At 66.0% G+C, this 451,754-nt stretch carries 413 protein-coding genes, 4 tRNA genes, 5 pseudogenes and 1 riboswitch (2 of these 423 cut by a window edge); of the genes and pseudogenes, 184 read left to right on the top strand and 238 right to left on the bottom strand.

Going from position 1 to position 451,754, the window contains the following annotated elements:
- Together ACEN9H_RS02610 and ybiB are read right to left on the bottom strand one after the other, a co-directional pair.
- Positions 1-552: the 5' end (the start) of an NAD(P)/FAD-dependent oxidoreductase gene (locus ACEN9H_RS02610; RefSeq protein WP_413673669.1), read on the bottom strand. The gene continues 660 nt to the left of window position 1, outside the view; only the first 552 of its 1,212 coding nucleotides appear in the window; its start codon is at positions 550-552; the stop codon falls past the left edge of the window.
- A 54-nt stretch (positions 553-606) separates the two neighbouring features.
- Entirely contained in the window at positions 607-1,581 is a 975-nt protein-coding gene (gene ybiB / locus ACEN9H_RS02605) for a DNA-binding protein YbiB (RefSeq protein WP_413673668.1), read from the bottom strand.
- Positions 1,582-1,679: 98 nt separating this feature from the next.
- On the opposite strand from ybiB, the gene ACEN9H_RS02600 reads away from it, so the two are divergent.
- Both ACEN9H_RS02600 and tsaD read left to right on the top strand, forming a co-directional pair.
- Entirely contained in the window at positions 1,680-2,741 is a 1,062-nt protein-coding gene (locus ACEN9H_RS02600; RefSeq protein ID WP_160409378.1) for a 3-deoxy-7-phosphoheptulonate synthase, read from the top strand.
- A 91-nt stretch (positions 2,742-2,832) separates the two neighbouring features.
- Positions 2,833-3,870: a tRNA (adenosine(37)-N6)-threonylcarbamoyltransferase complex transferase subunit TsaD gene (tsaD, locus tag ACEN9H_RS02595; RefSeq protein ID WP_413673667.1), complete on the top strand. Its 1,038-nt coding sequence runs from the start codon at positions 2,833-2,835 to the stop codon at positions 3,868-3,870.
- A 6-nt stretch (positions 3,871-3,876) separates the two neighbouring features.
- Here tsaD and ACEN9H_RS02590 read toward each other — a convergent pair whose 3' ends face one another.
- From ACEN9H_RS02590 to ACEN9H_RS02580, 3 genes are read right to left on the bottom strand one after another with little or no spacing between them, the layout of a single operon-like run.
- Complete coding sequence (locus ACEN9H_RS02590; protein ID WP_413673666.1) at positions 3,877-4,683, bottom strand: ABC transporter ATP-binding protein; 807 nt, start codon at positions 4,681-4,683, stop codon at positions 3,877-3,879.
- A complete protein-coding gene (gene ntrB, locus ACEN9H_RS02585; RefSeq protein ID WP_413673665.1) occupies positions 4,680-5,543 on the bottom strand; it encodes a nitrate ABC transporter permease in 864 nt (287 codons plus the stop codon). Before ntrB ends, ACEN9H_RS02590 begins: the two co-directional genes overlap by 4 nt.
- 12 nt (positions 5,544-5,555) lie before the next feature.
- Positions 5,556-6,788, bottom strand: coding sequence for a CmpA/NrtA family ABC transporter substrate-binding protein (locus tag ACEN9H_RS02580; RefSeq protein WP_413673664.1), 1,233 nt, complete (start codon positions 6,786-6,788; stop codon positions 5,556-5,558).
- A gap of 321 nt (positions 6,789-7,109) precedes the next feature.
- On the opposite strand from ACEN9H_RS02580, the gene ACEN9H_RS02575 reads away from it, so the two are divergent.
- The 3 genes from ACEN9H_RS02575 (at position 7,110) to ACEN9H_RS02565 (ending at position 10,861) form a co-directional block, all read left to right on the top strand.
- Positions 7,110-9,209 (top strand): bifunctional 2',3'-cyclic-nucleotide 2'-phosphodiesterase/3'-nucleotidase, encoded by a 2,100-nt coding sequence (locus ACEN9H_RS02575; protein ID WP_413675546.1) that lies wholly within the window; start codon positions 7,110-7,112, stop codon positions 9,207-9,209.
- Positions 9,210-9,215: 6 nt separating this feature from the next.
- On the top strand, positions 9,216-9,917 hold the full coding sequence (locus ACEN9H_RS02570) for a tetratricopeptide repeat protein (protein WP_413673663.1): 702 nt from the start codon (positions 9,216-9,218) through the stop codon (positions 9,915-9,917).
- 98 nt (positions 9,918-10,015) lie between these two features.
- Complete coding sequence (locus tag ACEN9H_RS02565) at positions 10,016-10,861, top strand: endonuclease/exonuclease/phosphatase family protein (protein WP_413673662.1); 846 nt, start codon at positions 10,016-10,018, stop codon at positions 10,859-10,861.
- Positions 10,862-10,868: 7 nt separating this feature from the next.
- Here ACEN9H_RS02565 and ACEN9H_RS02560 read toward each other — a convergent pair whose 3' ends face one another.
- From ACEN9H_RS02560 to ybaK, 3 genes are all read right to left on the bottom strand, one after another.
- Complete coding sequence (locus tag ACEN9H_RS02560) at positions 10,869-11,537, bottom strand: DsbA family oxidoreductase (protein ID WP_413673661.1); 669 nt, start codon at positions 11,535-11,537, stop codon at positions 10,869-10,871.
- A gap of 390 nt (positions 11,538-11,927) precedes the next feature.
- Positions 11,928-12,569, bottom strand: a complete 642-nt coding sequence (gene plsY / locus ACEN9H_RS02555; RefSeq protein ID WP_413673660.1) for a glycerol-3-phosphate 1-O-acyltransferase PlsY — start codon at positions 12,567-12,569, stop codon at positions 11,928-11,930.
- 75 nt (positions 12,570-12,644) lie between these two features.
- Positions 12,645-13,136 carry a Cys-tRNA(Pro) deacylase gene (gene ybaK / locus ACEN9H_RS02550; protein WP_371767016.1) on the bottom strand — a complete coding sequence of 164 codons (492 nt, stop codon included), beginning with the start codon at positions 13,134-13,136 and terminating at the stop codon, positions 12,645-12,647.
- A gap of 38 nt (positions 13,137-13,174) precedes the next feature.
- On the opposite strand from ybaK, the gene ACEN9H_RS02545 reads away from it, so the two are divergent.
- The 3 genes from ACEN9H_RS02545 to ACEN9H_RS02535 all read left to right on the top strand — a co-directional run bounded on the left by ACEN9H_RS02545 (position 13,175) and on the right by ACEN9H_RS02535 (position 18,751).
- Positions 13,175-14,146, top strand: a complete 972-nt coding sequence (locus tag ACEN9H_RS02545) for an endonuclease/exonuclease/phosphatase family protein (RefSeq protein WP_413673659.1) — start codon at positions 13,175-13,177, stop codon at positions 14,144-14,146.
- Positions 14,147-14,455: 309 nt separating this feature from the next.
- A complete protein-coding gene (locus tag ACEN9H_RS02540) occupies positions 14,456-15,643 on the top strand; it encodes an efflux RND transporter periplasmic adaptor subunit (protein WP_413673658.1) in 1,188 nt (395 codons plus the stop codon).
- Between the two features lie 3 nt (positions 15,644-15,646).
- The gene (locus ACEN9H_RS02535) at positions 15,647-18,751 is read left to right on the top strand and encodes an efflux RND transporter permease subunit (protein ID WP_413673657.1); all 3,105 of its coding nucleotides are present in this window, start codon (positions 15,647-15,649) and stop codon (positions 18,749-18,751) included.
- A 105-nt stretch (positions 18,752-18,856) separates the two neighbouring features.
- Here ACEN9H_RS02535 and ACEN9H_RS02530 read toward each other — a convergent pair whose 3' ends face one another.
- The 4 genes from ACEN9H_RS02530 to ACEN9H_RS02515 all read right to left on the bottom strand — a co-directional run bounded on the left by ACEN9H_RS02530 (position 18,857) and on the right by ACEN9H_RS02515 (position 21,944).
- Complete coding sequence (locus tag ACEN9H_RS02530) at positions 18,857-19,030, bottom strand: hypothetical protein (RefSeq protein ID WP_200948776.1); 174 nt, start codon at positions 19,028-19,030, stop codon at positions 18,857-18,859.
- A gap of 73 nt (positions 19,031-19,103) precedes the next feature.
- Positions 19,104-20,009 carry a site-specific tyrosine recombinase XerD gene (xerD, locus tag ACEN9H_RS02525; RefSeq protein ID WP_056130141.1) on the bottom strand — a complete coding sequence of 302 codons (906 nt, stop codon included), beginning with the start codon at positions 20,007-20,009 and terminating at the stop codon, positions 19,104-19,106.
- Positions 19,982-20,512: a methylated-DNA--[protein]-cysteine S-methyltransferase gene (locus ACEN9H_RS02520; protein WP_056130139.1), complete on the bottom strand. Its 531-nt coding sequence runs from the start codon at positions 20,510-20,512 to the stop codon at positions 19,982-19,984. Before ACEN9H_RS02520 ends, xerD begins: the two co-directional genes overlap by 28 nt.
- 412 nt (positions 20,513-20,924) lie before the next feature.
- On the bottom strand, positions 20,925-21,944 hold the full coding sequence (locus ACEN9H_RS02515) for a TRAP transporter substrate-binding protein (protein WP_056130136.1): 1,020 nt from the start codon (positions 21,942-21,944) through the stop codon (positions 20,925-20,927).
- A gap of 247 nt (positions 21,945-22,191) precedes the next feature.
- Here ACEN9H_RS02515 and ACEN9H_RS02510 point away from each other — a divergent pair, with 247 nt between their 5' ends.
- The 3 genes from ACEN9H_RS02510 to ACEN9H_RS02500 all read left to right on the top strand — a co-directional run bounded on the left by ACEN9H_RS02510 (position 22,192) and on the right by ACEN9H_RS02500 (position 25,303).
- On the top strand, positions 22,192-24,186 hold the full coding sequence (locus ACEN9H_RS02510) for a two-component system sensor histidine kinase NtrB (RefSeq protein WP_056130133.1): 1,995 nt from the start codon (positions 22,192-22,194) through the stop codon (positions 24,184-24,186).
- Positions 24,187-24,215: 29 nt separating this feature from the next.
- Positions 24,216-24,809, top strand: coding sequence for a response regulator transcription factor (locus ACEN9H_RS02505; RefSeq protein ID WP_413673656.1), 594 nt, complete (start codon positions 24,216-24,218; stop codon positions 24,807-24,809).
- A 164-nt stretch (positions 24,810-24,973) separates the two neighbouring features.
- On the top strand, positions 24,974-25,303 hold the full coding sequence (locus ACEN9H_RS02500; RefSeq protein WP_229411999.1) for a DUF3052 family protein: 330 nt from the start codon (positions 24,974-24,976) through the stop codon (positions 25,301-25,303).
- Here the strand turns inward: ACEN9H_RS02500 and queG are convergent.
- The gene (gene queG / locus ACEN9H_RS02495) at positions 25,300-26,391 is read right to left on the bottom strand and encodes a tRNA epoxyqueuosine(34) reductase QueG (RefSeq protein ID WP_413673655.1); all 1,092 of its coding nucleotides are present in this window, start codon (positions 26,389-26,391) and stop codon (positions 25,300-25,302) included. The two genes, ACEN9H_RS02500 and queG, sit on opposite strands and share 4 nt — an antisense overlap.
- Positions 26,392-26,422: 31 nt before the next feature.
- Here queG and tsaE point away from each other — a divergent pair, with 31 nt between their 5' ends.
- The 4 genes from tsaE (at position 26,423) to ACEN9H_RS02475 (ending at position 29,516) form a co-directional block, all read left to right on the top strand.
- Positions 26,423-26,923, top strand: a complete 501-nt coding sequence (tsaE, locus tag ACEN9H_RS02490; protein ID WP_371768984.1) for a tRNA (adenosine(37)-N6)-threonylcarbamoyltransferase complex ATPase subunit type 1 TsaE — start codon at positions 26,423-26,425, stop codon at positions 26,921-26,923.
- Positions 26,887-28,302, top strand: coding sequence for an N-acetylmuramoyl-L-alanine amidase (locus ACEN9H_RS02485; RefSeq protein ID WP_056130117.1), 1,416 nt, complete (start codon positions 26,887-26,889; stop codon positions 28,300-28,302). The genes tsaE and ACEN9H_RS02485 overlap by 37 nt, the downstream gene beginning before the upstream one ends.
- Positions 28,303-28,340: 38 nt before the next feature.
- Positions 28,341-29,174 (top strand): D-hexose-6-phosphate mutarotase, encoded by an 834-nt coding sequence (locus tag ACEN9H_RS02480; RefSeq protein ID WP_413673654.1) that lies wholly within the window; start codon positions 28,341-28,343, stop codon positions 29,172-29,174.
- 105 nt (positions 29,175-29,279) lie between these two features.
- The gene (locus ACEN9H_RS02475) at positions 29,280-29,516 is read left to right on the top strand and encodes a hypothetical protein (RefSeq protein ID WP_082577117.1); all 237 of its coding nucleotides are present in this window, start codon (positions 29,280-29,282) and stop codon (positions 29,514-29,516) included.
- A gap of 12 nt (positions 29,517-29,528) precedes the next feature.
- Here the strand turns inward: ACEN9H_RS02475 and ACEN9H_RS02470 are convergent, their stop codons facing one another.
- Positions 29,529-30,608 (bottom strand): carbonic anhydrase, encoded by a 1,080-nt coding sequence (locus tag ACEN9H_RS02470; protein WP_413673653.1) that lies wholly within the window; start codon positions 30,606-30,608, stop codon positions 29,529-29,531.
- A gap of 147 nt (positions 30,609-30,755) precedes the next feature.
- Positions 30,756-31,400 (bottom strand): VTT domain-containing protein, encoded by a 645-nt coding sequence (locus ACEN9H_RS02465; RefSeq protein ID WP_056130107.1) that lies wholly within the window; start codon positions 31,398-31,400, stop codon positions 30,756-30,758.
- A gap of 182 nt (positions 31,401-31,582) precedes the next feature.
- Between ACEN9H_RS02465 and ACEN9H_RS02460 the strand changes: the two genes are divergently transcribed.
- From ACEN9H_RS02460 to ACEN9H_RS02440, 5 genes are all read left to right on the top strand, one after another.
- Positions 31,583-32,503, top strand: coding sequence for a peptidylprolyl isomerase (locus ACEN9H_RS02460; RefSeq protein ID WP_413673652.1), 921 nt, complete (start codon positions 31,583-31,585; stop codon positions 32,501-32,503).
- Between the two features lie 329 nt (positions 32,504-32,832).
- Positions 32,833-34,797, top strand: coding sequence for a DNA mismatch repair endonuclease MutL (mutL, locus tag ACEN9H_RS02455; protein WP_413673651.1), 1,965 nt, complete (start codon positions 32,833-32,835; stop codon positions 34,795-34,797).
- Between the two features lie 8 nt (positions 34,798-34,805).
- Positions 34,806-35,759, top strand: a complete 954-nt coding sequence (gene miaA, locus ACEN9H_RS02450) for a tRNA (adenosine(37)-N6)-dimethylallyltransferase MiaA (RefSeq protein ID WP_413673650.1) — start codon at positions 34,806-34,808, stop codon at positions 35,757-35,759.
- Between the two features lie 86 nt (positions 35,760-35,845).
- Positions 35,846-35,922 (top strand) — tRNA-Met (locus ACEN9H_RS02445).
- Between the two features lie 59 nt (positions 35,923-35,981).
- Positions 35,982-36,058, top strand: a tRNA-Met gene (locus tag ACEN9H_RS02440).
- Positions 36,059-36,109: 51 nt separating this feature from the next.
- Here the strand turns inward: ACEN9H_RS02440 and ACEN9H_RS02435 are convergent.
- A complete protein-coding gene (locus ACEN9H_RS02435; RefSeq protein WP_413673649.1) occupies positions 36,110-37,009 on the bottom strand; it encodes a LysR substrate-binding domain-containing protein in 900 nt (299 codons plus the stop codon).
- A gap of 92 nt (positions 37,010-37,101) precedes the next feature.
- Between ACEN9H_RS02435 and ACEN9H_RS02430 the strand changes: the two genes are divergently transcribed.
- The gene (locus ACEN9H_RS02430; protein ID WP_413673648.1) at positions 37,102-38,268 is read left to right on the top strand and encodes a mandelate racemase/muconate lactonizing enzyme family protein; all 1,167 of its coding nucleotides are present in this window, start codon (positions 37,102-37,104) and stop codon (positions 38,266-38,268) included.
- On the opposite strand, the gene ACEN9H_RS02425 is transcribed toward ACEN9H_RS02430, so the two are convergent.
- Genes ACEN9H_RS02425 through ACEN9H_RS02405 form a run of 5 tightly spaced genes read right to left on the bottom strand, consistent with a single transcriptional unit; the run spans position 38,265 to position 43,389 of the window.
- A complete protein-coding gene (locus tag ACEN9H_RS02425) occupies positions 38,265-38,591 on the bottom strand; it encodes a putative signal transducing protein (protein ID WP_056130092.1) in 327 nt (108 codons plus the stop codon). The two genes, ACEN9H_RS02430 and ACEN9H_RS02425, sit on opposite strands and share 4 nt — an antisense overlap.
- 12 nt (positions 38,592-38,603) lie before the next feature.
- Positions 38,604-39,884 carry a DUF445 domain-containing protein gene (locus tag ACEN9H_RS02420; protein WP_413673647.1) on the bottom strand — a complete coding sequence of 427 codons (1,281 nt, stop codon included), beginning with the start codon at positions 39,882-39,884 and terminating at the stop codon, positions 38,604-38,606.
- A gap of 19 nt (positions 39,885-39,903) precedes the next feature.
- Positions 39,904-41,076: a CaiB/BaiF CoA transferase family protein gene (locus tag ACEN9H_RS02415; RefSeq protein ID WP_413673646.1), complete on the bottom strand. Its 1,173-nt coding sequence runs from the start codon at positions 41,074-41,076 to the stop codon at positions 39,904-39,906.
- Positions 41,076-42,197 carry an acyl-CoA dehydrogenase family protein gene (locus ACEN9H_RS02410; protein WP_413673645.1) on the bottom strand — a complete coding sequence of 374 codons (1,122 nt, stop codon included), beginning with the start codon at positions 42,195-42,197 and terminating at the stop codon, positions 41,076-41,078. Before ACEN9H_RS02410 ends, ACEN9H_RS02415 begins: the two co-directional genes overlap by 1 nt.
- Before the next feature lie 10 nt (positions 42,198-42,207).
- Complete coding sequence (locus ACEN9H_RS02405; RefSeq protein WP_413673644.1) at positions 42,208-43,389, bottom strand: lipid-transfer protein; 1,182 nt, start codon at positions 43,387-43,389, stop codon at positions 42,208-42,210.
- A 94-nt stretch (positions 43,390-43,483) separates the two neighbouring features.
- Between ACEN9H_RS02405 and ACEN9H_RS02400 the strand changes: the two genes are divergently transcribed.
- The 3 genes and pseudogenes from ACEN9H_RS02400 to ACEN9H_RS02390 all read left to right on the top strand — a co-directional run.
- Positions 43,484-44,119, top strand: coding sequence for a TetR/AcrR family transcriptional regulator (locus tag ACEN9H_RS02400; RefSeq protein ID WP_056130884.1), 636 nt, complete (start codon positions 43,484-43,486; stop codon positions 44,117-44,119).
- A gap of 58 nt (positions 44,120-44,177) precedes the next feature.
- Positions 44,178-45,869: a YbaL family putative K(+) efflux transporter gene (ybaL, locus tag ACEN9H_RS02395; protein ID WP_056130078.1), complete on the top strand. Its 1,692-nt coding sequence runs from the start codon at positions 44,178-44,180 to the stop codon at positions 45,867-45,869.
- A gap of 49 nt (positions 45,870-45,918) precedes the next feature.
- Positions 45,919-46,026: pseudogene (locus ACEN9H_RS02390) on the top strand (glutamine cyclotransferase); the annotation flags it as partial.
- A 75-nt stretch (positions 46,027-46,101) separates the two neighbouring features.
- Here the strand turns inward: ACEN9H_RS02390 and ACEN9H_RS02385 are convergent.
- Entirely contained in the window at positions 46,102-48,066 is a 1,965-nt protein-coding gene (locus ACEN9H_RS02385; RefSeq protein WP_413673643.1) for an AAA family ATPase, read from the bottom strand.
- A gap of 510 nt (positions 48,067-48,576) precedes the next feature.
- Here ACEN9H_RS02385 and ACEN9H_RS02380 point away from each other — a divergent pair.
- The gene (locus tag ACEN9H_RS02380; protein ID WP_202114406.1) at positions 48,577-48,849 is read left to right on the top strand and encodes a hypothetical protein; all 273 of its coding nucleotides are present in this window, start codon (positions 48,577-48,579) and stop codon (positions 48,847-48,849) included.
- A 79-nt stretch (positions 48,850-48,928) separates the two neighbouring features.
- Here the strand turns inward: ACEN9H_RS02380 and ACEN9H_RS02375 are convergent, their stop codons facing one another.
- The gene (locus tag ACEN9H_RS02375; RefSeq protein ID WP_413673642.1) at positions 48,929-49,480 is read right to left on the bottom strand and encodes a DUF1697 domain-containing protein; all 552 of its coding nucleotides are present in this window, start codon (positions 49,478-49,480) and stop codon (positions 48,929-48,931) included.
- Between the two features lie 137 nt (positions 49,481-49,617).
- Here ACEN9H_RS02375 and ACEN9H_RS02370 point away from each other — a divergent pair, with 137 nt between their 5' ends.
- Together ACEN9H_RS02370 and ACEN9H_RS02365 are read left to right on the top strand one after the other, a co-directional pair.
- Entirely contained in the window at positions 49,618-49,950 is a 333-nt protein-coding gene (locus ACEN9H_RS02370; protein ID WP_413673641.1) for a hypothetical protein, read from the top strand.
- Positions 49,947-50,789, top strand: coding sequence for an HDOD domain-containing protein (locus ACEN9H_RS02365; protein ID WP_056130063.1), 843 nt, complete (start codon positions 49,947-49,949; stop codon positions 50,787-50,789). Before ACEN9H_RS02370 ends, ACEN9H_RS02365 begins: the two co-directional genes overlap by 4 nt.
- 209 nt (positions 50,790-50,998) lie before the next feature.
- Here ACEN9H_RS02365 and ACEN9H_RS02360 read toward each other — a convergent pair.
- Positions 50,999-51,319 (bottom strand): annotated as a pseudogene (locus tag ACEN9H_RS02360) (hypothetical protein); the annotation flags it as partial.
- A 587-nt stretch (positions 51,320-51,906) separates the two neighbouring features.
- Here ACEN9H_RS02360 and ACEN9H_RS02355 point away from each other — a divergent pair.
- Genes ACEN9H_RS02355 through ACEN9H_RS02335 form a run of 5 tightly spaced genes read left to right on the top strand, consistent with a single transcriptional unit; the run spans position 51,907 to position 55,449 of the window.
- On the top strand, positions 51,907-52,095 hold the full coding sequence (locus ACEN9H_RS02355) for a hypothetical protein (RefSeq protein WP_413673640.1): 189 nt from the start codon (positions 51,907-51,909) through the stop codon (positions 52,093-52,095).
- A gap of 40 nt (positions 52,096-52,135) precedes the next feature.
- Positions 52,136-53,497, top strand: coding sequence for a tRNA (N6-isopentenyl adenosine(37)-C2)-methylthiotransferase MiaB (gene miaB / locus ACEN9H_RS02350; protein ID WP_056130059.1), 1,362 nt, complete (start codon positions 52,136-52,138; stop codon positions 53,495-53,497).
- Positions 53,494-54,588, top strand: a complete 1,095-nt coding sequence (locus ACEN9H_RS02345; RefSeq protein WP_371767050.1) for a PhoH family protein — start codon at positions 53,494-53,496, stop codon at positions 54,586-54,588. The genes miaB and ACEN9H_RS02345 overlap by 4 nt, the downstream gene beginning before the upstream one ends.
- On the top strand, positions 54,569-55,039 hold the full coding sequence (gene ybeY / locus ACEN9H_RS02340; RefSeq protein WP_056130053.1) for an rRNA maturation RNase YbeY: 471 nt from the start codon (positions 54,569-54,571) through the stop codon (positions 55,037-55,039). The genes ACEN9H_RS02345 and ybeY overlap by 20 nt, the downstream gene beginning before the upstream one ends.
- 8 nt (positions 55,040-55,047) lie before the next feature.
- On the top strand, positions 55,048-55,449 hold the full coding sequence (locus ACEN9H_RS02335) for a hypothetical protein (RefSeq protein ID WP_413673639.1): 402 nt from the start codon (positions 55,048-55,050) through the stop codon (positions 55,447-55,449).
- A gap of 12 nt (positions 55,450-55,461) precedes the next feature.
- Here ACEN9H_RS02335 and ACEN9H_RS02330 read toward each other — a convergent pair whose 3' ends face one another.
- Positions 55,462-57,693, bottom strand: coding sequence for a molybdopterin cofactor-binding domain-containing protein (locus ACEN9H_RS02330; RefSeq protein WP_413673638.1), 2,232 nt, complete (start codon positions 57,691-57,693; stop codon positions 55,462-55,464).
- Positions 57,694-57,707: 14 nt separating this feature from the next.
- Positions 57,708-58,163 (bottom strand): (2Fe-2S)-binding protein, encoded by a 456-nt coding sequence (locus ACEN9H_RS02325; RefSeq protein ID WP_036235621.1) that lies wholly within the window; start codon positions 58,161-58,163, stop codon positions 57,708-57,710.
- A gap of 153 nt (positions 58,164-58,316) precedes the next feature.
- On the opposite strand from ACEN9H_RS02325, the gene ACEN9H_RS02320 reads away from it, so the two are divergent.
- The 7 genes from ACEN9H_RS02320 to ACEN9H_RS02290 all read left to right on the top strand — a co-directional run bounded on the left by ACEN9H_RS02320 (position 58,317) and on the right by ACEN9H_RS02290 (position 66,220).
- Positions 58,317-59,195, top strand: coding sequence for an HlyC/CorC family transporter (locus ACEN9H_RS02320; RefSeq protein WP_056130046.1), 879 nt, complete (start codon positions 58,317-58,319; stop codon positions 59,193-59,195).
- A gap of 13 nt (positions 59,196-59,208) precedes the next feature.
- Positions 59,209-60,786, top strand: a complete 1,578-nt coding sequence (lnt, locus tag ACEN9H_RS02315) for an apolipoprotein N-acyltransferase (protein WP_413673637.1) — start codon at positions 59,209-59,211, stop codon at positions 60,784-60,786.
- A 101-nt stretch (positions 60,787-60,887) separates the two neighbouring features.
- Positions 60,888-61,787: a glycine--tRNA ligase subunit alpha gene (gene glyQ / locus ACEN9H_RS02310; RefSeq protein WP_259450081.1), complete on the top strand. Its 900-nt coding sequence runs from the start codon at positions 60,888-60,890 to the stop codon at positions 61,785-61,787.
- A gap of 26 nt (positions 61,788-61,813) precedes the next feature.
- Entirely contained in the window at positions 61,814-63,910 is a 2,097-nt protein-coding gene (gene glyS / locus ACEN9H_RS02305) for a glycine--tRNA ligase subunit beta (RefSeq protein WP_413673636.1), read from the top strand.
- Between the two features lie 5 nt (positions 63,911-63,915).
- The gene (gene gmhB / locus ACEN9H_RS02300) at positions 63,916-64,473 is read left to right on the top strand and encodes a D-glycero-beta-D-manno-heptose 1,7-bisphosphate 7-phosphatase (protein ID WP_056130040.1); all 558 of its coding nucleotides are present in this window, start codon (positions 63,916-63,918) and stop codon (positions 64,471-64,473) included.
- Positions 64,470-65,252, top strand: coding sequence for a lysophospholipid acyltransferase family protein (locus ACEN9H_RS02295; RefSeq protein ID WP_413673635.1), 783 nt, complete (start codon positions 64,470-64,472; stop codon positions 65,250-65,252). The genes gmhB and ACEN9H_RS02295 overlap by 4 nt, the downstream gene beginning before the upstream one ends.
- Before the next feature lie 44 nt (positions 65,253-65,296).
- Positions 65,297-66,220: a M48 family metallopeptidase gene (locus tag ACEN9H_RS02290; RefSeq protein ID WP_413673634.1), complete on the top strand. Its 924-nt coding sequence runs from the start codon at positions 65,297-65,299 to the stop codon at positions 66,218-66,220.
- A gap of 15 nt (positions 66,221-66,235) precedes the next feature.
- Here ACEN9H_RS02290 and ACEN9H_RS02285 read toward each other — a convergent pair whose 3' ends face one another.
- The 6 genes from ACEN9H_RS02285 to ACEN9H_RS02260 all read right to left on the bottom strand — a co-directional run bounded on the left by ACEN9H_RS02285 (position 66,236) and on the right by ACEN9H_RS02260 (position 72,158).
- The gene (locus tag ACEN9H_RS02285; RefSeq protein WP_229411992.1) at positions 66,236-66,790 is read right to left on the bottom strand and encodes a YcxB family protein; all 555 of its coding nucleotides are present in this window, start codon (positions 66,788-66,790) and stop codon (positions 66,236-66,238) included.
- A gap of 46 nt (positions 66,791-66,836) precedes the next feature.
- Positions 66,837-68,099: a lipid IV(A) 3-deoxy-D-manno-octulosonic acid transferase gene (gene waaA / locus ACEN9H_RS02280; protein ID WP_413673633.1), complete on the bottom strand. Its 1,263-nt coding sequence runs from the start codon at positions 68,097-68,099 to the stop codon at positions 66,837-66,839.
- Entirely contained in the window at positions 68,099-69,070 is a 972-nt protein-coding gene (gene waaC, locus ACEN9H_RS02275) for a lipopolysaccharide heptosyltransferase I (RefSeq protein ID WP_413673632.1), read from the bottom strand. The genes waaA and waaC overlap by 1 nt, the downstream gene beginning before the upstream one ends.
- Complete coding sequence (locus ACEN9H_RS02270) at positions 69,070-70,452, bottom strand: phosphomannomutase/phosphoglucomutase (protein ID WP_413673631.1); 1,383 nt, start codon at positions 70,450-70,452, stop codon at positions 69,070-69,072. Before ACEN9H_RS02270 ends, waaC begins: the two co-directional genes overlap by 1 nt.
- A gap of 198 nt (positions 70,453-70,650) precedes the next feature.
- Positions 70,651-70,977, bottom strand: a complete 327-nt coding sequence (locus ACEN9H_RS02265; protein ID WP_056130024.1) for an H-NS family nucleoid-associated regulatory protein — start codon at positions 70,975-70,977, stop codon at positions 70,651-70,653.
- Positions 70,978-71,063: 86 nt separating this feature from the next.
- Positions 71,064-72,158, bottom strand: a complete 1,095-nt coding sequence (locus ACEN9H_RS02260) for a glycosyltransferase family 4 protein (RefSeq protein ID WP_056130019.1) — start codon at positions 72,156-72,158, stop codon at positions 71,064-71,066.
- A 232-nt stretch (positions 72,159-72,390) separates the two neighbouring features.
- Between ACEN9H_RS02260 and ACEN9H_RS02255 the strand changes: the two genes are divergently transcribed.
- A complete protein-coding gene (locus tag ACEN9H_RS02255; RefSeq protein ID WP_413673630.1) occupies positions 72,391-73,236 on the top strand; it encodes a symmetrical bis(5'-nucleosyl)-tetraphosphatase in 846 nt (281 codons plus the stop codon).
- 87 nt (positions 73,237-73,323) lie between these two features.
- Here ACEN9H_RS02255 and ACEN9H_RS02250 read toward each other — a convergent pair whose 3' ends face one another.
- From ACEN9H_RS02250 to ACEN9H_RS02225, 6 genes are read right to left on the bottom strand one after another with little or no spacing between them, the layout of a single operon-like run.
- Positions 73,324-74,094 (bottom strand): lysophospholipid acyltransferase family protein, encoded by a 771-nt coding sequence (locus tag ACEN9H_RS02250; RefSeq protein WP_413673629.1) that lies wholly within the window; start codon positions 74,092-74,094, stop codon positions 73,324-73,326.
- Positions 74,095-75,381, bottom strand: a complete 1,287-nt coding sequence (locus ACEN9H_RS02245) for a dihydroorotase (RefSeq protein WP_413673628.1) — start codon at positions 75,379-75,381, stop codon at positions 74,095-74,097.
- A 10-nt stretch (positions 75,382-75,391) separates the two neighbouring features.
- Entirely contained in the window at positions 75,392-76,357 is a 966-nt protein-coding gene (locus tag ACEN9H_RS02240; protein ID WP_413673627.1) for an aspartate carbamoyltransferase catalytic subunit, read from the bottom strand.
- Positions 76,350-76,877, bottom strand: a complete 528-nt coding sequence (pyrR, locus tag ACEN9H_RS02235; protein WP_056130006.1) for a bifunctional pyr operon transcriptional regulator/uracil phosphoribosyltransferase PyrR — start codon at positions 76,875-76,877, stop codon at positions 76,350-76,352. Before pyrR ends, ACEN9H_RS02240 begins: the two co-directional genes overlap by 8 nt.
- Positions 76,861-77,256 carry a Holliday junction resolvase RuvX gene (ruvX, locus tag ACEN9H_RS02230; protein WP_371767065.1) on the bottom strand — a complete coding sequence of 132 codons (396 nt, stop codon included), beginning with the start codon at positions 77,254-77,256 and terminating at the stop codon, positions 76,861-76,863. Before ruvX ends, pyrR begins: the two co-directional genes overlap by 17 nt.
- 33 nt (positions 77,257-77,289) lie before the next feature.
- Positions 77,290-77,904, bottom strand: a complete 615-nt coding sequence (locus ACEN9H_RS02225; protein ID WP_229412081.1) for a YqgE/AlgH family protein — start codon at positions 77,902-77,904, stop codon at positions 77,290-77,292.
- Between the two features lie 221 nt (positions 77,905-78,125).
- On the opposite strand from ACEN9H_RS02225, the gene ACEN9H_RS02220 reads away from it, so the two are divergent.
- Positions 78,126-79,574: a cryptochrome/photolyase family protein gene (locus ACEN9H_RS02220; RefSeq protein WP_413673626.1), complete on the top strand. Its 1,449-nt coding sequence runs from the start codon at positions 78,126-78,128 to the stop codon at positions 79,572-79,574.
- Positions 79,575-79,604: 30 nt separating this feature from the next.
- On the opposite strand, the gene ACEN9H_RS02215 is transcribed toward ACEN9H_RS02220, so the two are convergent.
- The 6 genes from ACEN9H_RS02215 to ACEN9H_RS02190 all read right to left on the bottom strand — a co-directional run bounded on the left by ACEN9H_RS02215 (position 79,605) and on the right by ACEN9H_RS02190 (position 89,056).
- The gene (locus ACEN9H_RS02215) at positions 79,605-85,025 is read right to left on the bottom strand and encodes an Hpt domain-containing protein (protein ID WP_413673625.1); all 5,421 of its coding nucleotides are present in this window, start codon (positions 85,023-85,025) and stop codon (positions 79,605-79,607) included.
- 19 nt (positions 85,026-85,044) lie between these two features.
- On the bottom strand, positions 85,045-87,384 hold the full coding sequence (locus ACEN9H_RS02210; RefSeq protein WP_413673624.1) for a methyl-accepting chemotaxis protein: 2,340 nt from the start codon (positions 87,382-87,384) through the stop codon (positions 85,045-85,047).
- A gap of 35 nt (positions 87,385-87,419) precedes the next feature.
- Positions 87,420-87,935: a chemotaxis protein CheW gene (locus tag ACEN9H_RS02205; protein ID WP_413673623.1), complete on the bottom strand. Its 516-nt coding sequence runs from the start codon at positions 87,933-87,935 to the stop codon at positions 87,420-87,422.
- Position 87,936: 1 nt separating this feature from the next.
- Positions 87,937-88,305 carry a response regulator gene (locus ACEN9H_RS02200; RefSeq protein ID WP_036235745.1) on the bottom strand — a complete coding sequence of 123 codons (369 nt, stop codon included), beginning with the start codon at positions 88,303-88,305 and terminating at the stop codon, positions 87,937-87,939.
- A gap of 22 nt (positions 88,306-88,327) precedes the next feature.
- Entirely contained in the window at positions 88,328-88,729 is a 402-nt protein-coding gene (locus tag ACEN9H_RS02195) for a response regulator (RefSeq protein WP_056129984.1), read from the bottom strand.
- A gap of 174 nt (positions 88,730-88,903) precedes the next feature.
- Positions 88,904-89,056: a rubredoxin gene (locus ACEN9H_RS02190; protein WP_029755924.1), complete on the bottom strand. Its 153-nt coding sequence runs from the start codon at positions 89,054-89,056 to the stop codon at positions 88,904-88,906.
- Between the two features lie 94 nt (positions 89,057-89,150).
- Here ACEN9H_RS02190 and thiD point away from each other — a divergent pair, with 94 nt between their 5' ends.
- The 5 genes from thiD (at position 89,151) to ACEN9H_RS02165 (ending at position 93,770) form a co-directional block, all read left to right on the top strand.
- Positions 89,151-89,972, top strand: a complete 822-nt coding sequence (gene thiD / locus ACEN9H_RS02185; protein WP_056129983.1) for a bifunctional hydroxymethylpyrimidine kinase/phosphomethylpyrimidine kinase — start codon at positions 89,151-89,153, stop codon at positions 89,970-89,972.
- A gap of 39 nt (positions 89,973-90,011) precedes the next feature.
- Positions 90,012-91,313 carry a glutamate-1-semialdehyde 2,1-aminomutase gene (gene hemL / locus ACEN9H_RS02180; RefSeq protein WP_413673622.1) on the top strand — a complete coding sequence of 434 codons (1,302 nt, stop codon included), beginning with the start codon at positions 90,012-90,014 and terminating at the stop codon, positions 91,311-91,313.
- A gap of 16 nt (positions 91,314-91,329) precedes the next feature.
- The gene (locus tag ACEN9H_RS02175; RefSeq protein ID WP_056129979.1) at positions 91,330-92,607 is read left to right on the top strand and encodes an NRAMP family divalent metal transporter; all 1,278 of its coding nucleotides are present in this window, start codon (positions 91,330-91,332) and stop codon (positions 92,605-92,607) included.
- A gap of 94 nt (positions 92,608-92,701) precedes the next feature.
- Positions 92,702-93,115 (top strand): hypothetical protein, encoded by a 414-nt coding sequence (locus ACEN9H_RS02170; RefSeq protein WP_056129976.1) that lies wholly within the window; start codon positions 92,702-92,704, stop codon positions 93,113-93,115.
- Between the two features lie 55 nt (positions 93,116-93,170).
- Positions 93,171-93,770 carry a heme-degrading domain-containing protein gene (locus ACEN9H_RS02165; protein ID WP_082577114.1) on the top strand — a complete coding sequence of 200 codons (600 nt, stop codon included), beginning with the start codon at positions 93,171-93,173 and terminating at the stop codon, positions 93,768-93,770.
- Positions 93,771-93,773: 3 nt separating this feature from the next.
- On the opposite strand, the pseudogene ACEN9H_RS02160 reads toward ACEN9H_RS02165, so the two are convergent.
- The 10 genes and pseudogenes from ACEN9H_RS02160 to mpl form a co-directional block, all read right to left on the bottom strand.
- Positions 93,774-95,006: pseudogene (locus tag ACEN9H_RS02160) on the bottom strand (PepSY-associated TM helix domain-containing protein).
- Between the two features lie 2 nt (positions 95,007-95,008).
- Positions 95,009-97,222 (bottom strand): TonB-dependent siderophore receptor, encoded by a 2,214-nt coding sequence (locus tag ACEN9H_RS02155; protein ID WP_413338089.1) that lies wholly within the window; start codon positions 97,220-97,222, stop codon positions 95,009-95,011.
- A gap of 137 nt (positions 97,223-97,359) precedes the next feature.
- Complete coding sequence (corA, locus tag ACEN9H_RS02150; protein WP_413338091.1) at positions 97,360-98,325, bottom strand: magnesium/cobalt transporter CorA; 966 nt, start codon at positions 98,323-98,325, stop codon at positions 97,360-97,362.
- A 431-nt stretch (positions 98,326-98,756) separates the two neighbouring features.
- Positions 98,757-99,497 (bottom strand): monofunctional biosynthetic peptidoglycan transglycosylase, encoded by a 741-nt coding sequence (gene mtgA / locus ACEN9H_RS02145; protein ID WP_413673621.1) that lies wholly within the window; start codon positions 99,495-99,497, stop codon positions 98,757-98,759.
- A complete protein-coding gene (aroE, locus tag ACEN9H_RS02140; RefSeq protein WP_413673620.1) occupies positions 99,494-100,315 on the bottom strand; it encodes a shikimate dehydrogenase in 822 nt (273 codons plus the stop codon). The genes mtgA and aroE overlap by 4 nt, the downstream gene beginning before the upstream one ends.
- 11 nt (positions 100,316-100,326) lie before the next feature.
- Positions 100,327-101,178, bottom strand: coding sequence for a TonB family protein (locus ACEN9H_RS02135; RefSeq protein WP_371767421.1), 852 nt, complete (start codon positions 101,176-101,178; stop codon positions 100,327-100,329).
- A gap of 172 nt (positions 101,179-101,350) precedes the next feature.
- Positions 101,351-103,399: a ribonuclease catalytic domain-containing protein gene (locus ACEN9H_RS02130; protein WP_413673619.1), complete on the bottom strand. Its 2,049-nt coding sequence runs from the start codon at positions 103,397-103,399 to the stop codon at positions 101,351-101,353.
- The gene (locus ACEN9H_RS02125; RefSeq protein ID WP_413673618.1) at positions 103,396-103,989 is read right to left on the bottom strand and encodes a chorismate--pyruvate lyase family protein; all 594 of its coding nucleotides are present in this window, start codon (positions 103,987-103,989) and stop codon (positions 103,396-103,398) included. The genes ACEN9H_RS02130 and ACEN9H_RS02125 overlap by 4 nt, the downstream gene beginning before the upstream one ends.
- Complete coding sequence (locus tag ACEN9H_RS02120) at positions 103,986-104,606, bottom strand: YqiA/YcfP family alpha/beta fold hydrolase (RefSeq protein WP_413673617.1); 621 nt, start codon at positions 104,604-104,606, stop codon at positions 103,986-103,988. The genes ACEN9H_RS02125 and ACEN9H_RS02120 overlap by 4 nt, the downstream gene beginning before the upstream one ends.
- Positions 104,603-105,973, bottom strand: a complete 1,371-nt coding sequence (gene mpl, locus ACEN9H_RS02115) for a UDP-N-acetylmuramate:L-alanyl-gamma-D-glutamyl-meso-diaminopimelate ligase (RefSeq protein ID WP_413673616.1) — start codon at positions 105,971-105,973, stop codon at positions 104,603-104,605. The genes ACEN9H_RS02120 and mpl overlap by 4 nt, the downstream gene beginning before the upstream one ends.
- 86 nt (positions 105,974-106,059) lie before the next feature.
- Here mpl and ACEN9H_RS02110 point away from each other — a divergent pair, with 86 nt between their 5' ends.
- The 8 genes from ACEN9H_RS02110 to ACEN9H_RS02075 all read left to right on the top strand — a co-directional run bounded on the left by ACEN9H_RS02110 (position 106,060) and on the right by ACEN9H_RS02075 (position 113,199).
- The gene (locus tag ACEN9H_RS02110; RefSeq protein WP_413673615.1) at positions 106,060-106,689 is read left to right on the top strand and encodes a hypothetical protein; all 630 of its coding nucleotides are present in this window, start codon (positions 106,060-106,062) and stop codon (positions 106,687-106,689) included.
- Positions 106,682-107,236, top strand: a complete 555-nt coding sequence (locus tag ACEN9H_RS02105; RefSeq protein ID WP_413673614.1) for a redoxin family protein — start codon at positions 106,682-106,684, stop codon at positions 107,234-107,236. The genes ACEN9H_RS02110 and ACEN9H_RS02105 overlap by 8 nt, the downstream gene beginning before the upstream one ends.
- Positions 107,237-107,342: 106 nt before the next feature.
- Positions 107,343-107,780 carry a type II 3-dehydroquinate dehydratase gene (gene aroQ / locus ACEN9H_RS02100; RefSeq protein ID WP_413673613.1) on the top strand — a complete coding sequence of 146 codons (438 nt, stop codon included), beginning with the start codon at positions 107,343-107,345 and terminating at the stop codon, positions 107,778-107,780.
- Positions 107,781-107,866: 86 nt separating this feature from the next.
- Positions 107,867-108,331, top strand: a complete 465-nt coding sequence (gene accB / locus ACEN9H_RS02095) for an acetyl-CoA carboxylase biotin carboxyl carrier protein (protein WP_056129930.1) — start codon at positions 107,867-107,869, stop codon at positions 108,329-108,331.
- A 73-nt stretch (positions 108,332-108,404) separates the two neighbouring features.
- Positions 108,405-109,796, top strand: a complete 1,392-nt coding sequence (gene accC, locus ACEN9H_RS02090) for an acetyl-CoA carboxylase biotin carboxylase subunit (RefSeq protein ID WP_056129921.1) — start codon at positions 108,405-108,407, stop codon at positions 109,794-109,796.
- Complete coding sequence (gene prmA / locus ACEN9H_RS02085) at positions 109,796-110,749, top strand: 50S ribosomal protein L11 methyltransferase (protein WP_413675545.1); 954 nt, start codon at positions 109,796-109,798, stop codon at positions 110,747-110,749. Before accC ends, prmA begins: the two co-directional genes overlap by 1 nt.
- Before the next feature lie 3 nt (positions 110,750-110,752).
- Positions 110,753-112,252 carry a DUF3426 domain-containing protein gene (locus tag ACEN9H_RS02080; RefSeq protein WP_413673612.1) on the top strand — a complete coding sequence of 500 codons (1,500 nt, stop codon included), beginning with the start codon at positions 110,753-110,755 and terminating at the stop codon, positions 112,250-112,252.
- 8 nt (positions 112,253-112,260) lie between these two features.
- Entirely contained in the window at positions 112,261-113,199 is a 939-nt protein-coding gene (locus ACEN9H_RS02075) for a carbohydrate kinase family protein (RefSeq protein WP_056129912.1), read from the top strand.
- Positions 113,200-113,269: 70 nt separating this feature from the next.
- On the opposite strand, the gene ACEN9H_RS02070 is transcribed toward ACEN9H_RS02075, so the two are convergent.
- The 5 genes from ACEN9H_RS02070 to ACEN9H_RS02050 all read right to left on the bottom strand — a co-directional run bounded on the left by ACEN9H_RS02070 (position 113,270) and on the right by ACEN9H_RS02050 (position 119,188).
- Positions 113,270-113,797 carry a YggT family protein gene (locus ACEN9H_RS02070; RefSeq protein WP_229411988.1) on the bottom strand — a complete coding sequence of 176 codons (528 nt, stop codon included), beginning with the start codon at positions 113,795-113,797 and terminating at the stop codon, positions 113,270-113,272.
- Positions 113,798-113,872: 75 nt separating this feature from the next.
- Positions 113,873-115,222 carry a transcriptional regulator gene (locus tag ACEN9H_RS02065; RefSeq protein WP_413673611.1) on the bottom strand — a complete coding sequence of 450 codons (1,350 nt, stop codon included), beginning with the start codon at positions 115,220-115,222 and terminating at the stop codon, positions 113,873-113,875.
- Positions 115,223-115,929: 707 nt separating this feature from the next.
- On the bottom strand, positions 115,930-117,585 hold the full coding sequence (locus ACEN9H_RS02060; protein WP_413673610.1) for a glycosyltransferase family 4 protein: 1,656 nt from the start codon (positions 117,583-117,585) through the stop codon (positions 115,930-115,932).
- Positions 117,582-118,850: a glycosyltransferase family 4 protein gene (locus tag ACEN9H_RS02055; protein ID WP_413673609.1), complete on the bottom strand. Its 1,269-nt coding sequence runs from the start codon at positions 118,848-118,850 to the stop codon at positions 117,582-117,584. Before ACEN9H_RS02055 ends, ACEN9H_RS02060 begins: the two co-directional genes overlap by 4 nt.
- A gap of 197 nt (positions 118,851-119,047) precedes the next feature.
- Entirely contained in the window at positions 119,048-119,188 is a 141-nt protein-coding gene (locus ACEN9H_RS02050; RefSeq protein ID WP_413673608.1) for a hypothetical protein, read from the bottom strand.
- An 86-nt stretch (positions 119,189-119,274) separates the two neighbouring features.
- Here ACEN9H_RS02050 and ACEN9H_RS02045 point away from each other — a divergent pair, with 86 nt between their 5' ends.
- The gene (locus tag ACEN9H_RS02045; RefSeq protein ID WP_413673607.1) at positions 119,275-119,988 is read left to right on the top strand and encodes a DUF6445 family protein; all 714 of its coding nucleotides are present in this window, start codon (positions 119,275-119,277) and stop codon (positions 119,986-119,988) included.
- A gap of 6 nt (positions 119,989-119,994) precedes the next feature.
- Here the strand turns inward: ACEN9H_RS02045 and ACEN9H_RS02040 are convergent, their stop codons facing one another.
- Positions 119,995-120,903, bottom strand: coding sequence for a LysR family transcriptional regulator (locus ACEN9H_RS02040; protein WP_413673606.1), 909 nt, complete (start codon positions 120,901-120,903; stop codon positions 119,995-119,997).
- 123 nt (positions 120,904-121,026) lie between these two features.
- Between ACEN9H_RS02040 and ACEN9H_RS02035 the strand changes: the two genes are divergently transcribed.
- On the top strand, positions 121,027-121,944 hold the full coding sequence (locus tag ACEN9H_RS02035) for an alpha/beta fold hydrolase (RefSeq protein WP_413673605.1): 918 nt from the start codon (positions 121,027-121,029) through the stop codon (positions 121,942-121,944).
- 72 nt (positions 121,945-122,016) lie between these two features.
- Positions 122,017-122,550 carry a hypothetical protein gene (locus ACEN9H_RS02030; RefSeq protein ID WP_413673604.1) on the top strand — a complete coding sequence of 178 codons (534 nt, stop codon included), beginning with the start codon at positions 122,017-122,019 and terminating at the stop codon, positions 122,548-122,550.
- Between the two features lie 81 nt (positions 122,551-122,631).
- On the opposite strand, the gene ACEN9H_RS02025 is transcribed toward ACEN9H_RS02030, so the two are convergent.
- From ACEN9H_RS02025 to ACEN9H_RS01985, 9 genes are all read right to left on the bottom strand, one after another.
- On the bottom strand, positions 122,632-123,744 hold the full coding sequence (locus tag ACEN9H_RS02025) for a ribonucleotide-diphosphate reductase subunit beta (protein ID WP_413673603.1): 1,113 nt from the start codon (positions 123,742-123,744) through the stop codon (positions 122,632-122,634).
- Between the two features lie 93 nt (positions 123,745-123,837).
- Complete coding sequence (locus ACEN9H_RS02020; protein ID WP_413673602.1) at positions 123,838-126,750, bottom strand: ribonucleoside-diphosphate reductase subunit alpha; 2,913 nt, start codon at positions 126,748-126,750, stop codon at positions 123,838-123,840.
- Between the two features lie 450 nt (positions 126,751-127,200).
- Positions 127,201-128,634: a sigma-54-dependent transcriptional regulator gene (locus ACEN9H_RS02015; RefSeq protein WP_413673601.1), complete on the bottom strand. Its 1,434-nt coding sequence runs from the start codon at positions 128,632-128,634 to the stop codon at positions 127,201-127,203.
- A gap of 17 nt (positions 128,635-128,651) precedes the next feature.
- On the bottom strand, positions 128,652-130,343 hold the full coding sequence (locus tag ACEN9H_RS02010) for a two-component system sensor histidine kinase NtrB (protein ID WP_413673600.1): 1,692 nt from the start codon (positions 130,341-130,343) through the stop codon (positions 128,652-128,654).
- 8 nt (positions 130,344-130,351) lie between these two features.
- Positions 130,352-130,639 carry a PP0621 family protein gene (locus ACEN9H_RS02005; protein ID WP_371767105.1) on the bottom strand — a complete coding sequence of 96 codons (288 nt, stop codon included), beginning with the start codon at positions 130,637-130,639 and terminating at the stop codon, positions 130,352-130,354.
- Positions 130,636-131,439 carry an inner membrane protein YpjD gene (locus ACEN9H_RS02000; protein ID WP_413673599.1) on the bottom strand — a complete coding sequence of 268 codons (804 nt, stop codon included), beginning with the start codon at positions 131,437-131,439 and terminating at the stop codon, positions 130,636-130,638. The genes ACEN9H_RS02005 and ACEN9H_RS02000 overlap by 4 nt, the downstream gene beginning before the upstream one ends.
- Positions 131,440-131,605: 166 nt before the next feature.
- Positions 131,606-132,400 (bottom strand): ABC transporter ATP-binding protein, encoded by a 795-nt coding sequence (locus ACEN9H_RS01995; protein ID WP_413673598.1) that lies wholly within the window; start codon positions 132,398-132,400, stop codon positions 131,606-131,608.
- Positions 132,401-132,402: 2 nt separating this feature from the next.
- Positions 132,403-133,236 (bottom strand): ABC transporter permease, encoded by an 834-nt coding sequence (locus ACEN9H_RS01990; RefSeq protein ID WP_056124244.1) that lies wholly within the window; start codon positions 133,234-133,236, stop codon positions 132,403-132,405.
- 23 nt (positions 133,237-133,259) lie between these two features.
- Entirely contained in the window at positions 133,260-134,234 is a 975-nt protein-coding gene (locus tag ACEN9H_RS01985) for an ABC transporter substrate-binding protein (RefSeq protein WP_413673597.1), read from the bottom strand.
- Positions 134,235-134,485: 251 nt separating this feature from the next.
- On the opposite strand from ACEN9H_RS01985, the gene ffh reads away from it, so the two are divergent.
- From ffh to ACEN9H_RS01970, 3 genes are all read left to right on the top strand, one after another.
- A complete protein-coding gene (gene ffh, locus ACEN9H_RS01980) occupies positions 134,486-135,853 on the top strand; it encodes a signal recognition particle protein (RefSeq protein WP_413673596.1) in 1,368 nt (455 codons plus the stop codon).
- 234 nt (positions 135,854-136,087) lie between these two features.
- The gene (locus ACEN9H_RS01975; protein ID WP_160409423.1) at positions 136,088-136,492 is read left to right on the top strand and encodes an SWIB/MDM2 domain-containing protein; all 405 of its coding nucleotides are present in this window, start codon (positions 136,088-136,090) and stop codon (positions 136,490-136,492) included.
- A gap of 82 nt (positions 136,493-136,574) precedes the next feature.
- Positions 136,575-137,468, top strand: coding sequence for a LysR substrate-binding domain-containing protein (locus ACEN9H_RS01970; RefSeq protein ID WP_413673595.1), 894 nt, complete (start codon positions 136,575-136,577; stop codon positions 137,466-137,468).
- A gap of 11 nt (positions 137,469-137,479) precedes the next feature.
- On the opposite strand, the gene ACEN9H_RS01965 is transcribed toward ACEN9H_RS01970, so the two are convergent.
- Positions 137,480-138,130 (bottom strand): lytic transglycosylase domain-containing protein, encoded by a 651-nt coding sequence (locus tag ACEN9H_RS01965; protein WP_056124260.1) that lies wholly within the window; start codon positions 138,128-138,130, stop codon positions 137,480-137,482.
- Complete coding sequence (locus tag ACEN9H_RS01960) at positions 138,130-139,863, bottom strand: proline--tRNA ligase (RefSeq protein ID WP_413673594.1); 1,734 nt, start codon at positions 139,861-139,863, stop codon at positions 138,130-138,132. The genes ACEN9H_RS01965 and ACEN9H_RS01960 overlap by 1 nt, the downstream gene beginning before the upstream one ends.
- Positions 139,864-140,068: 205 nt before the next feature.
- On the opposite strand from ACEN9H_RS01960, the gene ACEN9H_RS01955 reads away from it, so the two are divergent.
- The 4 genes from ACEN9H_RS01955 (at position 140,069) to ACEN9H_RS01940 (ending at position 144,490) form a co-directional block, all read left to right on the top strand.
- Positions 140,069-140,758, top strand: a complete 690-nt coding sequence (locus ACEN9H_RS01955) for an RNA pyrophosphohydrolase (RefSeq protein ID WP_413673593.1) — start codon at positions 140,069-140,071, stop codon at positions 140,756-140,758.
- A gap of 114 nt (positions 140,759-140,872) precedes the next feature.
- Entirely contained in the window at positions 140,873-142,369 is a 1,497-nt protein-coding gene (locus tag ACEN9H_RS01950) for a retroviral-like aspartic protease family protein (protein ID WP_413673592.1), read from the top strand.
- A 98-nt stretch (positions 142,370-142,467) separates the two neighbouring features.
- A complete protein-coding gene (locus ACEN9H_RS01945) occupies positions 142,468-143,994 on the top strand; it encodes an aspartyl protease family protein (RefSeq protein ID WP_413673591.1) in 1,527 nt (508 codons plus the stop codon).
- 70 nt (positions 143,995-144,064) lie between these two features.
- Positions 144,065-144,490, top strand: a complete 426-nt coding sequence (locus ACEN9H_RS01940; RefSeq protein ID WP_413673590.1) for a DUF1841 family protein — start codon at positions 144,065-144,067, stop codon at positions 144,488-144,490.
- A gap of 60 nt (positions 144,491-144,550) precedes the next feature.
- Here ACEN9H_RS01940 and ACEN9H_RS01935 read toward each other — a convergent pair whose 3' ends face one another.
- The 3 genes from ACEN9H_RS01935 to ACEN9H_RS01925 all read right to left on the bottom strand — a co-directional run bounded on the left by ACEN9H_RS01935 (position 144,551) and on the right by ACEN9H_RS01925 (position 146,857).
- Positions 144,551-146,056, bottom strand: coding sequence for a SulP family inorganic anion transporter (locus tag ACEN9H_RS01935; RefSeq protein ID WP_413673589.1), 1,506 nt, complete (start codon positions 146,054-146,056; stop codon positions 144,551-144,553).
- Positions 146,057-146,151: 95 nt separating this feature from the next.
- Entirely contained in the window at positions 146,152-146,508 is a 357-nt protein-coding gene (locus ACEN9H_RS01930) for a c-type cytochrome (protein ID WP_371767113.1), read from the bottom strand.
- 10 nt (positions 146,509-146,518) lie between these two features.
- Positions 146,519-146,857, bottom strand: coding sequence for a c-type cytochrome (locus tag ACEN9H_RS01925; RefSeq protein ID WP_413673588.1), 339 nt, complete (start codon positions 146,855-146,857; stop codon positions 146,519-146,521).
- Between the two features lie 229 nt (positions 146,858-147,086).
- Between ACEN9H_RS01925 and ACEN9H_RS01920 the strand changes: the two genes are divergently transcribed.
- From ACEN9H_RS01920 to ACEN9H_RS01910, 3 genes are read left to right on the top strand one after another with little or no spacing between them, the layout of a single operon-like run.
- The gene (locus ACEN9H_RS01920) at positions 147,087-147,941 is read left to right on the top strand and encodes an AAA family ATPase (protein WP_413673587.1); all 855 of its coding nucleotides are present in this window, start codon (positions 147,087-147,089) and stop codon (positions 147,939-147,941) included.
- Positions 147,938-148,525, top strand: a complete 588-nt coding sequence (locus tag ACEN9H_RS01915) for a GNAT family N-acetyltransferase (RefSeq protein ID WP_413673586.1) — start codon at positions 147,938-147,940, stop codon at positions 148,523-148,525. The genes ACEN9H_RS01920 and ACEN9H_RS01915 overlap by 4 nt, the downstream gene beginning before the upstream one ends.
- An 11-nt stretch (positions 148,526-148,536) precedes the next feature.
- Positions 148,537-149,706, top strand: coding sequence for a vWA domain-containing protein (locus ACEN9H_RS01910; RefSeq protein WP_413673585.1), 1,170 nt, complete (start codon positions 148,537-148,539; stop codon positions 149,704-149,706).
- Here ACEN9H_RS01910 and ACEN9H_RS01905 read toward each other — a convergent pair whose 3' ends face one another.
- The gene (locus ACEN9H_RS01905; protein ID WP_413673584.1) at positions 149,707-150,297 is read right to left on the bottom strand and encodes a type II CAAX prenyl endopeptidase Rce1 family protein; all 591 of its coding nucleotides are present in this window, start codon (positions 150,295-150,297) and stop codon (positions 149,707-149,709) included. It lies immediately after the preceding gene.
- Positions 150,298-150,396: 99 nt separating this feature from the next.
- Here ACEN9H_RS01905 and ACEN9H_RS01900 point away from each other — a divergent pair, with 99 nt between their 5' ends.
- From ACEN9H_RS01900 to ACEN9H_RS01890, 3 genes are all read left to right on the top strand, one after another.
- On the top strand, positions 150,397-151,593 hold the full coding sequence (locus ACEN9H_RS01900) for a cation:proton antiporter (protein ID WP_413673583.1): 1,197 nt from the start codon (positions 150,397-150,399) through the stop codon (positions 151,591-151,593).
- Positions 151,583-152,701 (top strand): YbdK family carboxylate-amine ligase, encoded by a 1,119-nt coding sequence (locus tag ACEN9H_RS01895; RefSeq protein WP_413673582.1) that lies wholly within the window; start codon positions 151,583-151,585, stop codon positions 152,699-152,701. Before ACEN9H_RS01900 ends, ACEN9H_RS01895 begins: the two co-directional genes overlap by 11 nt.
- Before the next feature lie 89 nt (positions 152,702-152,790).
- Positions 152,791-153,237, top strand: coding sequence for an SRPBCC family protein (locus ACEN9H_RS01890; RefSeq protein WP_056124299.1), 447 nt, complete (start codon positions 152,791-152,793; stop codon positions 153,235-153,237).
- Here the strand turns inward: ACEN9H_RS01890 and ACEN9H_RS01885 are convergent.
- Together ACEN9H_RS01885 and ACEN9H_RS01880 are read right to left on the bottom strand one after the other, a co-directional pair.
- Complete coding sequence (locus tag ACEN9H_RS01885; protein WP_413673581.1) at positions 153,227-153,565, bottom strand: antibiotic biosynthesis monooxygenase family protein; 339 nt, start codon at positions 153,563-153,565, stop codon at positions 153,227-153,229. The genes ACEN9H_RS01890 and ACEN9H_RS01885 overlap by 11 nt on opposite strands.
- Entirely contained in the window at positions 153,562-153,867 is a 306-nt protein-coding gene (locus ACEN9H_RS01880; protein ID WP_413673580.1) for an NIPSNAP family protein, read from the bottom strand. Before ACEN9H_RS01880 ends, ACEN9H_RS01885 begins: the two co-directional genes overlap by 4 nt.
- A gap of 75 nt (positions 153,868-153,942) precedes the next feature.
- Here ACEN9H_RS01880 and ACEN9H_RS01875 point away from each other — a divergent pair, with 75 nt between their 5' ends.
- On the top strand, positions 153,943-154,617 hold the full coding sequence (locus tag ACEN9H_RS01875) for an ArsR/SmtB family transcription factor (protein ID WP_056124305.1): 675 nt from the start codon (positions 153,943-153,945) through the stop codon (positions 154,615-154,617).
- Between the two features lies 1 nt (position 154,618).
- Here the strand turns inward: ACEN9H_RS01875 and ACEN9H_RS01870 are convergent, their stop codons facing one another.
- Together ACEN9H_RS01870 and ACEN9H_RS01865 are read right to left on the bottom strand one after the other, a co-directional pair.
- The gene (locus ACEN9H_RS01870; RefSeq protein WP_056124306.1) at positions 154,619-154,966 is read right to left on the bottom strand and encodes a hypothetical protein; all 348 of its coding nucleotides are present in this window, start codon (positions 154,964-154,966) and stop codon (positions 154,619-154,621) included.
- Positions 154,967-155,045: 79 nt separating this feature from the next.
- Positions 155,046-155,663, bottom strand: coding sequence for a LysE family translocator (locus ACEN9H_RS01865; protein WP_413673579.1), 618 nt, complete (start codon positions 155,661-155,663; stop codon positions 155,046-155,048).
- An 82-nt stretch (positions 155,664-155,745) separates the two neighbouring features.
- On the opposite strand from ACEN9H_RS01865, the gene ACEN9H_RS01860 reads away from it, so the two are divergent.
- On the top strand, positions 155,746-156,198 hold the full coding sequence (locus ACEN9H_RS01860) for an Lrp/AsnC family transcriptional regulator (RefSeq protein WP_413673578.1): 453 nt from the start codon (positions 155,746-155,748) through the stop codon (positions 156,196-156,198).
- An 11-nt stretch (positions 156,199-156,209) separates the two neighbouring features.
- Here the strand turns inward: ACEN9H_RS01860 and ACEN9H_RS01855 are convergent, their stop codons facing one another.
- Positions 156,210-157,178: a gamma-glutamyl-gamma-aminobutyrate hydrolase family protein gene (locus ACEN9H_RS01855; RefSeq protein ID WP_413673577.1), complete on the bottom strand. Its 969-nt coding sequence runs from the start codon at positions 157,176-157,178 to the stop codon at positions 156,210-156,212.
- A 295-nt stretch (positions 157,179-157,473) separates the two neighbouring features.
- Here ACEN9H_RS01855 and ACEN9H_RS01850 point away from each other — a divergent pair, with 295 nt between their 5' ends.
- Positions 157,474-159,474: a DNA topoisomerase IV subunit B gene (locus tag ACEN9H_RS01850; protein ID WP_056124316.1), complete on the top strand. Its 2,001-nt coding sequence runs from the start codon at positions 157,474-157,476 to the stop codon at positions 159,472-159,474.
- 124 nt (positions 159,475-159,598) lie between these two features.
- Positions 159,599-161,932: a DNA topoisomerase IV subunit A gene (gene parC / locus ACEN9H_RS01845; RefSeq protein ID WP_413673576.1), complete on the top strand. Its 2,334-nt coding sequence runs from the start codon at positions 159,599-159,601 to the stop codon at positions 161,930-161,932.
- Positions 161,933-161,985: 53 nt separating this feature from the next.
- On the opposite strand, the gene ACEN9H_RS01840 is transcribed toward parC, so the two are convergent.
- The 6 genes from ACEN9H_RS01840 to ACEN9H_RS01815 form a co-directional block, all read right to left on the bottom strand.
- Positions 161,986-162,522, bottom strand: coding sequence for a hypothetical protein (locus ACEN9H_RS01840; protein ID WP_371768920.1), 537 nt, complete (start codon positions 162,520-162,522; stop codon positions 161,986-161,988).
- A 153-nt stretch (positions 162,523-162,675) separates the two neighbouring features.
- Positions 162,676-163,188, bottom strand: coding sequence for a hypothetical protein (locus ACEN9H_RS01835; protein WP_160409432.1), 513 nt, complete (start codon positions 163,186-163,188; stop codon positions 162,676-162,678).
- A gap of 87 nt (positions 163,189-163,275) precedes the next feature.
- The gene (locus ACEN9H_RS01830; protein ID WP_413673575.1) at positions 163,276-164,688 is read right to left on the bottom strand and encodes a M64 family metallopeptidase; all 1,413 of its coding nucleotides are present in this window, start codon (positions 164,686-164,688) and stop codon (positions 163,276-163,278) included.
- Between the two features lie 14 nt (positions 164,689-164,702).
- A complete protein-coding gene (locus ACEN9H_RS01825) occupies positions 164,703-165,344 on the bottom strand; it encodes a hypothetical protein (protein ID WP_413673574.1) in 642 nt (213 codons plus the stop codon).
- Positions 165,345-165,403: 59 nt separating this feature from the next.
- Positions 165,404-165,889, bottom strand: a complete 486-nt coding sequence (locus tag ACEN9H_RS01820) for an N-acetyltransferase family protein (protein WP_413673573.1) — start codon at positions 165,887-165,889, stop codon at positions 165,404-165,406.
- Positions 165,879-166,283, bottom strand: coding sequence for a rhodanese-like domain-containing protein (locus tag ACEN9H_RS01815; RefSeq protein WP_413673572.1), 405 nt, complete (start codon positions 166,281-166,283; stop codon positions 165,879-165,881). Before ACEN9H_RS01815 ends, ACEN9H_RS01820 begins: the two co-directional genes overlap by 11 nt.
- A gap of 89 nt (positions 166,284-166,372) precedes the next feature.
- On the opposite strand from ACEN9H_RS01815, the gene ftrA reads away from it, so the two are divergent.
- Positions 166,373-167,356, top strand: coding sequence for a transcriptional regulator FtrA (gene ftrA, locus ACEN9H_RS01810; protein WP_413673571.1), 984 nt, complete (start codon positions 166,373-166,375; stop codon positions 167,354-167,356).
- On the opposite strand, the gene ACEN9H_RS01805 is transcribed toward ftrA, so the two are convergent.
- The 3 genes from ACEN9H_RS01805 to ACEN9H_RS01795 all read right to left on the bottom strand — a co-directional run bounded on the left by ACEN9H_RS01805 (position 167,325) and on the right by ACEN9H_RS01795 (position 169,747).
- Positions 167,325-168,530: a cyanophycinase gene (locus ACEN9H_RS01805; RefSeq protein ID WP_413673570.1), complete on the bottom strand. Its 1,206-nt coding sequence runs from the start codon at positions 168,528-168,530 to the stop codon at positions 167,325-167,327. The two genes, ftrA and ACEN9H_RS01805, sit on opposite strands and share 32 nt — an antisense overlap.
- Before the next feature lie 82 nt (positions 168,531-168,612).
- Complete coding sequence (locus ACEN9H_RS01800) at positions 168,613-169,056, bottom strand: GNAT family N-acetyltransferase (protein WP_056124352.1); 444 nt, start codon at positions 169,054-169,056, stop codon at positions 168,613-168,615.
- A 94-nt stretch (positions 169,057-169,150) separates the two neighbouring features.
- Entirely contained in the window at positions 169,151-169,747 is a 597-nt protein-coding gene (locus ACEN9H_RS01795) for a hypothetical protein (protein WP_413673569.1), read from the bottom strand.
- A 153-nt stretch (positions 169,748-169,900) separates the two neighbouring features.
- Between ACEN9H_RS01795 and argH the strand changes: the two genes are divergently transcribed.
- From argH to ACEN9H_RS01780, 3 genes are read left to right on the top strand one after another with little or no spacing between them, the layout of a single operon-like run.
- The gene (gene argH / locus ACEN9H_RS01790; RefSeq protein ID WP_056124355.1) at positions 169,901-171,298 is read left to right on the top strand and encodes an argininosuccinate lyase; all 1,398 of its coding nucleotides are present in this window, start codon (positions 169,901-169,903) and stop codon (positions 171,296-171,298) included.
- Positions 171,299-171,335: 37 nt separating this feature from the next.
- The gene (locus tag ACEN9H_RS01785) at positions 171,336-171,575 is read left to right on the top strand and encodes a hypothetical protein (RefSeq protein WP_371767140.1); all 240 of its coding nucleotides are present in this window, start codon (positions 171,336-171,338) and stop codon (positions 171,573-171,575) included.
- A 16-nt stretch (positions 171,576-171,591) separates the two neighbouring features.
- Positions 171,592-172,263, top strand: a complete 672-nt coding sequence (locus ACEN9H_RS01780; RefSeq protein WP_160409438.1) for an HAD-IA family hydrolase — start codon at positions 171,592-171,594, stop codon at positions 172,261-172,263.
- Between the two features lie 16 nt (positions 172,264-172,279).
- Here ACEN9H_RS01780 and ACEN9H_RS01775 read toward each other — a convergent pair whose 3' ends face one another.
- From ACEN9H_RS01775 to paaA, 13 genes are all read right to left on the bottom strand, one after another.
- Positions 172,280-172,873, bottom strand: coding sequence for a cupin domain-containing protein (locus ACEN9H_RS01775; protein WP_413673568.1), 594 nt, complete (start codon positions 172,871-172,873; stop codon positions 172,280-172,282).
- Between the two features lie 42 nt (positions 172,874-172,915).
- Positions 172,916-174,967, bottom strand: coding sequence for a phenylacetic acid degradation bifunctional protein PaaZ (paaZ, locus tag ACEN9H_RS01770; RefSeq protein ID WP_413673567.1), 2,052 nt, complete (start codon positions 174,965-174,967; stop codon positions 172,916-172,918).
- Positions 174,968-174,977: 10 nt separating this feature from the next.
- Positions 174,978-175,571, bottom strand: a complete 594-nt coding sequence (paaY, locus tag ACEN9H_RS01765) for a phenylacetic acid degradation protein PaaY (protein WP_056124366.1) — start codon at positions 175,569-175,571, stop codon at positions 174,978-174,980.
- Positions 175,572-175,586: 15 nt separating this feature from the next.
- Positions 175,587-176,792, bottom strand: a complete 1,206-nt coding sequence (pcaF, locus tag ACEN9H_RS01760) for a 3-oxoadipyl-CoA thiolase (protein WP_413673566.1) — start codon at positions 176,790-176,792, stop codon at positions 175,587-175,589.
- 10 nt (positions 176,793-176,802) lie between these two features.
- Complete coding sequence (gene paaK, locus ACEN9H_RS01755) at positions 176,803-178,113, bottom strand: phenylacetate--CoA ligase PaaK (protein WP_413673565.1); 1,311 nt, start codon at positions 178,111-178,113, stop codon at positions 176,803-176,805.
- A gap of 15 nt (positions 178,114-178,128) precedes the next feature.
- Positions 178,129-178,560 carry a hydroxyphenylacetyl-CoA thioesterase PaaI gene (gene paaI, locus ACEN9H_RS01750; RefSeq protein WP_413673564.1) on the bottom strand — a complete coding sequence of 144 codons (432 nt, stop codon included), beginning with the start codon at positions 178,558-178,560 and terminating at the stop codon, positions 178,129-178,131.
- Positions 178,550-180,040 (bottom strand): 3-hydroxyacyl-CoA dehydrogenase PaaH, encoded by a 1,491-nt coding sequence (paaH, locus tag ACEN9H_RS01745; protein WP_413673563.1) that lies wholly within the window; start codon positions 180,038-180,040, stop codon positions 178,550-178,552. The genes paaI and paaH overlap by 11 nt, the downstream gene beginning before the upstream one ends.
- A 2-nt stretch (positions 180,041-180,042) precedes the next feature.
- Entirely contained in the window at positions 180,043-180,834 is a 792-nt protein-coding gene (gene paaG / locus ACEN9H_RS01740; protein ID WP_413673562.1) for a 2-(1,2-epoxy-1,2-dihydrophenyl)acetyl-CoA isomerase PaaG, read from the bottom strand.
- 157 nt (positions 180,835-180,991) lie between these two features.
- A complete protein-coding gene (gene paaE / locus ACEN9H_RS01735) occupies positions 180,992-182,071 on the bottom strand; it encodes a 1,2-phenylacetyl-CoA epoxidase subunit PaaE (protein WP_413673561.1) in 1,080 nt (359 codons plus the stop codon).
- A 7-nt stretch (positions 182,072-182,078) separates the two neighbouring features.
- Positions 182,079-182,606 carry a 1,2-phenylacetyl-CoA epoxidase subunit PaaD gene (paaD, locus tag ACEN9H_RS01730; protein ID WP_413673560.1) on the bottom strand — a complete coding sequence of 176 codons (528 nt, stop codon included), beginning with the start codon at positions 182,604-182,606 and terminating at the stop codon, positions 182,079-182,081.
- Entirely contained in the window at positions 182,606-183,361 is a 756-nt protein-coding gene (gene paaC / locus ACEN9H_RS01725) for a 1,2-phenylacetyl-CoA epoxidase subunit PaaC (RefSeq protein ID WP_413673559.1), read from the bottom strand. Before paaC ends, paaD begins: the two co-directional genes overlap by 1 nt.
- Before the next feature lie 7 nt (positions 183,362-183,368).
- Positions 183,369-183,653 carry a 1,2-phenylacetyl-CoA epoxidase subunit PaaB gene (gene paaB / locus ACEN9H_RS01720; protein WP_036238302.1) on the bottom strand — a complete coding sequence of 95 codons (285 nt, stop codon included), beginning with the start codon at positions 183,651-183,653 and terminating at the stop codon, positions 183,369-183,371.
- 107 nt (positions 183,654-183,760) lie between these two features.
- The gene (paaA, locus tag ACEN9H_RS01715) at positions 183,761-184,750 is read right to left on the bottom strand and encodes a 1,2-phenylacetyl-CoA epoxidase subunit PaaA (protein ID WP_056124397.1); all 990 of its coding nucleotides are present in this window, start codon (positions 184,748-184,750) and stop codon (positions 183,761-183,763) included.
- 103 nt (positions 184,751-184,853) lie between these two features.
- Here paaA and paaX point away from each other — a divergent pair, with 103 nt between their 5' ends.
- Positions 184,854-185,780: a phenylacetic acid degradation operon negative regulatory protein PaaX gene (gene paaX, locus ACEN9H_RS01710; RefSeq protein WP_413673558.1), complete on the top strand. Its 927-nt coding sequence runs from the start codon at positions 184,854-184,856 to the stop codon at positions 185,778-185,780.
- Positions 185,781-185,879: 99 nt separating this feature from the next.
- Here the strand turns inward: paaX and ACEN9H_RS01705 are convergent, their stop codons facing one another.
- On the bottom strand, positions 185,880-186,134 hold the full coding sequence (locus tag ACEN9H_RS01705; RefSeq protein WP_371767153.1) for a DUF2442 domain-containing protein: 255 nt from the start codon (positions 186,132-186,134) through the stop codon (positions 185,880-185,882).
- Positions 186,135-186,240: 106 nt separating this feature from the next.
- Here ACEN9H_RS01705 and ACEN9H_RS01700 point away from each other — a divergent pair, with 106 nt between their 5' ends.
- Positions 186,241-187,377, top strand: coding sequence for a M14-type cytosolic carboxypeptidase (locus tag ACEN9H_RS01700; RefSeq protein WP_413673557.1), 1,137 nt, complete (start codon positions 186,241-186,243; stop codon positions 187,375-187,377).
- A 29-nt stretch (positions 187,378-187,406) separates the two neighbouring features.
- Here the strand turns inward: ACEN9H_RS01700 and ACEN9H_RS01695 are convergent, their stop codons facing one another.
- The 3 genes from ACEN9H_RS01695 to pmbA form a co-directional block, all read right to left on the bottom strand.
- Positions 187,407-188,060, bottom strand: coding sequence for an oxygen-insensitive NAD(P)H-dependent nitroreductase NfsB (locus tag ACEN9H_RS01695; RefSeq protein WP_056124406.1), 654 nt, complete (start codon positions 188,058-188,060; stop codon positions 187,407-187,409).
- 60 nt (positions 188,061-188,120) lie between these two features.
- Entirely contained in the window at positions 188,121-189,125 is a 1,005-nt protein-coding gene (locus ACEN9H_RS01690) for a DUF4214 domain-containing protein (RefSeq protein ID WP_371768900.1), read from the bottom strand.
- Positions 189,126-189,216: 91 nt separating this feature from the next.
- On the bottom strand, positions 189,217-190,569 hold the full coding sequence (gene pmbA / locus ACEN9H_RS01685) for a metalloprotease PmbA (protein WP_413673556.1): 1,353 nt from the start codon (positions 190,567-190,569) through the stop codon (positions 189,217-189,219).
- A gap of 93 nt (positions 190,570-190,662) precedes the next feature.
- On the opposite strand from pmbA, the gene yjgA reads away from it, so the two are divergent.
- The 4 genes from yjgA to ACEN9H_RS01665 are packed head-to-tail and all read left to right on the top strand — an operon-like array spanning position 190,663 to position 192,738.
- Positions 190,663-191,268 (top strand): ribosome biogenesis factor YjgA, encoded by a 606-nt coding sequence (gene yjgA, locus ACEN9H_RS01680; protein ID WP_056124414.1) that lies wholly within the window; start codon positions 190,663-190,665, stop codon positions 191,266-191,268.
- Positions 191,252-191,872: a molybdopterin adenylyltransferase gene (mog, locus tag ACEN9H_RS01675; RefSeq protein ID WP_413673555.1), complete on the top strand. Its 621-nt coding sequence runs from the start codon at positions 191,252-191,254 to the stop codon at positions 191,870-191,872. Before yjgA ends, mog begins: the two co-directional genes overlap by 17 nt.
- Complete coding sequence (locus ACEN9H_RS01670; RefSeq protein WP_413673554.1) at positions 191,869-192,537, top strand: alpha/beta hydrolase; 669 nt, start codon at positions 191,869-191,871, stop codon at positions 192,535-192,537. Before mog ends, ACEN9H_RS01670 begins: the two co-directional genes overlap by 4 nt.
- Before the next feature lie 3 nt (positions 192,538-192,540).
- Complete coding sequence (locus ACEN9H_RS01665) at positions 192,541-192,738, top strand: hypothetical protein (protein WP_056124423.1); 198 nt, start codon at positions 192,541-192,543, stop codon at positions 192,736-192,738.
- A 16-nt stretch (positions 192,739-192,754) separates the two neighbouring features.
- Here the strand turns inward: ACEN9H_RS01665 and ACEN9H_RS01660 are convergent, their stop codons facing one another.
- From ACEN9H_RS01660 to ACEN9H_RS01640, 5 genes are all read right to left on the bottom strand, one after another.
- Positions 192,755-193,780: a S41 family peptidase gene (locus ACEN9H_RS01660; RefSeq protein ID WP_413673553.1), complete on the bottom strand. Its 1,026-nt coding sequence runs from the start codon at positions 193,778-193,780 to the stop codon at positions 192,755-192,757.
- Positions 193,781-193,805: 25 nt separating this feature from the next.
- Positions 193,806-194,543: a LytR/AlgR family response regulator transcription factor gene (locus tag ACEN9H_RS01655; protein ID WP_371768896.1), complete on the bottom strand. Its 738-nt coding sequence runs from the start codon at positions 194,541-194,543 to the stop codon at positions 193,806-193,808.
- Positions 194,540-195,571, bottom strand: a complete 1,032-nt coding sequence (locus ACEN9H_RS01650) for a sensor histidine kinase (RefSeq protein ID WP_156403694.1) — start codon at positions 195,569-195,571, stop codon at positions 194,540-194,542. Before ACEN9H_RS01650 ends, ACEN9H_RS01655 begins: the two co-directional genes overlap by 4 nt.
- A gap of 8 nt (positions 195,572-195,579) precedes the next feature.
- Positions 195,580-196,143 (bottom strand): transcriptional regulator, encoded by a 564-nt coding sequence (locus ACEN9H_RS01645; RefSeq protein WP_413673552.1) that lies wholly within the window; start codon positions 196,141-196,143, stop codon positions 195,580-195,582.
- A gap of 117 nt (positions 196,144-196,260) precedes the next feature.
- On the bottom strand, positions 196,261-196,815 hold the full coding sequence (locus ACEN9H_RS01640) for a carboxymuconolactone decarboxylase family protein (RefSeq protein ID WP_413673551.1): 555 nt from the start codon (positions 196,813-196,815) through the stop codon (positions 196,261-196,263).
- A 91-nt stretch (positions 196,816-196,906) separates the two neighbouring features.
- On the opposite strand from ACEN9H_RS01640, the gene ACEN9H_RS01635 reads away from it, so the two are divergent.
- A complete protein-coding gene (locus tag ACEN9H_RS01635) occupies positions 196,907-198,241 on the top strand; it encodes an aspartate aminotransferase family protein (protein WP_413673550.1) in 1,335 nt (444 codons plus the stop codon).
- 93 nt (positions 198,242-198,334) lie between these two features.
- On the opposite strand, the gene ACEN9H_RS01630 is transcribed toward ACEN9H_RS01635, so the two are convergent.
- Genes ACEN9H_RS01630 through ACEN9H_RS01620 form a run of 3 tightly spaced genes read right to left on the bottom strand, consistent with a single transcriptional unit; the run spans position 198,335 to position 201,885 of the window.
- Positions 198,335-199,186 (bottom strand): fumarylacetoacetate hydrolase family protein, encoded by an 852-nt coding sequence (locus ACEN9H_RS01630; RefSeq protein WP_413673549.1) that lies wholly within the window; start codon positions 199,184-199,186, stop codon positions 198,335-198,337.
- Positions 199,155-200,462, bottom strand: coding sequence for an MFS transporter (locus ACEN9H_RS01625; RefSeq protein ID WP_413673548.1), 1,308 nt, complete (start codon positions 200,460-200,462; stop codon positions 199,155-199,157). The genes ACEN9H_RS01630 and ACEN9H_RS01625 overlap by 32 nt, the downstream gene beginning before the upstream one ends.
- Positions 200,463-200,478: 16 nt before the next feature.
- Positions 200,479-201,885, bottom strand: a complete 1,407-nt coding sequence (locus ACEN9H_RS01620) for a KamA family radical SAM protein (protein ID WP_371768892.1) — start codon at positions 201,883-201,885, stop codon at positions 200,479-200,481.
- Positions 201,886-202,181: 296 nt separating this feature from the next.
- On the opposite strand from ACEN9H_RS01620, the gene ACEN9H_RS01615 reads away from it, so the two are divergent.
- Together ACEN9H_RS01615 and ACEN9H_RS01610 are read left to right on the top strand one after the other, a co-directional pair.
- Positions 202,182-202,640 (top strand): cache domain-containing protein, encoded by a 459-nt coding sequence (locus ACEN9H_RS01615; RefSeq protein ID WP_371767166.1) that lies wholly within the window; start codon positions 202,182-202,184, stop codon positions 202,638-202,640.
- Between the two features lie 81 nt (positions 202,641-202,721).
- Positions 202,722-204,422, top strand: coding sequence for a methyl-accepting chemotaxis protein (locus ACEN9H_RS01610; RefSeq protein ID WP_413673547.1), 1,701 nt, complete (start codon positions 202,722-202,724; stop codon positions 204,420-204,422).
- Between the two features lie 4 nt (positions 204,423-204,426).
- Here ACEN9H_RS01610 and ACEN9H_RS01605 read toward each other — a convergent pair whose 3' ends face one another.
- Positions 204,427-204,996: a DNA-3-methyladenine glycosylase gene (locus tag ACEN9H_RS01605; protein WP_413673546.1), complete on the bottom strand. Its 570-nt coding sequence runs from the start codon at positions 204,994-204,996 to the stop codon at positions 204,427-204,429.
- A 150-nt stretch (positions 204,997-205,146) separates the two neighbouring features.
- On the opposite strand from ACEN9H_RS01605, the gene ACEN9H_RS01600 reads away from it, so the two are divergent.
- On the top strand, positions 205,147-206,019 hold the full coding sequence (locus ACEN9H_RS01600) for an HDOD domain-containing protein (RefSeq protein ID WP_371768890.1): 873 nt from the start codon (positions 205,147-205,149) through the stop codon (positions 206,017-206,019).
- Positions 206,020-206,101: 82 nt separating this feature from the next.
- Positions 206,102-207,280 (top strand): tetratricopeptide repeat protein, encoded by a 1,179-nt coding sequence (locus ACEN9H_RS01595; RefSeq protein ID WP_160409449.1) that lies wholly within the window; start codon positions 206,102-206,104, stop codon positions 207,278-207,280.
- A gap of 49 nt (positions 207,281-207,329) precedes the next feature.
- Here the strand turns inward: ACEN9H_RS01595 and infA are convergent, their stop codons facing one another.
- Positions 207,330-207,593, bottom strand: coding sequence for a translation initiation factor IF-1 (infA, locus tag ACEN9H_RS01590; protein ID WP_056124464.1), 264 nt, complete (start codon positions 207,591-207,593; stop codon positions 207,330-207,332).
- Positions 207,594-207,984: 391 nt separating this feature from the next.
- Between infA and ACEN9H_RS01585 the strand changes: the two genes are divergently transcribed.
- Together ACEN9H_RS01585 and ACEN9H_RS01580 are read left to right on the top strand one after the other, a co-directional pair.
- Positions 207,985-210,945, top strand: coding sequence for an EAL domain-containing protein (locus tag ACEN9H_RS01585; protein WP_413675544.1), 2,961 nt, complete (start codon positions 207,985-207,987; stop codon positions 210,943-210,945).
- Between the two features lie 42 nt (positions 210,946-210,987).
- Positions 210,988-211,473 carry an RICIN domain-containing protein gene (locus ACEN9H_RS01580; protein ID WP_413673545.1) on the top strand — a complete coding sequence of 162 codons (486 nt, stop codon included), beginning with the start codon at positions 210,988-210,990 and terminating at the stop codon, positions 211,471-211,473.
- Between the two features lie 5 nt (positions 211,474-211,478).
- Here ACEN9H_RS01580 and ACEN9H_RS01575 read toward each other — a convergent pair whose 3' ends face one another.
- The 6 genes from ACEN9H_RS01575 to ACEN9H_RS01550 form a co-directional block, all read right to left on the bottom strand.
- Complete coding sequence (locus tag ACEN9H_RS01575) at positions 211,479-211,970, bottom strand: DNA-deoxyinosine glycosylase (RefSeq protein ID WP_413673544.1); 492 nt, start codon at positions 211,968-211,970, stop codon at positions 211,479-211,481.
- A 100-nt stretch (positions 211,971-212,070) separates the two neighbouring features.
- Positions 212,071-213,576 (bottom strand): efflux transporter outer membrane subunit, encoded by a 1,506-nt coding sequence (locus tag ACEN9H_RS01570; RefSeq protein ID WP_371768885.1) that lies wholly within the window; start codon positions 213,574-213,576, stop codon positions 212,071-212,073.
- A gap of 1 nt (position 213,577) precedes the next feature.
- A complete protein-coding gene (locus ACEN9H_RS01565) occupies positions 213,578-216,802 on the bottom strand; it encodes an efflux RND transporter permease subunit (RefSeq protein ID WP_413673543.1) in 3,225 nt (1,074 codons plus the stop codon).
- 27 nt (positions 216,803-216,829) lie between these two features.
- Positions 216,830-218,041, bottom strand: a complete 1,212-nt coding sequence (locus tag ACEN9H_RS01560; RefSeq protein WP_160409452.1) for an efflux RND transporter periplasmic adaptor subunit — start codon at positions 218,039-218,041, stop codon at positions 216,830-216,832.
- A gap of 138 nt (positions 218,042-218,179) precedes the next feature.
- Positions 218,180-219,040 (bottom strand): alpha/beta hydrolase, encoded by an 861-nt coding sequence (locus ACEN9H_RS01555; RefSeq protein WP_056124482.1) that lies wholly within the window; start codon positions 219,038-219,040, stop codon positions 218,180-218,182.
- Entirely contained in the window at positions 219,037-219,252 is a 216-nt protein-coding gene (locus ACEN9H_RS01550; protein WP_160409453.1) for a hypothetical protein, read from the bottom strand. Before ACEN9H_RS01550 ends, ACEN9H_RS01555 begins: the two co-directional genes overlap by 4 nt.
- Before the next feature lie 157 nt (positions 219,253-219,409).
- Between ACEN9H_RS01550 and ACEN9H_RS01545 the strand changes: the two genes are divergently transcribed.
- The 6 genes from ACEN9H_RS01545 to ACEN9H_RS01520 all read left to right on the top strand — a co-directional run bounded on the left by ACEN9H_RS01545 (position 219,410) and on the right by ACEN9H_RS01520 (position 223,196).
- A complete protein-coding gene (locus ACEN9H_RS01545; protein ID WP_413673542.1) occupies positions 219,410-220,360 on the top strand; it encodes a LysR substrate-binding domain-containing protein in 951 nt (316 codons plus the stop codon).
- Between the two features lie 43 nt (positions 220,361-220,403).
- Complete coding sequence (locus tag ACEN9H_RS01540; RefSeq protein ID WP_056124490.1) at positions 220,404-220,835, top strand: DUF962 domain-containing protein; 432 nt, start codon at positions 220,404-220,406, stop codon at positions 220,833-220,835.
- Between the two features lie 16 nt (positions 220,836-220,851).
- Positions 220,852-221,307 (top strand): glycine zipper 2TM domain-containing protein, encoded by a 456-nt coding sequence (locus ACEN9H_RS01535; RefSeq protein WP_036236083.1) that lies wholly within the window; start codon positions 220,852-220,854, stop codon positions 221,305-221,307.
- A 48-nt stretch (positions 221,308-221,355) separates the two neighbouring features.
- On the top strand, positions 221,356-222,297 hold the full coding sequence (locus ACEN9H_RS01530; RefSeq protein WP_413673541.1) for a DMT family transporter: 942 nt from the start codon (positions 221,356-221,358) through the stop codon (positions 222,295-222,297).
- Entirely contained in the window at positions 222,294-222,785 is a 492-nt protein-coding gene (locus tag ACEN9H_RS01525) for a GNAT family N-acetyltransferase (protein WP_056124498.1), read from the top strand. The genes ACEN9H_RS01530 and ACEN9H_RS01525 overlap by 4 nt, the downstream gene beginning before the upstream one ends.
- Before the next feature lie 243 nt (positions 222,786-223,028).
- On the top strand, positions 223,029-223,196 hold the full coding sequence (locus tag ACEN9H_RS01520) for a hypothetical protein (RefSeq protein WP_371767179.1): 168 nt from the start codon (positions 223,029-223,031) through the stop codon (positions 223,194-223,196).
- Here ACEN9H_RS01520 and ACEN9H_RS01515 read toward each other — a convergent pair.
- From ACEN9H_RS01515 to ACEN9H_RS01480, 8 genes are all read right to left on the bottom strand, one after another.
- Positions 223,184-224,641 (bottom strand): glycine betaine ABC transporter substrate-binding protein, encoded by a 1,458-nt coding sequence (locus tag ACEN9H_RS01515; protein ID WP_413675543.1) that lies wholly within the window; start codon positions 224,639-224,641, stop codon positions 223,184-223,186. The two genes, ACEN9H_RS01520 and ACEN9H_RS01515, sit on opposite strands and share 13 nt — an antisense overlap.
- Before the next feature lie 45 nt (positions 224,642-224,686).
- Positions 224,687-225,898, bottom strand: a complete 1,212-nt coding sequence (gene hutI, locus ACEN9H_RS01510) for an imidazolonepropionase (RefSeq protein WP_413673540.1) — start codon at positions 225,896-225,898, stop codon at positions 224,687-224,689.
- Entirely contained in the window at positions 225,891-226,508 is a 618-nt protein-coding gene (locus tag ACEN9H_RS01505) for a HutD family protein (RefSeq protein ID WP_056124506.1), read from the bottom strand. Before ACEN9H_RS01505 ends, hutI begins: the two co-directional genes overlap by 8 nt.
- Before the next feature lie 25 nt (positions 226,509-226,533).
- Entirely contained in the window at positions 226,534-227,895 is a 1,362-nt protein-coding gene (locus ACEN9H_RS01500) for a formimidoylglutamate deiminase (RefSeq protein WP_413673539.1), read from the bottom strand.
- Entirely contained in the window at positions 227,892-228,692 is an 801-nt protein-coding gene (hutG, locus tag ACEN9H_RS01495) for an N-formylglutamate deformylase (RefSeq protein ID WP_413673538.1), read from the bottom strand. The genes ACEN9H_RS01500 and hutG overlap by 4 nt, the downstream gene beginning before the upstream one ends.
- Before the next feature lie 13 nt (positions 228,693-228,705).
- Positions 228,706-230,247 (bottom strand): histidine ammonia-lyase, encoded by a 1,542-nt coding sequence (gene hutH / locus ACEN9H_RS01490; RefSeq protein WP_413673537.1) that lies wholly within the window; start codon positions 230,245-230,247, stop codon positions 228,706-228,708.
- 25 nt (positions 230,248-230,272) lie between these two features.
- Positions 230,273-231,979 (bottom strand): urocanate hydratase, encoded by a 1,707-nt coding sequence (gene hutU, locus ACEN9H_RS01485; RefSeq protein WP_413673536.1) that lies wholly within the window; start codon positions 231,977-231,979, stop codon positions 230,273-230,275.
- 63 nt (positions 231,980-232,042) lie between these two features.
- The gene (locus ACEN9H_RS01480; protein ID WP_413673535.1) at positions 232,043-233,716 is read right to left on the bottom strand and encodes an amidohydrolase; all 1,674 of its coding nucleotides are present in this window, start codon (positions 233,714-233,716) and stop codon (positions 232,043-232,045) included.
- Between the two features lie 171 nt (positions 233,717-233,887).
- Here ACEN9H_RS01480 and ACEN9H_RS01475 point away from each other — a divergent pair, with 171 nt between their 5' ends.
- The gene (locus ACEN9H_RS01475) at positions 233,888-234,526 is read left to right on the top strand and encodes a glutathione S-transferase family protein (protein ID WP_413673534.1); all 639 of its coding nucleotides are present in this window, start codon (positions 233,888-233,890) and stop codon (positions 234,524-234,526) included.
- A gap of 9 nt (positions 234,527-234,535) precedes the next feature.
- Here the strand turns inward: ACEN9H_RS01475 and ACEN9H_RS01470 are convergent, their stop codons facing one another.
- The gene (locus ACEN9H_RS01470; RefSeq protein ID WP_413673533.1) at positions 234,536-235,036 is read right to left on the bottom strand and encodes a hypothetical protein; all 501 of its coding nucleotides are present in this window, start codon (positions 235,034-235,036) and stop codon (positions 234,536-234,538) included.
- Between the two features lie 262 nt (positions 235,037-235,298).
- On the opposite strand from ACEN9H_RS01470, the gene ACEN9H_RS01465 reads away from it, so the two are divergent.
- On the top strand, positions 235,299-236,000 hold the full coding sequence (locus ACEN9H_RS01465; RefSeq protein ID WP_413673532.1) for a transposase: 702 nt from the start codon (positions 235,299-235,301) through the stop codon (positions 235,998-236,000).
- Positions 236,001-236,051: 51 nt separating this feature from the next.
- On the opposite strand, the gene ACEN9H_RS01460 is transcribed toward ACEN9H_RS01465, so the two are convergent.
- Positions 236,052-236,738, bottom strand: a complete 687-nt coding sequence (locus ACEN9H_RS01460) for a 2OG-Fe(II) oxygenase (protein ID WP_413673531.1) — start codon at positions 236,736-236,738, stop codon at positions 236,052-236,054.
- Complete coding sequence (gene ada / locus ACEN9H_RS01455) at positions 236,735-237,817, bottom strand: bifunctional DNA-binding transcriptional regulator/O6-methylguanine-DNA methyltransferase Ada (RefSeq protein ID WP_413673530.1); 1,083 nt, start codon at positions 237,815-237,817, stop codon at positions 236,735-236,737. The genes ACEN9H_RS01460 and ada overlap by 4 nt, the downstream gene beginning before the upstream one ends.
- Positions 237,818-237,947: 130 nt before the next feature.
- Here ada and hutC point away from each other — a divergent pair, with 130 nt between their 5' ends.
- The 6 genes and pseudogenes from hutC to ACEN9H_RS01425 form a co-directional block, all read left to right on the top strand.
- Positions 237,948-238,667, top strand: coding sequence for a histidine utilization repressor (hutC, locus tag ACEN9H_RS01450; RefSeq protein ID WP_413343044.1), 720 nt, complete (start codon positions 237,948-237,950; stop codon positions 238,665-238,667).
- A gap of 280 nt (positions 238,668-238,947) precedes the next feature.
- Positions 238,948-239,274, top strand: coding sequence for a thioredoxin TrxA (trxA, locus tag ACEN9H_RS01445; protein WP_036236119.1), 327 nt, complete (start codon positions 238,948-238,950; stop codon positions 239,272-239,274).
- A 138-nt stretch (positions 239,275-239,412) separates the two neighbouring features.
- The gene (rho, locus tag ACEN9H_RS01440) at positions 239,413-240,675 is read left to right on the top strand and encodes a transcription termination factor Rho (RefSeq protein ID WP_413343042.1); all 1,263 of its coding nucleotides are present in this window, start codon (positions 239,413-239,415) and stop codon (positions 240,673-240,675) included.
- Between the two features lie 124 nt (positions 240,676-240,799).
- A complete protein-coding gene (locus ACEN9H_RS01435) occupies positions 240,800-241,096 on the top strand; it encodes a hypothetical protein (RefSeq protein WP_413673529.1) in 297 nt (98 codons plus the stop codon).
- Positions 241,097-241,260: 164 nt separating this feature from the next.
- The gene (locus tag ACEN9H_RS01430) at positions 241,261-241,530 is read left to right on the top strand and encodes a type B 50S ribosomal protein L31 (RefSeq protein WP_056124537.1); all 270 of its coding nucleotides are present in this window, start codon (positions 241,261-241,263) and stop codon (positions 241,528-241,530) included.
- Positions 241,531-241,710: 180 nt separating this feature from the next.
- Positions 241,711-243,462: pseudogene (locus ACEN9H_RS01425) on the top strand (ArnT family glycosyltransferase); the annotation flags it as partial.
- 85 nt (positions 243,463-243,547) lie between these two features.
- On the opposite strand, the pseudogene ACEN9H_RS01420 reads toward ACEN9H_RS01425, so the two are convergent.
- Positions 243,548-244,033: pseudogene (locus ACEN9H_RS01420) on the bottom strand (FxDxF family PEP-CTERM protein); the annotation flags it as partial.
- 333 nt (positions 244,034-244,366) lie between these two features.
- Between ACEN9H_RS01420 and ACEN9H_RS01415 the strand changes: the two are divergent.
- Positions 244,367-244,840 (top strand): hypothetical protein, encoded by a 474-nt coding sequence (locus ACEN9H_RS01415; protein WP_413338572.1) that lies wholly within the window; start codon positions 244,367-244,369, stop codon positions 244,838-244,840.
- Between the two features lie 6 nt (positions 244,841-244,846).
- Here ACEN9H_RS01415 and ACEN9H_RS01410 read toward each other — a convergent pair whose 3' ends face one another.
- Entirely contained in the window at positions 244,847-246,805 is a 1,959-nt protein-coding gene (locus ACEN9H_RS01410) for an APC family permease (protein ID WP_413673528.1), read from the bottom strand.
- A gap of 140 nt (positions 246,806-246,945) precedes the next feature.
- On the opposite strand from ACEN9H_RS01410, the gene ACEN9H_RS01405 reads away from it, so the two are divergent.
- Positions 246,946-247,030, top strand: a tRNA-Leu gene (locus ACEN9H_RS01405).
- A gap of 133 nt (positions 247,031-247,163) precedes the next feature.
- Here the strand turns inward: ACEN9H_RS01405 and ACEN9H_RS01400 are convergent.
- Positions 247,164-248,465: a hypothetical protein gene (locus tag ACEN9H_RS01400; RefSeq protein WP_413673527.1), complete on the bottom strand. Its 1,302-nt coding sequence runs from the start codon at positions 248,463-248,465 to the stop codon at positions 247,164-247,166.
- Between the two features lie 67 nt (positions 248,466-248,532).
- Positions 248,533-249,567 carry a hypothetical protein gene (locus ACEN9H_RS01395; protein WP_413673526.1) on the bottom strand — a complete coding sequence of 345 codons (1,035 nt, stop codon included), beginning with the start codon at positions 249,565-249,567 and terminating at the stop codon, positions 248,533-248,535.
- A 95-nt stretch (positions 249,568-249,662) separates the two neighbouring features.
- Here ACEN9H_RS01395 and ACEN9H_RS01390 point away from each other — a divergent pair, with 95 nt between their 5' ends.
- Positions 249,663-250,772: a helix-turn-helix transcriptional regulator gene (locus tag ACEN9H_RS01390; RefSeq protein ID WP_413673525.1), complete on the top strand. Its 1,110-nt coding sequence runs from the start codon at positions 249,663-249,665 to the stop codon at positions 250,770-250,772.
- 63 nt (positions 250,773-250,835) lie between these two features.
- Here the strand turns inward: ACEN9H_RS01390 and ACEN9H_RS01385 are convergent, their stop codons facing one another.
- Positions 250,836-251,576, bottom strand: a complete 741-nt coding sequence (locus ACEN9H_RS01385) for a substrate-binding periplasmic protein (protein WP_413673524.1) — start codon at positions 251,574-251,576, stop codon at positions 250,836-250,838.
- 222 nt (positions 251,577-251,798) lie between these two features.
- Between ACEN9H_RS01385 and ACEN9H_RS01380 the strand changes: the two genes are divergently transcribed.
- Together ACEN9H_RS01380 and ACEN9H_RS01375 are read left to right on the top strand one after the other, a co-directional pair.
- Positions 251,799-255,158 (top strand): MHYT domain-containing protein, encoded by a 3,360-nt coding sequence (locus tag ACEN9H_RS01380; protein ID WP_413673523.1) that lies wholly within the window; start codon positions 251,799-251,801, stop codon positions 255,156-255,158.
- Entirely contained in the window at positions 255,155-256,183 is a 1,029-nt protein-coding gene (locus ACEN9H_RS01375) for a two-component system response regulator (protein ID WP_056124578.1), read from the top strand. Before ACEN9H_RS01380 ends, ACEN9H_RS01375 begins: the two co-directional genes overlap by 4 nt.
- Here the strand turns inward: ACEN9H_RS01375 and ACEN9H_RS01370 are convergent, their stop codons facing one another.
- The 6 genes from ACEN9H_RS01370 to ACEN9H_RS01345 all read right to left on the bottom strand — a co-directional run bounded on the left by ACEN9H_RS01370 (position 256,184) and on the right by ACEN9H_RS01345 (position 263,966).
- Positions 256,184-257,335, bottom strand: a complete 1,152-nt coding sequence (locus tag ACEN9H_RS01370) for a glycosyltransferase family 4 protein (RefSeq protein ID WP_056124582.1) — start codon at positions 257,333-257,335, stop codon at positions 256,184-256,186.
- 25 nt (positions 257,336-257,360) lie between these two features.
- Complete coding sequence (locus ACEN9H_RS01365; RefSeq protein WP_413673522.1) at positions 257,361-258,626, bottom strand: glycosyltransferase family 4 protein; 1,266 nt, start codon at positions 258,624-258,626, stop codon at positions 257,361-257,363.
- On the bottom strand, positions 258,623-259,564 hold the full coding sequence (locus ACEN9H_RS01360; protein ID WP_160409465.1) for a GDP-mannose 4,6-dehydratase: 942 nt from the start codon (positions 259,562-259,564) through the stop codon (positions 258,623-258,625). Before ACEN9H_RS01360 ends, ACEN9H_RS01365 begins: the two co-directional genes overlap by 4 nt.
- A 1-nt stretch (position 259,565) precedes the next feature.
- Positions 259,566-260,609 (bottom strand): GDP-mannose 4,6-dehydratase, encoded by a 1,044-nt coding sequence (gmd, locus tag ACEN9H_RS01355; RefSeq protein WP_056124584.1) that lies wholly within the window; start codon positions 260,607-260,609, stop codon positions 259,566-259,568.
- A 363-nt stretch (positions 260,610-260,972) separates the two neighbouring features.
- The gene (locus ACEN9H_RS01350; RefSeq protein ID WP_413673521.1) at positions 260,973-263,285 is read right to left on the bottom strand and encodes an NADP-dependent malic enzyme; all 2,313 of its coding nucleotides are present in this window, start codon (positions 263,283-263,285) and stop codon (positions 260,973-260,975) included.
- Positions 263,286-263,429: 144 nt separating this feature from the next.
- On the bottom strand, positions 263,430-263,966 hold the full coding sequence (locus ACEN9H_RS01345) for a carboxymuconolactone decarboxylase family protein (RefSeq protein ID WP_413673520.1): 537 nt from the start codon (positions 263,964-263,966) through the stop codon (positions 263,430-263,432).
- A 112-nt stretch (positions 263,967-264,078) separates the two neighbouring features.
- Here ACEN9H_RS01345 and ACEN9H_RS01340 point away from each other — a divergent pair, with 112 nt between their 5' ends.
- Together ACEN9H_RS01340 and thiL are read left to right on the top strand one after the other, a co-directional pair.
- Positions 264,079-265,014 (top strand): AraC family transcriptional regulator, encoded by a 936-nt coding sequence (locus ACEN9H_RS01340; RefSeq protein WP_413673519.1) that lies wholly within the window; start codon positions 264,079-264,081, stop codon positions 265,012-265,014.
- Between the two features lie 9 nt (positions 265,015-265,023).
- Positions 265,024-265,998 (top strand): thiamine-phosphate kinase, encoded by a 975-nt coding sequence (thiL, locus tag ACEN9H_RS01335; protein ID WP_413673518.1) that lies wholly within the window; start codon positions 265,024-265,026, stop codon positions 265,996-265,998.
- A gap of 1 nt (position 265,999) precedes the next feature.
- On the opposite strand, the gene ACEN9H_RS01330 is transcribed toward thiL, so the two are convergent.
- The 3 genes from ACEN9H_RS01330 to ACEN9H_RS01320 are packed head-to-tail and all read right to left on the bottom strand — an operon-like array spanning position 266,000 to position 271,132.
- Complete coding sequence (locus ACEN9H_RS01330) at positions 266,000-268,582, bottom strand: EAL domain-containing protein (RefSeq protein ID WP_056124598.1); 2,583 nt, start codon at positions 268,580-268,582, stop codon at positions 266,000-266,002.
- Positions 268,579-270,585: an ATP-binding protein gene (locus ACEN9H_RS01325; RefSeq protein ID WP_413673517.1), complete on the bottom strand. Its 2,007-nt coding sequence runs from the start codon at positions 270,583-270,585 to the stop codon at positions 268,579-268,581. The genes ACEN9H_RS01330 and ACEN9H_RS01325 overlap by 4 nt, the downstream gene beginning before the upstream one ends.
- 4 nt (positions 270,586-270,589) lie before the next feature.
- On the bottom strand, positions 270,590-271,132 hold the full coding sequence (locus tag ACEN9H_RS01320) for a YfiR family protein (protein WP_413673516.1): 543 nt from the start codon (positions 271,130-271,132) through the stop codon (positions 270,590-270,592).
- A 369-nt stretch (positions 271,133-271,501) separates the two neighbouring features.
- On the opposite strand from ACEN9H_RS01320, the gene ACEN9H_RS01315 reads away from it, so the two are divergent.
- From ACEN9H_RS01315 to ACEN9H_RS01295, 5 genes are all read left to right on the top strand, one after another.
- A complete protein-coding gene (locus ACEN9H_RS01315) occupies positions 271,502-271,984 on the top strand; it encodes a CinA family protein (RefSeq protein WP_036236278.1) in 483 nt (160 codons plus the stop codon).
- Between the two features lie 2 nt (positions 271,985-271,986).
- Positions 271,987-272,877 (top strand): metallophosphoesterase family protein, encoded by an 891-nt coding sequence (locus tag ACEN9H_RS01310; RefSeq protein ID WP_413673515.1) that lies wholly within the window; start codon positions 271,987-271,989, stop codon positions 272,875-272,877.
- A gap of 15 nt (positions 272,878-272,892) precedes the next feature.
- Positions 272,893-275,688: a M16 family metallopeptidase gene (locus ACEN9H_RS01305; protein ID WP_413673514.1), complete on the top strand. Its 2,796-nt coding sequence runs from the start codon at positions 272,893-272,895 to the stop codon at positions 275,686-275,688.
- Positions 275,689-275,777: 89 nt separating this feature from the next.
- On the top strand, positions 275,778-276,107 hold the full coding sequence (locus tag ACEN9H_RS01300; protein ID WP_413673513.1) for an ArsR/SmtB family transcription factor: 330 nt from the start codon (positions 275,778-275,780) through the stop codon (positions 276,105-276,107).
- Entirely contained in the window at positions 276,104-277,105 is a 1,002-nt protein-coding gene (locus ACEN9H_RS01295) for a cation diffusion facilitator family transporter (protein WP_413673512.1), read from the top strand. Before ACEN9H_RS01300 ends, ACEN9H_RS01295 begins: the two co-directional genes overlap by 4 nt.
- A 48-nt stretch (positions 277,106-277,153) precedes the next feature.
- Here ACEN9H_RS01295 and cysK read toward each other — a convergent pair whose 3' ends face one another.
- From cysK to tcdA, 3 genes are all read right to left on the bottom strand, one after another.
- On the bottom strand, positions 277,154-278,086 hold the full coding sequence (gene cysK, locus ACEN9H_RS01290) for a cysteine synthase A (protein WP_371767227.1): 933 nt from the start codon (positions 278,084-278,086) through the stop codon (positions 277,154-277,156).
- Positions 278,087-278,238: 152 nt separating this feature from the next.
- Positions 278,239-278,781, bottom strand: a complete 543-nt coding sequence (locus tag ACEN9H_RS01285; protein ID WP_056124617.1) for an FKBP-type peptidyl-prolyl cis-trans isomerase — start codon at positions 278,779-278,781, stop codon at positions 278,239-278,241.
- 35 nt (positions 278,782-278,816) lie between these two features.
- Entirely contained in the window at positions 278,817-279,695 is an 879-nt protein-coding gene (gene tcdA, locus ACEN9H_RS01280) for a tRNA cyclic N6-threonylcarbamoyladenosine(37) synthase TcdA (RefSeq protein ID WP_413673511.1), read from the bottom strand.
- 100 nt (positions 279,696-279,795) lie between these two features.
- On the opposite strand from tcdA, the gene pdxH reads away from it, so the two are divergent.
- Together pdxH and ACEN9H_RS01270 are read left to right on the top strand one after the other, a co-directional pair.
- Positions 279,796-280,992 (top strand): pyridoxamine 5'-phosphate oxidase, encoded by a 1,197-nt coding sequence (gene pdxH, locus ACEN9H_RS01275; protein WP_413673510.1) that lies wholly within the window; start codon positions 279,796-279,798, stop codon positions 280,990-280,992.
- Positions 280,993-281,030: 38 nt separating this feature from the next.
- Positions 281,031-282,245, top strand: a complete 1,215-nt coding sequence (locus tag ACEN9H_RS01270) for a class I SAM-dependent methyltransferase (RefSeq protein WP_413673509.1) — start codon at positions 281,031-281,033, stop codon at positions 282,243-282,245.
- Between the two features lie 25 nt (positions 282,246-282,270).
- Here ACEN9H_RS01270 and msrA read toward each other — a convergent pair whose 3' ends face one another.
- A complete protein-coding gene (gene msrA, locus ACEN9H_RS01265) occupies positions 282,271-282,810 on the bottom strand; it encodes a peptide-methionine (S)-S-oxide reductase MsrA (protein ID WP_413673508.1) in 540 nt (179 codons plus the stop codon).
- Between the two features lie 106 nt (positions 282,811-282,916).
- Here msrA and ACEN9H_RS01260 point away from each other — a divergent pair, with 106 nt between their 5' ends.
- Complete coding sequence (locus tag ACEN9H_RS01260; RefSeq protein ID WP_056124627.1) at positions 282,917-283,417, top strand: flavin reductase family protein; 501 nt, start codon at positions 282,917-282,919, stop codon at positions 283,415-283,417.
- A 132-nt stretch (positions 283,418-283,549) separates the two neighbouring features.
- Positions 283,550-284,743: an acyl-CoA dehydrogenase gene (locus tag ACEN9H_RS01255; RefSeq protein WP_413673507.1), complete on the top strand. Its 1,194-nt coding sequence runs from the start codon at positions 283,550-283,552 to the stop codon at positions 284,741-284,743.
- Between the two features lie 63 nt (positions 284,744-284,806).
- Here the strand turns inward: ACEN9H_RS01255 and ACEN9H_RS01250 are convergent, their stop codons facing one another.
- From ACEN9H_RS01250 to ACEN9H_RS01195, 12 genes are all read right to left on the bottom strand, one after another.
- Positions 284,807-285,484, bottom strand: a complete 678-nt coding sequence (locus ACEN9H_RS01250; RefSeq protein ID WP_413673506.1) for an OmpW/AlkL family protein — start codon at positions 285,482-285,484, stop codon at positions 284,807-284,809.
- A gap of 56 nt (positions 285,485-285,540) precedes the next feature.
- Positions 285,541-286,911: an SGNH/GDSL hydrolase family protein gene (locus ACEN9H_RS01245; RefSeq protein ID WP_413673505.1), complete on the bottom strand. Its 1,371-nt coding sequence runs from the start codon at positions 286,909-286,911 to the stop codon at positions 285,541-285,543.
- A gap of 196 nt (positions 286,912-287,107) precedes the next feature.
- On the bottom strand, positions 287,108-288,619 hold the full coding sequence (locus tag ACEN9H_RS01240; protein ID WP_413673504.1) for an alpha/beta hydrolase family protein: 1,512 nt from the start codon (positions 288,617-288,619) through the stop codon (positions 287,108-287,110).
- A 109-nt stretch (positions 288,620-288,728) separates the two neighbouring features.
- Positions 288,729-289,754 (bottom strand): L-threonylcarbamoyladenylate synthase, encoded by a 1,026-nt coding sequence (locus ACEN9H_RS01235; RefSeq protein ID WP_413673503.1) that lies wholly within the window; start codon positions 289,752-289,754, stop codon positions 288,729-288,731.
- Entirely contained in the window at positions 289,751-290,941 is a 1,191-nt protein-coding gene (locus ACEN9H_RS01230; protein ID WP_413673502.1) for a 5-(carboxyamino)imidazole ribonucleotide synthase, read from the bottom strand. Before ACEN9H_RS01230 ends, ACEN9H_RS01235 begins: the two co-directional genes overlap by 4 nt.
- Complete coding sequence (gene purE / locus ACEN9H_RS01225) at positions 290,941-291,447, bottom strand: 5-(carboxyamino)imidazole ribonucleotide mutase (protein ID WP_036236192.1); 507 nt, start codon at positions 291,445-291,447, stop codon at positions 290,941-290,943. The genes ACEN9H_RS01230 and purE overlap by 1 nt, the downstream gene beginning before the upstream one ends.
- A gap of 1 nt (position 291,448) precedes the next feature.
- Positions 291,449-292,345 (bottom strand): phosphoribosylaminoimidazolesuccinocarboxamide synthase, encoded by an 897-nt coding sequence (locus tag ACEN9H_RS01220; protein WP_413673501.1) that lies wholly within the window; start codon positions 292,343-292,345, stop codon positions 291,449-291,451.
- 243 nt (positions 292,346-292,588) lie between these two features.
- The gene (gene fba, locus ACEN9H_RS01215; RefSeq protein WP_056124652.1) at positions 292,589-293,653 is read right to left on the bottom strand and encodes a class II fructose-bisphosphate aldolase; all 1,065 of its coding nucleotides are present in this window, start codon (positions 293,651-293,653) and stop codon (positions 292,589-292,591) included.
- Positions 293,654-293,814: 161 nt separating this feature from the next.
- Positions 293,815-295,263: a pyruvate kinase gene (gene pyk, locus ACEN9H_RS01210; RefSeq protein ID WP_160409475.1), complete on the bottom strand. Its 1,449-nt coding sequence runs from the start codon at positions 295,261-295,263 to the stop codon at positions 293,815-293,817.
- A gap of 58 nt (positions 295,264-295,321) precedes the next feature.
- Positions 295,322-296,527, bottom strand: a complete 1,206-nt coding sequence (locus ACEN9H_RS01205; RefSeq protein ID WP_413381757.1) for a phosphoglycerate kinase — start codon at positions 296,525-296,527, stop codon at positions 295,322-295,324.
- Positions 296,528-296,567: 40 nt separating this feature from the next.
- Positions 296,568-296,912, bottom strand: coding sequence for an AzlD domain-containing protein (locus tag ACEN9H_RS01200; RefSeq protein WP_056124661.1), 345 nt, complete (start codon positions 296,910-296,912; stop codon positions 296,568-296,570).
- Positions 296,905-297,648: an AzlC family ABC transporter permease gene (locus ACEN9H_RS01195; RefSeq protein ID WP_413673500.1), complete on the bottom strand. Its 744-nt coding sequence runs from the start codon at positions 297,646-297,648 to the stop codon at positions 296,905-296,907. Before ACEN9H_RS01195 ends, ACEN9H_RS01200 begins: the two co-directional genes overlap by 8 nt.
- Before the next feature lie 224 nt (positions 297,649-297,872).
- Here ACEN9H_RS01195 and ACEN9H_RS01190 point away from each other — a divergent pair, with 224 nt between their 5' ends.
- From ACEN9H_RS01190 to ACEN9H_RS01180, 3 genes are read left to right on the top strand one after another with little or no spacing between them, the layout of a single operon-like run.
- Positions 297,873-298,067, top strand: coding sequence for a zinc-finger domain-containing protein (locus ACEN9H_RS01190; protein ID WP_036236204.1), 195 nt, complete (start codon positions 297,873-297,875; stop codon positions 298,065-298,067).
- A 24-nt stretch (positions 298,068-298,091) separates the two neighbouring features.
- The gene (locus ACEN9H_RS01185) at positions 298,092-299,093 is read left to right on the top strand and encodes a YheT family hydrolase (RefSeq protein WP_413673499.1); all 1,002 of its coding nucleotides are present in this window, start codon (positions 298,092-298,094) and stop codon (positions 299,091-299,093) included.
- 3 nt (positions 299,094-299,096) lie between these two features.
- Positions 299,097-299,699: a DUF2946 family protein gene (locus tag ACEN9H_RS01180; protein ID WP_413673498.1), complete on the top strand. Its 603-nt coding sequence runs from the start codon at positions 299,097-299,099 to the stop codon at positions 299,697-299,699.
- Positions 299,700-299,803: 104 nt separating this feature from the next.
- On the opposite strand, the gene ACEN9H_RS01175 is transcribed toward ACEN9H_RS01180, so the two are convergent.
- Positions 299,804-301,399 (bottom strand): M48 family metalloprotease, encoded by a 1,596-nt coding sequence (locus ACEN9H_RS01175; RefSeq protein ID WP_413673497.1) that lies wholly within the window; start codon positions 301,397-301,399, stop codon positions 299,804-299,806.
- A gap of 96 nt (positions 301,400-301,495) precedes the next feature.
- Here ACEN9H_RS01175 and moaC point away from each other — a divergent pair, with 96 nt between their 5' ends.
- The 4 genes from moaC (at position 301,496) to ACEN9H_RS01155 (ending at position 303,652) form a co-directional block, all read left to right on the top strand.
- Positions 301,496-301,981 carry a cyclic pyranopterin monophosphate synthase MoaC gene (gene moaC, locus ACEN9H_RS01170; protein WP_056124673.1) on the top strand — a complete coding sequence of 162 codons (486 nt, stop codon included), beginning with the start codon at positions 301,496-301,498 and terminating at the stop codon, positions 301,979-301,981.
- 237 nt (positions 301,982-302,218) lie between these two features.
- Positions 302,219-302,710: an Hcp family type VI secretion system effector gene (locus ACEN9H_RS01165; RefSeq protein WP_413673496.1), complete on the top strand. Its 492-nt coding sequence runs from the start codon at positions 302,219-302,221 to the stop codon at positions 302,708-302,710.
- An 11-nt stretch (positions 302,711-302,721) separates the two neighbouring features.
- Positions 302,722-303,246, top strand: a complete 525-nt coding sequence (locus tag ACEN9H_RS01160) for a penicillin-insensitive murein endopeptidase (RefSeq protein ID WP_413673495.1) — start codon at positions 302,722-302,724, stop codon at positions 303,244-303,246.
- Between the two features lies 1 nt (position 303,247).
- Positions 303,248-303,652 carry a hypothetical protein gene (locus ACEN9H_RS01155; protein WP_413673494.1) on the top strand — a complete coding sequence of 135 codons (405 nt, stop codon included), beginning with the start codon at positions 303,248-303,250 and terminating at the stop codon, positions 303,650-303,652.
- Here ACEN9H_RS01155 and ACEN9H_RS01150 read toward each other — a convergent pair.
- A complete protein-coding gene (locus tag ACEN9H_RS01150; protein ID WP_413673493.1) occupies positions 303,649-304,041 on the bottom strand; it encodes a VOC family protein in 393 nt (130 codons plus the stop codon). The genes ACEN9H_RS01155 and ACEN9H_RS01150 overlap by 4 nt on opposite strands.
- Positions 304,042-304,233: 192 nt before the next feature.
- On the opposite strand from ACEN9H_RS01150, the gene pqqA reads away from it, so the two are divergent.
- The 8 genes from pqqA (at position 304,234) to ACEN9H_RS01110 (ending at position 312,244) form a co-directional block, all read left to right on the top strand.
- Complete coding sequence (pqqA, locus tag ACEN9H_RS01145; protein WP_081984033.1) at positions 304,234-304,308, top strand: pyrroloquinoline quinone precursor peptide PqqA; 75 nt, start codon at positions 304,234-304,236, stop codon at positions 304,306-304,308.
- 47 nt (positions 304,309-304,355) lie between these two features.
- Entirely contained in the window at positions 304,356-305,264 is a 909-nt protein-coding gene (gene pqqB / locus ACEN9H_RS01140; protein WP_056124687.1) for a pyrroloquinoline quinone biosynthesis protein PqqB, read from the top strand.
- Positions 305,261-305,950 (top strand): pyrroloquinoline-quinone synthase PqqC, encoded by a 690-nt coding sequence (pqqC, locus tag ACEN9H_RS01135; RefSeq protein WP_371767250.1) that lies wholly within the window; start codon positions 305,261-305,263, stop codon positions 305,948-305,950. The genes pqqB and pqqC overlap by 4 nt, the downstream gene beginning before the upstream one ends.
- Before the next feature lie 10 nt (positions 305,951-305,960).
- Positions 305,961-306,224: a pyrroloquinoline quinone biosynthesis peptide chaperone PqqD gene (gene pqqD / locus ACEN9H_RS01130; protein WP_056124691.1), complete on the top strand. Its 264-nt coding sequence runs from the start codon at positions 305,961-305,963 to the stop codon at positions 306,222-306,224.
- Between the two features lie 7 nt (positions 306,225-306,231).
- Positions 306,232-307,359, top strand: coding sequence for a pyrroloquinoline quinone biosynthesis protein PqqE (pqqE, locus tag ACEN9H_RS01125; RefSeq protein ID WP_413673492.1), 1,128 nt, complete (start codon positions 306,232-306,234; stop codon positions 307,357-307,359).
- 162 nt (positions 307,360-307,521) lie between these two features.
- The gene (locus ACEN9H_RS01120; protein ID WP_413673491.1) at positions 307,522-309,252 is read left to right on the top strand and encodes a methyl-accepting chemotaxis protein; all 1,731 of its coding nucleotides are present in this window, start codon (positions 307,522-307,524) and stop codon (positions 309,250-309,252) included.
- Positions 309,253-309,367: 115 nt separating this feature from the next.
- Positions 309,368-311,413 carry a prolyl oligopeptidase family serine peptidase gene (locus ACEN9H_RS01115; RefSeq protein WP_413675542.1) on the top strand — a complete coding sequence of 682 codons (2,046 nt, stop codon included), beginning with the start codon at positions 309,368-309,370 and terminating at the stop codon, positions 311,411-311,413.
- Positions 311,414-311,527: 114 nt separating this feature from the next.
- The gene (locus ACEN9H_RS01110) at positions 311,528-312,244 is read left to right on the top strand and encodes a flagellar brake protein (protein WP_413673490.1); all 717 of its coding nucleotides are present in this window, start codon (positions 311,528-311,530) and stop codon (positions 312,242-312,244) included.
- Here the strand turns inward: ACEN9H_RS01110 and ACEN9H_RS01105 are convergent, their stop codons facing one another.
- The 7 genes from ACEN9H_RS01105 to recA all read right to left on the bottom strand — a co-directional run bounded on the left by ACEN9H_RS01105 (position 312,245) and on the right by recA (position 319,038).
- A complete protein-coding gene (locus ACEN9H_RS01105) occupies positions 312,245-313,684 on the bottom strand; it encodes an O-antigen ligase family protein (protein WP_413673489.1) in 1,440 nt (479 codons plus the stop codon). It lies immediately after the preceding gene.
- A gap of 88 nt (positions 313,685-313,772) precedes the next feature.
- Positions 313,773-314,210 carry a pilin gene (locus tag ACEN9H_RS01100; protein ID WP_413673488.1) on the bottom strand — a complete coding sequence of 146 codons (438 nt, stop codon included), beginning with the start codon at positions 314,208-314,210 and terminating at the stop codon, positions 313,773-313,775.
- 303 nt (positions 314,211-314,513) lie between these two features.
- A complete protein-coding gene (sucD, locus tag ACEN9H_RS01095) occupies positions 314,514-315,395 on the bottom strand; it encodes a succinate--CoA ligase subunit alpha (RefSeq protein WP_056124704.1) in 882 nt (293 codons plus the stop codon).
- A 17-nt stretch (positions 315,396-315,412) separates the two neighbouring features.
- Positions 315,413-316,582: an ADP-forming succinate--CoA ligase subunit beta gene (sucC, locus tag ACEN9H_RS01090; protein ID WP_056124707.1), complete on the bottom strand. Its 1,170-nt coding sequence runs from the start codon at positions 316,580-316,582 to the stop codon at positions 315,413-315,415.
- Positions 316,583-316,669: 87 nt separating this feature from the next.
- Positions 316,670-317,227: a DUF2889 domain-containing protein gene (locus ACEN9H_RS01085; protein WP_413673487.1), complete on the bottom strand. Its 558-nt coding sequence runs from the start codon at positions 317,225-317,227 to the stop codon at positions 316,670-316,672.
- A gap of 264 nt (positions 317,228-317,491) precedes the next feature.
- Entirely contained in the window at positions 317,492-317,950 is a 459-nt protein-coding gene (gene recX / locus ACEN9H_RS01080; RefSeq protein WP_056124713.1) for a recombination regulator RecX, read from the bottom strand.
- A gap of 8 nt (positions 317,951-317,958) precedes the next feature.
- Positions 317,959-319,038 (bottom strand): recombinase RecA, encoded by a 1,080-nt coding sequence (gene recA / locus ACEN9H_RS01075; RefSeq protein ID WP_413673486.1) that lies wholly within the window; start codon positions 319,036-319,038, stop codon positions 317,959-317,961.
- A 189-nt stretch (positions 319,039-319,227) separates the two neighbouring features.
- Between recA and ACEN9H_RS01070 the strand changes: the two genes are divergently transcribed.
- The 5 genes from ACEN9H_RS01070 to ACEN9H_RS01050 are packed head-to-tail and all read left to right on the top strand — an operon-like array spanning position 319,228 to position 325,891.
- Positions 319,228-319,938: a response regulator gene (locus ACEN9H_RS01070; RefSeq protein ID WP_413673485.1), complete on the top strand. Its 711-nt coding sequence runs from the start codon at positions 319,228-319,230 to the stop codon at positions 319,936-319,938.
- Positions 319,935-321,500 carry a sensor histidine kinase N-terminal domain-containing protein gene (locus tag ACEN9H_RS01065; protein ID WP_413673484.1) on the top strand — a complete coding sequence of 522 codons (1,566 nt, stop codon included), beginning with the start codon at positions 319,935-319,937 and terminating at the stop codon, positions 321,498-321,500. The genes ACEN9H_RS01070 and ACEN9H_RS01065 overlap by 4 nt, the downstream gene beginning before the upstream one ends.
- The gene (locus ACEN9H_RS01060; RefSeq protein WP_082577094.1) at positions 321,472-321,783 is read left to right on the top strand and encodes a DUF4212 domain-containing protein; all 312 of its coding nucleotides are present in this window, start codon (positions 321,472-321,474) and stop codon (positions 321,781-321,783) included. The genes ACEN9H_RS01065 and ACEN9H_RS01060 overlap by 29 nt, the downstream gene beginning before the upstream one ends.
- Positions 321,780-323,843 carry a sodium:solute symporter family protein gene (locus ACEN9H_RS01055; RefSeq protein WP_413673483.1) on the top strand — a complete coding sequence of 688 codons (2,064 nt, stop codon included), beginning with the start codon at positions 321,780-321,782 and terminating at the stop codon, positions 323,841-323,843. Before ACEN9H_RS01060 ends, ACEN9H_RS01055 begins: the two co-directional genes overlap by 4 nt.
- 38 nt (positions 323,844-323,881) lie before the next feature.
- Positions 323,882-325,891 (top strand): alpha/beta hydrolase family protein, encoded by a 2,010-nt coding sequence (locus ACEN9H_RS01050; RefSeq protein WP_413673482.1) that lies wholly within the window; start codon positions 323,882-323,884, stop codon positions 325,889-325,891.
- Positions 325,892-325,976: 85 nt separating this feature from the next.
- Here ACEN9H_RS01050 and ACEN9H_RS01045 read toward each other — a convergent pair whose 3' ends face one another.
- The 4 genes from ACEN9H_RS01045 to purM all read right to left on the bottom strand — a co-directional run bounded on the left by ACEN9H_RS01045 (position 325,977) and on the right by purM (position 337,080).
- Positions 325,977-334,433, bottom strand: a complete 8,457-nt coding sequence (locus ACEN9H_RS01045; RefSeq protein WP_413673481.1) for an Ig-like domain-containing protein — start codon at positions 334,431-334,433, stop codon at positions 325,977-325,979.
- Positions 334,430-335,278 carry a sulfotransferase gene (locus ACEN9H_RS01040; protein WP_413673480.1) on the bottom strand — a complete coding sequence of 283 codons (849 nt, stop codon included), beginning with the start codon at positions 335,276-335,278 and terminating at the stop codon, positions 334,430-334,432. Before ACEN9H_RS01040 ends, ACEN9H_RS01045 begins: the two co-directional genes overlap by 4 nt.
- Positions 335,279-335,442: 164 nt before the next feature.
- Entirely contained in the window at positions 335,443-336,033 is a 591-nt protein-coding gene (gene cysC / locus ACEN9H_RS01035; protein ID WP_413673479.1) for an adenylyl-sulfate kinase, read from the bottom strand.
- A gap of 3 nt (positions 336,034-336,036) precedes the next feature.
- Positions 336,037-337,080 (bottom strand): phosphoribosylformylglycinamidine cyclo-ligase, encoded by a 1,044-nt coding sequence (purM, locus tag ACEN9H_RS01030; RefSeq protein WP_413673478.1) that lies wholly within the window; start codon positions 337,078-337,080, stop codon positions 336,037-336,039.
- A gap of 148 nt (positions 337,081-337,228) precedes the next feature.
- Between purM and ACEN9H_RS01025 the strand changes: the two genes are divergently transcribed.
- The 5 genes from ACEN9H_RS01025 to folK are packed head-to-tail and all read left to right on the top strand — an operon-like array spanning position 337,229 to position 341,550.
- A complete protein-coding gene (locus ACEN9H_RS01025) occupies positions 337,229-338,311 on the top strand; it encodes an AI-2E family transporter (protein ID WP_160410634.1) in 1,083 nt (360 codons plus the stop codon).
- Positions 338,312-338,344: 33 nt separating this feature from the next.
- Complete coding sequence (gene hda, locus ACEN9H_RS01020) at positions 338,345-339,037, top strand: DnaA regulatory inactivator Hda (RefSeq protein WP_413673477.1); 693 nt, start codon at positions 338,345-338,347, stop codon at positions 339,035-339,037.
- Positions 339,034-339,708 carry an HAD family hydrolase gene (locus ACEN9H_RS01015; RefSeq protein ID WP_413673476.1) on the top strand — a complete coding sequence of 225 codons (675 nt, stop codon included), beginning with the start codon at positions 339,034-339,036 and terminating at the stop codon, positions 339,706-339,708. The genes hda and ACEN9H_RS01015 overlap by 4 nt, the downstream gene beginning before the upstream one ends.
- A complete protein-coding gene (pcnB, locus tag ACEN9H_RS01010) occupies positions 339,701-341,077 on the top strand; it encodes a polynucleotide adenylyltransferase PcnB (protein ID WP_056124143.1) in 1,377 nt (458 codons plus the stop codon). The genes ACEN9H_RS01015 and pcnB overlap by 8 nt, the downstream gene beginning before the upstream one ends.
- Positions 341,074-341,550, top strand: coding sequence for a 2-amino-4-hydroxy-6-hydroxymethyldihydropteridine diphosphokinase (gene folK / locus ACEN9H_RS01005; RefSeq protein ID WP_413673475.1), 477 nt, complete (start codon positions 341,074-341,076; stop codon positions 341,548-341,550). The genes pcnB and folK overlap by 4 nt, the downstream gene beginning before the upstream one ends.
- A 1-nt stretch (position 341,551) precedes the next feature.
- Here folK and ACEN9H_RS01000 read toward each other — a convergent pair whose 3' ends face one another.
- Together ACEN9H_RS01000 and ACEN9H_RS00995 are read right to left on the bottom strand one after the other, a co-directional pair.
- Positions 341,552-343,711, bottom strand: coding sequence for a TonB-dependent receptor plug domain-containing protein (locus tag ACEN9H_RS01000; protein ID WP_413673474.1), 2,160 nt, complete (start codon positions 343,709-343,711; stop codon positions 341,552-341,554).
- A gap of 147 nt (positions 343,712-343,858) precedes the next feature.
- Entirely contained in the window at positions 343,859-345,076 is a 1,218-nt protein-coding gene (locus ACEN9H_RS00995) for an anion transporter (RefSeq protein WP_413673473.1), read from the bottom strand.
- Between the two features lie 134 nt (positions 345,077-345,210).
- On the opposite strand from ACEN9H_RS00995, the gene panB reads away from it, so the two are divergent.
- Together panB and thpR are read left to right on the top strand one after the other, a co-directional pair.
- Complete coding sequence (panB, locus tag ACEN9H_RS00990; RefSeq protein ID WP_413673472.1) at positions 345,211-346,047, top strand: 3-methyl-2-oxobutanoate hydroxymethyltransferase; 837 nt, start codon at positions 345,211-345,213, stop codon at positions 346,045-346,047.
- A 9-nt stretch (positions 346,048-346,056) separates the two neighbouring features.
- Positions 346,057-346,566 carry an RNA 2',3'-cyclic phosphodiesterase gene (gene thpR, locus ACEN9H_RS00985; RefSeq protein ID WP_413673471.1) on the top strand — a complete coding sequence of 170 codons (510 nt, stop codon included), beginning with the start codon at positions 346,057-346,059 and terminating at the stop codon, positions 346,564-346,566.
- On the opposite strand, the gene ACEN9H_RS00980 is transcribed toward thpR, so the two are convergent.
- Positions 346,563-347,735 (bottom strand): MFS transporter, encoded by a 1,173-nt coding sequence (locus ACEN9H_RS00980; RefSeq protein WP_056124126.1) that lies wholly within the window; start codon positions 347,733-347,735, stop codon positions 346,563-346,565. The genes thpR and ACEN9H_RS00980 overlap by 4 nt on opposite strands.
- On the bottom strand, positions 347,732-348,511 hold the full coding sequence (locus ACEN9H_RS00975) for a DeoR/GlpR family DNA-binding transcription regulator (RefSeq protein ID WP_056124123.1): 780 nt from the start codon (positions 348,509-348,511) through the stop codon (positions 347,732-347,734). Before ACEN9H_RS00975 ends, ACEN9H_RS00980 begins: the two co-directional genes overlap by 4 nt.
- Before the next feature lie 148 nt (positions 348,512-348,659).
- Here ACEN9H_RS00975 and ACEN9H_RS00970 point away from each other — a divergent pair, with 148 nt between their 5' ends.
- Complete coding sequence (locus ACEN9H_RS00970) at positions 348,660-350,228, top strand: response regulator (protein ID WP_056124120.1); 1,569 nt, start codon at positions 348,660-348,662, stop codon at positions 350,226-350,228.
- On the opposite strand, the gene ACEN9H_RS00965 is transcribed toward ACEN9H_RS00970, so the two are convergent.
- Positions 350,229-351,551, bottom strand: a complete 1,323-nt coding sequence (locus ACEN9H_RS00965; protein WP_413673470.1) for a glutamine synthetase family protein — start codon at positions 351,549-351,551, stop codon at positions 350,229-350,231. It lies immediately after the preceding gene.
- A gap of 233 nt (positions 351,552-351,784) precedes the next feature.
- On the opposite strand from ACEN9H_RS00965, the gene ACEN9H_RS00960 reads away from it, so the two are divergent.
- Together ACEN9H_RS00960 and ACEN9H_RS00955 are read left to right on the top strand one after the other, a co-directional pair.
- A complete protein-coding gene (locus tag ACEN9H_RS00960) occupies positions 351,785-352,825 on the top strand; it encodes a sensor histidine kinase (RefSeq protein ID WP_056124208.1) in 1,041 nt (346 codons plus the stop codon).
- Entirely contained in the window at positions 352,822-353,574 is a 753-nt protein-coding gene (locus tag ACEN9H_RS00955) for a LytR/AlgR family response regulator transcription factor (protein WP_056124117.1), read from the top strand. The genes ACEN9H_RS00960 and ACEN9H_RS00955 overlap by 4 nt, the downstream gene beginning before the upstream one ends.
- 120 nt (positions 353,575-353,694) lie before the next feature.
- Here ACEN9H_RS00955 and ACEN9H_RS00950 read toward each other — a convergent pair whose 3' ends face one another.
- Positions 353,695-355,179, bottom strand: a complete 1,485-nt coding sequence (locus ACEN9H_RS00950) for an aldehyde dehydrogenase (protein WP_413673469.1) — start codon at positions 355,177-355,179, stop codon at positions 353,695-353,697.
- Between the two features lie 136 nt (positions 355,180-355,315).
- Here ACEN9H_RS00950 and ACEN9H_RS00945 point away from each other — a divergent pair, with 136 nt between their 5' ends.
- Positions 355,316-356,773, top strand: a complete 1,458-nt coding sequence (locus ACEN9H_RS00945; protein ID WP_413673468.1) for a sodium:solute symporter family protein — start codon at positions 355,316-355,318, stop codon at positions 356,771-356,773.
- A 276-nt stretch (positions 356,774-357,049) separates the two neighbouring features.
- On the opposite strand, the gene ACEN9H_RS00940 is transcribed toward ACEN9H_RS00945, so the two are convergent.
- The 3 genes from ACEN9H_RS00940 to ACEN9H_RS00930 all read right to left on the bottom strand — a co-directional run bounded on the left by ACEN9H_RS00940 (position 357,050) and on the right by ACEN9H_RS00930 (position 360,774).
- On the bottom strand, positions 357,050-358,489 hold the full coding sequence (locus ACEN9H_RS00940) for an aspartate aminotransferase family protein (protein ID WP_413673467.1): 1,440 nt from the start codon (positions 358,487-358,489) through the stop codon (positions 357,050-357,052).
- Positions 358,490-358,519: 30 nt separating this feature from the next.
- A complete protein-coding gene (locus ACEN9H_RS00935; protein ID WP_056124109.1) occupies positions 358,520-359,890 on the bottom strand; it encodes a glutamine synthetase family protein in 1,371 nt (456 codons plus the stop codon).
- Between the two features lie 125 nt (positions 359,891-360,015).
- Entirely contained in the window at positions 360,016-360,774 is a 759-nt protein-coding gene (locus ACEN9H_RS00930; protein WP_056124106.1) for a gamma-glutamyl-gamma-aminobutyrate hydrolase family protein, read from the bottom strand.
- A gap of 257 nt (positions 360,775-361,031) precedes the next feature.
- Here ACEN9H_RS00930 and ACEN9H_RS00925 point away from each other — a divergent pair, with 257 nt between their 5' ends.
- Together ACEN9H_RS00925 and ACEN9H_RS00920 are read left to right on the top strand one after the other, a co-directional pair.
- Complete coding sequence (locus ACEN9H_RS00925) at positions 361,032-362,486, top strand: NAD-dependent succinate-semialdehyde dehydrogenase (protein WP_413673466.1); 1,455 nt, start codon at positions 361,032-361,034, stop codon at positions 362,484-362,486.
- A 313-nt stretch (positions 362,487-362,799) separates the two neighbouring features.
- On the top strand, positions 362,800-364,419 hold the full coding sequence (locus ACEN9H_RS00920; RefSeq protein WP_413673465.1) for a methyl-accepting chemotaxis protein: 1,620 nt from the start codon (positions 362,800-362,802) through the stop codon (positions 364,417-364,419).
- A 10-nt stretch (positions 364,420-364,429) separates the two neighbouring features.
- Here ACEN9H_RS00920 and ACEN9H_RS00915 read toward each other — a convergent pair whose 3' ends face one another.
- The 9 genes from ACEN9H_RS00915 to ACEN9H_RS00875 form a co-directional block, all read right to left on the bottom strand.
- Positions 364,430-364,795, bottom strand: a complete 366-nt coding sequence (locus ACEN9H_RS00915) for a nucleotide pyrophosphohydrolase (protein ID WP_413673464.1) — start codon at positions 364,793-364,795, stop codon at positions 364,430-364,432.
- Positions 364,792-365,454 carry a carbonate dehydratase gene (gene can, locus ACEN9H_RS00910; protein ID WP_413673463.1) on the bottom strand — a complete coding sequence of 221 codons (663 nt, stop codon included), beginning with the start codon at positions 365,452-365,454 and terminating at the stop codon, positions 364,792-364,794. The genes ACEN9H_RS00915 and can overlap by 4 nt, the downstream gene beginning before the upstream one ends.
- Before the next feature lie 210 nt (positions 365,455-365,664).
- Positions 365,665-366,789, bottom strand: coding sequence for a molecular chaperone DnaJ (dnaJ, locus tag ACEN9H_RS00905; protein WP_413673462.1), 1,125 nt, complete (start codon positions 366,787-366,789; stop codon positions 365,665-365,667).
- Positions 366,790-367,048: 259 nt separating this feature from the next.
- Entirely contained in the window at positions 367,049-368,989 is a 1,941-nt protein-coding gene (gene dnaK / locus ACEN9H_RS00900; protein ID WP_056124089.1) for a molecular chaperone DnaK, read from the bottom strand.
- Positions 368,990-369,081: 92 nt separating this feature from the next.
- A complete protein-coding gene (gene grpE, locus ACEN9H_RS00895) occupies positions 369,082-369,633 on the bottom strand; it encodes a nucleotide exchange factor GrpE (protein ID WP_036239235.1) in 552 nt (183 codons plus the stop codon).
- Positions 369,634-369,993: 360 nt separating this feature from the next.
- A complete protein-coding gene (hemH, locus tag ACEN9H_RS00890) occupies positions 369,994-371,097 on the bottom strand; it encodes a ferrochelatase (protein WP_413673461.1) in 1,104 nt (367 codons plus the stop codon).
- Positions 371,098-371,105: 8 nt separating this feature from the next.
- Positions 371,106-372,770: a DNA repair protein RecN gene (gene recN / locus ACEN9H_RS00885; protein WP_056124083.1), complete on the bottom strand. Its 1,665-nt coding sequence runs from the start codon at positions 372,768-372,770 to the stop codon at positions 371,106-371,108.
- A gap of 31 nt (positions 372,771-372,801) precedes the next feature.
- Complete coding sequence (locus ACEN9H_RS00880; protein WP_056124081.1) at positions 372,802-373,704, bottom strand: NAD kinase; 903 nt, start codon at positions 373,702-373,704, stop codon at positions 372,802-372,804.
- A gap of 144 nt (positions 373,705-373,848) precedes the next feature.
- Positions 373,849-374,652 (bottom strand): DUF3667 domain-containing protein, encoded by an 804-nt coding sequence (locus tag ACEN9H_RS00875; protein WP_413673460.1) that lies wholly within the window; start codon positions 374,650-374,652, stop codon positions 373,849-373,851.
- Positions 374,653-374,880: 228 nt separating this feature from the next.
- Here ACEN9H_RS00875 and ACEN9H_RS00870 point away from each other — a divergent pair, with 228 nt between their 5' ends.
- The 5 genes from ACEN9H_RS00870 (at position 374,881) to ribB (ending at position 378,411) form a co-directional block, all read left to right on the top strand.
- Positions 374,881-375,192 (top strand): hypothetical protein, encoded by a 312-nt coding sequence (locus ACEN9H_RS00870; protein ID WP_413673459.1) that lies wholly within the window; start codon positions 374,881-374,883, stop codon positions 375,190-375,192.
- Entirely contained in the window at positions 375,189-376,511 is a 1,323-nt protein-coding gene (locus ACEN9H_RS00865) for a PQQ-dependent sugar dehydrogenase (RefSeq protein ID WP_371771296.1), read from the top strand. Before ACEN9H_RS00870 ends, ACEN9H_RS00865 begins: the two co-directional genes overlap by 4 nt.
- A complete protein-coding gene (locus ACEN9H_RS00860) occupies positions 376,508-376,936 on the top strand; it encodes an OsmC family protein (RefSeq protein WP_176936478.1) in 429 nt (142 codons plus the stop codon). The genes ACEN9H_RS00865 and ACEN9H_RS00860 overlap by 4 nt, the downstream gene beginning before the upstream one ends.
- Before the next feature lie 93 nt (positions 376,937-377,029).
- On the top strand, positions 377,030-377,443 hold the full coding sequence (gloA, locus tag ACEN9H_RS00855; RefSeq protein WP_056124069.1) for a lactoylglutathione lyase: 414 nt from the start codon (positions 377,030-377,032) through the stop codon (positions 377,441-377,443).
- A 53-nt stretch (positions 377,444-377,496) separates the two neighbouring features.
- A riboswitch (FMN riboswitch) is annotated at positions 377,497-377,640 on the top strand.
- Positions 377,641-377,754: 114 nt separating this feature from the next.
- Complete coding sequence (ribB, locus tag ACEN9H_RS00850) at positions 377,755-378,411, top strand: 3,4-dihydroxy-2-butanone-4-phosphate synthase (RefSeq protein ID WP_413673458.1); 657 nt, start codon at positions 377,755-377,757, stop codon at positions 378,409-378,411.
- A gap of 6 nt (positions 378,412-378,417) precedes the next feature.
- Here the strand turns inward: ribB and ACEN9H_RS00845 are convergent, their stop codons facing one another.
- The 5 genes from ACEN9H_RS00845 to ACEN9H_RS00825 all read right to left on the bottom strand — a co-directional run bounded on the left by ACEN9H_RS00845 (position 378,418) and on the right by ACEN9H_RS00825 (position 382,974).
- Positions 378,418-379,608: a hypothetical protein gene (locus ACEN9H_RS00845; protein WP_413673457.1), complete on the bottom strand. Its 1,191-nt coding sequence runs from the start codon at positions 379,606-379,608 to the stop codon at positions 378,418-378,420.
- Positions 379,609-379,809: 201 nt separating this feature from the next.
- Positions 379,810-381,129, bottom strand: coding sequence for a TolC family outer membrane protein (locus tag ACEN9H_RS00840; RefSeq protein ID WP_413673456.1), 1,320 nt, complete (start codon positions 381,127-381,129; stop codon positions 379,810-379,812).
- Between the two features lie 41 nt (positions 381,130-381,170).
- The gene (locus ACEN9H_RS00835) at positions 381,171-381,494 is read right to left on the bottom strand and encodes a rhodanese-like domain-containing protein (RefSeq protein ID WP_056124058.1); all 324 of its coding nucleotides are present in this window, start codon (positions 381,492-381,494) and stop codon (positions 381,171-381,173) included.
- Between the two features lie 14 nt (positions 381,495-381,508).
- Positions 381,509-382,162 (bottom strand): protein-L-isoaspartate O-methyltransferase family protein, encoded by a 654-nt coding sequence (locus ACEN9H_RS00830; protein ID WP_056124056.1) that lies wholly within the window; start codon positions 382,160-382,162, stop codon positions 381,509-381,511.
- Positions 382,163-382,326: 164 nt separating this feature from the next.
- Positions 382,327-382,974, bottom strand: coding sequence for a TetR/AcrR family transcriptional regulator (locus ACEN9H_RS00825; RefSeq protein WP_413673455.1), 648 nt, complete (start codon positions 382,972-382,974; stop codon positions 382,327-382,329).
- A gap of 117 nt (positions 382,975-383,091) precedes the next feature.
- On the opposite strand from ACEN9H_RS00825, the gene ACEN9H_RS00820 reads away from it, so the two are divergent.
- The 3 genes from ACEN9H_RS00820 to recQ all read left to right on the top strand — a co-directional run bounded on the left by ACEN9H_RS00820 (position 383,092) and on the right by recQ (position 386,150).
- Complete coding sequence (locus ACEN9H_RS00820) at positions 383,092-383,364, top strand: YkgJ family cysteine cluster protein (RefSeq protein WP_082577469.1); 273 nt, start codon at positions 383,092-383,094, stop codon at positions 383,362-383,364.
- A 109-nt stretch (positions 383,365-383,473) separates the two neighbouring features.
- Entirely contained in the window at positions 383,474-384,307 is an 834-nt protein-coding gene (locus tag ACEN9H_RS00815) for an undecaprenyl-diphosphate phosphatase (protein WP_056124050.1), read from the top strand.
- 22 nt (positions 384,308-384,329) lie between these two features.
- A complete protein-coding gene (recQ, locus tag ACEN9H_RS00810) occupies positions 384,330-386,150 on the top strand; it encodes a DNA helicase RecQ (protein ID WP_413673454.1) in 1,821 nt (606 codons plus the stop codon).
- 5 nt (positions 386,151-386,155) lie between these two features.
- Here the strand turns inward: recQ and trmB are convergent, their stop codons facing one another.
- Positions 386,156-386,836, bottom strand: coding sequence for a tRNA (guanosine(46)-N7)-methyltransferase TrmB (gene trmB, locus ACEN9H_RS00805; RefSeq protein WP_413675541.1), 681 nt, complete (start codon positions 386,834-386,836; stop codon positions 386,156-386,158).
- Positions 386,837-387,018: 182 nt separating this feature from the next.
- Between trmB and ACEN9H_RS00800 the strand changes: the two genes are divergently transcribed.
- The 3 genes from ACEN9H_RS00800 to ACEN9H_RS00790 are packed head-to-tail and all read left to right on the top strand — an operon-like array spanning position 387,019 to position 389,704.
- Positions 387,019-387,252: a MerR family DNA-binding transcriptional regulator gene (locus ACEN9H_RS00800; protein ID WP_413675540.1), complete on the top strand. Its 234-nt coding sequence runs from the start codon at positions 387,019-387,021 to the stop codon at positions 387,250-387,252.
- Positions 387,224-388,576 carry an RNA-guided endonuclease InsQ/TnpB family protein gene (locus tag ACEN9H_RS00795; RefSeq protein WP_413673453.1) on the top strand — a complete coding sequence of 451 codons (1,353 nt, stop codon included), beginning with the start codon at positions 387,224-387,226 and terminating at the stop codon, positions 388,574-388,576. Before ACEN9H_RS00800 ends, ACEN9H_RS00795 begins: the two co-directional genes overlap by 29 nt.
- A gap of 9 nt (positions 388,577-388,585) precedes the next feature.
- Positions 388,586-389,704 (top strand): succinylglutamate desuccinylase/aspartoacylase family protein, encoded by a 1,119-nt coding sequence (locus ACEN9H_RS00790; RefSeq protein ID WP_413673452.1) that lies wholly within the window; start codon positions 388,586-388,588, stop codon positions 389,702-389,704.
- Between the two features lie 118 nt (positions 389,705-389,822).
- Here the strand turns inward: ACEN9H_RS00790 and ACEN9H_RS00785 are convergent, their stop codons facing one another.
- From ACEN9H_RS00785 to ACEN9H_RS00770, 4 genes are all read right to left on the bottom strand, one after another.
- The gene (locus ACEN9H_RS00785) at positions 389,823-392,507 is read right to left on the bottom strand and encodes an EAL domain-containing protein (RefSeq protein WP_413673451.1); all 2,685 of its coding nucleotides are present in this window, start codon (positions 392,505-392,507) and stop codon (positions 389,823-389,825) included.
- A gap of 101 nt (positions 392,508-392,608) precedes the next feature.
- The gene (locus ACEN9H_RS00780) at positions 392,609-393,151 is read right to left on the bottom strand and encodes a response regulator (RefSeq protein WP_413673450.1); all 543 of its coding nucleotides are present in this window, start codon (positions 393,149-393,151) and stop codon (positions 392,609-392,611) included.
- 135 nt (positions 393,152-393,286) lie between these two features.
- Positions 393,287-395,326 (bottom strand): ATP-binding protein, encoded by a 2,040-nt coding sequence (locus ACEN9H_RS00775; protein ID WP_413673449.1) that lies wholly within the window; start codon positions 395,324-395,326, stop codon positions 393,287-393,289.
- Between the two features lie 97 nt (positions 395,327-395,423).
- A tRNA-Gly gene (locus tag ACEN9H_RS00770) sits at positions 395,424-395,497 on the bottom strand.
- A 225-nt stretch (positions 395,498-395,722) separates the two neighbouring features.
- Here ACEN9H_RS00770 and epsC point away from each other — a divergent pair.
- Entirely contained in the window at positions 395,723-396,655 is a 933-nt protein-coding gene (gene epsC, locus ACEN9H_RS00765; protein WP_413673448.1) for a serine O-acetyltransferase EpsC, read from the top strand.
- On the opposite strand, the gene ACEN9H_RS00760 is transcribed toward epsC, so the two are convergent.
- From ACEN9H_RS00760 to ACEN9H_RS00745, 4 genes are all read right to left on the bottom strand, one after another.
- Positions 396,656-397,660: a TraB/GumN family protein gene (locus ACEN9H_RS00760; RefSeq protein ID WP_056124031.1), complete on the bottom strand. Its 1,005-nt coding sequence runs from the start codon at positions 397,658-397,660 to the stop codon at positions 396,656-396,658.
- A 10-nt stretch (positions 397,661-397,670) separates the two neighbouring features.
- Entirely contained in the window at positions 397,671-398,690 is a 1,020-nt protein-coding gene (locus ACEN9H_RS00755; protein ID WP_413673447.1) for a TraB/GumN family protein, read from the bottom strand.
- A 115-nt stretch (positions 398,691-398,805) separates the two neighbouring features.
- On the bottom strand, positions 398,806-400,356 hold the full coding sequence (locus ACEN9H_RS00750; protein WP_413673446.1) for a UdgX family uracil-DNA binding protein: 1,551 nt from the start codon (positions 400,354-400,356) through the stop codon (positions 398,806-398,808).
- A complete protein-coding gene (locus ACEN9H_RS00745; RefSeq protein WP_413673445.1) occupies positions 400,332-401,561 on the bottom strand; it encodes a putative DNA modification/repair radical SAM protein in 1,230 nt (409 codons plus the stop codon). The genes ACEN9H_RS00750 and ACEN9H_RS00745 overlap by 25 nt, the downstream gene beginning before the upstream one ends.
- A 168-nt stretch (positions 401,562-401,729) precedes the next feature.
- Between ACEN9H_RS00745 and ACEN9H_RS00740 the strand changes: the two genes are divergently transcribed.
- From ACEN9H_RS00740 to ACEN9H_RS00730, 3 genes are all read left to right on the top strand, one after another.
- A complete protein-coding gene (locus ACEN9H_RS00740) occupies positions 401,730-402,566 on the top strand; it encodes an alpha/beta fold hydrolase (RefSeq protein WP_413673444.1) in 837 nt (278 codons plus the stop codon).
- 90 nt (positions 402,567-402,656) lie between these two features.
- Positions 402,657-403,265, top strand: a complete 609-nt coding sequence (locus tag ACEN9H_RS00735; RefSeq protein WP_413673443.1) for a glutathione S-transferase family protein — start codon at positions 402,657-402,659, stop codon at positions 403,263-403,265.
- A 10-nt stretch (positions 403,266-403,275) separates the two neighbouring features.
- Positions 403,276-404,262: a bestrophin family protein gene (locus ACEN9H_RS00730; RefSeq protein ID WP_413673442.1), complete on the top strand. Its 987-nt coding sequence runs from the start codon at positions 403,276-403,278 to the stop codon at positions 404,260-404,262.
- 3 nt (positions 404,263-404,265) lie between these two features.
- Here ACEN9H_RS00730 and ACEN9H_RS00725 read toward each other — a convergent pair whose 3' ends face one another.
- The 13 genes from ACEN9H_RS00725 to ACEN9H_RS00665 form a co-directional block, all read right to left on the bottom strand.
- Complete coding sequence (locus ACEN9H_RS00725; RefSeq protein ID WP_413673441.1) at positions 404,266-405,834, bottom strand: hypothetical protein; 1,569 nt, start codon at positions 405,832-405,834, stop codon at positions 404,266-404,268.
- A gap of 6 nt (positions 405,835-405,840) precedes the next feature.
- A complete protein-coding gene (locus ACEN9H_RS00720) occupies positions 405,841-408,060 on the bottom strand; it encodes a putative bifunctional diguanylate cyclase/phosphodiesterase (protein WP_160410649.1) in 2,220 nt (739 codons plus the stop codon).
- A gap of 7 nt (positions 408,061-408,067) precedes the next feature.
- On the bottom strand, positions 408,068-410,179 hold the full coding sequence (locus tag ACEN9H_RS00715; protein ID WP_413675539.1) for an HDOD domain-containing protein: 2,112 nt from the start codon (positions 410,177-410,179) through the stop codon (positions 408,068-408,070).
- A 347-nt stretch (positions 410,180-410,526) separates the two neighbouring features.
- Entirely contained in the window at positions 410,527-411,801 is a 1,275-nt protein-coding gene (locus ACEN9H_RS00710; RefSeq protein WP_413673440.1) for a multidrug effflux MFS transporter, read from the bottom strand.
- Positions 411,802-413,013: a THUMP domain-containing class I SAM-dependent RNA methyltransferase gene (locus ACEN9H_RS00705; RefSeq protein ID WP_413673439.1), complete on the bottom strand. Its 1,212-nt coding sequence runs from the start codon at positions 413,011-413,013 to the stop codon at positions 411,802-411,804.
- A gap of 78 nt (positions 413,014-413,091) precedes the next feature.
- Positions 413,092-413,505, bottom strand: coding sequence for a CopD family protein (locus tag ACEN9H_RS00700; protein WP_413673438.1), 414 nt, complete (start codon positions 413,503-413,505; stop codon positions 413,092-413,094).
- Positions 413,506-413,742: 237 nt separating this feature from the next.
- Positions 413,743-415,008: a glutamate-5-semialdehyde dehydrogenase gene (locus tag ACEN9H_RS00695; protein ID WP_413673437.1), complete on the bottom strand. Its 1,266-nt coding sequence runs from the start codon at positions 415,006-415,008 to the stop codon at positions 413,743-413,745.
- A gap of 22 nt (positions 415,009-415,030) precedes the next feature.
- Positions 415,031-416,047, bottom strand: coding sequence for a DNA polymerase III subunit delta (gene holA / locus ACEN9H_RS00690; RefSeq protein ID WP_056123998.1), 1,017 nt, complete (start codon positions 416,045-416,047; stop codon positions 415,031-415,033).
- A 15-nt stretch (positions 416,048-416,062) separates the two neighbouring features.
- Positions 416,063-416,584 (bottom strand): LPS assembly lipoprotein LptE, encoded by a 522-nt coding sequence (gene lptE, locus ACEN9H_RS00685; RefSeq protein WP_056123993.1) that lies wholly within the window; start codon positions 416,582-416,584, stop codon positions 416,063-416,065.
- Positions 416,585-416,587: 3 nt separating this feature from the next.
- On the bottom strand, positions 416,588-419,233 hold the full coding sequence (gene leuS / locus ACEN9H_RS00680; RefSeq protein WP_413673436.1) for a leucine--tRNA ligase: 2,646 nt from the start codon (positions 419,231-419,233) through the stop codon (positions 416,588-416,590).
- 60 nt (positions 419,234-419,293) lie between these two features.
- Entirely contained in the window at positions 419,294-419,620 is a 327-nt protein-coding gene (locus ACEN9H_RS00675) for a barstar family protein (protein WP_056123988.1), read from the bottom strand.
- Positions 419,621-419,788: 168 nt separating this feature from the next.
- Positions 419,789-420,598, bottom strand: coding sequence for a 4-hydroxy-tetrahydrodipicolinate reductase (gene dapB / locus ACEN9H_RS00670; protein ID WP_413673435.1), 810 nt, complete (start codon positions 420,596-420,598; stop codon positions 419,789-419,791).
- Positions 420,598-421,215, bottom strand: a complete 618-nt coding sequence (locus tag ACEN9H_RS00665) for an outer membrane protein assembly factor BamE (RefSeq protein WP_082577466.1) — start codon at positions 421,213-421,215, stop codon at positions 420,598-420,600. The genes dapB and ACEN9H_RS00665 overlap by 1 nt, the downstream gene beginning before the upstream one ends.
- A gap of 81 nt (positions 421,216-421,296) precedes the next feature.
- Here ACEN9H_RS00665 and fur point away from each other — a divergent pair, with 81 nt between their 5' ends.
- Positions 421,297-421,725, top strand: a complete 429-nt coding sequence (fur, locus tag ACEN9H_RS00660) for a ferric iron uptake transcriptional regulator (RefSeq protein ID WP_036234473.1) — start codon at positions 421,297-421,299, stop codon at positions 421,723-421,725.
- Positions 421,726-421,741: 16 nt separating this feature from the next.
- Here the strand turns inward: fur and hrcA are convergent, their stop codons facing one another.
- Positions 421,742-422,755: a heat-inducible transcriptional repressor HrcA gene (hrcA, locus tag ACEN9H_RS00655; RefSeq protein ID WP_056123982.1), complete on the bottom strand. Its 1,014-nt coding sequence runs from the start codon at positions 422,753-422,755 to the stop codon at positions 421,742-421,744.
- Between the two features lie 60 nt (positions 422,756-422,815).
- Positions 422,816-423,538, bottom strand: coding sequence for an HAD family hydrolase (locus tag ACEN9H_RS00650; RefSeq protein WP_413673434.1), 723 nt, complete (start codon positions 423,536-423,538; stop codon positions 422,816-422,818).
- A gap of 232 nt (positions 423,539-423,770) precedes the next feature.
- Between ACEN9H_RS00650 and ACEN9H_RS00645 the strand changes: the two genes are divergently transcribed.
- Positions 423,771-424,370, top strand: a complete 600-nt coding sequence (locus tag ACEN9H_RS00645; RefSeq protein WP_413673433.1) for a hypothetical protein — start codon at positions 423,771-423,773, stop codon at positions 424,368-424,370.
- 23 nt (positions 424,371-424,393) lie between these two features.
- Positions 424,394-425,101: a hypothetical protein gene (locus tag ACEN9H_RS00640; RefSeq protein ID WP_413673432.1), complete on the top strand. Its 708-nt coding sequence runs from the start codon at positions 424,394-424,396 to the stop codon at positions 425,099-425,101.
- 344 nt (positions 425,102-425,445) lie between these two features.
- On the opposite strand, the gene ACEN9H_RS00635 is transcribed toward ACEN9H_RS00640, so the two are convergent.
- Entirely contained in the window at positions 425,446-425,616 is a 171-nt protein-coding gene (locus ACEN9H_RS00635; protein WP_413381527.1) for a hypothetical protein, read from the bottom strand.
- Positions 425,617-425,636: 20 nt separating this feature from the next.
- Complete coding sequence (locus ACEN9H_RS00630; protein WP_371767323.1) at positions 425,637-425,831, bottom strand: hypothetical protein; 195 nt, start codon at positions 425,829-425,831, stop codon at positions 425,637-425,639.
- A gap of 226 nt (positions 425,832-426,057) precedes the next feature.
- On the opposite strand from ACEN9H_RS00630, the gene ACEN9H_RS00625 reads away from it, so the two are divergent.
- Positions 426,058-426,834, top strand: coding sequence for a hypothetical protein (locus ACEN9H_RS00625; RefSeq protein WP_413673431.1), 777 nt, complete (start codon positions 426,058-426,060; stop codon positions 426,832-426,834).
- Between the two features lie 4 nt (positions 426,835-426,838).
- Here ACEN9H_RS00625 and ACEN9H_RS00620 read toward each other — a convergent pair whose 3' ends face one another.
- Entirely contained in the window at positions 426,839-427,402 is a 564-nt protein-coding gene (locus tag ACEN9H_RS00620; protein WP_413673430.1) for a hypothetical protein, read from the bottom strand.
- A gap of 95 nt (positions 427,403-427,497) precedes the next feature.
- Positions 427,498-428,772: a S8 family serine peptidase gene (locus ACEN9H_RS00615; RefSeq protein ID WP_413673429.1), complete on the bottom strand. Its 1,275-nt coding sequence runs from the start codon at positions 428,770-428,772 to the stop codon at positions 427,498-427,500.
- Between the two features lie 90 nt (positions 428,773-428,862).
- Between ACEN9H_RS00615 and ACEN9H_RS00610 the strand changes: the two genes are divergently transcribed.
- The gene (locus ACEN9H_RS00610) at positions 428,863-429,351 is read left to right on the top strand and encodes an RNA polymerase sigma factor (RefSeq protein WP_056123962.1); all 489 of its coding nucleotides are present in this window, start codon (positions 428,863-428,865) and stop codon (positions 429,349-429,351) included.
- A complete protein-coding gene (locus tag ACEN9H_RS00605) occupies positions 429,348-430,046 on the top strand; it encodes an anti-sigma factor family protein (RefSeq protein WP_413673428.1) in 699 nt (232 codons plus the stop codon). Before ACEN9H_RS00610 ends, ACEN9H_RS00605 begins: the two co-directional genes overlap by 4 nt.
- Here the strand turns inward: ACEN9H_RS00605 and rsmA are convergent, their stop codons facing one another.
- The 4 genes from rsmA to ACEN9H_RS00585 are packed head-to-tail and all read right to left on the bottom strand — an operon-like array spanning position 430,047 to position 435,631.
- The gene (gene rsmA / locus ACEN9H_RS00600; protein ID WP_371771322.1) at positions 430,047-430,826 is read right to left on the bottom strand and encodes a 16S rRNA (adenine(1518)-N(6)/adenine(1519)-N(6))-dimethyltransferase RsmA; all 780 of its coding nucleotides are present in this window, start codon (positions 430,824-430,826) and stop codon (positions 430,047-430,049) included.
- Positions 430,827-430,830: 4 nt separating this feature from the next.
- The gene (gene pdxA, locus ACEN9H_RS00595) at positions 430,831-431,871 is read right to left on the bottom strand and encodes a 4-hydroxythreonine-4-phosphate dehydrogenase PdxA (protein ID WP_413673427.1); all 1,041 of its coding nucleotides are present in this window, start codon (positions 431,869-431,871) and stop codon (positions 430,831-430,833) included.
- A gap of 30 nt (positions 431,872-431,901) precedes the next feature.
- A complete protein-coding gene (locus ACEN9H_RS00590; protein ID WP_413673426.1) occupies positions 431,902-433,323 on the bottom strand; it encodes a peptidylprolyl isomerase in 1,422 nt (473 codons plus the stop codon).
- A gap of 46 nt (positions 433,324-433,369) precedes the next feature.
- Positions 433,370-435,631 (bottom strand): LPS-assembly protein LptD, encoded by a 2,262-nt coding sequence (locus ACEN9H_RS00585; RefSeq protein WP_413673425.1) that lies wholly within the window; start codon positions 435,629-435,631, stop codon positions 433,370-433,372.
- Between the two features lie 312 nt (positions 435,632-435,943).
- On the opposite strand from ACEN9H_RS00585, the gene ACEN9H_RS00580 reads away from it, so the two are divergent.
- Genes ACEN9H_RS00580 through ACEN9H_RS00565 form a run of 4 tightly spaced genes read left to right on the top strand, consistent with a single transcriptional unit; the run spans position 435,944 to position 440,249 of the window.
- On the top strand, positions 435,944-437,002 hold the full coding sequence (locus tag ACEN9H_RS00580; protein WP_413673424.1) for an aminoglycoside phosphotransferase family protein: 1,059 nt from the start codon (positions 435,944-435,946) through the stop codon (positions 437,000-437,002).
- Positions 437,003-437,012: 10 nt separating this feature from the next.
- Positions 437,013-437,738: an N-acetylmuramate alpha-1-phosphate uridylyltransferase MurU gene (gene murU / locus ACEN9H_RS00575; protein WP_413673423.1), complete on the top strand. Its 726-nt coding sequence runs from the start codon at positions 437,013-437,015 to the stop codon at positions 437,736-437,738.
- The gene (gene pepP, locus ACEN9H_RS00570; protein WP_413673422.1) at positions 437,735-439,084 is read left to right on the top strand and encodes a Xaa-Pro aminopeptidase; all 1,350 of its coding nucleotides are present in this window, start codon (positions 437,735-437,737) and stop codon (positions 439,082-439,084) included. The genes murU and pepP overlap by 4 nt, the downstream gene beginning before the upstream one ends.
- The gene (locus ACEN9H_RS00565) at positions 439,077-440,249 is read left to right on the top strand and encodes an FAD-dependent monooxygenase (RefSeq protein WP_413673421.1); all 1,173 of its coding nucleotides are present in this window, start codon (positions 439,077-439,079) and stop codon (positions 440,247-440,249) included. Before pepP ends, ACEN9H_RS00565 begins: the two co-directional genes overlap by 8 nt.
- On the opposite strand, the gene ACEN9H_RS00560 is transcribed toward ACEN9H_RS00565, so the two are convergent.
- From ACEN9H_RS00560 to ACEN9H_RS00550, 3 genes are read right to left on the bottom strand one after another with little or no spacing between them, the layout of a single operon-like run.
- Positions 440,250-441,707 carry an NAD(P)(+) transhydrogenase (Re/Si-specific) subunit beta gene (locus ACEN9H_RS00560; RefSeq protein ID WP_413673420.1) on the bottom strand — a complete coding sequence of 486 codons (1,458 nt, stop codon included), beginning with the start codon at positions 441,705-441,707 and terminating at the stop codon, positions 440,250-440,252. It lies immediately after the preceding gene.
- Positions 441,704-442,057 (bottom strand): NAD(P) transhydrogenase subunit alpha, encoded by a 354-nt coding sequence (locus ACEN9H_RS00555; RefSeq protein ID WP_413673419.1) that lies wholly within the window; start codon positions 442,055-442,057, stop codon positions 441,704-441,706. The genes ACEN9H_RS00560 and ACEN9H_RS00555 overlap by 4 nt, the downstream gene beginning before the upstream one ends.
- 16 nt (positions 442,058-442,073) lie before the next feature.
- Complete coding sequence (locus ACEN9H_RS00550; protein WP_413673418.1) at positions 442,074-443,186, bottom strand: Re/Si-specific NAD(P)(+) transhydrogenase subunit alpha; 1,113 nt, start codon at positions 443,184-443,186, stop codon at positions 442,074-442,076.
- A gap of 247 nt (positions 443,187-443,433) precedes the next feature.
- Here ACEN9H_RS00550 and ACEN9H_RS00545 point away from each other — a divergent pair, with 247 nt between their 5' ends.
- From ACEN9H_RS00545 to ACEN9H_RS00535, 3 genes are all read left to right on the top strand, one after another.
- The gene (locus ACEN9H_RS00545) at positions 443,434-443,937 is read left to right on the top strand and encodes an NUDIX hydrolase (RefSeq protein WP_413673417.1); all 504 of its coding nucleotides are present in this window, start codon (positions 443,434-443,436) and stop codon (positions 443,935-443,937) included.
- A 1-nt stretch (position 443,938) separates the two neighbouring features.
- Complete coding sequence (gene mnmA, locus ACEN9H_RS00540; protein WP_413673416.1) at positions 443,939-445,054, top strand: tRNA 2-thiouridine(34) synthase MnmA; 1,116 nt, start codon at positions 443,939-443,941, stop codon at positions 445,052-445,054.
- A 123-nt stretch (positions 445,055-445,177) separates the two neighbouring features.
- On the top strand, positions 445,178-445,657 hold the full coding sequence (locus ACEN9H_RS00535) for a chemotaxis protein CheW (RefSeq protein ID WP_056123914.1): 480 nt from the start codon (positions 445,178-445,180) through the stop codon (positions 445,655-445,657).
- 87 nt (positions 445,658-445,744) lie between these two features.
- On the opposite strand, the gene ACEN9H_RS00530 is transcribed toward ACEN9H_RS00535, so the two are convergent.
- On the bottom strand, positions 445,745-447,523 hold the full coding sequence (locus ACEN9H_RS00530) for a putative bifunctional diguanylate cyclase/phosphodiesterase (protein ID WP_413673415.1): 1,779 nt from the start codon (positions 447,521-447,523) through the stop codon (positions 445,745-445,747).
- Positions 447,524-447,704: 181 nt separating this feature from the next.
- Between ACEN9H_RS00530 and ACEN9H_RS00525 the strand changes: the two genes are divergently transcribed.
- Positions 447,705-448,442, top strand: a complete 738-nt coding sequence (locus ACEN9H_RS00525; protein ID WP_413673414.1) for a GAF domain-containing protein — start codon at positions 447,705-447,707, stop codon at positions 448,440-448,442.
- Between the two features lie 3 nt (positions 448,443-448,445).
- Here the strand turns inward: ACEN9H_RS00525 and ACEN9H_RS00520 are convergent, their stop codons facing one another.
- From ACEN9H_RS00520 to ACEN9H_RS00510, 3 genes are read right to left on the bottom strand one after another with little or no spacing between them, the layout of a single operon-like run.
- Positions 448,446-448,829 (bottom strand): response regulator, encoded by a 384-nt coding sequence (locus ACEN9H_RS00520; RefSeq protein WP_056123907.1) that lies wholly within the window; start codon positions 448,827-448,829, stop codon positions 448,446-448,448.
- Positions 448,830-448,842: 13 nt separating this feature from the next.
- Entirely contained in the window at positions 448,843-449,619 is a 777-nt protein-coding gene (locus ACEN9H_RS00515) for a 5'-3' exonuclease (RefSeq protein WP_056123905.1), read from the bottom strand.
- 7 nt (positions 449,620-449,626) lie between these two features.
- Positions 449,627-450,295, bottom strand: coding sequence for a glutathione S-transferase (locus tag ACEN9H_RS00510; RefSeq protein ID WP_413673413.1), 669 nt, complete (start codon positions 450,293-450,295; stop codon positions 449,627-449,629).
- A 258-nt stretch (positions 450,296-450,553) separates the two neighbouring features.
- Between ACEN9H_RS00510 and ACEN9H_RS00505 the strand changes: the two genes are divergently transcribed.
- Positions 450,554-451,754: the 5' portion of a methyl-accepting chemotaxis protein gene (locus ACEN9H_RS00505; protein WP_413673412.1), read on the top strand. It continues 716 nt past the right edge of the window; only the first 1,201 of its 1,917 coding nucleotides appear in the window; its start codon is at positions 450,554-450,556; its stop codon lies off the right edge, out of view.

The following is a 451,754-nucleotide window of genomic DNA, read 5'->3' as shown; positions in this document are numbered from 1 at the left end:
GTTCAAATCGAAGTGCTTCGCGATGCGGTAGCCGAGGTCGGTGGCGCCGATCTTCGGGATCGACAGGCCGCCCGTTGCGACAACGACATTGCTCGCGAGGATGGGCTCGCCATCCGTGTCGATGCGGAACCCTTCCGTACTCTTCGTGACGCCGGCCACCTTGCACGGCATGCGCCATTGCACGCCGCCCGCGTCGCATTCGGCCTTCAGCATGGCGATGATCTGTTCGGACGAGTCGTCGCAGAACAGTTGGCCGCGGTGTTTTTCGTGGTACGCGATGCGATGTTTTTTGACGAGCGCGAGGAAATCCTGCGGCGTGTAGCGCGACAGCGCGCTGCGGCAGAAGTGCGGATTCTCGGACAGGAAATTCTGCGGGCCGGCGTTGATGTTGGTGAAGTTGCAGCGCCCGCCGCCGGAGATGCGGATTTTTTCCGCCAGCTTGCCGGCGTGGTCGACCAGCAGGACGCGCTTGCCGCGCTGGGCCGCGGTGGCGGCGCACATCATGCCGGCGGCGCCGGCGCCGATGATCGCCACGTCGTAGTGTTTTGCCATGCCTTACTCGTTTGTCGCGCGCAAAAGGCGTGATTGTACGGGAAGGCGAACGGTTCAGACAGCCGAACGTAACGCTCGAGACAACTGCACGCACTGCGCCACCTGCGCCGCGATCGGCGGCGGCACAGGCTGTTCACCGCGCAGCGCACGCGCGATCCAGTCGGCGGTCGCCGCGGCGTCGCGGCCTTCCGGTGCGGGCGCCAGCTCGTCGGTCGGGGCATCGCGTTCGACCAGCAGCGTTTTCTGGCCGGCGTGGAACCAGTTGATTTCCTGGGCGCGGTTGGCGTTCGCCACCGTCTCCCCTTCCGTGCCGCGCATGAGGAAGGCGTCGCCGCGCGCGTGCGGGGCGGCCGTTGCGAAATACTCGGTCAGCATCGCCAGGTATTCCGGGTGCGTGTACGACACGAGACGCAACGCCGGGCCTTCGAACGGCTGCAGGATCTTGACGATCGTGTGCGTGGAATTGCGCACGCCGAGGATGCGGCGCAGCGCCAACTGGTGCGCCAGTTCCGGTGCCAATAACTCGATCGGCATGAAGCACGGGCGGCCGGCGGCGAAGGCGTCCAGCATGTCGGCCGTGGAGCCGCTCGGGCCAATGCCCATCTCGGCGAAGATCTCGGCCGTCGTCACGCGGCCCGGATCTTCCTGCACGCCGTGCACGAGCACCGGCACGCCCTCGCGCGCCAGCAGCAGGGCCAGCAGCGGCGTGAGGTTGGCCAGCTTGCGCGCGCCGTTGTAGCTGGGGATCAGCACGGGCGCGAAATCGCCGGGCGGCGCGGGCAGCGGCGCGAACGAGCTTTCCGCCGCGTCCATGAAGCCGGCGATTTCTTCGACGGATTCGCCCTTGATGCGCATCGCGAGCAGGATGCCGCCCAGTTCCAGGTCGGACACCCGCCCGTCGAGCATGGCGGCGTAGAGCAGTTTCGCATCCTCGCGCGACATGCTGCGCGCGCCTTTTACGCCGCGGCCGATCTCCTTGATGAAGCGGGCGGCCGGGAAGGGATTTGGGGAGGTGTTGGTCGTGTCCATGATGACAGGATACCATGCAACATTTTTGGGCAGGAGGATGCACGGTGTAAGATTTCAGGCTAGACTCAACGATCCCCTCTGGAATAAACACGATTGCCATGCTGATCACGCCCGATATCGAAAACACCAACGTCACCTCGTTCGCGACCATGCCGACGCCCAGCGAGCTGCATAAAAAGCTGCCGCTGACGGACAAGGCCTTCACCACCGTGATGAAGGGCCGCGAGACCCTGCGCAACATCCTCGACCGCAAGGACAAGCGCCTGTTCGTCGTCGTCGGCCCCTGCTCGATCCACGACCCGGTCGCGGGTCTCGACTATGCGCGCCGCCTGAAGGCGCTGCAGGCCGAGGTGGAAGACACGATGGTGCTCGTGATGCGCGTGTATTTCGAAAAGCCGCGCACCACGACCGGCTGGAAGGGCTATATCAACGATCCCTTCATGGACGACTCGTTCCGCGTGGACGTCGGCATGGAGCGCGCGCGCCAGTTCCTGCTCGACGTGTGCGAACTGGGCCTGCCGACGGCCACCGAGGCGCTCGACCCGATCTCGCCGCAATACCTGGGCGACCTGATCGCCTGGACCGCGATCGGCGCACGTACCACCGAATCGCAGACGCACCGCGAGATGTCGTCCGGCCTCTCCACGCCGGTCGGCTTCAAGAACGGCACCGACGGCGACGTCAGCATCGCCATCAACGCCGTGCTGTCCTCGTCCAGCCCGCACTCCTTCCTGGGCATCAACGGCCAGGGCGGCGTGTCGATCGTGCGCACGCGCGGCAACGCCTACGGCCACGTCGTGCTGCGCGGCGGCGGCGGCCGTCCGAACTACGACTCGGTCTCCGTCGCGATCGCCGCACAGGCCCTGACGAAAGCCGGCCTGCCCGCGAACCTCGTCGTCGACTGCTCGCACGCCAACAGCTACAAGAAGCCGGAACTGCAGCCGCTCGTCATGTCGGACGTGATCCAGCAGATCAGGCACGGCAACCAGTCGCTCGTCGGCGTGATGATCGAATCGAACATCGTCGGCGGCAGCCAGCCGATTCCGAGCGACCTGTCGCAGCTGAAGTACGGCTGCTCCGTCACCGACGGCTGCATCGCCTGGGACGACACCGAGGCCATGCTGCGCAACGCGCACCAGGAATTGCTGCAGCGGCCGTGATGCCCTGGCGGGCCAATGCAGGTACAATGGCAGATTGCGCGCCGCCCCGGCGCGCCGATCTTGTCTACCTCACACTGTTCCCTGCTTGCCCATGATTGTCCTCGGCGTCGAATCCTCCTGCGATGAAACCGGCCTGGCTCTGTACGACACGGAGCGCGGCCTGCTGTCCCACGCACTGCACTCGCAGGTCGCGATGCACGAGGAGTACGGCGGCGTGGTGCCGGAACTGGCGTCGCGCGACCACATCCGGCGCGCGCTGCCGTTGCTGGAACAAGTGCTCGTGCAGGCCGACCTGCCGATGGAGCGCATCGACGCCATCGCCTACACGCAGGGCCCCGGCCTCGCCGGTGCGCTGCTGGTCGGATCGTCCGTCGCCTGCAGCCTGGCGCTGGCGCTGGATAAGCCCGTGCTGGGCGTGCACCACCTGGAGGGTCACCTGCTGTCGCCGCTGCTCGCGACCGAGCGGCCGGAATTCCCGTTCGTCGCCCTCCTCGTCTCCGGCGGCCACACGCAGCTGATGCGCGTGGATGGCGTCGGCCGCTACACCCTACTGGGCGAGACGCTGGACGACGCGGCCGGCGAAGCCTTCGACAAATCGGCCAAGCTGCTGGGCCTCGGCTATCCGGGTGGCCCGGCCATTTCGCGCCTGGCGGAATTCGGCGATCCGGAAGCGTATAAACTGCCGCGCCCGATGCTGCACTCGAAAGACTTCAACTTCAGCTTCTCGGGCCTGAAAACGGCCGTGCTGACCGTCGTGAAGAACAATGCAGCGGACATCGCCAACGTCTGCGAGCAGGACAAGGCCAACATCGCGCGCGGCTTCGTCGATGCCATCGTCGACGTGCTGACGGCGAAATGCGTGCTGGCGCTGAAGCACACCGGATTGAAACGCCTCGTGATCGCGGGCGGCGTCGGCGCGAACCGCCAGCTGCGCGCGTCGCTCAACGAGGCCGCCGCGAAGAAGCGCTTCAAGGTCTACTACCCCGAACTCGAATTCTGCACGGACAACGGCGCGATGATCGCGTTCGCGGGCGCGCTGCGCCTGGAACGCAATCCGGACGCGGCCCAGCGCGACTACGCATTCAACGTGCGCCCGCGCTGGCCGCTGGACGAGATCGAGCCGGCGTAAAGCCTCTCAGGCGGCTTCCTTCGCCGGCCTCGCCTGCCGGTGATACAGGAACTCCAGCACTCGCGTCCGATACTCGTTGTAGAGCGCATCGTGCGCCAGCGCGACGCGTTCGCGCGGCCGCGCGAGGCGCACGTCCACGATCTCGCCGATGGTCGCGGCCGGGCCGTTGGTCATCATCACGATGCGGTCGGACAGCAGCACCGCCTCGTCCACGTCGTGCGTGACCATCACGACCGTGGACTGCGTCTGGGCGACGATGCGCAGCAACTCGTCCTGCAGATGGGCGCGGGTCAGCGCGTCGAGGGCGCCGAACGGCTCGTCCATCAACAACACTTTCGGTTCCATCGACAGCGCGCGGGCGATGCCGACCCGCTGCTTCATGCCGCCCGAGATTTCGCTGGGCCGCTTCTGCGCCGCATGCGTCAGGCCCACCAGCGCCAGCGCATCGGCCGTGCGGGCGCGCAGCTTGTCCTTCCCTTCGCGCGCGCCGAACACGCGCTCGACGGCCAGGTAGACGTTTTCGAAGCAGGTCAGCCATGGCAGCAGCGAATGGTTCTGGAACACCACCGCACGCTCCGGCGCCGGTCCGGCGATCTCGCGGCCGGCGCAGATCAGGACGCCCTCGGTGGCACGCGTCAGGCCCGCCAGCAGGTTCAGCAACGTGGACTTGCCGCAGCCGGAGTGGCCGATCAGCGTGATGAACTCGCCCCGCGCCACCTTCAGGTTGACGTCGGTGAGCGCATGGAAGCGGCCCTTGCGGGTGTCGAACAGCATCTCGACCTGTTGGACTTCGATGAATTTCTGTTCGCTCATGATCCACTCTCTTCGTAGGTGACGGCGCGGGCCAGTGCGACCAGCGCCTGCTCGAGTACCAGCCCGACCACGCCGATGACGACGATGGCGATGAGGATGTGCGGCACGTTCAGGTTGTTCCACTCGTCCCACACCCAGAAGCCGATGCCCACGCCGCCGGTCAGCATCTCGGCCGCGACGATGACGAGCCACGCCGTGCCGATCGCCAGGCGCACGCCGGTCAGCATGTACGGCAGCACCGCGGGCAGCAGGATCTTCGTGAAGACCTTCCACTCCGACAGGTTCAGCACCCTCGCCACGTTCATGTAGTCCTGCGGCACGCGCTGCACACCGACGGCCGTGTTGATGATCATCGGCCAGATCGAGCAGATGAAGATGGCCCAGATGGCGGCGGGATTCGCGGCCTTGAACACGAGCAGGCCGATGGGCAGCCAGGCCAGCGGCGACACGGGGCGCAGCAGGCTGACGATGGGATTGCACATCCCGGCCAGGAAGCGCGAGCGGCCGATCAGGAAGCCGAGCGGGATGCCCGCCGCCGCGGCGAGGCCGAAGCCCAGCGCCACCCGCTCGAGCGACGCGAGGATGTTCCAGCCGATGCCCTGGTCGTTCGGCCCGTTGCTGTAGAACGGGTCGGCGAACAGCTGGACGGCCGCCTCCCACGTGACGAGGGGCGACGGGAAGTTGCTGTTGTTCGCGGAGACGAGCTGCCACACCAGCACCAGCATGGCGAGACCCAGCACGGGCGGCAGCACCGCCAGCAACAGCGCGCGGCCGTTCGGGACGCGCAGCAGCAGGCCGCGCGGCAGGCGCACGGACGGTTTGACGCGCGGTTTCGATGTCGAATTCACGACGGTATCCATGATGTCCTCCGATCACACCTTGATCTTGAAAGCGGCGGCATACGCGGCCGGGTTCTTCCCGTCCCACACGACGCCGTCGATGAGCTTCGCGGACCGCATCGGCGACTTCGGCACGTCGGCCTTCGCCATGGCGGCCGCCTCGCGGTACAGCGCGACCTGGTTGACGCTCGATGCGACCGCCAGGTAGTCCGGATCGGACTTGAGCAGGCCCCAGCGGCGGTGCTGGGTCATGAACCACATGCCGTCCGACAGGTACGGGAAGTTGACCGTGCCGTCGTTGTAGAACTTCATGGTGTTCGGGTCGTCCCACGTCTTGCCCAGGCCGTTCTGGTAGCGGCCCAGGATGCGCTGGTTGATCACGTCCACCGAGGTGTTGACGTACGATTTGTCGGCGATCGTCTCGGCCATCTTGACCTTGTTGGACATGCTCGCATCGATCCAGCGGCTGGCTTCCAGCACGGCGGCCACCAGGGCGCGCGCCGTGTTCGGGTATTTCTTGACCCATTCGAGCGACGTGCCAAGGGTCTTTTCCGGATGGTCTTTCCAGATGTCCTGGGTGGTTGCGGCCGTGATGCCGACGCCGTCGACGATGGCGCGATGGTTCCACGGTTCGCCCACGCAGAAGCCGTCCATGTTCCCGACGCGCATGTTCGCCACCATCTGCGGCGGCGGCACCGTGATCACCTTGGCGTCCTTCATCGGGTTGATGCCGTAGCTGGCCAGCCAGTAGTACAGCCACATCGCGTGGGTGCCGGTCGGAAAGGTCTGGGCGAAGCTGTACTCGCGCTTGTCCTTGCTCATCACCTTCGCCAGCGACGGGCCGTCGACCGCACGGGCCTCGGCCAGCTTCTTCGACAGGCTGATGGCCTGGCCATTCTGGTTCAGGCTCATCAGCACCGCCATGTCCTTCTTCGGACCGCCGATCCCCATCTGCACGCCGTAGACCAGGCCGTACAGCACGTGGGCAGCGTCCAGTTCGCCGTTGACCAGCTTGTCGCGCACGCTGGCCCACGACGATTCCTTGCTGGGCACGATCTTGATGCCGTACTTCTTGTCGAAGCCCAGCACGGACGCCATCACCACGGAGGCGCAATCGGTCAGGGGAATGAAGCCGACCTTCACTTCGGTCTTCTCGGGCTTATCGGAGCCGGCGGCGAAGACCCCGCCGGAAACGAGTCCGGTGAGCGAGGCCGTGGCACCGGCGGCCAGCAGGCGGCGGCGGGTCAGATTGGTTGTATCGGTCATGTTGGTCCTTGTAGAAGGCAATCGAAAGAAGAGACAACGCTGCGGCGGCGGAGTGGCCAGCTCCGGCGCCCTCATAGTCAATACAGCAATTGCCATGCCAACAGTCGAAACGGTGCGTCGGCACCGCGGTTTTTGCGCCGCACCACGAAAAACGGGCGCACACACCGATTGCGTGCAGCGCCACGCGCGGGTATGCCAGCCTGCGGCGCATGCGCGTCCGGAACCGTGCGGCGTGCGCCGGCGTGGCGCATCGGCGCCTGTCACATCGTTGTCATCCCATCAAGATAGAGTTGCGCCCCGTTCCCACTACCACGGACCACGATCTTGAAACGCAACCACGCATTGCTCGCGGCCCTTGCTGCCGCCGGCCTCACAGGCTGCGGCGAGCCATCGACGCCCGCCAACGTCATCCCCGAAGGCACGACCGTCACCCTCGCTCTGCTCGAGACCACCGACATCCACTCGAACGTCCTGGGCTACAACTATTACTCGCTCGCCGACGACGCGACCCTGGGCCTCGACCGCACGTCCACGCTGATCCGGCAGGCGCGCGCGGAAAGCCCGAACAACCTGCTGTTCGACGACGGCGACGTCATCCAGGGCACCCTGCTGGCCGACCTGCAGGCCGTCACGGCGCCCGTGAAATGCGGAGAGACGCTGGCCGTGCACAAGGCGATGAACGCGCTGAAGTACGACGCGGGCGGCCTGGGCAACCACGAATTCAACTACGGCCTGCCGTTCCTCAGCCAGGTCACGAACACCGACTTCGGCATCCCGGGCGTGAGCAAGCCAGCCGGCACCTGCGGCGGTCCGAACTTCCCGCTCGTGCTGTCGAACGTGACCGCGGTCGCCACGAACAAGACGATCTACGAGCCGTACCGCATCCTCGCGCGCAACTTCACGGCGACGAAGCCGAACGGCGAGACGATGCCGGTCACCGTCAACGTGGGCGTGATGAGCTTCGTGCCGCCGCAGATCCTCGACTGGGACCAGAAGAACCTGGCCGGCAAGGTGGCCGTCGGCGGGTCCGTGGAAGCGGCGAAGCAGTACGTGCCGGAGATGCGCGGCAAGGGCGCGGACCTCGTCGTCGCGCTGTCGCACGGCGGCCTCGATACGAGCGCGTACAGCCCGAAGATGGAAAACCAGAGCTATCACCTGAGCACGACCGGCATCGACGCCCTGCTGATCGGCCACTCGCACCTCATCTTCCCGAAGGGGAAAGAGACGGGCGCCGCGGCGCTGGATCCGTCGTTCGCGGCGATCCCCGCATCGGCCAAGGTCGATGCGGTGAACGGCTTCGTCAACGGCGTGCCGACCGTGATGGCGCAGAGCTGGGGCCGGCGCCTGGGCATCGTCAAGCTGACGCTCGCGTACCAGGGCGGCAAGTGGGTGGTGCAGCCGGCGCAGACGACGGTCGAATCGCGCGGCTACAAGTACAAGGACGGCACGACCAGCGTGGCGGCCGACCCGGCCATCGCGGCCGCGGTGCAGACGGAACACCAGGCCACGATCGCGTATGCGAAGCAGCCGCTGGGCGTGTCGACGGACTTCGAAATGTCCTCGTACTTCGCGCTCGTCGGCGACGTGTCGGCCATCCAGCTCGTGAACCAGGCGCAGATCGACTATGTGAAGAACGCCATTGCGACCAGCACCGACGCGACGCTGTCGAGCTATAAAAACATCCCCGTGATCTCGTGCAGCGCGCCGTTCAAGGCGGGCCGCAACGGACCGTCCGACTTCACGGACGTGGCGCCGGGCGCGACGCCGGCGGCGCCGGTCGGCCTGCAAGTGCGCAACCCGGGCGACCTTTACCTGTACAGCAACAACAACCTGCAGGCCGTGAAGATCAAGGGGGCGGACCTGAAGAACTGGCTGGAGACGGCCGCGAAGCAGTTCGCGCGCATCGATCCGGCAGCGACCGCCGAGCAGGACCTCGTCCCGTCGTACGGCACGATCTACAACTACGATGTGTTCTATGCCGAGAACAACGCGCTGCAGTACCAGATCGACGTGACGAAGCCGGCCGGCAGCCGCATCGTCGACCTGACGTACCTCGGCAGGCCGGTGGCGGACACGGACGACTTCATCGTCGCCACCAACGACTACCGCGCGGGCGGCGGCGGCAACTTCCCCGGCATCGACGGCAGCAAGACGATCATCAAGTCGCCGGATGCGAACCAGGCCGTCGTCGGCAATTACCTGCAGAAGATCGGCGCGGCCACCGGCAAGGTCACCCTGGCCGCGAACGGCGGTGCGCGCAGCTGGCGCTTCGTCAAGACGGCGACCGCCGGCCCCGTGATCCTGCGTTCGGCGCCGGGTCACCTGGCGCTGGCGCAGGCCGCGGGTCTCGCCGGCGTCACGGCCGAGGGCGGGCTGGACGCGAGCGGCTTCGCGAAGTATGCGATCGACCTGTCGAAGTAAGCCGGCATGAACCTGCGACTTGCGTGCGCGCTGCTGTTCGTTTTGCTCGCCGGCTGTGGGCGCGCCCCGCTGCCGGCCGAGATCGAGGCCGTGTCGATGGCCGCGTCCCAGCGCGGCGATGACGCCGCCGAGCAGCGCCTGCGGGCCTGGGCCGCCGATGGCATGCCGGTGGCCGAGCGCGAGCTCGCGCTGCTGTACCGGAAGCGCCATCGCGACGACCAGGCGCGCGCCCTGTTCCTGCGCGCGGCGCGCCAGGGCGATGCGGAAGCCGCCCATCAACTCGGGGAACTGGAACGCGACCGCCCAGGTACGAACGCCCAGGCTGCGCAGTGGTACCGCCAGGCCGCGCAGCAAGGGCACCCGAAAGCCGCGCTGAGGCTCGCGCTACTGTTGAAGAACGGCGACGGCATCCCGGCGGACAAAACGGCCGCCGCGCACTGGCTCGGCGTGGCCGCGCAGGAGGGCGATGCGCATGCGATGTTCCTGTTGTCGAACGCGTACGCGAACGGCGACGGCGTGCCGGCCGATCCACGCCGCGCGCGCGAGCTGCTGGAACGCGCGGCCGACCGCGAGTACCCGGCCGCGATCCAGGAACTGGCGCTCGTCAAGCAGACGGGCGACGACCTCACGCCGAAGGATGCCGCGGAGGCGGACCAGCTGCTGAAAGAAGGCGCGGAACACCGGCGCAGCAACGCGCACCGTTTCTGATTCGGGTGAACTTGTAACCTTGACATCGATCCTACCGTGTGACCGTCATTCTCCAAAGAATGGCAAACTCTGGCAGTTGAGTTTTACGGAGGTATCGAATGCGCGTGGTTAGCTGGAATATTCACTGGGGCTGTGGGAGGGACGGGCGCATCCGGATCCACGCAATCATCGATGTGCTGCGCAAGCTGAATCCCGACGTGATCTGCCTGCAGGAAGTGGCCGCCAACCATCCCGAACTGGAGGGCAGCGCCAGCGCGAGCCAGTTCAAGCAACTGGCCGGCGCGTTCGGCGGGTACCACATGATCGAGCAGGCGCCGAGCGAAATCTACCGGAACAACCTGCCCCGCCAGTTCGGCAATCTCCTGCTGTCCAAATTCCGCATCACCCAGGCGCAGCGCCACATGCTGCCCTGGCCCGTCGATCCGGAACACCCGGCCGGCATGCCGCGCGGGATGATCGAAACCGTGCTGGAGGCGCCCGGCGGCAAGCTGCGCGTGCTGACGACCCACCTCGAATACTATTCGCCCATGCAGCGCCGCGCGCAGATCGCCCGCATCCGCGAACTGCACGAGGAAGCGTGCGCCCGCGCCGCCGTCTACCAGCCGGACCCCGCGCTCGAGCCGCCGTTCCAGCTCGGCTTCCGGCCCGGCACGGCGATCTACTGCGGCGATTTCAATTTTGGTCCGGATTCGGAAGACTACCGCGCCCTGCTGGCACCCGCGTCGAGCGGTGCGCTGGGCCTCGTCGACGCATGGCGCGTGCACCACGGCGACATCCCGCGCGCCCCGACGGCGGGCTTGCACGGCTTCAAATGGCCGGAAAAGCCCGGCTGCTACGATTATTTCTTCGTCACGGAAGACCTGGCGGGGCGCGTGTCCGACATGAGCGTGCAGTCCGAGACGTCGGCCTCGGACCACCAGCCCATCGTGCTCGATCTGAACTGAGAACCGCTCAGGCGGCCGGTTCCTCGTCCTGCTCGAGCTCCTCGTCCTGCTGCGCGATCTGGCGCAGCGCCTGCTCGAACACCTCGGGCGGCTGGCCGCCGGAGATCAGGTGGCGCTGGTTGATCACGATCGCCGGCACCGAGCGGATCCCGGCACGCTGCCAGTAGTACTCGAGCTGGCGCACCTCGTCCGCATACGCGTTCGACGCCAGCACCTGGCCTGCGGCCTCCACGTCGAGGCCGACCTCGCCCGCCGCGCGCAGCAGCACGTCGTGCGCGCCCGGGTTCTCGCCCAGCGTGAAATACGCCTCGAACAGCTTTTCCTTCAGCGCCTGCTGACGGCCCTGGCCTTCCGCCCAGTGCAGCAGGCGGTGCGCGTCGAAGGTGTTGTAGATGCGGCCGCGTTTGCTCATGTCGAACGTGAAGCCGACGGCCTCGCCGCGCTGGCGGATCATCTCGCGCGACTGTTCCTGCTGGGCGGGCGTGGAGCCGTACTTCTCGGTGATGTGTTCGAAGATGTCCTGGCCTTCCGGCCCCATCCCCGGGTTCAGCTCGAAGGGCTGGAAATGCATGTCGACCGTAATGTCGCCGCCCACCCGCTCCAGTGCCTGTTCGAGCGATTTCAGCCCGATCGCGCACCACGGGCACGACACATCCGACACGAAATCGATTCTCATCTGCTTGCTCACGTTTCACCGCCTTTCATATTGTATTCACTGACGCTACATCGTTGTTGCAGCGGATGGCATATGGTGACACATCGAACGAAAGGGAGCAGCGCGCCAAACAAATTCGGTAATTCGGTAATTCGGGGTCAGAGCACATTTCCCGCCAAATTCGGGGTCAGAGCACTTTTTGGAAACATGTCGCTGCGACAGCATCCTCACGAGCGACGGCCGCGTGCGCGTTGCGAATGCCGTGGTAGCAGGGGCGCAGCCAAGTCGTCGCACGGGGGAACCGTACCCAGGAGCTATTGTCACGAAATGTGCTCTGACCCCGAATTTTGGAAAAAATGGGGTCTGACCCCGAATCGGGGCAATAAAAAGGGGCCTGCGTGGCTCCAGTGCTTATTTTTTCTTGACGGCCGGTCTGGTGGTCGCGGCGCCCTTGGACTTGCTGCCGATCTTCGATTCCTTGCCGGCCATGAGATTGCCGATATTGCTGCTGTGGCGGTAGAGAAGCAGCAGGCTCATCGCGATGACAGCGAACAGTTTTTCATCCGCGCCGAACAGCAGGCCGTAGTAGAACGGCGCGAAGATCGCGGCCACCAGCGCGGCCAGCGACGAGTAGCGGAACGCGTACGCGACGACGAGCCACGTGACCAGCGTCGCCAGGCCGAGCCAGACGTTCAGGCCCAGCAGCACGCCCAGCGCGGTCGCCACGCCCTTGCCGCCGACGAAGCGGAAGAACACGGGCCACAGATGGCCCAGGAAGACCGCGATGGCGACCAGCGCCACGCCGCCGTCCTCGACGCCGAAGCGCTCGCCGAACTGGACCGCGAGCCACACGGCCAGCCAGCCCTTGGCGCAGTCGCCGACGAGCGTCGCGATGGCGGCCTTCTTGCTGCCCGAACGCAGGACGTTGGTGGCGCCCGGGTTCTTCGAGCCATAGGTGCGCGGGTCGGCCAGGCCGAACAGGCGGCTCGCGACGACGGCGAAGGAAATCGAGCCGATCAAATAGGCTGCGATGGTGAACAGAATTGTGTACATGAGTCTCTTTTCTTCATCCACGGCCAGGAATCTGGCGCGCGTGAAATATACACCATCGGCCGAGCCCAGCGATAGTCAGTCGGCCAGCGCGCAGTGCACGGGCCGGGCTTTCAGCACGTCCACCAGCACGGCCGGCGCGATCCCGACCAGGAAACCGCGCCGTCCGCCATTGATATAGATCTTGTCCAGCTGCAGGATGCTTTCCTCGACATAGACCGGCATCGCCTTGCGCACGCCGAACGGCGACGTGCCGCCGACCAGGTAGCCGGAATGGCGCTGGGCGACGTCCGGCTTGCACGGCTCGACGGATTTGCAGGGGATGGCGCGGGCCAGGTTCTTCGTCGAGACCTTGCAGTCGCCATGCATCAGCACGATCAGCGGCTTGGCCGCCTCGTCCTGCATCACGAGGGTTTTCACGACGGCGTGCTCTTCCACGCCCAGCTCGCGCGACGACACGGCCGTACCGCCGTGTTCCTCGTATTCATAGGGATGCTCCGTGAAGGCGACCCCATGCTTGCGCAGGAACTGTGTCGCCGGGGTTTCGGAGATATGCTCTTTCTTGGCCATGCGTGTTACGCTAAATGCAAACGGAGGAGTTGCTTATTATGCAGCAAGAGATTCGCTTTGCCACCTTCAACGTGTGTAACCTCGCCACGCCGGGCGCCAGGCTGTACGACAACCTGGAGCCGAGTACCCCCGAGGAATACGAAGCGAAGATCGCCTGGACCGCGCACCAGATCGACATGCTCGGCGCCGACGTGATCGGCTTCCAGGAAGTGTTCTCCCAGGCCGCGCTGGCCGAGGCGCTGTCGCGCACGCGGCGCTTCCGCGACGCCGTCCACGTCGGCTTCGATCCCGATCCGGACGCCGAGAAGCTCACACCCAGCGTCGCCCTCGCCTCCCGCCTGCCCCTCGCGGACGCCCCGCGCCAGCTCCCCTATTTCCCGCCCGGGATCGCGATGCCGCCCGGCAACCGAGATCCCGAACGTTTTACCCGCGCCCCGCTGCACGCGGCGATCCAGCTGACGCCGGATCTCGTCGCCGACGTGGTGGTCGTGCATTTGAAATCGCGCCGTCCCGACTACCGCGCGGGCGACACGGGCGACGACCCGCAGCTGTACGCGCTGGCGTCGCTGCGCTCGCTGATCCGGCGCGGCACGGAAGCGGCCGCGCTGCGCGTGCTGCTGACCGACATCGGCCGCACGCACCACCGTCCGCGCGTCGTGCTGGGCGACTTCAACGACGTGGCCGACGCGGTCACGACCGGCATCGTGCTGGGCCTCGGCGCGCCCAGCGGCGACCGTTTATATGATGCCTGCCAGCTGCAGGGCCGCCGGGACCATCTGCGGCACGTCGGTTTTTCCAACGTACATGATGGGTACCATTCCACGATCGACCACATCCTCGTGTCGGCGGAATTCAATGCGGCGTTGCCCGGGGCGCTGGGCGAGGTCATCGACGTCGTGTACCTGAATGATCACCTCGATCTCGGGTTGCCGGAGGCGTCCGACCACGGGCAGGTGTTGGCGCGGCTGCGGCTGTTCGAGCGACCCGGCACGCCGGACGGGGACGGTTGACGCCCACCCGTCGTCCCCGCGCAGGCGGGGACCCAATTTTTCATGCGTCGCGATAACGCTAGCAAACTTGGATCCCCGCCTGCGCGGGGATGACGTTGTTTAAGTATCGGGCGCCGCCACCGTCTCCACGCCCGCCCCGGATTTTTCGCAGTTCAGCGTCCCTTTTGCACCGCTCGTCGCATTCCGATAGCGGTTCGTCATCGACAAACCTACCATGCCGTCATGCGCTGGGAGCTCCATCCTGCCTGGCAGGACGGAGCACGTGCGCTCTCCATTCCGCTCGCGCTTGTCACCACATAAAGAACAACCATGAAGATCGAGTCCCTGCCTTTGTCCGCCGACCAGCCCGCCAAGAAGACGGCGCCGCGCCGCCGCGCCAGGGTCATAGCGCTGTCGCTGCTCGCCGTCGCGCTGGCGGGCGCCGGCGCGTATGCGCTGACCCACCGCGCCGCGGCCCCCGCGCCGACGGCCGCGCCGGCACCGGCGCCGGCGCCCGCGCACGAGCTGTCGGTGCGCGACATCGCCCGCATCGAGGCGCGTCCGCTGGCCGTCACGTTGCCCGTCACGGGCACCTTGACACCGCTGTCGCAGGCCACCGTCAAGTCGAAGGTGTCGGGCATCGTGCTGTCGACCGCCGTGCAGGAAGGCATGGACGTCACGGCCGGCCAGGTGATCGCGCGGCTCGATCCCGCCGAGGCGCGCGCCCGCGTGGCGCAGCAGCAGGCGATGCTGGCCGACGCGCAGGCACGCCTGACGATGGCGAAGAAAAACATGAGCAACAGCGCATCGCTGCTGAAGCAGAATTTCATTGCGCAAAACGCATACGACACGTCCGCGAACGCCGTCGACCTGGCGCAGGCCGCCGTCGATTCCGCGCGCGCGCAGCTGGACCTCGCGCGCATCGCGCTGGCCGATACGACGATCCACGCGCCGCTCTCGGGCGTCGTGAGCAAGCGCCACGCGCAGGCCGGCGAAAAGCTGGCGCCGGACAGCCCCGTGTTCTCGATCGTCGACCTGAAGCACCTGACGCTCGACGCCCAGGTGCCCGCGTCCGACATCCCCCGCATCCAGGTCGGCCAGGACGTGCAGTTCAAGGTCAACGGCTTCGACGGCCGCAACTTCACGGGCAAGGTCGCGCGCATCAATCCAGCCACCGAGACGGGCTCGCGCGCCATGATCGTGTACGTGGACGTGGCGAATCCCGACGGCGTGCTGCGCGCCGGCATGTTCGCCAAGGGGACCATCGTCACCGACAAGTCGAACGCGCATCCGCTGCTGCCGATCGGCGCCGTCCGCCAGGACAACGGCCGCGACGTCGTCTACCGTATCGCCGACGGCAAGGTCGTCGCGCAGCCCGTGAAGCTGGGCCTGCGCAACCAGGACGAAGGCGTCGTCGAAGCGCTGGAAGGCGTCGACGCCGGCATGACGGTGCTGGCCGTGCCGCTGGACGGCATCAAGCCGGGCAGCAAGGTCAAACTGCCGGACGCGAAAGGCTGAGCCATGTGGATCACCCGTACCAGTATCAAATACCCCGTCTTCGCCACGATGGTGATGGTGGGCCTGATGGTGCTCGGCCTGTTCGCGTACCGCGGTCTCGGCGTCGAGAGCATGCCGAACGTCGAGATCCCGGCCGTCTTCATCGAGACCGCGTATCCCGGCGCCTCGCCCGAGCAGGTCGAGAATGACGTGACGCGCCCGCTCGAGGAAGCGGCGAACACCGTCGGCGGCATCAAGACGATCCGCAGCACGTCGTGGGAAGGCCGCTCGGGCGTCGGCATCGAATTCCAGCTGACGGTCGACATGGACCGCGCCGTGCAGGACCTGCGCGACCGCATCAGCACCGTCCGCGGCGGCTTCCCGCGCGAGGTGAAGGAACCCATCGTGTACCGCGAGGAAGGCGAGAACACGCAGCCCGTGGTCCTGCTGGCGCTGACGTCGAAGGAGCGCAGCCTGCGCGACCTGACGATGCTGACGGACCAGGTGATCGTCAAGCGCCTGCAGGCCGTGGCCGGCGTGGGCCAGATCCGCGTCAACGGCAAGCAGGACCGCCAGGTGCTGATCGACATCCGCCCCGACCAGCTGAAGAGCCTCAACGTCGGCATCGACGAGGTGATGAACGCGATCACGACGACCAACGCCAACCTGCCGGCCGGCCGCATCAGCCGCGGCGCGCGCGAGAATCTCGTGCGCATCGAGGGCAAGATGAAGGAGGCGGCCGACTTCCGGCGCATCGTCGTCGCCAACCGCACGGGCGGCCCGATCTACCTGAGCCAGGTGGCCGACATTTCCGACGGCGCCGCCGAGGAACAATCGATCTCGCGCGTGAACGGCGAGCGTTCCATCACGCTGGAGATCGCGAAGATCCAGGACGCCAACACGGTGCAGGTGGGCACCGGCGTCAAGGCCGCCATCGAGGCGATGAAGACGACGCTGCCGAAGGATGTGCAGTTCCGCATCCTGGACGACAAGGCGAAGAACGTGCAGGGCCAGCTCGACAACGTCAAGGACACCATCCTCGAAGGTGCGCTGCTGACCATGGTGATCGTGTTCTTCTTCCTGCACTCGTGGCGCAGCACCATCATCACGGGCCTGACCCTGCCGATCTCGGTGCTGGCCAGCTTCATCGCGATGAAGTACTTCGGCTTCACGCTGAACTTCCTCACCTTGATGGCGCTGTCGCTGTGCATCGGCCTGCTGATCGACGACGCCATCGTCGTGCGCGAAAACATCGTGCGCCACCTCGGCATGGGCAAGAACCACGTGCGCGCCGCGGAAGACGGCACCAACGAGATCGGCGTCGCGGTGATGGCGACGACCTTCGCCATCGTCGCCGTGTTCGTGCCGATCGCGTTCATGAAGGGCATCATCGGCCGGTTCTTCCTGCAGTTCGGGATCACCGTCGCCGTGGCCGTGCTGGTGTCGCTGTTCGTCAGCTTCACGCTCGACCCGATGCTGTCGTCCGTGTGGCCCGACCCCGTGAAGGGCCGCTTCAAGTACATGCCGTGGCTGGGCCGCCTGATGGCGCGCATCGAGCACGGCATCGAATGGCTGCACGACGTCTACGCGAAGGTGCTGGCGCTGGCGCTGGACTGGCGTAAATCCACGCTGCTGCTCGCGGTCGTCCTGTTCGCGGCCAGCCTGATGCTGGTGCCGAAGATCGGCGGCGAATTCGTGCCGCAGGTCGACGACGGCTACATCCACATGCGCCTGAAGACGCCGATCGGCTCCAGCCTGGACTACTCGGATGCGAAACTGCGCCAGGCCGAGGCGGCGCTGGCCGAGTTCAAGGAAATCGAAAGCGTCTCGACCATCGTCGGTTCGTGGGAAGGCCGCAATTACTCGGAAGTGCACCTGAAGCTGACGGACGTGCACAAGACGCACCGCCGCTCGCAGCAGGAGATGGAAAAAGTCATCCGCGAACGCCTGGAGAAAATCGCCGGCATCTCGCTGACGGTGGGCCAGCGCCCGATCTACATCGCGATCCTCGGCAATGACGAGGCGAAGCTGGACGCCGTGGCCCACACGCTGATGGACAAGATGCGCAAGATCCGCGGCATCGCCGACATCGAGTACAGCCAGGAAGGCGCGAACCCGGCCACCATCGTCAAGATCAACCACGAGCTGGCGTCCGACCTCGGGCTCACCGTGCAGCAGATCGGCACGGCGCTGCGTCCGTTCGTCGCCGGCGACCAGACCAACCGCTGGCTCGCGCCGGATGGCCAGAACTACGAAGTCAACGTGCAGCTGCCGAAGTCGGGCCGCGAAAAGGTCGCCGACCTGGCCGACCTGTCGGTGGCATCGAGCAAGCGTGACGCGATGGGCAACCCGGTCATGGTCCCGCTACGCCAGGTCGTGCAATTCATCCCGTCGACGAGCCCGCAGATGCTCAAGCGCCAGGCCCTGCAGCGCCGCGTGGCGGTCTTCGCCGGCCTCGAAGGCCGTCCGCTGGGCGACGTGATGGGCGACGTGAACAAGGAAATGAAAGCCATGCAGCTGCCGGACGGCGTGCGCTTCGACGTCGGCGGCGACGCCCAGCAGATGGACGAGACGATGGCCGGCTTCGGCGTCGCCCTGGGCATCGCCGTGATCTTCATCTACCTCGTGCTGGCCTCGCAGTTCGGCAGCTTCCTGCAGCCGATCGCGATCATGGTGTCGCTGCCGCTGTCGCTGATCGGCGTGCTGATCGCGCTGCTCATCACGAAGACGACGCTGAACATCTTTTCCATCATCGGTGTCGTGATGCTGATGGGTCTCGTGACGAAGAACGCGATCCTGCTGGTGGACTTCGCCAACCACGGCCAGCGCGAAGGCCGGTCACAGTTCGACGCGTTGATGGAAGCGGGCCAGGTGCGCCTGCGTCCGATCCTGATGACGACGCTCGCGATGATCTTCGGCATGCTGCCGATGGCGATCGGCACGGGCGAAGGCGGAGAGACGCAGGCGCCGATGGGACGTGCGGTGATCGGGGGCGTGATCACGTCGACGCTGCTCACCCTGGTCGTCGTGCCCGTGGCGTACACCTATCTCGACAGCCTGGGCAAGCGGGTGGCGGCGTGGTTCAGGAAGGGGCACGAAGAAGATACGGCTACGGAACAAACCGCATGACGTCGTCCTCGCGAAAGCGGGGACCCATACAGAGCTTCAGGAATCGCACGAGACGCTTTAAGCAAGCTCGGCATGGGTTCCCGCGTGCGCGGGAACGACGTGTGCTCAAGCGGGATCATGCTCCTGCCGCGCCTCTTCCCCGGCATCTTCATCCTGCGCCGGCGCATCGTCCCCCTTGTGCTGCTTGGCTTCCTGCTTCTTGCGCGCCTTTTCGTCCGCCTTGCGTTTCTTCTCCAACTCCCGCTGGCGTTTTTCGTACTGGAAATTCGTCTTGGCCATGCTCACCTCTTGCTATCGTTGGAAAGGTCGTACTAGTCCATTATGGACCAGTCATCCTACCCCGTCTTGAGAATTAACCACGCGGGTGGTGCCGGGCGTGGAGATGCTTCAGGCGCTCGCGCGCGACGTGGGTGTAGATCTGGGTCGTGGAAATATCGGAATGCCCCAACAGCAACTGCACCACGCGGAGATCGGCGCCGTGGTTCAGCAAATGCGTGGCGAACGCGTGACGCAGCGTGTGGGGCGACAACGGCGCCGTGATGCCCGCCTTCGCCGCATGCTTCTTGATGACGACCCAGAACATCTGGCGCGTCATCGGCCCGCCGCGGCCAGTCACGAACAGCGCGTCGTCGACCTGGCCGTCGAGGATGACGCCGCGCGCCTCTTTCATGTAACGGTCCAGCCAGTGCCGCGCCTGTTCGCCGAACGGCACGAGGCGCGTCTTGCTGCCTTTACCAGTAATGCGCAGTACGCCATCGTTCAGGCTCAGTTCGACCAGCTTCAGCGCGACGAGTTCCGACACGCGCAGGCCGCTGGCATACATCAGTTCGAGCATCGTGCGCTCGCGCAGGCCCAGCGGCGTCGAGACGTCCGGCGCCGCGAGCAGCGCATCGACCTGGGCCTCGGTGAGCGTATGGACGAAACGCTGCGGCTGCTTCGCGGACGCCATGTTCAAACACGGATCGGCGGCGATGCGGCGGTCGCGCAGCGCGAGCTGGTAAAAACGCTTCAGCACGGACAGCCGGCGGTTGGCCGAACTGGGCTTCGTGTCCTCGTGGCGTTCGGCGAAATAGGCGGCGACGTCCTGCGGTTCGACGGCGTACAGGTCGCTCCGCTCGGGCCGCTTGACGTCGAGCCAGCGCGCGAACAGGCGCAGGTCGCGCCGGTAGGCATCGAGGGAGTTCTTTGCGAGACCGTGCTCGAGCCAGAGCGTGTCGCAGAACGCGTCGATCAGGGGAAGATTGACTGCTGCTGCCATGGCATCTCGAGCGCCAGCGCGCCTTCGTGGCGCAGCAGCCAGCGCTTGATTCCGAGCTGGAATCCATGTTCGTCGTCGCTGCTGGAAAAACCGCCCAGGCCGCCGGACGCCGTCACGCGGTGGCACGGGATCACGAGCGGGAACCAGTTGGCGCCGCAGGCCTGGCCGACGGCGCGCGGGGCCGATTCCAGCTGCTTGGCGATCTGGCCGTACGTACGGACGCTGCCGCGCGGGATCGCGCAAATGGTGTCCCACACGCGCCGCTGGAATTCGCTGCCGGCTTCCTTCAGCGGCAGGTCGAAGCGGAAATCGGGATCCTCGAAGTAGCGCGCCACCTGGACGGCGGCCTGCTCGGCGACGGCATCCTGCGCCGATTTTTCGTGGTAATGCGGCGGCAGGTAGACCAGTTCGCGCAACCGCCCATCTTCGGTACGGATGCCCATCGCTCCAAACGGCGCCGCGATGATGGCGCTGAAAATCTCGCTGCCTTGTTGTGTGCTCATCGACGCAGTGTAAGACCCGGAAGACGTGTTCGCAAGCCTGCACGGCCGTGGGCAAAAAAAAACGCACCCGTAGGTGCGTTTCTAATATGGTCACGTTTTCGGCTGCCTGGTCATTGCCGGCTGCATCATATAAAACGTGTGTCTCCTCCTAACTGTTTTACGGTAAAGTTTGTGTTTACCGCTTTCTTTTCCCTCTCCCAAATCGTATTCGGTCGCTTTATCGCACCAGGTTGGTGCCAAAAGGTGCCCCATCATAACGCAACCGCATAAGAAAAGCGTAGTTTTTTATATACATTCACGAAATATATTTCGGTCATAAGCCCCCATGACATGTCATAAAAATGCTAGTGCCAGTGTTTCATTGATTACAGGCAACTAACACTTATTTACCCGCACCGAATGAGGGCGATTGTCACCGGGCCTGGGCTGTCGTGACGGGCGCCGTCGCCTGCGAGGTTGTCCTGTTGATCGCGTCGATCAGATCCTTGCCGATCCGCCCTTCCACCTGCTTCTGCACGGGCAGCAGGGCGCGGCGCCAGTCGGCCTGTTCCTGCGGCGTCAAGGTATAGATCTTCGTCTTGCCGGTCTTGCGGATCGCTTCGAGGGCCGCGTCGTTGTCGCGTTGGGCGATGGTCTTTTCGAATGCCGTCGCTTCGCGCATCGCCTGCTCCAGCTCCGTCCGGATGTCGCGCGGCAGGCCGTCCCAGAATTTCTTGTTGACGATGACGGCGTAGCCCAGGTAGCCGTGGTTCGACACCGTCACGTACTTTTGCACCTCATGCATCTTCTGCGTGTACATATTCGACGGCGGGTTCTCGGTGCCGTCCACGATATGGGCCTGCAGGGCGGGATAGACTTCGGAAAACGCCAGCACCTGGGGCACCGCGCCGAGCGCGCGCATCTGCACGTCGAGCACCTTGGAGCCCTGGATGCGCATCCGCAGGCCGCGGAAATCCGCCGGGCTGTGCAGCGGGCGGTTGGCCGACATCACTTTAAAACCGTTGTCCCAGTAAGCCAGGCCCGTGATGCCCTTGGCTTCCAGTTTTTGCAGCAGGCTCTTGCCGATCGGCCCTTCCGTCACGGCATACAGCGCCGCCTTGGTCGGGAAAATGTACGGCAGGTCGAACGCTTCGAATTCCTTCACGCCGAGCGGCGCGAACTTGGCGAGCGACGGCGCCAGCATCTGCACGGCGCCCAGCTGCAGGGCTTCCAGCTCTTCCTTGTCCTTGTAGAGCTGGCTGTTGGGATAGACTTCGACCTTCACCCGGCCGTGCGTCCGCTGTTCCGCCAGCACGCGGAAGCGTTCGGCCGCCAGGCCCTTGGGCGCGTCCGGCGACACGACGTGGCTGAACTTGATGATGATCGGGGCCTGGGCGTGGGCGCCGGCGCCAGTCACGACAGCAAGCGCGGCCAGCAAGGCTTTGATGCGCATAAATTTTATGTTCCCGCGGTGTATATTCGGATACCGACCGCCAGTGTGCCGCTTCGCGGGTCGTACCGCTATCGTGGAAAACCACGACAGGAAACGTCGAAAAACCTGCTGCGCGTTGCACTGTTGTTCTGCGATGCTCACTGTACTGCTCGTACAGTTGTGCTTCTCGAACAACATTGCCGCCGCTCGCGACGGTTTTTCGAGGTTTCCGACAGACAGTCGTCGGCAAAAGCTGAAACGTTATCACATGAAAAGTCCATTCACCCTGCCCCGCCCCGTCAAGCAAGGCCCGTGGCGCTGGCTCGTGCCCGTCCTGCTCGTGCTGCTGTTCCTGCTCGTCCTGCTGTGGCTGCCCTGGCAGGCGCGCCAGATGGAAAGCAACGAGCGGCAAGAACAATTGATCGCCGATACCTTGTGGGTCGAGCAGACCTTGCGCTTCGAGCTCGCGCGCAGCGAGGAAGCGCTGGCCGCGCTGGGCAACGACCTCGTCATCGAGACGCCGGCGCCGGCCGCCCTGCAGGCCCGTTTCGCGCAGATGTTCAAGAACGGCCACGAACTCCAGCGCATCATCTGGTACGACGCGCAGGGCCAGGTCAAGGCGAGCCGCGGCATGGAACTGCCGCCCGAAGGGCTCACGCAATCGTCGCGCGATGCCGCCGCCATGTCGCGCAGCACGCGCCTGGGACGCTACAGCGAACCATACGGTGCCACCGGCCTCGTGCACGGCCTGATCGACTTCCACCTGCCGCTGGTCCACGCCGGCAAGTACATGGGCAGCCTCGTCGCCACGTACAACCTGCAGACCTTGCTGGACGAGAACGTGCCGTGGTGGTTCGCCCAGGACAATGCCTTGTCTCTGCTCGACCGCGACGACCATGTCGTGGCGCAGCGCGCGGCGGGCGGACCGGGCCGCGGCGTCTACACGCACAAGCGCGCGCTCGACCTGCCCGGCTCGCAGATCGTGCTCGCCACCGACAGCGTCAAGGCCGCGCCGAAGCTGCTGCCGAACCTGCTGGTCGGCTCCGTGATCGTGCTGGCGCTGGGCCTCGTCATTTCGCTCGTCGCGCTGTGGCGCCACATCGCGCGCACGATCGCGGCGGAAAACGCGCTGCGCCAGCAGATGGCCTTCCGTACCGCGATGGAAGACTCGCTGCTCACGGGCCTGCGCGCACGCGACCTGGAGGGCCGTGTCACCTACGTCAACCCGGCGTTCTGCCGCATGGTCGGTTATCCCATGGAAGATCTGCTGGGCAAGAAGCCGCCGATGCCGTACTGGGCGCCCGAAGCGATGGCGGAATACGAAGGCCGCTTCCGCAAGGTGCTGTCGGGCCAGGCCACGCCGCAGTTCGAGACCGTGTTCCAGCGCTCGGACGGCATGCGCGTGCCCGTGCTCGTGTTCGAGGCGCCCCTCGTCGACGCGCACGGGCGCCACACGGGCTGGATGAGTTCCATCCTCGACATCACGGACCGCAAGCGTGCGGAAGAACTGAATCGCCAGCAGCAGGAAAAGCTGGAGACGAGCGCGCGCCTGGCGACGATGGGCGAGATCTCGTCGATGCTCGCGCACGAACTGAACCAGCCGTTGGCCGCCATCTCCAGCTACACGGCGGGCGCGCTGAACGTGCTCGCGCGCGAGACCCAGGCGGCGCCGCTCGACACCGGCATGCTGAAACGCGCGCTGGAACAGGCCAACACGCAGGCGCGCCGCGCCGGCCAGATCATCCGCAGCGTGCACGAATTCGTGAAGAAGCGCGAACCGCACCGCGAGACGGTCGGCATTCCCAACGTCGTCGACGGCATCCGCGCCCTCGTCGAACTGCAGGCCCGCCAGAGCTATGTCGCGCTGCAGGTGGACGTGCCGGACGACCTGCCGCCCGTACTCGCGGACCGCGTGCTGATCGAGCAGGTGCTTCTCAACCTCACGCGCAACGCCATCGAAGCGATGCAGGCCATCGACCCCGAGAGGCGAGTCTTGAGGATTACCGCGCACACGGGCGAACAGGGGCAAGTCGCCGTGTCCGTGATCGACAACGGCCATGGCATTTCGCCGGAAGTGGCGGAGCGCCTGTTCTCGCCGTTCTTTTCGACGAAGGCCGAAGGCATGGGCATGGGCCTGTCGATCTGCCGCACCGCGATCGAATTCCACGGCGGCACGCTCACCCACGCGGCCAATCCGGGCGGGGGCACCGTGTTTACCTTCACGTTGCAGCAGGCGCAGGAAGCACCCGTCACCGAACGGTGAATTACAATACGTTAAAAAAGGAGACCTGCATGCTGCACATCGTCGACGACGAAGACGTGATCCGCGACGCGCTCGATTGGCTGGCGCAATCGCGCGGGCTGCCGGCTCGCGGCTATGCGGGCGGCCAGGCCTTTCTCGACGCGCTCGGCGACCGCTTTGCGGCCGACGCTTCGCACGGCGACTGCGTGCTGCTGGACGTGCGCATGCCTGGCATGAACGGCATCGCCGTGTTCGACCAGCTGGTGGCGCGCGGCCTGCTGGCGCGCCTGCCGGTGATCTTCCTGACCGGCCACGGCGACGTGCCGATGGCCGTCGATTCCCTCAAGCGCGGCGCCTTCGACTTCTTCGAAAAACCGTTCAACGACAACCAGTTGATGGACCGCGTCGAGGAAGCCCTCGCCGCCTCGCGCAAGGCCGCGTCGCGCGATGCCATCCATGCCCGGCTGGCCACCCTGTCGGCACGTGAGCGGGAAGTCCTCGACCTCATCCTCGCCGGCAACATGAACAAGGTCGTCGCCGACAAGCTCGGCATCAGCATGCGTACGGTCGAGGTGCACCGGGCGCATATCTTCGACAAGATGCAGGTCAAGACGGCCGTCGAGCTGGCCGGCTTGCTGAAGTAATACCTGCGCACGGCAGGCCGCACGTCCTGTGCCGCGCGGGGTTCGCTTGTAAAATCAGCCTGATCATGGAGTGGTCGAACTCACCACGTCGAAACATTCTTTAGGGAACGCAGATGAGCGAGAAGACGATAGCCGACAAAATGTTCTTGAGGAGCGCGAAATCGATGCTGATCCTGAACGGGAACGTCCACCCCGGCATGGTGTCGCAGATGCCGCCCAACCTGATCCAGTCCGACCAGGAGAAAGTAGACGTCGTGCTGCTGTTCGCGATGAACCGCAAGGAACTCGAACAATATTTCCCGATCGCCAAGGAGCGCCTGGGCGACAAGGGGTCGTTGTGGGTCGCTTATCTGAAACAGACCGCCTCCAAGGCCACCGACATCAACCGCGATTCGATCAATGCGTATGCCAAGGAAAACGGCATCACGGGCGTCGCCATGATTTCCATCGACGGCGACTGGTCCGCGCTGCGCATGAAGCGGATCGAACTCTAGACAGCCTCACCGTGGCGTGCGAGAGCCCACGCGACGTGTTCGCGCACGAGCGCTGACGGGTGGTCTGCGCGCGCGCGCAGCGCGGCGACGACTTCATCTGACGTGGTTGCATTGCCGAGTCCCACCGCCAGGTTGCGCAGCCAGCGCTCGTGCCCGATACGGCGGATCGGGCTGCCTTCGAGGCGGCGGTTGAAGTCAATCTCGCTCCAGCCGAACAGCTCGATGAGTCCCGCCGTGCCCAGGCCGTTGCGCTCGTCGAAATCCGGCACGGTCGCCCGCTGCGCGAACTTGTTCCACGGACAGGCCAGTTGGCAGTCGTCGCAGCCGTAGATGCGGTTGCCGATCAGCGGACGGAATTCTTCCGGGATCGCGCCCTTCAGTTCGATGGTCAGATAGGAAATGCAACGGCGCGCATCCAGCCGGCCCGGGCCGAGGATCGCGCCCGTCGGACACACGGCTATGCAGGCGCTGCATTGGCCGCAGTGGGCGCCGGTCGGCTCGTCGACGGGCAGCGGCAAATCGACGAGGATCTCGCCGATGAAGAACGTGGAGCCCGCCTCGCGGCTCAGCAAGAGCGTGTGCTTGCCGCGCCAGCCGAGGCCGGCCTTCTGCGCCAGCGGCAGCTCCATCACGGGTGCGGAATCCGTGAACACGCGGTAGCCGTACTCGCCGACGGCCGCCTTGACCTTCTCGGCCAGGGCCTGCAGCCGGTTGCGCAACACCTTGTGATAATCGCGGCCGCGCGCATAGATCGAGACGACGGCCGCGTGCGGGTCGTCCTGGCGCAGGCGCTCGCGCGTACGCCAGTCGGGCGGCGTCTCCATCGGCAGGTAATCCATGCGCGCGCTGATCACGCGCACCGTGCCCGGCACCAGCTCGGCCGGCCGGGCGCGCTTCATGCCGTGGCTTGCCATATAATCCATCTCGCCATGGTGGCCGGCGTCCAGCCAGGCCTGCAGGCCCGCTTCGTGGCCGGCCAGGTCGATGTCGGCGATGCGCACGTCGGCAAAGCCCAGTTCCGCGCCCCATGCCTTGATGGCCTGGGCGAGTGCGGAGAAATCGGGCTGGACGGGAAGCTGGGCGGACATTGGCGGACCTACAAACCTCATATTTTATTCGATGCAGCAGCAACCGAAACAACAACTGAGCGCTTATCTTCCCGACGAATCCGCCACGCAGGCCCTGGGCGCCGCCCTCGCGCGCGCGCTGGGCCCGGGCCTCGTGATCTACCTGCACGGCGACCTCGGCGCCGGCAAGACGGCGCTCACGCGCGCCCTGCTGCACGCGGCCGGCCACAAGGGCGCCGTCAAGAGCCCGACCTATACGCTGTCGGAGCCGTACCGCATCGAGCTGGACGGCCAACAGGTCAACCTGATCCACTACGACCTGTACCGCATGTCCAGCCCCGAGGAATTCCTCGACGCGGGGTTCCGCGAAGATTTCGATGGTAACAACATTTGCATCGTCGAATGGCCGGAAAAGGGAGAACCGGTGTTGCCGCCACCCGACGTTAAAGTGTTGCTTAAGGTCAGCGGTCGCGGGCGTGAGGTAGAATTGCAAGCGTTGTCCGACTTGGGCCTGCTATGCCTCGAACGCCTGCACTACCCCCCGACGCCCTGATTCCAGGTTCCCCGAAACGACGCACTATCCTCAAGGCCGGCGGTACGCTGCTGCTGTCCGTCGTCGCTCCGCTGACGGCATCCGCCGCCCAGATCATGGCCGTGCGCGTGTGGCCGGCCGACGAGTACACCCGCGTCACCCTGGAAAACGACGGCGAGCTCAAGACGACGCACTTCATGGTGCCGGACCCGCCGCGCCTCGTCGTCGACATCGACGGCCTCGCGCTGAACGACACGCTGAAAAGCCTCGTCGCCAAGATCGAGTCGAACGACCCGTACATCAAGCAGGTGCGCGTGGGCCAGAACCGGCCCAACGTCGTGCGCCTCGTGTTCGACCTGAAGGAAGAGGTCAAGCCGCAGGTGTTCAACCTGGCGCCCATCGCCGGCTATCACCACCGCCTGATCTTCGACCTGTATCCCGTCAAGCCCGTCGACCCGCTCGCGAGCATGATCGCCAAGGAAAACTGGACGACGGACGCGGCCCCCGCGACGCCGACCCCGGCCGTGCAGCCGGGCGAGCCGACGGTCGGCCAGGCCGGTCCGGACGCCATCGCCAAGCTGGAAGCGGATGCCGCCCGCGCCGGCTCCACGCCCGCGCAACCGCAGCCGACGACGCCGCAACCGGCCCAGCCGCATGCGCCCGCCAAGGCCGCGCCGGGACAGAAGGTCGCGCGCATGGTCACCATCGCGCTCGACCCCGGCCACGGCGGCGAGGATCCCGGCGCGACGGGCACCACGGGCGTGCACGAGAAGGACATCGTGCTCGCGGTGGCGAAGCGCCTGAAAGCGAAACTGGAAGACTTGCCGAACACGCGCGTGATGCTGACGCGCGACGCCGACTTCTTCGTCCCCCTCGGCCAGCGCGTGGAAAAAGCGCGCAAGGTGCAGGCCGACCTGTTCGTGTCGATCCACGCCGACGCCTTCGTCGAACCGACGGCGCGCGGCTCCTCCGTGTTCGTGCTGTCGGAAAAAGGCGCCAGCTCGAGCGCGGCGCGCTGGCTGGCGGCCGACCAGAACAAGGCCGACCTGATCGGCGGCGTGAATCTCGCCAGCCACGACAGGCAGCTGGCGAGCGTGCTGATGGACCTGTCGCAGACGGCGCAGATCAACGACAGCATGAAGCTCGGCAAGGCCGTGCTGACGGAAATCGGCGGCATCAACCGCCTGCACCGCGGCGTCGTCGAACAGGCCGGTTTTGCCGTGCTGAAGGCGCCGGACATCCCCTCGATCCTCGTCGAGACCGCATTCATCTCCAACCCGGAAGAGGAAGCGCGGCTGAAGGATGATGCCTACCAGAACCAACTGGCCGACGCGATCACGAAAGGCATCAAGCGCTACTTCGCGTACAATCCGCCGCTGGCGAAGAGCCGCATGACTTAATGGGACGCCTGCGGGCGTCCCCCCTGAGGAGGATTCTCGTGAGCGCAACGACCATCAACTTCGGGCAATTGCCCGCCCTGCAACTTCGCGCGCCGGACGGTGCCGAGGCGACCATCACGTTGTACGGCGCCCACCTCGTGTCGTGGAAAGCCGTCACCACGACCGGCGGGCCGGCCCAGGAACGCCTGTTCATGAGTAGCCTGTCCGCGCTGGACGGCCAGAAGGCGATCCGCGGCGGCGTGCCCGTCATCTTTCCCCAGTTCGCCGAGCGCGGCACCGGCATGCGCCACGGCTTTGCGCGCGTCGCGACCTGGCGCGTCCTCGACCAGGGCGAAGCGGATGGTGCCGCGTTCGCGGTGCTGGCGCTGAATCAGGGCGATCTGCCCCAGCAGCTCGCAGCCGCCTGGCCTTACGCTTTCGAACTGCTGCTGCGCGTGGCGGTGCGCGGTGCGCAACTGGACATGTCGCTCGACGTGCGCAACACCGGCACGCAGACCTTCCCGTTCGCCGCCGCGCTGCATACGTACCACCTCGTCGAGGACGTGGAAGCCGTGCGCATCGACGGCGTGCAGGCGGAGACGCTCGCCATCACCGACAAGCTCGACCAGGTGTTCGAGCGCATCCAGGGCGTGATCGCGTTCGACACGGGCGCGGACAAGGTGACGCTGGAACAGACGGGTTTCAACGACGCCGTCGTGTGGAACCCGGGCGCGGCCGACGCGGCGGCGCTGTCCGACATGGAAGACGAGGAATACCGCCGCTTCGTCTGCATCGAACCTGCCCTGCTGGGGGATGCGGCCGCCCGACCGCAGCAACTGGAGCCGGGCGGGATCTGGCGCGGGACGTACCGGGCCGTCGTCCAGGCAGGATGAACAGCAACGCCGGCTTTTGCCGGCGTTTCATTTTGTAGCAAAAAATGCGCGGTGCGCCTCGTCATGCGGCCTAAACTACAAGCTACACGCATGGGAGGACACGCAATGAGCACATTGGTGAAACGGCTGGCACTCGTGCTGGCGGCGGGGTCCGCCCTGTCCGGCTGCGCCGTCTATGCGCCGCCTTATGCGGCCTACGACGCGCCTTATTCTCCGTACGGCTACGGCTATGGTCCCACGTATGTCGGACCGCCCGTCTCGCTCGACTTCAGCTATCACGAGTACGATCGTGGCGGCCGTGGCTGGCATGGGCACCGTGGCGGTGGCCGCCGCTGGCGCTGAGCACGCCGACGCTCAGTTCGATTCCTTGATCAAGCGGCCCGCGGTCGACTGGACCGGCCGCGCGTTCAACGGATACAGGCGCGAGAACAGGGCCATCTGCGCCGGTGACGCCTGCATCGGCTGCTTGAACACCATCCATAGCACGCCTTCCGTGCACGGCGGTTCCGTCAGCGAGCCCATGTAGGTGAAATACTCGCGCCGTTCCGGCAGCGCGTCGGTCGGGTCGATCACGATCGAGGGCGAGACGGTGTCGAATTTTTCCAGCGGCAGGTTGTCCCAGATCGTCTGCATCAGACGGTGCGGCTGGCCGCGCTCCAGCAGCACGGCGATGATCGCGATCTTGCCTTCAGCGCTCTTGTGCACGAGGTGGATGACCATCTCCGTGCCCTTGCCGTTGATCTTTTCTTCCGACGGACGGTGGAAGTGAAATTCCTGCAATTCGTACACGGTGTTGCCGACCGTGATGAAATTGCCGCCACCCACCGCCACCTGGATCGTGTGGCCGTTGTTGACCTCGCTGAACGACGACGGGTGGTAGTCGAAGCTGATCTGTTCGAGATTGACCTTGATGCCGTCGCGCAAGTCGATCGGCGACTGGCGGTTGCCGGTGCCGCACTTGGCCCAGTCGACATTGATCTTCGACCAGTTCGCCGGGCCCAGCTCGCCCTCGTACGACCACACGGTGCCGTGCTTCGGCGCAGCGGCGATGGCGGCCGCCGCGGCGGCGGCCTGCTCCTCCTGCCTGCGCTTCGCATCGGCGAGTTTTTTCGCGCGCGCGGCGGCCGTCGCGCGGGCTTGCTGGCGCTCGCGCAGCGCGGCGAGGCGCTGGGCGATCTTGGCCGACAGCTCGACCTCGGCATCTTCCTCGCTGGCCGAGCTGGCGCTCGCGGCCGGTTCGGCTTTCGGTTCGGCTTTCGGTTCGGCTTTCTTTTCGGCGGGCTCGGCCTTTTTCGTCGCGGCCGGCACCATGGCCGACGCCGGCCGGGACACGGAAGCCGCCAGCCTGGCTGCCGCCGCGGCGGCGGGATCGTTCGCGGCGCTTGCGCTCAGGGCGACGCAGCTGCAAGCGAACAGGGCGATCAGGGTACGCATGGGAATCCAGTAGTATTGCTCTCCCCTGCCTTATCGGCGTGACCGACAGTAAACTTGAGCCTGGGGAACAATTCCGTGCATCAATAGCCGTCGCAAATAAAAAACGCGCCGTCGTGCGGCGCGTTTCATGTGATCACTTGTCAGGCTTCAGCGGCTCATCATGCGCCGTCCAACCTTGTACAGCCCGCCTAGCGCCAGGGGCACGACGGCCGCGCCGACGCCCACCAGCACGATGATCGTCAGGTGATCGCGGATCACCGGGATATTGCCGAAGAAGTAACCGCCAGTCACCAGGCTGACCACCCAGGCCACGGCGCCCGTGACGTTGTACATCTGGAAGCGGGCATGGGTCATGTCCGAGATGCCCGCAACGAACGGCGCGAACGTGCGCACGACGGGCACGAAGCGGGCCAGGATGATCGTCTTGCCGCCGTGGCGTTCGAAGAATTCGTGGGTGCGATGCAGGGCGTCCTTGTTCAGCCAGCGGTAATCGTGCGTGAACACGCGATGCCCGATCGCCCCGCCGATGTAATAGTTGAGGGTATTGCCCGTCACCGCCGCCACGATCAACAGGAGCGTCAGCAAGGCATAACTCATCTCGCCGGTGGCGCAGAAGGCGCCGGCGATGAACAGAAGGGTGTCACCGGGGAAGAAGAACAGAACGACGAGGCCGGTTTCGCAGAACACGATGGCGAACAGCACGGCATACACATACACCCCGTATTGCGCCAGCAATGTGCCGAGGGTCTTATCGACATGAAGAATCATGTCGAAGAATTGCATCAGATCCATAATTTTCCTAAATGGTAGCGCCGAATCATACCATCAGTCCGACCCCGAAAATGGCTGCCGGCTCATCTTCACGGCGAATTTTCTTCATCGGCAAAAATGTTTTAATTTTAATATTTTCCAGATTACAATCGTCATCACACATCCAATGATCCGGCCCGCCACAAGCGGCCAAGGAGACGACATTGAAGAAGGCATATTTCCCCTTCCGGCACACGATTCTCGCCGCCACCTGCGCCCTCTTCGCGGCGACCGCCGGCGCCAGGGAACTCCCGCCGAAGCCCAGCGTCGCCGACATCGTCAAGGCATCGAAACCGTCGGACTGGCGGCCTCTCGACCCGGACAACACGCTGTACATGGAACTCCCGTTCGGCCGCGTCGTCATCGAACTGGCGCCGACGTTCGCGCCGAACCACGTGAAGAACATCAAGACCCTCGTGCGCGAGCATTATTTCGACGGGCTGGCCATCGTGCGCGTGCAGGACAACTGGGTCGTGCAATGGGGCGATCCGAACGAAGACAACGACAAGGTGCGCCCGATCAAAGGTGCACAGAAGACGCTGAAGGCCGAGTTCACCGTCCCCCTCAGGAACGATACGCATTTCACGCGCATGAAGGACGTCGACGGCTACGCGCCCCAGGTCGGCCATTCGAACGGTTTCCCCGTCGGCCGCGATCCGAAGACGGGCGAGACCTGGCTGGCGCACTGCTACGGCATGGTCGGCGTGGGTCGCGACAACGATGCCGACAGCGGCGGCGGCACGGCGCTGTACGCCGTCATCGGCCCGGCGCGCCACCTCGACCGCAACATCACGGTGGTCGGCCGCGTGATCTCCGGCATGCCGCAACTGTCCGCCCTGCCGCGCGGCCCCGCGCCGATGGGGTTCTACGACAAGCCGGAGATGAACGTGCCGATCGCATCGGTTAAGGTGGCGGCCGACGTCCCGCCGGACCAGCGCAGCCGTTTCGAAGTGATGCGCACCGAGAGCGCCGTCTACCAGAGCGTCCTGGACGCCCAGCGCAACCGTGGCGGCCCGTGGACCAAGGTCGCGGCCGGCCATCTCGACCTGTGCGCAGCGCCAATCCCCGTACGCGAGCAAAAATAGCCCTAATAAACTTACCCCAATTCGGGGTCAGAGCACATTTTCCGAAAAATTCGGGGTCAGAGCACATTCTTTTTTGGCGCGCTGTGCGGGCCGATGCGCCCCGGTCTCGCATGCGCCCACTGCAGCGCCAAAGCCGATTCGTGCTTGGGAACTATTGTCCAAAAAAGTGCTCTGACCCCGAATGCGGGCGGAAATGTGCTCTGACCCCGAAGACACTCTGACCCCGAAGACATTTTGTCAATCAATGTCCTCATAATGGGGGCTGATCCCGGTTTGGCAAAAATCAAACAGGAGGCGCTTCGGGGCTTGCCGCGAGCTATAATTTACGGATGAACGCCCCGGCCCCCACCCACCGCCCCATCCAGCAGCTTCCCGACCAGCTCATCTCGCAGATCGCCGCCGGCGAGGTCGTCGAGCGGCCGTCGGCGGTGGTGAAGGAGTTGCTGGAAAACGCGCTCGACGCCGGCGCCACGCAGGTCACGGTCCGGCTCGAGGAAGGCGGCGTCAAACGCATCGCCATTACCGATAACGGCCGCGGCATCCCGCCCGAGGAATTGCCGCTCGCGCTGGCCCGTCACGCGACGTCGAAGATCGCGTCGCTGACCGACCTCGAGAACGTGAACACGCTCGGCTTCCGCGGCGAGGCGCTCGCGTCGATCGCCTCCGTCGCCGCCGTCAAGATCACGTCGCGCACCCAGGGCGCCGCGCACGCGTGGGAGATCGTCGGCTCGCACCAGGGCACGGTGTCGCCGTCGTCCGGTCCGTTCGGCACGACGATCGACGTGCAAGACCTGTATTTCAATACGCCCGCGCGCCGTAAATTCCTGAAATCCGAGCAGACCGAATACGGCCACTGCGCCGAAGTCGTGCGCCGCATCGCGCTGGCGCGGCCGGACGTGTCGTTCAGCCTGACCCACAATGGCCGCACGATCGACCACTGGAACACGAGCGAGTCGGCCAAGCGCAGCGCGCAGATCCTCGGCGGCGACTTCGCCGAAGCCCGCCTGCAGCTCGACGAGAGTGCCGGTCCGCTGCGCCTGCACGGCTACGTCGGCCTGCCGACGGCATCGAAGGCGCGCGCCGACAGCCAGTATTTTTATGTCAACGGCCGCTTCGTGCGCGACAAGCTGCTCGTCCACGCCGTGAAAGCCGCGTACGAGGACGTGCTGCACGGCGACCGCTTTCCGTCGTACGTGCTGGCGCTCGAACTCGACCCGGCGATGGTCGACGTGAACGTGCACCCGTCGAAGATCGAAGTGCGCTTCCGCGACAGCCGCGCCGTCCACCAGTTCGTGTTCCACGCCGTGCAGCGCGCGTTGGCCCGCACGTCGGCGACGGCGCACGGCGATACGCCCGCACCCGTGAGCGCCGCCGAGATCACGCCGTCGTCCACGTCGCTGGGCGACACGCCGTCGTGGCGCCGGCCGCACGAGCAGACGTCGTTCGGATCGCAACTGGCATCGCCCGCCTGGACCTCGGGCTCGGGCGGCGGTGGTGGTGGTGGCTCGCGCGCCTCATCGACGTTCTCGCCGTCCCCGTTCGCGCCCGGCAGCCGCTGGGATGCGCCGACGGGCGCCGGCGTCCCGCAACGCACCTCGGACTATGGCGCGCTGTTCACCGGCACGCCGAAACCCGCGCAACCGCCGGGCGTGCAGGAAGCCCCGCTGCCGGAAACGACCAGGCCCGCGTCCGACGACGACTTCCCGCTCGGCTTCGCGCTGGCCCAGTTGCACGGCATCTACGTGCTGGCGCAGAACCGCAAAGGGTTGGTCCTCGTCGACATGCACGCAGCGCACGAACGCATCCTGTACGAACAGCTGAAGAACGCGCTCGATGCCCAGGCCGGCGGCGAGCAGATGCAGGTGCAGCAGATGCTGATCCCCGTGACGTTCTTCGCCGACGCCATCGAAGTGGGCACCGCGCAGGAAGAACACGAGACGCTGAAGGCGCTGGGCTTCGACATCGCGGCCGTGTCGCCGACGACGCTCGCCGTGCGCGCCGTGCCGACGCTCCTCAAGAACGCCGATGCGCAGACGCTCGCGCGCGACGTGCTGCGCGACGTGCGCGAATTCGGCGGCTCGCGCGTGCTGATCGAGCGCCGCAACGAACTGCTCGGCACCCTCGCCTGCCACACGGCCGTGCGCGCGAACCGCATCCTCACGCAGCCCGAGATGAACGCCCTGCTGCGCCAGATGGAAGCGACGGAACGCGCCGACCAGTGCAACCACGGCCGCCCGACCTGGGTCCAACTCGAAATCGCCGCGCTCGACAAGCTGTTCCTGCGCGGCCAGTAAAGCCTCACATGACATCGCAACACAAACCGCTGGCGGTAGCCATCATGGGCCCGACCGCGTCCGGCAAGACGGCAGCGGCGCTCACCATCGCCAAGGAAATCCCGGTCGAGATCATCTCGGTCGACTCCGCCCTCGTCTACCGCGGCATGGACATCGGCACGGCAAAACCGTCGGCCGAGGAACTCGCGAGCGCGCCGCATCACCTCATCGACATCATCGATCCGCTCGACGCCTACTCCGTCGCGCAGTTCCGCGAAGATGCGATCCGGCTCGTGGCCGAGATCCAGGCGCGCGGCCGGCTGCCGCTGCTCGTCGGCGGCACGATGATGTACTTCAAGGGCCTGAACGACGGCCTGGACGACCTGCCCACCGCCGATGCCGACGTGCGCGCGCGCCTCGACGCGGAAGCGGCGCGCATCGGCTGGCCCGGCATGCACGCGAAGCTGCGCGACGTCGATCCGGTCACCGCGGACCGTCTCGCGCCGAATGACGCCCAGCGCATCAACCGCGCGCTGGAGATCCATGAATTGTCGGGCAAGCCGATGTCCGCCCTGCTCGCGCGCCGGGAGAAACAGGAACTGCCGTTCGACCTCGTACCGTTCGCACTGGAGCCATCGGACCGCGCCGTGCTGCACGAGCGCATCGCGCTGCGCTTCGACCAGATGCTGGGCAAGCGCGACGACACCGGCATCGTGGCCGAGGTCGCGGGCCTGCGCGCGCGCGGCGATTTACACCCGAACCTGCCGTCGATGCGCTGCGTGGGCTACCGTCAGGCGTGGGAATACCTCGACGGCACGATCGACCGCGCCCGGTTGCGCGAGACGGGCATCATCGCCACGCGCCAGCTGGCCAAGCGCCAGCTGACCTGGTTGCGGTCGATGCCGGAGCGGATCGTGATCGATTGCCTGGGGCCGGATCCGGCGCCGCAGATGCTTGCTCATCTGGCCACGTTGCGGGCGTGAGACGATTCGTGCGGGGCTGGACAGGGTGATCCTGAGGGGGTAGCCTTGACACGTCGGGGTGCGGACGGCATAATGCACCCCGTTCTGGTGATATAGCTCAGTTGGTTAGAGCATAGCATTCATAATGCTAGGGTCGGTGGTTCAAGTCCACCTATCACCACCAAGAATTCAAGCGAAATGGCTTGGCTCATGCTGAGCCATTTTGTTTTAGTAAAGTTGTACGGTGATATAGCTCAGTTGGTTAGAGCATAGCATTCATAATGCTAGGGTCGGTGGTTCAAGTCCACCTATCACCACCAGATTCGGAAAGCCGCCGGTTCGCAAGAGCCGGCGGCTTTTTCCATTCCGGCCTACCCGGTCTCGCCCAGGTGTTCGACCAGGAAATCGATGAACGCCCGCGTGCGCGCCGCCTGGTTCCTGCGGTTGAGGTAGTAGACGAACAAATCGGCCGACGGCAGCGTGTACTGCGGCAGCACGACGCGCAGCCGGCCGCTCTTCACATACTTGGCGAGATCCCACTCCGAGCGGATCAGGATGCCGTGCCCGTCCAGCGCCCAGCCCAGCACGATGTCGCCGTCGTTGCTCGACAACGCCCCGTGCACCTTCACCACCTCGCCGTCCTCGCCCTCGTTGAAACGCCAGATGCCGTACGCGTCGTCGTTCTGGCGGTGCAGGATGCAGCGGTGGCGCGCCAGGTCCGCCAGCGTCTGCGGCTCGCCGTGCTGCTGCAGGTAGCGCGGCGACGCGCACAGGAAGCGCCGGTTCGACAGCACGCGGCGCGCGGCCAGCCGTTTGTCCGGCAGCGCGCCGAAACGGATGGCGAGGTCGTAGCCGCTTTCCACCAGGTCGACGGGGCGGTCCGTCACGTCCAGCTGCACCTCGACCTGCGGATGACGCTTGCAGAACGCGGAGACGATGGGCGCGATCGTCGTGCGGCCGAAGCCGAGGCTCGCATTCACCCGCAGCAGGCCGCGCGGGGCGGTGCGGTTGCTCGCGACCGCGTCTTCCATCTCGCGGATCGCCGCCAGGATGCGCGTCGCGTGCGCAAGGTAGGTCTCGCCTTCGCTCGTCAGCGACAGCCGCCGCGTCGTGCGGTTGACGAGCCGGACGCCCAGCCTTGCCTCCATTTGCGCGAGGCGTTTCGTCGCGGCCGGCGGTGTGAGGTCGAGCGCGCGGGCGGCGGCCGCAAGTGAGCCGTGCCGCGCGATCAGCACGAAGAATTCGAGTTCGGATGCACTGTCGGTATTCACTGAAATTCAATAATCAATTCACACACGGCGAATTATAGGAGCGCCCCGGAGATTTACCCTGCACGCTTGAACAACACGCCAGCGAGGCCACCATGAGAATCGTCGACATCCGCGAACAGACACTCCCCATCAGCTCCCCCATCCGCAACGCCTACATCGACTTCAGCAAGATGACCCTGAGCCTGGTGGCCGTCATCACGGACGTCGTCCGCGACGGCAAGCCCGTCGTCGGCTACGGCTTCAATTCGAACGGCCGCTACGGCCAGGGCAAGTTGATGCGCGAGCGCTTCATCCCGCGCATCCTCGAGGCCGATCCGGCATCCCTGCTGGACGACGCGGGCGACAACCTCGATCCGCACCGGATCTGGGATGCGATGTTCACCAACGAAAAGCCGGGCGGCCACGGCGAGCGCTCCGTTGCCATCGGCACCATCGACATGGCCGTGTGGGATGCCGTCGCGAAGATCGCGGACAAACCGCTGTTCCAGCTGCTGGCCGACCGCTACGGCGACGGCCGCCCGCACCGCAACGTGTTCGTGTACGCGGCCGGCGGCTACTACTACCCCGGCAAAGATCTCGACAAGCTGAAGGACGAGATGCGCAGCTACATCGAGCGCGGCTACAACGTCGTCAAGATGAAGATCGGCGGCGCGCCGCTCGACGACGACCTGCGCCGCATCGACGCCGCGCTGTCCGTGCTGAAGGATGGGCAGAAACTGGCCGTGGACGCCAACGGCCGCTTCGACCTCGACACCGCGATCGCCTACGCCAAGGCCCTGTCGCGCTACGACCTGTTCTGGTACGAGGAAGCGGGCGACCCGCTCGACTTCGAACTGCAGGCCACCCTGCGCAACTACTACGACAAGCCGATGGCGACGGGCGAGAACCTGTTCTCGATGCAGGACGCGCGCAACCTGGTCCGCTACGGCGGCATGCGGCCGGACCGCGACTGGCTGCAGTTCGATTGCGCCCTCTCCTACGGCTTGGTGGAGTACCTGCGCACGCTCGACATGCTGCGCCAGCACGGCTGGTCGCGCACGCGCTGCATCCCGCACGGCGGTCACCAGATGTCGCTGAACATCGCGGCCGGCCTGGGCCTGGGCGGCAACGAATCGTATCCCGACCTGTTCCAGCCGTTCGGCGGCTTCCCGGACGGCGTACGCGTGGAGGACGGCTTCATCACGATGCCGGACCTGCCGGGCATCGGCTTCGAGGGCAAGGCGGACCTGATTCGGGTGATGCGCGAACTGTCCGCTTAAGCGCCGCTCACGTCCGCATCCTCGCCGAGTTCGAATTCCCCGCGCGCGAACGCCTCCAGCACGGCCTGTGCCTGCTGCAGATGATCTTCCGGGACGAGGATGCGCACGCCGCCCAGCGCGGGTGCCAGCAGCATGTCGGTCTGCACGAGGTGGGCGTCGGCCAGCACGGCCGGGATGCCGGAGGCGACGAGGCAACCCTGCACGAGGTTCGCTTCCAGCGGGATCAGGTAGCGCGCCACCTCCACCAGGTCGCGGCCCGGCAGGCGTGCCAGTTCGGGGACGCCGGTCAGCAGTCCGTCCAACGGTTCGTTCGATGCATGCATGACGAGCTCCTTTCAGGCCAGCGCGGACAGCAGGTACAGCACGACGCCGATCAACCCGCCCACGATAGTGCCGTTGATGCGGATGTATTGCAAGTCCTTGCCGATGTTGATTTCGACCTGGTGCGACATCTCGCCACTATCCCAGTGTTTCACCGTGTCGGCGATGTGGCGCGTCAGGAAGCCCGCGAATTCGGGCGCCGCGCCGCGCGCCGCCAGTTCCAGGTTCTCGTTCAGCGCCGTGCGCAATACCGGATCCTCGGCGAGCGTCCTGCCGATCCAGGCGCCGGTCGCGACGATCCGGCGCCGCAGCACCGAATCCTCCTTGTGCAGGTCGGCCTTGATCCAGCCTTTCAGGTCGCCCCACAGCGAACCGATGTAGCCGTTCACGCTGGCGTCGCCGATCAGGTGGCGCTTGATGTCCTCGCCCTTTTCGATGAACGCCGGGTCGGTCTTCAGCCGTTCGATGAAATCGTGCGTGAAGACGTCGAAGCGGCGCCGCAACGGGTGGTCGGGATCCTCGCTCACGCGCTTGAGGATACCGGCCGCGAGCCGCACGGAGATGTCCGCGCCCTTGCGGCCGATGAGTTCCGACGGCAGCATCTTTTCCACGAACGCGTACTCGTCGCGCAGCCAGTCGACGATGCCCTGCGCGATGAAGTCCTGGGTCTCCGGGTTCGCCAGCAGGTTCGCCAGCTGGGCTATGCCTTCGTCGAGGATCTGCTGGTGGCGGCCGTCGCGCGTGAGGCTTTCCAGGATCGTGCCCGCCGTCTGCGACAGGTCGACGCTCTTGACCACACCGTGCACCCCACGCCGGATGAAATCCTGCACGGCCGCGTCCTCGATGACGTCGAGCGCGAAACCGGCCACGCGCACGAGCGTGTCGCCCAGGCGTTCCGTGTTCTCCGGCTTCGTCAGCCAGTCCGCGACCTTCTGCGCCGGGTCGTGGCGCTGGATCAGGCGCACGATCGAATCCGTGTCGAGGAATTTATCGCGCACGAATGCGGCCAGATTATCCGCGATGCGCTCCTTGTTGGCGGGGATGATCTCCGTGTGGCGCGACACGAACGGGATCGGGATCCGCTTGAACAGCGCGACGACGGCGAACCAGTCGGCCAGCGCGCCGACCATCGCGGCTTCCGCGAACGCCTTCAGCAGCCCGATCCACCAGTTGCCGGGCCAGCGGGTGGACAGCAGCAGTGCGACGACGAACAGCACGGCGGCGCCGATGAAAAAGCCCAGCGCCAGGCGCTTGGACTGGCGCAATTCAAGTTCCTTGGAAGGCAAAGTGTCCATGCCGCCATCGTAGCCCAGCCTAGACGATATTGTCGCGCCGCAGCGTGGCGATGGCGTCGTCCGTCCAGCCCCAGTCGGCCAGGATGGCGGCCGCGTCCTGCCCCGGCGCGGCCACGCTCCCGGCCTGGCCCGGCGTGCGCGAAAAGCGCGGCGCGGGCGCAGGCTGGAGGACGCCGTCGACGTCGACGAAGGTCTTGCGCGCCGCGTTGTGAGGGTGGCGCGGGGCCTCGTCCATGTCGAGCACGGGCGCGAAGCACACGTCGGTCCCCTCCAGCAGCGCGCTCCACGCGTCGCGCGTGCGCGTGGCGAACAGCGCCGCGAACTTTTCCTTCAGAACCGGCCAGTCTTCACGATCCCATTGGCGCGCGAACGCCGGATCCGACGCGCCCGCCAACGCCAGCAGGTGCGCGTAAAACTGCGGCTCGATGGCGCCGACGGCAATGAACTTCCCGTCCGCACAGGCATACGTGGCATAGAACGGCGCGCCGCCGTCGAGGAAATTGGCGCCGCGCGCGGCCGACCAGGCGCCGTGCGCGCGCAGGCCATACGTCATCGCGCCCAGCAGCGCGGCGCCGTCCGTCATCGCCGCATCGACGACCTGCCCGCGGCCCGATATCCGCGCTTCCAGCATGGCGCAGACGACGCCGAACGCCAGCATCATGCCGCCGCCGCCGAAGTCGCCGACGAGGTTCAATGGCGGAGACGGCGGCCGGTCGGCGTCGCCCATCGCATGCAGCATGCCGGACAGCGCCACATAGTTCAGGTCGTGCCCGGCCGCCGGCGCCAACGGGCCGGTCTGGCCCCAGCCGGTGACGCGGCCGTACACGAGCCGGGGATTGCGCTCCATGCACAGGTCCGGACCGAGCCCCAGTCTCTCCATCACGCCGGGCCGGAAGCCCTCGACGAGCGCATCGGCCTTCGTCACGAGGTCGAGCAGCAGCTGGCGTGCGCGCGGATGCTTCAGGTCCAGCGCCAGCGAACGGCGGCCGCGCGCCATCACGTCGTATTTCGTGCCCAGCGTCGGATACGGGTTCGGCGCCGAAGAGGCGGGTTTCAAATCGGGCTTGCGGTCGATGCGGATCACGTCCGCCCCCATGTCGGCCAGCATCATGGCGGCGAACGGGCACGGGCCGATGCCGACCAGTTCGATCACGCGCAGCCCTGCGAGAGGTCCATGAGGTCCGTTGTTCATCACAGCGAGCGGGCGATGATTTCTTTCATGATCTCGTTCGCCCCGCCATAGATGCGCTGCACGCGCGCGTCCAGGTACATCTGCGTGATGGGGTAGTCGAGCATGTAGCCGTAGCCGCCGAACAGCTGCAGGCAACGGTCGACGATCTTGCACTGCAGGTCCGTGATCCAGTACTTGGCCATCGATGCGCGCACCGTGTCCATGCGGCCGGCGACGAGGTCGTCGACACAGCGGTCGATGAACACACGCGCCACCGTCGCCTCGGTCTTGCACTCGGCGAGCACGAAGCGCGTGTTCTGCATGTCGATGAGGGCCTGGCCGAACGCGCGGCGCTCGCGCGCGTGCGTGATCGTCAGGTCCAGCGCGCGCTCGATGCACGCGACGCCCGCCACGCCGACGATCGTGCGCTCGTACGGCAGCTCCGTCATCAGCTGGGCGAAGCCGCGGCCTTCCTCGCCACCGAGCACGTTCTGCAGCGCGACGATGGCGTCATCGAAGAACAGCTCGCACGTGTCCTGCCCCTTCTGCCCCATCTTCTCGAGGATGCGGCCGACGCGGAAGCCCGGATTGTTCGCCGTCTCCAGCAGCATCAGCGAGATACCCTTCGCGCCCGCGGCCGGATCGGTCCTGGCGACGACAAGGACCAGGTCGGCGAGATAGCCGTTCGAGATGAAGGTCTTGGACCCGTTCAGGCGGTAGCCCAGGTCGGTGCGCACGGCCGTCGTACGGATGCCCTTCAGGTCGGACCCGGCACCCGGTTCGGACATCGCGATCGCGGCGATGAGGTCCCCGTTCGCGAGGCGCGGCAGGTATTTGTATTTCTGTTCTTCAGTCCCGTGGTTCAGCAGGTAGTGCGCGACGATCGCGTGCACGTGCAGGCCGAACGCGGTGTCGCCGGCCAGCGCCAGTTCCTCGAACACGACGGCCTGGTGGGCGAACGAGCCGCCCGAGCCGCCGAAGTCGTCGGGCACGTCCGCGAGCAGCAGACCGAGTTCGCCCGCCTTTCTCCACAGCGCGCGGTCGACATGCTGCTGCTCGCGCCAGCGCTGCTGGTGCGGCACGACTTCGGCCGCCACGAAGCGGCGCACGGCGGCGCGGAAGGTGTCCAGTTCCGTCGTCATCGCCGGCTCCTCACGCTTGATACAGGGTGACGACGCACGCGCCGCCCAGGCCCAGGTTGTGCTGCAGCGCCGTGCGCGCGCCCTCGACCTGGCGCGCGCCCGCCGTGCCGCGCAACTGGTGCGTCAGCTCGAAGCACTGGGCGAGGCCCGTCGCGCCGAGCGGATGCCCCTTCGACAGCAGGCCGCCGGACGGATTCGTGACGACCTTGCCGCCATACGTGTTGTCGCCGTCGCGGATGAATTTATCGGCGCCGCCTTCCGGGCACAGGCCCAGCGCCTCGTACGTGATCAACTCGTTGTGGGCGAAGCAGTCGTGCAGCTCGACGACGTCCAGGTCGTCCGGTGCGATGCCCGCCTGCGTGTAGACCTTCTGCGCCGCCTCCCGGCTCATGTCGTAGCCGACGAGGCGCATCATGTCGTTCGAATCGAAGGTGCCGGGGCGGTCCGTCGTCATCGCCTGCGCGGCGATGTGGACGTCGGCGCGCAGGCCGCGCTTCTTCGCGAACTCCCCGGATACCAGCACGGCCGCCGCGGCGCCGCACGTGGGCGGGCAGGCCATCAGGCGCGTCATCACGCCGGGCCAGATCGCGGGCGCGTCGAGCACGTCCTGCGCGCTGACTTCCTTGCGGAACAGCGCCAGCGGATTGTTCACCGCATGGCGGCTGGCCTTGGCGCGGATGCGCGCGAAGGCTTCCAGCGGCGTGCCGTATTTCTCCATGTGCGCGAGGCCGGCGCCGCCGAAGTAGCGCAGCGCGACCGGGATCTCGGGTTTGCCGACGAGGCGGTCGGTGACGGCGTCGAAATCGTCGAACGGCGCGGGACGGTCGGTGAAGACGGACGCCAGCGCGCCGGGGCTCATCTGCTCGAAGCCCAGCACGAGCACGCAATCGGCCGCCCCGCCCTGCACGGCCTGGCGCGCGAGGTACAGCGCCGTGGAACCGGTCGAGCAGTTGTTGTTGACGTTGACGATCGGGATACCGGTCATGCCCACGCCGTACAAGGCTTTCTGGCCGCAGGTGGAATCGCCGTAGACGTAGCCGGCATAGGCCTGCTCGACGTCCTCCCAGCCGATGCCCGCATCCTCCAGCGCGGCGCGCGCGGCCAGGGCCCCCATCTCGTGATACGGGGCGCTCGCCCCCGGTTTGGCGAACGGGATCATCCCCACGCCGGTCACATGGACTTTGCGGCTCATCGTCGTCTCCTTTTTATTAGGTCAGCCGACCTATCCGGCCGATTATAGGTCAGTCGACCTGCTTTTCAAAGCATGCCGTGCGATAATGCCGGGCATGAAGGCAACGATCGACCAGACCCTGCGCAACAAACCCTCCCTCACGACCGAAAAAGGGTGGGAGCGGGTGCACGCGATCCTGCAGGCCGCGCGCCGGCTGCTCGCGGAGGACGGCTATGCCGGGCTGTCGATGCGCAAGGTGGCGGCCGAGGCGGGCATGACCCTGTCGAACGTCCAGCATTATTACAACAGCAAGGACGTCTTGCTGGAGGCGGCCCTGCTGTCCACGATGGACGAATTCCAGGCCAAGATGGACCGCATCTCGGCCGAGATGCGCGACCGGCCGCGCCTGGACCAGTTCCTCTCCACGACGGACATGTTCCTGGAAGAGATCACGGACCCGGTCACGCACGCGCTGTTCTTCGAGATCTGGGCGCTGGCCTCGCGCAACGCGTTCGCGTCGAGCCTGATGGACCGCATGCTGGCGCGCGAGCGCAAGACCGTCTACAACCTGATCCGCGGGCTGAATCCCGCGATCTCCGACGACGAGTACATGCAGCGCGCGATCCTGATGGTGGCGCAGATCGAAGGGTTGATGCTGTTCCGGCTCGATCGCGAGTCGCGGCGCGAGCAATTCATGGCCGTGCGGGCGGCGGTGCGCAAGGCGTTATTGAATCTCGCCACGGTGCCGTAAGCGTCCTTCATTCGTCGTGTCGCGTATACTGGCCCGGTTCAACATATAAGGAGCCGGGATGCAGCACGACATCAGCCTGATCACCACCATCGCCGCAGCCCTCGGTCTCGGCCTGCTGTTCGGCATGCTGGCCGTGCGCCTGCGCCTGCCGGCCCTGGTCGGGTATCTCGCCGCGGGCGTCATCATCGGCCCCGCCACGCCCGGCTTCGTCGCCGACGTGCATCTCGCGTCGCAGCTGGCCGAGATCGGCGTAATGCTGCTGATGTTCGGCGTCGGGCTGCATTTTTCGCTGGACGACCTGCTCGAAGTGAAAGGCATCGCCCTGCCCGGCGCCGTGCTGCAGATCTCGGTGGCGACCCTGCTCGGCATCGGCCTCACGCACCTGTGGGGCTGGGACCTCGGGGCCGGCCTCGTGTTCGGCCTCGCGCTGTCGGTCGCGAGCACCGTGGTACTGCTGCGCGCGCTGGAAGACCGCGGCGAGCTCGATTCCTTCAACGGCCGCATCGCGGTCGGCTGGCTCGTCGTGGAAGACCTCGTGACGGTGCTCGTGCTCGTGCTGCTGCCCGCGCTCGCGGGGCCGCTGGGCGGCAAGGGCGAAGGCGGGTCGCTGTGGCTCTCGCTCGGCAAGACGCTGCTGCAGGTCGGCGCCTTCATCGCGTTCATGCTGCTCGTGGGCCGCAAGCTGTTCCCGTGGTTCCTGTGGCGCGTGGCCAAGACCGGCTCGCGCGAGCTGTTCACCCTGGCCGTGATCGCGGCGGCCGTCGGCATCGCCTATGGGTCGTCGCACCTGTTCGGCGTGTCGTTCGCGCTGGGCGCCTTCTTCGCCGGCATGGTGCTGCGCGAATCGGAGCTGAGCCACCGCGCGGCGGAAGAAACGCTGCCGCTGCGCGACGCGTTCTCCGTGCTGTTCTTCGTCTCCGTCGGCATGCTGTTCGACCCGCGCGTGCTCGTGGAGAGTCCGCTGGAAGTGCTGGGCGTCGTCGCCATCATCCTGGTCGGCAAATCGCTGGCCGCGTTCTTCCTCGTGCTGGCGCTGCGCTATCCGCTCAACACGGCGATCACGGTGTCGGCCAGCCTCGCGCAGATCGGCGAGTTCTCGTTCATCCTCGCTGCCTTGGGCATCTCGCTCGGCCTGCTGCCGGAGATGGGCCAGAACCTGATCCTCGCAGGCGCCATCATCTCGATCGCCCTGAACCCGCTGATGTTCAAGCTGGTCGGCCCGCTGCAGAACTGGGTGCTGGCGAAATCCGACCACGCGCGCAAGATGGCGCGCTCGCCCGATCCGCTGGCCGAGCTGCCGATGACGGTCACGCACGAGCACCTGACGGGCCAGGTCGTGCTGGTCGGCTACGGCCGCGTGGGCAAGCGCATCGCGCAAGAGCTGGACCGCGAAGGCATCCACTACGTCGTGGCGGAACAGAACCGCGACATCGTCGACCAGCTGCGCAAGCGCGACCAGCCGGCCGTGGCGGGCAACGCCGCGGAACCGGCGGTGCTGATCCAGGCCCACATCGCGCGCGCATCCATGCTCGTGATCGCGACGCCGGACACCTTCCACGTGCGCGCGATGGTCGAAACGGCCAAGGCGCTGAACCCCGGCATCCGCTGCGTGGTCCGCACGCACAACGAGGAAGAGGCGCGCCTGCTGCGCGAAGAGACGGGCGGCACGGTGCTCGTCGGCGAACACGAACTGGCGCGCAGCATGACGCGCCATGTGCTGGACGGGCTAGCGCTCGCGCAGGCGCACTGATTCCGCGGCCACGATGGCGATGGCGCAGGCCATCGTCGCCGTCTCCATGATGCCGGCCGACGTGATGGTATCCGGTCTCGAGTCCGACGGTGTCGACCGCTTTTATTGCGGCGGTGGGGCCAGCGGCAAGATCCGCATCGTGCAGCGGCCCGATTAAAAAAAACGGCGGACATCGCTGTCCGCCGCATTAACTTGAGTGACCTCAAGACCATCAAACAACCACCAAACTTGTTCAGGCCACGGCTGCCTCTTCGGCGCACAGCTTCAGGCTGGCATGGCGCGGCGCATTCAGGCCGGCCAGCAGCGCGTCCTGGTGCTCTTCCAGCAGGGCGAACACGGCATCCTTCGACAGCACGTACTGGTCCAGCAGCGTGTCCTTGATCGACACGATCACCTCTTCGTAGTCGCGGATCGAATTCAGCGTGTAGTTGTACAGCTCGTCCGATTTCTCCTCGACCTGGCGCAGCGTGTGCTCGCCGGACGCGTCGTTCTGCAGCTGGCTGTAGTCGATCTTGGCGCGCGAATACATCGACAGGCGGCCGACCATCAGGTTCAGCATCTTCGTGATCTTTTCGATGTCGTTCTGGCTGCCCACCGAGATACCGCGTGCACCGTAGAACAATTCTTCCGCCGCGACGCCGCCGTACAGGCCGATCACGTCGCGCTCGAGCTCTTCCAGCGTGCGCAGCGACATGTCTTCACCGGACTGCAGCACGTAACCCAGCGCACCGATCTTGGACACCGCTTCCGTGCTGATCTTCAGCAGATGCGACTTTTCCTTGACCTCGCTCAGGCTCATGCCGGCGCGCAGGAACGGGTCGATCTGCATGAAGAAGTGGCCCAGTTCGTGCACGGCGATGCGCTCGCGCTGCTTGAGCTTCTCGGCCGTCGTGGCGCGGTCGGTCAGGCCGATCGTGGCACGCTCGTAGGCACGGAACAGCAAATCGGTATTGATGATCGCCTTTTCCTGGATCGAAATCATCGACGCGCGCTCGACCACGGTCTCCAGCAGCGCCGGGCTCAGGTTCTGGGTGATTTCCGCGACCTGGTCCAGGTCGAGGTCGTTCCAGTCCACGAGACCTTCTTTCTTGCGTGCAAGGAAGCTGCGCAGGAGTTCCTTGCGCTCGCCCTTGTTCGGCAGGCGGAAATTGATCTTCACGGAGAAACGGCGCAGCATCGCTTCGTCCATGTCCGTCGATGCATCGTCGAAGTTCGAGGCGACGACCCAGATCACGCCCTGGCCCTTGTCGCTCTTGACGCCGTCCAGCAGGCCCAGCAGGGTGTTCGCGGTGTCGTCTTCCCATTTCTTTTCACTGCGGCCGCGCGGCATGAACAGGCTTTGCGCTTCATCCAGGAAGATGATGCAGCGGCCCTTGCCCGACGCCTTGCGGTACAGGGCGTTCAGCGCCTTCGAACCGCCGCCGACGTAGCCGGATTCCAGCGCCGAACCGGACGCCTGGATCAGCGGGATGTCGAGGCGCTTGGCCAGGTAGCCCACCAGCTTGGTCTTGCCGGTACCGGCCGGGCCCGTCAGCATGACATTGAACGGCTTGTCGATATTGTGTTCTTTGTACAACTCGCGGTTGCGGATCATGTCTTCCAGGTGCAGCACTTCCTGCTTGATGTCTTCCATGCCGATCAGGTCGTCCATGCTGCCCTTCAGCTTGTCCGGGGTGATCAGCTGGCTGCTCATGCCCGTGCCCGGGATGCCGAATTTCATGGCGTACACGATCACCAGCAGCACGGTCAGGTCGAGCGCGTGGCGCTTCAGGAAGTCGACGATGTCGGCACCGACGCCTTCGCCTTCGTCCTGCAGGACGGCCTTGTGGGACGCCAGGTATTCATCCTTGGCGATGGAGTACGGGATCGCGTTCTTCAGCAGCACTTCGCGCTCCAGCGACAGGTGCGACGTGCTCGGCACCTTCACCACGTGCAGCTGCGGCGCATCCTTGTACTTGTAGATATAGCGCGGCGAATCCGACAGCGGCTTCGCGACGAGCAGGTAGTCGAGACGATCTTTCTGGGCAGCCAGCTGGGTGATCTCGGAAATATTCTGCGAGTAGACGACCGGCGACGGATCTTGCGGGATATCGGCCTTGTAGATTGCCCAGCCCGTCAGCACGCCGAGCAGTATGGCGGTCAGAATCCGGACATAAACATTCTTAAAGGCAATTTGAAGTCGAGCAAAATTGGGCATATCGGTACTCTTACAAGGTCGAAGGTGCGTGATACGGCATGTGTTATTACGTGCCTTCCGAAGTGCCGAGTGGACGCGAAAGGCGGCGGTGTGGGGACCGCGAGGTATTCAAACGTGTGCGTTTGATATTGTTTTGATGCCCGAAGGCAATGAGGATATGGAGACTATACTCGCAAAGAAAAGCGACGTGTATACCGTGCGGTGAAAAAATTTTGAATCGCAACACGGGTAATCAAATTGACATCGGTTTTTATTGTCCATCTCATATGTTCAATAAATAAATCGTAATAAGTTGTCTTGTATTTAGCGTTTTATCAATGGCCAATCGATTAATTGATTGCATTTGTTTTATTTAAAAATGATTAACTTTGCCATCTGTTTATCGTGCTTTAACGGCACGTAACGGACGCAATGCATGGCGCATTTTTGCTATGCTGGGATCATCCGCATGACGCCGCCAACGGTCTTGCGGGTTACGTACCCCACAGTCAGACAATGCATGGATAAGGAATGACCGTGAAACGATACGCACTTGCCGCAACGCTCAGTCTTTTGATGGGTGGCGCCGTCCAGGCTGCCGCCATTGACCTTGACAACAGTCACGCCGTGCTGCGCATGCGGGGCATGACCGATCTGTCGACGGTAAATCACAACGAAGTGGTGGCACCGCCCTCCCCTTCGATGTCCGAACTTCCGGAACCGGAAGTGTTCGCCATGATGCTGGTCGGCCTGATCCTGATCGGTTACCGGGCCAGCCGTGACAGCAGCGAGAAATTCAAATAAGGAAAAGAAAGACTTTTCCGCATGACGCGGAAATGTTGATCGACGGCGCCGCAAGGCGCCGTTTTTCCTGGCCTGCAGCTCAGGCCGGCAATTCCTGGCACAGCGTATGAAGCTTGCTCAGCGTCGCCCAATTGCGCGTCGTCGTCGCATCGCCCAGCTTCTTGCCCAGTGCAGCCACGACCGGACTGTCGAGAATGCCTTCCGGGCACCAGACATAGGCCGCCCGCTCGCCCAGCGCCATCGCGCCCGGCCGCCAGTCCTGGCCGCACAGCGTTTCGACGGCCTCGCGCGAATGGGGTCCGGCGAGAATGAGCGTCAGCAGGCGGGAATGGTCCGTTGCCTGGTCGAGCAAGGGATTGGAAGCAATGATCGCATCGAGGTCATCGCAGCTGAGCACGACGGTGCGGGACGCGACACCGAGCTTGAGCACGAGCGCCTCCTCGATCTCGGCCGCGACCGTGTCATGCGGCTTGGCCGGACCGGTGAACACGACGTTGCCGCTGTTGAGGAGACTGCGCACGTGCTCGTAGCCGAGATCCGCGATCAGCTTGCGCAGGTCGGCCATGGCGATACGTTTCGCCCGCCCGACATTGACGCCTCTTAATAAAACAATGTAGCGTTTTCTAGTCATCCAGGCATGGTACGGCGCCCGAATTAGATAAGCATTAAGACACCGGCTTACAACACCCGGGCCCGCGGGCGCTCACACCCTCCTTACCGGATGGTAATATTCAATCCATTGTAAAAATTAAATTAAATGAGGGAAGCATGAGCGGTCCTTTCCACCTGACGCCGCTGGGCGAGACCCGACCGGGCATGGTGTTGTCCGACGTCGTGCGCGACGGGAAAGGCAATGTGTTACTGGCACAGGGTATCGTGCTGACCGAATCCATGCTGGCATCGCTGGCACGGCATGGTATCGACATGCTGCCGATCCTCCAGGCGGCACCCGAACCGCTGCCCATCGATCCGGAAGCGATCCAGGCACGGCTCGATCACATCTTCCGCAAGCACGACCGCGACGACCTCGGCGACTGGGCCACGGGCATCCTGCGCCGCTACGTGGAAGACTACCGCCTGCAGCGCGAGGTGAACCCATGAACCGTTTGACGCCCGAACAACTGGCTGCCGGCGTGCAAGACCTGCCGTCGCTGCCCGCCGTCGTCATGGAATTGCTCAGCAGCATAGAGCAGGAAGACATCGACATCTCGGTGCTGGCAAAAAAGGTGTCGTACGACCAGGCCCTGACGGCAAAAACGCTGCGCCTCGCCAATTCCTCGACCTACGGCCTGCAAGTGAAGGTCACGACGATCCAGCAAGCCATCACCTTCCTCGGCTTCCAGACGACGCGCAACCTGATCACGGCGGCTGCCATCACAGGTTGCTTCCCGAGCGGACGCTGCGAGGGCTTCCACGACAAGGCGTTCTGGCGCCATTCGATCGCCACGGCCGCGTGCGCACGTGCGCTGGCGCGCCGGATGCGTTTCAACCAGGACATCGCCTTCACGGCCGGCTTGCTGCATGACATCGGCCGGCTCGTGCTGGTGACCGGTCATCCGGACGCCTATGCCCAGGTCGTGGCCTGGCACGCACAGCACGGCGGCGACTGGCAGGACGCCGAACAGGCCGTCCTCGGCATCGACCACGTCGACGCGGGGGTCGCCCTGGCCGACCACTGGAATTTTTCGAGCACCATGCGCCAGGCGATCGCCTACCACCACGCGCCCGACATCCACGGCGCGGGGTTCCTGGCAACGATCGTGCACGTGGCCAACGCCATCGTGCACGCGCTCGACCTGGCCGGCGAAGACAACGAACTGGTGCCGCGCGTATCCAGCGTGGCCTGGGATGCGATGGGATTGAACGAAGAAGCCTATCTGCACCTGTTCCGCGAAACGGAACTGCAGTTTGGCGAAATGTCGACCATCCTGATGGCTTGAAAAGGGCCGATCAAGCCCAGGATGATCGATAGTGACAGCAGCGAAGTGGTGCTTCGCTGCCGGGTCTGTCCGAAGGCATGACAGGACCGGCTGTCATGCCTGCGGCATCAGTGCGCATAGTTGCCCGGCGACTTGGTCGAAGACGATGCGTCGTTCGATTGCGACGGTTGGCCTTGCTGAGCTTGCGACTGAGCTTGTTGCTGTTGCGCAGCCTGCTGAGCAGCTTGCTGTGCAGCTTTTTCCTCGGGCTTCGGGCGGCCCTGGGCATCCGACAGGCGATATTTGGTGCGGCGATCGCCCATCAGGTCACGCAGGTCGCGGATGCTCATGCCGGTCACTTCGTGCATGCGGATCAGCAGCGAGGCGCCGACCGGCAGGCGGTGGTGGCGGATCTTGCTGATCACCGGCGGAGCGACTTCCAGCATGCGCGACAGCGCAGCGTCGTTCTTCAGCTGCATCTTGCCCAGCAGAATGTCCAGCAAATGGTTCGGGTTGTAGCTTTCCTGTGATGACAAAGCGTGATGTGCCATGATGACCTCGTAAATGGTTAAAATAGTTCTCTTACGAACCGTGTTTAATGACTAAGTTTCATCAACATAAGTTCCCGGATTGCGAGACCGACTGACCAGGCATCCACCTGACATATCGACCGGCGCATCTCCGGACCGCGTGCGCTCCCTTGGCGGGAAGCGAAAAAACGAATGCAGCGTTGGAACCCTGTCCGGGCGCCGCGACCGAACTGCCGTCGCCGCTGCGGTTTTTGCACTCCCCGCTTCCCACATGCACTTGTCTTTCGGACAAATTATCAAACTCATATGTCGGGCTCACACTCGACCTGAGCACGAAATTCATTGGCCGATATCAAGCTAACTTGTGGAAAGCTTGTCACATAGTCATTTCAGCACATGGTGACAAATTGTGGCGCACGCAAGTGTTTTTTTAGACTAATTTTGCAATTGCCGAGCTACACGAACTTCTTGATTTACAAGGAGAAACTAATTCGAGTCGAATCGGCAACTTTAAAGATAACAGCTAGAAAGAAAAATTCAAGATTTAACAATGTAACCGACTGTAGAAATATTTCCCTCGGAAAATCCTGAATTCCGCGCAGCACGGAATGTCGGCGCGCACGGCCACACGCACCCGCTTTTCCGGCGTGTTTCCGATTTACGGTAAACTGGACTACCACTTGTCAAAGCATCAGGAAACGTCGAAAAACCTGCTGCGCGTTGCGCTGGCGCACTGCGATGCTCGCTGTACTCTCGTACAGCTGCGCTTCTCCTGGCACCAGCGCGGCCGCTCGTGACGGCTTTTCGAGGTCCCCCAACAGCACTTAGAAGCATTCCATGCAGAAAAAAGTATTCATCAAGACCTTCGGTTGCCAAATGAACGAGTACGACTCGGACAAGATGGCGGACGTGCTGGGCGCGTCCGATGGGCTCGTACGCACCGACACGCCGGATGATGCCGACGTGATCCTGTTCAACACCTGCTCCGTGCGTGAAAAAGCGCAGGAAAAAGTGTTTTCCGACCTCGGCCGCCTGAAGGAACTCAAGCGCGCCAAGCCCGACCTGATCATCGGCGTGGGCGGCTGCGTGGCGTCGCAGGAAGGCGCAGCCATCGTCAAGCGCGCGCCGCACGTGGACATGGTGTTCGGCCCGCAGACCTTGCACCGCCTGCCGCAGATGATCCAGCTGCGCCGCCACACGGGCGCGGCCCAGGTCGACATCAGCTTCCCGGAAATCGAAAAGTTCGACCACCTGCCGCCGGCCAAGGTCGAAGGTCCGGTGGCCTATGTGTCGATCATGGAAGGCTGCAGTAAATATTGCAGCTACTGCGTGGTGCCGTACACCCGCGGCGAGGAAGTCTCGCGCCGCTTCGAGGATGTGCTGACGGAAGTCGCCGGCCTGGCCGCGCAGGGCGTCAAGGAAATCATGCTGTTGGGGCAGAACGTGAACGCGTACCGCGGCGCGATGGAGTCGGGAGAAATCGCGGACTTCGCCCTGCTGCTGGAATACGTGGCCGAGATCCCCGGCATCGAGCGCCTGCGCTTCGTCACGAGCCACCCGAAGGAATTCACCCAGCGCCTGATCGACGCGTACGCGAAGATCCCGCAGCTGGTGAACCACCTGTACCTGCCCGTGCAGCACGGCTCCGACCGCATCCTGCAGGCGATGAAGCGCGGCTACACGGGCCTGGAATACAAATCGATCATCCGCCGCATCAAGGCGGTGCGCCCGGACATCTCGATCTCGTCCGACTTCATCGTCGGCTTCCCGGGCGAGACGGATGCCGATTTCGAAGCGATGATGAAGCTCGTGGAGGACGTCGGCTTCGACAACAGCTTCTCCTTCATCTTCAGCAAGCGCCCCGGCACGCCGGCCGCCAACCTGGCGGACGACACCCCGCACGAAGTCAAGCTCGCGCGCCTGCAACGCCTGCAGGCGCAGATCGACGCCAACACCCGCAAGACCAGCGCCAGCATGGTCGGCACCGTGCAGCGCATCCTCGTCGAAGGTCCGTCCAAGAAGGGCGGGGGCGAACTCCAGGGGCGCACCGAGAACAACCGCGTCGTCAACTTCTTCCCGGGCGACGACAGTGCTGCGCTCATCGGCCAGCTGGTCGACGTGCGCATCACCGAGAGCCTGGATTACACCCTGCGCGGCGACCTGGTCGCCCGCATTGATACGATTGCCAAAGCCAGTTGAAAACGCCTACCCAGCCTTCGTACTTCTTCCCCGAGCCGCTCGATAACACGCGGCTCGCCCACCTCTGCGGCCCGCTCGACGAAAACCTGCGCCAGATCTCGGCCGCCCTCGATGTGACCATTTTCCGGCGCGGCGAGAAATTCATCGTCAGCGGGACCAATGCCGAGCGCGCCGTCGAGCTGCTCGAACGCTTCTACGCGGTGGCCGACAAGGTCGTGCCGATCGAGGAAGTGCAGCTGGCGCTGGTCGAACAGCGCGCGGGCCTGAAACCCAAGAACGCGGATGCCGAAGCGCCGCCGCCGAAGGAACCTGGCGCTGCCGTCACGGAGGAAGCGGACGAGGTCGACGACGAGGAACTGGTGAGCCCGATGCTCAAGACGCGGCGCCACGACCTGCGCGGCCGCACGCCGCACCAGATCCAGTACCTGAAGGCCGTGCTCGAACACGACATCAGCTTCGGCATCGGCCCGGCCGGCACCGGCAAGACCTATCTCGCCGTCGCCTGCGCCGTCGACGCCCTCGAACGCGACGCCGTCAAGCGCATCATCCTGACCCGTCCGGCCGTGGAAGCGGGCGAGCGCCTGGGCTTCCTCCCGGGCGACTTCGCGCAGAAGGTCGACCCGTATCTGCGCCCGCTGTACGACGCGCTGTACGACCTGCTCGGCTTCGACCGCACGCAGAAGCTGTTCGAGAAGCAGGTGATCGAGATCGCCCCGCTCGCGTTCATGCGCGGCCGCACCCTGAATCACGCGTTCGTGATCCTGGATGAGGCCCAGAACACGACGGCCGAGCAGATGAAGATGTTCCTGACCCGGATCGGCTTCGGCAGCAAGGCCGTCGTCACGGGCGACGTCACCCAGGTCGACCTGCACAAGACGCAGCGGAGCGGCCTCGTCGACGCCATGCACGTGCTGAAGGACGTGCGCGGCATCGCGTTTACCCAGTTCTCCAGCGCCGACGTCGTGCGCCACCCGATGGTGGCCCGCATCGTCGACGCCTACGAAAAGGCCGCGTCGGTGCAGGAACTCGGCGCACTCCCTGGCACTTTGACCAAACCAGCCGCTACCCGCCATGCAAGAAAAAAAGCATAACCTCGAACTGGACGTCCAGTACCCCGACACCCGCCTCGAAGCGGACCTCACGCCCGAACTGGTGGAGCGCTGGGTGCGCGGCGCCCTCCTCGGCCCGGCCGAGCTGGCGATCCGCTTCGTCGACGCCGAGGAAGGCCAGACCCTGAACCGCGAATACCGCGGCAAGGACTACGCCACCAACGTGCTCACCTTCGCGTACAACGAGGGCGCGGAAATCGCCGACGACGAACCGACGCAGGCCGACATCGTCCTGTGCACGGACGTGCTGCAGCGCGAAGCGGACGAGCAAAAGAAGACGGTCGAGGAGCACGCGGCGCACCTCGTCGTGCACGGGGTTTTGCACGCGCAGGGCTTCGACCACGAGACGGATGAGGAAGCCGAGGAGATGGAGCAGCTCGAGCGCGACATCATGGAAGCGCTGGGGTATCCGGATCCGTACGCGGAGAACTAATAGGGCCGTTGGCCGAGAAACCGTCGTTCCCGCGCAGGCGGGAACCCAATCTGCACGATCTGCCGGCAAACTTGGATCCCCGCCTGCGCGGGGACGACGTTGTTTTAGGTCACTTGGATCCCCGCCTGCGCGCACTAGTGTCCGGAATATTGTTTTCAAAAACCGTCAGAAATAGCATCGTCATTCCCGCGCAAGCGGGAATCCATACTGAGTATGCTAACTACGTTCTTCATTTCCACCTCGTTGGCTACAAAGAGTCCACTTCGAGCAGTCAGCATGGGTTCCCGCTTTCGCGGGAAGTCGTTTCCGGCAATGCCGGGAACGACGGTTTTTCCTATGGCGGGCCTATTTTCGACGGTAAAAATTATTCCGGACAGCAGTGCGCCTGCGCGGGGACGACGTTGTTTTAGGTCGCGGAACGTTCAGGCCTTCTTGAGCTGTTCCGCAATCGGCAACTTTCTCACCCGCTTCCCGGTCGCCGCGAACACCGCATTCGCCAGCGCCGGCGCGATCCCCGCGGTCCCCGGCTCGCCGATCCCGCCCGGGTCGTCGTGGCTGTTGACGATATAGACTTCCACTGCCGGCGATTCCGGCATGCGCATCACGCGGTAGTCGGAGAAGTTCGACTGCTGCACCCGCCCCTTCTCGACCGTCACCTCGTCCCACAGCGCCGCGCTGGCGCCGAACACGATGCCGCCCTCCATCTGCGCGACGATGGTGTCTGGGTTGACGTTCTGGCCGCAGTCCACCGCGCACACGACGCGGTGCACGCGCACGTCGCCGTCCGGTCCGACCGACACCTCCGCCACCTGCGCCATGTAGCTGCCGAACGCGAACTGCGTCGATATGCCCCGTCCCAGCTTGCGCCCCGCGACCGGTTTCAAAGGCTTGCCCCAGCCGGCCTTCTCGGCCGCCAGGTTCAGCACGGCCAGCGTGCGCGGCGATTTTTGCAGCAGCGCGCGGCGGAACGCGACGGGGTCCGTCTTGCTCGCATACGCCAGCTCGTCGATGAAACTCTCGACGACGAACACGTTGTGCGTGGGGCCGACGCCACGCCAGAACGCGGTCGCGAGGCCCGGCGGTTCGTGCCTCACGTATTCGACGCGGATCGCCGGAATCGAATACTGGATGTCGGCCGCCGCTTCCACCGCATCCGGGTCGACGCCGTTCTTGACCATCGGCGGCGCGAAGCGCGCCATGATCGACGACCCCGTCACGCGGTGGAACCACGCCACGGGCATGCCCTTGTCGTCGATGCGCGCCGACATGCGGTCGACGTAATAGGGGCGGTACATGTCGTGCTGGATGTCTTCCTCGCGCGTCCAGACGATCTTCAGAGGCCCCTTGGCCAGCTTGGCGAATTCCACGGCCTGGATCACGTTGTCGACTTCGAGCCGGCGCCCGAAGCCGCCGCCGATGTAGTGGTTGTGCACGCGGACCTTCTCGAGCGGCAGCCCGGTGAGCTTCGCGGCCGCGCCCTGCGCCAGCGCCGGCACCTGCGTGCCGACCCAGATGTCGCAGCCGTCCGGCTTCAGGTCGACCGTGCAGTTCATCGGTTCCATCGTCGCGTGCGCGAGGAACGGGACTTCGTAGATGACGTCGATACGGCGGCCCGGGCCGGCATCCAGCGCCTTCAGCGCATCGCCCTTGTCGGTGGCGATGGCGCCCGTGTTCTGCGATACCTTCATCATGTCCGCGACGATGCCGGCCGTGCTGACGTTGGCGTTCGGACCATCGTCGAAGCGCGGTGCGGCGGCAAGCAGGCCCTGTTTCGCGGCCCAGAAGTGGTCGGCCACGACGGCCACCGCCCCTTCGATGCGCAGCACCTGGCGCACGCCTTTCACGGCCATGGCCTTCTGCTCGTCGACGGCGGCGACCTTGCCGCCCAGGACGGGCGACGCCGCCACCGCGGCGATCCCCATGTTGGGCAGGCGCGCATCGATGCCGAACTGCGCGGAACCGTTCACCTTGGCGGGCGAATCGAGGCGCTTGATCGCCTTGCCGACCAGCGTGAACTGGGCCGGGTCCTTCAGCTTGACCTCGGCCGGGAAGCTCAGCTTCGACGCGGCCTCCGCGACTTCGCCGAAGTGCACCTGCCGGTTCGACGCGTCGTGGCGGATCGTCCCGCCCACCACCTTCAGGTCGCCCGGCTCCACGTTCCAGTTCTTCGCGGCGGCCTGCACGAGCACCGTGCGGACCTTGGCGCCCGCCTCGCGCAACGGTTTGTAGGTGGCGCGGATGGACGTCGAGCCGCCCGTCACCTGGCCGCCCAGCAGCGCATCGGCGTACAGCGAGTTGTTCGCGGGCGCCTGCTCCAACTTCACTTTCGACAGGTCGGCGCCCAGTTCCTCGGCCAGCAGCTGCGGCAGCGACGTGAACGTGCCCTGCCCCATCTCGACCTTGTGGATGATGAGCGTGACGATGCCTTCGCGGTCGATGCGGATGAACGCGTCGTGCGCGAGGCCCGGCTGCTCGTTCGTCATCGCGGTCGACGCCTGGCCGACGGCCTTTTCGGACGGCGGTTCCTTGCGGTCGTTGGCCGGCGCGTCGCCCTGTTTCGTACAGCCGAACAGCGAGAAGCCGAACAGCAGGCTGCCACCACCGGCGGCACCCGCTTTCAACAACTGGCGGCGTTTGTTCGAGAGCTGGTCCATGCGGTCATCCCCTTTCATGCCTGACCCGATGCGATCTTGATCGCCTTGCGGATGCGGTTGTACGTGCCGCAGCGGCAGATGTTGCCGGCCATGGCGTTGTCGATGTCGGCGTCGCCCGGCTTCGGCGTCGCGTGCAGCAGCGCGGTGGCGGACATGATCTGGCCCGACTGGCAATACCCGCACTGGACGACGTCGATCTTGCGCCACGCGTCCTGCACCTTGGCCCCGACCGGGTCGTTGCCGATCGCCTCGATGGTCGTGATCTTCTTGCCGGCCGCGGCCGACACGGGCGTCACGCACGAGCGGATGGCCTGGCCGTCCAGGTGCACGGTGCAGGCGCCGCACAGGGCGACGCCGCAGCCGAACTTCGTGCCGGTGAGCCCCATCACGTCGCGCAAGGCCCACAGCAGGGGCATGTCGTCGGGGACGTCGAGGTTGGTGGTGGTGCCGTTGACGTTCAAGGCGGGCATGGGGATTCCTTTCCTTAGCGATTGAGCAACTATAGGACGAAGACTAGCAGCAATGGCGCACGCCTGCTTGAACCCGGATGCCTGCATAAAAATCAGGCATTCCGGCTTTTGGTGTATCCTATGGCCCATCGTAATAACGGCTTCACGCCAACTATGCCCGAGCACCCTGCTGACGTCCGTTCGGACGTTAAAACCCACCGGTCGCTGTTCGAACGGTTGACCGCACTGATTTCCCCCGAGCCCGAAAACCGCGCCGAACTGCTGGAAGTTCTGCACGACGCCCACGAACGCAACCTCATCGACGCCGACGCGCTCTCCATGATCGAGGGCGTGTTCCAGGTGTCCGACCTGTCGGTGCGCGACATCATGATCCCGCGCTCCCAGATGGACGTGATCGACATCACCAAGCCGATCGAGGAATGGCTGCCCATCGTGCTGGAAACGGCGCACTCGCGCTTCCCCGCCATCGAGGGCGAGCGCGACAAGGTGGTCGGCATCCTGCTCGCCAAGGACCTGCTGCGCTACTACGCGGAAGAATCGTTCGACGTGCGCGACATGCTGCGCCCAGCGATCTTCATCCCGGAATCGAAACGCCTGAACGTGCTGCTGCGCGACTTCCGCGCGAACCACAACCACATGGCCATCGTCGTCGACGAGTACAGCGGCGTGGCCGGCCTGATCACCATCGAGGACGTGCTGGAACAGATCGTCGGCGACATCGAGGACGAGTACGACTTCGACGAGGAAGAAGACAACATCCTCTCCATCAGGGAAGGCCAGCACGGCTCGCGCTGGCGCGTGAAGGCGCTGACGGAGATCGAGCAGTTCAACGAAGAGATCGGCGTCGACCTGCCCGAGGACGACGTCGACACCATCGGCGGCCTCGTCGCCAGCCACCTGGGCCGCATGCCGCACAAGGGCGAGGTGTTCGACCTCGAGAACCTGCGCTTCGAAGTGCTGCGCGCCGACGCGCGCCAGATCCACGTGCTGCTGGTGGAAAAACTCCCGGCCGTCGACGACGAACACGATTGACGCGGGTCCTGCATTGATCGCATCCAGCCTGAACCTGCGGCGGCGCCGCAAGCCCGCGGTGGCGCCCGATCCCGCGCTGCGCGGCACGCGGCCGAGCATGACGGGCCTCGCCGTCGCGGCGCTGGCCGGCGCCCTGAGCCTGTTCTCGTTCGAACCGTTCGGCTGGTGGCCCGTCCAGTTCCTGTCCCTCGCTTACCTGTTCTACCAGGTCGGCATGGGCAGCTCGACCCGCCGCGCCGTCTTCCTCGGCTGGGCATTCGGCTTCGGCTGGTCCGTGGCCGGCATGCACTGGTTATATATCGCGCTGAACCGCTTCGGCGGCCTGCCGGCCGTGCTGTCCGCCATCGCCATCGCGCTGCTGGGTCTTTACATGGGCCTGTTCGGTGCGTTCGCGGCGGGCGTGTCGTCGTGGCTGCGCAAGCGCTGGTCGCTGCCCGTCCCCGCCTTCCTGCTGCTCGTGTTCCCCGCCTGCTGGGGCGTCTCGGAATGGATGCGCGGCTGGGTCTTTACCGGTTTTCCCTGGGCGGCGTCCGGCTATGCGCACGTGACGGCGCCCCTCGCCGGCTTCGCGCCGATCCTCGGCGTGTACGGCATCGGCGTGCTGGTCGCCGTGTGCTCGGCGTGCCTCGTGATGCTTACCCAGCGCCGCCGGCTGCCCGCCATGGGCCTGTTCGCCGCGCTGCTGCTGGCCGGCTGGGGCCTGAAGCACGTCGCGTGGACCGCACCTGCCGGCAAGCCGCTCAGCGTGCGCCTCGTGCAGGGCAACATCCGCCAGGACGAGAAATTCAGCGCCGAGCACCTGGGCATGATCCTCGCGCGCTACCGCGACATGATGACGGCCGCGCCAGCCGACCTGATCGCGGCGCCGGAGACCGCCATCCCCGTGTTCCCGAACCAGCTCCCGCCCGGGTACCTGCAGACCTTCCGCGATTACGCGGCAAGAACGGGTAGCGCGTTCCTGTTCGGGATCCCGCTGGCCGACAGCATGACGGTGTACGCGAACAGCGTGGCGGGCATCGGCCCGCAGGGACAATCCTACCGCTACGACAAGAACCACCTGGTGCCGTTCGGCGAATTCATCCCGACGGGCTTTCGCTGGTTTACGGACCTGATGCAGATCCCGCTGGGCGATTTCACGCGCGGCCCGGACGTGCAGGCGCCGTTCGCCGTGCAGGACCAGCTGGTGCTGCCGAACGTCTGCTACGAAGACGTGTTCGGCGAAGAGATCGCGAAGAACCTGCGGTCGCAGGCGCAGCCGGCCACCGTACTGCTGAACGTGTCGAACCTGGCATGGTACGGCGAGTCGACCGCCATCCCGCAGCACCTGCAGATCTCGCGCATGCGGAGTCTCGAGACGGGCCGTCCGATGCTGCGCGCAACGAACAACGGCGCCACCGCCGTCATCGACGGCCGCGGCAACGTCGCCGCGCTGCTGCCGTTCTATACCCAGGGCACCCTGGCGGCGACCGTGCAGGGCATGGCCGGCAGCACGCCGTACATCCGCTTCGGCAACCTGCTGTTCCTCGCGCTGGGCGCTTTGCTGCTGGCCGGCGCCTGGCTCGCCGGACGACAGCGGCAGGCGACCGGCTAAAATAGCGAGCGATTCACTTCAAGCCATTCCGTAAAACCCGCTAGAATTGGTGTTTTAGCAAACTCACCGTGTTCGCGCCCCGTGCGCGCGAAGCCAACAAGATGCTCACATTCCAACAAATCATTCTGACCTTGCAAACCTACTGGGACAAGCAGGGTTGCGCCCTGCTCCAGCCGTACGACATGGAAGTCGGCGCGGGCACCTTCCACACTGGCACCTTCCTGCGCGCGATCGGACCGGAACCGTGGCGCGCCGCCTACGTGCAGCCGTCGCGCCGCCCGAAGGATGGCCGCTACGGCGAGAACCCGAACCGCCTGCAGCACTATTACCAGTACCAGGTCGTGCTGAAGCCGGCGCCGGAAAACATCCTCGACCTGTACCTGGGTTCCCTGGAAGCGCTGGGCCTGGACCTGAAAAAGAACGACGTGCGCTTCGTCGAGGACGACTGGGAAAGCCCGACCCTGGGCGCCTGGGGCCTCGGCTGGGAAGTCTGGCTGAACGGCATGGAAGTCACCCAGTTCACGTACTTCCAGCAGGTCGGCGGCCTCGATTGCAAGCCGGTACTGGGCGAGATCACCTACGGCATCGAGCGCCTGGCGATGTACCTGCAGGGCGTCGAGAACGTGTATGACCTCGTGTGGACCGAGTGGGAAGAGAATGGCGAGAAGAAATCGCTGTCGTACGGCGACGTCTTCCACCAGAACGAAGTCGAACAGTCGACCTACAACTTCGAGCACTCGAACACGGACCTGCTGTTCCAGGCTTTCAATAATCACGAGAGCGAGGCCAAGCGCCTGATCGAACTGGCGCTCACCTTGCCCGCGTACGAGCAGATCATGAAGGCGTCGCACAGCTTCAACCTGCTGGATGCGCGCGGCGCGATCTCCGTCACCGAGCGCGCCGCCTACATCGGCCGCGTGCGCACCCTGTCGCGCCTCGTCGCCCAGGCCTATTACGATTCGCGCGAGAAGCTGGGCTTCCCGATGCTCCCGAAAGCCTGAGTCCCAGAACAGAATAGAACGACACCATGAATCAGACATTACTCGTCGAACTGCAGACCGAAGAGCTGCCACCGAAGGCGCTGGTGAAACTGGGCGCCGCTTTCGCGGGCGGCATCGCGAACGGCCTGAAGGCCCGTGATTTCCTGGCCGCCGACAGCGTCGTCACCACCTACGCCACGCCGCGCCGCCTGGCCGTCTCCATCACCAACGTGCGCGCCACGTCGGCCGACAAGACGATCCGCGAGAAGATCCTGCCGGTGACCGTCGCCCTCGACAAGGACGGCAACCCGACCGCGCCGCTGGCCAAGAAACTGGCCGCCCTCGGCTTCCCCGACCTGAAGATCAGCGACCTCGAACGCGCCCAGGACGGCAAGGCCGAAAGCTTCTTCTACACCTACACCGCGCCGGGCGTCGGCCTGGCCGAAGGCCTGCAGCCGGTGCTGGAAGAGACGGTCGCGAAGCTGCCGATCCCGAAGGTGATGAGCTACCAGCGTCCGGACGGCGCCACCGTGCAGTTCGTGCGCCCCGTGCACACGCTGCTGGCGCTGCACGGCGAGACCATCGTGCCGCTGTCCCTGCTGGGCCTCAAGGCCGGCCGCAGCACGCTCGGCCACCGCTTCCTGTCGAACGGCCACGCCTTCGATATCGGCCATGCGGACGCCTACAACGAACTGCTCAAGGTCTTCGGCAAGGTCGTCGCCAATGCCGAGGAACGCAAGGAATCGATCCGCACCCAGTTGCTGGCCAAGGCCGGCGGCGACCAGGTGCTGATGCCGGAATCGCTGCTGGATGAAGTGGCGGCGCTGGTCGAATGGCCGGTCGTCTACGAATGCCAGTTCGAAGACGTGTTCTTGTCCGTACCGCAGGAATGCCTGATCCTGACGATGCAGACGAACCAGAAGTACTTCGCGCTGACGGATACGAACGGCAAGCTGCGCTCGCGCTTCCTGATCGTCTCGAACCTCGCGACCGACGACCCGTCCGCCATCATCGGCGGCAACGAGCGCGTCGTGCGCCCGCGCCTGTCGGATGCGAAATTCTTCTTCGAGCAGGACAAGAAGAAGTCGCTGGAATCGCGCCTGCCGCTGCTGGCGAACGTCGTCTACCACAACAAGCTCGGCACGCAGGCCGAACGCACGCAGCGCGTCACGCGCCTCGCCGGTGCCATCGCCCGCCGCCTCGGCTACGACGTGCTGCTGGCCGAACGCGGCGCGCAGCTGGCGAAGGCCGACCTGCTGACCGACATGGTCGGCGAGTTCCCGGAACTGCAAGGCATCATGGGCACGTACTACGCCCGCAACGACGGCGAGCACGAGGAAGTGGCGCTGGCCGCGTCCGAGCACTACCAACCGCGCTTCTCGGGCGACGCGCTGCCGACGACGAACACGGGCCTGGCTGTCGCGCTGGCCGACAAACTGGAAACCCTCGTCGGCATCTGGTCGATCGGCCTGCAGCCGACCGGCGAGAAGGACCCGTTCGCGCTGCGCCGCCACGCGCTGGGCGTGATGCGCATGCTGGTCGAGAAGCGCCTGCCGCTCGCGCTGTCCGACCTGTTGAAGGATGCCGCCGGCGTGTTCGACTACATGCCGACCTTTAAAGATCCGACGGCCGACGTCACCGCGTTCATGCTGGACCGCCTGCGCGGCCTGCTGCGCGACCGCGGCTTCGCGCCGAACGAGGTGGAAGCCGTGCTGGCGCAGAACCCGGACCGCGTGGACGACGTCGTGCAGCGCCTGGAGGCCGTGCAGGCCTTCGCCGCGCTGCCCGAGAGCGCGTCGCTGGCCGCCGCCAACAAGCGCATCTCGAACATCCTCAAGAAGAACGAGGAAGCGCTCGCACAAGCCGGTAACGTCGATGCAGCCCTGCTGCAGGATGCCGCCGAGAAGGCACTGTACGCCAGCGTGCAACGCGTGCAGCCGGAGGTCGATGCGGCGTTCGAGCGCGGCGACTTCACCGGCACGCTGAAGACGCTCGCGCAGCTGCGTGACGACGTCGACGCGTTCTTCAACGACGTGATGGTGATGGCCGACGACGTCGCGCTGCGGAACAACCGCCTGGCCCTGCTGTCCATCCTGCACCGCATGATGAACCGCGTGGCCGACATCTCGAAACTGGCCGCATAAGTGCAATGAAGCTGATCATCCTCGACCGGGACGGGGTCATCAACCATGACTCCCCCGAGTTCATCAAGTCGCCCGCCGAGTGGATGCCGATCCCGGGGTCGCTCGAAGCGATCGCGCGCCTGAACCAGGCCGGCTACCGCGTCGTCATCGCGTCGAACCAGTCGGGCATCGCGCGCGAACTGTTCGACATCGCGACCCTGAACGCGATCCACCAGAAGATGCATGCGAGCGCCCAGCTGGTGGGCGCGGACATCGACGCCATCTTCTTCTGCCCGCACGCGGCCATCGACAACTGCGACTGCCGCAAGCCGAAGAACGGGATGTTCGAGGAGATCAGCAAGCGCTTCAAACTCAGCCTGAAGGGCGTGCCGACCGTCGGCGATTCGCTGCGCGACCTGCAGGCCGGCTTCATCAGCGGCTGCGTGCCCTACCTGGTCCTGACCGGCAAGGGCGAGAAGACGCTGGAGACGGGCGGCCTGCCGCCCGGCACGCAGGTCTTCCCCGACCTCGCCGCCATGGTCGACGCCTTCCTCAAGACCACGTCCGCGCCTGCCAACGCATGATCGTTACCACCGCCACCCCAGACCTGGAGACCACGCCTTTGCGTACCGCCGCCCTGTTCCTGCGTTCCCTGTTGTTCGCGATCGTCATGCTCGTCGCCACCGTTGTCTGGGCCTGCGTCTGCTTCCTCGCGGCGCCGTTCCCGTACAACACGCGCTTCTGGGTCACCTCGCGCTGGAACGTCTTCATCATCTGGTGCGCGCGCGTCATCTGCGGCATCCGCTACCAGGTGAAAGGCTACGAAAACCTGCCGGCGCAACCCGTTATCCTGCTGTCGAAGCACCAGTCGGCATGGGAGACCATCTTCATGCTGCCCAACATGAAGCGGCCGCTCGTCTACGTCTTCAAGAAGGAGATCCTCTACATCCCCTTCTTCGGCTGGGGCATGGCGCTGCTGCGCATGATCCCGATCGACCGCAGCAAGGGCAAGCGCGCCTTTGCCCATGTCGTCAAGATCGGCAAGGCGCGCCTCGCGGACGGCCAGTCGATCATCATGTTCCCCGAGGGGACGCGCATCCCCGTGGGCCAGAAAGGACAGTACAAGAGCGGCGGTACGCGCCTCGCGATAGAAACTCGTGCGATGGTCGTGCCGATCGCGCATAATTCAGGTGAGTGCTGGCCCAAGAACTCGTTCATCAAGCGGCCGGGCCTCATCACCGTCTCGATCGGCAAGCCGATATCGCCGGAAAACCACACTGCCGACAGTCTGATGCAAGAGGTCGAAAATTGGATAGAATCGGAAATGCGCGTCATTTCGCCCCACGCCTATTCAGGTACTTGAACGAATTGGGCGCGCAGAACCAAGCATCATCGAAGCCGCCCACCATGACCTCCCCCAAGATCGACGCGAACCAGCTGGAGCTGTTTGCCCAGGAACTCGTCGCGGCGCTCGAGCCCTCGCCCACACCTGCGCCCACGCCGGCGGCAAGACCCGTGGCGCCGGCCCCGCTGTTCAAGGCACCGCCGGTGCCGACCCGCGTCCTGCCCATCCCACCCGTCGGTCCGAACGACCCGCCGCTGCGCAAGATCCAGCTCGGATCGCATACCGTGCATTACGTGCTGCGCCGCTCCGCGCGCCGCTCGCACGGCTTCATGGTGTGCGACGACGGCCTGTTCGTGACGTCGCCGAACCGCGCGCCGCTGGACGACATCGAGCGCGCCATCCGCGCCAAGCAGCGCTGGATCCTCACCAAGCTGTTCGAGCGGGGCGAACGCCGTGCGCAGCGCGCCGAACGTCCGCCCCTGGAATGGGTCGACGGCGCGCAACTGCCCTACCTCGGCGCCGACATCACGTTGCGGCTGGAGCCGGCCGCGCGCAGCCGCTGCGTCTACGATGCCGATACGCGCACCCTGCACCTCGGCGTGACGCCGGGCCTGGCGACGTGGCAGGTCCGCGAGCGCGTGAAGCTGTGGTTCCAGGACGAGGCGAAGCGGATCTTCGGCGAACGCCTGGACCTGTACGCGCCGCGCGTGGGCGTGACGTACAACGCGTTCGCGATCTCGTCGGCCGGCACACGCTGGGGCTCGTGCACGGTGGCCGGGAACATCCGGTTGAACTGGAAGCTGGTGCACTATCCGCTCGCGCTGCTGGACTACGTGGTCGTGCACGAACTGGCGCACCTGCGCGAGATGAACCACAGCCCGGCCTTCTGGGCCGTCGTGGGCGAGGTGTTTCCGGATTACGATGGCGCCAAGGCGGCGCTCAAGAAGCGGTCGGTGGAGATGCCGGTGCTGTTCCCGGACGAATGACCACCAACCTGGTTGTTACGAGGCGCGGAACTGCAGTTCGCCCGCCGCACGCGCCTCGACGATCCCGCGCATCGCGCTGACTTCGTCCTTGTTCAGGCACCGGAACGGAATGGGCAGGGTGCCCCGCTTCAAGACCATCATGAAGCCGCTCGAATACGTGCGGATGCGCTCCACGTCGCTCCAGTCGATCAGGCTCACGCCCGTGTCGCTGGTGCGCACGATGCCGTGCTGGTCGATCTGGAATTCGTAGGTGCGCTTCCCGCGCTGCAGCAGCACGAAGTGCGTGGCCGCCGACAGCGTGCTTTTCAGGCGCAGGTAGACGCCCATCGGCCAGCGGATATGGCGCCGGCGGATCAGGTAACCGCCATGCTCCCACATGAAACGCACGTACTCGGCGAACGAGTAGCGCACCCAGAAATGAAGACTGTAACGTTCTGCCGGCGGATGCACGACCGGAATCGTGGCCGCCGGCATCGCGTCGGCACCGAGATCCGCGGCGTCAGGCTGGTCCAGCAACGCGGCCCCGCCATCCGAGTGGCCGGCCGCTCGCGAGCGATTTGACCACAACATGTGCATCCCCTTTCGTTTTCTAATCTAAAGAGAATGGTAACAAAAGCTAAGCGATAATTTGTTGCAAGAGTTCAACAGTGCGCACTGTCGCGCCGCGATGGCGGGCCGCGAAGGCCTGTGCGTGGGCGCCCATGGCGGCGCGGCGGCCGTCGTCATCCAGCAGGCCGGCGGCTGCGCGCAACAGCGCCGGCGCATCGGGCACGCGCAGCGCGGCGCCCGCGGCGACGGCTTCCTCGGTCGCCTGCAGGAAGTTGAAGGTGTGTTCGCCCACCAGCACCGGACGTCCCAGCGCGCACGCTTCGATCAGGTTCTGGCCGCCCAGCGGGAGCAGGCTGCCGCCGATGAAGGCGCAGTCGCATGCGGCGTAATAGGCGAACATCTCGCCCATCGAATCGCCCAGCAGCACGTCGGTGTCCACGTGTTCCGGCAGTTTTGATCGATGTGCGAGGCTCAAGCCGCGTTCCTCGACCATGCGCGCCACCTCATCGAAGCGCTGCGGATGACGGGGCACCAGCACGAGCAGCATGTTCGCCGGACGTCGGTCCAGGGCCTTGTAGGCGTCGAGGATCAGCGCCTCTTCGCCCTCGCGCGTGGACGCGCACAGCAGCACGGGGCGGTCCGCGAAGCGCGCGCGCAGCATGGCGCCCGTGTCCAGCGCGGCCTGCGGCGGCACGACGTCGAACTTGATGCTGCCCGTGACGGCGACCTTCGCGGCGCCCAGCGAGGCGATGCGCCCGGCGTCCGCATCCGTCTGCGCGGCCACCAGCGTGATCGCGCGCGCGGCATCCGTCATCAGCGCGCCGATCTTGCGGCCGCGGCGCAGCGATTTTTCGGACAGGCGTGCGTTCACGAGCGCCACCGGCACGCCGTGTCGCGCGCAGCCATGGATCAGGTTCGGCCACACTTCCGTCTCCATCAGGATGCAGACTGCGGGTTCGAAATGGCGCAGGAAACGGCCGACCATGAAGCCGGTGTCGTACGGCAGGAACGACTGGATCACACGGTCGCCGTGCTTGCCGAACAGCGCCTTGCCCGTGGCGCGGCCCGTCGGGGTCATGTGGGTGAGCAGGATGCGCGCATCGGGGCGCGCGGCCAGCAGGGCTTCGATCAGCGGTTCCGCCGCGCGCGTCTCGCCGACGGAGACGGCGTGCACCATGATGGTCGGACGCTTGTCGAGCCGGCGTCCGTAGAACCCCAGGCGCTCGCCCAGATGCGTGCGGTAGCCGGGCTCACGGCGCCCACGCCACCACAGGCGGCCCAGCACGAGCGGCAGCGCCAGCCACCACATCAGCGAATACAGCACGCGCATCAGCGGCTCTCCAGCAGGCGCCGTGCGGCCGCCACGACCTCGTCGACCGAGGGCGGCGCGCCCGTGTCGCCGAGATTCACGATGCGCGGCGACCAGTTGCCTTCGGTCTTCCAGCGCGGCGAATCGGCATAGATCTCGACCGTCGGCCGCACGAAGGCGGCGGCGATGTGCGTGAGGCCCGTGTCGACGCCCACCGCGAGCGTCGCGTGGCGCGCCAGTTCCACCGCATCCATCATCGACAGTTTCGGCAGCACGCGCGCGTTCGGCAGCCCGGCCGCCAGGCGCTCGGCCTCCTCCTTCTCGCGCGGCGAACCCCACGGCAGCAGGATCGTCATGGGCGCGAGCGCCTGGCCGAGCGCGATCCAGTGCGCCGTCGGCCATTTTTTCGCGTCGCGTGCGGTCCCGTGGAAGAACACGGCGTAATCATCCGGCGGCATCCACGCGGGACGTGCGCTGTTTTCGGGTGCCGGCAGGCCGAAATCGGGCGGCGTGTCGACGGCATAGCCGAGTGCCGCGGCCACGACGTGGCGTCCGCGCGCCACCGCATGCGTACGCGGCTCGACGGGGATGCTGCGGCTGTGGAAGATGCGCGAGACGCCTTCGTAGCCCGAATCCTCGGTGCCGTTGGCCAGGCCGATCTTCTGGCCGCCGCGGGCGCAGGCCATCACGATGCCCGTCTTGATCAGGCCCTGCGTGTCGAACACGTAGTCGTACTGCTCGGCGCGCAGGTCGCGGAAAAAGCCGCGCAGCTCCGCGCGCACGGCCGCCTGGCCGAGCCCCTTGCGCCAGCGCCGCAGCGCGAACGGGATCACCTTGCGCACGTGCGGGTTGAGCTTCACGAGGCTGACGTAGCCCTCTTCCACCACCCAGTCGACCTGGGCATCCGGAAAGTGGCGCCGGATGTCGGCCACGATCGGGAGATTGTGCAGGACGTCGCCCAGCGACGACACCCGCACCAGCAGGATCTTCATCAGAACGGCAGCTTGGCGTCAGGCTTGGCGGCCAGGATCACGCGCGCAAATTCCTTCTGGATGCGGTCCAGCGCTGCCGGATTCTCGCCCTCGAAACGCAGCACGACGACGGGCGTCGTGTTCGAGCCGCGCGCCAGGCCGAAGCCGTCCGGGTATTCCACGCGCAGGCCGTCGATGTCGACAATGCGATCCGCGCCCGGGAATTCCGCGTCGGCACGCAGCTTGTCGATCAGCGCGAAGTTCTCGCCTTCCTGCAGGTGCAGGTGCAGCTCGGGCGTGCTGGACGCGATCGGCAGGGCATTCAGCAGTGCCGACGGGTCGGTTTCGCGCGTGAGGATCTCGAGCAGGCGCGCGCCCGTGTACAGGCCGTCGTCGAAGCCGTACCAGCGGTCCTTCCAGAAGATATGGCCGCTCATCTCGCCGCCCAGCGGTGCGCCCGTTTCCTTCAGCTTGGCCTTGACGAGCGAGTGGCCCGTCTTCCACATCAGCGGACGGCCGCCGTGCTGCTCGATCCACGGACCCAGGTGGCGCGTGCACTTCACGTCGTACAGGATTTCGGCGCCCGGATTGCGCGACAGGACGTCCTTCGAGAACAGCATCATCTGGCGGTCCGGGAAGATGATCTGGCCATCCTTCGTGACGACGCCCAGGCGGTCGCCGTCGCCGTCGAACGCGAGGCCGATTTCGGCGTCCGTCGTCTTCAGGCACTCGATCAGGTCCTGCAGGTTTTCCGGGTGCGCCGGATCCGGGTGGTGGTTCGGGAAGTGGCCGTCCACGTCGCAGAACAGTTCGATCACGTCGCAGCCCATCGCGCGGAACAGATCGCCCGCGACCATGCCGGCCACGCCGTTGCCGCAGTCGACCGCGATCTTGATCGGACGCGCGATCCTGACGTCGCCGACGATGCGTTCGACGTAGGCGGCCTTGATGTCGTGCGTCGAGTAACCACCTGGCTGGGCGGCCGGCTGGAAGTCGTCGCGTTCGATGGCCTGGTACAGGCCCTGGATCGCATCGCCATAGATCGCCTCACCGGCCAGCACCATCTTGAAGCCGTTGTAGTCCGGCGGGTTGTGGCTGCCGGTGACCATGATGCCCGAACGCGCGCCCAGCACGTTGGTGGCGAAATAGACCATCGGCGTGGCGACCATACCCAGGTCGACGACATCCACGCCCGCGGCCTGCAGGCCTTCGGCGAGCGCCCTGGCGAGCTCCGGGCCGGACAGGCGGCCATCGCGGCCGATGATCACGGTGCGTTCTCCCTTGGCCAGCGCGGCGGCGCCGAACGCCTGGCCGATGCGGCGTGCGATCCCCGCATCGAGCGTGCTGCCGATGACGCCGCGGATGTCATAAGCCTTGAAGATCGTTTTCGAGAGAGAAACCATGGATTATCTACCTTGCTGGACGAGGCACCGGAATGCACGCGCACGGGCATTACCAACGCCGGTTGGGTCGGGATTGGGAAAAAGGGATATTGTAACGGCAAGCAGGGCCGCCGGGGCCGGATTACCGGTGTATTGGATGCGCAAACAAGCGCGATGAGGCGCACAGAACGTGCGCACTCGGAACGATATGAAACGGAATCAGACGCGCAGTTTGTCCATCGATTTACCGCCTTCGACCCATTCCTTGACCCATTTCGGCTGGCGGCCGCGACCGGTCCACTGTTGCGAAGCATTGTCCGGATTGCGATAACGGACGGCGACGGAACCGGCATTCGCACCCGCCGATTTGCCGCCACGGCCGCTGGCGCTGATCAGGTCTTTCAAAGGTACGCCGACGCTCTGTGCGATGGCCATGATCTGTTCACGCGCCTTTTGCACTTCCTGCACCTCGCGTTTCTTCATTTCCTGCTTGATCTGCTCTTGCAGGTTGCGCAAATCGCCCAAGGACAAATTAGACAGATCCATCTTGATTCCTTATATGTAGAGTCTAGGTGTAAGGGATTTTATCGAATAATCACCAATGCTCGCAATATACTACAACTGAAATTTCTTTAGTGTTTTTTGTGCCAAATCAGCCAGCGCGGCGACTTGAATCTCACGATACGCGCGTACAACCATACGTAGCTGATAATGAACAACAGACAGAAGAATATCAAAATTCCCGTATTCCGCCAGAACACGGTTGCGGGGATAACGGCGGTGAGGGAAAACAGCCACAAGTATGGCGAAGTACGCGCATTCCTTTTCATCAGTGCACGGGCTTCTTTGCGACCGACGGTCCATTGCACGATACGCCGGAAAATCAGGCTGTGCAGGTGGATTCCATCTGGCATGGTAGGGGATTTCCCACGTACAAACATTCGGCGGTAAACGGAAAATATGGTTTCGAATGCCGGATAAATCAGCAGCAAGACGGCATACCACGTCGATACCTGGGGATTGCGCATCACGAGCAGCAAGGCCAGTTCGCCCAGCATGAATCCGATGAAATAAGCGCCGCCGTCGCCGAGGAAGATGAGGCCGACGGGATAATTCCAGATGAGGAAACCGGCCGTTGCGCCCGCGACCGTCAGCGCGGACACCAGCACGAACATGTCGCCCACCTGCCAGCCCACGTAAGCGAGCGACAACAGCATGAAGATCGTGACGACGCTGGCCAGGCCATTGAACCCGTCGATGATATTCACCGCGTTCGCAATGCCCGCAACGGCCAGTACGGTCAGCGGCAATATCAGCCACAGCGAATCGAGGTGCCAGCTCACGAAAGGCATATCGAGCCGCGCGATTTTCGCGTCCAGCACGAGATAGCCGAGGAACGCGGCGACCATCGTCAATATCAGGCGGCGCGAGGGACGCACCTTCCCCGTATAGTCTTCGACGATACCGCCGGCGAATGCGATCCCCCCACATCCCAGCAGCGAGACCAGCCAATAACCGAGGCCGGGCACCCGCCATACGGAAATACCGGCGGTCAGGGCCACCGCGAGGAAGATCGGCAATCCGCCAATCCGCGCCACCGCATGCAGATGGACCTTCTGTACGCCGTCGAAATTATTGTCGAGTGCGGGTCCGTGCAATTTCGAATGCTTGACGACGAGGAGCGTCAGTAGCGCGGACACGACAAAACTTACGATGAAGGAAAACATTTTATTATTTTTTAAATGCAACCGTGCGGGATTGTACCGGATTAGTCGTCGGCAAACCGGACCTCGGCAGTGTACGCGCGCAGACTGTCGTCCGATTGAGGAATTACGAAATACCGGAACTTTGACTGAGGGGCAAGACAATTTACAATCGGCAATTCCCTCGGCTGGGGCCGCCGTACGAAACCCGGAAGAATCGATTAGTATCGATCCTGCAAAATCGAATGTGAGCGAAATGAAAACCTATGTAATCGGCGACCTGCAAGGGTGCGCCCATGAAGCCGGCCTGCTGCTGGAACGAATCGACGCGACGGCGGGACCAGGTACGCGCATCCTGTTCGTCGGCGACCTGATCAACCGCGGCCCCGATTCGCTGGGCGCGCTGCGCCGCATGAAGGCGCTGGCGGAAGCGAGCGATGGCCGCGTCGACGCCCTGCTCGGCAACCATGACCTGCACCTGCTGGCCGTGGCCGTCGGCGCCCAGAAAATGAGCCGGTCCGATACGCTGGACGAGATCCTCGCCGCGCCCGATCGCGATGCACTGATCGACTGGCTGCGCCGCCGCCCGCTCGCGATGTTCGTCGATGCCCACCTGCTGGTACATGCCGGCGTGGCGCCGCAGTGGACGGCCGCGCAGACGATGGCGCTGGCGGCCGAAGTGGAGGCTGTGCTGCGCGGCGACCACTGGATCGACTTCCTCGGCCAGATGTACGGCAACGAGCCGGACCGCTGGGACGACGGCCTCACGGGCATCGCCCGCCTGCGCTGCATCGTCAACGCGCTCACGCGCATGCGCCTGTGCTGGCCGGACGGCCGCATGGATTTCCATCACAAGGAAAGCGACAAGGGGCCGGAAGGCACGGACCTGCAACCCTGGTTCGACCTGCCCAACCGCCGCACGCTCGATGTCACCGTCGTGTTCGGACACTGGTCGGCGCTCGGGCTCGTGCTGCGGCCGAATCTCGTGGGGCTGGACAGCGGTTGCGTGTGGGGCGGCAAGCTGACGGCTGTGTGCCTGGATGACCGGTCGCTGTTGCAGGTGGATTGTCCCGAGTATCGGGAGCACAGCGGGAAGAAGTGAACCGTCGTTCCCGCGCAGGCGGGAACCCATACCGAGTTACCGAATTACGTTACGTTGCGGAGCAGTGGCGTTACCGACGTTGGAAGCTCAGTATGGATCCCCGCCTGCGCGGGGATGACGGGGTTGGGTTTGCCCCAGCGCCCCCGCGATCGCATCATGCGCCGCCTGCGCCAGCTCGCGCCGGTGCGCGCCCGCCGCCGGGATCGGCGCCAGGCAGGCCAGCCGCGCGACCACCGGTTCACCGCCGAGGATGCGCACGATGCTGTCGACGAACGTCGTCTCGCCCGTGTAATCGACGGCCGGATGCCAGCCGCCGTCCGCGTCGACATAGGCCAGCGCGACCGGCTGCACGGGCACCGCGGCGTCGATGGCGGCTTCGAACAGATTGGCGTGGAACGGCAGCACCGTGCCCTGGCTGGCCGTCGTCCCCTCGGGGAAGAACGCCACGCGGCGGTGCTGGCCGAGGGCCTCCACGAGGCCCTTGAAGATGTGGCGCAGGTCGCGCCGGCTGCCACGCGCGATGAACACCGTGCCCGCCTGCGCGACGAGCCAGCCGACCACGGGCCAGGCGCGGATCTCGGCCTTGGCCACGAAGCGGCACGGATGCACGGCATTGATGACGAAAATGTCGAGCCACGAGATGTGGTTCGCGACGATGAGCGCGTGCGCCAGCGAGTCCTCGCCCGGCACGCGCTCGAGGCGCACGCGGCAGATGCCCAGCAGGCGTACCGACCAGCGCTGGATCAGGCGCTCGCGCAGGGCGTCGCCCGCCCACGGGAACACGAGGGCGCAGGTGACCAGGCCCTGGACCAGGTGGAGGACGAGGCGCGCGAGGCGCCACGCGAGCTTGATCTTCAATCAGCGTTCGAACGCGACGTGGCCGGCGACGATCGTCGCCTTCACCTGGCCCGCCAGTTCGTAGCCGAGGAACGGCGTGTGCTTGCCCTGGCTCGCGAGGGCGGCCGCGTTGACGGTCCAGCGCGTGTCCGGGTCGAACAGCACGACGTCCGCGCTTGCGCCCTGTGCCAGCGTGCCGGCGGACAGGCCCGCCGTGCGCGCCGGATCGCTCGTGATCCTGGCCAGCGCGGTCGACAATGCCTTCCCATCGTTGCCTTGCTCGGCCGCCCATTTCAGCATCAAGGACAGCAGCAGTTCCAGGCCGGTGGCGCCGGGCGAGGCCTCGGCGAACGGCAGCAGCTTCTCGTCGTCGTCGACCGGGGTGTGGTCCGAGCAGACGGCGTCCACGGTGCCGTCCTGGACGGCCGCGCGGATCGCGTCGCGGTCGCGCTGGCTGCGCAGCGGCGGCGTGAGGCGCGCGTTCGAATCGAAGAAGCCGATGTCGGCATCCGTCATGTGCAGGTGGTGCACGCCGACGTCGCACGTGACCGGCAAGCCTTCCTTCTTGGCGGCGCGGATCAGGTCCAGCGCGGCGGCCGACGAGATGCGGCACAGGTGCACGCGCGCACCGGAGGCGCGCATCAGTTCGAAGATCGTGTGCAGCGCGATGGTCTCGGACATCACGGGCACGCCAGAGAGGCCCAGGCGCGACGCCAGCGGGCCGCTGTGGGCGATGCCGCCGCGGCCGATGTACGGGTCCTGCGGGCGCAGCCACACGGTGTAGCCGAACGTCTTCGCGTACTGCATGGCGCGCAGCAGCACCGTGGTGTCCTCGATCGGTTCCTCGGCCTGCGCGAAGCCGATGCAGCCGGCTTCCGTCAGCTCGGCCATCTCGGTCAGCGCCTTGCCCTTCAGGCCGACGGTCAGCGCGCCCAGCGGATGCACGTTGGCCTGGTTCAGCAGGCGCGCGCGGTGCTTGAGCATTTCAACGAGGCCCGGCTCGTCCAGCACGGGGTCGGTGTCGGGCGGGCACACGAGCGTCGTCACACCGCCCTGCACCGCGGCCTGCATTTCCGATTCCAGCGTCGCCTTGTATTCGTAGCCCGGCTCGCGCAGGCGGGCGGAAAGGTCGACGAGGCCCGGCGCGACGACGAGGCCCGCGGCGTCGATCGTGCGCGCGGCCGTGAAGCCGGCGGGTGCGTTGCCGATGCCGGCGATCTTGCCGTCGGCGATGTAGAGGTCCTGGACGGCGTCGATGCCGGCCGCCGGGTCGATCAGGCGCCCGTTCTTGATGTGCAAGTTATTCATACGTGCGAATTTAAGTGTGACTACCGGCTAAGATACTCATGACGGCCATGCGGACCGCGATACCGAAGGTGACCTGGGGCAGGATCACGGCCTGGGCGCCGTCCGCCACGGCCGAATCGATCTCCACGCCGCGGTTCATCGGGCCCGGGTGCATCACGATGGCGTCCGGCTTCGCGAGCGCCAGGCGCTCCGGCGTCAGGCCGTAGCTCTTGAAATATTCGCCGGCCGACGGCAGCAGCGCGCCCGACATGCGCTCGTTCTGCAGGCGCAGCATGATGATCACGTCGACGTCCTTCAGGCCCTCGTCGATGTTCGTGAACACGCGCACGCCCATCTGTTCCAGGCCGCCCGGCAGCAGCGTGTGCGGGCCGATGGCGCGCACTTCCGGCACGCCCAGCGTCGTCAGCGCGTGGATGTCCGAACGGGCCACGCGGCTGTGCAGGATGTCGCCGACGATGGCCACGCGCAGGTTCGTGAAATCCTTCTTGTAGTGGCGGATCGTGTACATGTCGAGCAGGCCCTGCGTCGGGTGCGCGTGGCGGCCGTCGCCCGCGTTCACCACGTGCACGTGGTTCTGCTGCGTGTCGTTCAGGTGCTTGGCGATCAGGTACGGCGCGCCCGACTGCGCGTGGCGCACGACGAACATGTCGGCGTGCATGGCCGACAGGTTGTCGATCGTGTCCAGCAGCGATTCGCCCTTGCTCGTCGACGAGGCGGCGATGTTCAGGTTGATGACGTCGGCCGACAGGCGCTTCGACGCGATCTCGAACGTCGTGCGCGTGCGCGTCGAGTTTTCGAAGAACAGGTTGAAGACGCTTTTCCCGCGCATCAGCGGCACCTTCTTGACCTCGCGGTCGGAGATGCTCACGAAGCTCGAGGCGGTGTCGAGGATGTGGTTGATGATGGCCTTGGGCAGTCCCTCGATGGTAAGGAGGTGCTGCAGTTCGCCGTTCTTGTTCAGTTGCGGGTTATGCATTGTCGTCTTCGATCGTGAGCGAGAGTCGACCGTTCGGGTCACGCGCGAGCGCGAGCGAGCGGCCAGGGGCAAGCTGTGCGTGCGCGCCGACGAAATCGGCGGCGACCGGCAGTTCGCGGCCGCCGCGGTCCGCCAGCGCGGCCAGCATGATACGCTGCGGACGGCCGTAGTCGAACAGCACGTTGATCGCCGCGCGCACCGTGCGGCCGGTGTACAGCACGTCGTCGACGAGCACGATGGTCGCGCCGTCGACGTTGAATTCGATCCGGGTCGGCTTCACGTCCGGATGCAGGCCCTTGCGGGCAAAGTCGTCGCGGTAGAACGAGACGTCGATGAAGCCCAGGCGGGATTGCAGGCCCAGGTCGGCCGCGAGACGTTCCGCGAGCCAGGCGCCGCCCGAGTGGATGCCGACGATGGCGGCATCCGCCACGCCCGTGAGACCCGCGCGCACCTGCGCGAGCAGGTCGCGGTACAGGGCCTCGGCATCCAGGCCATCCGCGTCGTTAATATGAGTTGGCATGATCGTCAAAGTATTGTTGCAAAATGATGGCGGCGGCCTTGGCGTCGATGATCTCGCCGCGCTTGGCGGGAATGACGGCCGACGAGTAGCGCTCGTCGACGAGTTCGACGGGCAGGTTGAAGCGGCCGTTCAGTTGATTCGCGAAGCGGCGCGCGCGCAGGGTCATGTCGTGCTCCGCGCCGTCCGGATGGCGCGGCTCGCCCACGACGAGGCGCGCGGGGCGCCATTGTTCGATCAGGTCGGCGATGACCTTGAAGCGGGTCGCATTGTCGACCGCCTTGATGACGGACAGCGGTTGCGCCTGTCCCGTCAGCGTATTTCCCATGGCGATGCCGATGCGCTTGATGCCGAAGTCGAAGCCTAGAACGATGTCGACCATTACCTGCATCGACTCCAGGCTGTGCCGCAACAATCAAGCATGACCGGCCTCGGAAGCCAGCATCAGCGGGTCGATGCCCAGCAGCTTGATGGCCGCGTTGTAGCGCTCCTCGATCGGCAGGTCGAACAGCACGCGCGCGTCGGCGCTCACCGTGAGCCAGCCGTTGCGGGCGATCTCTTCTTCCAGCTGGCCCGGACTCCACCCTGCATAACCGATCGAGACGAGCATGCGGTGCGGGCCGGTGCCGTTGGCGACGGCTTCCAGCACGTCGATCGACGTCGTGAACGCGACGTCGTCGGTGACGCTCAGCGACGAGGAATAGCGGCCGCCGGGCGAATGCAGCACGAAGCCGCGGTCGTCCTGGACCGGGCCGCCGAACATGATCGGCTCGTCCTCGACGCTGGCGCGCAGCCCTTCCGCCACTTTCAGGTCGATGCGGTCGAACAGCACGTCCATGGTCATGTCGGTGGGCTTGTTGATGACGACGCCGAGCACGCCCTTCTCGTTGTGCTCGCAGATATACACGACAGTGCCGCCGAAGATCGGGTCATTCATGGACGGCATGGCAATCAGGAAATGATTAGCCAGGTTCAGCTGGGACGTGGATGCACTCAACGTGCCGAGGAGAGGCGTGTCTTCCTGGGGCATCCCGGGCATGGTTAGAGGCTTGCCGACCTTACTTTTTTTCATGCTCATACTCTCTGTTGGCTCACTCTCTGGGGTTACCGCGGCATTGCTATGCTGAAAAGCTGGACTTTTCGCTAGTTTACACCGAATTGCCCGACCGGCCACGGAAGCCGGTCGGCGGGGCAAACCTGAGAGATGGTAGACAGTAAAATTCTGGACTGCATTGACTCAACACACAGAAGATGACTCTGAGAAACTCGCTGGTCTGGTTCCGGCGCGATTTGCGCGTGGACGACCATGCCGCGCTGCATCACGCCCTGCTCTCCTCACGCCGGGTGGTTGGCGTGTTCGTGTTCGATACGGACATCCTGGCCGGTCTGCCGTCCGACGACCGGCGCGTTCAATTTCTGCTCGACAGCGTGCGCGAGCTGGATGCGCGCCTGCATGCAATGGGAGGTTACCTCATCGTGCGGCACGGGCGCGCCGCGCAGGTGATCCCGGCGCTGGCGGCCGAACTGGATGCGGAATCCGTGTTCACCAACCGGGATTACGAACCGCAGGCCATCGCCCGCGACCGCGCCGTGCAGGACGCCCTGCGCGCGGCCGGCCGCAGCCTGCAGACGTTCAAGGACCAGGTCATCTTCGAACAGGACGAAGTATTGACGCTGGCCGGCGGCCCCTATTCGGTCTTTACGCCGTACAAGAACGCGTGGCTGAAACGCCTCGCGCGCGAACCGGAGGCGCTGCGGCCGTACGAGACGGCCCCGCACGCGGGCGCGCTCGCGCCGGCGCCCGCGGATCACGCCCTGCCCGCGCTGGCCGATCTCGGTTTCGTCCCGAACGCGGCACCCATCGCGCATCCCGGCATGACGGGCGCGGAGACGCTGCTGGCGCAATTCGGGCAGCGTCTCGCGCGCTACGACCACGACCGGGACTTCCCGGCGCTGGACGCCACGTCGCGCCTGTCGATCCACCTGCGTTTCGGTACGCTGTCCGTGCGCCGCCTCGTCGCCATGCTGCAGGAACGCATCGCCGACGGCAGCGGCGGTGCCGGTGCGCCCGTGTGGCTGTCGGAACTGATCTGGCGCGAGTTCTACATGATGATCCTGGCGCGCCATCCGCGCGTCGTCACGCAATCGTTCAAGCCCGCCTTCGACGCCGTCGCGTGGGACGACGGTGCGAAGGCGGACGCGCTGTTCGACGCGTGGTGCGCGGGCCGCACGGGCTATCCGCTCGTCGACGCCGCGATGCTGCAACTGGAACGCACGGGTTTCATGCACAACCGCCTGCGCATGGTGACGGCCAGCTTCCTGACCAAGGACCTCGGCATCGATTGGCGCCGCGGCGAACGGTGGTTCGCGCTGAAGCTGAACGATTACGAACTGGCGTCGAACAACGGCGGCTGGCAATGGGCGGCGTCGACGGGGTGCGATGCGCAGCCGTGGTTCCGCATCTTCAATCCCGTCACGCAGTCGAAGCGGTTCGATCCGGACGGGGCGTTCATCCGGCAGTACCTGCCGCAGCTGGCCGGCTTGAGCGGGGCGGCCATTCATGCGCCGTGGCTGGCGAAGCCGGAGGTTTTACAGAAGGCCGGCGTCGTGCTCGGGAAGGATTATCCGGTGCCGGTGGTGGACCACGAAGCAGCGAGAGAGAAAACACTCGCGCGCTTCAAGGCGATACGCGACCTGTAAACGTCATCCCCGCCTCCGCAGGGGCGACGTTCATGTATTACGAGTTTCGAGCAATCCCGTGATCGCCGCCAGCAACGCATCTTCCTGGTACGGCTTGCCGAAATACGCATCGACCCCGAGCCCCAGTGCCACGTTGCGGTGCTTGTCCGCCGTGCGCGACGTGATCATGATGATCGGCAGCGCCGCCGTGGCAGCGTCTCCGCGCACGTGGCGCGTGAGGTCGAAGCCGTCCATGCGCGGCATCTCGATATCGACCAGCATCAGGTCCGGACGCGTCTCCTGCATCTGCTCGAGCGCATCGACGCCGTCCTTGGCCAGCAGCACGCGATAGCCTTCGCGCTCCAGCAGGCGCTGGGTGACCTTGCGCACGGTGAGCGAATCGTCCACGACCATGATGGTCGCGATGCGCGCGGCCGGCGCCGGTGCCGGCATCTCCACGGCACGGCCGGGGCGCGCGCCCTGTCCCGCCAGCTGCACCGGGTCGAGGATCAGCACGATCTCGCCCGAACCGAGCACCGTGGCGCCGGCGATGCCCGGCATGCGCGCCAGCTGCGGCCCGATGTTCTTGATGACGACCTCGCGGTTGCCCTGCACCTCGTCCACCCGTACGGCGACGCGCGTGTTGCCGCTCCTGAGGACCAGCACCGGCGACGAGCGCTGGCCACCGGCGCCGCCAGGTTCGTGCAGCAGCGCGGGCAAGTAATGCAGCGGGACGCTCTCGCCTTGGACGTTGATCGCCCCTGCGGCGAAGGCCGCATCGAGGTCCGCCTCGCGCACCTGCAGCACCTGCTCGACCAGCACGGCCGGCAGCGCATGCGTGCGCGGGCCGCTGGCGACCAGCACGACCTGCGTGACGGCCAGCGTGAGCGGCAGGTGGATGACGAAGGCGGCGCCGCGGCCCGGCACCGTCTCGACGTCGACGCGGCCGCCCAGCGCGCGCGCTTCCGAGCGCACGACGTCCATGCCGACGCCGCGGCCGGCCAGTTCCGTCAGCGTGTCCGCCGTCGAGAAGCCCGGCTCGAACACCAGCTCGGCCGCGTCCTGCTCGGACACGTCCTCGCCGTCGGCCAGCAGTCCGAACGATGCCGCCTTGGCGCGGATGCGGCCCAGGTCGAGGCCTGCGCCGTCGTCGGCGAAGCGGATCTCGACTTCGTTGCCCTGCTGGCTCACCTGCACGAGCAGTTCGCCCGTCTCCGGCTTGCCGGCGGCCAGGCGCTGCTCGCGCGGCTCGATGCCGTGCACGATGGCGTTGCGCAGCAGGTGTTCGAACGGCGCTGCCATGCGTTCCAGCACGCTGCGGTCGATCTCGACGCCGCCGCCGCGGATGTCCAGGTTGACGCGCTTGTCCATTTCCTTGGCGGTCTGGCGGGCGACGCGGAACAGGCGCTCGGACAGGCTCGCGAACGGCACCATCCGCACCCGCATCAGGTCGCGCTGCAGCTCGCGCGTCAGGCGCGACTGCGCGGCCAGGTCGTCGGCCGCCGTTTCCACCGTGCGCGCGAGGCCGTCGTGGAACGAACCGACGTCGTTCACGCTCTCGGCCATCATGCGCGTGAGTTCCTGCAGGCGCGTGAAGCGATCGAATTCGAGCGGGTCGAATTCGCGCTCGCCCGCGATCGACAGGCGCGACGCGATCTGCGATTCCGCCTGCATCTCCACTTCGCGCAGCTGGCGCCGCAGGTTGGCGAGGTTGTCGGAGAATTCGGCCAGCATGCCCTTCAGCGTGCCGACCTGGGTCTCCAGCTTCGAGCGCGTGATCGACACTTCGCCGGCCTGGTTGACGAGGCGGTCGAGGATGTCGGCGCGCACGCGCACGAGCGGCGCGCGCGCGGCCGGCTCGTCCGCGGGCGCTGCCGGCAGCGCCGCGGGCTCCGGTGCCGCAGCGGGTTGGAGCACCGGCGCCGCCGGCTGCTGCAACTGCTCGAACAGCAGTTGCGCCTGGTCGTAGTTGGCCAGCAGTTCGTCGAACGCGGCCGGGTTCGTCGTCCCGGCGTGCAGCATGTTCTCGATCTGCGTTTCCAGCGCGTGCGTGTGCTGGCCGAGGCGCATCGCGCCGGCCATGCGCGCGCTGCCCTTCACCGTGTGCAGGGCGCGCAGCAGGCCTTGCGCGACGGCCACGTCGGCCGGGTTCTGCTGCCACTGGCGCAAGCCGTTGCCGATCTGCGGCAGCAGGTCCGCCGCTTCTTCCATGAAGACGGGCAGCAGGTCCGCGTCGAGGTCGTCGACGAATACCGGCTCCGCGGCCAGCACCGCGTCCGCTTCCGGCTCGGCGACGGGTTCCGGCTGCGCCTCGGATTCGGATTCGGGTTCGGGCTCGGGCTCGGGATCGGGCACCGGGATGTCGAACAGCGCATCGATGTCGATGACCTCGTCCGCTTCGACCGGCGCGGGCACGGGTTCGGCCTGCTCCAGCGTCGGCGCGGCGAACGGATCGTCGAAGTACGCATCGAACAGATCGTCGACGGCGCTCACGGCCGGATCGTCCTGGCGCGGTGCCGGCGCGCGCGGCGCCAGTTCCGTGCTGGCGGGCAGCGACGGCGTGCCGGTGGCGAGCGGCGGATCGGCCAGGATGCTCGCATACGTGGCGGCGAACAGCGCGTCCAGGCGCTGCGCCAGTTCCGGCTCGGCGTCGGCGATGACGGCGTCGGCGCGCTGGCGGCCCAGCGCATCGCGCAGCGCTTCCAGGCGCGCCAGCAGTTCCGGCTGGGCGGGCGCCAGTTCGCCCAGCGCGAACACCTGCAGCATGATGCGCACGCGCTCGACCGTCTCGTCCAGCAGGTCGAACTGGGCGCCGTCCAGCGGCGGGACGGCGACCTGCAGCGCTTCTTCCAGCGCCACGGCCAGTTCGCGCAGCGCGTTGAAGCCGACGGTGGCCGACGTGCCGCCCAGCGTGTGCGCCGCCTTCAGGGCCTGCGCGGACGCGGCGCGCAGCGGTTCCGCGCGCCAGCCGGCGAAGTCGTCGGCCAGCGTGCGCACCAGTTCCTCGGTCTCGCCGAGGTAGATGTTGTACAGCGGGAGCGGAATCTCCAGGTCGCCCACGTGCCGCACGTTCGCTTCCGACACGGGGAATGCGAGCACGTTGTCCGGCAGCTCGTCCGTGGACAGGGCCGGGAGCGGCGCGGGCGCCTCGTCGGGCGCGACCTCGAAGCCGGCGGCGGGTTCGACCGGTTCCGGTGACGGCTCGGATGCGGCGGGCACGGCATCGAGCGCGCCGACCGTTTCCGGTGCCAGCTCGGCCGGTGCATCGACCGCCGGTACCTCCGGCGTCGACACGAGCGGCGCCGGCGCTTCCGCCAGCGCGAACGGCCCACCGTCCTGCACGCGCCGGGCTGCCTGCACGAGCGCCGCGCCATCGCGCTGCGATCCGCCGGCCGCGAGTTCATCGACCCACGCGCCCAGCTCCGCATGCGCCTGCGCGAGCAGTGCCAGCAGGTCGGGCGTGGCGGCGCGCGCCTCGGCCAGCCACAGGTTCATGACCTTTTCGATGGCCGCCGCCGCCGCGGCGAACTGTTCGAGGTTCACCATGCGGCTGCTGCCCTTGAGCGTGTGGAAGCCGCGGCGCAGGCGCGTGAGCGTGTCCTGGTCGGCCGGATTCGCTTCGGCGGCCGGCAATGCGGTGCCGACGACGTCCAGCACTTCGCGGGCCTCGCCGATGAAGATCTCCAGCAGTTCGGCGTCGACGGCGTCCGGCACCTCCACCGGCACGGCTTGCGGTTCCATCGGCGCCGGTGCTTCGAGCGGCAGCTCGTGGAACAGGCCCGCCGCCGCATCGAAGCGGTAGCGCCGGCGCGCGCCGTCGACGTTCTGCGCCAGCGCGTCGGTGAAGAAGCCGAGCGCGCCGATGTTGCGGGCCAGGTTGTCCAGCACGGCGCCGCGCGCCGCGGCATCCGGCGGCGTCTCGACCAGCGTGCGCACTTGGGCGCGCACGTGGTCGACGGCCTGCGTGGCCTGCTCCTGGTCGAGGATGGCCAGCGCGCCCTGCAGTTGGTGCAGCAGCGGATCGACCTGTTCCAGGGCCGCGATGCGTGCCGCGTCTTCGTAGTAGTCGTCGATGAGTTTCTCGACCTGGCGCAGGCCCGTGCGGATCTCGCCCGCCAGCACCGCGACGGTCTGGCCCTGCTGCAGCTCGCGCGCCATCTCGCCGTGCCACACCGGCGCGTCCGGCGGGGTCGCGCCGTGCGCCAGCGCGAGCAGGCGCTGGCCGACGGCTTCCGCATGCTGGCCGAAGTCTTCGGGCAACTGGCGCACCTGGTCGAGACCATGCTCGACGAACAGCATGGCCTCGGCCATCTCGAGGCTGAACTGGTCGCTGCGGCCGCCCGCCATCGATTCGCTGGCGGCCTGCCCCAGTTCGCGCAGCAGGTGCGCGAGCTGCGGTGCGCCCAGCTTCTCGCTGGCGCCCGCCAGCTTCGCCAGCGCGTCGTTGAAGCCGCCATCGAGCACGTCGCCGCCTTCCGTGGCGACGCGGTCCCACCCTTGCTTGGTCTCGATCAGCGCTTCCTTGGCATCCTTCAGCACCTCCGGATCGACCTTGCCGTAGCGGCGTTCCAGGTAATCGGCCGGCACCTGGCCGCCGACGTGGTACGCGTCGCGCAGCTGGCGCGCATCAAGGGTAGGTTCGGGCGCGGCCGAGATGAAGAACAGCGCGTCGCGCAGCAGCGCTTCCGGCAGCTCCGTATGGCCTTGCGCCTGGCGGCGCAGCTGCAGGTTGACCTGGCCGAACAGCTGCTTCACGTACAGGTCGGGCGCCACCTGGCCGGTCGCGACGAGGTCGGCGACGGCCTGCAGCGCCAGCCAGAACGCGTGGGCCTCCGCCTGCGGCTGGCCGTGGACGACGCTCGCCAATGCATCGCGCATGGCGGCCGCCTGGCCGCGCTGGGCGTCGACGTCCTGGCTGCGCAGGAACAGCAGCAGCGCCTTCTCGAATGCGGCGCGGGTCACGGCGTAGTCCGGCGTCGGGCCGGCGCCGCCGCCCGGCAGCAAGGCCGGCGCAAGGTCCAGCACGAGCATCTGGCCCGGGTGGACGCGTTCCACGCCCAGCAGTTCCTGCAGCGCGCGGTAATACGGGAACAGGCGCACGGGTTGCGGCGCCGCGCCTTCCAGCAGCTCTTCCAGGTATTCGACGAGCGCCCGGTACGCCTCGCCCACGGCACCGGCCCGCTCGGGGTCGAGCGCCAGGGTACCGTCCTTGAAGCGGTCGATGACCTGTTCGGCCGCCTCGCTCAGGCGTTCGACGCCGGCGACGTCGACCATCTGCAGGGCCCCGTGGGCCTGGTGCAGGTGCGACTTGGCATGCAGCAGCAGCGTGGGCTGCGCTTCCGGCGTGCGGCCGGCCGCATCCTGCAGCGCCTTGGCGGAACGCCCGAGGGCGTCGCGGATTTCACCGATGACCCAGGACAGGGGGCCGGTGTCGAAAGGCGGTGCGGAAGACGCGTGCGAAAACTGGGTCATGTGGGCAAAAGTGAGATGCTCAGGCGGCGACGCGGAAGCGCGACACCGAATTCTTCAGTTCCTGCGCGAGCTCCGCCAGCTGCCGGATCGACTGCGCGGTCTGCTGCGTGCCGCCCTGTGCCTGTTCGGTGATCGCGAGGATGTGCTGCATATTATGCGCCACGCCGTTCGCGGACGTCGCCTGCAAGCCCGCGGCGACCGCCATCCCCTGGATCAGCTCTGCCAGGCGGTTCGACACGCGCGAGATGTCGGCCAGTGCCGCGCCGGCCGCGTCGGTCGTGCGTGCGCCCTCGACGACGCCCTGCGTCGACTTTTCCATCGCCGCCACGGCGTCGTGCGTATCGGTCTGGATGGTGCGCACCAGCGCGCCGATCTGCTTGGCCGCTTCGGCCGACCGTTCCGCCAGCCGCTGCACCTCTTCCGCCACGACCGAGAAGCCGCGCCCCGCCTCGCCGGCCGACGCGGCCTGGATGGCGGCGTTCAGCGCCAGCACGTTGGTCTGTTCCGTGATGTCGGAAATGAGCTCGGTGATCTCGCCGATCTCCTGCGACGATTCGCCCAGGCGCTTGATGCGCTTGGAGGTCTCCTGGATCTGCTCGCGGATCTCGCCCATGCCGCGGATGGCGTTCTGCACCGCCGTCGCGCCCTGCTCCGCCGCGGCCACCGACTGGCGCGCCACCTCGGCCGACTCCTTCGCGGAGCTGGACACGTCCGTGATCTCGCCGGCCATGCGCAGCATCGTGGCCGACGTATCCTGGATCTCGCGCGCCTGCTGGCCCGCCGCGACGAGCAGCCGGCTCGACACCTGCTGCGCATCGTTCGACGCCTGCGTCACCTTTTCCGCCGTATCGATCACGCGCACGACGAGGCCGCGCAGTTCTTCCACGGTGTAGTTGACGGAGTCGGCGATGGCGCCCGTGATGTCTTCCGAGACGGTGGCATAGACCGTCAGGTCGCCGTCCGCCACTTCCTGCAATTCGTTCATCAGGCGCAGGATCGCGGCCTGGTTCTGGTCGTTGGTGGCCTTGGCTTCCTCTTCCTTGGCCTGGGCCAGCAGGCGCATCGCCTCCGCTTCCTGGCGGCGGGCGTCGGCGCCGCGGGTGCGGTTGCGCGAATCCTGCAGCATCACGCGCGAGATGCTGCCCGCCGTGACGAGGGTGAAAATCGATGCCGCCACGAGCACCCACAGCCACATGCCCGTGCTGCCCTCGCCGGCGCGGTACGACGCCTGCAAGCCGGTCAGCTGGCGGCGCAGCGTCTCGTTGTCGCGGAAGATCGTCTGCTCGGCGGCCTTGGCGGCCGTCATGTCGGACAGTTTGTCGAGGAAGGTGGAGATCAGCTTCTGGCAGATGTCGAATTTCGACTGCACTTCTTCCAGCTTGGCGCGCAGCGCCGGGTCGCGCAGCGCGGCCAGGCCCAGCGCGGCGCTGCCGTTCAGCAGGCCGTCGACGGTGGCGCGGAACGTGGTCGTGTCGCGGCCCATCTGGAACGCGGTCTCGGGACGGATGCCGCCCGACGTGAGGAATTCGCTGGCACTGCGCGACAGGCGCTGCGTCAGCATCATCATGCGGCCCAGCGCCGCCAGTTCGCGCGCGCCGCCGCCGCGCGCCGTGCGTTCGGTGAGGATGTCTTCCGTCAGCGCCAGCATGTCCGGCGCCAGCACGTCGAGCTGCTTCAGGTTCTTGTCGAAGGCGACCAGCTCGGGCTTCATCTTGAGGATGCTGGCGGCGGCCGCGTCGGACACGTTCCACTTCTTGCGCACGGCGGCCAGCTGCGCGGCCAGGTCGCCCGACGACGCGGGAATCGCGTTGCCGTTGAAGTCGCCGCCGCGGGCCAGCAGGTCGAGGTCGTGCGACAGGGCGATGCGGCTGTCCTGCAGCTGCGTGAACGCGTCCGGCACGCCTTGCATCGCATTCGGCGCGGCCTTGCCCACGCGCTGCGAGTGCATCAGCGCTTCGCTGGCGATCTGGGTCTGGCCGCTGGCGATCGCGCCGCTGCCGGCATTGCGCCACAGCGACAGCAGCGTGAGCAGGATGCCGATGCCGAAGGCGACGAGCAGGATGCGCAGCTGGCGCGGCAGGGACAGATGGCCGATGAGCGGCAGGCGCAGGTCGTCGTCGCCGCCCGTTCCACTGGCAGCTTCCTCCGCGTGACGGCGCTTGCGCCGGGCGAGCTGGCCGAGGCGCAGCGCGGCGTCATCGGCGGAACCCGTCGGCGCCTTGCCGCTGACCGGGCCGGCGGGCACCGTGCCGGGGCCGAACTGCGTGTCGGGCGACGCCAGCACCGTGCCGGACGCCTGCGCGTCGCCGCCCCCGTCCTTGGGGAAGAAATTCATCGACAGTTTGGATACGAATCCCATGCCAGCTCCAGTACAGAACCTGTTTTTTTAAATGATTAGCGTGCCACTTGCAGGAAGCGGTCCTCGCGCGCGAGGGCGGCGAGCGACAGCGGCGTCCATTCCTGGCCGTCGGCGTCGCGCAGGCGGCCGTCGGCAGGCAGCATGTCGGCCGCGTGGCGCAGGCCGACGACCTTCGCCACCAGCAGCGCGCACGGAAAACCGAGGGCGGGGCCGAACGTCACGAGCCGCGTGCCGGCCGTCGGCGCCGCCTCCGCATCGAGATAGCGCGCCAGGTCGACGACGCCCAGCAGGTTGCCGCGCACGTTCGCGAGGCCGAGATACCACGGCTGCGTGAGCGGCACGGCGGCCAGCGGCGGCAGCGGCACGATCTCGCCCGCTTCGACGAGGTCGAGCAGGTAGCGCACGCCGCCGATCTCCACGCCCAACTGGTGCGCACGCGCGCCGCTGCTCGTGCGCGCGGCCTGCATGCGCTCGAGCAGCTGTTCCTGGTACTGGCGCAGGCGCGCGCGCCTGGCCGCGCCCTTCTGTCCGGCGGCGTCGCTGACGTCCATCTCAGGCGCCGAGCGTGGCGATCGTGGCCAGCAGCTTCGCCGGATCGACGGGCTTGACGAAATAATCCTTCGCGCCCTGGCGCATGCCCCAGATGCGGTCGGTTTCCTGGTTCTTGCTGCTGCAGATGATGACGGGGACGGACGCCAGCTCCGGATCGCGCGCGATCGAGCGCGTCACCTGGAAGCCGTTCGCGCCGGGCATCACCACGTCCATCAGGATCAGTTCCGGTCGCTCGGCGCGGATCTTGGCGAGCGCCTCCTCGCCATTGTCGGCGGTGGTGACGGTGAAGCCGTTGCGCACGAGGATGTCGGTCAGGTAGTAACGTTCGGTCGGGGAATCGTCGACGATCAGGATTTTTTGTATGGCCACGGTGGGCTCCGCAACGTTGGAATCAGGCAGCCGCGTCGGTCCGGCCCTGCGCATGGTCGCGCACGGCCGCCAGCAGGCTGTCCTTGGAAAAAGGTTTGGTCAGGTAGGCGCTTGAGCCCACCATCGCGCCGCGCGCACGGTCGAACAGGCCGTCCTTGGAGGACAGCATGATGACCGGCGTGGCATGGAATTTCGCGCTCTTCTTGATCAGCGCGCAGGTCTGGTAGCCGTCCAGGCGCGGCATCAGGATGTCGCAGAACACCAGGGACGGATGATGGTCGTTGATCTTGGCCAGCGCGTCAAAGCCGTCTTCGGCCAGCACCACGCGGTAGCCGGCCTGCGTCAGGAAGATTTCGGCGGACCGACGGATCGTGCTGCTGTCGTCGATCACCATGATCGTCAGGCCTGTCGGTTGCGTCGTCATATTCGTTTCACTTCAGCATGAACCCGCAAGATAGCATAGGGGCTGCGGCTTGTGCATGAAGTGTTGCGATACGTCAACTTGCCGTATGACGACTCATTGACTGGATGACACGAAACATTGGCGGGACGTTATTTCCCGTTGATGAACCGACAAATATCGATAGCACCGAGCCGCTCAGATCGCGGTCATTTCGAAGTCGTCCTTGCGCGCGCCGCATTCCGGGCACGTCCAGTTCATGGGCACGTCGGCCCAGCGGGTGCCCGGCGCAATGCCGTCGTCCGGTGCGCCGGCGGCTTCGTCGTAGACCCAGCCGCAGATCAGGCACATCCACGTCTGGTACACCTGTGTTTCAGTACTCACTTCGATTTCCTCTTTTCGGTTCAGATAAAATGGGGGGGAAAGGTATAGTATTCTACCCGCTGTGCAAAACCAAACGTCTCCACTCATCCTCACGTTCGGGCCCGCCGACCCGGTCGGGGCGCTGGGCATCCAGTCCGACGTGACCGTCTTCGCCATGCATGGCTGCCACGCCCTCTCGGTCGTGACGGGCCTGCTCGTGGCGGATTCCGCGCGCGTGGACGACATCCAGCCGACCGACCACTCGCTCGTCGTGGAACAGGCGCGCATGCTGCTCGAGGACATGCCGGTGGCCGCCATCAAGGTCGGCACCCTGGCCAGCCTGGAGCAGATCGCGGCGGTGGCGGAGATCGTGTCCGACTATGCCGACGTGCCGCTCGTGCTCGACCCGTTCACGTCGTCGCTGCCCGATTGCGGCCCGCGCGACGATGACATGCTGACCCTCATCCATCAACTGCTCGTGCCGCAGGCCAGCGTGTTCATGCTGTCGCAGCCGGAACTGGCGCGCCTGGCCGACTGCTGGCGCGACCCGGGCAGCATCGCCACCGTCGCCGAGGACGCGGCGGAGCTGACGGGCCTCGGCTGCGGCCACGTGCTCGTGACGGGCGTCGGCGGCGGCGACGGCAGCCGCTGCAACGAGTTGTACGAGCCGGACGGCCTGGCCACCGCCCTGCCCTGGGCCCAGCTCCTGCCCGGCCCGTTCGTCGGCGCAGGCAACACGCTGTCGGCCGCTTTGGTGGCGCGGATGGCGCGCGGTGCCGATGCGGCGGACGCCCTGCCCGGCGCCCAGGACTACCTCACCGGCACCCTCGCCAACGCCTGCCGCTTCGGCATGGGCCGCCTGATTCCGAACAAGATCTTCCGCGCTCCCGGCGCGGCCTGCTAACCCCGCCGGCGCCTGCGCCCGGGATTCATCCAGACAACCATGACCGCTACGTCCGACACCACTTCGAAAAACGACATCCTGTTCGCCCGCGCCCAGCAGACCACGCCGGGCGGCGTGAACTCGCCCGTGCGCGCCTTCCGCTCCGTCGGCGGCACGCCGCGCTTCATCACGCGGGCCGAGGGGCCGTATTTCTGGGACGCGGACGGCAAGCGCTACATCGACTACATCGGCTCCTGGGGCCCGGCCATCGTCGGCCACACCCATCCGGACGTCGTGAAGGCCGTGCAGGACGCGGCCGCGCGCGGCCTGTCGTTCGGCGCGCCGACCGAGGGCGAGATCGAGATCGCCGAGGAAATCTGCCGCCTCGTCCCGTCGATCGAACAGGTGCGCCTCGTCTCGTCCGGCACGGAAGCGACGATGAGCGCGCTGCGCCTCGCCCGCGGCGCCACGGGCCGCGACAAGATCGTCAAGTTCGAAGGCTGCTACCACGGCCACGCCGATTCCCTGCTGGTCAAAGCCGGTTCGGGCCTGCTCACGTTCGGCAACCCGACGTCGGCCGGCGTGCCGGAAGACTTCGTCAAGCACACCATCGTCCTCGACTACAACAACATCCCGCAGCTGGAAGACGCGTTCCAGTCGATGGGCGACACCATCGCCTGCGTGATCGTGGAAGCCGTGGCCGGCAACATGAACCTGATCCGCGCGACGCCGGAATTCCTGCAGCGCATGCGCGAACTGTGCACGGAATACGGCACCGTGCTGATCTTCGACGAAGTGATGTCGGGCTTCCGCGTCGGTGTCAAAGGTGCGCAGGGGTTGTACGGCATCACGCCGGACCTGACCGCGCTCGGCAAAGTGATCGGCGGCGGCATGCCGGTCGCCGCGTTCGGCGGCCGCGCTGACCTGATGCAGAAGATGGCGCCGATCGGCCCCGTCTACCAGGCGGGCACGCTGTCCGGCAACCCGGTCGCCGTCGCCGCCGGCATGACGACCCTGAAGCTGATCCAGCAGCCGGGCTTCTACGAGCACCTGACGGCGCAGACGAAGAAGCTGGTCGACGGCCTGACGGCCGCCGCGCAGGAAGCCGGCATCGCGTTCTGCGCGGACAGCGTCGGCGGCATGTTCGGCCTGTATTTCGCCGACACGATCCCGTCCAGCTACGGCCAGATGATGGCCGGCGACAAGGAGCGCTTCAACCGCTTCTTCCACGGCATGCTGGACGAAGGCGTGTACTTCGCGCCCGCGATGTTCGAAGCAGGCTTCGTCTCGGCCACGCACGACGATGCCGTGATCGCCGAGACGGTCGCAGCGGCCCGCCGCGTGTTTGCGCGCCTGGCGTGACCGCGCCCGGCCCGACATGCCGCTGAAGCTGTTCCGCCGCCTCACCGACAACGCCACGCTGAAATCGCTCGGCCCCGGCCTGATCACGGGCGCGGCCGACGACGACCCGTCCGGCATCGCGACGTATTCGCAGGCCGGCGCGCAATTCGGCTTCAACACGCTGTGGACGCTCGTGCTGACCTACCCGTTCATGGTCGGCATCCAGCTCGTGTCGGCGCGCATCGGGCGCGTGACGGGGCGCGGGCTCGCGGCCAACATCCGCCGCGCATATCCGCCCTGGCTGCTGTACGCCATCGTCGCACTGCTGCTCGTCGCGAACGTCATCAACATCGCGGCCGACATCGCCGCGATGGGCGAGGCGCTGCGCCTCGTGACGGGCACCGGCTCCAGCCACCTGTATGCGCTCGGCTTCGGCCTGCTGTGCCTCGCGCTGCAGGTCTTTTTGCCGTATGCCGCCTACGTGCGCTACCTGAAATGGCTGACCCTGGGCCTGCTGGCCTACGTCGCGACGGCGTTCGCCGTGCACATGCCGTGGACGGAAGTCTTCGCGCGCACTGTCTGGCCCCATTTCACCTTCACGAAGGATGCCGTCGCCCTCATCGTCGCCGTATTCGGCACGACGATCAGCCCCTACCTGTTCTTCTGGCAGGCGTCGCAGGAAGTCGAGGAGATCCGCAACGACCACCACACGCGCGCGCTGCGCACGCGCCCGCGCGACGCCGCCGCGCAACTCAGGCGCATCAAGTCGGACACCTTGATCGGCATGGGCTTTTCCAACCTCGTCGCCTTCTTCATCATGCTGACGACGGCGGTGACCTTGGGCGCACACGGCATCACGGACATCCAGTCGTCCGCGCAGGCGGCCGAGGCGCTGCGGCCGGTGGCGGGCGAGTTCGCGTTCCTCGCGTTCGCGCTGGGCATCATCGGCACGGGCATGCTGGCCGTGCCCGTGCTGGCCGGATCGGCCGCGTATGCCGTCACCGAGAGCTTCCGCTGGCGCAACGGCATGGACCTGAAGGTCGTCGAGGCGCGCGAGTTCTACGGCATCATCGCGCTGGCCACGCTGGGCGGCGTCGCGCTCGACTTCGCCCCGGTCGACCCGATCGCGGCGCTGGTGCTGTCCGCGCAGATCAACGGCGTCATCGCCGTGCCGATCATGGCCGTCATGATGCTGCTCGCGCATAACCGCAAGATCATGGGCGGCTACACCTTGTCGACGCGCCATACCGTGATCGGCTGGATCGGCGTGGCGGTGATGCTGGTGGCCGTCGTGGCCATGTTTGCAACGATGTGACGGGTTGATCGTCTCCCCCACGCGTGGGGCTGCACCGGTGCGACGACCGTATGTACGATGCGCTCCACATCGACCATCCATCAGGAGCCGCACCATGCAAACCACGACCGTCAATCCGCTGCCGCAACCGCAGTTTTCGCACGCCGGCATCATCTGGATCAAGCTCGCCGTCCTCTACCTCATCTTCGGGATCTCGCTGGGCATCGCCATGGGCGCCAGCCAGAACTTCACCCTGCGCCCCGTGCACGCCCACGTCAACCTGCTGGGCTGGACGACGATGGCCCTCGCCGGCCTGATCTACAGCGTGTTCCCGAAGGCGGGCGAAAGCCGTCTCGCACGCCTGCACTTCTGGCTGCTGAACCTCGCATTGCCCGTGATGATGGTCGCGCTCTCCATGCTGCTGCTGGGCCACATGGCTTTCGCGCCGGCCCTGGTGATCGCGGAAATCATCGCATCGGTGGCCATCCTCGCGTTCGCCGCGAATCTGTTCCTGAATCTCAAGCAATAACGGACCGCTCTCCGGTTATACTTTCCGGATAACAAAACCGGAGAGAGGCAACGACATGGCTGTGCGTATCATCCGCCGCATTATTCCCTGTTCCTGCGCCGTACTGATCGCGGCAAGCGCGCTGTTCGCCGGCACCGCCGGCGCGGCAACGACCAACCCAGGAACCAGCATGGACAAGAAAACCGTAGCGCTCGACACCATCCGCCGCCAGGAGCAGGCGCTGCAGTTCACGTCCTTCGACAACGACGCGGCGCTCGCGATCGGCAACAGGATCGTCGAGCAGGCGAAAGCGGACAAGGTCGCCGTCACGATCGACATCACGATCAACCGCAATCCGCTGTTCTTTTATGCGATGGCGGGCACGAGCCCGAACAACGTCGACTGGATCCGCCGCAAGAGCAACCTCGTGAACCGCACCGGCCACGCGTCGTTCTTCGTGCACACGGAAGCCGTCAACGCGGGCCGCGACTTCGACAACCTGCCCACGTTCGACTCGAAGGACTACGCGGCGCACGGCGGCTCGTTCCCCATCGTCGTGAAGGGGACGGGCCAGGTCGGCACGATCACCGTGTCGGGGCTCGCGGGCGTGGACGACCATGCGATGGTCGTGCGCGCGCTGAAGTGGTATCTGAAAGCGGACGACGTCGCGCTGTAAGCATCAGGTCTCGACCGGCACCGCCTTCACGCGCCGCGCGTTCACGGCGCGCGACGCCCGCTTGCGCCACCAGATGATCACGCCGGTCACGCTCAGCATGGCGACGACGAGTCCCATGCACGAGATCAGGATCCGTCCCGGCAGCCCGAGGATGCGGCCGGAGTGCAGCGGGAACTGGGCCTGCACGAAGATGTCGGCCGCAGTCCCCTTCCACGGCTGGCGATCGCCCAGCAGGCGGCCATCCAGGCCGTCGTAATACAGCAGCGCGGGGCCGACGCCGCCCGTGCCGTGGTCGTCGCCCGGCGCGAACAGGCTCACCATGTAGATGCCGTACTCCTGCGCATAATAGAGGCTGCCGACGGGCGCATCCCAGCCGCGCCGGCGCGCTTCCGTGCCGGCGCGCGCGACGACGTCGCCGAACGCGACGCGCGGCTCGACCGGGTGTTGCAGGTCGGCCGGCACGCGGGTGTCGAACGGCGATGGCGTGACCTGCGTGAACGTCTGCATCACGGGATAGAACACTTCGCGGTACAGGTTCAGCGAAAAGGCCGTGAAGGCGAGGACGAACAGCACGACCCACGTCCACAGGCTGAACGCGCGGTGCAGGTCGAAATTCAGTTTCGCGCCGCCGCCGCGCCAGCGCACCATCCACGCCGGGCGCCAGCGCTGCCACCACGACTTGCCGGGGTTGGCGGTTTGGCGCCGCACCGGCAAGGTCAGATAAAAGCCGACGAAGCAGTCGAGCGTCCACACCACCGCGATGGCGCCCATCAGCCAGATGCCCCAGCGGTCCGGCAGATGCAGCGAATAATGCAGGCGGTACAGGAAGGACACAAACGTCTCGCGGCTGATCGGCCACACGGCGCCCCACTCGCGCCGGCCCAGTTCGACGCCGCTGACCGGATCGACGAAGACCTGGTTGAAGCCGGGCGACCTCAAGGCGCCCGTGGCGGGATCGATGCGCGGCGCCACGCCCAGCGCCAGCGATTTCCCGGCTTGCGCATGCAGCGGCACTTACGACACGCGCACGTCCGGATGGCGCGCCTCGACCTGGCGTGCCAGCGCCAGCGGATCCCGCGGCGTGCCGGGCGTATGCGCTTCCATCAGGTGCGGGTTGAGCAGGTCGTCCAGCTCGTGGTCCCACGAGATCACGGCGCCCGTGATCCCGCTGACGAACAGGAAGGCCGCCGTGAGCAGGCCGCACCAGCGGTGGATGAGGGTCCAGGTCGCGCGCATGGTCAGAACGCGTACTTCAGCGTCAGGGTCGTGCTGCGCGGGGCCGCGTACGTGATCGCGCCGTACGCGGAGAACATGCCGAAATGCTTGCGGTCGAACGCATTGTTGACGTTCAGCTGGGCCGACAGCTGCCGCGTGATGTCGTAGCGGGCCATCAGGTTGACGACGCTGAACGGCGACTGCTCGATCAGGCCATTCGTGCCGGCGGGGGCGCCCGGGTCGACCGTGTACGTGCGGCCTTCCCAGTTCACGCCGCCGCCGACACTCAACGCGCTCCACGCATCCGGCAGGCGATACGTCGTGAAGACGCGGAACAGGCGGCGCGGATAGACGCTGTTGACGTCCGCGCCGGCCGCATCCTTCGCGCGGTACTGCGTGTAGCCGGCCGTCACGTTCCAGCCTTTCGCCAGTTCGCCGGACGCATCGAACTCGATGCCCTCGCTCGTCGCGCCGGCGGCCGCGCGGTAATACGTCTCCGGCGCCAGCGGGCCGCTGCCGTCGCGGTCGACGAGGCCCGCTTCCTGGCCCAGGTTGTTCTGCTTCGCGCGGAACACGGCGAACGCCCCGTTCAGGCGGCCGTCGAGGAATTCGGCTTTCACGCCCGCCTCGCAGCTCGTGCCGACGATCGGGTCGAGCATGTTGCCGTCGATGTCCTTCAGGTTCTGCGGCTGGAAGATGTCCGTGTAGCTCGCGTACACGGAATACGTCCCGTCGATGTCGTAGACGACGCCCGCGTACGGCGTCACTTCGCGCTCGTGCCTGATGTCGTACGCGGCCGTGTACAGGCCGCGGCCCGACTTTTCATAGTCGGTCACGCGGGCGCCCACGATCAGGGTGAGCGGATCGGCGAGCGAGAAGCGCGCCACGCCGTACAGCGCGGCCTGCTTCGTCGCGCTGCTTTCGTAGAACGTCGGCGCGCTCCACGCGGGCTGCCGGTACGCGGTCCCCGTCCACGCGTTGAAGTCGCCGACGCCCGGCACGCCGGCGCCCGTGCCGAAATCGGCCGCGCGGCTGTTGGAGACGAAGGTCTGCTTCTGGTGCAGCACGCCGAACGCCACTTCGTGCGTGCGGCCGGCGAGTTCGAACGGACCGCTCGCGTGCAGGCCGGCGTTGTCCTGCTTCGTGCGGGTCGCGTACGAGCCGGCGAAGGCGGCGAGGCCCTCGCCCGTCGCGCGGTCCGGCACGCCCGACAGGTACAGCAGGTAGGAATCGGACCGGCGGTCGCCCCGGCTGGCGGTGGCCCTGACCTTCCAGCCGTTGGCGAAACCGTGTTCCAGGTTGACGAAGGCGCTGTCGTACGAGGTCGGCCAACGGGTCCAGTCCGCGGCCGACGTCTTCGAGACGTCCCAGTCCGTCTTCGACCCGTCCGAATGCCAGTACGGCAGGCCGCCCCACATCGGGCCGTTCGCCTGCGTTTCCTGGCGGCTGATCCCGACCTGCAGCAGGGTCGAGCGGCCCAGGTCCGCGTCGATCGTCGCGTACGCGGTCTTGTTCCGGTTCGACAGCAGCGACACCCAGCTGTCGCCATCCGTGTACTCGCCGACGAAGCGGGCACGTACGCTGCCGTCCCGCGTCAGCGGCGTCGTCACGTCGCCCAGCAGGCGGCGCTGGTTCCAGCGGCCGATGCCCGCTTCCACCGTGCCGGCCAGGGTCTTGCCGGTCGCATGCTTGCGCACGAGGTTGATGGCGGCGGACGGGTTGCCGGCGCCCGTCATCAGCCCCGTCGCGCCGCGCACGACGTCGACGCGGTCGTACAGCGCCAGGCTGCCCAGCACCTCGCCCGCGCTCCACGACTGTTCCCACGTCGTCGGCACGCCGTCGATCTGCAGGTTGTCGATGTCGAACCCGCGCGCGGTGAAGCCGGCGCGGCTCGTCTCGTACTGGTTCACGGACACGCCCGTCACGTTGTTGACGACGTCCGTCACGGTGAGCAGGCCCTGGTCCTCGATGCGCTGCTGCGTCACCACCGTGACGGATTGCGGCGTCTCGCGCAGCGACAGGGTCAGCGGCACGGCCGTCCGGTCCTTGCCCGTCGTGTACGAGCCGGTCCCCTCGGTCGTTTCGCCGAGCCGCGTGGCGCTGATCTGCACCTGCTGGACCGGTGCGTCGACCGGATCATCGGCGGCGGCCTCGGCCAGCAGCGGCAAGGCAAGCGCGACGGCGGCCGCGAGGCGGTTGGGTGGAATACGCCGGGCGGCGCGCGCATGCATGGCCATCGAATCACTCCGTTCTGGATCTAATATTGAACGCGAATGATAATGATTCTCATTTAATGAGTCAACGACAATGAGACGAACGCATATCTGCGCTGCCGGCTGGGCCGGCGCACGGGATCACGGGAACATGTCGGGGATTACTTCAACCAGCCGCGGTGGCGGAAGTACAGGAACGGCGCGATCGCGCTGACGACCATCAGGCCCAGCGACCAGCCGTAGCCGAACTGCCAGTGCAGTTCCGGCAGGAATTCGAAGTTCATGCCGTAGATGCTGGCGATCAAGGTCGGCGGCAGGAACGCGACCGAGGCCACCGAGAAGATCTTGATGATCTTGTTCTGGTTGATGTTGATGAAGCCGACGGTGGCATCCATCAGGAAGTTGATCTTGTCGAACAGGAATGACGTGTGGCCGTCGAGCGATTCGATGTCGCGCAGGATCTGGCGCGCCTCCTCGAACTGTTCCGCGTTCAGCAATCGGCCACGCATCAGGAAGCTGACGGCGCGGCGCGTGTCCATCATGTTGCGGCGGATGCGGCCGTTCAAGTCTTCCTCGTGGGCGATCGCATTCAGCGCGGAGGCCGCGTCCTGGTCGGTGAATTCCTTCTGCAGCACGCGCTGGCTGACGTCTTCCAGGCTCTCGTAAATGCCTTCCAGCGCATCGGCCGAGTACTCGGCGTCGGTCGCGTACAGGTCCAGCAGCACGTCCATGTAGTCCTCGATCGACCCGGGCCGCGAGCGCGCGCGCAGGCGCACGAGGCGGAACACGGGCAGGTCGTCCGTGTGGACCGAGAACAGGATCTTCTTGGCCAGGATGAACGCGACGGTCACGATGCGCGACGGGCCGTCCTCTTCCTCGCGCAGGAAGTCGGTGCGCAGGTGCAGGTCGCCGTTTTCCGCTTCGTAGTAGCGCGCGGACGCCTCGATGTCCTGGACTTCGTCCTCGCCGGGCAGGATCACGTCATAGGTCGACTTGACCCAGGCGCGCTCCTCGTCGGTCGGGTCGAGGAGGTCGACCCAGACGGCAGGCGCGTTCTCCAGATCGGCGCGCGACGCGATGGGTATCTGGTTCAGTCGGCCATTTTGTAGGACAAATACGTTGATCATGCGCTGCTTTCTCGGCCGGATTCGGAAACAGCGCAAGTGTACCTGTAAGCCCTGAGACCGGCCAGTCCGAACGCACGTTTTCCCAGGCAAATTCCCAAATTCGGGGTCAGGTCCACTTTCGCCGCAAATTCGGGGTCAGAGCACTTTTTTTGGCAATGGTTAGAAGGTAATGATTGGAGCGCCCACGCCACGAAACGTCTTGAGGCTGCTGCGCAAAAGGCAAAAAAAGGGCCGAGCACCGAGTATCAAAATGTGCTCTGACCCCGAATTGCGAGAAAAATGTGCTCTGACCCCGAATTGGGGTATAAACCAGGCAAAACCGGGGTCAGAGCCCGATTTTTGGAAATATCCTGAGCAAACTTGGCCGGCGATGCGCCAGCCGATTCAACATGTTCTTGAGCTATTGCCAAAAACTGGGCTCTGACCCCGGTTTAAGGCAATTCCGCGGCGTTCATGCGGCGCTGGATGATCGCCGTGCGGCGTGCCAGGTAGCTGGTGTCGCGGTGGCGGTCGTAGTAGCGCGGGTTCGGCAGCATCACCGCTAGGCGGGCGGCCTGGGCGGCGTTCAGGTTGGCGGCCGGGATGCGGAAATAATGGCGCGCCGCGGCCTCGGCGCCGAACACGCCGCGGCCGAATTCGACCACGTTCAGGTAGATCTCCAGGATGCGTTCCTTGTCCATCACCGCTTCCAGCATGTAGGCGATGACCAGCTCCTGGCCCTTGCGCAGGTAGTTGCGCGAGCCGGACAGGAACAAATTCTTGGCCAGCTGCTGGGTGATCGTCGAGCCGCCGCCCACGACCCGGTGCTTCTTGTTGTTGCGCTCGTACGCCTTTTCCAGCGCATCCCAGTCGACGCCGTCGTGCTCGCTGAAATTGGCGTCCTCGGATGCAATCACGGCGCGCTTGAGGTTGTTCGAGATGCGCGCGTACGGCACCCACACCTGTTCCAGCTTCGCATTCGGATTCTGCTCGCGCAGCGCCGACAGCTGCTGGCGCATCATGCTCGTGGACGACGGGTTGAACTGCGTCCACCAGCACACCATCGCAAAGAAATACAGCTGCAGCAGGACGACGAGCAGCAGCGGCCCGAGGATGATCCACTTCAGCCAGCGCCGCCCGCCGGTTCTTGCGCGCGCGGGCGCCCCCGTCTTGAGCGTGCCGATGCCGCTCATGATGCGCGCATGCGGGCCAGCAGGGCCGACGTCTCCGGCCGCACACCGCGCCACGTCAAGAACGCTTCCGCCGCCTGCTCGACCAGCATGCCGAGGCCATCGCGCACGGCCGCGCCGTGGGAGGCCGCGAACGCCATGAACGGCGTCGGCTCCTTCCCGTACATCATGTCCAGCGCCAGCGTCCCCGCACGGAAGGCCGACGCGGGCACGGGCGGCAGGTCGGCCGACAGGCTGGCCGACGTCGCGTTGACGACGACGTCGAACGCACCCTCGATGTCGGCGAACCCGCAGGCGCTGATCTGCCCCGAGTACGCCACGTGATCGGCAAAGTGGGCAACGAGCGCATCGGCTGTCGCGCGCGTGCGGTTGGCGATCACGATCGCGTCCGGCTTCTCGTTCAGGAACGGCAGGATGACGCCGCGCGCCGCCCCGCCCGCGCCCAGCAGCAGGACGCGCTTGCCGGTGAGCGGCACGCCGGCGTTCCTGACGATGTCGGCGACGAGGCCCGGACCGTCCGTGTTGTCGCCGACGATCTCGCCATTTTCGAAGCGCAGCGTGTTGACGGCACCGGCCAGGCGCGCCCGCGCTTCCAGCCGGTTGGCCAGCGCGGCCGCTTCCAGCTTGAAGGGGAGCGTCACGTTGGCGCCGCGGTAGCCCTGCGCCACGAGGTCGCGGACGGTGTCCGCAAAACCGTCCAGCGGCGCCAGGCAGCGTTCGTACGCGATGTCCTGGCCGGTCGCGGCCGCGAACGCGGCGTGGATGTCCGGCGATTTGCTGTGGGCGATCGGGTTGCCGATCACGCAATATTTATCGGTCATGGAGTCTCCTGTTATCCTTCGCCGCGCAGTTCGGCCTGCAGCTTTTCTTCGCGGGTGAATTTGAAGCGGGTGACGACGATCCAGAGATCGTCCTTGTCGGTCGAGCGCATATTGGCCGGGAATTTGCCGAACGGCGCGGCGCGGCGGACGATCGCCAGCGCCGCCTTGTCCAGCGCCGGATTGCCGGAACTGCGTTCGATGCGCGGTCCGCCTTCTTTTTCGTACAGCGTGCCGTCCTGGAAGATCGGGATGTAGACGACCAGTTCGCCGTACAGCTTCTTGCCGTTCTGCTGCGGGAAGTTCAAGGTGCCGACCTCCTCCACGCGCTTCTGCATCGCCTTGTAGTACATGGCGTAGCCGACCTCGCGCGTGCTGGGGCTGATGAACGTCTTTTTCGGGCGCTTGTTCTCGTCGGCGATGCGCTGGGTGATCTCGGCCGTCATGCGCGCGATGGCCCTGGTGGAGTCCAGGTTGTCCTCGCCCGTGCGGCTGGGGTCGGGCTTCGTCTGCTCGGCCACGGGCGCGCTGTTGAACTGCGACTGGCGCATCTTCGTCAGCACGCTTTTCTGCTGCTGTTCCAGTTCGGCGATACGGCGCTGCAGGGCCTTGATGCTGTCGCCATTCTCGACCTTGCGCAGGTCCGGCAGGGGCGACTGGGCGCGGCCGGCGTCGGCGTTGCCGCCGCCGTCCAGGTTGGCCTGGGCCAGCGCGTCCGCCTTGACCGGGGCGCGCGCATGCCTGGCGTTGACCAGGATGACCTCCAGGCCCGGATCGGCCGGCTGCAGCCGGAACGCGTCCGGCGCGGCGAAACGGACCGCCAGCAGGGAGGCGTGCGCCAGCACCGAGAAGGCGATGGCGATCATCAGGGGACGGTTGTGTCGGAGGGTGTTCACGCGCTGCGGGGTGGGACGGTTGGGGTCATGGAACTCCCCATTCTACCGTGCAGGCTGCCCTCATTGCGAGCCTTGTGGAAAGACCCGACCGTTGATGCAACAAGATATTGTCGACGTTTCAACGATCGGTGTCAGTCACACATCACGCAGCCTGCTCGCCCGTGACGTCGGTCTGCGTTTCCGGATCGGTAACGGCGACCGCGCCCTCGGCTTCGGCCGCTTCCGCAGCCGCCGCCTCGCCCGTGTCTTCTTCCTCGTCCAGGCCCAGCTCCTCGGCCGCTTCCGGCGCGACGGCCGCAACTTCGAGCAGGCGCGCCTCCAGCGACAGGTCGACCTCGTCCCAGCGCACGATGTCCAGGCGGACCTGCGCGCCGCGCGCCGCCTGCGGCATGCCCGGCAGGCGGATCACGAGCGGGATCTCGACGAGGCGCAGCACCTCGTCCTTCAGCACGACGGCCTCGACCTGCTTCGCATGTTCCTGCGCCAGCCAGCGCAGGCACCAGTAACGCTCCATGTTCTGCTGGAAGTCGTTATAGGCCGAGTACGCGGCGTCGAACGCGGAGACGATCGAGAACAGGGTCGCATCGCGGTGCTTGAACGGGGCGACGAGCGGCGCCGTCACGCCATTGCTGGCGCAGGCGAGGATCTGCCACTGGTTCACGAGGTCCGTATAGCGGCGCAGCGGCGACGTCGACCAGGCATATTGATCGACGCCGAGGCCCTGGTGCGGCGCCGCGTGCGTGACCATGCGCACCTGCATCTTGGCGGCCCAGCCGCCGGCGCCCGGGCCCTGCGAGCGGTAGATGCCCGGCACGCCGCAGTCGTGCAGCAGCTTGCCCCACGTGCTGTTCGCGAAGATCATCAGCTCGGCCACGATCTTGTCCAGCGGCGCGCCGCGCTTGCGGCGCACGATCGTGACGACGTCGTCCTCGACGTAGAAATTGAAGTCGACGCGGTTCGCCTGTTCCGGTTTCAGGCCGAACGCTTCGCGCTTCTTCATGCGGCCCGCTTCCAGCTGCAGCGCCCACTGCCACAGCAGGCCCAGTTCCATCTTGTGCGGGTAGTCGCCTTCACCCTTGTTCAGCGTCTCCTCGTTGACGACGTCGTCGAGGTCGTTGTGGCGCAGGTTGTTCTTGATGGGCACGCGCTCGGCGCGGGTCGTCGTCGAGAGCACGGTCCACGTGGCCGGATCCAGTACGGCATACAACGACAACGCCGGGCAGTCGTTGCCCTCGGCCAGCGTGTAGGCGTCGACGACGTCGTCCGGCAGCATCGTGATCTTGTCGCCCGGCATATACACGGTCGACATGCGCGCACGGGCGATCTTGTCGATGGCGTCGTCCGGACGGATGCCCAGGCCCGGCGCCGCGATGTGGATGCCCACGCGCACGGTGCCGTCATCCAGCTTCTCGACGGAGAACGCGTCGTCGATCTCGGTCGTCGTCACGTCGTCGATCGAGAACGCGGCCACGTTCGCCAGCGGCAGGTCGGCCGGTGGGGTCGGCACCGCGACGGGCGGGAAGCCGGCGCCGCGCGGGAAATGTTCGAACAGGAAGCGGCCCATGTGCAGCTCTTTCGCCGACGCGATGCCGCCCGTGGACAGCATCAGGCGCGGGGCCGTCGTCTGCAGCTCGTCGGCGGCCGTCTCGAGCGCCTTGAATTCGATGCTGTTCTTGTCCGGCTTGAACAGCAGTTGCTGGACGAGCGGCTGCATCGCCTGCGGCAGCGTGCCGGCCTTCAGTTCCTCGACATACGCGGCCTGCACGATGGCCTGCTGTTTCTTCTTTTCGATGCCGGCCAGCGCCGCGCGCAGCGATTGTTCCGGCGCCGCCTTGTAGCGGCCGCGGCCCTTCTTGTAGAAATAGATCGGCGCGCCGTGCAGCGCCAGCACGAGGCCGGCCGCTTCGAACGCCAGCGGCGCGTGGCCGAAGTACTCGGCGCCCAGTTCCGCGAATCCGAATTCTTCCTGGCCCGCGACTTCCCACAGGAATTCCAGATCGACGTCCGCCGCGACGACCTTCGCCTGCTCCAGCAGGGTGGCGGGGTCCGGCTTGTCGAACTGCAGCATCACGTCGCGCGCCTTGACCTTCGTACGCTTCCCGCTCGGCATTTCGACCTGGTAGGCCTCGCCCGCCTGCGACAGCACGGTGCCGACCTTGAAATCGCCGGACTCTTCGAAAAATAAGTTCATTTTGTATTCGTATTCATATTAAATGCGGTCGCCTCGAGATCGAGCACCTCGGGCAGGAAGACCTCGGTGACCAGCAGCAGTCCCTGGCGGCGGCGGTACACGCAGCGCCGCGCAAAATAAGTGTCGCGCACCGGCGCGTTCCGGCCGAGCGCGGCATGCACGCGCGCCACCAGCGGATGGCCGGGACGCAGCCGCGCGAATTCGAGCGCCCCGCGCGTGACCCGCGGATCGTAGAACAGCGTGGTACCGAGCGAACGTTCGCCCAGCGCCGAAAACAGGGGCCAGTCGCTCGCGCTCGCACTCATCGGCACGACGGTGTGGCCGTACACGACCGGTTGCCCGTCGCAGCGCAGCAGCACCTCGCGTTCCCACACGCGCCGGGGCCGCGCCAGGCCGATCGCGTCGGCCTCGTCCGCCAGGCAGACATTGCCCGCCTGGCGCAGTTTCTGTACCCGGAATTGCCGGCTGTGCGCGATCAGGCGCGCCGTCAGCGAACCCGGCGTCGTCAGCCAGTCGCGCATGACGGCCGGCGCGCCCACGCCGGCCGAATGCGCCAGCCAGCGGGCCCGGCGCAGCGACGCGGGCCTCACTGGCGCTGGTCCGATCCGGCGTCGCCTTCGTTTGGATGATCCGTCAGGCAGAACGCCAGCACCTCATCGACATACTGCTCGAATTCCGACACTGCGTGGTCGCTGCCCTGGATGACGTGCTGGTGCGCGCCCGCGTAATGCGCAACCATGTCGCGGTAGTCCAACACCTCGTCGCCCGTGGCGGCCAGCAGGAAATAACGCGCCGGCCGGGTGATGGTGCCGACCTTCAGCGCCGCCAGCTCGTCGATGTACGCGCGCTTGAATTCGAACGGCTCGCCCGTATGCCACTCGGTCGTGATGCCGACATGTTTATCCAGGTCTTTCAGGGGATCGACGGCCGGATTGATCAGCGCGGCGCGGCAGCCGAAGCGTTCCGCCAGCCAGGTCGCGTAAAAGCCGCCCAGCGAGGAACCGATGATGGCGAGATTGCCGGCATGGCGTTCGACCAGCGTGAGGACGAGGTCCATCGCGGCCTTCGGCGAAGCCGGCAGTTGCGGGCAGATCAGGTCGGCGGCGCGGCCGGCCGCTTCCATCCGCTGCTGCACCACCCTCGCCTTGAACGAGCGCGGCGACGAGCGGAAGCCGTGCAGATAGAGCAGATGCGAGCCCCCGCTCATGCCGCCATCGCCTCCAGCAGCTTCTGGTGCACGCCGCCGAAGCCGCCGTTGCTCATCACAAGGATGTGGTCGCCCGGCTGCGCGGCCTGGACGATCGCCTGCACCATGTAGTCGAGCTGGTCGAAGCTGTGCGCGTTGGCGCCCAGCGGCTTCAATGCATCGGCCAGCGACCAGCCCAGCGCCTGCTGGCTGCCGAAGCCGAACACGAGGTCCGCATCCTTCAGGCTGCCCGGCAGCGCATCCTTCATCGCGCCCAGCTTCATCGTGTTCGAGCGCGGCTCCAGCACGGCGAGAATCCTTCCCGACGTCCCGATTTTCTGGCGCAGTCCGCCGACCGTCGTCGCGATCGCGGTCGGATGGTGCGCGAAGTCGTCATACACGGTCACGCCGTTGACGACGCCTCGCACTTCCATGCGCCGCTTGACGTTCTGGAAGCGGGCCAGCGACTCGATCGCCTGCGTGGGCGGCACGCCCACGTGGCGCGCGGCGGCGATGGCGGCCATCGCATTGCTGCGGTTGTGGTGGCCGGTCAGGTCCCAGTGGACGGTGCCCTGCTTGTCGCCCTTGAAGAACACGTCGAAGCTGGACCCGCCCGGATGTTCGACGAGGCTCCAGTCCACGCCTTCGGACGAGCCGAAACTTTCCTTCTCGCTCCAGCAGCCGCGCTTCAGCACGCGCGCCAACGACGCTTCGTCGCCATTCACGACGATGCGCCCGACGCCGGGCACGGTGCGCACGAGGTGGTGGAATTGCGTCTCGATGGCGCCGATATCGGGGAAGATGTCGGCGTGATCGTATTCCAGGTTGTTCAGCACGGCGGTCTTGGCGTGGTAGTGCACGAACTTCGAGCGCTTGTCGAAGAAGGCCGTGTCGTATTCGTCCGCCTCGATCACGAAAAAGTCGGAATCGGTTTCGCCCGACAGGCGCGCGGACACGCCGAAGTTCAGCGGCACGCCGCCGATCAGGAAGCCCGGCGAATAGCCGGCATCTTCCAGGATCCACGCCAGCATCGAGGTCGTCGTCGTCTTGCCGTGCGTGCCCGCGACGGCGAGCACCCATTTATTACGGAGAATGTGGTCGCCAATCCATTGCGGGCCAGATACGTACGGCAAGCCGCGGTTCAGGATTTCCTCGACGAGCGGATTACCGCGCGTCATCACGTTGCCGACGACGTACAAATCCGGGTTCAGGTTCACCTGTTCGGGCCCGTAACCCTGGATCAGCTCGATGCCCTGGGCTTCGAGCTGGGTGCTCATCGGAGGGTAGACGTTGGCGTCGCACCCGGTGACGCGATGGCCGGCCTCTTTGGCCAGCACCGCGAGGCCGCCCATGAAGGTGCCGCAGATGCCGAGGATATGGATGTGCATGACGTGCCGAAGGGATCTCTGTAATAGCGAATACGCGATTCTACCCGACGCGATGCCATTTTCCTTTCAAGAGTATGATCTCGGACATGATGCCCAATTCAAATGACGACCTCCAACAGGTGCGCGCACGCATCGCTGCGACGGCCGCCCGCATGATCGCCCAGGATGGGGCCGATTACTCGACGGCCAAGACGAAGGCGGCACGCCAGGTGCTCGGCGTCGACCGCCCTTCTCCTAATTACCTGCCGGATAATCTGCAAGTCGAAGACGAAGTGCGCCGCTACCAGGCATTGTTCCTCGGCCCGGCGCAGGCCGCGCGCCTGCAGCACTTGCGTGCGGCAGCGCTGGAAGTGATGGACCAATTGGCCGAATTCCGTCCGTATATTACCGGTGCGGTTTTGAACGGAACGGCGGGCGAACATGACGACATCCACCTGCAATTATTTGCCGACAGCGCCAAGGAAGTCGAAATCTGGCTGTTGAATCGCAATGTCAATATCGAGATTTCCGAAACTCCCCACTTCAAAGGGGGACGCCACGATCCGGTAGAAACGGTAAGCTTCACGTGGCAAAAAGAAATGGTGCACGCCGAGCTTTATGATATGAACGATTTACGCGGTGCGCTGAAAACCCGCGCGGACGGCAGCCTGCAGCGCGCCGATGCTGCCACGCTCCGCACCCTGATGAACAACGACTCTCTCGAACACGATGAATAAGAAACACCTGGCCGGTTATGTGATCCTGGCCGCCGCCTTTACGGTTCTCGGTGCCATCGCCGGCGTGAAGCAGGACGCCAAGGGTCCGCTGACGACGACCTATGCACACACGGACGGCCGCCCGCATACGGCGGTGACGAATCTGTATGCGACCTCGCTGAACGACCTGGCCGGCAAGCCGCAGCCGCTCGCCCAGTGGAAGGGCAAGCCGCTGCTCGTCAACTTCTGGGCATCGTGGTGCGCGCCGTGCGTGTCGGAGATGCCGGAATTGTCGGAACTGGCGGCCAAGGACGGCGGCAAGCACTTCAATGTGATCGGCATCGGCATCGATTCGCCCACGAACCTCGCCGAGTTTGCCCGCAAAATCAAGATTTCCTACCCATTGTACGTAGGCGGCATGGGTGGCACCGACCTCGCGCGCGGCCTCGGCAACGCGAACGGCGGGCTGCCATTTACGGTGCTGATCGGCGCAGATGGGCAGGTCCGCAAGACTTACCTGGGCCGTCTGAAGTTCGATCAGGTGCGCGCCGACCTGGCCAAGTTGTAGTTCGAGTGAACGGTCGTTCACTTATTTTCCGACTTCTTTATATCGCTTGCCAACACGTAACGTTGGCGGCAAAATGCCTGTCTTTCGGGCAAACAGACGGTTGAATATGGCGAAAAAGCTACTGCTGCTCAATGGCCCCAATTTGAATTTGCTGGGGACGCGTGAGCCTGCGGTGTACGGCGCGACGACGCTGGCCGACATTGAGCAGGCCGCCACCGCCCAGGCACGGGAAGCCGGGGCGGAGATCGTCTGTTTCCAAAGCAACCATGAAGGCGCGCTGATCGACCGCATTCACGCCGCCCGCGAGGAAGGCGTGAATGCGATCGTCATCAACCCGGGCGGTTTGACCCATACCAGCGTGGCGCTGCGCGATGCGCTGGCCGGGGTGGACATTCCGTTCGTGGAAGTGCACATCTCTAATATTTACAAGCGCGAGGAATTCCGACACCACTCTTTCCTGTCGGCGATCGCGCTGGGCACGATCTGCGGGCTGGGAGTGGATGGATATCGCTTTGCCATCGACTTCGCGCTGAAACAACGTTAATCTACGTCAACTTCACGCATTCGCGCATAAGTACCTACCGCCGACGCGCCGTATGCTCTTAAACAAATAATTCCAAGGGGTTTCACATGGATCTAAGAAAACTCAAGACACTGATCGACCTCGTCGCCGAGTCGGATATCGCCGAACTCGAAGTGACCGAAGGCGAAAGCAAGGTCCGCATCGTCAAGTCCTCGGCAATCCCGCAGAATCAGATGGTCATGGTGCCGCAGCAAGGCGTCCAGCAATACTCGGCACCGGCCGTCCAGGCACCGGCAGCCGCGCCCGCGGCAGCCCCGGCCGCACCGGCCGAACCGACCGGCCACGTCGTCAAGTCGCCGATGGTCGGCACGTTCTATCGTTCCTCGGCACCGGGCGCCCCGGCGTTCGTCGAAGTGGGCGCTACCGTGAAGGAAGGCGATACCCTGTGCATCATCGAAGCGATGAAGCTCCTGAATGAAATCGATGCCGACCTCTCCGGCACCGTCACCAAGATCCTGGTGGAAAACGGCCAGCCTGTCGAATTCGGCCAGCCGCTGTTCGTGATCGGCTAAACGTCTCCGGCGCGGTCGTCCGACCGCGCCCTCCCGGCACGCTGCCGGCACTCAAAGAAACACCGAACTTACCATGTTTGAAAAAATTCTTATCGCCAACCGTGGTGAAATCGCGTTGCGTATCCAGCGCGCCTGCCGCGAGATGGGCATCAAGACGGTCGTCGTGCACTCCGAAGCGGACAAGGACGCCAAGTACGTGAAGCTCGCCGACGAGTCCGTTTGCATCGGTCCGGCGGCGTCCGCGCAAAGCTACCTGAGCATGCCGGCAATCATCAGCGCGGCGGAAGTCACGGACGCCGAAGCGATCCACCCCGGCTACGGCTTCCTGTCGGAAAACGCCGACTTCGCCGAACGCGTCGAAAAATCGGGCTTCGTCTTCATCGGCCCGCGCCCTGAATCGATCCGCCTGATGGGCGACAAGGTCTCGGCCAAGCAGGCCATGATCCGCGCCGGCGTGCCGTGCGTGCCCGGCTCGGACGGCGCCCTGCCGGACGATCCGAAAGAGATCATCCAGACCGCGCGCCGCGTCGGCTACCCGGTCATCATCAAGGCCGCGGGCGGCGGTGGCGGCCGAGGCATGCGCGTCGTGCACACGGAAGCCGCACTGCTGAACGCCGTCGCGATGACCAAGACGGAAGCCGGCACCGCGTTCGGCAACCCGGAAGTCTATATGGAGAAATACCTGGAGAATCCGCGCCACGTGGAAATCCAGATCCTCGCCGACGAGCACAAGCAGGCCGTCTGGCTGGGCGAGCGCGACTGCTCGATGCAGCGCCGCCACCAGAAGGTCATCGAAGAAGCGCCGGCGCCGGGCATCCCGCGCAAGCTGATCGAGAAGATCGGCGACCGCTGCGCCGAAGCCTGCCGCAAGATCGGCTACCGCGGCGCCGGCACGTTCGAATTCCTGTACGAGAACGGCGAGTTCTACTTCATCGAGATGAACACCCGCGTGCAGGTCGAACACCCGGTCACCGAAATGATCACCGGCATCGACATCGTGCAGGAACAGATCCGCATCGCCTGCGGCGAGCGCCTGCGCTTCCGCCAGCGCGACATCATGCTGTCGGGCCACGCGATCGAGTGCCGCATCAACGCGGAAGACCCGTTCAAGTTCACCCCGTCGCCGGGCCGCATCACCAGTTGGCACCCGCCGGGCGGCCCCGGCATCCGCGTCGATTCGCATTCGTACGCCGGCTATTACGTGCCGCCGCACTACGATTCGATGATCGGCAAGGTCATCGCCTATGGCGCTACGCGCGAGCAGGCGATCCGCCGCATGCAGATCGCGTTGTCGGAAATGGTCGTCGAAGGTATCCTGACCAACATCCCGCTGCACCGCGAACTGATGGTCGACGCCCGCTTCATCGAAGGCGGCACCAACATCCACTACCTGGAGCAGAAGCTGGCCCACAAGCCGGACCTGCCGAAGGATGGCGCGATCGGCGCCAAAGCCGAGGTTGAATGATGGGTTGGACTGAAGTTGTCATCGAGATCGCACGCGAGCACGCCGAAGGGCTCTCCGATGCCCTGATGGAGGCGGGCGCGCTGTCGGTCTCGGTGGAAGACGCGGACGAAGGCACGGAAGACGAGAAGCCCCTGTTCGGCGAACCGGGCATGGTGCCCAAGGAAGCCGCGTGGGACCACAGCCGCGTCGTCGCGCTGACGGACGAGGATGCCGACCAGGCCGCGATCGTGGCCGAGGCAGCAAGCGCCATCGGCCTGCAGCAGGCGCCTGCATTCACGACCCGTTCCGTCGCGGACGCCGACTGGGTGCGCCTCACGCAATCGCAGTTCGAGCCGATCCACATCGGCAAGAACATCTGGGTCGTGCCGAGCTGGCACGAAGCCCCGGATCCCGACGCGCTGATCCTCGAAGTGGACCCGGGCCTCGCATTCGGCACGGGCAGCCATCCGACCACGCGCCTGTGCATGGAATGGCTGGAAGCCCACCCGGCACCCGGTAAATCGGTGCTGGACTACGGCTGCGGCTCGGGCATCCTCGCGATGGTCGCGAAGAAGCTCGGCGCGGCTGAAGTCTCTGGCGTCGACATCGACGAGCAGGCCATCGAATCGGCGAAGCTGAATGCCGAACGCAACCGCTGCGAGATCGACTTCTACGTGCCGGACGACTTCGTCGCGTCGAAGCACGGGGAAGAACGCTTCGACATCGTCGTCGCGAACATCCTGTCGAGCCCATTGAAGCTGATGGCGCCGATGCTCTCAAGCCGCGTGGCCGAGGGCGGTAACCTGATCCTGTCGGGCGTGCTGGCGCGCCAGGCCGAGGAAGTGGCCGCCGCGTACGCGCCTTTCATCAAGCTGGGCGTCTGGGCCGAGCAGGACGGCTGGGTCGCTCTTCACGGGCAGCTCGGCGCAGAACGTGCACCGGAGCCGCGCGCGACTGCCGACGGCAGCAAATAAGGCATGGCGCTCGCCACCCAGTGCCCGCATTGCCACACCACGTTCCGCGTCGCCGCGGACCAGCTCAAGCTCCGCGGCGGCATCGTCCGCTGCGGGTCTTGCCAACGCATCTTTGACGGCAACGCCCACCTGATCGACCTGGACAAGCCGGCCGCGCCGGCGCCCGTCCAGGAAGACGACGCGTTGCCCGTCTACACCCTCGACTTCGACCACACCTTCGATCCGCTCGGCATCCTGCCGAAGCCTGCCGACGACGTGCCCGAGCCCGAGCCGGAGCCCGAGCCGGTGCGCGCGCACGTGTGGCGGCGCGCGCCCGAGGCTGAAGAAGGGCCGGAAGCGGCGCCGGTCGCGGCGGACTATGCCCCCGCCGACCGCGTCGAACCGCAACTGGAGCGGGTCGTCCACGCGGCGCCCGACACCGAACCGGAGCCCGAGTCCGAGCCTGCCGAAGACCCTGTCGCCGAACCGCCGCCAGCGAGCGCCTACGCGCCCGCCGACCGCGTCGAACCGCAACTGGAGCCGGTCGTCCACGCGGCGCCCGATACCGAACCGGAGCCCGAACCCGAGCCCGCCCCCGCCGAAGACCCTGTCGCCGAACCGCCGCCAGCGAGCGCCTACGCGCCCGCGGACCGCATCGAACCGGGTTTCGACCTGCCGGTGACCGAGGAAATCGTCGCCCAGCCGCTGCCGGATTACGAGCCGGAGCCGGAGCCGGAGGCTGAACCCGAGCCGGAACCTGAGCCCGAGCCCGAGCCTGTCCCGGCACCGCCCGCGCCGGCATCCGACGCCCCGCCCTTCCTGCCGCTACGCGCATCAGCCGCGAGCGAACCGCCCGCGCCCGCACCGGCGATGATCCCGCCCGTGGTGAAGCCGGCGCGCAGCAAGGCCGCGCGTACGTCCGACGCGCGCGCGCGGCGCTCCAAGCTGACGCCGACGAAGATCGAACCGCCGAAGCTGCGCCTCGCGCTCGACGCCGACGCCGACGAGCCCGAATTCGTCAAGCGCAGCCGCCGCCAGGAACGCATGGGGCGCACGCAGCGCATGCTGATGGCCGCGGGCGCCGTCGTGCTGCTGCTCCTGCTGCTGGCCCAGGCGGTGCTGGGCTTCCGCAACACGTTGGCCGCGCAGCATCCGGGCCTGAAGCCGGCCCTGGCGGGCGCGTGCGCCCTGCTGGGCTGCCGCGTGGATCTGCCCGCGCAGACCGAGAACCTCGTCATCGAGACGGGTGAACTGACGACGCTCGGCCCGAACACGTACGCATTGAATACGCTGCTGCGCAACCAGGGCAGCCTCGTGCTGGCCTGGCCCAGCATCGAGCTCGAGTTGACCGACGCCAGCGACAAGCCCGTGCTGCGCCGGGTGCTGGCACCCGCCGACTACCTGCCGCGCGGCACGCCGCCGGCGGGCGGTTTCGGCCCGCACTCGGAACAGCCGGTCACACTGCATTTCACGCTGGACGGCCTGCAGCCGTCCGGTTATCACACTTTCGTTTTCTATCCTTGAGGCTTCCAATGACCAAGACCTCGCTGATCTGCGGCTCGATCGCCTTCGACAAGATCATGCAATACCACGGCCGTTTCGGCGAAACCCTGCTGGCCGACCAGCTGCACCGCGTGAACGTCTCGTTCCTCGTGCCGACGCTGCGCACGGAATACGGCGGCTGCGCCGTCAACATCGCCTACAACCTGAAGCTGCTGGGCGGCGAGCCGCTCATCATGGGCACCATCGGCCAGGACGGCGGCGACTACCTCGACCGCATGGAGCAGCAAGGCCTCGCCACCAACGCGATCCGCACCATCGAGAACGCGTACACGGCCCAGTGCTTCGTCACGGCCGACCTGGACGGCAACCAGATCAACGCCTTCCACCCGGGCGCCATGCAGTTCTCGCACGAGAACAGCCTGGCCGACTACCTGCCGCTGCGCGTCGCGATCGTCGCGCCGGACGGCCGCGACGGCATGATCAAGCACGCGCGCGACTGCGCGGAACGGGGCGTGCCGTTCATCTTCGACCCGGGCCAGCAGTTGCCGATGTTCAGCGGCGACGAGCTGCTGACGTTCATCGACCAGGCCAGCTACCTCGCCTGCAACGACTACGAATTCGAGATGGTGATGGACCGCACGGGCCTGCCCCTGCAGGACATCGCCGCGCGCCTGGACGCGCTCATCGTCACGCGCGGGGAAGCCGGTTCGGACATCTACGCCGGCGGCGAGCACCACAAGATCCCGGCCGTGCCGGCGGCCAGCGTCGTCGATCCGACGGGCTGCGGCGACGCCTACCGCGCCGGCCTGCTGTTCGGCATCGCCAATGACCTCGACTGGCCCACGACGGGCCGCCTGGCGAGCCTGCTGGGTTCCATCAAGATCGCCCACCAGGGCGGCCAGAACCACGGCTTCACGCCTTCGGAGATCGCGGATAAATTCGAAGCGGCCTTCGGCTACCGCTTCTAAAGCGTCGGGGCAATGAAAAGCGCGCCGTCCCTCGCGGGACCGGCGCGCTTTTTGTTGGGTGTAGCCAGCGTCAGATGTAGAACACCTGGCGCAGCAGGTATTGCGCGATCTGGATCAGGATGAAGGCCACGAGCACCGACAGATCGAGGCCGCCGACCGGCGGGATCACGCGGCGCAGCGGGCGCAGCAGCGGGTCGTTGAGCGCGTGGACGAACGGCGCCAGCGGCGCATGCGGATTGACCCAGCTAAAGATCACCTCGATGATCAACAGGCCCATGAAACCGTACAGGATCCAGTCGAGCAGGCGGACCACGGCGATCAGCACGACGGCCTGGCCGCTCGTCCCCGCCAGCAGCAGGATCGACGATGCCGCCAGCACGACGAGAAACGCGCCCAGCAGGCTGGCCCAGTCGTAACCACCCATGCCCGGCACGATGCGGCGCAGCGGGCGCACGAGCCAGTCGGACAACGTGAACGTAAATTGCGCGACGGACGCCGGCGGACGCACGCGGGTCACCTGCATCCAAAAACGCAGCAGCAAGACGCCACCCAGCACACCGGCCGCGGTATCGACGATCAATTTAAGAATGGGCAGCACGACGACTCCTTGAAAAAAAAACCGCTGTGTGAAAGCTCACACAGCGGTATTTTGCCTGAACCAGGCAGGAATGGCTTACGGACGGCTGCTGGTCGGGAACGGCCATGCTGCCGGTGCGATCACCGACTTGGCGGCCGGTGCCGGGGCTGCAGCGGCGCCGCTGTCCTTGCCGTCGGTCTTGGCTTCGGCTTTCGTCTCGGCCTTGGTGTCGGCCTTGGTTTCAGCTTTCGACTCGGCCTTGGCTTCCGGCTTGGCTTCAGCCTTGGTTGCGGGCTTGCTTGCGGCCTTCCTGGCGGCCGGCTTCTTCGCAACAGGAGCAGCAGCTTCCGGCTTCGCTTCAGCCTTGGCGGCCGGCTTGGCGGCGGCCTTCTTCACTGCCGGCTTGGCTTCGCTTTTGGCGGCGGGAGCGGCGGCCTTGGTGGCTGCGGTCTTGGTGGCTGCACTCTTGGTCGCTGCGGTCTTGGTCGCTGCAGTCTTCGTCGCAGCCGGCTTGGCGGCGGTGGTCGACTTGGCGGCGGTCTTGGTTGCAGCCGGCTTGGCGGCAGCGGTCGACTTGGCAGCGGTCTTGCCTGCTGCTTTCTTCGCAGCCGGTTTAGCGGCGGCGGTCGACTTGGCGGCAGTCTTGCCTGCTGCTTTCTTGGCAGCCGGTTTGGCGGCAGCGGTCGACTTGGCGGCGGTCTTGCCTGCTGCTTTCTTGGCAGCCGGTTTGGCGGCAGCGGTCGACTTGGCAGCAGTTTTCTTCGCAGCCGGTTTAGCGGCGGCGGTCGACTTGGCGGCGGTCTTGCCTGCTGCTTTCTTTGCAGCCGGTTTAGCGGCGGCGGTCGACTTGGCAGCGGTCTTGCCTGCTGCTTTCTTTGCAGCCGGTTTAGCGGCGGCGGTCGACTTGGCAGCGGTCTTGCCTGCTGCTTTCTTGGCAGCCGGTTTGGCAGCAGCGGCCGACTTGGCAGCGGTCTTCTTCGCAGCCGGTTTGGCGGCGGCTTTGGTTGCGGTCGACTTGGCGGCGGTTTTCTTTGCTGCCGGCTTGGCGGCGGTGGTCGACTTGGCTGCAGTCTTTTTCGCTGCCGGTTTGGCGGCGGTGGTCGACTTGGCGGCGGTCTTGGTTGCAGCCGACTTGGTAGCGGTCGACTTGGTTGCTGCGGTCTTGGTTGCAGCGGCTTTCTTTGCTGCCGGTTTAGCGGCGGCGGTCTTGGTTGCTGCAGCTTTCTTTGCAGCCGGTTTAGCGGCGGCGGTCGACTTGGCGGCGGTTTTGGTTGCTGCCGATTTAGCCGGAGCCTTGGTTGCTGCGGCTTTTTTCGCAGCCGGCTTCGCAGCGGCTTTAGCGGCTACGGTTTTGGTTGCGGGTTTATCTGCTGCTGCCTTTGCGGCCGGTTTGGTGGCGGCTTTTGCGGCCGGCTTTGCTGCTGGTTTTTTCGCGGCGGTTGCCATTTTCTGTTCTCCTTCTCTGCGATGAGAAATTACGCTACATGGTTTGAACCCGTCCAACCCGGTCTGCTTGGTCGGGCGAATTATTCATCGGCGCAAACGCTATGTTTGCGTCAATGAATCCGGCACCAGCCGAACTGACGCGGCGATTCGATAAAACCCGTAAAACATCCGGGCATTCATCGCCGATTTACGCTATACTGTGTATTCATACAGTAGTCGCTCAATCGCTCTCCGCGGCACCTCGGCTAATCGTCGTCGCCGACGACCTAAACGACTAAAGTCCGATGGCTCACTGCGCTGTCCACATCGCAGCCCGCTGGCCGCGAAAAGAAAAAGCCGCCATACCCGACGTTTATCAGGCAATGCGGCTTGTTCTTTTCGCTAAGCTTACGTGCATACTGAATGAATCAGCGTCCCATTTATGATCGGTTTGTTTCCCGTTGAACGCCTCGAAAATCGGCGTCTTCACGTTTTGACAAATTCAATCACGTAAAGTACACGAAAACCTTGTCAGTGCGCAACCCGCACACAATATTTTTCATGTCTTTTACAGGTGAACCAGCGATAACCTCAACCGAAACGATCGCTGCGATAACGTTTGATTCCTTCCTCGTCTTGCTTGGTCTCCAAAAACAAGCGCGCAAAACAATGCGCATTACGTTACTACCATTCCGCATAAAGCCTTTATTTAAAGGCGATATTCGAAATCAGTCCGCCGCCGCGGTGATACGCAGCAAGTCCATCTTGCACAGCCACGCGAGTCCGCGCAGCAAAGTCGGCCGGTCGCACGGTCCGAGCGCGTCGAGCAGCTCGTCGACCTGCATCGGCCGCGATTCGATCGATCCGAAGATCTGTCCAAACTCTTCCAGCGTCGGCAGCGACGCGTGCGCGAAGCGGTTGATCGCGAGCTCGCGATACTGGCGCAGCAGCGCGAGCGATGCGTCAGGCGCGAGTTCCACCATCGACGCCGGCGTGATCCGCAGCGTCGGGTACGTGGCGAACAGCTCGAACGGATCGAGCCGGTCCGGCACGACTGCCGGCAGCGCGGGACCGAGCGCCGCATCGGCGCGGCGCCGTTCGTCGAGCTCGCGCCACAACGCGCGGTAACGCCCGAACACGACGGCCCAATCGAATTCCGCGCGCGCACGCCGGCGTGCGTTCTCGCCCAGTTCGCGCCGCAGCGCGGCATCGCCGGCGAGGCGCGCGCAGGCCTGCGCGAGGGCCGGTCCATCCACCGCGACCGCCTGGCTCGTATGGCCGCAGTACGCGTCGTAGCTGTCCACGCCATCGTCGTAACGCTGCGCGAGATCGGGGCCCGCGCCCGCATCCGGCATCACGGTCGGGATGCGGTAGCCGTCCACGCCGTCGCGCACGGTGTCGCGGTAGCCGTTCCAGTCGCTGACGATGCACGGCAGGCCCGCCGCCATCGCTTCCAGCGGCGTGAGGCCGAAGGTCTCCTGCACGTTGTCCGCGAGCGAGATGAAGACGTCGGCGGCGGCCCAGGCGTCGAGCTGGTTCGCCGCCACGCGGCCGTCCAGCACCGACAGCGTCACGGACGGGCACAGTTGCGCGGCCGCCTCGTGGAAAGCCTTGTCGATGGCTTCGTTGGCGAACCACCCGCACAGCACCAGGTGCACGCGCCCACCGCCCTGCGCCGCGGCTTCGAGCGCCGCGAACATCTGTTGCGGATGCGCCTTCGCGTGGAACGACAAATGGCCGAGGAACAGGAACGCGACGTCGCCGGTTTCCAACCCCAGGCGCCGGCGCACGGTGGCGCGGCGGGATGCGTCGACGTCGAAGTCGGCCGCGTGCACGCCGAGCGGGATCAGGGGCAGCTGCGGCTGTTCGAAGCGCTGGGCACCGAGGCGCGCACTCAAATACTCGGCCTGGCGCTCCAGCACGCGGCGCACGCTGTCGCGCACGACGCGCGACGTGCAGATCACGGCATCCCAGCTGCGCACGGGCGCCACGAGCAGGTTGGCGAGGCTCGTCATCACGGCGTGGCTGGCCGTCGTGTGCGTGATGCCGCACAGGCTGTAGCGGCGCTCGCCGAGTCCCTGGCGGCGCCACGCGAGGCGTTCGATGCCGGGCGCGGGGTGGTACAGCGTGCCGTAGCGTTCCAGGTCCTGCGGGCGGCCCTGCGCGATCCAGTCGACCTGGCCCTTGTAGCCGGACTCGCGCAGCAGGCGCTCGCCTTCGGCCGCGTGGGCCTGGCCGCCGGCGAAGCAGCCGACCGACTCGAGACCGGGCGCCGTCGCGATCGCGCGCAGCAGTCCGGCGCCGGCGGCCTGGCGTCCCATCAGGCGCGGGCCCGATGTCGAGTAGCCGTCGGGGGCGTAGTGGAAGGCGAAGCGGTCCGTCATGCGACCTCCTCCGTGTCCGCGCGCTCATCCAATGGCGTGAGCAGGTCGAGGTAGACCGGCAGGCCCACCGTTTCGAAATCGTAGCGCGTGCGCACCGTCTCGCGTCCGGCCAGGCCGACGTGGGCGATCTCGTGGCGGCGCGCGATGAGGTCGAGCGCGCGGTCGGCGAGCAGCGCCGTGTCGAAGAACGGCGTCAGGAACCCGTTCTCGCCGTCGCGGATCACTTCCCGCACCGGCGCCGTATCCGAGCCCAGCACCGGCACGCCGACGGCCATCGCTTCCAGCATCGACCAGGACAGCACGAACGGATACGTCAGGTACACGTGCAGGCTCGAGACCTGCAGCGCGCTGCGGTAGGTGGCGTACGGCACCTTGCCGAGGAAGTGCACGCGCGACCAGTCGACGGTCTCGGCGCCGCCGTCCAGCTCGGCCTTGAGCGCGTCGCGGTAGCTTGCATGGCCCGGCGGCGGACGGCGGCCGTAGCTGACGCCGTCGCCGCCGATGACGACGACCTGCAGCTCCGGATTCCCGGCCAGCAGCCGTGGCAGGCTGCGCATGAAGACGTGGAAGCCGCGGTAGGGTTCGAGGTTGCGCGCGACGAACGTCAGCACCGGCTGCGCGCGCGCGAGCACGGCGCCGCCGGGCAGTTCCAGCCGCGCCTGCGGATCGGGGCTCAGTTGCTGCGTGTCGATGCCCTCGTGGACTTCGCGGATCTTGCCGCGCAGTTCGGGCGGGTGCACGCCGCGCTGCCACGCCGTGGGCGCGACGCCGTCGTCGGCCGCGAGCAGCGACTGCATCAGCACGGAGTTCTTGATGCGGATGCGCAGGCGGTCGTCGAAGCTCACCGGATACTCGGGATCGAAACCGACGTCCAACCCGCTTGCCGCCCACCAGAACTCGCAGAACACGACGAGGCGCGCCTGTGGGAACACGTCCTTGACGAACAGGGCCTCGCCCCAGCCGGGGTGGCACACGACGACGTCGGGCGCGAAGCCTTCCTGCTTCAGCGCCACGCACGCGCGCGCGACGGCCTGGCCGCGGCGCACGCAACCTTCGAAGTGGCGCAGGTAGTGATGGGTCTTCTCGCCCGGACCGTCCGGCCTGGCGTAGCCGATCGTCCGCACCTTCGGTCCCAAGGGCTCGCGCCGCACCGCGGTCTCTTCGCCGATCGCGACGACGTCGAAGTCGGGCCGCGTCTGCAGATACCGCATCAGCCGGCGGAACTGGCCCGGCAGATTCTGGTGGATGAAGAGGACTCGGGTCATGACGTTCGGTTCGCGTGACGACGACGACAAGTTGGAATTGAACGCATGATAGCCTCAGACTCCGCGTCGTGGCGCGACGCACGTGCAAAATCGTGAAGAATGCGTGCGTTGGACCACGCTGGATGGCATCAACGTATCGTCGAAGGTACGCACCAAGGCACATCGACCGCGGGTGTGCGCGGTGCGCGGTCGCGGCGCTAGCTGCGGAAGGTCCAGCGTCCATCGGCGCGCGCGTGGCACATCGTGCATGCGTCCCGTGCCGCCACGGCCTCCACGCCGGCACGTTCGCGCTGGCGGCGCACGATGGCGGGATGGTCGAGGAGCGGGCTGGTGAACATGACGGACTGCGGAGGGCGAGGCCGAAGTGGCGGCGGCATGGCATGGCGTTGTACCATGGGCGCTCCTTCACAACGCCGCCACCGTCATGCTCCCCCTGCTCAATCCGCAGCCGCGCGTCGGCGTGGTACCGATCTTCGACGACCACCGCTGCGTCATCATCGACGACTTCATGCTGGAGCCGGAGGCACTGGTCGACTTCGCGGCGAACAACCACATGAGTTTCCAGGACCTGGCGGGCAACTACTATCCGGGTCCCGAACTGCCGCTCGGCGGCGCGCTCGCGGCGCGCATCCAGGACAGCTTCCTGCAGCACGCGCGCGCGCCGCTGGGCGCGCGCCGCATCCTCGACATGAAGAGCCGCCTGTCGCTCGTGACGCGCCGCCCGCAAGACCTGCTGCCGGGCCAGCGCCTGCCGCACCGCGACTTCACGGGCCTGCCGGCCGGCGTCGGCGCGGGCGCGATGGTGCTGTACCTGTTCAGGGACGAGCGCTTCGGCGGCACCAGCTTCTTCAAGCCGAAGGTGCCGGAGCCCGAGATCACGGCCCTGGAAAACGATCTGAGGCGCCACGAACGGGCCGGCGCGGCGATGCCGGACGTGCCGCCGACCTTCGCGATCGCGTCGAGCCGCTGGTTCGAAAAGGTGCTGACGGTCGAACCACGCTACAACCGGGCGATCTTCTACAACGGCGGGATCTTCCACTCGGGACACATCCACATGCCCGAGCTGATGGTCGGCGACCCGCGCACGGGGCGCCTCACGGCGAATGCGTTCTTCCAGCTGCGCATGGCCGCCGGCTGAGCGTCGCTAGCCCCGACCCTCGGTCTCCCAATACGGCGGTTCGCCGAACGCCGCGCGTAACCAGGCGCCAAGCGCGCGCAGCTTCGCGGACGGATGCTGGCCGTCCGCGTGCGCCATATAGATGTATTCCTGTTCGGCCTCGACGCCGACGTCGACGACGCACAGCGTCCCTGCCTTGAGCGCCCCGCTGACGATGAACACCGGCAGCAGCGCGATGCCCAGTCCGGCGAGCGCGGCGTCGCGCATCATGTCGCCGTTGTTCAGGACCAGGCTGGGCCGCGCGCGCACGATGCGGGTCTCGCCCTGCTGCGCGAAGCGCCAGTCGGCCGCGCCGCGGTGCGTGTAGAAGATGCCGCGGTGGTCCTCGAGTTCGTCCGGGGAACGGGGCGTGCCGTGCCGGTCCAGGTACGCGGGCGCCGCGACGAGCACGCGCCGGCTCGTCGCCAGTTGCCATGCGACGAGATAGGTATCCGCGATCGGACCGTGGCGGACGACGGCATCGAAGCCGTCCGACGTCGCGTCGACCCGGCGGTCGTCCAGGTCCAGCGTCAGTTGGATGTCGGGATGGGCGGCCAGGAAGGGATAGAGCGCAGGTCCCAGGTGCATGCGGCCGAACGTCACGGGCGCGGCGATGCGCAGCGGGCCGCTCAGCTGTCCGCGCCGCTCGGCCAGGTCGGCCGCGGCCTCCTGCACGTCGCGCACGATGCGCGCGGCGCGCGCAAGGAACGCGGCGCCGTCCTCCGTGAGCGACAGCTTGCGCGTGGACCGCTGCAGCAGGCTGGCGCCGAGCGACCGCTCCAGCTCGACGAGACGCTCGCTGACGACGGAGCGCGACACGCGCAAGCGGCGCGCCGCTTCGCTCAGGGAACCGCTTTCGGCCACGGTGACGAACGTGGCGATGCCTTCCAGTTTCATGTCTGTTCACCCTGTTTGTTCGGCGTTTCCGAATTGCTGTTGCGGTATTTGGCGACTAGTCCGGCTGCTCATCCTAAACCATACTGGCCTCGACCCCAACGCCCGTCAACCCAGGAGATCCTCATGTTCCCACGCATCGCAACGGCCGCCGCCGCACTGTCGCTGTCCCTGGCGCTCAGCCATCCCGCCACCGCCGCCGTCCAGCCCTTCCCGCCGGCGTTCAAGGCACAGACGATGCAGGCCGGCGACGCGGCCCTGCACGTGGTCACCGGCGGCCACGGCCCCGCCGTCGTGCTGCTGCATGGCTTCGGCGACACGGGCGCGATGTGGTCGCCGCTGGCCGCCCGCCTGGCGGCCAGCCACACCGTCGTCGTGCCGGACCTGCGCGGCATGGGCCTGTCCTCGCACCCGGCCGGCGGCTACGACAAATGGACGCAGGCCGGCGACGTCCGCGCCGTCCTCGACAAGCTCGGCATCGACCACGCGGTCGTCGTCGGCCACGACATCGGCACGATGGTCGCCTTCGCCTACGCCTCCCGCTATCCCGACCGGACGGACCGCCTCGTCGTCATGGACGCGCCCGTGCCCGGGATTCCGCCGTGGGAACAAATCCTGCGTAATCCGCTGCTGTGGCATTTCTCGTTCGGCGGCCCGGACGCCGAGCGCCTCGTCGCCGGCCGCGAGCGCATCTACCTGGACCGCTTCTGGAACGAATTCGCCGGCGACCCGAAGAAGGTCGACGAAGCGACCCGGTCTTATTATGCGAAGCTGTACGCCCGCCCTGGCGCGATGCACTCGGCCTTCGCGCAATTCCTCAGCTTCCCCAAGGATGCCGAGGTCAACCAGAAAGTCGTCGCCAATAAACTGCCGATGCCCGTGCTGGCGATCGGCGGCGCCAAATCGTTCGGCGCCAACGAGGCGATCGTGATGCGCAATGCGGCCACCAACGTCACCGAAGTGGTCATTCCGGATGCGGGGCACTGGCTGATGGAAGAGGCGCCGGAGGCGACGATGAAGGCGATCCAGAAGTTCATCGAATAATGCCCTTGCTCGTCGACGAGCGCGTGGCCTCGCCAGCACTGCTTGTTAGACTACAGTTTTTTATGCGACGCCATGACGACCATTCCTGATCTACCCTGCCTGCCCCTCGACAGTCCGCGCTGGCAAGAACTCGAGCATGCCTACGGCAAGGCCGCCGACATACCGGCGTTGCTGCGCCAGCTCGCTTCGCTGCCGCCATCCGGTCCCGACGACGAGCCCTGGTTTTCGTTGTGGAGCGCACTGGCGCACCAGGGCGACGTGTATGCGGCGTCGTTCGCGGCGGTACCGCACGTCGTACGCGCGCTGGCGCTGGCGCCTGATCGTGCCGGCGCGGTCTATCTGCAATTTCCGGCCTGGGTCGAAATTTGCCGCAAACGGGAACGTGTCGTCATCCCGTCGGACCTGCAAGACGCCTACGCGGCGGCATTGGCTGCCCTGCCGGGCCTCGTCGCGGCGGCTGCCGTGCGTGCGTGGGATGAAGAGTTTCTGGCGTGCGCACTGGCCGCACTGGCTGCCGTCAAGGGGTCAGTCGACGTGGCGGAAGCGGCACTGGAACTGACGCCGGAAGTGGCCGGAGATTTTCTCAGGTGGCTTGAGGACCGTTGAGTCTGGCGCATATATAAAAGAAAAGCCCGTCGATTGACGGGCTTTATCATGCCTGGAAGAACGGGCCGGGCAATGTGCGGATCAATCCCAGTTCAACGCCCCACCGGTCTGGTACTCGGTCACGCGCGTCTCGAAGAAGTTGCGTTCCTTCTTCAGGTCGATCATCTCGCTCATCCACGGGAACGGGTTTTCCTCGTTCGGGAACAGCGCGTCGAGGCCGATCTGGACGGCGCGGCGGTTCGCGATGAAGCGCAGGTAGCCCTTGAACATGGCTGCGTTCAGGCCCAGCACGCCACGCGGCATCGTGTCTTCGGCGTAGCGGTATTCCAGGTCGACGGCCTGCAGGAACAGCTGCTTGATCTCTTCGCGGAATTCCGGCGTCCACAGCTGCGGGTTTTCCATCTTGATCGTGTTGATCAGGTCGATGCCGAAGTTGCAGTGCATCGATTCGTCGCGCAGGATGTACTGGTACTGCTCGGCGGCGCCCATCATCTTGTTCTGGCGGCCCAGCGCGAGGATCTGCGTGAAGCCGACGTAGAAGAACAGGCCTTCCATCAGGCAAGCAAACACGATGATCGAACGCAGCAGCTTCTGGTCGTTTTCCAGCGTGCCGGTGTGGAACATCGGATCGTTGATGACTTCGATGAACGGGATCAGGAACTGGTCCTTGTCGCGGATCGACGGGATCTCGTTGTAGGCGTTGAAGATTTCCTTCTCGTCCAGGCCCAGCGATTCCACGATGTACTGGTACGCGTGGGTATGGATCGCTTCCTCGAACGCCTGGCGCAGCAGGTACTGGCGGCATTCCGGCGCCGTGATGTGGCGGTAGGTGCCCAGCACGATGTTGTTGGCGGCCAGCGAGTCGGCGGTCACGAAGAAGCCCAGGTTGCGCTTGACGATGCGGCGCTCGTCTTCGGTCAGGCCGTTCGGGTTCTTCCACAGTTCGATGTCGCGCTGCATGTTCACTTCCTGCGGCATCCAGTGGTTCGCGCAGCCGGCCAGGTATTTATCCCACGCCCATTTATATTTGAACGGGACCAGCTGGTTGACGTCGGTCTTGGCGTTGATGATGCGCTTGTCGTCCGCATTCACGCGCTTGGCGACGTCGGCGGCGCTGGCTTCAGGATTGACGGCGGCAAGGTTGGCAACCGCGGCCGGTGCGGCGGCCGGTTCATCGTCCCAGGAGAGAGCCATGATATTTTTCCTTCTTGAATTCTTTTAGCGGCATCGCCCGGGAGCCCGGGCGATGCGTGGTTACGTTAAGGTTCTGATCTATTTACTGGCAGCTTATTGGCAAGCCTCGCACTCGTCGAAGCCCGCGTCGCCCGGCCGCAGATAGCAGGCCGCGCCGTCCACGACGTCCGGAGCTGCTGCGGCGACCGGTGCCGGTGCTGCCGGTGCGGCTGCCCCGCCGGACAGGCCGCCGTCGACCGCCACGGCGTTCAGCGCGCCGGTACGGGTGGTCGACTTCTCCATGTGCGTCGCGGCGATCGTGCGCAGGTAGTAGGTCGTCTTCAGGCCGCGCAGCCAGGCCAGCTTATAGGTCTCGTCCAGCTTCTTGCCGGAGGCGCCGGCCATGTAGATGTTCAGCGACTGGGCCTGGTCGATCCACTTCTGGCGGCGCGACGCGGCTTCCACCAGCCACTTCGGCTCGACTTCGAACGCCGTGGCGTAGATGTCGCGCAGGTCTTGCGGGACGCGGTCGATGCGCGACAGCGAGCCGTCGAAGTATTTCAGGTCGTTGATCATGACCTCGTCCCACAGGCCGCGCGCCTTCAGGTCGCGCACCAGGCAGGCATTGATCTCGGTGAACTCGCCCGACAGGTTCGACTTCACGTACAGGTTCTGGAACGTCGGCTCGATGCAGGCGGAGACGCCGATGATGTTCGAGATGGTCGCGGTCGGGGCGATCGCCACGCAGTTCGAGTTGCGCATGCCGAACTGCTTGATGCGGCTACGCACCAGGCTCCAGTCCATCGATTCCGACGTGTCCTGCTCGAGGTAGCCGCCGCGTTCTTCGGCCAGCAGCTTGATCGAGTCCTGCGGCAGGATGCCGCGGTCCCACAGCGAACCTTCGTACGACTGGTAGCGGCCGCGTTCCTCGGCCAGCTCGGTCGACGCCAGGTAGGCGTAGTAGCAGACGGCTTCCATCGAGCGGTCGGCGAATTCCACGGCTTTATCCGACGCGAACGGCACGCGCATCATGTGCAGGCAGTCCTGGAAGCCCATGATGCCCAGGCCGACCGGACGGTGGCGCAGGTTCGAGTTCTTCGCCTTGTCGACGGCGTAGTAGTTGATGTCGATGACGTTGTCGAGCATGCGCATCGCGGTGCGGATGGTCTTCTGCAGCTTGACCACGTCCAGCCCGTCGCCCTTCATGTGGGCCGGCAGGTTCACGGAACCCAGGTTGCAGACGGCGATTTCGTCTTCGTTCGTGTTCAGCGTGATCTCGGTGCACAGGTTCGACGAGTGCACGACACCGACGTGCTGCTGCGGCGAGCGGATGTTGCACGGATCCTTGAACGTGATCCACGGGTGGCCCGTTTCGAACAGCATCGACAGCATCTTGCGCCACAGGTCGAGCGCCTGGATCTTCTTGTGCACGGTCATCTCGCCGCGGGCCGCCTTTTCCTCGTACTTCAGGTAGGCTTCCTCGAACGCCTTGCCGACCTTGTCGTGCAGGTCCGGGGCTTCCGACGGCGAGAACAGGGTCCACTCGCCCTTTTCCATCACGCGCTTCATGAACAGGTCCGGAATCCAGTTCGCGGTGTTCATGTCGTGCGTGCGGCGGCGGTCGTCGCCCGTGTTCTTGCGCAGGTCGAGGAATTCCTCGATGTCCAGGTGCCACGTTTCCAGGTAGGCGCAGACGGCGCCCTTGCGCTTGCCACCCTGGTTGACGGCGACGGCGGTGTCGTTCGCGACCTTCAGGAACGGCACGACGCCCTGCGACTTGCCGTTCGTGCCCTTGATGCGCGAGCCGAGCGCACGCACCGGCGTCCAGTCGTTGCCCAGGCCACCGGCGAATTTCGACAGCAGCGCGTTTTCCTTGATGGCGTCGTAGATGCCTTCCAGGTCGTCGGCGACGGTGGTCAGGTAGCACGACGACAGCTGCGAGCGGCGGGTGCCCGAGTTGAACAGCGTCGGGGTCGAGCTCATGAAGTCGAACGTCGACAGCAGGTTGTAGAACTCGATGGCGCGCGCTTCGCGGTTCTCTTCACGCAGGGCCAGGCCCATCGCGACGCGCATGTAGAACGCCTGCGGCATCTCGATGCGGGTTTCGCGGATGTGCAGGAAGTAGCGGTCGTACAGGGTCTGCAGGCCGATGTAGCCGAATTGCAGGTCGCGGTCGGCGACGATGGCCTTGGCCAGCTTCTGCAGGTCGAACTTGCCCAGTTCCTCGTCCAGCAGCTCGGCGGCTATGCCCTTGGCGATGTATTGCGGGAAGTAGGTGACGTATTCGGCGGCGGCGCCGGCTTGCGGCACCTCCTTGCCGAAGATCTCCTTGCGGATCGAGTGCAGCAGGATGCGCGCGGTGACCTGGCTGTAGGCCGGATCCTTTTCCATCAGCGCGCGCGCGGCCAGCACGGCCGACTTGTGCAGTTCCTCGACGGGCACGCCGTCGTACAGGTTCTTGACCGTCTCGGCCAGGATGGCGTCGGCGTCGACGTGCTTTTCCAGGCCGGCGCAGGCGGCGTCGATCAGGGACGACACTTCGTTCATGTCCAGCAGGCGGCGCGCGCCGCCGTCGACCACGTGGATCTGCGGGGCGGCGATCTGCGTCGTGCCGGCGGCTTCCTTGGCGGCGCGGCGCTCTTCCATGCGCTTGGCGCGGTACAGCACGTATTCGCGCGCGACGTCATGTTCGCCCGAGCGCATCAGGGACAGTTCCACCTGGTCCTGCACATCCTCGATGTGGAAGGTACCGCCGTTCGGCTGGCGGCGCACGAGCGCTGCGACCACGTTGTTCGTCAGTTGCGCGACCAGCTCGCGGATGCGTGCCGACTCGCGGCCCTGCTCGCCATTGACGGCCAGGAACGCCTTGGTCATCGCGACGGCGATCTTGCTCGGCGCGAACGGCACCACGGCGCCGTTACGGCGGATGATGCGATAGTCGCTGCCCGCGACCAGTTCGTCCGCGCTCTTGCCGGCCGTCGTAGCTGCCGCGACGGTATTGATGGAAATGTCCGAAGATGTTTGCATTGAGCCTCCCAGCATTGGCGTCACAGACTGCCACCGCCTTTACGAATTAGGTAGATATGGACCCCTCGGAGTGAATCCAGGGAACGCTGCCAACTCAACAAAATTGGCAACTCGATAACTTTCTGCCGATAAAAAATAGGAGCGGCAATGTTGAGAAAAAAAGCTTTGCGCTCCTACTCAGCCTGTTCGGCATTAAGGCCGTTGACCACTAGATGTAGTAGACAACGGCCTTACAGACCTAATTGTAGTCGATGTCCGCGATTTTTATGAGCTCTGTCAGTAAGATTTTTTTCTTGACATCGATCAGTGCCGATACTTGAAGCCTCCACGGCGAAGTAAGCACTAACATTGAATTTGTAGCGCGATTTCATGTGCTTATTAATCGTGCAAAATCGGCCCGTTTGGCGTTGCTGCGTTGGCGAAAAGACCACGCGCTTCACAGTTCCTGACTCAGGGCTCGGGCGCGTGGATATCCAGTTTCTGCATCTGGTAGCGCAGCTGCCGGACACTGATGCCGAGCAGGCTCGCCGCCTGCGTGCGGTTGAACTGGGTCTGGTTCAGCGCGCGCAGGATGATGTCGCGCTCGACCTGGCTCAGGTAGTCCGGCAGGTTGCTCGGCAGCGCGTCGTGCGCGAGCGGCGGCGGCGGCGCGGCCTGATCCAGCGCCGCTGGCGGCGCCGGTGCCGCGCTCACCGGCGTCTGCGGCGGCTGCGGCACGACGGCTGCATCGCCCAGCTTCGCCCCTTTCAGCAGCAGGTCGCCCACTTCGATCACGCCGTCGTCGGCAAACGCGAGCGCGCGTTCCAGCACGTTTTCCAGCTCGCGCACATTGCCCGGGAACGCGTAGCCGCGCAGCGCGTCCAGCACGCCGGGCCCCAGTCGCGCCCCGCCCGGCCCAGCTAGGCGCGCGAGGATGGCGTCCACCAGCAGCGGCAAATCGTCCAGCCGTTCGCGCAGCGGCGGCAACGTGAGCTCGATGACGTTCAGGCGGTAGAACAGGTCCTGGCGGAAGCTGCCGTTTTCCACGCATCTGGAGAGATCCTTGTGCGTGGCGCTGATGATGCGCACGTCGACCGGTTCCTCGACCGTCGCGCCGATCTTGCGCACGCGCCGCTCCTGGATCGCGCGCAGCAGTTTGACCTGCATCGCGAGCGGCAGGTCCGCCACCTCGTCGAGCATCAGCGTGCCGCCGTTGGCCGCCTGGAAGAAGCCGTCGCGCTCGTCGTTCGCACCCGTGAACGCGCCCTTGCGATAGCCGAAGAACTCGGCCTCCATCAGCGCCTCGGGGATCGCGCCGCAGTTCACGGCGACGAACGGCTTGCCGGCGCGCGCGCTCTGGGCGTGGATCGCGCGCGCGGCCAGTTCCTTGCCGCTGCCGGATTCGCCGTTGATCGCGATCGGCGCCTGCGACCGCGCCAGTCGCGCGATCTGCGCGCGCAGCGCCTGCATCGCGGGCGATTGCCCGATCAGGCGCGACGTGTCTCCGGCCTGGCTGGCGGCTGGCGCCGCCGCGGGGTCGGACAGTTTCAAGGCCGCGCGCACCATGGCGCGCAAATCGTCCAGCACGACGGGCTTCGACACGTAGTCGAACGCCCCGGCTTTCAGCGCGACGACGGCATTCTCGGCGCTGCCATACGCGGTGATCACGGCGATGGGCGTGCTCTTATGATGGGCAGCGACCTCGCGCACCAGTTCCAGCCCGAGGCCGTCGGGCAGGCGCATGTCGGTCAGCACCAGCGCATAGGGCTTCTGCCCCAGCAGCGCACGCGCCTCGCGGACGGTCGCGGCGCTGTCGACGTCGAGCCCCATCTTGAGCAGGGTGATCTCGAGCAGCTCGCGCAGGTCGGGTTCGTCGTCGACCACCAGGATGCGGGGTGAGCTCATGCCTTCTTTCCGTGACATTAGATAGTTGCACCGAACGTGATCACGAAGCGGCCGCTGGCCTCGCCCGTGCCGCCGGTGCCCGCGCCGGGCCGCACGTCCTCGGTGCGGTATTCGTAGTCGAGCATCGCGCCGTTGTTCAGGCACAGCTCGCGCGCCAGGTACAGGCCGAGGCCCGTGCCCTTGCTCGACGTCGTGTAGAACGGTTCGAACAAATGCGCCCGCACTTCCGGCGTAATGCCCGGACCGTCGTCCTGCACGTGCAATTCCATGCGTCCCGTCGCGTCGGGCACGGGGACCACGCGGATGCTCGCCGGCTTGCCGCTCGCGTAGCGGATCGCGTTGCCGAGCAGGTTCACGAGCACTTCGCGCAGGTGCAGGCCGTCGAAACGCACGGACCGGCCGCCCGCATCGCCCACCCACACTATATCACCGGCCATGCCGTGCATTTCCGTGAACTCGGCGCGCAGCTCGGGCAGGAAATCGTCCAGCGCGACCGGCGTGCCGTTCGGCTGCACCTTGCGCGACAGTTTCAGGATGTCCTCGACCATGCGGTTCACGCGCGCCACGTTGTCGTTCACGATGCGCAGCAGGCGCGTTTCCGCCGGACCGTGCAGGTCTTCCGCCAGCAGCGACGTCGCGTGGCCGATTGCCGACAGGGGATTCCGCACCTCGTGCGCGATGCTGGCCGTCAGGCGTCCCATCGATGCGAGCTTGAGTTGCTGCGCCTGGTTTTCGATGGCGCTCACGTCCTGCAGGAAGACGAGGCTGCGTTCGGCCGTGCCCTGCGGCGTGTCCACGCGCGCGAAGCGCAGCTTCAGGTGCACCGGCTGGTCGAGGCGGCCGCGCACCGGGCCGTCCGTCTCGTGCCAGCGCTTGACGGTGACGAAGCCGCCGGTCGCCGCCGCCGGCGCGTCCATGCAGCGGCCGACCCAGTCCGTGAAACGCTGCGCCACGGGTTCCAGCGCCGCCAGGTCGGTCAATCGAAACGTGTTGCCGTCCTCGCCCGGCTGCGTCTCCAGCCCGAGCATGCGGCGCGCCGCCGGATTGCCGCCGAAGACGGTGCCGTCGCGCCCCAGCACGAGGATGCCGTCGTCCACGTCGTCGACGACGATGCGGTAGATCGCCTGCTGGATGCGCAGGTCGGCGCCGTGCCGCGCGGCCAGCTCTTCCTGCTTGATGAGACGCGCGGCCAGGCGGTTCACCACCAGCACCACCGCGAAGAATGCGGCGCCGGTGAGCCCGGCCTGGGTCAGCGGCGGGTCGTCCGCGCGCATGAAGATCCCCCAGGTGCTCTCGCCCAGCACGAACAGCGTGGCCAGCGCGGCCGAGAACAGGGCCAGCACCAGCGGCGCAAGGATCGCGGCGCCCGCGAGCGGGAACAGGTACAGCAGCGCGAGGCCGCTGCGCATGCCGCCGGCGGCGAGGTACAGCAGCGAGATCGCGACGATGTCGACGAGGACCTGGGCCGACAACTGCCACAGGAAGCGCCGCCGCCAGCGCTGGGCGACGACCGCGAACATCAGCGCGGCCAGCACGTAGGCGATGCACGTCTCGGCATACGCGGTGCCGTCGACGCGGCCGCGCCGCACGTCGATCGACAGGTACAGCAGCAGCACGAACGCGATCACGATGCGCGTGACCGTGAGCGTTTGCAGGGAGCGCCAGAACGTCGAGCGCGACTCGGCGGAAAGGGAAAGCCGGCTCGCCATGCGGCGGCTTACCGGGCCTGCTGGTGCGCCTCGCGCGCGTGCGCCGTGCCGCAATAGTCGCGGCCATCGGCCCGCACGGCTTCCGACGCCGGGAAATAGATGCCGCAATGGGCGCAGCACAGCATCGTCTCGGATTGGTCCTCGACGCGGCTCCAGGCCTTCGTGTCCCCGCCGGCGGACGCCGGTGCCGGCCCGGTGGCCGGGCCTTGTGCGCGCGTCATCGCGGCGCGCAGTTTGCTGCGGATGGCGGCCACCACGAGGATGACGAGCGCAATCCAGAAAAGCAGTCGCGTCATACGAACCCCCGGTGCAGAACGACTTCAAAAACGAACCGGCTGCCGACGTAAGCCAGCGCCAGCGTGGCGAATCCCGCCAGCGTGAAGCGCAGCGCGGTCTTGCCGCGCCAGCCGCGCCAGCGGCGTCCGGCCAGCAGCGCGGCGAACAGCACCCACGACAGCAGCGCGAAAAAGTTCTTGTGGTCCCAGCGCAGCGCGCGGCCGAACAGCTGTTCGGAGAACACGATGCCCGACAGGACGGTCAAACTGAGCAGGACGAAACCGATGCCGATCATGCGGAACAGCAGCCGCTCCATCGTCAGCAGCGCCGGCAATTGGTCGAGCGCGCCGGTAAACCAGCCCTTCTTCGCGCTCCTCGTGTGCAGGCGCGCCTCCTGCAGCGCCATCAGCACGGCATGGAAGGCGGCGATCGTGAGCGTGCTGTACGCCGACACGGCGACCGCGACGTGCCAGCCGAACGCGGGCGACTGGTCCTGCACGGGCATCAGGTTGCCGGGGAACAGCGGCGGCAGGATCGCCGCGACGGCCGCGCACGGCATGACCATGCGGCGCATGCCGTCCAGCGCGAAATTGCGGTTTTCGATCCAGTAGGCGGCGACCGAAATCCACAGGGCCGCCGACAGCATGAAGGCGAAGCCGACCCGCAAGGTGCCGTTCGACACGATATCCGGCCACAGCGCGGCACCGTGCACGGCCCAGGCCACGGCGGTCACGGCCGAAATGGCCGGGCCCTGCCGCGACGGCAGCAGGGCACATACCGCGTACAGGATTGCCGCGGCGATGAATAGGGTGAGTTGCATACGCGCGAGTCTACACCATCCGAAAGCGGGAAGGTTGGGTTGCTAAAGGGATAACCCGAACCCGTCGTTCCCGCGAAGGCGGGAACCCAAGTTCGTCGCGGACCACAAGCGTTGGTTACGGCTGCTCGCGCAAAATTGGGTCCCCGCCTGCGCGGGGACGACGGGACTAGTCGACGGCGGCCGCCTTGATCTCGGCATCGTGATGGCGTTGCTGTTCCTCCATCACCATCAGCCCCAGTTCGCGCTTGAGCGCATTGAACTCGGGCGCCGCCGGATCGCGCAGGCGCGGCAGGTCGACGAGGAGGTCGCGCTTGATCGTGCCCGGCCGGTACGTCATCACGACGATGCGGTCGGCGAGATAGATCGCTTCCTCGATGCTGTGCGTGACGAAGATGACGGTCTTCTTCAACTCGGCCCACAGGCGCAGCAGCTCGTCCTGCAGGTTGCGCCGCGTGAGGGCGTCGAGCGCGCCGAACGGTTCGTCCATCAGCAGGATCGGCGAATCCAGCGCCAGCACGCGCGCGATCGCCACGCGCTGGCGCATGCCGCCGGACAGGTCCTTCGGATAGCGTTTGGCGAAATCCTCCAGCGACAGGAGTTTCAACAGCCCGCCCACGCGCGCGGCGATCTGTGCGCGCGCCATGCCCTTGATCTCCAGGCCGAAGCCGACGTTCTGCTCCACCGTCATCCACGGGAACAGCGCGTATTCCTGGAATACCATGCCCCGCTCCGGCCCGGGTCCGGCGACCGGCACGCCGTCGGCCAGCACGCGGCCGATCGTCGGCGGCGCGAAACCGGCGACGGCGTTCAGCAAGGTCGACTTGCCGCAGCCGGACGGTCCCAGCAGGCAGACGAACTGGCCGTGCGGGATCTCCAGCGAGATGTCCTGCAGCGCGACCATCTTGCGGCCGTCGCCGTCGAACACTTTACTGACATGGTCAATCACGATGTGTGCGGTCATGGTCAGTGCTCCAGGCCGCGGTGCCAGCGCAGCAGATGGTTGTTCAGTTTATTCATGCCGACGTCGATGGCGAGACCGAGCAGGCCGATCGTTATCATGCCGGCGATGATCTTGTCCGACCAGAAGTACTCGCGCGCCTCCGAGATGCGGAAACCGAGGCCGTTGTTCACGGCGATCATCTCGGCCACGATCACGACGATGAACGCCGTGCCGATGCCGATGCGCATGCCGGTCAGGATGTACGGCACGGCCGCCGGCAGGATCACGCGCAGGAACAGCGTCGTCCCGCTCGCGCCCAGGTTGCGCGCCGCGCGCAAATAAATGCCGTCGACCTGGCGCACGCCCGCGATGGTGTTCATCAGCACGGGAAAGAAGGCGCCCAGCGCGATCAGGAAGAAGGCCGGCGGGTTCCCGAGGCCGAACCACAACATCGACATCGGGATGTAGGCGATCGGAGGAATCGGGCGCAGCAGCTGGAACAACGGATTCAGCCAGGCATGCGCGATGCGGCTCGCGCCCATGGCGAGGCCGATCGGCAGCGCCAGCGCGGCGCCGACGAGGAAGCCGACGATCACGCGGTACATGCTGCCGATGGCGTCGGTGATCAATTCGCCGGAGACCATCCACGCCAGCCGCCCGCCGCCGTTGGCCTCGTGCCAGGCCGGGTAGTCCTGCAGCGGCAGCAGGTACGCGATCCACTTGTGCCAGACCTGCAGCGGGGACGGCAGGACGTGCTCGTTGACCCATCCCATGCTCGCCACCCACTGCCAGATCGCGATCGCGACGATCGGCACGACCAGGCCGATCGCGATGTCCTGCCACCTGCGTTTCAGCATCTCCGCTCCTTGCGTGGTTTGGTTTACTTGATGTTCAGGCTCTTCTTCGCCTCATCCAGCAAATCGGTCTTGACCCAGTCCTTCGCCACCGGCGGCTTGGCCATCCGGCCGACGCCCGTCTTGAACATGATGTCGGCCGTGGTCTGGATGTGCTCCGGCGTGATGTCGTAGGTATAGGGCGAATTGCTGATCGCGTCGTCGAAGTCGTCCTTCGTGATCTGGCCCTTGAACACCACTTCGCGCACGTATTTCTCGGCCAGCGCGCGGTCGCGGATGAAGGCGCTCGTGGCCATGACGAAGCAGCGCATGAATTTCTCCGCCACGGGGCGCTTCGTGTTGTAGAACTTTTCCGTCATGACCATCGTCCGCACCGGTTCGCCGATCGGCGTGTCGTACGGTTTCAGGACCTCGACGCCGAAGCCCTTGTTGATCGCCTGCGACGACTGGGGTTCGGACTGCATCATGGCGTCGATGTTCTTGCCCAGCAGCGCCTGGTTGAGGTCGGCGTATGCCAGGTAGACGATCTGCACGTCCTTGCCGGGCGCCGGGTCGGCGCTGAGACCGGCCTTTTGCAACTCGGCCATCAGCAGGACTTCCTGGATGCCGCCGCGCGTCACGCCCACCTTCTTGCCCTTCAGGTCCTTCACGCTCTTGACGTTGGCATCCGCGCGCGCGACGAGCCGGGCGCCGCCCTTCGCGAAGCCGGCCACGACGTAGATCGGCGCACCGCCGGCGCGGCCCGAGATCGCGGCCTCCGACGCCGTCGTGCCGACGTCGAGTTCACCCGCGATGATGGCCTGCATCACGTCCAGGCCCTTCGCGAAGATGCGCTCCTCGACCTTGATCCCGCACTTGGGCGCGATTTCCTTGATGTATGACACCGCGCCGTAGTGCGCGAACTTGAGGTTGCCGAGGCGGACCACGTCCTGCGCCTGGGCGCCGCTCGCGGCCAGCAGCGCGGCGATGGCGAGGGTCTTGCCGAACACGTGTGCTTTCATTGCCTGTCTCTCCGATTGGGGTAGAACTTTTATTGGAATGAACTGCGTGACGCCTCTGGAACATAAACTCGAAGCAATACATTGTCAAACCGTCCAATCAGGTTTTACCAAGAATCAAATCGAATCGTTGACTACGCCGCTTGCGAATGGCTGAATTCGGGTCTTGACGGGGAAAAACCCGCCCCGACATGCGGTAAAATGGCGGATTGCGCCGCCTGGCCACCTATATATATCAGTACAGAAGGTAGAACATGCTGGATAACCTGACACAACGCCTTGCCAAGGTCGTCAAGACGATGCGTGGCGAGGCCCGCCTCACCGAGGCGAACACTTCCGAGATGCTGCGCGAAGTGCGCCTGGCCCTGCTCGAGGCCGACGTCGCGCTGCCGGCCGTGCGCGAATTCATCGCCAAAGTGAAGGAAAAGGCACTGGGCGAGGAAGTCATCGGCTCCCTGTCGCCGGGCCAGGCCCTCGTCGGCGTCGTGCAGAAGGAACTGGGCGCGCTGATGGGCGCCGACCTCGGTCCGGACGCGTCGCAGCTGTCGTTCGCGCAGCAGCCGCCGGCCGTGATCCTGATGGCCGGCCTGCAGGGTGTCGGTAAAACGACCACCACCGGCAAGCTCGCCAAGTACCTCAAGGAAGAGAAGAAGAAAAAGGTCCTGACCGTCTCCGCCGACGTCTACCGCCCCGCCGCGATCGCGCAGCTGGAATCGGTGACGAAGCAGGTCGGCGCCGACTTCTTCCCGTCCACCGCCAGCGACAAGCCGGTCGACATCGCAAAAAACGCGATCGACTGGGCGAAGAAGCACTATCACGACGTCGTCATTATCGACACGGCCGGCCGCCTGGCCATCGACGAGGCGATGATGCAGGAGATCGCCGCCGTGCACGCGGCCGCGAATCCGATCGAGACGCTGTTCGTCGTCGACGCCATGGTCGGCCAGGACGCGATCAACACCGCGAAAGCCTTCAACGACGCGCTGCCGCTGACCGGCGTGATCCTGACGAAACTCGACGGCGACTCGCGCGGCGGCGCGGCACTGTCCGTGCGCCACGTGACGGGCAAGCCGATCAAGTTCGCCGGCGTGTCGGAAAAGCTGGATGGACTGGAAGCGTTCGATCCGGCCCGCATGGCCAACCGCGTGCTGGGCATGGGCGACATCCTCGCGCTGGTCGAGGAAGCGCGCAAGGGCGTGGACATGAAGGCCGCGGCCGACATGGCCAACAAGATCAAGTCGGGCGGCAAGTTCGACATGAACGACTTCCGCGCCCAGCTCGCGCAAATGAAGAAGATGGGCGGCATGGCCGGCCTGCTCGACAAGCTGCCGGCCCAGTTCCAGCAGGCCGCGAACGGCGCCAACATGGACCAGGCCGAGAAACAGGTGCGCCGCATGTGCGGCATCATCGATTCGATGACGCCGGCGGAACGCGCCAAGCCGGAACTGATCAAGGCCAACCGCAAGCGCCGCATCGCGGCCGGCGCCGGCGTGCAGGTGCAGGAAGTGAACCGCATGCTGACCCAGTACGATCAGATGAACACGATGATGAAGAAGCTCAAGGGCGGCGGCCTGATGAAGATGATGCGCGGGATGAAGGGCATGATGCCTGGTATGCGCTGATCCTTGATCTGCCCCAACGACGCCGTGCGCGACCACCGTCCCGCACGGCTTTTTTGTGCTTGGGAGGCCTGTTTTTTCGCTCTAGGGAGGTCCGGGTAACACAACGGGCTGTTTTAGGGCTTGTAAGAGTGAAAAAATTTCGAAAAAGACTTGCACGAACACTAAAACCCTACCAATATAAGCCGGGTGCGCTCAAGCGCAAATTTCCATGTGTTCCGTTTAGGAGGCTCGAAGATGGCAACAGCCAAAAAAACCACCGCAGCGCCCGCGAAGAAAGCCGCTGCCAAGCCTGCTGCGGCGGCAAAGCCGGCAGCGAAAAAGGCAGCAGCTCCTGCCAAAGCAGCAGCACCGAAAGCAACCGCAGCAGCAAAGAAGCCTGCCGCGGCACGCAAGCCCAACGCCGCTTTCATGAAAGAGATGACCCCGTCCGCAACGCTGGCCGCCGTCGTCGGCGCGAAACCGCTGCCGCGCACGGAAGTGACCAAGAAAGTCTGGGACTACATCAAGGCGCAAAACCTGCAGGACGCGGCCAACCGCCGCATGATCAACGCCGACGACAAGCTGAAAGCCGTCTTCGGTGGCAAGGCGCAGGTGTCGATGTTCGAAATGACCAAGCTGATCTCGGATCACCTCAAATAAGAACATCTGGCTGGCTGCCCCATGGCCCCATACGAAAAGCCCCGGCGAGCCGGGGCTTTTTGCTTTGCATGACATGCCTCATATGAGATTCGACCTGGTCGACCTGCAGCTGTTCCTGCACGTGCTGGATGCCGGCAGCATCACGGCCGGCAGCCGGCGCGCGCACCTGGCGCTGGCGTCCGCGAGCGAACGCATCCAGCACATGGAAGAGACGCTGGGCGTACCCCTGCTCGTGCGCGGCCGGCGCGGCGTGCAGCCGACGGCAGCGGGCCTCGCCCTGCAGCGCCACGCCCGCCTCGTGTTCCAGCAGCTGGCGCGCCTGCGCGCGGAACTGGGCGAGCATGCGGCGGGGCTCAAGGGCCAGGTGCGGCTGCTGTGCAATACGGCGGCGCTGTCGGAGTACCTGCCGGAGCGGCTGGCCGGCTTCATGGCGCGCCATCCGGACGTCGACATCGACCTCGAAGAACGCACCTCCAGCGACATCGCACGCGCCGTGCGCGAAGGCGGTGCGGACCTCGGCATCGTGGCCGACACGGTCGACCTGTCCGGCCTGGAGACCTTCCCGTTCTGCACCGACCGCATCGTCGCGGTCGCGCAGCCGGCATTGGCGCGCACGCTCGTCACGCAGCAGGGACAGGCGGTGACGTTCGCACGGCTCGTCGATTTCGACCACGTCACGCTGACGGGCGACAGCGCCCTGTTCCGCTATCTGAGCCAGCTGGCCGAACGCGCGGGCCGCACCTTGCGCGCGCGGGTGCGCCTGCGCAGCTTCGACGCCGTGTGCCGGATGGTGGAGAGCGGGGTCGGGATCGGCCTGGTGTCCGAACCGGCCGCGCGGCGCTGCGCGCGCACGATGGACCTCGCCGTGCTGGAGCTGGCCGACGCGTGGGCGGTGCGCCAGCTGTCGCTGTGCATGCGCAGCTTCGAGGGGTTGCCACGCCACGCGCAGCAGCTGATCGAGGAGATTCGGGCGTAGGCTGAGAAAAATCAGCGGCTGGACACCATCACGTCCTGCTTGAACTCCCAATTCTTCCACGCCGCCAGCACCGCATTCGGATACTCGGGCTTGCCGCGGCTGCCGTTGTAGCGGCCGAGGGCGAGATACAGGTTGCCCCCTTCCATGTCGATGTACATGCGCAGGATCGAGCAGCCGTAGCGCAAATTCGTCTGCATGTCGAACAGCGCGCGGCGGTTCGAGTCGCCGATCACCTTCGTCCAGAACGGCATCACCTGCATGTAGCCGCGCGCGCCGACCATCGACACGGCGTACTTGCGGTACGCCGACTCGACCTGGATCAGGCCCAGCACGAGCCCCGGATCGAGGCCCGCGCGCGTCGCTTCGTACCACGCGATTTCGAGGAATTCCGTGCGCGTCTGATCGTCCGGCAGGCGGCGCTTGAGGCGCGCCGACATCGCGTCGAACCACTGCTGGTAACGGACGCGCGCGACCTCGTCACGGAAGACCGGCTTGGGCGGCCGGCCGTCGCGAATGGCGTTTTCCAGTGCAAGACGGACCGCGTCTCCCAACGCTTCCTCTTTCTGGTTGCCGGCCTGCGCCGCGCCGCTGCTCATCAGTGCAGCGGCGAGCAAGACCGGGCCGAGCCGGGCTGCTGCCCGGCTGATCAACCGTCGCGCCATCACTTGCCCAGCTTGCCCTTGATGAAGCCGACCATGTCCGCGGCGGGAACGGCGGTCGCCTCGGCATCGCGGCGGCCCTGGTATTCCAGGTTGCCTTCCTTGAGGCCACGCTCGCCGATCACGACACGGTGCGGCACGCCGACCAGTTCCCAGTCGGCGAACATGGCGCCCGGACGCAGGCCGCGGTCGTCGACGATGACGTCCACGCCGGCCGCCTGCAGCTCGGCATACAGGCGATCGGTCTCAAGCTTCACCAGATCGCTGCGGTCATAGCCCATCGGGCACAGCACCAGCTCGAACGGCGCGATGGCGTCCGGCCAGACGATGCCCTTGTCGTCGAAGTTCTGCTCGATGGCGGCGCCCAGGATGCGGGTCACGCCGATGCCGTAGCAACCCATCTGCATCGGGGCCGGCTGGCCCTTCTCGTCCAGGTAGACGCAGTTCATCGCGGCGGAGTACGCGGTGCCCAGCTGGAACACGTGGCCCACTTCGATGCCGCGCTCGATCGCGAGGGTGCCCTTGCCGTCCGGCGACGCATCGCCTTCGACGACGTTGCGCAGGTCGGCCACGAGCGGTTCGGCCACGTCGCGGCCCCAGTTGGCGCCGGTCAGGTGGTAGTCGGCTTCGTTCGCGCCGCACACGAAATCGGCCATGTTGGCGACGGTGCGGTCGGCCACGATGTTGACCGGCTGCTTCGTACCGATGGGGCCGAGGTAGCCCGGCACGGTGCCGTAGGCTTCCTGGATCTCGGCTTCGCTGGCGAAGCGGAAGTCCTTCAGGCCCGGCACTTTCGTGACCTTGACTTCATTCAGTTCATGGTCGCCGCGCAGCAGCAGCAGCCAGTTTTCCCTGACCTGCCTGCCGTCGACGTCCTTCTCGACCGTCAGCGCGATCGACTTGACGGTCTGGTCCAGGCCGATGCCGAGCAGCTTGGCCACGTCTTCGCACTTGGTGGTCTTCGGCGTGGCGACCTTCGTCAGCGGCTGCGTCGCGGCGCCGCGCTGGGCGATCAGCGGCAGCGCCTCGGCCGCTTCCATGTTGGCCGCGAAGTCCGAGTTCGGGCAGTAGACCAGCGCGTCCTCGCCGGTGCTGGCGATAACGTGGAATTCGTGCGAGCCCGTGCCGCCGATGGCGCCGTTGTCGGCCGCCACCGCGCGGAACTTCAGGCCGAAGCGGTTGAAGATGCTGACGTAGGCGTTGAACATCGTCTCGTAGGACTTCTGCATGCCTTCGACGTCACGGTCGAAGGAATAGGCGTCCTTCATCGTGAACTCGCGGCCGCGCATCAGGCCGAAGCGGGGACGGCGCTCGTCGCGGAACTTGGTCTGGATGTGATAAAAATTCAACGGCAGCTGGCGGTACGACTTGACTTCGGTACGCACGACGTCGGTCACGACTTCTTCCGAGGTCGGCTGCAGCGCGAAGTCGCGGCCGTGGCGATCCTTGAGGCGCAGCAGTTCCGGCCCCATCTTGTCCCAGCGGCCCGTCTCCTGCCACAGCTCGGCCGGCTGCACCAGCGGCATCAGGAGTTCGATCGCGCCCGCCTTGTTCATCTCTTCGCGGATGATGCCCTCGACCTTGCGAATGACGCGCAGGCCCAGCGGCATGTACGTGTAGATGCCGGAGCCGAGTCGCTTGATCATCCCGGCGCGCATCATCAGTTTATGACTGACGATCTCGGCGTCGGAGGGCGCTTCTTTGAGCGTTGAAATAAAAAATCGTGAGGCGCGCATATCGGTGAATTCTTTTTAAAAAGAGAGGGTTATAATCGACCTAATTTTAAAGGATTAGCTGGCTGATGCATCCAATCTTTATTCAAATGGATCCGAAACACGTGGTGCATGCTGTTGTTCCTGTGCAGGTTGCGCGACAGACGTATCTGGATTGCTAGGTAAAAATGTAAGAGGGATCAGCCGGCAGAAAGTTTCGAGGTGAATTATGCTCGATCGTGAAGGGTTTCGCCCCAACGTCGGCATCATCCTGCTGAACGCCAACAACGAAGTGTGGTGGGGCAAGCGGGTGCGTGAGCATTCTTGGCAATTTCCGCAAGGGGGTATCAAATACGGCGAGACGCCGGAACAGGCGATGTACCGCGAGCTCGAGGAAGAAATCGGCCTGCGCCAGGAGCACGTCAAGATCGTGGGCCGGACCCGCGACTGGCTGCGCTATGAAGTGCCCGATCACTTCATCAAGCGCGAAGTGCGCGGTCACTACCGCGGCCAGAAGCAGATCTGGTTCCTGCTGCGCATGGTGGCACGCGACAACGACGTCAACCTGCGCCTGACCGATCATCCCGAGTTCGACGCCTGGCGCTGGCACGATTACTGGGTCCCGCTGGACGTGGTCATCGAATTCAAGCGCGACGTGTACCAGCGCGCTCTGCAGGAACTGTCGCGTTTCATCACGTGGCCCGCGAACGGCGAACGCCGCCACAGCTCGCGCTACCTGCGCCAGCCGCACGAGCGGCGCGCCCAGGGCGGCAATGGCAACGGCAATGGCGGTAACAAGGCCGTGGCGAATGGCGGCAACGCCAGCAAGGCGGTGGCGGCAGCCAGCAAGGCCATCGCCGACGCGGCCGGCAGCTCCAAGATGGTGTTGGCGCAGCAAGGGGTGACGCGCAAGGAGTGATGTCCGCGTAGCGTGAACGCAACAAGCATGGGCAGGCCTACCGCCTCGGCGGCAGGCCTGCCTATTTGTTTTCGGAGTTAACATTTATTCAACCGTCGACCTAGAATGGCCGGCATGACACCGCTTGCACGCTACGGCGCACTGGTCTGCTGCGCCCTCTTCCCCGCCCTCCAGGCACTCGCCGCGGACGCCTGCCAGTACGTGCAGGTCGCAAAGGTGCCGGTGCACTATCTCGGCCCCAATCTTGAAATCACAGTCGACGGCCGCATCAACGGCAAGCCGGCCAAAATGCTCGTCGATACGGGGGCGTACAGCATCATGCTGACGCGAACGGGCGCCGAAGCGTTGCGCCTCGATTTGGAGAAAACGTCCGAGTACGCGATCGGCGTGGGCGGCAAGTCGCAGATCTATCAAGCCTATCTCGACGATTTCGCGATCGGCCCGGCCAGGCCGACGAAAGGCCGGGTACGGGTACTGGATGAGATGGGCGACCGTCCTCCGTACCACGCGATCGCAGGCGTGCCCTACCTGATGCAGATGGATCTCGAAGTGGCGCTGGCCGACAAGGAGATCAAGTTTTTCCACGCCAAGGGCTGCGACGATGCATTTCTTGCCTATTGGGACCGACATGCCGTCGTGATCCCGTACCTCCGCTACGGCGCGCCGTATCCGGTGTTCAGTATCGAAGTCAACGGCAACCTGATGGGCGCCATCATCGATACCGGTGCCACAAGGAGCGCCATCACCGCATCCGCCGTGCGCAAGTTCGGTCTCGGCAAGGGCAAGCCGGAACCCGGGCAGCTGCGCTACACCACGGGCGTCGGCACGCGGCAGGTTCCCACCTGGGTCGTGCACACGCAATCCATCAAGATCGGCGGCGAAACCATTCTCGACGCGGACATCCAGGTCATCGACGACCGCAAGGAATCCGGCGTCGAGGTCGTCCTGGGCGCCGATTTCCTGCGCGCCCACCGCGTGCTCTTCGCGATCAGCCAGCAGAACATCTACCTGAGCTACCTGGGCGGCGACGTGTTCGCGCCCCACCTCGCGGTGGAACCCTGGATGCGCAAGGAAGCGGAAGACGGCAATCCCGACGCCCAGATGCGGCTGGCGCTGTCCTACCTGACCGGCACAGGCGCGGCGCGCGACGAGGCCCAGGCCCAGGCCTGGATCGACAAGGCGGCCGCGCTCGGCCACGTCGACGCCAACCTGTTCGACGGTTACCGCAAACTCGCCGCCGGACGCTTCGCCGACGCCGCACCGCGCCTGCAGGCCGCACTCGCCAGGCTCGACGACGGCAGGTATGAGGCGCTCGCACTGTACCAGGCGCGGGTCGCTGTCGGGCAGCAGGCGTCCGGCGCGGAAGAGTTGACGGCGCGCTTCGCCCGTTTCGACAGGCAGGCGTGGCCCGGTCCGGTCGCCGAGTTCTATCTCGGGCGGATGGACCGGGCCCGGCTGGAGACGCTGGCGTCCGAAGACGCAAAGTTCGCGCACGCACGGCGCTGCGAAGCCTGGAACCTGATGGCCGGCTTGCATCGCGCGCAAGGCAATGCCTCGGCGGCCGATGCGCTGAAAGCAGCCTGGAACGACAGCTGCGCAACGCCGCCGTGACACCGTCTGGACGACGGCACCAGCGCGCTTCGCCTGCCCATCAAAATTTACATTTCTGTAATGTATTTTTTGCAAAGCTGCACAGTAGAATCGTCATCATGACGAAACCGCTCCTGTCCCTGTTCCTCGTACTGGCCATGCTGACCGGCCCCGTCCAGGCCGAAGACACGCCGCCCAAATGCACCTATGTCGAAGTGGCCAGCCTGCCCATCCGCTACGTCGGCCAGGGCCTGGAGCCGGCGGTCGACGGCACGATCAACGGCACGCCGGCCACGATGCTGATCGACACCGGATCCGACCAGACCCACATGACGATGAACGCCGCGACCCGGCGCGACCTGAGCTTGTTCATGACGGGGCGGTACGTCGAAGGCCTCGGGGGCCTGTCGCGCCTGTACGGGGTACGGCTGAAGGATTTCGCCATCGGTCCGGCGCACGCGGGCCGCCGTCCGGAACTGACCGTGATCGGCAGCACCACGTTTACGCCGAGCTTCGACGCCATCGTCGGCGCCCCGTTCCTGCTGCAGGCGGACCTCGAGCTCGACCTGCAAGCCAAGCGGATGAAGTTCTACCGCCCGCTCGAATGCAGCAAGGCGGAGCTGCTCCTGTGGAAGGAAAACACGGTCGTGCTGCCGTTCGGGCGCAACTACGGCAAAAGTCCGAACCCGCATTTCACGGTCATCGTGAACGGCAAGGAGATGGACGCGCTGATCGACTCCGGCGCGCACCGCAGTTTCATGATGCTGGACGCTGCGAAGAAAGCCGGCATCGACGTCAACGGCCCGGGCGCCGTGCGCATGGGCGACAGCGGCGGGATCGGGTCCGACCGCGCGCCGTACTGGATCGCGCCGGTCAAGCGCATGCAGATCGGCCAGGAGACCATCAGCAACGTCGAGCTGGGCATCATCGATTCGCAGGGCTCGCGCACCGCCGACCTGTACCTCGGCCAGGACTTCCTGCGCACGCACCGCGTGCTGTTCGCGATGAGCCAGGAAAAACTGTACATCGCCTACCTGGGCGGCGACGTGTTCACGCGCGGCACAGGACTGGAGCCCTGGATGCGCGCCGAGGCCGACGCCGGCAATGCGGACGCCCAGTACGCGCTGGCCCAGGTCTACAACACCGGCCGCGGCGTGCCGCGCGATCCGCTCCAGGCCGGCGTCTGGCTGGACATGGCGGCGCAAGGCGGCCAACCGAACGCCAGCCTGATGCGCGGCCGCCGGCAGATGCTGGCCGGGCAGCTGGACACGGCGATCCCGCAACTGCGCCACGCGCTCGACCTGCTGCCGGCCGACCGTGTCGGCCCGCTGTGGCTGTACATCGCGCGCGTGCGCCACGGCGAGGCGGCGCTGGCGCAGACCGAGCTGGAAGCGGCGCTGAAACAGCAGAAGGAAGACGACTGGCCAGCGCCGATCGCCGACTTCTACCTCGGCAAGACCAACGCGGCGCGCCTGCTGGAAGAAGCCGGGAAGGACGCGAAGCTCGCGCATGCGCGCACGTGCATGGCCCAGACGTACATGGCGGAGTGGCACGACGCGCGCGGCGATGCGGCCGAAGCGAGCGCGCTCAAGGCCGCGCTGCGTGCGAACTGCGCGCCCGCGGCCGCACGCAAGCCGGCCCCGTGACCGCGCCGGCAGGGTGTGCGCCATCGCGCTACAATGACGCCCTTCCTCCTGCTTTTCCGACGGTTCTCCCATGTTCACCCCCTCCTCCAACGACGTCCGCCGTTTCTTCTGCGAGGCCTTGCGCAAGCGCCGCGCCGGCGAGATCCTGACCCCGATGGACGCCATCGCCGCCGACTGGATCGAGCAGCATCCCGAATACCACGACGAGCTGGCGGATGCCGATGCGGCGGTGGCACGCGACTATGCCGTCGAAGGCGGCAAGCCGAATCCGTTCCTGCACCTGTCGATGCACCTGTCGATCACGGAACAGGTGTCGATCGACCAGCCGCGCGGCATCCGCACCGCCTACGAGGCGCTGGCCGCGCGCGTAGGCGAGCACGAGGCCCACCACGGCATCATGGAATGCCTGGGCGAGATGATCTGGTCGGCGCAGCGTCACGGCACACAGCCGGACACCGACGCGTACGTGGAGTGCGTGCGCAAGCGCGTGCGCTGAAAAACCTCTCACGAGCATCGCAGGCCGGCAGCGCAACGCGCAGCGGCTCGGGAGACGTTTTTAATCGAGTTTGTCGTCGGCGACCCGATAGCGCGGGTCTTCCGGCAGGTTCACCTCGATCATGTCCTTCGCGCGCTCGAGCAGCGCGCGGCAGTCCGGGCTCAGGTGGCGCAGATGCAGCCGTTTGCCGAGGGCGCGGTAGCGTTCCGCCAGGCCGTCGATGGCCTGGATCGCCGAGTGGTCCGCCACGCGCGCGCGGCGGAATTCGACGACGACGTCCTGCGGGTCGTCCTTCGGCGTGAACAGCGCCTGGAAGCCGGCCACCGACGCGAAGAACAGCGTCCCCTCCAGTTCGTAGACTTTCCAGCCATTGTCGTCCTGCGCCGTCGCCACGCGGATCTGCTTCGCATGCTGCCACGCGAACACCAGCGCGGAGACGACCACGCCCACCAGCACGGCGGTCGCGAGGTTGAATACGAGCGTCACGCCGGCCACCAGCACGATCACGAGCGCATCGGCGCGCGGCACCTTGCCGAACAGGCGGAACGTGCCCCATTCGAACGTCTTTTCGCACACGACGAACATCACGCCGATCAGTGCGGCCAGCGGAATCTGCTCGATCACGCTCGCGCCGAACAGGATGAATGACAGCAGGAACAGCGACGCGCAGATGCCCGAGAGGCGGCCGCGCGCGCCATTGCCCACGTTGATCATGCTCTGGCCGATCATCGCGCAGCCGCCCATGCCACCGAAGAACCCGGTGACGACGTTCGCGACACCCTGGGCCAGGCTTTCGCGGTTCGGCTGGCCGCGGGTGTCCGTGATCTCATCGATCAGCGTGAGCGTCAACAGCGTCTCGATCAGGCCCACGCCCGCCAGCACGAGCGAGTACGGGAACACGATCTTCAGGGTCTGCAGGTCGAACGGCACGTCCGGCACGCGGAACGCCGGCAGGCCGCCGGCGATGGAGCCGAGGTCGCCCACGGTCTTCGTCTCGATGCCCGTGAAGTGCGCGAGCAGCGCGACGGCGAGGATGCCGACCAGCGTGGCCGGCACGGCCTTCGTGATGCGCGGCGTGAGGTACACGATCGCCATCGTCAGTGCGACGAGGCCCAGCATCGTCCACAGCTGCGGGCCCGCCATCCAGCCGCCGCCCGCCTTGAAATGCTCGAACTGCGCGACGAAGATCACGATGGCCAGGCCGTTGACGAAGCCCAGCATCACGGGATGCGGCACCATGCGGATGAATTTACCGAGCCGCGCGGCCGCGAACAGCATTTGCAGCACGCCCATCAGCACGATAGCCACGAACAGGTATTGCGCGCCGTGCTGGACGACCAGCGCGACCATGACGACGGCCAGCGCGCCGGCCGCACCGGAAATCATGCCGGGCCGGCCACCGAACGCGGAGGTGATGAACGAGACCAGCACGGCGGCATACAGGCCGGTCAGCGGCGACACGTGGGCCACGAGGGCGAAGGCGATGGCCTCGGGGACCAGCGCCAGCGCGACCGTCAGGCCGCTCAATACATTGGTCTTGATGTGGGAAGGGGATACGTCGGACACGGCGGGGCTCCAAAAAACAAAATCCCCCCGGCCGCCAGGCGGCAGGAGGGATTCGGACAAACCGAAGAAGCCGTTATTGTAACGGCCCGCGTAGATCAGCGTTTCGTGACGAGCGCCGCAGGCAGGCCTTGCAGGTAGGCGGCGATGTCGGCCATGTCGCGATCCGACAACGGCTGGGCCATGCCGGCCATGATCGGGTTGTTGCGACCGTTGGCGGCTTTGGTGCCGCGCTTGTACGCGGTCAGTGCATGCACGAGGTAGTCGGCATGCTGGCCGGCCAGCTTCGGATAGCTGGGATCGATCGGGGTCTTGTAGTCGGCGCCGTGGCAGGACGCACAGTTGTATTTCTTCGCCAGTTCGGCGCCGTTGGCGGCATTGCCGGAAGCCAGCGCCTGGCCGGACAGGACCAGCGAGGCGGCGCCCAGGGTCAGCGCGACGATCAGTTTATTCATGGCGCGCTCCTTACTTGGACGGGGATTGTTGCGAATAATACGCGGCGATATCGGCGATGTCCTGGTCGGACAGGCTGGCCGCGATACCCCGCATGGACGGGTGGTTGCGGTCGCCTTTCTTGTACGCATGCAGCGCAGCTTCGATGTACTTCGCCGACTGGCCGCCGATCTTCGGTACGCGATAGACTTCAGGGAACGTGCCCTTGTACTCGGGGATGCCGTGGCAGCCGATACACTGCTCGATCTTGTTGGGTGCTGCCTTCGGATTGCCGACGATGTCGGCTGCGCCGGCCGTGCCGGCCATCGAGGCGCCGGCTGCTAGCACGAGTAATGCTGTTGAAATTTTCATGGATGACCTATCGTTGGGTTGAATCGATAGGGCGCCTTGCGACCCGTGCGGCGGCAGCAGGTTTTCTAGACCCCCGGTACTGCAACTGCAATGGCATTTTTGCCACGATCCAATCGATTCTATCCGAAGAATATAGTCGAGTCCATTGGGCAGCGCAGCATGGACGCCCTGCCCGCGCCGCGGTTCTGGCATATACTCGATAGCATTTCCATATGATCTGCCCTGGCCCATGCACGCACCCCGACGCTTCGAAGGCAGCGATAACTATGTCGCCACCGCCGACCTGAAACTGGCGGTCAACGCCGCCCTCACCCTCGCCCGGCCCCTGCTGATCAAGGGCGAACCCGGCACCGGCAAGACGATGCTGGCCGAAGAGGTCGCGGCCGCGCTGGACATGCCCCTGCTGCAGTGGCACATCAAGTCCACGACCAAGGCCCAGCAGGGCCTGTACGAATACGACGCCGTCTCGCGCCTGCGCGATTCGCAGCTGGGCGACGAGCGCGTGCGCGACATCCACAACTACATCGTCAAGGGCGTGCTGTGGCAGGCGTTCACGGCGCCGGAGCCGGTCGTGCTGCTGATCGACGAGATCGACAAGGCCGACATCGAATTCCCGAACGACCTGCTGCGCGAACTGGACCGCATGGAGTTCTACGTGTACGAGACGCGCGAGATGGTCGTGGCGAAGCACCGCCCCCTCGTCATCATCACGTCGAACAACGAGAAGGATTTGCCGGACGCCTTCCTGCGCCGCTGCTTCTTCCACTACATCAAATTCCCGGACCGCGACACGATGGCGGAGATCGTCAAGGTCCACTACCCCACGCTGAAGGCCGACCTGCTGTCCGCCGCGCTGCAGAGTTTTTATGAACTGCGCGACGTGCCGGGCCTGAAGAAAAAGCCGTCGACGTCGGAATTCCTCGACTGGCTGAAGCTCCTGCTGGCCGAGGACATCCCGGCCGAGATCCTGCGCAGCCAGGACGGCAAGACGATCGTGCCGCCGCTCGCGGGCGCCCTGCTCAAGAACGAGCAGGACGTGAGCCTGTTCGAGCGCCTCGTGACGATGGCGAGGCACAACCGATGATCCAGGTCGCTCCCGTCACCCTCGAATTCAACGGCGTGCGCCTGGAGCCGCTCGGGCTGCACCACCTGGACGGCCTGCGCGCCGCAGCCGCCGACGGCGAACTGTGGAACCTGCGCATCACCTCCGTGCCGGAACCGCAGGACACGGAAGCCTATATCCGCACGGCGCTGGAGACACCGAACCGGGTCGCCTTCGCCGTGGTCGACGCGTCCAGCGACACCGTGATGGGCACGACCAGCTACCACGACATCATGCCCGCGATCGACCGCGTGGAAATCGGCTACACGTGGTATGCGAAGAGCCGCCAGCGCAGCCACGTCAACACGAGCTGCAAGCTCTCGCTGCTGTCGCACGCGTTCGACACCCTGGGCTGCGCCGTCGTCGGCCTGCGCACCGATAATTTTAATTACGCGTCGCAGGCCGCCATCGAGCGGCTCGGCGCAAAGAAGGACGGCGTGCTGCGCCACCATGCGCCGCGCCGCGATGGGACCGTGCGCGACACGGTCATGTACAGCATCGTGCGCGGCGAGTGGCACGAAGTGAAGTCGCACCTGCACTACCGCCTCGCGCGCCACGCAGAGTAACAGGGCGCACGATGCTGATCGACTTCTTCTTCACCCTGCGCGACGCCAAGGTCCCCGTCACGATCAAGGAATTCCTCACGCTGCTGGAAGCGCTGCAGAAGCAGGTGATCGCGCCGTCGCTCGACGAGTTTTATTATCTCGCGCGCCTGACGCTGGTGAAGGACGAAGCCCATTTCGACAAGTTCGACCGGGCGTTCGGCGCCTTCTTCAAGGGCATCGAGACGGTGTTCGATGCGAAGGCCGACATTCCCCTCGATTGGCTGATCAAGCGGCTGGAGCGCGAGCTGACGCCCGAGCAGAAGGCCGAGTTGCAGAAGCTCGGCTACGACAAGCTGATGGACCGTTTGCAGGAACTGCTGAAGGAACAGAAGGAGCGGCACGAAGGCGGCAACAAGTGGATCGGCACCGGCGGCACGTCCCCGTTCGGCAATGGCGGCACGAACCCCGAGGGTATCCGGATCGGCGGCAAAGGGGGCAACCGCAGCGCCGTCAAAGTGTGGGACCAGCGCACCTACCGCGACTACGACGGCGAGCGCGAACTGGGCATCCGCAACATCAAGGTCGCGCTGCGTCGCCTGCGCCGCTTCGCGCGCCAGGGTGCGCCGGACGAACTGGCGCTGGACGAAACGATCCGCTCGACCGCCAACAACGCCGGCTGGCTCGACATCAGGATGCAGCCGGAGCGGCGCAACCGCATCAAGGTGCTGATGCTGCTGGACGTGGGCGGCACGATGGACGACCACATCGAGCGCACCGAAGAACTGTTCTCGGCGGCGAAGGCCGAGTTCAAGCACATGGAGTTCTACTATTTCCACAACTGCGTCTACGACCACCTGTGGAAGAACAACCGCCGCCGCCACGCCGAGCGCTTCCCGACGTGGGACGTGCTGCGCACCTACCCGCCCGACACGCGCCTGATCTTCGTCGGCGACGCGACGATGAGTCCCTACGAGATCCTCGCGCCGGGCGGCTCCGTCGAATACGCCAACGAGGAAGCGGGCGCGGAATGGCTCGCGCGGTTCTGCCACGCCTTTCCCAAATTCGCATGGCTGAATCCGGAGCCGGAACACCTGTGGCAGTACCGGCAATCGATCGCCGTCATCCGGCAGATCATGGGCAACCGCATGTTCCCCGTGACGATCGACGGCCTCGAACGGGCGATGCGCCTGCTCAGCAAGTAGTCACCGGGCGCGTGCCGCCGCGCGCACGACCAGCAGGCCGATGATGTCGATCCACAGGTGCACGAGCACCGCCGCGATCCAGCCGACGTACTGGTAGATCAGGCCCAGCGCGACGCTGCCGCCGAACACGCCGGCCGCCTGCGCCAGCGTGGCGAAGTCGAGCCGGCGGAAGCGGTATGCAGGCGTGTGCGTGACGACGAAGATCAGCGACGTGATCCAGATACCCAGCAGCGGCTGCAGCGCCGCGCGGAACAGCGTCTCTTCGCCGATGGCGGCGGCCAGCGCGATCCACAGCGGATTCAGGCCGCGCAGGTCGAGCCGTGCATAGCTCGCGATCGTGTCCGTGGTCGACTTTGCCCGCGCCGTCAGGCGGAACATGACGTACGAGCCGGCGGCGGCCAGCAGCGCGAGGCCCTGCCCGATCAGCAGCTGCCGCATGGGCGCCATCGGGCCGCCGAACGCCGCGAGCGGATCGCGCTGGCCGAACCAGATGATGGGTGCGGCCAGCAGGCAGAACATCAGGCACGTGAGCACCTGGGCCGTGAGGCGGATCGGGGGGCGCGAGGCCGGGGCGGAGATCGATTGGGTCATCCGGCATTCTACCTTCCGCAATTCCTACATGTAATCGTGCGCACATATCCCTCTTGTAGAATCGGTCGCAGGTCGTAACATTTTGACAAAGGAGCAGGTATGCAGGAATTCCTGTCTGTCCTCACGAGCCTTGCCTGGCCCTTCGCGATCACGCTGGCCTGGCTGGTCGGCGAATTCGGGCAGCGCTGGACCGGCCTGCCGCGCATCAGTTCCTATGGCCTCGTCGGCTTCATCCTGGCCGCGCCCCAGTTGGGCGTGCTGCCGTTGCCGCCGTCGGGAGGCGGCACGACCCTGCTGCTGGCCGACGTCGGGTTCGGGCTGATCCTGTTCGAGCTCGGCTACCGCATCAACCTGCGCTGGCTGCGCACGAATCCGTGGATCGGCATCATGGGCCTGTTCGAAGCGGGCCTCACCTTCGTCGGCGTGTACCTCGTCGCGAACGCGTTCGGCGCGGCGCTGATCGACCGGCTGATGCTCGCGTCGCTGTCGATGGCGACGTCGCCGGCGACCGTCGTCCGCGTGATCAACGAACAGAAAAGCTCGGGCCAGGTGACGGAACGGGCACTGCACCTGTGCGCGCTGAACTGCGTGCTGGCCGTGTTCGCGTTCAACGCCACCGTCGGCCTGTGGATCTTCCGCACGTTCGAGGACGTCGGCGACGCGCTGTGGAACAGCCTCGTCGTGCTGGGCGTCTCGGCCTTCACGGGCGCCGTGTTCGGCCTCGTCGTGCCGGGCATCCTGCGCCTGCTGGGCAAGCTGGCGCAGGACGCGACCGTCGCCTTCGCGCTGGCCGTGATCCTGCTCGTCGCGATCACGTACGCACTGGGCCTGTCGCCCGTCGTCGCGGCGCTCGCGTTCGGACTGACGGCGCGCCACCGCCGCGTCGCGTTCAGCCAGGCGCAGCGCAATTTCGGCGCGCTGGGCGAACTGCTCACCGTCGTGCTGTTCGTGTTCGCCGCCTCGACGCTCGACTGGCGCCGCGTGTGGGCGGGCGCCCTGCTTGCCGTCGCCCTCGTGCTCGTGCGCCTGCTCGCCAAGACGGCCGGCGTGACCGCGTTCGCGCATTTGTCCGGCATCTCGTGGCGCAAGGGCGCGCTGACGGGCGTGGCGTTGACGCCGTTGTCCGTGTTCGTGATCCTCTTGATCGAGCATGCGCGCCACGCCGGCGTGCAGGTCGTCGAGGAATTGCGCGCCGTGGCCGCCGTGACGATGCTGCTCGAAGTATTCGGTCCCATCATCCTGCAGCGCGCCCTCGTGTGGGCGCGCGAAGCGCCGGAGGTCAACCATGCCGCTTGAACCCTTCGCCACCTCGGCACCGTTGACGTTCGGCGTGGAGCTGGAACTGCAGCTCGTCAGCCTGTCCGACTTCGACCTCACGCCGGCCAGCCCCGACCTGATGCATCTGCTGAAGCGCAAGCCGTTCCCCGGCAACGTCACGCCCGAGATCACGGAAAGCATGATCGAGATAAATTCGAGCGTGCAGACGAACTACCGCACGCTGCTGGCCGAGTTGCTCGACATACGCGATACGCTGGTCGCCGCCAGCGACGTGCTGAACATCGGCATCGCCGGCGGAGGCACGCATCCGTTCCAGCACTGGTCCGAACAGCGCATCTCGGCCAAGCCGCGCTACCAGGAATTGTCGGCGCTGTATGGCTATCTCGCCAAGCAGTTCACCGTGTTCGGCCAGCACGTGCACATCGGCTGCGCCAGCGGCGACGACGCGCTGTTCCTGCTGCACGCCCTGTCGCGCTACATCCCGCACTTCATCGCCCTGTCCGCGTCATCGCCGTTCGTGCAGGGCCACGACAGCGGCTTCGATTCGGCGCGCCTGAATTCGGTCTCGGCCTTTCCCCTGAGCGGCCGCGCGCCGTTCACGCTCAGCTGGGCGGACTTCGCCGACGTCTACTTCGCCAAGATGGAGCGCACGCGCATCATCAAGAGCATGAAGGATTTTTACTGGGACCTGAGACCGAAACCGGAATACGGCACGATCGAGCTGCGCGTGTGCGACACCCCGCTGACGGTCGAACGGGCCGCCGCCCTCGCGGCCTACCTGCAGGCGCTGTGCCGCCACCTGCTCGAACGGAAGGAAGCGCCGCCTCTGGAAGACGACTACCTCGTCTACAACTACAACCGCTTCCAGGCCAGCCGCTTCGGGCTCGACGGCGTGATCACGCATCCGAAGACCTACGAACAACTCCCGCTGCGCGAGGACATCATCGCCACCCTGGACCTGATGGAGCCGCACGCGCAGGCGCTGGGCAGCCTGGACGCGCTGCTGCACCTGGCCGCGGCGGCCAGCGACGGCGGTGACGCGAGTTTCCTGCGCGGGCAGTACCTACGCCAGGGCAGCGCGGAGGGCATGGTCGACGCGGCCATCCGGCGCTTCCGCGGACGATAATTTTTTTATCCTCGTGTCGATCCGCAGGCCGCTCGTTCGTCGTAGGATCAGAGGGATGTCCTCTGCCACTTACGCCAAGGAGACCGATCATGTCCACGAATACCGTCGAGCTGCACCGCGTCCTGAAATCCACCGCCGACCGCGTCTACCGCGCGTTCGTCACGCCTGCCGCCGTCGCCAAATGGCTGCCGCCGCACGGCTTCACCTGCACCGTGCACGAACAGGACGCCCGCGTCGGCGGCCGCTACCGGATGTCCTTCACGAACTTCACGACGGGCGGCAGCCACTCGTTCGGCGGCGAATACCTGGAACTGGAACCGGGCAAGCGCCTCGTCTACACGGCCGAATTCAACGATCCCAACCTGCCCGGCCGCATGCAGACGACCGTGGAACTGCGCGACGTGTTCTGCGGGGTCGACATCAAGGTCAAGCAGGAAGGCATCCCGGCCGCGATTCCCGCCGAGATGTGCTACCTCGGCTGGCAGGAATCGCTGCTGCTGCTCGCTCAACTCGTCGAGCCCGAGATCAAGGAGTAACAAGGTCGGGCGGCACCTCGTCGCGCTCGTGCAAGCCATAGTCGCGCACGACGGCGGCCACGCGCAGGCGGTAGTCGGCAAAGATGCCGGCCCGCCCCGCCGCCTGCATGGCGCGATGCGCGGGCAAGGTGCGCCAGCGTTTCACGGCATCCTCGTCGCGCCAGAACGACAGCGACAACATCTTCTCCGGCCGCGCCAGCGATGCGAAACGTTCGATGGAAATGAAGCCGTCGATCGCTTCCAGCTCGGGACGCAGCGCGGCGGCCGTGTCCAGGTAATCCTGGCGCTTGCCGGGCGCCGGCTCCACTTCGAAGATCACGGCGATCATGCGACGTTCTCCAGGAACGTGCGCTCCTCGCGCAGGATGAAGCTTTTTTCGCGCGCAAACTGGAAATTCGCCACTGCCTCGCCGTCGTTCTTCAAGCGCAGCCGATACGCTTCGTAGTCGGCCAGGCTGTCGAAGCCGACGAGACCCCATGCCTCGTAATTGGTGCCTTCGTGCGGCAGGAAGTAGCCGAGCAGGCGGCCCCCCAGGCGCGGAATGATGCGGCCCCAGTTCCCGGCATACTCGCGGAAGGCGTCGCGCTGGATGGGGTCGATCTCGTAGCGGATGAAACATGTGATGGGCATGATGGCTCCTCGTGACGTTGAAGCCCCATGGTAGCCACTGGCCCTGACGCTATGCTTCGGCTAAGATCGAAGCATATGAGAGACGGACCGAATATCGCCAACATCGCCGCACTGATCGGCGACCAGGCGCGCGCCGAAGTGCTGAACGTGCTGATGAGCGGCATGGCGCTGACGGCGACCGAACTGGCCGACGCCGCCGGCGTCACGCGCCAGACGATCAGCACGCATCTCGCCAAGCTGCGCGAGGCGGGCCTGCTCGCCGTCGAGGCGCAGGGGAGGCACCGTTATTTCCGCATCGCCGACGCCGACGTCGCGCACCTGCTCGAATCCATGATGGGCATCGCGTTCGGCACAGGTTCCGTGCGCGTGCGCTCCAGTCCACGCGAACCGGCGCTGCGCAAGGCGCGCGTCTGCTATGACCATCTGGCGGGCGAACTCGGGGTGCTCGTCTACGAAAGCCTGGCCCGGCGCGGCGCGTTCGCGCTGGATGCAGGCGGCGTCACACTGACCGACCGTGGGCGCGCACTGATCGCGGCCATCGGCATCGATCCACTGCCCTCCGCCACGCGGCGGCCGTTGTGCCGCCATTGCCTGGACTGGAGCGAGCGGCGCCATCATTTGGCCGGCGCCCTCGGGACGGCGCTGCTGGAGCGTTTCCAGCAACTGGGCTGGGCGCGCCGCGTGCCGGAGTCGCGCGTGCTCGCGTTCAGCGCGGACGGCGAAGCGGCGCTGCGGGCCTGGCTCGACTGAGTCAAGCCAACGACGGCCGGCCCTGCCCCAGGATCCGCGCCAGCAGCGGGCGCTTGACGGGCGCCGGCAGGCCGCGGTCGACGAGGCCCGCCCATTTCACGCTCAGCTGCTCGCAGGTGGCGCGCAGCACCGGATCGGCATCCGGCAGGCGCGCCAGCGCATTCAGGTGGCGCTCGATCACCGAAGCCAGTTTCACGCACGGCCCGTCGCCGCTCGCGCGGTCGCACGCGTCCGCGTTGTTCACGGTGTATTGCGACATCAGGTGCAGCAACGCCGCCACGAGCAGTTCGTGGCGCGTGGTGCGCCGCCCGTCCGGCGTGTTCAGTTCGTCCAGCAGATCGTCGTCCATACAGCCTCCTCGCATTTAAATGAGAATGATTCTCGTTTAGATTATGGAGCGGGACGAGACCGAACGCAAGCGCAATCTGTTATTGCCGGACCACGGCCATGAACCCCGCCGCGAGCAACACCATGCCGCCAGCCGAACCGTCGATCACCCGGCGCCGCTTGTCGCTGAGCTTGCGGCCACCGACCCGGCCCAGGGCAAGGCAGAGCGAGGTGTACACGACCCCGCACCAGAACATGAAGGCCGCGGACAGAGCGACCGCCTGCAGCGTCGTGTCGCCGCCGTGCCTGTCCATGAACTGGGGCAGGATGGCGACGTAGACCATCATCCCTTTCGGGTTCAGCAGGGACGTGAGGAATCCCCTGGAGAGCTGGTTCGCGACCTGCCCCTGCGGCACGACGAGCTCGCCGGCGCGCAGCGCCCCCCGGATCAGCTTCGAGGCCAGGTAGACCAGGTACGTGATCCCCGCCCAGCGGATTACCTCGAACAGGAGAGGCGACGCGGCCACGACGGCGGCAAGGCCGAGCGCCACCAGGAAGGAATGGACGCAGTAGCCGAGTAGCACGCCCGTCGTGGCGCGCAGGCCAGCGGGCGTCCCGCCGGACATCGCTTGCGACGCGATGAAAAGGATGTCGGGGCCGGGCGTGCAGATCAACGGCAGCACGGTGGCGGAAAACAGCAGGAGGGTATGGGTATTCATGAGGAACAGCGTACTGCGCCGCCGCGAAAATGTGCTGCCTAAGGCTTGTCAACCAACCACGATTTCGGGCAACATCTCCCGCATGGACGATTATGATCGGAAGATTCTTGCGGAACTCCAAAAGGATGGGCGCCTTTCTCTCACCGACCTGGGAGAACGCATCGGCTTGAGCCTGTCGCCGTGCCACCGGCGCGTGCGCGCGCTGGAAGACGCGGGGATCATCGCCGACTACCGCGCGACCATCGCGCCGGCGGCCGTCGGACTGAATTTCTCGGCCATCGTCTTCGTCACCTTGCGCGCCACCGACCGGGAGAGCGTACGTGCTTTCGAAGAACGCGTGCCCGGCGTTCCGGAAATCATCCAGGCGCAGCGCCTGTTCGGTGACCCGGACTACATCCTGAACGTCATCACGACGGACCTGGCGGCGTACCAGAAACTGTGGGACGACAGCCTGTCGACGTTGCCGAACGTGTTGCGGCTGACGTCGACGCTCGTGATGAAGAGCGTCGTGCAGGGCCGGCCCCTGCCGCTGTGATCAGAGGCGGCTCATAGGCGCGTTTCGCGCGCGGCGCGCAGGAATTCATCCAGCACTGGCGTGCAGTCGAGCAGGTCGCCGCCCGTGGCGCGGTGGAATTCCGGATGCCACTGCAGGCCCATCACGAACGGCGCGCGCTGGTAGCGGATCGCCTCGACGACGCCGTCCGGCTCGGACATCGCTTCCACGTGGATATCGCGCCCCAGGTCCTTGACGGCCTGGTGGTGGATCGAGTTCACGACGGCGCGCTCATGCTGGGGAAACATCTTGCGCAGCGACGACCCGTGCGGAAACACGATGGCATGGCGGTGGGCGTCGTAGATGTCGTGCACGTGCGGCTGGGCGCCGGGCACGTTCGTCACGATGTCCTGGTGCAAGGTCCCGCCGAACGCGACGTTGATCAGCTGGCAACCGCGGCAAATGCCCAGCACGGGCTTGCCCGCGTCGACGAATTCGTGCAGCAGTTCCAGTTCGTACACGTCGCGCGGGCGGTCGCCGCTCCATTCGGGCCGCGTCGGCGTTTCGGAATATGTCATCGGCGACACATCCGCCCCGCCCTGCAGCACGAGGCCGTCCAGGTGGCGCGCGTAATGACGCATCGTGATGTTGCTGGGGTGCAGCAGCCCGTTCGTATTCACGGTCGGGACCATGAACACGAGCACGTCCCGCGACATCACCCATTGCGCGATCGATTCTTCGAGGTATTGGAGGTTCTTGCTGCGCAGGCCTTTCGCGCCCTCTTCCGGGTGGAAGATGCGGGCGGAGACGCCGATGCGCAGCGTGCGCCGCATGAAGTCGCGGTTGAACTTGTCGGCCAGCGCACGCCAGCGCGAGCGCAATACGCGGCCGGCCAGGTTCAGCGGCGTGTCGTCGGTACGCAGGTAGCGTGACGCGCCGCCGTTGGCGCGCCGGTCGGGCACACGCGGCGGCGGTCCGGCGTCCACCGGTTCATTAGCGTGCTTGTCATTGTCCTCAGCCATGATCTCAATATATCCTTGCGACGGTCGCGCACGATTCGTTTTAAAAAAAATATCGTTTTAGTAATGAAATTCCCGCAGCCACCCGTATATGCACAGGATGCCGCGATGCCGCTCACTTGGCAATCCGTGCAACGAACACTTGCAAACTTGCGCTTAACAAGCAAAAATACTGTATTTCCATACAGTTGTTTCGGCCGCACGCCGCGTCCTGCCCTGTAGAACCCACCGCGTGAAGTCGCTTATTTTCCGCGCGACAAGATAGAATGCGCAGCATTCGAATGATTGAAGATCAAGCATGGCCACCAAGAAACCCGCACCCGATTACAGCGAATCATCCATCCGCGTCCTGAAAGGACTGGAGCCCGTCAAGCAGCGTCCGGGCATGTACACCCGCACCGAGAATCCGCTGCACATCATCCAGGAAGTGATCGACAACGCCTCGGACGAGGCGCTCGGCGGCCACTGCAAGAACATCGACGTGACGATGAATGCGGACGGTTCCATCACCGTCGAGGACGACGGCCGCGGCATCCCGGTCGGCCTGCATCCGGAAGAAGGCGTCTCGACCGTCGAGATCGTGTTCACCCGCCTGCACGCCGGCGGCAAGTTCGACAAGGGCTCCGGTGGCGCCTACGCGTTCTCGGGCGGCCTGCACGGCGTCGGCGTGTCCGTCACGAACGCGCTGTCGAAGCGTCTGGAAATCACGGTGTGGCGCAAGGACGACGACGGCAACGGCGTGCACAAGCTCGTGTTCGCCGACGGCGACGTCATCGAACCGCTGACCTCCGAACCGTTCGAACGGGGCGGCAAGAAGAACGGCACGCGCGTCACCGCCTGGCCGGACGGTAAATACTTCGATTCGCCGAACATCCCGATGAGCGAGCTGCAGCGCCTGCTGCGCTCGAAAGCCGTGCTGCTGCCGGGCGTCACCGTCACGCTGACCAATGCCAAGACCGGCGACAAGCAGACCTGGCGCTACGACGAAGGCCTGCGCGGCTACCTGACGGAAGCGCTGGCGCAGACGGCGGGCGGCGGCCAGACCGTGATCCCGCTGTTCGAAGGCGCGCAGTACGCCGCCGCCGGCGATGAAGGCTTTGCCGAGGGCGAAGGCGCGGCGTGGGTCGTGGCCTGGACCGAGGAAGGTTCGGTGGTACGCGAATCGTATGTCAACCTGATCCCGACGGTCAGCGGCGGCACGCACGAGTCCGGCCTCCGGGACGGCCTGTTCGGCGCCGTGAAGGGCTTCGTCGAGATGCACTCGCTGCTGCCGAAGGGCGTCAAGCTGCTGCCGGAAGACGTGTTCGCGCGCGTCTCGTTCGTGCTGTCCGCGAAGGTGCTGGACCCGCAATTCCAGGGCCAGACGAAGGAACGCCTGAACTCGCGCGACGCGGTGAAACTCGTGTCGGCGTTCACCAAGCCGCCGCTCGAACTGTGGCTGAACCAGCACGTCGAATATGGCCGCAAGCTGGCGGAACTCGTCATCAAGCAGGCGCAATCGCGTCTCCGCTCGCTGCAAAAGGTCGAGAAGAAAAAGTCGTCGGGCGTGGCCGTTTTGCCGGGCAAGCTGACCGACTGCGAATCGACCGACATCACCCGCAACGAGCTGTTCCTCGTCGAGGGCGATTCGGCGGGCGGCTCCGCGAAAATGGGCCGCGACAAGGAATTCCAGGCGATCCTGCCGCTGCGCGGCAAGGTCCTGAACACGTGGGAAACGGACCGCGACCGCCTGTTCGCGAACAACGAGATCCACGACATCGCGGTGGCGATCGGCGTCGACCCGCACGGCCCGGACGACAATCCGGATATCTCGGGCCTGCGCTACGGGAAGATCTGCATCCTCTCCGATGCGGACGTCGACGGCTCGCACATCCAGGTGCTGCTCTTGACGCTGTTCTTCAAGCACTTCCCGGCCCTCTTCAAGAACGGCCACGTGTGCGTCGCGCGCCCGCCGCTGTACCGCGTCGATGTGCCGGCGCGCGGCAAGAAGCCGATCCAGAAGCTGTACGCGCTGGACGACGGCGAACTGCTCGCCATCGAGGACAAGCTGAAAAAAGAAGGCCTGAAGGAAGGCACGTGGAGCATTTCCCGCTTCAAGGGCCTGGGCGAGATGAACGCCGAGCAGCTGTGGGAAACGACGATGAACCCGGACACCCGCCGCCTGCTGCCGGTGGCCTTCGGCGACTACGGCCTGGCCGAATCGTCGGCGCGCTTCAACATGCTGATGGGTAAAGGCGAAGCCGCTGCCCGCCGCGCGTGGCTGGAAGAGCACGGGAACGAGACGGAAGCGGATATTTGATAACGGATGCGCCGCATGAAATTGGGCCCCTGCCTCCGCAGGGGCGACGGTCTTACGGCCAACACAATAAGCACGTCGTTCCCGCGCACGCGGGAACCCAAGTTTGCATGAACGAACAAACAAAATGACCCAAGCAAGCCTCTTCGAACAAACCACTCCCCCCGGCGGCGGCGACAACGCCGAGACGCTGACCCTCTCGACTTTCGCCGAGCGCGCCTACCTGGACTATGCCGTCTCGGTCGTGAAAGGCCGCGCGCTGCCGGACGTCTCGGACGGCCAGAAGCCCGTCCAGCGCCGCATCCTGTATTCGATGAACGAACTGGGTCTCGGCCCGACCGCGAAGCCGCGCAAGTCCGCGACCGTCGTCGGCGACGTGCTCGGCAAGCTGCACCCGCACGGCGACCAGTCGGTGTACGACGCCCTCGTGCGCATGGCCCAGGACTTTTCGCTGCGCTATCCGCTGATCGACGGCCAGGGCAACTTCGGCTCGCGCGACGGCGACGGCGCCGCCGCGATGCGTTACACGGAAGCCCGTCTGACGCCCGTCTCGCGCCTGCTGCTCGACGAGATCGACATGGGCACCGTCGACTTCCAGCCGAACTACGACGGTTCGAGCGAAGAACCGCGCACCCTGCCCGCGCGCCTGCCGATGCTGCTGCTGAACGGCGCATCCGGCATCGCGGTCGGCATGGCCACCGAGATCCCGTCGCACAACCTGCGCGAAGTGGCCGCCGCCGCCGTCGCGATGATCCGCAATCCGAAGATCACGCACGCCGAGCTGATGACCCTCATGCCCGGTCCGGACTATCCGGGCGGCGGCCAGATCATCACCCCGGCATCCGCCATCGCCGACATGTACGCGTCGGGCCGCGGCTCGATGAAGGTGCGTGCGCGCTGGAAGATCGAGGAGCTGGCGCGCGGCCAGTGGCAGGCCGTCGTCACCGAGCTGCCGCCCGGCGTGTCGTCGCAGCGCGTGCTGGAAGAGATCGAGGAACTGACCAACCCGAAGATCAAGGTCGGCAAGAAGACCCTGCTGCCCGAGCAGCTCACGCTGAAGCAGACGATCCTCGGCGCGCTGGATGCCGTGCGCGACGAATCCGGCCGCGAGGCGCCGGTGCGTCTCGTGTTCGAGCCGAAGTCGAAGAACCAGGACCAGACCGAATTCATGCTGATGCTGCTGGCGCACACGTCGCTGGAAACGTCGGCCCCGATCAACCTCGTGATGATCGGCGGCGACGGCCGTCCGCGCCAGAAGGGTCTCACCGAGATCCTGCAGGAATGGATCGAGTACCGCTTCGTCACGGTCCGCCGCCGCACGGAATTCAAGCTGGGCAAGGTCAACGACCGCATCCACATCCTGGAAGGCCGCGAGATCGTCCTGCTGAACATCGATGAGGTCATCCACATCATCCGCAATTCGGACGATCCGAAGGCCGCGTTGATCGAGCGTTTCCGCCTGTCCGAGCGCCAGGCCGAGGACATCCTCGAGATCCGCCTGCGCCAGCTGGCGCGCCTGGAAGCGATCAAGATCCAGCAGGAGCTGGCCGAGCTGCGCGGCGAAAAGGAAAAGCTGGAAGACATCCTCGAGAACCCGTCGTCGATGAAGCGCCTGATCATCCGCGAGATCGAGGCCGATTCGAAACAGTACGGCGACGACCGCCGCACGCTGATCGAGGAAGCGCAGAAGGCCGTGGCCGAGCAGAAGATCATCGACGAGCCGGTGACGGTCATCGTCTCCGAAAAAGGCTGGGTGCGCGCGCGTACCGGCGTCGGCCACGATCCGGCCCAGTTCACGTTCAAGGCGGGCGACTCACTGTACGGCGCGTTCGAGTGCCGCACGGTCGACACGCTGTTGTGCGTCGGCGACAACGGCAAGGTGTATTCCGTGCCCGTGGCCGCCCTGCCCGGCGCGCGCGGCGACGGCGTCCCCATCACGACGTTGGTCGACCTGTCGGGCGGCGGTCGCATTCTGTACTACTACGTGGGCCCGGCCGAGACGCGCCTGCTGCTCGCGACGACGACCGGCTTCGGCTTCATCACGAAGGCCGGCGACATGATCACGCGCCTGAAAGGTGGTAAATCGTTTATCACGCTGGACGACGGCGCCGTGCCGCTGGCGCCGCGCGTCGTGGTGGACAACGCGGGCGCCATCGCCTGCCTGTCCGAGAAGGGCCGCGTGCTGGTGTTCGGCATCGACGAGATGAAGGTGCTGCAGAACGGCGGCCGCGGCGTGATCCTGATGGGCCTCGAGCCGAAGGAAAAGCTGCTGGCCGTGCAGCCGATCAGCCAGAAAGGCCTGAACGTGGTCGGCACCTGGGCCGGCGACAAGCCGCGCACGGTGGAGTTGTTCGCCTCCGGCCTGGAGCCGCACTTCGGCAAGCGGGCCAACAAGGGCAAGCCGTTGTCGGCCAAGCTGAAGGCGAAAGACCTCGCGATGCGCCAGACGGACGGCGGTTGATGAAAAAACAAACGGACCCACGCGGGTCCGTTTGTTTTTGGGCGACCGCAGGATTACTTGGCGGCGTCCTTGTGTGCCTCGGCAGTGGCTTCGGCACGCTTTTCATTGGCTTTGGCGTGGGCCTTGGCTTTATCGGCGTTGGCGTCCACGACCTTCTTCTGGGCCTTTTCGTCGGCCTTGATCATGGTCTTCTGGGCGTCGTAATTGGCTTCGGCGGTCTTTTCCTCGGCCTTGGCGGCAGCCTTGGCCTTGTCTTCCGGATCAGCCTTGGCGACTTTCTCGTGAGCCTTGGCAACCTTCTTCTCGGCCTTGTCGTGTGCCTTGGCCTTCTTCTCGTTGGCCTTGTCGACGGCCTTGTTAATCTTCTCGTCCTGTTTCGACATCTCCTTGGCTTCCTTCTCGTTGGCCTTGGCGATCTTCTTGTCGGCATCCGCATTGCCGGTCGAGGTCGTACCAGCGGTGCCGCTCTGGCCCGACGACATGGTGGTGTCGGTGGTGGTCGTGACCGGGGTCGCCGGTGCGGTCGTGGTCTGGGCGTAGACCGAGGTGGCGAACAGGCCGGCGATCAGGGTGGCGAGCAGTTTATTCATCGTAGTTCTCCTGAAGATTATGGTGGGGCGCGCCGTGACGCGCCATATGTTTTTGTTAAGTCAGGGCTTCAGAATATGCTTCGGACAACTTTCGCTCTGTTCGGCAGCGCACGCAGTACATACTGGCCATCATCCAATTTGTGACAAGATTTTTCAGCGTTGGGCCGCCTTCTCGGCACCCTTGCGTTTCGACTCCGCATGCTTTTTCTTGCTTGCCTTCACGGCCGCTTGCGTTTTCATGCGGCTGCCCGGCGGCTCTTTCACGGAGCGCGCGTTCGCCTGCATGACTTCGCTCTCGGCCTTCGTGCCGGCCTTGCCGCGCCCGCCGGTAGCGGCTGCATCGGTGTCGGTGTTGTTGGGTGCCGTCGTGTTGGTGGCCTGGGCATTCACGCTGTCGGCCTTGCCCGGCGCGGGATTGATGACGGCCGTGCTCTTGCCGACGACCTGTCCGGCGTTGTTGACGCCGGCGGCCTGGCGGCCCGTGGCGTCATGCGCGGAACCGGTGTTCGCCGTGCCGTCCGTGCGCAGGCCCGTGCCGGACACGCCGGCGGCCGTGGTGTTGTGGCCGGAGACAGCCTGGCCGATGGGCGCCGTATTGGCCGTGGTCTGGGCCCAGGCCGACGATGCCAGCAGCGCACACACGAGGGTGGGGAGGAATTTGTTCATGATGATCTCGTTTCGTAAGGTGAGTAACTCGAAACGAGGATAGGTGCGTCGCCCGGGTGACTCTGTTCGGCAGCGCACCCGCCGGTGCTACTTTTTGGCAGGACGGCCCGCGTACAGGTCGATGATGTCGCTGATGCCGTCCTGGCAGACGGGGCAGAACTCGCCGCTGCGGTCGAACATGATGCATTGCATGGCCGGACGGTAATAGCCGGCCGCTTCGTAGTTCGCCCCTTCGAACGCGCCGATCGCCTTGCGGTACCTGGCCTGCGCAAACAGGGCGTTCGAGTGCGCCAGGTCTGCGCGGAACAGCGCGCTCATCTCCGCCTCCGGCCGGTTGGCCGCCCGCAGCGCCGCCCGCTTTTTCTGGTACTCGCGCGAATACGCTTCGTACTCGGCCTTGGGCCACGGCGTCGGCAACGGCGTGCCGGCCTGCACGTATTGCTTCCACTTCAGGCGGGCCGGATCGCGCAACGCCGTCACGTTCGGCTCCCACGGCTCCATGCGCGCGCCGCTGGACTGGTATGCGACGGGCGACGTGTAGTACTCGTCGGCCAGCCCGGCGAAGTGGTGGCCGAACTCGTGCACGAACAGATAGTCCGCCCAGTCGTTGTCCGCGGCCGCCGTGCTGAACTGGCCGAAGATGCCGCCGCCGCCATACGTGTCGTTGTTGACGAGGATCTCGATGAATTCGTACGGCGCGTACTGCGCGATGTCGCGCAGCGCACGGTTGTCCAGGGTCAGCACATAGCGCTCGCTGCCGAAAATGTCGTAGCGCGTGCCCAGCGCGGACGCGTGATGGACGCCCGTCGACGGCCGCGACACGCCCGATTCCTGCGTCGGCACGGCCAGCGCCCACACATTGAAATCGTTCGCGCGCTCCCTGAACGGCGACACCTCGAACAAATGCTGCGCGAGGCGGCGCACCGCGGCTTCGAACTTCGGCATCTCGGCCTGCGTGTAGCCGTCGCCCAGCACGAGCAGGTCGACCTTGCGCGGCGACGGTCCGCTCACGCGGATCGGAATCGGCCTGGCCGGCGCCGGCCCCTGCACGCGCACGACGTCCTGCGCATCCGTATCGACGTCCACGCTCCACGCGACGGAGAACTGGTTGCGCTCGTCGCGCTTCAGGATGCGCACGCGCACGGGGCGGTCGGGCTTCGGAAAGCGCACGGACTCATGGAACCCACGGCTGAGTTTATTTGCCTCCTCGGTCGTCTTCCACTCGCCGAACACGGTGGAAAAGTCGCGCGAATACAGCACATCTCCCGTCTTCGCATCGGCCACCTCGACGCGGTTGTTGCCGCGGTTGGTGTCGTCGAACGGCCGCGCCATATCGCCCGGCCATGGCAGCGGTTCGATCAGCACGCGCTCGATCGCGTATTGTTCGGACAGGGCATTGCCGCTGTGGATGTAGTCGAGGCGGACGGTGGCGGGCTGGGCGGCGAGTGCCAGTGCGGGGAAGGCGCAGGCGGCCAGCAGGGAGAACAGGGATCGGATCATGGGGCGCTCCGTCGTCAGTTTGGCAGGCTCTTCAGCAAGCTTTGCAGGTTGCCGTCGATGCTGCCGTAAGCGCTGCGTATCTGGGTCAAGGTCTTGAGCATCTGGTGCGGTGTCGCGATGCCCGTTTCGAGGTCGCTCAACATGTCCATCATGCGCGGGCCGTCGAGGAAATTCGCACTGCCGGCGCCCGTGAGCGTCTGTACGTCACGCATATTGGCATAGGCCGTCACATACCGCTGCAACTGCTCGTCCTGCATCCATGTCACGGCCTGGTTGGCGACGGCGGCGTCCCATGCTTCATGGCGCAACGTGGGTACCTGGATGCCGAGGGTGATGCCTTCCTTCCAGTCGGTCTTGAAGCGCGCCATCAACACATCGTCGGCCACCTTGTCGCGGATGCCCTGCAACAATTCGGCGCGAACCCGCTTGACTTCTTTCAGGTCGCTCTCGTTATGCGCGAGCACGGTCTGGACGTCCTTCGCGTTGAGGCGCAGTTCGGCCTCGATCTTCTCGGCGGCCTCGTGCGCAAGATGCTTGTGGTGGATGGTCTGTACGGCGTGCTCGAGCGCCAGGGCGGTCAGGATACTGATGACGATCATCACGTACTCGCCGCCGAACTCCTTCAGCTTCTTCGATTTCGGAACCTCGAAATGCATGGTGGACCCTGCGATAGATATGAAACTTGCAATCTAGCGCAGGTTTGGCTTTCTGACAATCAACCTTCGGTTGACACCTCGGGCAACGCGAGCCGCCAGTGTTCCCAATCCGGATCGGGCGCGCCGCCGAAGCGGCGGTACAGCCGTTTCGCGCCAACGTTGGTGGGGAGCACGAGCCAGGTGATCTGTCCGGCGCCGATGCATTCCGCCTCGCGCCGCAAGTGGGCAAACAGATCCGCCGCAATGCCCTGGTTTCGGTACGCGGCGTCGACGAACAATTCCTTCAGAGTCACAGTTGGGCGCAGGTCGAACGTGAATGCCTGGACGAGCCAGACGGCATAGCCGGCAAGCCTCCCGCCCTCGCCTTGTGCGACGAGGATCCCGCACTGTGCACCCGGCCCGAAGGCGCGGGCACGCAGGTCGCGGGCCGTCACCCGGAACCGGGGCAGATAACCCTCGCATGCCGCCAGCGCGCGCATCATGCCGATGAGCGCCTCCGCGTCTTCCGGCCGCGCGGGCCGGATCGGACAGCGATCATGCGCCATCGCCGGTCGCCAGTTCGAACCCTTCGTCGATCCAGCCCGTGATCCCGCCGATCATCAGCTTGACGGGCCGCCCCAGCTTCGCCAGCCGGTACGCGGCGCGGTGCGCGCCATTGCAATGGGGGCCGGCGCAATAGACGACGAACAAGGTGTCCAGCGGATAATCGCGGAGCTTCGCCTCGACGATCTTCCCGTGCGGCATGTTAATCGCCTGCGGCACATGGCCCCGTGCGTACAGCTCGGGGCTGCGCACGTCGAACAGGACGAAATCCTGCGTGCCGCTGGCGATCGCGTCGTGCACGTCCCAGCAATCCGTCTCGAATTCGAAGGCGGTACCAAAATGAACCATCGCGCGCTCGCCGGAGGCTGCGGGGATGGCGGATACGGATGAAGTCATGCGTTTCTCCTGTCAATAAGGCGCCAGTGTCGCAGCGCCGGCGCGCTGGCGGCAGTGCCTTGCGTGACAGAAATTGGTAACATTGCGCCATGTCCCATCACGTCTCCATCATCGCCTACGATGGCCTGTGCACTTTCGAGTTCGCCTGCGCCATCGAGCTGTTCGCCCTGGAGCGTCCGGAACTGGGGGTGCGCTGGTATAGCCATACGGTATGCGCCATCGAGCCCGGTCCCCTGCGCGCGCGGGGTGGCCTGACGGTGCAGGTCCCGCACGGCCTCGACGCCCTCGTGCACGCGGACACGATCGTCATTCCCGGCTGGCGCGACCGGTACGAGGTGCCGCCGCCCGCCCTCGCCGACGCCCTGCGCGCGGCGCACGCACGTGGCGCGCGTCTATGCACGATCTGCTCGGGCGCCTACGTGCTGGCGTACGCCGGCCTGCTCGACGGCCTGCGGGCCACCACGCACTGGCACTACCTGGACGACATGCTCGCCCGCTTTCCGGCCATCGAGATCGATCCGGACGCGTTGTACGTCGAATCCGGCAACATCGTCACGTCGGCCGGTTCCGCGGCCGGCCTCGACATGCTGCTGCACCTCGTGCGCACCGACTTCGGGGCCGAGGTCGCCAACCTTGTCGCACAACGCCTCGTGATCCCGGCGCACCGCGACGGCGACCAGGCGCAGCGCGTCGCGCGCCCGGTGCCCGATGCCGGCGTGGACACCATCGCCCGCCTGATGGACCACGTGCGCGAAACCATCCGCGCCGAGCACACGGTGGCCTCGATGGCGGCCGAGGCACGACTGGGGACGCGCACCTTCCAGCGCCGCTTCAAGGAAAGAACGGGCCTCGCGCCGCTCGGCTGGCTCGTGCGCGAGCGGGTCGCGCTTGCCGCGCAACTGCTGGAATCGCGGCCGCAGCTCGCCATCGATGCGATCGCCGACCTGGCCGGGCTCGGCTCGGCCGAATCGCTGCGCCGGCATTTCCGTGCGCACGGGCTGGCATCGCCCGGGCGCTACCGCAAGCGCCCGCCCGGCCCGGTTACTTGTACTGGTACAGCGGACGGCGGATGAGGATCGGCCGGATGTCGAGCCGCACGTCGTAGATCGAATAGGATTCCATCGACGACGACTGGTAGCCGACGCTGTCGTCCGTACGTGTAAAACGAAATTCGAAGCCGAGGTCGGGCTGGACGCCGTTCGGGCTGCCGAGCGTGATGCCGATCGCGTCCGGCTGGTCGCTGTCGATCAGCTTGCTCATCAGGTCGACGACGGTGCTGTTGCCGAGGATGTCGGCGGTGAACAGCGGTTCGCGGTAGTACGGCCGCGACGGGTCGAGCTTGTTGTCGGCCTTGTCCTCGGACGGCGTGCATTCGCGCGTGACGATATTGAAGTGGTCGCCGTTGTCGAGGTAGCTGACGCGCACGTTGGTCACGTTGAACGCGCCCTCGTGCACGATCGCGTTCGACAGGTCGAGCACGAGCGCACCCTTGTAGCCGATCACCTCGACGTCGCGGTTGGGCAGCACCACCATCGCCGTGTCCTCGTCGATGCCCAGGCCCAGCTTGTAGCCTTTCTTGAGCATGGCGGGCAGCATGCGCGCGAAACGGCCGCGCACGAGCAGGTGCTGGTCGATGAAGACGTCGTCGCCGACGAAGCCGAGCCCGTCCGTGATTTCCTCGCCCTCTTCCACGCCCAGCTTGAGCGTGGCCAGCACGGTGCGGGGCCGGCCGAACATCGTGCTGCTCATGATGGCGGCACCGGCGCTGGAGCCGGCGATCACGCCGCCGCGCCGGTACATGTCCCACAGGGCATCCAGGACGCGGGTATTGCTGCCGTCCTCGTGGCGCAGTGCGCGCGTGATCCGGCTCTGGTCGCCGCCCGCGAAGAACGCACCGTTCGCGTTGCGCACGGCGTCGGCCAGACCCCGGTCGTCGGCCGCCGCCTGGTAATTACTGCCGGACAGCTTGACCGCGACGGGGACGAAAAATGCTTTGGCGCCATAGCTGTTGAGGCGCTCGACGAGGCTCTTGCCGGACCGTTCCGGCGTGCCCGACGCGGACGCGAACACGGCGATGCGCGCCCCCTTCCCGCCCGCGAGCTGGATGATGCGTTCCCACACGGGACCATTCGAGGGGCGCAGATTGCCGCCGATGATGACGAGGGATCCCTTGGGCTGTACCACCGCATCGGCGGCGGCGCACCAGGGCGCGCCGGCCAGCAGCAGCACGGCCAGGAAAAGACGCAACGCAGACCGAACCATAAAACCCTTCCCGACTTCGACAAACAGTAAGCCTGATTGTAGAGGACCGGCAGCGTGTTGCGTCCGGTCAGGAAAGATATATGTTCGGGTAGTAGCGTTCCATCAGCGTGTCAGGACGCTCGGACGGCGCGAAGCCGAAGCGGGAAAACAGGCTGTGCGCGTCGTTCGTGTTGAGGGTGAACCGGCGCATGCGCTGCAGACTCGGATGCTCCATGACGATGCGGATCAGCTGCTTCGCATAGCCGCGCCCGCGGTACTCGGGCACGACGAAGACGTCGCACAAGTGGGCCATCGTCGCATAGTCGGTGATGACCCGCGCGAACGCGATCTGGCGGCCGTCGATGTAGCCGCCGAAGCACAGCGAATTCTCGATCGAGCGCTCGACCACGGTACGCGAGATGCCGACGGCCCAAGTCGACTGCTCGCTGAGGAAGCGGTAGATCATGGGAATATCGAGCGTCGTCCGGTCCGTGCTGACCTGGAAACTGGAATCGTTGGTGGTTGGAATCATGGACACGCCAAACCGTCAATCTGGTAAAAAAACCAATTCTAGCCCCGTTCCGGTCCGCATGGACGTTTCCGCCAATCGTGCGCGCATGAACCGGTCAGCGCCTGGGCAGATAGCGCTCCGGCAGGCGCAGCGACGCGTCCTCGGCGCGCCACAACAAGTTCACGATCCACCAGCGCTTGCCGTCGTGGTACAGCTGAATGCTGTTGATGCCGCGCTGGAACGGTTCGGCGTCCCCGCGCGCATGCCGCGATTCGTATGTGCTGAACACATGGACGATCTGGCCGAACGTCTCCGTGTTGCGCGCTGCCTCGCGCTCGAAAAAGCCCATCGTCGCGAACGCCTTCGAGTTACGGGCGATATAGTCCTCGACCGTCATGGCGCGCAGGGCATACACGCCCTCCGGCCGCGCGCCGACGGCCATCAGCCGGCCTTCCGGTGCGAACAGCGAGCGCATCCGGTCCCAGTCGCGCGGCTGGCCGGCCGTGCCGGAAATGACGTCGTACAGCGCGGCAACGATGCCGTCGACAGTGGCGACGTCGACCGGGCGGGCGGCAGGGCTCGACGCCGGGGTTGCGGCCGGCGTGGCCGCGGCGGCGACCGGCCCTACCGGCGGCACCTGTCCCGGTTGAGCATGCGTCCCGGCCACGATCGCCATCGCCGCCATCCAACCCACCCAGTGTCTCGCTGACATGTCCGTCTCCCGTCGTTATGTTATGGAATTACCAATAACAACGACATCATCGGCCATTTGCGGATGAAAGTCATCGGGGCGCAATCGCCGGGGGTAAGTCTGCACAGTTTATAATCAGGAAATCCAAGAACATCCCGTCACCCGTCTCCCATCATGACTGATCAATTTGCCAAAAAAGCGGAAGCCTGGTCGGCCCGCTTCTCCGAACCCGTCTCCGACCTCGTCAAGCGCTACACCGCGTCCGTCTTCTTCGACAAGCGCCTGGCCCTGTTCGACATCCAGGGTTCGCTCGCCCACGCCGAAATGCTGGCTGCCCAGGGCATCATCAGCGCCGCAGACCGTGCCGAGATCGAGCGCGGCATGGCGCAGATCCGCAGCGAGATCGAAGCCGGCCAGTTCGAGTGGCTGCTCGACCTGGAAGACGTGCACCTGAACATCGAAAAACGCCTGACGGAACTGGTCGGCGACGCCGGCAAGCGCCTGCACACGGGCCGTTCCCGCAACGACCAGGTGGCGACCGACATCCGCCTGTACATGCGCGCCGCCATCGACGACATCCTCGCCCTCTTGAGAAGCCTGCGCGGCGCCCTGACCGACCTGGCGGAACGCAACGCAGACACCATCATGCCGGGCTTTACGCACCTGCAGGTGGCGCAGCCGGTGACCTTCGGCCACCACCTGCTGGCCTATGTGGAAATGTTCGGCCGCGACGCCGAGCGCATGGCCGACACGCGCCGCCGCGTGAACCGCCTGCCGCTGGGTGCCGCCGCCCTGGCGGGCACCACCTTCCCCATCGACCGCCTGCGCGTGGCCAGGACCCTCGGTTTCGAAGACGTCTGCCACAACTCGCTCGACGCTGTATCTGATCGCGATTTCGCCATCGAGTTCACGGCAGCCGCATCGGTCTTGATGATGCACATCTCGCGCATGTCGGAAGAGCTGGTGACGTGGATGAGCCCGCGCATCGGCTTCATCGACATCGCCGACCGCTTCTGCACCGGCTCGTCGATCATGCCGCAGAAAAAGAACCCGGACGTACCGGAACTGGCGCGCGGCAAGACGGGCCGCGTCTACGGTCACCTGATGGGCCTGCTGACCCTGATGAAGGGCCAGCCGCTCGCATACAACAAGGACAACCAGGAAGACAAGGAGCCGCTGTTCGACACCGTCGACACGGTGCTGGACACCCTGCGCATCTTCACCGACATGGCTTCCGGCATCACCGTCAAGCCCGACAACATGCGCGCCGCCGCCCTGCAGGGCTATGCGACGGCGACCGACCTGGCCGACTACCTCGTCAAGAAGGGCCTGCCGTTCCGCGATGCGCACGAAGCCGTGGCGCACGCCGTGCGCGCGTGCGACGACGCGAAATGCGACCTGTCGGAGATGTCGCTGGAGCGCCTGCGCGAGTTCTCGCCGCTGATCGAGCAGGACGTGTTCGCCGTGCTGACCCTGGAAGGTTCCGTCGCGGCGCGCGACCACGTGGGCGGCACGGCCCCGAACCAGGTGCGCGCGGCCATTGCCCGTGTCCGGGCACAATTGGCGGAATAAGGACGCCCCCGGGTGTCCGCCCTGACGGAGGACACCCATGCAACGCTACGGCAACCAGAGTCGTGAATCCGGCGTCGTTGCCTACGACATCGACGCCGGCCAGATCATCGTCCAGTTCAGGAACGGCGAACGCTATCTCTACACGGAAGACAGCGCCGGCGCCGCCAACATCGCGCGCATGCAGGAACTGGCCCGGGCCGGCCGCGGGTTGTCGAGCTTCATCAGCCAGCACGTCCACGACCGCTACGCCCGCAAGATCAACTCGCGCCGACTGTAACCCACAAGAAAGATCCATGACTGCAACGCCAGCCCTGCCCCAACGCGATTTTTCCGCCTTCCTATTCGACATGGACGGCACCATTCTCACTTCCATCAAGGCCGCCGAGCGGGTCTGGGGCGACTGGGCCGCCGGCCACGGGCTCGACGTGGCGGCCTTCCTGCCCACGATCCACGGCAAACGCACCGAGGAAACCATCCGCGCGCTGGAACTGCCCGGCGTGGACCCGGTAGCGGAAGCCGCGTTCATCACGCGCGCGGAGATCGAGGACGTGGCCGGCATCGAAGCCATCGAAGGCGCGGCCGACTTCATCGCCAGCCTGCCGGCCGGGCGCTGGGCCATCGTCACGTCCGCGCCGCGCGCGCTGGCCGAAGCACGCATCGCGGCGGCCGGCCTGCCGTTGCCGGCCGTGCTGGTGGCCGCCGAGGACGTCGAACGGGGCAAGCCCGCGCCCGATCCTTTCCTGCTGGGCGCGCGCAAGCTGGGCGTGAAGCCGGAAGACTGCCTCGTGTTCGAAGACACGCTGGCCGGCCTGCGTTCGGCCGCTGCTGCCGGCATGGACAGCATCGTCGTGACGGTCACCCACGCGCATCCGCTCGAGACCGATGTTGCTTCCGTGCTCGATTACGCGGATCTGCGCGCCGTAACGACGGCCGACGGCCTGCTGCGCGTGCAGCGCCGGCCGTAACGTCTGTGAGGAGCCGCTAGCGGGGTTCGTCCGGCACGATGCCGGCCTGCTCCCCGTGGTCGGCCCGGAACACGCGCGGGTCCAGCGTCTTTTCGTCCGTTTCGAGCGCTGCGGCCGGCGCGGCCGCCGGCATGGACGAGGTGCGCGTATCACGCTTGGGATACGGCGTGCCGTCGCGGTGGGCATAACTGTCGGTCTTGCCGTCGTACACGAGGTCGATGTCCGGATACTCGGCCTTGTCCTCGGGAATGCGCGAGCCCACGCACAGGAGCAGCGCATTGCCCCAACCGCGATTGATGAGCTGGTGGCCGTTCGGCCGCCCGGCCGGGAACGCCGCGCAATCGCCCGCGCGCATCAGGGTTTCGCCTTCGTCCGTGACGAGCGTCAGCTCGCCGGAGACGACCATCACGAATTCATCCTCGTGACTGTGCCAGTGGCGCTGCGACGAGGCGGCGCCGGGCAGCAGCTCGACGAGGTTGACGCCGAACTGCGTCAGGCCGCCGGCATCGCCCAGCGCCTGCTTGCTGCGGCCGTTGACGGCTTCGGCAAAGGGATCGGGATACCCGGTACCGGTCAGCACGGGAATACTGCTCAGGTCTAGCCGCGACATGGATCACTCCTTATCAGGTTTGCGCGCGGCCTTGGCCCTTCCTCAGCCGCGTTTTTGCACCAGCGTCAGGATATCGTAACTTGCGACGAGTTCGTCGTTCTGATTCGTCACCTGGACGTCCCACGCCACCACGCCCTGCCCCCGCCCCTGGTCGTCCGTGCGGTTGCGGTCGACCTTGCGCTTGCACGTGAGGCGCGCGCGGATCGTGTCGCCGATCGCCACCGGCGCCACGAAGCGCAGGTTGTCCAGGCCATAGTTCGCCAGCACGGGGCCGGGCGCCGGCGACACGAACAGGCCCGCCGCCGCCGACAGCACGAAGTAGCCGTGCGCGATGCGCTTGCCGAACTGCGTATCCTTCGCCGCGATCTCGTCGAAGTGCATGTAGAAATAATCGCCCGAGACGCCGCCGAAGTTCACGATGTCCGCCTCGCTGACCGTCCGGCGGTGCGTCAGCAGCGAGTGGCCAATCTCCAGGTCTTCGAAATAGCGCCGGAACGGGTGCACTTCCGATTCCTTGACGGCCGCGCCGCGCACGTATTCTCCCGTGACGGCCGCCAGCATCGTCGGCGAACCTTGCACCGCCGCCCGCTGCAGGAAGTGTTTGACCGCGCGGATACCGCCGAGTTCCTCACCGCCGCCGGCGCGGCCCGGACCGCCGTGCTTGAGCATCGGCAGCGGCGAGCCGTGGCCCGTGGAGTCCACGGCCGCGACGCGGTCGAGGATGTGCACGCGGCCATGCGACGCCGCCGCGACGGGCACCGCATGCGCCGCGATGGCCGGGTCCTTCGTCACCAGGGTCGTCACGAGGCTGCCCTTGCCGCGCGCCGCCAGCGCCAGCGCCTCGTCGATGTCATGGTAGGTCATCATCGTGCTGACGGGGCCGAACGCCTCGATGTCGTGCACGGCATCGTTGACCATCGCGTTGCGGCACAGCAGCAAGGTGGGCGCGAAGAACGCGCCGGCGGCGCAACCGTCGCCGACAGGCTGGAAACCGTCGCGGGCGCTGAACAGCACCTCGTTGCCGCGCGCGAGCATCTCGACGCGCTCGCTGACGTCGCGCTGCTGGTCCAGCGACGCCAGTGCCCCCATGCGCACGCCCTCGACCTTCGGATTGCCGACGACGATCTTCGCGAGGCGCGCACGCAGGCGCTCGCCGACGACGTCCGCCAGGTGCTCGGGCACGATCACGCGGCGGATCGCCGTGCATTTCTGGCCCGCCTTGCCCGTCATCTCGCGCGCCACTTCCTTGACGAACAGGTCCAGTTCTTCGTCATCGGGCGTGACGTCCGGCGCGAGGATGGCGGCGTTCAGCGAATCCGCTTCCCCCGTGAACGGCACGGATTCGCGGATCAGGTTCGCGTTGCCGCGCAGCTTCGCGGCCGTGTCGGCGGAACCCGTGAACGTCACCGCATCGAAGCCGTTCAGGCGGTCCAGCAGGTCGCCCGTCGAGCCGATGACGAGCTGCAGGCAGCCCTCCGGCAGCAGCGCCGACTCCATCATCATCTTGACCACCGCATGCGTGAGGTAGCTGGTGGCGGTGGCCGGCTTGGCGATGCAGGGCATGGCGGCGAGGAAGCTCGGCGCGAATTTCTCCAGCAGGCCCCAGATCGGGAAATTGAAAGCATTGATGTGCACGGCGACGCCGCCGCGCGGCACGAGGATGTGCGTGCCCGCGAAGCCGCCCCGCTTGCCGAGCGCCATGGCCGGCCCTTCGTGCAGCACGTTCGACGACGGCAGCTCGCGCCCGCCGATGCTGGCATACGCGAACAGCGTGCCGATGCCGCCTTCGACGTCCACCCAGCTGTCCTGCCGCGTGGCGCCGGTCAGGTGCGAGATCTCGTACAATTCTTCCTTCCGCTCCATCAGGTAAGCCGCGAGGGCTTTCAGGCGCTGGGCGCGCTTCTGGAAGTCCATCGCCATCAGCGCCTGCACGCCCGTCTTGCGGGCATACGCGACGGCTTCGCCGAAGTCGATCCGGTCGGCGTGCGTGTGATAGATCAGCTGGTTGTCCAGGGCGCTGTGCAGCGGCTGGTGCGCTTCGCTGCCGAGCCAGCGGCCGGCGATCAGGCTTTGCAGGGTGGTTGGGGTGTGCATCCTCGTCTCCTTATGTCTTTGGCTTGTGCGGCTCGTCGAACACGATGCGCTGCCGCTCCGGTTCCACTTCCGTGTACGCTTCCACTTCACGCATCGTGCGCATCGACCTGACGTTCAGGTCGTGGTACTGCCGCGTGCCATAGCTCTTCCATGCGATCTCCTCGTCCGACACGGCCCGCACGATCTTCGCCGGCGCGCCCAGCACGAGGCTGCGCGGCGGGATCACCATGCCCGCCTTCACGAACGCCGCCGCGCCCACGATGGATTCCGCGCCGACGACGGCCTTGTCCATCACGACCGCATTCATCCCGACCATCGCGTTCCTGCCCACGCGGCAGCCGTGCAGCACGGCGCCGTGGCCGATGTGGCCGTCCACCTCGACGACCGTGTCGTCTTCCGGAAAGCCGTGCATCACGCACGTGTCCTGCACGTTCGCGCCCTCTTCCAGGATCAGCCGCCCGAAGTCACCGCGCAGCGACGCCAGCGGCCCGACATAGCAGCGCGGGCCGACGATCACGTCGCCGATCAGCACCGCCGTCGGGTGCACGTACGCCGTCGGGTGCACGACGGGGCGCAGTCCGTCGATTTCATAGACTTTCACCATGACGTTCTCTCTTCCTTACACGCGTTCCACGATCATTGCGATGCCTTGGCCGACGCCAATGCACATCGTGCACAGCGCGTAGCGGCCACCGGTGCGGTGCAGCTGGTTGACGGCCGCCGTGACGAGCCGCGCACCGGAGGCGCCCAGCGGGTGGCCGATGGCGATGGCGCCGCCGTTCGGGTTCACGTGCGCGGCGTCGTCCGGCAAGCCCAGGTCGCGCAGCACGGCCAATCCTTGGGACGCGAACGCTTCGTTCAGTTCGATGACGTCCATCTGGCCGATGCTCAAACCGGTCATCGCCAGCAGTTTCTTCGTCGCGGGCGCGGGGCCGAAGCCCATGATGCGCGGCGCCAGGCCCACCGTCGTCATGCCGACGACGCGGGCGCGCGGCGTCAGGCCGAATTTGTCCACGGCCGCGCCGGAGGCGACCAGCACTGCGCAGGCGCCGTCGTTGACGCCGGACGCGTTGCCTGCCGTGACCGTGCCGTCCGGCGTCACGACGCCTTTCAGACGGGACAGCGATTCCAGGCTCGTGTCGGGGCGCGGGTGCTCGTCGGTGTCGAATACGCGCGACTCGCCTTTCTTGCCATGCAGCGTCACCGGCACGATCTCGTCCTTGAACACGCCGGCCGCCTGCGCCGCCGCCCAGCGCTGCTGGCTGCGCAGCGCGAACGCGTCCTGGTCGCCGCGCGCGATGCCGAAATCGCGCGCCACGTTCTCCGCCGTCTCCGGCATCGAGTCGATGCCGTACTGCGCCTTCATCTTCGGATTCACGAAGCGCCAGCCGATCGTCGTGTCTTCGATCTTCGCGCTGCGCGAGAACGCGCTGTCCGCCTTGGCCATCACGAACGGGGCGCGCGTCATGCTCTCCACGCCGCCGGCGATGATCAGGTTCGCCTCGCCCGCGCGGATCGCGCGCGCGGCGCTGCCGACGGCGTCCAGGCTGGAGCCGCACAGGCGGTTGATCGTGGAACCCGGCACGGATGGCGGCAAGCCGGCCAGCAGCGCGGCCATGCGCGCGACGTTGCGGTTGTCTTCGCCGGCGCCGTTGGCGCAGCCGTACAGCACGTCGTCGACCTGGGACCAGTCGACGCCGGGATTGCGGGCCATGAGCGCGGCGATCGGCAGCGCGGCCAGGTCGTCCGCACGCACGCCGGACAGGGCGCCGCCGAAGCGGCCGAACGGGGTGCGGATGGCGTCGACGATGAATGCGTCAGTCATTGGAATCTCCTTAGTTATTCTTGGGCCGCCTGTCGACCACGCGGCGCGCCTTGCCCGTGAGCGAGCGTTCGATGCCCTGCGCGGGCAGCAGGGTGACGGCCGTCGTCACGCCGATATACGTCTTGATGCGGTGCTGCAGCTCGCGGGTCAGCGCGTCCACATTGTCCGCACTCTCGTCGCGCAGCTCGCAATGGACTGCCAGCGCATCGAGGTGCCCGTCGCGCGTGACGACGAGCTGGTAGTGTGGCGCCAGCGCCGGCATCTGCAGGATCTGTTCCTCGACCTGGCTGGGGAACACGTTCACGCCGCGGATGATCAGCATGTCGTCCGAGCGGCCGTTGATGCGGCCCATGCGGCGCATGGAGCGCGCCGTCGGCGGCAACAGCTTCGTGAGATCGCGCGTGCGGTAGCGGATGATCGGCAGCGCTTCCTTCGTCAGCGACGTGAATACGAGCTCGCCCTCTGCGCCGTCCGGCAGCACCTCGCCCGTGTCCGGGTCGATGATCTCGGGGTAGAAGTGATCCTCCCAGATCACGGGGCCGTCCTTCGCTTCGATGCATTCGCCGGCGACGCCCGGCCCCATCACTTCCGACAGGCCGTAGATGTCGACGGCGTCGATGCCGGCGCGTTCCTCGATCTCGCGGCGCATGGCGTCCGTCCACGGCTCGGCGCCGAAAATGCCCACCTTGAGCGAGGACGCGGCCGGATCGAGGCCCTGGCGCCTGAATTCCTCGACGATGTTCAGCATGTACGACGGGGTCACCATGATGATCGAGGGTTTGAAGTCCTGGATCAGCTGGACCTGCTTTTCCGTCTGCCCGCCCGACATCGGCACGACCGTGCAGCCCAGGCGCTCCGCGCCGTAGTGAGCGCCGAGACCGCCCGTGAACAGGCCGTAGCCATAGGCGATGTGCACCATGTCGCCGGGACGCCCGCCCGCCGCGCGGATCGAGCGGGCGACGACGCCGGCCCACGTGTCGATGTCGCGCTGCGTGTAGCCGACGACGGTCGGCTTGCCCGTCGTGCCGGACGACGCGTGCACGCGCACGACCTGCTCGCGCGGCACGGCGAACAGGCCGAACGGATAATTGTCGCGCAGTGTCTTCTTGTCCGTGAACGGGAATTTCGCCAGGTCGGCCAGCGTCTTCAGGTCGTCCGGATGCACGCCCGCCTCGTCGAACGCGCGGCGGTAGTGCGGCACGTTGTCGTAGGCGTGCTTCAGGCTCCACTTCAGCCGTTCCAGTTGCAGGGCCTGCAGTTCGTCGCGGCTGGCGCGCTCGATCGGCTCCAGTTCGCCCGGTTGCGGAATGCGTTGCACCATCGTTGTCTCCTCCATTTATAGATCGACGACATGGCCCGCGACGCGATGCGACTTCCCGCGGAACAGCGCGACCTTGCGCCCGTCCTGGTCGGTCACGACGACGTCGTAGACACCCGTCTTGCCGGCCAGCGCCTGCTCGACCGCTTCGGCCACGAGCACGTCGCCTGCGCGGCCCGGCGCGAGGTAGTCGATCGTGCAGCCGGCGCCCACCGTGTTGAAATTGTGCGAGTTGCAGGCGAATGCGAACGCGCTGTCGGCCAGCATGAAGATATAGCCGCCGTGGCAGGTGCCGTGGCCGTTCAGCATGTCCTCGCGCACCCGCATGCGCATGCGCGCGTAGCCGGGGCGGATCGCGTCGAGCGTCATGCCCAGCGCCTGGCTGGCGGGATCGCGTTCGTACATCGTCTTGCCGGCCAGTTCGGCCCGAGCTTGTGCGTCACTGTGCATGGATGCGTGCTCCGGTCGGGTTGGCGGCGAGCTTGCGGCGCAGCAGCGGCGACACGCGGTAGCGGTCTTCGCCATACGTCGCGCCCAGGTTGGCCAGCACGGTGAAGACGTGGCGCAGGCCGATCGCATCGGCCCAGGCCAGCGGACCGCGCGGATAGTTCACGCCCTTCTGCATCGCGATGTCGACGGCGGCCGCGCTGCACACGCCCTGGTTGACGGCGTCGAGCGCCTCGTTGGCCAGCATCGCGACGGTGCGCATCACGGCCATGCCCGGCACGTCGTCGAGGCGCGTCACGGTGAACCCGGCCTGCTGGAACAGGCCGACGGCGGCGTTCCACGCGGCGGCGCTGCACTGGTCCGCGCGCGCCAGCGCGATGCGCGTGGCCTTGGCCGGGTCGAGCAGCAGGTCGAACAGGATCGTGTCCGGCCGGCCTTCATCGAGAGCGCGCTGCGTGGCGCTGCGGCCGTCGGTCAGGAAGATCGTGGCGGCGCCCTCCGAGCTGCCCACACGCGCTTCCAGGGCAGCGGTTACCGGATCGGCGCCGCCAAGCGTCGCCTGTGCGCCCCCCTGCTGCGCGGACTCGGCCTGCGCCTGCGGCGGCACCACGTCGTCGCCGTAGCGATAGAATCCGCGGCCCGTCTTGCGGCCCAGGAAGCCGGCATTCACCAGTTCCTGCTGCACGACGGACGGTGCGAAGCGGGGGTCGCCGTAGTAGGCATTGAAGACGGATTGCGTGACCGAGTAATTGACGTCGTGGCCGATCAGGTCCATCAGCTCGAAAGGGCCCATGCGGAAACCGCCGCAGTCGCGCATCACGGCATCGATCGTGGCCGGGTCGCCCGCCTGTTCGAGCAGCAGGCGCAGCGCCTCCGCATAATACGGGCGCGCCACGCGGTTGACGATGAAGCCGGGCGTCGACTTCGCATGCACGGGATTCTTGCCCCAGGCCGCGGCGGTCGCGACCACGGTGTCCGCGACGGTCTTGTCGGTGGCGACACCGGAGATCACTTCCACCAGCGCCATCAGCGGGACCGGATTGAAGAAGTGCATGCCGACGAGGCGCCCCGGGCGTTTCAGTCTTGCGCCGATGGCCGTGACGGAGATCGACGACGTGTTCGTGGCGAGGACGCAGTCCGGCCCGACGATGCCTTCCAGGTCGGCGAACAGGGCGCGCTTGACGTCGAGGTCCTCCACGACGGCTTCGACGACCAGCGCGGCATCCTTCGCTTCATCGAGCGCACGCATCGCGTGGATGCGCTCGCGCGCGAGATCCGCTTCCGCCGCGCCCATGCGGCCTTTTTCGACCAGTCTTGCCAAGGCCTTGACGATGCCGGCGATGGCCTTTTCGACGGCTTCCGGACGGGTGTCGTACAGCCGCACGGTGTGCCCGGCGACGGCCGCCACCTGGGCGATGCCGGCGCCCATCGCGCCGCTGCCGATGACGGCGACGACGCTGTTTTTCTCCAATGCCTGGGTCATGTTTACTCCCCCTTGAACGCGGGCTGGCGCTTGGCGATGAACGCGGCGACGCCTTCGCGGTAATCGTCGCTGTAGCCCAGTTCGCGCATCATCTCCGCTTCCAGTTGCAGCTGCTGTTCCAGCGTATTGCCCCAGCTTTCGTGCATGGCCCGCTTCGTGAACGCCAGACCCTTCGTCGGCGCGGTGGCGAAGTGGCGGGCCATGGCCAGCGCTTCGTCCATCAGCGATTCGTCCGGCACGCAGCGCCAGATCAGGCCCCATTGTTCGGCCTTCTCGGCCGGCAGCTTGTCGCCCAGCAGGGCGAGACCCATGGCACGCGCGGGACCGAGCAGCCGCGGCAAGGCCCACGTGCCGCCCGTGTCCGGGATCAGACCCAATTTGCAGAACGCTTCGATGAAGGATGCCGATTGCGCGGCCAGCACGATGTCGCACGCGAGCGCCAGGTTGGCGCCGGCGCCGGCGGCCACGCCGTTGACGGCGCAGATCACGGGCAGCGGCAGGCTTTTCAAGGTGAGCACGAGCGGGGCATAGAATTTTTCGACGGATTCGCCCAGGTCGACGCCCGGCGCGCCCGGCTCCACGGCGCGGTCGTTCAGGTCCTGGCCGGCGCAGAAGCCGCGGCCGGCGCCCGTCAGCAACAGCACGCGCACCGACTTGTCGTCCTCCACGCGCTTCAAGGCGGCGCGCACTTCCAGGTGCATCGCCTGGGTAAAACTGTTCAGGCGTTCGGGGCGGTTCAGGGTCAGCGTGGCGATGCCCTGCTCGATCGTGAACAGGATGGATTCGTAGGTCATGGTGTCTCCTCGTTCTCAATTCCGTCATTCCCGCGCAGGCGGGAATAGTGCCCCCGGCACTATTCCCTCCATACTGAGCGTCCGAAGCCGATTCAGCATGGGTCCCCGCCTTCGCGGGGAGTCGTTTCTGGCAATGCCGGGAACGACGGAGGGGTGTTTATTCGACCACGTCGAAATCGACGACAACCTTGTCCGTCACCGGAAAGCTCTGGCAGCTCAGCACGAAGCCGCGCGCGACCTCGTAGTCTTCCAGCGCATAGTTGACGTCCATGTCGACCTGCCCCTCGCGCACCTTGCAGCGGCACGTCGAGCACACGCCGCCCTTGCAGGAATAGCGCATGTCGAGGCCCGCGCGCAGGCCGGCGTCGAGGAGCGATTCCTTGTCGCGGTCCATCGTGAAGCTGGCGTGGTTGCCGTCCATGATCACGGTGACTTCGGTCAAGTGGTGCGCTTCGGCCGCCGCCTCGCGGCGCGCCTTGCGCGGTTCCTGCGCGGCGCCGGCGGCGAACAGCTCGATGCGGATGCGCTCCTTCGGCATGCCGGCTTCCTGCAGCGCGGCGGAGACGCCATGCATCATGTCTTCCGGGCCGCAGATGAACGCGTAGTCGACGTCTTCCACGCGCAGCCAGCGCTGGAACAGCTGGCGGCATTTGTCCTGCGTGATGCGGCCGTTGAACAGCTCGATGTCCTGCTGCTCGCGGCTCATCACGTAGACGAGGTTCAGGCGTTCCAGGTATTGGTCCTTCAGCTCCGCCAGTTCGTCGCGGAAGATCACGGACGACGACGCGCGGTTCCCGTACAACACGGTGAAGCGGCTGTGCGGCTCGGCGATCAGGGTCGTCTTGACGATGGAAAGGATCGGCGTGATGCCGCTGCCGGCGGCGAAGGCCAGGTAGTGGCGGCGACTGTCCGGTTCCAGCGGCAGGTTGAAGCGGCCTTCCGGCGGCATCACGTCGAGCGTGACGCCGGGCCGGATGCAGTCGTTGGCCCAGGTCGAGAACAGCCCGCCCTGCACGCGCTTGATGGCCACGCGCAGCTTGTCATCCTGCACGGCCGAGCAGATCGAATAGGAGCGGCGCACGTCCTCGCCGTCGATCATCGTGCGCACTGTCAGATGCTGGCCCTGGCGGTAGCGGAAGGCCTCGCGCAGCGGCGGCGGGACGTCGAACGTGACGGCGATCGCGTCGCGCGTCTCGTGCTTCACGTGCGCCACGGTCAATGGGTAGAACTTGCTCATGTGGGCCTCAATGGCATTTGAAGTAGTCGAACGGCTCGCGGCAATCCAGGCATTGATACAGTGCCTTGCACGGGGTCGAGCCGAACTGGCTGGTGAGACGGGTGTGCATCGAGCCGCAGTGCGGACAGGCCACGTCGGGCTGCTGGATCGCATGGCGCTTCACGCCGCGCGCCAGGCCGCTGATGTCGATCACCTGCTGCACCGGCGGCGCGATGCCATAGCCCTTCAGCGCGGCCTTGCCGGCGGCGCTCATCCAGTCCGTCGTCCATGCGGGCGACAGGCGGGTAACGATGCGCAGGCGGTCCACGCCGCGTGCGCGCAAGGCCTTGCCGATGTCTTCGGCGATGACTTCCATCGCGGGGCAGCCGGAATACGTCGGGGTGATCGTGACGACGCATTCGCCGTCGTCGTGCACGTCCACGGCACGCACGATGCCCAGGTCCACGACGGAGATCACGGGAATCTCCGGATCCGGGACCTCGCCCAGCCAGGACCAGACCCGGTCGGCCGTGATCGGTGACGTGGCCGCGGTCATCACCATTCCACGCCCGGGTAGGCGCGCTGCAGGAACTGCATCTCGGCGAGGATGTAGCCGAGGCGCTCCGTGTGCCGGCCCTGTTTGCCGCCGCGCTGGACGTAGGCATCCACGGGCGGCATCGTCAGCGTCGCTTCGTCCAGCACCTCGGCCACGTGGGCCAGGAATGCCTCGCGCAGCGGCTCCGCTGCCGGTGCCACGCCCTGCGCGACCATCGCCAGGTCGACGTCGTCGTAGATGAACATCTCGCCGGCGTAGGTCCACAATTCGTCGAGCGCGTCCTGCATCTTGCGGTGGCTGACGTCCGTGCCGTCGCCCAGGCGCACGACGAGGTCGCCGCTGCGGCGCAGGTGGTACGTCACCTCCTTGATCGATTTTTCCGCGATCTCGCCGATGCGGCGGTCGCTGGACGCCAGCAGGCCGCGCATCAGGAAGTAGTGCCACGTATCGAACAGGAACTGGCGCGTCAGCGTCTGCGCGTAGTCGCCGTTCGGCTGCTCGACGAGCAGGCAGTTGCGGAAGTCACGGGTGTCGCGCAGGTACGCCAAACGATCCTCGTCGCGGCCGTGGCCTTCGATCTCGCCCGCATACGTCAGCCACATCCGCGTCTGGCCGAGCAGGTCGAGGGCGACGTTGGTCAGCGCCATGTCTTCTTCCAGCGCCGGGCCCTTGCCGCACAGCTGCGACAGTTGCTGCGACAGGATCAAGGCATTGTCGCCCTGGCGCAGAAGGTATTCGAACTTGTTCGCGTCCATGGTCCGCTCACAGGTTCTTGACGTCTTCCGGCATCGGGAAGAACGTCGGGTGGCGGTAGACCTTGCTGTTCGACGGCTCGAACAGGGCGTCCTTGTCGGCCGGGCTGGACGCGACGATGTCGGCGGCCTTCACCACCCAGATCGACACGCCTTCGTTGCGGCGCGTGTAGACGTCGCGCGCGTTGTTGATCGCCATCTCGGCATCCGGCGCATGCAGGCTGCCCACGTGCTTGTGGGCGAGGCCGTGCTGGCTGCGGATGAAGACTTCCCACAGGGGCCATTCCTTGCTCATTATTGTCTCCGTTCAACTCGTCGTTCCCGCGCAAGCGGGAACCCATGCTGAGGCGATTTCAGACGCCCGGTATGGATTCCCGCGTGCGCGGGAATGACGTAATTAAATTATGCGGCGGCTTTCTTTGCGGCCTGCTTGTCCGCGTGCGCGACGAGCGCCTCGCGGAACCATGCGCCATCCTCGTACGCCTTCACGCGGGTCCGCAGGCGCTCCTTGTTGCACGGCCCGTTCCCTTTCAGGACGTTATAAAACTCTTCCCAATCGATCTCGCCGAAGTCGTAATGCCCCCGTTCCTCGTTCCACTTGAGGTCCGGGTCGGGGACGGTGAGGCCGAGGAATTCGGCCTGGGGCACGGTCTGGTCGACCATGCGCTGGCGCAGCTCGTCGTTCGAGAACAGCTTGATGCGCCAGGCCGTCGACTGGGCGCTGTTGACGGATTCCGCATCGGACGGGCCGAACATCATCAACGACGGCCACCACCAGCGGTTGAGGGCATCCTGCGCCATCGCCTTCTGCTCGGGCGTGCCCTGGGCCAGCTTCATCATGATGTCGTAGCCCTGGCGCGCGTGGAACGACTCTTCCTTGCACACGCGGATCATCGCGCGGGCATACGGACCGTACGAGCAGCGGCACAGCGGGATCTGGTTGATGATCGCGGAACCGTCCACGAGCCAGCCGATGGCGCCGATGTCGGCCCACGTCAGGGTCGGGTAATTGAAGATGCTCGAATACTTGGCCTTGCCGGAGTGCAGGGCGGCCAGCAGTTCGTCGCGCGACACACCCAGCGTCTCCGCCGCGCTGTACAAATACAGCCCGTGGCCGGCTTCGTCCTGGATCTTGGCCAGCAGGATCGATTTGCGCTTCAGCGTGGGCGCGCGCGTCACCCAATTGCCCTCCGGCAGCTGGCCGACGATCTCGGAGTGCGCGTGCTGGGAAATCTGGCGAATCAGCGTCTTGCGGTACGCCTCGGGCATCCAGTCCTTGGCTTCGATCTTCACGCCGGCGTCGATGCGCGCCTGGAACGCCTGCTCTTCCGCGCTCATGTCGGCGCGGGTCTGGACCTGTTTCAGGCCGGTTTCAACCATCTGGGCATACATGGCTGGTCTCCATTTGAGTTCTGTCTCGATTCATAATACGATACAAGAATCGCGATGTATAGCGAAATTTTGAATCATATTGAGACCGGGTAAAATCGCCGTCATGACCCAGCCCAGCAGCCAACAGTGGATCGCCCACTTCCTCGAGACCGACCCGCCGCGTTCCAAATCGCTCGTGATGACGATCTTCGGCGACGCCATCGCGCCGCACGGCGGCCGCCTGTGGCTGGGCAGCCTGATCGAACTGGTGGCGCCGCTCGGCGTCACGGACCGGCTCGTGCGCACGAGCGTGTTCCGCCTCGTGCAGGAGGGCTGGCTCGTCGCGAACCGCGAGGGCCGGCGCAGCAGCTATGCGCTGCAGCCGGACGCCGCGCCCCGCTTCGCGCGCGCCAACCGCCGCATTTACGCGCCGCCCGGCGTCGACTGGGACGGCCGCTGGACCCTGCTGCTGGCCCCCAACGGCAGCATCGACAGCGCGCTGCGCGCGGCCGTGCGCAAGGAACTCGAATGGGAAGGATTCGCCATGCTGGCGCCGGGCCTGCTGGCGCATCCGGCGGCCGACCCGGACGGCGTGGCCGAGGTGCTGCGGCGGGTGGAGGGCGGCGGCAAGATCTTCGTCTGCGCCGCGACGGAGCTGCCTTGTGCCGGCGCGCGGCCGCTGGCCGAACTGGTGCGCGAAGGGTGGGATTTGTCTGCCGTCGCGACCGGCTACCGGCGTTTCATCAAGGAATTCTCGCCGCTGCTCGACCTGCTGCGCGGCGAGCCCGAACCGGATCCGCAGCAGGCCTTCATCGTGCGTACCCTGCTGATCCACGCGTACCGCCGCGTCCAGCTGCACGATCCGATGCTGCCGCTGGCGCTGTTGCCGCAGCCGTGGCCGGGGTCGGAGGCGTATGCGCTGGCGCAGGCGATCTACCGCCTCGTGTGGGCGCCGGCCGAGCGGCATCTGATGGACGTGCTGCGGCGCGAGGATGCGGCGGCGCCGGCGGCGGACAGTGGTTTGTACGAAAGATTTGGCCAGTTGCGCTGATCGCGACATAAAACAACGTCATTCCCGCGCAAGCGGGAATCCATGCGGTGTCACAACTCAAGCGACGCATGGGCTCCCGCTTTCGCGGGAGCGACGGTGTTAACAATCCAGCGCAAACTGCGCCGCCGCCATCGGATTACGGATGCGGTCCAGCGCCAGTTCCAGGTCGAGCCCGGGCCAGTACAGGCAGTCCCCGCCCCATTGCTGGATATGGCACAGCTGCGCCACGGTGGCGTGCTCGAACCAGGGGAACAGCGCGAACGGCACATAGAGCTCTTCGTCGCGCCAGCGCAGCCAGAAGCCGCGCCGGTCGATGGTTGTGATTTCCGGCCGCGCCACACGGATGTTCATCATGTTCCCTCCTCCTCGATGAGGCCAAGCAAGAACAGTAGCAAACCCTTGGTCGTCATCCATTAAGCAGTATCATGCCGGCTCACACCCAACAACATCAGGACGCACCATGTCTATCAAGATCAGCAGCCAGTTCGACGCTGGCGCCATCGATATCGTGAACGCCACGAGCGCGAACGCCATCGACCTGAACATCCGCAAGGACTCCCACGCCGACATCACCCAGTGGTTCTACTTCCGCCTGCAGGGCGCGCAGGCGCAGCCGTGCACGATCCGCCTGCTCAACGCCGGCAAGTCCGCGTATCCGAAGGGCTGGGAAGACTATCACGCGATGGCCAGCTACGACCGCGTCAACTGGTTCCGCGTGCCGACGAGCTTCGACGGCCAGACGCTCACGATCGAGCACACGCCCGCCATGGACAGCGTCTACTACGCCTATTTCGAGCCGTATTCGTGGGAACGCCACCTGGAGCTGCTCGACCGCGCCCAGCTATCCGAACACGTGCGCATGCTGGACCTCGGTTCGACCGTCGACGGGCGCGACCTGAACCTGCTCGTCATCGGCGACGAGGCGGCGAACAAGAAGAAGGTGTGGGTCATCGCACGCCAGCACCCGGGCGAGACGATGGCCGAGTGGTTCGTCGAAGGCATGCTCGACGCCCTGCTCGACCCGGCCCATCCGTTCGGCCGCCAGTTGCTGAAAGAGACCGTGTTCTATGTCGTGCCGAACATGAACCCGGACGGGTCCGTGCGCGGCAACCTGCGCACGAACGCGGCCGGCGCCAACCTGAACCGCGAGTGGCTGAATCCGTCGCTGGAACGCAGCCCGGAAGTGTTCCTGGTCCGCAAGAAGATGGAAGAGACGGGCGTCGACCTGTTCCTGGACGTCCACGGCGACGAGGGCCTGCCCTACGTCTTCATCGCCGGCAGCGATGCCCTGCCGACCTTCACGGCGGAACAGGCCGCCGCGCAGAAGGCATTCTCGGACGCGTTCATGATCGCCAGCCCGGACTTCCAGAACGTGCATGGCTACCCGAAAGAGCCGTACACGGACGAGGTGCTGACGATGGGTTCGCCGTACGTGACGCATGCGTTCGGCTGCCTGTCGCTGACGCTGGAATTGCCGTTCAAGGACAATGCCAACGACCCCGATCCGCAGGTCGGCTGGGACGGCGCCCGCAGCGCGCGCCTCGGCGCCGCGGTGCTGCAGCCGGTGCTGCAGGCCGTGCGTCAGTTGCAAAAATAAAGAAACGGGGCACGAGCCCCGTTATCCGCTTACAGGAAAGTAAACACCTGTTCCTGCGTGAGACGCGATTTCGGCAGGCTTGCGTTGAAATCGCTGTCGGCGTGGTAGCCGAAGCTCAGCAGGACGAGGCTGGACAGGCCCTTTTCGTGCAGGCCCAGTTCCGCGTCCAGCGCGGCCGGGTCGAGGCCTTCCATCGGGGTCGTGTCCACGCCCAGCGCGCTGGCGGCCAGCATGGCGTTGCCCAGCGCGATATAGGCCTGCTTCTCGAACCACTGCGGCAGGTCCTTCAGCGTGTAGCGGTGCAGGTTGACGTAGCCCTGGCGGCCCTTGGCCTGGCCGGCCCTGGCGGCATCGTCCTTGAAGCGGCCGTCGCGCTGTTCCTGTTCGAGCAGGCGCTCCAGGTGGCCGCCTTCGGCGTCGACGCGCGTGCAGAACAGGATCACGTGCGACGCGTTCAGGATCTTCGCTTCGTTGTAGCTGTACGGCCCCTGCACGCCCTTGGCCAGGCGCGCCTTCGCTTCCGGCGTGCTGGCGACGATGAAGTGCCAGGGCTGCGAGTTCACCGACGACGGGCTGTTGCGCAGCACTTCATAGATCTGCTGCATCGTCTCCTCGGGGACGCGGCGGGTCGGGTCGTAGGCCTTGGCGGTGTAGCGCTTGCGGGCGGCGGCAAGAATGTCCATCGGGTTCCTTTCAAAAATGCGTATCTGCACATTATTGCAGGAACCCGAACAACGCGTGCGTCACATGGTCATGATGGGCGCGTCGAACACAAGGCCGTTGCCGATCAGCTGCACGCTCAGGTCCACGTTTTCCGGACTCTCGCTGATGCCGGCGAGGACCTCGCCACGGGTGGCGATCTTGCGGTCCAGGGCGTCCGTCCAGAAGTCCAGCCCGGCCTGGTCCGGCGCGCGGTGCAGGATGTGCTCGTAATACTTGACCACCAGGTCGCGGTTGGCGAGACCGCCGTACAGCTTCTGGTATTCCGCCGATGCGAGGAAGGCGCCGGTGATCCCCGCCAGTGTCGCGCCCCCGCCATCGATCTGCTGCGTCCAGAAATCCAGGCCCGGCTCGTCCGGATTGCGGCCGAATGCCGCCTGGTACAAGCGGAACAGCTGGCCGCCCGTGTTGTCGACGCTGATGAGCGCGACGTCCTTGTCGTCGAAATACACGCGTTCGACGCCTGTCAGCGTGTCGATGCCGCCGGTGCCCTTCAGGTCCGCGATCGTCCACGCGGCGCCCGTGCGTTCGATCCGGTAGTCGGCGTAGGCGCCCTTGTAGGCGATGGTGTCGAAACCGGCGCCGCCGTCGATCACGTCGCTGCCCGCGTCGGCACCGATGCGGTCGTCGCCGCCGCCGGCCCGGATGACGTCGCTGCCTGCGAAGCCTTGCAGGATATCCTTGCCGGCGCTGCCGGTGATGGTGTCGGAGCCGGCCAGGAGCGCCGTATAAATCTGGGTATCGGTGGTGGCCTTGAGGACCGTGTCCAGGAACGTCCCGCCATCGATGGTCAGGTCCGTCGCCTGGAACACCGGCAGGCCGGAGTAGCCCAGCTGGACCAGGTTCACGGCGGTCGCGGTGCCGCTCACGTCGCCGGACGGGCCGATCGCGAAGTTACCCAGGATAGACAGGTGCTGGAGCCCGTTTTCCAGCGTGACGCTGCTGGACGAGGTCGAGATGATTTTCCATTGCACGGCCGTGCTGCCGATCAGGTCGAGCTGCAGGCCGAAAGTCTGGAGTGTTGCCATGACGTCTCCCGTGACATAGAAAGTCGTCAATGTAACACATGGTTATGACATTTTTGCAATAGATTGTCACGACCTCATGCGTGGTGTGAAATCAATTGCCCGCGACCACCATCTGCTCGATCAGGATGGAACCCGTCGACTTGTTCCCGCGCGTGAGCACGTCGTTGCCGACGCCGACGATGGCCTGGAACATGTCCTTCATGTTGCCCGCGATGGTGATCTCTTCGACCGGATACTGGATGACGCCGTTCTCGACCCAGTAGCCGGACGCCCCGCGCGAGTAATCGCCCGTGACGTAGTTCGTGCCCTGCCCCATCAGTTCCGTGACGAGCAGGCCGGTGCCCATATTGCGCAGCATGCCTTCGAAGTCGTCGGCGATCTTCGTTTCTTTCGAGACGATTTCCAGGTTGTGCGAGCCGCCGGCGTTGCCTGTCGTCTGCATGCCCAGCTTGCGGGCTGAGTACGACGACAGGAAATAGCCTTGCAGCACGCCGTCGCTGACGACCTTGCGGCGCTGGGTACGCACGCCCTCTTCGTCGAACGGGGCCGAGCCCACGCCGCCGATCAGGTGCGGGTCTTCGACGATCTGGATGTGGGACGGGAAGATGCTGCTGCCCAGCGAATCGAGCAGGAAGCTCGACTTGCGGTACAGGGCACCGCCCGAGGTCGCCTGGACGAACGCACCCAGCAGGCCGGCGGCCAGCGGCGCCTCGAACAGCACGGGGCACGTGCGGGTGTCGAGCTTGCGCGCGTTCAGGCGCGCGAGGGCGCGTTCGGCGGCATAGCGGCCGATCTTTTCCGGATCGCCCAGTTTGTTCGGATCGCGCGCCGACGAATACCAGTCGTCGCGCTGCATGTGGGCGCCCTTGCCCGCGATCGGCGCGACGGACAGCGTGTGGCGCGAGAACGGGTAGCCGGCGCAAAAGCCGAGCGAGTTGGCCGCCACGAAGTGCGACTGCTGCACGTAGACGCTGGCGCCTTCGCTGTTGGTGACGCGCTTGTCGACGGCGAACGCGGCCGCCTCGCAGCGCTGGGCGATCGCGACGGCGTCCTCGGCGCTGATGTCCCATGGGTAACACAGGCGCAGGTCGCGCGGGTTCGTTTCCAGCAGGTCGGCATCCGGCAGGCCGGCGGCCGGGTCCTCGGCCGTGAAGCGGGCGATGTTGTACGCCGCCTCGACGGTGGCGCGCAGCGAATCGCGCGAGAAGTCGGACGTACTGGCGTGACCACGGCGCTGGCCGGAGTAGACGGTCACGCCGATGCCCTTGTCCTTGTTCTGCTCGATGGTCTCGATCTGGCCCTTGCGGACCGTCACCGCCAGCCCGCTACCCTCGCTGATCTCGACCGACGCATCGCTGGCGCCCGTTTCCTTGGCAATGGCAAGCACGTCCTGTGCAAGCTGCTTGAGCTGATCCTGGGTATGGGTGAAGACGGTATCGGTCATGTGCGTTTTTCGTAGCGAGCCCTAAAACAGTTATCATAGCAGCCGTTTACTGTTTTTACCGGCCGGCTTCGTGCCTGCCGAATCTAGATCATCATGCCAAATGCCAACCGCGGCTCCGTCGGCTTCCGCTCCGACGAGTTCGACCAGGAATACGACCGCCCTTCCAAGTCCGAACTCAAGCGCCAGAGTAACGAGCTGCAGAAGCTCGGTGAACAGCTCATCGAGGCGCCGCGCGACCGCGTCAAGCGCGTCCCGATGCCGGACGAAGTCCGCGACGCCATCCTCATGTGCCAGACCATCACCAACCACGAAGGCCGGCGCCGCCAGTTGCAATTCGTCGGCAAGCTGATGCGCTCGCTCGACGAGGAAGAGGTCGCCGTCATCCAGCGCACCATCGAAAGCTGGAAGGGCACCTCCAAGGCCGAGGCCGCCGCGCTGCACGCGCTGGAGCGCCGCCGCGACAAGTTGCTGGCCGACGACAAAGCGCTGACCCAGTTGCTGGAAGAACACCCGGACCTGGACGTGCAGCACCTGCGCACGCTGATCCGCAATGCGCGCAAGGAACAGGCCGAGAACAAGCCGCCCAAGGCCTACCGCGAAATCTTCCAGATCCTGAAGGACCTGGCGAAGGCGCCGAAGGCCGCGCCTGCCGATGAAGCCTCCGGCGACGAGGACGAAGACGATGAGTCTGGACAATAAAGTCGAAGAGCTGGTCGTCGGCCTGGTCTCGGTCTCGGACCGCGCCAGCGGCGGCATCTATGAAGACAAGGGCATTCCCGCGCTGCGCGAGTGGCTGGAAGCCGCGCTCGTGACGCCGTTCCGCGTCGAGACGCGCCTGATCCCGGACGACCGCGCCAGCATTGAGCAGACGCTCGTCGAGCTGGTCGACACCGCGCGCTGCCACCTCGTACTGACGACGGGCGGCACGGGCCCCGCCCGCCGCGACGTCACGCCGGAAGCAACCGTCGCCGTGGGCACGAAGGAGATGCCGGGCTTCGGCGAGCAGATGCGCCAGATCAGCCTGCACTTCGTGCCGACCGCGATCCTGTCGCGCCAGACGGCCGTGATCCGCGAGACCGGCGATCACGCCGCCCTGATCATGAACCTGCCGGGCCAGCCGAAGTCGATCAAGGAAACGCTGGAAGGCCTGAAGGACGCGGACGGTCGAAACATCGTCGGCGGCATCTTCGCGGCCGTCCCGTATTGCATCGACCTGATCGGCGGCCCGTACGCCGAGACCGACCCGGCCGTCTGCAAGGCCTTCCGGCCGAAGTCGGCGCAACGACCAAAGGACCCCGCATGAGCGACCTGCTCGAACACATCCAGATCGAGACCAACGACAACCCCGAGATCGCCATCATCTGGATGCACGGCCTGGGCGCGGACGGCAACGACTTCGTGCCGATGGTGCGCGAACTGGACCTCGCCGGCCTGCCCGGCATCCGCTTCATCTTCCCGCACGCGAAGACGATGCCGGTGACCATCAACAACGGCTACGTGATGCGCTCCTGGTACGACATCACGGGCCTGGAACTCGGGCGGCGCGAGGACGAGAACGGCCTGCGCGCCTCGCAGAAAGACATCGAAGCCTTCATCGAGCGCGAGAAGGCACGCGGCATCCCCGCTTCACGCATCATCCTGGCCGGCTTCTCGCAGGGCTGCGCGATGGCCATCCAGACGGGCCTGCGCCATCCGGAACCGCTGGCCGGCCTGCTGTGCCTGTCCGGCTACGTGCCGTTGTCGGCCAACGTGGCGACCGAACGCTCCGACGCCAGCAAGTCCACGCCGATCTTCATGGCCCACGGCCGCTACGACAACGTGGTGCCGTTCAATCGCGCGGAAGCCTCGCGCGACCTGCTCGTCTCGCTGGGCTACCGGCTCGAATGGCATGAATACGCCATGCAGCACACGCTGTGCCTGGAAGAAGTCCAGCACATCTCGGCGTGGCTCAAGAAAGTACTGGACTGAATCATGGCAAAGAAAGAGGAACTCGACGAGGAAACGCTGGCGTTGATTCACTGGTGCATCGAGGTCGAACACCACCTCGTCGCCGGCGGCGCCACGCAGAAACAGGCGCAGGAACACATCGAGGAACAGGTCGAGTGGTTCACCGACATGTTCTACGAAGGCCTGACGCCGGAACAGGCGGCGAAGGAAGCGCTGGCCTGAGCTGACCTGAGCCCGCCTACTCGGGCACGCAGCGCGGCGAATTGGCGGCCGCCCATTCCGCGGCCGTCCTGAGCGACGCCTCGACCGGCTCGCCTTTCGGCGCCGGCTGCATGGGTGCGATGCCGCCGCGGAAGACCGGACCATCGGCCAGCGCATACCGCATTTCCGTCAGCAACAGCATGGCGCCGTCGGGCAGCCAGTACACCTTGTTCGCCGTCGACATGCCGTACGACACTTGGCCGAACGTCCGCACCCGCTCCTCCCCCATCAACGCGACGAGCAGCATCTCGCCCGCGCTCGCCGTCTTCGCGCCGACCAGCACGGCCAGCGGCCCGGCGGCAAAGGACGAGAATGGATTGGCGCGGTCCCCCACGTCGCGCGCGGCCATGCCCGCGAGACCGGTGCGATCGACCACCGGGATCGCCTTGCCGTCGCGATCCACCCAGCGCGCCTTGTTGGCATTGCCGAACAACGGATACATGGCGATGAACGGCGGCCACGCGTTGCCGCCCGTCTGCTCGCTCAGGTCGACGACGAGCGCGCAGGCCCGTCCGGCGCCGGGCAGCGCGGCCGCGTCGTCGTACACGCGCCGCACGTAGGCCGACATGGCCGCGGGCGCCATGTCCGTCGTCGCCGGCGGCACCCAGCGCAAGACCGTGCCGCGGCTCGTCGCGACCAGCTGGAACGGCGCAACGCGGGGACCGGCCGGCTGCGGCAGCGCGGACTGTCCCGGCGCCTGGGGCGGGAACAGGAACGAGTGGCCGCCCGTGTCCAGCGTGCCGAGCACCTTGCGGATGCGCGCATACAGGTCGTTCCGGTCGACGTCCGCCGTCTTGCCGTCGACCGCGCCCAGCAGGTCCTGCTTCGCCTGTGCGTATTCTTCCTGCCGGCGCGGGTACAGGCCCTTGCTCTCGACCAGGTTGATGGTCTGGTCCGCGACGGCGCGCGCCAGGGCCAGCGGCATGGTCTCCACGGCGCCGGCGGCGGTAGCCGCGGCAAACGACAGGGCGCAAACAGCCGCCCGCAACAGGTTGCGATTCATGGTGTCTCCTTGTTGAACGAGGCGGCTACATGCCGCGGAACAGATATTGGAAGCGCTGGCTGACCGGCAGTCGCGCGGGATGCCCGCGCAGGTGCACCCACAAGGCGCCATCCTCGGCGCGCGCGGCGCTCGCGATGCGCCGCACGGCCACCATATAGCCCCGGTGGATCTGCCAGAACGCGGCCGGGTCGAGCGAATCGGCCAGTTCCTTCAGGCTCAGGCGGATATGGGCTTCCAGCCCGTCCGTCACCACGCGCGTGTACTTGGCATCCGCGCAGAAATACAAGACGTCGGCCAGGTCGATGAAGTGGATCGTGTTGCCGACCGTGGCCTGCAGCCACGCGGGCGCCCTGGGTGCGGGCCGCAAGCGCGACACGAGGTGCGTGAGGTCCGGCGGCGGCGATGCCAGGCGCGCACGCACGCGCTCGACCGCGCGCGCGAGGCGTTCCAGCGCGATCGGCTTCACGACGTAGTCCACGGCACCTTCGTCGAACGCGGCCAGCGCATGTTCGCCATAGGCCGTCACGAACACGACGTGGGTCCGCGCACCGAACACGCGCGCCAGTTCCAGGCCGTCCAGGCCCGGCATGCGGATGTCGAGGAAGGCCACGTCCGGCATCCATTCGCGGCCCAGGCGCAGCGCCTCGATGCCGTCCTGCGCGGCGGCGATCTGTGCGTCCGGCCACAAACGTTCCAGCGCTTCGACGAGTTCCGCGCGCAGCAGCGGTTCGTCGTCGGCGACGAGGATGCGGGGCGCCGTCATGCCATCACCTCCAGCGCGGCGGCCGCCGGCAGCGTCAGCACCGCTTCCGTCAGGCCCGCATCGCCGCGGCGCAGGACGAAGCCGGCACGCGCCCCATACAACGCTTGCAGGCGCTCGCGCAGGTTGCGCAGGCCGACGCCGCTGCCCAGCGTGGTCTCGCCGATGCCGGCACCGTCGTCGGCGACGACGATGGTCAACACGTCACCGTCGCGAACCGCCGTCACGGCGATGCGCACGGTGCCCGGCTTCGGCTCGAGGCCGTGGCACACGGCGTTCTCGACGAGCGTCATCAGGAGCAGCGGCGGCATCGACACGGCTGCCAGCGCGGGCGGACAATCGAGCTGGTATTGAAGACGCTCGCCGAAGCGGATCGCCATCAGCGCGAGGTAGTGGCCGGCCAGTTCGAATTCGCGGCCCAGAGTCGACGCCTGGCTGCGCATATCCGGCAGCGCGCTGTGCAGATAGGCGATCAGGTGTTCCAGCATCTCGACGGCGCGCGGCGGCTGGTGGCGCGCGAGATATCGCGTGTTGGCGAGCGTGTTGTACAGGAAGTGCGGTTCGACCTGGGCCTGCAGCGCTTTCAGCTCGGCCGCCAGCGCCGCGTTGCGCAGGTCGGCCAGCTGCTGCGCATGGGCGCGGGTGCGGGCGAACCACAGCGGCAGCCCGAGGACGGCGACGTTCACGCCGACGACGCAGGCCAGCACCTGCTGGTCGGGCAGCGCCTGGACGCCCCACGCGGCGAGCACGCTCTGGTATGCCGGCAGCACGGCCCACGCGCCGGCGCCGGTCGCGGCCAGCAGCAGCGTCATCGCGCTGGTCCAGCCGAGCCGGCGCGCGGCCACCAGCAGCAGTGCGCACGTCACGAAACCCGGCACCACGATCGCGCCGAACAACGCGAGCAAGGCGTAGCGCCGCAGCAGCAGCGCGCCGCCCGCGACGAGCGCCAGGCACAGGAGGCTGAGCAGCCCCTGGCGCCATGCGCAGCCGTACAGGCGGCGGATGGCGCGGGCGCAGTCGTCGTCGGTCATCGATTCGCTCACAAGGTCGGCGTGGTCGGGACGGCGGGCTTCGGCGGCATGTGGTCGACGGGGACGTCACGGCCGACGGTCTCGAACGCGACCGGCTCCATCCACACCTGGCCCGTGCCGCCGCCGATGGCGCCGAACACGATCAGCGCCGCGTTGTCCGGAACATCCAGCACGATGCTGCGCTCCTGCCAGCCGGTGGTGCCCTTGACCGGCTGGCTCTTGGTGTTATAAAAGGCGACCGCCTTGCCTTCGTGCGTATCGACACGCATCCACAATCCCGCCCAGTCGCTTATCGCCTCGGTACGCAGGCGCGCGCGAAACCGCACGCGCTGGCCGAGGTAGCGCTGGGCCTGGACAGGCTGGACCAGGGCTGCCCACGCCTTGGGATCGTTCGTCTTACTGCGCAAGAACTTGGCCCCGCGCCCTTCCGGCGACGTGTCCACGCCGGCCGTGAATTTGTCGGGATTCGCACCGGTCACGTGCCAGTTCGGCGGCAACGGCGCGGGCGTCGCGGCCAGCGCGAGGACGGTCGTGGCGGCCGCCGCGGCGGCGAGGATGTAATGGGGTTTCATCGGTCTGTCTTTCACGAGTGGTTGGGAGCCGTCACTATGCCGCCAGCGCCGGCGATGCGCCGGGCAATGCGACGGACGACTACCGCGCCGCGACGAACGCGGCCTGGCGCCGATGGGCTAATCGGGCAGCGGCGCCGCACTCGACGCCGGCGCTTCCGTGCGCGCCGTGTTCATCACCATCGCGAGGAAGGTGTAGTAGCCGTTCACGCCCATCAGGTCGACGACGCCCTGCTCGCCGAACAGGGCCAGCGCGTCGTCGTAGACGCGGTCCGACACGCGCTTGTGGCGGTGCAGTTCGAGGCAGAAGTCGTACACCACCGCTTCGTCGACGAGCATCGCGGCCGGCCGCTCGCGCCGCGCGATGGCCGCGATCACGTCCGGCGGGACGCCCACCTGCTGCGCGATCGGCGCATGGATCGCCCACTCGACCTGCTGGTCCCATTCGCGCGCCGTGACGAGGATCGCCAGTTCCGACAGCCGCACGCCGATGGCGCTGCGGTAGCGCAGATATTCGCCCAACCGCTGTGCATACCCCATCAGTTCGGGACTGCGCAGCAGCGGCACGAACGGGCCGTACAGCGCGCCGCGCGGCCCATGGATGATCTCCTGGGCCGCGGCGCGCTGGGCGTCGGTCCAGTCTTCAGGCGGAATGGGGCGGAGGCGGTCTGTCATGACGAAAATATTCGCATGCCTTGAGGCAAAAATCAAAAGAATCCGGACGGTTCCCGCTTATTGTCAAGCGTCAACTTTTCCAGGGGCTTCCATGACGCATATCCTGCATCGCAGCCTGCGCCAGACGCCGCCCGTCGCGGTCGGCGGCGCGGGCGTCTACCTGTACGACAGCCACGGGCGCAGCTACCTCGACGCCAGCGGCGGTGCGGCCGTGTCGTCGCTCGGGCACGGCCATCCCGACGTGATCGCGGCCATGCACCGCCAGATCGACCGCTGCGCCTATGCGCACACCGCCTTTTTCACGACCGAGGTGGCGGAGCAGCTGGCCGACCGTCTCGTGGCGAACGCCCCGGCCGGCATCGAGGGCGTCTACCTCGTGTCGGGCGGTTCGGAAGCGATGGAGACCGCACTGAAGCTCGCGCGCCAGTACTTCGTCGAGGGCGGGGAGTCGAAGCGCTCGCTGTTCATCGCCCGGCGCCAGAGCTACCACGGGAATACCCTGGGTGCGCTGGCGGTGGGCGGCAACGAGTGGCGCCGCCAGCCGTTCGCCCCGCTGCTGATCGACGTCGAGCGGGTGTCGGCCTGCTACGAATACCGCGGCCGCGCCGAGGACCAGACCGTCGACCAGTACACGGCCATGCTGCTGGACGAACTGGAAGCGGCGATCCTGCAGGCAGGCCCGGACCGCGTGATCGCGTTCTGCGCCGAACCCGTCGTGGGTGCGACGGGCGGCGCGATCCCGCCCACGCCCGGCTACTTCCGCGGCGTGCGCGCGCTGTGCGACAAGTACGGCATCCTGTTCATCGCCGACGAGGTCATGTGCGGGATAGGCCGCACCGGCACGATGTACGCGATCGAGCAGGACGGCGTGGCGCCCGACCTGGTCGCCGTGGCGAAAGGCCTGGGCGCGGGCTACCAGCCGATCGGCGCCGTGCTCGTAAACGGCGCCATCATCGAACGCCTGCGCGCCGGCAGCGGCGCATTCCTGCACGGGCACACCTACATCGGGCATCCGGTGGCGGCGGCGGCGGCCCTCGCCGTCCAGCAGGTCATCGAGCGCGACGACCTGCTCACACAGGTGCGCCTGCGCGGCGCGCAGCTGCGGGCCATGCTGGACGAGGAATTCGAAGACCACCCGCACGTGGGCGACATCCGCGGACGCGGGCTGTTCCTGGCGCTGGAACTGGTGCGCGAGCGCGAGACGAAATCACCCTTCGCGCCGGAGCTGAAACTGCATGCCGCGATCAAGGCGCGCGCGATGGAGAACGGGTTGCTGGTGTATCCGATGGGCGGCACGATCGATGGCCGGCACGGGGATCACGTGCTGCTGGCGCCGCCGTTCGTCGTCACGCAGGGGGATCTGGGCGAGATCGTCGGCAGGTTGAAGGAATCGGTAGAGGGGGCGTTGAAAACCGTGGCTGTCTAAAACAACGTCGCCCCTGCGAAGGCAGGGGCCCAAGTTCCCGGCTCAGCTACGAACTTGGGTCCCCGCCTGCGCGGGGACGACGTGGCCGGGGTATCAGGCTTTCGGGTACGCGATCACTTCCTGCTGCTGTTCGCCCAGCCCCGCGATCCCGAGGCGCAGCTTGTCGCCCTTCTTGAGGAAGCGCTGCGGGCTGCGGCCGAGGCCTACGCCCGGCGGCGTGCCCGTGGTGATGATGTCGCCCGGTTCCAGGGTCATGAAGCGCGACAGGTAACTGACGATCTGCGCGACAGTGAAGATCATCTTCGACGTATTCCCGGTCTGCACGCGCTTGCCGTTCAGGTCGAGGTACAGGTCGAGGTCCTGCACGTCGAAGATCTCGTCCTTCGTCACGAGGAACGGGCCGACGGGGCCGAAGGTGTCGCAGCCTTTGCCTTTATCCCACTGCGAGCCGAGTTCGAACTGGTAGGCGCGTTCAGAGACGTCGTTGACGACGCAATAGCCGGCCACGTATTTCAGCGCATCCTGTTCGTCGACGTACTGCGCGCGGGTGCCGATGACCACGCCCAGTTCGACTTCCCAGTCGGTCTTTTTCGAGCCTTTCGGCAGCTGGATGGGATCGTCCGGGCCGTTCAGGCAGGACGTCGCCTTCATGAACATGATCGGTTCCTTCGGGATCGGGGCCCCGACTTCGGCCGCGTGGTCGGAGTAATTCATGCCGATGCCGATGAACTTGCCGACGCCCTTGACCGGCACGCCGAAGCGGGGATTGCCGCGGACGACCGGCAGCGTTTTCCAGTCGACCTTGGCGAGCTTGCGCAACGCCTTTTCCGACAGCACCGACGCGTCGATGTCGTCGATGACGCCGGACAGGTCGCGCAGGCGGCCTTCTTCGTCGAACAGGCCCGGTTTTTCCTTACCGGGGCGACCGTAACGTACCAATCTCATAGTCTTCCTTCTGGGTGAGCATAACGATGCCGCATTTTACTTGACGGCGCCGAAGGAAGTCGTGGAAGTACCCGAGCAGGCCAGGCATCTGCAGCGCCACCAGCACGCCGAATGCGACGCGGTAGGCGAGCGCCGGAAAGTGGCCGGCAGCGTCGGGGCGCCACAGGCCAACGATCAGCCCGAACCCCGCCTGCACGAGGAACGCGCCGATGAAGATCAGGAGGTTCAGGCACGTCGCCGCGCGTCCCGTCAGCGTGCGCGGCAGGCTCTGGGCCACGATCGCGTATTCGATCCCGGTGATCGTCCCCACGAGCGTGAACAGCACCGACAGCAGCTGCAGGCTGGGCCGCCAGTTCAACACGATGACGACCTGCACCAGGATGAAGAGGAACACGCCGACGGCGGCCACGTCCAGCGCCTCGATGCCGCGCCGCCCCGCCCATTCCGTGATCATGCCGACGGCGATGGCGCCGAAGATCACCGACGCCATGCCCATGTACAGCAGGTAGGCAACGGCGGCGTCCGGAAACCGGGCCACGTCGGCCAGCCAGCGCCCGATCCACAGGCCCTGGATGCCGAAGAAGATCGCATGCGGCACGAGCACGAGCGAGATCGTCGCGCGGAACGCGGGCGCGCGGTACACGTCCAGCACCGAGCGCACGGTGGGCAGCGCGCCGCCGGGCGCCTGCGACCTGGGCGTGACCAGCCAGATCAGCAGGCCGCTGCAGGCGGTGAGCGCGGCCAGCAGCATGAACAGGCCGCGCCAGTCCGTGTGCTGCAACAGCATCCGCACCGGCATCGTGCTCGAGGCCGCACCGAGCCCGCCGACGGCGATCAGGTAGCCCTGCACGGACGGCAGGCGCGTGGGCGCGATCCAGGTGGAGATCGCCTTCACGGCCGACATGAAGCATCCACCGAGGCCGCAGCCGATGATGGCGCGCGCCAGCACCAGCTGGCCGAACGAGCGGCCGGTGGCGAACAACAGCGCGCCGATGGCCGCCAGCATCAACAGCACCACCTGCACCTTGCGCGGGCCGTAGCGATCGAGCGCGATCCCGACCGGCAGCTGGACGAGGGCGAACGCAAAGAAGAACGCGCTGGTGAGGAGGCCGAGCTGGCCCGGCGTCAGCGCGAGCGCGCCGACCAGATGCGGTGCCAGCACGGCGTTCACGTTGCGCAGCAGCGAGGACAGGTAATGCCCCAGCGCGAACGGCAGGAACACGTAGAAAAACACTGCCACCCCGTTGAGGCGCGACTGGCTCTGGTCGGTTTCCATGGACATCTCCTGCGGGTCAGGCCGCGTCGGGTTGACTGTCGCTGGCACGCCGGTCCTGCGCCTGGACAGCCTGGATCGGGATCACGCGGCCCGCCGCGCCAAACGTGTCGTGATCGTCCTCGCCGCCCTCGAAGAAGAATTTCTTGCGGCCGAACGCGGGCTTCAGGTGATCGAGCCAGGTGGCGTCGGGATCGTATTTCGCGAAGAACGGCCGGCGCACCCAGTCCGGATTGCGCGCCTGCAGGAACTGCAACGCGAACAGCTTTTCGCCGTTGATGGTGACGACGCCGTCGATCACGACCTTGCCTGGGAACGCGCTCATCGACGGCCCCCGCACGGTGCGCGACAGGCCCGACACCATGCTGTACGCGGACTGGAAGATCTCGTGCGCGCGCGCCAGCGGCAGCGCGAAGTACTCGCGCGGACCGGTATCCCGCTCGACGAACATGTAATAAGGGATCGCGCCCAGGCGCACGCCCGTCGTCCACAGCTCGGCCCAGCTGTTCGGGTCTTCGTTGATGTGGCGGATCAGCGGCCCCTGCATGCGCAAGGTGGCGCCCGTGCCGACGATGCGCTTGACGGCCTGCTGGGCCACCGGCTGGCGCAGCTCGACGGCGTGGTTGTAATGCCCCATCAGCGCGAGGTTCTTGCCGGCCTTGACGACTTTTTCGAACAGGCGCATCAGGTCGTCGCTGTCCTTGTCCGACACGTAGCGCTGCGGCCAGTACGCGACCGACTTGGTGCCGATGCGGATGTTCTGGATATGCGCCAGCTCGGGCGCCAGCAGCGGTTCGATGAACTCGGCCAGCGAGCGCGTATTCATGATCATCGGATCGCCGCCCGTGATCAGGACGTCCGTCACGTCTGGATGCGTGCCGAGGTAGGACACCAGTTCCGTCGACTCGCGCGCATCGAACTTCATCTCTTCCATGCCCACGAACTGCGGCCAGCGGAAGCAGAAGGTGCAATAGGCGTGGCACGTCTGGCCCGCGCTGGGGAAGAACAGCACGGTTTCCTTGTACTTGTGCTGCAGGCCCTTGAGCGGGGCGTCGTTCACGCGCGGCACGTTGTGCGTCATCTGCCCGGCCGGGTGCGGATTCATGCGCATGCGGATCTGGTGCACGAGCTGCGCGATCGCGGCGTCGTCCTTCTTGACCAGCACGAGGTCGCGCAGCTGCTCGTATTCGCGCGCGGGCAGCATGTCGCGGTGGGGGAACGTCAGGCGATAGATCGGATCATCCGGAACATTGCTCCAGTCGATCAACTGCTCCATCACGTATTCGTTCGTGCGGAAGGGCAGCACGTGGGACACCACCTGCACTGCTTCCTGCAGATCCGGGCTCAGCCATTGCCATTGGCGCGCGTTCTGGATCGACTGGCGGGTATAGGGCTTGAACTTGGCGGGGGTTGCGTCGAGGGTCACGGGATTTCTCCTGAGGGAAGTGGTTGATGGCAGCAAAAGGTGACGCATGGAAATAATTGCCGACAGGAACCGATGGTAGGGAGGCGGCCTGGCCTTTGAGTTGCCCCCAGTCAAGTTCCGATTCCGTTTCTCACTGATTTCCACATGCCCTGCGAAAGATCAGCGTTGCCGTTGCGGCGGCACATCGGGCGCTACTTGCGTTAGCACAACAGCCCGGCTGGGGCCGCGGCGTAGAGTAGGAAATGCAAATAGGCAACATTCAGACCTATTCATCGTTTCCCCCGAAAGGACATCCTATGAAGCTGACCGCAACCGTAGTCGCTACCGCCCTGACCCTGTCCTGCGCCGGCGCACTGGCGGCCGAACCGACCGAGAAAGATGCGATCGCCATGGCCGAGCGCGGCGCCGCGATGGTCAAGGCCAAGGGCAAGGAAGAAGTCATGAAACGCATCACGTCCAAGGATCCGGAATTCGTCCAGGGCTCGCTGTACATCGACATGCGCGACGTCAAGACCGGCATCGTGCTGGCCCATCCGTACAACCCGTCGATCGTCGGCAAGGACTTGACGGACGTGCCCGATGCGAACGGCAAGAAATACCGCCGCGAGATCATCGAACTGGCCGCCGCCAAGGGCAAGGGCTGGGTCGACTACCAGTACAAGAATCCGACCACGGGCAAGATCGAGCCGAAGACGACGTACATCCTGCTCGTCGACGGCGTCGTGCTCGAGGCCGGGCTCTACAAGAAGCAATAGGTCGTGCACGCGGGCGGCATGCCCGCGTTCGTTGTTCTGGCGGGCGGCATGCCCGCGTTCTTTTTTAAGCGGGAGCGCAACATGCTGAAAAAACTGAGGATCGGTCCGAAGCTGCTGCTGGCGCCCGGCATGGTGCTGGTGCTGCTCTTGATGCTGTCCGGTGCCGCCTGGTACGGGATGGTGCGCCAGAACGCGTCGTTGGAAAACATGGTGCAGGTCCGCGCGGCGCGCCTGAAAAACGTGGCCGACGTGGCGGGCGACGCCAAGTACGTCCACGCCAACGCTTATCAACTGCTGGCCTGGATCAACGGCAGCTTCGCCAAGAACCGCCTCGACGCGCTGATCGCCGACATCGGCAAGCGCCACGCCGCCGTGCAGGCGCAGTTGCAGGAACTCGCGCGCACGACCGACGGCGCGGAACGCAAGCCCGTCGACGCGTCGCTGGCCGCGCTGGCGGCCTACCGCAAGGCCGTGCAGGAGACCATCGAGATGGCGCAGGTCGACCAGTCGATCGCCACCAACTCGATGCAGAAGGCGGAAAAGGAATTCATGGTGCTGAACCAGCAGCTGGCCCAACTGGCCGCGCTGGAAAAGACCCTCAGCGAACAGGCCTATGCCGCCGCGCGCACGGAGTTCCACGACCTCGGCACGTGGATGGCCGTGCTGGTGCTGCTGTCGATCGCCGCGTCGCTGGCCGTCACGATGTTCGTCCGCCGCGCGATGTTGCGCGACATCGGCGCCATCTCGGTCGTCGTGGGCGAACTGGCCGAAGGCCGCCTGTGCGCGAGCGCCCACAACGACGGCCGCGACGAAATCGCCGACACGGCGCGCGCGCTCGACCAGACCATCGCCAACCTGAACACGACGCTGCGCAGCGTGCTCGATTCCGTGCGCTCGATCGACACGGCATCGAAGGAAATCGCCAGCGGCAACCTGGACCTGTCGACCCGCACCGAACTGCAGGCCGGTTCCCTGCAGCAGACCGCGAGCGCGATGGAGACGCTGACCCAGGCCGTCAAGGGCAATGCGGACAACGCGCGCCTGGCGACGGAACTCGCGGCCAAAGCGGCGCGGCTGGCGGCCGGCGGCGGCCAGGCCGTCGACCGCGCCGTCGCCACGATGGAATCGATCCGCGCCAGCTCGCGCAAGATCGTCGAGATCACCGGCGTCATCGACGGCATCTCGTTCCAGACCAATCTGCTCGCGCTGAACGCCGCCGTCGAAGCGGCGCGCGCCGGCGAGCAGGGCCGCGGCTTCGCGGTCGTCGCCAGCGAGGTGCGCACGCTCGCGCAGCGCTCCGCCTCCGCGGCCAAGGAAATCAAGGCGCTGATCGCCGATTCGGTCGCGATCATCGACAACGGCAGCGCCTCCGTCAACGAGGCGGGATCGAGCATGGGCAGCGTGGTCGCGTCGGTGCAGCAGGTGAACGACATCATCAACCGCATCAGCGCCGCCAGCAGCGAACAGGCCGAGGGCATCGCCGAAGTCAATCTCGCCGTCGGCCAGATGGACGACATGACGCAGCAGAACGCCGCGCTCGTCGAACAGGCCGCGGCGGCGGCGGCCAGCCTGCACGAGCAGACCGTCAACCTGGCGCGCGCCGTGGCTATCTTCCGCATCGAGGATGCCCAGGACGAGGCACCGGCCCCGATCGAACGGCGTGCCGCGGACAGCGCGATGCGCGGCCGGCCCGCGCTCGCGCATCATGCGACGCAAGACGAGGAAGACGCGCCACGACCGCAGGCAAACGGTGCGCGGGCGCGGGCCGCCAACGGCCGCTAAGCGTTCAGCGGAACGGCTTGCTGACCCAGCGCGACCCGGCCAGGCCGAACCGCCAGGGCACGTCGACGGCTTTCGAAATCCCGATGCGCGGCCCACTGACCACGTCGATGCCGGCGGGTGCCGACGCCAGTTCGAACGGCGCCGCGGCCAGCGAGCGGCCGTTCAGGTCGCGCGTCACGCCCAGTGCCTGGCACAGCTTGCCGGGCCCGGAACACAGCAGCCAGTGGTCGCGCGTGCCGCGCCGCTCGACCATCGTCTCGATGCCCGTCACGGGTTCGAGCGCGCGGATCAGCACCCCGGCGCCATGCCCCTCTTCCCGACAGACGAAGTTCAGGCACCAGTGGATGCCGTACGAGCGGTAGACGTAGGCGTGGGCCGGCGGGCCGAACATCGCGAAATTGCGGTCGGTCGGGCCGGAATAGCTGTGCGACGCGGGATCCTCGCCGTCATAGGCCTCGGTCTCGACGATGCGGCCGCCGACGCCGTCGACGAGCACCGTGACGCCGATCAGCTGGCGCGCGACCAGATGCGAGGGTGCTAGAAAATCAATGTCGGCAAGGATGGTTGAGGACATGGAGCAATTCTATATTGTTAAGATCTGACAGGTCGCACTGTCGGTTTTGCTACACAAAAGCAATACTTTGCTGCAACTTCAACGGCACTGGTTTATAGTGACAAACTTCGCACGGATTTCCGTGCAGCATCATTTTGTTCCCTTCCCGTCATGAGTACAGCAGCTGCCCTGGCGCGCCCGAGCGCCGTCGCCGAGGATCCCGTCGACGCCCTGATCAGGTCGATCCGGATCCCGCCGCGTCCCAGCCTGCTCGCCGATCTGCAACGGGAGCTCGCGTCGTCCGATCCGAGCCCGGCCGCCATCGGCCGCATCGTCGCCAGCGACGTCGGCATGTCGGGCGCGCTGCTGAAACTTGCCAATTCATCCATCTTCGGAGGCCGGCGCAAGGCCAAGTCGATCGAGCAGGCGATCCTGTTCCTCGGCATTAACCAGGTCGCGTCCCTGATGACGGGCCTGCTCGCGCGCCGGGCGATCCCGGCCAACAGCGCGGCGCTGGCCAGCTTCTGGGAAGTGTCGAGCCGCCGCGCCGAGGCGATGGTGTTCCTGTCGCGCCGCCTGCGTATCGGCGAGGCCGACGTGGCGCACACGTTCGGCCTGTTCTGCGATACCGGCGTGCCGCTGCTGATGGACCGCTTCCCCGACTACGCCGGCACGTACGCCGCGGCGTCGCTGGAGACGGAGCGTCCGTTCACGGCGCTGGAAGAAGAGCGCCACAACACAAGCCACACGGCGATCGGCACCCTGCTGGCGCGCAACTGGGGCCTGTCGGAAGACGTCGCGTGGTCCATCCTGCACCACCACGATTACGCGGTCCTGGACGACGCCAACACGACGCCGACGGTGCGTTCGCTCGTCGCGCTGTCGCTGCTGGCCGAAAGCGCGATCTGCAAATACCAGGGCGACGCCGAATCGCTCGAATGGAACAAGGGCGGCGCGCGCGCGCTCGCCTACCTGGGCCTCTCCGACGAGGAAACGGCCGAGCTGCTCGACGAACTGCACGAAGCCTTCCACGACGATCAGTAGCGCGTCTTTACTTCCGCCCCGGACCGGCAGATACTTCATTCACAAGAATGAGAATCGACGAATCGCCGGCCGAGGAGGAGACATGAAACGCCTGGCGTCCCTATTGCTCGTATTACCTTTGCTGCTGGCCGGCTGCGCCGGCACACCGCAACTGAGTGCCCCGCCCCCGCTGTTCGCCGACGCGTCGTTCAAGCCGCCGTCCGAGACCATCGGCGCACACAACCTGTTCACGCTGAGCCCAGCCATGCAGGCCTACGTGCACAGTCCCGCCTTCGAAGCGCATCTGCGCAGCAAGGGGCTGGAACGGGGCCTGATCGACGCGCTGTACAGCAAGACCGACCTGAAGCTCGAATACGATTCCAGCCGCACCCGCACGGCGGCCGAAACGTACGAGGCGCGCACCGGCAACTGCCTGTCGCTCGTCGTCATGACGGCCGCCTTCGCGCGCGAATTGGGCATGACGGTGCGCTTCCGCAGCGTGCTCGTGGACGAGACCTGGAGCCGCGACGGCGGCATCTATCTCGTGGCGTCGCACGTCAACATCGCGCTGGGCCACCGCAAGCGCAACGGCCTGCTGTACGACGAGACGTCGGAGCACGAACTGGTCGTCGATTTCCTGCCGCCGCCGGAAGCGAGCCGCTTCCATACGCGCCAGCTGGAAGAAGAGGACATCGTCGCGCTGTACCTCAACAACCGCGCCGCCGAGTCGCTCGTGCAGGGCAAGATCGACGACGCCTACTGGTGGGCACGCGCCGCGGTGGCGACCAATCCGCCGAACGCGATCGCCTACAACACGCTGGGCGTCATCTACCAGCGCCACGGCGACCTCGTCATGGCCGAACGGGCCTTGCGCACGGCCCTCGAACGCGAACCGGAAAGCCTCGTCGTGATGCAAAACCTGGGCCCCCTGCTGGCCGCGACGGGCCGCACGGCCGAAGCGGCCGAGATGGCGCGGCGCGTGGCCAGCATCGAGCCGGTCCCGCCGTTCCAGTACTTCGACAAGGGCATGGTCGCGCTCAAGGCGGGCGACTACGACGCCGCGCGCAAGCTGTTCGAACGCGAAGTCAAGCGCGCGCCCTACTACGACGAGTTCCACTTCTGGCTGGCGGTGACGCTGCTGCAGCTCGGCGAGGCAAAAGAAGCGCGCGAACAGCTCGCGCTGGCGATCGACACGAGCACGAAGTCGGACAATCGCCAGCTGTACTCGGCCAAGCTGGCGCACCTGAAACGCCAGAGCGCGAACAGCGTCCGCATCTACTAGAACGAAAAACGGCCGCGTCGGCGGCCGTTGTGTCGCTTTTGCCCGCCGATCAACGGCGGCGCTGGCGCGCGGCCGACGGCGCGGGGGTGCCGCGGGTTTCGAGATGGCGGAACACGATGCGGCCCTTGTTCAGGTCATACGGCGACATCTCCAGCGTGACGCGGTCGCCGGCGATGATGCGGATGTGGTTCTTCTTCATCCGGCCGGACGTGTACGCGACCAGTTGATGACCGTTCTCGAGGTCCACGCGGAAACGCATCTCCGGCAGCACTTCGGTGACCTTGCCATTCATTTCGATCAGATCTTCTTTCATGGATTTCCTTTCAATGTGATCCCTGCCCCTCCGTATGGCACGCGCCCGGGATGGCGAAACGGCCATCGCAGCGTCATCCTCGGGACGCTGGTCACGCATTGCCTGCTGGGGTCGGGAAAAGCGGCGCCGGCTTGGTTCGTGGCGCCGTGAATGGGGATGGCACCGATATGGGGACGTTGCTGCGAAAAAAAAGGGGGGACACTTCCAGCTTTTGTTGCCACGAAGCCATAATCTTGTAAAGTTTCCCAATATCCATGCTAAGCTTTCAATCAAAAATATGGGGTCAGCAGACTAAGCCTCGACCGACACAAGACAGATAACCGCCGTGCTGCCAGGGCCGGCACCGGGACGCAGCCGAGGCACAGCGTGCGGAGGGAACTCAATGGGCTTGATGGCTTCCATCTCGCCGGGAAGCATCTTGCGCCGCCGGCTCGTGCTGGTGTGCGCGCTGCTGGCATACGCGTTGCACGCCGACGGCAAAACCCTGCACGTCGTTACCGACAACAACTATCCCCCTTATCTTTTCCTGGATACCAACGGGCGCCCCGAGGGATATATCGTCGACCTCTGGCACCTGTGGGAACAAAAGACAGGCGTCCACGTCGACCTCCAGCCCATGCAGTGGAGCAACGCACTCCAGACGATGCAGGACCGCCGCGCCGACGTAATCGACATGATTTTCCGGACGCCGGGGCGCGATGCGCTCTACGATTTCTCCCGGCCGTACGACACGCAGACGGTCGGCATCTATGTCGATCCGTCGATTTCAGGCATCCATGACGTGCAGTCGCTGAACGGCTTCCTGGTCGGCGTGCAGCGCGGCGATGCCTGCGCCGAACAGTTGGCCAGGCAAGGCATCACGAACCAGGTCGCCTACCCCGGCTACGTCGCCATCCTGGATGCCGTCCGCGCCGGCGACATCAAGATCTTTTGCATGGACGACAGTCCGGCAAACTACTATCTCTATCTCTACCGCGACCAGAAGAAGTTCGCCAAAACCTTTACGCTGTATTCGGGACAGTTTCGCTGGGCCGTCGCCAAGGGCGACAAGGCGACCTTCGATCTCGTCGAGCAGGGCATGGCGCGCATCACGCCGGCGGAGCGCGAGGCGCTGCGGCACAAGTGGTTCAACCAGCCGATACAGTTCCGGCCCTATCTGCGCATCCTCGCGTTCGTGATCCTCGGCGCGCTCTCGGCGCTGGCCGCCACCCTGCTGTGGATCCGGTTCCTGCGCCGCGCCGTCCATGCGCGCACCGCCGAGATCCAGCGGACCGCCCGCGCGCTCATGGTCGAGCAAGCCCAGCTCCGCACGCTGGTCGAAAACAGCCCCGATGCCATGGCGCTGAAAGACAGGAACAACGTCTACGTCCACTGCAATGCCGGCGCCCAGTCCCTGCTCGGCCTGCCGGAGAACAGGATCATCGGGCGCACCGACGACGACCTGTTCGCGGACAAGGCGTTCGCCGCGTTCAGCAAGGAAAGCGACGAGCAGGTCCTGCGCACGGGCCAGACGCACAGGTACGAGGAAGCGATCGCTGCGCCGGACGGTACCCTGCGCGACCTGGAAGTGATCAAGGTGCCGATCCGGGCGGACGACGGCGAGACCGCGGGTGTCCTTGCCGTCGCGCGCGACATCACCGAACGCCGCCGCGCCGAACGCGAACTGCGCGTCGCCTCGGTTGCCTTCGAAAGCCAGGATGGCATGCTGATCACCGATGCCCAGGGACACATCGAGCGCGTCAACGCCGCGTTCACCCGCATCAGCGGCTACGCAGCCCTGGAAGCCATCGGCCAGAGTCCGCGGCTCCTGCGCTCCGGATTGCACGAGGACGGTTTTTACCACGCCATGTGGTCGACGCTGACGGCGACCGGGTACTGGACCGGCGAGGTGATCAACCGTCACCGCGACGGCAGCCTGTACACGGCGCGGCTCTCGATCACGGCGGTACCGGACGCGCAGGGCCGGACGATCCACTATGTCGGCAACCTGCAGGACATCACGGAGGAAAAACAGGCCCGTGCCCTTGCCGAGCGCCTCAAGTCGTTCGATCACCTGACCGACCTGCCGAATCGCTTCCTGCTCGCAGACCGCATGGCCCATGCCATGGCCGGTGCCGGCAGCGCCCGGGAGTTCGGTGCCGTCATGATGGTGAACCTCGACCACTTCCAGAAGCTGAACGACTCCCTTGGCCATGCCGTGGGTGACCAGTTGCTCGTGGAAGTGGCGCGCCGCATCCGTTCGATCCAGCGCGACGACGATACGCTGGGCCGGTTCAGCGGCGACAGCTTCGTGCTGCTGACCGAACGCCTCGGCACGGACAGGAATACGGCGGCGGCCCGCGCGCTGCTTGCCGCCGACGCCATCAGGACGGCGATCGCCGAGCCGATGGTGCTCGACGGCCACCGGCTGACCTGCACCGGCTCGCTCGGCGTCACGTTGTTTCGCGACGGCGCGGACAGCCCCGACGCCCTGCTCTGCCAGGCCGAGCTGGCGCTGTACAAGAGCAAGCAGAGCGGACGGAACACGGTGCGTGTCTTCGAGGACGAGATGCAGGCCGAGCTCGACGACCGCAACTGGCTCGAGAAAGCGTTGCGCGACGCCATCCGCGACGACGCGCTGACGCTGCATTACCAGGTCCAGGTCGATGCCTGCGGGTGTCCGATCGGGGCCGAGGCACTGCTGCGCTGGACGCATCCCGAACGCGGCGCGCTTTCTCCCGCCGCGTTCATTCCGCTGGCCGAGGAGACCGGGCTGATCGAACCGATCGGGCGCTGGGTGCTCGCCACCGCCTGCCGTCAGCTCGCCGCATGGGCGCGTCACGAGGCCATGCGTGGCCTGACCCTCGCCGTGAACATCAGTGCGCGCCAGTTCGAGTCGGCAAGCTTCGTCGACGACATCCTCGCCGAAGTCAGGCGGTCGGGGGCGCCCGTGGACAAGCTGAAGCTCGAGGTCACGGAAAGCCTGGCATTCGGCGATCTCGACGCATCGATCCGCAAGCTGCACGTCCTCCGGACCAACGGCTTCAGCATCTCGCTCGACGACTTCGGCACCGGCAATTCCTCGCTCAACTACCTGACCAAGCTGCCGCTCACGCAGATCAAGATCGACAAGTCGTTCGTCGACGAGCTGCCGGCCAGCCATCGCGACGCGATGGTGGCCCAGACGATCATCGCCATGGGGCGGGGCCTGGGACTGGACGTGATCGCCGAAGGCGTGGAGACGGCCGCGCAACGCGATTTTCTCGTCGCGCACGGATGCCATTCCTTCCAGGGCTATTTGTTCGGCAGGCCGCTGCCGGTACGCGAATTCGAGGCGCAGGTGCTGGCCGCGCTGGTCGCGGCGGAGGCATAGCGCCCGCCGCGCCAACCGATTTATCCACTCAAGAAGAAGACAATGCGACGACTGCTCCCCCTCCTGTTCGCTGCCGTTTCCCAAGCCGCCAGCGCCAACCCGCCCGCCGTGACCCTGCACACGGAATTCACGGGGCGTAATCACTGCCTCGATATCGTCAACGCGGATAACCGCGACCAGTTGCACATGGCCCGCTGCGGGCGCTATTCGGGCCAGATGTGGGAGATTGCGCCCGACGCCGAGAACAGCTTCGTGCGCCTGCGGACGCGCTTTACCGGCGCGGACATGTGTCTGGACGTGGTCAACGACGGCGCCAACGACCAGGTGCACATGGCGTCCTGCGCCAATGTGACGGGCCAGCTGTGGCACATGGACCAGACCGGCCCCGGCCCAGGCCTGCGTTTGTGGAACCAGTTCACGGGCCCGGGCAAGTGCCTGGACATCGTCAACGATGGCAGCGGCCGCGTGCAGCTTGCGTCATGCGGCCATTATTCGGGCCAGTACTGGAGCAGGCGCGGTTTTCGCTGACCGGTTCAGTCGCCCAGCAAGCGCCTCCAGCTTGCCAGCTTCTGCTCGAACGTCAGCGCCATGTGCGCCGGCGACGATGACGGCAGCACGACGGTCCGATACCCTTGCTCCGCGAACTGCGGCGCAAACTTGCCCGACGTCTGCCCATTGAACCCGACCGTTTCCAGCTCGGGACACAACCGGTGCAAGCGTTCGAAGTCATTGGCCGCCGGATTGCGGATCGCGGAATCGAGACTGCCTTCGCGTTCGCACGCGGCCAGTACGTCCCACAGGCCGAAGCGGTGCGCGACGAGCCGCGGCAGGCGGTCCGCATACGGCAGTGAATAGAGATCCTCGCCGACCAGCGCGCCGACCAGTTTCCAGAACTGGTTACGCGGATGCGCGTAATACTGCTGGGCCGCGAGCGATGCGGCGCCCGGAAAGCTGCCCAGGACGAGGATGCGCGTGTCGGGGGCAATGACGGGCGCGAGGCCGGCGAGCGGGGAAGAATCGGTCATGGCGCGATTCTAGCCCGCGCACGAAAAAAGCGGCGATACGCTTACACGTACCGCCGCAAAGGGCATTACCGGAATCACAGTAAGGCCAGGGACTTCGTCTTCAGTTGCGCGCCTGCGCGGTATCGTCCGCGCGGGTAGTGGCATCCCAGCCGCCACCCAGAGCGCGGATCAGCGCCACGGTGGTGATCGCACGGTCGCCGCGCAGCTGCACGGCGTTGCGCTCGACGTTCGCCAGGTTGCGCTGCGCGTCCAGCAGTTCGAGGTAGCTGCCGCGGCCCGCGTCGTACAGCTTCTGCGCCAGGTCGGCCGAGCGGCGGGCGGAGATCACGCCCGCCTCGATCTCGGCGCTCTGCCCGGCCAGGATGCGCAGGCCGGCCAGATTGTCCTCGACCTCGGCGAAGGCCGTCAGGACGCTCTGGCGATAGGAGCCTACCGCTTCTTCCAGCGCGGCCTCGCTGCGCACGACGTTGTTGCGGTTGCGGCCACCGTCGATCAGCGGCATCGACAGCGCGGCGCCCAGCAGCCACGAACGGCTGCTCCACTTGAACACCTCGGCGAAGCTCGTGCCGACGCCGCCGGCGCCAGCCGACAGGTTCAACGCCGGGAACATCGCGGAGCGGGCCACGCCGATGCGGGCGTTCGCCGCTTCCATCGAGCGCTGGGCGCTGGCGATGTCGGGACGGCGCTCCAGCAGCGTGGACGGCAGGCCGGCCGGAATCACCGGCAGCGCGGCGACATCCGACAGCGGCGCCGACGGTGCGGTGAAGTTAGACGCCGGCTTGCCCAGCAGGACGGCCAGCGCGTGTTCCGCCGCGGCGCGCTGGCGCTGCAGGCCGATCGCTTCCGAACGCGCCGTCGCCAGTTCCGTCTTTGCCCGCGACAGGTCGAATTCGCCGATGTCGCCGGCGTCGAAGCGGCGGCCCGTCACGCGCACGCTCTCTTCGCGCAGCTGCACCGTATGGTTGACGGTCGCGATTTCCGCATCCAGAGAACGGAGGCGGAAATAGGTCTGCGCCACGTCGGCCTGCAGCGACAGCAGCACGGAGCGGTACGTCGCTTCCACCGCGCCGGCGTCGCCGCGGGCGGCCGCCACGTTGGACGACACGCGGCCGAACAGGTCGACTTCGTAGCTGGCCGACAGCCGCGCGCTATAGACGTTCGCCGGCGCGACGGGAGAACCCTTCGGCAGCGACGCTTCCAGCGGCGACAGGCGTTCACGCTGCGCGCCGACACCGACGCCGACCTGCGGGATGCGGTCCGCTTCGGCGATGCCCGCGATGGCGCGGGCCTGCTTCACGCGGGCGGCGGCCACCGTCAGGCTCTGGTTGTTGGCCGCTGCTTCCGCGATGAGGCCATTCAGCGTCTCGTCGTGGAAGGCGCGCCACCATTCGCCGCGCGGCTGGGCTTCGGCCGGACGGCCGACCGTCCACGTGGTGCCGTCGGCGGCGCTGCGCACGTCATTGGCTGCGCCGGCAGGCACCGTTTGCGACTCCTTGAACGCCGTCGGCGTCGTGATCGCCGGTTGCTTGAATTCCGGGGCGGCGCACGCCGTCAGCAGCAGGGCCGCCATCAGCGGGGCCACGCCCCTTGCAATCATCGTTTTCATATCAGTTTCCTTCCAGGGCCGGTGCATGGTCGCCATCGACGACGGTATTCGGCGCCGTGTCGTGGGCGTGGGCGTGGGCGTGCGCATGCTTCGGCTTCTCGAAACGCTTGGCCAGCGTGCGCAGCAGGACGTAGAACACCGGCGTCAGGAACAGGCCGAAGAACGTCACGCCCAGCATGCCGGCGAACACGGCGACGCCCATCGCGTGGCGCATCTCGGCACCTGCACCGTGCGACAGCACCAGCGGCACCACGCCCATGATGAATGCGATCGACGTCATCAGGATCGGACGCAGACGCAGGCGGCAGGCTTCCAGTGCGGCGGCCACGATGCTGCGGCCATGGTGTTCCAGCTCCAGCGCGAATTCCACGATCAGGATCGCGTTCTTCGACGCGAGACCCACCAGCACGAACAGGGCGATCTGCGTGAACACGTTGTTGTCGCCGCCGGTGAGCTTGACGCCGATGAGGGCGCACAGGATCGACATCGGCACGATCAGGATCACGGCCAGCGGCAGCGTCCAGCTTTCGTACTGCGCGGCGAGCACGAGGAACACGAGCAGCACGCACAGCGGGAACACGTACAGCATGGTGTTACCGGCCAGGATGTCCTGGTAGGTCAGATCCGTCCATTCGTACGAGATGCCCTTCGGCAGCGTGGCCTTGACGATTTCTTCCATCGCGGCCTGCGCCTGGCCCGACGACACGCCCGGTGCCGGACCGCCATTCAGCTCGGCGGCGACGTAGCCGTTGTAGCGCTGCACGCGATCCGGACCATACGTGTCCTTGACCTTCATGAGCGAGGACAGCGGGATCATCTCGCCCTTGTCGCTGCGGACCTTCAGCTGCGCGATCTGCTCGCGCTGCGAACGGAACGGCGCATCCGCCTGCACGCGCACCTGATACGTGCGGCCGAACTGGTTGAAGTCGTTCACGTACAGCGAACCGAGGTTGATCTGCAAGGTCTGGTTGATCTCGGCCAGCGGCACGCCCAGTTGCTTCGCTTTCACGCGGTCGACGTCGGCGAACAGCTGCGGCACGTTGATCTGGTAGCCGGAGAACACGCCTTGCAGGCGCTTGTCGGTCCACGCCTTGGCCTGGATGGCCTGCACGGCTTTATACAGCTCGTCGTAGCCGACGCCGGCGCGGTCTTCGATCATCATCTTGAAGCCGCCCGTCGTACCCAGGCCGTTCACCGGCGGGGGCGACAGCACCATCACGAACGCGTCTTCGATGGCGCCCATGCGCTTGTTGATCTCGGCGGCGATCGCGTCGGCGCTCTGCTCCTTGCCTTTACGTTCGTCGAACGGCTTCAGCGTGGTGAACACGATGCCGGCGTTCGGCGCGTTGGTGAAGCCATTGATCGACAGGCCCGGGAACGCGACCGACGATTCCACGCCCGGGATCTGCTTGGCCACGTCCGACATCTTGCGGATGACGGCGTCCGTGCGGTCCAGCGAGGCGGCGTCCGGCAGTTGCGCGAAGCCGATCAGGTAAGCCTTGTCCTGCGCCGGCACGAAGCCGGGCGGCACGGCCTTGAACATGAAGATGCCGGCGATGGCGAGCAGGACGTACACGCCCAGCGCGGCACTCTTGCGCTTCAGGACGCCCTTCACGCCGCCTTCATAGGCATGCGACGAGCGGCCGAAGAAGCGGTTGAAGCCGCCGAAGAAGCGGCCGAACACGGCGTCCATCATGCGGGTCAGGCGGTCCTTCGGTGCGTGGTGCGACTGCAGCAGCGCGGCCGACAGGGCCGGGGCCAGGGTCAGCGACGAGAACGCGGAGATCACGGTCGAGATGGCGATGGTCAGCGCGAACTGGCGGTAGAACTGGCCGGTCAGGCCCGACACGAACGCGATCGGGATGAACACGGCGCACAGCACGAGGGCGATGGCGATGATCGGGCCGGAGACTTCCTTCATCGCCTGCACGGTCGCGTCGTGCGGATTCAGGCCGTTCGCGATGTTGCGCTCGACGTTCTCCACCACGACGATCGCGTCGTCCACCACGATACCGATGGCGAGCACGAGGCCGAACAGCGACAGCGTGTTGATCGAGAAGCCGCAGGCGAGCATCACCGCGAACGTGCCGACGACGGACACCGGCACGGCCAGCAGCGGGATCACCGAGGCGCGCCACGTCTGCAGGAACACGATGACGACGATGGCCACCAGGATCACGGCTTCGATCAGCGTGTGGATCACGGAGTCGATCGACTCACGCACGAATTGGGTCGGGTCGTACACAATGCTGTATTCGACGCCTTCCGGGAAATCTTTCGACAGCTCCTTCATCTTGGCGCGCACGTCGGACGACAGTTGCAGCGCGTTGGCGTTCGGCGCCTGGAAGATGGGGATCGCGACGGCCGACTGGTTGTCCAGCAGCGCGCGCAGGGCGTACGAGTTCGAGCCCATTTCGAGGCGCGCGACGTCCTTCAGCAGCGTGGTCGCGCCGTCGGCATTGGTCTTGATGACGATGTTGCCGAACTCCTCGACCGACTGCAGGCGGCCCTGCGTGTTGACGGTCAGCTGGAAGTCCGCGCCTTTCGACGGGCCCTGGCCGACGACGCCGGCCGCCACCTGCACGTTCTGCTCGCGGATCGCGTTCACGACGTCGCTGGCGGTCAGGTTGCGTGCGGCGACCTTCTGCGGATCGAGCCAGACGCGCATCGCGTAGTCGCCCGAACCGAACAGCTGGACTTCGCCCATGCCGTTGATGCGCGCGAGTTCGTCCTTGACGTTCAAGGTGGCGTAGTTGCGCAGATAGAGGTCGTCATAACGGCCATCCGGCGAGCGCAGGTGGACCACCATCGTGATGTTGGGCGAGCTCTTGACGGTCGTGACGCCGATCTGGCGCACCTCGTCCGGCAGGCGCGGGAGCGCGCGCTGGACGCGGTTCTGCACGGCCGTCTCGGCCTGGTCGACGTTGGTGCCGATCTTGAAGGTCACCGTCAGCATCAGCGCGCCGTCGGAGGTGTTCTGCGACGTCATGTACAGCATGTTTTCGACGCCGTTGATTTCCTGCTCCAGCGGCGTCGCGACGGTTTCCGCGATCACCTTCGGGTTGGCGCCCGGGTACTGGGCGCGCACCACCACGGAGGGCGGCACGACGTCCGGGTATTCGGAGATCGGCAACTCGAAGATCGAGATGAGGCCGGCCACGAAGACCAGCACCGACAGCACGGCCGCGAAGATCGGCTTGTCGACGAAAAAGCGTGAGATGTTCATTGTTGTTGTCCCTCGATTCCTATGGGATTACTTCGTGTCCGCCATGGCCAGCTTCGCGTCCTTGGCGGGCGCTTTCGCAGGCGCGAGCGACGCGACCATCGGCACCACCTGCGCCGTGATGGGCGCGCCCGGATGCACGCGCTGCAGGCCGTTGACGACGATCTTCTCGCCCGGCTTCAGGCCGGCGCGCACCACGCGCAGGCCGTCGACGACGGGGCCGAGCTTCACTTCGCGGTACTCGGCCTTGCCGTCCGCGCCCACGACGAACACGAACTTGTGGCTCTGGTCCGTGCCGATGGCGCGGTCCGTGATCAGCAGCGCGGGCTTGGCGTCGCCGCCGCCGATCTGCACGCGGGCGAACAGGCCGGGCGCCATGCTGCGGTCCTTGTTCTCGAACGTGGCACGCATGCGCACGGAACCGGTCTGCGAGTCGAGCTGGTTATCGACGAATTCCAGCTTGCCCTCGTGCGGGTAGCCTTCTTCGTTGACGAGGCCTACCTTCACCGGCACCGACTGGCCGTCGTGCGCCTGCTTCGCGACGCGCAGATAGGTCTCTTCGTCGCCGTCGAAGCTGGCGTAGATGCGGTCCAGCGACACGACGGACGTCAGCACGGCCGATGCATCGACCAGGTTGCCGAGGGTGATCTCGGCCTTCGACACGCGGCCGTTGATCGGCGCGACGACGCGGGTGTACGACAGGTTCAGGCGCGCGGCGTCTGCCTGGGCTTCGGCGGCGCGGGCGGACGCGTCCAGCTCCTTCTGGCTCGACAGGCTCGCATCGTATTCGCGCTGCGCGATCGCCTTGTCGCCCAGCAGGCGCTCGGCGCGCGCCAGTTCCGTGCGGGCCAGGTCGGCCTTGGCGCGGGCCGATTTCGCGGCCGCGATGGCGCGCTCGGCTTCGGCCTGGTACGGACGCGGATCGATCACGAACAGCACGTCGCCCTTTTTCACTTCCGCACCCGGCTTGAAGTTGACGGCGGTGATGTAGCCCGACACGCGCGGACGGATCTCGACGCGCTCGATGGCTTCGAGGCGGCCCGAGAATTCCTGCGTTTCGGCGACCGGCTTTTCGAGCACGGCGGCCGCCGACACGGGCGGACCTGCCTGCGCCTGGGTTTGCGCCTCGGCTGCCTTGCCGGTCGCGTCGGAGCATCCGGCGATCAGGGCGGCGACGCCGGCTGCGCCCAGCGCCAGCACGACGGGTCGCACGGCCATCTGGAATTGTTGAATCGTTTTCATGGTTAGCCCTCCGGTTATTAACTAGCTTTTAATGATTGGACGAAAACGGTCCTTTCCAGGCTTTTGCAGGAAAAGACAGGTCTCCCGTGCCTCGCAGGCACGTTTTATCGTTGGTGGTAAATCAGACGAATTGCGTGATCAACAGCTGGCCGGTTCGTCTTCCTCGTCGAGTCCGGCAATGAAGTTGGCAATCTCGCTCAACGCGTGGCCCCGACAGGCACACGTGTCGCGCGCATTCGGTTCCTGCAGGGCTTGCGCCGCCTGCAGGCGTCTGACCGTCGTCGGCACGCCCGACTGGATCAGTTTGCCGCCGTAGGCTTCCGCTTCGTCGCGCAGCGGGTCGTCCTCGATCGACAGGATCAAGGCCGGCGGCAGGTTCTTCAAACGGCTCGACTGCAGCGGCGATGCATACGGATGGCTGCGGTCGGCCGCGTGCGGCAGGTAGCCCCGGTAGGCGGCGGCGCATTCGTCGAACACCTTCGCCTTGTCGGGACAGGTCGGCATCTCGCGCATCGAGCAGGTCGAGAGGCCCGGGTCCAGCATCGGCATCAAGAGGATCTGGCCGGCCAGCCGCGGCGCACCCCGGTCGCGCGCCATCAGGGTGCATACGGCGGCGAGGTTCGCGCCCGCCTCGATGCCCGCGACCAGCATGCGCTTGCCGGTCCAGCCGAGCTTCGTCTTGTTCTTCTTTGCCCACAGCAGTACGGCATGCGCATCTTCCGCGGCGGCCGGGAACGGCTTCACCGTCGCCAGCGTATAGGTCGACGACAGCACGACCGGATAGCCGCTCGCCTCGGACAGGTGGCGCAGGAACGGATCGGCATCTTCCAGGTCGCCGTCGACGAAGCCGCCGCCATGGAAGAACACGATCAGCACATCGCGCTTGCCGTCGACGGCAGCCTTGTACAGGCGGGCCGCCAGCGGTCCTTCCGCGCCCACGACCTGCAGGTCACGTACCGCCAGCGTATGGCCGTCGTCCGGCTTGCGCGCTGCGCTCATCGATTTACCTCATTGGACGCCACCAGCACGGCCGGGATCGCGGTCGCATCGCATTGTTCGCCCGTGGCGACGACGTGGAACAACGCATCGTATCCGCGTGCCTCGGCACCGGCCGCATGCGCGTACTCGTCGGTGAGTACCGTGCCTGCCATGGCCACGACGCCGAGTATCAGCCCGAACACTGCCGCGATTCCATCGCGATGCGCTTTCATGATCCTCTCCTTGGGTGTGTCAAATATCGAAACTATCAGCTACCGTACCGACACTATAAACTTCGACTAGAATCTAATAAATAGCTCAATTACGAATCCATTGTTCAGATTTTTGAACAATCACGCATTCTCACCGTTTATATGATGCCGATCTAGTATGAACAAGTTACAAGCGATGGAAGTTTTCGTGCAGGTCGTGGACGCCGGCAGCTTCACCCGGGCGGCCGAGATGATGAACCTGCCCAAGGCGACGGTGTCGACACTCGTGCAGGCGCTCGAGGGGGCGCTGTCGGCCAAGCTGCTGCACCGGACCACGCGCCAGGTGACGGTGACGACGGACGGTGCCGCTTATTACGAGCGCTGCCTGCGCATCCTGTCCGACGTGCGCGACGCCGAGGAATCGCTGTCGCGCACGCGCCTGTCGCCCAGCGGCCGGCTGCGCGTCGATTCGCCGACGGGGCTGTCGAGCGAGATCCTCGTGCCCGCCCTGCCCGACTTCTTCGAGCGCTATCCCGACATCATGCTGGAACTGGGCAGTTCCGACCGTCCCGTGGACCTGGTCGAGGAAGGCGTCGACTGCGCCGTGCGCGGCGGCGCCCTGGGCGACACGAGCCTGATCGCACGGCGCGTGGGCGTCGTCAACTTCCTGACGGCGGCGTCGCCCGCCTACATCGCGCGCCACGGCATGCCCCAGCACCCGCGCGACCTCGACCGGCACCGCTGCGTGAATTATTTCTCGGCCAAGACGGGCAAGATCTACGACTGGGACTTCAACCGCGGCGACGAACGGATCGAAGTGCCCATGCGCGGCGTGATCGCGCTGAACGATTCCAACGCCTACGTGGAAGCGGGGCTGGCGGGCCTCGGCATCATCCAGATGACGGACTACCTGCTCGACAAGCACGTGGCGACGGGGCGCATGGTGCAGGTGCTGGCGGACTGGCGCAGCGATCCGCTGCCGATCCACGTCGTGTATCCGCAGAACCGCCACCTGTCCGCGAAGGTGCGCGTGTTCGTCGAATGGGTGGCCGAGCTGTTCGCCGCGAATCCGTACATGCACATGGGCGCGGCGCCAAGAGTCCCTGCGCCTGTCCCGGCCGCGGCGTAATCACGGGTGTAGAATCGAAAGCACCACAGGACAGGAGACCACGATGCCCCGGACCATCGACGTGCTGCTCGACCAGTACAGCGACAGCCACCGCAATCCGACCAACGAGCTGATCCATATTGTGTGCGTGCCCGTGATCGTGTTCACCCTGCTGGGCATCCTGTGGAGCATCCACCCGGCCGTCGCCGTCGTCGCGGTGCTTGCGGCACTCGTGTATTACTTCCGGCTGTCGCCGCCGTTCGCATTCGGCATGCTGTTGATGAGCGCCGTGATGCTGGCACTGCTCGCGCTGATGCCGCCGTTCACCGTGCTGCCGCTGTCGATCGCGATCTTCGTCGTCGCGTGGATCGGCCAATTCATCGGGCACAAGATCGAGGGCAAGAAACCGTCGTTCTTCGACGACGTGCGCTTCCTGCTGATCGGTCCGCTGTTCGTGCTTGGTTTTTTGTATCGCCGCCTCCATGTCGCTTATTAATTGCTTTGGAGTAAACATGAAACGCATCGCCATCCTCGCCCTCGTCCCGCTGACCGCCCTGCTTGCCGCGTGCGCGGGTCCGTCGAATTCGGGCAGCGTCTACAGCAGCTACCAGACGATGAATGAACAATCGGTGCGCATGGGCACCGTGGAATCCGTCCGCAACGTGACGATCGCGAATCCGGAATCCGGCGTCGGCACGATGGCCGGCGCCGCGCTGGGCGGCCTGGGCGGTTCGCAGGTCGGCGGCGGCAACGGCTCGGCCGCGGTCGGCATCCTGGGCGCCGTCGCGGGTGGCATCATCGGCAACCGCGTCGAGAACCAGGCCAACAACCGGCCGGGATTTGAAATTACCGTCAAGCTCGACAACGGCGAACTGCGTTCCATCACGCAGGCGGCCGACGAGATGTTCAGGCCGGGCGAGCGCGTACGTTTGCTCAGCAACGGGTACACGACGCGCGTGACGCACTGACATTTACCACCGGCCACAACAGAAGAGGGATCGCGATATACTTTCGCGATGCCCTCCTACGTCCTCTTCACCATTGCCTCCCTGATCTGGGGATCGACATTCTTCGCGATCACGCTCGAGCTGGGTGAAGTCCCGCCCGCGGTGTCGGTCGTTTACCGGTTCGCGCTCGCGTCGCTGACCTTGTTCGCGTATTGCCTGCTGCGCGGCGACAGGCTGCGGCTGCCCTGGCGCGTCCAGCGCTGGACCCTGCTGCAAGGCTTTTTTACGTTCTGCGTGTCGTACGTCTGCACGTACAACGCCGAACAATATGTCGTGTCGGCGCTCGTCGCCGTGCTGTTCGCGCTGATGGTGTTCTGGACGCCGATCTGTGCCCGCATCGCGTTCGGCACCCCGATCCCGCGCCGCACGTGGGGCGCCGGCGCAGCGGCCATCGCCGGTGTCACGCTGCTGTTCTGGCATGCGATCGGCACTGAGCTGCGCCACCTGGGCCAGGGCGGGCAAGGCCATTTCACCCTCGGCCTCGTGCTCGGCATCGCCGCGTCGATCGCCAGCTCGGCGGGCAGCATCGTCGTGGGCAAGGTGCGCGAGGAATCGAACAACCTGGTGCTGACGACGGGCTGGTCGATGTTCTGGGGCACGTGCATGGTTGCCGCGTGGTGCCTCGCGACGGGCCAGGCCTTCATCATCCCGCGCACGGCCAGCTACGTGCTGGGCCTGCTGCACCTGTCCATCTTCGGCTCGGTCGTCGCCTTCATCTGCTACTTCACGCTGATCAACCGCATCGGCTCGAACAAGGCCGTGTACATCGGCGTGATCACGCCCGTGATCTCCGTGCTGCTGTCGATCAAGCTTGAACACTACCGCCCCGGCCTCACCGAATGGCTGGGCATGGCCGTGTGCCTGGGCAGTGTCGCCTGGGCCCTGCGCGCGCCCGCGGCCAAACCAGCCGTATCCGTCAACCTCAACGATTGCATCGAAACGACGCCATGACTCTTGATACCACCTTCGCGATCCGCCCCGCCACCCCGGCCGACGTCCCCCACATCCAATCGATGATCGTCGAGCTGGCCGTGTTCGAAAAGCTCGAGCACCTTGTCGTGGCGACGGAAGAGAAATTGCACGAAGGCCTGTTCGGCCCGCAGCCGGCCTGCGAAGCCATCGTCGGCGAAGCGGATGGCGACGTCGTCACGTTCGCCCTGTTCTTCCACAATTTCTCGACGTTCCTCACCAAGCGTGGGCTGTATCTGGAAGACCTGTACGTGCGGCAATCGCATCGCGGCAAGGGTTATGGCAGCCGCATGCTGAAGCACCTGGCGCGCCTGGCCGTCGAGCGCGGCTGCGGCCGCTTCGAATGGTCGGTGCTGGACTGGAACACGCCGGCAATCAATTTCTACCAATCGATGGGCGCCGAGATCCTGCCGGACTGGCGCATCTGCCGCGTGACGGGCGCGCCGCTGGAAGCGCTGGCCCAAGGCTGATTCTGACAAGAAAAAACCCGCGGGCTGTTCGCAGCGCCGCGGGTGAACCCATTCGTCGATGGGGAGGGGAGACTTGAATCCAACGGCTTCAATATAGTCTCCCGACCGCGGCATTTGCAGATTCCTTACAAATGCTTACCTCGGTAACAGAAAGCTGGAGTTTGTGGGCCGGACGCGATTGAGTGATCACAAATGCAAGAACGCGTCGAGCGGGACAATGTGCTCATTCACGAGGACATGGACATGAAAACGATCACCCGATGGGTCTACCGGGTTTGGCTCCGCTCCCGGATAGACACCTATACCCGCAGCCTGCACGCCATCGCCGTCCAGCGCGAAAACGACTTCCACGCGGAACGCATCCTGCACCGCGCGATCTCCACGACCCGTTCCAAACTTCAGTCGCTGTAGCGCCGGCGCGCCACGAAACGTTCGCACAGCTCGAACGCCGCCTGGGTCAGCAAGGCCAGCAACGCGGCCGGGATCGCGCCCGCCAGCAGCATGTCGTTGTCGTTCAGCGCGAGGCCCGTCGTGATGCGTTCGCCGAAGCCGCCGGCGCCGATGAAGGCGGCGATGGTGGCCGTACCGACGCTCATCACGGCCGCCGTTTTCACGCCGGCGAGGATCGTCGGCATGGCCAGCGGCAGCTCGACCTCGACCAGCGATTGCCGCCGTGTCAGCCCCAGCGCCAGCGCCGCCGTGCGCAGGCCGGACGGCACCTGCAGCAGCCCCGTGCACGTATTGCGCACGATGGGCAACAGCGCATACGCGCACAGGGCGACGAGCGCAGGAACGGTGCCGATGCGGCCGAGCAACGGGATCAGGATCGCCAGCAGCGCCAGCGACGGCACGGTCTGCAGGACGCCCGCCACGGCCAGCACGGCCTGGCGCAGGCGCGGCACGAGCGCGGCCACGATGCCGAGCGGAATGCCGGCGACGCTGCCGAGCAAAACGGCAAGCACGACCAGCAACAGGTGCTGGCGCGCAAGGTTCATGAAGCCGTTGCCGAAAGTTTTGGTAAGCAGACCGTCACGGGCCGTGGCCTGGGTATCGTGGGACAGCCACGCGCGTGCGACAGCCGCGAACGGCTGCCCATCCAGCTCGGCCGCTGCGTTCATCGCGATCATGTCGTCCGCCTTGATCGTGCCCTGCAATTGTTCGATAGCATGCCACGCCTGCGGAAACCGCTGCGGCACGTCGAGCCGGTACAGCAGCACGGCGTCATAGCGCGGGAAATACTGCTTGTCATCGTCCAGCACGCGCAGGCCGTACTGGCGGATCTTGGCGTCCGTCGAATAAATGTCGATGGCGTCGACCTGGCGCTGTGCCAGCGCCTCGTACGCGATGCCATGGTCCAGGCCACGCGGTTGCTGCGCGAGGCCGTAGCGCCGCGCGAGGCCGGGCCAGCCGTCCGCGCGGCCCAGGAATTCATGCGACAGCCCGATTTTTATTTCTGGATGCGCCGCCAGGTCGGACAGGCGGCGCACATCCGCATCGCCACGCACGGCCAGCGCGTAGCCGTTGGAAAAGCCCAGCGGCACGGCGACGCCCAGCCCCAGCGGACGCAGTGCCGCACGCATCGCGTCGAGCGACGTCGGCTGCGCATTCTTGAGGATTTCGAGGTCGATGGTGCCCAGGTATTCCGGGTAGACGTCGATGGCACCCGAGCGCAGCGCGCCCAGCACGATGGCCGTGTTGCCCAGGCCTTGCTTGTGTTCGGCCGGCCCGACGCGCGCCGCGGTCTGGGTGAGGATCTCGCCCAGGATGTACGACTCGGTGAAGCGCTTGGAGCCCACGCGCAGGGGTTCCTCCGCGTGGGCGGACGACAGGATGCCGGCGCAGGCGAGCACCAGCATGGCAAATCTCAGCATGCGGTTTCCGGTGGCGTTGTGGATCAGCCGTCAGGATACCTGATCGCGCCACACGCCGGCATGGACGACGCCCCGGCACGGATTCGCACCGATCGCATACGCCAGGTCGGCCGGGCGCGCGATGTCCCACAAGGCGAAGTCGGCGCGTTGGCCCGGCGCCAGGGTGCCGGTCTCAAGCAGGCCCAGCGCGCGCGCCGCGTTGACGGTCACGCCCCGCAAGGCTTCCAGCGGCGTCAGGCGCCACAGCGTGCACGCCATGTTCATCGCGAGCAGCAGCGACGTCATGGGCGACGTGCCCGGGTTGCAGTCGGTGGCCACCGCGATCGGCACGCCCGCGTCCCGTAAGAGAGCCAGCGGCGGCATGCGCGTCTCGCGCAGGAAGTAATAGGCGCCGGGCAGCAGCACGGCCACCGTGCCCGCGCGCGCCATCGCGGCCACGCCCTCGTCCGACAGCCACTCCAGGTGATCGGCCGACAGCCCGCCGTACCGCGCCACGAGCGCCGCGCCGCCCTGGTCGGACAGCTGCTCCGCATGCAGCTTCACGGGCAGGCCGAGACGCCGCGCCACGTCGAACAGGCGCGCCGTCTGGTCGTGCGAAAAGCCGATGCGCTCGCAGAACGCGTCGACCGCATCCACGAGACCCTGCGCGGCCAGCGCCGGCAGCATCTCGCTGCACAGCATGTCGATGTAGTCGTCCGCGCGGCCCGCGTACTCGGGCGGGAGCGCGTGCGCGCCGAGGAAGGTCGTGCGGACCGTCACCGGCAGCAGCTCGCCCACGCGGCGCGCCACGCGCAGCATCGTCGCTTCGGATTCGACATCGAGGCCGTAGCCGGACTTGATTTCCAATGTCGTCACGCCCTCGGCCAGCAACGCACGGATGCGCGGCAGGCTGGCTTTCAATAAGTCGTCCTCCGATGCCGCCCTGGTGGCGCGAACGGTCGACATGATCCCGCCACCGGCCCGCGCGATGTCTTCATAGGTGGCGCCGTTCAGGCGCGCTTCCCATTCGTCGCTGCGGTTGCCCGCGTAGACGACGTGCGTGTGGCAGTCGACGAGGCCGGGTGTGAGCCACAAGCCGCCGCAATCGTGAACGGACAAAGCCGGCGGCGCCTCGGCACGCGGCCCCACCCACGCGATACGGCCGTCACGCACGGCGACGGCGCCATCGTCGAGGATCCCATAGCCATCCGCCAGCGTCGCGACGCGTGCGTTCGCGTACAGGACGTCGACGGCTTCACTCATACATGCCGTCCTCGTTGTCGAGGTCGTCCTCGTCGTCGTAGTAATGGATGTCGACGATGAAGATGGCGCCCTGCTCTGCCCGCAGCTTCCACTTCGTGTCCGGGTCGAGCACGACGGCGTCGAAGCGCACGAGGTTGATGCGCTGGTCGTCGCTGCAGAGTTCCAGGCTGTCGCCTTCGGCCAGGAACAGCACGGTGACGTCGGCGCGCGCGACGAACGTGGAGTCGCCGTCCAGCCGGCGGCGGCCGAAACGGTGCCAGCAGCGTTCCGTCCGGGTCATCACGTTGAAGTCGGTGCTGGCGCCGCGGTTCAGCTTGGCCTCCACGCGCGACTCGCCGTCGAACGCGGCGACCGGCTCGCCCTTCGACAGCAGCGTGGGTGCGCCGTCGATGTCGAGCGTCATGCCGGGACCGTCGACGAGCACCAGCGTGCGCTCGACGCCGGGGAACATGGAGAACGGGCCGTCGTTCGCGATCGTGGCGAGACTCACGCGCCAGTCGAAGTCGTCGAAGCCGGCGTCCGGTGGGAACACGGCGATTTCGGTCGTGCTGCCGCCGCCGTTCTTCCACGACACCGGTTCGAGGTTCGCATACGGAATCAGCATCGTCATGGCTTGCTTCCCTTCGTCGTTGGCATCAATGTGCGTGCAGTGTACGCGCTGCGGCCTTGTAGCGCTGCGCGATCGCGTCCTGTGCCTTGTGGCGGCCGCCCTGCACCACCCAGTGGCCGCCGGCCAGCACGTCGCGCACGAGGTTGTCGTTGCCGCTGAACAGGAAGCGGCCCAGCACCTCGTGCGGCGGCACGCCGTCCAGGTTCGGGTGCGCGCTGTCCAGCACGAGCAGGTCGGCACGCCGGCCCTGCGCGAGCACGCCGAGACGGCGCCCCGCCGCCTGCGCGCCGCCCGCCAGCGCCTGCTGCCACAGGAAAGCGCCGACGTCGCGCTCCTCACCGTGGACGGCGATATTGCGGCGCTGATGCGCGAGGCGCTGGCCGTATTCGAGCCACCGTAGTTCTTCCACGGGACTTTGCGACACGTGGCTGTCGCTGCCGATGCCGAAGCGCCCGCCGGCCGCGATGTAGGGAGACAACGGGAACAGGCCGTCGCCCAGGTTCGCTTCGGTCGTCGGACACAGGCCCGCGACGGCGCCGCTGGCCGCGATGCGGTCCCGTTCTCCGTCCGACAGATGCGTCGCGTGCACGAGGCACCAGCGCGCGTCGACGTCCACCTGCTCCATCAGATAATCCACCGGGCGCATGCCGGTCGCCTCCACGCACTGCGCCACTTCGAGCTGCTGCTCGGCGATGTGGATGTGCAGCGGCCGCCCTGCCGGCAGCGCCTGCGCCAGTTCGCGCAGCTGGCTCGCCGATACGGCGCGTAGCGAATGCGGCGCCGCGCCCACTTCCAGGTGCGGCCCGCGCAAGGGTTCCAGCGCGTCGACGATGCGCAGCACCTGCGCGGGATCCGTGCGGAAGCGTTCCTGGTCCTGGCGCAACGGCGTGTCGTTGAAGCCCGCGTACGCGTACATCACGGGCAGCAGCGTCACGCCGATGCCGGTTTCGTGCGCGGCCTGGGCGATGCGCTGCGCCGTCTCGGCCGGATGGCCATACAGATGGCCGCCCGGCGCGCGCTGCACGTAATGAAATTCGCAGACCGCCGTGTAGCCGTGGCGCAGGCATTCCGCGTACAGCTGCGCCGCCACGGCTTCCATCTGCTCGGGGGTGATGCGGTTGGCCACGCGGTACATCAGGTCGCGCCAGGTCCAGAAGCTGTCAGGTCCGCTCCCTGCGCGTTCCGTCAGCCCGCCGATGGCGCGCTGGAACGCGTGCGAATGCAGGTTGATCATGCCGGGCAGGACGTAATCCGCGCGCGCCACGCCGAGCGGCGGCGACGCCTCCGGCGCGACCTTCGTCAGGTCGCCGCGCACGTCCCATTCGAGCAGCACGTCCCGCTCCCAGCCGCCGGCCAGCAGCGCGTGGCGCGCGAACAGGGCGCTCATGCGTGGCCCCCTGCCCGTGCCCATCCAATTGCCGATTCCATGAGTTCGCGCAGCAAGGGCTGCACCTTGCCGGCAACGTCGGGCTGATAGGCGAACGGCGGCGCCTCGTCCATGTACAGGCACTGGCACATTTCGAGCTGGATCGCATGCACGCCGGCGGCCGGATCACCGTAGAAGCGCGTGATGTGGCCGCCCTTGAAGCGCCCGTTGAAGACGAACGTGAACAGGTCCTGGGAGCCGGCCACGCGCATCATCTCCCCCTGCAACTGCAGCGAGCAGGAACGGCCGTCGGCCGTGCCGAAATTCAGGTCGGGCAGGCGGCCGTCGAAAAAGCGCGGCACGACGGACGCGATCGAATGTGCATCCCACAGCACCACTTGCCCGTGCAACGCGAGCAGGCGGTCGAGTTCCGCGCGCAGTTGCCGGTGGTATGGGCGCCAGTACAGGTCCAGGCGGCGCTCGATCTCCCCGGCGTCCGGCTCGCGGCCGTCCTGGTATAACCGTTCGCGCGCGAACGTGTCGACGGGGCACAGGCGCGTCGTGTCCTGGCCGGGATACAGATTCGTGTCCTCGGGCGGCCGGTTCAGGTCGATCACGTAGCGCGACCAGCGTGCGGACAACGTGGAGGCGCCGATGCTGTCCGCGAATGCGTACAGGTCGGGCAGGTGCCAGTCCGTGTCGGCCCGCACCAGCGCGCACGGCGCCATGGTCGCCGCGATGTCGTCGGGAATGTCGGTGCCCGCATGCGGCATCGACAGCAGCAGCGGCACGGAACCCGGCTTGAACCAGAAATCCATCGTGATCCCCTGATCAGTGCAGTGAGGCGAACAAGTCCTTGCACGCGGCCGACAGCTCGCCTTCCATCACCATCCGGCGCGCCGCCTCGATGTCCGGCGCGAAGAACCGGTCTTCGTCGAACGCCGGCACGTGCTCGCGCAATTTTGCGTGGACATGTTCCAGGTGGCTGGAGCTCGTCAGCGGGCGGTGGAATTCGATCCCCTGCGCCGCCGCCAGCAGCTCGATGCCGACGATGACACCCGTATTGTGCGCCATCTGGCCGAGACGGCGCGCCGCGAATGTCGCCATGCTGACGTGGTCTTCCTGGTTGGCGGACGTCGGCAGGCTGTCGACGCTGGCCGGATGCGCCAGCGACTTGTTTTCCGATGCCAGCGCGGCCGCCGTCACGTGCGCGATCATGAAGCCGGAGTTCACGCCCGGCTCGCGCACGAGGAACGGCGGCAGGCCGGACAAAGTGGAATCGATCAGCAACGCGATGCGGCGTTCGGCCAGCGCGCCGATCTCGGCGATGGCCAGCGCCAGGATGTCGGCCGCGAATGCGACGGGTTCCGCGTGGAAATTCCCGCCAGAAATGACTTCGCCGGAGTCCGGGAACACGAGCGGGTTGTCCGTGACGGCGTTGGATTCGATGAGGAGGGTCCGGCCGGCCTGGGCGATGAGGTCCATCACGGCGCCCATCACCTGCGGCTGGCAGCGCAGGCTGTACGGGTCCTGCACGCGCTCGTCGCCGACGAGGTGCGACGCGCGGATCGCGCTGCCGGCGACCAGCTGGCGATAAATCTTCGCCGCCGCGATCTGGCCCGGCTGGCCGCGCACTTCATGCACGCGCGGGTCGAACGGGGCGTCGCTGCCGCGGGCGGCGTCCAGCGACAGCGCGCCCGAGACCATCGCCGCTTCCAGCAGGCGCTCCGCGAGGAACAGGCCGTTCAACGCGAGCGCCGTCGACACCTGCGTGCCGTTGATCAGCGCAAGACCTTCCTTCGCCGCGAGCACGACAGGCTCGATGCCGGCCGCGGCCAGCGCGGCGCGCGCGTCCATCAATTCGCCGCGCATGCGCACCTGGCCGACGCCCAGCATCGCGAGCGTCATGTGCGCCAGCGGCGCGAGGTCGCCGGACGCGCCGACCGAACCCTGCGACGGGATCGCGGGCATGATGCCGGCGTTGTACAGCGCGATCAGGGTGTCGACGATCAGCGGCCGTACGCCGGAATAGCCGCGCGCCAGGCTGCCGATCTTGGTCAGCAGGATCAGGCGCACGACGTGGTCCGGCAGCAGTTCTCCGGTGCCGACGGCGTGCGACAGGATCAGGTTCTGCTGCAGCTGTTCGAGCTGGGCCTGCGGGATGTGGCGCTTGGCCAGGATGCCGAAGCCCGTGTTGATGCCGTAGGCCGGATCGCCCTTGGCGACGATGGCCTGCACGGTGGCGGCCGACGTCTCGATGGCGGCATACGCGGCCGGCGCGAGCGTGAGCGGGCCGTGCGCGCCCCAGACGGCGCGCAGGTCGTTCAGGGACAAGGCGCCTGGTTGCAGGATGAGGTGATGGTCTTGGGTCATGGTGTCGTGATGGAGCTATGCAGTCTTACTTGATCATCGGGAGGCGCAGGCCGAAGCGCTTGGCCGTCTCGATCGCGAGTTCGTAGCCGGCATCCGCATGGCGCATCACGCCCGACGCGCAATCGTTGACGAGGACGCGGGCCAGGCGTTTATCCGCGGCCTCCGTGCCGTCCGCCACGATGACGAGGCCCGCATGCTGCGAATAGCCCATGCCGACGCCGCCGCCGTGGTGCAGCGACACCCACGTCGCGCCGCCGGCCGTGTTCAGCATGGCGTTCAGCAGGGGCCAGTCGGAGACGGCGTCGGTGCCGTCGCGCATCGCTTCCGTCTCGCGGTTCGGGCTCGCGACGGAGCCCGTGTCCAGGTGGTCGCGCCCGATCACGATCGGCGCTTTCAATTCTCCCGTGCGCACCATCTCGTTGAACGCGAGGCCGGCCAGGTGGCGCTCGCCGAGGCCGAGCCAGCAGATGCGCGCCGGCAGCCCCTGGAACGCGATGCGGTCGCGCGCCATGTCGAGCCAGCGGTGCACGCGGGCGTGCTGCGGGAACAGCTCCTTGATCTTCGCGTCGGTCTTATAAATGTCTTCCGGGTCGCCGGACAGCGCCACCCAGCGGAACGGGCCACGCCCTTCGCAGAACTGCGGGCGGATGTATGCCGGCACGAAGCCGGGGAAGTCGAACGCATTTTTCACGCCCTGGTCGAAGGCGACCTGGCGGATGTTGTTGCCGTAGTCGACGGCGTACGATCCCATCGCCTTGAAGTCGAGGATCGCCTGCACGTGCACGGCGCAGGATTCGGCCGCGGCCTGCTTCAGCGCCGCATGCTGCGCCGGGTCGCGCTGGGCCGCCAGCCACTGCTCGACGGTCCAGCCGCGCGGCAGGTAGCCGTGGATCAGGTCGTGGGCGGACGTCTGGTCCGTCACGAGGTCCGGCACCATTCCTCCCTCTTTGGCACGACGGACGAGTTCCGGCAACACGTCGGCCGCATTGCCGAGCAGGCCGATGGAGACGGCTTCCTTGCGCGCCGTGTGGTCGCGGATCATGGCCAGCGCGTCGTCGATGTCCTTCGCCTGCTTGTCGAGGTAGCGGGTGCGCAGGCGGAAATCGATGCTGCTCTGCTGGCATTCCACGTTCAGCGACACGGCGCCGGCGAACGTCGCGGCCAGCGGCTGCGCGCCGCCCATGCCGCCCAGGCCCGCGGTCAGGATCCAGCGGCCGGACATATCGCCGCCGAAGTGCTGGCGGCCCGCTTCGGCGAAGGTCTCGTAGGTACCCTGCACGATGCCCTGGGTGCCGATATAGATCCAGCTGCCGGCCGTCATCTGGCCATACATGAACAGGCCTTTGCGATCGAGCTCGTTGAAATGCTCCCACGTCGCCCACTTCGGCACGAGGTTCGAGTTCGCCAGCAGCACGCGCGGGGCGTCGGGATGCGTCTGGAACACGCCGACCGGCTTGCCGGACTGGATCAGGAGGGTCTGGTCGTCGTCGAGATCGCGCAAGGACGCGAGGATCTGGTCGAAGCAGGCCCAGTCGCGCGCCGCGCGGCCGATGCCGCCGTAGACGACGAGGCCCTGCGGGTTTTCCGCCACCTCGGCATCCAGGTTGTTCTGCAGCATGCGGTAGGCCGCCTCGGTCAGCCAGCTCTTACATGTGAGCTCGCTGCCGCGCGGGGCGCGGATGACGCGGGTGGGATCGAAACGCGGATCTCCGGCGGGAGAGGCTGTGGTCATGACGGACTCCTCGATAAGCGTTCCAGAAAGTCTAAGTTGTCTATACAACTCCGTCAAGGGCGATCATTGAAACTTGCGATACACCTGGCGGCCGCCGACCCACGTCTCGAGGACGCCGATCTTGTGGATGTCGTAGGGCGAGATCCGGAAGAGGTCGCGGTCGATGACGATGAAGTCCGCGTACTTGCCCGCTTCGAGGGAGCCCTGCGTCTGTTCCTGGTGGCCGGCATAGGCCGCGTCGAGCGTGAAGCAGCGGAAGGCTTCTTTCAGGGACATCTCCTGCTCGGGATACCAGCCGGCGATCGGATTGCCGTTTGCGTCCTGGCGCGTGACGGCCGCGTGGATGCCGAAGAACGGGTTCGGCGCCTCGACGGGGAAATCCGAGCCGCACGCGATGCGCGACCCCTGCGCGAGGAACGTGCGCCACGCGTACGCACCCTTGATGCGCTCGGGGCCGATGCGCTGCTCGGCCATGTTCTTGTCGGACGTCGCGTGCGTCGGCTGCATCGACGGGATGATGCCGATGCGCTTGAAGCGCGGGATGTCGGCCAGGGTCACGACCTGCGCGTGCTCGATCCGGTGGCGCAGCGCCCGGCCGCGGTTGGCCGGGATCTCCTTCGCGAAGGTGTCGAGGATTTGCCGGTTGCCGGCGTCGCCGATCGCGTGCACGTTGACCTGGTAGCCCTTCTTCATGGCCTTGGCGATCATCGCGTCGATCTCGCCGTTCGAGTGGAACAGCAGGCCGTGCGAATGGGGATCGTCCGTGTACGGCGCCAGCAATGCGGCGCCGCGGCTGCCCAGCGCGCCGTCGGCGTACAGCTTCACGGCGCGCAGCGCGTACATGTCGTGGCCGTACGTGTTCAGCGGGCCGTTCTGCGCCAGCTGGTCGAAGTCGGCGCCGGTGCCACCGATCATCGCGTAGATGCGCGCCGTCAGCTTGCCGTGGTCCGCGTAATCGCGGTACAGCCGGTCCTGGGCGATGCCGATGCCCGCGTCGTGCGCGCTCGTGAGGCCGACGCTGGACATCGTGCCCAGCGCGCGGTCGAGCATCGTGCGCGCTTCCTGTTCGGTCGGTTGCGGTAGCACCTTCTGGATCATCGCCTGCGCGGCATCCACCAGCACGCCCGTCGCATGGCCGGCGGCGTCGCGCACGATCTTGCCGCCGACCGGGTCCGGCGTCTGGTCCGTGATACCGGCCAGCGCCAGCGCGCGGCCGTTGGCCCAGCCGGCGTGGCCGTCGACGCGTTCCAGCCACACGGGCCGGTCGGCCACGACGCCATCGAGTTCCCGCGCGGTCGGGAAGCGCCCGAGCTTCCAGTTCTCCTGGTTCCAGCCGCGCCCGCGCACCCACGCGGCCCTGGCGTTGCCGCGCGCGTAGTCGCGGATGGCGGCCAGGGCCTGCGGCAGCGACGTCGTGGCCGACAGGTCGAGCTGCGTCAGCATCTCGCCCAGGCCGAACACGTGGCCGTGCGCGTCGATGAGACCCGGCAGCACGGTGCGGCCGGCCATGTCGACGTGCTTCGCCTGCGGGGCCTTCGCAGCGACGTCGGCGGCGGTGCCGACGGCGAGGATGCGGCCGGCGTCGTCGAACGCGAGCGACGCGAACTGGATGACGTCGCCCTTCGCGTTCAGCGTGTAGCCGTTGGCGTTGTCGATGACGGTGGTGGCGTGGGCCGTGGCGGTGGTGAGGGCCAGGGCGATCAGGGTGTGCCTGAGTTGCTTGTGGCGGGGGCGCATCGGGGTCTCCGTTGTCGTTGTGGATGAACCGGGGTACGGCTCAATAGCAAGAAACAGAGTGTATAGAAATTTACATTGTGGTCAATCGCGGGCCTGTGGTTCGATCGCAAGAACCGGAGGGTGCGGCGTTTTACGCGGTGGTCCAATCGTGTTTTTTCACCGGAGATAACGATGCTCACCCTGTACGATTACCTGCCCTCGCAGAACGCCTGGAAAGTCCGCCTGCTGCTGAACCATCTCGACATCCCCTATCGCACGGAGATCGTGCGCATCTTCGAAGGCGAAGGCCAGCGTCCCGACTTCCTTGCCGTGAATCCGACCGGCGCCGTGCCCGCGCTGCGCCTGCCCGACGGCCGCACGCTGGCCGAATCGAACGCCATCCTGACGTACCTGGCGCACGGCACGCCGTATCTGCCTTCCGATCCGTTCGGCGGGGCGAAGGTGCAGCAATGGCTGTCGTTCGAACAGGATCACGTGGCATCGATCGCGACCTTGCGCCACTGGACGCTGACCGGCAAGCTGGCGCGGCGCGCGCCGGCGCTGGTCGACCGCCTGCGCCGCGTCGCGGACAAGGCGCTGGCGATCCTCGACCGCGAACTGACGCAACGCCCGTTCATCGCGGGCGGCGCGTACACGGTCGCCGACATGTCGCTGTTTGCGTACGTCCACCGGACCGACGAAGCCGGGCTGGCGCTGGCTGACTACCCCGGCATCGTCGGGTGGATCGCCCGCGTGCGTGCGCAACCGGGATTCCTCGGCACCGTGCATCCGTACTCGATCGATCCGTTCTCGGGCGGCGAGCTGCCGTGAGGGGCGCGCTTACTCGAGCTGGATGCGCGTGATGTAGTACCCCGGATAGGCGGCGCCCTGGCCCTGCCAGATGAGGGTGTCGATGGTCTTGCCGGCCGCGTTGATGTCCTTCAGCGGCACTTCGACGGCGGCCCACGTCTTCGCCTTCAGCTGGATGGCGAAGTCGGCCTCGATCGCCTTGCCGTCGGCCATGGTCTTGACCATCAGGGTCTGGCCGCCGTTCATTCCGCCGTTGATGACGAAGGTCAGCTTGCTGTAGCCCTCGGTGGAAAACGGTTCGTGGTGCAGGGCGAGCGCGCTCCACGGCTCGCCTTCGACGCGGATCGGCTTGCCGTTCCCGACCGGCACCGACAACTGCGTCTTCGCCCAGCTCCAGTTCTGGAAACCGTTCTTCAATTCGTCATCGTAAATGACGAGGGGTTGCGGCAGGTCCCCGGCCCGGGCCAGGCTCCCGCCAGACACGCTGGCCACGCCGAGGGTGGCCAGGAACAGGCGACGCGATACGCTCATGGTTGTCTCCGTTGGATTATCGTTGTATGCCCGCAAAGGTGCAGGTTCCTCGATGCTACGACGGAAACGTATGCATGCCTAACATCTGGTAAAAATTCTACTTCCCTTAGCACATTTCATAAATTCGGGGTCAGAGCACATTTTTCCTGAAATTCGGGGTCAGAGCACTTTTTGCTACAACGTCATGCGTTCAATTGAGCCGTATCCATGGCTGCGAATACGTCTTGGCTAACGTCGTGACTTTCACTCAACTACGCCTGCCATGTCACGACATAAACGCCTGATCCTGCCCGCGGTGCCGCTTCACATCATCCAGCGTGGGAACAATCGCGGCCCCTGCTTTACGGGCACCGCTGACTACCTGGTCTACTTGACGCTGCTACGCAAGTACGCGGCCGAGGCTGCATGCCATATCCATGCCTACGTGCTCATGACCAATCACGTGCACTTGCTGCTGTCGACCGGCAGCCGTACCGGCCCAAGCGACCTCATGCGACGGCTCGGCCAGCATTACGTCCAGTATTTCAATCGTCGGCACGGACGCAGCGGGACCTTGTGGGAAGGCAGATTCCGCTCCTGTCTCGTCGACACCGAACAATATCTATTGGTCTGCCAGCGCTACATCGAGCTGAATCCCGTGCGCGCACGAATGGTCAAGACGCCAGAGGCCTACCCCTGGTCGAGCTATCGCGCGAACGCGCTGGGTGCCGACGATCCACTGGTGACGCCGCATGTGGTCTATGCCAGCCTGGGCGCACACGACGTCGACCGGCGCGCGGCCTATCGCCACCTGTTCCTTGAAGACTTGACCGAACAATTGCTCGCAGAGATCCGACATGCGAGCAACAGCAGCCGGCCACTTGGTCCGGCATCGTTCCTTGATGAGGTCACACATGCGTCAGGGCGGCCGCCGGTGCAGCGACGTCTTGGAAGGCCTCGCACCGGCGAAAAACAATTGTCCTGAAATGTGCTCTGACCCCGAATTTGGCCGGAAATGTGCTCTGACCCCGAATTTTTAGGCGGCGTCGTGGAAGATGATGCCCAGCGTGTGCCGCTGCCCGCTGTGCACGCGGCTGACGCCGTGGCGCATGTTGACGCGGTAGATGCCGCGCGTGCCGTTGACGGGGCGCGTGTGCACGGGGAAGACGACGGCATCGCCCTGCCCCAGCGGCACCACTTCGACGCGCGACTGCATGCGCGGCCGCTGTTCCGTCAGGACGAATTCGCCGCCGCTGAAATCGACGCCGGGGCGCGACAGCAGTACGGCCACCTGCAACGGGAAGACGAAATCGCCGTACAGGTCCTGGTGCAGGCAGTTGTAATCGCCCGCACCGTATTGCAGCAACAGGGGTGTCGGCCGCAACTGGCCGGCCGCGTGGCAGCGCGCCAGGTAATCGCCGTGCGCGTCCGGGTAGCGCTCCTCCAGCCCGAGCGCCGCCTGCCAGCGGTTGGCGATGCGTGCCAGCGGCGGGTACAGCGCGGTGCGCAGGCCCGAAAGCCCGGGCGGCAGCGGATACGCGTAATAGCGATATTCTCCGCGCCCGAAGCCGTGCCGCTCCATCACGACGCGGCTGCGGAATCGCGCGTCGTCAGCATAGCCGGCCGCATACGCCGCGCACTGGTCCGCATCCAGCAGGGACGGCAGCACGGCGCAGCCGAAGGCGTCGAGGTCGTCGGCGACGCGGTCCCAGTCGATACTCATGATGCCTCGGCCTCGCGCTTGAGCAGCGCCTGCTTGCGTTCGACGCCCCAGCGGTAGCCGGAGATCGAGCCGTCGTTGCGCACCACGCGATGGCACGGAATCGCCACCGCCACCGGATTGGCGGCGCAGGCGCCGGCGATGGCGCGCGCGCCCTGCGGCATGCCGAGGCGCGCGGCCAGTTCGGCGTAGCCGACCGTCTGCCCGGCCGGGATCTGGCGCAGCGCCTGCCACACGCGCTGCTGGAACGCGGTGCCGCGCACGTCGAGCGGCAGGTCGAGCCCGAGACGCGGCGCCTCGACGAAGGCGACGACCTGCGCCACCGTGCGTTCAAAGCCGGGTTCGGCGCCGATCAGCTCGGCCTTCGGAAAGCGGTCCTGCAGGTCGCGCACGAGGGCGTCCGGATCGTCGCCCAGCAGGATGCAGCAGATGCCCTTGTCGGTCGCGGCGACGAGCAGCGCGCCCAGCGAGCACGCCGCCACGGCGAAGCGGATCGCTTCCCCGCCGCCGCCCGCGCGATAGCGTTTCGGCGTCATGCCCAGCACGCCGGACGACGCGGCATAGAAGCGGCCGCTGGAATTGAAGCCGGCGTCGTAGGCGGCCGCGGTGACGCTGCCCGCCTGCGCCAGCCCCTGCTTCAAGCGCTCGGCCCGGCGCGCCGCCGCATAGGCCTTCGGCGTGATGCCCGTGTGCGCCTTGAAGATGCGATGGAAGTGGAAGCGGCTCATGCCACAGGCCTCGGCCAGGCTGGCGAGGTCCGGTTCTTCCTCGGCGGCCTCGATCAGGCGGCACGCCTTCGCCACGGCCTCGGCCTGGCGTTCGGCCAGCGGCGCCGCGTCCGGGCGGCAGCGCAGGCAGGCGCGAAAACCCGCCGCCTCGGCATCGTGCGGCGTCGCGTGGAAAGCGACGTTGGCGCGGCGCGGCGTGCGCGACGGACACGAGGGCCGGCAGTACACGCCCGTGCTGCGCACGGAATAATAAAACTGGCCGTCGGCTTCGCGCGCGCGGGCGACCACGGCGGCCCAGCGCTCGTCGTCGGTGAGCCAGGCGGCAGCGGATTGGGGGATGGTGGCGGTGTTCATCTCGGTCTCCAGATTCTCGATGGCCCCATCGTAAGCGCGGGCGTTGCGGCAAACACTTCGGGTCTTGCTTTCGAATTCGCGATGCTAGAATGTCACCTCCCCGACGAGGTGACAGATTCCGGAGAGTAGTTTGGACGAACAGATCGCGCAAGACAGCACGCCCATTTTCCAGCGTATCAAGGATTATCTGCTCGGCGAGATCGCGTCGGGCCGCTGGAAGGAAGGCGACCTGGTGCCGTCCGAGCAGGCGCTCGTGCGCCAGTTCGGCGTCTCGCGCATGACCGTCAACCGCGCCGTGCGCGAGCTGACGGCGGAACAGGTGCTCACGCGCCGCCAGGGTTCGGGCACCTACGTCGCACCGCAGAAGTACCAGGCGACGCTGGTCGAGATCCGCAACATCGCCGACGAGGTGCGCGCGCGCGGCCACGTGCATGCGAGCCATCCGCGCCTGCTGGAACACAGCCCGGCGGGCGAGACGCTGGCGCGCCAGTTCGAACTGGAACCCGGCACGCCGCTGTTCCATTCGCTGATCGTCCACGACGAGAACGGCCAGCCGATCCAGGTCGAGGACCGCTGGGTCAATCCGGCCTGCGCGCCCGCCTACCTGGACCAGGACTTCGCGCGCATCACGCCCAACGAACACCTGATGGAAGCGGCGCCGCTGCAGGGTGCCACGTACAGCATCGAAGCGCTGCCGGCGCCGCGCGAAGTGGCGGAGATGCTCGGTGTCGCACCCGGCACGTCGTGCCTCGTGCTCAAGCGCCGCACGACGTCGGGCGGCCGGGTGGCCTCGGTCGTGACGATGTGGCACCCGGGACATTTATATAAATTCACGGGCAGCGTCGGCTGATTGTGGTGATAATTGGTGAGGTCAATCAGGAACCTTGAGCATGTTGAGATTTTGTACAAAGCTCACGAACACGTTCCAAAAAAATCGGTTATTATTCCGATTAAACCCCGCCTGACATCCTCTTGCAGCTCTTCCACTATTGAATATTGCACACATTGGCACCACCTTTGTGCAGCAAGCCAGTCTGACAAGTACGGGAACCGGCTGACACTACCGAGCAGGATCGACGAGAGTCCGAAAGACCTGCAGGCGTTAATTACTTACCTCTCTTGAGGAAAACATGAGCGAAAACATCAAACACATCAGCGATGCATCTTTCGAAACCGACGTGCTCAAATCCGAGCGCCCGGTCCTGGTCGACTTCTGGGCCGAGTGGTGCGGCCCCTGCAAGATGATCGCGCCGATCCTGGAAGAAGTCGCGAAAGAATACGACGGCAAGCTGCTGATCGCGAAGATGGACGTCGATGCGAACCAGGCCGTTCCGGCCAAGTTCGGCATCCGCGGCATCCCCACGCTGATCCTGTTCAAGAACGGTGTCGCAGCCGCCCAGAAAGTCGGCGCAATGGCAAAAGGCCAGCTGACTGCTTTCATCGATAGCAACATCTGATACCATAGGTGGCGGCAGCGCGCCCGCACTGCCGCCTGTTCCGGACCGGGTAGGCGATCGATTCCGATCCTATCCCTTTGATTAACCCACGCAGTTCCCTCCCCTACCTTTACTTTCCCGTCACGGGACACCCGACACATGCACTTATCTGAACTGAAGGCAATGCACGTCTCCGCCCTTCTGGAGATGGCGATCAGCCTGGATATCGACAACGCAGCTCGCCTGCGCAAACAAGAACTGATGTTCGCGATCCTCAAGAAGCGCGCGAAACAGGGCGAACAGATTTTCGGCGACGGTGCGCTCGAAGTGTTGCCGGACGGGTTCGGTTTCCTGCGTTCGCCGGATGCGAGCTACATGGCTTCCACCGACGACATCTACATCTCGCCATCGCAGATCCGCCGTTTCAACCTGCATACGGGTGACTCGATCGAAGGCGAGGTCCGCACGCCGAAGGACGGCGAGCGCTACTTCGCGCTGGTGAAGGTAGACAAGGTCAATGGCGAATCGCCGGAAGCCTCGAAACACCGCATCCTGTTCGAGAACCTGACGCCGCTGCATCCGAACGAGCCGCTGCGCCTCGAGCGCGACATGAACGGCGCGGAAAACATCACCGGCCGCATCGTCGACCTGATCTCGCCGATCGGCAAGGGCCAGCGCGGCCTGCTGGTCGCCTCGCCGAAGTCGGGCAAGTCGGTCATGCTGCAGCACATCGCCCACGCGATCACCGCCAACCACCCGGACTGCACGCTGATCGTCCTCCTGATCGACGAACGTCCCGAGGAAGTGACGGAGATGCAACGCTCGGTGCGCGGCGAAGTCGTCGCGTCGACCTTCGACGAACCGGCCACCCGTCACGTGCAGGTCGCGGAGATGGTGCTGGAGAAGGCCAAGCGCCTCGTCGAGATGAAGAAGGACGTCGTGATCCTGCTGGACTCGATCACCCGCCTGGCACGCGCCTACAACACCGTGATCCCGGCCTCGGGCAAGGTGCTGACCGGCGGCGTCGACGCCAACGCGCTGCAGCGTCCGAAGCGTTTCTTCGGCGCCGCGCGTAACGTCGAGGAAGGCGGCTCGCTGACGATCGTCGCGACCGCGCTGATCGAGACCGGCTCGCGCATGGACGACGTGATTTACGAGGAATTCAAGGGCACCGGCAACATGGAAGTCCACCTCGAGCGCCGCCTGGCCGAGAAGCGCGTCTACCCGGCGATCAACCTGAACAAGTCGGGCACCCGCCGCGAGGAACTGCTGATCAAGCCGGACCAGCTGCAGAAGATCTGGATCCTGCGTAAGCTGCTGTACTCGATGGACGAGATCGAGGCGATGGAGTTCATCCTCGACAAGATGCGCGCGACCAAGACCAACGTCGAATTCTTCGACCTGATGCGTCGCGGCGGCTGATCCTCCAGCCCTGGCATCGAACGGAAAAGGCGAGTCGTACTCGCCTTTTCTGCTTTATGCGGTACGATTCATCTAGGTCAAGCCGAGGGTGGTACGGGCGCGGAAAATCCGCACCAAGACAACCATGGAGGCCAAGATGATCTTCAACGAATTACGCGACGTCCCGGCGCGGCACGACAAGGACGTCGTGCTCGACCGCCGGCTGACGGTTCTCGAAACCCGCTTCGACACCACGCTGACCATGTTACCCAACAAAGCAGACCTGTCGGAACTGAAGGCCGAACTCAAGGCTGACATCCATGGCCAATCGGCCCACCTGAGCAAGTGGATGGCGGCAACCGCCATCACGATGCTCATCGGCTTCGGCCTCGGTTTCGGCGGCATGATCCTCACCATGATGTCGCGCCTGCATGGCGCCTGAACGGTGCAGAAACGGCGCAGCAACAGCGCCGGTTGCCTTGGGCGCAGGGCTGGCTTATAATCGCCGGTTCCGTATCCAACCCTGGCAAGTGATCGGCAATCGGGTCAAGAAGCAGGTCGACCGACGAAGTGCCGTTTGGCTACCAACCTAACCAAGGCAAAACCATGAAGACCGATATCCATCCGGATTACCGCGAAGTCGTGTTCCACGACCTGTCCTGCGATTTCAAATTCATCACCCGTTCGACCATCTCTACCCGCGAAACCATCAATTTCGAAGGTAAAGACTACCCGCTGGTCAAGATCGAGGTGTCCGCTGAATCGCACCCGTTCTTTACCGGCAAGCACAAGATCGTCGACACCGCTGGCCGCGTTGAAAAATTCCGCCAGAAGTTCGGCTCGGTCGGTTCGAAGACCAGCGTCGCCAACGGCTAATTCCCGACGAGCGAACATCCGGGAAGCCTTCGGGCCTCCCCAAAGGAAGCCCGGGGGCTTCCTTTTTTTTCGTCGTTGCCCACCCACGTTACGCCTCGTAGCAATACCACCCGCGACGCTTTGCCACGGTCCCCTTATACTACGCGACATTAATTTATTGCATTACTTCGCGCGCTATCGATGAAACCCGTCCGCCTACCCGCCGCCGCCACCCTCGCGCTGCCACGCTGGGCTTTGTACGCACTCGGCCTGTTGTACATCCTGCCGGGCCTGATCGGGCGTGACCCGTGGAAGGATGATGCCGCCAGCTTCGGCATCATGTGGACGATGGCGCACGGCGGCATCCAGGACTGGCTGATGCCGCACATCGCCGGCCTTCCCGCGCCCGAGGAAGGGCCGCTGGCGTTCTGGCTCGGCGCACTGTGCATCAAACTGTTCGGCTGGCTCCTGGGCGACGTGCTCGGGGCGCGCATCTCGACCATCGGCATCTTCGCGCTCGGCACGGTATCGCTGTGGCACACGGCATTCCACCTCGGCCGGCGTTCGGAAGCCCAGCCGCTGCGCCTGGCCTTCGGCGGCCAGCCCGAGCCGGACGATTATGGCCGCACACTGGCCGACACGGCCGTCCTGATCTACCTCGGCTGCCTGGGCTTGCTGCTGCACAGCCACGAGACGTTGGCCGTCACATTGCAGGGCGCGCTGCTGTCGTGGTTCCTGTTCCGCTCGGTGCGCTATATCGAGGACAGCACGCCGCGCAACGCCGTGTACGTCGGCGCAGCGCTGGGCCTGCTCACCTTGACGCGCGGCTTCGCGCCGCCGCTGGCCCTGCTGGCCGCCCTGTACCTGTGCATCCGCTTCCTCAAGCTGCCGTCGGCCTCCCTGCTGCGCCATCTCGGCCAGGCCGCGGGCACCGCGCTGCTCATCACGCTCGTATGGGCCATCCCGGCCACGCTGGCGCATCCGTACGGCCTGTCGCCCGTCGGCGGCTGGCTGGCCTGGAATGCCGAGCAGCTGAGCGTGCCAGGCTGGCATGCGATCAAGGCCTTCTTCCGCGTCGGCATCTGGTATTTCTGGCCGGCGTGGCCGTTCGCCGCCTGGACCGCCTGGGCCTGGCGCCGCCAGCACGGGCTGCTGCACATCATCCTGCCGACCTGCTTCGTCGGCGTGCTGACGCTCGTGATCCTGTGCGACCCGATTCCCGAAAGCGGCGACCTGCTGAAGCTGCTGCCGCCGATGGCGCTGATGGCCGCGTTCGGCCTGCCGACGATGAAGCGCGGCGCGATCAATGCGATCGACTGGTTCTCCGTGATGGTTCTGACGCTGCTGGGCGGCCTCGTCTGGGTGTTCTGGATCGCCAAGCTGACGGGCTGGCCCGCGCAATTCGCCAAGAACGCCCTCAAGCTGGTCCCGGGCTTCAAGCCGGAATTCGGCATCGTCGCCTTCCTCGTCGCGGCCGCAACGACGGTCGGCTGGATCTTCCTCGTGCACTGGCGCCTGTCGCGCCAGCCTTCCGTGCTGTGGCGGGCCGTGGTGCTGTCGTCGGGCGGCCTGATCCTGCTGTGGGTGCTGCTGATGACGCTGTTCCTGCCGGACCTGAACTACGGCAAGAGCTACGCCAGCGTGGCCCAGCAGATCGCCGCGCGCCTGCCGGCCGGCGCGGACTGCATCGACACGAACGTCGGCGCGCCCCAGCGTGCGTCGTTCGCCTACTTCGGCCACTTGCCGTTCGCGCCCGTCGACGGCGGCGCGTGCAGCTATCTGCTGCTGCAGGACAGCGTCGGCCAGAAGGTGCCTGCCCAGTCGGGCGCGATGCAGAACGGCGCGCTCGTGCGCGGCGGTGCGGCGCTGCCGTTCCACGGCCGCGACTGGACGCTGCTGTGGGAAGGCCGCCGCCCGTCCGACCGCGACGAACGCTTCCGCCTGTACCGGCGCGTGCGCTGCGCGCCCCGCGGCGCCGCACGTCCGCGCGCACGCGCGCGGGCTGGCGCCGGCGCCATGCCAGCGTCGTCAACACGCCCAGGCCGGCCAGCAGCATGCCCCAGGCCTGCGGCTCCGGCACCGGCGAGATCGTCAGATCCGCCCCGAACACCCCGCCCCCGACACCGCGCACCTCGCCATTCACCTGGATCGCGTAGGAACCGCTCGCCAGCCCAAAGCCCGACAGCGCCCACGAATCCGGCGCATCGGCACCCGAACCCGTCAGATCGATGCCCGCGATGGCGGTCCCCAGCATGGCCTTCGTGACCGGATCGTAGCGGTAAAGAGACCAGCCCGTGATCAGCAGGTCCTTCGTCTGCGGCGTGTTCAGGTAGGACGACGTCAGCGAGGCGGCCGCGTCAAACGGCGTGCCGACGTCGAACGTGAAGACGTCGGTGAAGGTGCTGCCGGTGGTCGACTGCGCGAACGTGTCGCCGAAATGCGCGTTGAAGCCGCCCAGGCCATCGTCCGTCGTGACGACCGGGGCCGTGCGGTTGACCGTCGCCGCCCCCGCGCCTTGCGCCATCAGGGCCGCGCCCGCGACCATGGCCAGAACGAGAGATTTGAGTTTCATGATAGTTCCGTTGAGAGATTAATCGGACTCGCTATCCAGGAGCAGGTGTCTTTACACCGATCCGTCGGAACAGCTTAAGTTCCGAAAGCCTGACTAACCGTTAGATCTCGCACAAATTTCTATCATTTCTGAATAGAAAAGAATTTTCCGACCAGGAACCTTTTATTCCAGAACAATTCTTCTCGGAAAAGGCGAATTTGAGGAAGGTCAATCCGCCCCGGGGGCGCTTGATCAAAATGGGGTTTGTAATCGGTCCCTGCCGTCGTTGAACGTAAGGAGTGCGACATGAAAAGCGTGACGTTTTCCGAAATCGAGCGCGTCCGGAAGGGAGCGCATCGCCCCACCTCCCCCGCCCCCGCGCAACACCGGGTACTTCTCCTGCTGAGCATGGTGCTGGGCCTGCCCGCGCTGGCCTTCGCCTTCCACCTCATCGATCCGACGGCGCCGCTCGGCTACATCGTCGTGCCGGTACTGCTGGGCGGCCTGCTGCCGGCGATCGCGCCCACGCTCCTTGGCCGCTTCGAGGTCACGACCCGCTTTTCGGCCTGCCACCTGGTCGGCACCCTGGACGATGCGATGGAAAGTCTCGGCTACGCGCCGGCCGAACGCGGCCCCGGCACCGTGCGCTACCGCATGCGCGCAGCACGCTGGCCCGCTGGAAAGAACGCCGACATCACGGTGACGGTGCGCGACCACATGCTCGAAGTCGCCGGCCCCGTGCGCACGCTGCATGCGTTGCGCCGGCAACTCAGCTGCTGACCCGCGTCACACCTTCATCGGCAGGATCACCATCTGCAGGCCTTCCAGGTGCAGCCGGCGCTGCACCGCCAGCGACGCCTGGTTGTGCAGCAGCCGCGTGAACCAGTTATCGGATGCGAAGATCAATTTACTGGTGAAGAAAATCGAGTTCGGATACTCGCGGTTGATCTGCTCGCACATGCGGGTCACCTCTTCCACCGCATCCGTGCCGAAGCCGATGTAGGACGCCGACGCCATCCCGTGGCTCTGGCAGAAATCGACAAAGTATTCCAGCGTCCGCGCCGCATCCTTCCGCATCTTTTCGAGCGCGCCCTCGCCGCCATAGGCGTGGGCGTCGACCGTGCGTGCGTTCACGAACAGGAAATTCTTGAAGTGGCCGGGGAACATGCGCAGCACCCACAGCAGCGCGTGCAGGCCGCCGCCGCGCGAGTTACCGACGATGAAGACGGCCGTCTGCGCATCCGGTTCCGGATCGACGGCTTCCTTCACCGGGCCGAACGGCTGGTTGGCGAATACGCGGTCGACGGAACGGATGGCGCGCTTGGTTTCGCGGTAGTGGTTGCGGATGAAGATGCACAGGCCCGCGATGGCCGCGATGATCAATGCCGTGGCCCAGCCGCCCTGCGTGAAGCGCTCGACGAGCAACACGGCGAGGATGCCGGCGCAGATGATGAAGCCCGTCAGCGACAGCAGGAAGCGCCGGACCCAGCGCGCGTCCTTGCGATGACGCCACCAATACAGGCACAGGCCGAACAGCGAGATCGCGAACGTGAGGAACACGGAGATCGAATACAGCACGACGAGCAGCGTGACCTGGCCGCGCGTCCAGAACAGGATCGCCAGCGCGGCGACGCCCATCACGAGGATGCCGTTCTGCGTGACGAGGCGCGTGGACAGGTAGCGGAACTGGTGCGGCACCCACGAATCGCCCGCCATGTTCGACAGCACGGACGGTCCGCCCAGGAAGCCGGTATTGGCCGCCACGAACAGGAGCCCGGCCTCGAACGCGAGGACGACGGCGAGCACGATCTGGTTCACGAGCTCGCCGCCCAGGCCCATGCTGGCGATGATGCGGCGGAAGGTGGTCGCGTTCAGCGTCTCGCCCGCGGTCGGCTGCGCATCCCACAGCAGGTACAGCAAAATGATGCCGCCGGCCGTGACGGCCAGCGACAGGGCCATGTAGAACATCGTCATCTTGCCCGTGCGAACGCGCGGCTCGGCCAGCAGGTTGACGTTGTTCGACACGGCCTCGAGACCCGTATAGGTACCGCCGCCCTGCGAATACGCGAGCAGCAGCATGCCGGCCACGCCGGCCCAGCCGATCTCGCCGGCCAGCGAACCCGTCTCGGCGACCGTACTGGGCACGAGCTGCGGCAGGTGCGACGCATGCGCGACGATGCCGTACACGATCAGCACGAGGTGCGTGGCGACGAAGCCGAGGAAGATCGGCAGCAGGATCTGGATCGCCTCCTTCAGCCCGCGCAGGTTCATCACGATCAGGAGGCCGATGAAGAACGCCTCGGCCCAGAGTTTATAGGGCTGGAAGCCGAGCGGCAGGAACGACGCGAGCGCATCGACGCCGGACGCGATCGAAATCGCGATGGTCAGCACGTAGTCGAGGACCAGGGCGGCGCCGGACACGAGGCCGAGATACGGCCCGACGAGCTTGGTCGCCACGCGGTAGCCGCCGCCCCCGGTCGGGAACAGTTCGATCACCTGGTTGTACGCAAGCGCGATGATGAAGACGGTGACGGCGGTGGCGCCGGCCATGTACAGGCCGAGGTGGGTATGGGCGCCGAGCGCGCGAAAGGTTTCTTCCGGACCGTACGACGAGGAGGACAGGCCATCCGCCCCGAGCCCGACCCAGGCAAGGAAGGCGACCAGGGCCATCGAGTGACGCGTCTCGCTCTTCATGGGGTCGAGCGGCTTGCCGAGGATGATCTCGCGTATTTTCTTATTCTTCATCGTACAGGCCGCCTTGCCGGACGGCGCGTTTGCTCAGGTAGGCGAGATCATACGCCGGAACGCCCCCTGCGCCCACTGCGGGCGCACGCACTCTGGTCAGTTTTGCATTCCATGTGCTAATATGCGCGCCTGCGCTTGCAGCCTCTGTGGCGGAATTGGTAGACGCACTTGACTCAAAATCAAGCGCCGAAAGGCGTGCCGGTTCGATTCCGGCCGGAGGCACCACTTACTCATCCGTAGTAGTCCCGCAAAGTCCAAGAAACCGCGTTTCTCCCCCAGGGAACGCGGTTTTTTGTGCGCCGAAGTCTGAGCCAGCAGTCCGCTCTCGATTGCACAGCGCCCGCCGAATGCACTGCGTTCAGAGAAACCGCAGGCGGATCGGGTACACGCCAGTGATGGATTCCACGCAGCCTTCGGCGACCAGAATCGGCGCCAGCACGGACACCAGCCTGCGCGACTTGGCCGGGTAGTGTTGATTGATCCAGTAGCCAAGCGTATCTGGCTCGACATCGCCGGTCATGTTGGCACCGAGACCAGCTTCCTCGCCCGCTGGAAAATCGTTCAGCAAATCTTGCAGGAAGTCACTGTCGATGGTGAACGGCGTCTCGCTCCAGACACCCGAAAACCCGATGTGGACGTTGCCCGCGTAGCTGATGTTGGGTGTCTTGCCGTTCAGCGTGCTGATCAGTGTGCGCGGCAAACCCGCATGATCGCGCCTGAGCCGTGCCGCCCCCGCCCGCTGGATGTGCATGCGTTGCCGCTCGTCGATGCCAGCACCCGGCGCGTTCTCCTTCAGGCAGCTGACGTCGTAGCCGATCATGAACAGGCTCGCTTCGAACGCATGCATGCGGTCTTTTGCCGCCTCTGCCGCGAACAGCCCGGGCGCCTTCTCCGACACCGCGGCCATCAGCCAGCCAAGCCGGATCTTTGCGCTGCACCAGTCGGCGGCCGTCGCGGCGGCGGCGGCGGGTGCGTACGACAGCACGCCGGGGCTCTGCGCATTCGCAAACAGGCTGTGCACGGAGCGGTCGGACGGTATCGCCGGAAAGGCCAGTTCGGATGGCAGCGGTGCGCCTGCCTTGCCCTGCGAGCGGCGCCACAACTCGACGAGCGCAGCGATCGCCGCCGCGACCCGCGAATCGTAAATCGGCAATCCGTCATGAGATGCGAGCGCGTGGACCTTGGTCAGCATCGAGTTCATCTTCGTAGCCTGCGGCCGACTAGCGTCGACGACGGCGACGTCGAGCGCGAATGCGCGGCTTGACGTGTCCAGGTATGCCGCCAGCTTTCCCTCCGCATGCAACGCTTTCAGGAACGGCATGGCGCCTTTTGCATCGTTACGGTTACCACCCCACGCGAGGACGCGGCGGCAGGCGTCCAGCACCTCGTCCTCGTTGCGGCCGGCGATGGCCCGCTTCAACGCATCGCCCAGTTCGTGCAGATAATCCCGCGTTTCCTGCCAGTTGCCTGTTTCACTGCCCTTCGTTCGCCAGCGGTAATGCCGCAGCAAGTCCAGTCCAGACACGTCCGTACGGATGCCACCCGGGACGAAGCGCGACGATTTGATGTCGAGTCGGATCGACAGGCTACGATAGTGTTCAGCCAGCCAGTCCGTGAATGCGGCGACGTCCGGCGACGCGATAAATGCGTTTCTGTTCATGCGATAAACTTTCTTTAAAGAAACTTTAATCCGAATTATAGCAATGCAGGTCAAGCGCGCGTTTCGGTCAAAAATAACGCCAGCGTTCGTCGTCGAACCTGGCGCCCGGGGGCACGAGGCCGGCGTCGATCAATGCGCGGAAGAGCAGCGTCTTGAGTTCATCCGCGCTGGCCGCGGTGTATTCACCGTTGTGATGCGATTGCGCGGGAATGAAGCGCGCCGGCCGCTTCGCCGGATCTTCTTCCGTGATGTCGACGGTTACGTGGATGATCAGCCCCGGCGTCCCGTCCGCCGGCCGGATCCCGCGCGTGCCGATTGTCGCGAACGTATGGTCGCGGCTGACGTACACGGCCAGGCCACCCGGCAGATCCCTGACCGGTTCATGCTCCTCGTGCAGGGTTCTGGCGCTGTAGAAGAAACCCATGGATGCGGGCCCAGGCGTCGAACGGGGATGCAGCAGGGCGCCCACCGAAGGACAGCGCTGGACGAAACACCCGCCGAGTGCGGCGTACACCTGGTTCAGAGCCGTCTGCACCTGCCGGATGGTTCGGTCATTCAACGTGCGCGCGTACGCCGGCGCCAGCTCGAACTGCTGCTGTTCGATGGCGGCCTCGTCCCCACCCCACCGGGCCGGATGTGGATCGATCGGCAGAACGGTGCGCGCCAGCGTGCGTCCATCCGGCGCGACGCATCCCGACCGGTAGTGCGCCTGCACGCCGCGGTACCACTGGCTCTCCGGCGCGAAATGGCGGTCCATGATTTGTACCAGCGTTGGATTGGCGGGGATCACGAGCCGGTCGCGCACGACGTCCGCGAGTAGCGCCCCCGTCGTGCGCACGTGTCCGTCGACGCGGGCGAAGCACGCATTCGCATCCGCGATCCTGTCCGCATCGACCGTGTCGTCGGCGTGGATAAACCCGCGCGCGAGGTGCGCCGCCAGCCGGTTGACTTCACGGCAAAGTCCGTCGACTTCGACGTACACGCGGTAATACACAGGCCAGTGCCGGACGATCACGTGCGGACCGGTAAACATGCCGAACACCAGGTTGCCCAGCTCCGTCAGTTCGCGCAGCAGGTGTGGCGCGCTCGTCGTCTGCTTCAATGCGTTCTCCTTTCGATTTCCGATTCCCGCGGCTTGTTGCCCGGCACCGGTACCGATATAGTGCGACGGATTAGCGACAAAATACGTCGGGAACCATGCCCAGAGATTCCACCGAACGACAGCTGGCCCGCAGGCTGGCGATCATCGACCTGTTGCCCCTTCTGCCCGAGCACGGTACCGGACAGGGGGCGACAGTCGACCAGCTCATCAACAGGCTGGGAGACACCTTCGCGGTGGATCGGCGCACGTTCGAACGTGACCTGCGGGACCTCGCCGACCCGCAGGGTCCGTGGCGGCGACAGTTCGGCCTCGAGGTGGCGTCCCGTCCCAGCGCGGACGACGGCAGGGTCAACGAATGGTTCACGACCGCGCACAGCAAGATCCCTCTGTTCAAATCGGTGACGGCCGTCGACGCGCTGGTGGCCAGCTTCGCCCGCCAGGAACTGGGGCCGTTCCTGCCGCGCGACGCGCGCCGGGCGCTGGACGAGCAGGTCGCGACGATCGAACGGAAACAGCGGCATCTGCACCACACCGACGCGCATCGGCAAGTCATCGCCTACCAGGACAAGATCCGCCGCCTGCCGGACGGCCGGCCGATGGGACCTGGCAAGGTGGCTCCGGCGCATCTGCAGACCGTCAACGACGCCTTGATGAAGAATCTGATGCTGCGTCTCGTCTATCGCGCGGCCAGGTCCGGGGTGAACAGGACGCATCGCGTGTATCCCGTCGGCCTCGTGATCCATGATCGTACGCTGCGCCTGCTGGCTGTCGACGAGGCCGAGGTCACCCTGGATCCAGCGGCGATGACGGTCAAGAGTTTCCACCTTCACCGCATGCGGGAAGTAGCCCTGGGCGATCCGGTCGCGCGCAACATCAGGGTGCCCACGCTGGACGAGGCGCTCGCGCGCGGCACGCTGGAGATGTGGTCGAAGGGCCGTATCACCCTGCACCTGCGCTTCGCTGGCGGCGAGAACGCGGACGTCTTCGCGCGTACACTGGAAGAGATGCCATTGTCCGACGACCAAACCATCTTCCTCAACATGGCCGGACAACGGGAACTGATGGCCACCGTGACCAATACGTCGACGCTGCGTCGCATGTTGCAAAGCATGGCCCGCGAAGCCAAGGTGCTGGCGCCAGCCGATCTCAAACAGGAGATGTGCGCCTTCCTGGCCGAGGCGCTCGCCTTGCAACAGGGCGACTGACGGAACGGCCAGGCAGCCTTGACCGGCACGCCGGTCGCCTGCCCGATCCAGTCGCATGAACGGTCAGCGCGACTTCACGCCCCAGTCGTCGTACTTGTGCACGATCGCGCGCGAGGTCCCGTCGCGCTCCATGGCTTCCAGCGAACCGTTCATGCGCGCGACAAGCGCATCCGGCACGGCGCGGTTGCAGGCCAGGTAGACGCGGATGCGGTTGAACACGAGGACGGGGGCCAACTTGCCCGCGTAGCCCAGGCGGTCGAGCGTGAGGCTGCCGCGGCGGATGCTGGCGGCCCACAGGTCGATGCGGTCCATCATGAGCTTGCGGGGATTGATCAGGTCGTTCGGCGCGGGGTCGACGTTGAAGCCGCGCGCGCGCAGGAACTGGTCGCGCGCGTCGCCGTTGTAGGTGCCCACGCGGTAGGCGCGCGCGTCGTCCAGGGTGTGCACGTCGAAGCGGCGGTCGGCGCGGCCCATCAGGACCCACTCGGCCTCGCCGATCGGTCCGATCCATTTGAAATGCGGTTCGCGCTCCGGTGTGCGCGTGGTCGAATAGACGCAGGCGTCCTTGCGTTCCAGCGCGGCCGTGTAGGCGCGCTTCCAGGGCAGCAGGTCGATCGAATAGGCGATGCCGGAGCGGACCATGATCTCGCGCACCATGTCGGTACCGATCCCCGTCACGCGGTCGCCTTCGCGCATGCTGTACGGTGCCGAGGTCTCGGTGGTCAGGTACAGCCGCGGCGCCGGCTCCGCCCGCGCCCACGTGCAGGCTAGCGCCAGCAATGCGGCAAGAACTGTCGTTTTCATACGTTCGCACCCAGTGCGGGCGTCCCCGGCGGACGGCCCGTCTAACTAGCATAGCAGCAACATCGAGAACGCAGCAACGTGTAACAAGCAGGCAATGTTGACTGCTCACTGGTAGCGAATTTGCGACATTTTGCGGGCTGACCCGGAATTTAATTCTTACAAGCAAGACTTTCAGTGGTGAAAGTGCCATACTTTGATCATTCTCACCAAAAGTCACACGCCATGCTGTCCGTGTTCACGCTTCCTTCCGATCCGTCGCTGCTCAGCTACGGGCTGTACACGCCGAAGCTCGTCGCGTTGTCCATCCTCGTCGCAATCTTCGCATCCTGGATGGGCCTGCAGATCGCCGGCCAGGCCGCCGCCAACCGCGCCCAGCGCTGGATCATCCTCGGCACCGGCAGCCTCGCGCTCGGCGCCGGCGTGTGGGCCATGCATTTCATCGGCATGCTCGCGTTCGACCTGTGCACGGAGGTCGACTACGACCCGTCCGCCACCATCCTCTCCAGCCTGCCGAGCATCGGCGCCTCGTTCGTGGCGCTGACCCTGATCGCGCGCGAGCGCCTGGGCGGCTGGGGCCTGCTGGCCGGCGGCGTGATCGTCGGCGCGGGCATCGGCGTGATGCACTACGCGGGCATGACCGGCATGCAGATGGGCCTGGAACTGCGCTACGACCCGTTCATGTTCGGCCTGTCGATCGTCGTCGCCGTCGTGCTGGCGACGCTGGCGCTGTGGGTGCGTTTCGGCCTGTCCAGCCTGTCGCACCGGCTGAGCGAACAGCGCCGCCTGCTCCTGGCCGCCATCGTGATGGGCTGTGCCATCGCCGGCATGCATTACACGGGCATGGCCGCGGCGCGCTTCGTCGGCCACACGGTGACGTCGGCGACCCACAAGACCAGCACCTTCCTCGCACTGGCGATCACGCTGATCACCGTCGCGTTCACCGTCTTCGTGCTGGCCGCCAACGGCCTGCTGCGCTACCGCCAGATGTTTCGCGAACTGTCGCGCAGCGAGGCGTGGATGCGGGCACTGCTCACCACCACCGTCGACGGCGTGATCACGGTCGACCGCCAGGGCACCATCCGCGAGTTCAATGCCTCGGCCGAGCGCATCTTCGGCTGGCGCCGCGACGAGATCGTCGGCCACAACATCCGCCTCGTGATCGGCAACGAAACCGCGTCCGAGGAAGTCGGCCTGCTGCACTCGCTGCGCGCGGGCCAGATCAGCCCCAGCGCGCGCGGCGCCGAGGTGACGGGCCGCTGCAAGGACGGCAGCATCGTGCCGATCCGGCGCGCCCTCGGCCATGCGCGCCTGGACGGGCAGGACCTGTTCGTCTGCTTCATCACCGACATCACCGACCGGCGCAAGATGGAGCAGGCGCTGCGCGCCAGCGAGCAGCAGTTCCGTTCGCTGATCGGCAACATTCCCGGCATCTCGTACCGCAGCAGCCTGATCGAAGGCGAGGCGCCGATGCTGTTCATCAGCGACGCCGTCGAGCGCATCACCGGCTATCCGGGCCGCGACTTCCTGGGCGCCACGCCGCGCCGCACGTTCGCGCCGCTGATCCATGCGGCCGACCGCGTGCGCGTGTCGGAAACGATCGCCACCGCGCTGCGCGAGGACCGGCCGTACCTCGTCGAATACCGTTTATTGCATGCGGACGGCAGCACCCGCTGGATGTGGGAAAACGGCACCGGCGTGCGCAACGAGGCGGGCGAGCTGTGCTGGCTGGACGGCGTCATCCTCGACATCACGGAGCGGCGCGAGATGGAAGACGCGCTGCGCGTGGCGAAGGAAAACGCCGAACAGGCGGCCGCGGCGCGCGCGAGCTTCGTCGCCAACATGAGTCACGAGATCCGCACGCCGATGAATGCCATCCTCGGCTTCACCGACGTGCTGCTGGACGGCGAGCTGAACGCCGACCAGCGCCGCCACCTGGACACGATCCGCAGCTCGGGCCGCGCCCTGCTGCGCCTCCTCAACGAGATCCTCGACACCGCCAAGCTGGAAAAAGGCGCGGTGGAGCTGGAACATAACGACTACAACCTGCTGTCGCTGATCGACGAGCTGTCGTCGACGCTGGCCGCGAACGCGCGCGCCAAGGGCCTGCACGTCGACATTCATTACGATCCGGCGCTGCCGACCTGCCTGCGCGGCGACGAGCTGCGCGTGCGCCAGGTGCTCACCAACCTGCTCGACAACGCGATCAAGTTCACGGAACAGGGCAGCGTCACCCTGCGCGCCGACCTGAAGGACGAACACCTGCACTTCACGGTCAGCGACACCGGCATCGGCATCGCGCCGGAACGCCTGGCCGCCATCTTCGAACCGTTCACCCAGGCCGACGCGTCGATGACGCGCCGCTTCGGCGGCACGGGCCTCGGCACGACGATCTGCAAGCAGCTCGTCGAGCTGATGGGCGGCCGCATCTGGGCCGAAAGCGAACCGGGCCGGGGCACGACCTTCCACGTCGTGCTGCCGCTCGCGCTCGCGCGCTTCGCCCCGCAGCAGCCGCGGGTGCGCACGGCCGCCGCGCTGCCGCCGCTGCGCGTGCTGGTGGCGGACGACGTGCCGCAGAACCAGGAACTGCTGCAGCTGCTGCTGGCGCGCCGCGGCCACACGATGACGGCCGTCGGCGATGGCGCCGCCGTCGTCGAGATCGCGGCCCGCGAGCGCTTCGACGTCATCCTGATGGATTTCCAGATGCCGACGCTGGACGGTCTCACCGCCACGCGCATGATCCGCGAACAGGAAGCCGCCACCGGCCGGGCGCGCGTCCCGGTCATCGCCATGACCGCCAGCGTGCTGGCCGAGCACCGCCGCGCCAGCGCCGAGGCGGGCATGGATGGCTTCGCGAGCAAGCCGGTCGACTGGTTCGCGCTGTCGCACGAGATCGCGCGCGTGCTGGGCCTCGGCCCCGGCCACCACGCGGACGACCTGCCGGCGCAGGAACGCCAGACCCTCAACCGTCACGCGGGCCTGCGCCGCTGGAGCGACAAGGAAGACGCGTGGCTGGAAGCCCTCGCCCACTTCGCCGCCCAGCACGACGGCCTCGGCGCCACGCTCGCGGCCCACGCCACGGCGGCCGACTACCGCGCGCTGCGCATGCACGCGCACAAGGTGCGCGGCATCGCCGCCAACCTCGGCCTGGAACTGCTGGCCGATGCGCTCGCCAAGCTGGAAGGCCTCGTCGACGGCGACAGCGGCAAGCTGTATCCGGCCGCCGAGTCCACGCTGGAAACGTCGCTTGAGGACCTGCGCGGCCTGCTCGACGCCGCGCTGGACGCGATCCGCGCCGCCCTGCCCCAGCCGGCCGCCGCCGCCAAGCCGCAGGCGGCCCGCCCCGTGGCCGACCTGGACCGCGCGCGCCGCGCCGGCAACGTGCTGCGCGACGCGCTCAAGCGCGGCGGCCTGGACGACGCCGCGCTGGCGGGCCTCGCCGCAGCCACGAGCGGCCATCCGCTCGCCTCCCGCGTCGCGCAAGTCCACGCCGCCATTTCCGATTTCGACTTCGACCTCGCCCTGCAACAACTTGACACCGTGCTGGCCGCCATCGACGAGCCGGCACAGGAGACCATCGAATGACCACCGTCAACCAACCGCTGATCCTCGCGGTCGACGACGAGGCCAGCAACCTCCAGCTGCTGCGCCAGATCCTGCAAGACCACTTCCGCCTGCGCTTCGCCAAGGACGGCCCGCGCGCGCTCGAACTGGCGCGCGAAGAGACGCCCGACCTGATCCTGCTCGACGTGATGATGCCCGGCATGAGCGGCTACGAGGTGTGCGCCGCCCTCAAGGCCGATCCGGCGCTGGCCGCCGTTCCCGTCATTTTCGTCACCGCACTGAACGACACGAGCGACGAGGTGGAAGGCTTCGAAGCCGGCGCCGTCGACTACATCACCAAGCCCGTCAGCCCGCCAATCGTGCGCGCACGCGTGCGCACCCACCTGTCGCTCGTGCGCATGGAAGAACTGCGCGCGTCGCGCCTGGAGATCGTCCAGCGCCTCGGCCTGGCCGCCGAATACAAGGACAACGAGACGGGCCTGCACGTCATCCGCATGAGCCATTTCGCGCGCATCCTCGGCCTCGCGGCCGGCATGACGGAAGCGGAAGTGGACGACCTGCTGCACGCCGCGCCCATGCACGACGTCGGCAAGATCGGCATTCCCGACCGCGTGCTGCTGAAACCCGGACCGCTCGATCCGGACGAATGGAAGATCATGCAGAGCCACGCGCAGATCGGCGCCGAGATCATCGGCCACCACGACCATGGCGTGCTGGCGCTGGCGCGCAACATCGCCCTCACGCACCACGAGAAATGGGACGGCAGCGGTTATCCGAACGGACTGGCCGGCAAGGACATTCCGCTCGAAGGCCGCATCTGCGCCATCGCCGACGTGTTCGACGCGTTGACGTCGATCCGGCCGTACAAGAAGGCGTGGACGGAACAGGAGGCGCTCGACTTCCTCGTCAAGCAGAAGGGCAAGCACTTCGACCCGGAGCTGGTCGACCTGTTCCTCGCGCAGATGCCGGCCATCCGCGCGATCCGCGAGCGGTGGGCGGAGCAGGAAGTGGAACCCGCGGCAGCGCCGATGCAGGCGGCGGCGTAATCAGCCGAGGCGTGGCGCGGCCGCGAGCCGCACTTCGGCCCGGCGCGCCACCAATTCCTGGTACAGGCGCGCATAGTTGTCGGCCATCTGCGCCGACGTGAACAGCTGCCAGTAGCGCGCCTCCGCGCGCTGGCCCATCTCCTGCGCCATCTGCGGATCGTGCCACAGCCGCGTCATCGCGGCGCGCAGCGCCTCGTGGTCGGACGGCGGCACGACCAGGCCGGTCTCGCCGTGCACGTTGATGTACGTGGTGCCCGTGCCGATCTCGCTGGAGATCATCGGCTTGCCGTACATCGCGCCTTCCAGCAGCGAGATGCCGAAGGCTTCCGAGCGCAGGTGCGACGGGAAGGCGACGGCGTAGCAGAGCTTGAGCAGCGCCGCCTTGTCGAGGTCGTCCACGGCGCCGACGAACTGCACGCGCTTCAGGCCCAGGCGCTCGGCGTGCGCCTTCAGTTCCGCCTCGATCGGCCCCGCGCCGACGATCACGACGGGGTAGTCCGTGCCGGCCACGGCGTCGAGCAGGATGTGCAGCCCCTTGTAGTAGCGCAGCACGCCCACGAACAGGAAGAATTTCGGGCCCACCCGCGCGCGCCAGTGGTCCAGGCGGGCCTGGTCCGGTTCCGGGTAGCCGGATTTGTCGAGGCCGAACGTGATCACGCGCGTCTTGTCGCGGTAGCGGTCGAGCACGGCCGACGACGCCAGGTAGTTGGGCGACGTCGCGACGATCGTGTCGACGCTTTCCAGGAACCGGTGCTTCAGGGGCTGGTACAGCTTCAGCAGCGCTTTCTGGCGCACGATGTCGGAGTGATACGTGACGACGGTCGGCTTGTCGATGCGGGCGATGAAGTGCGCCAGGTCCATGAACGGCCACGGGAAGTGGTAGTGCACGACGTCGGCTTCCGCCGCCATGCGCGCCAGCTTGCCGATCGCCTGCACCGACACCGCGTTCGACGCCACCTCGAAGTTCAGCGGCACGCGGTGCACCGTATGGCCTTCGTAGTCGAACGGCTCCAGGCGCCGGTCGCGCGACAGCGACAACACCTGGTTCGTGATGCCCAAACGCCCTGTTCCCACGCACATCTGACGGATGACCTGTTCGACGCCGCCGACCGAATCGGGGAAATAGGTCTTGTAGAAGTGCAGAACACGCATGGGCTGGGACATGGAGGCAGTCTGGTCAGAGTAAAGAGCGGTAGACGGCGGCGGTCTGGCGCGCCGTCGCGTTCCAGGTCAGCTGGGCGGCGCGCGCGCGCCCGGCCGCGATGCAGCGCGCCCGCACGGCGGGCTCGCGCGCCAGCGTGAGCATGGCGTCGGCGATCGCGCCGGTGTCGAGCGGATCGACCTCCAGTGCCGCGCCGGCCGTCACTTCCGGCAGCGACGTCGTGTTCGACGCGACGACCGGCACGCCGGACGCGAACGCCTCGACCACCGGGATGCCGAACCCCTCGTACAGCGACGCGAACACGAACACGCCCGCGCCCGCGTAGACGTGGCGCAGTTCGGTGTTGTCGGTGAGGCGGTTCAGCCAGACGACGTTCGCGCCATCCTGCACGGCGGCGGCGATGCGGCGCAGCAGTTCTTCCGAACGCGCACCGGCACTGCCGACGATGACGAGCTGGCGCTCCGCGCGCACCGCGGGCGGCAGCGACAGGTAGGCGTCCAGCAGGCGCTCGACGTTCTTGCGCGGCTGCAGCGTGCCCACGAACAGGAAATATCCCGGACGCAGTCCGTTGGCCTGCAGGGTCGTCGCCACGGCATGCGCCGGCGGCGGCGCCAGCCATTCTTCATCCACGCCGCACGGCACGACGGTGATGCGGCGCTCGTCGATGCCGAAGCAGTCGACCAGTTCGTCGATGGCGAAGTGCGACAGCGCGATCACGTGGTCGGCCTTTTGCGCGGCCTTGCGCTGCAGCCAGTTCTTCAGGCCACGCATGCGCGGGTTGCACCACTCGGGATGTTTCACGGGCAGCGCATCGTGCAGGCTGGCGACCACGGGGCAATCCATGCGCACGACGCGGTAGTCCGTCACGTGGAACACGTCGACGGGCATGTGCACGCGGTGCGCGTCCGGGGTCATGAGGTCGACGAAGGACGCGCGTTCGAACGTATGGGGCAACGCTTCGCCCTTCGTCACGGGCCCGGCGCTGCGCAGGCGCGGCCAGGAATACGGCCGCATCGCGCAGCCGGCGTGCGGCAGGTGGCGCAGCAATGCCTGCGTATAGACGCCGATGCCGTCCAGGTGTCCGCCCGTGAACGCGGGTTCGATCATGGTCGTGCCGATGCCGATGCGCAGGTCCGGCTGCACGAGCGCATCGTTGGCGGCCTCGGCGGAACCAGGGAGCGCGCGCAGGCGGTCCTGGAGGGCGGGCGCGCCGTCCGGTCGTCGTTTAGGGAGGCCCAGTTCGATCATGGTGGTGTCCAGGCCGGTCGGGACCCTGTTCATGCCTGGTACATCCAGCGCAGCGTGTCGACCAGCGGCGTGGGCTCGATCGTACCGATCGTGCCCGCCAGCTTGGCGTTGCTGCCGGACAGCGTGAGCACCTCGTTGGCGCGCACGAAGGCGGGGTTGACGTGCACTTCGATGCGGTAGCCGGCGATGTCGCTCATCATGTCGATCAGGCTCTCCAGCGAGTGCGAGCGGCCGGAGCAGACGTTGAAGACTTCGCCGGCGGGTGCCGCCGCGAGCAGGCGCCGGTAGCTCTTCGCCACCGTGCGCACGTCGGAAAAATCGCGCGCGATCGCCAGGTTGCCCAGCTCGATGCGGCGCGCGCCCTTGCGGAAGTGCGATACGATCTTGGGCAGCAGGAAGTTCTCGTGCTGGCCGACGCCCGTGTAGTTGAACGGCCGCGCGATCACGATCGGCAGCTTGTCCATCCACAGGCGCGCCATGTATTCCATCGCGAGCTTGCTGACGGCGTAGTCGTTCGCCGGCGCGGGCGGCACGAATTCGTCGATCACGGGCACCGCGGCGTTGCCGTAGATATTCGCGGACGACGCGAGCAGCACCTTGGATGGCTTGTGCGCACCGTGCGCCAGCGCTTCCAGCAGGTTGCGGGTGCCGACCACGTTGACGCGGTACATTTGCTCGGCGTCGTTGTGGGCCACGAACGCGATGGCGGCCAGGTGGACCACCACGTCCGGCCGCACCTGTTCGATGACGGCGGCCAGCGCGGCGCGGTCGGTCAGGTCGACGGTGAAGATGTCCGGTCCGGTCTCGCTGCCCGGCAACACCGTGCCGAACACGTGATAGCCCGCGGCGGTGAGCTCGCGCGCCATGTAGTAGCCGGTGAAGCCGCGCAGGCCGGTGATGAGGGCGCGCTTGCCCTCGCCTTCCTTGGGCTCAACCATCCGGACGAGGTCTTCCGTGACCATGCGGTTCATGTCAGAACGAAAAACCGGTCTCGTTGCGACGCAGGTCGGCGTCGACCATCATCTGGCACAGCTGTTCGAGCGACGTCTCGGCCTTCCAGCCCAGCTCGCGCTGCGCCTTGGACGGGTCGCCGATCAGCAGGTCGACCTCGGCCGGGCGGTAGAACTTCGGCGACACGCGCACGAGCAGCTTGCCGGTACGGGCGCAATGCCCCGTCTCCTGCTCGCCCTTGCCTTTCCACTCGACGTCCAGGTTGGCGCCGCGGAAGGCCATGGTGACGAAGTCGCGCACGGTTTCGGTGCGGTTGGTGGCCAGCACGAACGTATCGGGCTCGTCGGCCTGCAGGATGCGCCACATGCCTTCCACGTATTCGCGCGCATAACCCCAGTCGCGCTTGGCGTCCATGTTGCCCAGTTCCAGCACATCCAGCTTGTTCAGGACGATCTTGGCGACGGAATCCGTGATCTTGCGGGTGACGAACTCGCGGCCGCGCAGCGGCGACTCGTGGTTGAACAGGATGCCCGAGCTGCCGAAGATGCCATAGGACTCGCGGTAGTTCACGGTCATCCAGTGGGCGTACAGCTTGGCGACGCCGTACGGGCTGCGCGGGTAGAACGGGGTCGACTCGACCTGCGGCACGGCCTGCACCTTGCCGAACATCTCGGACGTGGAGGCCTGGTAGAAGCGCGCTTTCGGGTGGACGATGCGGATCGCTTCCAGCAGGTTGACGGCGCCGATGCCGGTGATCGAGGCGGTGGTCACGGGCTGGTCGAACGAGACGCCGACGAAGCTCTGCGCGGCCAGGTTGTACACCTCGTCGGGACGGGTGGATTCGATCAGGCGGATGCTCGAGGAGAGATCGGTGAGGTCGTATTCGACGAGGTTCAGGTTCGGATGCTGCTCGATACCGAGTTCGGCAATGCGCCAGAAATTAACCGAGCTGGACCGGCGAAAAGTGCCGGTCACCAGGTAGCCCTTTTCGAGGAGCAATTGTGCGAGATAGGCTCCATCCTGCCCGGTAATACCGGTGATCAGGGCCTTTTTTGTTGTTTGCATGTTCTTGGTGATCCAGTGGTGGTCCGTAGCGGCCGCCGCAACAGCCGAGGCGGGTCGGCATGCGGATTGTCGGCCGCGCTGGCGCGGACCAGATAATTTTCCAACAACCCCGCATTGTAACAGAGTGGTGCTTGGGCCCTTGCACAAAAGAAATCGTGCAAAAGAAACAATATGTACTCGTCTATTATCGCCTGAAAGCCCGCAAACACGTCGCGTGATTACGCATTGTTACGAGTCCCTCAAGCTTTATTACATATTCACGAAATGTCGGGAACTTCTACATTTCAATGACAAAAGGGCCGCAATGGGCCCTTTTGAGTCATTTCGTCACAGGTGGCAAATCTACAACACAAAGGTGTCGTATCAACGCTCCGAGACGGCGTCGACGACGCACAGCGCCGTCATGTTGACGATGCGGCGCACGGTGGCGGACGGGGTCAGGATGTGCACCGGACGCGCGCAACCCAGCAGCACGGGACCGATGGCGATGCCGCTGCCGGCCGCCGTCTTGACCACGTTGTAGGCGATGTTCGCGGCTTCGATGTTCGGCATGACGAGCAGGTTGGCGTCGCCCTTCAGCGTCGACTGCGGCATGATCTTGGCGCGCAGCTTCGCATCCAGGGCCGTGTCGCCGTGCATCTCGCCGTCGACTTCCAGGCCGGGCGCCTTCTGCTGGATGAGGGCCAGCGCGGCGCGCATTTTCCTGGCCGACGCGCTGTTCGACGTGCCGAAGTTCGAGTGCGACAGCAGCGCCACGCGCGGCGTGATGCCCAGGCGCTCCAGTTCCTCGGACGCCATCAGCGTGATCTCGGCCAGCTCTTCGGCGGTCGGATTCTCGTTGACGTGCGTGTCGACCATCGCGATCTGGCGTTCCTGCGTGATGATGAAGTTCAGCGCCGCATAAACGTTGCTGCCGGCACGCTTGCCCAGCACCTGCTCGATGTATTGCAGGTGCACGTCGGTCGTGCCGTAGGTGCCGCAGATCATGCCGTCGGCGTCGCCCTTGTGGATCATCATCGCGCCGATCAGCGTGTGACGGCGGCGCATCGCCAGCTTGGCGAGGTCTTCCGTGACACCCTTGCGCATCACCATCTGGTGGTACGACTGCCAGTAATCGCGGTAGCGCTCGTCGAAGTCGGGGTTGATGACGTCGAAGTGCTTGCCCTGCTTCAGGCGCAGGCCGAATTTCTCGATGCGCTTTTCCAGCACGGCCGGACGGCCGACGAGGATCGGGCGGGCCAGGTTCTCGTCGACGACGACCTGCACCGCGCGCAGCACGCGCTCTTCCTCGCCCTCGGCGAAGACGATGCGCTTGCGCTCGGCCGGCGCGCTCTTGGCGATCTGGAACAGCGGCTTCATGAAGCTGCCGCTGCGGTAGACGAATTGCTGCAGGCTCTCGGCGTACGCGGCCAGGTCGGCGATCGGACGGGTGGCGACGCCGCCGTCCATCGCGGCCTTGGCGACGGCCGGCGCGATGTGCGTCAGCAGGCGCGGGTCGAACGGCATCGGAATCAGGTATTCCGGCCCGAACGACAGGTTCGAGATGCCGTAGGCCGACGCCACGATGTCCGACTGTTCGGCGTGGGCCAGGTCGGCGATCGCGTGCACGACGGCGATTTCCATCTCGCGCGTGATCGTCGTCGCGCCGCAGTCCAGCGCGCCACGGAACATGTACGGGAAGCACAGCACGTTGTTGACCTGGTTCGGGTAGTCCGAACGGCCGGTGGCGATGATGACGTCGTCGCGGACGGCCTTCGCGTCTTCCGGCAGGATTTCCGGGTTCGGGTTGGCGAGCGCCAGGATCAGCGGGTTCGGCGCCATCTTCGCGACCATCTCCGGCTTGAGCACGCCGCCGGCGGACAGGCCCAGGAAGATGTCGGCGTCGGGGATGATCTCGGCCAGCGTGCGGTGCGGGGTGTCCTGCGCGAAGCGTTCCTTGTCCGGGTCCATCAGCTCGGTGCGGCCCTTGTAGACGACGCCGGCGAGGTCGGTCACGTAAATATTCTCGATCGGGAAGCCGAGGTCGACGGCCAGGTCGAGGCAGGCCAGCGCCGCCGCGCCCGCGCCGGACACGACCATCTTGCACTTCTTGAGATCCTTGCCGACGACCTTCAGGCCGTTCAGGATGGCGGCGCCGACGATGATCGCGGTGCCGTGCTGGTCGTCGTGGAAGACCGGGATCTTCATGCGCTCGCGCAACTTGCGCTCGATGTAGAAGCACTCGGGCGCCTTGATGTCCTCGAGGTTCACGCCGCCGAACGTCGGTTCCAGCGCCGCGATCACCTCGATCAGCTTGTCCGGATCGGTTTCGTTGATCTCGATGTCGAACACGTCGATGCCGGCGAACTTCTTGAACAGCACGCCCTTGCCTTCCATGACCGGTTTCGAGGCAAGCGGGCCGATGTTGCCAAGGCCGAGCACGGCGGTACCGTTCGAGATCACCGCGACGAGGTTGCCGCGCGCCGTATATTTATACGCCGTGGAGGGGTCCTTGACGATTTCTTCGCAGGGCGCGGCGACGCCCGGCGAGTACGCCAGGGCCAGGTCACGCTGGTTCAAGACGGATTTGGTCGGGGTGACGGCGATCTTGCCGGGAGAGGGAAACTGGTGGTACTCGAGCGCGGCAGCCCGCAGTTGTTGACGTAGTTCTTCTTTTTTATCGATTGACGAATCCATGCTTTGCAGCCTTCCTGAACTGACCGGGGGTCTCCGATTTTAGCAGAGTGTCACCGCGCACCGTCTACGTATTTCTTGGTATCGACAGTAGTGACCGGAGGCAGGTAGCATGGCACCTGCCTCCGCTTCTCTCCCGTTTCCGCTTCAGGCAGGCGCTTTCGGGAAGTCCACCACCGTATCGTTGATGCGGTTCAGCAGGTTCGTGAACGTGATGCTGGTGACCGCGAAGATCGTGTCCACCACCTGCGCATCGGTGTAGCCGGCCGCCCTGAACGCATCCACCACCGGCTGCGGCACGGTGCCGCGGGTGCCCGCCACTTCACGCACGAACGTAGCCAGCGCGTCCAGTTTCGCATCGCCGCCCGGGTTGCCCTTGCGTGCGGCGAGGATCGCCTCCGGACTCAGGCCGGCCATCTTGCCCATCAGCGTGTGCGCGGCCAGGCAATAATCGCAACCGCTCACTTCGCTGACGGCCAGCTTGATCACCTCGATCTCTTTTTTCGACAGGCTCGTGTCGGCCAGCTTCGCATCGAAGCTCAGCAGCGCCTCCAGGGCCACGGCGCTGTTGCTGCCGATCGTGTCGTACGCGTTCGGGACCTTGCCCAGTTTCGCTTTGATGGCGGTGAAGAGTTCGGCGGTACGGCCGGTGGCGTCGGTACCCAGTGCGTTAAGACGGCTCATGATCTTTCCTTTCGTTGTGGGTTGGTGTGGAAAGAAGTCTAGGCCTTCGGACTAGTACGATGAATGCCCGGATGCTGCGATAATTTGCCCGATCGTCTCATCTGAGAAAAACATGGATACCCTGAGCCGCCTGCTGTCCCTCTACACGATCCGCACCTCCCTCGACATCCGCTGCGAACTGGCGGCGCCCTGGGTGCTGGACGAACCCGCCGCGACGCCGGGCGTGGCGCCATTCCACGTGATCGTCGAAGGCGGCGCGCGCGTCGACGTCCCCGGACACGCCGCGCTGGACCTGGCCACGGGAGACGTCGTCGTCTTCCCCAGCGGCAGCGCGCACCGCCTGCACGCGGGGCCGGCCGCGGACGCCGCCCCGGTGCGGTCACTCGGCGCCGACGGCCCGCTGCAACGCAAGGGCAACGAGGGCGATGGCCCCGCCACCGCGATCCTGTGCGGCAGCTTCGTGTTCGACGGCGCCGCGCGCCAGGCCCTCGCGCGCGCCCTGCCCGACGTGATGGTCGTGCGCGCCAGCCGCGCCGATGACTTCCCCGGCCTGCACGCCCTCGTGCGGCTGCTGCAGCACGAGACGACCGCGGTGCGGCCCGGCGGCGACGTCGTCGTCGCCCAGCTGTCGGGCGCCCTGTTCGCGCTGCTGCTGCGCGCCTGGCTGGACGGAACCGGTCACGAGGCGCCCGGCCTGTTCGCCATCCTGGCCGACCGCCGCCTGGGCAACGCGCTCGCCCGCATGCTGGAATCGCCCGAACGGCCGTGGAAGGTGGAAGACCTGGCCGAGGCCTGCCACATGTCACGCGCCACGTTCGCCCGCCTGTTCGCGCGCCTGTGCGGCATGCCGCCGGCCGACATGCTGACCCAGCTGCGCATGGCGCGCGCCGCCCGCGCCCTGCTGCAGGGCGAAGGCGCCGTCGGCGACGTCGCGCTGGCCGTCGGCTACCAGTCGGAGGCGGCGTTCAACCGCGTGTTCAAGCGCCATTACGGGATCGGCCCCGGCGGCTACCGGCGCGCGGCCCACGTGGCGACGGTCACGGATTAGAATCGCGGCATGCTCTCCGAATTCGATCTCATCAAACGCTACTTCCAGCGCGACCGTGCGCCCGGCCCCAACACCTTCCTGGGCATCGGCGACGATTGCGCGCTGCTGTCCCCCACGCCCGGCAAGGTGCTGGCCATCTCGTCCGACATGCTGGTCGAGGACCGCCATTTCTTTGCCGGCGCCGACCCGTTCACACTCGGGCACAAGTGTCTCGCCGTGAACCTGTCGGACCTCGCCGCGATGGGCGCGCGGCCGCTGGGCTTCACGCTGGCGCTGTCGCTGCCCGTGGCGGAACCCGACTGGCTCGACGCCTTCTCGCGCGGCCTGTTCGCGCTGGCCGACGCCCACGGCTGCGAGCTGGTCGGAGGCGACACGACCAAGGGCCCGCTGAACGTCTGCATCACGATTTTCGGCGAGCTGGCGCCCGGCCAGGCACTGCGGCGCGACGCGGCGCGCGCGGGCGACGACATCTGGATCTCGGGCACGCTGGGCGATGCGCGCCTGTGGCTGGCCGCACGCCGCAGCGAGGTCGCGCTGGACGCCGCCGACCACGCCGCCGCCGGCCAGCGCATGCACGCGCCCACGCCGCGCGTGGCGCTCGGGCGCCTGCTCGCGGAAGGCGGCCTCGCGCACGCCGCGCTCGACATCTCGGACGGCCTCGTGGGCGATGTGAAGCACATCCTCGCCGCGTCGCGCGTGGGCGCCGTGCTGGACGTGGACGCGCTGCCGGCCGGCCCGGCGCTGGCCCGCCAGCCGGTCGGACTGCGCCGCCGCTTCGCCGCGGCCGGCGGGGACGATTACGAACTGTGCTTCACGGCGCCGGTGGCGCGGCGCGATGCCATCGTGGCCGCCGGCACGGCCTGCGGGACGGCCGTGACGCGCGTGGGGTCGATCACTGCCGAACCGGGCCTGCGCCTCGTCGACGCGGACGGTGCGGCGCTGGATTTGCAGCTGGCCGGCTGGGACCACTTCAGTCCGGGCTGACCTACGCCGCTTCCTCGTCCCCCCGCGGCGTCTTGCGGTCGTCGTACGGCCCGTGCGTGAGCCAGTACTGGCGGAACGCGAGCCGCACGTTGTCGCGCAATTCTGTCTCGTTCCACGGCTTCGTGTAAAAACGGTAGATGGCGCCCCGGTTGATCGAATCGAGCACCGTCTCCACGCCCGTGTAGCCGGACAGGATGATGCGCATCGTGTCCGGATACATCTCCTTGACCTTGCTGAGGAATTCGGTGCCGTTCATCCCGGGCATCTTCTGGTCGCACAGGATCACCTGCACGTGGTACAGCGCCAGCAATTCAAAACCCTCGGACGGCGACGCGGCCGTCAGCACACGGTAGTTGTCGCGCCTGAACAGCCGGTGCAGCGCGCCCAGCACGTTGACGTCGTCGTCCACCAGCAGCAGCGTCTGGACGTTGCGGTCGTCCTCCGCCGGCCGCGTGGGCTGGGCGCGGTTTTCCAGCACCAGCCGGGCCAGGTCGGCCGGCAGCAGCGCGCGCGAAAAATGAAAGCCCTGGATCTCGTCGCAGCGGTGGCGGCGCAGCAGCGCCATCTGCGCGCGCGATTCCACGCCCTCCGCGATCACTTGCATGTGCAGGCTGTGCGCCATGCTGATGATGGCCAGCGCGATCGCCGCGTCGTCCGGATTCGTCGTGATGTCGCGCACGAACGCGATGTCGATCTTCAGCTTGTCGATCGGGAAGCGCTTCAGGTACGCGAGGCTCGAATAGCCGGTGCCGAAATCGTCGATGGCGATGCGGATGCCCAGCGCCTTCAGGCGCTCCAGCACCTGCACCGTGTGCTCGAAGTTCGACATCAGCGCGCTTTCCGTCAACTCCAGTTCGAGCAGGCCCGGGTCCACGCGGTGCTCCGCCAGCGCCGCGCGGATGTCGCCTTCCAGGTCGCCCTCGACGAACTGGCGGCTCGACACGTTGACGGCCACGCGCACGTCGCGCACGCCTTCCGCATTCCACGCGGCGATCTGGCGGCAGGCCTCGCCGATGATCCACGCGCCCACGCGCACGACCATGCCCGTGTCCTCCATGACGGGCACGAATTCGGCCGGGTACACGAGGCCCACGCCGGGACGGCGCCAGCGCAGCAGCGCCTCCACGCCCGTCACGCGGCCCGTGTTCAGGTCCAGCTTGGGCTGGTAGTGCAGCTCGAACTGCTCGCCGTCGATGGCCGCGCGCAGCGCCAGTTCCAGGTCGAGCCGCGCCAGCACCTGCACGTTCATCCCGGCCGTGAAGAAGCGGTAGCCGTCGCGGCCCGCCTCCTTCGCGCGCACCATCGCCACGTCCGCGTATTTCACCAGCGTGCCCGGGTCCGTGGCGTCGTCCGGGTACATCGCGATGCCGATGCTGGCCGTCAGCACGGCCTGCTGGCCGTTCAGGTCGAACGGCGCGCGCAGCGCCTCGCGCACCTCGTTGGCGACACTGACCGCTTCGTCCTCCGTCTGCTCGCGCGTCATCGTCAGGATCAGCGCGAACTCGTCGCCGCCCAGCCGGCCGATCGTGTCGCGCAGGCGTACGCAGCGCACCAGTCTCGTGCTGAACTGGCGCAGCAGTTCGTCGCCCAGCGCGGGGCCGAGCGAGTCGTTGACGATCTTGAAGCGGTCGAGCGTGATGAACAGCACGGCGATGCGCCAGTTCTTGTCCTGCGCGAGCTCGATGGCGTCGCGCAGCGTATGGAAGAACAGGCTGCGGTTCGGCAGGCCGGTCAGGCTGTCGTAGTTCGACATGTGCTTCAGGCGCTGCGCGGCCTGCAGGCGCTCGCTGATGTCGCGCGCGACGGCGATCAGGATGCGGTGGCTGTTGTCCTGCTGCTGCAGCTGCCAGCTGATCTCGACCGGCACCGCGCCCTGCCCGTCCGAGCGCAGCAGCTCCGTCTCCACGATGTCGTGCTCGCGCGACGTGGACGCCGGGTCCGCATAGCGTTCGAGCTGCGCGCGTTCCGCGAGGCCCAGCGCCACCGGATCGATGCGCAGCAGCGCCTCGCGCGAAAAGCCCAGCATGCGGCAGGCGCCGTCGCTCACGTCGATCATCGCCATCGTGCGCGCGTCGACGAGGAAGATGGCGTCGGTGGTCGCGTCCATCGCGCCGCGGAAGCGCTGCAGCTCGGCCGTCCGCTCGCGCACCGTGCGCTCCATGCGCGCGCCGTAGTCCTGCGACTCCTTGTGGAACAGCCGCACTTCGAGCAGGTTGCGGATGCGCGTCAGGACCTCCACCGTGTCGAACGGCTTGCCGATGAAGTCGCGCGCGCCCGCTTCCAGCGCGGCCAGCTTCTTGTCCGGCTCCGCCGTCACCACGAGCACGGGCAGCCAGGACTCGCGCTCCATCGGCTTCAACGCTTCCATCACCTGGAAGCCGTCCATGTGCGGCATCTGCAGGTCGAGGATGATCAGGTCGTAGCGGTGCTGCAGGTGCAGCGCGGCCACCTGGCGCGGGTCGGTGGTGCTGGCGACGTTCTCGTAGCCGCTGGTCTTGAGCAGGAACTCGAGCAGCTGCACGTTCACCGGCTCGTCGTCGACGACGAGGATGCGCGCGTGGCGGATGTCGGCGGGGGAAATCATGGGGTCGTCCTCATTCGGGCTGACAGTACGGCGTCGATCGCCTCGTTGAACTGGCCGATGTCGATCGGCTTGGTCAGGTAATACGTGAAGCCGGCCGCCAGCGCGCGGTCGATGTCGGCGCGCATGGCGTTGGCGGATACCGCGATGGCCGGGATCCGCGCGGTCTCGGGTTCGCGGCGTAGCTGCGCCAGGACCTCGAACCCGGAGAGGCCGGGCAGGTTCAGGTCCATCAGGATGATGTCGGGTTTCTGGCTGCGCGCGAGCGACAGGCCGAAGTGGCCGTCCGGCGCGCTCACCAGGCGCAGGTCGGACCGGAAGCGCACGATCTCCTGCACGAGCTTCAGGTTGGCCGGATTGTCTTCGATGTACAGCACCGTATGCGGCTCTCCGGCTCCGGCGCCGTCCGCCGGGACGGGCACCGACCGCGCGGCAGGCGGAGCGGCAGGCAGCGCGCCATCCGTACCGGCGACGGCCAGCTCGATCCAGAACACGCTGCCCACGCCGGGGCTGCTGGTCACGCCGATCTCGCCGCCCATCAGCTCGACGAGGCGGCGCGTCACCACGAGACCGATGCCCGTGCCTTCCTGCGTGCCCGCTTCCTGGCCCAGGCGGTTGAAGGGCTGGAACAGGCCGGCGACCTGTTCGGGGCTCAAGCCCATGCCCGTGTCCTGCACCGACAGGCGCAGGCGCTGCGGCGCCGGTTGCGCGCAATCGACGACGATGGCGCCGCCGTCGCGGTTGTACTTCACCGCGTTCGACAACAGGTTCAGCAGGACCTGCTTCAGGCGCGTGCGGTCGGCCTGCAGGCGCGCCGTCGGCGCCTCCGGGAACAGCACGCGCACGCCGCGCGCGGCGGCCAGCGGCGCGATCATGCCCTCGCATTCGGCGAGCACCTCGGCCAGCAGCACCGGTTCCATCGACAGGCTCACGGCCCCCGCCTCGACCTTGGCCAGGTCGAGGATCTCGTTGATCAGGGTGAGCAGGTGCCGGCCGGATTTCAGGATGTGGCCGGAGAATTCGAGCTTCTGCTCCGGCGTCGTCGGCATGTCCTTCGATGCCAGGATCTGCGCGAAGCCGAGGATGGCGTTCAGCGGCGTGCGCAGTTCATGGCTCATCGACGACAGGAACGCGGACTTGGCCTGGTTGGCATTTCTGGCCTCGTCGATCGCGAGTCCCAGTTCCGAATTGGCGAGCTCCAGCTGGGCCGTGCGTTCCTGCACGCGCGCTTCCAGGCCTTCGTTCAGGCGCACGATCTCGCGGTTCGAGTCTTCCAGCGCGCGCGTACGCTGCTCGATCTCGGTCAGCATCGCGTTGAAGGAGTCGACGAGTTCCGCCGCCTCGTCCTCGCTGATGCGCGGCGCGCGCCGCGAATAGTCGCGCCGCGCCACGACCTCGCGCGCGATCCTGGTGATGGCGTCGATGGGCGTCGTGATCGTGTGGCCGAGGCGGCGCACGAGCAGCCACGCGGTGAACAGGGCCAGCACCGTCACGCACGCGCAGATGACGAGGTAGTCGCGCATGCGTTCCATCATCTGGTTTTCCGAGCGCAGGTAGACGGTGCCGAGCAGGTCGCCGTTTTCGCTGATCGGCTTGTACAGCACCAGCTCGTCGCCGCTCCCGACATAGGTTTCCGTGCCGCCCGCATGCACGGGCCGGCCGCCTTTCGCGGGCCGCACCGGGAACGTACTGTCCGCGCCGGACGCCACATAGGTCGCGAACAGCGCGCCCTTCTCGTCGTAGATCGCGGCGGCGCGTACCGACGGCCGGCTGCGCAGCAGGGCCAGGTTCTCGCGCGCCAGGCGCGCATCGTCGAAGGCCAGCGCGGCCGACGTCATGTGCCCCACCAGTTCGGCCTGCGTCGCGAGGTCGTTCAGCAGCGCATGTTTATAGCTGCGCAGGTCGTAGACGACGACGGTGCCGACGGACACGGCCAGCGCGGCGAGCGTCGTCGACATCACGATCGTGACGAGTTTTTCCCGAATGGAGCGGCGCGGACGGATCATGGCGTCACCACGTCGCCAGCGCCAGCAGGCGCGCGCTGATGCGCAGTTGCGCGGCCATCGCTTCGAGCCGGTCGATGCGCAGCCGCAGGCGATCCCCGTCCGCCACGAGTCCGACGACGCAACCCGGTTCGGGGGCGCCGTCGCACACCGTCAATACGGGCTGGCTGCGCACGGCCGCGAGCAACCGGCCGCGCGCGGGCGATGCGGCCGCGTACAGGACGTGCAGGCCAGGCGGCAGCGCGCGCGGGTCGACGCGGCGGACCGCCAGCGGGCGGCCGTGCACGAGGCGGCCCGTCATGAATTGTGCGGCTTCGATGGCCAGCGCGTCGTTGCCGGCGACGCCGACCAGCAACGGGCTCCCGGCGCGTGCGAACGCGGCGTCCGGCCAGTCGACGAACGTGGCCACACGGTACAGGTAGGCCGCCTTGAGCTTGTGCTCAGGCGCGCCAAGCGGGCCTGTGCCGGCCTGGGCGGCACCCGCGAAGATCAGCAGGCACAGCGCCGCCCGGCGGACAGGCCGCGCGGCTGCGCGTGAAAAGACCATCATGAGTACGCTGGCCCCGGATGGTCATGCGCGAAAAGGTCGAGCGGCATGCGAGGTCCTGGTTCGGTCAATGAACAAGAAGCGGGCCAGCCCGCAAGGCGAGGAGGATAGCAGCACGACCGGGAGTGATGTCGCACGGAACGGGGCCTGCCGTTTACAGCGGTAAAGACATTTGCGTTTGTAAGGACGGCAAAGGCATAACCGCAAGAATGGCTTTTCGTTAAGATTCCGACGCCGCAGGGCGGGAAGGCGCGCTAGAATGGACGCGAGCGCGCAGCGGAACGTTTCCGCGACCGGCACACGGCGGCGCCTCGGTTGGATCCTGGAGACCTGGCGGTTCTCTGCTACCGCCATTACAAGGAGGAGCGACACGTGACGAACGACATCATCGACCTGGCCACCCGTGTGGGCCGGGCACTCGAATCCAAGAACCTGCTGCTGGCCACCGCCGAATCCTGCACCGGCGGCGGCGTCTCCCAGGCCATCACGGAAATCCCCGGCTCGACCGGCTGGTTCGAATGCGGTTTCGTGACGTATTCGAACGCCTCCAAGACGGAAATGCTGGACGTGCCGGCCGCGCTGATCGCGCAATTCGGTTCCGTCAGCGAGGAAGTCGCGGGCGCGATGGCCGAGGGCGCGGTCGCCAACAGCAACGCCGACGTGGCCGTATCCACGACCGGCATCGCCGGCCCGACCGGCGCCGTACCCGGCAAGCCCGTGGGCACGGTGTGCTTCGGCTGGTCGAAGGGCGACACGACGTACACCGAACGCCTCGTGTTCTCCGGCGACCGCCACGCGGTACGCGAGCAGACGGTGGCGCACGCGCTGGCCGGCCTCTTGCGGCTGCTCGAGTAAGGATGCGCCGTCTGGCCGCGGCCGCGCTCCTGGCGGCCGCTTCCTTGAGCGCGGCCGCAGCAAGCCCGGACCAGGGCATCACCGTGTACGCGGCCGGCGACATCGCGCGCTGTGCGTACCGCGATCCGGCGTACTCGGGCGCGGCCGACACGGCCGCCACCGTCGCCGCCGGACTCGCGCAGGACCCGCAGGCCGTCGTGCTGGCGCTGGGCGACCTGACCTATCCGCGCGGCGCCATGAAGGAATTCACTGGCTGCTACGCGCCGACGTGGGGCCGCTTCAAGGACCGCACGTGGCCCGCACCCGGCAACCACGAGTACTACACGCCGGGCGCGAAGCCCTATTTCGACTGGTGGGGCGCGCGCGCCGGCCGCGGTTACTACAGCTTCGAGCTGGGCACCTGGCACATCGTCTCGCTGGACAGCAACCTCGCCCCGGCCCAGCACGCGGCCCAGCTGGACTGGCTGCGCGCCGACCTCGCCGCCCACCCCGCACGCTGCACCCTCGCCTACTGGCACCATCCGCTGTACAGCTCGGGCGGCCACGGCAGCATCCCGAAGATGCGCGACGCCTGGCAACTGCTGTACGCGGCCGGCGCCGAGCTGGTGCTGTCCGGCCATGACCACGACTACGAACGCTTCGCCCCGCAGGACGCGGATGGCCGGCTCGACCCGACGCACGGCATCCGCCAGTTCGTCGTCGGCACCGGCGGCGCGTATCCGACGCCATTCCTGTTGACCGTCGCGCACAGCGAAGTCCGCGACAGCAACCGCACCGGCGTGCTGCGCCTGCGCCTGTACGCGGGCGGCTACGGCTGGGAATTCGTCGAGTCGACGCGGCTCGCGTCCTTCAGCATCGCCCCGCCCGATCGCGGCAGCGCCGCCTGTCATTAAAAAAACGGAGCCCGCATGAAACGCCTCCTGTCCTGCTTGTTCCTGTCCCGATTTTCCCTGCTCCTCCTCCTCGCAGGGCCGGCGGCAGCGGCCGAGGTGCCTGAGGTCCGCTACGACAAGACGACGCTCCCCAACGGCCTGGAAGTGATCCTCGTCGAGGACCACCGCCTGCCCATCGTGGCCGTCAACATCTGGTACCACGTCGGCCCCGCCAACGAGGCGCCAGGGCTCACCGGCTTCGCCCACCTGTTCGAGCACATGATGTTCGCCGGGACGCGGCACCTGCCGCGCGGCCTCGCCGACCGCCTGCTGGAAGGCGCCGGCGCCACCGACAGCAACGGCAGCACCGACTACGACCGCACCAATTACTACGACACGGTGCCGGCTAACCAGCTCGAACTCGCGCTGTGGGTCCACGCCGACCGCATGGGCTACCTGCTCGACGTGCTCGACCAGACGGCGCTGTCGAACCAGCAGGACGTCGTGCGCAACGAGCGCCGCCAGAGCGTCGAGAACCGCCCGTACGGCGTCGTCGAGGAAGCGCTGAACCACGCGCTGTTCCCGAAGACGCACCCGTATTACGCGGCCGTCATCGGCTCGCACGCCGACATCCAGAACGCGAAGCTGGCCGACGTGCGCGACTTCTTCAAGCGCTACTATGGCCCGAACAACGCCAGCATCGTCATCGCCGGCGACATCGACAAGGTCAGGACGCGCGCCCTCGTCGCGAAATACTTCGGCAGCTTCAAAAAGAGCCCGCCGGTCGTGCATCCGAAGGTGGCCACGCCCGCCATCACGCGCGAGCGCCGCATCACGGTACCGGACCGCGTGGAGCTCCCGCGCCTGTACATGGCGTGGCTTACGCCGCCGGCCTTCCAGCCGGGCGACGCCGAGCTGGCGGTGACGGCGCAGATCCTCGCCGGCGGCAAGTCCAGTCGTCTGTATAAAACCCTCGTGTACGAGCGCCAGATCGCGCAGGAAGCGGCGGCCGCGCAGAATTCGAACGCGCTCACCTCGACCTTCATCGTCGACGCGACCGCACGCCCGGGCCACGAACCGTCCGAGCTGGAGACGGCGATCGATGCGGAACTCAAGGCGCTGCGCGACGCGGGACCGTCCGAACAGGAAGTCGAACGCGCGCGCAACACGATCGAGACGGCGATGCTGACGTCGATCGAAAAGCTGGGCGGCACCGGCCTCGCGAACCAGATCAACCAGTACAACCAGTACACGGGCGACCCGGGCTACCTGCCGAAGGACATCGAGCGCCTGCGCCGCGTCACCGCCGCCGACGTGCGCCGCGTGGCGCAGGCCTACCTGCAGCCGAACGCACGCGTGATCGTCGCCGGCGTGCCGGGCAAGCCCGACCTCGGTCCAGACGTGCCGACGCCGCCCCAAGTCTCGAAGGCCGGCAGGACCGACCGCGCCGCCGGCATCAACCGCGACGAAGCGTGGCGCCGCGCGCCGCCGAAGCCGGGCCCGGCGCCGCGCTTCACGCTGCCGCAAGGCGACGCGTTCAAGCTGCCGAACGGGCTGACCGTCATCGTCCACCCGAACCCCGCGCTGCCGCTCGTGGCGGCGGAACTGGTCGTGAAAAGCGGTTCCGACGCCAATCCATCCGACCAGCCGGGCCTCGCCGGCTTCACGGCGCAGATGCTGGACGAAGGCACGGCCATCCGCAGCGCGCCGCGCATCGCCGACGAGATCGCGCAGCTCGGCGCCTTCCTCGGCAGCGGGAGTACGGCGGACGCGTCGACCGTGTCGCTGCTCGCGCTGCGCTCCACGTTCCCGCAGGCGCTGGACGTACTGGCCGACGTCGTGCTGCATCCGGCCTTCCCGACCGCCGAAGTCGAACGGCAGCGCGCCTCCCGCATTGGCGAACTGACGCAGCAGCGCGACGATCCCGCCCTCGTCGCCGCCGTCGCCGCGGCCGGTGCCCTGTACGGCCCGGATCATCCATACGGCTACGGCCAGCTGGGCACGGAACAGGCGATCCGCGCGACGACGCGCGAAGACCTCGTGCGCTTCTGGCGCCGCCACTACCTGCCGGGCAATGCGGCCCTCGTCGTCTCCGGCGACATCACGGCGGACGAGCTGCGCACGCTGGCGGCGGCCCGCTTCGGCGGCTGGGAACGCGCCGATGCGGCCGTGACGTCGGTCGGCGATCCATCCGGCACCCAGGCGCACCTCGTCGTCGTCGACAAGCCGGGCACGCCGCAGACGGCGCTGCGCGTGACGACCATCGCGGCCGCGCGCAGGACGCCGGACTATCCGGCCATGCAGGTGATGAACGCGGCGCTGGGCGGCCTGTTCTCGAGCCGCATCAACCTCAACCTGCGCGAAGAAAAGGGCTACAGCTATGGCGTGTTATCGGCATTCCGCTACGACCGCACGCCGGGCCCATTCACCATCGCGGGCAGCGTGCGCACGGACGTCACGGGGCCTGCCGTCGCCGAAATCTTCAGGGAAGTGAACGGCATGCGCGACAAGCCGCTGCCGGGCCCCGAACTCGCGGGCGCGCGCGACTCGCAGGTGTATTCGCTGCCGGGACAGTTCGAAACGAACAGCGGCATCGGGGCGAGCCTGGCCGAGACCTTTGTGTTCGACCTGCCGGCGGATTACTGGCGCACCCTGCCCGACCGCTATCGCGCCGTGACGGCGGCGCAGGTGCAGGCGGCGGCGCAGAAATACTTGAAACCCGATCAGTTGAAAGTCATCGCCGTCGGGGATCGGGCGGCGATTTTGCCGCAGTTGCAGAAGCTCGGGCTGGGGCAGTCCGAAACGCGCGATACGGACGGCCAGCTTCCGTAACGCATCGCTTCACCACGCTTGCATACGATATGGCTTGCGTCCGCCACCTCTATGCGCTTAACATGTGAACAGTTCTTCAAACGTTAATCATGAGCATCCCACCCGACATCGACAACGCGGTCGACGAACTCGCCGACCTGTTCCACCTGCTGGGCGACCCCACGCGGTTGCGGATCGTGCTCGCCTGCCTGGCGCAGCCGACGGCCGTGGGCGACATCGCCGGCGCATTGAACCTGTCCAGTTCGCTGGTCAGCCACCACCTGCGCCTGCTGCGCGCGGCCCGCATCGTCAAGGCGGAGCGCCAGGGCAAGCAGGTGTTCTATTCGGCCGCCGATGCCCACATCAGCGGCCTGCTCTCCAATATGTTCGAACACATCGCCGAACCTATCCCAGAAACTACGACCGGACTGGACGCATGAGTCACCACCATTCCCACGGCCATGGACATGGCCATCATCATCACCCGACGCCGGGCGACAACGGTCGCGCGTTCGGCATCGCCATCGGCCTGAACACCGCGTTCGTCGCCATCGAATTCATCTACGGCTTCATCGCCAACTCGACGGCGCTGATGGCCGATGCCGGCCACAACCTGTCCGACGTGCTGGGGCTGGGCCTCGCGTGGGGCGCCGCGCTGCTGACGAAGAGCGCGCCCACGCGCCGTTTCACGTACGGCATGCGCGGCACGACCATCCTGGCCGCCCTCGCCAACGCCCTGCTGCTGATGGTGGCCTGCGGCGCCATCGCGTGGGAAGCCGTGCACCGCTTCGCCCATCCGGAACCGGTGGCCGGCACGACGGTGTCCATCGTCGCCCTCGTCGGCGTGCTGATCAACGGCTTCTCGGCCTGGCTGTTCGTGGCCGGCAGCAAGGACGACATCAACGTGCGCGGCGCCTACCAGCACATGGCGGCGGATGCCTTGCTGTCGCTGGGCGTCGTCATCTCCGGCGTCGTGATCATCTACACGGGCTGGTCGTGGCTCGACCCGGTCGTCAGCCTCGTGCTCGTCGTCGTGATCGTCGTGGGCACGTGGTCGCTGCTCAGGGAATCGATCCAGATGGTGCTGGCGGGCGTGCCGGCCAGCGTCGACGCGACGGGCGTCACGGCCTTCCTGGCCGCGCAACCGGGCGTGACCGAAGTGCACGACGTGCACATCTGGGCGATGAGCACGACGGAAACGGCCCTCACGGCCCACCTCGTGATGCCGGGCGGCTATCCGGGCGATGCGGCCATCGACGAGATCGTCGGGCACCTGCGCGAGGATTTCGCCATCCATCACTGCACGCTGCAGGTGGAGCAAGGGACGACCAAGCACAGCAGTTGCTGCCTGCACGATGGGCTGGAAGCGCATGACGACCACGATCACGACCATGACCACGATCATGGCCATCATCATGGTCACTCACACGCGCACTAAAACAAAACGGCCCGCATGCAAGCGGGCCGTTTTACATGGAAAGCCTGATCAGCCGGCCAGGTTCGCGTACAACGCCGTACTGAGATAGCGCTCGCCGAACGATGGAATGATCGTCACGATCAGCTTGCCCGCGTTTTCCGGCCGTTTGGCGACCTGGATCGCGGCCCACAGGGCAGCGCCGGACGAGATGCCGACCAGCAGCCCCTCCTCGCGCGCGGCAGCACGCGCCGTCTCGAAGGCATCCTCGTTCTTGACGGTGATGACTTCGTCGTAGGCTTTCGTGTTCAGCACGTCCGGAATGAAGCCGGCGCCGATGCCCTGGATCGGGTGCGGGCCCTTCGTGCCCTTCGACAGGATCGGCGACGCTTCCGGTTCCACGGCGATGGCCTGGAACGACGGCTTCCTCGCCTTGATCACTTCGGCCACGCCCGTGATCGTGCCGCCCGTGCCGATGCCGGCCACGAGGATGTCGACCTTGCCGTCGGTATCGCGCCAGATTTCCTCGGCCGTCGTGCGGCGGTGGACTTCCGGGTTGGCGGGGTTGTTGAACTGCTGCGGCATGAAGCAGTTCGGGTCGGCCGCGACGATTTCCTCGGCGCGGCGGATAGCGCCCAGCATGCCTTCCGGCCCCGGCGTGAGCACCAGTTCGGCGCCGTACGCGCGCAGCAGCATGCGCCGTTCGTTGCTCATCGTTTCCGGCATGACGAGGCGGCAGCGGTAGCCGCGCGCCGCGCACACCATTGCCAGCGCGATGCCCGTGTTGCCGCTGGTGGGTTCGACGATGATGGTGTTCGGGCCGATCTTGCCGGCCTGCTCGGCCGCTTCGATCATGGCCCAGCCGATCCGGTCCTTGACGCTGTGGGCCGGATTGTAGAACTCGAGCTTGGCGGTGAGGTCAGCGCCGGCGCCCTGCGCCAGGCGGCGGATCCGCACCAAGGGGGTATTGCCGATCAGTTCCGTCACGTCGTTCGCGATGCGCATGCAGTCCTCCTGGTTGATGAGTTTTGACTTAAGAAAACATCGAAAAACCTACTGCGCGTTGCACTGTCGGTCTTCGATGCTCGCTGTACTAGCGTACAGCTGCGCTTCTCAACCGACATTGCTGCCGCTCGTGACGGTTTTTCGAGGTTCCCTTATTTGACCTTCAGGAGTTCCACGTCGAAGATCAGGTCGGAATCCGGCGGAATCGAACCGCCACCTGCACCGCGCTTGCCGTACGCGAGTTCGCTCGGGATGATCAGCGTGCGCTTGCCGCCCACCTTCATGCCCTGCACGCCCTGCTCCCAGCCCTTGATGACCTGGCGCGCGCCGAGCTGGAACTCGAGCGGTTCGCGGCCCGCGTCCAGCGACGAGTCGAATTTGCGGCCGCGTTGCTTGGCGGCCAGCGGCTTGTAGAACCAGCCCGTGTAGTTGACGACGACCGTGCTGCCGACGCTGGCTTCGGCACCCTTGCCGATCACGTGGTCGATGACCTGCACCTTCGGCCCTTGCTGTTCCTGGCCAGCGGGCGTCGGGTCGACGGGATTGTTCGGGTTGCCGGGATGGGCCGCGTTGGCGGTGGCCTGGGCCGGGTCCTTGGGACCTTGCAGGCCGTCGCCGGCCTGCTGGGATGCGTCCTGCGCGTTGGCGGCGACGGCCGCCAGCAGCAGGCTGGCTACGGCAATACGACGGATCATGGAGCCTCTTTTCACGAATCAGTAAAAAACTGATCCTATGATAACAAGGCCTCTTCCACTTGGACAGCGTCGACGGATTCGGTTACATGTACCGGCACGGCATTCGCCTCCTCCGCCATCTTGCGCAGCATGTGGCCGGCCGCGACCATGCCGAACGTCGCGGTAACGACCATGCTCGAGCCGAAGCCGGCGCAGTTCAGGCCAGTGATGCTGTTCGCGTCGACTTCGCAGGCGTCGCCGGACTCCGGGTAGCGCAGCGGTTCCATCGAGAACACGGCGTCGATGTGGTACTTGTTCTTTTCGCCGCGCGCGAAGCCGTAGCGGGCACGCAGGATCTTGCGCACTTTTTTCAGCAGCGGCTCCTGCTCGGTGCGGGCGAGGTCGCGCACTTCGATCTTCGTCGGGTCAGTCTGGCCGCCGGCGCCGCCGATGACGACCAGCGGGATCGCGTGCTGGCTGCAGTACGCGATCAGCGCGGCCTTGGCCTGGACGCTGTCGATCGCGTCGACGACGTAGTCGAATCGGGCCGCGGGCTTGTTCGTCCCGATCATCTGCGGGATGTTGTCCGGATCGATGAAGTCTTCGACGAGCTCGACTTCGCAGTACGGATTGATGAGCGCGATGCGCTGTTTCAGCGCCTCGATCTTGGGCATGCCGACCGTGGTCGACAGGGCCTGGATCTGCCGGTTGATGTTGGATTCGGCCACGTTGTCGAGGTCGATGAGCGTGAGCCGGCCGACGGCGCTGCGGGCCAGCGCCTCGACGATCCAGGAGCCGACGCCGCCGACGCCGACCACGCAAACGTGCGCCGCACGGAACCGTTCCAGTGCACGCTCGCCGTAGAGGCGGGCAATGCCGCCGAAGCGCCGCTCGAAGTCAACGTCATCGAAGAGGGAGGTGGAAATCGTAGTCATGATCCCTTCATTTTACCGGACGGAATGGCGCTCATTGCTCTAAAATAACTTTCAGTCAATCAAAAATTTTCCCGCATTCTGCACGTCCACAACAGCGATCATGAACAACCTTCTAGCCGACCCCGCTCCCGATTTCGACCAACCCGTCGCCGTCCTCAAGCATTGCCACGGCCGCATCCGCAAACAGCTTGCGACCATGGAAAAACTGCTCGCCCACCTGCCCGAACACGGCGCCGACGAGCAGGCGCGCCAGGCGGCAACGGCCGTACTGAAATACTTCGACAAAGCCGCCCACCTGCACCACGAAGACGAAGAACAGGACCTGCTGCCGATGCTGCTGGCAGTCGCCAAGGGCGAGGATGCGGCCACGCTGCAGGCGCTCGTGCCCGTGATCCTGCAGGAACACAAGGACATGGATGCGATGTGGCAAGACCTGCACGAGCAACTGACGGGCATCGCGGACGGCGGCGGCACGCAGCTGTCGGCGTCGATCGTGCGGCGCTTCGTGCAGGGCTATCACGGCCATATGGAACGCGAAGAAGGCATCGTCGCGCCGATGGCGCTGCGCCTCTTTGGTCCGGATCAGATGGCGCGCCTGGGCGGCGCGATGCGCCAGCGCCGCGGCCTCGAACAGGCGGTGGCCCCGGTACCTTCCATCGGCGAAAAAGTCGCCGACCTGCGCAAGGATTACGGCCAGGCCCGCCTGGACGAAAGCGACGTCGCCGACGACCCGATGGACCAGTTCACGCGCTGGTTCGAGGAAGCGCTGAAGGCCGAAGTGAACGAGCCGAACGCGATGAGCGTGGCCACCGTGGGCGAGGACGGGCGGCCGACGTCGCGCATTGTTCTCGTCAAGCAATTCGATGCGCGCGGCTTTACCTGGTACACGAATTACGACAGCCAGAAAGGCAAGCAGTTGGCAAGCAAGCCTTTTGCAGCTCTGCTATTCTTCTGGAGTGAACTTGAACGGCAGGTGCGGATCGAAGGCAGGGTTGAGCGCACGAGTGCCGAGGAAAGCGATAAGTATTTCAACAGCCGACCATTGAAAAGCCGGCTGTCGGCGATCGCGTCCGAACAAAGCGAGCCGATCGCAAACCGTGCCGCCCTCGAAGAACACTACGAGCAAGTGGCGCGTCAGTATGGCGAAGCACCGCCACGGCCACAACACTGGGGCGGTTTTCGCCTGGTGCCGGAACGGATCGAGTTCTGGCAGGGGCGGCGTTCACGCTTCCACGACCGCATCGTCTATACGCGGCAGGAAGATGGCAGCTGGACGCGGCAACGTTTGCAACCCTGACCCGGTGCATCCGGTTCAGGATCAGCCGGAGAAGACGCGTGTTCGATCAAATGAAGCTTTCCGCCTGGACTTCAGGCATACGCAGTAAATTCAACCTGCCCCTGCGCGTGGAATTATGGAACGGCGCGCAGGTGGACTTGTCCCCTGAGCAGCCACGCGTGAAAATCCGCGTCCCGAACCCGGGCGGCCTGCGCTACCTCCTCGCGCCGTCGCTGGGCAACCTCGGGGAAGCCTATGTCGAAGGCGCGCTCGAGATCGAAGGACGCGCGGCCGACATGATCCAGGTAGGCTCTGCCCTCGCAGAAACGACGGGCAAGCCGGCGCGCGCGAGCCGCGTCGCCAGCGCTGCCCTGCGCCTCGTCTCGCCGCACACGCGCGAGAAGGATGCCGAGGCAATCCGCTACCACTACGACGTCTCCAACGAGTTCTACAGCCTGTTCCTCGACCCGGCCATGGTCTATTCCTGCGCCTATTTCGAGAACGGCGACGAGGACCTGGCCACGGCCCAGCAAAAGAAGATCGACCACATCCTCACCAAGATCGGCGTGCAGCCGGGCCAGACGCTGCTCGACATCGGCTGCGGCTGGGGCGCGCTCGCGATCCGCGCGGCCAGCAAGTTCGGGGCGCGCTGCGTCGGCGTCACGCTGTCCGAACGCCAGTACGAGCTGGCGCGCGAGCGCGTGGCGCAGGCCGGGTTGCAGGACCGTGTCGAGATCCGCTTGCAGGACTACCGCGACGTCGCGGGCAGTTTTGACCGCATCACGAGCGTCGGCATGTTCGAGCACGTGGGCGTGGACAATTTACCGGAATACTTCCGTCGCATCGGCAAGCTGCTGGCGCCGGGTGGCGTCGTGATGAACCACGGCATCACCACGACCGATGTCGAGCAGCGCAACAGCCCGCACGGCAGTGGCGAGTTCATCGACAAATACGTGTTCCCGCACGGCGAGCTGGCGCATCTGTCCACCGTCATCCGCACGATGCAGGAAGGCGGACTCGAAGTCCGCGACGTGGAAAACCTGCGCCGCCACTATGCCCGCACGTGTGCGCTGTGGACCGAGAATTTCGAGAACAATGCCGACCGCATCCGGGCGACATGCGATCCGAAGACGTTCCGCATCTGGCACGTCTACCTGGCCGGCTGCGCGTACGGCTTCGCACACGACTGGATCAGCCTGTACCAGATCGTGTGCGGCAAGGCGGGCGAGGAACCGGACCTGATTCCGTGGTCGCGGCGGTACATGTATCGCTAGCCGTGATTTATTCCCCCCGCATCAATCACTTCACCCGGTCCGTGAACATCTTGCGGAACTTGGCCACCTTGGGCGCCACCACGAACGCGCAATACCCCTGCAACGGGTGCTGCGCAAAATAATTCTGGTGGTAGTCCTCGGCCTTGTACCACGGCTCGGCCGGCAGCACCTGCGTGACGATAGTCGCATCCCACACGGCGGCCATCTCGGCCATCACCTTGCGCGCCGTCGCTTCCTGTTCCGGCGACGTGAAGAAGATCACCGAGCGGTATTGCGTGCCGACGTCGTTGCCCTGGCGGTTCAGCGTCGTCGGGTCGTGGATGGTGAAAAAGATTTCCAGGATGTCGCGATAACTGATCACGTTCGGATCGAATTCCAGGCGCACGACTTCCGCGTGGCCCGTCGTGCCCGCGCACACCTGCTCGTAGGTCGGCGCAGGGGCCTCGCCGCCCATATAGCCCGATTCCACGCGGAGAATACCGCGCGCTTCCAGATAGACGGCTTCCAGGCACCAGAAACACCCGCCGCCCAGGATGGCCACTTCGGTTGCTGATTGCTGGCTCATGCTGACTCCTCAAGGGATAAATAGTTGTCCATGGTTTCACTGTAAACGAAAGTGCGCAGTCGTGCAGGCTCGGGGAAGCTCCGGCCATTGATGGCATAATGCGCGCATGAACACCAGCTCACCTCGCGCCACCACGCGCGGTTTCGATTCCGCCCATTTTCGCCAGGCCCTGTCCCAATTCGCGACCGGCGTCACCGTCATCACGACCCGCCTGGGCGACGGCAAATTCCGCGGCCTGACCGCGTCCTCTTTCAATTCCGTATCGCTGGAGCCGCCGCTGGTGCTGTGGAGCCTGTCGAACGTCGCCAACAGCCTGCCCATCTTCACCGGCAATTCGCACTACGTCATCAACGTATTGTCCGCCGGCCAGGAAGAGCTGGCGCGCCGGTTCTCGCGGCGTGGCCACGATCCGTTCGAAGGCGTCGAGTACGAATTGTCGCGCACCGGCCAGCCGATCCTGAAAGGCGTCTCCGCCTGGTTCGAATGCCACAACCGCAGCCGCTACCCGGAAGGCGACCACGTGATCTTCGTGGGCGAAGTGGAAGACTGCGCCGTGCATCCCCAGTCTGCCCTGCTGTTCCATGGCGGGCGCTTCGGCAGCACCTGATCCTTGTTTGAAAAATGAAAATGCCTGTCGCAGTTTGAAAAGATGCGGCGGGGCTGGGTTTCTATAATGGCTCGACCCGGGCGGCCATCCATTCGCCCACCACATTCTTACAAAGATTGAGACAGGAGCCCCATGAGCCGTTCCGATACGCCCCGCAAAGCCCAGTTCCATTGGGATGACCCGTTGCTGCTGAACGAGCAGTTGCTCGACGAAGAACGCATGGTGCGCGACGCCGCCGCGGCCTATTGCCAGGACAAGCTGCTGCCGCGCGTCCTCGACGCCTTCCGCCACGAAACCACCGACGCGTCCATCTTCCGCGAGATGGGCGAGCTCGGCCTGCTGGGCCCGACCATCCCCGAGCAATACGGCGGCCCCGGCCTGAACTACGTCAGCTACGGCCTGATCGCGCGCGAAGTCGAGCGCGTCGATTCCGGCTACCGCTCGATGATGAGCGTGCAGTCGTCGCTCGTGATGGTGCCCATCCATGAATTCGGCAATGAAGAAACGAAGCAGAAATACCTGCCGAAACTGGCCACCGGCGAATGGATCGGCTGCTTCGGCCTGACCGAACCGAACCATGGCTCCGACCCGGGCTCGATGGTCACGCGCGCGCGCAAGGTCGACGGCGGCTACTCGCTGTCCGGCTCCAAGATGTGGATCACGAACTCGCCGATCGCCGACGTGTTCGTCGTCTGGGCCAAGGATGACGAAGGCAAGATCCGCGGCTTCGTGCTGGAAAAGGGGTGGAAGGGCCTGTCGGCACCGGCCATCCACGGCAAGGTCGGCCTGCGCGCGTCGATCACGGGCGAGATCGTGATGGACGAAGTGTTCTGCCCCGAAGAAAACGCGTTCCCGGAAGTGCGCGGCCTGAAGGGTCCGTTCACGTGCCTGAATTCGGCCCGCTACGGCATCGCCTGGGGTGCGCTGGGCGCCGCGGAAGACTGCTGGCATCGTTCCCGCCAGTACGTGCTGGACCGCAAGCAGTTCGGCAAGCCGCTGGCCGCCAACCAGCTGATCCAGAAAAAACTGGCGGACATGCAAACGGAAATCACGCTGGGCCTGCAGGGCGTCCTGCGCCTGGGCCGCATGAAGGACGAGGGCACGGCCGCGGTCGAGATCACGTCGATCATGAAACGCAATTCCTGCGGCAAGGCACTGGACATCGCACGCATGGCGCGCGACATGATGGGTGGTAATGGCATCAGCGACGAGTTCGGCGTGGCGCGTCACCTCGTCAACCTGGAAGTCGTCAACACGTACGAAGGTACGCACGACATCCACGCGCTGATCCTGGGGCGCGCGCAGACCGGTATCGCGGCGTTCTGATCGCCCCGGTGCACGAAAAAAAACCCGCCGAACACGGCGGGTTTTTTATTGCGCGAAACGCGATCAGAACTTGTAGCCCAGGGTCAGCACGGTCGACTTCGGGTCCAGCTTCATGTGCTGGTTCTGCCCCGTCGAGAAGTGCACGTCGGTCCGCAGGCGGGTCTTCACGAGCGCGGCGTTGAGGAACCATTTCTCGTTGAAGTTCCAGACGGCACCGATCTGGCCCGAATAGGTCAATTTGTTGTCGATGCTAAACGTCGTCGGCGGACCGCCCGGATCCGTCAGCGCGGTCATGCGGAACGAGCCGGTTTCCTTGTAAAAGTAGGCATAAGTCACGCCCAGGCCGACGTACGGACGGAACGCCGCGTTCGGCGAGAAGAAACGGTATTGCGCAAACAAGGTCGGCGGCAAGGCATGCGCCGTGCCCAGCTCGCCCGTACCGGCGATGGCACCCGCGCCGTAGATGCTGTGCTTGTATGGCTTCGCGATGGTGAATTCGGCGGTGATGTTGTCGGTGATCCCGTAGTTGATGATCGCCACCGGTTCCGTGTCCTTGCCGACGTCGCCCAGCGAATTCGGCAGGGCCGGAGCGGAAATCGCTCCGCTTTCCACTTTCGGTTCGATCTCGATGGCGCCCAGCGATACGGCCCACTTCCCCTTGGCCTGTGCCGCGGCGCTGCCCGCCACGGCCAGCGCGCCAGCAGCGACCAGCAGCTTCACGACATTGGAACTTACTTTCATGTTATCTCCTGATTCTTATTGATGGCCCGTCCGCGGGGACGAGCCTGTCGTGATGATTACAGCCAGCCTTTGACTTCCATTTTCTCGAGAACATAGCGCGCGAGCAGCCAGTTCACGAACGGTGTCGGATGGACTTCGTCGGCGAACATGTAGTGGCTGACGTCGCCTGCGATCACGTTCTTCGCGTTGCAGACGAGTGAAGTGGTACCCAGCGCGTTCGGGCCACAGGCCGGGGTCGACGTATTGGTGAGGCCATACGGTGCCGGATTGATCACTTCGTCGTGGCTGACGCTCCACACGTCGACGTACAGGACTTTCGGCTCGTCCGCGACACCGGCTTGCAATTGCGCATTGAAGGCGTCGACGGCTTTCACGATCAGGGCCTGGACGGCCGCGGACTGCGACTTGCCCGACGGCGTCGATGCCACATCCGGCAGGTTGTTCACGACCACATAGTTCGCGCCCTTGGCGACGATCTGCGTCTTGACCAGCGCGGCCAGCTCGGCGCCGGCCGTCGCCATGGCGGTGACGACACCTGCGGCATTCGCGGTCAGGTAGTCTGCGCCTGCTTTCTGGCCGGCGGCCGTGGCGTCCGCCTGGGCCTTGGCGACCATCGGGCCGTACACGGTCGCCTGCGCGGCGGCAGTGTTCCCGGCCATGACGGCGGCGGTGACGGCGGCTTGCACGATCGAGGCGTCGGTGTGGCCGGCGCGCGCCGCTTCCGTCTGGATCGCGAGGCCGATGGCCTGGGCCGCGGTGGCCGGGTTCGTCGCACCGGCGGCCAGTTGCGTCGTCAGCGACACGGCGAAGGCCTGGGAACCGGCGGCAGTGCCGGCGGCGGTGGCGCTCGACGACAGCTGGCCCAGCAGGAACAGGATGTCGTTACCGCCGGCCATCACGGTCACGAGTTCGGTACCGCTGAATTTGCCCCCGGTCTTGGCCAGGTGGTTCGCGATCTGCGTCACCACGGGCACGGTGGTCAGGCCCAGCGTCGGGTTCACGACCTTGTTGTTCGGGCCGATCGGATTCGTCACGCGCGAGCCGCCTTGCGCGTAATTGAGGCAGTTGGTGTTGAAGGAGACAGGGACGGCGAAGCCCTTGGTCGCGTCGCCCTGCAGGCCGGTCTGGGCCGGGCACGGTGCTGGCAGGCTCATTTGGGCCGCGACGAGTTCGGTCCAGTTCTTGCCGGTCAGTTCCTTGTTGATCGACGTGTTGTCGCCGTTGATCGTGAACTTGCCGCCGCCCAGCGCCTTGACGGTACCGACGGCATACGAGCCGACGTCGGACAGGCTGTCGCCGAACGATACCTGTGCGCTGAACTTGGTAACCGGGGTCTGGTCGCCACCGCGAGGGCTGGTGCTGCTGCCGCCGCAAGCCGACAGGACGGCAGCGGTCAACAGCGCGAGCGCGAATGTGGTCTTACGCATTGTGTCTCCTAAAGAAATTTTTCTCTTATGCAACGAACGGCCGTGCTATTCGTGTGCCAACTAATATGCCAGTGTTCGGCATCGTTGTATAGCGAAAAGCTTTGTCGTGCACCGGCAACAACACCCTGTTGCGATGGCTGGGAGACGAGGCCGGCAGCGCGGCCGATTATAGCAACGCCGCCGGCGAATTCATGTCTTAATGTGACAATGTTGTTTGAAAATAATCGCGTGTCGCCGCCATGCAGAACGGCGCCACGAGACCGGCGTGATAGGCCGACGCGACGGCGCCATCGCCCGACGCCGCGCGCAGGATCGTCCTGGCCGCTACGAAGCCCGCCTTGGCCGAGCGGTACGGGTCGTTCAGGCTCGGCGTGTCATCGATGTCGAGCAGCGTGATCCTGCTGCCGCGCGCACTGAAATAGCTCGCGGCCGACGTCGCGTTGAAGAACGGCACGACGGGGTCGTCATGGCCACCGCACAGCATCGTGGGCGCGTTCGGCATATAGCTGCGCAGATCATTGCGCACGAGCCATTTGCGCAGGTTGTGGGCCGGAGAACAGGCCAGCGGCGACGTCGCGCTCTGGTCGCACGGGTGCGCGGCGAGATCGGCCAGGTAGCCGCTGCGGTAGGTCGTGCGGATCAGGTTGTTGGCGCCGAAATATGCCGTGTAGCCGGGCGTCTGCGGCTGCGAATCCGCGGCGAACAGGGCTGATGCCGGCAGCTTGCCCTGGTCGACGAGGTCACCGCTGCCGAGGCTGCCTGGCACCAGGTCGGCGATCGATGCGGCGTACTGCGTCTCGTAGACATCCGACGGCGTCGCATACAGCGCGGCACTCGCATGCTGACCCGCGTTGATGATCATCGGCACGATCACGGTGGCACCACTACGCGGTGCACCGCCGAACAGGTCATCGCCGAAGCGGGCGATGGCATACGGGCCCGACATGCCGGACGCCGCCGTCAACGTGAACTCGTTCGTGCCCATGTCTTGCATGGCGCGCTGCGTGGCCAGCGCGACATAGCCGCCTTGGGAATAGCCGGTGACCATCAGCTTGCCGGAATCCTTGGCGCCGATGGCCCCGAACGACGTGCGTGCGGCGCGCAGCGCGTCGATCATGTCGGCCGCCTGCGCGACGCGGTCCAGGTACGGGTGGTAGCCCAGCGACGAACCGCTGTAGCCCGTGTAGTTCGGCGCGACGACGATGAAGCCCTGGGCCGCGAACACGGCCGCCGCGAGGCGTGCTTCCGTGTTGTTGGCGATGTCGGCCATGTCGTAGGATTTCTGCAACGAGGTGCCGTGCGCATACAGCACGACGGGCCGCGAGTTGCTGCACGACGCGCCGCCGCCGGTGGGTACGAAGACGGCGGCGCTGCCGTCCGTCGCTTCGCCGGCGCCGCCGATGGTGTTGTAGTGGACCTTGTACACGGAGACCGAGCACTGCGGCTGTCCCGCGACGGCCAAGGTGCCCTGCTGGGCCGATTCGAGGAAGCCGGCCAGCACGGTCGGAGCCAATGTGGTGAGACTTGCACCGCCGACGCTGACAGCCACGGAGGCGGCCTGCCCCACGAGGCTGCCGCGCGTCGCGACGGGCAGCGGTTCAGGATTCGCGACGCCGGTCGGCGTGCCGCCGGCGGTGGTGCCGCCGCTGCAAGCGGCAAGCAAATAGCCCAGCCCGAGGCTGCAGGCCAGGGTTAAGAGGGAACGCATGGGTGTCCTTCGACTCACTGATCAAGACAAAAGGCCCGCGCAGGAAGGCGGGCCGGGATTGCCGAGTAGCATGCACCGGACAGGCGTTTTTGGGAAGATTCCCGACTGATTACAGCGCGGTAGTGTTGTTTATCAACCCGTGCACGATGCCGGTCGAACCATGCGCGGCGCGGCGCAGGCGGTCGTTGACGCCCAGCCATGGTCCATCCTGCGGCGGCGCCTCGACGAGGATGACGTCGGCGCCAGCGCCATCCATCGAGCGCAGCGCCGCGTACAACGCGTGCGCAAAGCCCTGCGGCGAGGCCGGCAGGCGGACGGCAGCGTGCGTGGCGGCCAAATCCGAATAATGGATCAGCGCAACCTTGCGTCCCGCCTCTTGCAACCTGGACAAGGTGTCGGCCAGAGTCGCCGTGTCCTGCATCGCGACCGGCGTGTGCGGCGCGTAATGCGATTCCAGCGTGCCCGAGGCGCGGGGTGCCGCGGCATCCGGACGGGCCGGCACCTGGTCGATCACGGCCGCGATGGCATCCGCCGAGATATGGCCCGGACGCAGCAGCACGGGGCCGTGCGTCGCCAGGCGCGACAGGTCGACGATCGTCGATTCGATGCCGACCTCGCTCTGGCCGCCATCCAGCACGAAGGCGATGCGACCGTGTTCTCCGATGTCGTCGCCGAACTCGTCGCGCACATGCTGCGCGGTCGTCGGGCTGACGGCGCCGAATTTATTCGCGGATGGCGCCGCGATGCCGCCCTTCCCGCCCTTGAATGCCTGCAGCAGTTCGATCGCCACCGGATGCGACGGGCAGCGGATGCCGACCGTGTCCTGCCCGCCCGAGACGGCGTCCGGAATGTGCGGCGCACGTTTCAGGATCATCGTCAGCGGACCGGGCCAGAAGGCGTCGGCCAGCTGGCGTGCTTCCGACGGGATGTCGGTCGCCCAGTAGTCGAGGTCCGCGCCGGGCGCCACATGCACGATCACGGGGTGATCCTGCGGGCGGCCCTTGGCGGCATAGATCGCGGCAACCGCGGCCGGGTTCTCCGCGTCGGCGCCGAGGCCGTACACGGTCTCGGTCGGCAGCGCGACGAGGCGGCCGGCCTCGAGCGAGCGCGCGGCGGCTTTGATCACATCGGTCACAGCGCGATCCCGAGGATGGTGCAGGCCTGCGCAAAGTTTGCTTGCGCCTCTTGCAGCGTCGGCGCGACGAACGTCACGTGGCCCATCTTGCGGCCGCGGCGCGGGTCGGTCTTGCCGTACAGGTGCAGGTTGGCGCCGGGCAGCGCCAGCACCTGGTCCCACGCCGGTTCACGGACAGTCTCGCCCTCGAACCACACGTCGCCGAGGATGTTCAGCATTACGGCCGGCGAATGCTGGCGCACGTCGCCCAGCGGCAGTTTCGCCATCGCACGGACCTGCTGCGCGAACTGGCTCGTGATGCACGCGTCGATCGTGTAGTGGCCGCTGTTGTGCGGGCGCGGCGCCATCTCGTTGACGACCAGCGAACCGTCCGCCAGCACGAAGAATTCGATGCACAACACGCCGACATAACCGAGCTCGGCCACGATGGCACGGGCCGCATCCTGCGCCTTGCGCGCGCATTCGGCGGACACGTTCGGGCCCGGCACGGTCGTCGTGAACAGGATGCCGTCGCGGTGCACGTTTTCCGCGATCGGGTAGACGACCGACTGGCCATCCGCGCCGCGCGCCGTCAGCACGGACACCTCATACGCGAGCGGCAGCATCTTTTCCAGCAGACAGGTCACGCGGTCCATGGATTCGAACGCGGCGCGGACGTCCTCGCGCGTGCGCACGCGCACCTGGCCCTTGCCGTCGTAGCCCATGCGCACCGTTTTCAGGATGCCGGGCAGCAGGTCGTCGGCGATGGCGTCGATGTCGGCATCGCTTGCGATCACCTTGTGCGGCGCCGGCATCACGCCGGATTTACTTGCGCAGGCGACGAAGAAGGATTTTTCCGCGATGCGGTCCTGGGCGACGGACACGCCGTGCGCGTTCGGCGCCACGAACACCTGCTGCGCGAGGCGCGACAGGCTGGCGGCCGGGACGTTTTCGAATTCCGTCGTGACGGCGACGCATTGCGCGGCCAGCGCATCCAGGCCGGCCGCATCTTCGTAGCCGGCCTCGACGAGGCGCTCGGCGACCTGGCCGGCCGGGCAGTCATCCGACGGCTCCAGCACGGCCACGCGGTAGCCCATCGCCTGTGCGGCGTGGGCAAACATGCGGCCCAGTTGGCCGCCGCCCATTACGCCCAGCCACGCAGGTTCCGCGGCTTCCGGCAAATAGGCTAGTGACTTCGTATTACTCATCAGTCGTTCACAGGCAGGGTCATGGCCTTGGCGGCGGCGGTCTGTTGCTGGCGGAATTGTTCAAGCTGGCCCGCCAGGGCGTCGTCGGTGGTGGCGATGATGGCGATCGCGGTCAGCGCGGCATTCGCGGCGCCGGCTTCGCCGATGGCGAACGTCGACACGGGCACGCCCTTCGGCATCTGCACGATCGACAGCAGCGAGTCTTCGCCGCGCAGGTATTTCGACGGGACGGGCACACCCAGCACGGGCACGACCGTCTTCGCGGCGACCATGCCCGGCAGGTGCGCGGCACCGCCGGCACCGGCGATGATGGCACGCAGGCCGCGGCGACGGGCGGATTCCGCGTACGCGAACATCTCGTCCGGCATGCGGTGCGCCGAGATCACCTGCGCCTCGAACGGCACGCCGAACTGCTTCAGCATGGCGCAGGCGTGCTGCATCACGTCCCAGTCGGAGCTGGAGCCCATGATCACGCCGACCAGCGGCTTATTCTGCTGATCCGCCATCTCAGACCTTCAGCTTCTCGCCGGTCAGGCGTTCGATGGCTTCGAAGTACTTGGCCTGGGTCTTGTCGATGACGTCCTGCGGCAGCGGCGGTGCCGGCGGGGCCTTGTTCCAGTCCTTCAGCGTTTCCAGGTAGTCACGCACGAACTGCTTGTCGAACGACGGCGGCGACATGTCCGGGGCGTACGAGTCCGCCGGCCAGAAACGCGAGGAATCGGCGGTCAGGACTTCGTCCATCAGGTGCAGCACGCCGTTCTCGTCCAGGCCGAATTCGAACTTGGTGTCGGCGATGATGATGCCGCGCGTGGCGGCGTAGTCGGCGGCGGTCTTGTACAGCTGGATGCTGATGTCGCGGATTTTATTCGCCAGTTCCGAACCGATGCGTTGTTCCATGTCGGCGAAGCTGATGTTCTCGTCGTGCTCGCCCAGGTCGGCTTTCGCGGCCGGGGTGAACAGCGGCACGGGCAGCTTGTCGGCCTGGCGCAGGCCGGCCGGCAGCTGGATGCCGCAGACGGATCCGGTCGCCTGGTAATCCTTCCAGCCCGAACCGATGATGTAGCCGCGCACGACGGCTTCCACGAGGATCGGCTTCAGGCGCTTGGCGACGACGGCGCGGCCTTTTACCTGCTCCACTTCCTCGGGTGCGACCACGGATTCCGGCGCCACGCCGGTCAGGTGGTTCGGCACGATGTGGCCGAGTTTTTCGAACCAGAAATCGCTCATCTGGTTCAGCACCATACCCTTGCCGGGGATCGGTTCGTTCATGACGACGTCGAAGGCCGACAGGCGGTCGGTCGTGACGATCAGGATCTTGTCGTCGCCGACGGCGTAGTTGTCACGGACCTTGCCATGGCCCAGCAATGGCAGGGAGGAAATAGTGGATTGGTAGAGGCTTTTCATAGAGGGGATATCTTGATAAAGCGAAACCGGCGAAGAGGCCGGTCGGATGGGCGAAGGCTAGTGAGAGCCGGTGCCAAAGCGATATTTTACGCGAATATTGCGTGGAAATCGTCGCCCCCGCGAAAGCGGGGGCCCATGCTGAGGTTCCGAAGTTCGTGTTCAAAAGCCTCGCGCTGCTTTCAACTTACCGAATCTGGCGATTCAGTATGGGTTCCCGCCTTCGCGGGAACGACGGCTTGGGGATTACTGAACGATCTGCGCCAGCTCACCCGCCTTGTAGCGCTCCGCCATTTTCTCCAGCGGAATCGGCTTGATCTTGGCCGCCATGCCTTCGCAGCCGAAGGAGATATAGCGTGCCTTGCAGATCTGCGTCGCGGCTTCGCGGGCCGGCTTCAGGTAGTCGCGCGGGTCGAATTTCGACGGGTTCTCGAACAGGTATTTGCGGATCGCGGCCGTCATCGCCAGGCGGATGTCCGTGTCGATATTAATCTTGCGGACGCCGTGCTTGATGCCTTCCTGGATTTCCTCGACCGGCACGCCATACGTTTCCTTCATGTCGCCGCCGAATTCGCGGATGATCGCCAGCAGCTCCTGCGGGACCGACGACGAACCGTGCATCACGAGGTGCGTGTTCGGGATGCGCGCGTGGATTTCCTTGATGCGGTCGATGGCGAGGATGTCGCCGGTCGGCTTGCGCGTGAATTTATAGGCGCCGTGCGAGGTGCCGATGGCGATGGCCAGCGCATCGCACTGGGTGCGCGCGACGAAGTCGGCGGCCTGTGCCACGTCGGTCAGCAGCTCTTCGCGGGTCATGGTGCGGTCCGCGCCGTGGCCGTCTTCCTTGTCGCCCTTCATCGTTTCCAGCGAACCGAGCACGCCCAGTTCCGCTTCGACGGTCACGCCGATCGAGTGCGCGAACTTGACGACTTCCTTCGACACCTCGACGTTGTAGTCGTAGGAGGCGACGGACTTGCCGTCCGCTTCCAGCGAGCCGTCCATCATGACGGAGGTGAAGCCCGAACGGATCGCGGCCATGCAGACGGCCGGCGACTGGCCGTGGTCCTGGTGCATGACGACGGGAATGTGCGGGTAGGCTTCGACGGCGGCGTCGATCAGGTGGCGCAGGAACGCTTCGCCGGCATATTTGCGGGCGCCGGCCGAAGCCTGCATGATCACCGGGCTGCCGGTCTGGTCGGCCGCGGCCATGATGGCCTGGACCTGCTCCAGGTTGTTGACGTTAAACGCCGGGAGGCCGTAGCCGTGTTCGGCGGCGTGGTCCAGCAGTTGACGCATTGATACGAGTGCCATGGTTTAGCTCCATAGGAATAAAGAAACCTTTCCGGGTCTCACACCTTCTGCGCGTGCGTGCGTCTGGCCTCGCGCGAAGGCGCGTCAGCCATGCACATCATCCGTTCGACAGTCTGGCGCGGCCGCGGTTGCGGCCGCGCGCTCAGGTGTTGAGCTCCCTCTTAATTGAATTCACCGACGCGAACGATCTTAAGCGCGTTCGTACCGCCGACCTGGCCCATCGGCTCGCCCCACGTGACGACGATCGTGTCGCCCTTCTTGACGATGCCGTTGGCCACCAGCAAGTCTTCCGCCTGTTTCAGGACGGCACTGCTATCGCCGCGCTGCGTCAGGTGGTACGCATGCACGTTACGATACAACGCAACCTTGCGTTGGGTGGTGACGCTTGGCGTCAGGGCGAAGATCGGGGTGTCGACGCGGTGGCGGCTCATCCACAGCGCGGTCGAACCGGACTCGGTCAGCGCCACGATCGCCTTCACGCGCAGGTGGTGCGCGGTGAACAGGGCGCCGTACGCGATCGACTGGTCGATGCGGGTGAACTGCACGTTCAGGAAGTCGGCTTCCAGCTTGTTGTATTCGGAACGTTCCGCTTCGACGCAGATCGCGGACATCATCTCGACCGTCTCGACCGGCCACTTGCCGGCGGCGGTCTCGGCCGACGTCATCACGGCGTCGGTGCCGTCCAGCACGGCGTTGGCCACGTCCGACACTTCGGCGCGGGTCGGCACGGCGTTGACGATCATCGACTCCATCATCTGCGTGGCGGTGATCGCCAGCTTGTTGCAATCGCGCGCCATGCGGATCATGCGCTTCTGCAGCGCCGGCACGGCCGCGTTGCCCACCTCGACGGCGAGGTCGCCGCGGGCGACCATGATGCCGTCGGAGGCGTCCAGGATCTCTTGCAGCACGGGAATTGCTTCCGCGCGCTCGATCTTCGCGATCATCATCGGCTTGTGGCCGAACGGCTCGCCGGCGATGTTCGCCAGCTGGCGCGCCATTTCCATGTCGGTCGCCGTTTTCGGGAACGAGATCGCCAGGTAGTCGGCCTGGAAGGTCATCGCGGTCTTGATGTCCTCCATGTCCTTCGCGGTCAGCGCCGGCGCCGTCAGGCCGCCGCCCATGCGGTTGATGCCCTTGTTGTTGGACAGATCGCCGCCCACCTTGACGATGGTGTGGATCTCGCTGCCGGCCACGCGCTCGACGATCAGCACGATCAGGCCGTCGTTCAGCAGCAGCGTGTCGCCCGGACGGACGTCGTTCGGCAGTGCCTTGTAGTCGAGGCCGACGCGTTCCTGGTTGCCCAGCTCGCCGTTCTCGCCCCAGCGGGCGTCCAGGATGAAGCGGTCACCGTTGTTCAGTACGATCTTGCCTTCTTCGAACTTGCCGACGCGGATCTTCGGGCCCTGCATGTCGGCCATGATCGCCACTTCGCGGCCGCACTCGGCCGCGGCGCGACGCACCAGGTTGGCACGGTCGATATGGTCCTGGGCGCGGCCGTGCGAGAAATTCAGGCGCACGATGTCCACGCCCGCGCGGATCATGCGGACGAGCGTATCGAAGTCGGAGGAAGCGGGGCCGATGGTTGCGACGATCTTGGTACCACGAGACATTGATCTATCCTTGAAGTGAAAAGCGCAGCCCGTGGGCTGCGCCGGTGACCGTGAGGTGTTATTTCGCAGCGCTACGCTGCAGCAGGATCTCCACCGCCGGAAGCGTCTTACCTTCGAGGAACTCGAGGAAGGCGCCGCCACCGGTCGAGATATAGCCGACTTGGTCGGCAATATTGTATTTTGCGATGGCAGCCAGGGTGTCGCCGCCGCCCGCGATCGAGAAGGCTTTCGATGCGGCGATGGCCTGGGCCAGGGTCTTGGTGCCTTCGGCGAACTGGTCGAACTCGAACACGCCGACCGGACCGTTCCACACGATGGTGCCCGCCTTGGCGATCTGCTCGGCGAGCTGGGCCGCGGTTTTCGGGCCGATGTCCAGGATCATGTCGTCGTCGGCCACATCCTTGACATCCTTGACGGTCGCGGCCGCGGTCGGCGAAAACTCCTTCGCGCACACGACGTCCACCGGGATCGGCACGGTCGCGCCACGGGCGGCCATCTTGTCGATGATGGTTTTCGCCTCGCCGACGAGGTCCGCTTCCGCCAGCGACTTGCCGATGTTCAGGCCCACGGCCTTCATGAACGTGTTGGCGATGCCGCCGCCCACGATCAGGTTGTCGACCTTGTCGGCCAGGCTCTGCAGGATCGACAGCTTGGTCGACACCTTGGAGCCGGCGACGATCGCCAGCAGCGGACGCTGCGGTGCGCCCAGGGCCTTGCCCAGCGCATCCAGCTCGGCCGCCAGCAGCGGACCGGCGGCGACCACGGGCGCGAATTTCGCGATGCCGTGCGTGGTCGCTTCGGCGCGGTGCGCGGTGCCGAAGGCGTCATTCACATAGATGTCGCACAGCTTGGCCATCTTCTGCGCCAGCTCGTCCGAATTCTTCTTCTCGCCCTTGTTGACGCGGCAGTTTTCCAGCAGCACGACCTGGCCCGGCGCGACGTCGACGCCATCGACCCAGTTCTGTTTCAGTTCAACCGGCTGGCCCAGCAGCTCGGACAGGCGTTTGGCGACCGGCGCCAGGCTGTCTTCCGGCTTGAACTCGCCCTCGGTCGGACGGCCCAGGTGCGACGTGACCATCACGGCCGCACCCGCATCAAGCGCAGCGCGGATCGCGGGAACCGAAGCACGCACGCGCGTGTCTTCCGTAATGTTGCCGGCGTCGTCCTGCGGGACATTCAGGTCGGCGCGGATGAAGACGCGCTTGCCTTTCAGCGCGTCTTGGTCGATCAGGTCTTGCAAGCGGGTGAAATTGAGAACGGCCATTGTCAACAATCTTGGAATGTTTAAAAAACGCTATTTTACCTTAGCCGACCCCATGGAAAACACCAGAAACGCGCAGCACAGTAAATACCACCATGCCAATAACGATGGTCTGCAACATGTTCCGCCGCCACAGGTAGTAGGCCAGCGAGATGATACCGGCCAGGAGCTTCGGGTTCGTGACGGCCAGCTCGACCTCGCCCTGCGGCCCCAGCATGAAATCGGGCGCGACGATCGCGGCCAGCGCGCAGGCGGGCGCATAGCGCAGCATTTCCTGCACGCGCCGGGGAATCGTCACGCGGTGGCCCACCATCCACAAGGCGCTGCGGCAGCACGCGGTGGCGACACCCAGCACCACGATGACGGTCCAGATTTCCCAGTCAGCCATGGCGGACCTTGCGGCGTTCCTGCGTTTCCTCGATGGCGATGGCGGTGACCATGCCGACGAGAACCGCAAGCAGCAGCCCCAGCTTGTATGGCAGGCCATGCGCCAGCACGGACACGATGCCCGCCACGAGCACGCCGCACAGGGCCGCGCTGTTCATGACGAGCGGGACGAGGATGCACAGGATGGCGAGCGTGCCGGCAAAGCCCAGCTGCCATTCCGTCGGCACGGCGCTGCCCAGGAAGATGCCGATGAACGTGCCGACCTGCCACGCGACCCAGCTCGGATACAACAAGCCCTTCAGGAACGACAGCTTGCCCCGTTCGGGCGCCGTGCGGGGGTAGCGCTGCAGGAAGAGCGCGGTGGTCAGGTCGCCGGAGATATGGCCAAGATAAAAACGCTGCACCACCGGCAGGTGCGAGAAATGGGGGGCGAGCAGCGCGGAAAAGATGACGAACCGCAGGTTGACGACGAAGGCGGTGGCGAAGATGACGCCGATGGGGGCGCCGGTGACGATCAGCGGCAGCGATGCAAGCTGCGCCGAACCGGAATACACGATCAGCGTCATGGCGCTGGCTTGCAGCACCGTGAGGCCGCTCTTGACCATGGCGACCCCGACCACGATGCCCCATGCGCCGAGGCCGAACAGCGTGGGCAGGCCGACCTGGAAACCCTCGCGCCAGGCGACGGGGTCGTGCCCGTCGACATCGTTGCCACTCTCCATGCGCACTCCGCTCATGTCGCGTTCCTGCAACAAAAGCGGTCGACAAGCATGGCGGACAGGCTGCGTTCGGACATGAAACGAGGGCGTGAAAATGCGCGTAGATTTCCCTGTCGGAAATTCTACTCGACAGTATTAAGGTTGCTATTCTACCGGACCATTCCGGCAATCAGGTCGAATCCGTTAGAATCGTGGTTTTGGGAATGCTGTGTTTCCCTACCTATTAGCTGACGGAGAAATGAATGAACGACAAGACCATCCCGGTCGTGGAACTGGAAGCCAAGGACCTGCCGGCCTATTGCCCGAACCCTGCCATGCCGCTGTGGTCGTCGCACCCGCGCGTGTTCCTGGACTTCGATCATGACGGCAACGCAAAGTGCCCGTACTGCGGCACCCAGTACCGCCTGAAGCCGGGCACCGTGCTGGCGCATCACTGATTTCTTTCCTGTCGGGAGCTTGCCGTGAACCAAGCGGGCGCAGCAGGCTACCAGGCGCCGTGGTGGCTGCCGGGCGGTGACCTGCAGACGATTTATCCCGCCGTCTGCATCCGCAAGCCGGCCGTCGCCTACCGGCGCGAACGCTGGAACACCCCCTGCGGCCAGGATTTCATCGACGTCGACCTCGTCGACGGCGCTTCCCCTGCTTCTCCCTGCGTACTGCTGTTCCATGGCCTGGAAGGGTCGTCGGACAGCCATTACGCGCGGTCGCTGATGGCGGCCGCCAAAGCGCGCGGCTGGCATGGCGCGATCCCGCATTTTCGCGGCTGCTCGGGCGAGCCGAACCTCGCGCCCCGCTTCTACCACTCCGGCGACGCCGAAGAACTCGACTGGATCATCCGCCGTCTGCGCCCCCGCCATTCCGGGCCGTTCTACGTGGCCGGCGTCTCGCTGGGCGGCAACGCTCTGCTGCGCTGGCTCGGTGAACAGGGCCATGGCGCGGGCATCGTCGATGCCGCCGTGGCCATCTCCGCCCCGCTCGACCTGGCGGCCGGCGGCGCCGCGCTGTCGGCCGGCTTCAACCGCCTGTACACGCGCATGTTCCTGCAGACGCTGAAGCCGAAGGCATTGGCCAAGCTGGAACGCTTTCCCGGCCTGTTCGACCGCGACCGCCTGCTCGCCGCGAACGATTTATACAGTTTCGACAACGTCGTCACCGCCCCGCTGCACGGTTACCGCGACACGGACGATTACTGGCACCGCGCCAGCGCCCGCCACGTCCTGCACGACATCGTCGTGCCGACGCTCGTGCTGAATGCGCAGAACGACCCGTTCCTGCCCGGCCGGCACCTGCCGCGGACAGCTGCACACGCGGTGACCCTGGAGTATCCCGAGACGGGCGGTCACGTCGGCTTTTCCGTCGGTCCCTTCCCGGGGCGGCTCGACTGGCTGCCGCAACGCATCCTGACATTTTTCGACGATACGGCCATGCGCGCGCCCGCGCCCGCGCGGCTGTGCGAAGCTTGAACCATGGACGACATCGTAAAACAGGCAATGGCCAAGTGGCCGAACGTGCCGTACTGCTACGGCTGGCTGGCACTGGACGCGCGCGGCGCCTGGCGCATGCGCGACGAGGCGGCCCAGCGCGCGGGCACCCCTGGCGACAAGCTGACGAATGCCGCACTGGTCGGCTTCATCGCCCGCAATTATTTATCGGATGAGCGCGGCTGCTGGTATTTCCAGAACGGTCCGCAGCGCGTGTACATCAACCTCGAGACGACGCCCTTCATCGCGCGCACGGATCCGGCACAGGGCCTCGTGCTGCACACGGGGCAGACGCTGGGCGCGCCGGAAGAAGCGTTCATGACGGACGCCGGCGGCATCGTGCTGCGTGCTGGTCCGACGGTGGCCCAGTTGGACGACCGCGACGTGGCGCAATTGCTGCAGGCGTTCGAACTGGATGGGCGGCCTGCGTCGGACGACGACTTGATGGCGTGGATGGCAGGCGGCGCCGGAGAGCTGGCGCTGCGCTGGCAGGACGGGCGTATTGCGGTGGGACGGCTGCCGGCGGACGAGGTGCCGGCACGCTTCGGATTCGTGCGGCGGCCGGACTTGCTGCAAGGGCAAAAATAGATAACATGTGAACGTCGATCCCGCGAAGGCGGGAACCGAATTTTTGGGTAGGTCGCTCACGCAAAATCAGGCCCCTGCCTTCGCAGGGGCGACATGGTTTTGGGTTACCGATCCTTGTCCTTCTTCTCTTTCTTCTCGTCCTTCTGCCGCTCGTTCAGCTCGCGCTCGCGCGCATCGATCACGGCCTGGTCGTAGAACGACACATCCTTCGCCTTGCGCGCGAGATTGAGCTGGTCGACGGCCGCCGGCAACGCGCCCGACAGCACATACGATTCGGCCAGCGCCATGTGCTGCAGCGCGATCTTGCCCTGGGCCGCATACGCTTTGGCGAGCTGGTCGTACAGCTTGGGCTCTTCGCGGTATTGCTGCACCTGGTCGCGCAGGAACTGGGCCGCCTTGTCCAGCTGGCCGTCCGCGATCAGCGCGTCGGCATACTGGCGCGCCAGCATGCGCGACAGCGGGAATTTCTGGTACGCGGCTTCCGCATCCTGCACGGCCTGGTGGACGACGGCGGGCGGCTGCCCCGGCGCCAGCTTGATCTCGGTGCCGAGGGCGGCGAACATGGCGCTGCCGTCCGTGCCGCTGCGCTCGCTCGAAAACACGCCGGGACGCGGCCTGGTCGATGCCTTCGCCTTATCGAGCCAGCTCTGCGCCCCTTTCAGGTCGCCCTGCTTCAGCGCGAGGAACGACAGGCCGTACATCGCGGCCGTCTGCTGCTGCGTGTTCGGCTGGGCCAGCTGGCTGTCGAACGTGGATTTCGCTTCGTCGCGCCCCTTCTGACTTTCGTCCTGCAGCACGCGCGCGCGGGCGCGGACGAGGTGGAATTCGATGCTGTCCGGCCGGATGTGCATCACCTTCGGATTGTCGCGGATGCGCGCCTGGATGTCGGCGATGCGCTCGCCCGTCAGCGGGTGGCTGCTGAGCCAGGCAGGCGCCTCGCCATAGACGCGCGTCGTGCTCTGCAGGCGCTTGAAGAACGCCACCATGCCCGACGTGTCGTAGCCGGCCGCGCGCATCGTCTGGAAGCCGACGCGGTCGGCCTCGCGCTCGGCGTCGCGGCTGAAATTCAGCTGGCGCTGGATGGCGAGACCTTGCCCGCCCAGCATGACGCCCATCGCCGCATCGGCCCCGCCACCGGCCTTGCCGACGAGCGCCGCCAGCAGCAGCGCGGCCAGGGGCAACAGCGCATCCTGCTTCTGCTGGCCGATCATGCGCGCGATGTGGCGCTGCTGCACGTGGCCGATCTCGTGCGACAGCACGGAGGCCAGTTCCGACTCGTTCTGCGCCGAGATGATCAACTGCGAGTGCACGCCGATGAAGCCGCCGGGCAGCGCGAACGCGTTGATCATCGGATCGCGCACGGCAAAGAAGAAGAAATCGGCATTCGTCTCGCCGCGTGCGCCGGGCGCGAACGACACGAGGTTTTCGCCGAAATTGTTCAGGAACTCGATGATCGCGTCGTCGTCCAGGTAATCGGGATCACGCCGGATATCGTTCATGATCTCCTCGCCCAGCTTGCGCTCCAGGAAGGGCGACAAGTCGGCACGCGCGGTATCGCCGAGCGTCGGCAACGCGGTCGTATCGGCGCTGCCGCGCAGGACGGGGACGGTAGGGGCGGCAAACGCGCCGGCGGTGGCCACGACCAGGCCGACGGCGGCGGCGACACGGCGCCAGGGCCACCTTGGTGAAAGCTGCAACATCGCTGAAATCGGGTTAGGTTTCACGATGCTATGATAACCGCTTCCCGGCCATCGCTACTGCTGGGCCATATTTTGTTACTTCGTTCCCTCGACAACATGACAACATCCCCCCTGACCCACTTCGACGCCACCGGACAAGCCCACATGGTCGACGTCGGCGCCAAGGATGCGACCCACCGCATCGCCGTCGCCGCCGGCACCATCCGCATGCTTCCGGCCACCCTGGAACTGGTGACGTCGGGCTCGGCCAAGAAAGGCGACGTGCTGGGCGTGGCGCGCATCGCGGCCATCATGGCGGCCAAGCGAACGAGCGACCTCATCCCCCTGTGCCATCCGCTGGCCATCACGCGGGTCGCCGTCGATTTCGAGATCGACGCGGCGAACAACAGCGTGCACTGCCGGGCGCAGGTGGAGACCTACGGCAAGACCGGGGTCGAGATGGAGGCGCTCACTTCCGTGCAGGTTGGCTTGCTGACCATTTATGACATGTGCAAGGCGGCGGATCGGGGCATGGTCATGACCAATGTGCGGGTGCTGGAGAAGCATGGCGGCAAGTCGGGCGACTGGACGGCGGCGGTGTGATTAATGTGTTTAGACTCGTTGGGTTATATGCCCATCCGTAGCTGGCCACTCTTCAAGAGTCGGTCAACGACAGAAGATTCGTCCGCACGGGAACCCGTTTAATAATCGAAGAAAATTCCAGAAACCCCATTCTTGAGACTTGATTTTTCCCCTTCACTTCACTTGACAGTTACCAATGACGGCGCCAGCGGCCCGGTCGAAAATACTCGCTTCCCTCAACTTGTACCGGAGAGAAGCATGGCTACTGACGTTTATCTGAGTATCGATGGAATCAAGGGCGAGTCAGCAGACTCTGCTCACCAAGGATGGATCGAGCTGACTTCGGCACAATGGGGCGTCACACAGCCCCGTAGCGCAACCGCATCCACAGGAGGCGGCCATACTGCGGAACGCTGCGAGCACCGCACCCTCGCAATCAGTAAGCTTGCGGACCTCGCCTCCCCCGTTCTGATGCAGACCTGCTCGATGGGTAAAACGATCCCGAAGGCCAAGCTGGAGTTCATGCGCGCTGATGGCGATGGTGCCCGCGTCAAGTATTACCAGGTCGAGTTAGAAAACGTCATGATCGCCAACATGGAGCAAATGGTGCATGGGGGCGGCATTCTGCATGACGAAATCGGACTGCGCTTCTCCAAGATCAAATGGTGGTACACGCAGCAGAAAATCGGCGGGGGCGCCGGTGGATCGACCACGGGCGGCTGGGATCTGGCTTGCAACAAATGCGCCTGAGGAGGCTACCCATGCCTACCGAATGGACGACCGAAGACGACGACAAGTGCCCCGACCCGATCCGTCCTCGCCCGACGCAGGATTCGCGAGGCTTCTTCATGCTTCCACAAGCGCCTATGGACTCGGGCTACTATGTGTATGGTGATCTCTACAAAAAGCCGGCTAAGGGCGCCTATCAGTACGCTCACCCGATCATGATGACGGCCGTGCTTCGTGTGGCGCTGGAGTGGCAGTCCATCGATAAGCGACGTATCGGTATCGGCGACATCAGCCTCCCGGACGGCAGGAGAACCCCGGATCACAACTCACATATGAGCGGGCTGGAGGTTGATGTGCGGCCGCTACGCAAGGACGGTCTCGAACTTCCGGTGTTCTGGTGGGATGCGGAATATGACAAACAAGGCACAGCAAAGCTGATCGAGATGTTCAGAACATTTGCTCCAGTCGCTTTTGTATTGTTTAACGGCCCCGATATCCCGTTCGTCAAAAAGGCCACGAATCACGACCATCATTTTCATGTGAAGCTACGGGGCTGACATGCGCAAAACGATAACCTTACTTACCTTGGGCGCGACGGCAATCGCGCTGTCGCTCGCCCATGCTGCCGACCCGTCTTCCGATCCGTACCGTCTCTGGAAACCAATGCAAGGGGCAATCTACAAAGTCCATTCCGGCATCGTTTCAGATCGCACGCCGGCAACGGCGAACGATCGCAAGCTGACAGTTCTCGTCGATGGCAAGTCTGCGAAAGACATTTTCGATTCCATTGGTCCGGACCTGCCCGAAACATGTACCGGAGAATCGGGCGACCGGATGCGGGAAAAAAAAGGCCTTCATTGCAGCTACACCGCGCAGGACAAGGGAACGAAAGATGGCCCCTATCGATGCTGGATCGGTCTCGATCTTCGGACTGGGGACAGCGTCGGAACCGTGAGTTGCTAGCTACCGCTCCCACGCAACCGCGTCCCGACCCACCAGTAATTCCCCTGCGCGTCCTGCACCCCCGCCGTCCGGTCCCCATACGGCTGGTCGCGCGGCTCGGACAAGCTGGTTGCGCCATGGTCCAGCGCCCGCGCATAGACCCGGTCGACATCCTCGACATACACGTGCACCGAGGCGATCAGCTCGCCCCCCGGCCGGCATCCCATCATCACCACGGAATCCCCGATCCTGACCTCCGCGTGCCGGATCCCGCCGTCGGCGTCCGGCTGGCGCCGCAGCTCGGTCGCGCCGAACGCGTGGGCGAGGAAATCGAGCATGGCGCGCACATCCTTCACGAGCAAATACGGCGATACCGCGTTATAGCCATCCGGTTTGTATCGTTCGTCCATCTGCGTCTCCCAGTGTTCACACGAAACTGAACAATTCTGTCACAGATGTATCGTCGTGCAATACAACTGTTCATCTTTGACACAGGCCTGCCCAGCAAATAGAGCGCCACGCCATGTGGCATGGATATTGCGAATTCCTCCTTGACTGCGCGCCGCGCATTCATAACCCATCCAACGATCAAGGAGACAACCATGGCCTGGACCAAACCCGAATTCATCGACTGGCGTTTCGGTTTCGAAATCACGATGTACATCGCGAATCGCTGATGCAGCCCACGCCCGCGGCAGCGCCGCGGGCTTACCGGATCCCCGTCATGAAGATCGTCGTATTAGGCTCCGCAGCCGGAGGCGGTTTCCCGCAGTGGAACTGCAATTGCCGCAATTGCGCCGGGCTCCGTAACGGCACCGTCCGCGCGACGGCGCGCACGCAATCGTCGATCGCCGTGTCGGCCAACGGGACCGACTGGGTGCTGATCAACGCGTCGCCGGATATCCTCGCACAGATCCGCGCCACACCCGCGCTGCAGCCGGCACGCGGCCAGCGCGATACGGGCATCGCCGCCGTCATGCTGATGGATGCGCAGATCGACCATGTCACCGGCCTCCTGATGCTGCGCGAGGGGAAAGAACTGCCCCTCTATTGCACCGCACAGGTCTGGCGCGAACTCAACCAGGGGCTGCCGCTCGTGCCCGTGCTGTCGCACTATTGCGGCGTGCGCTGGCATGCGCTGCCGATCGAAGGCGGCATGCACGTGCCCGGCATCGACGGCATCCGCTTCACACCGCTGGCACTGAACAGCAAGGCGCCGCCCTATTCCGACCACCGCAACGATCCTCACCCGGGCGACAACATCGGCCTGCTGATCGAGGACACGCAAACAGGCAAATCCGTGTTCTACGCACCTGGCCTTGGCGCAATCGATCCGCAGGTGGATGCCGCGCTGCAGACAGCGGATTGCGTGCTCGTCGACGGCACGTTCTGGCGCGCGGACGAGATGATCGCCCTGGGCTTTTCCAAAAAAATGGCGGCCGACATGGGCCACCTGCCGCAATCGGGCGACGGCGGCATGATCGCCGTCCTCGACGGCATCAAGGCGCGGCGCAAAGTGCTCATCCACATCAACAACACGAATCCGATCCTGGACGAAGACTCGGCAGAGCGCGCCCTGCTCGCGCGCCACGGCATCGAGGTCGCGTTCGACGGCATGGAGATCAAGTCATGAGTACCGAAGCCTGGAGCCGCGACGAGTTCGAGGCGCAATTGCGCGCCCGAGGTGCCGGCTACCACATCCATCATCCGTTCAACGTCAACATGAACGAGGGCCTGCTGGGCCCGGACCAGATCCGCGGCTGGGTCGCCAACCGGTTTTATTACCAGGTCAATATCCCGCAAAAGGATGGCGCCATCATCGCCAACTGCCCGGACCGCGCCACGCGGCGCCGGTGGGTGCGCCGCATCCTCGACCATGACGGCTGGGGCGATAACGAAGGCGGCATCGAGGCATGGGTGCGGCTCGGCGAGGCCGTCGGGCTCACGCGCGATGCGCTGTGGTCGCACAAGCACGTCGTGCCCGGCGTGCGCTTCGCGGTCGATGCATACGTCAATTTTGCGCGCCAGGCGCCGTGGCAGGAAGCCGTCTGCTCGTCGCTGACGGAGATGTTCGCGCCGAAGATCCACAAGGACCGGCTGGCCAACTGGCCGACGCATTACGCGTGGATCGATCCCGACGGCTTGCAGTATTTCCGCAGCCGCATCTCGCTCGCCGAGCGCGACGTCGAGCACGGCCTGGAAGTGACGCTCGGCCATTTCACCACCCGCGCCCAGCAGGAGCGCGCGCTCGAGATCCTGCAGTTCAAGCTCGACATCCTGTGGTCCATGCTCGACGCCATCGAGAAGGCCTATCCCTGAGGAGCAAGCCATGCACACCGTTCCCGATCAACCCGCCCTGTCGCGCCTCTTCCGCATGCAGTGGGAAGAGGCCCAAGGCAACTACGTACTCCTGTATCCGGAAGGGATGGTCAAGCTGAGCCAGAGCGCGGCCGAGATCCTGAAGCGCTGCGATGGCGCCCGTACCGTGCCGGCCATCGTCGGCGAGCTCGAACAGGCGTTCAACTGCGGCGGCCTGCGGGACGACGTCGACGATTTCCTGCGCGTCGCCAGCGAACGCGGCTGGATCGTGTGAGCCCATCATGAATGCCCCGACCTTCCGCCCCGCCATCGCGCCGCCGCTGTGGCTGCTGGCCGAGCTGACCTATCGCTGCCCGCTGCACTGCCCGTTCTGCTACAACCCGGTCGATTCCGCCAATGACCGCACCGAACTGACGACCGAGCAATGGTTCGACGTGATGCGCCAGGCGCGCCAGCTCGGCGCCGCGCAACTCGGCTTCTCGGGCGGCGAACCGCTGCTGCGGGACGATCTCGAAGAACTGGTCGGAGAAGGCCGTCGGCTGGGGTTTTATACGAACTTGATCACGTCCGGCATCGGCCTCACCGAATCGCGCCTCGCCCGCATGAAGGAACTGGGCCTCGATCACATCCAGCTGTCGTTTCAGGATTCGACGCGCGAGCTGAACGATTTCCTGTCGAGCACGAAGACGTTCGACCTGAAGGCGCGCGTCGCCCGACTCATCAAGCAGTACGCCTATCCGATGGTGTTGAACGTCGTGCTGCACCGCTTCAATCTCGACCACGTGGAGCGGATCATCGACATGGCGCTCGAGATGGGCGTCGAGTACCTGGAACTGGCCAACACGCAGTATTACGGCTGGGCGCTCGTCAACCGCGACCAGTTGATGCCGACGCGGGAGCAGGTCGCGCATGCGGAAAGCGTCGTGAACGCATGCCGCGCGCGGATCGGCAACAAGATGCGCATCCTGTTCGTCGTGCCCGACTATTTCGAGGCGCGGCCCAAGGCGTGCATGAACGGCTGGGGCGGCGTATTCCTCGGCATCGCACCGGACGGTACCGCCCTGCCCTGCCACGCGGCCCGCACATTGCCGGGCATCGATTTTCCGAATGTGCGCGACACGCGCGTGAAGGACATCTGGTACGACAGCGACGCGTTCAACCGCTACCGCGGCGATGCCTGGATGAAGGATCCGTGCCGCACCTGCGACGACAAGGCGAAGGACTTCGGCGGCTGCCGCTGCCAGGCGTATGCGCTGACGGGCGACGCCGCCAACGCGGACCCGGTGTGCGCGAAGTCGGCGCGGCATGGCGACGTGCAGGCGATCGTCATGCATGCGCAGCGAACACAGCAAGACGCCGTGTGGCAGCCGGCGCAACCGATCGTGTTCCGAAAAAATCCCCAAAAATAGGTCTCTGCACAACAATCTTTTATTGAACAGATATCGAACGACGCAGGCACGAAAGTAAGTGTTGGAAAAACGCGCCAGATCGTACATACGGCCCCGAATTCTCACAAATTATTTCCGCACATCAATTAACATTTACCTGAACTCATCATCAGGAGATGTGCCATGTTCAAACAGATGAAGGTCGCGACCCGGCTGACCCTTGGTTTTCTTGCCGTCGTCGTGCTCGGCGCCATCGTCGCCGGCATTGCGATGTATAACATGACCCAGATGAACGAGCGCGCCAAGCGCATGTACCAGAAGGAATTGCTGGGCATTTCCTATGTGAAGGAAGCCGATCTGAACCAGGTTTCCCTCGGCCGTTCGCTGCGCAGCGCCATGCTGGCGTCGACCGACGACCAGCGCACCAGGATGCTGGCCAACGCCGACAAGTACAAGCACCAGCTGCAGGAAAACCTCGACAAGGCGCGTCCGCTGTTCCACTCGGACGAAGGCAAGCGCATCTTTGCCGAAGCCGATGCGCAACTGCGCGACTTCGACGGCATGACCGCGGATCTGGTCAAGCGCGTGAAAGCGGAGCCGCTCGAGACGAAGCACGATTCCGTCGACTACCTGTTCGGCACGATGCTGCCGAAGTCGCAAGACCTCGACGCCAAATTGGCGGAACTGGCCCATAACAAGGAAGCGATGGCCCAGGAAACCAATCTGAGCAACAAGAACGCGTATGAAAACAGCCGCGCCACGCTGCTCGTGCTGGTCGCGCTCAGCGCCCTGCTCGGCACCGGCTTCGGCATCCTGATCACCCGGAGCCTGACGCGCCAGCTGGGCGGCGAGCCCGCCTATGCAGCCGAAGTCGCAGGCCGCATCGCCGCCGGCGACCTGGGCACCGACGTGCAACTGCGCGCCGGCGACGAGACGAGCCTGCTGTTCGCGATGAAATCCATGCGCGACCGCCTGGCCCGCATCGTCAGCGAGGTGCGCCAGGGCACGGACGCCATCGCTTCCTCCTCCGCCGAAATCGCGAGCGGTAACCTGGACCTGTCGTCGCGCACGGAAGAACAGGCCAGCTCGCTCGAGGAAACGGCGTCGTCGATGGAAGAGCTGACGTCGACCGTGAAGCAGAACGCCGACAACGCGCGCCAGGCCAATGTGCTGGCGCAGACGGCGTCGACCGTCGCCGGCCAGGGCGGCGACGTCGTGGCGCAGGTCGTGCAGACGATGGGCTCGATCAACGACTCGTCGAAGAAGATCGTGGACATCATTACCGTCATCGACGGCATCGCGTTCCAGACGAACATCCTGGCGCTGAACGCCGCGGTCGAGGCCGCGCGTGCCGGCGAACAGGGCCGCGGTTTCGCGGTCGTCGCAGGCGAAGTGCGCACGCTGGCCCAGCGCTCGGCCGCCGCGGCCAAGGAAATCAAGGGCTTGATCGGCGACTCCGTCGACAAGGTCGAAATCGGCACCAGGCTCGTCGACCAGGCCGGCAGCACGATGCACGAGGTCGTCTCAAGCATCCAGCGCGTGACGGACATCATGGCCGAGATCAGCGCCGCCAGCCAGGAGCAGACCAGCGGCATCGAGCAGATCAACCAGGCGATCAGCCAGATGGACAACGTGACCCAGCAGAACGCGGGCCTCGTCGAGGAAGCCGCGGCCGCGTCGGAAGCCCTGCAGAACCAGGCGGGCAAGCTGGCGGAACTGGTCAGCGTGTTCCGTCTCGACGACCGTGTACAGGCGACTGCACCGGCCGCACCGGCCGCGCCGGCGGCGCCGGTCCGTGCCGCGAAACGTGCCGCAACGCTGGCGGCACCGCGGCCGGCACCTGTCGTCAAGCCGGCACCGGCACGCGCGCCCGCGAGGGCGCCGGCCGCTGCGGACGAGTGGGCAGAGTTCTAAGGCCCGTTCCCTGCTCCATCTTTCGCGTGGTAAATTGCTGCCTTTCACCGGCTGAGCCAACAGGCGCAGCCGTGTATTCACAAGCCACAAGCGAGAGGACAGGATGAAATTACGTATGCTGGCGCTGGCCGCCGCCCTGACGGGCGCGGCGCTCGGCGCGACGGCCGCACCGCGCGGATTCACGGTCGAAGACCTGGTGACGATGGAAAGAGTCGGCAGCCCGGCGGTGTCGCCGGACGGCGGCAAGGTCGTCTACACGGTGCGCACGACCGACATGGGCAAGAACCGCGGCCATACCGACCTCTACCTGGTCGACCTGCACGCCGCCGATCCGACGCCGCAACGCCTGACGTCGGATGCCGCCAGCAGCACGGATCCGGAATGGTCGCCGAGCGGCGACGCGATTTACTTCCTGTCGGCGCGATCGGGTTCGGGCCAGGTGTGGCGCGTGCCGGCGGCCGGCGGCGACGCGGTCCGCGTGACCGATCTGCCGCTCGACGTGGACGCCTTCCGCGTCGCGCCGACGGGCGACCGCATGCTGCTCAGCATGGCCGTATTCCGCGACTGCGCCGACCTCGCCTGCACGAAGGCGCGCGTGGACGCGAAAGAGAAGGACAAGGCCAGCGGCAAGGTCTACGACCGCCTGTTCGTGCGCCATTGGGACACGTGGTCGGACGGCCGCAATAACGTGCTGTACGCGGCGCCGCTGGATGCGGCCGGCCGCGTGAACGGCATGCCGGTCAGCCTGTCGGGCGCGCTCGACGGCGACGTGCCGTCGAAACCCTTCGGCGACCGCGAGGAATTCCGCTTCAGCCCGGACGGCAAGACCGTCGTGTTCTCGGTGCGCATCGCGGGCAAGACCGAGGCGTGGTCGACGAACTTCGACGTGTACACCGTCCCCGCCACGGGCGGCACGCCGCGCAACCTGACTGCCGACAATAATGCCTGGGATACGAAAGCGGTGTTTTCGCCGGACGGCCGCACCCTCGCCTACCTGGCCATGGCCCGCCCCGGCTTCGAGGCGGACCGCTACCACATCGTGCTGCTCGATCTCGCCACCGGCAAGAAGCGCAACGTGGCCGACAGCTGGGACCGCTCGCCGGGCAGCATCCAGTGGACGGCCGACGGCAAGACGCTCATCGCGGACGCCGAGGACATCGGCCAGCACCGCCTGTTCGCCATCGACGTGGCCAGCGGCAAAGTGTCGCCGCTGACCGACAAAGGTTCCATCGGCGGCTTCGACGTGCGCGGCAATACCGTCGCTTTCACGCAAACGAACCTCGCGTCGGGCGCGCAATTGTTCGGCATGCAGATGGGCACGAACAAGGCGAAGCAACTGACCCACGTGAACGAAGCCAAACTGGCCGACGTGCGCTGGGGCGACTATGAACAGTTTTCGTTCAAGGGCGCGAACGGCGACACCGTCCATGGTTACGTGATGAAGCCGTGGAATTACGAGCCGGGCAAGAAATATCCGATCGCCTTCCTCGTGCACGGCGGCCCCCAGGGCAGCTTCGGCAACGGGTGGAGCTACCGCTGGAACCCGCAGGTGTACGCGGGCGCGGGCTACGCGACCGTGTTCATCGATTTCCACGGCTCGACCGGCTACGGCCAGAAATTCACGGACGCCATCAGCGGCGACTGGGGCGGCAAGCCGCTCGAGGACCTCAAGAAAGGCCTGGCCGCGGCAACGGCGAAGTACGCCTGGCTGGACCGTTCGCACGCGTGCGCGCTGGGCGCGTCGTATGGCGGCTACATGATGAACTGGATCGAAGGTAACTGGTCCGACGGATTCAAGTGCATCGTCAACCACGACGGCGTGTTCGACACCCGCGGCATGGCGTATTCCACCGAAGAACAATGGTTCACCGATTGGGAAAACGGCGGTCCGTACTTCGCCGTGCCGGACAAGCACGAGCGCTTCAACCCGGTGCTGCACGTGAACAAGTGGAAGACGCCGATGCTCGTCGTGCAGGGCGACCTCGACTTCCGCATCCCGACGACCCAGGGCCTGTCCACGTTCACGGCGCTGCAGCGCCGGGGCATCGACAGCAAGCTGCTCGTGTTCCCGGACGAGAACCACTGGGTACTGAAGCCGGCCAACTCCGTGCTGTGGCATCACACCGTGATCGGCTGGCTGGACCAGCACCTGAAGCAGTAAATCCGCGCAGTGTTCTTGCCTGGATGACGAAAAACGCCTGTACGTACAGGCGTTTTTTTCGTTTCCAAAGAATTGCCCCAGTGCTACTATTGGTCGCTTACGAGATGGAACATCATGAACGACCCGCAAGCGGACCGCGAACTCAAACCCCAGGAATTCGAATTCGAATCGATGAACCTGCAGGTCGGCGTACGCCTGCAATTCATCACGCACCGGCGCCTGAAACCCGTGCAGCACTTCTCCACGCTGATCGGCTGGTTGAAGGACGAATACCTGATCGTCAAGATCCCGATGGACAACGGCGCGCCGATTCCCCTGGTCGAGGGCGAGCGCGTGACGATGCGGGTATTCTCGGGCATCCACGTGTGCTCGTTCGCATGTACGGTCGAGCGCGTGTTCGGCCGGCCGTTGTTGTATGCCCACATCTCTTTCCCGCGCACGATCCAGGGGACGAGCCTGCGGACGGCGATGCGGGTCAAGGTCGACATCCCCGCCAAGGTCATCCCGAAAAACGCGACCGTCCCCGGTGCCGACTGCCTGCTGACGAACCTGAGCGTGAACGGCGCCCGCATCGAATCGAAGAAGAGCCTGCCCCAGGACGAGGACGAAATCGACCTGGAATTCGCCCTGCTGGCCCCGCCCAACAACCAGGAAATCCGCGTCCGTACGCGCGCGGCGGTGCGCAACATCAGTGCCTTGTCGGGCGGGTCGGAACAGGCCGAGGGGTTTGCATACGGCGTCCAGTTCGTCAGCCTCGACCCCGTGCACTACACGTTGTTGCAGAACCTGACATACGAGGCGTTGCTGGCGGATCGCCAGAAGATCGTCTGATCAGAAGTAGCCGGCCTTCCACAGGCGGGGCCATTGCGAGCCCGTGTTGACCGCCTGCTGCGCCGGCGTCGGATCCTCGCTGCGCAGCCTGGCGCCCGCGTCCGGCCCTGCGCCGGCGACTACCCCCGCCATTGCCGCGACGATGCACACCGCACCTACGCCATAGCGGACGCCGCCCGGTACGGCGGTTGGCGCCGGGCCGGCGATCCGGTGCCAGCCGATGGCGCACCCGAGATACAACGCGACAGCGAGCTGGCTCTGCGGCATCACGAAAATGCCGGACACGAGCCCGTCGACGAGGATCGCCACGGCACCCGTGAGCAGCGCGGCGAAAACGGCCTGGTTGGCGCCGTCGTCGCCGCGGACGCGCGCGCCGGATCGCAGCAAGGCGCGCAGCCCGTACGCGAGCGCGGCAAGCAGGCACGCAAGGGCGGGCAATCCCCATTCGGCGGCTACCTGGAACAGCCAGTCGTGCGGATGGGCACCGATGTGCAGATAACCGGCATGGTGTGCGAAATGCATTGGTCCGACGCCAAGCCACGGATGCTGTTCAATCAGCGCGGCGGCAAGCCGCCACAGCAGCATGCGGCCGGACGCCGGATCGGCGGCCGTGCGTTGGAACGTAGACGAAAACGAGCTCATGCCGGCGGCGCCCAGCAACGCCGGCACGACGGTCAGGAAGAAGAAGTACGCGACCAGGCCCAAAGCGGCCGTCATGGCAACGTGGCGCAGATAGGGTACGGCCCGCCGCCGCGCCAGCACGGCGGCGACGGCGCAACCGGCCATCATGCCCACCAGCGTGCCGCGGCCCGCCGTGGCATACAACGCCATCCACCAGTACGCCGCCACCGCCGTCCACAGCCAGCCCACCCTGGACGCACGCGGCGTCAGGCAGCACAGCAGGATCAGCAGCGGCAACGTCGAGGTCTGTGTATGGTTGAAAAAGCGGATGTTGCTGAAGTTGGTCGTGAAATCGTCCCGGGCCAGCGGGATACCGAGGCTGAGGCCACCGACATACGCGACGATGAACAGGAAGGTATAGAACGCGCACATGCCGCCCAGGCAGCGGAGGACCAGCAGGAGGGCCGGTGGTCCGTTGCGCGCGATCTCGGCCGCGACCATGGCGGCCAGCACGTACAGCAGAAACAGGTTGGCAACCTCGAAGGCGGCGAAGCGCGGCGAGAAGGCGGCTGCGGTGCTCAGGATACCGAGGGCGAAGAACGCGGCCAGCGCCATGCCGGGGCGCCCGGAAAACAGGCCGGAGAGGGTCTCGCGCTCGACGAGGGCGATGCTGCCGCCCAGCAGCACGGTGCCGATCTGGACGAGGCGCTGGTGATCGTGGCCGGCCACCACCATGAAATTGGCCAACAGGGCCAGGCACAGCAGCGTCATGAAGCGCATCCGCAACAGCGCCGATGGATGGGTTCCCGTCGTAAGCACGCTAGACCTCGTTCGATCCGGTAATAAAAAAGCCGCCCAGCTTACACTGGGCGGCTCCTTGACGCTATGTCCGTTGAGTCAGGACAGATTAGCTGCCGGTGCAGGACGTGCCTGCGATCTTCGGAATGTCAGTCGCGTCCAGAGTCGATTTGCACGACCATGCGCCGTCGTCGCCACGGGTCAGGGTGATGATCTTGTCCTTGACGGTAACCGGGCCGCCCTGGATCTTGCAGAGCAGGGTCGTGCCCGTCGCGTCGAACTCACAGTTGGAGGTCGGCGTCGCTTTGGCCGCGAGGCCAACTTGTTCCGGAGCGGAAATGGTTGCGCCTTCGTTCAGTTTCACGTCGAAACCGGTCTTGCCCGCGGACACTTCAGCCAGCGCAGCCGTGAACTTCGACTTGGCAACATAATTCTGGTAAGCCGGGATAGCCACGGCGGCCAGGATACCGATAATCGCGACAACGATCATCAGTTCGATCAGGGTGAAGCCGGCTTGGGCTTTCTTGACGATTTTCGGTGCTTTCATGATGTCTCTCCAGGTGGGGGCACTGCAAAATTAAGGGGTACTGCGTATCTGGTTACTGCTTGCTTCTGCCCTTTACACTATGCAATGGGCGTGCCAGGCCGTTTCCGTACAGAATCGTTAGCACAGTGCCATCGAATTGTGCGTTTTCGCGTATTTTTTGCATTGCCACATGACAATTTTTGTCACTCGGACATGGCGAGAATTGTCACCCCGACCGTTTTTGTTGAGTTACGACAAAAATTGTCAGCACAAAAAAAACGGGACGCCGAAGCGTCCCGTTTCATCGGATCCGAAACCGCAGGATTACAGCATCGCCTTCAGCAGACGAGCCATTTCCGACGGGTTCTTGGTGACCTTGATGCCGCAGGCTTCCATGATTTCCAGCTTGGCGTCGGCGGTATCCGCACCGCCCGAGATCAGCGCGCCGGCGTGGCCCATGCGCTTGCCCGGCGGCGCGGTGACGCCGGCGATGAAGCCGACGACCGGCTTCTTCATGTTGTCCTTGATCCAGTACGAAGCATTGGCTTCGTCCGGGCCGCCGATCTCGCCGATCATGATGACGGCGTCCGTGTCCGGATCGTCGTTAAACATCTTCATCACGTCGATGTGCTTCAGACCGTTGATCGGGTCGCCACCGATGCCGACTGCCGACGACTGGCCCAGGCCCAGTGCGGTCAGCTGGCCGACGGCTTCATACGTCAGCGTGCCCGAACGGGACACGACGCCGATACGGCCTTTCTTGTGGATGTGACCCGGCATGATGCCGATCTTGATCTCGTCCGGGGTGATCAGACCCGGGCAGTTCGGGCCCAGCAGCAGGGTCTTCGAACCGGCCTTGGCCATGCGGTCCTTGACTTCCATCATGTCGCGGACGGGGATGCCTTCGGTGATACAGATTGCCAGGTCCAGCTCGGCTTCCACGGCTTCCCAGATGGCGGCGGCGGCGCCTGCCGGCGGAACGTAGATCACCGACACGGTCGCGCCGGTGTTCTGCTTGGCTTCCTTGACGCTCGCGAAGATGGGGATACCCTCGAAGTCCTCACCGGCTTTCTTCGGGTTCACGCCTGCGACGAAGGCTTCACGGCCGTTCGCGTAGTCGCGGCACATGCGGGTGTGGAATTGGCCGGTCTTGCCGGTGATACCTTGGGTGATGACTTTGGTGTCTTTGTTAATCAGAATCGACATGTTATTTCCTTTGCGAATTAGGCTTGGCCAGCTGCAGCGGCAACGACCTGCTTCGCTGCGTCTTCCATGGTGTCGGCCGAGATGATCGGCAGGCCGGAGTCGGCCAGCATCTTCTTGCCCAGATCTTCGTTGGTGCCCTTCATGCGGACGACCAGCGGCACTTGCAGCGACACGGCCTTCGATGCGGTGATCACGCCTTCGGCGATCACGTCGCAGCGCATGATGCCGCCGAAGATGTTGACCAGGATGGCTTTCAGGCCCGGGTTCTTCAGCATGATCTTGAAGGCTTCGGTGACCTTCTCGGCGGTTGCGCCGCCGCCGACGTCCAGGAAGTTGGCCGGCTCGCCGCCGAACAGCTTGATGGTGTCCATGGTGGCCATGGCCAGACCGGCGCCGTTCACCAGGCAGCCGATGTTACCGTCCAGCGAGATGTACGCCAGGTCGAATTTCGATGCTTCGACTTCGGCCGGATCTTCTTCGTCCAGGTCGCGGTAGGCGACGATTTCCGGGTGACGGAACAGGGCGTTCGAGTCGAAATTGAACTTGGCGTCCAGGGCGATCACTTTACCGTCGCCGGTCAGGATCAGCGGGTTGATTTCAGCCAGCGATGCGTCGGTTTCCCAGTACGCTTTGTACAGGCCTTGCAGGTTTGCGCGCGCAGCGGCGATCGAACCTTCCGGCACGCCGATCTTGCGGGCGATGTCGTCGGCATCCGCATCGGTCAGGCCGACGCTCGGCTCGATCACGACGTTGTGGATCTTTTCCGGGTTGCTGTGTGCAACTTCTTCGATGTCCATGCCGCCTTCCGACGAGGCCATCAGCACGACTTTCTGGGTGACGCGGTCGGTGACCAGCGACACGTACAGTTCTTTCTTGATGTCGGCGCCTTCTTCGATCAGCAGGCGGCGGACTTTCTGGCCTTCCGGACCGGTCTGGTGGGTCACCAGCTGCATGCCCAGGATCTGGTTCGCGTATTCGCGCACTTGTTCCAGCGACTTGGCAACTTTCACGCCGCCGCCTTTACCACGGCCGCCAGCATGGATCTGGGCCTTGACCACCCAGACCGGTCCGCCCAGCTCTTCAGCGGCTTTGACAGCCTCGTCGACCGACAGGCATGGAATGCCGCGCGGAACGGTCACTCCGAATTTTCGGAGGATCTCTTTGCCCTGATACTCATGGATTTTCATGCTGGCTTCCCTTCTTCTGTTACTGATGTAGTTTAGAAATGCGGTTGAAAAATAAAGCGACAAATCCGGAGTCTACTCCGGACAACACTACCCCGGCACCGCCTTGAGCGACCAGCGCGGGTAATACGTTTCGACGGCGGGGCCGTCGAGGCGCAGCGCGTGGCAGCGGTCCAGTTCGTAAGGCCGTCCGGCCGAAGCATCGGCCGTGCGGTTGGCCATCGCGTCATCGGCGAAGGCCTGGATTGCCGCGGTGGGCAGGACTTGCGCGAGTTCGGTCAGGTGGGTGCAGCCGAGTACCCCGGACAGGCGGTCCTTCAGATGCAATCGGAAATGTTTCAGCAGCGACAAGCCGATGAGTTTTTTATACGCAGGGGCGATGGTGTCGCAGAAACCGGGATAGGGTACGGCATCGGACGCGGCTTCGGCGTCGACGATGTTCATGTCGCGGTCGATAGTCACCCGCAATTTGAGTTCGTGCACCGGCAGGCCGGCCGGACGGGCGCCGGAAGGCAGGGCAATGTCATGCGTCTTGGTGTCGCGGATGCACGCGTCGAGGTCCCACAGGCCATCGTCGCGCGCGAACGCTTCGACGCTAATGGCGCGCGTGTGCCTTGGCTTACGCGGAGCGGGAGGAGACAGGGGCATAAACACCAATGCCGGAATGCGGCGAAAAAATTTGCAGCCGTTGTGCCTGATGCACGTTGCCGCAGCTTCTACGGCAACAACCGCTCTTGCGGCGCTGCTTAAACCATGAAAGTTTAGCACAGGGTAACGGGCTGTGCACCGTCTCCCCGGTTACAGAAGGGTTTTTGCAGGGAAGATAAGGGGAGATGTTGCGAAGTTGTGATGCCGAAAGCGCAAGCTTGCCGTCATAAACGGAACGACAGTCCGTTATTCACAACGATGAGATCAGAGGTCGTCGTCGTCGTGGCCGCCCTTCAGCGCGGCACGCACCGCACTCTGGGAAAAGCCGCGTTGCAACAGGAAGCGCATCTGTTTGCTGCGTTCTTCGGCATCCTGTGGAACCGTGCCGAACTTGCGGCGCCAGACTTCACGCGCCCGTGCCGTTTCGGATTCCTTCAGTTCAGACTTGAGTTCGTCGAATGCTTCGCCGTTGACGCCATGCTGCTGGAGTTCGGCGAGCACCCGGGCGTTACCGTAGCGTCCGGCTCGCCGGTGAACCAGCGATTCGGCAAACCGCTCCTGCGACAGCCAGTTGTTCTTTTCGAGGAAATCGAGGAGGGCTTCGACGTCGTCGCCCTCCTCCGCATAGCGGGACAATTTGCGCGCCAGCTCGAGCCGGCTGTGCTCGCGCGTCGACAGATACTTCAACGCGCGAGCCTTGAGGCTCAGCTGCTGGCGCGGCATCAGGACGATTACTCGTCGTCGCCGATGGCTGCCGGCTCGACCGCAGCACTGCCGGCCGGGGCCGGCGGCAGTTCGCGCACGCCGAGGGCGGCGCGGACCTTGTTCTCGATTTCGCGTGCCAGTGCCGGACGCTCCCTCAAGAAGATACGGGCATTGTCCTTGCCCTGGCCGATACGCTCGCCACCGTAGCTGTACCACGAACCCGACTTCTCGACGATCTTGTTGTCCACGCCCAGGTCGATGATCTCGCCTTCGCGCGACGTGCCTTCGCCGTACAGGATGTCGAAGTGCGCTTCCTTGAACGGGGGCGCGATCTTGTTCTTGACAACCTTGACCTTGGTTTCGTTACCGATCACCTCGTCGCCGGTCTTGATCGAGCCGGTACGGCGGATGTCCAGGCGCACGGAGGCGTAGAACTTCAGCGCGTTACCGCCGGTCGTCGTTTCCGGGCTGCCGAACATGACGCCGATCTTCATACGGATCTGGTTAATGAAGATCACCAGGGTGTTCGTACGGTTGATCGATGCGGTCAGCTTGCGCAGCGCCTGCGACATCAGGCGGGCCTGCAGGCCCGGCAGGGAGTCGCCCATGTCGCCTTCGATCTCGGCGCGCGGCGTCAGCGCCGCCACCGAGTCGATGACCACCATGTCGACACTGCCCGAACGCACGAGGGCGTCCGTGATTTCCAGTGCCTGTTCGCCCGTGTCCGGCTGCGAGATCAGCAGCTCGTCCAGCTTGATGCCCAGCTTTTGCGCATAGGTCACGTCCAGCGCGTGCTCGGCGTCGATGAACGCGCAGGTGCCACCCAGCTTCTGCATCTGGGCGATGGTCTGCAGGGTCAGGGTCGTCTTGCCCGACGATTCCGGACCGTAGATCTCGACGATACGGCCGCGCGGCAGGCCGCCGACGCCGAGTGCGATGTCCAGGCCCAGCGAGCCGGTCGAGACGGTCTGCACTTCCTCGACGGGCGCATTGGTATCCATGCGCATCACCGAGCCTTTACCGAATTGCTTTTCGATCTGCGCGAGGGCTGCTGCCAGCGCCTTGCCCTTCTCGGCTGCATTTACTGCGGATTTTTTGTCGTCCATAACTTTCTTTCTGTCCTAGAGTGAACCAAGGTGTGGGCCGCTCGCGCGATTTCAATAGGAAGTACTGTATAAAATCCCAGTGGTTTTGGCAAGCGATATTTACCATCGCCAGCCCGATTCGACATGTTGCGAAACTTCACACACAATAAGCGAGTTAGCTGGGTCGAACAACGAAAGCCGGGGGAAAAGATGCGTATTTTACTAGCCGAAGATGATAGCGTATTGGCCGATGGGCTGACGCGCTCCTTGCGCCAGTCCGGCTACGCCATCGACTGCGTCAAGAACGGCCAGGACGCCGACACAGCGCTGTCGACCCAGGAGTTCGATCTCCTGATCCTCGACCTCGGCCTGCCCAAGCTGTCCGGCCTGGACGTGCTGCGCCGCCTGCGTGCGCGCGGCTCGCTGCTGCCGGTGCTGATCCTCACGGCCGCCGACTCCATCGAGCAGCGCGTGGGCGGCCTCGACGCCGGCGCCGACGATTACATGCCCAAGCCGTTCGCGCTGTCCGAACTGGAAGCGCGCGTGCGCGCCCTCACCCGGCGCGGCCAGGGCGGCGGCTCGACCGTCATCCGCCACGGCCCGCTCGTGTACGACCAGGTCGGCCGCAGCGCGTACATCAACGACCAGATGCTCGACCTGTCCGCGCGCGAGCTGGGCCTGCTGGAAATCCTGCTGGCGCGCACGGGCCGCCTCGTGTCGAAGGAACAGCTCGTCGACCACCTGTGCGAATGGGGCGAGGAAGTGTCGAACAACGCCATCGAGGTCTACGTGCACCGCCTGCGCAAGAAGATCGAAACGGGCGGCATCCGCATCGCCACCGTGCGCGGCCTCGGCTACTGCCTGGAGCGCTACGCCGACAGCGCCCGCAAGAGCGCCGAAGCAGCCAGCGGCCAGAAGTGAAGCGGTTCAAGCGGCGCGCGGCCGGACCGGATCCGCTCGCCGTCACGGAACCGGTCGACGACCTCTACGTCCCGCCCAGGCCGGAACCGGAAGAAAGCATCCAGCATTCGCTGTTCGGCGAAATCCTCGACTGGATGCTGGCCCCGCTGCTGCTGCTGTGGCCGATGAGCATCGCGATCACGTACCTGGTCGCGAAGTCGATCGCGAATCAGCCGTTCGACCACGCGCTGGAAGACAGCGTCACGGTGCTCGCGCAACAGGTCAAGGAGGTCGACGGCAAGGTCGTCGCGCGCCTGGGCGGCACCGCGCGCGACATCCTGCGCGCGGACGACGTCGACAGCGTGTATTTCCAGATCAGCGGCCCGCACGGCGAGATCGTCGACGGCGACCGCGACCTGCCGCCGCCGAACCCCGACGACGCCGAGCGCAGCGGCCGCGTGCACTTCCGCACCGAGACCCTGCACGGCACGCCGATACGCATCGCCTATGCCTGGGTCAATTTGCAGCCGCTGCTGGACGCCACGCAGGAACCGCGCCTCGCGCTCGTGCAAGTGGCGGAAACGCTCGACAAGCGCGCGCAGCTGGCCAACGAGATCATCAAGGGCGTGATCCTGCCGCAGTTCATCATCCTGCCCGTGATCCTGGCCCTCGTCTGGTTCGCGCTGTCGCGGGGCCTGTCGCCGCTGGCCCAGCTGCAGGAACGCATCCGCGCCCGCCCGCCGGACGATTTGTCGCCCATCGATTCGCGCCAGGTGCCGGAAGAGATTTCGCCGCTCGTGGGCTCGCTGAACGACATGCTGGCGCGCCTCGCGCACACGATAGCCGTGCAGAAGCGCTTCATCGCCGACGCCGCGCACCAGATGAAGACGCCGCTAGCGGGCATGCGCATGCAGTCGGAGCTGGCGCTGCGCCAGGTCGATCCGAACGAGATCCACCGCTCACTCGAGCAGCTGGCCACGAGTTCGGAATCGGCCACGCGTCTCGTGAACCAGCTGCTGGCACTGGCCCGCGCGGAAAACCAGCCGCATGCGGGCCAGACGCTGGAACCGCTCGACCTTGCCGCATTGGCGCGCGACGTCGTCCAGGACTGGGTGCAAGCCTCGTTCGCGCACGAGATCGACCTCGGCTACGAAGTCATCGGCGACCCGCCGGAGATCGACGGCAGCGCCATGATGCTGCGCGAGCTGCTGTCGAACCTGATCGACAACGCGCTGCGCTACACGCCGCCCGGCGGCAGCGTCACCGTGCGCGTGCGCGGGACAAATATTGGCAACGGCAGCCAGGCTTTACTCGAAGTCGAGGACACGGGCCCCGGCATCGCGCCGTCCGAACGCCATCGCGTGTTCGAACGTTTTTATCGCATCCTCGGTTCGAGCGCGTCCGGTTCCGGCCTCGGTCTCGCCATCGTGCGCGAGATCGCGCAGCAGCACGGCGCCGACATCGAGATCTTCAACAACCCGCGCAGCACGCACAAGAAATTCCCGGGCAGCCTGTTCCGGCTGACCTTCCCGCCCACCGTCACGCTTGTCCCCGATGCCGACCGAGACCGCCCCTTCCTCTGACCCCGACCGCGAGCGCCAACGCATCGTCGCCGCGCGCGCCGCGCACTGGGCGCGCGCGCGCCGCCTGATCGCGCTGCTGCTGGCGCTTTGGCTCGCGACGAGCTTCTGCACCGTGTTCTTCGCGCGCGACCTCGCGCACCTGTCCGTGTTCGGCTGGCCGCTGTCGTTCTACCTCGCGGCACAGGGCGCGTCGCTCACATACCTCGCCATCATCGGCGCGTACGCCTGGCGCATGCGCATCCTCGACCGCGATTTCCAACGCATGCTGGAGGGCCGCTCATGACCGGGACGGCCGCCAAGACCCGCAGCTACTTCCGCCGACTGGCCCGCTACTACCTGTGGTTCACGCTGTGCTTCGCGCTGTTCCTGGGCGCGCTGGCGATCCTGGAACACGAAGGCATGCCACGCCAGTGGATCGGCCACCTGTACATGTTCGCGACGATCGTCCTGTACGCGATCATCGGCGTCGTCAGCCGCACGTCGAACGTGTCCGAATACTACGTGGCGGGACGGCGGGTGCCGGCGCTGTTCAACGGCATGGCGACGGCGGCCGACTGGATCTCGGCCGCCAGCTTCATCAGCCTCGCGGGCACGCTGTACCTGCACGGCTTCGACGCCCTCGCCTACGTGATGGGCTGGACGGGCGGCTACTGCCTCGTCGCCCTGCTGATCGCGCCCTACCTGCGCCGCTTCGCCCAGTACACGATCCCCGACTTCCTCGCCGCCCGCTACGGCGGCGAGACCGCTACGCGGCAGGGCAGCATCGTGCGCGCGCTCGCGGTCGGCGGCACCATCGTCGTCTCGTTCACGTACGTCGTCGCGCAGATCTATGCCGTCGGCCTGATCGCGTCGCGCTTCACGGGCGTCGATTTCTCGGTCGGCATCTTCCTCGGCCTCGCCAGCATCCTCGTGTGCTCGTTCCTGGGCGGGATGCGCGCCATCACGTGGACGCAGGTGGCGCAGTACATCATCATCCTCGTCGCCTTCCTGATCCCGACGATCTGGCTGTCGATGAAATTCGCGGGCAACCCGGTGCCGCAGGTCGCGTACGGCTCCGTGCTGCCCAAGCTGGCCGCGCGCGAAGCCCAGCTGGCGGCCGACCCGCGCGAGGCCGAAGTGCGCGCCCGTTTCCACGCCCGCGCCGACGACTACGCGGCGCGCATCGCCGCCCTGCCCCACTCCTGGGAAGCGGGCAAGATCGAGGCGCAGCGCCGGCTGGACAAGGCGCGCGGCCGCAACGCGCCGCTGACCGAGGTGCGCAGCGCGGAACGCGAGCTGCTCGATTATCCGCGCACGGCCGACGAAGCCGCGCGCGTGTGGACCGAACTGCGCGCCGCCAACCTGGCGCGCGCCCAGCCGCCTGAACCGCACGCGGAACCGTTCCCCGGCAAGACGCGGGAAGAATCGGACATCCGCCGCAACAATTTTCTATCCCTCGTGTTCTGCCTGATGTTCGGCACCGCGGCGCTGCCGCACATCCTGATGCGCTCCTACACGACGCCGTCCGTGCACGAGACGCGCGTCTCCGTGTTCTGGACGCTGTTCTTCATCCTGCTGATCTACCTGACGATGCCCGCGCTGGCCGTGCTGGCCAAGTACGACATCTACACGGCCCTCGTCGGCACGGGCTTCGATTCCCTGCCGACCTGGGTCTCGTACTGGGCCAACGTCGACAAGTCGAATCCCCTGATCAGCATCGTCGACATCAACGGCGACGGCATCGTGCAGCTGGCCGAGATCGCGATCGACGGCGACGTGCTCACGCTGGCCACGCCGGAGATCGGCGGCCTGCCGTACGTGATTTCCGGGCTGGTGGCGGCCGGCGGCCTGGCGGCGGCGCTGTCTACGGCGGACGGGCTGCTGCTCGCGATCTCGAACGCGCTGTCGCACGACATCTACTTCAAGATCGTCGATCCGGGCGCCTCCACGCAGAAGCGCGTGACGATCTCCAAGCTGCTGCTGCTGGCCGTCGCGTTCATCGCCGCGTACGTCGCGTCGCAGAAACCGGCCGACATCCTGTCGCTCGTCGGCGCCGCGTTCTCGCTCGCGGGGTCGACCATGTTCCCCGCGCTGGTGGCGGGCGTGTTCTGGAAGCGGGCCAATTTCGCGGGCGCGATCGCGGGCATGGCGACCGGCTTCCTCGTCTGCATCTACTACATGCTGCACACGAACCCGATGCTGGGCGGGAGCCTGGATGCGGTCTGGTTCCACATCGCGCCCATCTCCGCAGGCGTGTTCGGCGTGCCGGCGGGGGCGCTGGCGCTGGTCGTGGCGAGTCTGGTGACGCCGCCACCGCCGCGCGAGAGCGGCGGGCTCGTGGCGCATATCCGGGCGCCGGAATAAATGTTATCTTTATGCAATGTTCTCACTGAGGATCTTGCATGCTCCCGCGCCGTATCCTGCCGTATTTTTTCGCTCTCTCCGCTTCGCTCGCCGGTACCGCCTGGGCCGCGCCGGCCGCTGTAGCCACGCCGCCGGCCATCGCCTTTTTCCAGCACGCTGCCATCCATCGCGTCGCGCTGTCGCCCGATGCGCGCTACCTGGCGGTCCGTGCCGGCGCGCCCGACCGCAAGGACTATCTCGCCGTGATCGACCTCGCCACCAACAAGCCGACCGTGGTGGCCGCATTCGACGATGCCGACATCGACGACTTCGAATGGGTGAACGGCACCCGGCTCGTCTTCGACCTGACCGAAAAGAATACCGGCCAGGGCGACGTGCGGCACGGTCCGGGCCTGTACGCCGTCGACCGCGACGGCCAGCATTTCGCGCAGCTGGCCGACCGCTATTTCGACTCCGCTTCGCGCCACGAACTGATCGGCAAGGTGCCGATGCAACCGTGGAACACGTTCCTCATCCGCCAGCGTCCACGCAAGGACGACATGATCTACGTGTCCCGTCCCATCTGGGATGCGGGCGATGAACACCTCTACACCGACCTGGTCCGCCTGAACACGCGCACGGGCCACGCGCAAACCATTCCCCGCCCGGGACCGGTGACCAGCTGGCTGCTCGATCACGAAGGCGAACCCCGCCTCGCCACCGCCGTCAAGGATGGGCGGATGACGATCTACTACCGCGATCCCGCCGACCAGGACAAGTGGCGCACGCTGGCGCAGTTCGCAGCCTATACCGCAAGCGAAGGTGCGTTCAGTCCGGTAAGCTTCGGTCCCGACGGCACGCTGTACGTCGCCGCCCACAACGGCCACGACACGGAGGCGCTCTACGCCTACGATCTCAAGGCCGGCAAGCTTGCCGCCGAGCCGCTGCTGGTCACCAGGGGCTATGACTTCACCGGCAGCCTGGTCAAGAGCCGCACGAAACTCCTGGGCGCGCTCATCACCACCGACGCCCGGTCGAACGAGTGGTTCGATCCGGGCATGAAGGCGCTGCAGGACAAGCTCGACAAACTGTTGCCCGCCACCGTCAACCTGATCGACGTTCCGGCCGACGATTCGCCCTGGGTGCTGATACGGTCGTATTCCGACGCGATCCCGATGCGCTACACGTTGTACAACACGGCCACCGACCAGTTCAACGACATCGGTTCGTCGCGCCCGGCCATCGATCCGAAGCGGATGGGCCGCCAGCAGATGGTGCGCTACAAGGCGCGCGACGGCCTGGAGATCCCGGCCCTCCTGACCCTGCCGCGCGGCGCGAACAAGAACCTGCCGATGGTCGTGCTGGTGCACGGCGGACCATGGGTGCACGGCGCGGTCTGGGGCTGGGACCCCGATTCGCAATTCCTCGCCTCGCGCGGCTACGCCGTGCTGGAGCCGGACTACCGCGGCAGCACGGGCTATGGCTTCCGCCACTATCAGGCAGGCTGGAAGCAATGGGGCCGCGCCATGCAGGACGATGTGGCCGACGGCACCCGCTGGGCCATCGCGCAGGGTTATGCCGATCCGAAGCGCATCTGCATCGCCGGCGCCAGCTACGGCGGCTATGCCACGCTGATGGGCCTCGTCAACGACCCGGACCTGTACAAGTGCGGCGTGGACTGGGTCGGCGTCACCGACATCAACCTGATGTACACGGGGGCCTGGAGCCGCGAGTCCGACCTCACGGACCAGTGGAAGGCCTACGGCATGCCGGAACTGATCGGCGACCGCGTGAAGGATGCGGCGCAACTGAAGGCCACGTCGCCCATCGAGCAGGCGGCCCGCATCACGCAGCCCGTACTGCTGGCCTACGGCGGCGTCGACCGCCGCGTGCCGCTGTACCACGGCCAGAAGTTCTACGACGCCGTCACGAAGACCAACAGGAACGTCGAGTGGATCGAGTACCCGGAAGAAGGCCATGGCTGGCACCTGCCGAAAAACTCGGTCGACTTCTGGACCCGCGTCGAGGCCTTCCTCGACAAGAACATCGGTCCGGGCGGGGGGCGATAACGACACACGCGGCGCTGCTGATGTCATACGCCGCACATGACAACGGGCGCCATGCGGCGCCCGTTGTTCATCGCCTGCGCAATGCTTACACGATGAAATCCCAGTCGGTGGCCGCACGCTGGTGGCCGATCATCTCGACGGATGCCACGAACTCCGTGGCGATATGCTCGAGGCTGACGCCATTGCGCATCGCTTCGACCCAGAAGGCCAGGCCCGGCGCGTCGGGAGCGCGGTCGAACAAAGCCTGGTAGAGCATGCCGAGATCGTGCTCGGCATTGCCGTTGAACGCGTCGTGGCTGGCCACGTACTCGGGCGAACGGATGATGTCCAGCGCAATCCTGCCCCAGCTGACGCCCGCCTGGTGCGCATCGGCCCAGAACTCGATGCCGTACATATCGGCCTGGCGCCCGAGCGCGGTCTGGTAGATGCTGGCCAGCGTATCCATGGCGCCGCTGTCCTCGACCTTGACGGTGGCATCGCTGAACTGCAGCTGCTCGACGTTGACGACCAGCGCCTTCGCCGCCGGCGCGGCCTTGCTGCTCACCACCAGGTAGCCGTTGTGGGTTTCCACGTCGAAGTCGGCACGGGCGCCGGCGAACGTCGCGGTGTCGCTGCCCGTGCCGCCGTGCAGGACCGTGGTGGCCGGCGTCGACGCGGCATTCGCGTGGGCCGCGCCGCTGGCGCTCGCCGCCCGCGCCGCCGGTACACCGAAGCCGAGCGTATCGTCGCCGCCGCCGCTGAACACCTGCGTGCCGCCGCCGGACGCCAGCGTGACGTGCTGGCTGGCCGCATCGCCGGTCAGTATCTGCGTGCCGCCCTGGACGACGATATTGGCTGCGCCGACGATCGCCGCAAAATTGACGTTCTGCAGCGCGATGGTGCTGCCGGGCGCCAGGCCGCCGGTCTGGATCACGAGTGCCACTTGCTGCTGGGCGCTGCTCGCGGCACTCAGGGTCAGGACACTGTCCAGCCCCCCCTGGCTGCTGACCGGCGCGATGGTCTGGACCAGCAGCGATTCGCTTGCCTGCAGTTGCGCCAGGTAGCTCTGGCCGTTGCCGCTCATGTGGACGAGGTCGCCGCCGGACGTGGTCGCCGCCTGGATCGCGGCGATCAGGCCGGCGCCGCCGTTTGCCACCGTCGTATTGGCGCCGCCGCTGGCGGTCAGTCCGTAACCGATGCCCACGTGGGCCACCAGCAGATCGGTACCGCCGGCCAGCGGAATGTCCGCCGTGGCGGCCGCACCAGTCTGCTCGACGCGGCCCGCGCTCACGATCGGGACCTGGACCTGGGTGCCGGACGCGCCGCCCGGCAGCGAGACCGGCACCGTCACGACGCGCACGCCATCCACCAGCGGCACCGGCGCTTCCTCGACCGTCAGGGCGAAACTGCCGCTCGCCGCGGACACGTTGCCCGCGGCATCCGTATCGGTCACGCTCAGCGTGTGCCGGCCGAGGCCCAGCGCCTGGGCGGCGATGCTCCAGTGGCCGTGCGTGTCCGCATGGGTCGTGCCCACCACGGTCGTGCCGTCGTACAGGGTGACGAGGTCGTTCGCCGCCGCATTGCCCTCGAGGACCGGCACCGCGTACGTGACGCCGTCGCCGACCGAGTCCGTATCGGACTGCGCCTGCAGCTGCGGGGCCGCGGGCGCCGCCGGTGCGGTCGCGTCGACCGTCAGCGTCAGGGCCGGGCTTGCGGCCGATTCGTTGCCGGCCGCATCGACCTGCCTGACGGTCAGAACGTGCGTGCCGTCGGCCAGCGGGGACGCCGGCATGATCCAGTTGCCGTCGGCATCGGCCCCCGTCGAGCCGAGCGCGGTAGTGCCGTCGGTGTCGTACAGCGTCACCCAGGCCCCGGCTTCGGCCGTGCCGCTGAACGTCGGCGTCCTGACCTTCGTGATGTGGTCGCCCGCGATGCCGCTGTCGCTCGCGATGGACAGCACCGGGGCGGCCGGGGCCGATGGTGCGTGCGTGTCGATCACGACCGCCAGCGCGGCGCCTTGTGCCGAGACATTCCCTGCCACGTCGGTCTGCGTGATACGTAACTGGTGGGTGCCGTCGGCCAGCGTCGGGGTGGTGATGCTCCACATGCCGCCGGCATTGGCTGTCGTGGTGCCCAGCACCGTCGCGCCGTCGTACAGGGTGACGAGCGCATGCCCTTCCGCCGTACCGTTGACGGTCGGCGTCGCGTCGGCGGTGATGCCGTCGGTGGACCAAGCGCCGGTGTCGCTGGCTGGTTGCAGCACCGGGATCCTCGGCGCATCCGGCGCCAGCGTGTCGAAGTGAAGCGACGGGGTCGTCCCCGCGCCGCCCGTGTTGCCCGCCGTGTCGGCATAGCTGCCGGCGCCGATCGTGATGCTGGCGGTGCCGCCGTCCGTGCTGGCGTCCGGCGCAAAGGTCGCCGTGCGCACCAGGCCGGAACCGCTGATGGCGGACAGCGTGCCGCCGCTGACGATGACGTCGCCCTGCGTGCCGTTCCAGGTGAAGCTCGCGCCCGGGTCTTCGCTGAACGTGAACGTGACGGTGGCGGTCTCGCCGGCCTTGAGCGCGGCGGCGTCGCTGGTGATCGTCACCGTCGGCGCCGCCGTGTCCAGCACATAGGCCTGCGAAGCCACCGGCCCGGCATTGTCGACGGCGTCGACCACGCGCGCCTGCAGCGTGCCGCTGCCGGCCAGCGTGGCCGCCAGCGACCAGGCCGTGCCGTTGACCTGCGCCGCCGTCCAGCTGGCGCCGTTGTCGAGCGAGACCTGGACTTGCTCGCCGGTCTGCAACGCGGCGCTCAAGGTGCCGCTGATGATCTGCGCGGCCGTGTTCGTGATGAAGTCGGTGGCGGACGCGCCATGATCGGCCGAGAACGCGATGCCGCCCACGGTGGTCGTGGGCGCGGTCAGGTCGACGGTGAACGTCAGGCCGCCCGAGGCACCGCTGGCGTTGCCGGCGGCATCGGTCACGATCGTGGACACCGTGTGCTGGCCCGCGCCCAGCGTCGAACTTGCGATGCTCCAGGTGCCGCCGGTGGCGACGGTGCTGCCCAGCAGCGTGCTGCCTTCGTACAGGTCGACCGTGGCGCCCGCTTCGGCCGTACCCGTGAAGGTCGGCGTCGTGGCGGCCGTGATGCCGTCGCTGTTCGATACGCCCGTGTCGCTGGCGGCATCCAGCACCGGCGTCGACGATGCGGCCGGCGCCAGCGTGTCGAAATGAAGCGACGGGGTCGTCCCCGCGCCGCCCGTGTTGCCCGCCGTGTCGGCATAGCTGCCGGCGCCGATCGTGATGCTGGCGGTGCCGACGTCGGTGTTGGCGTCCGGCGTGAAGATCGCCGTGCGCACCAGGCCCGTACCGCTGATGGCGGACAGCGTGCCGCCGCTGACGATGACGTCGCCCTGCGTGCCATCCCAGGTGAAGCTCGCACCCGGATCTTCGCTGAACGTGAACGTGACGGTGGCGGTCTCGCCGGCCTTGAGCGCGGCGGCGTCGCTGGTGATCGTCACCGTCGGCGCAGCCGTGTCCAGCACATAGGTCTGCGAGGCCACCGGCCCGGCATTGTCGACGGCGTCGACCACGCGCGCCTGCAGCGTGCCGCTGCCGGCCAGCGTGGCTGCCAGCGACCAGGCCGTACCGTTGACCTGCGCCGCCGTCCAGCTGGCGCCGTTGTCGAGCGAAACCTGGACTTGCTCGCCGGTCTGCAGCGCGGCGCTCAAGGTGCCGCTGATGGTCTGCGCGGCCGTGTCCGTGATGAAGTCGGTGCCCGATGTCCCATGATCGGCCGAGAACGCGATGCCGCCCACGGTGGTCGTGGGGGCGGTCAGGTCGACGGTGAAGGTCAGGCCGGCCGAGGCGCCGCTGCCGTTGCCGGCGGCATCCGTCACGATCGTGGATACCGTGTGCTGGCCCGCGCCCAGCGTCGAACTGGTGATGCTCCAGATGCCGCCCGTGGCGACGGCGCTGCCCAGCAGCGTGCTGCCTTCGTACAGGTCGACGGTGGCGCCCGCTTCGGCCGTACCCGTGAAGGTCGGCGTGGTCGCGGCCGTGATGCCGTCACTGTGCGAGCTGCCCGTGTCGCTGGCGGCATCCAGCGCCGGCGTCGACGATGCGGCCGGCGCGGTGGTGTCGATCGTGACGCTCTGCGCCGGCGAGGCGGCGCTGGTGTTACCAGCCAGATCCGTGGCCTTGGCCGTCACCGTATGCGTGCCCTCGCCCATCGTCGTGGCCGTGATGCTCCAGGCGCCGTTGCCGTCGGCAACGGTCGAGCCCAGCACCGTGGTGCCGTCGGTATCGAACAGGTCGACGGCGGCGCCCGCCGCGGCCGTGCCGCTGAACGTCGGGGTCGTGTCGCGGGTGATGGCGGCGTCCGGCGTCGGTGCCGATGGCGCGTCCGGTGCCGTCGTGTCGATCGTGACCTGCGTGCCGAGCGATGCGGCGCTCGCGTTGCCGGCGGCATCGCTCGCCCTGGCGGTGATCGTGTGTGCGCCCTCGCTCAACGTCGACGTCGTGATCGACCAGACGCCGTTGGTGGCGACCGTGCTGCCCAGCACCGTGGTGCCGTCGGTATCGTACAACGTGATGGTGGAACCGGCTTCGGCGAAGCCGTCGATGGTCGGCGTCACGACCCTGGTCACGCCATCGAACGGAATGGCGCCGCTGTCGCTGAGCGGCGACAGGTGGGCCAGCGGTACCGCCGGCGCCAGCGTGTCGAAGTGAAGCGACGGGGTCGTCCCCGCGCCGCCCGTGTTGCCCGCCGTGTCGGCATAGCTGCCGGCGCCGATCGTGATGCTGGCGGTGCCGCCGTCCGTGTCGGCGTCCGGCGTAAAGGTCGCCGTGCGCACTTGGCCGGAACCACTGATGGCGGACAGCGTGCCGCCGCTGACGATGACGTCGCCCTGCGTGCCGTTCCAGGTGAAGCTCGCACCCGGATCTTCGCTGAATGTGAACGTGACGGTGGCGGTCTCGCCGGCCTTGAGCGCGGCGACGTCGCTGGTGATCGTCACCGTCGGCGCAGCCGTGTCCAGCACATAGGCCTGCGAAGCCACCGGCCCGGCATTGTCGACGGCGTCGACCACGCGCGCCTGCAGCGTGCCGCTGCCGGCCAGCGTGGCCGCCAGCGACCACGCCGTGCCGTTGACCTGCGCCGCCGTCCAGCTGGCGCCGTTGTCGAGCGAGACCTCGACTTGCTCGCCGGTCTGCAACGCGGCGCTCAAGGTGCCGCTGATGGTCTGCGCGGCCGTGTCCGTGATGAAGTCGGTGCCCGATGTCCCATGATCGGCCGAGAACGCGATGCCGCCCACGGTGGTCGTGGGCGCGGTCAGGTCGATGGTGAAGGTCAGGCCGGCCGAGGCGCTGCTGGCGTTGCCGGCGGCATCGGTCACGATCGTGGACACCGTGTGCTGGCCCGCGCCGAGCGTCGAACTGGCGATGCTCCAGATGCCGCCCGTGGCGACGGCGCTGCCCAGCAGCGTGCTGCCTTCGTACAGGTCGACGGTGGCGCCCGCCTCGGCCGTGCCCGTGAAGGTCGGCGTGGTCGTGGCCGTGATGCCGTCGCTGTGCGAGCTGCCCGTGTCGCTGGCGGCATCCAGCGCCGGCGTCGACGATGCGGCCGGCGCGGTGGTGTCGATCGTGACGCTTTGCGCCGGCGAGGCGGCGCTGGTGTTACCAGCCAGATCCGTGGCCTTGGCCGTCACCGTATGCGTGCCCTCGCCCATCGTCGTGGCCGTGATGCTCCAGGTGCCGTTGCCGTCGGCAACGGTCGAGCCCAGCACCGTGGTGCCGTCGGTATCGAACAGGTCGACGGCGGTGCCCGCCGCGGCCGTGCCGCTGAACGTCGGGGTCGTGTCGCGGGTGATGGCGGCGTCCGGCGTCGGTGCCGATGGCGCGTCCGGTGCCGTCGTGTCGATCGTGACCTGCGTGCCGAGCGATGCGGCGCTCGCGTTGCCGGCGGCATCGCTCGCCCTGGCGGTGATCGTGTGTGCGCCCTCGCTCAACGTCGACGTCGTGATCGACCAGACGCCGTTGGTGGCGACCGTGCTGCCCAGCACCGTGGTGCCGTCGGTATCGTACAACGTGATGGTGGAACCGGCTTCGGCGAAGCCGTCGATGGTCGGCGTCACGACCCTGGTCACGCCATCGAACGGAATGGCGCCGCTGTCGCTGAGCGGCGACAGGTACGCCAGCGGTACCACCGGCGCGAGCGTGTCGAAGTGAAGCGACGGGGTCGTCCCCGCGCCGCCCGTGTTGCCCGCCGTGTCGGCATAGCTGCCGGCGCCGATCGTGATGCTGGCGGTGCCGCCGTCCGTGTCGGCGTCCGGCGTAAAGGTCGCCGTGCGCACTTGGCCGGAACCACTGATGGCGGACAGCGTGCCGCCGCTGACGATGACGTCGCCCTGCGTGCCATCCCAGGTGAAGCTCGCACCCGGATCTTCGCTGAACGTGAACGTGACGGTGGCGGTCTCGCCGGCCTTGAGCGCGGCGACGTCGCTGGTGATCGTCACCGTCGGCGCAGCCGTGTCCAGCACATAGGCCTGCGAAGCCACCGGCCCGGCATTGTCGACGGCGTCGACCACGCGCGCCTGCAGCGTGCCGCTGCCGGCCAGCGTGGCCGCCAGCGACCAGGCCGTGCCGTTGACCTGCGCCGCCGTCCAGCTGGCGCCGTTGTCGAGCGAAACCTGGACTTGCTCGCCGGTCTGCAGCGCGGCGCTCAAGGTGCCGCTGATGGTCTGCGCGGCCGTGTCCGTGATGAAGTCGGTGCCCGATGTCCCATGATCGGCCGAGAACGCGATGCCGCCCACGGTGGTCGTGGGCGCGGTCAGGTCGATGGTGAAGGTCAGGCCGGCCGAGGCGCCGCTGGCGTTGCCGGCGGCATCGGTCACGATCGTGGACACCGTGTGCTGGCCCGCGCCCAGTGCCGAGCTCGTGATGCTCCAGGTGCCGCCGGTGGCGACGGTGCTGCCCAGCAGCGTGCTGCCTTCGTACAGGTCGACGGTGGCGCCCGCTTCGGCCGTGCCCGTGAAGGTCGGCGTGGTGGCGGCCGTGATGCCGTCGCTGTTCGATACGCCCGTGTCGCTGGCGGCGTCCAGCACCGGCGTCGACGATGCGGCCGGCGCGGCCGTGTCGAGCGTGTAGGCGTGGCTATCGGCCGTGCCGGCGTTGCCGGCGCTGTCGACCACGCGTACTTTCAGCGTATTGCTGCCGGTCAGCGTCGCGCTCAGCGACCAGGTGTTGGTACCGACGGTGGCGCTGGCCGTCGTCCAGTGCGCGCCGTTGTCCAGCGAGACTTCGACGTGCTCGTCCGACGCCAGGTTGGCGCTCAGCGTGCCGCTGATGCTCTGCGCCGCGGTCTGGGTGATCAGGTCGGTGCTCGACGCGCCGGTGTCGGCCGAGAAGGCGACGCTGGCATTCGTCGTGGTCGGCGGGGTCGAGTCAGGGGCATGGACATTGGTGACGGCCACGTTGTCGATCAACACGCCCCGGAAATTGCCGGAGTTATTCTCCACGACGATCTTCAGCGTCGTGATCTCGGTCATCCCGCTGAACGTCACCGTGTTGAGCTGAGCGTAGGCACCGTTGACATCGTACGCCATGTCGACGGTCTTGCTGTCGACCGTGTTGCCGTGCGCGTCCAGGCCAGTGATCGTGACGTTGGCGTGCTGTACCCCGGGAGTGTAACTCCCCGAACTGTCCAGGGACAGGTCGAGCGAGGTTACCGAAAACACCTTGCCGCCGTAAAACGACACCTCGGCCGGATGTGCGGCGACGGCGTAGGAATCGACCATGAGCTGGACCATGTCGGGCGACACGATGTTCAGATTGTTGTCGTTGTGCACGTGGATCTGGTACGCCCCATCCTGCGTCAGGCCGAAATACAGGTCTGCCCCTTGCGGGCCCCACGACCCGGAATAGCCGTAATTGAAATCGAATGTGGCGGTCGCCTGGCTGAGCGCCAGCACGTCGTCGTAGCTCAGGCTCTGTCCCACCGTGCCGACGCTGGCCGTTTCCACCTTCCCGCTCGTCACTTCCAGTTGCCAGTCGCCGCCCCGCGCCGCACTGCCGGTCAGGTCGTTCGATGCCGCCACGTCGGCCCCGGTGGCGATCGCCAGCTGGTCGACGAAGGCCTGGCCCCGGCTGCCGGCGCCGGTGTCGCAGCCGTACAGCAGGATGTCGCCATCCTTGGCCATGCTGCGGCCAATGGCGTTCAGGTCGGCCTGGTGGTCGCCCAGGCTGGCCGCGTCCAGCGTCAGCGCGCCCAGGCTGGCGGTACCGGCGGCGCCGTGCGAAATGATGTGCAGCGCATCGATGCCGGTCCGTCCGGCCAGCGCGTCGGCGATCTGGTGCACGCCGTCCCCGGTGGAATCGAGGATGACGACTTCACGGCCGACGCCCAATTGCTGCGCCAGCGACTGGTAATCGGCGACGTTGTCTTCGATGAAGACGATCTCGGTACGCGGCCGCGCCAGCTGCACGTCCTGGAACGCCGCATCCAGCGACGGGGCGGCGGGCGCCGCGCCGGTCGAAATGATCAGATCGTCGCCGATGCCATCGAGGTAAGTGGAGCTCATTCAGGTTTTCCTTGTTGTGGAGACTGGGCGGTAATGACGTTGGCGGTGCTGCCGGTGGAGTCATTCCAGAAAGACATCTTGCTGTATTTATCGAACAGGTCGGCCGGGATCACGGCGCGGCGCGGCGTGAATTTCACCTGCGCCTTCACGCGATGCAGGCCGGGCACGCCCACCTGCAGGTCGAAGTCCTCGGCGTCGTACTCGACGTTGTCGAAGTCGTGCTCGAAATGCGGCTCGCCGAGGAAGTCGTAGACCAGCGGCAGGACCTTGGCGGGCGCCTTGGCCAGCAGGTCGTAGTCGACCAGCAGCAGCGAACCCGCATGCTCGCCATAGAAGGCGTCGCGCAGCGCGGCCCAGGGAAACCCGACCAGGTTGTCCGGATGGGCCAGGAAATCGAGGCGGCTGTACACGGTGCCGCGGCCGCCGCCGGCGCCGAACAGGCGCGTGTTTTCATACGGATTGGCGCGCACCATCTTCTCGATGCTGTCCATGATCCACGCGACATTGCGCACGCAGGCAATCACCTTCGCCTGTGGGAACAGGTCCAGCAGCAGGGGCAGCCTGGCGCACCAGGCACGGTTCGTATCGAACACGATCTCGCGGTCGACGTCCGCGTAATACGCATCGAAGATGCCGCGCAGCAGAGCCTTGCGCTTGTCACGGCCGACGACGGGGGCGAATTCCGAACCCGCACTGAACTGGCTGATGATCGACGAGCACAGGCCGACGACCGGGCTCGACATGCCCGCATGGAAGCGCGGATTTTGCAGCAGGATGCCCGACAGCAGCGTGGAGCCGGAACGCGGCAAGCCGGAAATGAAATGGAATTTCCTGTTCGCTGACACTGGAATGGTCACTCATGAAAAATGGGAAATAAATCCGGATGAAGCAAATCACCCGTGTATTCCCATCATCATGCAAAGGCTATTTCAGTGGAGCAATAGAGAAATAACATTAAAACGAAAAATACAGCAATGTGTTCCGAAACCGAGACAGTCGGCGATCCCATTCAGCCGCGCTGGGTAAGCAGGCCGCGCCGCTCGAGCACGTCGACGAGGCGCGCGACTTCGTCCGCGACGGACGTGGTCGCGCTGTCGACGACCAGTTCCGGCCCATCCGGCGCCTCGTAGGGCGAGGAGATGCCGGTAAACTCCGCCAACAGGCCCGCGCGCGCGCGGCGGTACAGGCCCTTGGGGTCGCGCGCCTCGCACACGGCGAGCGGGCAGTGGCAATGGACTTCGATGAAATACGGGGCCGCGATCAGGGCCCGGGCGCGGGCGCGGTCGGCGCGCAGCGGGGAGATGGCGGAAACGATCACGATCTGTCCGGCCTCGTAGAACAGCCGCGCGACTTCGCCGATCCGGCGGATGTTTTCGGATCGTTCGGGGAGGGAAAAACCGAGGTCGGCGCACAGGCCATGCCGCACCTTGTCGCCGTCCAGCACGAACACGCCGCAGCCACGCTCGAACAGGACCCGTTCGGCGGCCTGGGCCAGCGTCGTCTTGCCGGCGCCGGACAGTCCGGTAATCCAGACCACCGCGCCGGTGGGGCGCCGCCGTTCTTCGTCACCAACCGGCAGCGGAACAGCGGGCGCCGTCATGGCTTATTCGACGATCGTCTGCGCCTGGCCTTCGCCACGCGCGCGGATCTCGCCGATGCGGTACACGGTCTCGCCGGCCGCCTTCAGCTGGGCTTCGGCCGCGTCCGCGTTTTCCTTCGACACGATCACGGTCATGCCGATGCCGCAGTTGAACACGCGGTGCATCTCGGCGTCGGCCACGCCGCCGTGCTGCTGCAGCCACTGGAACAGCGGCGGCAGGGTCCACGACTTGCTGTCGAGCACGGCCGTCAGGTGATCCTGCAGCACGCGCGGGATGTTTTCGACGAGGCCGCCGCCCGTGATGTGCACGAGGCCCTTCACTTCCATCGCCTGCATCAGCGCCAGCAGCGGCTTCACGTAGATGCGGGTCGGCTGCATCAGCGCGTCGGACAGCTTCTTGCCGTGGAAGTCGGCTTCCAGGTCCGGCTTCGACACCTCGATGATCTTGCGCACCAGCGAGTAGCCGTTCGAGTGGATGCCCGACGAAGCCAGGCCCAGCACGACGTCGCCCGGGGCGATCTTGGTGCCGTCGATGATCTGCGATTTTTCCACGGCGCCGACGGCGAAGCCCGCCAGGTCGTATTCGCCGTCCGGGTACATGCTCGGCATTTCGGCCGTTTCGCCGCCGATCAGGGCGCAGCCGGCCTGTTCGCAGCCGGTGGCGATGCCTTTGACGACGGCGGTCGCGGTCGGCACGTCCAGCTTGCCGCAAGCAAAGTAATCCAGGAAGAACAGCGGCTCGGCGCCCTGCACGAGGATGTCGTTGACGCTCATGGCGACGAGGTCGATGCCGACCGTGTCGTGACGGTTCAGTTCGAACGCCAGCTTCAGCTTGGTGCCGACGCCGTCGGTGCCGGACACGAGGACCGGTTCCTTGTACTTCTTGCTGATTTCGAACAGCGCACCGAAACCGCCGATGCCGCCGAGCACGCCTTCGCGCATGGTGCGCTTGGCAAAAGGTTTGATCGCTTCGACCAGGGCGTCGCCGGCATCGATATCGACACCAGCGTCGCGGTAGGAGAGAGAAACATTAGATGGTTGGCTCATGGTATTTGGCAGCGGAGGCGGTAAAATAGTAGGCGGTTGACAACTGGGCATTTGACGGCACGTACCGGCGGCAGCCAGTCGGTCAATCCATTATTTTATCAAAACGGCCTGCCCCGGCACCGTTTTAACGGTCAAGAACAACAACTACATGCCTTTTTCCCTCAGCCCGGAGCAAAAACAGTCAGCGTTCTGGTTGGCACTCTGGCTCGCTTGCGGTCTGCTGCTGTACGCCCTCGGGCCCATCCTCACCCCGTTCATCGCCGCCGCCATCCTCGCCTATGCCCTGAACGGCGCCGTCGACCGGCTCGAACGCACGCGTCTCGGCAAGCTTCATTTGCCCCGCTCGCTCGCCGTCGTCGTCGTGATCCTCGCGTTCTTGGCGTCCGTCACCGCCCTCGTGCTGATCGTCGTGCCGGTGCTGCGCACGGAATTGCCGCTGCTGCAGGCCCAGATCCCGGACGCGCTCGCCCGCGTCGACACCATCCTGTCGCCCCGCCTGGCGCAGCTTGGCATCCACATCAAGCTGGACGGCAGCAGCCTGCGCACCATCCTCACGCAGCAGATCATGACGTCGAGCGACGAGATCTGGACGACCGTGCTCGCGTCCGCGCGCGTGGGCGGCAGCGCCCTGCTCGGCTGGGTCGCCACGGCGATCCTGATCCCCGTCGTGCTGTTCTACCTGCTGCTGGACTGGCACCGCCTGCTGCTGCAACTGGAAAACGCCGTCCCGCGCCGCTGGGTGCGCCAGACGGTGGGCATGGCCCAGGAAGTCAACGCGCTGCTGGCCCAGTACCTGCGCGGGCAACTGCTCGTGATGCTCGTGCTGGCGCTGTATTACTCGGCCGCGCTGGCGCTGGCCGGCTTCGAGGTGGCGCTGCCGGTCGGCATATTGACTGGGCTGCTCGTCTTCATCCCCTACCTGGGCTACGGCCTGGGGCTCGTGCTGGCGCTGACGGCCGCCATCCTGCAGTTTTCCGACTGGAGCGGCGTGATCGCCGTCGCGGTGATCTATGGTGCGGGCCAGGTCATCGAAGGCTTTTTCCTCACGCCGCGACTCGTGGGCGAGCGCATCGGCCTGAATCCGCTGGCCGTGATCTTCGCCCTGCTCGCCTTCGGCCAGCTGTTCGGTTTCGTGGGCGTGCTGCTGGCGCTGCCGGCATCGGCCGTGCTGATGGTGGCATTCCGTCACTTGAAACGCCACTATCTGCGCAGCAGCTTTTATAATGCCTAGTTCATACGCACACGACATGATGAGAACCGAGCCATGAAACAGCTGGTGCTCGATTTGGGCGCCGAGCCGGCGCAAAGCCTCGACACCTTCCAGATAGGGGAAAATGCCGAAATGGCGCACTTGATGCACCAGTTCGCCCAGCGCGCATCGCGCGAGCATTTCTGCTACCTGTGGGGAGAAACGGGCGCCGGCAAGACGCATTTGCTGCAGGGCCTCGCCGCCACCGATGGCGCGCGCTACATCGCGGCGACGAGCGGTGCGGACGACTTCGTATTGACGCCGGACGTGAGCCTGTACCTCGTCGACGACGTCGACCAGCTGTCGCCCGAGCGCCAGATCGACGCCTTCGCCCTGTTCAACCAGGTGCGCGAGCATGGCGCCTACATGGTCTGCACGGGTCCGGTGCCGCCGGCCGTGCTCCCGGTGCGCGAAGACCTGCGCACCCGCATGGGCTGGGGTCTCGTGTACCAGATCCACGGCCTGTCCGACGACCAGAAGATCGCCGCCCTCACGCAGGCCGCCGAGGCCCGCGGTTTGACGCTGTCCGCCAGCGTGTTACCCTATCTGCTGTCCCATTTCAAGCGCGACATGCGCTCCCTGTCGACCATGCTGGATGCCCTCGACCAGTATTCGCTCGAGACCCAGCGTCCGGTCACGGTACCGCTGCTGCGTGATCTCTTGCTTCAGGGCAATCCCGGCAGTCCACACTCCGAAACAAAAGAATGAACGACCTCGCGCTGTTTGACCTCGACCACACCCTCCTGCCGATCGATTCCGACTACGAATGGGGCCAGTTCCTCGTGCGTGAGAAAGTCGTCGACGCCGCCGCACACCAGCGCCGCAACGACGCCTTCTTCGCGCAGTACAACGCCGGCACGCTCGACCCGGTCGAATACCTCGAATTCGCCCTCGGCACCCTGGCCAGCTTCGATCCGGCCCATCTGAAAGACCTGCAGGCGCAGTACATGCGCGACGTGATCAAGCCGGCGCTCCGTCCGAAAGCCCTCGACCTCGTGCGAAAGCACCAGGACGCGGGCGACCTCGTGGCGATCATCACGGCGACCAATGCGTTCGTCACCGCGCCGATCGCGCGCGAATTCGGCGTCGACCACCTGATCGCCGCGCGCCCCGAGCTGGACGAGCGCGGCCACCCGACCGGCAAGCTGGCCGGCACGCCCACGCAGGGCCACGGCAAGGTGACGCACATGCACGCGTGGCTGGACGGCCTGGGCCGCCCGTTCGACAGTTTCAAGCGCAGCTGGTTCTACAGCGACTCGCACAATGACATCCCGCTGCTGTCGGTCGTCTCGCACCCGGTGGCGACCAACCCGAGCGAGAAACTGAACCAACACGCCAACGCCCTCGGCTGGACTTCACTGCACCTCTTCAATGATTAAAAAATTCATCCGCAAAATCCTGGGCGTCAAAGACGAGCGCGACCCGACCGAACCCGTCATCCTCGGGCCGGAGCAGCACGGCATCGATCCGAAGCTCGTGTCGAACAACGCGGTGCGCGTCACGCAGACCTTGCAGGAAGCCGGCTTCAAGGCGTTCGTCGTCGGCGGCGCCGTGCGCGACCTGCTGCTGGGCGTGAAACCGAAGGACTTCGACATCGCCACCGACGCGACGCCCGAGGAAGTGAAAAAGCTGTTCCGCCGCGCCTTCATCATCGGCCGCCGCTTCCAGATCGTGCACGTGATGTTCGGCCAGGACCTGCTGGAGGTGACCACGTTCCGCGGCAAGGGCAGCGACAACGCGCCGAAGGACGAACATGGCCGCGTCCTGCGCGACAATAACTTCGGTCCGCAGCACGAGGACGCCGAGCGCCGCGACTTCACGATCAACGCCATGTACTACGACCCGGCCACGCAGTCGGTGCTCGACTACCACGGCGGCATCGAGGACATCCGCGCCAAGGTCCTGCGCATCATCGGCCAACCGGAAGCGCGCTACCGCGAAGATCCGGTCCGCATGCTGCGCGTCGTGCGCTTCGCGGCCAAGCTGCAGTTCACGATCGAGCCGGCGACCCGCGCCCCGATTCCCGTGATGGCCCCGCTGATCAACAACGTGCCGGCCGCGCGCGTGTTCGACGAAATGCTGAAGCTCCTGATGAGCGGCCACGCGCTGGCCTGCCTGAAGGAGCTGCGTTCGTCCGGCCTGCACCACGGCCTGCTGCCGCTGCTGGACGTCGTGCTGGAGCAGCCGATCGGCATGAAGTTCGTGACGCTGGCCCTCGAATCCACGGATACGCGCGTAAAAGCCGGCAAGGGCGTGTCGCCGGGCTTCCTGTTCGCGTCGCTGCTGTGGCACCAGGTGCTGGAAAAGTGGAACGCCTACCGCGCCGCCGGCGAATCGCCGATCCCCGCGCTGCACCTGGCGGCGGACGACGTCCTCGACAACCAGACCGACAACCTCGCCCTGCAGCGCCGCATCGCGACCGACATGCGCGACATCTGGGCCATGCAGCCGCGCTTCGAGCGCCGCACCGGCAAGACGCCGTATAAATTGCTGGAGCACCCGCGCTTCCGCGCCGGCTTCGACTTCCTGCTGCTGCGCTGCGAATCGGGCGAGCTCGATGCGGAGATCGGCAACTGGTGGGCGACGTTCTACGCCGGCGACATCGCCGAGCGCGAACGCCTGGTCAATTCCGCGCGCGACGTCCAGCCGTCCAGCCAGAAGAAACGCCCGCGCCGCCGCGGCCCGCGCCGCGCCGAGGGCGAAGGCGGCGCACCGGTCGACGCCCCGCAGGCCGCGAGCGGCGAATGATCGCCTGGGTCGGCATCGGCGCCAACCTGGGCGACGCGCGTGCGAACGTGCTCGATGCGATCGAGCGCCTGTCGCGCCTGCCGGGTGCCGCGTTGCGGCAGACGTCGCCGCTGTACCGCACGGCCCCCATCGATTCCTCGGGCGACGACTACGTCAACGCCGTCGCCGCGCTCGACACGGACCTCGACGCGCACGCCCTGCTGCAGGCGCTGTTCGCCATCGAACAGGCGCATGGCCGCGAGCGGCCCTACCGCAACGCGCCGCGCACGCTGGACCTCGACCTGCTCCTCTACGGCGACCAGGTCATCGATGATGCGCCCACCTTGATCGTCCCGCACCCCCGCATGCACGAGCGTGCGTTCGTGCTCGCGCCGCTGGCCGACGTCGCGCCCGATCTCGTCATTCCCGGCCGCGGTGCCGTGCACGCGCTGCGCGCGCAGGTCGCGGACCAGGCGATCGAACGGCTCGGCTGAATCACAACTGCGTTTCCAGTCCCACGCGCAGGATGGCGCTGAACGGGTAGACGGACGTCTTGCGCAGGCTGCCGGACGCGTCGCCGTAGCGCGTCTCCTCGGTGGCAGGTTCGGCCAACAGGTTCACGGCGGTCACGCGCAGTTGCGTCTTCGGCGTCAGCTTCCACAACGCATACAGGTCCAGTTCGCGCTTGACGGTCGAATACGTGCCCGTCGTGCGCGAGATCCGCTGCGGTCCACCGCTGCGGAAGGTGAAATTCGCGCCGCCGCTGACGGTCGCGCCGAACTGGTAGTCGACGCCGGCGTTGGCCGTGAGCGGCGTCTGGCCGGCCAGGCGGTTGTCCGGGCCGGGCACGTTGCTCACGCTGGACCAGTTGCGCGTCACGTTCATGTGCAGGTCGACATTGGCGGCGCGGGCGACCAGCGCGCGCAGCGGCAGCCTGGCGTCGAACTCGATGCCGCGCGTGCGTGCGCTGCCGTCGTTCACGGGCGTCGTCTCCCAGCGGCCCGCCACGAGGCGGGTGTCGTCGTGGATGGTGTCGCTGATCCGGCGCACGTACACGGACAGGCTCACCTGCTCGCCATGGCCGCCGAAGTGTTCCAGGGCCGCGTCGACGCCGAACGCCTGTTCCGGCTTCAGCGCCGGATTGCCGGCGGTGTCGGGCGTGACCTCCGTGTTGTTCAGCGAGCGGGTCACGCGCGGTATCAAACGCTCCAGGTCGACGCCACGGTAGGTGCGCGACAAGGCGACGCGCAGCTGGTCCTGTTTGCCGTCCAGCTTCCACAGGCCCTGCAGGATCGGGCTCAGCAGATTGGCCGTGTTGTGGATGGCGCTGAAATCGCTGCCTGCGCTGCGGGTGCGCAGCGTCTCCCAGCGCAGGCCCAGGTAGGTCGACAGCCGCGGCGTGATGGCGTATTCATCCTGCGCATACAAGGCGAGGCGATGCAGCGTGGCGTCGTACTGCCGGTCGTCCCGCACCGGCGTGCCGGCCAGTCCTTGCAGTTCGCGCGACGCGCGCGCGGCGTCGGTGGACTGGCGCGCCGCATCCCAGCCGGCGCTGAACTGATGCCCGCTCGCGTAGGACTTGCTGTACTTCCCGGTCAGCGTAGCCCCACGCCCGTCCGTATCGTTGTGCACGTCGCGGTCCAGCGTCCGTTCCCCGGCCGTGCCGTAGCCGGCTTCGTGCTGGCGGTTGCGTACACGGCTGGCGTTCAGGCCCGCTTTCGCTTCCAGCTTCTCGTCCTGGCCGAGCTTGTGCATCCAATTGAGGTCGGACCGCAGCTGGCTGCGCCGATCGTCCGGCCAGGTGCGGTCGTTCGGGTAGTCGGGCAGGTCGCCCAGGGTGGCGTTCCAGTGGCCTTCGGTCCGGCTGTCCGAGCGCTGCACGCGGACGAAGGACTGCGAGCTGAGCGTGTCGCCGTTGTCCAGCGTCCAGTTCACGCGCGGCGTCAGCGACAGCGCGCGAAACCCGCCGTCGTTCTTGCGCGCCACCTTGCGCAGCAAGACCGGCCGGCCGGCGCTGTCCCAGCCTTGCTCGACCTGGTCGTAATCCTGTTCGAAGCTGCCCTTGCGCACGTCCGCGACGACGGAATAGGACATGGCCTTGCCTTTGTCCGCGATCTGCAGCGACGCGCTCGGCGAGAAGAACACGTTGGAATGCTCGGCCTGCAGCTTCAGGTCGCGCTGCCCCTGCCGCACCTTGCGCTTGAGGATGATGTCGATGGTACCGGCGATCGATTGCGCACTCATGTCGGCGCTCGCCACGCGCAGGATGTCGATTCTCTCTACCAGCGCCGGCGCCAGCGAATCGAGCGAGAAACCGTTCGGCGCCGGTTCGCCGTTGAGCAGGATCTGCGTATAGCCGCTGCCCAGGCCGCGCATGCGGATCTCGCCGCCCCGGCCGGGACCACCGCCACTGACCGAGATGCCCGGCTGGCGCCTGAGCACGTCGGCCACGGTGCTGTCGCCGTATTTCTTGAGTTCCTCCTGGGTCACCACGATCCTGGTCGAGGTGTCGTCGCGCCGCGCATCGTATTGCCCGGCCGAGCCGCGCACCTCGACCCGGGCCTGCGGGACCGGCTCGGCGCCGGCGACATCGAGGGACAGCAGCGCTACCGCCAGGTGGGCAGCAGCGAATGACGTGGAACGGGTGTTGAGCATGTGCCGGACCGATGTGATGGATAACAGTTCGTTATTGAACAGATCCTATCACGAGAAATCTATCCGTCAGCAATCATTTTGCTATTAGCTAGCAATTGGATTGCACATTAAAAGAACTATTTATGGCAAAAGCCTGGCACCCACCGTTCAGAAGCGCAGCGCCAGGTAGACGCCGGAGACGGCCAGCGTCATCAACGTGACCGGCACGCCCACGCGCGCGTGGCGCCGCCAGTCGATGACGATGCCGCGCCGCGCCGCCGCATCCACGACGATGATGTTCGCGATGCTCCCGACGATCAGCAGGTTGCCCGCCAGGGTGCTGACCAGCGCCAGCATGACGCCGCCCAGCGGATGGTGCACGACGGGCATCAGGAGCATCACGGCGGGCACGTTCGAGACCAGGTTCGAGAGCACGAACGTGGCGGCGAACAGGGCGCCCGGCTGGTCGAGCCGCACGCCGAGCGACGCGAGCCAGGTGATCGCATGGTCCGTGAAGCCCGTGCTCTGGAACGCGGCATTCACGACGAAGAGGCTCATGAACAGCACCAGCAATTCCCAGTCGACGAGGCCCAGCATGTTCTGCGAACGCAGCTGGCGGCTCATCAACAGGATGCCCGCGCCGATCAGTGCCATGTGCTCACGGGGCCACGGCGCGACGAGGAACGCCACCAGCAGCGCGCCCGCGATCAGCAGGCCCTTGGTCGTCTGCCACGCATCGAAAGGCACCGCCCGCGCCTGGGATTCGGCGGCGGCGGCGCTCTCTTTCCAGCGCCCTTTCGTCTGCCAGGCGATCAGCACCCAGCAGGCGGCGAGGCCCAGTGCGACCGGGAGGATCGCGTCGAGGAAGTAACCGTCGAACGACAGCCGCATCGTCTGGCCGATCAGCATGTTCTGCGGATTGCCGATCAGGGTCGCGGCCGAGCCGATGTTGGAAGCGCATGCGAGCGCCAGCAGATACGGGACCGGCGCGAGCTGGCGCTGGCGGCACGCATCGACGAGCAGCGGCGCCATCGCGAGGCAGACGATGTCGTTGCTGAAGACGGCCGACAGCGCGGCGGACACGCCTGTCAGCACGCCCAGCAGGCTGGCGGGACTCAGCGCCAGCCCCGCCAGTTTTTGCGTGACCCAGTCGTAGAATCCCCCCAGCCGCATCTGCGCGGAGACGACCATGAAGGCGAACAGCAGCGCCATCGTCGGCAAATGGATCGACGCCACCGCCTGCTCCAGCGTCAGCGCATTGATGCTGATGAGCGCGATCGCCCCGAGCAGCGCGACGCCGGTCCGGTCGAGGCGCAGGAACGGCAGGCCGCCGAGGATCATGCCAAGATAGACGATGAGGAAGATGATGAGGATGGTCGTGGCCATTGGGATGTGGCGATTTCAGGTAAGATCGCGCATCTTAACAAACCATACCGGGCACGCCTGTGACCGCATGCCTGCCCGGGGCGCGTGACACTCCGGGGCGATCCCCCGGCTTATCTGATTTGCAAAGGAAACCTATGAGCGCTTACTTGGGCGGCACCTCGACGAACGAAGCACCGGCACGCAAGGCCGTGACCTTGCCCTCGCTGCTGGCGATGCGCGCGTCCGGCGACAAGATCGCCATGCTCACCTGCTACGACGCCAGCTTCGCGTCGCTGATGGACCGCTGCGGCGTGGACATCCTGCTGATCGGCGATTCGCTGGGCATGGTGTGCGCCGGCTACGACTCGACCTTGCCGGTGACGGTGGCCGACGTGGCCTACCACACGGCATCCGTCGTACGCGGCCGCAAGAACGCGTTCGTGCTGGCCGACCTGCCGTTCGGCAGCTACGGCACCCTGCCTCAGGCCTACGACAGCTGCGCCGCGCTGATGCGCGCAGGCGCCCAGATGATCAAGATCGAAGGCGGAGAGTGGCTCGCCGAAACGGTCCGTTTCCTGACCGAGCGCGGCATTCCCGTCTGCGCCCACATCGGCCTGACGCCGCAATTCGTCCACCAGCTGGGCGGCTACCGTGTGCAGGGCAAGACGGACGAAGGCGCGGAACAGCTCAAGCGCGACGCGCTGGCGCTGCAGGAAGCCGGCGCGGCGATGGTGCTGCTGGAAGCCGTGCCCGCGGCCCTGGGCAAGGAAGTGACGGGCATCCTGCAGGTGCCGACGATCGGCATCGGCGCGGGTCCGGACTGCTCCGGCCAGGTGCTCGTCATGCACGACCTGCTGGGCGTCTTCCCGGGCCGCAAGGCGCGCTTCGTGAAGAACTTCATGGAAGGCCAGACGAGCATCGACGCGGCCGTGCAGGCCTATGTCGCCGCCGTGAAGGACGGCAGCTTCCCGGCGCCGGAACACTGCTTCTGATTTCCGGCCATGGGCGCGCAGCCGGACACCACCCGCCTCTTCCTGGCCCTGTGGCCGATCGAGCCCGTGCGTGACCAGTTGCGCGCGTGGCGCGATGCATGGACGTGGCCGCGCGGCGCCACGCCGGTAGACGCCAGCAAGCTGCACGTGACCCTGCACTTCCTCGGCAACCAGCCGACCGTGCGGCTGCCCGACTTCCTGGATGGGTTCCAGGTGCCCTTCGAACCGTTCGACCTGCAGTTCGGCCGCCCCGCGCTGCAGCGCAGCGGCATCGCGTGGATCGAGCCGCTCAGCGAACCGCAAGGGTTGCTGGACCTGCACGCGCGCCTGTCCGACGCGTTGCTGGCGCTGGGCCTCGTGCCGGAAGCCCGCGCCTACCGGCCACACGTGACGATGGCGCGGCGCGCGAACGGGGCGGTCATGCCCGCCGCCGGTCCCGCGATCGACTGGGCGGTCACGCATTACGCCCTCGTCGCATCGCACGCCGGCACCTACACGGTGCTGCGCGAATACCGTTAATTATTACGCTTCACGATCCGCGCATTCGCCGCGATCACGATCCCCGACAACGACAGGATGCCCAGCGCCACGGCGATATTCGTGTGCGCGGCGATCGCCCCGAGCAGCGGCGGCGCCATCAACAGGCCCGCGTAACCGAGCGTGGCGACGGTCGCGAGGCCGCCGCCGGCCGACATCCCCGGCATGCGCGCGGCCGCCGCGAAGATCAGCGGCACGACGTTCGCCGCGGCCAGCCCGATCAGCGCGAGGCCCAGCGCCGACAGCCAGAATTGCGTGCTGACGACGGCCAGCATCAACCCCGCGAACATGCCCAGGCCACCGACGATCATCACGCGCAGCGGACCGAAACGCAGCACGAGACGGTCGCCCGCGAAACGGCACGCGGCCATCGTCACCGAGAACGCCGAGTAGCCGAGGGCCGCCGTCGCCGCGTCGACCTGCGTGCGCTCCTTCAGCAGCAGCGCGCTCCAGTCGACAAGGGCGCCCTCGATGGCGAAGCACAGCAGGGCCAGCAGGCCGAGGAACAGCGCGGGCCCGCGCGGCAAGGCGAAATGGCTCGCATGCGGCACCGGCGGGACGACCAGCAAACGCCCGCCGCACGACACCACGGCGGCGAAGATGCCACAGCTCACCATCATGGCACCGCGGCCGTCGCCCAGTCCCGCGCCGATCAACACGCCGCCGAGCGCCGCGCCGATCAGGCCACCGAGGCTGTAGAAGCCGTGGAACGACGACATCGTCGGGATGCCGCGCGCCGCTTCGACTTCGCTCGCGTTGGCGTTCATCGCCACGTCCAGCACGCCGTTGCTGGCGCCGAACACGTAGGCCGCGAGGAACAGCGGCAAGAGACCGCTCACGTTCATCAGCACGGCGCTCATCAGCGCGAACAGCAGGCCGCTGCCGACGACGACGGCGCGCGTGCCCCAGCGCCCCGCCATCCAGCCGGACAGCGGCATCGCGGAGATCGCGCCGCCCGCGATGGTGAGCAACAGGAAGCCGAGCACGCCGGTGTCGATGCCGGCGCGTGCCTGCACGAGCGGCACGTGCGCGGCCCACACGCCGATGCCGGCGCCGTTCAGCAGGAAGATAGTGGAAACCGACCAGCGCGCGGCGTTCACGCTGGCGGCCGGCGCCCGTTGGAGGGATAGTGTGTCGTCGATGCGGCTCATGCGCGGCTCCTTGCTGCGAGTACGATTTCAGGTGCGCGCTCGCCCTTGCGCAGGCGCGCGACCACGGTGGGCGCGGCATCCGCTTCCAGCACGAGGCGGTCGATGTCCGCCAGCGGCGCGATCGGGAACGGCGCGGGCGCTTCCAGCCGCTCGTTCAGCGCGGCGACGACGCGCCGGCTGCCCGCAGCCAGGATGGCCTGCTTGAGGATGGCTTCCTCGGGGTCGCTCGCGCCCAGGCCCCGTTCGGCCTCGACGCTGCACACGCCCACGACCGCGACGTCCACGCGCAGGCGCTGGATCTCGGCCAGCGTCTGCGCGCCCATCACGGCGCCGACGTGGGCCGAATACACGCCGCCCAGCAGCACGACGCGCGTAATGCGCAGGTGGCCGAGGCCAAGAGCGATCTGCGGACTGTTGGTGATGATGGTCGCGGCGCGGCCGTCTTCCAGCTGGCGCGCGAACGCGAGATTGGTCGTGCCGGCATCGACGAGGACCGTGTCGCCCGGCCGCACGCTGTCGGCCAGCGCGCGCGCGAGCATCTCCTTGCGCGCTTCGTCGGCATCGACGCGCTGGCCGAAGCTGGGTACCGGCTGCGTGCGCCGCATCGCGCCGCCGTGCACGCGGCGCAAGAGGCCCGCCGCGTCCAGGTCGCGCAGGTCTCTGCGGATCGTGTCTTCCGAAGTGTTGAACCGCTGCGCCAGTTCGGCCGCCAGCACCTTGCCCTGCTGCTCGACCGTGTCGACGATGTGCTGCCGTCGTTCTTCCGCTAATTGCATAGGTTTCTCCTTTGCGCAGCACTGTACACGTTTACGCATAAACCAGCAAGAATCAATGCAAACATGCACATTCATGCATACGAGCGGTCTGATGGTTGGTTGACGGCCTAATCATTGCTACACTCCCTGCATTCATTATCAGAACAATATGCATAAGTCCGCTGCCATCCTGATCGTCGATGACTATCTCCTGATTCGCACCGCCGTGCGCCAGGTGCTGACGGAACTCGGCTTTTCCAACGTGTTCCAGGCCGAGAACGGCAAGACCGCGCAAGACCTCATGCGCAAGCAGACGATCGACATCGTCATCGGCGACTGGGGCATGCCGGTGATGAGCGGCCTGGACCTGCTGCACTGGATGCGCCACGACGCGCGCTATGCGAAGACGCCCTTCATGATGCTGACGGCCGAGGCCAATCCCGCCTCCGTGCGCAGCGCCCTGCAGGCCGGCGTCAACGCGTACATGATCAAGCCGTTCACCGTGCACAGCTTCGCCAGCAAGTTCATGGCGATGATCGGCACGGTGCAAGAGTCCGAGCCTGCGCCGGAACCCGTGCCCCGGCCCGATTCCGCGCCGCCGCCGGTGCTGAAGCCGACGCCCGTCCAGGCCGACGTCATCGGCCTGCAGGCCCCGCTGGCCGAGCGCCTGAAGCGCTGCACGGTGCTGATCGTGGACGACGTCCCGACCAACATCGAGGTGCTGGCCGGCGCGCTGAAGGACGAGTACGCGATCAAGGTGGCGATCAGCGGCCGCAAGGCGCTGGAGATCGCCGGGGCCTTCCCCATCGATATCATCCTGCTCGACATCATGATGCCCGTGATGGACGGCTTCGAGACGTGCCGCCACCTGAAAGCCGATCCGAGGACGGCGCACATCCCGATCATCTTCCTGTCCGCGAAAGACGCCGTCGACGATATCGTGGGCGGCCTGCGCCTGGGCGCCGTCGACTACGTGTCGAAGCCCGCGGACCCGACGATCCTGAAGGCCCGCATCGCAACACATCTGGCGCTGGCCACGGCGATGGGCGACCTGAAGCGCCAGAACGAACTGCTGATCGAGAACGCGCACCTGCGCGAAGACGTGGAGCGGATGACGCGCCACGACCTCAAGAGCCCCATCGCCGTCACCCTGCACGCGAGCCAGGCGCTGCTCGCGGGCGACCTGCCGGATGCGCAGCGCGAGCGCGCGCACATGATCGAGATGGCCGCCAACCACGCGCTCGACATGATCAACCGCACGCTCGACATCCATAAAATGGAAAAGGGCGAGTACCAGCCGGCGCTGCAGCCGTTCGACATGAAAGCGCTGCTGTCGCGCGTCGCCCAGCAGACCGAGCTCGCGTTCACGGACCGCCGCATCGCCATCCGCTTCGCCGCGCCGGGCGACACCGTCTGCCTGGGCGAATCGCTGCTGTGCTATTCGATGTTCTCGAACGCCTTCAAGAACGCGGCCGAGGCGGCGCCGCCGGGCGGCACGATCAAGGTCGACGTGGCGCCGGGCCCCGGCAGCCTGCACGTCGTGATCGACAACGAGGGCGAGGTTCCGCTCACCATGCGCGGCCGCTTCTTCGACAAGTACGCCACGGCCGGCAAGCAGGGCGGCATGGGTCTCGGCACCTATTCGATCCGCCTGATGGCCGAAGTGCAAGGCGGCGACGCCACCATGGAGACGGGCGATGGGCACACGCGCCTGACCATCACCCTGCCGTGCGTGTGATCACACCAGCAACATCAGGTGTTCTCTCTCCCATGAGCTGATCACGCGCGAAAACGTCGCGAACTCCAGCTCCTTCACTTCGCAGAACGCCTGCACGAACAACGGCCCCAGCATGTCGGCCAGCGCCGGGCACCCGCGCAGCTGCAGGATCGCATCCTCGAGATTGCGCGGCAGGTCGCCGTGGATGTGCTCCGCACTTTCCGGCGTCGGCGCCGGCGGTTCCAGCCCTTCGACCATGCCGAGGAAGCCGCAGGCCAGCGTGGCCGCCATCGCGAGATACGGGTTCACGTCCACGCCCGGCACGCGGTTTTCCACGCGGCGGCTGGCCGGGCTCGAGTTCGGGATGCGGATGCCGCACGTGCGGTTGTCGTAGCCCCAGTGCACGTTCATCGGCGCCGACTGGAAGCGCGACAGGCGCCGGTAGGAATTCACGTGCGGCGCGAAGAGGAGCGTCGCCGCCGGCACGTAGCGTTCGAGCCCGCCGATGAAGTGGCGGAACAGCGCGCTTTCCGTCCCGTCGTCGTTGGAAAAGATGTTGCGGCCGTCCGCGTCGACGATGCTCTGGTGCACGTGCATGGCACTGCCCGGCTCCGTCTCCATCGGCTTGGCCATGAAGGTGGCAAAGATGCCGTGGCGCAACGCCGTCTCGCGCACGGCCCGCTTGAACAGGAACACGCGGTCGGCCAGCTCCAGCGCGTCCCCGTGCGTAAAATTGATTTCCATCTGGCCCGCGCCGGCCTCGTGGATCAGCGTCTCGACGCCGAGCTCGTGCTGCTTGCAAAACGCCGACAGTTCCAGGAAGAACGGATCGAAATCGTTGACGGCATCGATCGAATACGATTGCCGGCCCTGCTCCGTGAAGCCGCTGCGGCCCGTCGGCGGGCTCAACGGCTCGTGCGGATTCGTCGTGCGCGCGACGAGATAAAACTCCATTTCGGGCGCCACGACGGGCCGCCAGCCCCGTTCGGCGTACAGGCCCAGCACGCGGCGCAGAACGGAGCGCGGGGCGAGGTCGACCTGGGTGCCGTCGAAGTTCGTGCAATCGTGGATCACGAGCGCGACGCGCTCCGTGGCCCACGGCACGACGCGGATCGTGGCGGGGTCGGGCACGCAGACCATGTCGGGATCGATGGAGCCGACGTACGGCGTATTGTTCGGCTGTTCGCCGTGGACCGTGTTCAGCAGCACGCTCTTCGGCAGCCGCATGTGCTCGCCCGCCAGGAACAGGTCTTTCGGAAGGATCTTGCCGCGGGCAATGCCCGTCATGTCGGCGATGACGCACTCGACTTCGTGGATATTGTGTTCGCGCAGAAAATTGCGCATCGGATTATGCGCTTCGGAATCCATCACACTCTCGCTTGACTCGATGCGGGTCAATATAGCATCGGCGATTATTAGGCCGCGCGCGGGTCGGACGGCCCCGTTTTTGCCTCATTTCCTCAATTAGTTGCCGCGATACCGCACTTCGCGTCATCGCCGTTCCGCCGGGCGCCGTCCTGCGTCATACTTTATGAATGGAACAGCTGACGACCACGACACAGCCGAAAACCACCCGCATGTGGCGTAACTACGCCTGCGCCTGGCTTGCGTACATGGTGCTGCTCGCGGTCGTGCTGCGGCTCGCCGACTCCAGCCAGCACGGCTACAACTGGCGCGGCCTGATCCCGATGCTGTGGATCGTGCCGCAAGCCTTCGTGCTCGCCCTGCACTGGCCGCTCAGCGGCTGGATGGAACGCCGCCACGTCCCGTTCGCGACGCGCTGCCTGATCCACGGCGTGGGCGCGCCGACGTACGCCATCCTGTCGTACGCGCTGCCGGCGCTGATCTACGAGACGACGCAGCCGCTGTCGTTCTACGTGTGGCCCGTGCTGTATTCGATGATGGGCTATGGCGTCATCGCCACCGCGTTCCACATGATCCGCGCCAACGATGCGCGCCGCCGGCAGGAAGTCGCCGTGCAGCAGGCGCACGCGCTGCTCGTCGCGACGGAGCTGAACGCGCTGCGCAGCAAGCTCAATCCGCACTTCCTGTTCAACACGCTGCACTCGATCATCGCCCTCACCCGCAAGGACCCGAACGCCGCCGAGACCGCGCTGTTCCAGTTTTCCGACATGCTGCGCTACGTGCTGGACACGGAAAAGACGGGCAACGACCGCGTGACGCTGGACGACGAACTGCGCTTCGTGCGCGACTACCTGGAACTGGAAAGCCTGCGCCTCGGCGCGCGCCTGCACGTCGACTGGGAACTCGACGATGCCGCCTCCGGCCACCTACTGCCCGCGCTGTCGCTGCAGCCGCTCGTCGAGAACAGCATCAAGCACGCGTTCAACCCGCACAGCCGGCCGGGCCGCCTGCTGATCCGCACGCGCCTCGACGTGCACACGGGCAGGCTCGTGCTGTCCGTCGGCGACGACGGCCCCGGCGCCGACATCGGCCGCGTGCGCGCGTCGAACGGCCTGGGCCTGCGCACCGTCGAGCGCCGCCTGCAACTGGAATACGGCACCGAGGAGGGACTCGCCATCGACACGGCGCCGGGCGCCGGCTTCGTCGTCACGATGGCCATTCCCCTCGCCGCCAACGACAAGGAATTCACATGAATGCCCGGACCGTGTTCATCGCGGAAGACGAACCGCTCGCGCGCGACGTCCTGCGCGACTTCATCTACGCCCACGCAGGCCTGCGCCTCGTGGGCGAAGCGGCGGACGGCGCCAGCGCGCTCGCGCAGATCGACCGCATCCGCCCCGACATCGTCTTCATGGACATCCAGATGCCCGAGATGACGGGCCTGGACGTGCTGCGCCGCCTGACCGTCGTGCCGGACATCGTGTTCACGACCGCGTACGACCAGTACGCCGTCACCGCATTCGAACTGAACGCCGTCGACTACCTGCTGAAACCTTTTACGCGCGCCCGCTTCGACGCGGCCGTCGCGCGCCTGCTGGAGACGCCGGGATCGTCCGTCCCCGCGCCCGACGTCATCGGCGGCGCGCTCACGCTGGCGGTCGATCGTGTGCCGAGCCGTATCGAACGCATCCTCGTGCGCGACCGCGGCCGCATCTTTCCCTTGTCCGTGAACGAGATCGCCTACCTGAAGGCGGATGCGAAATACACAGCGATCGCCGCGCGCGGCCACACCTTCCTCGTGCGCATCGGGATCTCGGAACTGGAAGCCCAGCTGGACCCGGGCCGCTTCATCCGCATCCACCGCTCGGCGCTCGTGAACCTCGACTTCGTGGACTCCATGCGCGCGGACGACCAGTCGCAGCTCGAGATCACGATGCGCGACGGGGCCGTGCTCACGGCGAGCCGGGAAGCGTCGAAGGTGCTCAGGGAGATGGCGATTTAATCAGACGCGCAATCAACCAACGTCGTCCGCGCGCAGGCGGGGATCCAAGTATTGAGCGCAGTGGCATGCAACGAACCTGGACCCCGGCCTTCGCTGGGGCGATGGTCTTGGGTATACGGGTCAGATTTGAATCCACGTCGTCTTCAGTTCCGTGTACTTGTCGAACGCGTGCAACGACTTGTCGCGCCCGTTGCCCGACTGCTTGTAGCCGCCGAACGGCACCGTGATGTCGTCGTTGTCGTACTGGTTCACGTGCACGGTGCCCGCGCGCAGCTTGCGTGACGTGCGGATCGCGCGGCTCATGTCGGCCGTCCACACGGCGGCCGCCAGCCCGTACGGCGTCGCGTTGGCCTGGCGCACCGCCTCGTCGAGGTCCGTGAACGACAGCACGGACAGCACGGGCCCGAAGATTTCCTCGCGCGCGATGCGCATCGTGGACTCCACGCCGTCGAACAGCGTCGGTTCGATATACAAACCTCCGGTCTCCGCGCGTGCCGCATGGCCGCCCGCGAGCAGGCGCGCGCCGGCCGCCTTGCCGTCGTCGATGAAGCCGAGCACCGTCTTCATCTGGATCGCATCGACGATGGCGCCCATCACGGTCGATTCGTCGAGCGGGTCGCCCGGCGCGTACTGCGGGATCAAGGCGAGGGCCTTGTCGAGGAACGCTTCCCGGATCGATTCCTCCACGAACAGCCGCGACGGCGCGTTGCAGCTTTCTCCCTGGTTGAAATAGATGGAGCCGATGGCGCCCGCGACAGCCGCGTCGAGGTCGGGACAGTCCGCGCACACGATGTTGGCGGACTTGCCGCCCAGTTCCGTCCACGCGCGTTTCAGGTTCGACTGCCCCGCCATCTGCAGGATCTGCTTGCCCACGCGCGTGGAACCGGTAAAACCGATGCAGTCGACGTCCATGTGCAGCGCGAGCGCGCGGCCGGCTTCGTCGCCATAGCCGGGCAGCACGTTGAACACGCCTTCCGGCACGCCGGCCTCCAGCGCCAGCTCGGCCAGCCGCAAGGAACTCAGGGGCGCCTTTTCCGACGGCTTCAGCACGACGCTGTTGCCGGCCGCGAGGGCCGGCCCGATCTTCCACGCAGCCATCAGCATCGGATAATTCCACGGGATGATCGCCGCGACGACGCCGACCGGTTCGCGCGTGATGAGGGCCAGGCTGTCCTGCGGGCTCGGCGCGACCTGGTCGTAGATCTTGTCGATCGCTTCGCCATACCAGCGGATGCAGTTCTGCGCGAGCCGCACGTCCACGCTCTTGCTGTAGCGGATGGGCTTGCCCATGTCGAGGGTTTCCAGCAGGGCCAGCTCGTCTTCGTGCGCGAGCATCAGGTCGGCGAAGCGGATCAGGGTGCGCTTGCGCTCGGCCGGGGGCTTGCGGGCCCAGCGGCCATCCTCGAACGCGGCGCGGGCGCTGGCGACCGCGGCGTCGACGTCGGCGGCGTCGCAGCGGGCGACCTCGCCCAGGATGCGGCCGTCGATGGGAGAAATATTGTCGAAACGGGCGCCGGATGCGGCGTCGACACGCCGGCCTTCGATGACGGCGCGGCCGTCGATGTGCACCGTTCTGGATCGTACATGCCAGCTTGGCGTGGTCATATTGTCTCCGTGCAGATGTCATCCTGTTGTCAGGCCGATACTAGCAAACAAAATCGATCCAAACGCCGATTTCTGCCGCTATAATCCGAAATTTTTCCCACCCGCATTTTCTATTGCGAGCCCGGAGCACACCGATATGAACACCATCCTGATTACGTCCGTCGTGCTCTACCTGCTCGGCACGCTCGGCCTGGGCGTCTGGGCCGGCACGCGGATCAAGAACACGTCCGACTTCGCCGTCGCGGGCCGCAGCCTGCCGCTGATCATGGTGATCACGACGACGTTTGCCACCTGGTTCGGCGCTGAAACCGTGATGGGCATCCCGGCGAAATTCGTTCAGGGCGGCCTGGGCGCGCTCGTGGAAGACCCGTTCGGCGCCGGCACCTGCCTGATCCTCGTCGGCCTGTTCTTCGCCGCCCGCCTTTATAAACTGAACCTGCTGACCATCGGCGACTACTACCGCGCCCGCTACGGCAAGGGTATCGAAGTCTTTTGCTCGGCCGCCATCATCCTGTCTTACCTCGGCTGGGTCGCGGCGCAGATCACCGCGCTGGGCCTCGTGTTTTCCGTGCTGACGGGCGGCGCGATGTCGGAGACGGCCGGCATGATCGTCGGCACGCTCGCCGTGCTGATCTACGTCGTCATCGGCGGCTTCCTGGCCGTCGCGATTACCGACTTCATCCAGATGATCGTGCTCGTGGTCGGCCTGTCCATCATCGCTGTGTTCTCGGCGAAACTGGCCGGCGGCACCGGTGCCGTCATCGACATGGCCAACAACGCGAACCTGTGGCACTTCCTGCCGGAAGCGAAGTTCACCGACATCGCCTTCTTCGTCGGCTCGGCCGTGACGATGATGCTGGGCTCGATTCCGCAGCAGGACGTGTACCAGCGCGTGATGTCCGCCAAGAACGCCCCGACCGCGCGCGCCGGCGCCGTGATCGGCGGCGCCAGCTACATCATCTTCGCGTTCGTGCCGATGTTCGTCGTCGCGTGCGCCGTGATCGTGATGGGCAACGATGCGCTGGAACTGGCCAAGAGCGATTACCAGCGCGTGCTGCCCACGTTCGTGATGACGAAGATGCCGCTGATCATGCAGATCCTGTTCTTCGGCGCCCTGCTGTCCGCGATCAAGAGCACGTCGTCCGCCACGCTGCTCGCCCCGTCGACGAGCTTCACGGAAAACATCCTCAAAAACCTGCGCCCGGGCATGAGCGACCGCCAGCAACTGCTCGCGATGCGCGTCACCATCGTCGTGTTCGCCTCGCTCGTGCTGGCGTACGCCATCGCGATGAAGGGCACGTCGATCTATGACCTCGTGTCGTCCGCGTACCAGGTGACGCTCGTCGGCGCCTTCGTGCCGCTCGTCACCGGCCTGTACTGGAAGCGCGCGACGACGCAGGGCGCGATCCTGTCGCTGGTCGCCGGCATCGCCACGTGGATCGTGTTCTTCCCGCAGATCTCGCCGCTGGGCGAGGTCTTCCCGGGCCAGCTGGCAGGCCTGCTGGCGGCGTTCGCGGGCATGTTCGTCGGCTCGCTGGCGCCGCAGGTGCTCAAGAACCGGCACGAGCCGCACAAGACGGCGGTCAGCGCGTAAATAAGAAGGCCTCGATGGAAGCTCGGGGCGTTTTTGTTTTGAGTCGACTTCGAGCAGTCAGCATGGGTTCCCGCTTTCGCGGGAACGACGGTTTTTCCCTATGGCGGGCCTATTTTCGACGGTAAAAATTATTCCAGACAGCAGTGCGCCTGCGCGGGGATGACGTGCTATTGATAGCGCAAGAATAGTGTTGGCGCAGTTCCTGAGCTATCTTTAAGACCGTCGTTCCCCGACTCGCGGTCCGCCTTGGCGGGAACCCAAGTTAAGCAACCGAAGTCAGTCCAGCCATCCACGACCAGCGACATCCGCCAACGTCCGGTCCAGGCAAAACCGTATCCGCTCCACCATCTCATCCACCTGCGCACAGGTCATCACGAGCGGTGGCGCGACGATCATCCGGTCTCCGACGGCACGCATGATGACGCCGTTGTCGAACATGTGCTGCCGGCACACCATCCCCACCGCCAGGTCGCGCGCGAACGGTTCGCAGTCGTGCACCGTCGCAGCCTTGCGCCGCACGAGGTTCAGGCCGGCGGTCATGCCGATGCTCTCCGCGTGTCCGACGAGCGGATGCTCGGCCAGCCGCGCGAACGCGGCTTTCAAATGCGGCCCCGTCTCGCGCGCGACCTTGTCGACCAGTTTCTCGTCCTCGATGATGCTCAGGTTTTCCAGCGCCGCCGCGCAGGCGACGGGGTGGCCGGAATAGGTGAAACCGTGGTTGAAATCGCCGCCGCGCTCGATCAGCGCGCGCGCCACGCGTTCGCCCACCAGCACCCCGCCCAGCGGCACATAGCCGGACGTGACGCCCTTCGCGAACGGGATCAGGTCGGGCCGCGTGCCCATGCGCTCGCTGCCGAACCACGTGCCCAGCCGGCCGAAGCCGCAGATGACCTCGTCCGAGATGAGCAGGATGCCGTACTTGTCGCAGATGCGCTGGATTTGCGGCCAGTACGTCTGCGGCGGGATGATGACGCCGCCCGCGCCCTGTACCGGTTCGCCGATGAACGCGGCGACCTTGTCCGGCCCCAATTCGAGTATCTTCTGTTCGAGCCAGTCCGCGGCCAGCAGCCCGAATTCCGCTTCGGACAGGCCGCGGCCATGCTCGCCGAAATGCGGTTGCTCGATGTGGTGGATATGCGGGATCGGCAGCGCGCCCTGGGCATGCATCGCGGCCATGCCGCCCAGCGACGCGCCGGCAATCGTGCTGCCGTGGTACGCGTTGCGCCGGCTGATGACGATCTGCCGCTCCGGCTGCCCCATCAGCTGCCAATAGCGCCACACCATGCGCAGCGCGGTGTCGTTCGCCTCGGAACCGGAGCTCGTGAAGAACACGTGCTCGAAGCCGGGCGGTGCCAGGCTCGCCAGCTTTTCCGCCAGCTTCACGGCCGGCACGTTCGTCGTGTTGAAGAAGCTGTTGTAGAACGGTAAAACATCCATCTGCCGTGCGACGACTTGCGTGATGGATGTGCGGCCATAGCCCACGTTCACGCACCACAGGCCGGACATGCCGTCGATGGTTTTATTGCCGTCCGAATCCCACAGGTAGATGCCCTCCCCGCGCACCATCACGCGCGCGCCCTTCGCGCTCAGGGCGCCGTGGTCGGTGAACGGGTGCAGGAAGTGGGCGCTGTCGAGCTGTTGCAATGTCCGGGTGTCATGGTCCTCACGGACTGGCGCGCGCAGGCCTGCCTCGGATGCCATGGTGTCGAAAGTCATGATGATCTCCTTGTCGTCGTCGTCGCATGGTCATACGTGCAGAAGCAGGTGCTCCCGTTCCCACGGGCTAATTACCGTCATAAATTCCTGGTGCTCCAGTTCCTTGACCGCGGAGTAGACGTCGACGAAGCGCTCGCCGAGGATGTCGCGCAGGCGGTCCTCGCCGCGCAGCAGGGTCAGCGCTTCGGACAGGCCTTGCGGCAGCTCGACCTTCATCTTGTAGGCGCTGCCTTCGACCATCGGCGTCGGTTCCAGCTGCTCCTGGATGCCGAGGTAGCCGCAAGCCAGCGTAACGGCGAGGGCGAGGTAGGGATTGGCGTCGGCGCCGATCACGCGGTTTTCCACGCGCCGGTCCTGCGAGCCGGACACGGGTACGCGGAAGCCCACGGTGCGGTTGTCCACGCCCCATTGCAGGTTGATCGGGGCGGCCGTGTGGCGCACGATGCGGCGGTACGAGTTCACGTACGGCGCGACGATCGCCATCGCGGACGGCATGTATTTCTGCAGGCCGCCAATGTAGTGGCGGAACAGGTCGGACGGCGATCCATCCACATTGCTGAAGATGTTGCGGCCGGATTCCGCGTCGACGACGCTCTGGTGCACGTGCATCGCCGAGCCGGGCTCGCCAGCCATCGGCTTGGCCATGAAGGTGGCGTACATGTCGTGTTTCAGCGCCGCTTCGCGCAGGGTGCGCTTGAAGTAGAAGACCTTGTCGGCGAGGCCCAGCGGTTCGCCGTGCTGGAAATTGATTTCCATCTGGCCGGCGCCGATCTCGTGGATCAAGGTGTCGACGTCGAGGCCCATCATGTCGCAATAATCGTAGATGTCCTCGAACAGCGGGTCGAATTCGTTGACGGCGTCGATGCTGTAGACCTGGCGGCTCGTCTCGGAGCGCCCGCTGCGGCCGATCGGGGCGGCCAGCGGCAGGTCGGGGTCGATGTTTTTCGCCGTCAGATAAAACTCCAGTTCGGGCGCGACGAGCGGCTTCCACCCCTTTTTCTCGTACAGCTTCAGCACGCGGCGCAGCACGCTGCGCGGCGCGAAATCGACCAGCTTGCCGTCGGAGAAATAGCAGTCGTGGATCACCTGCGCCGTCGGGTCGACGGCCCACGGCACCATCGTGATCGTGCCCGGGTCGGCCTTCAGGATCATGTCGCGGTCGGTGGTCGAGATCGCGCGGTCGAAGGCATCGTCGTCGGACGGTGAATTGCCCGTCACGGTCATGCCCAGCACGATTTCCGGCAGGCGCATGCCGCGGTCCTCGGTGAATTTCACGCGCGGGAGGATTTTTCCACGCGCGACGCCCGTCAGGTCGGGCACGAGGCATTCGATTTCGGTGACTCGTTTGCCGTTGAGCCACTCGTCCATGTCGTTGTATGAAAAATTGTCGCGGATAGCCATGATGTTCTCTCTGTCCGTTAATGGATTGCACGCAAGCGCAAACGCGCCGCCCGCGGGCTGCGTGGGATCGAGCAGGGATCAGGGAAGCTATGGGACGGGCGTGACCGCCCATTTCGCATCGGGGGTCATGACGGTGTCCGTTTCGTTGATCTGTAGGCGCGGCAGGCGGCGCCGAATGCGCCGAACATCTTCATCGAATGGGGATTGTGGACGATGCGCCATTCCGGGTGCCATTGCACGGCCAGCGTGAAGCCGGGCGCGTCCTTCACCGAGAAGGCTTCCACGAGCCCATCTTCCGCCGTCGCTTCGACGACGAGGCCCTTCGCCAGTTCGTTCACGCCCTGGCCATGCAGCGAATTCACGGGAATTTCCGGCAAACCGATGATCTGGTGCAGCATGCCGCCTTCCACGAGCTTGATCTTGTGGGCATCGCCGTACTGCTCGTCCATGCCCAGCTCCGGATTCTCGCGGTGGTCGAAGTGCCCGGGCACCGCCTGCACGGCCTGAAACAGGCTGCCGCCCAGCGCCACGTTCATTTCCTGGAAACCACGGCAGATTGCGATGATCGGGATGCCGCGTTTCACCGCCGCGCGGATCAGCGGCAACGTGGTCTGGTCGCGTGCCGGGTCTTGCGGCAGCGACGGGTCGAGCACTTCTTCGGAGTAATAGCTTGGATGAACGTTCGACGCCGAGCCCGTCAACATGATCCCGTCGCACAGCGCGAGCATCGTTTCCAGGTCGAGCGCTTCCCCCAGCGACGGCAGGATCAGCGGGGCGCAGTCGGCACCGAGGACGACGGCGTCGACATACTTGTGCTGGGCCGCGTGGTAAGGGTGTTCACCGAAATCGCGGGTGCAAGCGGGGACGAAAACGATCGGGCGCATGGTCTCTACCTTGTAGTGAGCGCACAGGAACCATCATACGTACAAAGTGGTCCGAATGCGAGTGGCCGTTGTTTCAGATCAAGGAAACCGCGTTCCCAATGCAAACGCTCCCTGGGATCTGCTAGTCGAGCGGGTTCGCTGTTGTAACCCGTAGCAAAAGCTTAACGTCAACTGAAGAACGATGCCAACACAAACGGGGCCTTGGTCAGCATCGTGCTATGGTGTTCCCGCCCGAACGACATGACAACGAGGAACCCATGCTGAACCTCAATGACGCTTCCCTGCTGCGCCAGCAGGCCTGGATCGACGGCGCCTGGTGCGACGCCGACGACGGCAAGACCGTCCCCGTGATCAACCCCGCCACCGGCGAAACGCTCGGCACCGTGCCACACATGGGCGCACAGGAAACCCGGCGCGCCATCGATGCGGCACAGGCGGCCTGGCCCGCGTGGCGCAGGAAGACGGCGCGCGAACGCGCCCTCATCCTGCGCAAATGGAACGACCTGATGCTGGACAACGCGGACGACCTGGCCGCCATCATGACGGCCGAACAGGGCAAGCCGCTGGCCGAATCGAAGGGAGAAATCGCGTACGCCGCCTCGTTCCTGGAATGGTTCGGCGAACAGGGCAAGCGCATCGAGGGCGACGTGCTGGAATCGCCCGCGCGCGACCGCCGGATCGTCGTCACGAAGGAACCGATCGGTGTGTGCGCCGCGATCACGCCGTGGAATTTTCCGGCCGCGATGATCACCCGCAAGGTCGGCCCGGCGCTCGCGGCGGGCTGTCCCATCGTGCTGAAACCGGCGGAGCTGACGCCCTATTCCGCCCTCGCGCTGGCCGTGCTGGCGGAGCGCGCCGGCGTGCCGAAGGGCGTGTTTTCGATCGTGATCGGCGACTCCAAGGCGATCGGCGCGGAGATGTGCGCGAACCCCATCGTGCGCAAGCTCAGTTTCACGGGTTCCACGCAGGTCGGCCGATTGCTGATGGAACAATGCGCGCCGACGGTCAAGAAATTGTCGCTGGAACTGGGCGGCAACGCCTCGTTCATCGTGTTCGACGACGCCGACCTCGATGCCGCCGTCGAGGGCGCGATGGCCTCGAAATACCGCAACATGGGGCAGACCTGCGTGTGCGCCAACCGCATCTACGTGCAGGATGGCGTGTATGACGCGTTCGCCGCAAAGCTGACGGCCGCCGTCGCGAAGCTGAAGGTCGGCAACGGCATGGAGCCGGGCGTGAACCAGGGACCGCTGATCGAAGAAAAAGCCGTCGAGAAGGTCGAGCACCACATCGCCGATGCGCTCGGCAAGGGCGCCCGTCTGCTGCTGGGCGGCAAACGCCACCCGCTGGGACTGACCTTCTTCGAGCCGACGGTGCTGGCCGACGTCACGCCGCAGATGCTGATTTCGGACGAGGAAACGTTCGGCCCGGTGGCGCCGCTGTTCCGTTTCAAGACCGACGAGGAAGCGATCGCCCTGGCCAACGCGACGGAGTACGGGCTCGCGTCGTACTTCTACGCCCGTGACATCGGCCGCGTGTGGCGCGTGGCCGAGCAGATCGAGTCCGGCATGGTGGGCGTGAACACGGGCCTGATCTCCAATGAAGTCGCACCGTTTGGCGGGGTCAAGCAATCCGGGCTGGGGCGCGAAGGGTCGAAATACGGCATGGATGACTATCTCGTCATCAAGTACATCTGCCTGGGCGGGATCTGAATGCCGGCCGGACCGCCCCGGCAATCGACGACGTGGACGGCCTGATCGCGATTTACCTTACAGAAGGTAAATCGCACTTTTCAGTTTTCGTTGCTCAATTTCCACAAGGAAATTAACTCATTGCTTTGTAGGATTAGTCCTACTAAAATCGCTCCAGATTTTAGTCTTATCTCTCTGACATTGGGCGACATAACCACGGCAAGAGTCAGCGCGCCGCAAGCCGTGATCGAATTCTCGCAACAGTGTTTCTCTCAATGACACCCCTGACCGCCGACTCTCGGTTGTGTGCCTTCTCGAAAAAAAGAAAGATTCAATGAAGCTGAACAATCTGAAAATCGGCCAGCGTCTCGGCCTGGGTTTCGGCCTGATGGTGGCACTGCTGGTGCTGGTCGCCGCGACCGGACTGACCAATATGTCGTCGCTCAACACGCTGATGCGCCGCATCGTCGACGAAAACAATGCCCGGCTCAGTGCCGCCAACAGCATGCGTGACGCCCAGCGCCGCATTTCGGTGGGCGTCCGCGACGTCATCCTGGCGGAAGACGACGCCAGCATCGCACGCGAAACGACAAGCCTCGACGCGGCCTGGAAAGACTACGACCACGCGCATCAGGTCCTGCAAGGCCTCGTCAAGCGTCCGCGGGGCAAGGATTTCATGCAAAAGATCGTCGATGCCCGCGCGACAACCGTGCCCCTGATCGCGACGGCCACGCAACTCGGCAAGGAAAACAAGAACGAGGAAGCGTTCGCACAACTCAAGACGAAGGTCGTGCCGGCCGTGGCGGCATGGCAGAAAACCATCAGCGACATGGTCGATTACCAGACCGCCCGCAACGAGGAAGACCAGGCGGAAGGCGTGAGCCGGTACGAACAGGCGAGCATGCTGTTGTGGGGCGTGGCGGGTCTCGCCGCCCTTCTCGCCGTGGCCGTCGGCTGGCTGTGCACGCGCTCGATCACGCATCCGATGCGCCAGGCGGTCGCCATCGCCAAGACCGTCGCGGCGGGCGACCTGACAAGCCGCATCGAGGTCGACACGAAGGACGAGACGGGCGAGCTGCTGGCCGCGCTCAAGGCCATGAACGAATCGCTGCGTTCCATCGTGCACCAGGTGCGCGACGGCACCCGGACGCTGTCCACGGCCACCGACGAAATCGCGACGGGCAACCTCGACCTGTCGAGCCGCACCGAGCAGCAGGCCAGCGCGCTGGAAGAAACCGCATCGTCGATGGAAGAGCTGACCTCGACCGTCAAGCAAAATGCAGAAAATGCGCGCCAGGCGAACGCGCTGGCGCAATCGGCATCCGAAGTCGCGGTACGCGGCGGCGTTGTCGTGGCCGACGTCGTCACGACCATGGGATCGATCAACGAATCCGCCAACCGCATCGTGGACATCATCGGCGTCATCGATGGCATCGCCTTCCAGACCAATATCCTGGCGTTGAACGCGGCGGTGGAAGCGGCCCGTGCCGGCGAGCAGGGCCGTGGCTTCGCCGTCGTCGCATCGGAAGTGCGCAACCTGGCCCAGCGTTCGGCCAGCGCCGCCAAGGAAATCAAGACGCTGATCGGCGATTCGGTCAGCAAGGTCAACGAAGGCAGCCGCCTCGTCCACGAAGCGGGCTCGACGATGGAAGACGTCGTCGGCAGCGTGCGGCGCGTGACGGACATCATGGCCGAGATCACCGCGGCCAGCCTGGAACAGGAAGCCGGCATCGAGCAGATCAACCAGGCCGTGAGCGAAATGGATTCCGTCACCCAGCAGAATGCCGCGCTGGTGGAAGAAGCGGCCGCGGCGGCGCAGTCGCTCCAGGTGCAGTCGGGTCAGCTGGAGCAGATGGTCAGCACGTTCCGGCTGGCGGATGAGGGACCGGGACGCAGGGTGGACGGCTCCGCCGCCCACGCGTCCAACCACCGCGTGCGTATCGCGATGGCTTGACCGTCACCGCCTACCGCTTGTACTCGTAATACTTGCGCGCGTCGCCACGTACCTGGTCGGCCGGGTATTTGGCGCGGTTGAGCACCATCTTTTCCTGCACGGCGGCGAGCAGGTCGACGTCGAGCTTGTCCGCCAGGCGCACGAGATAAACGAGCACGTCGGCCATCTCGTGGCGCACTTCCACGAGCTTGTCTGCGCCGAGTTCGTCCGCACGGCCGTGCTGCAGCCACTGGAAGTGTTCCAGCAGCTCGGCCGCCTCCACCGTCAGCGCGGACGCGAGGTTTTTCGGCGTGTGGAACTGGTCCCAGTCACGCTCCTCGACGAACTGGCGCACGATGGCGCGCAGTTGGTCGAGTTCGCCGCCGGGCGGCGTCACTTGAGGTAGCCTTGCAGGATCTTGTCGAGCTTCGGCTGGATCTCGTCGTAGCTGCGGACGGTGACGCCGAGGTCGCGCAGCAGGCCGTCATGCACGCCGTAGACCCAGCTGTGGATGGTGATGTCCTGGCCCCGCTCCCACGCATCGCGCACGACCGTGGTCTGGGCGATGTTGATGACCTGCTCGGCCACGTTCAGTTCCACGAGGCGGTTGGTGGCGGCCGTACCGGCGACATTGCCCAGGTATTTGCCGTGCTTGTCGCGCACGTCGCGCACGTGGCCGAGCCAGTTGTCGGCCAGGCCGACACGGGTGTTGTTCAGCGCCGCGCCCACGCCCGAGCAGCCGTAGTGGCCGCACAGGATGATGTGCTTGACCTTCAGCACATCGACGGCGAACTGCAGCACCGTCAGGCAGTTCAGGTCGGAGTGGGAGACGACGTTGGCGATGTTGCGGTGGACGAACAGTTCGCCCGGCGCCATGCCGACGAGTTCATTCGCGGGCACGCGGCTGTCGGAGCAGCCGATCCACAGATATTCTGGGTTTTGTTGGGAGGCCAGGTCCTTGAAGAAATTGGGATCCTCCTGGATCATCGACGCCGCCCATAGTCGGTTGCGTTCGAAGAGGTCTGCGGCGGTGAGGCCGGTGGGGGTCTTTGCCATGGCGTTTTCCTATTCAGCAGAACCGTCACCCCCGCGCAGGCGGGGGTCCATGCTGAGGCTCCGCGAGTTGCACGAGTAACCTTACGGTAGCAACTTCGCAGTCGCGGCATGGATTCCCGCGTGCGCGGGAATGACGATGTTATCTAATCGACCACATTCTGGTCAAAAAAAACCGCCGGGGCTCGCGCGCCCGGCGGTCCATCCGACATCTTACTCGAAGAAGTCCTTTACCTTGTCCATCCAGCCCTTGCTCTGCGGGCTGTGCTTCGCGCCGCCTTCGTTCGTCAGGCGGTCGAATTCACGCAGCAGGTCCTTCTGCTTCTCGGTGAGCTTGACGGGCGTCTCGACCACGACGTGGCAGAACAGGTCGCCGGAATAACCCGAGCGCACGCCCTTGATGCCCTTGCCCTTGAGGCGGAAGGTCTTGCCGGTCTGGGTACCTTCGGGGATCGTGAACGAGACCTTGCCGCCCAGCGTGGGCACCTCGATCTCGCCGCCCAGTGCAGCCTTGCTGAACGAGATCGGCATTTCGCAATGCAGGTCGTCGCCTTCGCGCTGGAACACGGTATGCGGCTTGATGTGGATCTCGACATACAGGTCGCCCGGCGGCCCGCCGTTCGTACCCGGCTCGCCATTGCCGGTCGAGCGGATGCGCATGCCGCTGTCGATACCCGCCGGGATCTTCACTTCCAGCGTCTTGTTGCGCTTGATGCGTCCGGCGCCGCCGCAGGATGCGCACGGTTCCGGGATGATCTTGCCGCTGCCGTGGCACTTCGGGCAGGTCTGCTGGATCGAGAAGAAGCCCTGCTGCATGCGCACCTGGCCGTGGCCGTGGCAGGTCGTGCAGGTGACGGGCGACGTGCCCGGCTTGGCGCCGCTGCCGTGGCAGGTGTCGCACTTGTCCCAGCTCGGCACGCGGATCGTCGTGTCGAAGCCGGCGGCTGCCTGTTCCAGCGAAATTTCCAGGTTGTAGCGCAGGTCGGCGCCGCGGTACACCTGCGGGCCCGAACTGCGGCCGCGGCCGCCGCCGCCGAAGATGTCGCCGAAGATGTCGCCGAACGCATCGCCGAAACCGCCGGCACCGAAGCCGCCGCCCATGCCGCCGTTCGGATCGACGCCAGCGTGACCATAACGGTCATAAGCCTCGCGCTTTTCCGGATTGGTCAGCATCTCGTAGGCTTCCTTGACCTCCTTGAACTTCTCTTCCGCTTCCTTGTTGTCGGGATTGCGGTCGGGATGGTACTTCATCGCAAGCTTGCGATAGGCCTTCTTGATCTCGTCTTCCGAAGCAGTCTTCGCGACGCCGAGGATCTCGTAAAAATCACGCTTTGCCATTTGTCGGCACCTTGCTGTCTATCTACAAAAGAACTGTGGCGGACCAGGCAGACACCTGCGAACGCACAGCCCAAAAGGATACGAGTATACAGTGAGCATGTCGGGCTTGCGCGACTCGGCCGTAAAAACAACGGCCGAACCGCTCCCGCTGATGTTGGACACACCACAAAAAAACGAGCCGGGCACCATGAGGTCGCTTCGGCTCGGGGTTGCGGCGGCGGGGCGGGTCTTGAATCAAGCCCGCCCCGTCCGGACGTCCTTACTTGGCGTCCTTGACTTCCTTGAAGTCGGCGTCGACGACGTCGTCTTCCTGCTTGGCCGACTCGGCACCCGGCTGCTGGCCGCCAGCCTGTGCGCCCGCGGCGCCCTGCTGGGCCTGCATGTCGGCGTACATCTTCTCGCCCAGCTTCTGCGCGGCGGTCGACAGCGCAGCCACCTTGGCGTCGATCTCGGCCTTGTCGCCCGACTTGATCGAACCTTCCAGGTCGGTGATCGCGGCTTCGATCTTTTCCTTCTCGCCGGCGTCCAGCTTGTCGCCGTACTCGGTCAGGGACTTGCGGGTCGAGTGCACCAGCGCGTCGGCCTGGTTGCGCGACTCGGCCAGTTCCTTGACCTTCTTGTCTTCTTCCGCGTTCAGCTCGGCGTCCTTCACCATCTTCTGGATCTCGTCTTCCGACAGACCCGAGTTGGCCTTGATGGTGATCTTGTTTTCTTTACCGGTGGCCTTGTCCTTCGCGCCCACGTGCAAGATGCCGTTGGCGTCGATGTCGAAGGTCACTTCGATCTGCGGCGTGCCGCGCGGTGCCGGCGGGATGCCTTCCAGGTTGAACTCGCCCAGGCCCTTGTTGCCGGCGGCGATTTCGCGTTCACCTTGATAAACCTTGATGGTCACGGCCGGCTGGTTGTCGTCGGCGGTCGAGAACACCTGCGAGAACTTGGTCGGGATCGTGGTGTTCTTCTGGATCATCTTGGTCATCACGCCGCCCAGGGTTTCGATACCCAGCGACAGCGGGGTCACGTCCAGCAGCAGCAGGTCCTTGCGGTCGCCGGCCAGCACGGAGCCCTGGATGGCGGCGCCGACAGCGACGGCCTCGTCCGGGTTCACGTCCTTGCGCGGATCCTTGCCGAAGAACTCCTTGACCTTTTCCTGCACCTTCGGCATACGGGTCATGCCGCCGACCAGGATGATGTCGTCGATGTCCGAGACCTTCACGCCGGCATCCTTGATCGCGACGCGGCACGGTTCGATGGTCTTGGCGATCAGTTCCTCGACCAGCGCTTCCAGCTTGGCGCGGGTGATCTTGAGGTTCAGGTGGACCGGGGCGCCGTTCGCCATCGCGATGTACGGCTCGTTGATCTCGGTCTGCTGCGACGACGACAGTTCGATCTTCGCGCGCTCGGCCGAAGCCTTGATGCGCTGCAGGGCGATCGGATCCTTCGACAGGTCGAGGCCGTTGATCTTCTTGAACTCGTCGATGATGTAGTCGATGATGCGCTGGTCGAAGTCTTCGCCGCCCAGGAACGTGTCGCCGTTGGTCGACAGCACTTCGAACTGCTTCTCGCCATCCACGTCGGCGATCTCGATGATCGACACGTCGAACGTACCGCCGCCGAGGTCATACACGGCGATCTTGCGGTCGCCCTTGTCGGTCTTGTCCAGGCCGAATGCCAGCGCGGCCGCGGTCGGCTCGTTGATGATGCGCTTGACGTCCAGGCCGGCGATGCGGCCGGCGTCCTTGGTCGCCTGGCGCTGCGAGTCGTTGAAGTACGCCGGGACCGTGATGACGGCTTCCGTCACTTCTTCGCCGAGGTAGTCTTCGGCGGTCTTCTTCATCTTGCGCAGCACTTCGGCCGAGATCTGCGGCGGCGCCAGTTTCTTGTCGCGCACACCGACCCACGCGTCGCCGTTGTCGGCCTTCGTGATCGTGTACGGCATCAGGCTGATGTCCTTCTGGACTTCCTTCTCGTCGAATTTACGGCCGATCAGGCGCTTGACCGCGAACAGGGTGTTCTTCGGGTTGGTGACGGCCTGGCGTTTCGCCGGCGCGCCGACCAGGATCTCGCCATCTTCCTGATAAGCGATGATCGAAGGCGTAGTACGGGCGCCTTCCGCGTTTTCGATGACCTTGGGCTGACCATTTTCCATGATCGCCACGCAGGAGTTGGTGGTGCCCAGGTCGATACCGATGATTCTGCCCATAATATTTTCCTTTTTAGTACTCAGTTTTCAGATGTGTCGAATATTGGGAAATGTCGCTAAGTTTCAAGAGGTTATTCACCTCTGTCGCGACATTATTTCGGTGCGGCGGCGGTCACGATGGCCGGGCGCAGCAGGCGGTCGGCGATCATGTAACCCTTCTGCAGGACGGCCACCACGGTGTTCGCTTCCTGGTCGGACGGCACCACGGCCACGGCCTGGTGCTTGTTCGGGTCGAGCTTGTCGCCCGGCTGCGGCATCACTTCGACCAGGCGGTTCTTTTCGAACGCGGCGGTGAGCTGCTTCAGGGTCATCTCGACGCCTTCCTTGATCGATTCGACCGTCGGCGCTTCGACTTTCAGCGCCATCTCGAGACTGTCGCGCACGGGCACCATGGCCTCCGCGAAGCTTTCGATGGCGAACTTGTGGGCCTTGCTCACATCTTCCTGGGCACGGCGGCGGATATTGTCCGCCTCGGCCTTGGCACGCATGAAGGCATCGTGCATCTCGGCCAGCTTGGCCTCGGTGGCGCTCAGCTGTTCTTCGAGGCCGGGCTCGTTGGCCGGTGCGGCCTGCGCTGCCGCGGCGGCGGCCGCATCGGCGGCTTCCGGCTGATTGCTCACCTCTTGGTTTTCTTGGTCTTGCATCGAAAAAACTCCTGAAATCAAGGACTTGGCTGATTGGTTGGACGACTGTTGCAGTCACACAGCGCCGCATATTGGGCATTCGCCTACATTTTCAAGGGGAATTGAAGAAACAATATGCAGACGTGCGTATTCTTTTGTTACAAGATTTACTTGCTCGTAGTCACCATCGACAGCTAGCCGTTCTACTATCGTGTCGTCAAGACATCCACCGACCCGATGGGAAAGAACATGAAACTGCATCTGATCAGCGGCGCCGTGCTCATCTACACCCTGCTTGCGCTGGCTGCGATCTGCCTGGCGGAGCTCGGGTCGGCGCCGCAAAACGTGGCATTCTAGCATCTCGCCGTCGGGCGACGGCGCTTATGCCCCTAGTTTCACCGCGTGCTCGCGCGCGATGTCCGCATCCTTGCGCTGCGCCTCGCGTTGCGCGGGCGTGAGCATCGTCGGCCAGCCGATCAGGTGCTGCTCGGCGATCTCGGCCATGCCGACGATCCAGGCCGGATTGTCGTTCAGGCAGGGAATGTAGCGATATTCCTGGCCGCCGTTCGATTCGAAGTCGTGACGGACTTCCATGTTGATCTCTTCCAGCGTCTCCAGGCAGTCGCTCGTAAAACCGGGGCACAGGACGTCGATCCGCTTGACGCCGTCCCGCGCCAGCTGCTGCACGGTCGGCGCCGTGTAGGGCTGCAGCCACTCGGCCTTGCCGAAGCGCGACTGGAACGTCACCAGGTACTGGTCCGGCGCCAGGCGCAGGCGCGCCGCCAGCAGGCGCGCCGTCCGGTGGCATTCGCAGTGGTACGGGTCGCCCAGCAGCAGCGTGCGCTTGGGCACGCCGTGGAAACTCATCACCAGCTTCTCGCCGCGGCCGTGCGTCTCCCAGTATGTCTCCACGGACGCGGCCAGCGCATCGATATAGCCCTCGTGGTCGTGGTAGTGCTTCACGAGGCGCAGTTCGGGGATGTTGCGCACCTTCTTGTAGTGGTCGAAGACGGCGTCCCAGATCGACGCGGTGGTCGTGCCGGAGTATTGCGGATACGCGGGCAACACGACGATGCGCTCGACGCCGCGTGCTTTCAGTTCGTCCAGCACGTCCGGCAGCGCGGGCGAGCCGTAGCGCATCGCCATCGCCACCTCGACGTCGTGGTGGCCGCGCTGTTCGAGCAGCGCCTGGAGCTTGTTCGCCTGCCGCTCCGTGTACACCTTCAGCGGCGAACCTTCGCGGCTCCAGATCGTCGCGTATTTTTTCGCCGACTGCCCCGAGCGGAACGGCAGGATCGCCAGGTGCAGGATCAAATTCCACACGGCGCGCGGGATTTCCACGACGCGCGGGTCGGACAGGAACTGCTTCAGGTAGCGCCGCACCGCGGGCCGCGTCGGCGCGTCGGGCGTGCCGAGGTTGACGAGGACGATGGCACACTTCGCGATGGTACCGTGCTGGTACACCGGTTCTTTATTGAAGGGCATGAAGGACCTCAGGATGCCAGCAGTTCGCGCGCATGCTTGCGCGTGGTCTCGGTGATCTCGATGCCGCCCAACATGCGCGCCACCTCTTCCACGCGGGCCTTGTTGTCGAGCACGTCGATGCGCGACACGGTCTTGCCGCCATCCGTCGTGCCCTTGGCCACCTGGAAGTGCTGGTTCGCCTGGCTCGCGACCTGCGGCAGGTGCGTAACGCACAGCACTTGCCGGCTCTGGCCCAGGCGTTTCAACAGACGGCCGACGACTTCCGCCACGCCGCCGCCGATGCCCGTGTCGACCTCGTCGAAGATCAAGGTCGGCACCGTCGTCGCGTTCGCCGTGATGACGGAGATGGCCAGCGAGATGCGCGCCAGTTCGCCGCCCGACGCCACCTTGGCCAGCGGCCGCGGCGCGACGCCGGCGTGACCGGCCACGAGGAACTCGACCTGCTCGCAGCCGTACACGGCCGGTTCGCACGGGTTCAGCGCGACGACGAAGCGGCCGCCGCTCATCGACAGTTCCTGCATCGCTTCCGATACCTGCGACGACAGACGCTGCGCCGCCTGCGCGCGCGTCGCGGACAGCTTCTGCGCGGCCGCCAGGTAGACGGCTTTCGCTTTGTCTTCCTGCTTGCGCAGGCCGTCGACGTCGCTCGCGTCGGCCAGCTGCTGCAGCTTGGCCTTCAAGGTCGCGTGTTCCTCCGGCAGCTCCTCCGGCGTCACGCGGAACTTGCGGGCCGTGCTGTGGATGGCGTCCATGCGCGCATCGACCTGCGACAGGCGGTCCGGATCGAGCTCGACCTTGTCGACGTAGGTGTTCAGCGCGTACACGGCTTCCTGCAGCTGGATGCGCGCCGGCTCCATGCAGTCGAGCACGGCCTGCAGGTCCGCGTCGACGCCGGCCAGCTTCGACAGTTTCAGGTTCAGCGACGACAGCTGCGACAGGATCGGCTGCTCCGATTCCGACAGCGCATTCAACGCTTCCTGCGCGCCTTCGATCAGGCTCGCGGCATGCGACAGGCGGCTGTGTTCATTCGTGATCTCGGCCCACTCGCCCGGCTTCACCGCGAGTTTATCGAGCTCGCCGACCTGCCACTCGAGGCGCTCGCGTTCCAGCAGCACGTTCTTCGCGTTGGTCTCGAATTCCTCGCGCTGGCGCGCCAGCGCCTTCCACGCTTTATACGCGCTCGCGACTTCCTGCACCTGCGCAGTCGCACCCGGGTCGCGCACGGCGACCTGGTTGTCGAGCAGCGCGCGCTGGGCATCGAGTTTCAACAAGGACTGGTGCGCGTGCTGGCCGTGGATGTCGACGAGCAGCTCGCCCAGTTCGCGCAGCTGGCTGGCCGTCGCCGCGATGCCGTTGATATAGGACTTGGAGCGGCCGGCGTTGTCGATCACGCGGCGCAGCAGCGCGCCGCCTTCGTCGGTTTCGAACTCGTTCTGTTCCAGCCAGATGCTCGCGGCCTGGGTCAGCGCGAAGTCGGCGCTGATGTCGGCCTTGGCCGCGCCTTCGCGCACCATGCTTGCCTCACCGCGGCCGCCGAGCGCGAGCTGGAGCGCGTCGATCAGGATCGACTTGCCGGCGCCGGTCTCGCCGGTGAACACCGTGAAGCCGTTCGAGAACTCGAGCTCGATCGTGTCGACGATGACGAAGTCGCGGATGGTCAGTGTGCGCAACATGAAGGAACAGGTCTCCTGATGGATGCTGGATTTATTTGAGCTTGCCGTCACCGGACGGATATTCGTTCCAGTGCAGCTTCTCGCGCAGGGTGTGGTAGTAGCTCCACCCTTCCGGATGCAGGAAGGTGATGGTGTTGGGCGAGCGCGAGATCATGATCTGGTCGCCGTGCTGCAGGCTCGTGAAGGTCTGCATGTCGAAATTCACGCTGATGTCGCGGCCGTTGATGATCTCGACGACGATGTCGCTCGTGTTCGGCACGACGATCGGGCGGTTGGACAGCGCATGCGGCGCGATCGGCACCAGGACGATGCCGGCCAGCGTGGGGTGCAACAGCGGACCGCCGGCCGACAGCGCGTACGCCGTGGAACCGGTGGGCGTCGAGACGATCAGGCCGTCCGAGCGCTGGTTGTACATGAACGTGCCGTCCACCGTGACCTTCAGCTCGGCCATGCCGGCACCCGTGCCGCGCGCGACGACGACGTCGTTGACGGCGACGGAGCAGTGGATCTCGACGCCGTCGCGCACGACGCGCGCCTCCAGCAGCGAGCGTTCCTCGGTCTTGGCCTTGCCGCTGAGGATGTCGCCCAGCGCGGGCAGCATGCGGTCGATGGGGATGTCGGTCATGAAGCCCAGGCGGCCCTGGTTGATGCCGATGAGCGGCACGCGGTAGCGCGCGAGCTGGCGGGCGATGCCGAGCATCGTGCCGTCGCCGCCGACGACGATGGCGGTGCCGCAGTGCGCGCCGATCTCGTCGATGGTCATGGCGGCCACGCCGGCGACCTTCACGTGCCCCGCCGTTTCCTGCTCGAACACGACGCGGTAGCCGGCCCCCTGCAGGAAGTCGACGATGGCCTGCACGGGCTCGTCGATCCCGGCCGTGTTGTGCCGTACGACGAGCGCGATGGTTTGTTGCGGTTCAGGCGTCACGGACATACGACTCTCGGCAGCAGGTGTTAGGGAGACAGAAGATTAACCGATTCGCCCGGCTTCTGCACTATCGCAACTCAGCAAATACTGTACAAACGCACAGTATAGTTGGGCGGATGGACTTCCGGCAAGCGGACAGTCGAGCCCGCTTCAATGCAGGATGCCGAATGCGAACGCGGCACCGATCGCCACCCCGACCCCGGTCACGTGCAGCGCCATCAGCACGAGCCAGCGCACGCCGGTCACCAGGCGCGAGCCGCCGTACACGCGCCGCATCGCAACGGGCGTGTAGAGCAGGAGCCACGCCCACAGCACGAAGGAGACGATGCCGGCGATATCCGGCACCACCATCAGCAGGGTCAGCGCCAGGAACGCAAACGCATTCACGTGCAGCGCGAACAGCAGGTGTTCGCCGTAGCGCCGCCCCGATCCCAGATACAGGATCTTGAGGTACAGCGCGAACAGCGGCATCATCAGGAAGACGGCATACGGCACGTAGCTGCCGAAGGCCGTCCGCATCACCTTGTCCCGCTCCGCCGGCGACATCCTCGCGAACCGGTCCGCCTGCTCGCCCCAGTGCTCGTTGACGCTGCCGATGCTCTTGCGCAGGTCGACCGTGCCCTCGGCGATTTCACCCGGCGCGTCTTCGCGCACCAGGCCGCCCTGCTTGTCCGCCTGGCCGTGTGCGGCAACCGGCGCATGTCCCTGCCCGGCCGGTGCCGGGACCTGGTCGTGGCCGCCGTATTTCGCGACGGCGAAGAAGATCAGGCTGAACGTCAGGTACAGGCGCAGCGGCTGGATGTAGCGCACGCGGCGGCCATTGATGTACTCCAAAGTCAGCTGCCCCGGACGGAACAAAAGGAGCAGCAGCGACTTCCAAAGCTTGCCTTCCAGCGCCACGTAATGGCCGATGAACTCGTGCAGGAACTCGCGCGTGCTGGGCGGATGCAGCACCGTTTCCTGGCCACATTCGTGACAGAAATTACCTGAAACGACGGCGTTGCAGTTCGGGCAGTCACTGGCGGTGTGATGGAGATGGGCTGGCGTGTTCACGACGTTCGTACCATTTGTCATATCAACCAGCATGTTAAACAGTTCATTGCAAAAAAGCATCATCCAATTGCGCGACCGCCTTCGGTTCGAAGGATTAGGATTTAATCAATTGAATCGAAGGAGGTTGCTATGGTGCAGGAAGAAAAAGACCGCGTCGTGAACACCGACCGGAAGATCGAGGAGCAGAGCTACAAGCGCGAACCGCACGAGCGCGACGAATCGCCCGACGGGCAAGGCGTCCGGCCGCGCGGCATCATGAAGCAGGCGGCGGAAGATCTCGAGCAGGGCCTCGTCGACACCGATGCGCGCGCGACCCCGGGCGCCAGCGAAGCCGTGAAACCGGCACCGGACGCCACCGGCCAGGCCAACCCGCAGCCCGACCGCCATCGCGACATGCGCGACCACGATTCGACCATTCCGGACGGAGGGCAGAACCGATGACAGCACGTGCCAGGCTTGCGCTCCTGATCCTTCCCCTGCTGGGCGCCGGCATGGCGCACGCCCAGCAGTATCCCGTCGGCTGGGGACCGAATCCGGCCCTGCCGGCACCCGAAAGGTCGCTGATCCCGACCATCAACATCGCCGAGGCGGATGCATGGCCGCAAGGCACGCGCCCGACGCCGGCCGCCGGCCTGGCCGTCACCGCGTATGCGACCGGCCTCGACCATCCGCGCTGGCTGTACGTGCTGCCGAACGGCGACGTGCTCGTCGCGGAGAGTAACAAGCCCGGCAATGCGCCCAAGGAAAAAGGCATACGCGCCAAGGTGCAGGGACTGGCGCAGAAGAAGGCGGGCGCCGGCGTCGAGTCGCCCGACAAGATCATCCTGCTGCGCGGCTTCAAGCCGGACGGCACGGCCGACACGAAGACCACGTTCATGCAGGGCCTGACATCGCCGTTCGGCATGACCCTCGTCGGTAACGACCTGTACGTCGCCAATGCCGACGCGCTGTGGAAATTCCCGTACAAATCGGGCGAGACGAGCATCACGGCCAAGGGCACCAAGGTGCTCGACCTGCCCGCGGGAATCAACCACCACTGGACGAAGAACGTCGTCGCCGCGCCCGACGGCAAGAAGCTGTACATCACGGTCGGCTCGAACAGCAACGTGGCCGAGAACGGCATGGAGATCGAAAAGGGCCGTGCCGCCATCTGGGAGTACGACCTCGCCAGCGGCCAGTCGCGCATCTACGCGAGCGGCCTGCGCAATCCGAACGGCATGGACTTCCAGCCGCAGACGAAGGCCTTGTGGACCGTCGTCAACGAGCGCGACGAACTGGGCAACGATCTCGTGCCGGACTACATGACGGCCGTGAAGGACGGCGCGTTCTACGGCTGGCCGTACAGCTATTACGGCCAGCACGTCGACACGCGCGTCAAGCCGCAGAACCCCGGTCTCGTCGCGAAGGCGATCCCGCCGGATTACGCGCTGGGCGCGCACACGGCCTCGCTGGGCCTGGCGTTCTACGACGGCGAGCTGCTGCCGCAGTTCAGGAACGGCGCGCTGATCGGCCAGCACGGCTCGTGGAACCGCAAGCCGTATTCCGGCTACAAGCTCGTGTTCGTGCCGTTCACCGACGGCAGGCCGAGCGGTCCGCCGCAGGATGTCCTGACGGGCTTCCTCGGCAAGGACGAGCACGCGTACGGGCGCCCGGTCGGGGTCGCGGTCGACCGGACCGGCGCCATCCTGCTGGCGGATGACGTCGGCAACATCGTCTGGCGGATCACTCCGGCCGCCACCAACCAGGGAGCAAAACAATGATCAAACGTAAGGGAAGCGCCGTCTGGAGCGGCGGACTGAAAGATGGCAAGGGCACCGTGTCCACGCAGAGCGGCGTCCTCAACCAGGCACAATACGGCTTCAACACGCGCTTCGAAAATGGCGCGGGCACGAATCCGGAAGAACTGCTGGCGGCCGCGCACGCCGGCTGCTTCACGATGGCCTTGTCGGCCCAGCTGGGCGAAGCCGGCATGACGGCGCAGAAGCTGGAGACGACTGCCACCGTGTCGCTCGACAAGGCCGACGGCGGCTTCGCGATCCCGGCCGTGCACCTGGAGCTCGTCGCCACGATTCCCGGCGCGAGCGAGGAAGCGTTCCAGGAAGCGGCGCGCAAGGCCAAGGAAGGGTGTCCGGTCTCGAAGCTGTTCAATGCCAACATCACGCTGGACGCGAAGCTCCAGGCGTAATGACGAGGCGTGCCGCAGCGCGCGGCACGCCTGCACGAATCCGCACGAGCGCATAAAATTCCCGTTTTCCCCCACGAACCAACAAGGACAACAATGCGCCTCCTGCATACCATGCTTCGCGTCGGCGACCTGCAGCGCTCCATCGATTTCTACACCAAGGTGCTCGGCATGAAACTGCTGCGCACGAGCGAGAACCCGGAATACAAATACACGCTGGCCTTCGTCGGCTACGGCAACAATCCGGACCATGCTGAACTCGAGCTGACCTACAACTGGGGCGTCGACAAGTACGACATGGGCTCGGCCTACGGCCACATCGCGATCTCGGCCGACGACATTTATAAAACCTGCGACCAGGTCCGCGCGGCCGGCGGCAACATCACGCGCGAGCCGGGCCCGGTCAAGGGCGGCACGACGGTGATCGCCTTCATCACCGATCCGGACGGCTACAAGGTCGAACTGATCGAGCGCGCCGACAATGCCGGCGGCGGCGGCCTCGGCAGCTAATCACCCACCCTGCTACAATCACCGCGCCCGTTTCGCGACGGGCGACAATTTAACTACGTCTTCGGGGCGGGGTGAAATTCCCCACCGGCGGTATGGCCATCACGATGGCCGAGCCCGCGAGCGCCTGCGGTTGCAGGGTCAGCAGACCTGGTGAGAAGCCAGGGCCGACGGTATAGTCCGGATGAAAGAAGATGTGCGTCATCATGCGTACGCTGTGCCGCCAGGCATGGGCGTGCGCGTCGTTTCGCTTTGCCCTGATGCGTTTTTCGCTTTGCGCCTTTGTGCGCCAATTTTTTGCGAGGAGCGTCTCAATGACCACCCAAACTTATACTCTCTTCAGCGAGGATCTCGACGGCCGCATCGCCGCCGCCCTCGATGCCACGCGCGCCGGCGTTCCGGTGATCCTGCTCGACGATTTCGACCGCGAGAACGAAGCGGACCTGATCGTCGCTGCCGAAAAACTGTCCGTCGAAACGATGGCGCTGATGATCCGCGAATGCAGCGGCATCGTGTGCCTGTGCCTGTCGGCCGACAAGGTTCGCGCGCTCGACCTGCCGCCGATGGCCGCGGACAACGGCAGCCGCTACGGCACGCCGTTCACCGTCTCGATCGAAGCGCGCGACGGCGTGACCACGGGCGTGTCCGCGGCGGACCGCGTGACGACGATCCGCGCTGCCATCGCGCCGGATGCGAAGCCGTCCGACCTCGTGCGCCCGGGCCACGTGTTCCCGCTGCGCGCCAACCCGGCCGGCGTGCTGGGCCGCAAGGGCCACACGGAAGGTTCCGTCGACCTGGCCGTGCTGGCCGGCCTGCAGCCGGCGGCCGTGTTGTGCGAGCTGATGAACGAGGACGGCACGATGATGCGCGGCGACGCCATCGAACGCTTCGCGCGCGAACGCGGCTTTCCGATCCTCACCATCGCCGAGCTGATCGCCTGGCGGTCGCGCAACGAGCAGCAAGCCGCGTAAGCCGTTTCACTTCCTGGGCTTGAGCAGCGCCAGGCCCTGGTTGGTGCGCACGACGATGTAGCCGTCGTCGGCCACCGCCAGCGCGTGCACGAGCACGAGGCCGGCCGGCGGCGCATGGAGCCGGTCGTTCAGGTCGACGAGGCCATCCCTGCGCGTCCAGGACACGGCATGCGCCTCGGTGTCTGTCGCGGACGCACCGACGACGAGGCCGCTCGCATTGATCGCCTCCGCGGTCGAGAAATTGCCGCCCGGGAGAGCGCCGATGCTCGCCATGGTCGTGCCGTCGTAGACGAAGCCGCGGTTGCTGCCGTCGGCGGTTGCGGACATGCCGACGACGAGGCCCGCACCATTGATCGCAACGGCTTCCGCGCCGGCGCCGCCGAGCGTGCCGATGTCGCGGATCTTGCCCAGCTCGTACAGGAACGCCCCGATCGGCCCCTCGCCGTTGCGGAACCAGCCCGTGACCTGGCCGGCATCGTTGATGTCGACGGCGACGGAATTGCCGACCGGCGAGCCGAGATCGACCAACGGTCCACCCGTGCGGCTGTCGTACAGGAAGGCATGGAACCAGGCGTTGCCCGGGCCGTAAGAATAGCCCACGACCACGCCCAGGTTGTTCAGCCCGTTTCCGAACGAATTGCCGCCGAGCGAACCGAGGTCGTTCAGCTTCTTGCCGTCGTACAGGAACGCGTGGGTCTGCCCGGCGGCCGTCGCCGACCAGCCCGTGATCTGGCCGCAATGGGTGATCACGGTGCCTTCGGCATCGCTGCCACCGAGCGTGCCCAGATCGTGCATGGTGCCGTCGTACAGGAAGGCGTGCACGATGCCGGCCTTTGTCGTGGACCAGCCCGTCACATGGCCGCAGGCGTTCACGGCCATCGCCTGGGAGAAATCGCCGCCAAGCGTACCCAGCCCGATCGTCTTGCTGCCGTCGTAGAGGAAGGCGTGCGCGACACCGTCCGCGCCGCGCGACGTGCCGGCGACGATGCCGCCGTTCGCGATGCCGCGGCGCGTGACCTCGCCATACGCGATGCCCGGCAGGCCGATCGGGATGACGTCGTAGGTGGGACCGTTGCCGACGGGCCCCGGCCCGGGCCCGCCCGGATTGCCGTGATGATGGCCACCGCCACAGGCGGTCAGCGTCAGTGTGAATGCGAGCGCAGCGGCGGATGCGGATGCGCGGGAGAACGTGAACATGGCGACCTCGCTTTCGAATGGTTCACGCTCGAGTGTAGGAGTGCGTGTCGCGCGAGTTCGATGAATGAGGAGCTTGCTTGGGGCGTCTCAAGCGAGATTTCGATGGGCAATAAAAAACGGCGCATCGAGCGCCGTCTTTTCAAACCGGGGTCAGAGCCCGTTTTCAGGAAATTGCCAAAATTCGGGCTCTGACCCCGGCGTTCAAGGCTGTTGCAGCAACGCGTTGATGGGCTGCAGGTCTTCCTCGCGCAGCGAACCCGCCGCGGCTTTCAGCTTCAGGCCGGCCAGGATCGTGTTGTAGCGCGCGCGGGCCAGGTCGGTGCGGGTCTGGTACAGCTGGCGCTGCGCGTTCAGCACGTCGATGTTGATACGCACGCCGACCTGGTAACCGAGCTTGTTCGATTCCAGCGCGGAATTGCTCGACACTTCGGCCGCTTCCAGCGCCTTCACTTGCGCGAGGCCGCTGTTCACGCCGAGGAAGGACTGGCGCGCCACCAGCGCGGCGTTGCGGCGGTTCGCTTCCAGGTCGTTGCGGGCCTTGTCTTCCAGCGCGATCGATTCGCGCACCTTGCTCGTCACGGCGAAGCCGCTGAAGATCGGGATGCTGTACTGGATGCCGATGGCGTTGTTGTTGGTCTTGCCCGACGAGGTCGTCTGGCCATTGACGTCGCGGTGCAGCGACGATGCGACGAGGTCCACGGTCGGATAGTGGCCGGCGCGGTTCTTCGAGATGTCGCGCTTGGCCGATTCCAATTGCAGCTGGGCCACGGTCACGGCGTAGTTCTGGTTCTCGGCGGCGGACACCCACTGGTCGACGTTGATCGGCTGCGGCGCCGTCAGGGACACGCCCGTGCGCAACGTCGCCAGCGTCGACGGCGGCGTGCCGATGATGGCTTGCAGCGCCGTCTTCTTGGTTTCCAGATCGTTGACGGCAGCAATTTCTTGAGACACCACGAGGTCGTATGCGGCCTGGGCTTCATGGGTGTCGGTGATGGTCTGCGTGCCGACTTCGAAGTTGCGCTTGGCGGAAGCCAGCTGCTCGGTCACGGCGACTTTTTGTGCGCGCGTGGATTCCAGCGTGTCCTGGGCGGCCAGCACGTCGAAATACGCTTGCGCGACGCGCGTGATCAGGTCCTGCTGGGCCTGGGCGAACTGTGCTTCGGAAATGGCTTGCGACAGCTTGCTCTGCTGGTAGGTTTGCCAGCGGTCCCAGTGGAACAGCGGCTGCTGCAGGGTCACCTGGATTTCGTTGGTGCGCAGATTGCTGCCGGGGGACGGTACGTTGTTCCACGGCGTGATGTCGGTATTGTTCTTCGTGATATCGCCATTGATGCCGACGGTCGGCAGCAGGCCGGCTCGCCCCTGGGTGATACGTTCGCGACCCGCCGCGGCGGACGCGCGGGCGCTGGCATACGTGGCGTCGTTCGCCAATGCCTGCTGGTACACCTGGATCAGATCGGCCGCCTGGGCGTTGAGCGAAAACGCGCTGGCCAACAGTACGGCGATGAGGGGCTTCTGCATTACTTTCTCCGTCGGAGTCATCAATAGTTAAGGACGCAGAGTCAATACTTCGGCATCGAAGGGTCGACCTGCACGGCCCAGGCGTGTATCCCGCCTGTAAGGTTGGTAATGTTGCTGAATCCGTTACGCTCCAGGAAGGCGGCCACCTGCATGCTGCGTGCGCCGTGGTGGCACACGCAGACGATGTCCTGGCCGTCGTCCAGCTCGCTCACGCGGATCGGAATCAGGTTCATCGGGATCTGGGTCGAGCCTTCGATATGGCAGGTCTCGAATTCCCAGTTTTCCCGAACGTCGAGCAGCAACGGCTGCGGACGCGACGAGTCGGCCAGCCAGGCGGCCAACTCGGGGGCGGTAATGTGCTGCATGCGTCTGTCGCCTCTCAGAACTGGAAGTGCGACGGCACCGGGGCGCCCGTCAGGTAGCGCACGTTGGTCTCGAACACCTTGACCGTGCTGTACGCGTTGTCCCCGGTACGGGTGATGATGGCCGCTTCCATTACCGGTGCCTGGCCGACGATCGCGGCGATGCGGCCGCCCACCTTCACCTGCTTCAGGATCGCTTCCGGCAGCACTTCCAGCGCGCCCGAAATCACGATCACGTCGTACGGCGCACCTTTTTCCCAGCCCTGGGCGCCGTTGCCGACTTCGACGGTCACGTTGTGCACGCCGGCATTGGCCAGGTTCTTCTTGGCCAGTTCCGCCGTTTCCGGATTGATTTCCACGGTGGTCACCTTGGCGGCGCGGTGCGCCAGCAGGGCGGCCATGTAACCCGAACCCGTACCGATTTCCAGCACGGTCTCGTGCTTCTTCACACCGGTTTCCTGCAGGATGCGCGCCTCGAACTTGGGCGCCAGCATGGCGTCACCGCCCGGCAGCGGGATCTCGACGTCGGCGAACGCCAGGTTCTGGTACGCCGCCGGCACGAACTGTTCGCGCTTGACGACGTGCAGCAGGTCGAGCACATCCTGGTCCAGCACGTTCCACGGACGGATCTGCTGTTCGATCATGTTGAAGCGGGCTTGTTCGATATTCATCTTTAGACTCGGTGGGAAAATAAATAATCCGATATTTTATCGTTGAACGGCTTCAGCAAACATATCTTAACGACATGGGGCTGAGTGCCAGCGGAAATTGCGACAGTCTGCAGTTTCCGGGGCATGAACCCCGGAAAACAGCGTCTTGACGTAGGAAAACGGGGTCAAACGGGAGGCGCGGCCGGCAGGATGCCATGCAGCGCCATGTCGAGGAAGGTGTCGAGGAAGGCCAGCGGCTCCAGCTCCGCGCGCGGGCACGGGCCGACCGAATGCTTCCAGATGATCAGGGTGAGCATCGGGGCGACGAGCACCTGGGTCATCGTATTGACGTCGATCTTGCGGAATTCGCCGCGCGCGATGCCCCGTTCGAGCATCGACGCCATGGCATTGGTGCCGCGGGTGATCACTTCTTCCTGGTAAAAGCGGGCCAGTTCCGGAAAATTGTCCGCTTCCGCCATGACGAGCTTGATGATGCCGGAGGCCTTGGTCGCGCCCAGCCGCTGCCACCAGGAGTGGATCAGCTGGCGCAGCAGGTCCGCGCTGTGGCCGTCGAATTCGGCGACGGACGCCTCCGCCTCGCCGATCACGGGCACGATATTGCTGCGCACGACGGCCTTGAACAGTTCTTCCTTGTTCTCGTAATACAGGTACAAGGTGCCCTTCGACACGCCGGCGCGGCGCGCGACGTCTTCCAGGCGTGTGGCGGCGTAGCCACGCTCGACGAACAGGTCGATGGCCGCCTCCAGCAACTCCTGGGGCCGCGCGTCCTTACGGCGCTCCCAGCGCGGCTTGGTGTCAAAAGGGCATGGCATGCTTCTGTCCGACAACTAACTGTTGAGTCAGCAAATATAGACCTGGGGATTTGGCCAGTCAAGAACGGTGGCCTTCACCAGTAGTATACTGTCTGCTTGCCTGTCCCCGGTCTTTACATGCATATCCCGCCTTCTCCTGTCTCCTGCCGTCCCGGCTGCGGCGCCTGCTGCATCGCACCGTCGATCACGTCCCCGATTCCTGGCATGCCAAACGGCAAGCCTGCTGGCGTGCGCTGCATGCAGTTGGACGAGCACAACGGCTGCAGGATTTTCGGGCAGCCGGACCGCCCCCGCGTCTGCGGCAGCCTGCCGCCATCGCGCGAGATGTGCGGCGACACGCGCGAGCAGGCGATGTTCTTCCTGGCCGAATTGGAGCGCTTGACGGCCTGACATTGCCTGCACGGTAACTCGACGGCAGCCCCCTTCCTCATGGTAAGCTTGCGGCCCGCGCAATATCTACCGCGCACGCGTCCCCAACCCTACCGAACCGCACACACCAATGGATATCATTCTCGCCCTGAAAGCGATCATCATGGGCCTCGTCGAGGGCTTCACCGAATTCCTGCCGATCTCGTCCACCGGACACCTGATCCTGGCCGGTAGTCTGATCAATTTCACTGGCGAAGTGGCCCAGGTGTTCGAAATCGCTATCCAGGCCGGCGCGATCCTGGCCGTGATGTGGGAATACCGTGCGCGCATCGGCGCCGTGCTGGGTGGCATCACGTCCGATCCGCGCCAGCAAAAGCTTGTCGTCAACCTGATCGTCGCGTTCCTGCCGGCGGCCGTGCTGGGCTTCCTGTTCAGCAAGGCGATCAAGGCGCACCTGTTCGCGCCGGTGCCCGTGGCCCTGGCGTTCATCGTCGGCGCGTTCGTGATCCTGTGGGCGGAGCGCCGCCACAAGGTGCTGCCGGGCGCGCACCGCGTCCAGACCGTGGACGACATGACCGTCGTCGACGCGTTCAAGGTCGGCTGCGCCCAGTGTTTCGCGCTGATCCCGGGCACGAGCCGTTCGGGTGCGACGATCATCGGCGGCATGCTGTTCGGCCTGTCGCGCACGGCCGCCACCGAATTCTCGTTCTTCCTCGCGATTCCCACGCTGCTGGCCGCGACCGTGTATTCCGTCTTCAAGGCGCGCCACGACCTGCACGCCTCCGACCTGCCGCTGTTCCTGATCGGCGGCGTGGCGGCGTTCATTTCCGCCTTCCTGTGCGTACGTTGGCTGTTGCGCTTCATCAGCACGCACGACTTCACGGGCTTCGCCTGGTACCGTATCGTATTCGGTGTGGTCGTGTTGATCACCGCCCATTTCGGCTGGGTGGTCTGGGCCGAATAATTCGAGAGCAGCAAGTACCATCATGACGAGCGACATCGAGCAACGCGCGCTGCAAATCCTGCAGACGGTCTTCGGCTACCCCGCCTTCCGCGGTCAGCAGGCCGACATCGTCGAGCACGTGGCGTCCGGCGGCGATGCGCTCGTGCTGATGCCCACGGGCGGCGGCAAATCGCTGTGCTACCAGATTCCCGCGCTGGTGCGCGACGGCGTCGGCGTCGTCGTCTCCCCGCTGATCGCGCTGATGCAGGACCAGGTCGACGCGCTGGCCGAAGTGGGCGTGCGCGCCGCCTTCCTGAACTCGACGCAGACGTTCGAAGAGACGCTGCGCATCGAACGCATGGTGCGTACCGGCGAGCTGGACCTCGTCTACGTGGCGCCCGAGCGCCTGATGACGCCGCGCTGCCTGGAACTGTTCGAGTCCGCGCACATCTCGCTGTTCGCCATCGACGAGGCGCACTGCGTGTCGCAATGGGGCCACGACTTCCGGCCCGAATACATCCGCCTGTCGATCCTGCACGAGCGCTTCCCGCACGTGCCGCGCATCGCACTGACGGCGACGGCCGACCAGCTCACGCGCGCGGAAATCGCCCAGCGCCTGCAGCTGGAAGAGGCGCGGCAGTTCGTGTCGTCGTTCGACCGTCCGAACATCCGCTATTCCATCGTCGAAAAAACGAACGGCCGCAAGCAGCTGCTCGACTTCATCTCGGCGGAACACCCGGGCGACTCGGGCATCGTCTACTGCCTGTCGCGAAAGAAGGTCGAGGAGACGGCGGAATTCCTGAACGAGAACGGCATCCGCGCCCTGCCCTACCACGCGGGCATGGAGTACTCGCTGCGGGCCGACAACCAGGCGCGCTTCCTGCGTGAAGACAACATCGTGATGGTGGCGACCATCGCGTTCGGCATGGGCATCGACAAGCCCGACGTGCGCTTCGTCTGCCACCTCGACCTGCCGAAATCGCTCGAAGGCTATTACCAGGAAACGGGCCGCGCGGGCCGCGACGGCCTGCCGTCCAATGCGTGGATGGCCTACGGTTTGCAGGACGTCGTGCTGCAGCGCCGGATGATCGACGAGTCCGAGGCCGACGAGAATTTCAAGCGCGTGCTGTCGTCGAAGCTCGACGCGATGCTGGGCCTGTGCGAGACGCTCAGCTGCCGGCGCATGCGCCTGCTCGAATACTTCGGCGAGCGCTCCGGCCCGTGCGGCAACTGCGACACCTGCCTCATTCCGCCGACGTCGTTCGACGCGACCGTGCCCGTGCAAAAGCTGCTGTCGGCCATCTACCGCGTCGACCAGCGCTTCGCGGCCGGCCACGTGATCGACGTGCTGCGCGGCGTGAGCTCCGAGCGCATCGTCCAGTGGCACCACGACAAGCTGACCGTGTTCGGCGTGGGGGCCGAGCGCGGCGAGCAGGAATGGCGCGCCATCGTGCGCCAGACGATCGCCCTCGGCCTCGTCACCGTCGACCACGACGCGTTCAGTTCACTCAAGTTGACGGAAGCGGCGCGGCCCGTGCTGAAAGGCGAGCAGAAGGTGCAGCTGCGCCAGTACCAGAAGCCCGTGAAACCCAAGCGCACGTCCACGCCGCGCGGCAGCTACGAAGAAGTCGAGCTGTCGAAATCGGAACAGGCGATCTTCGACAAGCTGCGCTGGTGGCGCGTCGAGACGGCGCGCGCGCACGGCGTGCCCGCGTACGTCGTGTTCCAGGACGCCACCCTGCGCGAGATCGCCAAGGTCAAGCCGGTGTCGCTCGACCAATTGCGCGGCGTCTCCGGCGTCGGCGAGAAGAAGCTGACGTCCTACGGCGACGAGATCGTCGGGATCATCAGCGAGATGGTCTAAGCCAGTTACCTCTTCGTGAAGACGAGGTCCCACACGCCGTGGCCCAGTTTCAGGCCGCGGTTCTCGAACTTGGTCAGCGGCCGGTACGACGGCTTTTCCGCATAGCCCTCGGCCGTGTTCTGCAGCGCCGGCTCGTTGCCCAGCACTTCCAGCATCTGCACCGCGTAATCTTCCCAGTCCGTCGCGCAATGGATGTAACCGCCCTGCGCCAGCTTCTGGCACAGCAGTTGCACGAACGGCGGCTGGATCAGGCGGCGCTTGTTGTGGCGCGCCTTGTGCCACGGGTCGGGGAAGAAGATGTGCACGCCCGCCAGCGAACCGTCGGCGATCATGTTGTTCAGCACCTCGACGGCATCGTGCTGGATGAGGCGCAGGTTCTGGATGTCCTGTTCGCCGGCCAGTTTCAGCAGGCTGCCCACGCCCGGCGTGTGCACTTCGACGCCGACGAAATCCTTGTCCGGCATCGCCTTCGCGATGTGCGCCGTCGTGTCGCCCATGCCGAAGCCGATCTCCAGGATCAGCGGCGCGGTGCGGCCGAACGGGGCGTGGAAATCGAATTGGGCCTTGCGGTACTCGATCAGGTAATGCGGACCATACGCTTCCAGCGCGCGCGCCTGGCCGGTCGACAGGCGGCCGGCGCGGGTGACGAAACTGCGGATGCGGCGTTCGGTCGGGTCGTAGAGCATGGCGCGGCCCTGCTCGTTGGTAGGCGTATCGGAAGACATGGGGATGAGATGAAGTGATGAAAAAACGGGCGCTATTATAACCCGGCGCTTTGGTGCGCCGATCTCGGACATAATGCATCTGTTGCAATCAGGAGTACGACTCTAGTCGAACTAAACGTGCCTGAACGTGTCCTATCGTGATCATGGAAAAAGCGATGGGCAAGAGCCAAGCCGCCAGGCTGCTGGGAATCACGGTCAAGACGCTGCAGCGGTCGGAGCGCGAGGGCCGGCTTGTCCCGGCCGCCCGCGCCACCAGCAATCGGCGCTGCTACGTACATTGCTTCTCGAGCAGGTTGTACGGCCTGCGCAACTACCGCCGCCAACTGCGCGCGGCCCTGGAGAGCGACCATGCTGCTGGCGCATCGGATCAGGATTGACGCGACAGCGCCCCAGCGCGACTACTTTACGCGCGCGGCCGGCACCGCCCGCCGGGTCTGGAACTGGGCGCTCGCCGAGTGGAACCGTCAGGTAGGCTGTGGCCTGCGGCCAAACGCGATGGCGCTCAAGAAGGCGTTCAATCGCATCAAGTATTCGGATCCCGACTGGCTCGACGCTGACGGCAAGCCGTGGTTGCGTGCCATCCACCGCGACGCGCACGCCCAGCCGTTCGCCAACCTCGCAAAGGCGTGGAGCCGTTACGTCGAGCAGCGCCGCGCCGGCCAGCCGGCATACGCGCCGCGCTTCAAGAAGAAGGGCCGCTCGGCCAAGAGTTTTTACATCGCAAATGACAAGTTTCGGATCGAGGGACGCAGCGCCGTGTTGCCGAAGGTGGGCCGCGTCGCACTGCGCGAAGCGCTGCGTTGGGACGGCAAGATCATGGGCGCGAGTGTCTCGCGCGAAGCCGGTCACTGGTATCTGGCGGTTCAGGTCGACGTGCCGGACCATTTGGCCTGGCGGCGTTGCACAGGTGACGCCGTCACCGGTGTCGACCTGGGCGTGACCAGCGCGGCCACGCTGTCCAGCGGCGAGAAGATCGCGGCGCCACGGCCGTTGAAGGCGGCGCTGCGGCGCCTGCGCATCCGCTCGCGCCGGCAGTCGCGCAAGCTCGAGGCGGCCAAGGCCGCGGCCGGGATCGTCGGCCGCATAGTCAAGGGCACGCGCCTGCCGGCGTCGAAGAACCGGACCAAGGGCGCGCTGGCGCTGGCGCGACTGCAGGCGCGCATCGCGCGCGTGCGCAGGGATTTCACCCATAAGCTCACGACCAGGCTGTGCCGCGAGAACCAGGCGCTGGCGATCGAAGACCTGAACGTGCGCGGCATGCTTGCCAACGCGCGACTGGCACGCGCGATCGCCGATGTCGGCTTTTACGAATTCCGGCGCCAGCTGACGTACAAGTCGGGGCGCTACGGTACGCAAATCGTGCTGGCCGACCGCTGGTACCCGTCCAGCAAACTGTGTTCGGGCTGCGGTACCCGCAACGCGGAGCTGGCGCTGGGCGACCGGACGTGGACTTGCCCCGGTTGCGGAGCGCGGCACGACCGCGACGTGAACGCGGCCATCAACCTGCAACGGCTCGCCACCGGCGCCCTCGCGGCGCGCACGGCGCTACCCGAGGCGAGCCAGGCGGTAACGCGTGACACTGCCGCCGGCCCAGCGCCGGCGGGAGGCGGGGAAGTGACGCCTGTCAGGCACGAGCACGGTCAGCAGGACGGCTCGGGGCAGGAAGAGTATGCTGTGCACATTTGCACACATAATCGATAGCAGCCACCGATGCGCCAGCAGACCCACTCTATCGCCACCGAAGACAACGTCGCCGCCTACCGCCTGACCTCCTTCCACTACGGCACGCAAGGCAGCGGCAGGAAGGTCTACATCCAGGCCTCGCTCCATGCGGACGAGGTGCCCGCGATGCTCGTCGCGCACGTGCTGCGCCGTGAGCTCGACCGGCTGGATGCGCAGAACAAGGTCACCGGCGAGATCATCCTGGTGCCGGCCGCGAATCCGATCGGGCTGTCGCAGGTGATCCACGGCGCGCCGTTCGGGCGCTTCGACCTCGCCACCGGCACCAATTTCAACCGCTCGTACCGGCACGTGGCCGCGGCGTTGAAGACGTCGCTGCAGGACAAGCTCGGCGCGGCCCCCGCCGCCAACGCGGCCCTCGTGCGCGAGCACGCGCGCCGCGAGGTGGCCGCATGGCTGCCATCGAACGCGACGGAAGAGCTCAAGAAGGCGCTGCTGGGCATGGCGATCGACGCCGACATCATGCTCGACCTCCACTGCGACAACGAGGCCGTGCTGCACATGTACACCGGCACGCCGCTGGCCGGGCGCGTGAAACCGCTGGCGGCGCTGATGGGCGCGTACGCCGTGCTGCTGGCGACGGAATCCGGCGGCGAGCCGTTCGACGAAGCATGCAGCCGCGTGTGGTGGGAACTGGCGGAACACTTCGGCGACCGCTTCCCGATCCCGCTGGGCTGCGTGGGCGTGACGGTCGAGCTGCGCGGCGAGAACGACGTGCGCTACGACCTGGCCGAACGGGACGCGCACGCGCTGCTGCAATACCTGGCGCGCGAAGGCGTCGTCGACCTGCCCGTCGAGCCGCTGCCGGCGCCGCTGTGCGAACCGACGCCGCTGGAGGGCGTGGAACCGCTGCACGCGCCGCATGCGGGCGTGCTCGTGTTCCTGAAAAAACTGGGCGACCAGGTGCAGGCGGGCGATGCCGTCGCCGACATCGTCGATCCGGTCAGCGGCAGGACGACGACCCTGCGGCCCACGCAGTCGGGCGTGCTGTTCGCCAGCACGGCGCACCGGCACCTGCTGCGCGGGATGCATGTCTGTAAGATCGCGGGGGCGCAGGCGTGGCGGACGGGGAGCTTGTTGGGCGCATGAACCGAAACGCATGCACCGTCGCCCCTGCGAAGGCAGGGGCCCAATTTTGCTGGCGCTGCCGCGACGCACGCTAAATTGGATCCCCGCCTGCGCGGGGACGACGTGTTTATTGCAACGGCTAGGCGGCCAGCGCTTCCTTGAACAGGTAACGCTGCTCCAGCAGCGGCCCGATCCCCGCCGCCGGCAGCGGCCTCGCAACAAAATACCCCTGCACCTCGTTGCACTTCAGCGCCCGCAGGATCTGCAGCTGTTCCTCGTTCTCGACGCCTTCCGCCACCACCTCCATCCCGAGCGCGTGCGCCATCGACACGATCGCCTGGAAGAACACGGTGCCTTCGCGCGAGCGTCCCAGTTCGGCCGTGAACGAGCGGTCGACCTTCAGCACGTCCATCTTCATGCGCTGCAGCTGCGACAGCGACGAATAGCCGGTGCCGAAATCGTCGACGTGCAGCTTGACGCCCAGCGCGCGGATCGCGGCCAGCTCGGCGAGGATCTCGGCCTGGTCGCCCATCATCGCGGACTCCGTGATCTCCACTTCGAGCAGGCCGGCCGGCACGGCGTGGCGGGCCAGCGCGTCTTCGAGCTCGCGCTGCACGCTGCCGCGCAGGAACTGCTTCGGCGAGACGTTGATCGACACCGGCACCGGCACGGCGCCGTGCGCGCGCCAGGCCGCCAGCTGGGCGCAGGCCTGGTCGATGACGATGGCGCCGATCGGCACGATCAGGCCGCTGGATTCGGCCAGCGGGATGAATTCGTCCGGGCGGATCATGCCCAGCTGCGGATGCTCCCAGCGCAGCAGCGCTTCCATGCTCAGGAGCTCGCCCGTGCGCGTGTCCACGCGCGGCTGGTAGTGCAGCACGAACTGGCGCTTGTCGATCGCTTCCAGCAGGCGCTGGCGCAGCTGGGTGCGCGTCTTGAGGATGTTCGATTGCGCGGGTTCGAAGAAGCGGTACTGGCCCTTGCCCTCGGCCTTGCCCGCGTACATGGCGATGTCGCCGTGGCGGATCAGCGTGGCCGCATCGAGGCCGTCGCGCGGGTACACGGCGATGCCGACCGAGGCGCCGATCATGTGCTGGTCGTCGGCGATCGGGAACGGTTTACTGAAGGCTTCGACGATGCGCGTGGCGACGATGGCCACCTGCTGGTCGCTGTCGAAGGGGCTCAGCAGGACGACGAATTCATCGCCGCCGAAACGCGCCACGCTGTCGCCCGGACGCAGTTGCGACAGCAGGCGCTCGGCCGCCAGCTGGAGCAGGCGGTCGCCGACGGCGTGGCCGTGCGTATCGTTGACCTGCTTGAATTCGTCGAGGTCGATGAACAGCAGCGCCGCGCCATGATCGCCGTCCTCGGCGCGCGCCAGCGCGACCGGCACGAAGTTCAGGAACCAGTGGCGGTTCGGCAGGCCGGTGAGGCTGTCCTCGTTCGCGAGGCGCGCGAGCTGGGATTCGTGTTCCTTGCGCTCGCTGATGTCCTGCAAGGTGACGGCGAGGTTGTCGCCCACGCGCACGATGCGCCGGTGGCCCCAGCGGATGTTCAGCCGGTTGTTGTCGGGCATGCGCCGGTCTTCCTGGTGGAAGCCGACGGCCAGCGCCGTGCGGTAGTTGGCGACCAGTTCGTCGAAGGACTTGCCGTGGTGGACCGCGGAGATCAGGCTGCCGACGAGCTGCGCGCGCGTGCTGCCGTAGAAGAAGGCGCCGCGTTCGTTGCAGTCGACGATGCGGAAGTCGACCGTCTGGCCCTTGCGGTCGCGCACCGGCGCGACCATGTAGAAGCCGTCGTTGCCGCTCTCGGTGGCCGTGCGGTAGGCGCGCTGGATCTCGGCCCGCTCGCGCGCCCGCGCCGACGCGCGCAGCGACAGCATGCTCGCCCCCAGCGCCAGCATGGTCAGCACGGCGGTGGCCACCAGCGTGTGGTTGCGGCTGTCCGTCCAGTAGGCGTCGGCCGCTTCCAGCACGGCCGTATGCGACAGCGCGACGAGGGCCACGAGCGAATACGCGCCGGAGCGGCGCCAGCCCAGCACGCGCGGCTCGCCGTCGGCAAAGCCGCCCTGCCCGTCGACCAGCTGCACGCCGCGCGCCACCGGCCAGCGGTCGGCGTTCGCGGGCAGCAGCGAGGCGGCGCCCATCGAGCGCACGATGCCGCTGGCGTCCTGCTCGACGCGCAAGGCATTGTCGGTGCCGACGAGCGCCAGCAGGCTGCCCGGCCCCAGCGTGGGCGAGCTGACGAACGATGTGAAATACGCGGCGTCGACGGCCATCAGCAGCACCCCGTCGAAGCCGTCGTCAGGCGTGTCGAGCCGGCGTGTGAAGAGAATGGTTCCGCGGGCTTCGTCCAGTTCCGGCGGCGGCGTGCCGATGCGCAGCGCGGTCGAGATGGCGTTGCGGTGCTGGATGAAGAAGTCGGCCCGGGACAGATCCAGCCCGCGCGCGTGGATGCGGCTCGAGGAGCGGACCGCGCCGTCCGGCCCGATCACGCTCACGTTGACGAAGGCGGCGTCGGTGAACATGCCGTCGCGGCGCATGTTCTCGATCAGGCTGCGGTCGCGCGCGTGCTCCCAGCTGTGCTTGAGCTGCATGGTGATCTGGTCGACCTGGGCGACCGAGCGGGTGACGTACTGCTCGTAGGCTTCGGCATACGCGTCGGCCTCCTTGAACGCCTGCTCCTCGGCGCGCCGGCGTTCGGCGCCGGCGTGCAGGATGGTGGCGGTCCAGAGGGCGGCACAGACGAGCAGGGCCAGCGCGGGCCACAGCAGCGCGAGGAATCGGTGGGTGCGCGGGGCGGTGTGCGCACTGGACTTGGACATGCGGGTTCCGTCAGAAGGCGTGCGGGGATGCACGCTCAGTTACTGTTCAGCAACTCGCAGTGTAAGAAAAGAAAGTGACGGGATGATGACAAGGCCGCGCGTCAGGCCGGCGTGCCCTTCGCCAGCGCCTGCGCCAGCGCATCCACGTCGGCCGGCTTCACGAAGTGGTAATGGAAACCCGCGGCCTTCGATGCGTCGCGGTCCTGCTGCTGGCCATAGCCCGTGAGCGCGATGAACAGCGCCCCGGCCGCACGCGGCAGCGCGCGGATCTGGCGCGCCAGTTCATGGCCGTCCATGCCCGGCAGGCCGATGTCGAGGACGAACGCGTCGAAGGACCGATCGCGCGCGCAGGCGAGCGCCTGCAGCGGGTCGTATTCGATGGACGCCTCGTGGCCCAGCACCTCCAGCAGCATCGCCACCGTCTGGGCGGCGTCGGCGTTGTCGTCGACGACGAGCACGCGCCGCACGCCCGGCTGGGCCGCGGCTGCGCCGGCGGCGTCGCGCGCCGCGGGCGCCGGGCCCGCATGCGGCGGCCTGGCCGTCGACGCGGCCCCCTTGTCCGGGCCCACGCCCTGCGTCGCCGCCTGCCCGCCATGCCGCTCGAGGAGGCTGATCTCCTGCGGCTCTTCGATGGTGTCGTACATATGTTCGTCCCCGTTTTTCGCCCGCGTTGACTATGGTACGAAAATACGCCGCCCCGGCGCGCAACCTACGCAGGAGGGCATGCACTCAGGATAACGCTCCTTGTTCCGCGCGGCAATACGCGCACGCAAGAACGTTCAACGCCGCGCTTCCGCCCGGGCCAGCACCTCGTTGACCTCGTTCAGGTCGGCCGGCTTGACGAGGTAATGGTCGAAGCCGGCCTGTTGGGCTTCCTCGCGGTCCTGGTTCTGGCCGTAGCCGGTCAGGGCGACGAGCGTGGCGCCCGCGTTCTCGGGCTGGGCGCGCAGACGCCGCGCCAGTTCGTAGCCGTCCATGTCGGGCAGGCCGATGTCGAGCAGCAGGACGTCCGGATGCTCGTTTTTCGCCCGCGCCAGCGCGCCGCGCGCATCGTATTCGACGCTGACCGCGTGGCCCTGCACTTCGAGCAGCGCGGCCAGCATCTGGGCCGCGTCGGCATTGTCGTCGACGACCAGCACGCGCAGGTTGCCATTGTCCGGCGCCGCGCCCGCCGCGGCCCCGCCGCCCTCGTTGGCCGCGTCCGCCGGCGCGCGCGCCACGCACGGCAGGCAGATCGAGAACTCGCTGCCCTGTCCCAGGCCCTCGCTACTGGCATGCACGGTGCCGCCGTGCAGCGCGACGAGGCTTTTCACCAGCGCCAGGCCGATCCCGAGCCCGCCCTGCGACCGGTCGGGCGTGCGCTCGGCCTGCGTGAACAGGTCGAAGATGTACGGCAGGACTTCCGGCGCGATGCCGACGCCGTTGTCGCGCACGGACACCGTCACCTGCTCGTCGCCCACGGTCACGGCCAGCACGATGCGGCCGCCCGGCGCCGTGTACTTGGTGGCGTTATTGAGGATGTTCGAGATGACCTGCACGAGACGCGTGCGGTCGCCCGTCACGTGCGCCGGCTGGCCCGACAGCTGCAGGGTCAGCGCATGGCGGCGCGCATCGATCAGCGGCCGCACCTGCTCGACGGCGGCGGACACGATCACGTTCAGGTCCAGCTCGTCCTTCTCCAGCGTGACGAGGCCGCGCGTGACGCGCGAGACGTCCAGCAGGTCGTTGACGAGGTCCGTCATGTGCTCGGCCTGGCGCACGATGATCTCGCTGGCGTTGGCCACGCTGTTGGCGTCCAGCCGGCCGAGCTTCAGCAGCTGGGCCGCCGTCATGATGGGCGCGAGCGGATTGCGCAGCTCGTGCGCCAGCATCGCGAGGAACTGGTCCTTCTGGCGGTTGGCGGCGCGCAGCTCGTCCTCGACGAGCTTGCGGTCGGTGACGTCGCTGCCTTCCACGAAGATGCCGCTGACGGCGCCGTTCTCGTCGCGGATCGGCTGGTAGACGAAGTCGATGTAGCGTTCTTCCAGCGGCCCTTCCGGTTCGCGCTGCAGGCGCACGGGCAGCGCGTGGCCGACGAACGGCTCGCCCGTCGCGTACACGCGGTCAAGCAGTTCGAGGAAGCCCTGGCCGACGATTTCCGGCAGCGCGTCGCGCGCCCGCTTGCCGACGATCGGGCGGTGGCCGACCAGCTGCATGTACGACTGGTTCGTGAGCTCGAACACGTGCTCGGGGCCGCGCAGCACGGCCATGATCCCCGGCGCCTGCGAGAACAGGCCGCGCAGCCGCTCGTTCTCCTCGTTGCGGTATTTCTCGGCCAGCACCTGCTCGGTGACTTCGACGCACGCGCAATACATGCCGGCGATGGCCCCGTTCTCGTCGCGCACGGGCGAATACGAGAACGTGAACCAGGTCGGCTCGTCGTAGCCGTGGCGGTTCATCACGAGGTACAGGCGGTCGGCATATGTCGCCTCGCCGCGCAGCGCGCGTTCGATCAGCGGGTGGATGTCGTGCCAGATCTCGGCCCAGATGTCGTGGAAGCGCCCGCCCAGCGCGGCCGGATGCTTGTCGCCGAGGATCTCGCGATACGGATCGTTGTACAGGAATGCGAGCTCCTTTCCCCAGGCGACGAACATGGGGAATTTCGAGTTCAGCATCAGCCCGACGACCGTGCGCAGCGCCTGCGGCCACGTGCGTGGATGGCCCAGCGGCGACGTGGACCAGTCGTGCGCACGCATCATCGCGCCCACTTCGCCGCCGCCGCTCAGGAACATCAGGGCGCCGGCATGGTTTTCGTCAGACTGTTGTCTGTTTTCTTGCATGATTGACACTGGTTGAAGCAACAACGCCAGTGTGCCATAAGGGCTTGTCGCAGGGCGCGCGCGGCGGTCGGTATGTTTCAGGGGAGGGATTGAAGCATGGAGCGGGTGAAGGGAATCGAACCCTCGTCGTAAGCTTGGGAAGCTTCTGCTCTACCATTGAGCTACACCCGCGTTGCCCGCATTCTACGCCCGTTCCAGCCAATTTGACAATTCATCATGACATTGATCAGGATCGAACGCAGCTGACCTTAGACATTTTTCGGCATGAGCTTGTGTCGAAAAATTCGTTGGGCCTTCCATGGACGGGCTCGTATATTGAACACTCGTCCATCAGCACAGCGGAGGCACCGTGAGGCCCATTCTTTCCGACCAACACCGCCTCCGGGAGCACGACTGATGGCCGACTTCGACATCGGCGCGATCGTGCGCGACCTGAACGAGGCGCGCCGCCAATGGCGCCAGGCGCATCGTCCGGCCGGCGAGGTGCGCGGCATCGAGTTTCCGTCGCGCGACGCGCTGGCGACCATCCTCGGACAGTTGAAAGGCGTGCTGTTTCCGCTGCGCCTGGGCCCGCCCGACCTGCGCCAGGAAAGCGAGGATTTCCACGTCGCGCACGCGCTCGACACCGCCCTGCACGCGCTGCTGCGCCAGGTCCGCATCGAGCTGCGTTACAGCGCCGCGCTGCGCCACCTGACCCATACCGACATCGAGCCGCAGGCGCTCGAGGCCACCCGCGCGTTCGGCGCCGCGCTGCCCGGCATCCGCACCCTGCTCGACAGCGACGTGATCGCCGCCTTCCAGGGCGACCCGGCCGCGCGCAGCGTCGACGAAGTGCTGCTGTGCTATCCGGGCATCCACGCGATGATCCATTACCGCCTCGCGCATTGTCTGTACGGACTCGGCCTGCCGCTGCTCGCACGCATCATCGCCGAGCAGGCGCATGCGGAAACAGGCATCGACATCCATCCGGGCGCGACGATCGGTGCCGGCTTCTTCATCGACCATGGCACGGGCGTCGTGATCGGCGAGACGGCCGTCATCGGCCAGCGCGTGCGCCTGTACCAGGCCGTCACGCTGGGCGCGAAGCGCTTCCCCGCGAATATCGACGGCTCGCTGCAAAAGGGCTTGCCGCGCCATCCCGTCGTCGAGGACGACGTCGTCATCTATGCGGGCGCCACCGTGCTGGGCCGCATCACGATCGGCAAGGGCGCCGTCATCGGGGGCAATGTCTGGCTGACGCACGACGTGCCGGCGGGTGCCCGCGTGGCCCAGGCCGCATCGCGCGAGGACGACCTGGGCGCATCGGACATATCGGGCGAGTCGGCGTAGTTACCTCGGACTTTCGACGACGTAACCCCTGGCCTGCAGGCCGGCCAGGTAGCTCGTCGGGCCGAGGATGTCCTGGATCTCCAGCACGGCAAAGGTGATGGCGTTGCTGGCCAGCGCATTCTCCGCCGCCTTCAGCCAGGACGTGCGCAGGCGCTGGCGCACCTGGCGCAAGGCCGCGGCGTCCTTCGCGATCGAGCTGTTCATGACGGCGTCCAGGCATGCATCCCGCCGCTCCGCGAAGTTCAGGCCGCGGATCTCGCCGATGTCGCCGTTGGCCCAGGCATTCGCGCGCACGCGCATCGTTTCGAGATCGGTGTCCAGGGTGTCGAGCGTCTTCGTGAAGCAGACGAGGTCGTCCACCTGCGAATTCTTGAAGTCGCGCACGAGCTTGCGCGGGTCGTCGACCATCACGTCATAGCCCGAGTCGGTCATTTTGACCTTGTTCTTTTTCGCGACGTCCTCGATCTTGCCGAGCACTTCGCTCCCATAGCTCAGGCCGCTTTTCTTGAGGCCGGCGAGCAGCAGTTCCTCGCCCGCGAAGACGGGCCGGTAATGCTCGATGCCGTCGTCTTCGCCGACGTACTTGGCCTTCAGCACCGTCCAGTGCGCGTAGACGTCGGCCGGGACCACGTCATGCAGCACCGCATCGTCCGGATTGCGCTTGATGCCGATAAGGCTGGGCAAGGCCGTCAATCCGCTGAAGAAACCGATGTGGGCTTTCGCGACGGGCGGCATCAGGACTTCCTGCGACTTCGCCACGAGGCGCTCGACGCGCGACGCATCCCATTCCATCTTCCGCGGCAGCGGAGAATAGGTGCCGAAGACCCACATCACGTGCGTTCCCTTCGACACCTTCCACACGCCGGGGCCGGGACGGCGGCCTTCGATGACGACCGTCGCGGGAACGCCGTCGGCGGGTTGCGCGGTCTGGTCCACGCTCTGCGCGAACGCCGGAGGGACCAGCAGAGCCAACGAGAACACATACCCGTTGATTGTCTTCGTCATGGCGTGTTCCTTATTTCGGGCTCTCGACCGTATAGCCTTGCGCCTGCAGGTCAGCCAGGTAGCTCTGCGGACCGATGACGTTCTTCATCGGCAGGAGCGCAAACGTCGCCGTGTTGTCGGTCAATGCCTTCTCGGCCGCCTTCATCCAGTTGGCACGGATGCGCTCGGGAAGATGCTGGAATGCGGGAGCGTTCTTGGCGAACTGGCTGTTGAAGATGGCGTCGTTGCACGCCTTGTCGCGCTCGGCATAATCGAGGCTCGACATCTCGGCGATATTGCCATTGGCCCAGGCGTTCGCGCGCACGCGCATGGCGTCGATATCGCCTTCCAGCCGTTCCAGGGTCTTGGTGAAGCACGCCACGTCTTCCACCTGCGACTTCTTGAATTCCTTCATCAGCGCACGGGGATCGTCGACGTCCATGCTGAGCGCCGTCGACGTGATCTTGACCTTGTTGTGCTTGGCCGCCTTTTCGATCTGCTCTTCCACGCCGGTATTCTGGGTCAGGCCGCTTTTCGACAAGCCCTTGCTCAGCAGCGTGTCGGCGACGAAGATCGGGCGGCGCCGCTCGATGCCGTCGTCATCGCCGATATACTTGCCCTTCAATACCTGCCAACGCGCATACACGTCCGCCGGGAGCACGTCGTGCAGCGTGGCGCCGTCCGGATTCTTGTCGATGCCGATCGCGGTCGGCAGCAGCGTCAGGCCCCGGAAGAAGCCGACCTCCATGCGGGCCCCCGGCCGCGTCAGCACTTCCTGCGATTTGCCGACAAGACGCTCCACGCGCGCCGCATCCCACTCCATCTTCTGCGGCAGCGGGGAATACACGCCGAACACCCACATCACGTGGTCGCCCTTCGAGACTTTCCAGACGCCGGGACCGGGCCGGCGGCCTTCGACCACGACGGTCGCGGGGACGGTGTCAAAGGCCTCGACGGCGGCGGGTGCGGGTTCAGGCTCGGGCGTGGTCTGGGCCAGGACCGGCAGGGTCAGGAAACTCAGGTAAAGCGCACATGCATACCGTTTGCTCATCGGGCATCCCATCGTTGTTGTTGTGTGCGCAAAAGCTTAGCGCCACCGATGAGCTTAGCCTATCAAGGCAACGAAGTGTTACAACTTTGACATGCATATGTCGCAACAGCAACGTTCACGCGTCCGGTACGTCGACCGGGCGATCCAGGAGCTCGTGCGCCAGCTTGAGGCCCTCGACCATCGTGTTAAAGGCCTCGCGCTTCGCGTCCTCGCCCGGCACGCGCAGAACATACGACGGGTGGTATGTCGTGACGACCCAGTGCCCTTCATGGCGCAGCGGTTTGCCGAGGGAATTCTTGAGCGTGACGTTCGCCGTGCGCAGCACCGACTTCAACGCCGTGGCGCCGAGGGCCACGATGACGGTCGGCTTGACGCTCGCCAGTTCCTTGTCGAGCCAGTAGTGGCAGGCCTCGATTTCGCGCTGGACCGGCGTCTTGTGCAGGCGCCGCTTGCCGCGCGGCTCCCATTTGAAATGCTTGACGGCGTTGGTGACGTAGATCGTGTCGCGGTCGACACCGGCCGCCTCGCACACGCGGTCCAGCAGCTTGCCGGCCGGGCCGACGAACGGCTGCCCCGCCAGGTCTTCCTGGTCGCCCGGCTGCTCGCCGACGAACATGATCTTCGCGCGCCTGGGTCCCTCGCCGCCCACGGCCTGCGTCGCGAACTGCCACAGCTCGCAGCGCCGGCATTCGTCCAGTTTCGACGGCTGCTGGCGTTCCGGCTGCGCGTCCTCGGGGGTGATCGGGATCGTCGTGCCCTTGCGCTGGCCGACGGCCTCGTACTGGCCCACCTTGCGCGCGCCCAGCGCCGCCTCGCTGACCATGTGCGGCACGATCTTCGCCTCCGGCAAATTCTTCCACCGGTCCGACTGGATATGCTGGTGCATCACGTTCGTGTTCAGGCGAGCCGGGTTGAACACGCTGCGGTAGTAGGTCAGCCACAGGGCTTCACCGGTGTCTTCGAGGTCGGCCGCATCGCGCACCAACGGTCCGGTATTGTGCAGCGTATGGCCGTCCCACAGGACGCTCGCCTCGGGCGTGGCGATCATCCAGCTGACCTTGCCCATGCGCGAGACAAAATGGTCGGCCACCTGGGGCAGCACGTCGTGGCGCGGCTCGTACCAGGCGACGAAGCGCGGCGGGCCGGCTTCTTCCGGGCGCTCGCGGAAGCGGATGTAGGCATGCATGTCGTGTTCCTCGCGGCGGACCGCCTTCACCATCGCATTCAGCCGGGCACCGTCCTCGTCGGCCGGCGACTGCACGTCGTGCTCGCCCTGCTGCCAGCGCCAGATCACGCGGTACAGGAAGGCCCAGCGGTCCGGCACGCGGCAGCAGGCGGCCGACTGCAGCATCTCCATCAGCGAGCGCGGGATGTGCGGCGCGGGCCTCAGTGGCTCATTCTCTGGCTCATTCTTTGGCTCGTCCGGCGGCGGTATGGAAGGATTATGCGGTGCCTCGGCGGCGGCCGGCGCACCCGTGAACAGGTCGCCTCCCGCCAGCAGGTCGCCCATATGCGGCACGCCCCACGTCACCTGGTCGGGCGGGATGCCGTGGACGAGCAGCTCGCGCGCGGCCTCGCGCCACTCGGCGAACGTCTCGACCTGCACCGGCTGCCCTGTCCGGACCAGCACATCCGCCGCCATCACGCCGCCTGCAGTTCCGGCCACAAATTCATCTGCTGGGGGGCGTCGGCCAGGTTACGCCGCAGCAGGTCGGACGACGCGGTGCCCTGCGCCGGCTTGTAGTCCGCCGTGATCACGAAGGGCGCCAGCTTTTTCAGGCTGCAGCGCAGGCGCGACAGGTCTTCCCAGCGGATGCGCCGCAGCCGCCGCAGGTCGATCAGGCGCTTGGCCGTGCGCAGCCCGATGCCCGGCACGCGCGCGATCATGGTCTCGTCCGCGCGGTTCAGGTCGAGCGGGAAGTGGTCGCGGTTCGCGAGCGCCCAGCCCAGCTTCGGGTCGATGTCCAGCGCGAGGTTGCCGGCCGTGGGCATCAGCTCCTTCGCCGTAAAACCATAGCCACGCAGCAGGAAGTCGGCCTGATACAGGCGGTGTTCGCGCAGCAGCGGCGGCGGCGCGGACGGCACGCTGGACGGGCTGTGCGGGATCGGGCTGAACGCCGAGTAGTACACGCGTTTCAGTTTATAACTGCCGTACAGCGTCTGCGCGGTATTCAGGATCGTCTGGTCGTCGCTGGCGTCCGCGCCGACGATCATCTGCGTACTCTGCCCCGCCGGCGCGAACGTGGGCGCCTTGGGGTGGTCGTCCTTTTCGTCCAGCTTCGTGCGGATCGAACCCATCGCCAGCTTGATCGTGTGGACGCTCTTTTCCGGCGCGAGCTTCGTCACGCTGTCCTGCGTGGGCAGCTCGATGTTCACCGACAGGCGGTCGGCATAGCGGCCCGCCAGTTCGATGAGGCGCGGGTCGGCGTCCGGGATCGTTTTCAAATGGATGTAGCCGCGGAACTGGTGCTCTTGACGCAGGCGGCGCGCGACCTCGACCAGCTGCTCCATCGTGTAGTCGCTCGACTGGATGATGCCGGAGCTGAGGAACAGGCCGTCGATGTAGTTGCGCAGATAAAAATCGCACGTGAGCTTCACGACCTCGTCGACGGAAAAACGGGCGCGCGGCACGTTCGACGTGCGCCGGTTCACGCAGTACTGGCAATCGTAGACGCAGAAGTTCGTCAGCAGGATCTTCAGCAGCGACACGCAGCGTCCGTCCGGCGTATAGCTGTGGCAGATGCCCATGCCGTTCGTCGCACCCAGCCCGTCCTTGTCGACGGAATCGCGCCTGGGCGCGCCGCTGCTGGCGCAGGAGGCGTCGTACTTGGCCGCGTCGGCCAGGATCTCGAGCTTGTCTTTGAGTTCCATCGGGCGATAAATACTGTATATATGAACAGTATATCGCGAATCGTCCCTGCCGTGCCGTGCGCGAACGCACTGTGGTGCGGTTTGCGCTAGATCAATGTGAGTACCGCTGATGGTGGTTTCACAGTGGTAAGATCAGTGGATTGTTACATGCTTCGGCCAGGATTCACCATGTCTGTACAGTTTCGCAACAACGTTCACGTGACGGGCTCGGGACCGGTCACCATGGTGTTCGTGCACGGTTTCGGTTGCGACCAGGCCATGTGGCGCTTCCTGGCGCCGGCGTTCGCGGAGCGCTTCCGCGTCGTGCTGTACGACCTCACGGGCAGCGGCCGCTCCGACTGGGAAGCCTACGACCGCGCGAAGTACGCCAGCCTACAGGGCCATGTGACGGACCTGCTGGACATCCTCGACGCCTGCGCGGCCGGTCCGGCCATCGTCGTCGGGCACTCGGTCGGCGCGTCGATCGGGCTGCTGGCGACGGTGGCGGCGCCGGAGCGCTTCCTGGCCCAGGTCCTCGTCGGACCGTCGCCCTGCTACATCAACGACGGTGACTACATCGGCGGCTTCAACCGCGAGGACATCGACGGCCTGCTGCAGGCGATGGAGACGAACTTCCTCGACTGGTCGCGCAAGATGGCGCCCGCGATCATGGGCGCGCCCAATCGTCCGGAACTGGGCGCGGAACTGACGCGCAGCTTCTGCCGCAACGATCCCGCCATCGCCAAGCATTTCGCGCGCGTGACCTTCCAGGCCGACATCCGCGCCGAGGTGGCACGCTCCACGGTCCCGGCCCTGATCCTGCAATGCAGCGACGATTTGATCGTGCCGCGCGAAGTGGGCGAGTGGCTGCACGAGCACCTGGCGCACAGTACCCTGCAGGTCATCGACAATGTGGGGCACTGCCCGCATTTGAGCGCGCCGACGGCCAGCTCGGTCGCGATCGATACCTTCCTCGCGCGGGCGTTGCGCCAGGATGGACGGCTCGCCGCGAGTCCGGCAGTGTAAGGCAGGACGCAATCCGGTGCCGAAAATGCACCAATGCGCGGCATGGTCCCGTGCGATAGTGGCGCCGCTATCGACACCACCGGAGACACCATGCAGCTCTACCACATGCGCGGCGCCTGTTCGCTGGCCGACCTGATCGTTCTCGGCTGGCTCGGCGTGCCGCACGAGATCGTGCCGATGACGCTCGACTCGATCAAGGCGCCGGCCTACCTGGCGCTCAACCCCGGCGGGAACGTGCCGCTGCTCGTGCACGGCGACCTCGCCCTCACGGAAAACGTCGCCATCCTCGGCTACCTGGCCGACCTCCATTCGCATGCGCAGCTGGCGGGCGACGGCAGCCCGCGCGGCCGGGCCGAAGTCATGCGCTGGCTCGCCTTCCTCAATTCGGACGTCCACAAGGCATTCAAACCCCTGTTCGCGCCGGAACGCTTCCTCGACGGGCGTGACCTGGACGAGCAGCTGGCGGCCAACGCGCGCCGCCATGTCCGGGCATACCTCGAACGCCTCGACGGCGCGCTCGCGGACCGCGACTGGCTCACGGGACAACGTTCGATCGCCGATCCCTACCTCTACGTCGTGCTGCGCTGGGCACAAGCGAAAGGCGTCGACATGTCGGACCTGCATGCGCTGGCCGCGTTCCACGAGCGGATGTCGCGCGACCCGGCGGTCCGCGACGCGCTGCGCGCCGAGGAAGCCTGACCGAACGCCCATGCACATCGGGAAGTCCTACGGGCTGTTCGAGTTCGTGCACTGGACCCGGCGCCGCGTCTACCCGCTCGCCGCGTGCGCCGGCACGGCCGTGGCGCTGTACCAGCTGGGCGGCTGGCACTGGCTTTCCCTGCCGTGGCCCGTGCTCGCGCTGCTGGGTACCGCCGCGTCCTTCATCGTCGGGTTCAAGAATGCGCAAAGCTATGGCCGCACGGTCGAAGCCCAGCAGATCTGGTCGTCCCTCGCGGCCGCCAGCCGCCACTGGGGCCTGATCTGCCGCGACTTTCCGACCAACGAACGCGCGATCCCCGCGCTGGTGACCCGCCACCTGGCCTGGCTGACGGCCGTCCGCTACCAGTTGCGCGCACCGCGCGTGTGGGAAGCCGCCGCGGCCGCGCCCAATGCCGAATACCGGGAACGCATGTTCGACGTGGCGGAACGCAGCGTGCCGCTCGAGGCCGAGCTGGCCCGCTATCTGCCGCCGGACACCGTCGCCCACCTCCTGACCGTCGACGACGTGCCCGCCGCGCTCATGTCCCTGCAGAGCCGCGCCATCCGCGATCTGTTCCACGACCAGGCGCTGCAGATGCTGCAATACGCCGAGCTGCAAAAGACCTTGAAGGACCTGATCGATCAGCACGCGCGCGCGCAACGTCTCAAGAATTTTCCTTATCCGCGCCAGTACGCGATCGTCAATTCGCTGTTCGTCTGGCTGTTCGCCCTGCTGCTGCCACTGGGGATGGTGCGGGAATTCGCGCGACTGGACGGGCAGATGGCGTGGCTGGCCGTCCCGTTCAGCGTGCTGATCGGATGGATGTACCTGGCCCTCGACCAGGTCGGCGCCAGCACCGAGAATCCGTTCGAAGGCAGCGCCAATGACGTGCCGATCACGTCCCTGTCGCGGGCGATCGAAGTCGAGTTGAGCGCGCTCCATCGCCTGCCCCACGCCCCGCCACCCGCGCCGCCGGCCGGGCACATCGTGCTCTAGGATCTACGCCGCGCCGATATAGCCGTTGGCCTGCGCCAGCAACGCCGGCTCCATGCGCGCCGCGATGCGCCGGATGTAGTTCGCGGCCGGCGCGATGCCCGCGACGCCCGCACGGTGCAGCCATGCATAGGCTTCGACGAGATCGAGCGGCACGCCCTGCCCCGCCGCATACATCACGCCGAGGTTGAACTGGGCGCGCGCATGGCCCTGGCGCGCGGCGCACAGGTACCAGAAATGGGCCGCTTCGTAATCGCGTTCGGCGCCGTGGCCACTGTCGTGGCGCAGGCCCAGCGCGAACTGCGCCAGCGCGTGGCCCTGCTCGGCCGCCTTGCGGTACCACAGCGTCGCCTGGCGCGGGTCGACCGTGCCCGTGTCGTCGCGGTCCAGCAACTGGCCCAGCGCGTACTGCGCGGGCGCGTACTCCTGGTCGGCCGCCTTGCGGTACCAGTACGCGGCTTCGCGTTCGTCCTGCGCGACGCCGTTGCCGCTTTCAAAACGCAGCGCGAGATCGAACTGCGCGCGCAGGTGGCCCTGTTCCGCGGCCTTGCGATACCAGTCCAGTGCGAGTGAACAATCCTGCGGCACGCCGTGGCCCATGTCGTAAAGCTGGCCCAGATGGTACTGCGCGCCGGCGAAGCCCTGCTCCGCCGCGAGGGCGTACCAGTGCGCGGCCTGCGCGTAGTCCTGCTCGACGCCCTGGCCGTGTTCATACCGAAGCCCAAGGTTGTCCTGCGCGCCCGCATGCCCCTGCTCGGCCGCGCGCCGGAACCACGCGAGCGCCAGCTGCGGATCGCGCGCGACGCCGTGGCCGGCATCGTGGATCAGCGCGAGGTTGAACTGCGAGCTGGCGTGCCCCTGCTCGCCCGCGCGGCCGTACCACAGGACCGCCTTTTCGCTGTCCTGCGGCAGGTCCTGGCCCTTGTCGTAGCGGAGGCCCAGGTTGAACTGGGCCGGCGCATAACCCTGCTCCGCGGCCTTGCGGAACCAGTGGATGGCCTGCTGCACATCGCGTGCGATGCCCTGGCCACTGTCGTATCTGAGTGCGAGATTGAACTGCGAGCGCGCGTAATTCTGGTCGGCCGCCTTGCGATACCACTCGACGGCCTGCGCGACATCCTGCGCGACGCCCTTGCCGCCCTCGTACATCATGCCGAGATTGTGCTGGGCGCCGGGGTCGCCCTGTGCGGCGGCCTTGTTAAACCAGTGCAGCGCCTCGTGCACGTCGGCCGGCGTGCCCTGGCCTTTCGCGTACAGCCAGCCCAGGTTGTACTGGGCCTGGACGTAGCCCTGTTCCGCGGCTTGCCGGTACCAGTGCAGCGCCTGGCCCAGGTCCTGCGCCACGCCTTGCCCCTTCTGGTACATCACGCCAAGGTTGTACTGCGCCTGTTCGAGGCCGCTGCTCGCGGCCATGCGGTACCACGCGACGGCCAGCTCGTCGTTGCGCGGCACGCCCTGGCCGTTCACGTACATGAAGCCGAGGCTGTGCTGGGCCGTGGCGACGCCGCGCTCGGCGAGCGCTTTTACCCGCAAAAATTCAGCCGTGTGACGGGCGTCCATCTCGCTGAGAGACATGGCGCATCAGGCCTGGAAGGCGAGCACGTTCAAGACGCCCGCCGGCAGTGTCTGCCCACGCAGCACGTCGATGAAGCGGCCGAGCGGCATGGGGCGGTGGTACAAATAGCCCTGCATCGTCAGGCAGCCGTTCGCGCGCAGGTAGCGGGCCTGCGAGTCCGTCTCGACGCCTTCCGCGATCAGGTTCAGGCCCAGGCCCCGCGCGATGGAGATGATCGCCAGCACGACCGGATAGTGCCCGTGCTCGTCGTGGATCTCCTTGACGAACGACTGGTCGATCTTGATCGTGTGGACCGGGAAGCGGTGCAGGTAGGCCAGCGACGAATAGCCGGTGCCGAAGTCGTCGATCGCGACCGACACGCCCAGCTGGCCGAGTTTGTTGAGCTGTTCGATCGCGTGCTGCGGGTTGCGGATGCAGATGTTCTCGGTGATTTCGACTTCGATCTGGCCCGGCGCGATCCCGTAACGCAGGAGCGCGCCGCGCATCTTTTCGAAGAAGTCGCCCCGGTCGAGGTATTGCGGCGACAGGTTCAGCGACAGCCGCACCTGGTTGCCGATGTTCTTCCACTGCAGCATGTCGCGGCACAGCGCGCCGATCATCCAGTCCGAGATCGGCAGCATCAGGCCGTTCTCTTCGGCGAACGGCAGGAATTCGCCCGGCGACACGATGCCGCGCGTGGGATGGTTCCAGCGCATCAGCGCCTCGGCGCCGACGATGCGGCCGCTGATGGCGTCGATCTGCGGCTGGTAGTACATCTCCAGCTCGTTGTGCTCGAGCGCGCGGCGCAGGCTCTGTTCCAGCGCGATCTTCTGGTGCGACACGTCCTGCATCGCCGGGTCGTAGAACGCGTGGCCATTCTTGCCCTGTCCCTTGATCTGGTACATGGCGATGTCGGCGTGGCGCAGCAGCTCGTCGATCGATTCGCCGTGCGCCGGATAGACCGCGATGCCGATCGACGCCGAGATGTGCACGGCGTGGCCGTCCAGGTCGAACGGCTCCTGCAACACTTCGAGGAATTTGTCGGCCACCATGCGCGCGTCGTCGCGGTCGCGCAGTTCCGGCAGCACGATGGTGAATTCGTCGCCGCCCTGGCGCGCCAGCGTGTCGCCTTTCCTCAGGCATTCCTTCAGGCGGCCCGCGGCCTGCTGCAGCAGTTCGTCGCCCTTGACGTGGCCGAGCGTGTCGTTGACGAGTTTGAAGCGGTCCAGGTCGATGAACATCACGGCCAGTTCCGTCTGTTTTCGCTTGGCCTGGATGACGGCGAGGCCGAGGCGGTCCTTGAACAGGATGCGGTTCGGCAGGTCGGTCAGGATGTCGTGGTAGGCCTGGTACGAGATGACTTCCTCGGCGCGCTTGCGGTCCGTGATGTCGCGCGCGACGCCGTACGTGCCGTAGAACTCGAGCCGCTTCACTTCCTGGTCGGGCACGTGCATGCCGATGGCGTTCAGCGAGATCGTCATCAGCGTGTTGTTGAAGGTGCGTTCCTGGTTGGCGCCCGCGTGGCACTTCAGGCGCAGTTCGACATTGCGCGAGGCCCGCTCGTCGACGCGGCGCTCGTTGAATACGTAGCGCGCGCGCTCCAGGTCTTCGTCGTGCACGAGGATCGAGTAATGCTGGCCGATGAGTTCTTCGCGCTTGTAGCCGAGCAGCTGGTAGGCGCGGTCGTTGATGAAGGTGAACTTGCCTTCGTGGTTCAGCGTGTAGATGATGTCCGGCGACGAATCCACCAGGTAGCGGTACATCTTCTCCGAGTTTTCCAGCTGGTTCGCGATACGCGCATTGGCTTCCTGCAGGCGGCGCTGCTTCAGTGCGTTCGCGACGGTCTTGAGCAGTTCCTCGCGGCTGTACGGCTTGCGCAGGTAATCGTAGGCGTTGCGTTTCAGCGCGCCGATGGCGGCGTCGATGCCGACCTCGCCGCTCATCACGATCACGTCGGCGTCGATGCCCTTCTCGTTGATGAAGTCCATGATCTCGTGGCCGCCGATGTCGGGCAGGCGCAGGTCGAGCAGCACGAGATCGAAGCGCAGGCGCGCCAGGTGCGCGAGGGCTTCTCCTCCGGTGGCGGCCGTGACGAGCTGGTAGCCGCGGCCCTGCAGCAGTTCGTACAGGGAGGTGAGCAGGCGCGGTTCATCGTCGACGAGCAGGAGTCGGGGCTGGTCGATGCCGAGCGAGGATTGCGTGTCGTGGGGGCTGGACGACGTGGCGCTGGCGGAGAATGGATTCATTGTTACCTTATACGGATCCAAGCGCGCGCACCGGCAATGTGGCCGGGGCGCCGGCGCCGGCATGCGCCGGCAGCAGGATTTCAAAACTGGTGCCGGTCGTTCCGCTGCGGCAGGCGATATGCCCGTTCAGCTTCTTGACCAGGCTGTGCACGATCGACAGGCCGAGACCGTGGTGCGGTCCCTCCTTGGTGCTCTTCACGGCCGAGAACAGATTGGCCAGCACCTCGCGCGACAGGCCCGGGCCGGTGTCGGAGACGACCAGTTCCAGGTACAGCCTGCGCTCGCGGTTCACGTGGCCGCGGTTGGCGATCTCGATGCGGCCGCCGCTGCCGGACAGCGCCTCGATCGCGTTCTTGACGAGGTTCACGAGGATCTGCTTGAGGATGTCCGGATCGCCTTCGATGCGGCTCTCGGCGTCCGCCATGCTCACGACGATCTCCACGTTCGCCGGAATGAAATTCGTGGTGCGGAACAGGCGCAGCACGTCGTCCACGACGCGGGCCACGTCGGCCGCCGGCGCACTGTCCACCATCGACGTCGCGACGCCCGGCTGGATCTCCGTCAGGCTGCCCACCAGCTGGCCCACGCGGTCGATCTCCTCGTTCAGGATCGACAGCTCGGCGCTGACGGGTTCCTGGCGTTCCAGCTTGCTGTCCAGGACCGACAGGTAGTTCTTGATGATAGCCAGCGGATTGTTCACTTCGTGCACGACGCGCCGCGACGCTTCGCGGTATTCCTCGGCCACGTGGGCGAGCTGGCGGCGCGCGTGGCCGCGTTCCGACATCGCCGTCTCCAGCGCGCCCGCGGCCTGCGCGCCGAACGCCTGCAGGAAGCGTTCGCGCTTCTGGCACGTCGGCAGCTGCCACGTCGCGACGCCGCCGATCATCACGCCGAGGCAGCGCGCGCCCGCGACGAGCGGCAGGCACACGAGCGATTCCGTGCCGAGCATGCGCAGCAGCTGTTCTTCCGCGAGGCCGAGCGGACGGCCGTCGCGGCGGATGAAGCCGAGGCGGCGGTCCAGCGCGGCCTGCGCGACGGCGCCGCCCTTCGCCAGCGGTACCGTGAATTCGGCAATGCGCTGCTGGTTCGCGGTCGGCGCGCCGATGAGGGCCTGGCCGGTCGGGTTCTCCAGCAGCACGACGGCGTTCTCGAAATCGAACAGGATGCGCGCCGAGCGCGTCATCGCTTCCAGCAGGCCCGATTCACCTTGCTGGCGCGCGAACGTCTGGCCCACTTCGGACACGAGCACGAGGTTGCGCACTTCCTCGGACAGGCGCTGCTGCACGGGATCGACGGGAGGCGGCGGCGCGAACGCGGCCGGCACGGGCAGGTCGTCGGCGCCGGCGAGATCGATGCCGAGGTGGATCGCGGCCTTTTCGACCTGGCGCGCGGCGAGGCCCAGCAATTCGTCCGGCGCTTCCGGACCGAGGCCGCACAGCGCGCGCGCCTCGTCCACGAGGGCATCGTCGTGCGCGTGGCAGGCCAGCACGTGGGCCACGCGCACGATGCGGATCAAGGGATGCGCCGCTTCCAGGCGCTCGCTCGGTTCATGGTGGTACAGCACGGAATCGGCGAGGAAGGAATCGAGCTGCCAGCGTTCGATCAGCCAGGCGCCCGCTTCCGCATGCGTGATCTGCAGGGTGCGCTGTTCGACGGCGCACAGGTCTTCGTCGTCGCGCGCCGTGAAGTTGAAGGCGTATTCCTTCGGTGCCGTCGCGAGCAGCGCCAGGCGGCCGACGTTGTGCAGCAGGCCGGCGAGATACGCTTCTTCCGGCTGCGCGTAGTTCATGCGGCGTGCGGTCTCGCGCGCCAGCACGGCGGCCGTCAACGAGTTCTTCCAGAACGCGCGCAGGTCGGTGGCGCTGGAATTCGGGAAGCTGTTGAAGGTCTGGAAGACGGAGTCGCTGATGACCAGCGTCTTGATCATGTCCGTGCCCAGCGCCACCATCGCCTGCTCGAGGTTCGGCTGGCGGCTGTTGCGGTGGTACGCGGAGCTGTTGGCGACGGTGAGGATCTTGCCCGTCATGCCGGCATCCTTCGCAACCAGCGCGGCCAGTTCGGGCATGCCCAGATCGTCCGCCTGCAGGTGTGCAAGCAGCTTGATGAGGATCTGGGGCATGGCCGGCAAGCGCGCGATCAGCAGGCGATTGCGGATGTCCTGGTCAGGTTGATGTATGGATTCAAGCACGGCCGCCAACTTGGTTTTTGGGTGATGGCCGCTCTCCCCTGCGGGGGCTGCCACAGTGTTCGTTCTTGCGGTCCCTGGAATAGAGCAATGCTTACATCATTATTCCAAGCATGAAAAACTTATCTTAGCATATATACATTTCTGATCAGGAACAATACTTTCCAAGAAAACTGACGCGTTTTAGAATCAAATTTCAACTAAAATGTATTGACAATACACAGAGAAGTTCCCGAAATTTAGCATTTATTTACGATCACTATCATTACCGTAACTACTTTTTAAGCGAGCGCCTTGTACCGGCGGTATTGGCGCGACGTCATCCAGCATGCCAGCGACGCCAGCGCAAACGCGGCCTGGCCGAGCGCCATCGCCAGCACGGAATGGGTCAGCGCCGGCGCGATGATGCCGGCCACCAGCGCGCCCATCAACGTGGTCACGAACGACTGGCACGACGCCACCGTGCCGCGGATGTGCGGGAACAGGTCGAGCGCAAGCAAGGTGGCGCTGGGGTTGATGATCGAGCTGCCGAAGTTATAGAAGAACATCGGCAGCACGGTCCAAGGCAGCGCCGGCGGCAGCACGGCGTGGTAGGCGACCGAGCCGGTGACGGCCGCCAGCATTAACGCATAGCCGATCGCGATCTGGCGCGAGAACGTCATCTTGCCCGCGAGCCGGTTGGCGACCAGCGCGCCCAGGAAGATGCCGCTCACGGCCGGCACGAACAGCCACGCGAAATCCGACGGTCCGAGGTGCAGGTGCACGGGCAGCAGCACCGGCGCGCCCGCGATGAACAGGAACATGCCGCCGAAGTTGAACGCGACGATCCCGGACTTCATCTGGAACAGCACGGAGCTGAAGATGTCCCAGTAGCTGCGCGCGAGGAAGCGCGGGTTGAAGGGCTGGCGGCGTTCCACCGGCATCGTCTCCGGCAGGTGCTGCCAGCACACCCACCACAGCACGACGGAAAACGCGAGCAGGCCGAGGAAGATCGACCGCCAGTCGAACGCGGACACGACCCAGCCGCCCAGCACGGGCGCGATGGCCGGCGCGATCGAGAAGATCATCGTCACCATCGACAGCAGCCGCGCGGCCGGCGCGTCCGAATACAGGTCGCGGATGATCGCCCGGCCCACGACGACGCCGGCACCGGCCGATACGCCCTGCATGATCCGGAAGATCCACAGGTAGTGCACGGAATGCGCGGACGCGCAGCCGAGCGTCCCGACCGCGAACACGATCAATCCGACGAGGACCACGTTGCGCCGCCCGAACGCGTCCGACAGCGCGCCATGCCACAGCGACATCGCGGCGAAGGCCAGCATGTACGCCGTCAGCGTCTGCTGCACTTCCAGCCCGGTCGCGTGCAGCGATGCCTGGATCGCGGGGAACGCGGGCAGGTAGGCGTCGACGGAGAACGGGCCGAGCATCGACAGCGCGGCCAGCAGGGTGGCGAGGCCGCCCGCCGACAGCATCGCGATCTTGTGCGGCGCCGGCAGCGGGATGGGGGTGACGGGGTCTTTCGGTAGATTGTCCGGTTCGGGTTCGGGTAGCATTTATTGGTCGTCTTTGGGTTTGGCTGCGTCGCGGCGGTTGAAGCCGGCGACCATGTCGAAGCGGAACAAACGGCATTCGAGGGCGCCGTTGAAGAACGGGGTCTTGCGCGATTCCTTCAGGCGCAGCATCTTCGGCAGGCCCAGGTCGGCCGTGAACAGGTACACCGTCCAGCCGGCGAAGCGCTGCTTCAGGGTGGCGGAGAGCTGCTGGTAGAATCCGACGGCCATCTCGTCCTGCGGGATGGTCGAGTCGCCGCGCACGCCGATCCGCTCGCCGTACGGGGGATTCGTCACCAGCAGGCCAGGCTGGCTGGTGGGCGGCTGCACCTGCTGCGCCTCGATCTGCTTCAGCGGCACCTCGAACAGGATGCCGGCCGAGCGCAGGTTATGGCGCGTCATCGCGACCATGTCGCCGGAGATGTCGGAGCCGAAGATCGTCGGTTCGGCCGGCAGCGGATTCGGCTTGATCGCCGTCTTCATCTCCTGCCAGGCCTTGGCATTGAAGTTCCTGAATTTCTCGAACGCGAAGCGGCGGCGCGCGCCGGGCGGGATGCCCTGCACCATCTGCGCGGCCTCGATCAGGATCGTGCCCGAGCCGCACATCGGATCGAACAGCGTCATGCCCGGCTTCCATCCGGCCACGCGCAGCAGGCCGGCGGCCAGGTTTTCGCGCAGCGGCGCGTCGCCCGTCTCCTCGCGCCAGCCGCGCTTGAACAGCGCTTCGCCGGACGTGTCGAGGTAGATCGTGAAGTTGCGCTGGTCGAGAAAGCCCATGATGCGCATGTCCGGCGTGCGCGTGTCGACGGACGGGCGGCGGCCGAACTGGTCGCGGAAGCGGTCGCAGACGGCGTCCTTGATCTTCAAGGTCGTGAACTCGAGGCTCGTCAGCGGCGACTTGATCGCGGTGATGTCGACGCGGATCGTGTGGTCGACGCTGAACCAGTCTTCCCACTGCTGTTCCAGCACGAGGTCGTAGATGTCGTTCTCGTTGGCGTACGTGCGGTTGGCGATGCGCAGCAGCACGCGCGACGCGATGCGCGAATGCAGGTTGATGCGGTACGCGTCCATGTCCGTGCCCGAGCAGTGGACGCCGCCCGGCACCTGGTTGTGCACCTTCAGCGACGTGCTGCCGGTGGTGTGTGCGATCTCGGCCAGTTCGTCGGCGAGCGCCTGTTCCATGCCGCGCGGGCAGGGGCAAAAATAGGAAGTCATGGGGTACCCTTTATCCGTTGGTTAAAAACAAACGGCCGGGATCAGGCCCGGCCGCCACTACAAGTTTGAGTCTTCAGGTCAGAACGGTTTGACGACGACCAGGATCACGATTGCCAGCAACAGTAAAACCGGCACTTCGTTGAACACGCGGAACCACTTGTGGCTGCGCGTATTGACGCCGCGTTCGAATTTTTTCAGCAGCGAACCACACGCATGATGGTAGCCGATCACGAGGATCACGAGCGCCAGTTTTGCATGCAGCCAGCCGCCCTTGATGCCGAATCCCAGCCACAACCACAGGCCCAGCAACAGCGCCGGCACCATCAGGATCGTCGTGAACCGGTACAGGCGGCGCCCCATGCCGATCAGGCGCTCGACGACGGCCGGATTGCTTTCCTGGGCCAGGTTCACGTAGATGCGCGGCAGGTAGAACAGGCCGGCGAACCACGAGGCGACGAAGACGATGTGCAGCGCTTTGATCCAGAGGTACATGCAATTCCTTTATTCAAGAGCTCCAATTCGGGGTCGTAGCACGTTTTCGCAAAAAATCGGGGTCAGAGCACTTTTTTGCGCAATGGCTCTTAAGAATCTACGGGCGCCAAGAGATCTACGAAGTCCCGCTTCCCGCCTCGCGGATGCAGTCTGCAGCTATTAGAGGCACGTAGGAACAATTGTCCTCAAATGTGCTCTGACCCCGAATTTTCCGAAAAATGTGCTCTGACCCCGAATTTATTTGCGCACTTCGCCGTGGCCGAATACCACGTATTTCAGCGACGTGAGGCCTTCCAGACCAACGGGGCCGCGCGCATGCAGTTTGTCGTTCGAGATGCCGATCTCCGCGCCCAGGCCGTATTCGAAGCCGTCCGCGAAGCGCGTCGATGCGTTGATCATCACCGAGGCCGAATCGACTTCGCGCAGGAAGCGCATCGCGTCCGTGTAGTCCTCGGTGACGATGGCGTCCGTGTGCTTCGACGAATACGTGTTGATGTGCTCGATGGCCGCGTCGATGCCGTCCACGATCTTCACGGCGAGGATCGGCGCCAGGTATTCCGTGCTCCAGTCCTCTTCCGTCGCAGGGGTCAGATGCGGATAGCCCTGCAGGATCGCCAGCGCTTCCGGATCCGCGCGCAACTCTACTTCCTTGGTGGCGTACAGCTCGGCCAGTTGCGGCAGCACGGTCGGGGCGATCGCGCGGGCGACGAGCAGCGTCTCCATCGTGTTGCACGTGCCGTAGCGGTGCGTCTTCGCGTTCATCGCGATCGGCAGCGCCTTGGCGATGTCCGCCTTGGCGTCGATGTAGACGTGGCAGATGCCGTCCAGGTGCTTGATCATCGGGACGGTGGATTCCTTCATCAGGCGCGCGATGAGGCCCTTGCCGCCGCGCGGGACGATCACGTCCACGAATTCCGGCATCGTGATGAGGGCGCCGACTGCGGCGCGGTCCGTCGTCTCGACGACCTGCACGCCGTGTTCCGGCAGGCCGGCGCCGCGCAGGCCTTCGGCGACGAGGGCCGCGAGCGCGCGGTTGCAGTGGATGGCTTCCGAGCCGCCGCGCAGGATGGCGGCGTTGCCGCTCTTGATGCACAGGCCGGCCGCGTCGACCGTCACGTTCGGACGCGCTTCGTAGATGATGCCGATAACGCCCAGCGGCACGCGCATGCGGCCCACCTGGATGCCCGTCGGGCGGAATTTCAGGTCGGTGATCTCGCCGATCGGGTCGGGCAGCGCGACGATCTGGCGCAGGCCGTCGACCATCGTGGCGATGGCCTTGTCGGACAGCGCGAGGCGGTCCAGCAGCGCCGGTTCCAGGCCGGCGGCGGCGGCCGCTTCCATGTCGCGCGCGTTGGCGGCACGCAGCTGGTCGGCGTCGCGCTCGATGGCGGCGGCGATCAGCAGCAAGGCCTGGTTGCGGGTGGCGCTGTCCGCGCGCGCCATGCCGCGCGACGCCGCGCGTGCCTGGCGGCCCATTGTGTGCATGGTCTCGGTGATATCCATCGTGCTTCTTCCTGTGATTTCGTTATGTCGACGCGACTTTCAACGCCAGCTGCAGCATCGCATCCCACGCGTCGCCCGCGAACTGCTTCGCGCGCAGGCCCTTGACCATCCTGTCGACCTGCGCCGCCTGCTGCAGCGCGGCTTCCAGGGTCGGCAGAGAGATCCGGCGCAACGCCGGTTCCATCATGCGCTCGCGCGGGCCCCAGATGCGGTATTCCTTCAGCAGGGCGCCCAGCGGGCGTCCCTGCGCCATCCCTGCCTTTAATTTTAGCAGCGTACGGATTTCTTCGGAGACGGCCCACAACACCAGCGGCAGCGCCTCGCCCTCGCCTTTCAGGCCTTCCAGCATGCGCACGAGGCGCGCCGGGTCGCCGGCCAGCATCGCTTCCGACAGTTTGAAGACGTCGTAGCGCGCCACGTTCAGGACGGCGTCATGCACCTGCTCGTACGTCAGCCTGCCCGGTTCGTACAGCAGGCCGAGCTTCTGGATTTCCTGGTGCGCCGCCAGCAAATTGCCCTCGACGCGGTCGGCGATGAAGTCCAGGCTCTGGCGGTCCGCGCTCTGGTTCTGCGCGGCCAGGCGTGTGCCGATCCAGCCCGGCAGCTGCGCGCGCTCCACGTTCGGGATCTCGACGTAGACCGCCGCCTGCTGCAGCGCCGCCACCCACGACGCCTTGGCCGTCTGCCAGTCCAGCTTCGGCAGGGTGACCAGGGTGAGGTTGTCGGGATTCAGGTCTTTCGCATAGTTCTGCAGGGCCGCGCTGCCGTCCTTGCCGGGCTTGCCGCCGGGGATGCGCAGCTCGATCAGCTTCTTGTCGCCGAACAGCGACATGGCCTGGTTGGCGGCCAGCAGCTCGCCCCATTTGAAGTTGCGCTCGACCGTGAGCACGTCGCGCTCGGAATACCCTTGCGCGCGCGCGGCACGGCGGATCTTGTCCGCCGCTTCCAGCGCGAGCAGGTGCTCGTCGCTGGTGATCACGTACAGGGGCGCGAGCCCCTTGGCGAGGTGCCCGTCGAGCGCCTCAGGCCGCAACTGCATGGTGGTCCTTTTTAATCAAGTCGCTGGTTTGATCGACGCGAGGCGGCGGATGATCTGCTGCACGAGGTCCGCCTGCATGTCGCGGTACAGCAGCGCTTCTTCCGATTCCTTGGCCAGCACCTGGGTCTCGTCGAACGCCATGTTCCGGCGCAGCGAGATCTGCGTGGGCGGCACCAGTTCCGCGCCCTTCGCATCGCGCACGGTGAACGACATCGTGTACGTCAGCAGGTATTCGCGCACGCGGCCCAGGCTGTTCAGCGACAGGATGGACTTGTTGCGCGACTCGCCCAGCAGCACGAACTGCGCCTCGGCATCCGCCGCCTTGTCCGCGATGACCACCTGGTCCGTCGCGCGCAGGTTGCGCTTGAGTTCCGTGCCCAGCGCGGACGTGTCCGGGAAGCCGAGATAGATGCTGTGGAACGGCATCGTGTAGCTGCCGTTCGAACCGCGCAGCTGGAAGCCGCAGCCTGCGATGGCGGATGCCACCAGCAGGGCCGCGGCCGCGCGCACCGCCAACTTCCGGGTCAGGGCGCGCATGGCTTACACCACGATGTTGATCAGTTTGCCGGGGACGACGATGACCTTCTTCGGCGTGCCTTCGACGAACTTCTGTGCGGCTTCCGACGCCAGCGCGGCGGCTTCGATGGCGGCCTTGTCGGCCTCCTTCGGCACCTTCACCGATCCGCGCAGCTTGCCGTTCACCTGGATCATCAGCTCGATCTCGGCCTGCTCCAGCGCGGCCGGATCCACTTCCGGCCAGGCCACGTTCAGGATGTCGCCGTACTTGCCGGCGTAGCCGAGTTCCTGCCACAGCGCGTGCGTGATGTGCGGCGCGACCGGGTTCAGCATGCGCAGGAAGATCGACAGGCCTTCCGTGATCACCGCATCGCTCGCGGCGCCCTCGGCCAGCTTGGCCGACTCCAGCGTATTGAGCATCTTCATGCAGGCCGAGACGACCGTGTTGTACTGGATCCGCTTGAAGTCGTAGTCGGCCTGCTGCAGCACCTTGTGCACTTCGCGGCGCAGCGTTTTCTGCGCGTCGTCCAGGGTTCCCGCCTGCTGGCCGGCCAGCGCAGCGGCCACGCTCTGCTGCTTCGCATGACCGAACGCCCAGACGCGGCGCAGGAAGCGGCTCGCGCCTTCGACGCCCGACTCCGACCACTCGAGCGTCTGCTCCGGCGGCGCGGCGAACATCGTGAACAGGCGGGCCGTGTCGGCGCCGTACTGCTCGATCTGCGCCTGCGGGTCGATGCCGTTGTTCTTCGACTTCGACATCTTCTCGGTGCCGCCGATGACGACCGGCTGGCCGTCGTCCTTCAGCACCGCCGATTGCGGACGGCCGCGGTCGTCGAACGTCAGGCTCACGTCGGCCGGGTTGTACCACGTCTTCTTGCCCGACGCGTCTTCGCGATAATAGGTCTCGTTCAGCACCATGCCCTGGGTGAGCAGGTTGACGAACGGCTCGTCGAATTTCACGAGGCCGAAGTCGCGCATGACCTTCGTCCAGAAGCGCGCGTACAGCAGGTGCAGCACGGCGTGTTCGATGCCGCCGATGTACTGGTCCATCGGCATCCAGTAATCGTTGCGGGCCGGGTCGACCATCGCGTCGTTCGAACCCGGCGACGTATAGCGCATGTAGTACCAGGACGAGTCGATGAACGTGTCCATCGTGTCCGTCTCGCGGCGTGCCGGCGCGCCGCAGCACGGGCAGTCGACCTTGAGGAACGCCTCGTGTTTCTTCAGCGGGTTGCCGGAACCGTCCGGGACGCAGTCTTCCGGCAGCACGACCGGCAGGTCCTTCTCGGGGACCGGCACCGTACCGCACTTCTCGCAGTGGATCATCGGGATCGGCGTGCCCCAGTAGCGCTGGCGCGAGATGCCCCAGTCGCGCAGGCGGAACGTGACCTTCTTGTCGCCCAGCTCCAGGTTCGCGAGATCGCCCGCGACGGCGTTGACGGCCGACGTGTAATCCAGGCCGTCGTACTTGCCCGAATTGATGACGACGCCCTTTTCTTTATCGCCGTACCACTCCTGCCAGCCGTCCAGCGAGAACGTCTCGCCTTCGACCGCCACCACCTGCTTGATCGGCAGGTCGTATTTTTTCGCGAAGCCGAAGTCGCGCTCGTCGTGGGCCGGCACGCCCATCACGGCGCCGTCGCCGTACGTGATCAGCACGTAGTTGCCGACCCAGACCGGCACCTGCTCGCCGGAGATCGGGTGCGTGACGAACAGGCCAGTCGGCATGCCCTTCTTTTCCATCGTCGCCATGTCGGCTTCGATGACGGAACCCTGCTTGCACTCGGCGATGAACGCCTGCAGTTCCGGATTGTCCTTGGCCGCGTGCTGGGCCAGTGCGTGTTCCGGCGCGACGGCGCAGAAGGTCACGCCCATGATCGTGTCGGCACGCGTCGTGAAGACGTACAGCTTGCCCTCGTTGATGAGCTCACCCTGCTCGTCCATGATCACGTGCGGGAACGCGAAGCGCACGCCGGTCGACTTGCCGATCCAGTTGGCCTGCATGATGCGCACGCGTTCCGGCCAGCCCGGCAGCTTGTTCTCGACGTGGTCCAGCAGTTCGTCGGCGTAGTCCGTGATGCGCACGTAGTACATCGGGATCTCGCGCTTTTCGACGACCGCGCCCGAGCGCCAGCCCTTGCCGTCGATGACCTGCTCGTTCGCGAGCACGGTCTGGTCGACCGGATCCCAGTTCACGGTGCCGGTCTTCTGGTAGATGATGCCCTTCTCGAGCATCTTCAGGAACATCCACTGGTTCCACTTGTAGTAGTCCGGCTTGCACGCGGTCATTTCGCGCGACCAGTCGATCGCGAGACCCATCGACTCCATCTGGCCGCGCATGTGGGCGATGTTCGAATAGGTCCACTGGGCCGGCGGCACGTTGTTCGCCATCGCCGCGTTCTCGGCGGGCATGCCGAAGGCGTCCCAGCCCATCGGCATCAGCACGTTGTAGCCGTTCATCCGCAGGTAGCGGTACATCACGTCATTGATCGTATAGTTGCGCACGTGACCCATGTGCAGCTTGCCCGACGGGTAAGGCAACATCGAGCAGGCGTAATACTTGCCTTTCGGGAAACGCGGGTCGTTCTCGACGGCTTTATACGCGTCGATCGACTTCCAGTAGGCCTGCGCGGCCTGTTCGACTTCGGCTGGACTATATTTTTCTTGCATGATGTTCTGCGGACTGAAGGAGGTGAGCAGAACATTATATCGTGTCACATGACAAGCGACCTACCGCAGTTCGAGCTCAAGCGCCGCCTTCTCGCCGTAGTCCTCGTAGCGCTCGTTGATGCCGATGATGCAAAAGGCCATCTCTTCCAGCACGTCCGGCGCCCGTTCGCGCAGGGCCTCCGAGTGCGTCACGACGATGTGCAGCACCTCGTCCTTCTTCAGGCGGACGCTGCTCATGCCGTCCTCGTCGCGCAGGTAGCTCAGGCAATCGACCCAGGAATCCATCGTGTGCGCGTACGAATCGGGGAAGCCGAACGCACGCTGGCTCTCGACGTGGAAGCTTTCCGCATCGGTGATCGCGGCGCCGTTGAGCTCGACGGTGGCCATGGGATATCTCCAATTAGGCGTCGTTCCCGCGAAAGCGGGAACCCATGCTGAACCGACCGGGGTCACTTCAGCATGGATTCCCGCGTGCGCGGGAATGACGGTATTTATACGATGACGGGTTGGTAGCCAGTATGCCAGCAGATCGCCAGCCAGGCCGTCCAGTTCGGATCAGGCCTTGAGACCCAGCACGTCCTGCATGTCGTACAGCCCCGTTGCCTTGTCGGCAATATACTGCGCGGCGCGCAGGGAGCCCTGGGCGTAGCTGACGCGGCTGCTCGATTTGTGGCTGATCTCGATGCGCTCGCCGATGCCGGCGAACAGCACGGTGTGGTCGCCCACGATGTCGCCGCCGCGCACGGTGGCGAAGCCGATCGTCGACGGGTCGCGCTCGCCCGTCACGCCTTCGCGGCCGTAGACGGCACATTCCTTCAGGTCGCGGCCCAGCGCGTCGGCGATCACTTCGCCCATCTTGAGCGCGGTGCCGGACGGGGCGTCGACCTTGTGGCGGTGGTGGGCCTCGATGATCTCGATGTCATAGCCCTCGGAGAAATTCTTGGCAGCCATTTCCAGCAGCTTCAGCGTGACGTTCACGCCGATGCTCATGTTCGGGGCGAAGACGATCGCGGTCTTCTCGGCGGCGGCGCGGATGGCGGCCTTGCCGGCGTCATCGAAACCGGTGGTGCCGATGATCATCTTGATGCCGTGCGCCGCGCAGTATTCCAGGTGCTGCAGCGTGCCTTCCGGGCGCGTGAAATCGATCAGGAAGTCGGCGTCCGCCAGGCCCTTGGCCAGGTCGGACTGGATCACGACGCCGGTCAGCTGGCCGGAAAACGCGCCCGCGTCCGAATTGATGAACGGGTTGCCTTCGCGGTCGAGGGCGCCGGCGAGGACGGCGTCCGGCGCGGCGGCGATGGCTTCGATCAGCATGCGGCCCATGCGGCCGCTGGCGCCGGCGACGGCGATTTTCAGTTGGGTCATTATTGTCCTCCGCCGCCTTTCGCAGCCTCGTCGCGCTTGCGCTTGAGCTCGTCCAGCGATTCCTGCTCGGTCTTGGTTTCGTATTTCGAGATGCCGATCAGGCGATTGATGTATTCGCGTTCCGTCGGCAGGTTGCCGCCGTCGAAGTGGTCGACCTTGTCGTCCTTGAAGTAGACGGTGACGCGGCTGGTGGTCAGCTCGCCGTTACCGCGCGCAAGGTAGAACGGGTAATCCCAGCGGTCCTTGTGGAAGGCGTCCTGCAGCAGCGGGCTGCCGAGGATGAATCTCACCTGGTCGCGGGTCTGGCCGACCTTCAGCTGGTTCAGCATTTCCTGCGACACGAAATTGCCCTGCTGGATATCCGGCCGGTACGGCGAGAAAATCCACAGGAATTTCTGCAGCTTGGTGACGGTCGTCGTCTGCGCGCCCGAATTCGCGATTGCCGCCGATTTGCCGGCATCGGCGGCGACCGCGTCGGGGGCGGTGCTCACCGGCGCCGCCGGCTTGGTCTGGTTACGCCAGGCCGCGCAGCCGGACAGCGCCAGCGTCATGCAGGCGAGGCCGGCCACGAGCGCTGCCCGTGCGTGGGAACGATGGAAAACGGCTTTAGTGCGCATATCTGACCTTAAAATCGATGAGGCGGGAGCTTGTAAAACGCTATATCATAAAGCACTCCGCCCATATCCGAGTAACAAAACATGAGCAACAATCCAACCGACCTGAAAGCCAGCGGCCTGAAAGCGACCTTGCCTCGGCTAAAAATCCTGGAAATTTTCCAGAACAGCGCGGTGCGGCACCTGACGGCGGAAGACGTCTACAAGACCCTGCTGAACGAAAACATGGACGTGGGCCTGGCGACCGTCTACCGGGTGCTGACCCAGTTCGAACAGGCCGGCCTCCTGAACCGCAATCACTTTGAAACCGGCAAGGCGATCTACGAGCTGAACGCCGGCTCGCATCACGATCACCTCGTGTGTCTCGACTGCGGCCACGTGGAAGAGTTCTACGACGACGAGATCGAAAGCCGCCAGCAGAAGATCGCCAGCGAACGCGGCTTCAAGATCGCCGAGCACGCCCTGGCCATCTACGGCCACTGCCAGAAGACGGATTGCCCGCACCGGCACTGACCGCCTGCCGCTCCGCTCAAGAGTGGCTCAGCGCATTCGACAGCAGCTTGGCCGTGATGTCGACGATCGGGATCACGCGCTCATAGGCCATGCGCGTGGGCCCGATGACGCCGAGGGTGCCGACGATCTTGCCATTCACTTCGTACGGCGCGGTGACGACACTCATCTCGTCCATCGGCACGAGCTTCGATTCGCCGCCGATGAAGATTTGCACGCCCCCGGCCTTGCTCGACACGTCGAGCAGTTGCATGAGGCCCGTCTTCTGCTCGAACATCTCGAACATCTGGCGTAGCGAGCTCATGTTGGACGACAGGTCGGCTACCGAGAGCAGATTGCGTTCGCCCGCGATGATCATGTCGTCCGTCTCGGCCAGCGCTTCGCTGCCCGCCTCCACCGCGGCCTGCATCAGGCGGCCCATGTCGTCGCGCAGCTGGCGCAATTCTCCCGTCAGGCGCGCGCGCACCTGGTCGAACGACAGGCCGGCGAAATGCTGGTTCAGGTAATTCGCGGACTGGATCAGCTGAGACGGCGAATAATCCACGTCGGTCAGCAGCAGGCGGTTCTGCACGTCGCCGCGCGGGTCGACGATGACGAGCAGGATGCGCTTTTCCGACAGGCGCAGAAATTCGATCTGCTGGAACGCCGATTCGCGCCGCGGGCTCTGCACGACGCCGGCGAACTGCGACAGCGACGACAGCATTTGCGCCGCGTTCGCGATCACTTTCTGCGGCTGGTGCGCGGGCAGGCGCATGCCGGCTTCGACCGCGTTCTCGTCGATCTGCTGCACGGTAAGCAGCGTGTCGACGAACAGGCGGTAGCCGCGCGGCGTGGGAATGCGGCCGGCCGACGTGTGCGGACTGGCGACGTAGCCCATTTCCTCGAGGTCGGCCATGATGTTGCGGATCGTGGCCGGAGAAAGGTCGAGGCCGGAGATCTTCGACAGCGCGCGCGAACCGACCGGCTGGCCGTCGGCGATGTAGCGCTCGACCAGGGCTTTCAACAGGGTTTGTGCACGGTTATCGAGTTGCATGGTCTAGCCAGGATTTCGTTTCATTTATGTCATTATGCACGTTCGATGCGCGCTTGTGCTTTATCCGCGCTGTTGTTCGTGTTCGCGCGTGAGCCAGTCCAGCAACTCGTCGAAGTCGCTTACGATCGCATCCGGCACGACTTCGTGCTCCATGTGCTTCGTCGAACCCGTGCGGTTCATCCACACGGCGCGCAGGCCGGCGCGCTGGGCGCCCTGCACGTCGAGCAGCACGTCGTCGCCGACGTAGACCGCATCCTCGGGCGCCACGCCCAGCTCCTCGCAGGCGGCCAGGAAGATCGCCGCATCCGGCTTGGCGACGCCGAACGCCGACGCCGCCACCGACACCTTGAAATGGTGCGACAGGCCGATCGTGCGCAGGTCGGCGTTGCCGTTCGAGATCGACCCGATCAGCACGCGGTTCTTCAGTTTCAGCAGGCCCGGCAGCACGTCGTCGTACGGGATCACGGCATTGCGCGCGGCGAAGAACTGCGCCATCGCGTGCTCGACCTTGGCGGCATCCTCGCCGGCCTGCTGGAAGGCGTCGACGAGGCCGGCATGGCGCAGCTTGCCGAGATCGAGCTGGAATTCGGGCTTCCTCGCCAGCAGCTCCAGGCGCGCCTGGCGCAGGGTGTCGATGGTGAAACGCTCGGCCACGCGCGGCGCGTGCTCGCGCAGCCACGCGAACAGCTTCTCTTCGGCCTGCAGGATCACGGGAGCGATGGGCCACAGCGTGTCGTCGAGGTCGAACAGGATGGCTTTGGGCCAGGCGCGGCGCGTGTTCATGGTCGGGATTGCGGCTCCGGAAACGAAGCTTGGAGAGTGGAAAGGAGCGGTCCAAGCATAACGAGGGCAGCGCTGAAAAGCAATGGCGCCCCGGACACGGGCTCATGGTTACACCGTGATACAAAGCCAAATAGGGCCGCCGCTTGCCAAATGCACTAAAATGATGGGCATTTTTCTATTCAGCCGTACCGGCGCAGCGTCCGCGCGCCACCCATTCCACTGTGGAGATTTTATGAAGAGCTCGATCCTGCGTGCCGGCGTTGTAGCGCTGGCATGCGCGCTGGGCCTGTCCGCCTGCGGCGGCGGGAGCGGCGACCTGTACCTGACCGGCGCGGTCTATAACGTCACCAAGGACGGTCTGGTGCTGACGAATAACGGCGAAGACCTGGCCGTGACGACGCCCTACACCTCGTTCCAGTTCAACAACCGCATCTCGACCGACGACCAGTTCAACATCACGGTCAAGAGCGTCCCGTCGAACGTCGAGAAGATCTCGGATTGCATCGTTACCAACGGCAAGGCGCGCGCCAACTACTACACGATCGCACAGATCCGCGTGGACTGCGCGATCCGCCAGCGTAAATTGACCGCGAGCATCGTCAACCTGACGACCAGCGGCCTCGTGATCATCAATGGCGCCGACCGCAAGGAAGTCGCGGCGGGCACCGCAACCGTGGCGATGGCACCCGTGAACGAAGACGGCGCGTACGGCGTCACCGTCCTGCAGCAGCCGGCCGGCCAGACCTGCACCGTCAGCGGCGGCGGCAACGGCAAGGGTGCGGGCACTATGGGCGCGACCGAAGACACGACCGTCACCGTCACCTGCGCTTAAATCTGGAATCTGGAGAGACCCACATGAAGTTTTCCCTCGCGCGTCCGGCCGTTGCCCTCGCGATCCTGGCCACGCTGGCCGCCTGCGGCGGTGGCGGCAAGGCCACGTTCCCGATCAACATCACGGTCTCCGGCCTGCAATACCCGGGCCTGGTCCTGAGCACGAACGGCCAGGACCTGCCCGTCAATCCGCCGGCCACGGCCGGCCAGGACGTCACGGCCGTCTTCCCGAACCAGATCGAATACGGCCAGGTCTATGAAGTGATCCCGAAAGGCGCGGTCGTCACCAATCACACCCCGGTGGGCGGCACCCAGCCGAAACACCAGCAATGCGCGGCGTCGCCATACCTGCCGTACGGCACGGCCGGCCAACTGGCCAGGATCGACATCCGCTTCGTCTGCGCCATCAACGCCTACCCGCTCGGCGGCACGGTCAAGGGCCTGACCGGTACCGGTCTCGTCCTGGCAAACGGCAGCACGACGGGCACCATCGGCGTCAGCCCCGCGCTGGACGCCAACCAGAAGCCGACCGGCGCGGACGTGCCCCTCGTCATGAACTCGGTTCCGTACAACACGACTTATGGCGTGACCGTCCTGACCCAGCCCACCAGCCCGGCCCAGACCTGCACCGTTACCGGCGGCGCGAACGGCTTCGGCGGCGGCACGATGGACGATGCGGCGGAAGCGGCAGGCGGCGTGGGCAACCTGGTCGTGACCTGCGTCAATAACTGAGCCCAGAGAGCATGGATGAGATATCGCAAATTCTTATAACGAATATGCGAAACAAAAATTGGACTGATATGCTGTAGCGCAGCATAATTGCACCTGTCTCCTCCAACTCTCCTCAGAAAGAATTGGATTTAAGCCCGCCTCAACAGCGGGCTTTTTTTTCGCCCATACAGCAACAAGCGTCCCTGCGGCGGCATGCCGTCGCGGCTGGTCAAGGTCTGCGGGTGCCGGCGGAGGTGCCGGTATTGTCTGGTGCGATTGGCCTCTGGGGCCGGGGCCGAACGGCGCTCTCGAGCTGCGCGTTCTGCGTCTTCACTGCCGGGCGGCAGCTGCTTCCACTACCGGTGTTACGGGCGCTTCGCGGTCACTTTGACGACGGCCATCTGCTGGCCTTCGATCGTTACCTGCGCATCGTAGCGCTCGTGTTTGGCGACGCTGGCGGCGTGCGCGGCGCTCGTCACACCCACGAGGACGGCGGCGGCGAGGAAGATGGCTTCCATGTTTTTCAGGATGTTCATTCGGGCTCTCCTTGACGTGTTCAGATGGCGGCTTTGTCGACGGCGGCGAGGCGTTTCGCGGTCACTTTGACGACGGCCATCTGCTGGCCTTCGATCGTCACCTGCGCGTCGTAGCGGGCGTGCTTGGCGATGCTGGCGGCGTGTGCGGCGCTCGTCACACCCACGAGGACGGCGGCTGCGAGGAAGATGGCTTCCATGTGTTTGAGGACGTTCATTTTGGCTCTCCTTGTGTGTTTGTTTCGTCGATGGTGTCACTGTAGGCGACCGCCCCCTTCCCTTCCACCGGCGTGCGACGAAACGCAAAAAACACGGGATGGAAGGAGCAAAAGCGCGCCCAAAAAGCGGATGGTGCGTTGCCGCATGAGCAGCTGACGCATGAGAACGCTCAACAGCCGGGCCGGATTCGCTGGCGATACTTCTCGAGGGCACAAAGGGGGCGGCATGGATCGGCAAAACATCCTGGAACTCGAGGCAAACAGGGCGGCTACGCCCCTGGCGACGGTGCGGGCCTGGAATGCGCTGGCACTCGGGACGATCGGCACCGTGGCACTCGCACATGAGCCCGCGCGTGCGCTCGCCCTCGTGCATACCTGCATGTACAACGCGTGGGCGGCGTACGACGATCACGCCCGCCAGACCGCGCATGGCGTGGCCGTGCGCCTGCCGCGGGCCGAACGCGACGCCGCCAGCCAGGCCGCCGCGATGGGTCATGCGGCCCATGCCGTCCTCGCCGGCCTGGACGCCCGGTCCGGGGCGGATGCGGGCACGGATGCCGGTCTGTTCACGCCCGCGGGCATCGGGCGCATGCAGGCGGCCGCGCTGCTCGACGTCCGCCACCGCGACCAGCCGTTCGCGCTGATGCCGGCCGAGGTCCGCCCGGCCGCCGCCGCACGGCCGCCGGCGCTCGTCGCGGTGTGGTGCGACGTGGCGCAGCGCGTGTCCCTTCGCGCCGGGCATGACGACGACCGCGACGTGCTGCTGTTCTTCGTGCTGGCCAATGCGCTGGCCGACGCGGACCACGCCGCGCGCGACGGCGTGTGCGCCGCCTTTGCCGCCGCCGAGGCGCTGCGCCGCTTCACGGGCAGCGACATCCTGGACGACGCCACATTCACGGACCTGGCGGCGCAGGCGGGACCGGGGCCCGGTCAGGACGTGGGAAGAAAGATCGGCGCGCGCGTGTTCGACAAGGCGCGCCGGTACTGGCAAGGGGACATGTAACGTCTTACTGGCGCGACGCGGTACCGGATGCCTGGCTCGCGCCCGTGCCCGAGCCGCCCGCGCTGCCCGCCGCTGAACCGCTCGCGCTGCCTTCGACGGCCACGCTGCCGCTCATGGACGATGCCGTGTCGCGAACCGAGCCGACGGCACCGCGGGCGGCGCCTGCCGCGCCACGGGCCGCGCCGGCGGCACCGCCGAGTGCCCCGGTGACGGCACGACCATCCACGCTGGCGGAGCCGGATCCCTCTGCGCGGGCTGCGCTTCCGGCGCTCGCATTTCCTGCCAGGCTGCCGGCGCCCGCCAGCAGGCCCGGTCGCTGCGCGGGTGCGCTCTCGGCTTCCGGCTGGCTGGTGGCGCGGCGGGCGCGGCCAGCCGTCTCGTCGCGCAGCGTGCCGCCCATCGTGTGCACGCGGCCCATGTCGTTCATGCCGCTCATCCCGCTGAGGCCGCCCATGGAACCGCCCAGCGAGCCGCCCAATGAGCCGCCGAGCCGGCCGCCGAGCAGCTGCGCGTGGGCCTGGGTGGCCAGACCGAGGGCGAGGACGAGGGTGATGTACTTGGCTTTCATGACTGTTCTCCTTGTGATGGGGCGGTGTCTGTCACCGCCGATACAAGGAAAACGGATGGGCTCGCCGTTTTCTTCCATCCCTTCAAAAAAATTTTTCAACGCAGGTCCGCCGGGTCCGTACGCAGGTTCGCGCCGACGATGCCGTACCCGGTCTCGTCGTTCGCGACCGCGCCGCCGGCCTCGCGCGCGAGCGCGTCCACGGCGCGCGCGGCGCCGGTCGGGTCCGGCCGGGGCAGCCGCTGCGCCAGCAGGGCCGCGACGATGGGCGCCGCGAACGACGTGCCGCGCACCTGGCGGTACGGCGGCGTGCCCGGCGCGGCGCTGACCATCTGGCTGCCCGGGGCGGCGAATTTCACTTGCGGCCCGCGTGCCGCTTCCGGCAGCGGCCGGCCGCGCCGGTCGACGCCCGTCACGCCGACGACGCCGGGATAACTGGCCGGATACAGCGGCGGTGCCGCCGGCCCGTCGTTGCCGACGGCGGCCACGAGCAGGTGTCCCCGCGCCTGCATCGCCGCGACGGCCCGCGCCAGCAGGGCATTGGCCGGGCCGACGAGGCTGATGTTGACGACGCCGACCTGCTGCTGGTCGAGCCAGCCCAGCGCGGCGGCGATGCGGTCGGCCGCGCCGCCCACCGGGCTGCCGCAGTACACGTCGGCCGCGTACAGGCGCGCGCCCGGCGCCGCGCCGCGCAGGTAGTCGGAACGCCCGACCATCAGCGCCGCCACCGCCGTGCCGTGCGGCGCGGGAATCGCCTGGCCGCCGCAGCCCCAGCGCGTGATCGCGGCATCCTCGAACACGGGGTGGTCGCCATCGACGCCGCTGTCAACGAGGCCGATGCGCACGGCGGCCCCCTCCCCGGCGCGCATGCCGCCGGCCGCCCCGCTGCCCGTGTAGACATGATTGAAATCGTAGCTGCCGTCCGGATCGATGGCGCGCAGGCGTTCGACCATGGCCGCGGTCGACGCACCGGCAGGCAGGCGCAGCACCACCATGCGCTCGCCCAGCCCCGGCAGCACCTCGTCGCGCACGACCGCCGCGCCCGCGTCGCGCGCCGCCTGCAAGGCCGCCTCGGACGGCGCCCCCGCCAGCACCTCGCCGCGCAATGCCGGCTCGCCGCGCGGGTCGGCCTCCAACTGGTCCGGATTGTCGCGCAGCAGGCGCCGGACGGTGTCGAGGCGCAGGTTGCCGAGATCCGGCAACGGCGCGCGGTCGAGCAACCGGTCGACCGGGCGGCGCACGCCGTCCAGCCCCAGCGGGCCGATGCGGCTGGGCAGCGGCAGCGAGGGCAGGCCCAGCTGCGCGTGCGCGGAGGCCGTGCCGCACAGCAGTGCCAGGGCCACGAGAGCACGCATATTTACGAAGAGACTCATGAATGGATCATATATGATTGGCTGAATACCCCAATAACGAACGGCGCCGGGAAGAAAATCCCCGCCCGGATCGTTTACCTCATAGAGACCATGCTTGCCGACGACATTGCCGCCCTGCTGCCCCGCATGCGCCGCTTCGCGCGGGCGCTGACCTTTCATCGCGAAGACGCGGACGACCTCGTCCAGATCGCGATGGAGCGCGCGCTCGGCCGCAGCGAGCAATGGGAACCGGGCACGCGGCTCGACAGCTGGCTGTTCCGCATCATCAAGAACGCGTGGATCGACGAAGTGCGCAGCCGGACGCGGCGCGCCGAGTTGTTCGCGCCCGAGGAGGAAGGCGAACACGTGGGCGACGACACCGCGCAGGCGCACCAGCAGCGGCTCGCGCTGCAGAAGGCGATCAGCCTGCTGTCCGAGGAACACCGGCTCGTCGTCGGCCTCGTGCTGGTCGACGGCCTGCCGTACAAGGAAGCGGCCGACGTGCTCGAGATCCCCGTCGGGACGCTCACGAGCCGCCTCGCGCGCGCCCGCGACGCCCTGCAGCAACTGCTGGCCGACCCAACACGAAGGACACCATGACGTATTCCGACGACACCCTGATGGCCTATGCCGACGGCGAGCTCGAAGCCGCCGAACGGGCCGCCATCGAACAGGCGATGCGCACCGATCCCGCCATCGCCGCCGCCGTGGAGCGCCACCGCGCCCTGCGCGCGGACGTGGCCGCCGCGTTTGCCGGCATCCTCGACGAACCCGTACCCGCGCGGCTGCGCCCGCCGGCACCCGTCGTATCTCTGGCTGTGGAGCGCGACAAGCGGCGGCGCTGGTCGTGGCCGGAATGGGGCGCGCTGGCGGCCACGCTCGTCGTCGGCGTCCTGGCCGGCCGGATGATCCCTGGCGGCGGCGGTCCGGCCATCGCCGGCAACGGCAACCAGGTGGTGGCACAGGGAGAACTCGCGTCCGCGCTGGACCGCCAGGTCGGCGGCAAGGCGGAGGGCGCGGTGAAAGTCGGCGTCAGCTTCGCCGCCCGCGACGGCGCCTATTGCCGCGGCTTCGTCATGGGCGCGTCCGCCGGCCTCGCGTGCCGGGAAGGCGGGCAGTGGAAGATTCCCGTGCTGGCCGAGGCCGAGAAGGAAGCGGCGGGCGGCTATCGCCAGGCCGGCAGCGCGTTGCCGCCGGCCGTGCTGGACGCGATCGACGCGCGCATCGCGGACAGGCCGCTCGACGCGGCGGGAGAGGAAGCGGCGCGGGCGCGCGGATGGCAGCCCGCGCGTTGATCAGCCTTGCGGCTTGAGGATGTTGGCCAGCGCCACGTACTGCTCGAGCCCCACGGCCTCCGGACGCGCGCCCGGATCGATGCCGGCGTCGACGAGCTGCTGTTCGGTGAACATGCCGGCCACGCAGTTGCGGATCACCTTGCGGCGCTGCGAGAACGCCTTCTGCACGACGGCGCCGAGCGTGGCCGCGTCGGCCGGCAGCTGGCGCCGCGTCGGCACCATGCGCACGATGGCGGAATCGACTTGCGGCGGCGGATCGAATGCCGTCGGCGGCACGACGAACAGCATGGCCATGTCGTAGCGCCACTGCAGCATCACGGACAGGCGGCTGTAGGCTTTCGTGCCCGGCTCCGCCACCATGCGCTCGACGACTTCCTTCTGCAGCATGAAGTGCTGGTCCTCTACGAGGTGGGCGAAGTCGGCCAGGTGGAACAGCAGCGGGCTGGAAATGTTGTACGGCAGGTTGCCCACCACGCGCAGCTTCTTCCCTTCCGGGACGGGGATGCCGCCGAAATCGAACTTCAGCGCGTCGCCCGAGTGAATGGTCAGCCGTTCGCGCGGGTACGCTTTTTCCAGGCGCGCGACGAGGTCGCGGTCCAGTTCGACCACGTGCATGTGGTCGAGCTCCTTGAGCAGCAGCGCCGTCATCGCGGCCAGGCCCGGGCCGATTTCGACCATGGTGTCGCCGCGGCGGGGGTTAATGCCTTCGATGATGTCGTGAAGGACGTGGTCGTCGGTCAGGAAGTTCTGGCCGAAGCGCTTGCGGGCTACGTGTTTCATTGTCTTATGCGGGTTGTTGCAGTTGCGCGCGCACCATCGAAACGGCGACGCGGATCGCCTCTTCCATGCTGCCGCAATCGGCCTCGCCCAGGCCTGTGGCGGCCAGGTCGAGCGCCGTGCCGTGGTCGACGGACGTGCGGATCAGCGGCAGGCCGAGGGTGATGTTGACGCCGCGGCCGAACGTCGCGTACTTGAGCACCGGCAGGCCCTGGTCGTGGTACATGGCCAGTACCGCGTCGGCGTCCCGCAGGTACTTCGGCTGGAACAGCGTGTCGGCCGGATACGGGCCGCGCGCGTCGATGCCGCGTGCGCGCGCATCGTCCAGCACGGGCGTGATCACGGCGATCTCTTCGCGGCCCAGGTAGCCGTTTTCGCCCGCATGCGGGTTCAGGCCCGTCACGAGGATGCGCGGCGCCGCGATGCCGAACTTGCGCACGAGGTCCGCGTGCAGGATGTCCAGCACCTGCGTGAGGCTGTCCTTCGTGATGGCGCCCGGCACGTCTTTCAAAGGCAGGTGGGTGGTGGCCAGCGCCACGCGCAGGTACGGTTGATCCGCGCCCGGCGAGCCGGCCAGCATCATGACGACCTTGGGCGTCTCCGTCTTCTCGGCCAGGTATTCCGTGTGGCCGGAAAACGCGACGCCCGCATCGTTGATGGTGCTTTTCTGCAGCGGCGCCGTGACGATGGCGTCCCACCAGCCGGCCTGCGTGCCCTCGATCGCGAGATCGAGCGTGGCGAGCACGGCGCGGCCGTTGGCGGCGTCCAGCTTGCCCGGGACGACGTGCGCGTCGAGCGGCACGTCGACGACGGGGATGATGTCCGGGCCGAAGTGCGGCAGGCCGCTGTGGCGCAGCGCCAGCGTGGAGATCGCGGACAGGCGGATGGCCGGGTCGATCAGGCTCGCCGTGAGGGACAGGAAGGCGGCATCGCCCACGAGCACGCAGCGCGCGTCGGCGCGCAGCGCCCACGCGGCCCGGATCGAGATCTCCGGACCGATGCCGGCCGGCTCGCCGACCGTGATCGCCAGCGTGGGGCGTGGGCTCACCGCTGGTGCGGGCCGTAGGCTCGTTGCCAATTACTTGTCCTCGCGGAACTCGACGTAGGCGCGGTCGCGGACCTGGCGGCTCCAGTCTTCCAGCGCTTCCTGGCGCTTGCGGTCGGTGAGGACCTGGCGCGCGGCCGCGCGTTCCTTCTCCTTCGACACGTCTTCCGACTTGCGCTCGACGACCTGGATCAGGTGCAGGCCGAACGGGGTCTTGATGACGCCAGATACCTCGCCCGGCTTCAGGGCGTTCATCGGGTTCTCGAATTCCGGCAGCGCGTCGCCCGGGAACAGCCAGCCCAGGTCGCCGCCCTTCGAGGCCGAACCGTCGTTCGAGTACTGGCGCGCCATGTCTTCGAAGGTCGCCTGCTTGCTGTCGATCTTCTGCTTGATCTCGGTGAGCTTCTTGCGGGCGTCGTCCTCGCTCTGCGTCGGCGTGATCTTCAGCAGGATGTGGCGCGCGTGCGTCTGCTGCACGACGGCCTGGTCGGCCTTCTGCGCATCCGCCAGCTTGCGCTGGTCGACGAGCTTGATGATGTGGAAGCCGACGTTCGTGCGGATCACCGGCGTCACCTGGCCCGGCTTCAGCTTGTGCAGCTCGCTCGCGAAGATCGGGGGCAGGCGGTCCGGGTCGCGCCAGCCGACGGAGCCGCCTTTCAGCGCGTCCGGCGAATCGGAATACGTCGCGGCCATCTTGGCGAAGTCGGCGCCCGTGCGCAGCTGGCGCGCCACTTCGTCGGCGCGCGCCTTGCGGGCGGCGATCTGTTCAGGCGACGCGTTTTCCGGGATGCGCACGAGGATCTGCGAGATGTCCATCTCCACGCGGTCGGCGGCGGCGGCCTTCTCGGCGGCCATGTACGTGTCGATCTCGGCGTCGGTCACCTGGATCTTGCTGTCGACTTCGTGCTCGATCAGGCGCTGCATCATGATCTCGTTGCGGATCTGCTCGCGGAACTGGGAGAACGGCAGGCCGTCCTTCTCCATCGCGTTGCGCATGTCCTGCACGGTCATCTTCTGGTTTTCGGCGATGCGGCCGATGGCGCGGTCGAGCGTCGTGTCGTCGACGCGCACGCCCATCTCCTTGGCCAGCTGGAGCTGGGCGCGCTCGGTGATCATGGCCTCGACGACCTGGCGGCGCAGGTCTTCCTCGGCCGGCATCTGGGCGCCCTGCGCCTTCAGGCGCTGCGCGATCTCGGCCATGCGCTGGTCGACTTCGCGCTTGGTGATGACTTCGTCGTTGACGATCACGTACACGGAATCGATGACGTGGGCGTTGCTGGACGCCGGCGGCAGGAAGCCCGAGCCTGGCTTCGTCGACGGTGCGGCGGCGGGAGCAGCCGATTTGGCGGTAGATGCGGCCTGGGCCAGGACATCGCCGGTGGCGAGGGCGCACAGCAGCACCGCCGCGAGCTTGATCTGGTGCGGGCGGAGCGGAGACAGACGGGTAGTACGCATATTCAGGAAAGCACTCATTTCAGGTATCTAGTTGTCCATGGCCCGGTCAGGGGCGGCCGACGTTGGTGTTCAGCCGGGTGTAGCCGGGAATGCTCTTGTTGAAAGTCTCCAGCGGATTACCGAAGCCCAGGTGCGACAGGCCGTTCAGTTCGAGCTGGAAGAAGCTCGTCGTCGAGACGTTCTGCGCGGCGGTCACGAAGCGCTGTGCGCCCATGCGGAACACCCAGCAATCCGCCTTGTACTCGAGCCCGACGAGGCTCTCGAGCAGCTTGCGGTCGCGCACCGAGTAGCTGACCCGGGTCACACCATACCACCGCTGCGACAGCGGCCACTGGCCCGAGACGTCGGCGTTGCGGAAGCCGTTGGCGATGCCGAAGGTGTCGCGCTGGTAGCGGTATTCGACGTTCAACACCTTCATCGGGGCCGGCTGCCACTGCACCCCGAAATTCGAGCTGTACAGGCTGCGCGCCTGTGCATCGTATTGTACGCCGCTGTCGAAGGTCCACGATTCCGAAATGCGGCCCGACGCCGCGACCAGCGCGTCCGAGCGGGTCTGGTTGCTTTGCTCGTTCGAGTTCAGGCGCACGCGCGGATCGGTGAAGTAATAGCGGCTGCCGACCGCGAGGCGCAGGCGCTCGGCGCCGTTGGACTCGATGAAGCGCGACACGATCGCCGCCGTCAGCTGGTTCGCATCCGACACCTTGTCGGCGCCGACGAAGCGGTTTTCCGTGAACAGCTGGGCGTAGTTGAAACCGGCGACGCCCGTATCGAAGTTCGGGATGTCGTCCTGGTTCTTGTACGGCGTGCGCACGTAGAACAGGCGCGGCTCCAGCGTCTGCGTGCCGTCCGGCCCGAACAGCGACGTCTTGCGCTCGAATACGAGGCCGCTGTCCAGCGAGAACGTGGGCAGCACGCGCGAGATCTTGTCGTCGGCACCGACCGCGTTGTGCGTCAGGTTGTACTGCGTCGCGTGCAGCATCAGCTTGGGCGTGACGAACCAGCCCGGATGCACCCACGGATAGCTCACCTGCGCCACCATGTTGGCGCGGTCGCCCTGCACCTGCTTGTCGTCCGGGTGCGTGAAACGCGTCGCTTCCGCGTCCACCGCCCAGTCGAAGCCGCCCAGCACGTCGTAGCGGCCGGCGTGGAAGTTAATCGTCGGCAGGCGGTTGTACGGCGTGGCCACGGTCAGGTCCGGATTCGCGACGGCGCCCGGATCCTGCAGCACTTGGTAGCTCTGCACGCGCGCCGTCAGGTTCCAGTACTGGCCGTAGTAGTCCGTGCGCAGTTCGCGCAGCAGCTGGCGCTCGGCACTGGCCGCAACGGTGCGCGAGAAGTCGGACGGGTATTCGTTGTCGGACGCCGCGTGCGCGTTCCAGCCGAACGTCCAGTTGGAGTCCAGGTACTGGTTGTGCAGCGTGTCGACCCACCAGCGATTACGGTGCGCCAGGCGGTCGTTCGCGAGGTATTCGATGTGCGTCTCGCCGTGGTACGGACCGCGGTCGGTCTCGCCCATGTAGCGCCCCGTCGCGCCCAGTTGCAGGCCGCGCGCGAAGATGTAGCGCGGGAACAGCGTCAGGTCGCGGTTGGGCGCGATGTTGACGTAATACGGCACCATCAGCTCGGCCGAACCCTTGGAGCCGACGCCGATCGTCGGCGGCAGCCAGCCGGAGCGGCGCGCGCCCGACAGCGAGAACGACAGCGCCGGCGTGCCGATGATGGGCACGTCCTTGAAATAGATGATCGTCTTGCCGGCCGTGCCGACGTCGCGGCCCTGGTCCAGGCGCAGCGTGCTGGACTTAAGATACCAGTCCGGATCGGGGCCTTCGCACGTGCTGTACGTGCCGTCGACGACCACGGCCTGGTCCTCGCCCAGGAAGTTGATGCGCTGCGCCTTGCCCTGCGCATTGTTCATCACCAGCCGATATTCGGGATGCAGCACCCAGCCCTTACCCGTTTCCAGGTTCAGCTGCAGGGCGTCGCCCTTGTAGCGGTCGCCGAAGCGCCACATCGTGATGTGGCCCTCGGCCGTGACCTCGTCCTCGACGCGGCGGTAGCACGCCGTGTCCGCCGTGACGCCGGTGGCGCCGCGCGTGATCTCGACGTTGCGCTCCATGTTCAGGATGCGGTCCGGGCGGCCGCTGAACGACTCGGCGCGCATCGTGATCGGCAGGTCCTGCTCGTCGGTGCGGGGGGCAGCCGGTGTCGCCGTTTGCGCATACAGCGGTCCCGCGGCCACGGCCACGAGGGCGGACACAGCGGCGGCAGTTCGCCGCCGCGGGAATGGTAGGGCCGTCATCCAGCTCATGAAAGATCGCGTTGCACCATGGAGGGCGATTGTTTGGATTGAATCCCTTATTATAGGGGAATTCGTGCGGCACGGTCGCGTTAGTCGGCCCAACGGTAATACTTTGGAAGCGCGACGGTGGACCATAACCCTTTGATTTTCAAAGGGAAATGATTTTTACCGATAGATACAATTTTAACAATGGGATCTTTCCCACCTTAGCCCCGGATGGTCCGATACGGGTGCAAATGACGTATCATTACACCCGAACCGCCCTGCCCGCGCATGGGCAAACTTACCAACCAGTCACGAACCCGTTCACCGGGACGCTTCATGTCTTCTTCGCCTCAACACGCTCCCTCCGCCTCTGACAAGGATGCCCGCCTCGCCCAGCTGACCGAATGGCTCGTCGCGCTGGACCTGGTCGACGTCGCCAGCCTGCGCCCCGCGTCGGCCGACGCGAGTTTCCGCCGCTACTTCCGCCTCGATGTTGTACCGGCGCTACGCGACAAGCTGGGTGATACGCTCATCGCCATGGACGCTCCGCCGGAGCGCGAAAACGTGCCCGCGTTCATCCACGTCGACGGCCTGCTGCGCGACGCCGGCGTCACCGTGCCCGCCATCGTGGCCCGCAACGTGGAAGCCGGCTTCCTGCTGCTGTCCGACCTCGGCACGACCACCTATTTGCAGCGCCTGGACGTCGACAACGCGCCGTTCATGTACTCGGACGCCATCGACGCCCTGATCAAGTTTCAGATGGCCAGCCAGGCCGGCGTGCTGCCGGAATTCGACCGCGCGTTCGTCCTGCGCGAGCTGAACCTGTTCCCCGAGTGGTTCATCGAACGCCACCTGGGCGCCAGGCTGAACGACATCCAGCGCGCCCAGCTGGATAAAGTGTTCGAGGCGATCACGGCGAACGTGCTCGCGCAACAGCAGGTCTACATGCACCGCGATTTCCATTCGCGCAACCTGATGTTCCTCGACCAGGGCAACCCGGGCGTGCTGGATTTCCAGGACGCCGTCTACGGCCCCGTCACCTACGACCTGGCCTCGCTGCTGCGCGACGCCTACATCCAGTGGGACGAGGAATTCGTGCTGGACTGGGTCGTGCGTTACTGGCAAAGCGCGAAGCAGGTCGGCCTGCCCGTCAATCCGGACATCGACGCGTTCTACCGCGACTTCGAATACATGGCCCTGCAGCGCCACCTGAAAATCCTCGGCATCTTCTGCCGCCTGAACTACCGCGACGGCAAATCCCACTACCTGGGCGACCTGCCCACGGTAATCGATTACGTGCGCAAGACCGCCAACCGCTACACCGAACTCAAGCCGCTCCTGCGCCTGCTCGACGCGCTCGAGGACAAGGCGCCGCAGGTCGGCTACACCTTCTGAAGACAAGCCGATGAAAGCCATGATCTTCGCCGCAGGCCGCGGCGAGCGGATGCGTCCGCTGACCGACACCTGCCCCAAGCCCCTGCTCAAGGTGCGGGGCCGTCCCCTGATCACCTGGCACGTGCTGAACCTCGTGCGCGCCGGCATCAAGGACATCGTCATCAACCACTCGCACCTCGGCCACATGATCGAGGAAGAGCTGGGCGACGGCAGCCGCTACGGCGCGCGCATCGTCTACTCGCACGAGCCGACGCCGCTGGAAACGGCCGGCGGCATCGCCAACGCCCTGCACCTGCTCGGCGACGAACCGTTCCTGGCCGTCTCCGGCGACATCTACGCGCCTTACTTCGACTTCGAGCAGGTCCTCGACGTGCTGAAGGACCACGACGCCGTCGGCCAGCTCATTCCGACCGAGAAGCGCGACATCGCCTGGCTGTATCTGACGCCGAACCCGTGGCACAACCCGGACGGCGACTTCGGCCTCACGATGTACACCTTGTCCAACGAGGGCAGTCCGAAGTGGAATTTCGCCGGCATCGGCGTTTATCGTCCTGAAATGTTTGACGGGATCAAGGCGGGCGAGTTCCTGAAATTCGGCCCGCTGATGCGCAAGTTCATTGATCAGGGTCGCGTGGGCGGCGAGATCTACGACGGCCAATGGGTCAACGTGGGCACCGTGCGCCAGCTGGAAGAACTCAACGCGCCGCCAGGCTCCGTCGCGAAGGCTGGGGCATGATGGATTACGCGGCACAGTACGGGAAACGGCGAGCGCGCCTGGCCGCGCAGATGCAGCCCGGCAGCGTGGCCGTGCTGCCCACCGCGCCGGAAGTCCTGCGCAACGGCGACAGCGACTACCCCTACCGCCACGACAGTTCCTTTTACTACCTGACCGGCTTCACGGAACCGGAAAGCGTGCTGGTACTCGTCGCCGCGCACGGCGACAAGCCGGCCCGCGCCATCCTGTTCTGCCGCGAGAAAAACGTCGAACGCGAGATCTGGGACGGCTACCGCCACGGCCCGGAAGCGGCGCGCACGGCGTTCGGTTTCGACGACGCCTATCCCATTTCCGAACTGGATACGCACATGGCGCGCCTCCTCGCCAACGCGCCCGCGCTGTACTACGCGGTGGCGTCGAACGCGGCGCTCGACGCGCAGGTGGCCGGCTGGATCAAGGCCGTGCGCGCGCAAGGCCGCACCGGCACGACGGCGCCCGACACGGTCGTCAACGTCCTGCCGCTGCTGGACGAAATGCGGTTGATCAAGGACGCCGACGAACAGGCGCTGATGCTGCGCGCCGGCGAGATCTCGGGCGGCGCGCACGCACGCGCGATGCGCGCGGCAAAGCCCGGCATGTTCGAGTACGAGCTGGAAGCGGAACTGCTGTACGCGTTCCGCAAGCACGGCGCCCAGTTCCCTGCCTACACGCCCATCGTGGCATCCGGCCCGAACGCCTGCATCCTGCACTACAACGTCAACGACCGGCAGATGCAGGACGGCGACCTCGTGCTGATCGACGCCGGCTGCGAGCTGGATGGCTACGCGTCCGACATCACCCGCACGTTCCCGGTGAATGGCCGCTTCACGGACGCCCAGCGGACACTCTACGAGCTCGTGCTGGCGGCACAGGACGCGGCGTTCAGGGCCATCGCACCGGGCCGGCCGTACAGCGCCTTCCACGAAGCGGCGCTGCGCGTGCTCGTGCAGGGCATGCTGGACCTGGGCCTCGTCGACAAGACGAAATACGCCACCGTCGACGACGCCATCGCCGACAAGGCCCACGTCCCGTTCTACATGCACGGCACTGGCCACTGGCTCGGCATGGACGTGCACGACGTGGGCGCCTACCGCGACGTCACGCAGGCCGACAAGCCTTCGCGCCCGCTCCAGGAAGGCATGGTCGTGACGGTGGAACCGGGCATCTACGTGCGCCCGGCGGACGGTGTGCCGGAACGCTTCTGGCACATCGGCATCCGCATCGAGGACGACGTCGTCGTGACCGGGGACGGCTACCGCCTGCTGACGGCGTCCGCGCCGAAGACGGTGGCCGAGATCGAAGCAATCGTGGGGACCACGCATGGCTGAAGAGACGCTCTCCGTCGATGTCGCGATCTGCGGCGCCGGCCCGGTCGGCCTCGCGCTGGCGGCATTGATGGCGCGCCGCGGCGTGGACGCCAGGCGCATCGCGCTCGTCGACGCGAAGGCGCTGGGCCAGGCGATCTCCGATCCGCGCTCGATCGCGCTGTCGTGGGGCAGCCGCCAGCTGCTCGTCGACGTGGGCGCGTGGGCCAACGTGCAGCCGCACGCGACGCCGATCCACCAGATCCACGTATCGCGCCGCGGCCACCTGGGCCGCAGCATGATGGACCGCGCAGAACACGCGGTCGACGCGCTGGGCTATGTGGCGCGCTACGGCGACGTCGTCGACGCGCTGGTGCGCACCTGCGACCGCGCGGGCGTGCAGACCTTGCGCCCCGTGCGCGTGACGGCGCTCCACGAAGACCGCGACGGCGTCGTGCTGGACCTGGACGATGGCCGCAAGCTCCATGCGAAGGTGGCCGTGCAGGCCGAGGGCGGCGTGTTCGGCGAACAGGCGGAACGCACCCGGCGGCGCGACTACGTGCAGACCGCGGTCATCGCGCGCGTGTCGGGCAGCCAGGCGATCCCGCACCGCGCCTTCGAACGCTTCACGGACGAAGGCCCGCTCGCGCTGCTGCCGCAGGACGGCGCCGACGGCCATCAATATGCGCTCGTGTGGTGCGTGCGGCCGGAGCGCGCGCAGCAGTTGCTGGACCTGGGCGAACCGGAATTCCTGCGCCAGCTGGGCGACGCGTTCGGCGAACGTCTCGGCACTTTTACGCGCGCGTCCGAACGGGCGGCTTTTCCGCTCGGGCTGAACGCGGATCCGCGGTTCTCGGCACGCACGGTCGCCATCGGCAATGCGGCGCAGACGCTGCACCCGGTCGCGGGACAAGGTTTGAATCTCGGCCTGCGCGATGCGGCCGTGCTGGCGAGGCTGCTGGCACGCGGGATCGACCAGGACCACGGCATCGCGGACGCGCTGGCGCGCTTCGCGGAAGAACGCGCGCGCGACCGCGGCGCCATCATCCGCACGACGGATGCGATGGCGCGCGTGTTCGCGAACACGGGGCCGTTGCAGCCGCTGTTCGGGCTCGCGCTGGCTGCGCTGGATACCGTCAAACCTGCGCGGATGCTGCTGGCCGAACTGATGATGTTCGGCCGCAGGTAATCACTCGACCGCCTTCACCATCGATTCAATGACCTTCTTCGCATCGCCGAACACCATCATCGTGTTCGGCTGATAGAAGAGGTCATTGTCCAGCCCCGCATACCCGGACGCCATCGACCGCTTGTTGACGATGATGCTCTTGGCTTTATAGGCCTCGAGGATCGGCATGCCGGCGATCGGCGATTTCGGATCCTTCGCGGCCGGGTTCACGACGTCGTTCGCGCCCAGCACGAGCACCACGTCCGTCTGGCCGAATTCGCCGTTGATGTCTTCCATCTCCGCGACCTGGTCGTACGGGACTTCCGCTTCCGCCAGCAGCACGTTCATGTGGCCCGGCATGCGGCCCGCCACCGGGTGGATCGCGTAGCGCACCTGCACGCCGTGTTCCGTTAGCTTGTCGACCAGCTCCTTCACCGTGTGCTGGGCGCGCGCCACCGCGAGGCCGTAGCCCGGCACGATGATGACGGATTCCGCGTTCTGCAAGATGAACGCCGCGTCTTCCGGCGAGCCCGATTTGACCGGGCGCTGTTCCTTCGCGCCGCCCGTATCTGCCGCTGCCGCTTCGCCGCCGAAACCGCCCAGGATCACGTTGAAGAACGAGCGGTTCATCGCCTTGCACATGATGTACGAGAGGATCGCGCCGCTTGATCCCACGAGCGAGCCCGCAATGATCAGCATCGAGTTGTTCAGCGAGAAGCCGATGCCGGCCGCCGCCCAGCCCGAGTACGAGTTCAGCATCGACACGACGACGGGCATGTCGGCGCCGCCGATCGGGATGATGATCAGCACGCCCAGCACGAACGACAGCACGGCCATCACGATGTACGGCGTCCATGCGGGCGCGGCGCCATCCGAGAAGCAGAAAACCAACCCCAGGCCGATGATGGCGAGGGCGACGACCAGGTTGATCATGTGCTGGCCCGGGTAGCGCACGGGCGCGCCCTGGAACAGCCGGAACTTGTATTTGCCGGCCAGCTTGCCGAACGCGATCACGGAACCGGAGAACGTGACGGCGCCCACGAACGTGCCGATGAACAGTTCGAGACGATTACCGAACGGGAGCCCTTCGCCGCGCGCCGCGATGTTGAAAGCCCACGGTTCGGAGACGGCCGCGATGGCGATGCACACCGCGGCGAGACCGATCAGCGAGTGCATCGCGGCGACCAGTTCCGGCATCTTGGTCATCTCGACGCGCTTCGCGGCCACGGCACCGATCGCGCCGCCGACCACGACGCCGAGCAGCACGAGTCCAAAACCCATGCCGCCCGTCTGCATCTGCTCCTTCAGCTTGAACATCAGGGCGATGGTCGTGAGGACGGCGATGCCCATGCCCGTCATGCCGAACGCATTGCCCATGCGCGCGGTCGACGGCGAGGACAAACCCTTCAAGGCCTGGATGAAGCACACGGACGCCACGAGGTACAGCAGCGTCACGACGTTCATGCTGATCATGTTCATGCGGCCTCCTTGGCACGGACGGCGCCGGCGGCATCCTTGGCGCCTGGCGCCAGCTTCGCTTTCGGTTCCTTCTTCTTGAACATCTCCAGCATGCGCTGGGTGACGAGGAAGCCGCCGAACACGTTCACGGCGGCCAGCGCCACGGCGATGGTGCCGGCAACCCTGCCCGTCAGGCCTTCCGTCAGGCCGGCCGCCAGCATGGCGCCGACGATGATGATGGCCGACACGGCGTTCGTCACCGCCATCAGCGGCGTGTGCAGCGCGGGCGTGACGGTCCACACGACGTGGTAGCCGACGTAGATCGCCAGCACGAAGATGATCAGGTTGATGATGGTATGGCTGATTTCCATGGCGTCCCCTCCCCTTCTATTTGCGTAACACGTCGCCATCGATGGCGACCAGCACCGCGCGCACGATCTCGTCCTCGCGGTCGATGACGAGCTTCCCGTCCTTGTCGATCACGAGCTTCAGGAAGTCCAGCACGTTGCGCGCGTACAGGGCCGACGCGTCGGCCGCCACGAGCGCCGGCAAATTCGGCTCGCCGATGATCGTCACGCCGTGCTTGATCACCGTCTTGCCCAGTTCCGTCAACGGGCAGTTGCCGCCCTGCTCGATGGCCATGTCGACGATCACGGAGCCCGGCTTCATCGCGCGCACCGTCTCTTCCGAGATCAGCACCGGCGCCTTGCGGCCGGGGATCAGCGCGGTCGTGATGACGATGTCCGCCAGCTTCGCGCGCTCGTGCACGAGTTCCGCCTGGCGCCGCATCCAGTCGGCCGGCATCGGGCGCGCATAGCCGCCCACGCCCTTCGCGATCTCGCGCTCCTCGTCCGTGAGGAACGGCACGTCGATGAACTTGGCGCCCAGCGATTCCACCTGCTCCTTCACGGGCGGACGCACGTCGGACGCCTCGATGACGGCGCCCAGGCGCTTCGCGGTCGCGATGGCCTGCAGGCCGGCGACGCCGACGCCCATGATCAGCACGCGCGCCGCTTTCACGGTGCCGGCGGCCGTCATCAGCATCGGCATGAAGCGTTGATAGGCATTCGCCGCCATGATCACGGCCTTGTAGCCGGCGATGTTGGCCTGCGACGACAGCACGTCCATCGACTGGGCGCGCGTGATCCGGGGCGCCGCTTCGAGCGCGAACGCCGTGATGCGCTGCTGGGCCAGCGCGGCCAGGTTGTCGGTATCGAATGGGTTCAGCATGCCGACGAGGGCGGCGCCCGGTTTCATCAGCGCGCGTTCCTGGGCATCCGGGCTGCGCACTTTCAGGACGAGGTCGGCCCCGAGGGCTTCTTCCGCCGTGACGATGCGGGCGCCGGCGGCGACATAGGCATCATCGATCGCGGCAGCGTGGATGCCGGCGCCCGATTGCACGATCACTTCGTGCTGGGCGGCCAGCTTCTTGACGGTTTCGGGAGTTGCAGCGACACGCGTCTCGCCCGGCCTCGTTTCGGCCGGCACACCAATTCTCATGATGCCTCCGTATAATTGATAAACTGTCTACAATCTAGCATGTAATGCACTCGATCAATACAGATGAGTGGTTTTTCGTAAACAGATCGGCAATTTTCGTGGCCAAGCCCCCGAGAACCTAGCTAAAGTCTCAAGCTTTTTGTTGCACATCAATATTCCAACCTGTCCGGAACTGTTGCACCGCAGCGTGCGCCCGAGCAACGCACGTTCCATCAAGGTAGAATGTCGGCTCACTACAAGGACGCGCATGACCCATACCTTCAGACCGTCAGTCACCGTCGCCGCAATCATCGAGCGCGATGGCCGCTTTCTGTTGATCGAAGAAGAAACCAGCGACGGCATCCGCCTGAACCAGCCCGCCGGCCACCTCGACCCGCACGAATCGCTCGAACAGGCGGTGATCCGTGAGGCGATGGAAGAGACGGCGCACGAGTTCATCCCGGAGGCCCTCGTCGGCATGTATCTGTCGCGCTACCACTCGAAATCGCGCGGGCACGACGTGACGTATTTGCGCTTCACGTTCTGCGGCAAGGCCGGCAGGCAGTACGACCAGGCACTGGACCACGGCATCCTGCGCACCTTGTGGCTCACGCGCGACGAACTGGCCGCGTGCCAGGAGCGCCACCGCAGCCCCATCGTGCTGCGCTGCGTGGACGATTACCTGGCGGGCAAGCGCACCCCGCTGGACCTGCTGTACACGGACCACTCGGTCTTCGACGGCGGACTCACCATCAAACCGGACGTAACCTGAAATGAGTAAAAAGAAAGTCGTGATCGGGATGTCGGGCGGCGTCGACTCCTCGGTCGCGGCCTGGATGTTGAAGGAACAGGGCTATGAAGTCGTCGGCCTGTTCATGAAGAACTGGGAAGACGACGACGATTCCGAATACTGCTCCACGCGCCAGGACTGGATCGACGCGGCCAGCGTGGCCGACGTCGTCGGCGTGGACATCGAGGCGGTCAACTTCGCCGCCGAATACAAGGACCGCGTGTTCGCGGAATTCCTGCGCGAATACCAGGCCGGCCGCACGCCGAACCCGGACGTGCTGTGCAACGCCGAGATCAAGTTCAAGGCCTTCCTCGACCACGCGATGAAGCTGGGCGCCGATTTGATCGCGACCGGGCACTATGCGCGCGTGCGCCAGAACGGCGAAAAATTCGAGCTGCTCAAAGCGCTCGATTCGACGAAGGACCAGAGCTACTTCCTGCACCGCCTGAACCAGGCGCAGTTGTCGAAATCGCTGTTCCCGCTGGGCGAGATCGCCAAGACGGAAGTGCGCAAGATCGCGGAAAAGCTGAACCTGCCCAACGCGGCGAAAAAGGATTCGACCGGCATCTGCTTCATCGGCGAGCGCCCGTTCCGCGAATTCCTTGGCCGCTACCTGCAGCACAAGCCGGGCCCGATGAAACTCGATAACGGCCAGACCGTGGGCGAGCACGTGGGCCTGTCGTTCTATACGCTGGGCCAGCGCAAAGGCATCGGGATCGGCGGCCTGAAGTCGCACAAGAATGCCGACGGTACGAGCGAGCCGTGGTTCGTGGCGCGCAAGGACATCGCCACCAACACGCTGTACATCGTGCAGGGCCACGATCACCCGTGGCTGCTGTCGGAGAAGCTCGGCGCCGGCCAGGCCAGCTGGATCGCCGGTGAGCCGCCCGGTGTTGCGGACACCTCGCGTGCGCTGTCGGCCAAGACGCGCTACCGCCAGGCCGACGTGCCGTGCACGGTGACGCCGGAAGGCCTCGACCGCTTCACGCTCGACTTCACCGACCCGCAATGGGCCGTGACGCCGGGCCAGTCGGCCGTGCTGTACGACGGCGACGTCTGCCTGGGCGGCGGCATCATCGACACGGCGAGCGCCGTCTGATTGTTGCGTTCGTCCCGCAGCCACGGCATTTTTGTGCGCGATTGTCATTTGTCCATCGTATCTGACACAAAAATGTCGTAATCTCTCGGTATATTGCCACACGGAAATTAACGAGGATTATCAATGGCCGAAAACATCGTCAACAACGCGACCGAAGTGCTGTCGTTCCGCCTGGGCGGCGAGGAATACGCCATCAGCATCCTGAAGGTCCAGGAAATCCGCGGCTACGACGCCGTCACGCGCATCGCCAACGCGCCCGAGTACCTGAAGGGCGTCGTCAACCTGCGCGGCAGCATCGTGCCGATCGTCGACATGCGCATCAAGTTCAACGTCGGCGCGCCGACGTATGACGCGTTCACCGTCGTGATCGTCCTGAACATCAACAACCACACGATCGGCATGGTGGTGGACAGCGTCTCGGACGTCGTCACGCTGACGCCGGACCAGATCAAGCCGGCGCCGGACCTGGGCGCCACCGTGTCGGGCGAATACCTGCGCGGACTGGGCACCGTCGACGAGCGCATGCTCATCCTGCTCGATATCGACAAGCTGCTGGGGTCGGAAGAGATGGGGTTGCTGGCGGCGGCGAAGGACGCGGCATAACACTGTCGTTCCCGCGCAGGCGGGAACCCATGCAGGGTGTGCGGAAACGCGAACTCAGTATGGATCCCCGCCTCCGCGGGGATGACGTCAGGCTGCCACGGCAGCTCTCTTCTCCACCCACTGCACGAACGCCTGCGGCGCCAGCGGCCGCGCATACAGATAGCCCTGCGCTTCGTCGCAATCCGCCTGCTTCAGCACATCCACGACGTCCGCCGTCTCCACCCCTTCCGCCACGACGCGGTGCCCCAGGTCGTGCGACAGCTTGATCATCGCCGCCACCAGTGAGCGTTTGCGCTCGTCGCGTTCGATGCCGCGCACGAACGACTGGTCGATCTTGACCACCTGCGCCGGCAGGCTTTGCAAATAGGCCAGGCTGCTGTAGCCCGTACCGAAATCGTCGATCGCGAGCCGCACGCCGGCCGCATCGAGCGCCTGCAGGGTGGCCTCGGCCAGCCGCGGGTTCTTCATCAGCGCGCTCTCCGTGATCTCCAGCGCGAGGCTGGCTGTCGGCAGGCCGTGGCGGCGCAGGCCGTCGACGATGCATTCACAAAAGTCCGGCTCCAGCAGGTTAACGGCCGACACGTTGACGGCCACCTGCAGTTCGATACCCGCTTCCCACCACGCCGCCAGCTGGCGCAGCGCCGTCTCCACGACCCAGCGCGTGGTCGCGCGCACCATCGACGTCTGCTCGACGATGGGAATGAACTCGGCCGGCGACACGTCGCCGAACGTCGGGTGCGTCCAACGCAGCAGCGCTTCCGCGCCGATGCACGCGCCGCTCTCCAGGTCGACCTTGGGCTGGTACACGAGCCGCAGCTGGCCGCTGTTCTCGAGCGCCGCGCCGAATTCGTTGATGAGCCAGAAGCGGCGCCGGTACACGGCATCCTGCTCCCACGAGAACACGGACACGTTGCGGTCCATCTCGAATGCATGGCGCGCGGCCGAGTGCAGGTTGCGCAACAGGTCCGCGCACGCCGTGGGGCCGATCTGGAACGGCACGATGCCCACCGTCGCCGTCGTCACGAAGCGCGACGTCACCGATTGCGCACGCTGGCGCAGCCAGTCTCCCAGGTCCGCGTAGAACGCATCCAGCTCGATGCCCACCGGCGCGATGAAGGCGAATTCCGTCGCGCCGATGTGGTACACGGTGCTCGTTTTGCCGATCGTCGCGTCCAGCATGCGCACGGCCTCGCCGACGATTTCGTCGAGGTAGGCCGCGCCCATCGCGCGCATCGCGTTACCCAGCTGCTCCGGGCTCGCCAGGTTCACGAGCGCGGCGAGGCGGTGTTCGCCGCGCGGGCGGTCCATGGTGAGGTCCTTGAAATCGTCGAGGAATTGCGTGCGGTTCGGCAGGCCGCTGACGGCGTCTACGCGGCCCAGCGCATGCTGCAGCTCGATCTGTTCCATCACCATCGCCGCGAGGTCCGTCAGCGCCACGCGCTCGGCGTCCGTGATCGTGCGCGGGCTCGGGCCCAGCACGCACATCGCGCCCAGGCACCAGCCGTCGTGCGTGACGAGCGGCGCGCCCGCGTAGAAGCGCACGCCGGACGCGGCCAGCACGCCGTCGTGATAGCACGCATCCAGCTGCAGGTCCTCGATGACCAGCAGCGCGCGCTCGTCGGCCACCTGCCCGCACGGCGCCTTCATGCGCGGGATCGAGTCGTGCTCGACGCCCACGCGCGACTTGAACCACTGGCGGTTGCTGTCCGTCAGCGACACGGCCGCGATGGGCAACCCGAACAACTGGGCGGCCATGCGGGTGATGCGGTCGAAGGCCTCGCTCGGGGGCGTGTCGAGCAGGTTCAGCTTGCGCAATACATCGAGACGGGCGGCTTCGCCGCGCGGGCGGCGGTGGGACAGGGGCATGGTTGCCTTACTTGATTTGACGGATTTGACTAATTTATTGGATTCTGATCGGCAAATTTCTGATAGTCAACAAATACTTGGGTCATATAATCAAATACTTGCGGGATACCCAGCAAAGCAACAACTCAAATCCGTCAATTTCGTTGATGAATGACACATATACAAGTAGAATGCCGTGACCATGCCGACACCCCGCATCGACGATTCCGACGATCCCGTCCTCACCACCGCCGCCGCCGCGCGCCTGCTCGGCGTGGCCGTCAGCACGACCCAGCTTTGGCTGGAGAGCGGCGCCCTGCCCTCGTGGAAGACGCCGGGCGGCCACCGGCGCGTGCGCCTGTCCGCCGTGACGCGCCTGCTGGCCGCCAAGGCCGGGCAAGCGCCGCCCCGGGCCGGGCCGGCCACCGATCCCGAATTTCGCCCCGGTCACGCGCCGGGACATCCTGTGCCGCCGGACGAAAAGGCACGCCTCGCCGCCGTCGCGGCGAGCGGCCTGGTGGACTCGGCGCCGGAGCCCGTGTTCGACCGCCTGACGTGGCTGGCAACGCAGGTGACGGATTGCCCGATGGCGCTGGTCACGGTGCTGACGTCGCGCCGCCAGTGGTTCAAGGCGCGCACCGGCGTCGACCTCGCGGAAACGCCGCGCGACTGGGCCTTCTGCAGCCATGCGATCGTGCAGGAAGAACCGTTGATGGTGGAAGATGCGTCGCGCGATGCGCGCTTTGCCGCCAACCCGCTCGTCACGGGACCGCTGCGCGTGCGCTTCTACGCCGGCGTGCCGCTGGTCGATGCGGGCGGCCATGCGCTCGGCACGCTGTGCGTGCTGGACCGCGAGCCGCGCCGCCTGCGCGCGCGCGAGATCAAGGCATTGCAGGAACTGGCGGCCATCGCCGTGGAGGAGCTGCGGCGCCGAACCTGAAGGTCAAGGCCCGCGGTGCTTCTTGACGATGGAGATGACGGTATTGCGGATCGTGCGCAGCACCGTGTCGGCCTTGAACGGCTTGACGATGAAGCCGTGCACGCCGGCCGCGACCGCGGCCTGGATGGCGGGCGCGTCGAGCGAGCCGGAGACCATGAAGATCAGCGTCTTGGGCAGTTGCGCGCGCAGCTGGTCGACGGCTTCCCGGCCATCCTCGAACTGTTCACGCGCGATGCAGAAGATGTGCGGCTGGTGCCTGAGCGCGAGCGCGAATCCGGCCGCCGCCGTATGGGCCTGGCCGGCCACGTCGTAGCCGCCGTCCGTCAGCACCGTGTTGAGGAGGCCGCGCGCGACGGCGCTGCCGTCGACGATGATCGCCTTGAGCATCGATTTCCTTTCTTCAGTCTGACTCGTAGGCCAGCATGTTCCACGTGACGCCCAGCCGCACGTCGGTCTTCAGTTGTACCAGCTTGCGCGACACCTCGAGGATCTCGCGTTCCGCGCGCAGGCGTTCGCCCAGCGGCGTCTTGAGGATGCCGGCGCCGGCCATGACGGCGTCCAGGTCGCCGTACGCGCCCAGCAGCCGCGCCGCCGTCTTCATGCCGATCTTCGACACGCCCGGCACGCCGTCCGTCGGGTCGCCCATCAGCGCCAGCAGGTCGTGCAGGCGTTCGGGCGCGACGCCGAACTTGTTGCGCACCCAGGCATCGTCGTGCCACTCGCCCTTGAAATGATCCCACACGAGCGCGCCGTGCGCGATCAGCGGGTGCAAGTCCTTGTCGGTGGTGGCGACGACGGCATCGCCACGCCCTTCCGCCAGCCAGCGCATCACGCCCGTGCCGATCACGTCGTCGGCCTCGACCTCGGGCAGCATCAGCACGTGCAGGCCGACGCTGCGCAGGCGGTCGTGGAATTCCGGCAGCGCCTCGCGCAGCACGCCCGGCATGGGCGCCCGGCCTTCGCGGTAGCGCGGATACAGCGCGTGCCGCCACGTGGGGCCGCCGTAGTCGAACGCGGCCAGCACGTGCGTGGGCGCGTGCGCTTCGAGCAGGTTGCGGAACGACGAGAACGCGTGGCGCAGGGCGATGCTCGCCTTGAGGTCGGAGTCCGGTTCGGGACTCGCCTCGTACACGCGCCGCACGATGTTCAGGCCGTCGATGGCCAGCAGCTTCGCCATGTGTCTCTTACTTCACAAAATCGTATTGTCCGCCCCGTTCGAGCGCACGCTTGTAGGCCGGGCGCGCGTGGATCTTGTCGAGGAAGGCGACAAGGTTCGGATATTGTCCATCCAATCCGCCGCGCGCGGCTGCCGCTTCCAGCGGAAAGCTGATCTGGATGTCGGCGGCGGAAAACGCGTCGCCCGCGAACCACGTGCGCGTGCTTAATTCCCCCTCCAGGTACGCCAGGTGCTGGCGGATCTGCGGCAGCACGTAGCTGCTCTTGACCTTGTCCGCGATGGCCTTGGCGATCGGGCGCACGAAGAACGGCGCAGGGCTTTTCTCCACCTGGTCGAACACGAGTTTCAACAGCAGCGGCGGCATCGCCGAGCCTTCCGCGTAGTGCAGGAAATACGTGTAGCGCAGCCGCTCGGGCGTGCCCGGCTTTGGCGCCAGCGCCGGACCGTAACGGTCGACGAGGTATTCGACGATCGCACCGGATTCCGCGACGATCGTGTCGCCATCTTGGATCACGGGCGACTTGCCGAGCGGGTGCACGGCGCGCAGTTCGGGCGGCGCCAGCATCGTCTTCGGATCGCGCTGGTATTTCCTGATCTCGTAGTCCAGGCCCAGTTCTTCCAGAAGCCACAGGATACGCTGGGAGCGCGAGTTGTTCAGGTGATGGACGACGATCATCAGCGTGTACCGGGATGGGAAAGGCGGTAGCTTAGCATTCTTGCGTGCCGACCAGAAGCAAACCGACAACATACTCCAGGGAAGATAGCCCATATATCGCTGGAAAGATCAGCTCCCTGACCATTTACAAGACTATAAAAGAACGTTGTAGAGATGCCGCGTCAAGGCATGTAATTTGACGAAGTTCACGAATTACGGGCTTCATCCAACGCTTCCTGATTACACTCCATGTGACTTTCCACAAATCAATTCACGCTCATGAACTTTCGTCAACTCGGCATCCGCAGCAAGCTCATGCTCAGCATGGGCGTGTGCCTGCTCGTCTTCATCGCCATTTCCTCCACCTTGTCCATTTCGATGACGAGCGCGCAGATGCGCGAGCGCGTCGTCGACCATGAATTGCCGGCCCAGGTCAGCGCCATCCGCAACGACATCCAGCGCCAGATCGCGGAACCCGCCGCGATCTCGCAGACGCTGGCGAACAACACGTTCCTGCAGGCGTGGGAAGACGCCGGCAATCCGGACGACGGCCTCGCCGCGTGGACCGCGCAGTCCAGGCGCCTGTTCGAGGCCAACCACGCGGCCACCGTGCTCTGGGTGTCGGACACGACGTCGAAATACTTCACCGAAAAAGGCCTCGACCGCACGATCGACAAGCAGTCGGACAAGGATGCGTGGTTCAAGAAATTCCTCGACAGCGGTGTGCCCTATTCGCTCAACCTGGACAAGGATGGCACCACGGGCGTCTACACGCTGTTCATCGACTCGCGCGTGCAGACGCCGGGCGGCAAGCTGGCGATCGCCGGACTGGGCCTGTCCGCCGAAGCGCTGGCGAACAGCATCCGCAGCTACCGCCTCGGCAAATCCGGCTACGTCTACCTGGTGAGCAACGACGGCACGCTGCTGGTCCACCGCGACCGCAGCCTGCTCGACGGCCACCACACCCTCGACAAGCAGCCCGGCTTCACGCCCGAACTCGTTCATTCGCTGCTGGGCAAGCAGGCATTCGCCTCGAGCCGCTACGACGCGCCGGCGGGCCGCCAGTTCGTCGCCTCGTCGTATGTGCCGGAGCTGAACCTGTACGTCGTGGCCGAGGTGCCGGAGGCCGAAGTGCTCGGTAACATCGGACAGACGGCCGCGGTGTCCGCCATCGTTGCCGCCCTCGTCGGCGGTGCCGTCGGTCTCGCCGCGATCTGGTTCGTCGCGGGCGCCATCTCGGCGCCGGTGATGGGCGCGGCCGGCATGCTGGGCGAGATCGCCGACGGTGAAGGTGACCTGAGCCGCCGTCTGCAGGCGGACGGCGAGGACGAAGTCGGCAAGCTGGCGCAGGCGTTCAACCGCTTCGTCGGCTCGCTGAGCGGCACGATCGGCAAGGTGCGCGACAGCAGCCATGTGATCGCCGACGCCACCGAGGAAATCGCACGCGGCAACCTGGACCTGTCGGCGCGCACGGAAGCGC

Origin of the sequence: Massilia cellulosiltytica (genome assembly GCF_047325105.1) — a bacterium.
GTDB classification, from domain to species: Bacteria; Pseudomonadota; Gammaproteobacteria; order Burkholderiales; family Burkholderiaceae_D; genus Telluria; species Telluria orientalis.
This window is presented reverse-complemented; position numbering and strand designations above follow the sequence as displayed.

Coding starts and splice junctions, on each gene's coding strand:
- ybiB (WP_413673668.1), bottom strand. CDS start 1,581: ATGGACACGACCAACACCTCCCCAAATCCCTTCCCGGCCGCCCGCTTC.
- ACEN9H_RS02600 (WP_160409378.1), top strand. CDS start 1,680: ATGCTGATCACGCCCGATATCGAAAACACCAACGTCACCTCGTTCGCG.
- tsaD (WP_413673667.1), top strand. CDS start 2,833: ATGATTGTCCTCGGCGTCGAATCCTCCTGCGATGAAACCGGCCTGGCT.
- ACEN9H_RS02590 (WP_413673666.1), bottom strand. CDS start 4,683: ATGAGCGAACAGAAATTCATCGAAGTCCAACAGGTCGAGATGCTGTTC.
- ntrB (WP_413673665.1), bottom strand. CDS start 5,543: ATGGATACCGTCGTGAATTCGACATCGAAACCGCGCGTCAAACCGTCC.
- ACEN9H_RS02580 (WP_413673664.1), bottom strand. CDS start 6,788: ATGACCGATACAACCAATCTGACCCGCCGCCGCCTGCTGGCCGCCGGT.
- ACEN9H_RS02570 (WP_413673663.1), top strand. CDS start 9,216: ATGAACCTGCGACTTGCGTGCGCGCTGCTGTTCGTTTTGCTCGCCGGC.
- ACEN9H_RS02565 (WP_413673662.1), top strand. CDS start 10,016: ATGCGCGTGGTTAGCTGGAATATTCACTGGGGCTGTGGGAGGGACGGG.
- ACEN9H_RS02560 (WP_413673661.1), bottom strand. CDS start 11,537: ATGAGAATCGATTTCGTGTCGGATGTGTCGTGCCCGTGGTGCGCGATC.
- plsY (WP_413673660.1), bottom strand. CDS start 12,569: ATGTACACAATTCTGTTCACCATCGCAGCCTATTTGATCGGCTCGATT.
- ybaK (WP_371767016.1), bottom strand. CDS start 13,136: ATGGCCAAGAAAGAGCATATCTCCGAAACCCCGGCGACACAGTTCCTG.
- ACEN9H_RS02545 (WP_413673659.1), top strand. CDS start 13,175: ATGCAGCAAGAGATTCGCTTTGCCACCTTCAACGTGTGTAACCTCGCC.
- ACEN9H_RS02540 (WP_413673658.1), top strand. CDS start 14,456: ATGAAGATCGAGTCCCTGCCTTTGTCCGCCGACCAGCCCGCCAAGAAG.
- ACEN9H_RS02535 (WP_413673657.1), top strand. CDS start 15,647: ATGTGGATCACCCGTACCAGTATCAAATACCCCGTCTTCGCCACGATG.
- ACEN9H_RS02530 (WP_200948776.1), bottom strand. CDS start 19,030: ATGGCCAAGACGAATTTCCAGTACGAAAAACGCCAGCGGGAGTTGGAG.
- xerD (WP_056130141.1), bottom strand. CDS start 20,009: ATGGCAGCAGCAGTCAATCTTCCCCTGATCGACGCGTTCTGCGACACG.
- ACEN9H_RS02520 (WP_056130139.1), bottom strand. CDS start 20,512: ATGAGCACACAACAAGGCAGCGAGATTTTCAGCGCCATCATCGCGGCG.
- ACEN9H_RS02515 (WP_056130136.1), bottom strand. CDS start 21,944: ATGCGCATCAAAGCCTTGCTGGCCGCGCTTGCTGTCGTGACTGGCGCC.
- ACEN9H_RS02510 (WP_056130133.1), top strand. CDS start 22,192: ATGAAAAGTCCATTCACCCTGCCCCGCCCCGTCAAGCAAGGCCCGTGG.
- ACEN9H_RS02505 (WP_413673656.1), top strand. CDS start 24,216: ATGCTGCACATCGTCGACGACGAAGACGTGATCCGCGACGCGCTCGAT.
- ACEN9H_RS02500 (WP_229411999.1), top strand. CDS start 24,974: ATGCTGATCCTGAACGGGAACGTCCACCCCGGCATGGTGTCGCAGATG.
- queG (WP_413673655.1), bottom strand. CDS start 26,391: ATGTCCGCCCAGCTTCCCGTCCAGCCCGATTTCTCCGCACTCGCCCAG.
- tsaE (WP_371768984.1), top strand. CDS start 26,423: ATGCAGCAGCAACCGAAACAACAACTGAGCGCTTATCTTCCCGACGAA.
- ACEN9H_RS02485 (WP_056130117.1), top strand. CDS start 26,887: ATGCCTCGAACGCCTGCACTACCCCCCGACGCCCTGATTCCAGGTTCC.
- ACEN9H_RS02475 (WP_082577117.1), top strand. CDS start 29,280: ATGAGCACATTGGTGAAACGGCTGGCACTCGTGCTGGCGGCGGGGTCC.
- ACEN9H_RS02470 (WP_413673653.1), bottom strand. CDS start 30,608: ATGCGTACCCTGATCGCCCTGTTCGCTTGCAGCTGCGTCGCCCTGAGC.
- ACEN9H_RS02465 (WP_056130107.1), bottom strand. CDS start 31,400: ATGGATCTGATGCAATTCTTCGACATGATTCTTCATGTCGATAAGACC.
- mutL (WP_413673651.1), top strand. CDS start 32,833: ATGAACGCCCCGGCCCCCACCCACCGCCCCATCCAGCAGCTTCCCGAC.
- miaA (WP_413673650.1), top strand. CDS start 34,806: ATGACATCGCAACACAAACCGCTGGCGGTAGCCATCATGGGCCCGACC.
- ACEN9H_RS02430 (WP_413673648.1), top strand. CDS start 37,102: ATGAGAATCGTCGACATCCGCGAACAGACACTCCCCATCAGCTCCCCC.
- ACEN9H_RS02425 (WP_056130092.1), bottom strand. CDS start 38,591: ATGCATGCATCGAACGAACCGTTGGACGGACTGCTGACCGGCGTCCCC.
- ACEN9H_RS02420 (WP_413673647.1), bottom strand. CDS start 39,884: ATGGACACTTTGCCTTCCAAGGAACTTGAATTGCGCCAGTCCAAGCGC.
- ACEN9H_RS02415 (WP_413673646.1), bottom strand. CDS start 41,076: ATGAACAACGGACCTCATGGACCTCTCGCAGGGCTGCGCGTGATCGAA.
- ACEN9H_RS02410 (WP_413673645.1), bottom strand. CDS start 42,197: ATGACGACGGAACTGGACACCTTCCGCGCCGCCGTGCGCCGCTTCGTG.
- ACEN9H_RS02405 (WP_413673644.1), bottom strand. CDS start 43,389: ATGAGCCGCAAAGTCCATGTGACCGGCGTGGGGATGATCCCGTTCGCC.
- ACEN9H_RS02400 (WP_056130884.1), top strand. CDS start 43,484: ATGAAGGCAACGATCGACCAGACCCTGCGCAACAAACCCTCCCTCACG.
- ybaL (WP_056130078.1), top strand. CDS start 44,178: ATGCAGCACGACATCAGCCTGATCACCACCATCGCCGCAGCCCTCGGT.
- ACEN9H_RS02385 (WP_413673643.1), bottom strand. CDS start 48,066: ATGCCCAATTTTGCTCGACTTCAAATTGCCTTTAAGAATGTTTATGTC.
- ACEN9H_RS02380 (WP_202114406.1), top strand. CDS start 48,577: ATGACCGTGAAACGATACGCACTTGCCGCAACGCTCAGTCTTTTGATG.
- ACEN9H_RS02375 (WP_413673642.1), bottom strand. CDS start 49,480: ATGACTAGAAAACGCTACATTGTTTTATTAAGAGGCGTCAATGTCGGG.
- ACEN9H_RS02370 (WP_413673641.1), top strand. CDS start 49,618: ATGAGCGGTCCTTTCCACCTGACGCCGCTGGGCGAGACCCGACCGGGC.
- ACEN9H_RS02365 (WP_056130063.1), top strand. CDS start 49,947: ATGAACCGTTTGACGCCCGAACAACTGGCTGCCGGCGTGCAAGACCTG.
- ACEN9H_RS02355 (WP_413673640.1), top strand. CDS start 51,907: ATGTCGGCGCGCACGGCCACACGCACCCGCTTTTCCGGCGTGTTTCCG.
- miaB (WP_056130059.1), top strand. CDS start 52,136: ATGCAGAAAAAAGTATTCATCAAGACCTTCGGTTGCCAAATGAACGAG.
- ybeY (WP_056130053.1), top strand. CDS start 54,569: ATGCAAGAAAAAAAGCATAACCTCGAACTGGACGTCCAGTACCCCGAC.
- ACEN9H_RS02330 (WP_413673638.1), bottom strand. CDS start 57,693: ATGGACCAGCTCTCGAACAAACGCCGCCAGTTGTTGAAAGCGGGTGCC.
- ACEN9H_RS02325 (WP_036235621.1), bottom strand. CDS start 58,163: ATGCCCGCCTTGAACGTCAACGGCACCACCACCAACCTCGACGTCCCC.
- ACEN9H_RS02320 (WP_056130046.1), top strand. CDS start 58,317: ATGCCCGAGCACCCTGCTGACGTCCGTTCGGACGTTAAAACCCACCGG.
- glyQ (WP_259450081.1), top strand. CDS start 60,888: ATGCTCACATTCCAACAAATCATTCTGACCTTGCAAACCTACTGGGAC.
- glyS (WP_413673636.1), top strand. CDS start 61,814: ATGAATCAGACATTACTCGTCGAACTGCAGACCGAAGAGCTGCCACCG.
- gmhB (WP_056130040.1), top strand. CDS start 63,916: ATGAAGCTGATCATCCTCGACCGGGACGGGGTCATCAACCATGACTCC.
- ACEN9H_RS02295 (WP_413673635.1), top strand. CDS start 64,470: ATGATCGTTACCACCGCCACCCCAGACCTGGAGACCACGCCTTTGCGT.
- ACEN9H_RS02290 (WP_413673634.1), top strand. CDS start 65,297: ATGACCTCCCCCAAGATCGACGCGAACCAGCTGGAGCTGTTTGCCCAG.
- ACEN9H_RS02285 (WP_229411992.1), bottom strand. CDS start 66,790: ATGTTGTGGTCAAATCGCTCGCGAGCGGCCGGCCACTCGGATGGCGGG.
- waaA (WP_413673633.1), bottom strand. CDS start 68,099: ATGCGCGTGCTGTATTCGCTGATGTGGTGGCTGGCGCTGCCGCTCGTG.
- waaC (WP_413673632.1), bottom strand. CDS start 69,070: ATGAAGATCCTGCTGGTGCGGGTGTCGTCGCTGGGCGACGTCCTGCAC.
- ACEN9H_RS02270 (WP_413673631.1), bottom strand. CDS start 70,452: ATGGTTTCTCTCTCGAAAACGATCTTCAAGGCTTATGACATCCGCGGC.
- ACEN9H_RS02265 (WP_056130024.1), bottom strand. CDS start 70,977: ATGGATCTGTCTAATTTGTCCTTGGGCGATTTGCGCAACCTGCAAGAG.
- ACEN9H_RS02260 (WP_056130019.1), bottom strand. CDS start 72,158: ATGTTTTCCTTCATCGTAAGTTTTGTCGTGTCCGCGCTACTGACGCTC.
- ACEN9H_RS02255 (WP_413673630.1), top strand. CDS start 72,391: ATGAAAACCTATGTAATCGGCGACCTGCAAGGGTGCGCCCATGAAGCC.
- ACEN9H_RS02245 (WP_413673628.1), bottom strand. CDS start 75,381: ATGAATAACTTGCACATCAAGAACGGGCGCCTGATCGACCCGGCGGCC.
- ACEN9H_RS02240 (WP_413673627.1), bottom strand. CDS start 76,357: ATGCATAACCCGCAACTGAACAAGAACGGCGAACTGCAGCACCTCCTT.
- pyrR (WP_056130006.1), bottom strand. CDS start 76,877: ATGCCAACTCATATTAACGACGCGGATGGCCTGGATGCCGAGGCCCTG.
- ruvX (WP_371767065.1), bottom strand. CDS start 77,256: ATGGTCGACATCGTTCTAGGCTTCGACTTCGGCATCAAGCGCATCGGC.
- ACEN9H_RS02225 (WP_229412081.1), bottom strand. CDS start 77,904: ATGCCCCAGGAAGACACGCCTCTCCTCGGCACGTTGAGTGCATCCACG.
- ACEN9H_RS02220 (WP_413673626.1), top strand. CDS start 78,126: ATGACTCTGAGAAACTCGCTGGTCTGGTTCCGGCGCGATTTGCGCGTG.
- ACEN9H_RS02215 (WP_413673625.1), bottom strand. CDS start 85,025: ATGACCCAGTTTTCGCACGCGTCTTCCGCACCGCCTTTCGACACCGGC.
- ACEN9H_RS02210 (WP_413673624.1), bottom strand. CDS start 87,384: ATGGGATTCGTATCCAAACTGTCGATGAATTTCTTCCCCAAGGACGGG.
- ACEN9H_RS02205 (WP_413673623.1), bottom strand. CDS start 87,935: ATGGACGTCAGCGACGCCGCCGGACAGAAGGGCGCGGCCAGGCGCGCG.
- ACEN9H_RS02195 (WP_056129984.1), bottom strand. CDS start 88,729: ATGACGACGCAACCGACAGGCCTGACGATCATGGTGATCGACGACAGC.
- ACEN9H_RS02190 (WP_029755924.1), bottom strand. CDS start 89,056: ATGTGCCTGATCTGCGGCTGGGTCTACGACGAAGCCGCCGGCGCACCG.
- hemL (WP_413673622.1), top strand. CDS start 90,012: ATGACCGCTACGTCCGACACCACTTCGAAAAACGACATCCTGTTCGCC.
- ACEN9H_RS02175 (WP_056129979.1), top strand. CDS start 91,330: ATGCCGCTGAAGCTGTTCCGCCGCCTCACCGACAACGCCACGCTGAAA.
- ACEN9H_RS02170 (WP_056129976.1), top strand. CDS start 92,702: ATGCAAACCACGACCGTCAATCCGCTGCCGCAACCGCAGTTTTCGCAC.
- ACEN9H_RS02165 (WP_082577114.1), top strand. CDS start 93,171: ATGGCTGTGCGTATCATCCGCCGCATTATTCCCTGTTCCTGCGCCGTA.
- ACEN9H_RS02155 (WP_413338089.1), bottom strand. CDS start 97,222: ATGGCCATGCATGCGCGCGCCGCCCGGCGTATTCCACCCAACCGCCTC.
- corA (WP_413338091.1), bottom strand. CDS start 98,325: ATGATCAACGTATTTGTCCTACAAAATGGCCGACTGAACCAGATACCC.
- mtgA (WP_413673621.1), bottom strand. CDS start 99,497: ATGAGCGGCATCGGCACGCTCAAGACGGGGGCGCCCGCGCGCGCAAGA.
- aroE (WP_413673620.1), bottom strand. CDS start 100,315: ATGACCGATAAATATTGCGTGATCGGCAACCCGATCGCCCACAGCAAA.
- ACEN9H_RS02135 (WP_371767421.1), bottom strand. CDS start 101,178: ATGATCGCCATCGCCTTCTCGGTGCTGGCGCACGCCTCCCTGCTGGCG.
- ACEN9H_RS02130 (WP_413673619.1), bottom strand. CDS start 103,399: ATGAACTTATTTTTCGAAGAGTCCGGCGATTTCAAGGTCGGCACCGTG.
- ACEN9H_RS02120 (WP_413673617.1), bottom strand. CDS start 104,606: ATGAGCGGGGGCTCGCATCTGCTCTATCTGCACGGCTTCCGCTCGTCG.
- mpl (WP_413673616.1), bottom strand. CDS start 105,973: ATGCACATCCATATCCTCGGCATCTGCGGCACCTTCATGGGCGGCCTC.
- ACEN9H_RS02110 (WP_413673615.1), top strand. CDS start 106,060: ATGATGCCCAATTCAAATGACGACCTCCAACAGGTGCGCGCACGCATC.
- ACEN9H_RS02105 (WP_413673614.1), top strand. CDS start 106,682: ATGAATAAGAAACACCTGGCCGGTTATGTGATCCTGGCCGCCGCCTTT.
- aroQ (WP_413673613.1), top strand. CDS start 107,343: ATGGCGAAAAAGCTACTGCTGCTCAATGGCCCCAATTTGAATTTGCTG.
- accB (WP_056129930.1), top strand. CDS start 107,867: ATGGATCTAAGAAAACTCAAGACACTGATCGACCTCGTCGCCGAGTCG.
- accC (WP_056129921.1), top strand. CDS start 108,405: ATGTTTGAAAAAATTCTTATCGCCAACCGTGGTGAAATCGCGTTGCGT.
- prmA (WP_413675545.1), top strand. CDS start 109,796: ATGGGTTGGACTGAAGTTGTCATCGAGATCGCACGCGAGCACGCCGAA.
- ACEN9H_RS02080 (WP_413673612.1), top strand. CDS start 110,753: ATGGCGCTCGCCACCCAGTGCCCGCATTGCCACACCACGTTCCGCGTC.
- ACEN9H_RS02075 (WP_056129912.1), top strand. CDS start 112,261: ATGACCAAGACCTCGCTGATCTGCGGCTCGATCGCCTTCGACAAGATC.
- ACEN9H_RS02065 (WP_413673611.1), bottom strand. CDS start 115,222: ATGGCAACCGCCGCGAAAAAACCAGCAGCAAAGCCGGCCGCAAAAGCC.
- ACEN9H_RS02060 (WP_413673610.1), bottom strand. CDS start 117,585: ATGACGGACCGCTTCGCCTTCCACTACGCCCCCGACGGCTACTCGACA.
- ACEN9H_RS02055 (WP_413673609.1), bottom strand. CDS start 118,850: ATGACCCGAGTCCTCTTCATCCACCAGAATCTGCCGGGCCAGTTCCGC.
- ACEN9H_RS02050 (WP_413673608.1), bottom strand. CDS start 119,188: ATGTTCACCAGCCCGCTCCTCGACCATCCCGCCATCGTGCGCCGCCAG.
- ACEN9H_RS02045 (WP_413673607.1), top strand. CDS start 119,275: ATGCTCCCCCTGCTCAATCCGCAGCCGCGCGTCGGCGTGGTACCGATC.
- ACEN9H_RS02040 (WP_413673606.1), bottom strand. CDS start 120,903: ATGAAACTGGAAGGCATCGCCACGTTCGTCACCGTGGCCGAAAGCGGT.
- ACEN9H_RS02035 (WP_413673605.1), top strand. CDS start 121,027: ATGTTCCCACGCATCGCAACGGCCGCCGCCGCACTGTCGCTGTCCCTG.
- ACEN9H_RS02030 (WP_413673604.1), top strand. CDS start 122,017: ATGACGACCATTCCTGATCTACCCTGCCTGCCCCTCGACAGTCCGCGC.
- ACEN9H_RS02025 (WP_413673603.1), bottom strand. CDS start 123,744: ATGGCTCTCTCCTGGGACGATGAACCGGCCGCCGCACCGGCCGCGGTT.
- ACEN9H_RS02020 (WP_413673602.1), bottom strand. CDS start 126,750: ATGCAAACATCTTCGGACATTTCCATCAATACCGTCGCGGCAGCTACG.
- ACEN9H_RS02015 (WP_413673601.1), bottom strand. CDS start 128,634: ATGAGCTCACCCCGCATCCTGGTGGTCGACGACGAACCCGACCTGCGC.
- ACEN9H_RS02010 (WP_413673600.1), bottom strand. CDS start 130,343: ATGGCGAGCCGGCTTTCCCTTTCCGCCGAGTCGCGCTCGACGTTCTGG.
- ACEN9H_RS02005 (WP_371767105.1), bottom strand. CDS start 130,639: ATGACGCGACTGCTTTTCTGGATTGCGCTCGTCATCCTCGTGGTGGCC.
- ACEN9H_RS02000 (WP_413673599.1), bottom strand. CDS start 131,439: ATGCAACTCACCCTATTCATCGCCGCGGCAATCCTGTACGCGGTATGT.
- ACEN9H_RS01995 (WP_413673598.1), bottom strand. CDS start 132,400: ATGACCGCACACATCGTGATTGACCATGTCAGTAAAGTGTTCGACGGC.
- ACEN9H_RS01990 (WP_056124244.1), bottom strand. CDS start 133,236: ATGCTGAAACGCAGGTGGCAGGACATCGCGATCGGCCTGGTCGTGCCG.
- ACEN9H_RS01985 (WP_413673597.1), bottom strand. CDS start 134,234: ATGAAAGCACACGTGTTCGGCAAGACCCTCGCCATCGCCGCGCTGCTG.
- ffh (WP_413673596.1), top strand. CDS start 134,486: ATGCTGGATAACCTGACACAACGCCTTGCCAAGGTCGTCAAGACGATG.
- ACEN9H_RS01975 (WP_160409423.1), top strand. CDS start 136,088: ATGGCAACAGCCAAAAAAACCACCGCAGCGCCCGCGAAGAAAGCCGCT.
- ACEN9H_RS01970 (WP_413673595.1), top strand. CDS start 136,575: ATGAGATTCGACCTGGTCGACCTGCAGCTGTTCCTGCACGTGCTGGAT.
- ACEN9H_RS01965 (WP_056124260.1), bottom strand. CDS start 138,130: ATGGCGCGACGGTTGATCAGCCGGGCAGCAGCCCGGCTCGGCCCGGTC.
- ACEN9H_RS01960 (WP_413673594.1), bottom strand. CDS start 139,863: ATGCGCGCCTCACGATTTTTTATTTCAACGCTCAAAGAAGCGCCCTCC.
- ACEN9H_RS01955 (WP_413673593.1), top strand. CDS start 140,069: ATGCTCGATCGTGAAGGGTTTCGCCCCAACGTCGGCATCATCCTGCTG.
- ACEN9H_RS01950 (WP_413673592.1), top strand. CDS start 140,873: ATGACACCGCTTGCACGCTACGGCGCACTGGTCTGCTGCGCCCTCTTC.
- ACEN9H_RS01945 (WP_413673591.1), top strand. CDS start 142,468: ATGACGAAACCGCTCCTGTCCCTGTTCCTCGTACTGGCCATGCTGACC.
- ACEN9H_RS01940 (WP_413673590.1), top strand. CDS start 144,065: ATGTTCACCCCCTCCTCCAACGACGTCCGCCGTTTCTTCTGCGAGGCC.
- ACEN9H_RS01930 (WP_371767113.1), bottom strand. CDS start 146,508: ATGAATAAACTGATCGTCGCGCTGACCCTGGGCGCCGCCTCGCTGGTC.
- ACEN9H_RS01925 (WP_413673588.1), bottom strand. CDS start 146,857: ATGAAAATTTCAACAGCATTACTCGTGCTAGCAGCCGGCGCCTCGATG.
- ACEN9H_RS01920 (WP_413673587.1), top strand. CDS start 147,087: ATGCACGCACCCCGACGCTTCGAAGGCAGCGATAACTATGTCGCCACC.
- ACEN9H_RS01915 (WP_413673586.1), top strand. CDS start 147,938: ATGATCCAGGTCGCTCCCGTCACCCTCGAATTCAACGGCGTGCGCCTG.
- ACEN9H_RS01910 (WP_413673585.1), top strand. CDS start 148,537: ATGCTGATCGACTTCTTCTTCACCCTGCGCGACGCCAAGGTCCCCGTC.
- ACEN9H_RS01905 (WP_413673584.1), bottom strand. CDS start 150,297: ATGACCCAATCGATCTCCGCCCCGGCCTCGCGCCCCCCGATCCGCCTC.
- ACEN9H_RS01900 (WP_413673583.1), top strand. CDS start 150,397: ATGCAGGAATTCCTGTCTGTCCTCACGAGCCTTGCCTGGCCCTTCGCG.
- ACEN9H_RS01895 (WP_413673582.1), top strand. CDS start 151,583: ATGCCGCTTGAACCCTTCGCCACCTCGGCACCGTTGACGTTCGGCGTG.
- ACEN9H_RS01890 (WP_056124299.1), top strand. CDS start 152,791: ATGTCCACGAATACCGTCGAGCTGCACCGCGTCCTGAAATCCACCGCC.
- ACEN9H_RS01885 (WP_413673581.1), bottom strand. CDS start 153,565: ATGATCGCCGTGATCTTCGAAGTGGAGCCGGCGCCCGGCAAGCGCCAG.
- ACEN9H_RS01880 (WP_413673580.1), bottom strand. CDS start 153,867: ATGCCCATCACATGTTTCATCCGCTACGAGATCGACCCCATCCAGCGC.
- ACEN9H_RS01875 (WP_056124305.1), top strand. CDS start 153,943: ATGAGAGACGGACCGAATATCGCCAACATCGCCGCACTGATCGGCGAC.
- ACEN9H_RS01870 (WP_056124306.1), bottom strand. CDS start 154,966: ATGGACGACGATCTGCTGGACGAACTGAACACGCCGGACGGGCGGCGC.
- ACEN9H_RS01865 (WP_413673579.1), bottom strand. CDS start 155,663: ATGAATACCCATACCCTCCTGCTGTTTTCCGCCACCGTGCTGCCGTTG.
- ACEN9H_RS01860 (WP_413673578.1), top strand. CDS start 155,746: ATGGACGATTATGATCGGAAGATTCTTGCGGAACTCCAAAAGGATGGG.
- ACEN9H_RS01855 (WP_413673577.1), bottom strand. CDS start 157,178: ATGGCTGAGGACAATGACAAGCACGCTAATGAACCGGTGGACGCCGGA.
- ACEN9H_RS01850 (WP_056124316.1), top strand. CDS start 157,474: ATGGCCACCAAGAAACCCGCACCCGATTACAGCGAATCATCCATCCGC.
- parC (WP_413673576.1), top strand. CDS start 159,599: ATGACCCAAGCAAGCCTCTTCGAACAAACCACTCCCCCCGGCGGCGGC.
- ACEN9H_RS01840 (WP_371768920.1), bottom strand. CDS start 162,522: ATGAATAAACTGCTCGCCACCCTGATCGCCGGCCTGTTCGCCACCTCG.
- ACEN9H_RS01835 (WP_160409432.1), bottom strand. CDS start 163,188: ATGAACAAATTCCTCCCCACCCTCGTGTGTGCGCTGCTGGCATCGTCG.
- ACEN9H_RS01830 (WP_413673575.1), bottom strand. CDS start 164,688: ATGATCCGATCCCTGTTCTCCCTGCTGGCCGCCTGCGCCTTCCCCGCA.
- ACEN9H_RS01825 (WP_413673574.1), bottom strand. CDS start 165,344: ATGCATTTCGAGGTTCCGAAATCGAAGAAGCTGAAGGAGTTCGGCGGC.
- ACEN9H_RS01820 (WP_413673573.1), bottom strand. CDS start 165,889: ATGGCGCATGATCGCTGTCCGATCCGGCCCGCGCGGCCGGAAGACGCG.
- ACEN9H_RS01815 (WP_413673572.1), bottom strand. CDS start 166,283: ATGACTTCATCCGTATCCGCCATCCCCGCAGCCTCCGGCGAGCGCGCG.
- ftrA (WP_413673571.1), top strand. CDS start 166,373: ATGTCCCATCACGTCTCCATCATCGCCTACGATGGCCTGTGCACTTTC.
- ACEN9H_RS01800 (WP_056124352.1), bottom strand. CDS start 169,056: ATGATTCCAACCACCAACGATTCCAGTTTCCAGGTCAGCACGGACCGG.
- ACEN9H_RS01795 (WP_413673569.1), bottom strand. CDS start 169,747: ATGTCAGCGAGACACTGGGTGGGTTGGATGGCGGCGATGGCGATCGTG.
- argH (WP_056124355.1), top strand. CDS start 169,901: ATGACTGATCAATTTGCCAAAAAAGCGGAAGCCTGGTCGGCCCGCTTC.
- ACEN9H_RS01785 (WP_371767140.1), top strand. CDS start 171,336: ATGCAACGCTACGGCAACCAGAGTCGTGAATCCGGCGTCGTTGCCTAC.
- ACEN9H_RS01780 (WP_160409438.1), top strand. CDS start 171,592: ATGACTGCAACGCCAGCCCTGCCCCAACGCGATTTTTCCGCCTTCCTA.
- ACEN9H_RS01775 (WP_413673568.1), bottom strand. CDS start 172,873: ATGTCGCGGCTAGACCTGAGCAGTATTCCCGTGCTGACCGGTACCGGG.
- paaZ (WP_413673567.1), bottom strand. CDS start 174,967: ATGCACACCCCAACCACCCTGCAAAGCCTGATCGCCGGCCGCTGGCTC.
- paaY (WP_056124366.1), bottom strand. CDS start 175,571: ATGGTGAAAGTCTATGAAATCGACGGACTGCGCCCCGTCGTGCACCCG.
- pcaF (WP_413673566.1), bottom strand. CDS start 176,792: ATGACTGACGCATTCATCGTCGACGCCATCCGCACCCCGTTCGGCCGC.
- paaK (WP_413673565.1), bottom strand. CDS start 178,113: ATGGTGCAACGCATTCCGCAACCGGGCGAACTGGAGCCGATCGAGCGC.
- paaI (WP_413673564.1), bottom strand. CDS start 178,560: ATGCACAGTGACGCACAAGCTCGGGCCGAACTGGCCGGCAAGACGATG.
- paaH (WP_413673563.1), bottom strand. CDS start 180,040: ATGACCCAGGCATTGGAGAAAAACAGCGTCGTCGCCGTCATCGGCAGC.
- paaG (WP_413673562.1), bottom strand. CDS start 180,834: ATGACCTACGAATCCATCCTGTTCACGATCGAGCAGGGCATCGCCACG.
- paaE (WP_413673561.1), bottom strand. CDS start 182,071: ATGAGCAAGTTCTACCCATTGACCGTGGCGCACGTGAAGCACGAGACG.
- paaD (WP_413673560.1), bottom strand. CDS start 182,606: ATGACCGCGGCCACGTCACCGATCACGGCCGACCGGGTCTGGTCCTGG.
- paaC (WP_413673559.1), bottom strand. CDS start 183,361: ATGGACGCGAACAAGTTCGAATACCTTCTGCGCCAGGGCGACAATGCC.
- paaB (WP_036238302.1), bottom strand. CDS start 183,653: ATGAGCAAGGAATGGCCCCTGTGGGAAGTCTTCATCCGCAGCCAGCAC.
- paaA (WP_056124397.1), bottom strand. CDS start 184,750: ATGTATGCCCAGATGGTTGAAACCGGCCTGAAACAGGTCCAGACCCGC.
- paaX (WP_413673558.1), top strand. CDS start 184,854: ATGACCCAGCCCAGCAGCCAACAGTGGATCGCCCACTTCCTCGAGACC.
- ACEN9H_RS01705 (WP_371767153.1), bottom strand. CDS start 186,134: ATGATGAACATCCGTGTGGCGCGGCCGGAAATCACAACCATCGACCGG.
- ACEN9H_RS01700 (WP_413673557.1), top strand. CDS start 186,241: ATGTCTATCAAGATCAGCAGCCAGTTCGACGCTGGCGCCATCGATATC.
- ACEN9H_RS01695 (WP_056124406.1), bottom strand. CDS start 188,060: ATGGACATTCTTGCCGCCGCCCGCAAGCGCTACACCGCCAAGGCCTAC.
- ACEN9H_RS01690 (WP_371768900.1), bottom strand. CDS start 189,125: ATGGCAACACTCCAGACTTTCGGCCTGCAGCTCGACCTGATCGGCAGC.
- pmbA (WP_413673556.1), bottom strand. CDS start 190,569: ATGACCGATACCGTCTTCACCCATACCCAGGATCAGCTCAAGCAGCTT.
- yjgA (WP_056124414.1), top strand. CDS start 190,663: ATGCCAAATGCCAACCGCGGCTCCGTCGGCTTCCGCTCCGACGAGTTC.
- mog (WP_413673555.1), top strand. CDS start 191,252: ATGAGTCTGGACAATAAAGTCGAAGAGCTGGTCGTCGGCCTGGTCTCG.
- ACEN9H_RS01670 (WP_413673554.1), top strand. CDS start 191,869: ATGAGCGACCTGCTCGAACACATCCAGATCGAGACCAACGACAACCCC.
- ACEN9H_RS01665 (WP_056124423.1), top strand. CDS start 192,541: ATGGCAAAGAAAGAGGAACTCGACGAGGAAACGCTGGCGTTGATTCAC.
- ACEN9H_RS01660 (WP_413673553.1), bottom strand. CDS start 193,780: ATGAATCGCAACCTGTTGCGGGCGGCTGTTTGCGCCCTGTCGTTTGCC.
- ACEN9H_RS01655 (WP_371768896.1), bottom strand. CDS start 194,543: ATGACGGCGCCCCGCATCCTCGTCGCCGACGACGAACCGCTGCTGCGC.
- ACEN9H_RS01650 (WP_156403694.1), bottom strand. CDS start 195,571: ATGACCGACGACGACTGCGCCCGCGCCATCCGCCGCCTGTACGGCTGC.
- ACEN9H_RS01645 (WP_413673552.1), bottom strand. CDS start 196,143: ATGAAACCCCATTACATCCTCGCCGCCGCGGCGGCCGCCACGACCGTC.
- ACEN9H_RS01640 (WP_413673551.1), bottom strand. CDS start 196,815: ATGACAGACCGCCTCCGCCCCATTCCGCCTGAAGACTGGACCGACGCC.
- ACEN9H_RS01635 (WP_413673550.1), top strand. CDS start 196,907: ATGACGCATATCCTGCATCGCAGCCTGCGCCAGACGCCGCCCGTCGCG.
- ACEN9H_RS01630 (WP_413673549.1), bottom strand. CDS start 199,186: ATGAGATTGGTACGTTACGGTCGCCCCGGTAAGGAAAAACCGGGCCTG.
- ACEN9H_RS01625 (WP_413673548.1), bottom strand. CDS start 200,462: ATGGAAACCGACCAGAGCCAGTCGCGCCTCAACGGGGTGGCAGTGTTT.
- ACEN9H_RS01615 (WP_371767166.1), top strand. CDS start 202,182: ATGAAGCTGACCGCAACCGTAGTCGCTACCGCCCTGACCCTGTCCTGC.
- ACEN9H_RS01610 (WP_413673547.1), top strand. CDS start 202,722: ATGCTGAAAAAACTGAGGATCGGTCCGAAGCTGCTGCTGGCGCCCGGC.
- ACEN9H_RS01605 (WP_413673546.1), bottom strand. CDS start 204,996: ATGTCCTCAACCATCCTTGCCGACATTGATTTTCTAGCACCCTCGCAT.
- ACEN9H_RS01600 (WP_371768890.1), top strand. CDS start 205,147: ATGAGTACAGCAGCTGCCCTGGCGCGCCCGAGCGCCGTCGCCGAGGAT.
- ACEN9H_RS01595 (WP_160409449.1), top strand. CDS start 206,102: ATGAAACGCCTGGCGTCCCTATTGCTCGTATTACCTTTGCTGCTGGCC.
- infA (WP_056124464.1), bottom strand. CDS start 207,593: ATGAAAGAAGATCTGATCGAAATGAATGGCAAGGTCACCGAAGTGCTG.
- ACEN9H_RS01585 (WP_413675544.1), top strand. CDS start 207,985: ATGGCTTCCATCTCGCCGGGAAGCATCTTGCGCCGCCGGCTCGTGCTG.
- ACEN9H_RS01580 (WP_413673545.1), top strand. CDS start 210,988: ATGCGACGACTGCTCCCCCTCCTGTTCGCTGCCGTTTCCCAAGCCGCC.
- ACEN9H_RS01575 (WP_413673544.1), bottom strand. CDS start 211,970: ATGACCGATTCTTCCCCGCTCGCCGGCCTCGCGCCCGTCATTGCCCCC.
- ACEN9H_RS01570 (WP_371768885.1), bottom strand. CDS start 213,576: ATGAAAACGATGATTGCAAGGGGCGTGGCCCCGCTGATGGCGGCCCTG.
- ACEN9H_RS01565 (WP_413673543.1), bottom strand. CDS start 216,802: ATGAACATCTCACGCTTTTTCGTCGACAAGCCGATCTTCGCGGCCGTG.
- ACEN9H_RS01560 (WP_160409452.1), bottom strand. CDS start 218,041: ATGAAAACGATTCAACAATTCCAGATGGCCGTGCGACCCGTCGTGCTG.
- ACEN9H_RS01555 (WP_056124482.1), bottom strand. CDS start 219,040: ATGAGCGCAGCGCGCAAGCCGGACGACGGCCATACGCTGGCGGTACGT.
- ACEN9H_RS01550 (WP_160409453.1), bottom strand. CDS start 219,252: ATGAAAGCGCATCGCGATGGAATCGCGGCAGTGTTCGGGCTGATACTC.
- ACEN9H_RS01545 (WP_413673542.1), top strand. CDS start 219,410: ATGAACAAGTTACAAGCGATGGAAGTTTTCGTGCAGGTCGTGGACGCC.
- ACEN9H_RS01540 (WP_056124490.1), top strand. CDS start 220,404: ATGCCCCGGACCATCGACGTGCTGCTCGACCAGTACAGCGACAGCCAC.
- ACEN9H_RS01535 (WP_036236083.1), top strand. CDS start 220,852: ATGAAACGCATCGCCATCCTCGCCCTCGTCCCGCTGACCGCCCTGCTT.
- ACEN9H_RS01530 (WP_413673541.1), top strand. CDS start 221,356: ATGCCCTCCTACGTCCTCTTCACCATTGCCTCCCTGATCTGGGGATCG.
- ACEN9H_RS01525 (WP_056124498.1), top strand. CDS start 222,294: ATGACTCTTGATACCACCTTCGCGATCCGCCCCGCCACCCCGGCCGAC.
- ACEN9H_RS01520 (WP_371767179.1), top strand. CDS start 223,029: ATGAAAACGATCACCCGATGGGTCTACCGGGTTTGGCTCCGCTCCCGG.
- ACEN9H_RS01515 (WP_413675543.1), bottom strand. CDS start 224,641: ATGCTGGTGCTCGCCTGCGCCGGCATCCTGTCGTCCGCCCACGCGGAG.
- hutI (WP_413673540.1), bottom strand. CDS start 225,898: ATGAGTGAAGCCGTCGACGTCCTGTACGCGAACGCACGCGTCGCGACG.
- ACEN9H_RS01505 (WP_056124506.1), bottom strand. CDS start 226,508: ATGACGATGCTGATTCCGTATGCGAACCTCGAACCGGTGTCGTGGAAG.
- ACEN9H_RS01500 (WP_413673539.1), bottom strand. CDS start 227,895: ATGAGCGCCCTGTTCGCGCGCCACGCGCTGCTGGCCGGCGGCTGGGAG.
- hutG (WP_413673538.1), bottom strand. CDS start 228,692: ATGGATTTCTGGTTCAAGCCGGGTTCCGTGCCGCTGCTGCTGTCGATG.
- hutH (WP_413673537.1), bottom strand. CDS start 230,247: ATGACCCAAGACCATCACCTCATCCTGCAACCAGGCGCCTTGTCCCTG.
- hutU (WP_413673536.1), bottom strand. CDS start 231,979: ATGACCACAGCCTCTCCCGCCGGAGATCCGCGTTTCGATCCCACCCGC.
- ACEN9H_RS01480 (WP_413673535.1), bottom strand. CDS start 233,716: ATGCGCCCCCGCCACAAGCAACTCAGGCACACCCTGATCGCCCTGGCC.
- ACEN9H_RS01475 (WP_413673534.1), top strand. CDS start 233,888: ATGCTCACCCTGTACGATTACCTGCCCTCGCAGAACGCCTGGAAAGTC.
- ACEN9H_RS01470 (WP_413673533.1), bottom strand. CDS start 235,036: ATGAGCGTATCGCGTCGCCTGTTCCTGGCCACCCTCGGCGTGGCCAGC.
- ACEN9H_RS01465 (WP_413673532.1), top strand. CDS start 235,299: ATGTCACGACATAAACGCCTGATCCTGCCCGCGGTGCCGCTTCACATC.
- ACEN9H_RS01460 (WP_413673531.1), bottom strand. CDS start 236,738: ATGAGTATCGACTGGGACCGCGTCGCCGACGACCTCGACGCCTTCGGC.
- ada (WP_413673530.1), bottom strand. CDS start 237,817: ATGAACACCGCCACCATCCCCCAATCCGCTGCCGCCTGGCTCACCGAC.
- trxA (WP_036236119.1), top strand. CDS start 238,948: ATGAGCGAAAACATCAAACACATCAGCGATGCATCTTTCGAAACCGAC.
- rho (WP_413343042.1), top strand. CDS start 239,413: ATGCACTTATCTGAACTGAAGGCAATGCACGTCTCCGCCCTTCTGGAG.
- ACEN9H_RS01435 (WP_413673529.1), top strand. CDS start 240,800: ATGGAGGCCAAGATGATCTTCAACGAATTACGCGACGTCCCGGCGCGG.
- ACEN9H_RS01430 (WP_056124537.1), top strand. CDS start 241,261: ATGAAGACCGATATCCATCCGGATTACCGCGAAGTCGTGTTCCACGAC.
- ACEN9H_RS01415 (WP_413338572.1), top strand. CDS start 244,367: ATGAAAAGCGTGACGTTTTCCGAAATCGAGCGCGTCCGGAAGGGAGCG.
- ACEN9H_RS01410 (WP_413673528.1), bottom strand. CDS start 246,805: ATGAAGAATAAGAAAATACGCGAGATCATCCTCGGCAAGCCGCTCGAC.
- ACEN9H_RS01400 (WP_413673527.1), bottom strand. CDS start 248,465: ATGAACAGAAACGCATTTATCGCGTCGCCGGACGTCGCCGCATTCACG.
- ACEN9H_RS01390 (WP_413673525.1), top strand. CDS start 249,663: ATGCCCAGAGATTCCACCGAACGACAGCTGGCCCGCAGGCTGGCGATC.
- ACEN9H_RS01385 (WP_413673524.1), bottom strand. CDS start 251,576: ATGAAAACGACAGTTCTTGCCGCATTGCTGGCGCTAGCCTGCACGTGG.
- ACEN9H_RS01380 (WP_413673523.1), top strand. CDS start 251,799: ATGCTGTCCGTGTTCACGCTTCCTTCCGATCCGTCGCTGCTCAGCTAC.
- ACEN9H_RS01375 (WP_056124578.1), top strand. CDS start 255,155: ATGACCACCGTCAACCAACCGCTGATCCTCGCGGTCGACGACGAGGCC.
- ACEN9H_RS01370 (WP_056124582.1), bottom strand. CDS start 257,335: ATGCGTGTTCTGCACTTCTACAAGACCTATTTCCCCGATTCGGTCGGC.
- ACEN9H_RS01365 (WP_413673522.1), bottom strand. CDS start 258,626: ATGAACAGGGTCCCGACCGGCCTGGACACCACCATGATCGAACTGGGC.
- ACEN9H_RS01360 (WP_160409465.1), bottom strand. CDS start 259,564: ATGAACCGCATGGTCACGGAAGACCTCGTCCGGATGGTTGAGCCCAAG.
- gmd (WP_056124584.1), bottom strand. CDS start 260,609: ATGCAAACAACAAAAAAGGCCCTGATCACCGGTATTACCGGGCAGGAT.
- ACEN9H_RS01350 (WP_413673521.1), bottom strand. CDS start 263,285: ATGGATTCGTCAATCGATAAAAAAGAAGAACTACGTCAACAACTGCGG.
- ACEN9H_RS01345 (WP_413673520.1), bottom strand. CDS start 263,966: ATGAGCCGTCTTAACGCACTGGGTACCGACGCCACCGGCCGTACCGCC.
- ACEN9H_RS01340 (WP_413673519.1), top strand. CDS start 264,079: ATGGATACCCTGAGCCGCCTGCTGTCCCTCTACACGATCCGCACCTCC.
- thiL (WP_413673518.1), top strand. CDS start 265,024: ATGCTCTCCGAATTCGATCTCATCAAACGCTACTTCCAGCGCGACCGT.
- ACEN9H_RS01330 (WP_056124598.1), bottom strand. CDS start 268,582: ATGATTTCCCCCGCCGACATCCGCCACGCGCGCATCCTCGTCGTCGAC.
- ACEN9H_RS01325 (WP_413673517.1), bottom strand. CDS start 270,585: ATGATCCGTCCGCGCCGCTCCATTCGGGAAAAACTCGTCACGATCGTG.
- ACEN9H_RS01320 (WP_413673516.1), bottom strand. CDS start 271,132: ATGATGGTCTTTTCACGCGCAGCCGCGCGGCCTGTCCGCCGGGCGGCG.
- ACEN9H_RS01310 (WP_413673515.1), top strand. CDS start 271,987: ATGCGCCGTCTGGCCGCGGCCGCGCTCCTGGCGGCCGCTTCCTTGAGC.
- ACEN9H_RS01305 (WP_413673514.1), top strand. CDS start 272,893: ATGAAACGCCTCCTGTCCTGCTTGTTCCTGTCCCGATTTTCCCTGCTC.
- ACEN9H_RS01300 (WP_413673513.1), top strand. CDS start 275,778: ATGAGCATCCCACCCGACATCGACAACGCGGTCGACGAACTCGCCGAC.
- ACEN9H_RS01295 (WP_413673512.1), top strand. CDS start 276,104: ATGAGTCACCACCATTCCCACGGCCATGGACATGGCCATCATCATCAC.
- cysK (WP_371767227.1), bottom strand. CDS start 278,086: ATGCGCATCGCGAACGACGTGACGGAACTGATCGGCAATACCCCCTTG.
- ACEN9H_RS01285 (WP_056124617.1), bottom strand. CDS start 278,781: ATGATCCGTCGTATTGCCGTAGCCAGCCTGCTGCTGGCGGCCGTCGCC.
- tcdA (WP_413673511.1), bottom strand. CDS start 279,695: ATGACTACGATTTCCACCTCCCTCTTCGATGACGTTGACTTCGAGCGG.
- pdxH (WP_413673510.1), top strand. CDS start 279,796: ATGAACAACCTTCTAGCCGACCCCGCTCCCGATTTCGACCAACCCGTC.
- msrA (WP_413673508.1), bottom strand. CDS start 282,810: ATGAGCCAGCAATCAGCAACCGAAGTGGCCATCCTGGGCGGCGGGTGT.
- ACEN9H_RS01260 (WP_056124627.1), top strand. CDS start 282,917: ATGAACACCAGCTCACCTCGCGCCACCACGCGCGGTTTCGATTCCGCC.
- ACEN9H_RS01255 (WP_413673507.1), top strand. CDS start 283,550: ATGAGCCGTTCCGATACGCCCCGCAAAGCCCAGTTCCATTGGGATGAC.
- ACEN9H_RS01250 (WP_413673506.1), bottom strand. CDS start 285,484: ATGAAAGTAAGTTCCAATGTCGTGAAGCTGCTGGTCGCTGCTGGCGCG.
- ACEN9H_RS01245 (WP_413673505.1), bottom strand. CDS start 286,911: ATGCGTAAGACCACATTCGCGCTCGCGCTGTTGACCGCTGCCGTCCTG.
- ACEN9H_RS01240 (WP_413673504.1), bottom strand. CDS start 288,619: ATGCGTTCCCTCTTAACCCTGGCCTGCAGCCTCGGGCTGGGCTATTTG.
- ACEN9H_RS01230 (WP_413673502.1), bottom strand. CDS start 290,941: ATGAGTAATACGAAGTCACTAGCCTATTTGCCGGAAGCCGCGGAACCT.
- purE (WP_036236192.1), bottom strand. CDS start 291,447: ATGGCGGATCAGCAGAATAAGCCGCTGGTCGGCGTGATCATGGGCTCC.
- ACEN9H_RS01220 (WP_413673501.1), bottom strand. CDS start 292,345: ATGAAAAGCCTCTACCAATCCACTATTTCCTCCCTGCCATTGCTGGGC.
- fba (WP_056124652.1), bottom strand. CDS start 293,653: ATGGCACTCGTATCAATGCGTCAACTGCTGGACCACGCCGCCGAACAC.
- pyk (WP_160409475.1), bottom strand. CDS start 295,263: ATGTCTCGTGGTACCAAGATCGTCGCAACCATCGGCCCCGCTTCCTCC.
- ACEN9H_RS01205 (WP_413381757.1), bottom strand. CDS start 296,527: ATGGCCGTTCTCAATTTCACCCGCTTGCAAGACCTGATCGACCAAGAC.
- ACEN9H_RS01200 (WP_056124661.1), bottom strand. CDS start 296,912: ATGGCTGACTGGGAAATCTGGACCGTCATCGTGGTGCTGGGTGTCGCC.
- ACEN9H_RS01195 (WP_413673500.1), bottom strand. CDS start 297,648: ATGAGCGGAGTGCGCATGGAGAGTGGCAACGATGTCGACGGGCACGAC.
- ACEN9H_RS01190 (WP_036236204.1), top strand. CDS start 297,873: ATGAACGACAAGACCATCCCGGTCGTGGAACTGGAAGCCAAGGACCTG.
- ACEN9H_RS01180 (WP_413673498.1), top strand. CDS start 299,097: ATGGACGACATCGTAAAACAGGCAATGGCCAAGTGGCCGAACGTGCCG.
- ACEN9H_RS01175 (WP_413673497.1), bottom strand. CDS start 301,399: ATGTTGCAGCTTTCACCAAGGTGGCCCTGGCGCCGTGTCGCCGCCGCC.
- moaC (WP_056124673.1), top strand. CDS start 301,496: ATGACAACATCCCCCCTGACCCACTTCGACGCCACCGGACAAGCCCAC.
- ACEN9H_RS01165 (WP_413673496.1), top strand. CDS start 302,219: ATGGCTACTGACGTTTATCTGAGTATCGATGGAATCAAGGGCGAGTCA.
- ACEN9H_RS01160 (WP_413673495.1), top strand. CDS start 302,722: ATGCCTACCGAATGGACGACCGAAGACGACGACAAGTGCCCCGACCCG.
- ACEN9H_RS01155 (WP_413673494.1), top strand. CDS start 303,248: ATGCGCAAAACGATAACCTTACTTACCTTGGGCGCGACGGCAATCGCG.
- ACEN9H_RS01150 (WP_413673493.1), bottom strand. CDS start 304,041: ATGGACGAACGATACAAACCGGATGGCTATAACGCGGTATCGCCGTAT.
- pqqB (WP_056124687.1), top strand. CDS start 304,356: ATGAAGATCGTCGTATTAGGCTCCGCAGCCGGAGGCGGTTTCCCGCAG.
- pqqC (WP_371767250.1), top strand. CDS start 305,261: ATGAGTACCGAAGCCTGGAGCCGCGACGAGTTCGAGGCGCAATTGCGC.
- pqqD (WP_056124691.1), top strand. CDS start 305,961: ATGCACACCGTTCCCGATCAACCCGCCCTGTCGCGCCTCTTCCGCATG.
- pqqE (WP_413673492.1), top strand. CDS start 306,232: ATGAATGCCCCGACCTTCCGCCCCGCCATCGCGCCGCCGCTGTGGCTG.
- ACEN9H_RS01120 (WP_413673491.1), top strand. CDS start 307,522: ATGTTCAAACAGATGAAGGTCGCGACCCGGCTGACCCTTGGTTTTCTT.
- ACEN9H_RS01115 (WP_413675542.1), top strand. CDS start 309,368: ATGCTGGCGCTGGCCGCCGCCCTGACGGGCGCGGCGCTCGGCGCGACG.
- ACEN9H_RS01110 (WP_413673490.1), top strand. CDS start 311,528: ATGAACGACCCGCAAGCGGACCGCGAACTCAAACCCCAGGAATTCGAA.
- ACEN9H_RS01100 (WP_413673488.1), bottom strand. CDS start 314,210: ATGAAAGCACCGAAAATCGTCAAGAAAGCCCAAGCCGGCTTCACCCTG.
- sucD (WP_056124704.1), bottom strand. CDS start 315,395: ATGTCGATTCTGATTAACAAAGACACCAAAGTCATCACCCAAGGTATC.
- sucC (WP_056124707.1), bottom strand. CDS start 316,582: ATGAAAATCCATGAGTATCAGGGCAAAGAGATCCTCCGAAAATTCGGA.
- ACEN9H_RS01085 (WP_413673487.1), bottom strand. CDS start 317,227: ATGCCCCTGTCTCCTCCCGCTCCGCGTAAGCCAAGGCACACGCGCGCC.
- recX (WP_056124713.1), bottom strand. CDS start 317,950: ATGCCGCGCCAGCAGCTGAGCCTCAAGGCTCGCGCGTTGAAGTATCTG.
- recA (WP_413673486.1), bottom strand. CDS start 319,038: ATGGACGACAAAAAATCCGCAGTAAATGCAGCCGAGAAGGGCAAGGCG.
- ACEN9H_RS01070 (WP_413673485.1), top strand. CDS start 319,228: ATGCGTATTTTACTAGCCGAAGATGATAGCGTATTGGCCGATGGGCTG.
- ACEN9H_RS01060 (WP_082577094.1), top strand. CDS start 321,472: ATGCCGACCGAGACCGCCCCTTCCTCTGACCCCGACCGCGAGCGCCAA.
- ACEN9H_RS01055 (WP_413673483.1), top strand. CDS start 321,780: ATGACCGGGACGGCCGCCAAGACCCGCAGCTACTTCCGCCGACTGGCC.
- ACEN9H_RS01050 (WP_413673482.1), top strand. CDS start 323,882: ATGCTCCCGCGCCGTATCCTGCCGTATTTTTTCGCTCTCTCCGCTTCG.
- ACEN9H_RS01045 (WP_413673481.1), bottom strand. CDS start 334,433: ATGAGCTCCACTTACCTCGATGGCATCGGCGACGATCTGATCATTTCG.
- cysC (WP_413673479.1), bottom strand. CDS start 336,033: ATGACGGCGCCCGCTGTTCCGCTGCCGGTTGGTGACGAAGAACGGCGG.
- purM (WP_413673478.1), bottom strand. CDS start 337,080: ATGAGCCAACCATCTAATGTTTCTCTCTCCTACCGCGACGCTGGTGTC.
- ACEN9H_RS01025 (WP_160410634.1), top strand. CDS start 337,229: ATGCCTTTTTCCCTCAGCCCGGAGCAAAAACAGTCAGCGTTCTGGTTG.
- hda (WP_413673477.1), top strand. CDS start 338,345: ATGAAACAGCTGGTGCTCGATTTGGGCGCCGAGCCGGCGCAAAGCCTC.
- ACEN9H_RS01015 (WP_413673476.1), top strand. CDS start 339,034: ATGAACGACCTCGCGCTGTTTGACCTCGACCACACCCTCCTGCCGATC.
- pcnB (WP_056124143.1), top strand. CDS start 339,701: ATGATTAAAAAATTCATCCGCAAAATCCTGGGCGTCAAAGACGAGCGC.
- folK (WP_413673475.1), top strand. CDS start 341,074: ATGATCGCCTGGGTCGGCATCGGCGCCAACCTGGGCGACGCGCGTGCG.
- ACEN9H_RS01000 (WP_413673474.1), bottom strand. CDS start 343,711: ATGCTCAACACCCGTTCCACGTCATTCGCTGCTGCCCACCTGGCGGTA.
- ACEN9H_RS00995 (WP_413673473.1), bottom strand. CDS start 345,076: ATGGCCACGACCATCCTCATCATCTTCCTCATCGTCTATCTTGGCATG.
- panB (WP_413673472.1), top strand. CDS start 345,211: ATGAGCGCTTACTTGGGCGGCACCTCGACGAACGAAGCACCGGCACGC.
- thpR (WP_413673471.1), top strand. CDS start 346,057: ATGGGCGCGCAGCCGGACACCACCCGCCTCTTCCTGGCCCTGTGGCCG.
- ACEN9H_RS00980 (WP_056124126.1), bottom strand. CDS start 347,735: ATGAGCCGCATCGACGACACACTATCCCTCCAACGGGCGCCGGCCGCC.
- ACEN9H_RS00975 (WP_056124123.1), bottom strand. CDS start 348,511: ATGCAATTAGCGGAAGAACGACGGCAGCACATCGTCGACACGGTCGAG.
- ACEN9H_RS00970 (WP_056124120.1), top strand. CDS start 348,660: ATGCATAAGTCCGCTGCCATCCTGATCGTCGATGACTATCTCCTGATT.
- ACEN9H_RS00965 (WP_413673470.1), bottom strand. CDS start 351,551: ATGCGCAATTTTCTGCGCGAACACAATATCCACGAAGTCGAGTGCGTC.
- ACEN9H_RS00960 (WP_056124208.1), top strand. CDS start 351,785: ATGTGGCGTAACTACGCCTGCGCCTGGCTTGCGTACATGGTGCTGCTC.
- ACEN9H_RS00955 (WP_056124117.1), top strand. CDS start 352,822: ATGAATGCCCGGACCGTGTTCATCGCGGAAGACGAACCGCTCGCGCGC.
- ACEN9H_RS00950 (WP_413673469.1), bottom strand. CDS start 355,179: ATGACCACGCCAAGCTGGCATGTACGATCCAGAACGGTGCACATCGAC.
- ACEN9H_RS00945 (WP_413673468.1), top strand. CDS start 355,316: ATGAACACCATCCTGATTACGTCCGTCGTGCTCTACCTGCTCGGCACG.
- ACEN9H_RS00940 (WP_413673467.1), bottom strand. CDS start 358,489: ATGACTTTCGACACCATGGCATCCGAGGCAGGCCTGCGCGCGCCAGTC.
- ACEN9H_RS00935 (WP_056124109.1), bottom strand. CDS start 359,890: ATGGCTATCCGCGACAATTTTTCATACAACGACATGGACGAGTGGCTC.
- ACEN9H_RS00930 (WP_056124106.1), bottom strand. CDS start 360,774: ATGCGCCCGATCGTTTTCGTCCCCGCTTGCACCCGCGATTTCGGTGAA.
- ACEN9H_RS00925 (WP_413673466.1), top strand. CDS start 361,032: ATGCTGAACCTCAATGACGCTTCCCTGCTGCGCCAGCAGGCCTGGATC.
- ACEN9H_RS00920 (WP_413673465.1), top strand. CDS start 362,800: ATGAAGCTGAACAATCTGAAAATCGGCCAGCGTCTCGGCCTGGGTTTC.
- can (WP_413673463.1), bottom strand. CDS start 365,454: ATGGCAAAGACCCCCACCGGCCTCACCGCCGCAGACCTCTTCGAACGC.
- dnaJ (WP_413673462.1), bottom strand. CDS start 366,789: ATGGCAAAGCGTGATTTTTACGAGATCCTCGGCGTCGCGAAGACTGCT.
- dnaK (WP_056124089.1), bottom strand. CDS start 368,989: ATGGGCAGAATCATCGGTATCGACCTGGGCACCACCAACTCCTGCGTG.
- grpE (WP_036239235.1), bottom strand. CDS start 369,633: ATGCAAGACCAAGAAAACCAAGAGGTGAGCAATCAGCCGGAAGCCGCC.
- hemH (WP_413673461.1), bottom strand. CDS start 371,097: ATGCCCTTCAATAAAGAACCGGTGTACCAGCACGGTACCATCGCGAAG.
- recN (WP_056124083.1), bottom strand. CDS start 372,770: ATGTTGCGCACACTGACCATCCGCGACTTCGTCATCGTCGACACGATC.
- ACEN9H_RS00880 (WP_056124081.1), bottom strand. CDS start 373,704: ATGTCCGTGACGCCTGAACCGCAACAAACCATCGCGCTCGTCGTACGG.
- ACEN9H_RS00870 (WP_413673459.1), top strand. CDS start 374,881: ATGGTGCAGGAAGAAAAAGACCGCGTCGTGAACACCGACCGGAAGATC.
- ACEN9H_RS00865 (WP_371771296.1), top strand. CDS start 375,189: ATGACAGCACGTGCCAGGCTTGCGCTCCTGATCCTTCCCCTGCTGGGC.
- ACEN9H_RS00860 (WP_176936478.1), top strand. CDS start 376,508: ATGATCAAACGTAAGGGAAGCGCCGTCTGGAGCGGCGGACTGAAAGAT.
- gloA (WP_056124069.1), top strand. CDS start 377,030: ATGCGCCTCCTGCATACCATGCTTCGCGTCGGCGACCTGCAGCGCTCC.
- ribB (WP_413673458.1), top strand. CDS start 377,755: ATGACCACCCAAACTTATACTCTCTTCAGCGAGGATCTCGACGGCCGC.
- ACEN9H_RS00845 (WP_413673457.1), bottom strand. CDS start 379,608: ATGTTCACGTTCTCCCGCGCATCCGCATCCGCCGCTGCGCTCGCATTC.
- ACEN9H_RS00840 (WP_413673456.1), bottom strand. CDS start 381,129: ATGCAGAAGCCCCTCATCGCCGTACTGTTGGCCAGCGCGTTTTCGCTC.
- ACEN9H_RS00835 (WP_056124058.1), bottom strand. CDS start 381,494: ATGCAGCACATTACCGCCCCCGAGTTGGCCGCCTGGCTGGCCGACTCG.
- ACEN9H_RS00830 (WP_056124056.1), bottom strand. CDS start 382,162: ATGAATATCGAACAAGCCCGCTTCAACATGATCGAACAGCAGATCCGT.
- ACEN9H_RS00825 (WP_413673455.1), bottom strand. CDS start 382,974: ATGCCATGCCCTTTTGACACCAAGCCGCGCTGGGAGCGCCGTAAGGAC.
- ACEN9H_RS00820 (WP_082577469.1), top strand. CDS start 383,092: ATGCATATCCCGCCTTCTCCTGTCTCCTGCCGTCCCGGCTGCGGCGCC.
- ACEN9H_RS00815 (WP_056124050.1), top strand. CDS start 383,474: ATGGATATCATTCTCGCCCTGAAAGCGATCATCATGGGCCTCGTCGAG.
- recQ (WP_413673454.1), top strand. CDS start 384,330: ATGACGAGCGACATCGAGCAACGCGCGCTGCAAATCCTGCAGACGGTC.
- trmB (WP_413675541.1), bottom strand. CDS start 386,836: ATGCTCTACGACCCGACCGAACGCCGCATCCGCAGTTTCGTCACCCGC.
- ACEN9H_RS00800 (WP_413675540.1), top strand. CDS start 387,019: ATGGAAAAAGCGATGGGCAAGAGCCAAGCCGCCAGGCTGCTGGGAATC.
- ACEN9H_RS00795 (WP_413673453.1), top strand. CDS start 387,224: ATGCTGCTGGCGCATCGGATCAGGATTGACGCGACAGCGCCCCAGCGC.
- ACEN9H_RS00790 (WP_413673452.1), top strand. CDS start 388,586: ATGCGCCAGCAGACCCACTCTATCGCCACCGAAGACAACGTCGCCGCC.
- ACEN9H_RS00785 (WP_413673451.1), bottom strand. CDS start 392,507: ATGTCCAAGTCCAGTGCGCACACCGCCCCGCGCACCCACCGATTCCTC.
- ACEN9H_RS00780 (WP_413673450.1), bottom strand. CDS start 393,151: ATGTACGACACCATCGAAGAGCCGCAGGAGATCAGCCTCCTCGAGCGG.
- ACEN9H_RS00775 (WP_413673449.1), bottom strand. CDS start 395,326: ATGCAAGAAAACAGACAACAGTCTGACGAAAACCATGCCGGCGCCCTG.
- epsC (WP_413673448.1), top strand. CDS start 395,723: ATGGCCGACTTCGACATCGGCGCGATCGTGCGCGACCTGAACGAGGCG.
- ACEN9H_RS00760 (WP_056124031.1), bottom strand. CDS start 397,660: ATGACGAAGACAATCAACGGGTATGTGTTCTCGTTGGCTCTGCTGGTC.
- ACEN9H_RS00755 (WP_413673447.1), bottom strand. CDS start 398,690: ATGAGCAAACGGTATGCATGTGCGCTTTACCTGAGTTTCCTGACCCTG.
- ACEN9H_RS00745 (WP_413673445.1), bottom strand. CDS start 401,561: ATGGAACTCAAAGACAAGCTCGAGATCCTGGCCGACGCGGCCAAGTAC.
- ACEN9H_RS00740 (WP_413673444.1), top strand. CDS start 401,730: ATGTCTGTACAGTTTCGCAACAACGTTCACGTGACGGGCTCGGGACCG.
- ACEN9H_RS00735 (WP_413673443.1), top strand. CDS start 402,657: ATGCAGCTCTACCACATGCGCGGCGCCTGTTCGCTGGCCGACCTGATC.
- ACEN9H_RS00730 (WP_413673442.1), top strand. CDS start 403,276: ATGCACATCGGGAAGTCCTACGGGCTGTTCGAGTTCGTGCACTGGACC.
- ACEN9H_RS00725 (WP_413673441.1), bottom strand. CDS start 405,834: ATGTCTCTCAGCGAGATGGACGCCCGTCACACGGCTGAATTTTTGCGG.
- ACEN9H_RS00720 (WP_160410649.1), bottom strand. CDS start 408,060: ATGAATCCATTCTCCGCCAGCGCCACGTCGTCCAGCCCCCACGACACG.
- ACEN9H_RS00715 (WP_413675539.1), bottom strand. CDS start 410,179: ATGCCCCAGATCCTCATCAAGCTGCTTGCACACCTGCAGGCGGACGAT.
- ACEN9H_RS00710 (WP_413673440.1), bottom strand. CDS start 411,801: ATGCTACCCGAACCCGAACCGGACAATCTACCGAAAGACCCCGTCACC.
- ACEN9H_RS00705 (WP_413673439.1), bottom strand. CDS start 413,013: ATGACTTCCTATTTTTGCCCCTGCCCGCGCGGCATGGAACAGGCGCTC.
- ACEN9H_RS00700 (WP_413673438.1), bottom strand. CDS start 413,505: ATGTACCTCTGGATCAAAGCGCTGCACATCGTCTTCGTCGCCTCGTGG.
- ACEN9H_RS00695 (WP_413673437.1), bottom strand. CDS start 415,008: ATGGATATCACCGAGACCATGCACACAATGGGCCGCCAGGCACGCGCG.
- holA (WP_056123998.1), bottom strand. CDS start 416,047: ATGCAGTTGCGGCCTGAGGCGCTCGACGGGCACCTCGCCAAGGGGCTC.
- lptE (WP_056123993.1), bottom strand. CDS start 416,584: ATGCGCGCCCTGACCCGGAAGTTGGCGGTGCGCGCGGCCGCGGCCCTG.
- leuS (WP_413673436.1), bottom strand. CDS start 419,233: ATGCAAGAAAAATATAGTCCAGCCGAAGTCGAACAGGCCGCGCAGGCC.
- ACEN9H_RS00675 (WP_056123988.1), bottom strand. CDS start 419,620: ATGGCCACCGTCGAGCTCAACGGCGCCGCGATCACCGATGCGGAAAGC.
- dapB (WP_413673435.1), bottom strand. CDS start 420,598: ATGACCCAACTGAAAATCGCCGTCGCCGGCGCCAGCGGCCGCATGGGC.
- ACEN9H_RS00665 (WP_082577466.1), bottom strand. CDS start 421,215: ATGCGCACTAAAGCCGTTTTCCATCGTTCCCACGCACGGGCAGCGCTC.
- fur (WP_036234473.1), top strand. CDS start 421,297: ATGAGCAACAATCCAACCGACCTGAAAGCCAGCGGCCTGAAAGCGACC.
- hrcA (WP_056123982.1), bottom strand. CDS start 422,755: ATGCAACTCGATAACCGTGCACAAACCCTGTTGAAAGCCCTGGTCGAG.
- ACEN9H_RS00650 (WP_413673434.1), bottom strand. CDS start 423,538: ATGAACACGCGCCGCGCCTGGCCCAAAGCCATCCTGTTCGACCTCGAC.
- ACEN9H_RS00645 (WP_413673433.1), top strand. CDS start 423,771: ATGAAGAGCTCGATCCTGCGTGCCGGCGTTGTAGCGCTGGCATGCGCG.
- ACEN9H_RS00640 (WP_413673432.1), top strand. CDS start 424,394: ATGAAGTTTTCCCTCGCGCGTCCGGCCGTTGCCCTCGCGATCCTGGCC.
- ACEN9H_RS00635 (WP_413381527.1), bottom strand. CDS start 425,616: ATGAACATCCTGAAAAACATGGAAGCCATCTTCCTCGCCGCCGCCGTC.
- ACEN9H_RS00630 (WP_371767323.1), bottom strand. CDS start 425,831: ATGAACGTCCTCAAACACATGGAAGCCATCTTCCTCGCAGCCGCCGTC.
- ACEN9H_RS00625 (WP_413673431.1), top strand. CDS start 426,058: ATGGATCGGCAAAACATCCTGGAACTCGAGGCAAACAGGGCGGCTACG.
- ACEN9H_RS00620 (WP_413673430.1), bottom strand. CDS start 427,402: ATGAAAGCCAAGTACATCACCCTCGTCCTCGCCCTCGGTCTGGCCACC.
- ACEN9H_RS00615 (WP_413673429.1), bottom strand. CDS start 428,772: ATGAGTCTCTTCGTAAATATGCGTGCTCTCGTGGCCCTGGCACTGCTG.
- ACEN9H_RS00610 (WP_056123962.1), top strand. CDS start 428,863: ATGCTTGCCGACGACATTGCCGCCCTGCTGCCCCGCATGCGCCGCTTC.
- ACEN9H_RS00605 (WP_413673428.1), top strand. CDS start 429,348: ATGACGTATTCCGACGACACCCTGATGGCCTATGCCGACGGCGAGCTC.
- rsmA (WP_371771322.1), bottom strand. CDS start 430,826: ATGAAACACGTAGCCCGCAAGCGCTTCGGCCAGAACTTCCTGACCGAC.
- ACEN9H_RS00590 (WP_413673426.1), bottom strand. CDS start 433,323: ATGCGTACTACCCGTCTGTCTCCGCTCCGCCCGCACCAGATCAAGCTC.
- ACEN9H_RS00585 (WP_413673425.1), bottom strand. CDS start 435,631: ATGAGCTGGATGACGGCCCTACCATTCCCGCGGCGGCGAACTGCCGCC.
- ACEN9H_RS00580 (WP_413673424.1), top strand. CDS start 435,944: ATGTCTTCTTCGCCTCAACACGCTCCCTCCGCCTCTGACAAGGATGCC.
- murU (WP_413673423.1), top strand. CDS start 437,013: ATGAAAGCCATGATCTTCGCCGCAGGCCGCGGCGAGCGGATGCGTCCG.
- pepP (WP_413673422.1), top strand. CDS start 437,735: ATGATGGATTACGCGGCACAGTACGGGAAACGGCGAGCGCGCCTGGCC.
- ACEN9H_RS00565 (WP_413673421.1), top strand. CDS start 439,077: ATGGCTGAAGAGACGCTCTCCGTCGATGTCGCGATCTGCGGCGCCGGC.
- ACEN9H_RS00560 (WP_413673420.1), bottom strand. CDS start 441,707: ATGAACATGATCAGCATGAACGTCGTGACGCTGCTGTACCTCGTGGCG.
- ACEN9H_RS00555 (WP_413673419.1), bottom strand. CDS start 442,057: ATGGAAATCAGCCATACCATCATCAACCTGATCATCTTCGTGCTGGCG.
- ACEN9H_RS00550 (WP_413673418.1), bottom strand. CDS start 443,186: ATGAGAATTGGTGTGCCGGCCGAAACGAGGCCGGGCGAGACGCGTGTC.
- ACEN9H_RS00545 (WP_413673417.1), top strand. CDS start 443,434: ATGACCCATACCTTCAGACCGTCAGTCACCGTCGCCGCAATCATCGAG.
- mnmA (WP_413673416.1), top strand. CDS start 443,939: ATGAGTAAAAAGAAAGTCGTGATCGGGATGTCGGGCGGCGTCGACTCC.
- ACEN9H_RS00535 (WP_056123914.1), top strand. CDS start 445,178: ATGGCCGAAAACATCGTCAACAACGCGACCGAAGTGCTGTCGTTCCGC.
- ACEN9H_RS00530 (WP_413673415.1), bottom strand. CDS start 447,523: ATGCCCCTGTCCCACCGCCGCCCGCGCGGCGAAGCCGCCCGTCTCGAT.
- ACEN9H_RS00525 (WP_413673414.1), top strand. CDS start 447,705: ATGCCGACACCCCGCATCGACGATTCCGACGATCCCGTCCTCACCACC.
- ACEN9H_RS00520 (WP_056123907.1), bottom strand. CDS start 448,829: ATGCTCAAGGCGATCATCGTCGACGGCAGCGCCGTCGCGCGCGGCCTC.
- ACEN9H_RS00515 (WP_056123905.1), bottom strand. CDS start 449,619: ATGGCGAAGCTGCTGGCCATCGACGGCCTGAACATCGTGCGGCGCGTG.
- ACEN9H_RS00510 (WP_413673413.1), bottom strand. CDS start 450,295: ATGATCGTCGTCCATCACCTGAACAACTCGCGCTCCCAGCGTATCCTG.